This window comes from Ktedonobacter sp. SOSP1-52, from assembly GCF_016587395.1.
On the sequence record NZ_BNJH01000002.1, the window covers coordinates 461,371 to 922,743 of the forward strand.

The following is a 461,373-nucleotide window of genomic DNA, read 5'->3' on the forward strand; positions in this document are numbered from 1 at the left end:
ATCCCCATAGTGGACAGGGACAAAGATCAGTGACTCACTGCGGCGCTTACTCCCAAACAGAATAACCTTAGTGCGATCGGTATGTTGTAGCACAAAATCTTCATGCTCCTGAGCGGTTAAGAAGCAATAGGTCAGGTGCTCTGTAAGCATATAGCCTATCCAGGGTGAAATGGGGGACTGGGGCTCGGGAGAGGGATAGGATATATCCTCATCGATGATGTAATCGGCATACATTTTATCTCTAGCGAAATCGCAGCGCGTGACAAAAAAACCATCCACTGGCATTACACGGCATAATTGCGCATAGAGCACCTGGTAGACCGTACTGAGATCGCGCAGGGCCTCAGGAACTGAGAGCGCACGCCCAATCTCGATCAAGGCCGCCCGTTCCTGGCTACTACGCTGGGCCTCTTCATAGAGATGCGCCCATTCAATTACGCCCGTGGCCTGGCTGGCGAAGACCTCTAGCACGTCTACTGTCTCGGGCGAGGGACGCAGCCCATCGAGGGGAGAATCAGGCGTCAGAAAACCGATGATGCTGCCATCCCCTTTGCGCAGGGGAACCAGCAAGAGATCATTGGGTCGCCATTGCGACATATCCTCTCCTACACCCCGTTCTTCATAGCTCAGCGTCGTCATCACAGGCTCCCCCTCCTGCACGATGACAAAATGCGCGGCCACACTTTCATCTTGCCAGACATCGGCCTCGCCAGGAATAAAATAGGAGTTGCGGCACCGAAGAGCGGGCTGAGTGAGAAGGGAGGCGACGTACGCGGGCATGGGATGCTGGCGTAGATAGGCAGTATGTTCAGCAGGAACACTCGACGAGGTGGCACATACATAAAAATTGTGATGCTCGTCCTCTAAATAGAGCGCGCTATAGCGAAAGCCCAGAGCCTGGCAGGTTGCATCCGCGATTTGCTGAAGCAGCCCATCTACATCTGGATTCTGCTGAAGCGAGGTCCAGATCTCAGAGATGGAACGCAGAACAGCGCGATAGACGTTAGCAAGATCTCCCTGTACGTGCATATGCATAATGCCTGGACTCATCCTCCATAGGCGCCCAATTTATGACTCTGCAGGAAAACGCGAAAACCCACTGCCTGCGGTAGGGACCGGCCTGGAAGCCACCTTGCGTGATAGCTTCCAAGCGCATTTTTTGTATTGAGCTAAAATAGCTTCCCCAATGGATTATAACATACAGAAATCGGCCTATGGCTCGACAGACGGCTCTACCAGTACTAGATTGGTATAGAAGGTACTACCACCATTAAAATCGGCGAGGCGATCAGAGGTCGTCCAGTTCACGTTGCGCTGGTCGGGACTAAACATAGGCCACCAGACGGTCGTCGTAGCCAGGACGCCCTCGCGCACTTCCTCAGAGACATCCGCGATCAGCCGGCACCAGCCACGCTCATTGCTGACACGCACAAGCTGACCGCTACGAATGCCCCGCTTCTGCGCGTCCACGGGGTGAATCCAGAGGCGTGGGAAGCGCTCTTTCTCCTTGAGTACCCCGACATTGCCGAACGACGAGCTAAGGAAGTGGTGCGCTGCCGGGCAGAGCAGGGGCAGGCGCTCATCCACTGGCACAATCTCGTGCTCCTGGACATGCGACTCCATCTCGGGGACCCAGCCCGGCAGAGGATCATAACCTTTGGCAAGGGCCTGCTCCGAGTAGAACTCAACCTTCCCGGACGGGGTGCGGAAAACACCATCGGCAAATGGCACCTGCTCCTCCTCGGAGAGCGTCAAGGGGATCGCGCCCTCCGCCTTCAGGCGCTCCAGGGTAATGCCTTGTAAGCTGGTGTTCTGGGGACGCGAAGCCTCCAGCAGCTCTTCAATAATCTCGTCTACGTCGGCCTGGAGCCAGGGTTCGTCATATCCCATGCCTTTCGCCAGGGCGCGCATGACATCCCAATTGCTACGTGCCTCGCCCAGCGGCTCAATCGCCGGCTCATTATACTGAAGCGTCAGGTGACCATAAGGCTTATGCAGGTCGCGCTGCTCAAGCTGGCTGGTCGCGGGCAGGATAATATCGGCATAGCGCGCGGTATCGGTCTCGAAGAGCTCATGTACGACCGTAAAGAGGTCATCGCGCATCAGGCCCTCAACAATTTTGCCTACGTTAGGCGTCGACGCCACGGGATTGGCATTATAGACGAAGAGCGAGTACACGGGGGGATCGGCTTCACCCGTGAGGATCGCGCCCAGGCGATTCATATTCAGCACACGCGGCTCGGGGGGACAACTGGTCTCATGCGCGTGTCCCCTCGCCTGCTTGTCCCACTTGAGCCAATCGCTGGTGCTATACATCAGACCGCCAGCGCGCTCGCCATAGTGTCCAGCCACAGCAGGGAGACAGGTCAGGGTACGCACGGTCTGCCCACCATTGGTGTGGCGGTTAATGCCATCGGTCAGGCGCAGCATGGCGGGCTTCGTCGTGGCGTAGCGGCGCGCCAGGTCCACGATTAGCTCTTCCGCCAGGCCGGTCACGCGGGCGGCCCGCGCTGGAGTCCACTCATTGATGCGCTCAAGGAACTGCTCCCAGCCCACGGTATGCGCATCGAGCCACTGCTGATCGTGCAGGCCCTCGTGAACCATGACATACATCATCGCCAGAGCCAGGGCGGCATCGGTCCCCGGATAGGGCTGAATATGCTGGTCCGCCGAGCGTGCCGTGAGAGTGCGAATGGGATCGATCACAATCACCTGGGCGCCATTCTTCTGCGCCTGGCGCAGGAAAGGCATGATGTGAGGCGCGGTACTGGCGGGATTACTGCCCCAGATAAGGATCAGCTTGCTCTCGACCAGGACCTCGGGCGAGGGGGCCAGGCGCCCACCAACCACCAATTGCACGCCCTCTTCAGCGGCATGCCCACAGATGGCGCGCTCCAGGCCAGAGGCACCCAGGCGGTTCCAGAGGCGCTCATCGGTGACTCCGCCCTGGACAGTTCCCAGGGTACCCGCATAGCTATATGGCAAAATAGACTGGCCACCATGCTCGGCAATAATCTGCTTCCAGCGGCTGGTAATCTCAGAAATAGCCTCGTCCCAGGAGATACGTTCAAACTTGCCGCTGCCCTTGGGCCCGACGCGGCGCAGGGGATAGAGCAAACGCTCGGGATGATAGACGCGCTCCAGGTAGCGATTGACCTTGGCGCAAAGCCAGCCACGCGTAATCGGATGATCGGCGCGCCCACGCACGCTTACGGCCCGCCCATTCTCATCGACCTGCGTCTCCAGGGCACAGCAGTCAGGGCAATCATGCGGGCACGAACCATATACAACACGCAGCTTGCGCGGCGCCTCAACCGGGGCAGTAGTATCTAAAGCCATAACGTTGATATATCCTTTCCTGATGCTCACCAATAGACGCGGCATGGCCTGCAAGTTTGACCGACGCGTGCTTTAGCAGCGTCCTCCCCCATGACGTCGTTCCCTCGTTCACAGCAACGTTTTTTCTAACCAGCTTATTCCCACGAGCCAGTGTCGGTCAGCCAATCGAGCACGCTTTCGGCGGCGCGAGAGGCTCCGCCACGTCGTTGGGAGCAGCGCGGCAGGCTCTGCAAGACCATCGCGCCATACTCTTTTGAGACGACCCGCTTATCAAACATGATCACAGCATTGCGTTTATCATTATGCCAGGCGATTTTATTCAGGGCACGCCTGACGCGCAGGGCCGCCATGGGCACAGTCAGGTTATGCAATTGATCGGAGATCAGTTCGGCGCGCGCGGCGATTGGAGGGTCATGCAGAACCGGCATCGGCAAGCGCGAGACGATCAGGCAGGTGGGCGAAATGGTCACATCGTCGCCCGCGTCCCAGAAGCTGCCCGTTCCCAGCAGGACCACATGCTCTTGCTCGCGATAGATCTGCCAGAGGTTACGCGGCGAGCCATCGATGCCCTGCCCTAGGACCAGGATGCCACGAGCCTCTAGCATGGGCTTAATGGCAGTATACGAGCTACGCAAGGCGGCATGCGAGGTAAAGAGCACGACCGTTTGGCCCTCCAGGGCGCTCGCCATCTGCACGATGGTCTCATCCAGGTGGCGCTGGTACTGCGGCACATTGGGTTCAGGCACGTCATCCATGAGGTAGAGCAGCGTCTGCTCATGATGAGGCCGCTCAATCGAGAGGGTTAGGCTCTGCTCACTCTCCAGGCCCAGGTGCCCCTGTGTAAAAGCGAAGGAACCATCGACCGAGAGTGCGGTTCCCGCGAAAATCGTGCCACGCTGCTCGCGCAACAACAAGCGCCGCAACAACGCTGAGGTCTGTACTAGTTGAGTATGCAAGATGGGAGGCAAGGGTTCGCCCAGGGTCTGAGGCCCCTGACCTGGGCGCTGATGCCCAGCATGCGAGACCGGCGTCGGCGGCATACGCAGCCAGTAGACAGACTCGCTCTCGCCCAGGGAGAGAGCCTGCTCAGCCAGGCGTTTCTGCTCCAGCAACTGGTGCGCGGCTGCGGCCAACTCAGAGGCCAGCGAGCTATCCTCGCCGCTCCCTTTTTCCTTATGCGCGTTCTTCTGGGGCGCGAGAATGATTTTCTCGGCCTGGCGCGCGAGATCAATCACGGACTGCAAGCGATGCGCGGCCTGCTTCCAGGTCTGCTCAACCTCGTTCCAGGCTCCAATCTGGCACGACTGAGAGGTCAAACGCAGAGGCTGATCCAGGCGTTCATGACTCCGAGAGCCTGCTGAGCGTCCCGTGCCCTCGCCCTTCCCTTTCCCATTGCCCTGGTGCGCGGCATCCTCAATCAAAGCCTGGAAGCTCTTAAAGAGCTGCTCGACGGCGGCACGTGCCTGGCGCAGCGTCTGGAACCAGCTCAGCATCCGCTGGTCAAGCTCGGCTTTGGCGACCGTGGGCGTGGAAGAGATACCACCAGGACCATTTTCGCGCAACGAGGGCGCGGCCAGAGCCAGCAACCCCTGATAGCGACCAGTAGGAAGCTCGGCGCCAATCGTATTGAGCAGGTTCAGCAGGTGCTCCTGGCGAAATTCGGCGCCGCTCCAGCGCGCATTCTCCTCATCCAGAAGATCGCTATCCAGGACAACACGTTGCTCAATCCCGGAGAGGAGCGAGTGCGAAGAGGAGAGGTCGTCAAAAAGACCGGCATGTGTGGTCACCACGATGCGGGCATTTTTGACGCGCTCCTCAGCAAGGCTCACAAAGCAGAGGCCCTTACGGCGATAGGTACAGCGCTGGTAAATCGAGCCAGCGCGCGGGTCCGCCGAGGGGAGCCGCTCCACACCGGACGAAATACGCTCCCAGGCGGCAGACTCCTGGGGCAGCAGCGTCAGCTCGCCGCGCTCGCCCGTGAGCGTCTGTTGCGCCCAGAGGCCGAGCTTTGCCAGCCCACGCGCCTGCTCAGCGGTCAGCTCGCCGCTGGTGCGCCGGAGGGCCGCGCCAAACCAGCGATGGGCACACAGATAGCCACCTCGCTCAGCCAGGTAGGCCACGGAGAGCTGGCTCTCTAAGCGATTTTGCAGCGTGGGCAGAGTCTTGGACACCAGGCGCCGCGCCCCCTGCTGGTTCGCGCAGGCAATTACCAGCCGGCGCGGCATGGTCGTCTCTCCCTCGGGCTCATTGAGCCAGCGCAGAGCGGAGAGCAGGACAGGCGTATAATCGTTATCACCAATCGTCACCTCAACCACAAGCGGCTTCCGCTGCTCAAAGGCCTCATATACCGCCTCGTGAGCTACCGGCGTTCCAAAGGGTGCCTCAGCCGATATCTCGGCCTCTTGAATGTGAGCGGTCGTGGCAACGGGAAGAGCGGTTGGCGCGGGAGGAGGCGCATCGTCTTTGCGCGCGATGGCGAAGGAGAGGACGCGAGGATCCATACCAAGTTGCGCGGCGAAGCGATCACCCAGGATGCCCCGGCTCAAATTAGACGCGCCATCATGCTCCTGGCGCAGACGTAGCTCATGACGGAAGAAGTGGAGCAGCGGCCAGGAGCGCGGGCCATCCAGATGAGCCAGGTCCTGCAAGAGCGCCAGATCCACGGTTTGCAGGCGCTCATAGAGCGAGAGGAAGACCTGCATCGCCAGAACGGTATCGACCATAGCACGATGGCGGTCACTGGGAACCTGGATACCCAGTGAGTGCGCGACCTGGCCCAGGTTATAGCTCGAGAGGGAGGGCAGCAGCACGGTCGCCAGTTCAAAGGTATCGACCATGGGATTGGAGCGCGCCAGGCCCCAGCGCCGCAGGAAGCCCACATCAAAGGGAATGCTATGGCCGACAATTGGATAGTCGCCAAGGAAGGTATGCAGTTGGCGAGAGATGGCGTCAAACGGAGGGGCACCCACAAGCAGCTCTGGCTTAATACCAGTCAGGCGCTGCACGCGATAGGGGATCGAACGCCCTGGTGAAATAAAGGTCTCAAAAGTATCCAGGACTTCACTCCCCTGGAACTTGATCGCGGCCACTTCAAGAATGGCATCTTGCTCAGCATGCAGGCCCGTTGTCTCCAGGTCTAACGCGATACGGATGGCAGACTTCTTCGCCATAATTTAGCAGTTCCTCATATATCTCTCGTCTATTCGAACCAATTACCTCCGCCGGGCCACGCTGGTGGCGAATTGCAGTACGCATGCGAGGGTCTTTATTTAAATCACGTCTATCACATCCCATCACGCCTGGGGCCAGGTTGCAAGAAGGTGGCGCGCCTGGCGGGCGGCCACTCCACGATGGCTAAGCGCGTTTTTCTGCTCAGCCGAAAGCTCGGCATTTGTTTTGTGCAGATCTGGAACCAGGAAAATGGGATCGTAGCCAAAGCCATGCTCGCCACGAGGGACATCCGCGATCAAACCCTCCATTGTCCCCTCGGCCAGGCGCAAGAGGCCAGATGGCTCAGCCAGGGCAATAACACAGCGGAAGCGCGCCGTACGCTGCGCAGTCGGCACATCGCGCAGGCGCTCCAGGATAATGCGGAAGCGTTCCGCATACGAGGTCTGCTCGCCCGCGAAGCGCGCCGAATACACGCCTGGTTCGCCATTGAGCGCATCAATCTCCAGGCCAGAGTCATCGGCGAGGACCAGCATATTGGAGGCTTGAGCGTAGGCCAGGGCTTTGAGTGTCGCGTTCTCGGCGAAAGTCGTTCCCGTCTCCTCTACATCCAGATCCAATTGGATATCCTTGAGGGACAGGAGTTGAAAGGGTAGATCTGAGAAGATCGCACGGTATTCGTCTAGCTTATGACGATTGGTGGTAGCCACCAGTAGGGCACGCATAGCAGAACTCCCAGCTAGATCAAAAATGAATATCGCGTCCCATCTTATCATAAGAGCCAATGCTTGTCGAGCACAAAACACCAGACGCCAGGGCAATTAAGTTGTAAAGGCGCAGTCAACCGTAGAGGCCTATGAACGTCAGCGAGGTCAGATTAGATGGCGGGTGGCGGCATTTGTGAAGCGTTCACCTGATAACCAGGGAGGTAGCCGGGACTGCCAGGGATATTTCCGTTCAAGCCTGAAGCCTGCCACTGAGGCGAAGGCTGATTGTGAGCGATTGGCGTTTCAGGCTCCTGATGGCCAGGGTGACTGACAGACTCGCCGGAAGTCGAAGCAGTTGTATCAGATGCAGCGTGAGCGGTCGCGATTTCAGCGGTCGGCTCCGCATCCAGCTTCTCCTCTTGCGCGGCTGGCTCTATGGTAGCGGGTACCGCTTCTACTTTCGCCTCTTCATCGGCGGGAATGTGAGCGATATCGAATTTGGGGAGGAAGGGATGGTGTGCAAGAAGAGAGGGCACAAGCGGCTTAATAAAGGAGTGAATGGCATAGTGGCCACGCGCCGGTGCCGTCAAGAGATTAGCCTTCACCATCTTGCTCAAGAGCTGGCGCGCACAGTCATAGTCGAGCTGGAGAAGAGCGGCGACCTGCCGTGGCGTCAGGATCGAGCCATACTCATCGAAGAGGCGCAGGAGGCCCAAGCGCTCGCGTGTCAGCGTCTTATGAGCGCTCAACGTATCCAGCGCCCGCTCTTCCTCCAGGCTTGCTAGGCGAAAGGAGAGCCGATCAGCCGGGCAATACAAAAGGTACGAGGTAGGCAAGAGCCGATTACCATGGACCTCAAGCGTGTAGAACGTCGAGACAGGAAGGCGCTTAAGATGCAGCTGATGATTGACCTGCGCGGCCAGAGGCGAAGAGCGCTTGCAGGAGTGCAGCAAGAGAATACTGATCTGGTACTCCTCCGCCAGGCGCCGCAACAAGGCCAGCAGTTCCCGATCATTGCCAGGGAAGAGCGAGCGCAACGAGGCGAGATCATCGATCACCAGTAGACACGAATCGGCATAGCAGTGAATCCAGTCACAAAGCTCTTGCAGTCCCTCGCCAGGTGTCAGCGGCTTAAAAGCATTGGTCACAAACAAGTTGCTCAGCGCGGGTATATCTGGGCGCGAGGCATAGATGCGAGAGCGAATCTCATGCAAATGGGGCGTCGAACTGGTCAGAGAGAGGTAGAAAATGCTCCCCCGCCTGGGCCGCAGATGCTGCGAGGCATCATCGAGCGCGGCGTCTTGCGTCCCAAAGGGCGTCGTACCGGTCGCGATGTCAAGCATCAACTGCTGCGCCAGCGAGGTCTTCCCACAGCGAGGATCACCACTAAGCAGCGTCAGACCCACAGGCAACAGATTCTGAATCACCCACGGCTGCGGCAGAAAAGAGGGAGCAGCCAGATCGGAGAAGGAAGTAAAGGGCATCACGGGGCGAGCAAAGAGCTGATTCGACGGAGAGGTAGCAGACATAGAGCATCTCCTTTATGAATCTTGAGCAAGACAACAGGAGAAGGATTACGCAGACAACGGAACGCCCAGGGCGTCAAAGCGAGGAGCACCACCACCACATTTTTCCGCACATGGAAGAAATCAAAACACATATAATTCACAACATGTACATAAAGCTTAAACCAACACAGGCCGTGCTTGTCAAGGGGAGAGACAATGCATCGAAGAAGTCGATTAGAGCAGTGACAGCAGCCACCTTCCGCCCGGCCTCCGCGTGGGCAGATAAAAGCCGAGGCGCAGGAATTTTTGACCATCGCCAAATTCCAGCAAAAAAGTGCTTGACAAGGGAGGCGTGAGGCAGTTATAATCATAACCGTCAAAGAGATGAGGCAACGCAAGAAACCTCATCCAAGCCGATGTAGCTCAGGGGTAGAGCAATCGCTTCGTAAGCGATCGGTCGTCGGTTCAAATCCGACCATCGGCTCTTTTTTATGCCCATAAACTTCATTCCGCCTCTTTCCCCCCGTGTTTTTCCTCCCAGTGCAGTTTGGCATGGCAGTTCACACAGAGCACATCACATTTCGCAATCTCCTCAGCAAGCTTTTTCTGGCTGGTTGGATTTATAGCCCTCCTCGCAATATTAAAGTTCTTGCTTGATCGGTCTCGATGATGAAATTGCAGTACGGCAGGATGGCTGATGCCACAACGCATACACTGAAAGGTACTCTTACATTCTCGAAACCATTTAGTTATTTCTTGTTGCTTTTTCTTCCTCCTGGCTATAACTTCATCTTTATGTTTTGGGTACCATTGTTTGCCGTACTCTTTTGAATATTGCGCACGCTTCTCCGGGTCTTTATGTGGCATCGGTCGTCCCCTTTCCACCCTCTTTGCCCCTCGCGTAAAATTCTCGCCAATCATCAAAATCGTGGCTTTCATTCCAGTGAAGAATAGCATGGCAGTTCCCACAAAGCACATCGCATTTCGCGATTTCTTTTTCCAGGCGTTCCGCTGATATATAAGATCTGCGAATAATATCTTGTATCGCAAATTCTTTTTCGGCTGGATTGCGATGGTGAAAATGGAGGCAAGCCGGATGACTTTCACCACAGCGAATACAACAAAGAGTCGATTTGTATTGTCTATACCATTCATTTAGCTTAATTCTACTACGTTTACGATCCTCAGCTATTTTCTTCTTGTGTTTCTGATACCAGATTTTGTTATATGCACGATAGTAAGCCTTGCGTTCCTCATCGCTCCCAAAAGCCATATTCCACCCCCATTAACACTACAAATTACATCCATTTTTGCTATACAGGTTAAATATGAATATCACAATATTCAGATGTTACAAAGGATTATATTACAGAAAATGTTCTAAAACAATAGAAAAACGGTTACAAATTATTCACAAAATAGAACAATTTACCTATTTTTCCCTTTAAGAAACGCCCTTTTATAAGATGCATAAAAGGGCGTTTCTTCATCTTTGGGTCAGGCAAGTCTCAGCATGGTAGGCATACCAGTTATTTATGAAATTGCCGAGTGCCACCCACCGCTGCATACCATCTCTTATCTGCTCAAAGGAAAGCTTCATCGTCTGCCAGTGGTCAAGCTTCATAATCTTGCCCTCTCATATCCATGCATATCTTGACCGCTTTTGCCATCTAGTATACCAGCCTCGAATGGATACTGAAGCCATTCGAGGCATTGTCCTATTCTGAAGCCAGGTAAACAATTGTAGCAACAAGAGCCCTTAAAGAGCTTTATTGCTTGGCATATGCTCCCGCGGTTGCCTTAAGCCGATCAGCTAATTTATAGATCTCATTAAGATTGTTGATTGATACCTTTTCCTCATTTTTACCGGCATCAATGATACCAATAAACTTCTGCTTGCCATTGAAGTGCAAACGGCAAATAGGTTTCCGATTGTTATCGTCACATAATACACCGAAATAGCTCTGCGTATCACGGTAAACAATGCGCTCAGCATCAAGTACAGCACAGGTAATTGCTTTGACGATATAATACGCCTGGAGTTCTTCTTCAGTAGTGATTATTCTGCTTTCTTTGTCAGGAATGATTGCAATACTTTGATTGGTATCAAGGCTATCAGTATCGCTTTTCACTTCTGTAAGTGGACCAGGCGGCTCCATAGCAGAACGCAAGCGTTCAGTAATACGTTCGTTGATAAATTGAGCAAAAGCCCTTTTCGTGATACTCGTAAACTGTTCTCTCACCGTAGCAGTTAACTTACCAGAATAAACCTGGCTTGCTAAGAAACGGATGAAATCTTCTGAGGGAGTATTTAGCTGATCATTGAGAATGTGTTTGATTTCTCGCGTATATTTAAGTTCACTCGCAACCGTAAGAATAGCATCGAGATTGAAGGCCTGTTTTGTTAAGCGCTTCAGCTCGACCACCAGAGATTCCTGAATATCCAGCATGTTGAATTCCATAAATGGCTTGGGGTCCATCTTGTTTGGTTGCTCAATATCGGTATAGAACCTGTAGGTAATGCCATCAGTCAACACAGCTATGCGTGCTTCAGTGACAGAAAAATACCGATACAGCTGTGAGGCATGGCATTCATCGAGGTTGCTATTGCAACATTTGCACTCAAAAAGCATGATTATTTTTTCATCTTGTTTGATAGCATAATCGACTTTTTCACCTTTTTTAATACCAACATCAGCAATGAATTCCGGTACTACCTCCTCTGGATCGAAGACATCATAGCCCAAGGCTGATATAAACGGTTTGAGGGTGAAACAGTAACCGTGAAATATCATCCGAATAATCCACAGGATGCCCGCCTTGATCCTGGGATAGCTTGGCTATTCTTTATCTCTTTTGGCTCGCTGTTTGTTCTGAGTGATCTGTTTTCATGCCTTCGCGGCTTAATAAGCAGAATAAGAGGTAAAGTATCCTGAGCGATGCTCATCAGTCAGTCACATTTGCGGAAGGCAGCTTATTTATGCAGTTAATCATCACAAATCTCCTCTTTTACTTTTCTCTTTTTCTTGTCCTTGTAGGCATTGGGGCTTTTCTAGAAATCAAATCCTATCAACGTCAAGGAAAACGCTGGATTTGGTACAAACGCCCGTCAGCCATTGCGATCCTTATAGTACTCATAGTTGCTATTGGAAGTTTCCTTTTCTTTATCCCTATTGCCACGGTAAGTGTTACAGACATAGAACATCTGTCTCCCTCTTCCAAAGGCTTGAGAGTACTCATCGCTATGATCGGTGTCTCAATCGCATTGATAGGCGGTGGATCATTAGCGCTATACTGCAAAAGCCTTATCGAGAAGGAAAAAAAAGAAGAACAATCTCCAGATTCAAAGAGATAAGCCTGGTATTCAAAGTCACATCAAACCCATCATATGAGGTAATTTCTATGGCAAAGTCTTCCAAATGGTATCTCTTTTTGACCTTCCTATTCCTCATCTTTGGACTTATCAATGTGATTAACATCTTCACCGCAAACATATATAAGTTCTAATCCTATACGTGGCAGCATCCTCGATTTCATTATCAGCGCAGTATTTTTCTGCAACTATCTTGATCGAAAGCGTCGAAAATAACACCTGTACAAAGTGTTGAATGTTTGAGGCTTTTACTTGTGTGAATTATCCTTATTAGGGTCAAGTGAAGACCCTGGTGCAAAGAAAACAAGGAGGTTTCGATGGAAACCCAAAGACATAGACAAATGCAATCTGCTCCGGAGCAGCGCCTTGTGGCGCGCATTATCGGGCTGGCATTCCTACTGGGATTTATTTTTAGCCCGGTGTTACTGCTTACAGGCATACGAATATACAATTCTATGCGGTCAGGCTTTGATCCCCTAGCCCCTCCCTACAGTTTCGGCTCACCACTGGATGAAATCCTGATGATACTGACAGGCACTTTTACGGTTCTCCTTCCCACATTCAATAACTTGTATTCAAAATTTCTCAAGGGTCCACAGTGGAGTAACGGACGTCATGCCATCCTTCGCTTTGGTGAACATGGCTCGCGGTTTATGGGCTTTTTCCTGATGGGTCTAGGGGTAGATATTTTGTTTGATAAGCCTCTAACCCATACACTTATTGGGCTTAAAGCATCATCACTTGAGATACTTATAAGTGAGATCACTCTCACCTTGATTTGTGCACTAGTGGGTCAGCTTGCAATTGAATACCCTCGAATCATTGCAGCGCTCGATCCGGCCAGACGGCGTGTCCGCGCGCGTTCGCGCCGTCGCCTGCGCTTGCCATTCCAGACAAAGGGCGTCGGGTTCACGTTCCAACCGGCCACGGTTTGCTCCAACCAGTCGATGACTTGTTGGGGGTTCTTGGGATGTTGCCCAGCCAAAGCACGCGGCACAATGATGCGTTGCACCGACTCTGCCATATTGAGCCACGAGCCACCAACGGGGGTGTAGAGCGGCATCACCCCATGATGAAACAACCATACCACGAGGTCGGGAGTCAGGTGCCCAGCCAGATTGTCCCACACGAGCACGATACGTAAGGGAGGAAGCCCCTCATCGTTCTCGTGTGGCCACAACCACGTTTTCCACTGCGCATAGTGCGCCCGCTCTGCTTCCGGCGGCAAGGTCTCTGCTGGCTGTTTTTTCTCCAATTCGTCCAACACCTCCGAGAGTTGCTCTTTCAGCCAGGGATGCAAGACGGCATTGGTTGCCGAGACGACACCTTTGGCGCGCAAGAGACCCGTGGTCGGACGAAAGAGGGTGAGCAGTTTGGCGGTGCCCCCGCGCTCGTACTCGTGGGGGTGCAACAGGGGATGGCCCTCTGGTTGCCACGAGGAACCCGGCTGTGGGATGGCCTGATACGGTCCAGCTTCATCTTCATTGAGTTGCACGATCCCGGCAGCTTCCGCGTGCTCGCACGCCAACTCGATCAGTCTTTTTTTTCCGTCAGGGCAGAGATACCGACTGAGTAGCCTCGGTCCAGCGTGATTCGAGCGAGGCCAGCACGGAAGAACGCTTGTGACGGAAACGAAACCGCGTGAGCTGCTCCTGCTGGGCACGGGTCGTCTGCTGGCGCAGTTCTCTCCACCGGCCCCGGTCAAGCTGAGCAATCTGGCGCTGCAAGTGGTGGCGGTGGGTCTCATCTTGCTCCCACCAGGGCGCATAGGCCACGCAGCGCCCATAGCGCAACAGATACGCATTCCAATTCTTGCGCCCGCTCACCCGGCGATACTGCGTTTTGAGCGCGCGAATGCTGCGCTCCATGTCATTGTTGGTGCGCGGAAAGTCCTCCCGCTCATAACACTGCACCAGGTACGGGCGCAGATTCGAAAGCACCTGCAGCAGCTCCCGTAGGCTCTCCTGTTCCAACTCCGAGAGGGGGGACGTTTCCAGAAGTTGGACCATCTGCTCGCGCCACGCGTCCAGGCGTCGTCCCACGCTCTCATTGCTCACGGGTTCTGCGAGCGTGCGTGCCGCTTCTTTCACCAGGATCGCTTCGACCTCACAGAGCCAGCCATACATCCGCTTGACCTGTCTCAGGTGCTCTGCCCAGGTTGCCCGTTCTGTCACAATTGCCTGCAGACGGGTGAGCTTCTGTTCACACCGCCGACTCACGGCGCCCCCTTTTTGAGCAAGTGCTGGAGACTGGCTTCGATCTCCTCCAGCATCTGGCTTGCCTCGACCGTCGCAAAAGTCAGCGGCTGCACGCCGTCGATATTGAGCGCGGTCAAGATCCCAGTGGCGTACGCATCCAGCACGCGGAGCTGCTCGGCCTCCTGAGGCGAGGCGGTCACGAGGGCCTTCTTGATCTGTTTGCGCACCGCACGAACCTTCGGCTGTAAGCGTTTGCGGATCGCCGTTTTCGCCGCTTTGTCTGCTTCAAAGGCGGTCTTGGAGGCATCGCGCAGCGCATGGAACTGACACACCTGATGAGGGACCTCCGGCCAGAGCTCCTGGAGTGCCAGCAGCTCACTTTCCTGGGCATCGCTGATCGTGCCCAGCACCTTCACCCCCAGCTCAACCACCGGAGTCAAGAGTGCTTTCATGACGGCAGTCTCCGAGGAGAGCACATTCTCGGCCACCAGGACCCGCCCAGTCAGCGCATCGCGGACCAGGTACACTGTCTCGTTCCCTTTGTCAGGCTGAATGCCGTCGATGGCAACAATGATGCCCCGTTCTTCTCGACTTGGGCCAACCACTCCTGGTCCTCGTTGGCCGCACTCGCTGCCCGCAGCAACGTGCAGTACGCATCAAACAGGTAGAGCACTTCTCGGCGCGCGATCTTGACTCCCAACGGGGCCAACCGGGCCAGTAACTCGCGATGGATCTCGTCGACGGTTTGGTGCTCGACCAATCGCAGCCGCCCCACCAACAGCACCACATCCACCCCATACGTGAAGTGGGGCAGGGCCAGCGCATCCGCTCGCGCACTGCGATACGTCCGCTGATGGCCCACACACTGCGCATCGGAACAGCGGTAGCCCGCATGCACCAGTTTGATCACCTCCTGCAACGTGACCACCGTGCGTTCCGACAAGGTGACGGCCCGCCGGAGTCGCTTCTGGCAGTCGGCACAGTGTGTCACTTCGGGACGGTAAAAACGTCGGCTGACCTGGGAAAATGTCCGCGCAGGTTTCATGCGTTTCTCTCCTGGCTGTTTCTGAGATCCTTTCCTGGTGGAGAGTGTACCACATGGGCTCAGTCGGCATCTCTGCCCCTACGGTTTTTTTCCAGTGTTTGCTCGTCATAGGTCGTCACCGTGCCGCCTTTGCGTTTGCGCAGCGCGTAGCCGGTGCGGCACCAAGTGCGTGTTCGCTGATAGCTGTAGCCTGACCCATGCAGCACCTGACGAATGGTTTCGTTGGCGATGTGAGGCAGATCCGAGGCTTGTAGTGCCTTGCGTAGTAAGGAGAGTGACCAGGTAGCAGTCTGATCGATCTGGCGATCTGGGGTCCTCTGTACTTCTTGCAGAATACGCGCCTGCTGCGCGCTCGTGTAGGTCGGCTTGCGCCCACGGCCAGCAGCAATCGAAAGCGCTGCCAGACCGTGCTCATTGAAGCGCTCGACCAACTCGCGCACACTGCGTGCCTCTCTAAAGCCTGCCACCAATGCTGCCTGCGGAAAAGACTGCGAGGCCGCTACTGCCAGCAGCGCTTTGGCTCGCCGTGCCACGTCTATCCGTTCACTGCTGGCCTTGACGATGCGCTGCAACTCTTGCTCTTCTTGTTTGCTGAAAGCACGCAGGGGATGTTTTTGGAAGTGAGCCATTGACGTGTTCCTTCCTTCTCCTCCTATTCTATCACCTCCGCTTCCCTCCTGGTGCTCAATTGCGAGTTGACCCACTAGTAGTCCCTATCATTCTCTGTTGGTATCTCTTTGTTCGAGATAAACGCCTTGAAGTGCAAAGAGCAAAGGAATCATAAGCGCCATCAATGGTTTTATTTGTTATTTGCTGGCGTTCTGCGTTGTAGTAAGTATGCAGAAGATAATGAATGTGAGCGATCGCAAATAGGCTCTGGAGGGTATATGAAGTATATTGAAGCTGCGGTTATTTTGTTGGGACTCCTCGTTGGCGCCATTGTTGGCAGCATGATCCCAATTGGCAACGGGAATGCAGCGCTTATCTGTGCCTTGCTTGTACCCGCTCTTGGCTTGCTAATCCTCTTCTTGATCAAATTGAGACGTAGAAAAATGCCACTGGAGGAACGCGACCAGCAAAACCAGTTCGTGCATCAACATGATCTGAATAGCGCCAACACCACGGCGGAGCTGGCGCAATATACTGCGACAAAGCTTTCTCACTAATAGACTCTATTCAAGCAAATAGTCATTGCTATCGACCAATCACACCCTGCTCGCAGGCTGGAGAAAATGCAAAAATGAAGCCACTACCGGGGATAATAATCGTGCTTTTTATGGTCTATGTACTTGTGCTTGCCATAGCGGCACGCGGCAAGGGCTTTCAGCGTTCCTGGCAACTGGTGAAGACGGATAACGGAGCACGCGCTATTGCTCTTCTCGCGCTGGCACTCCTGCTTTTTCAAGGAAGCCTGGTGCTGTTCGCGTGGCTTCCCTGGAGTGGCTTGCTACAATGGTTCTGCGGGCTGGGTCTCATTGTACTTCTTTGCCTCTGGATTGGCAGGGCCTACCGTGGCGCGCCGCAGGAATGAGGGGAGATGCGCTACTGACGTACGCGCCTACGCTGGTTGCCTATATATTGCCCCAGACGCGTAGGCGCATACGTCAGTAGCGCGGTTTTTATCGAACAAGATATGTGAGCGATTTCGCGTCCGTCCCGTTATCCAGCTAATTCATTAATTAGAGGTCGAAAGGTGGGCAGGTGGTATTGAACTCGTTGAGGAGTTTCTCGACCTGGATGAGGGGCTGGTGCATGGCGGTGGGAACGCTGATATTGAGTGTGAGGATGCGCTTGTTGAGTTTGCGCAGGGCCTCCTCGTAGTCAGCGGCTACCTTTGCCCGGCTTTCGTTGAAGATACGTTTTTCCTGGCGGCTGGGCGGGAGACGGCGTGCCCGTAGTTCGCGATAGCGGTTGGTGATAGGTTCAAGCTTTTTCGCCAGTTGCTCACGCTGCTTCTCAATCTCCTGGACGAGAGCAACTTCGGGCGGCAGCTCGTTGTTATTTTTGAGCAGGCGATAGGCCAGATTTTTGTCTCCAGCATAGGGGTTGTCATCGAGATTGAGAGGCTTCCCCACACCTGGAAGGTTATCAAATTCGCCGCGCTGCTGCGCTTCGTGGATCATCTCTTCGATGTAGTCGCGATACATGCGGCCCCCGAGACGACCGCTGTTGCCTCGAAGCTGCTCGGCCTGCTTCTTTTCTCTATCGGGCACTTTGCGCCAATCAACAAAATCCATAGAAGTACCTCACCTCTTCTTACTTTAGTTCTTGTTGAGGTTCCATTTCGCAATGGAGTCTTTTCCATTCATGCTTTTTTCTTATTACCTATTATAAGCGTTTGTACCTCACTGCGTGCAACCTCATAGACGTCGGCGAGCGGGATGTTGCGCTCGCGAGCGACGCGGGCGCATTCCTCGTATTCGGGAGAGGCACTGATGAGCTGCTCGCCAAGGTATTTGACCTTTATAAGCATGGGGCCAAAGCTGGTCTGGATGGTGCGCGGCTCGCGCCGGGCCTTGAGACGCTGCATATGCTGGAAGCGCACTCCGAGGGTGGTGGTCTCACGCAGGAGGCTCATGGCAAGCTGTTCGCCGAGTTCGGGCGGGGCGATGACGCGAATGAGCGTAGCGGGTCGATTCTTCTTCATCTGCATGGGAGTGTAACTCACATCGAGTGCACCCAGCTCTAGCAGGTGATCGAGCAGGCCGCCCAGCAGCTCACCGCTCATATTATCGATGTTAGTTTCGAGCACGGTCACCCAATCGGTCTCGACCTCGGCCTGCTCTAGAGTGGTTTGAACAGGAGAAGGCAGAGAGATCCTCTCGGGTGCAAAAAATAGATTGCCAAGGCAGAGACGCAATGAGCGGGCGACATTGCCGCTCCTTTCTGAAGAACACCCATAGCCGGCTTGTGTTACATGGATATTAACTGGCTCAAAGCTGCTCATTTCGGACATGAAAGCAGCCGCTTCCAGGGATACATGTTCGTCACCAACAGTGTTATACCAGATGGCCTCGGCATGAATTAGCATCTCCAGGACTTCAGGAAACAGCGCAGGTTCCTGGCCGCGTGATCCCTGGCGAGAACCAGCGGACATGGGAAGCGGAGAGGCATAGATTTCATCCAGGTTGAGCATATCAAGCCCCAGCACCAAGGCGATAAGCCAGAGCAGAGGAGTAATATCGGGTAAGGTGACATCCTCAATAGGAAGGTTTCGTAGCTTGCTGGTAGCCTGAGCAAGGTGCTGGACCATAGCCAGTACCGGTTGGCGCACAGGCTCTTTGAGCGTCCCAGGTGGGAGCAGTACAGGAGTTTCAGCCAGTTTCCAGGGAGAGAGCGTCTCTGACGTAGTGAGGGTAAGCGTGGCACTGCTGCCTCTTACTGGGGTGTACTGCTTCTGTGAGGTAATGGTGTGATCCGGCAACGGGAGCGCGGTCATGGCTTTTTTGAGAGCCTCAATGTCAAGCCCGATATCAAAGAGCGCCCCAAGCAACAAAGGGGCGGTAATGCCATCATAGCAATCAAGATACACAACCCGGTTTTGCATAGAAGAGACCTCAAAGTGCTAGGTTACGATAGGCGTTCAAGCCAGGCAGCTTTGCGTTCTGATGAGAGATGCGCGCTAGCAGCAACGGCCTGGGCAAATGTGAGCGATTCCTGATTCTCGCCATAGGGGCCACGCGGCTCGGCGACCTTCAGGCCTGGGCGAGAGAAGGTGTTGGACGGCTCACGGCTGGCAAAGAAGGCATCAATGGCCGCGGGTGAATATCCAAGCACGCCTGCCAGGCACTGAGATAGAGTAGCAGGAATGCTCTCTGGAAGCAAGGCACGTCGCTCCAGTAACTGAACAATATCTTCGCTCAATTCAAGTACGTCGGCAAGTTGGCGCGGTGTGACAGGCTGCTGCTGATGGCTCTCGAAGAGGCTGCGCACGGCGACATCCTGGGTAGGTAACTGAGCCTGGGAAGTGTAGGCGCGCTCAAGGGCTTCACGCGAGACCTCTGAGAGCGAGGCCAATGAGGTATTCATGGGTAAAGGAGCCTCAAAGGCCTGGTAGTAGCTGATAAAATCGAGCAGTTCCTCACGATACTGGGGGTAGCGCGCGAGATAGGCAGAGAGTGAGGGCGACCTGCCCTCCTGGGCTTCCTCGGCATAGCGCGCGGTAATGTGCATAATTTCTTCGCGTTCATGCTCCATCTTTTAGAACCTCCTCCTCCTGTTGTAACAAAAGACGTAGTTGTTCCAGCGCCTGGCGCTTGCGGTTACGCACGGTACGATCGGTAATGCCAAGGGTGCATGCGACCTCTCGCTCGGTCTGCTCCTGCCAGAAGAGGAGCAGCAGGATCATGCGCAAGTGGCGAGGCAACATCTGTACCAGGCTGAGCAGAGCACTGGTCTCGACCGAGCGCAACATATGTTCGGCGCGAGCATCTTCGACTTCGATCTGCGCCTCCTCGCCGTTATCGAGGAGGACCGGGCGCTCCAGGCTTTGCAGGACCGCGCGTGGAATACGCGAGCCACGCTCGACGTCACGGTCGCGCCAGCGTCCCTCGCGCATCATAAAGGCACGAAAGATGTGCTGGCGTTCATAGCGCAGGCAGTGGTGAAAGTGCTCCTCCCAGAAGCGGCGCTCGGGGTCAAGCAGCGCGCGCACAATGGCTTCATACAGATCGGCGCAGAGATCGGCGTTCAGCATGCGTCGCTCGTCCTCGTGGAGCGCGAGATGGGAGAGGACGCCACGCGCCCAGGTCTCGTTCTCATACTGGGTACGCCTGATAATGACCTCAATCAGGCGGCGCTGTTTGCTCGTTTGCGAGGGTGAGGCACAGGCACGCACACAGCGCACCAGAACTTCAAGGGGGGTTTCCACCGCCTCCACTCGTTGCCAGAAGAGATATTCCTGCTGATTGCCTGCCTGCTCATCAAGGGGCAGGGTCTCATAGTGCTGTTTGAGTTGAGTACGCCTGTGTGCCCACCGCGCCTCCTGCTCCCGCTCCTCAAGTGCCACACTCGTCCATTCCACGGACCATTCCTCCAACCGACACCACAGCGCATAGGGGTGGGGAATAGCTCATCCCGTACCTATGCTATACTCATTTCTTCTGCCCTCAAGTATATACATACGCGTATCACATGTCAATCAAGGGAGGACCTGGAGTAGTATGTAGAAACATGGAGATATTAGACGAATCGGGTGTTGTAGGGTCCAAGCTGGCATGGACTCCGAGTGAAGCGGCCTCCCCAGCGTCAGGGTATCGGCCTGCGGGCCTCGGAGTCCATGCTAGCTTGGACCCTACAAGCGAGATAGTTAGTTGATGGGACCGTTGTAGCTGGCACTGACATTGATATCGTCGACATAGAGGCGATTGGTCGAAGAATTCAGAATCATCAAGCGTGAGAAAGGATTTGTCGTCGAGAGGTCGTTATTGATTGACCCAGCAGAGGTGCCATTCAACCAGAGTTCTGCGTGGCCGCTCGTAGCCTGATTCAGGCCAATCTCAACGCTATACCAGGTATCGGCTTGAATACCATTGGCGGGCGAGGAGAGGGTATAGACCTGCCCTCCATTGCCCCAGATGAAGGTATCAAGCGCCTTGGTATTGGCGTTATAGACAATCTCCCAGGCATTGTTGCCATTGTTATTGCGTCCAAGCGCGATATCGGTTCCGATAGAGAGGTCACTGATGCGGAAGTAGAGACGGGTATAGCTTTGGGTCACCGGGCCTGAGGGCATGGTTGTATAAATGTAGCTATACTGATTGGCGCTATTGATAAAGGCCGCCGCGTGCGTACCTCCATGCACCACCGTCGTCTGTACACTTGCCTGTCCTGTGCTATCGGCATTAGTAAATGTCCACTTGGTGAAATTGCCGGTCTCAAAGTCATCCTGGAAGTAGGATACCTGCGTCACGCCCGTACCGTTGAGAGGAATGGAATAGGAGGTCACGCTGGCACTGGTGACAATGGCAAGAGAGGCACTACGATCACCGGCTACAGCTGGCGTAAAGCTGACCGTGATATTACAGGAAGTGCCGCTGGCAAGCGAACTGCCGCAGGTGTTTGTTTGGGAAAAGTCACTAGCATTCGTACCAGTGACGCCGATACTATTAATGCCGAGCGCGGAGGCACCAGTATTTGAGAAGGTTACGGTACGTGAGGCGGTGCTATTGACGCCCTGTTCGTTGAAGTCAACACTGCTAGGGGCAAAGTTGACATCGGGTCCCGCGTTGGTCGGACCATTATAGGTATCTGCAACCACAACATCGTCAATATAGGTGGTGGTCGCGATTTTGTCGAAGAACATCAGGCGCGCATAGGGATTGGCGTTCGAGAGATCAGCATCAACCGAACCAATAGAGGAGCCATTGACCCAGACCTCTCCGTGTCCACTAGTTACTGAGTTGACATAAACCTCGACACAATACCAGGTATTGACCTTAAAGATGTTGGAAGGACTTATAAAGCTATGCAGGTTGCCTTGACCATCCCAGAAGTAGACATCCAGGCCATGAATATCGCGGTCGAAGTCGACGCCCCAGACGCTCCGGTCATTGTTATTGCGTCCAATCGCCAGTTCGGTGCCGCTGGAGAGTCCGTCAAACGTGGAATAGCGGACATAGAAGCGGGTATAGGCACTCGTGCGAGCGCTGGAGAGGGCGGTATAGACATAGCTGATCTGTCCGGGGTTAAAGGTATTGGTCAAGGCCAGGGCATATGATCCAGTATGGGTCACCTGGGACTGTACCGTGGACTGACCATTTTGATCGCTGTTATTGAACGTCCATTTGCTCGTATTCCCGCTCTCAAAACCATCGCTGAAATAAGTTTGCGCCGCGTGCGCCGGGCGTGGAAGGAAGGCAAACGTAACCATCAGGAACGCTGAAAGTACGAGGAGCCGTAACCCACGCTTTGTCATCCTTGGCAAAACATACTGCATATTCTACTTTCTCCTAATCTGGTAATGTGAACGATCTCACCTGGAACACACAAGGTCTCCTCCTGGTGATTCTCCCGCCAGGGAATAGCGATTGCTTGGATCTCCATCAGAGCATAGCAGACAGTGGTTGTGAGAGTGTATTTATCAAGGTGAGAAGGCTGTGCTTATCCAGAGAGAGAAGTAGATATTGTGTAAATGTCCTTAGCAGAGGAAGAGAGAGACAGTATCTTAAAATGATGACAAATATGCCTATCGGTCATCCGTTCGGACGGCCTGCCGTCCAGGGGAAACTGCGGTCCCCGCTACTCCTCACCCCAATTGCAAAGGGTCGGAGCTACTTGGAGAACGTTTCTCAATCTCGCTCAAGTGCTTATCCCACAAGGGGACGCTTGCGAATGGTTTGAGAGACGACGTTGCTTTTTCCCCACGCAACGCTTTTTGCGTGGAACCTCGCTCACGACAAGCGTAGTATAGTCCTGGTAGTGAGAAAGTCAACGGGAGAAAAAGCAGCAAATGCCAACAAAAGATGATATTTGACAGTGTTTCTTAGAAACGTTTGCTACACCTACTCGGAGCAAAAGCCCTGAGCAGGTGTCTGACAATGAGCCTGGTTGTATCCTGGAGAAACTTATTCGCCGCTGTCGTGGAAGGCGAGGGCGTTGCGGTAGATGTCAACGTAGCGACGGGCGGAGGCGCCCCAGGAGTGGTCCGCCTGCATACCGCGAATTTGCAGCGTACGCCAGACATCTTTGAAGCGATAGACGGTCAGGGCGCGCATGATGGCGGCGAAGAGCTGCCAGGGGTCGTAGTCGTTAAAGAGGAAGCCGTTGCCGGTATCGCTAGCGGGATCGTAGTTCTGGACGGTATCGGCGAGGCCACCAACGTTACGGACGATAGGGACGCTACCATAGCGCATGGCGATCATCTGGTTCAGACCGCAGGGTTCGAAGCGTGAGGGCATCAGGAACATATCGCTACCGGCATAGATGCGCTGCGCCGTCTCAGTATTGAAGGTCAGGAAGACCGCAACCTGGTTGGGATAGCGCGCGGCAAGGGTCTGGAAGAGCTCATGATAGTGCTGATCACCTATCCCCATGACCACAAGCTGAATACCCTGGTCCAGCAGTGGATGCACAATCTGGGAGATCAAATCGAGACCTTTCTGGTCGGCGAGGCGCGAGATCATGGCCAGCAGCGGGATATCAGCGTTCACCGGGAGATGGGCCTGTTCTTGCAGGGCAATCTTATTCTCGATACGCTTATCGAGTGAGTTGATATCAAATGGTGTGTGGATATGGGCATCGTGGCCAGGATCATTCTCCTGGTAATCGATGCCATTGAGAATACCGAAGACACGCTCCTTACGGGAGCGGAGCAGGTGGTCAAGGCGCTCGCCAAAGGTCGGGGTCAGAATTTCCTGGGCATAGCGCTCGCTCACCGTCGTAATCGAGTCGGCAAAGAGGATACCGCGCCCCATGACATCCACAACGTTGGCGAGCTCGGATATCTGGGGATAGAGGAAGCCCTTGGAGGCCACACCCGCGACTTCGAGCAGGCGATAGCCAAAGATGCCCTGATAGGCCAGGTTATGGATAGTGTAGACGGTCGCGGTATGCTCAAAGAAGGGATCGCCATAGTAGAGTGTATGCATCCAGTTAGGCACAATCCCGGTATGCCAATCGTTGCAGTGAACGATATTGGGCGACCAGTTGAGGGCGCGGGCCGCCTCCAGGGCAGCGCGGCAGAAAAGAATAAAGCGTTCGCCGTCATCGGTATAGCCATAGAGGTTTTCGCGCTCGAAGTAGCGGGGAGCATCGACCATGTAGACGGGAACATTGTTGCCGATGGTCCCTTGAAGGATATTCACCTCGACCTGATAGGAACCCATGGGGACGGGCATAGAGGAGATGATAGTCTGCAAGTGAAAGTGCTCGGGATCAACCTGGCGATAGCGTGGCATGACCAGGCGTACATCGTGTCCTAGCTCCTGTAGGGCTTTGGGTAGGGCGCCTACGACATCTGCCAGACCTCCAACTTTGACGAAGGGTACAATTTCGGCCGCTAGAATTAATACCTTAAGAGGATCATCATTGTGCATCAGTTTCATCGGCGGGAAAATTCTTGTCTCCAGCGAGCGAGGAGGAAATGCCGCCTCTCCTTTCACGAACGGGTACCTACATTCCTACTATATATCAGTGCAGTGCATCCATATACCAGCCTACCTCTACCATACCTACCTCGATACGCTTATGATGCACTGTCAACCTTATTTGTAATGCTGAACGTATGTTATTGTACCACAAGTCCTCTAGCCATCCCTGGACCCATCAATGGTAAAGTATGTTTGGTTGGGGGCTGGCGGAGCCAGCCCCCAACCAAACATACTTTACTCGATTGTGAGATCGCGTGTTGAGATGGATGCCAGGCACGCTGATGTTTTATCATCTCTGAGCAAGCAGGAGAGATTCAGACCTCCACAGAAGGGTAGTGGTGGGAGAGGAGAGAGGCCAGGAGATGGGCAACGCCATCTTCGTCGTTCGAGAGCGTAATAGCATCGGCAGCCTGAACGCAGAAGGGATAGAAAGCCTCTTCACAGGTGACGGACAGCCCGCTCTCGGCAGCGAAAGAGAGATCAGGCAAACCCGTGCGCAGGCATGAAACCAGGTCTTGTACCTGCTGAGGCGAGAGAGCGAGCTCTCCCAAAGAGCGATCTTGATCCAGGTCATACAGAATCGCACCATTGCAACAAAGCGCAAGGCCACCAATCTTATAGGTCCTGGCGATCTGGCGCAGTGTACGCGGCGGGCGCGCACTAATCAGTACAAGAGCCACGCCGGTAGTCTGCAAACGGCGCAGCACCATACCTGTTTGAGCTGAGATCGTCTTATCGGAACGAAGCAACGTCCCATCCAGGTCAGTAGCGACCAGCTTTAAGGAGGAGAGCGCGGTGTCGATGTGGAATGTTTCCATAGTAACCAGCCTTTTGCTCTATAGAATACCACATCTATATGTATGCCTGGAATGCCTTCGCCTGCGGCACGCATGTATCAGAAAAAGAGCAAAAGCAAAGAGCCCGAGCTCATAGCTCGGGCTCTTTGCTTTTGCTCTTTTTCTGATATAAATCAGACCTTGTAGCGGTTGCGCGTCAGGAAGTAGAGCTGGACTGCGGCGAGAACACCCATGAGGATAATCATTACCACCGCGTCCGTCTGCGGCATGACTGGCGCAGCAGGATTGGTCGTGGGAGGCGCGATCACAGTCCCAGGAACAAAGGGAATGTTTGGCGCGGTCTCAGGCTCCCAGCTTGCAGGCGCGATTGAGAAGAAGGCAAACGCACCCAGGTAGATGAACAAGCAGGTGCCCATCACGAGCCACTGACCCAGGCAGCCCAGGTTGTTCTCGCCAACCACCGCGAACTCGCGGCGACCGACCGAGGTCCAGATAACGGCCATGATCAGCATACCGGCGCAGAAGATCATACTGACGAGAATCTGATCTGGAGCGGTATGAACGAGCAGGGTCAGCCCGGCGATGGTCGCCACGGTAACCACGCTACCAACAACCACCAGGTTGCGGTTGCTCTTCCAGGCCCAGACAGCACCCATCAGGATGACAAAGGCGTTCGTCGTCACGATGGCGTCGACCAGGTACCCACCCTGCTGCGCGAAGGTGCAGGTAGCTGGGATAGCGGACTGACGCGCGCAGAGCGTGAAGTAGGGGCCCAGGATCGGCACAAAGTGCAGTCCACCGATCAGGGGATAGAGCGCAACCGCCAGGACCAGGCAGATACCGCCGGTCTGACCCAGGCCAAGCGCGCCAACCGCGTAGAGCGCGGGCATAGTGCGCTGGCGAACCGGGCGCATCAGATAGTGCAGGCGCAAGGCGAAGGCAGCCATGGTCAGGTAGATAGCCGTACCCAGGATGATGCCAGCGCCAAGATTGACCCACTTGATGCCAGTCGCAATCTCTTTCATATTGCCGCCAACGATCTGGAGGGCGAGGCCCTGATCGCTCACCTGAGAGTAAGCGAGCAAGGAGAGCACGACCAGCGTCGAACCTGCAATGATCAGGCTGCGAATGGCGGGCGTGGTTCCCAGATCGCGGCGATCCTCGGTGCGGCTCTCGCGAACGGCGAGAGCGGCGTAGAAAATCATCGCCAGACCGACGGTAAAGACCGCCAGGCCAACCATGAGCAGATCAATCGCGTTTGCCTGGAACCAGAGAAACTGACCACCCAGCATTGGGGAGATATACATCTCTGGCTTGGCAAAGTTTGGGAAGTACTGGCCATTGAAATATGACCAGAGCGAGAGAGCCAAACCAGCCACGCTCAGGATCGCGCCAAGGCCAGTGAAGACCGCAGGCGGAATACTCGGCTTGGGATCGAAGAGCGAGACCACAGTAAAGACGATAATAAAGCCTGCCAGGCAGGTTACAGCCAGGGAGAAGAGACCCTGCTGCAAGCCCTCAAGAGAGGCTGCAGTCATCTTCAGGTAGATATACCCTGGAAGCTGCCCGACAAGGATAGCCGCGAGAAAGAAGAAGCCTGCTGCGAAGATGATCGAGCGTGCCCACGAAATCCTCTCCGGCAACTCCTTTTTTTGTACTTGTTGCATGGATAGCAATCCCTTTCAACATGCCGTACATATCTATGACAACAACATATCCAGTGACCTGGCATGGCTGCGCGTCCACACAGAGTATGTCATTGCGCAAGACAGGTCGGCATAAGCTGATGTTGAGGACTTATGCCGCGGGAACAATCGTCAACTGCGCCTGCATATCAGGATGCACGGAGCAGTAGTAAACGAGCTGGTGCGAGTCTTTATTGAGATTGTAGGCATCCTCAGTCACCGTCCACTCAAAAGACTTGCCAGTTTCCAGGGTCTTTGAGTCGAAGATGTTGGGCAGCGCTTTGGGGCTGGACAGGTTGCTGCTGTCGATAGCCGTGACCGTGTGCGCAACCTGGTCATCATTGGTCCAGGTGATCTTGGTGCCGACTTTCACTTTCAGGTTGGCATACTCGAAGCACGCGGTCTTGCTGGTGCAGACTTTCACCTGACCGGCAGGAAGGATGCGTACTTTCACCGTATCTTCTTTGCTCATATCAACGGCCTCGCCAAACTGGCCGTTCTTACCAAGCGTTACCGCCTGGTCATAGAGGTTCTTGGCATTGGCCTGGAGATATTCGACCAGACCGTTGAAGCCATTCTTCGCGGCATCGCCGGTGTAGCCCTGCTTTTTAGCATAGGTTGGATCGGCGGAGCGAATGAGCGCGAAGAGATAGTCAACGTCAATCGCCTTCAGCTGGCCACCGAACTCGTCCCGGCGGGGAATCGTGTTCAGGTTACTCGGCAGTGGCGCATTGGGATTATAGTTGCCCGAAGTGATCATTGCCTTGAGCTGATTGTCAGTCAATTTATTCAGATCTGAGACATTGTAGCCCAGGTATTTTTCAAAGAGCAACTTATCTTCTTGACCGATAGCGTAACACTGATCGGTACAGACTTTGACGTAGACTTGGAGTCCCTGATTGATAGCATAGGATTGCAACTGCTGCTGTGACGTGGCCTGGTTCTGATTCTCTATAATCCAGAACACGGGGATCATCATCGAAACCAGCGAGAGCATGATGAGTGATCCATAGCCGGTCTTTTGGACCGCGTTCGTTCGTGAAAAGAGAATAACCAGCAAGCCGACGACGACGATCAGCAGGACAACGATGCCTATAGCAATTTGACCTATATTCATCACAGATTTCCTACTATAAAACTTCGATCTCTTGGATGCCCCACTCCAGACCGGAAATGGAAGCGAGATCAACCCTACTTCTTATAGAATGAAGAGGCAACAACACCAGTAGGCGGTACGCGCTACTTGCGTACGCGCCTACTACTTATGCGACGTCTTTATATCTATAAGATTCCCTGCAGCAAGAGGCAGAGGGACAGGAGATTAGCCGCCCGCGCTACACTCTTTCGTTGGCTTGGGAAGCAACTGTGTCGTCGCATCGGGATGCTGCACATTGCTATTGATGGTACCCGTGTTAATGACAACCTCGCCATCCTTGAAGTTCATATCGAAGCGGTCAAGGCTACGAGGGGCGGGACCATCCAGGAACTCGCCGTTGACATTATAGTGCGAACCATGACAGGGGCATTTAAAGCTCACACAGTCATTACGGAAAGGAACGGTACAACCCAGGTGTACACAGCGCTGATAGAGCGCAACCCAGGTAGACCCATCGCCATCATGGACCACATTCTCCAACTGGAACTGGTCTTGCAGATTCTGGCCTGACAGCAGATATTGCGCATCATTGGCGAGATGGACCAGGTACGAGCGAGCGGCCGGAATATAGAACACGCCCTTCTCGTTGAGGACCATCTCCTCAGGCTTGGCAGCCGGGAAATCGGTCTTTTTGCCCACGTTCTGCGCGGAACCGAAGTCGCCGCCCGACGTAGGATACATAAAGTATAGAGCCCCGGCAACCGCAGCAGTGGTAGATATGCCCCACACCGCTAACATGGACCTGCGCAGGAAGCGGCGGCGGGAGAGACGCTGGCGAGCGATCTCCGCGGCCTCGGCGCCACCACCATGCAGAATCTCATATTGTTGCGGTGTAATCGGCTGCATATCATCATGACTACCGTTACTACTCATTGATTACCCTCTTGGATTCTTTGTTTACTTTTCCTGCTTGGTATTGAGCTTGGCCAGGTAAGAAATCTCTTCTGATCCGAAAGCCTGAGCGCGGAGCGCTAGTGACATTGGATTTCGGAATAAGATCCTACAGGTCAAAGTAAAAGCCGCTCATCCAGGGCCAGGCCCACACCCAACCCGGACCGCGGAAGAAGCTACCAGCCAGGGTGATGACCGCCCAGAACATCAGGAACATGGTAAAGGTCACAATAGCGACCTTGCGGTCAGCGTAAGCACGGCTGGGATTGCGGTCAACATAGGGCAGGACCGCAAGAGCCGCCAGTGTCAGGCCAGGAACCAGCACACCAGCCGTGGAAGGCGGGAAGTAGTGCAAGAGTTCCTGCAAGCCCAGGAAGTACCATGGGGCCTTGGCAGGGTTCGGCGTCGTATTGGGATCGGCCGGCTCCTTAAGCGGAGCATCGATCACCAGTGACAGCAACGTAATCATGACGGTGAGCATGGTCGCGGCGAAGAACTCGCGAACCAGCAGGTGAGGCCACACGAAGACCGAGTCTTCGAGCGGCTTCTCCACACGGGTGATCGCTTCCTGCTTCACTACAGCCAGAGTACGGTAACGTCGCTGTGTCGCCGATGCTTGTGTCTGTACCTTATCTTTAGGTTCAATTGCCATAGAGGTTTCCTCTCCAAAGCACCGTAGAAGTACGGAACAAATGCACTTGACTAGCGAGTGGCACTAAGCGCTTCACGCTCCGCAGCTCGGGTTTCGAGTTCACGACGCGAAGGAGGAGGAGGACCAGCCTCACCACCATCCTTACGGATGCGCCAGAAGTGAACGGCCATAAGCAGGGCGCCCGCCAGCGGGAGCAGAATGACGTGACCGACATAGAAACGGATCAACGTTGCCTGAGCGACGGCACCGCCACCAACGAGGACCTTGTAGACAGGATCACCCAGCAGAGGGGTGTAAGGCGCCAGGTTGGTACCTACCGTGATAGCCCAGATCGCGATCTGGTCCCAGGGTAGCAGGTAACCGGTAAAACTCAAGAACAGAGTAACGAAGAAGAGTAGTACGCCCACAACCCAGTTGAACTCTCTGGGTGGCTTATAGGCACCATGATAGAAGACGCGAATCATGTGTAGCGTCACGGACACGACCATCAAGTGTGCGGACCAGCGATGCATGTTACGCACAAGGTGGCCGAAGGAAACGGCGCTACTTAGCTGGTTAATATTCTGATAAGCTTGCGTGGTGTCTGGGACATAATAAAACATCAGAAAGACACCGGTAATCGTCAGCAGCAGGAAGAGGAAAAACGAGATACCACCCATACACCAGGTATATGTGATTTTCATCGCCTGACGGCTGACCTTTACAGGATGGAGGTGCAGAAATACGTTCCCCATCATGACCAGTGACTGGTTCAAGGGCGTATCAGGATAGCCGTGGCGGAAGATAGAACGCCACACCTGACTCTGAACGATTTTCTGCGTCGCCATGTCAAGCAAGCTTTTCTTATTTGAAGTAGAGCTCACTGTGCCTCCTCAAAGGATCAAGACTTTCAATAAAGTTATGTTTGCAAATAATTCTGAACGACCGTGAGGCTGATTATAACACAACCAACCCTGAAGGAGTACTATTTGCTCCCTCGGCCCCCCCTCTTGTCCCACCACCCATAGGAGAAGTGGGATAAGCCACTCAACAAGGCTTTTACTAAGATCTTGTTCCGAAACCTCCCCATTCGGGGACACGGCAACCCCCATTCGGGGGCGCGCGCCACTCATGTGTCTAGCGCTTTGCGCTCAGGGTGTGCGGATAAGAAGTCCTCTTGTTCCGAAACCCAACGCCACTCTCGTGGCTAGCGCTTTGCGCTCAGGGGTTCGGATAGGAAGTCCTCTTGTTCCGAAACCCAACGCCACTCTCGTGGCTAGCGCTTTGCGCTCAGGGGTTCGGATAGGAAGTATCTGCAAATCAGATTATAATAAAAATTTCCGCCAAAAGGGAGAGTAGAAACTCATAGCTAGCCTTTCCCTCCCCCCATTCACCAGGAAGCCCCTGGGTAAAAAAGGTATCGCGAGTCAGCGTACCTGTTCATCTGAGATGGCCCATTTGGGTGAAAGGAGCCTGTGAAGTCCTCGATTCAAGTTGCCTGAAAGGGCATACGGGCACCTGGGGTTGCTGTTGAGTTGCCTGGGATTGCCAGTTAGTGGATGCACTCCATTCTGACCTAGCTTACCCCCGCACACCAGGAGATACATCAGGTACTTACCTGATTTTTTCCAGGGATTCACCTGATTCTCAGGAATGAGGAGGGAGCATTTCTGGCTTGAGAGGCCGTTTGACAGTTCCGACAAAGAACCGATACAATTACAGAGAGGAAGGGTACAAACACACGCGGTACCGAAGAAGAAGATTACAGACAGTCGGAGAGGATTGTTGCCCCATGGCGCACGCTGATACCAGGCCGATCTATCGGGGAATCCTGAAGAGGAATACCTTACTGAGGCAACTCTTTCGCATTCCCGCCTTATATAAAGTGCTCATCGCCAATAGCTTTATTATCTTCGTAGGAGCAACGGCAGGCACATGGTTGGCGACCCATATCAATACGTATGGACCCAGTGGCCTCCTGATTTTTGTCGTCATTGGCTGGTCTATGAGCGTTATTTTGAACTTTGTGCTGCTCCAGATCGCCTTCAGACCCTTGATTGAACTGGGCCGGATTATGGGACGGGTCCGCGAGGGTGACCGCACCCAGCGCGCCGATGTGACCGGCTTTGATCCCCTGGCGGACCAGCTAGCTGGCACATTTAACATGATGCTGGAAGCAATTGATGACGCCAATCGCCAGCGCGCCTCACAGATCACCAATGCCATGGAGGAAGAGCGCAAACGTATCGCACGTGAGCTGCACGATGAGACCTCACAGGTGCTCACCTCGCTCTTGATCAGCCTGGCCGTCCTTGAGGAGTCGGTTAAGACGCAGGACGCGCGAGACCGCATCGCGGATACGCGCATGCTGGCCCACCAGACGCTGCGCGCCATCCGCAATCTGAGCATCGACCTGCGCCCAAGCGCACTCGACGACCTGGGCCTGGTGCCCGCGCTACGCTGGTATGTGAAAGAATACCAACAGAAGTTTCCCGTCTCAATCAGCTTTCAGGCGGTGGGCTTTAAAGAGCGACTCAATAACGACCTGGAGACCGTCCTCTATCGCATTGTGCAGGAGGCCCTGACCAATATCGCCAAACATGCCCAGGCCCAAAATGCGACGGTCATGCTCAAAGAGGACCAGGATGGCATTTATGCTACCATTACCGACGACGGGCGTGGCTTTAATGCGGACCAGTTAAGAGGAAGTCCCGGGGCCGGGCAGGAGCGAGGTTGGGGTCTGGTCGGCATGCGCGAACGCGCGGACCTTTTTGATGGCACGCTTAACATTGAATCACAGCCAGGGAAGGGCACAACGGTCCAGGTTTATATTCCCCTCCCCAAAGAGAAGCTAAAAAAGTATAATTATGAAAAAGTGTAAAACGCATTTGTGTATCGGGTTATTCAGCAATTTTCGCACCAGATAGGGCTTATATGAAAATACGTATCTTACTGGCAGATGACCATACAATCTTGCGCGCAGGCTTGAAAATGATGCTCAACGCCCAGCCAGACATGGAGGTCGTGGGCGAGGCACAGGATGGGAAACAGGCAATCCAGGAGACACAGCGCCTACAACCTGATATTGTCCTGATGGATATTACCATGCCCGATCTCAACGGCATCGAAGCCACCAAACAGATTAAAAAGATCGCACCCGACGTCAAAATACTTGTGCTGACCATGCATGAACACGATGAGTATGTTTTTCAAGCGCTACGGGCCGGAGCCTCGGGCTATATGCTCAAAGAAGCGGCGGATACTGAGTTAATCACGGCCTTGCATGTCATCTTGAGTGGGCAGTTCTACCTCTCACCCGCCGCGCAATCGGTCATGGTAGGAGATTATCTCCAGCGGTCAAAAACTGGTGAAGAGAAGGATAGTTATAGCAGCCTGACGGAGCGCGAGCGCGAGATCCTCAAGCTAGTAGCAGAGGGCTTTACCAATAATCAGATCGCCGAGCGCCTGGTCATCAGTCCCAAAACAGTAGATACGCACCGCACCCATATCATGGATAAACTGAATCTGCATAGCCGCGCGGAGCTGGTCAAATATGCTATGCGCAGAGGGCTGCTGGAGGACTAAGCGCCTGCGAGCGCAACCACTCCAATCGCCATAGGTGCCCGATTTATCGCAGAAATACCGAATTACAGGCAATTTGCCATAAAGGCACATCTTGCTCCCATATGGAAGACCTCATGGCGCCATCCGGGAGGCAAGGGCGAAGCCAGGCGATATGCTTGGTTGCGCCCCTGTATCACTGCGATAAATCGCCTTGCGCGCGATAAATCGAGCGCCTATGGCCGTAAGATGCTCTATTTCCCAGCAGAATCAATCAATATGCCATGAGCTATCGTAATTCGTTTTCGTCGAAATCAGTGGCTTCGTTATTCTCTTCGGCGAAATACTCATCGCTAAAGAAGCCAACGTCACGACCGACGTAGACGCTTACCAGGAAGTCATCACGCGGCATATCAGCCGAGAGCACAAGATCCTCGTCAATTTGTTCAATGAGTTTGGTGAGTTCGGTCTCCTCTAGCTCTCGCTCCAGGATGAGCGTGCCATGAACAGCCGTTGTTGTAAAGTGGATGTCAACGGTTCCCAGGCGATTATTATTTTGCAGGCTATTGCCCTGCATAATGTAGTAGCCCTCGGAATAAGGCGTGCGAAAATGTCGCTCAAAACGAATGTCTTCTAACATTCCTCCCACGCAGCCAGTTGCCTCGCTGCTCTCCTTTCGTCGTGCTTGCGCAATGCTGCTTGGAGCTATTCCCCAGCCCATCGGGCATACGTGGTAAATACTGGACGCTTAGCTACATGCGCACCAAAATCGCTCTCGCGGTATATCGAAAGCAATTATACCATACCAATCTCATCGTGGAAGAGGTCAGGCAGGGGGAGAATTTAGTAAATATGAAGAGCAAGGGTGTGCCGAACAGCACACCCTTGCTCTTCATATTTTAGGCTAACGACTGCAATGGGGTCAGCGCTTTGACTATAAGAATTTGAAGGTGGAGCGGGCATGAGAGAAGAACGATTGCTCATACTGTGCATAGTCCTTCTGCGGCGCCTCCAGGGTGAGCAGGTAGAGATGGTTATTGTGCATGGTGGCGAGTAAAATGCCGGTATAGTTTGCGTTGCGTATCACAAGCGAGCCATGCAGTTGCTTCCACTGCTCCCCGCCGAAGGTCAGCGTCTCACTGGGCGTCATGTTATCCATACTCAGCTTTGTCGCTTGCTGATTCAGATACTTGGCGAGATCACCGGGGTCCTGGTCAGAGACCGCGATAGTGATAAAGCCCGTCTGAGCGTCAGCGTGCGCACTATCGGCATTGGCAATCGTGACGCTATGCTGGGCGGAATCGGCCTTCCAGGACCAATCGTCTGGAACCTCCATCGAGACATTGACACTGGTATCACTAAAGGTTTGCCAGGTATGCAGTGGCTGGCTAAAGGGATGCCCAAGCGTGAGCCAGACAGCCGAGAGTGCAATGCCCAGAACAAGCACCACAGCAATCCCAGCAATGATGAGCTTCCCACGCGAGCTTTTTCTCGCCGCAGGTGCCACGGGTTGTACAGGCTGTGACACGGGATTTGGTGTCGCTGGCATAGAGGAGGCAGGTACTCCCTGCCAGTTCTGGGCTGGGTGGGGCGTCTCTGGCGTGATTTCACCAGGAAAACGCCCGTTGGGGTCTAACCCGAGGAAGGGTGTCGCACCAACATCTGGCCGCTGCTGAGGGCGTGGAGTGGAGGGCAACACCTCGAAGGGCGGATGCGCATCGAGGCCCAGGAAAGGGGTCGCGCCAACAGGTGGCTGAGGCGCCGGAGCGGTGTTCGCACGCTCAGGCCTGGGGAGGGCCTCAGCCTGAGGAGGGCGAAGGCTATTCCCACGCTCCGCTAGCGGGAACGCATCGCCGCTGCCCGAGATAGATTGTGTACGCTCAGCGGCTGGGCCAGGCCCTTGCGCAGCGGAGGGAGCCTGGGCCTGAAGCGGTGTGGTATGCAATTGCTCAAAATCTTCGCGACGCTGGCGCTCTTGCTCCTCTTGCTCTTTACGCACATCACTGACCTGAAGCGCTTGTGTGGGGATAGCGTCTATGTCCTCGTTCTGGTGCGGCTGTTCATCCTGCCAGGCGTGTGGAGCAATTGTGGCCTCCTGCGACCAATCCCTGCCTGTTTCAGGCTGCTTGCTAACATTTGGAGATGCGAATGGCTCGACTTTGGACTGAGGGACAGCGGCAAAACGCGACAGGTCATCATCCGAAAACACTGCCGGTGAGGGCTGGCGCGGCTGCTGAGAGCCTTCTTTCGCGGAAGGCTCTTTAACTATGGTATGTGTCACGGGATCTGGCCAAGAAAACTCGCCGACAGGCTGTGGGCGAGGACGAGCGGGAGTGGGAGGTGGAGTTTGCTCCACACGCGCAGCCAGCTTGACAGGCTCAGGAGAGGGTTTGTCTTGAGAGCGCGCGCCTGGACCTTTCTCTAAGCGTTCCATCCAGGCAGGAGACACATCCCCCTGCTCAGGCAAGGGCTTCTCCTCACGCTCGCCAGCGGGAGCGTTTTTTTCCGCACCAGCAGGGGCGCCGGTCTTCCCTTTTGAATGAGGACTAAAAGGATGCGAAGGGACAAGAGTGCCACAATTATTACAGAACCGGGCGTCCTCTCCTGGTAACGCCTGGCCACAATTAGCACATTTCAATTCCACAGAAATGTCTCCTACCTCTAGCTTCGGATGAAACGTTTGATAGTATATAAAATAATGTCTTGTGTTTTAACAGTCAAGCATAGAGCTAATGAGCTGGACGCAAGATAGAAACACAGCAATGTATAAAATAGATATCCAGGTACAACTTCTCGCCACTCCGTGGGATATGGGATGGGATGTGAAGGGCCTGCGGCCTTTCCCCACATCCTCTACACTTGTAACGTAGTATGGACACGCAATGGCGCATTTAGTACTTGTAGGGTCCAAGCGAGCCTGGACCCTACAATACCACAGAAATACGGGCCATTCCTCCCCGGTCTTTGCAAGCCGGGGAGGAATGGCCGTTCCTTACGGGCTAGTTGGGGCAGCGTGCCGTGTCCCAACCTGGTAGGCGTAGCCAGTGCTGCGCCCGATCAGCCGACAAAAGCGATGAGGCACATCGGTGACCTTGCCGTGCGCCGTCGTGATGGTAAAGTATCCGCTGGCTTTCACCGCCACGCGCCCCACGTGGGTGCCCCGGCAGGCAAAGCGCTCGGGAACTACGGCTCGCACCAGGTCCCCCGTTTGATACCCGAAGTACCGTTTGTGGCGTCTGCGATGGCTGACCGGGAACCCCTGTTTATTGACGTTGCACAGCCGCCGATGCCCACGCCCCGTCGCGTGTATGAGCAAGGGCACGATGTCCGCCGTGCGCAGGCCCTCAGGCGTGGAGGCTCCTACGGCTGCCGCGTCGAGCCAATGCGTCTTGGGGAGGGCCCGTTTGCTCCTATTATATTTGGTCAGGCCCCCAGAGCCGGTTTCCAGCGGGAGTCCGGTAGCTTTGAGCCGCTCAAACAAGCGCCATCGCGTCGCATTGACAGCCGTCGTATCTTTGAGCGGCGCCTTGACCTGCTTCAAGATGCGCTCCAGGCGCCCAGGATCATGAGCGAGGAAGTCTCGAATATCCTGGGTGCCTTTTGCCAGGTTGCAGGCTTCACACGCCAGGGTAAGGTTGGAGACCCGCTGGCTTCCGCCCCTGGCGCGCGCAACGATGTGTTCCAGTTGGAGCGGGATGCCCGTCGCTCCGCAGTACGCACATGCCCTTCCCCATTTCTCCAGGCAATACTCCCGCACTTCATAGCCGAACAGGGTGCCCTGCTGATACTCGATGCCGGAGATGTCCGGGTGCTCCATCTTCTGCAGATCGAAGCGCACCAGTTCCTGGGAGAGCGCGCTCACGTGCGCGATCCTGCTGATTCGCGTGACCCAGGCGAGAATGTTTTCCACCCGCGAGAGGAGCGAGGGTGGCAGCCAGCCGGCTCTGCGCCTGCGGTTGGCAAAGCGCGGGGTGCGATAGCGGGTCTTGCGGGATCGGCGCCCTCGGCGTACCATCCGGCGGGTGTCCAGGGCTTTTTTTGATCGCGGCTCCCCGATGGGTGAGTTCGGCGGCCCAGACAACCTCCCCGCCCGCGTCATCCACCAGCGCCAACCCCGTGGTGCGGGCTCCCGGATCGATCTTGAGCCGCAGTGGGGCGGGGGCAGGATGCTCGACTTCTCGTTTGAGGATGATGGTAAAGGGAGCGGTCCGATAGACGGCGGCCTTTCCCGTGGTGAGCAATCGACGTGCTCGCCCCGGATGGACCGGGGTCAGCGGTTGCTTGAGTGGATCGACGACAAAGACGTTGGACATGGTTCCTTCCTTTGTGCCCTTGCGGGCCTCCGCTTGCGCGGGTAATGCTCACCTCGACAACGTGTGCAAGAGGTTTGTTGGAAAGCGCACCGGCTTCTCCCTCTACACCTTTTAACGCTTCCCCGCAGAGGTTCAGGCTGGTGAAGCACCTGAACGTGCCTATGGACATCGGCGGTGCCGTATTCGCTTGCAACGGAGCCCGATGGGAGGAGCCTGCTCCTCCCCTGGCTGAGTCTGCTCATGTCTCGGGCCTGCGGACGGCGCGAGCGCCCCTCGCAAGCCCCCGCATTCGATGCGGGGGTACATGACGTATGTAGTACTAAGGGCAATAAAGTATTTTACTTAAGGGTGAGTACGGCTTCGCGCTCCTCGGGCGTGGCAAGTACTTGCTGGTTCTTTACCAGTTCAACCAGTTTCTTGCGGCCCTTGGGGCTACCGATCATCAGCACACCTACGAGTTTGTTGTCGCGCAAGAAGAGCTTGCGATAGTTCTCGTTCCCCTTCTCGCCGGGTTCGCGACGTGTGACCGTTTCCAGTTCTGGGTTATTGGATTCAGCGGTACCAACGACGGCAATATTGACGTCGAAGAGAGGGCTGGTATAGGTTGGCACATCGAGATAGGCCTGGTGTCCGCCACCCATATTGGTGCCAGCGATACGCCCATGGGCCATGGCGTTGTCCCAGGTGCCCATGGTGTGATGGTAGCCAATCGTGGGATCATAGAACTCGGCGACGTCGCCAGCGGCATAGACGCCCTCAACATTAGTCTCCAGAAACTCGTCGACGACGATACCACCACGAACTTTAATGTGTGTGTGTTCCACAAGTTGCGTATTGAGGGTAATGCCCAGTCCGATACCGATCATGTCGGCCTGGATCTCGCGCCCCTTTTTGGTCTTGACATAACTGGGCACACCATTTTTGGGCACGACGCTCTCGATTTCGTCGCCGTGGATGACCTCAACACCAAACTTACGCGCGATATTATCCACGACCTCGCCACCCTCAGCGTCAAGCGCGCTACGCAGCCAGTAGGGGCCACGCATGAGCCAGGTCGTATCCAGTTTGCGGACCGCGAAGCCATCACACAATTCGTAAGAAATAAAGCTACCACCATACGCCAGGGCCGTCTTTGACTCAAGCATACGCTCAATAATCGTCTTGGTGTCATCAAGCGTTACGAAGTTATAGATATGTTTCGCATCTGAGGCCCCAGGAACGTTGAGCGAGTTAGCCCAGCCGCCGGTTGCAATCAACAAGGCGTCATATGGAAGCTGCTGCCCCTTGTCGGTCACCACAACGCGCTCTTCGGTATTGATCGACACGGCCAGGGTTTCACGCATCAGCGTAATGTTTCGCTGCTCATGCCAGGCGACGTCACGAATCATGACTTTCTGTTCGACAATAACACCTTGTAAAAAACGCGGAAGCGAGACGCGATTATAGAGAGGATACGCCTCATTGGTCAGCAAATGAATGCTGCAATTGGGATCATTCTTGCGAAGCGTCTCCGCAGCGGTTGTGCCAGCAATCCCGTTCCCGATAATGACATATCTTTTTTCGTGCGTTGCCAAGTAAGTCACTCCTTATTAGCGAAATGTCCACCCTGAAGCTTGTAGCTTCTGTTTTGTGTGCATCTTAACATAGTCATTGTGAGAAAACTATCCCTTCTTTACATTCATCGTTGATCATGCATTTTTCCCATGCATTTTTCTACTGGGCGGCAGTGGACACAAGCACTCCGGGAACGGCACTGTTCAGGGCTGGCTACAGCACAATGAATAAGATGCACATGTGGATAGTTTTCTTTATATAATGTCGCATACAACTAAGGAAACGCAACAGTATGGGGCAGAAATAGGAAGGTAAGGTAAGGTAAGATACAGGTTAGCAAGCGACCAATAAGAGAGGAGAAAGCAAACAGGTATAGGCCCGAGAGGCTGAAGAGCAGCAAGCGGCGGGCGGGGAAAAGCTGCCTTATGCGTCCCCGACAGGAAGCAAGGTAACCACGATATGTTCGGCGAGGTCAACACTGATAAGATGCTCCTCTTGTGCGCCCGGCTTCCCTACAAGCACGCGCAGGGGGCCATTAAAGGGGGCTCGCTCTATGATCTGGATCGAAGCTTCTGGGTAAAGGCCCAGTTTACCAAGGTAGCAGAGCTTCTCAGAATCCTGGTCGCTGACGCGAATGATCCGCGCCGGGGTAGCAACGGGAAATTGTGAGAGTTGCTGGCCCTGGCGGCGCATAATAACGCCATCCTTGCTGGGAATAGGGTCGCCGTGAGGATCAACGGTAGGATAACCCAGCAAAGCATCAAGCTTCTCTTCAAACTCCTCGGAGATGACATGCTCTAAGCGGTCAGCCTCTTCGTGGACCTTATCCCAGGTATAGCCAAGCTCACGCGCCAGGTAGAGTTCGAGCAGGCGATGGTGGCGAATAATCTCAATGGCTTTACGTTCGCCCAGTTCGGTCAGACGCACACCATGATAGGGAACATGCTCTACCCAGCCCGCGGTCGCGAAGTCCTTGAACATCATCGTGACGGTGGCATCACTGACACCTAATTTCTCGCTCACGATAGAAGTTGAGACTTTCTGGCCGCGTTCTTGCAACGAGTAAATTAATTTGAGGCAATCACTGATACGCGGTGCCAGTTCCTGGATAGATTTGTGCACCATACCCTCCGCTTTGTCCGAACGTAATTTTGCATCCTCTATGGATGCATGATATCAAAAAGGCAAGATGAATGCAAGGGAAAATAGTGTGAGGCGTATAAGCAGCAATTGCTGCTTATACGCCTCACACTATTTTCCCTGGTTTAGATTCTTTCAATAAGAGGAGAGTCAGGTTACCTGGAATCAGGTTCAAGAGCATGGTATGCTTTCAGTATGGATGAGAAAACGTTTTATGAGACCTTGCCAAAGAAGCGCATGGGGACGGCGGCCCTCTTTTTTGATGAGGGCGAGAGAATTCTGATAGTGAAGCCAAATTACCGGCCAGACTGGCTCTTTCCAGGAGGAATTGTGGACCCCGATGAGTCACCCCTGAGCGCGTGCAAACGCGAGGTGCTGGAGGAATTGAGCTTGCGTATCCCCATTACGCGTTTATTGTGCGTGGATTACAAGGGGCAAGACGGCCTCAAAACGGAGAGTTTACAGTTTATTTTCTATGGAGGCGTGCTCAGCGAGGAGGAGGTCACCAGCATTCGCCTTCAGGAAGCCGAGTTAATTGAATATCGTTTCGCCACCTACGACGAGGCATGCGAGTTGCTCAGCACACGCCTGGCGGCCGCGCTGCCCCTGGCCCTGAAGGCCCTCACCCAGCAAGGAGCCATCTATCACGAGTTCTAAGATGTTGTAGGGTCCATGCTGGCATGGACTAGTTCGCACAGATCAAGCACATCCTCTGGCGAAAAGAGTCCATGCCAGCATGGATGGACCCTACAACGTTTTTTAGTGGGCGGGACGCAGGGCCGCGACCACCATAGCCACCACACTGATAATACAGCAGACGAGGAAGGCAGAGTGCAGGCCGCTCATAAAGATGGCCAGAGCCTGCGGATACTTGCTCATGCCACCACCATAGATGAAGACAGCCATCATCGCGTCCTGGGGTACCTTGCTCAGAGCAATGGGGAAGACAATCGCGATACTCAACATCTGCCCCGTGTTATTGAGCATATTGAGGATGCCAGCCGCCGCGCCACGCATCTGAGGGATAACCGAGCTCATAATGGCGTTGGTATTGGGCGAGGTAAAGAAGCCGGAACCACCACCCATCAGTGCCATAAAGACACACAAGAGCCAGAACGGCGTCATCGGCTCGACAAAAACCAGGCCCAGCAAGCCCAGCGCCGAGACGCCCAGGCCAATAGGAGCCAGGAGACGCGAGCCAATGCGGTCCGATAAGCGGCCACTCAAGGGGCCAATAATCATAAACGCCAGGCCAAAGGGCGTCAGCATAAGACCCGCAGCCAACGGATCCTGACCATAGGGACCTTGCAAGAAGAAGATCAAGAGGAAGAGTACCGCGCCACGCGCAATACCGTTGAGCAGGCCACTCAGGCTGGCCATCGTAAAGAGGCGATGACCGAAGAGGCGTAACTGTACAATTGGCTCTTTCACTCGTGGCTCAATAACACCAAAGAGGGCCAGGCAGATCACGCCTCCCACAAAAATGGCGGTAATCACAGGCATAGGAAGCATCGGGAAGGCTAACATGGTCAATGCGAGGAAAACGCCAGTCAGGCCAAGAGCGAGCAGGGTAGCTCCCGCCCAGTCGATATGCTGGTGGGCCTTCAGCCTGACAGGCTCGCGCAGACGCCAGATGCCCCACAACATTCCGAAGATACCGATAGGCACGTTGAAGAGGAAGACCCAGCGCCAGGAGAACTGTGCAAGCAGGCCACCGATAATCGGGCCCAGCAAGAAGCCTGCGGCACCCGCGATCTGGTTCACGCCAAGTCCCAGGCCCACCTGGCCCTTTTTGAAGGCATCGGTCACAATGGCGGTCGAATTCGTAATCATCAATGCACCACCCACGCCCTGGACCACACGACCCGCGATCAGGTCGGCACCGTGGAACTGGGGCTGGGCCAGGCCCGCGATCAGCGAGCCAAGGGTGAACATAAAGAAACCGCTATTATAGAGACGTTTGCGGCCCCAGATGTCCGCCAGGCGCCCCACGATAGGCGTAAGCACGGTCATAATTAACAGGTACGAGAGCAGTACCCACATGATAATGAAGAAAGAAACTTTTAGATCTTCAAGGATATTGGGGAGAACAATAAGAAGTGCAGAACCTTGAATAGAAGCGAGCAATGCACCAACCGTGGTCACAGAGAGAGCCGTCCATTGATAGCCATCATGCTGGCTGGTCGACTCATCTACAGCACCCTCTGGCTGAACATTCTCAGGTGATGAAGATTGGGAAGTTTGCATTCGAATCCTTTCTGAAAAGTAGCGCTGTTCGCAGCAAAAAGCTTCGACAATCTAAATATATGACATACAAACTAATTGTGGCAAGTCGAGACACAAACAAAAAAAAAGAATGGCACGTGCCATTCTTTGGAAAAATTGAAGCTTCTCGTATTACATTTCCAGGTCTATCAAGTGCTGGAGGGCGGGAAGAGCGGCCATAATTCGGGCACGCTCAGTAGCACTTAGTTGCTGGAGACGTGTTTGCAGCGACGCCAGGTAAATCTGATCGTAGACAGCCACGACCTGCTCCCCACGGGTCGTGGGTTGGACCCAGACGGTACGCCAATCTTCTGAGCCGCGAAAGCGTTCAACATAGCCTTGTGCCAGCAGGCGCTTGACCATCGCCGTTGCGGTTGAGGGAGCAACCACCGCCTGCTCGGCTAACTCCTGCATGGTACAGCGCTTGCGCCCCACGAGGATACGCAGGAGCGAGAGTTGGCCAGGAGTGGCCTGAACCTCTGAGAAGTCTTGCCAGCGCGCGTCCTGCTGCGAGTCGCGCGCCGCCAGGACATCGGCATAGATGCGTCGTTGCATACGCGGCATAATCTCTAATAGCTCTATGGCGAGCGCCGCGTCATCATGTTGAGAATCATTCGTCATAATCTATCCATTTTTTCAGTAATCTCAATAGTACCATATCACAAATTATGCACCAGGCATACCTTTCGCGCCTGCGGCGCTCAGGAAGTAAAGTGTGGTGGTATTGAACACGGGCGGAGTCCGTGTTCAATACCACCACACTTTACTCATTGAGGGAGTGTTGCATGGCTGGCGGATGCTAGCCATGCAACACTTTATGAGCGCCGCAGGCGCGAGAAGGTGGAACTATTAGCCAGAGAGAGGAGTATAGACGACATAACTCGCGAAGTGATAGAGCTTAAAGGGCTTCTTCCGGAAGCGAAGTTGCTGGTGGAAGGTCTCGGCCTGGGAAGAGTTCTCCGGAAAAACATAGGCGGCCCTGGTGTCGGAGGAGACAATGATATAGTAGAGGGGATAGCGATTCTGGCCCACTAAGAGGCGATCGCGCATCACGCCACAGATAATATGCTCCAGAGATTTAAATATCAAGCGATTGCAGGTCCAGTAATCCGAGTAGATGTGCGTGACATGGATACGCTCAAGGTCCTTCATCAACTCGGCCTCTTGGCGATTGAAGGTCTGCACCTGAGGCACGCCTTTATACTGGTAAACATCCTGGATCGCGTAGGCGTCAGCGCGCTGCTCGACAGATGGCGCAGGCGGGTATCCCTGCACAACGCTCCTGGTCCCCAAGCAAAGCACGGCCGCGAGCAAGAGAAGCAGGCTCAAACGGGCTAATGCGCTCACACTCAGAGAGAACCGGAGAAAGGACAGCCTCGTTTGCACGCGAGCGGTGGGTACCGAGGGCGAGGAAAGCGCCGGGGGAGGGAGGGAGAAGAGCCAGCCCGCTCGCTCCAGACCACACCAGAGCGGCCAGAGCAACGCCGGAGTTGTCATCCAGAGAGCGGAGAGATAGCGCATATCCGCGACGGCGAAGAGCGCGGAATTAGGACTCAATAAAAAAGGGAGCACCGTCAAAAGGGCATTAAGCAAGAGCGCGAAATGGCCCGCATGGCGAATCAACTCCTCACGCTGCCACGTGCCACCTGCCAGGCGTCCACGCACAAGGCGATAGATAGCCCAGATGCCCATCCCCAGGCTAACCAGCCACAGGAGGCAGAGCGAGGCCGACCATCCACTTTGCATCAGGGTGCAGCGGAGACCATGCAGATTCTCTGTACGTAAGAGATGGGTATCGGCAAGAGAGCAGAGCGGGAAAGAACCCGTGGCCCCTGGCAAGCTCGTCAAGAATGTGCCCTTGATTTGCAGAGGGAAGAGCACACCTTTAGGCGGGAGATCAACGCCATTGGCGCTCTGAACATAAAACAGATAGGAGAGCGTATCCTGACCGGGATTGGCGTGGTAGTTATAGAAAATATAAGGAAGTAGGCCAAAGCCAAGGCCCACAACCAGCGCCACCGCACCTCCCCAGATGAGCTCGCGCAGGCAGAAAATAAGCAGCAGCAGCCCCGCGGTCCCCAACAGAGGCAGGATGAGGGCATGACTCCAAAAGCCAACGCCCGCCAGGACGCCCCAGAGAGCATAGATCAGGAGACGCCAGCCATGCAGCATGCGTGAGCGGTCATACGTTCGGGCCAACCAGAGCGAGACCCAGAGCAGACCAGTCGCGCAGACCAGCATCTCGGGTATCCCGCCTACAGCCACCAGTTGCCGCGTTAGCACCGAGGCAGAACCCAGGCTCAAGAGAAGGAGCACAAAAATAGCCAAATTTCTGGTGTAAATTGTGCTGACGAGCAGGTACATACCCAGCAGAAAGAGAGCAAACAAAAAGATCAGGCCCAGACGGAGCGCAAAAAGCGTGGGGCCAAAGAGGGAGAAGAAGGCCGCGCCCAGGTAGGCTTCTAGAGCCCCCATATAACTCTGGCCATAGAAAAAGACCGGAAAATCCTGTCCACGCCAGATGTGGAGCGCCATGATGCCCATCGTGCCTTCATCGCTGTCCATCAGCGGCCAGCCCTGTGCTACCAGGTAGACACGTAAATAGACGGCCCAGCCAATGATCAGCAGGGCTAGCAGGGCGTGCTTCCTCTGCCACGCATATTTCATAGACGTAGCGAATAAACGCTTGCTCCAATGCTGCATACGTACGTTGTAACCCTATCATAAGAAAATTTGGTGCTGCATGCATAATACATACTTTCCCACCAATCAGGCAAGCAGCAGTAGTGCAACGTCGGTCAACTCATCCGATCTAGTAATACTAGCGAATAACTGGAAGGAATAGCTACAGAATAGCCATTTCAGCGTGGGTAGAAAATTTCTTTAAGAGGTGTTCTCAGCGTCTGCGACACTTCGCATGGAGTATGGGGAATGTGGTATGAAATGCCTCTGACATTCCCCATACTACAATTTATCAGGCGCTGGGGAGGCGCTCGATGTGGCCCTCGGTCACCTCGCCGCGTGGATCGATGCGAAACACGCGTGCATACGGAGGCTCGGGCTGGTATTGCAGCGAAAAAATAATGTAGAGATAGCCGCTACGTTTGGCCCACTCGCGATCGCGAGCAGAGGGATAGGCCTCGCTGATAGGATGCGAGTGATAGTAGATCATCTCGCCATCATAGGCGTCAATATCGTTAAAAATGCGAACAATATCGCGCTCGCTGATGATCGAGAAGTCGTCGGGGTGCTCAGCGACATTCTGGGCTGGATAGTTCTTGACGACCGTCCCGTCGACGCTGCCAAGGGCGCCACAGGCCTCGTTGGGGTAGCCAGCGAGGACATGGGCCGTCATTTCCTGGTAAATGGTCTCCGGCACACGTATGACAAAGCCGGTTGAGGAAGAATGTGTCTCTGCTACCATAGAACCTTCGACTCCAATTCCTCTTCGATGGAATCCAGGCTGCGCGTCCACAGGTCTTCGCTGAGGTATTTCCAGCCGCCATCCGCGAGCAGCGTCACGACCTTGCCCTGCTCCATCTGTTCGGCGACGCGGATGGCCGCGTGGAGAGAAGCGCCACACGAGGGGCCGGCAAAGATCCCCTCCTGATCTTTCAACTGACGCGTCCGCCGGATCGAATCGATGCTGGAGACGAGGATCTTGCCATCGAGTACGCTCTGATCAAGCACGGGAGGCACAAAGCCATCCGCCAGGCTGCGCAGGCCCTGCACACCTTCGCCCTGCATGGGTTCGGCGGCAATAACTTTGATGGCAGGATTATACTCCTTCAAGCGACGCGCAGTCCCAGTGAGGGTACCACCTGTTCCCAGGCCCGCCACAAAGGCTGCGATATCGGGCAGATCCTGAATGATCTCGACCGCTGTACCATAGTAGTGCGCGCGGGGATTGCCCTCATTGCCATACTGGTAGAGCATGACATAGCGCTCATCCTGGCTGGCAAGCTCTTTGGCGAGTTTGACCGCTCCGTTACTACCCAGTTTTCCATCGGAGAAGATAATCTTTGCGCCATAGAGTTCGAGCAATTGAGCACGCTCCCTGGTAACGTTATCGGGCAGCACGGCGACAAACTGGTAGCCTTTGAGGCGCGCAATCATCGCCAGGGCAATACCGGTATTGCCACTTGTCGGCTCCAGCAGGATAGCCCCTGGCTGGAGGCGGCCAGCGGTCTCAGCCTCCTCGATCATCCGTTTGGCGACGCGATCTTTGACACTCCCCGAAGGATTGGCTCCCTCAAGCTTGGCATAGATCTCCACACCCGGACGCGGGCTAAAGCTTTTCAATTCCACCAGGGGAGTATTGCCAATTGTCTCTAGTAGACTGCTATAGCGCATATCGTTCACCTGGCTCCTTATTTAGTTACCAACCCCCGGCCCCCGGCCATGGCGGGCAAGAGGATCACGGTATCGCTCGCGCCGACGACGGTCTCAAGACCCTGGAGATAACGAACGTCCTGGTCGTTGACATAGATATTGATAAAACGGCTCAGCTCACCACTAGGCTGGATCTGATCTTTAAGCGCGGGATAGTGCTGATAGAGGTCATTGAGTACCTCGCTCAGGGTGCTCCCCTGTGCACTTACCTGTTTGGAGCCACCAGCGCTAGGGCGAAGAACTGGTGCAAGTCGAACGGTTGCCATATTTTGATTACTCCTTGTGAGTTATATAGTTGGTATGGTTATGTGATGGGGCAAGGTCTGCGACCTTGCCCCATCACATAACCATTTTTATTTAAAGGGCGCAGACGTCGGCATAAGTGGGCAAGTTCTCGGGATTCCCGTTTTCGCCACAGGCCGCGCAGTGTGGATCGCGGAAGAGCTTCAGCTCGTTAAACTCGCCAGCCAGGGCATCGTAGGTCATGAGGCGCCCAACCAGGGGATCGCCAATGCCCAGCAGGAGCTTGATAGCCTCGGTCGCCTGCAAGAGACCAACGATACCGGGGAGCACACCCAGCACGCCAGCCTCAGCGCAGCTAGGCGCCAGGGCAGGAGGTGGAGGCTCGGGATAGAGACAGCGATAGCATGGGCCATCATAGGGTTTAAAGACAGTCAACTGCCCCTCAAAACGGAAGACGCTGCCATGGATGACCGGCTTATTCGCCAGCAGAGCCGCGTCATTGAGGAGATAACGCGTGGGGAAGTTATCGGTGCCATCGATGATTACATCATAGTCAGCGATAATGCGCCGCACGTTTTCTTCATCGAGGCGCTCGATATAGGTCACCACGTTGACATCGGGATTGAGCTTCTGGAGCGTCTCTTTCGCCGACTCAGCCTTGTACTGACCAACACGATCCGTGTTATGCAGAATCTGGCGTTGCAGGTTGCTCTCATCAACGACATCGGCATCAATAATGCCCAGCGTGCCGACGCCGGCCGCGGCGAGATAGTACGCCGAGGGGGAGCCGAGGCCACCCGCGCCGATGAGCAGTACCTTGGAATCAAGGAGTTTGAACTGACCCTGCTCACCTACCTCGGGCACCAGTAGGTGGCGGCTATAGCGGCGGGCCTGGGCATCGCTCATCAAACGAGGCATCTCAAATTCGAAGCCGCTGCCCTTCCATTGGCCGAAGCCACCGGCCATCGAGATGACATTACGATACCCCATCTGCTGGAGCGTCTTGCCAGCCATTAATGAGCGTACACCACCAGCACAGTAGAGCACGACGGTCTGGTCTTTATCGGGAATTGCTTCTTCAATTTGAAGCTCTAGAAAGCCACGTGGTACGTGGATGGCCCCTGGGATATGGCCTTCGTTCCATTCATGTTTCTCGCGCACATCTACCAGGGCCACGTCCGGGGCTTGCTCCCCGTTTTCACGCTGCTCCGCAAGGCTCTGGCGTACCTGAGAGGCCGACCACTCCGGCACTTCCTGCCTTGCCTGGCGCATGATTTCACGAGATGCCTCGCCCATGTTCACACTCCTTAATTGTTGATTAAGTTAATCAAGTTAGTTTTATGATTTCTTACAACAGCTTACAATTGCTCGCACGACTTGTCAAGGATAATTACAGGTTAGAAACGTAGGTTGCAATGGCGATTTCTTGAGGTACATTCGCTTTAATCATCAGAACAGCAAAAGAGGGGGATTTATTCCGGGTATAGGCCCTTACTGGGGTACGCGCCTACTCGTTTGGGTGTAGGCGCGTACCTCAGTAGCGCACCCTGTTTTACGCGGAGAGCAGGTGGTCGGCGCGTAGTTGCACAAGTGCCTTGCTGGCCAGGGAAGAAACGGCAAGCGTATTCGCAACGCCGCTGAATGCCTCGACCACGGGTTTGAGGTAGGGAGTGAGCTTGCTATCGCGCCGGTAGAGCTGGTGGAGAATATAGCAGGAGGTCTCGGCTTGCAGTTGGTTGGGGACACTGCTCTCCAACTGGCGCAAGACTGGCTCGAGGCTGGCTTTGCCATAGAGTACCAGGCTCTTCGCGGCCATCCAGCAGACACCGGTATCAAGATCACGCAGGCCCGCGATCAGGTAAGGGATGGCGCGGAAGTCCTGCATTTCGCCAAAGGCGCGCATACAATGCCAGCGGATCCAGGGAGAGGCGCTGTGCATCTCATGCGCCACGGCAGGGATGGCGGGAGGACCGATCTGAGCCAGGGAGGCAAATACCTGGTTTACCATCTGTTCATCGGCACCTTTAAGCGTTTCTAGTAACGTTGGCACCACGGAGGGATCACGCAACTTGCCCAACGCGCGAGCGGCCTGCATACGCACCTGGCGCGAAGGATCGTGAAGCGCCTGGAGCAAGAGCGGCTCCGCCACGCGGTCTCCCATCTTACCCAGGATGGTAATCGCGGTGCCGCGAACTTCCTGGTGGCGATCACGAAAGCCCGCGAAGAGGACACGTTCGGCGCGTTCTCGCGTCATTGGGCCTCCGGCCTGAAACAGGTTGCTTAAACGAATGCGTGCATAGGGCGAGCGCAGCTTGGGCGGAACCACAAATGGTTTCCCGGCCCAGGTTCCCAGGGCAATAAACTCAAGTAAGTGATGGGCCAGGCGATCATCTTCAAGGGAGGCCACTGCCTCCATCGCGCGGGGATCGTCGTCAATAATCCAGAGCATCAAGCGCCAGGCAGCCCCACGCCTTCCTTCTGCGGCATTAATCGCCAATTGCGCTGGAGGAATATCACCCAGAGGAGGGATTGCTTCGGCGTGCGTCGTAGTGGTCGTCTGAGTTACATTGGGCTTCTTTGTCGTAAAGGGATCATCAAATTGAGGCATCGTCTTCTTGTCTCCTTGCGCCTGCGGCGCTCGCCTGGGCGGGTAGTGGTGTGGAGTGTGCTGGCAACCCACGGCTGCCAGTACACTCCACACCACCACCTACCTGAAAGAAGTTGCATATGGCATTACCTACTTTCAAGGTACACCTCCACAAAAAAGCAGGCCCTTCCATGTGGAAGAGCCTGCGAAGCGCAGAGATTACTGGATTGGATGCGCCGGTTATGCCTGGTTTGCCTCGTGCAGGGCGTTAAAGATGCGTTCGGGGGTCGCGGGAATCGTCGTCACACGAACGCCAAGCGCATCATGCAGGGCATTGGCGACAGCGGCGGCCACCGGCACCACTGGCGGCTCCCCAACGCCCTTCGCGCCGAAGGGACCAAGGGCAGAGGGAATTTCTACCAGAATCGGGGTAATTTGTGGCACATCAAAGCTATGCGGCAGAGCATAGTCCATCAGCGTAGGAGTCAGGAGTTGGCCGTTCTCGTCGTACTCATAGCCTTCGAATAAGGCCCAGCCCAGGCCCTGAGTAACGCCACCACTGATCTGCCCCTCGACCTCAGCCGGGTTGATCGCGCGACCGACATCCTGTACAGCCACGTAGTCCAGCACCTTGACATCGCCGGTATCGGGATCGACAGCCAGCTTCACCAGGTGGGCGGCAAACATGGGAGAGGAGGTCGTAATGCCCGCGCGACCACGGCCATAGACCGGCTCAAAGCGCCGTGTGGACATCTTCGCCACCTCTTTGAGATCGACGCTCTTGTTGGGCACGCCACGCACAGCCACCTTGCCCTCAACAATCTCCAGGTCCGCCTCGGCGGCCTCCAGCATGTTGCTGGCAATGTTGAGAATCTGCTGACGTGCATCGCGAACGGCTGAGAGCACAGCAGGCCCCATCGAATAGGTCGTCTTACTCCCGCCTGTGCCACCACTATAGGGCATGGTATCGGTGCTATCATGCACCACATTCACCTGATCCAGTGAAACGCCCAGACCCTCAGCGGCAATTAAGGCCATCGAGGTATCGGAACCGGTCAGATCGACGGTGCCAAGCACCACCGAGAGTGTCCCGTCCGACTCCAGGCGACAAGCAGCAGCAGATGGCTCGGTACCGCCCGGCCAGCCACCGACTGAGATACCAATACCGACCTTCCAACCCTTCAGCTCGGTGGGAAGCTTCTGCTTCTCCTCGGCGCGATTGACCCACAGAGGGTGCTTCTCCAGCTCATCAATACACTCCAACAGACCAATGCGCGGCCAGCTGCGGCGATCAATGGTGGGATCACCCTCCTTGAAGGCGTTGTGCTTGCGGAATGCCAGCAGATCCATCTCCAGCGCCTCACAGAGCTTGTTGACCGTTGTCTCCATGGCGAAAGTAGCTTGGGGCGCGTTGGGAGCGCGATAGGCGCCCACGCTAACCTTATTGGTCAGGACCTCGTAGCAGTGGAGATCGACATTGGGGCAACGATAGGTGCTTGCCAGCAGATAGCCACCCAGGCCTGCCGCGGCGCCGGGATAGGCACCAGAATCGAAGATAGCCTTGCCCTGGAGGGCCACCAGCGTACCATCTTTCTTCGCTCCAAGCTTGAGGGTAATAACGGCCTGGGGGCGGGATTGCCTGCCAGCAGATCTTCCTGGCGAGTAAAGGATAAGCGCACGGGTTTGCGTACCTTATAGGCCACCGCGGCCGCCAGGGGCTCGATCAAACCAAATTTGCCACCGAAGGCACCCCCAATAGGCACCGACTCAACGCGAATCTGGCGCTCCGGCAAATTCAGCGCCTCGGAGATGTCCGAGCGCACACCGAGCATACCCTGAGCGCTGGGCCAGACAACGAGTTGATGACCCGAGGGGCTGGGCGAGACAAGGATGGACTGCGACTCCATATAAGACTGGTGGACCGGGCGCGTGCTCACCGTATGCTCGATCACGACCTCGGCCTCGCGCCAGCCGGCCTCGATATCGCCCAGCTTCATATGCGTCTTGCCGCTCACATTGGCGGAGAGCTCTTCCTGCTCCTCTTCTTCGGTATCGCCCGAGCCAACGGCTGCGTGCGCACCGCCACCAGCGATCTCACCGCCTTCTTTAGAAGCATGCAAGCGTGTCAGAGGTGAGTCGGGACGCATGGCCTCGACCGGGTCCAGCACGACGGGCAGGGGATCATAATCAACATCCACGAGGGCCACACCATCTTCAGCCGCGGCCTCGGTCTCGGCCACGACAATCGCCACAGGGTGGCCTGCCCAGCAGGCTTCACCACGGGCCAGGGGGGCCTGTGAGCGCGAAGTGGCATCGGGATTGGCCATCTCAAGCGTCTCGCTGGTATAGACAGCAACCACACCAGGCACGTTAAGGGCCTCGCTGATATCAATGTTGTTGATAGTGGCATGGGCATAGGGGCTGAGCACGAGGCGCGCATGCAGCAAGCCTGGAGCAGATATATCACCGGCGAAGCGAGTCCGGCCCGTCAACTTTTCCGGGGCGTCCTGCCTGCGTGTACGCTTGCCAACAAAATTCGTTTCTTGTGCAGTCTGATCTACAGTTTGTGTCATGCAGAGCTTATCTCCCACGATCTCTAGTGAAAAGGAACAACAAGAGGAATGTCGCCTGCACAGTGCTGGCAGGTTGACTGAAAAAAGATAGCCGTGCCTTGGGCACGGATAATATGAGGTAGCCGATTATCTCTATCTATATAAGTTTATCACAATTCTTTGCGTCTCTGTATACAAGTAGCCGCGTACGCCAATAGCGGCTCCGCTACTGGCATACGCGGCTACTACATTGCCATCGCTAATCTTAAAGAGTGCCGCGCAGGGCCTGGTCGAGGTCCCAGAGGATATCTTCTACGTTCTCGATGCCGATGGAGAGGCGGATCAGGTCTGGGGTCACGCCGCCCGCGAGCTGGTTCTCCTCGGAGAGCTGCTGATGAGTCGTGCTGGCGGGATGAATGACCAGGCTGCGTGCGTCGCCAACATTCGCCAGGTGCGAGAGAAGCTTCACGCTATTGATCAGCTTTTTGCCCGCCTCGTAGCCGCCTTTGACGCCAAAGGTGAAGATAGCGCCCGCGCCACGCGGCAGATACTTCTGCGCCAGTTCATACGAGGGATCATCTTTCAGACCTGGATAGCGCACCCAGTCCACGGCGGGATGCTCATGCAGGAACTCGGCTACGCGCTGGGCATTGGCACAATGACGCTCCATGCGCAGCGAGAGCGTTTCGAGGCCCTGGAGCAGCAGGAAGGAGTTGAAGGGGCTGAGCGCGGCTCCCGTATCACGCACCGTCTCCACGCGAAGCTTCATACAAAAGCAAAAATCGCCAAAAGTTTCGTAGAAGCGCACGCCGTGGTAACCGGGCGAGGGATCGACGATATGCGCAAACTTCCCGTTGTCCCAGGGGAACTTCCCCGACTCGACCACTACGCCCGCGATAGAGGTGCCATGGCCGCCAATAAACTTGGTGGCCGAATGCACGACGATATCCGCGCCATGCTCGAAGGGACGGCAGAGGTAGGGCGTCCCAAAGGTATTGTCTACGACCAGGGGAACACCAACCTCGTGCGCGATAGCCGCCACGGCCTCTATATCGAGCACATCTCCACGAGGATTGCCAATGGTTTCCCCATAAAAGGCGCGTGTCCTGGGCGTAACAGCCCGGCGGAAGTTCTCGGGATCATTACTATCAACAAAGATGGTGTTGACACCCCAGGCGCGTAGTGTGATATCAAACTGCGTATGCGTGCCGCCATAAAGGTAGCTGGAGGCCACAATTTCATCGCCGGGACGCAAGAGCGTCATCATTGTCGCCATCTGGGCCGCCATACCCGAGGCGGTCGCCACGGCGCCTGTCCCGCCTTCCAGGGATGCGATACGCTCCTCAAACACAGCGGTCGTCGGATTCATGATACGGGTGTAGATATTGCCGAAACGTTGCAGAGCAAAGAGGTGCGCGGCATGGTCGGTATCGTCAAAGACATAGGACGTCGTCTGGTAAATGGGAACCGCGCGTGCACCAGTCGTCGGATCGGGTCGCTGGCCCGCGTGCACGGAGAGGGTATCGAAACCAAAGACGTGATCGCCATCAATCTCAGGCATGAGAGAAACCTCCAATAAGATAGAGAAGCCAATACAATCGTTGTCTTATAGCTGTTCTTCACATCCTACAACTATGCCAGCAACATGAGCAAATCTTTTTCTGGCACAAATGGCCATATTTTATACATGCGCTCTATTCTCGTCTAAAACGCTATAGCAGCAAAAACACGATTTCATGTTAAGGAGAAAAATAATGTCACTGGGTATATCCCTTTTCGCGGGTATTGTCGCGCTTATCTATGTTGTCTTTGGACTATTGCTCCTCGTCCTGGTTATTCTGGCGATTCTGGCTTTGCTTAAATATCTGCGCAGTTAATGGGGGTAGCTTGTGATCACTCGCTATGCGGGCTACAATAAGGAGGCGAGATCATACAAACTAGCAAACAGAGAGAGGAGAGGCAGCAGCATGAGCATGGCGCAATCCAGGGAGAACTCCGTTCCCATACCCGATATGTATGAGCGTCTACGCATTTTGCAGCAGTATAAGCATATTGCCATCGTGGGTGTTTCTGCAGATCCCTACCGCCCAAGCCATTTTGTGGCAATCTATATGCAGGCGGAGGGGTACGATATTATCCCCATCAATCCACGCTATGCGGGGAAGACCCTGCTTGGCAAGCGCGTGTATGCCTCGTTGAAGGAGGCCAGGGAAGCCGGGGAGACGATTGAGATTGTAGATGTCTTCCGTAAGCCTGCCGACATCCCGCCCATTGCGCGCGAGGCGATTGAGATTGGAGCCAAAGTGCTATGGCTCCAGCTTGGAGTGCGCAATGATGAGGCGGGCGAGATCGCGCGAGCCGCGGGATTGACCTTTGTCCAGGATCGCTGTGTGAAGATCGAGCACGCACGCTTCTTTGGCGGACTGCATACAGTAGGATTAAACACGGGAGTCATTCTCTCACGTAAACTGGAGGAGCCAAAACAGGGCTAGAGATCTCAGCCAGAGAGAGTCAGCAGGGATGCATGTTATGTCACGACCTTGAACCACAGAAGGGAGACCTACATGCAACCAGGATATAACAGCATCAGCTCAGTGGATGAGAAGATGATGGCAAGGACGCTGGCATATGCGAACGCCGCCCTGGATAAAGGGAGCGTAGGGATCGCGGCCCTGCTCAGTTGCAGAGACGAGATCCTGGACCTGGAGCATAATCAGTTTCAAGAGACCAGGGATGCGACCGACCATGCGGAAATGGTTATCCTGCGCCGCATGGCGCGCTACCTCTCACAACTCGGCGAGGAGGAGAAACGCGAATTGACGCTCTATAGCTCGCTAGAGCCATGCCTGATGTGCATGGCGGCTATCTCATTCGCGGGCCTCAAGCGCGTCGTCTTCTCGGCCTATAACGCCGATGGCACCGACGAGGTGACGGTAGCGCGTGGCTTGACTTCCGAGCAGGTCAACCAGGCGCTCACGCGAGGGCCGCTAACCTTGCTTGGCGGCGTCCAGCGCGAGGAAGGCAGAGAGATCCTGGCGCGGATGGGAAAACTGCGTGCCAGCGTCCCAGCCGACTAGCCAGTAGCAACGATCGGAGCAAAGGATATGGGCGCGGAACGCTTCTCTGCCGCAGATATGGCGCGTGAACGGCTGGCGCGCCAGGACCAGTTCGAGATCATGCTGCGTCGCCAGGGATGGCACCTCATTCGACACAAGCCAGTGTACACCGATCCACGCGTCATTCGCCTCTACCTCAACCAGGAGCTCGAACCCGACGAGCGAGCCAGGCGCTTCTACGAGTCGTTTGGCGATAACACCTTTCGCAAACTATTGCGCCATATCTTCTTCCACAAAAGTAGCTCCTATGCTGACCTCAAACGCATGTGCTCAGGAGAACAGAAGCTCGAACAAAACCTGGCACGCTTGCTGGAGGATCACCTGGTCACACATGATGGGATGCTCTATCACAAAAGTCCAGCCTACAAGCACATTGATAATCTGGGGCCAACACTCGAATGGTATATCGCTGAATGGTTTCGCGATTGGCTCCAAGTACCGGCGCGGCATGGCGTCGCACTTAAAGGGGTAGCGGACGGAGGCGACCTGGATGTTGTGGCCTTTGTGGATAGCATCCGTGTAATGGTGGAGTCTAAATCGGGTAGCCCCAACCAGATTACAGAGAACGAACTACGCCTGTTTCTACAGCGCGCAGCCGACTTTAATCCAGAGATCGCGGTACTTTTGATCGACACTGAGAGCAGTATCGACCGCCAGGTAGAGATACTCAACAAACTACGGGCAGGCGGTGACCCACTGACACCCCAGGACAACCACCACAGCCTCTTCTGGGGTGTGCGTCACATCTATGTTATCAATGCCCATCCTGGCCTTGGGGACGCGCTCTCGGCGGTGCTACGACTCTATTATTCGCGCATCCGCCACATGTCCTTTTTTCAATGAAGCATGAGAAAAGCCAGGGGTACCTGCCCTGACTTCTCCCGTTATTTGCAGGATGAAGGAGTACTACAATGATGCATCCGGGTCAGACGAAGAGTCAGCCGTCCCCTGAGCCTGCTGTTCCTGTATCTGTTGAAGCGTCTCGCGATACGCACTAAGCAAATCCAGTAACCCCAAGGCCTCCTGCGCGCTGATATCAAAGGCGATGCCAGAAATGTGCCTGAGAGTAACTCCCTGTTCCTGGACCTGAGCGCGATACCGTCCAATAATCGCTTCCATAAATCCTCCCATACTTCGCATAGAGCGAGCGGAGCACCTGCACCAGAAAGGGCCGCTCTTAAATCCAACTACAACAAACTCCCCACTCTATAAGACGAATAAAGTGGCGGAATTTAGCCATTTGATTTGATTAAAGTGTATTTTAATATTTCTGACTTATAAACTTGCTTTAGATGCACAAGAAAAAGCTTGCGCTTTACTTCGCAAGCTTAGTTCAGGGGCATGCTAGCAAAAACGATTGGCTATAGGATGGGCCAATCGTGACCGGCTGACTCATAGATGGCCTCTATGGTAGCCATATTCTCCAGAGTCTCGCTCAGGCTGCGTACTGGCTCCTGACCGTTGCGGATGCAATCGGCGAAGTGCTCGACCTCGATCTGGTATTGATCCACCATGGGGAATTTGCGCTCGTTCATCTGCCCATTCTTCATGGCGAAAACGATACCCTCCATATTGCGTGGCGTAAAGGGCACGGGAATGGTGATCGAGCCCTCGTCACCAATGATCTCCACCGACTGGCGCATGGGCAGCTCAAAGCTGGAGTCAATCAGGCCGTAGCGTCCCTCACCAAAGTCGAGAATAGCGTTCATCGCCATATCCACACCACCAAATTTTTCGACATGCACGCGCGCCGCAACGGAGACGGGAGGTTGACCATAGACAGCACGACAGAGATTGACGGTATAGCAGCCTACATCCATGAGCGAGCCGCCAGCCAGTTCGGGCTGAATACGAATGTTCTCCACACGCCCGCGAATATCAAAGGCAAAGGAGGCTCGCACCAGGCGCACCTGGCCAATCTCACCGGCCTGCACGCGCTCCAGCGTCCACTCAATCTGTGGATGGAAGCGATACATAAAGGCCTCCATGAGCAGACGATCATTGGCCTGAGCTGCCTCAACCATCTCGCGTGCCTCTTCCTCCGTCACGGCCAGAGGCTTCTCACACAGCACATGCTTCCCCGCCTCCAGCGCCTTAATGGTCCATTCAGCGTGCAGGCTATTGGGCAGAGGGATATAGACCGCCTCGATCTCTTCATCATCGAGAATATCCTGGTAGCTGCCATAGATGCGGGTCGTGGGCGAGAAGGCGTAGAGGTCCGCCGCGCGCCGAGGATCACGGCTCCCCACGGCGACCAGGATGCCATTGCGCGAGGCCTGAATGGCGGGCGAAACAGCTTTCGCGCCGATGTTGGCGGCACTGATCACCCCCCAGCGAACGGGACGGGTGTTAGCAGGCGACTGAGCTTGCTGCATAGTAACGATCTATTCCTTTCAGGTAAACCTATACCTCGGCGCCTACAACAAAGATGCGGTCGAGGGCATGGACGACTTCAACGGGAGCCTTATAGAGCTTGCTCAGGTTCTCGCTGGTAATCACCTCGCCAGGCGTCCCAATCAAGCTCTGCCCATTCGCGATATAGACAATGCGGTCCAGCACTGGCAGGAGCGGATTGACATCGTGAGCGACGAGCAGGACCGTAACGCCACGCGAGCGGCAGACGTTGCCCACGAGGGTAACAATATCTTGCTGACGCGCGATATCGAGGCTGGCCAGGGGTTCGTCTAAAAGCAGGATACGAGGATTAGTTAACAGAGCCTGGGCGATCAAGAGGCGCTGCTGCTCGCCACCAGAGAGCTGGCCAACAGGGGCATTGGCATAGCGCCGGGCATCGACCTCTTCAAGCGCCTGGTCAATGATAGTGTCGCGCTTACGGCTGGGCAGGCCAAAGCCCCAGCGGTTTCCATCCAGGCCGAAACCTACCAGGTCGCGGGCGCGCAGGGCCAGGTCGCCCTCAACCGTACGATGCTGAGGAGCATAACCGATCTCTTTATTGCCGCTACGAGGCGCACGACCCAGCACGCGAATCTCGCCAGCAGTGGGTTGAATAAGCCCCAGCAGCATCTTGAACAGGGTACTCTTACCTGCCCCGTTCGGACCTAGCACGACAACAAACTCCCCCTGCTGGATAGCCATATTGGCATCTCGTAAAATAACACGCTTGCCAAAGGATAAAGCAACGTGCTGCAAAGTAATAACTGGCTCCGCTATCGTCACGTCTCATACTCCCACACATAGTTCTAACTGATACATTGTCTCTCTAGCCATAGTAACACATGGGCAGAGGAAGGTCAACAAACGGGGTTGTAGCCTTCGCGCAGCGAGCCAAGGCAAGACCTCAAAGGAATTTTGAAAGGCCCCGGCGGCGAGAAAGAGCTAAAGAAACTTGCGGTCATGCTAGATGTGTGTCTACAATAGATAAGTACCTAAACTACAATTAGAGGAGCTTAAGTAAACATGGCACAGACAAAATATGGCCATCAGATTCGCATCGGCGTACAGATGCACCCGCAGCATACCAGCTACGAGGACTATGCAAATGGTGTACGCCGTTTCGACGAGATGGGTGTTGATAGTATCTTTAACTGGGACCATTTCTTCCCACTCTATGGCGACCCACAGGGCAACCACTTTGAGGGCTGGACGCTGCTCACCGCCATGGCGACCCTGACCAGCCGCGCGAAGATTGGCTGCCTTGTGACCTGCAATACCTATCGCAATCCTGCTCTGCTGGCGAACATGGCCAAAACTGTGGACCATATCAGCAATGGGCGTGTTATTCTGGGACTGGGCGCGGGCTGGTTCGAGCGCGACTACAAAGAGTTTGGCTATGACTTTGGCACGGCTGGCAGCCGCCTCCAGGCGCTTGAAGAGGCCGTTCCCACCATTCTGCATCGCTGGGAAGTCGATGTGCCTAAGCCGATCCAGCAACCCATTCCCCTGCTCATCGGTGGTGGTGGTGAGAAGAAGACGCTGCGTATCACCGCCAAATACGCCGATATCTGGCATGGCTTCGGCGACGCCGCGACCTTGCAGCATAAAATGGAGGTCCTGGACAACTGGTGTAAAGAAGTGGACCGCAACCCCAACGAGATTGAGCGCTCAAGTGCGGTCAGCACTGACTTCAAAGAAGAGGACCTGGACGCTCTCGTAGAGACGGGTGTCACGCATCTCATCATGGGTATGCAGACTCCCTGGAACTATGAGGCAGTCGAGCGCCTCATTCGCTGGCGCGACAGCCGCCAGGGCCGCTAAAAAGCAGAAATCGATGAATGAAGGGGTGGAAATGCCTGCGGCATTTCCACCCCTTCATTCATCCTTGAAGACGCCATAAGCGAGGCATTCTTCGGCATACGGAGGTAGATGCGCAAGAATAAGGCATTATGAGTTACTTTCCTCTGCTTGGGAACGTGTAGATAACGTGCTCAAAGAGTAGATCTTTGCTCTTTGCACTCATGTTGTTTTTTACAGGGCCTACGACAGTTCTCGAAAGAGAGGAGTTTATTATGGTCTGGACAACAAATCGTATTGTCGCACTTGCATTGGGCGTCGTCTTTACGCTTATCGGTATTGTTGGCTTCTTTATTCCAGCCGAGAATAGTACAGGTGTACAAGCCTTGTTTGGCATCTTCGACGTTGACACTGTTCACAACATTATTCACCTTGTGACCGGTGTGCTTGGCATTGCCGCGGCATTTACGGGACAGTCGCGGATCTTCAACCAGGTTTTTGGTATTGTCTATGCACTGCTTGGTCTGGTGGGCCTCATTCCGGCATTGTACCTGCCTGCAGGCTCATATGGACACGACAATGGCCTCTTCTTGGGTCTGACCCACATCAACGCCGCTGACCATATTCTGCACATTGTTGTTGGTGTCGTGGCCGCCGCAGTTGGCTTCTTTGTGAGAGATACAACCACCTACACCACTCCAACCGATACAGTAGCCTCCTAAGCTTATGGAAAGCGAAAGAGCACGATAGCGAGAAGTGGTCCAGGTTTCCGAGGAAACCTGGACCACTTCTCGCTAGAACAACCTATTTGACCGTTGGGACTGGAGACGGCTCAACCCCAGAGAGACGGGCGGCAAAATGCCCAAAGATGGGAATCTTGTAGTATTTTCCGCTTGCCGCCATCGCGATACAGAGCAGCCAGCCAACAAAGGCCACGACATTGATGAGCAGAAAGGCCAGGAAGATTCCCAGGGCAAAGAAGCCATGAGCATAAGGGACATGGCTCCAGATGCGCAAGCCAAAGCCGCCAAACACAAACATAAAGAAGTCGGCAATGTTGAGAAAGCCGAAGAAGAGCAGGGATTGCAGGGCATGGAAGCGCACATATTTGTTCTCGAAGCCGAAGAAGAGCAGCAACAGGCCCGAGAACCAGCCCCCTAGATAGCTGAGCACAGCCGCGAAACGCGAGCCACTGGACTCACCCACCTTTATAAAGACCGGCTGCCAGCCGTAGAGAACATAGCCCTGTTGCCCCGCTGGCGGGGCAGTGGTTGCATCACCTGGGGGCCATCAAACGCTGGACGTGGTGACTCATGCGAGGGAGGAAGGTCACGCATTGTCTGATTCATGGGTGGCACATGGCTCTGATCGATTGGCTCTGGCTGGAGATGCTCCGCTTCGCTCGCATAACCGCTTTCATACATATGCTGGGCTGACGCGCTTTCGCGATATGAGTTTTGTTCCCAAGACATACAATTTGCTCCTGATATTTATATGAATCTGATGTACAAGATTTTGGCTTGACCACTCGCGCCTGCGGCGCTCGCTCTGGTTGGTGGTGCGGGTTGGCAGCCTGCGGCTGCCAACCCGCACCACCAACCAGGTCATTAATGTCTGTCTGGTGCATTGGTGAAAGTATAGTCTGGGGATGTCTCAGGTCTATCGCGAAGATGTCGCAAAATTGTCGCAATAAACGACAAAAAGCGGTAATTAAAAACCCGGGATAGTGCTTTGACTATCCCGGGTTTCTTGGGGGTGACCGATGGGGCTTGAACCCACAACCGCTGGAGCCACAATCCAGAGCTCTGCCGATTGAGCTACGGCCACCATATTGTGTGCGTGTTTCTCAACACGTCGTCAGTATACCGGAGCACTTGCGAATTGTCAATAGGTTTGCCGCACTTTTTTTACGATATCGAGAGAGAGAGAAAATCTGCGTCCCCTTGACAAGACCTGACTCCTGCCATACACTCAATTTCAAAGGAAGATCTATCAGAGTTGATAGCACAACCACACATAGCAGTGCCAGATATCGGCAAGCCAGTAGGCATTACAGAACAGGGCAAGAAAGATCTATCCCAAAAAGATTTATCCAGACAGAAAAGGATCAAAATGCTATGTCCCAGGGACCCAGAAGCTTATCGGAGGATACTAAGATAGGTCAGCAGCAGCCATACGAAACTGATTTGTCCCAGTTGCCACAATTGCCCCCAGGCATTGTTATTGCCGCTCCCTCTCAGACACCGCGGAGGCGCACCGCCTGGCCTGATGATATTGATGTGATCTTCGAGAAGGATCCAGCCTGCCGTAACATTATCGAGGCATTGACCTATCCTGGTCTGTGGGCTATTTTTTATCATCGTATCGCCCATGCCCTCCACAAGGTACACATCCCCATCTTGCCACGCCTCATCTCGCAGTTTGCGCGCATAATTACGGGTGGTATCGAGATCCATCCTGGAGCACAGATTGGCAAACGCTTTTTTATCGATCACGGCGCGGGTGTTGTCATCGGCGAGACGGCTGTCATCGGCAATAATGTGATGCTCTATCACCAGGTGACGCTGGGCGCGACCGGTTGGTGGAGACCCAGCCCCGGGCGTAAGCAGAAGCGCCACCCCTCCATTGAGGATGATGTCACGATTGGCGTAGGCGCGGCGGTCCTGGGTCCCATCACGATTGGACGTGGCAGCAAGATTGGCGCCATGGCGCTGGTACTCGAATCGGTCTCGCCGAATTCTGTAGTAGCCGCCAAACCAGCCGAGTTGCTGATGAAAGGGGGCGCTCCCCTTGAGAAGCACGAGGAGCTCACGCAAGGCTGGAACGGCGAAATGGATTATCAAATTTAATGTGTGAAGGGGACACCCCTTTGACCCCGCCCTCCGGGGGACTTTTCGCGCCTGCGGCGCTCACTTAAGAAGAGGTCAGATGAGGTTGCCTGGCGCTTTCAGCGCCAGGCAACCTCATCTGACCTCTTCTTATCAATTAAAGGGTAAAAGCGGTGTCGATGGCGATATTCCATCACTTCTTCTTATTGATTCACTCATAGGTAAGGATAGTGTTGATGGTGAGGTCCCAGAAGTGGGAGACGTTGAGGCTGTAGCCGACGCGGGCGTTGGGTGGGAGTTGGATCTTACCGTAGACATCGCAGATGGTGCGGCCAGCGCTCCACTCCCCTCCAGTCTCAATCTCAACGCGGATATCGTGGCCTTCGATGATGGCTGGATCGATGACGGCGGCAACAGCACAGGGATCATGGACGGGGGGCGCAGAGAAGCCGAAGACCTGCTCATAGGTATCCGCAAAGAAGGCCAGGAGATCGGCGGCGAAGTTGGCAACACGGCGTCCGGAAGAGCGTAGGCGGCGCATGATCTCCTTCGTTGCCAGCGCCTGGTGCGTGACCTCCAGGGGAACCATGGTAATGGGGCGACCACACTGAAATACCTTCTGTGCCGCTTCGGGATCAAACCAGATATTAAACTCGGCGGCTGGGGTCACGTTGCCCAGGCCGATGGCTCCCCCCATAATAGAGATGGCTTTGATGTTGCGGGCAATGTGCGGCGAGCGCTCCAGGGCTGTAGCAATATTAGTTAAGGGGCCGGTTGCCACCAGGGTAATTGGCTCCTCTGCTCTGAGCAGCAGGTCGATAAGCAGGTCGACCGCGTGCATACGCACCAGCGACATAACAGGTTCGGGCATATCAGGACCATCCAGGCCCGTTTCGCCATGAATATCTGCGGCAAAGCCGGGGGCGCGTACCAGGGGCTTCTCCATCCCTCTGGCGATTGGAATATGATGCAGGCCCGCCAGCGAACAGACTTTTAAGGCGTTACGCGAGGTCTTCTCGACCGTCTGGTTGCCCGCGACAGTCGTCACAGCCAAGAGTTCTAGCTGGGGATGATGAGCGGCCAGTAACAGCGCGATTGCATCATCATGGCCAGGATCACAGTCAAGAATTATTTTCTCTTTCACGCGTATTTCCCCTTCTTGCTTAATGGGATCAATGTCTTTCTTTAAGAACGCACCGCAGGTTCCCTCTTTGAATACTAGCACACAAGCAGGCAATAGCCCCATACAAAGCCTTTCACTCCTCCTCTAGCACCTGCCTCGGCACTCCAAGTCCTGGAGCCTCTTGCGACTTCACAGGGAGAGGGCCACAGGTGCGTAGGCGCTCTCAAGAAAGGAAATCTTCACGCTCCCTGCCACGAAAGAGGCCATAGACTTAGACCTATGCCCTCGACGCTCGCCCCCTGAACTTGTTATAATGGCCTTGCGAGAGGTGCTTAAGCAAGGCATTTCCTGAGTTTAAATGTAAGGTAATCTATTGGGGGTAAGCATTGGTTTCTGGCAATCTGCTTATTGGTCAATCGGGCGGCGCAACCGCCGTTATTAATGCGAGCCTCGTAGGCGCAGTCGAGGCGGCATTAGCAGACACGCGTATCGCTGGCATCTATGGGATGCATTATGGGATCGCGGGTCTATTGCAAGAAGACTTTATTGATCTGCGTCAACAAGATGCGGGCCTCTGGCCTCAGCTCCTACATACACCATCTGCCGCGCTTGGCTCGTGTCGCTACAAGCTACAAGAACAAGATATTGAGCGAGCTTTAGATATTTTTCGCCGTTACGATATTCGCTATCTCCTCTATATTGGTGGAAATGATTCCGCCGATACAGCCCATCGCCTGGCGCAGGCGGCCCATCATACCGGGTATGAATTTTACGCCATCAGCATTCCAAAGACCATCGATAATGACCTCCCTTTTACCGATCACTGTCCCGGCTATGGGAGTGCCGCGCGCTTCATCGCAGCGGCGACGCAAGACTCAACCATGAATACCCTCTCCATGCCAGGGCATTATCCCGTCAAGATCATCGAGACCATGGGACGCAATGCGGGTTGGCTGGCAGCGGCCTCAACGCTAGGCAAGCACGACGAGGCTGATGCGCCCCATATCGTGCTCATTCCCGAACAGGCCTTTCACGAGGAGCGCTTCTTGACCCAGGTTGAGGAGGAATATAGACGTTATGGCTATGTCGTCATCGTGGCCTCAGAGGCGTTGCGCAATGAGAAAGGGGAGGCACTGGGCGCAGCCGCGCAGGCGGGTGTCGACGCCTTTCAACATCCCTTGCTTAGCGGAACCGCACAGACTCTGGTAGAATTAATAAAGCAACAATTACATCTACGAGCGCGCTTTGATAAACCGGGCGATTTCCAGCGCATGTCTTCGCAGTACGTCTCGCCAACGGATCGGCAGGAGGCGTATCTTGTGGGACAGAAGGCACTAGAGGCGGTATTGCGCGGGGAGAGCGATAAAATGGTGACGTTGGTGCGGCATGATACGCCGGCCTATCACTGTACTACAGGTCTGGTTGAGCTTGGAGAGATCGCGAACGTGCAGCGCCTCATTCCTGATGCCTATTTTGATGCGAGTACAGCAATGGTTACGCGTGCATTTCACACCTACGCGCAGCCGCTCATCGGCGAGTCGCTACCGCGCTATGCACGCCTGGATACGACAAAGGTGATTTCATTATGAGCATACTCAAACGAGCTGTCGTCATCGTCTTAGATGGTGTAGGAGCAGGAGCCAATTCAGATAGTGCAACCTATGGAGACGAGGGAGCCAGTTCACTGGAGCACTGCGCGCAGGCCATCGGTGGCCTGGAGCTACCCAACCTGGGGCGCATTGGACTGGGCAACATCACGCCTATCCAGGGCACACCACCCCAGGAACAGGCCCTGGGCGCCTTTGGACGCCTGAACGAGACCGCCGCGGGCAAAGACAGCGTCGCGGGACACTGGGAGCTTATGGGGGCCGTTCTCCAGCGACCGCTGCCCACCTATCCCCAAGGTTTTCCGGCTGAGCTTGTCGCTGCCTTTGAAGAGGCCAGTGGACACAAAGTCATTGGCAACAAGGTCGCCTCGGGAACCGAGATCATTAAAGAACTGGGCGAAGAGCATGTGCGTACTGGGCGGCCCATCCTCTACACCTCGGCAGATAGCGTCTTCCAGATCGCGGCCCACCAGGAAATCATTCCTCTGGAGGAGCTTTATCGCATCTGCCAGGTTGGACGTGATATGCTGACAGGCGAGAACGCCGTGGGCCGGGTCATCGCGCGCCCTTTTATTGGCACATCCGGAAATTTCAAGCGCACCGAGCACAGGCGCGACTTCGCCCTGGAGCCAGTCGGCACCACCTTGCTTGACTTGCTTAAAGAAAGCGGGCGCGATGTGATTGGCATTGGCAAGATTGAAGACCTCTTCGCAGGCCGGGGCCTGACCGCGCGCGATCACACGGAGACGAATCAAGAAGGGATGGCCGCGACCCTGCGCTGGCTTGAGCGAGACTTTTATGGTCTGCTCTTCGTGAATCTGGTAGAATTTGATATGTTATGGGGACACCGTCGCGATAGCCAGGGATACGCGCAAGCGCTACGCGATGTAGACGCATGGTTCGGCAAGGTGCAGCAGGTACTGCGTCCCGAAGACGCGATCTTCTTCGCCGCCGACCATGGTGTCGATCCCACCTATCGTGGTACCGACCATACCCGAGAATGTGTGCCCCTGCTCGCCTACGGCAAGCCAATTCGCGCCGGAGTAGACCTGGGAACCCGGTCCTCCATGGCCGACCTTGGGCAGACATTGGCCGAGAACTTTGGGGTTGGCCCACTGGCGGCAGGAACCAGCTTTGCGCGTGAAATCGGGCTAGCATAACGTGCCAGCAGGGAGTCCAGGCAAGCTTGGACCCTACAAACTGGCGGTCATACCACTTAGGGACGAGGACAAGGAACTTCGGAGAAACCATGACAGAACTACAACGCGACAATCGAGTAAGCAGCACACCTATTCTGCATGGAGAACGCATTACACTACGCCCACCAATGATGCAGGATGCACGCAACGTCTTTCATTGGGAGCGCGACGACGAGGTATGGCGCTTTGACCCACACCGACCCTACTCGCGCACCATGGCTGAATTTCTCCCTGTTTTTGAACGCAATTATGTGCGAGGAAATGGGCGGCAATTCTGGTTTATTATTGAAGATGAACAAAAGACGCCTATTGGCACCATTACATACTTCAATCTCGATTATCGAAGTGGCCAGGTAGAGGTCGGCCTGGGAATTGGCAATAAACAGAGTTGGGGCAAGGGATATGGGCGCGAGGCGATTTACACACTCGTCAATCATCTCTTTACCCTACCCTTCCTGGCACGCATCTATGCGGAGACGGCTCTTGCCAATCTTCCAGCACGAAAGGCCTTCACCCGTAGCCACTTTACCGAGGTCGGACAGATCTATGATCCGCGCAGTTCTGGCGATCCCTGGGTTCTTGTGGAAATCCTACGCCATGACTGGGAGCGCCTATATACTAAGCAAACCCCCAAATAGACCCAACACGATGGAGAGGTCTGACATCCAGGCCAATATGCTCCGACGTGATAGATAGAGAAAGGAGACGTGCAGGACAAATCCATACTACCTCCCTGCACGGCACAATTATGAGTACAAAGACTAATGTCAACCCCGCCATCTTCGGGGCCTATGACATCCGAGGCATCTACGGCGAGGCCCTCACTGATGAGGCCGTCTATGCAATCGGACGCGCGGCGGGCCAGTATCTAAATGTTCCTGAAATCGCGGTCGGGCGCGACATGCGTCTCTCCTCACCACAACTGGCGGAGAACCTGATCCGTGGACTGACCGACCAGGGTGTCAATGTTATCGACCTGGGCATGGTGACGACGGACGCGCTCTATTTCGCCGTGGGTAAGTTTAATTATCCCGCAGGCGTCATGATCACTGCCTCGCACAATCCCGGCAAGTACAACGGCATGAAGTTCTGCCGCGCGATGGCTTATCCTATTAGCCGTGACACTGGACTAAGCGATATCCGCGACCTGGCCGTGAGCGGTGAGTTTGCCGAGCCTGCACACAAAGGCGAGGTCAGCCAGCGCGACATCATCGACGACTATGTCCAGCACGCCCTCTCCTTCATCGACGTGAAGAAGATTCGCCCACTCAAGATCGTCGCCGACGCGGGCAATGGCATGGCGGGCCTGGTGCTACCACGCGTCTTCAAACACCTCCCCTGCGAGCTGGTTCCCCTCTACTTTGAGCTGGATGGCTCCTTCCCCCATCATCCCGCCAGCCCAATCGAGCCAGAGAACATGGTGGATGTGCAGCAAAAAGTACGCGAGACGCATGCCGACATGGGCGTGGCCTTCGATGGCGACGCCGACCGCATGTTCCCCGTCGATGAGCATGGCGGCCTGGTCGATGGCTCCATGGTCACCCTGGCCGTGACTAACAGCCTGCTGCACAAATTCCCCGGCTCGACCATCCTCTACAACCTCATCGTCTCCAAGGCGGTGCCAGAACTGGTCGAGAAGCTGGGTGGCAAATCGGGCCGTACCCGCGTGGGACACTCCTTCATCAAGGCCCAGATGCGCGAAGAGAACGCCATCTTCGGTGGCGAGCACTCCGGCCACTTCTACTTCCGTGACAACTGGTACGCCGACTCTGGCCTGATCGCCTTCCTAATCATGCTGGAACTGGTCTCCGTCGAGAACAAGCCGCTCTCCGAGAGCATCAAACCCCTCGACGTCTATTACCGCAGCGGTGAGATCAACAGCACCGTCAGCGACGTCAAGGCCAAGATCGAGCAGGTCAAGGAATACTTTAGCAAGCAAGCCCAGTCGTTTGACACCCTCGACGGTATCAGCGCTGACTACGGCGACTGGTGGTTCAACGTGCGTGGCTCCAACACCGAGCCCCTGCTGCGCCTGAACCTTGAGGCAAAGACCCAGGCCCTCATGGAACAAAAACGCGACGAAGTCCTGGCCGTTATCCGGGGGTAATTACCTATTCTCAGCATAAAAAAAGCGCCGGGTAAACACCCGGTGCTTTTTTTATGCTGAGTGTAGACATATGATGGGTATCACTACGGGGAAGAGAGTCGAGAGGGCATACAAGCGCTTGCAGGCGCAACCCATCCTTGACACCTTTTCTGTGAAGTGCTAGCATAAACTTCAGTTGCATCAACCTACTCCTTGTCTCTCTTCTCCAGGGGGGCAGTCAATATGTGGAAGCAAGCGTATTAAGGAGCAATTATTTTGAAGATCCACGAATATCAGGCCAAAGAAGTCCTGGCTCGTTACGGCATTCCGGTTCAGCCCGGCAAAGTCGCACACACGCCAGAAGAGGCCGAAACTATTGCCCGCGAACTTGACGGGCCCGTTGTCATCAAAGCCCAGGTCTACGTCGGTGGACGTGGTAAGGCGGGTGGCATCCAGTTTGGCGACACTCCAGAAGAGGCTCGCGCCTCCGCGGCACGCGTACTGGGCATGAACATTAAGGGATTGACCGTAGATAAGGTTCTTGTAACCTCCAAGATCGATATTAAAGAAGAGTACTACCTGGGTATCGTGCATGATCGCAAGTCACAGACTCCTGTGGTCATGGTCTCGAAAGAGGGCGGTATCGATATCGAAGAGGTCGCTGCAACTCATCCCGAAAAAATTATTAAATATCCTATAGATATGCACTGGGGGCTGCGCCCCTTTGAGGCCCTCAATATCGTCACCGAGGCTGGACTCCCTACCAAGGCCCTCCGTCCCGCAGCCGCTATCCTCGCCAACCTCGCCAAGACCTATATTGGTTCCGACGCGCAACTGGCCGAGATCAACCCCCTGGCCCTGACCGCAGACGGCAAGGTCCTGGCCGCAGACGCGAAAATATTGATCGACGATAACGCGCTCTACCGTCAGAAAGAGATTGCCTCCTGGTCCGAGCCAGAAGACGCCAACCCCATTGAGTTCGAGGCCAAACAGGCAGGCCTGACCTATGTCAAGCTGGATGGTGACGTCGGTATCATTGGTAACGGTGCGGGCCTCGTTATGACCACGCTCGACATGGTCGCTCGCTCCGGCGGCAAGCCCGCGAACTTCCTGGATATCGGTGGTGGCGCCAAGGCCGAGGTCATGTATAAGGCCCTGACCTTCGTTGCACGCGACCCCCAGGTCAAGGGTATCCTGGTCAACATCTTCGGCGGCATTACGCGTGGTGAAGAGGTAGCTCGTGGCGTGATTATGGCGCAGGGAGAGCTGCCCAAGGGTATGCCGATTGTCGTTCGCCTCTCCGGCACAGGCGCCGAAGAGGGCCGAGCCCTGCTGAAAGACGCGGGACTCGACTGGGGTCAGGATATGCGTGACTCCGCGCAGAAGATTGTCGCCGCCATTAACGGGCTTGACAAGTAGAGAAGGGTAGCAGCAATGAGCATTCTACTGGATAAAAGCACGCGCGTCATCGTGCAAGGCATTACCGGGCGTGAGGGTCAGTATCACACCCATAATATGATCGCGGCCGGCACGACCGTTGTTGGCGGCGTCACCCCTGGTAAAGGTGGCCAGGAGGTCGAGGGCGTTCCCGTTTTTGATACCGTGGCCCAGGCCAAGGCCCGGACAGACGCCAATGCCACCTGTATCTTCGTGCCACCCGCGGGCGCGGCTGACGCCATCGAAGAGGCAGCCTATGCAGGCATCGAACTGATCGTCTGCATCACCGAGGGCATTCCAGTTGTGGATATGACCCGCGCGATCCTGGCGGTACGCGAGAAGGGCGCGACCCTGATTGGCCCCAATTGCCCAGGACTCTGCACGCCAGGCCATGGTAAGATCGGCATAATCCCCTACGGCATGTTTACACCCGGACCCGTCGGCTTCATCTCGCGCTCTGGCACCCTGACCTATGAAGTGGTCTCGCTGCTCACCAACGAGGGCCTGGGTCAGTCGACCTGCATCGGCATCGGTGGTGACCCCATCATCGGCTCAACCTTCGCGGACTACCTCAAGCGCTTCGACGAGGATCCCCAGACTGAGGTTGTCGTCATGTGTGGCGAGATCGGTGGTAGCGACGAAGAGGATGCCGCCGAGTACATCAGAACCCAGATGAAGAAGCCCGTGGTGGCCTTCATCTCCGGGCGCACGGCCCCTCCAGGAAAACGCATGGGCCACGCGGGCGCGATTGTCTCGGGCAATACCGGGACCGCCCAGGGCAAGGTTGAGGCGCTTCAGGCCGCGGGTGTTCCCGTTGCGGACACCATCTTTGATGTGCCAGCCCTTGTCAAAAAGGTTTTGAGCAAGTAATATTCCTGAAGGATACTCCTCGCAAAGGAGTATGCTATATATAGGTTACTCCGCGTGTAACTGCTGAGCGTGACTTCTCGCGCCTGCGGCGCTCACCATTGTAGAGGAGTGTCGTGGGTCCTGCCAGCCTTTGGCTGGCAGGACCCACGACACTCCTCTACATCAGTAGATCGCACGCTGGGCCAGATAATCTCATGTGCAACACATTGCTGGTTGATGATGTGCTGTGAGTTAGCAATACACAATCTACCAGAAGGAATGGACTTTATCCTATGACCACGGCCTTTATTTATGATCCAATCTTTTTAGAACACATTACGCCCGAGCAGCACCCAGAGCGCCCACAGCGCCTCGACGAGTCGATGCAGTTGTTGCAGGCCCTCAAGTGGTTTGAGCGTGATGACCTGGTGCAACTCCAACCGCGTGCCGCAACAGTGGACGAGTTGGCGGCAGTGCATGAGCGGGAGTATATCCAGGAGGTGGAGGCGGCTAGCAAGAAAGCGGCGGAAATAGAGGCCTCCGGTGGTCGCAATACGCAATTCTTCGCAACCGATACCTATGTCTCCGCTAAAACCTATGAGGCCGCGCTGAAAGCGGCTGGTGCCCCTCTGACCGCCATCGACGCCCTGCTCAAGGGCGAGATTAAAAACGCCTACTGCCTCGTACGCCCTCCGGGCCATCACGCGGTCGCAGAATCGGCGATGGGCTTTTGTATCTTCAATAATGTCGCGGTCGCCGCGCGCTACGCCCTGGAGAAGCATGGGCTGGAGCGCGTCATGATTATTGACTATGATGTGCATCATGGCAACGGCACCCAGGAGATGTTCTACAACGATCCCCGTGTGCTGTACTTCTCCGTCCACCAGGCTCCCTTCTATCCAGGGACCGGCGCCTCAACCGAGTTGGGCGAGGGCGAAGGCCTGGGCACAACGATCAATGTCCCCCTGCCAGCACGCACAGGCTTCCATGTCTATGACTCCATCTTCCGCCAGGTCATGGTCCCCGCCATGGATCGCTTTGATCCACAACTGATCCTTGTCTCGGCGGGCTTTGATGCGCACTGGGACGACCCAATTGGCGACATGTACCTCTCAACCGCGGCCTTCTACCAGTTGAACCGCGTCATTCTGGAATATGCCGAGAGGATCTGTGATGGACGCATCATCATGGTCCAGGAGGGTGGCTATAGCATTAGCGCGCTTGAGAACTGTGTCGCGACCTCCATCAATCAGCTCATGGGTGGCGAGGCCGCCATTGACGACCTGGGACCCGCCCCCGATATGACCTACCAGATCAATATCGATGTCTTGATCTCAGAACTCAGGCGCATCCATAACCTGACCGGCTATCGTGTACACCGTAAGCCAAAGCCAGATATTGAGCGCCTGCGCCGCGAGGTTAAGGGGCCGTCCGCCGACGAAGAGAAAGCTTGAGGACGCATGTCAACCGACTCCAGGCATATTCGGCTCTTAACACCAGCCGATGTCCCGCAGGTTGAGCGCCTGATTCGCTCCTCCGAATACATCTATCAGCGCTTCACCCCGGAGGAGCTACCACTCCTGATCGAGCGCTACCCGGCTGTGGGAGACCTGCACAACTCATCACTGCATGGCTTTCTCATCTCGCAGATCACCAATCCGCCTATTGCCTGGATAGGCGGATTTGGCGTCAGCTGGAGCGAGAGCAAATACTATATCTCCATCCTCGATAACCTTATTGAAGACCTCAACACACATCTGCGGGCGCGGGGGGCGCAGGCGCTGTATTATTCCGGCAATGACATGGAGCAGGACTGGCTCCGCCCCCTCCTGCTGGCGCGCGGGTTTCAGCCCTACTGCCAGCTCTATGCCTACGACAAGTATGACTATACGACGCCAACCTCCGGGAATACACGCGTCACCGTGCGCACGGCGCAGCTAGGAACTGGGCTTGAGGATGATACAGCCGCCCTGCTCGCTATCGAGGAGCGCTGCTTTGATGAGCTCTGGCGCTATGACGCGACGGCCTTCCGCGACATCGCCAATTCCCATCCCTACTTTGTCGTCGCCGAGCAGAATGGGCAGGTCGTCGGCTACCAGTTTAATACCGTCGAGGCCGACTATGGCTACCTGGTACGCATCGCGGTCCACCCCGCCTTTGAACGCCAGGGGATCGGGGCACGCCTGATGGCCGAGGCGGTACGCTTTTTCGCCAGTGAGCACGTCACACGCATCATGCTCAACACTGAGGAGCAGAACACCCACGCGCACCGCCTCTATGAGTGGTTTGGTTTTATTCGCCTGGCCCAGCGTGGCTTTGTGCTGCGCCAGGTGCTTTAGTTCGCCAGGTGCTCCCCTGGAGCGTGACTTCTCGCACCTGCGGTGCTCGCCAGAATAATGAGAGATGCGTTGCCCGCTGCCAGCCTTCGGCTGGCAGCGGGCAACGCATCTCTCATTATTCTGTATCTTTTTATAGGGGGCCGAGGAGGTAGCGCACGGTCAGGGGGGCAGCTTTGTTTTTGACGGAGAGCTGGAAGGGCTGGCCGGTCCTCACGTAGGGATAGACCTGCTGGTACGTGGTATCGTTCAGCAAGATATCATTGTCGGAGACGTTATTCTGCAAGCGCGAAGCCACGTTGACGACGTCGCCGATCGCGGTATAGTTCTGCATACGCTCCTGGGAGCCGATATTGCCCACCGTGGCCAGGCCTGTGTTGACACCAATGCCAAAGGAGATAAAGCGCTCCTGGGGATGGGTCTGCTGGTAGCCCTGCACGGCCATGCGCATCTTCCAGGCAGCGCGTACCGCGCGCAGGGCATGCTGCTCCTGTGGTAGGGGCGCGTTGAAGATGGCCATGACGGCATCGCCGAGAAAGGCGGTAATCGTTCCCTCCTCCTCCCAGATGGCCTCGCACATGATCCGCATATAGCGGTTAATCATATCCATCACGGCCTCGGGCGGCATGCTCTCGCTCAGGCGAGTAAAGCCGCGGATATCCGCGAAGAGGACCGAGATCTCTTTGGTCTCGCCACCCAGGTTCAGGGCATTCTTATCCCGAATAAGTTGCTTGACGACGTTGGGATGGACATAGCGCTCAAAAATACCGCGAATCTTCTTGGTCTCGGCCTCCGAGCGCTTGATCTCGGTACGATCATCAATCACCAGGGCCGCCCCGATATGCGCTCCTTGCGTATCGCGTAGTGACGAGACGTAGAGGTTCAGGCTAAAGGGGCCATTGAGGCGGTTGGGGATGATACAATTATCCACCGAGCTGGGAACGAAGGTTCCGTGGGCATGGAGTTCCGCGTGCTCCAGAGCGTTGCGTAAGAGGTCGACAACACCAATATGGGCGTGTGAGGCAAAGGCCTCGGTATAGTGCCGACCAATGGCCTGTGAATTATTTATTTGCAGAATCAGACCTGCGGAGGCATTAAACGTGGTCACATAGCCTCGGGAATCAATGGTCACAACGCCATTGGCGATAGAAGCAAAGATGTTATCCATGTACTGCTTGTCATCTTGTACCTGTTGAATGGCGCGGTTGAGGTCTGCGAAGAGGCGGGCATTATCGATAGCGATAGCGGCCTGGTTACAGAAGGCGACAAGCAGGTCCAGGTGTTGCTGTCTAAAGAGATTCGCGTTAATGCGACTATCAACATAGACCGCGCCAATGCAGTGGTCGCGCACCACCAGCGGCGCGCACATCATGGAGCGAATGCCAAAGGTCATGATGCTCTCATGTCCATTAAGCGAGGCGTCGAGCTTGGCGTCGTCGGAGACCAGCGGCTCCAAGGTAGTAATTGTGCGCTTGACCACTCCACGGCTGATCCCCGCAGTCATAAACTCGCTCTCGGGAATGGTACGAGCCTGCTTATCGCGCGCAATCTTGAACTCCAGGTCTTGCGTCTGCTGATCAACAAGCATGAGGAAGCCACGTTCGGCGCTGACGAACTCGATGACGCGGTCCATGACCAGGCGTAGGACCTCGTCGAACTCCAGGGTGGAATTCAGGGTGCGCGCGATATCGGCCAGGATCCCCTGTTCATCACGTTGTTTTTTGAGGAAGGTGATATTGGACTGTAATTCAGCACGTTCGCGCTCAAAAACGGCACGCGTGGCGGCAGTATTCCCTTTACTGCTGCTTGTAGAGAGTTGCTGGGTAGTCAAACGTTTGAGGGCCTGGCTGTTGCGCCCCAGTTCCAGGTCAGCCTTACGCGCAACGATCAGAGCATCCATTAACAAGCTCACACGTGGATCACCAGTCTGACCGGCATAGGTTCCCTCGACCGCGACTTCAAGCTTATGTGTATGCTCATGCAGCAGACGTGAAATGCGCATGAGCGATTCGCTAATTTCGTGTATATTGCTCATATCAAGCGCTTGTGTCACTCAGGTTCCTCCGTCTCTGCACAACCATGATCAGGTGAAATATGTACGCTTTCTGTAGAGAAGCTAATGGGAAAGGAATGCTACAACCTTGCTCGATGCAAAGGGCAGCCTAGACACAATTTACAGCTTGATTTACCAATAGCGAGGATCTTTTCCATTTCTTAGCAGTGCACAAAAATGATGGGTATGTGTACCACAAGAGGTAGCATATGCCCATCATTATAACACATCAGCGGGCGTGAACACGCGCTATTTTACAATACAGCCGCTTAAATTCCGTGCGTCTCCAGGTAGGTGCGAAAGGAGACGGGGGTAAAGCCAAAGTCGCGCTCGACGCTATTGATAGCCGTGGTATTGTCGAAAGAGAAAAGCGTCATGGCCGCGCGCGTCAGGGGTGGTTTGGGCAAGACGGCCTCCATCACCGCCGCGCCAATACCGACCAGGGGCATGGGGGCATAAATCTTGGGACGTGACTTTCCCATGGTCTTGAGTAGGAGATCAAACACCTCGCTAAACGAGTAGTACTCAGGGCCACCGATGGTATAGGTCTTGCCCTTTGTCTGCTCTGGCTCTTTGAGGACATACTCGATAACGCGCACAACGTCATCGACCAGGATGGGCTGAAACATAGTCTTGCCACCGCCAATGAGCGGCACCACGGGGGCGCTGGCAATCAGATCTGAGAGCCCTTTGATGAAAGGCGCTCCCTTGCCGAAGAGGACCGATGGCTGAATAATCGTCCAATCTAGTGTGCTCTCTTTCACCGCCTGCTCAGCCAGGTAACGCCCCTGCATATAGCTGCCAGGCTTATCTGGCTTCGTCCCCAGGCCACCAATCTCGATGATGCGCTTGACGTCCGCCTCCTGCGCAGCCCTCACTAAGTTACGCGTCCCCGTAACATTTGTCTCGTTGTAGTGGTTCTCCGCTGACTCTTTGCGATCAGCGGTCATAAAGGCCGCGTGCACAACGGTATCAATGCCCTGCAACGCCGCCTTGAGGGTCTCGGGGTGTATGGTCGAGCCTTCAACCAGCTCCACATTCGCGCCAGGCAGGCTCTTCTCCGCTTTTTTGCGATCACGCACCAGGCAACGAACCTGCTCTCCTTGCGCTGCCAGGCTCGTGACAAGGTGACTGCCAATGAATCCCGTGGCTCCAGTAACTAGTATCATATGTCCTCTCCTCGTGCCATGTTAACGCTCTCATCAATCGTAGAGTCCATGCAAGCATGGACCCTACAACTTACCACAAGACGCGCATAGAGGCGTTTTCAGGTGCGTCCTGGGCGCGAATCCTGGCGTGAAGGCCAGTTTGCCTGTCACATGGCTCCTCGTATTTAGTATAGCGAGAAAAGGGAGAACGAGGGAAGAGAGTCAGGCACTGGAATTATTCCTGAGTCTGGCAAGCAGAGGAAACATGAGCGTACTCAGCTACATGATAGAGAGTCTACCAGGCGCAAATGTGCTGGCGGGGAGGACGAGACGTACCGCGACGCCGTGAGATGGCTCGCTCTGTACGGTCAGGCTCCCTCCTACAATCGCCAGTAAGGCGCTGTGCGTCAGGAGACCGCCCCCGGTTCCCGTCGTTGTGTTGCTGGCGGAGAGGATGCCCACTCCATCGTCGGCCACAATCACTTCCAGATCAGGATCGCAAGAGGCGCTGAGGGTCAACTTAAGCTTGCGGTGGACGTCGGCACCACGCGCATGGCGAGCGGCATTACGCAAGGCTTCCTGGACGGCGGCGAAAATAAGCTCAGCAATCGCGGGAGGAACCATGTCATCAATGATACGCGCCGTCTCTTCGGGGACCTGCCACTCCACCTCGTCAAAGGACTGGCGAAAATCCTGCGTAATCAGCGTATGAATGGCCTGCATCATGCCATCACGCTCCAGACGGTGAGGAGCGCTAGTGACGGTGGCACGCATCATCGCTGCTAGCTGACGATGGGCATCGCTAATGATCGTTACGGCATCGTTGAAGGACTGCTCGGCCTGTTGAGAGCTGATCACCTCCTGGCGTCCCATGATGAAAGGACGCATGGTCTCCAGTTTGAGCAGGGCCAGGTGCATCTGGGGCAGAATCTCATCATGCAACACGCGCCGCTGCTGTGCGCCCAGAAGTTTCACATCGACCGTACGCCGCCGCAGGAGGCCCGCCACAGCCAGCATGGCCTCGTGGTCACGCAGGGTATCGAGAATACGCTGTCCACAGGCATGGGCAAGGTCCATATCTTCATCGGTAAAGCCCGCACCGTCTTCGCGCGGCCCCAGGTAGAGCTTCGCCACCAGACCCAGGTCATCATAGATTGGCACGACCCAGCAGAGGGCCTCGCGCCCCTGCAAGCGCAGTTGAATGCGATAGGCTTGCACTCGATAGGGTTTGCGCAGGCGGGTGGTACGCCTCTCATTCGGCACACTCACTGCTCTTTGTGGCGTGGTCTGTTGGCGTTCAAGCAAGGGGGTTTCCTGCGTCTCGGTCTCCTCTTCCTCGTGCCAGCGATAGCTAAAGCGACGCTTGATAGGTCCCGCCAGTACATCCAGGCGCGCGCACTCTACAGCCAGAACATCTTTACAGAGATGAAAGAAGAGATCCTCCATATTCTGCTCGGTTTTGCGCAGGTCCGTTTTAAGCCAGTGACTAAGTGTTGTGCTACGCAGGAAGGGACGGAGCATGCTGATATAGCGGTCATGGGCGGTATAGTTGCTCCAGGTGAAGAGGGCATAAGTACCGGTCGCAAGCGAAGTCAGAATCAAGAGACCGCTCACATTGCTGCGCGTAATAGCCACAAAGCACGCGATACCCACAGCCACCACACAGGAAACGATCACGATACCACGCCACTGCTCAAAAAAGCCACGGCGCGCCAGGGGGCGTTCGATCAAGATCCCATGCCGTACGACAGAATAGCCAATCAGGAGTAGAATACAGGCCACACAGCCAACGGCCAGAATATCGATGATCATCAGATTGAGGGGCAACATCTCGGCCTGGTGCCCGCTGACTGGTAAAGAGACGGGCTGTATTTTTCCATGTCGGAGCCAGTTGACCATGGACCAGACACCCAGCACCCCCAGGCTCGTCGTTAAGGCCACCATCAGCAGCGCGGCCAGGAGCAAACCAGGACGGGCCTGGTGCCACGAGAGCACAGGCTCCTCCAGTTGTTCCGCCTCCATCTTATCCTCCCAGAACGCATCGACAATATTGTTGCCTAGCGAAGCACTGCGCAGGCGCGTGCGCTTTCCAATGAGGAAGAAGAGAAGCACTTTGAGCAGGCGCGCCACCCTGCCTGGCGTAAACCAGGGTCCAATGGCACAGAACGTCACATAGACCAGAAACATGATGGGCAGCAGGACCAGGGGCGAGAAATAGCCCGTACTGGTGTCCTGGGGAATATCGTCATAGGCAAAGAGGCGGATCGACCTGGCGAAGGTAAAGGTCGCCTGGTTGAGTACAAGCAAGAGCAGGACACTGCCACCCAGCAGCGCGCTACAGAGTAGCAACAGGGGGCGGCGCCGCTCCCATTTGACATTGATTAGCGAGGCATAGTGCAGCCCGATCATAAACCAGATGTAGGGAACGCCCAGCGCAGGCAGCCAGATCAGGCGCCAGAGGGTATCCGCCGTGACCAGCGAGGCCGATTGGGCGTAGGGGCCAGAGATCAGTAGGGCATGGATAAAGAAGAAGAGCGCCGAAAGGATCAGCCCGACCACACCCACGCGCGCAATCATACTCCGCCGGTCGCCATTGAGCCAGACCGTGCAGGCCAGCCATAAGAAAGCCATCAGGTTAAAGATGGAGAGCGCCAGAGAAAATACATGTGTCAGTTGCATAATGTCAAAAAAACCGTTCGTGGTCATGGCTATACAGTTACTTGAAAAGTGGAACCCACTCGCCACGTCGATCCTGCACGAGAGGAGTGCCCTGCTCATCCCACATGATAAGTCTGTTCTGTAGGTAGATTAGGGTCGCCCGAGCGCGAGCTACCTTATCATCGACGGCATTCTCGCTCAGCCCCCAGGCGGCATAGATACGCCCATTGGTCCGGCTGACCGCGCGCTTATCATGCAGATTGAGGCGAGCGGCAATCTGCTCGTTGGTCATGCCCTGGGCCATCAGTTCAGCAACGCGGAGTTCGTTCGGCTCCAACAGGGCGAGTGGCGACTGCTCATCCAGGTCACGCACCTCCTGCACGCGGTCCTCGATCTCCGGGTCCACCAGGCTCCGTCCATTGACGGCATCCTTCAAAAGTGGCACCAGCATGCTGGGAAGCAGGTAGTTACTCTTGCGGACATAGGCATAATGCGTCAAGATGCCCGCGGCACGAAACTCACGATAGTATTCATCGTCATCCTGAATGGAGTAGAAGACCACTGGCATACGAGGTCGTTCACGGCGTATGGCCACGGCGGCGGCAACACCACTCATAGCGTTTCGCCCCACCTGGGGGTCCTGCAATTGCACATCCATCAAGATCACATCCATGTCGAGCTCAAGTGCCTTCGCGACCGCCTCACGACCAGTCGCGGCCTCCTCAACCACCTGGACACTGCCAGTTGCCTCTAATCCCTCACGTAGCGCCTTGCGCAGCGGTCCATGATCATCAACCAGTAACACCTTTATGCTTGACATTGCTTCCTGCCTTACTCATCGCGCATCACACAAATCAATGCGTCACCAGTATAACAAGTTTTGTGTCCCTCGCCCAGGGTTCGCGCGCAGCAAAATACGCACACAAGACACAGGGAGAGCGCGAACGCCGCTGAGATGGGACCTCTCTTTTGCGGTGAGATGGCATTCGCGCTCTTGACTAAGATAAGGCCTACAGGGTGTTCAAGCGGGGCTAATAGCCCAGAGTATCCTCAAAAGTTTGCGCGATGACCTGGTAGCCCGCGTCTTTTGAATGGATATCCTTGAATACACTACACATCCAGGTATAGGTACAAATGTTGGGATTGGGTGTGGTAGTGCTCCCAAAGCGCGAAAAGACATCCGCTAGTAGCCCATAGCCCGCCACATCCTGCGCCAGGTGCTGGTTGACGAGCTGGGTATAGGGCACGGAGTTCGGGCAGATGTTCTGGTAAGGATCGTAGTAGTTCATCAGCACAATATCCCCGGTCACGACCCCATTGACCGTCAGGGCAGCGCGGATCTTGGGCAGGATCACCTGTGTCAGGTTGACATCCAGTTGGGCGAGTTCGGCATTAAAACTGGCAACATCTGTGGCACAGGTCGAGGTATTGAGGCTGCCTTTGATATCGTTGGCGCCAATATCCAGCGTCACCGGACTGACCTTGCCAGGATTGAGGTACAGGTAGAGCAGGGCCGCGTCAAGTTGATCGCCAACATAGGGATACTTGCGCAGGTAGGAATAGGGGCATCCCCCCTTGATCATCGTCGTACTCGTCTCCCCGGGACAGGCAAAGTTCGCCAGTGATGTTGTCCCATGCCCCTTCAAGTTAGAGTAGAGATAGTCCGCATAGCCATGACTAAAATCCAGGTCGGGCTGGAAACCAAAGGCAAGTGAATCACCCACAGCAAGATAATGCTGTTTGGGTCCAACCAGGGTCACCTGCGCATGGGCAGAGGCAGCACCAACGGAGAATGTGAGAAACAATAACATGGCCAACAGCAAGGAGGTCGCCAGGCGGCGAAGAAGAAACTGTTTACGCAAAAAAGTCTTTTCAAGCACGTCCTTGTACTCCTGTCATATGGACAAGTAGAGAGCTTGCCGTCCGTTCCTTCGTACGCTAAACAGGAGAGAGGTGTCCATCCTGAGGTAGAGTATACCTGGGAAGGGCGCGGATTTCAAGCAAGAAATCCGTCACAATGCGTGCCACGCTGCTTATGGAGCACACGTAGAAGGTTGCTAAACTTCAATATGGAGAACGTGCAGTTCTGGGGCATGTTATAGTTGAAATAAGGATATTGTTCTACGACCAACAAGGTGAAAGCAAATGCCAACAGGGAGTAACAATCACATCTATTTCGGCCTTCTCCTGCATAATCACCAACCCGTCGGAAACTTCCCCTGGGTGTTTGAAAAGGTGTACCAGGAGGCCTATCTACCCATGCTCAAAGCCCTGGAACTTCATCCGGGGGTACGCGTCTCGCTACACTACACTGGCTCACTACTCGATTGGCTCATGGAGGCACACCCTGAGTTCCTGCAACGCCTCTCGGAGCTAGTAAAGCGCGGGCAGGTGGAGATTGTCGGTGGCGGCTACTATGAACCAATCCTGCCCTCTATTCCCGACGCGGATAAGGTTGGGCAGATTCGGCATCTCAGCGAGAAGTTGCAGCAGGTCTTTGGCATAACGCCCAGCGGCATGTGGCTGGCAGAACGCGTCTGGGAGCCGGCACTGCCACGTTATCTGCACGAGGCCGGGATACAATGGACGGTCGTAGATGATGTCCACTTCAAGTATGTGGGGCAGGAAGATAGCGACCTCTACGGCTACTATGCCACCGAGGATCAGGGTCACATGCTCAAAGTCTACGCGACCAATAAGATGTTGCGCTACACCATCCCCTGGCGCCCCGTCGCGGAGACCATCGACACGCTGCGCTCGCTTGCAACCCCTGATGGCACCCGTATCCTGGTCATGGGCGATGATGGCGAGAAGTTTGGTAGCTGGCCAGAGACTGATCGCTATTGCTGGGGTACCCAAACCGAGCCAGGCTGGGTCGAGACCTTCTTTAGTGCGCTAGAAGAGCACAGTTCCTGGCTCCATACCATTCCCCTGGGGGAGTATGCTCAGAAGCAACCAGCCCTGGGGCGCATCTATCTCCCCACAGCTTCATATGTTGAGATGAGCGAGTGGGCGCTGCCGCCGCGCAAGGCCTATAGCTTTGGCAAGCTCCTGCATAAATACGAAGAGACGCACCAGGACGAGGCCTTGCAATTCATGCGCGGCGGCTTCTGGCGCAACTTCCTGGTGCGCTACCCCGAAATCAATAACCAGCATAAAAAGATGCAGCACATCCACCATAAGGTCTATAAAGCGGGCGCAACCGACGAGCATGGACTCCATCATCTCTGGAAGGCTCAGGCCAACGATACCTACTGGCATGGCCTCTTTGGCGGCATCTACATGACCCATGTGCGCTCAGCCATCTATCACCACCTGATCAAGGCAGAGAATGCGGCTGATCGTGTGCTGCACGGTACCGCGCCCTGGCAGCAATATACGTTCACCGATTTTGACTTTGACACACGCGATGAACTGCTCATCGAAAGCGATCAGCAGAACCTCTACTTCGATCCCCAGCGCGGCGGCACACTCTTTGAATGGGATATGCGCCGCAGCGCGCATAATGTCCTCAGCGTCATATCACGCCGTGAGGAGAGCTATCACCGCACCCTGCGCGAGCATGAACAGGAGCGCCGCAAACAGTCGGCTCTGAGCGCGCAGGCCGAGAAGAAAAGCAGTGATGAGAAGAGCGATGTGCAGGAGCCAGCTTCACCCCATACCGCGGTCCGCACTAAAGAGCATGACCTGGACCGCCATCTAACTGTTGATCGCTATCGACGCGCCAGCCTGGTTGACCATTTCTTGCCACCAGGACTGCCCATGAACTCCTTCGCGCACAACCGCTATGAAGAATATGGCGACTTCGTAGAGCGCCCATACCAGGCCGCAGTCAAGCAGGATGCCACCGGCACCGAGATCACTCTCTCACGCACCGGAAGCATACGACGCGCCGGGGCCCTGAATCCCTTACTACTTCATCTCAGTAAAAAGATTGTGCTGCCACCGGGAGAAGAAGGCCTCAGTATTCGCTATGAACTGACCAATCAGGGCCAGGCCACCTTGCAGACGCGCTTCGCCTGTGAGTGGAACCTCAACTTCCTGGGTGGTGGTGCAAACGAGCAGGCTTATTATTACCTCAAGCAACGGGAGCCAGCCAGGGTGCCCTTTGATGGCACAGAAGAGCTGCACGAGGTCCAGGAGCTGCATATGGGCAATGCCTGGCTGCAACAGGACCTGCGGCTGGAAGCCAGCAAACCTGCAACCCTCTGGCGTTTCTCACTGGACACGATTACCGGTTCAGAGGCCGGATTTGAGCGCACTCACCAGGGGAGCTGTATGGTGCTCACCTGGCCGCTCGAACTGGCACCTGGGGAGACCTGGAGCGTCGAGATGGCCTGGATGGGCCGGCCCGAACTCATGGCAGCCACTGAGTCCTTCTTCTCCAGCGTGGCACGCTAGTGGAACAACGCTGCTCAAGCACGCGTCTCATATCATGTGTATATGTAGACGCGTGCTTGAGCAGCGTTGGACGGGACTCCACCCCATTAGTACTAATGCCTACGGGCATACCTGTAAAAAGACGTGATAGAATCATAGAGGTTCTTTATTAGCATAGGGAACGCCATGGGCAAGTTCTTTCTAGTTGATGGTGTAGTGCATCCTGGCAACCACCGGTGATTGCCAGGATGCACTACACCATCAGCCGAGGCGAGTAGCGCAGGCGCGAGGAGTCAGGCCCGGCAGCGACCTATAACATAGAATAAATTCAATATAAAAACAATGTGGCGCAAGGCCACCTGAAGGACTATATACGAATGAAGCCAGTTCTGTTTTTACAGCATGACAGTGAAGACCCACCTGGTTTCCTGGGAGAATTGCTCCAGGAGCACGCTATAGCGTTTGAGATATGCGACGTGACCCGCTCAAAGCAGTTGCCCACTCTGGGTAACTATAGCGCGGTTGTCGCCCTGGGAGGCGCACAGCAAGCCTATGATGAGGTGAGCTACCCCTACTTTGTAGAGGAAAAGGCCTGGCTACGAGAGCTTGTAGCACGCGAGATCCCTTACCTGGGGCTTTGCCTGGGTGGGCAACTCCTGGCCTCGGCGCTGGGGGCAGAAGTTCGCCAGCATACTCAGGCCGAGATCGGGTTCTTTACTATTCCTCTGACTGAGGCAGGTAGGCAAGATCCACTTTTTGAGGGCCTTCCTGATTTTGGACGCGTCTTCCACTGGCATATGGACGTCTTCGATCTCCCCAGCAAAGGAAAGCTCCTGGCAAGCAATGCCTGCGCGCCACACCAGGCCTTTCGCTACGGCCAGCATGCCTATGGCCTTCAGTACCATATTGAGGTCACGCCCGCTATCCTGGCAAGCTGGATGCGCTCGCTGGAGCCTGAAACCCCAACTGAGATCCGCGACCATCTCGCGGCGATCCAACGCGATCCAGGCGCCTACTTTCCAGCCTATCATGCACATTCACGCCAATTGTTTCGCAACTTCCTGCGCTTAAGTGACTTAGCATGAGGTTTAACGATATACGCAGAAACTCTTTTCTTTTCTGCCCTCTTTCTGCTATACTTGCACTCATGACCTATTCTTAAGAGCATCTTAGAGGTTTTCTATATGTAAGGCAACAGTCGTAAATTGTACAATGCGCTGTCATTCCTGCTCACATAGCAACGCTGTAGAGAGGCTAGCATGCCTCTGTTCAGTACAGCATGCATGATCGCTTCTTGCGTAACGTAATAATTGATAGTCCTATTGATAGTCCTGTGAGATATACTAGAAAGTATCCCTAGCATCGGACAAGACTATGCATATATTGCTCGAAAGGCCGCATTCGACGAAGATGCCGCAGAATAAAATTCATACTAATCCTTCAATAAAAAATTTTTCTGGGTCTGCACTCCCACCCTTTACCTTTTCTCTTCGTACTATTGCCTGCGAACGACATCCAACGCGGAATGAAGATAGCGTACTCGTGGATGAGCGCACTGGCCTGGTCGCAGTGTTCGATGGCGTTGGAGGAAGTGCCGCGGGTGAGATTGCCTCCCAAACAGCCCACTATGCCGCCCTCCAGCAATGGCGACGCCGCCTGCGCCAGTTCCAACCTGGGCGCAAGGTTCTGACCTTTCCAGAAGCCTCAGCGCAGGCTAATTTCTGCGGGCTATTAGAAGAACTCATCTATGATGCCGATGACCAGGTACGCACCGAAGGGGCGCGCCGCGCTGGCACCGACGATCTCGCCACGACAGTCGCGCTGGCAGTAATCTCTCGCCAGGCCAGGGCAGGCCACTACACGCTCTACTATGCTCATGTAGGAGATAGCCGTATCTACCTGGCACGGGAGAAAGAACCGATGCAACGCCTCACCAAGGACGATGGTCTGCTGGGCAAGCTCGTCGAAAACCGCATCATTGATGAAGAGAACGCGCTGCGTATAGATCAGGCCCAGACGGCTGGACAGCTCTCAGATACCGAACTCAGCTACTTCCGCCTGCGGGGAGGCATCACCCAGGCCCTGGGCGGCCCCTTGCCACCAACCATTCATATCGATGAAATCAGCATTCAACCAGGGGATCGCGTTCTGCTCTGCACTGACGGCGTTCATGATAATCTCACCGATGAAGAAATTGAGCATATTCTACGCAGCACGCCCCGCGACACCACGGCACGCGAGCTTGTACGCCACTCCCTCAATCGCTCACATGAGAGTCGCAGCGCCACCATTCGCGCCAAGCCCGACGATATGAGCGCAGTCGTCATCACCTGCCGCTTTTAACGCGCAATGCTCTATACTGACCAGGGATAGCTTTTCACGCCTTCCAGCAGACAAAAAGTACTATACCAGCGGCAAATGTATGCATTGATACCCGTAAATGCGTTACCCTATAAGAGGCCACGTCCATGGACCGGGCGCGCCTCTTATTTGCGCTTTCGCTGTATGTCTTATTATTGCTGATCCTGGTCATCTATATCGCGAACAAGCAAACAAAAATATTTCATAAAGTCAGAGATTCTCTGGCAAGATTATCTTCGTATTGCGTGTCTTCTTAGGAGGGATAGGTAAGTATCTTGAGTAAGAATACGTCCTGGTTCGTGTTATGTGCTACGGCGTGCTGCCTCTTGTGGAGCAGCATTCTCCTGACCGCCTGTGGATCGCAGGCGCCAGAGGTCAGAGGGAAGAATACACCTCATACCATAGCGCGTGACAATATTGAAGAAAAACACGCCACCCCAACACCTGATACCCCCCTACAAGCTCAAGCCACGACACCCACGCCTACACCTACCCAGAAGCCAGCAGGGGCCGCAGGCGGACCCACCAATATTCCGGCTACCGGCTCGGGTGCCGCTCCATATGGCTCTCCTCCAGGGCTAACCACGCTCGAACAGCAGCTAACACAACAGCTTTTTAATCAGATCAACAGCGACCGGGCAGCGCGTGGACTCTACGCCTATCAGTGGAATACGACGCTGGCAGGGGGAGCACGCCTACATAGCTGGAATATGTTCCATTGTGGCTTCAGCCATACCTGCCCCGATGGCCTGGACCAGTGTCAACGCATCGCTAACGAAGGTTTCGCAGGTTATAGCGACTGTGGCGAGAACATTGGCGAGGCGGGACCATCAAGCCCACCCTGGACAAATGTCTACGCCGTGCACATGAGCATGGTCAACGAGCCGCCTACGGGTTGGCACCGCATTCACCTTTTCAGTACAACGCTTCATCGCATAGGCATTGGCATCTACGTTGATCCCAGTGGCTGGGTCTGGTTTACCGAAGACATGGTAAGTTAAAGACGAGAAAAAGCAGCAGAACCGGGGAGCAGCGCTTCCCGGTTCTGCTGCTTTTTCTCACTAACATTAAGCATGTGGTTTTGCCCCTATCAGGGCTTCAAACTGTGCATGATCCAGGACTTCTTCCTCCATCAGGGTAGCAGCCAGGTGTTGCAATTGCGCATGATGCTCAGTCAGGATGTGGGAGGCGACCGCGCGCCCCTCCGCGAGAATATTCAGTACTTCTGCATCCACAAGAGCATTCAAGCTCAGTCCAACACTCGCTGTGGCAGGTGAGGGCTCGACGTTGGCCATGGGCAATGCAGGCGGAAGGGCGCCTCCTTGTAGCACAGGCTCTCCGTGAGCGTTCAGGGCCAGGTCGCGAGAGTGCAGGTCCGCACGGCGACGCATATTCAGCCCATATGCCCCTTCCCCGGCTTGATAGTCGGCAAAGACCAATCCCAGTTGCTTGCTCATGCCCCAGCGCGTCACCATCTTTCGGGCCAGGTCCGTCACTACCTGAAAATCGTTCTCGGCCCCCGTGGTCACATGCTGCTCACCAAAGGTCAACTCCTCGGCGACTCGTCCACCCAGGCCAATGGCGATCTTCGCGATCAAGTACTCGCGACTATAGTTATAGCGGTCCTCTTCGCTCATGAAGTGCGTCACACCCAGGCTCTGGCCTCGCGGCAGAATGGTCACACGGTTCACCACGTCGCCCTCAGGTAGGTAGTGCGCGACCAGGGCATGTCCGCCCTCGTGAATGGCAATGATGCGGCGCTCGCGCTCATTCATCACCAGAGGACGGAGTGCTCCAAGCTGTACACGCACCAGGGCCTCCTCAAAGCAGGGATGAGGAACGCTGGGAAGATTACGCCGAGCAGCACTTAGGGCCGCCTCATTGACCAAGTTTGCCAGGTCTGCGCCAGTCATGCCCGTGGTGATGCGTGCGATCCGCTCAAGGCTCACGTCCGCGTCCAGAGGGGTATTGCGCGTATGCACACGCAGAATCGCCTCGCGGCCCACACGGTCGGGCGGCGAGACCATAATGCGCCGATCAAAGCGGCCTGGGCGTAGCAAGGCACTATCAAGAATATCGGCCCGATTCGTTGCGGCCAGGACTACGACGGCATGGCGCGCATCAAAGCCATCCAGTTCTACAAGCAACTGGTTCAGGGTTTGATCGCGCTCATCGTTGCCGCTCATGCGCATGGAGCGCTTGCGCCCCACCGCGTCTATCTCGTCGATAAAGATGACGCTGGGAGAAGCCTGCCGTGCCTGATTAAACAGGTCGCGTACCCGGCTGGCGCCCACACCTACAAACATCTCCACAAACTCCGAGGCACTCATGGAGAAGAAAGGAACCTGGGCCTCCCCAGCCACCGCCCGGGCCAAGAGGGTTTTGCCGGTTCCTGGAGGGCCAACGAGCAAGGCGCCGCGTGGAATACGCGCCCCCAGGCGATTATAGCGCTCGGGGCGGCGTAAGAACTCGACGATCTCCTCCAGTTCACTGCGCACCTCGTCAATACCTGCAACATCTGCGAAGGTGACACGGTTCTCTTCAGCAATGCGCGCCACACGCGCCTTCGCAACTGCCTCCCCACCAGTGACATTGACCGGGCCACGGCTCTGCTCTTTGCGCGCCTCGCGTGGCTCGTGCCCTGAGCGAGGGACCTCTTTCGCACGCTCAAAGCGGCGCACACGGTTCTTGCCCATCTGCGTAATACGCTCATCAATCGTTTTCTCTAGACTGGACCGATTACGCATCAGCGTGTAACCGAGTATGACCAGCGCGCCAATGAGAAAGGGGAGAAATCGCCATAGATACACTAACCAATCAGCCGTTTGTGCCACAGGAATCGTCCTCACCTGCACTTGCTTGCTCAAAAGCAAGGCCATCAACTGCTCATCGCCATTTACTGGCATTTGTGTATGTACCGCACGCTCTGTATCAAGTATCTTCCCCCCGGGCGAATTGCCAGTGCTGATATAGCGATTCCAGGCCTGTATATCCTGGCTCTTCTGTTCTACGGTCACCTTCGCCGTAGTCGGGGTGGCTGGCGATGTGCTCGCCAAAAGTGGTTGATTCAGGAGCGCACTTATCTCATTGCCGCGAATATTCACCGCCCAGACATGTCCCACCTCCACTTGCTTCACAAAATCACTATAAGAAAGCGCTGTCTCGTTGGCAGGCGTGGTATTCGTGAGTGTCGGCGGTCGGAGCTGACTCGCCACGATATACAAAAGCCCCAGGAGCAACACGATCAATACACCTGTACATAGCACACTGCGTTCTTCAAGAAGCAGCCTTCGGAGCCTGCGCCCAAAGTGCTCAGTTCTTCTCTGCCACTGCCTGGTATTCTCAGACAGTTTGTTACGGCGACCCGCCTTGTCGTCCATTCATACACCTCGTCGGAAAGACCACACAGCCGGATCTATATGGTTGATCCTTCGTGTCCATACAGCACACATCAGCCCAGTTAGAGGGCCATAAACACCTATTAACCGTTGAAACACACATCCATCCTGCCATAGGGCAGGAAATAGACCGTAAAAAAAGCATCTGGAAGTAAAAAGGTGTGCATTTATGGACAATTACCAACAGTGTACTGCTTTCAGCGAGAAAAGCGGCAGGATCGGTACTTTCTTCTCAAAAGCATGAAAATTAATTAATACACCTCTATGTGTATCATTATAAATCAACGCCGAGAACTCAGCAGAGTTGCGGACCTCTCTTTAGGGCGCAGCAAGCCATACATTTGAGTTATGAAGATTTTGGCTCTCGCATGCATGGTATAGTTTATACACGTTAGGGGAGACATCTCTTGATACATCTTGAGAGCCTAATATTTACTAGGAATGGGGCGTCGTAAAAAGGCCGGTGGCCTTTTTACGACGCCCCATTCCTAGTAAATATCTTAACCTCCCAGGCCGAAGTCGAGGGAAATATGCAGGATATTGAGCAGGGCAACCAGTAAGGGGGCGATCAGCAAAGCTGGAAGCATGTTCGCGACTTTGATCCGCTCTGCCCACAAACTCTGCGACTGAATGCCGAGGATATTGAGCGCCAGGGCGATGAGAATTGTCCCACCTGCGGCGGAAAGCTCGATGACGCGTGGCTGCATTCCCAGCGCCAGGGCGGGATTCGAGATGAGTAGAGGCTTGATCAGGCCCGCCAGCAGTGAGATACCTCCCTGCACGATAAGCACCGTTGCCCCGGCAAAAAGCACACCTCGTCCAAAGCTGCTGGCAAAAATAATCGCGGAAAAGCCATCCAGGATAGCTTTGATAGCCAGCAAGCGAAAGTCGCCCGTCAGGCCATCCTGTATCGAGCCGAGAATCGTCAAGGGTCCCACACAGAATTGCAGGCTCGCCACCACAAAAGCCGCGGTAAAGTGTTGCTCGCGACCCGTCTTATCGACCCGCCGCTTCAGCAAATCACCCAACCAGTTAATGCCGCCATCAATATTGAGAAGTTCCCCCACTACCACACCAATCACCAGGGCCAGAAGCGGAATCAAGGCGTTCTCCGTCTTCAAGGCACTACTCATCCCGATCACAATCGTCATAATACCAATCACAATAATGACGCCCTGCTTAATCCGCTCGGGGAGGCGATCTCCAATCAACAGGCCAATGATGCCTCCCAGCATGACCGTAGCAAAGTTTAAGAGTGTTCCTCGCAGCGGCAAGGCTGCCATATCAGAGAGAAGTGTGTTTGCTAGTAGCATTCCTCATAAGTTCCTTATTCTCAAAAGACATACGCAATGTCAGATGTAAACTTCTGTTAGATCCCCTTAGCATAGCATGCGCTCAAGCATAGACAGTAATCAGTAGCCCAACGCTGCTAAATGGCAAATTCACATAGTTCGTCGATGTAGGGTCCATGCTGGCATGGACTCACCCGGCCCGCAGGCCGCCGCGTCCCCGAATGGGGAATACCTGAGCGCAAGCAGATCGCTTCGCTCGCAGTCCATGCCAGCATGGACCCTACAGGCTCTTGCGGCCACGAATTTGGCGACTGCACCATTTAGCAGCGTTGGGCAGCAACCTGCACTGCGCGTATCGATGAGCACATGTATACCCTCCCTGGATACTGGCAATAGGAGATTTTCTCCTCCCATTCATCGACCCACGAGGAGCCTGCCACAAACCTGGCCCTCTTCAAAGGCTCCTCCCACTTCTTCATCGCCACCCTCCCCTCTAAGGAACTCAGCCACCATTTTGCTGTGTCTGTATACTGCTAACGAACAAGCAAACAACCTGCCGGCAACACCGGGGAAATGTCATCTCTGTGTCGAAAGGTTAAAGAATTTGACCATCTTCTGCTTGCTATTCCATCTCTATATCGGAACGCATGTGAGAAGGTGAGGAGGGAAACAAACACTTGTGAGCCGCACAACTCACAAGCCTGGCAGGCTGACACCCTGTACGTTGGTCAATCGAAGAGCACTCTTGCCGGCAACATAGCCAACCTCTGTGTATGCATATGGGAACAGAGACGACCTCTAGTCTCCTCTGGCATACCACTTCGAGGAGCTATGTGTACACCAACACAAGGAGTTTGCCTATCATGAGAGACCAGACTATGCAATCGCACCAGGCAACTGGCAGCTTGCTTTACCGGGCCACAATCCCCCTGGCGATGCTTGCGCTTGCCTGTGTCTGCGTACTGGGCGTCCGCTCGGCCTCGGCCGCTTCACGCGACAATGACGCTCATGTGCGCATCGTGCATGCCTCGCCCAAGGCGGGTCCCGTCGATATATTCGTAGATGGAAAGAAGCTCTTAAGCGACTTCTCGTTTGGCACGGTGACGGACTATAAAACGCTTACTCCTGGCAAGCATGAAATTAAGATTGCTCCCGCGGGGAAAGGCGAGAACGCGGCGGTCATCACGGCCAATGCCAATGTCAAGCAGCATGGCTACTATACCATCGCGGCGACTGGTAGCAAGCAAGGCGACTTCTCAGTGAAGGGGTTTAAAGATGATAATACCGGTAGTACCAAAGATGCCAAGGTACGCGTCTATCATCTCTCGCCAGACCTGGGCACACTCAACGTCACGACCTCTGACAATAAAAAGATTGTCAGCGATTTACACTATGAGCAGGCCAGCGATTACATAACCGTTCCAGCTGGAAGTTATACGCTGAATGCGACGGCAAGCAAAACTGATAAGAAACTCCCTATTAAAGCTGATGTAAAAGATGGCAAGGTCTATAGCTTCTTCGTACTCGGAGAGCAGCATGGCCAGCCCCCACTGACCTATAAGGTACAGTCCGTCGCTGCGCAGAGCACGGCGGCACAGCCAGGTCAGACACCCACGGGGACCGCAACCAAACCCGTAACGCCTGCGACGACCAAGTCGCCAACACGTTAACGATACGCGAACGCGGCTAGTCGTTCGCCACAAATTTGAACATGGAAAGGCTCGCCCTCCTGACGTATGCACCGGCGAGCCTCTCCATGTTCTCTCCTTCGAGAACACCTGTTACCCACAAACAGACGTCCGGCCCGGCGCGTGCTTATGCAGCGCCGGGTCACACACAGATCAAGCAACCGGGCTTATTTGCCAGCTACGCCTTTTACGTGGGAGTCGAGGAAATCTGCGATGGCGGGATAGGCCTTGAGGCGATTATCGCGCTTGATCAGGCCATGTCCTTCATCCGCGAAGACGAGGTACTCAACAGGCACATTGCGCTGGCGCAGGGCATTCACCACCTGCTCAGCTTCGCCAAGGGGGACGCGTGGATCGTTGGCGCCATGCACGACGAAGAGCGGAGCCGTAATCTTATCTACCGCGTGAATGGGCGAGATCTGCTCCAGAAACGCCCGGTCCTGCTCCAGGCTGCCATATTCGGCCTCGCGCCATTTGCGACGCCAGGGGCCAGTATTCTCCAGGAAGGTCACGAAGTTCGCGATACCCACGATATCGACGGCCGCTGCCCAGAGATCAGGATAGGTCGTCACAGCCGCAAGCACCATGAAGCCTCCATAGCTACCCCCATAGACAGCGATCCGCTCAGGATCGGCGATGCCGCTTTCGCGCAGCCATTCAACGGCAGCCTTGAGATCGGCCACTGAGTCCATCCGCTTGCGCACATCGTCGAGACTCTGGTAAGTATAGCCATAGCCCGTACTGCCACGGACATTGGGGGCGAGAACCGCGTAGCCACGCGCCACGAGATACTGGTAGATAGGGTTAAACCAGGGGCGCTCCTGGGACTCTGGTCCCCCATGCACACTGATCACCACGGGCAGGTTTTTCTGCGCGCCCGCAGGCTGATAGAGAAACGCGGGAATATCGCGCCCATCAAAGGAGGGGTAGCGCACCACTGCCGGCGCGACAAAGCTAGCGCGAGGGATGCCTCCAGTTGAACTCAAGGTAGCACGCTGGATATGCCCGCCAGCCATGTCCCAGATCCAGATGTCGGTTGGTTCATCCGCTCCACTCAGAGTAATCGCCAGTTTCGCCCCATCCTGCGACCACGCCAGGTCAAGCACGACGCTCTTAGGCAACGTTGGAGCCAGCAGGACATGGCGCTGCTCCCAGCCTTGCGCAACATCAAAGAGTTCGAGACGCGAGATCCCATCCTCATTGATCACTATAGCCAGGAAGGCGCCATCCCTGGTGACGGCCAGCGCCTCCACATCCCAGGGAATATCACTGAGGTAACGAAGCTCGGTTGTGGCCAGGTCCAGGTAGGCCAGGGAGAGAAAATCGCGCTCCCGATTACAGAGCAAGTAGAGGCCCTTGCGATCCGCTGACCAGAAGGGAGTGGCATACAAGGCGGCCCCCTCGCCCAGGTCCGGCGTCAGGTCTCGTGCCTCGCCAGAATCAATATCTATCAATATAAGTGCATTGCGTGATAGCGACTCCACCCGTCTCACCAGGACCTGTTTGCCATCGGGAGAGTAGCGCACTGGCATGTTTGAGCCGTCCTGCTCCAGCAGCAAACGGCTTTCTCCGGTGCTTACCTGCATCTCATAAACATCAAAGAAGCGAGCGTCACGCTCATTGCTGCTATAGACGATACGCTCTCCATCAGGCGACCAGCCGCCGAAGGAATGCATGACCTCGGGCTTCTCGGTCAACGCACGAAACTCGCTGCCATCGGCGCTCAAAAGGAAGAGCTGTGCCCGTTCATTGCCGCCGATATCCCCGCTTACCAACAGCGTATCGGCATGTGGCGCAAAGGTGGCGCTAGAGACGCGCTCCCCCGAAACGTCAACTGCTGCGGCCAGGCTGGCTCCTGCAAATTGGGCTGGTCGATAGAGACGCTCCAGACTTCCGCCACTCCAGTAATATTGGTCAAGAAGCTAATATGCTGACCATCAGGCGAAAAACTGGCTCCTGTAGCCGAGCGAACATTGAGATATCGTTCAAAACTATATATTTCTTTTGTCACGTTATAACCTCTCAAGGGCATCGCTATCAAGTTTCATCGTAGAGATGCCTCTATTATAGGACAACGAGGCCCGGCAAGGCCAACAGCAACGGGGCTTTCACACCTGCATCGCTCAAAGGGCGAAGGGGTGTGTGCATGGAAAAGCGAACAATGCTCGCTTTTCCATGCACACACCCCTTCCTCTGAAAGTTCGTTGCGCGAGAAGGCGCTATTGTTTAGCGTTGCGCATGCTAAGCTGGACGCGATTGCGCTTGAGGTCAATACTGAGTACGCGCACAGAGACGACCTGGCCCACTGCTACCACAGTCAGCGGATCCTTGACGAAGCGCTCAGCTAGCTCGGAGATATGCACCAGGCCATCCTGTTTAATGCCAATGTCGACAAAGGCGCCAAAGTCGACGACATTGCGCACCGTTCCCTGAAGGATCATGCCTGGCTGCAGATCCTCCATCTTTAACACATCATGGCGCAGGATCGGCGCGGGTAGAGCATCACGAGGGTCGAGACCTGGCTTCTCCAGGTTTTCCAGGATGTCATGCAGCGTAGGCATACCCACCCCAATCTGTTTGGCGATGTTCTTCCAGGCCTCGGTTTCGTCACTTGCCTCGCCACGTCCACGGCTGCTACGCCCAAAGGAGTGCTGCAACTTGATCAATTGCTTGAACTGGGCGATGCGCTCGCTTGGTTTCTGCTTCTGATCGCCTGGAAGCATATTCAGTAGCGCACGCGCCGCTTCGTAACTCTCGGGATGGATAAAGGTATTATCCAGGTTATCGACAGCATTCCCAATCTTGAGGAAGCCTGCCGCCTGGACGAAGGTCGCGGGTCCCAGGCCTGAGACCTTCTTCAATTCGTCACGCGACTTGAAGGGTCCATGAGCCTCGCGATGCTTAACGATGGCGTTGGCGACACGAGTATTGATGCCCGAGACGTGCTTGAGCAGAGCGGAGGAGGCGGAATTAACCTCGACACCCGCGAAGTTTACGCATGAGACGACCACGCGATCCAGCATCTCGGCCAGCTCTTTCTGATCGACGTCGTGCTGGTAGAGGCCGACACCCACGGCCTTGGGATCGATCTTGACCAGTTCGGCCAGGGGGTCCTGCAGGCGACGCGCAATAGAGATAGTGCCGCGCTGGGTCGCGTCGAGAGTGGGGAACTCCTCGCGAGCTGCTTCAGAGGCTGAGTAGACCGAGGCACCGGCCTCGTTAACGAGTACATACCCAATCTCGCCGTGCTGCCCTCGCTCCTCTTCAATCGTGCCAATCACGCTCGCGACCAGTTGCTCGGTCTCGCGCGAGGCGGTACCATTCCCAATGGCCACGACTTTCACCTGGTGCTTGACAAGCATATCATGCAGGACGCGTTTGGCTTTCTCTTCCTGGTGCAGGTAGACCGTATCTGAGAGGAGGTATTTGCCCGTTTCATCGACAAGCGTCACCTTACAGCCGGTGCGATAGCCAGGATCGAGGCCTAGTACCATCTTGCCGCGCAGGGGTGGCTGGAGCAGGAGATTGCGCAGATTCGCGGCGAAGATATGAATGGCGTGCTCCTCCGCCTTCTTGGTCAATTCTACGCGCACCTCACGCTCCATAGCGGGCGCGAGCAAGCGTTTGTAGCCATCCTCCATCGCCTCTTCCAGGGTTCGCTGAAAGGGCGAGGTTGCTCTGGAAGGGTAGTGGCGGGTAATCTCGCCTTTCGCCTGCTCATATGCCAGGTTCACGCCCACGCGCAAGATTCCCTCACGCTCGGCACGATTCAAGGCCAGCACGCGGTGAGGCACCAGTTTGGTAACATCCTCATTAAAATCGTAGTAGAGTTGGTAGACGCCCTGGGGGTCCTTGGCCTTCAGCTCTTCCTCGTCGAGCGCTTTGGCTTTGAGCGAGGACTGCTTGAAATACGCGGCGCGCACATCACCACGGACGGAGGCATCTTCAGCGATCATCTCGGCAACGATATCGGCTGCGCCCGCGAAGGCTTCAAGGCTGGTATCCACACCTTTTTCGGCATCCAGGAAAGGCGCGGCATGCTCTTCGAGGATTGCCTCCACATCACCTGAGATCTCAGGCTGCTGCAAAATAATCTCCGCCAGCGGCGCCAGGCCCTTCTCGCGTGCCACGCTCGCACGCGTTTTGCGCTTTTGCCGGTAGGGGAGATAGAGGTCCTCAACCGCTTGCAGCGTGGTTGCCTCTTCGATGGCCGTAGCCAGTTCGGGCGTAAGCTTGCCCTGACCATCAATCAAGCGCCGCACATCCTGCTTGCGCTCATGCAGTGCCCGCAGCGAGGCGGCCCTATCGGCAATAGCCTGAATCTGCACCTCGTCGAGGCTACTGGTCACTTCTTTACGATAACGGGCAATGAAGGGAATGGTATTGCCCTCGTCTAACAGGCCAAGCGTGCGCTCAACCTGGCCACGCTGTAGATTCAATTCGGAGCTCAGTTGTGCGGCTATCTCCTGAGGAGACAACGTCGTCTCTTCCGGCTTCGCGGAATCTATCGTCACAGTCTCATGTTTATCTTCTGTCGTCAACGATTACTCCACCTTCTCTAACAGGTTTCTATCTCTCCTGATAGTACCATAAACATGCGTCTCTTGAGCGAAAAATCCCCCTTTCGTCTCGCCTCGCTGCGCTCGTCTTATAAAAAGGGATATATTGTTGATGTGGCGTGGTCGGCCATGGCCGACCACGCCACATCAACAATATATCCCTTTCCACTCAGGGTTGCTGGGGGTGCAACCTGGCCCAGCGGGCCTTGAACTGCGAACGACCAAGCATACCACCGATCCAGCCCAGGACAAAGGAGATGATCAGGCCACCGACGACGAAGAGTAAAAGGGGACTGGCCCCCTGCTGACCGCTGGTCGAGGCCTGCGTCTGACGCTTGAGAAACTCAGGAAAGATTTCCTGCCAGACATGCGCGGGCGCCCCAGGCGCCATTGAGCCTCTAAGATGCTGCGCCCACTGTACGACCAGGCCTACAAGCAAGACGCACCAGAAGGTAATGGTACTGGTCACGCCCGCCCAGAGGCCCGACCAGGCTCCGCGTAACGAGCGTCCACCGCGATGGGTAGTGATAAAGCCGGAAAAGACATAGAACATAAAGCCCATCAGAATGGCCAGGTAGAAGTACTCCTCGCGTGGATAAAAGAGAATCAAGAGCGCCGAGAGTACGCCCTGAATAATGCCCCAGAGACATCCCTGGCCAAAGGCACTGGGAGCGACTTGCGGTGCATAGGCGGCCTGGGGTGGCTGTATCTTTTGCCCCTGGGGAATGGCCTGTGGGACACGCCCCTGTGGCTGAGGGGTACGTGGCCATTGTGGCGGCTGCCCCTGGCGTGGGGGTTGTTGCACCTGGTGCTGGGAACCGCGCTGACCAGCCTGGGCAGTCTGTGGTTTAGCCCCCTGTACCTGTGGGGGAGCGGGGAGCTTCAAGGGCTGCTGAGGTGATTGTGAACCCGCCGGCCAGGCAGGTGCGGCCAGTGTCTTATCGGAATGCGCGGTCGCGAATTGGGGATCACGAATAGCGCTCGCGAAATCGGCCATATTGGCGAAACGATCTTCAGCGCGCACTGCCAGCGCTTTGAGGAGCACATTCTCTAGTGATTGAGAGAGCGCTGGATTCAACTGGCGAGGAGGGATCAGGTGATCCTGAAAGCTGCGATTGATCGCGGGCGGCGGCAAGCGATTGGTCAGGAGCAGGTACATCGTGGCTGCCATGGAGTAGATATCGGATTGGGGTCCCGTTTTACCAGTATATTGTTCAAGTGGGCTAAAGCCGGCAGACACCGCCTTCACCAGCGTCTGCGTCTCCTCGTCTGGATGATAGAGCTTGGTCAGGCCGAAATCGACCAGGACCGTGGTCTGAGCTGGCGTCAGAATAATATTGCCAGGCTTAATATCACGATGAATAATAGCGGGCCTACGGCTATGCAGTTCGTGCAGCACATCCATGATGGGGAGGAGCCAGTTTACAACCTCTTGCTCGCTACAGGGACCATTGCTGGCCTGGTGTGGCTCCTGCTCCCCCACGCGACCGCCAGGGACGCGACTTCGCAGCAATTCCAGCAGGTTTTTTCCCTCGATAAGCTGCATCACCAGGTAGAAACGGCCATTGGACTCGAAGGCGTCATATACCTCGGGCAGGTGCTTGCTACGCACAGTAAAGAGCACACTGGCCTCCATTAGCCCCTGTCTCCGCGCCATCGGGGTGATATCATATGTTTCTTTAATAGCACAGGGCCGGTTGTTTTCGCTGGTATCGCTTCCACGATAAATGGCCCCAAAACCACCGCTATTGATCAGCGGCCCCACGACATAATGGCCCCCAACAACCGTTCCTTGCGCCAGTGCGAGTGGCAAGCTCATACCAGAGCTTTCTCCCTTTTCTATTACTATTGAACCAGGCGTATGCTCCGCCCTGTTCAGAAAGCAGGCTTTCTCAAAAAGAGAACGTTCCCTGTGGCAAGATCATCGTACAACATTTCCTCTCTATACCTAGAGACGTGCAAAATCTTCTACGATAGAAACAACCTCTCAGTTACATCTTAGCGCCAGGAAACTCTACCAAAAAATGTGCCCTTGTCGCTTGCAATAAGCCATACGTATGATACAATAAGCCATACTGATCTGATCTTACGTACATGTTGCAGGAAGAAGAGAGCAAACATTTGGAACGAAACGTGATGTTTGATGCTGATCATGACCGTGAAAAAACGGCAGACATGGAACGCGAAACCGTCCAGGAAACAGAGCTGAGCAGCCTGGCACAAAGTGACAGTCTCCGCCTCTACCTGCGCGAAATCTCGCGTATTCCTCTGCTCTCGGCCGTAAGCGAGTCCCGCCTTGCTGAACGCGCGGAGAATGGCGAAAAGGAAGCCAGGAACCACCTGATCGAGGCGAATCTGCGACTGGTAGTAAGTATCGCCAAAAAGTACGTTGGGCAGGGACTCTCCCTTGAAGACCTTATTGGCGAAGGGAATATTGGTCTCATTCGCGCAGTCACCAAATTTGACTATCGTAAGGGGTTTCGCTTCTCAACGTACGCAACCTGGTGGATTAAGCAGGCTATCACACGCGCCATCCTGGAGGGCACACGCGTTGTTCGTCTTCCTGTCTACATCATGGAAGAAGTCATGCGTGTCAAACGCACCACGCGCCAACTCTACCAGGAATTGGGACGCGAACCAACGCCTGAGATTATTGGTGAGCGCCTGGGCATGACCGCTGAGCGTGTCAGTGAACTCCTGATCTGGGCCGAGAAAGTCTTCTCCCTGGACGCCCCACTTTCAGAAGAGGAAGAAAATACCCTGGGAGACATCATCGAAGATGTACGCGAACGCGGTCCCATGGAGATCACTGATCAACAGCTCTTGCGTGAAGAGATTCGCAAGGTACTTGGGCAGTTGACGGTACGTGAGCGCCAGGTGATTGAGCTTCGCTTTGGTTTGATCGATGATCATGACCATACCCTGGAAGAAGTCGGCAAAAAGCTTAAGGTCACACGCGAACGCGTCCGCCAGATTGAAGAACGCGCCATTCGCAAACTCCGTCACCCACAGGCGAGCCGTATCCTGAAGGATTACCTCGACTAGAAATTACTTCGACTGTGTCTATATGCTTTTGTAGCGTCGTACGTCAGAGCAATATACCGCAACAAGGGGTAGAGCGCTTCTCAGGTGTAAGAAGCGCCCTACCCCTTGTTGCGTGCAAAAAGGCTGACTTTTTTTGCTGGTACGCTCCTGCCAGAGAGATAAGGACCTTTTTCTCTATCCACCACATTTTCAACTTGCATACGTTTAATCTAATAGAGAACATATTATGCATTATCTATCCTTCGACGAAGAAACGGGTTGTAGCGCATGAATGAACTAGCTGGTCAGAGCCTGGGTGGGTTTCTGCTGGAAGAAGAGATTGGGCGAGGCTCCATGGGGGTCGTCTACCGGGGGCGACAGGTCGCTCTCGGACGGGAAGTAGCTATCAAAGTATTACCCAAAGCGCTGGCACGTGACCCCTCATACATGGCACGCTTTATTCGCGAGGCTCAAATTATTGCCGGACTCAATCACCCCAATATTATTCACATCTACGACGCTGGCGAAGCCCATAAGCTCCTCTACTTCGCCATGGAGTATGTCCAGGGGCCAACGCTGGCCAATCTGCTGCATATGGATGGAGTGCTACCGCAACACCTGGCGGCTGAGTATGCCGCGCAGATCGCGGATGCGCTTGATGCCGCCTACAAAGAGCGTAATGTCATCCATCGTGATATCAAACCAGAGAACCTTATGCTTGATCGCTGGGGCAAAATCAAAGTCACCGATTTTGGCCTGGCACGCGCGCCTGGTCATCAGCAAATTACTGTCACCAAGACACTGGTTGGTAGCATCTACTACGCCTCGCCAGAACAGGTCTGGGGGCACCAGTTAGATAACCGCAGCGACATCTATGCCCTTGGCGTGGTCCTCTACGAAATGGTCACCGGACACCGTCCCTTCATCGGACGCAACATGCCAGAACTGACGCAGACCATCGTAAAGGGTTCGCCGCCAGCGCCAGGGACCTATAACTCGGCTCTCTCCTCCGAGCTGGAACATATTATCCTCACAGCCCTCGCTCTTGACCGCGAACAGCGCTATCCTAGCGCGGGATTGCTGGCGGAGGCGCTGCGTAGACTACGGCTCTCGGCCCCCCTGCCCCCTGTACCACGCACCCATATTCCCATTCAACCACCCAAGCGCCCAAGCGCGCAACAGCCAGGCTATACACCCAGTCCACTGCCTCAATTGAAGCCAATGGACACGCCAACCCTACCAAACATGAGCATTCCTTTCACGCCCTTGCCACAACCAACCACCGACAAGGTGGCTCAGGCGCGCAAGGACCAGGACACATCGCAAAAGGGGAAAGAAGACCCATACCAGACACAACCAGAACTCCAATCGGAGCACACCGAACAACGCCCCTGGTGGAACAAACTCTTCCGACCACCACATCGCTCCTAGCGGCACAATAACATGGCGCGCATCTGCTCCTGACGCCCTGCTAAAGATGCTACGTGCAAGTCTATAGCTTGTGAGAATAGCTATAACTAAAACAGAGTATCACTCTCTTCGCACGAGGATGTCAGATAGCACCGATATGATTATAAAAAGCACACCAGACGATCAGATGCCTTCGGATGCACAGCGTCATGCGTTCCCTTATGACCAGGACAGCGTACCGGGGCCTGCAAGTTCGTCACATATTCTTGAAGAAGCGCTCAGGCTCTTGCTAGCGCCCAATACAGATTATCATGTGCGTGTGCAAGCGACACGGCGCCTGGCTCGCTGTGGTCCGTCTACCCTGCCCCTCGTGCTGGCAACCCTGAGCAGCACACCGGAAATCCTGGTGCCCGCATGGCCCTGGTGGCCCCCTCAGTATGAGCATTGCAGTCGCCTGCTCGCTAACCTCTGCCTAAAGGCAGAGCTTAGATTGGATGAACTCTTGAAGCATCCCACACTGAGTGAGCCAGCGGGACCAGTGCTCTGGATCAGTGCCATCGAGGCCACCACCCACCTGCCCGGAACCAACTATGAAGACCTGCTGTGTGCCGCGCTGGCCTCTCCCTGGAAGACAGTGCGCTATGCCTCGGCCATAACGCTGGCGACCCGCGCAGGCCGAACCACGCTCGCACCAGCCACTATCAGCGCGCTCTATGCGTGCCTGGACGAAGAAGAAGATTTTCCGGTCCGCCTGACTGCGGCCTATACGTTGCTACACTGTCGAGAGTACATTGGGCTGGATATTTTATTGCAGTTGCTCAATCCCAAAGCCCCTTTTGAGGTGCGTAAGGCCGTCACCTTCTTGCTTGCCACGGAACTGCCGGTCCATCTCTCGGTCGCTCAACGCGAGCAGTTAACGACCTGCCTGCTCTATGTCCTGGAAGATCCGCTTACCGAGCCTGAGCTAGCCACCCAGGCCTCACATGCTCTGAGCAAGGTCGCGCTCCCCTCCTTGCTTCCAACGCTTATTGATCTGCTCCAGGCGGAGCGCCCAGCATTGCAGATTCTGGCCCTCACGACACTTGAAGAGATAGCCAACTCATCCATGATGCGCAGAATGATGCGCCGCCATACACTGCATACTTATATCATGCCTCTCTTACGCTCTCCAGAGAGCGAGGTACGCCGGCAAGCTTGCTATACCCTTGCCTCCTGCGGCGGAGAATACGTTGCCGCTGTTTTTGGCACGATTGCCCTCAATAGGGAGCACCCGGCTCATATGGAAGCGCTCGAAGGTCTGCGCATGCTGCGAGGAGTCTTACGCGCCTCTATTCGCGAAAACACGGTCCGCTGGCTGCTCCACGCGCTCAAAGATGCCGATGAAGCGGTGCAAGTCACGGCGCTAGACTCGCTGTCCTATATCCTGGTCCAGGCTCGAACACAGGGGAAACGTCAGGCGCTCCAGGAGATCAGTGGGTTCATCGCGAATGATCCCTTGATCCTGCTCCTACTCAATGTACCAGGCGCCTGGGTCAGACAACGCACCATCGAACTTCTGGGCTTGCTCTGGAGTCCACACACCACCTTTATGCCTCCTCAGAATGAGATGCTGCGCCTCCTCACCGATAGCGATAGCGGCGTACGGGCCTGCGCGGCCTTCGTCTGTGGGCACATCGGCGCACGCTGGGCCGTGCCTGGCCTGATTCAAAGTCTGCTTGATGAGGACCCGCACGTATCCCAGACCGCCTTTAACGCCCTCTGTCAATTGACGACGACTGCCGATCCAATTTTCTGCGCGGTCCTGCAAGAGCTGGCACGCCTGGCGCAGGCCTCCCAGCCGTACCCACTCGCGCAGCAGGCGCTACAGATTCTCCATAAAAGCCAGCGACAGAAGCCCTGATCTGCACTCGCAATTTGCGCGTGGACACACAACCCTCTATACTATGTATAACTTTGGATAACTTGTATCATCTTTTTATACTCTGGAAGAGAGTTGCGATAGCGTCATGAGTCCTTCTAATTTAAGCATCGGCATCGCGTTTATGGCGGGGCTAGTCTCGTTTCTTTCGCCGTGTGTCCTGCCGCTTGTCCCCATCTATCTAGGGCAACTGGTAGGGCAGAGCATCTATCAAGTGGCGGATGAGCAGGCAGGTATGCAACAGCGATTGAAGACCATGCTCCATGCCAGCGCCTTTATCATTGGCTTTACCATTGCCTTTGTCGCACTAGGGGCTACCGCCAGCACGCTAGGAAGATTTCTTGTCAGCCAGTTGACACTCTTGCGGCACATCGGGGGGGTTATACTCTTTGTGATTGGCCTGCACCTGGCCGGGATCCTGAAGATCCCCTTTCTCTACTATCAGAAGCGTATTGATTACTTTCCATCACGCCCAAGCTACTGGGTCTCTATCGTCATGGGCATCGTTTTCGCCATCGCCTGGTCGCCTTGTGTAGGACCGATCCTGGCCTCGATTCTCTATATGGCTGCATTCGCCTCTACGCTTCAGCAAGGCGTGCTGCTCTTACTGGCCTATTCGCTGGGACTGGGCATTCCCTTCCTGCTGCTGGGGCTGGGATTGAATCAACTTAGCGCTCTGCTCAAGCGCCTCAAACCGCATCTGGGGAAAATTGAGATCGCGACAGGCATCTTTATGATGGCCACTGGAGTGGTTGTGTTTTTCAACTTCTTAACGCTGTTCAATTCGTACTTTCGCCTGAGCTAAAGTTAATATTCTGTAGGGATGTGGTGCGCGCACCACATCCCTACAGAACTTACACTAAGCGGGGAAATAGCATGCAATCGCGAAGGGGGGGCAAGGCGGTAGGACTAAACAGGAGGCGCGGCATACTCTGGCGCATGCTGCTCTTCAGCACACCTTATCTCTGCCTGTTCGTGCTCTGCTGGCTGATCCCTGGGCAGACGCTGCTGGAGCGCTTGCGCTGGCTAGATAGTGGAATATGCGCACACCTGCCCACCCACCTGCTCTACGCAGAAACCGAGGCCCTGCCACTGTGTGCGCGCGATACTGGCATCTATCTAGGACTCTGCGTCTCCTTTGCCGAACTCGTGCTGAGTGGCAGAGGGAGGGCGCAACAATACCCTTCGCGTTGGCTACGCCTTTTCCTGGGTGGAGGTGTGCTCGCCCTGGTCATCGATGGCTGCAACTCGCTCGCGCTTGACCTGCATTTTCCCCATCTCTACACACCTAACAACCTGTTACGGCTGGGAACGGGCTTATTGACAGGATTGGCAATCGCCGTGTTCTTGCTACCAACGCTCAATCAGATGGTCTGGAAATACTACCATGACTCACGCAGCCTGGCCTCCTGGCACGCACTGCTTGGCATCTTTCTCCCCATCCTGCTCCTGTGCTTTGGCAGTATCGCCACGCACATACCACTTACTGGAGATATCATAGCCATTTTAAGCACACTGGGTCTGCTACTCGCGGTAGGCAGCCTGAACATGATGGGCATCCTCCTGGCGAGAAGACGCTGTGAAACCTTTACAGCATACCGCCAGTTGCTCCCCTTGCTGGGACCAGTCCTGCTCCTGACGGTGAGTGAACTCCTCCTGCTTGCGCAGGCCAAACTCTGGCTCTTGCAAGCCCTGGGGCTTCACGAAGGCTTCACATACTGAGTCATGGCAAACATCTCTCGATGTTGCTCGCGATTTAACAGCCTCCCCAATCAGCTTTGATCTTCTTCGCTAGCTCGGGATCAATATCGACCTGCTCACCATGAGCAATGCGCATCACCTTCTCGCGCAGATGCTGTGGCGCACGCTCAATAGCACAACAATCATGAACCAGGCGCTTGACCCTCATGTCAAAATGAAAGCGACATTCGCAATGTGGGCAAGACGTCAGATGCTGTTGCACAATTTCGATTTCCTGCGTATTGAGTTCCCGATCAATATAGAGATGAAGACGAGCTGTAATTTCATAACAGCTTAAGCAATCCAAATTTTCTCCCATAGAACTATTCTCCTGCTCCTAGCTCGCCATTGCATTGTACCTGTTCATTCTAACATAAAGAGAGGCCAGTTTCATTCCCTGTATGACTTCCTTAGGGAATTCCCTGCTCTTTAGCTCATTGGAGTAATGCGACTTTCGCGCCTGCGGCGCTCAAGGGTAAGAGGATGTCTGTGGGAAACGCGGCATTATCGCGTTTCCCACAGACATCCTCTTGCCTCGAAGACTCACACAACGAGCCGAGACAAGGACCTGGAAAAATGAGAAAACTTTGAGATAATTCGCCAGGGTCTTTTCATTCTAAACGTCCTTGAGATATACTGAGAGTACTTGCAAGAAGGTGCCTTAGTTATAGGGGGACCTTGCGCACTAGAGGAGAGCTTAATGTCAGAACTTGATCCGAAAGCGTTAGATGAACAGCAGACGGAACTGGAAATAGAAAACGACGATGAAGATATGGGGACACCAGTAGCGTCGGCAGAACATGCGGTTACAGAGGATTTTGAGGCGGGCGTGGTAGCCCAACTTGATAGCCTGTATCGTACGGCATTGCGCCTGACGAATAATCCCCAGGAAGCCGAGGACCTGGTGCAGGAGACGATGCTGAAGGCGTTCCGCTTCGTGCATACCTATCACCCAGGTACCAATCTGCGCGCCTGGCTTTTCCGTATTCTGAATACGTCGGCCATCAATCGCTATCGTCGCCAGGCCACACACCCAACCCCGGCCTCACTGCCTGAGGGAGAAGAGTTTTATCTCTATAATCAAATTCGCGATATCAATGGGCAGGAGCTATCTCAGGGAGTTGAAGACGAGGTCTTAAATCAATACCTGGATGAGGATGTCTATAAAGCGCTCAATGATCTGCCATACAACTTTCGTATGCCCGTCATCCTGGCGGATATCGAGGGCTTGTCCTATAAAGAAATTGCCGAGTCACTGCAGATTCCCATTGGCACGGTCATGAGTCGCATCTCACGCGCCCGGCGCCAACTGCAAAAGTCGCTCTGGCAGTACGCGAAGGATCGAGGCTACGTCAGAACGCCGTAACGGTAGCCTTGATCGCTCTCCCGCTCCACCCCTGGATGACCATCGTAGCCACCAGGGGGTAGGCACGCTATATGTCTTCTTCTGTCACTTTTCGCGCAATAAAAAGTGCGTCGGCCCGCTTCCGCTCCCCCTAACCACATAGCCCAACCCAACCATGCCAGGATTACTTTGCTGAAGTAATGAACTCTTTAACTCTGCAATAGTGGCGGGCGCATCATACGGCCATTTGAGCCATAAAGATTGACGGATACCTCGAATCCCGGTAGAATCAAACCATATCTTCTGGAAAGGGTTGTTTATGGCGGACATCGAGACCTGGCATAACAGAGATAATCGCTACACACTTCCAGCACAGGATCAGCTAGGAGTATTGACCAGCACACGCGCGGTCGTTCTCCAGAGTACGCATGTCAGAATCAACCCGGAACACATCGAGCACTTCTGCGCGCAATGGCAACAAGGCACCGCGCTTCCTGGAGGGGGTCAAACGCTTGACGAGGTACCATGGGACGTTGAGCATCACTTCTTTGAAGGAGGATTGCGTACTGTCAACTGGATGCTGCTCCTTGACGCGCTCAATTTTTGTTTCTGGGCCGAAAAGCAGCAGCCACGCTGGACCATTGAGTACAAAGGCCAGATGCTCAACGGCTACTGGGCGGAGGCTGCGGCCCTTACGCGCGCGGTCGAAGAGGGCCTGCCGCTCTGGGATGCCGCCTATCTGTGCGCCCTTGATGCCAAAACGCTTGCGCATATCTTTCGTGGTTCACAGCAAATTCCGCTCTTTGAGCAACGCCTACACAACGCGCACGAGGTTGGCCAGGTCCTGCAACAACGCTTCCAGGGCAACTTTTCTCAGGCTATCGAGCAAGCACAAGGGAGCGCACCCAGGCTGGCGCAACTTCTGGCAAGTTATTTTCCTTCTTTCAACGATATCACGACGTATCGGGGACGAGAGGTACGCTTCTTGAAGCGTGCCCAGATCTGTGTCTCCGACCTCTATAGCGCCTTTCATGGCCAGTCATGGGGAGCATTCTCGGACCTTGAGCAGCTCACCGCCTTTGCGGACTACAAAGTCCCCCAGGTTCTGCGCCATTTCCATATCCTTGAATATAGCGCCCCACTAGCACAGCGCGTCGATGCCCAGGAACTCCTTCCCGCTGGTAGCGAAGAAGAGGTGGAGATTCGAGCCGCGACCATCTGGGCATGTGAGTTGATCCAACGCAGGATGCGTACCCTGGGGTACAACGTGACCCCAGCAGAGGTGGATCAGCGCCTCTGGCTTATAGGGCAAGACGCTGAGCAGATGCAACCCTATCATCGTACACGGACAATATTCTATTAACCTGACTGTTACAATAAAAACAACTCTACTATAGATTTGGCAAGGCTTATGCAACTGAAAAATTTACTTGCTGCCCTTGAGCAGCCTCCTACCCATATTTACGGCGCAAACACGCTCCCTGAGCAAGATACTATTCTGGGATTGGCCTACGACTCACGGAAGGCCGCGCCCGGCTATCTTTTTATCGCCGTCCCCGGTGTACACACCGACGGACGCCGGTATGTGGCGGATGCCGCGCAACACGGGGCCGTTGTCGCGCTGGGTGCGTCACTTCCTTCAGCAACCGACCTACCTATTCCATACATTGAGGTCGAGGATGTCCGCACAGCGTTGGCCGACCTGGCCTGCGCCTTCTATGGCTTTCCCGCACGCGAGCTCTGCACCATAGGCGTCACCGGCACCGACGGAAAGACAACCACATCGAATATTATTAGTACACTCTTTGACGCAGCCGGGCGACGCACGGGAATGATGACCACGGCGAACTTCAAGCTCAATGGGCAGGAATGGGCCAACGCAACGCGTCAGAGTACGCTAGAGGCCCTGGAGATCCAGGAATTTCTACGCAAAATGGTTGAGATGCAGGCCACCCATGCCGTCATTGAATCCACCTCACATGGCCTGGAACTCCAGCGCGTGCGCGGCTGTGCCTTTGACGTCGGCGTGGTCACCAATATCACACATGAGCACCTGGATTTCCATAAGACGCTCGATGCCTATCGCAGAGCCAAGGCACGCCTCTTCGAAATGCTCAATCCAGAGCAAGACAAAGGTCAGGGATACCGCAAGGTAGCCATCCTCAACAAAGACGATTCCAGCTACGAAGTGCTCAAACCCTATTGCCGCGTCCCCATTCTCGACTATGGTATCGAGACAGACGCAGCAGTACGCGCCGTCGACTTGCACCTACAGGCATCTCGTACAGCCTTCCGGCTCATTCTTCCCGACGCAGAGTGTCAGATCGAGACCCCCCTGATCGGACGCTTCAACGTCAGCAACTGCCTGGCGGCTATCGCGACCGCGTACAGCCAGGACATCCCCCTCGATGTGATCACGCAGACACTGGCCACCATCAAAGGCGTTCCAGGACGTATGGAACATATTGATGAGAGACAAAACTTTAGCGTCATCGTCGACTATGCACACACCGCCGATAGTCTCCAAAAAGTACTAGCCATTTTGCGCCCCGTCACCACAGGAAAGCTCATGGTGGTCTTTGGTTCAGCGGGCGAACGTGATCGGCAGAAACGCCCCGTCATGGGAAGTGTTGCCGCACAAATGAGTGACTTCTTCGTTATTACAGATGAAGATCCACGCGACGAAGATCGCGAAAGCATTTTACGCGAGATTGCCGTGGGAGCCGAGCAGGCCGGAAAACAAGAGGGATGTGACTTTCTCTGCATTGCAGATAGGCGCGAAGCCATCGCAACCGCCTTCTCGCGCGCACAGCCTGGAGATACAGTACTGCTCGCAGGCAAGGGACACGAGCAAAGTATTATCATAGGGAGAGACAAGCTCCCCTGGGATGATAGACAGGTTGCAAGAGAAGAGTTACGCAGCCATGTCCAGTAAATTGACCTGTTGTACGATTGGTATTTGCATAAATTCAAAGAAGCAACGCGTGTCATTGCGGCGCGTTAAGACACTGGAGCGTCTCAGCCATCGTTTTGTTTTGGAGTACGTATGAATTTTATTCTCTGGCTATTAATAATATTCGCTGCGTGCGCGGTTGCGAGCCTGGCCCTCTGCGGTTTGGCAATGGTGCTCTTCCCCAAATTTCGCAGTGGAGAGCACAAACCAGGAACGCATCGTCCAGATATGCCCGCCGGGGGGCGCGAAATCAAAACCATTGAGTTGCCCCTGGTTGGTGGCCCCGCGTTTACCCTGGCTATCGTTGGCATTGGCGTCTGGGCGGGATATGTTTTTCAACTAAATAAAGATCAATGGACAATGCTCCTGATCGGCCTGGGCGCTACATTTGGCTTTGCCCTGATCGGCTTTCTTGATGATTGGAATAAGGTCTATAGCAAAGAGGGGCTCTCGGAGCGCGTGAAATTTGGCGGCCTCTTCCTGGTCTCCGCCACAGCCGCCGTACTCTACTTTTTCCTGGTCTCAACCGGACAAGAATCGTATAGCTTTTACAAAGATTTACCTATCCTCAATACCCTTCTCTCTAATCCAGGTTGCGCGGCTGATACGACCTGTCGCGTGCATCCTGGACAGTTCGCATTCTATGGCTGGCTCATTTTCCTTGTGTTGATGACTGGTTTTGTCGGTAGCTTTACCTCGGTAGCCGTCGACTTTAGCGATGGCCTGGATGGCCTGGCTGGTGGCCTTGTCTTTAGCGCCTCGCTCGCCCTGGGCATTGTCGTGACTGGACTGATTGACCCCAGGCATCCATTGGGCATCGTCTTTGAAATCCTCGCGCTCCTCTGCGCGGGCAGCACTCTGGGCTACCTTCCCTGGAACTGGCCCTCGTCCTGGGCAGCCAGGCACCGCACCGCTAAACGCAGCGCGAAGATCTACATGGGTGACTGCGGTGCCCTGGCCCTGGGCGGCATGATGGCCATTATCGCCATCTTTTCACGCAACGAGCTTCTGCTCTTACTCCTGGGTGGAGCATTTGTCCTGGAAGGCCTCTCGGCCCTCATTCAATCACGTGTGCTTACACGCTTCTTCCGTCGCTCATTGACGACGCTCCGCTTCGCCAATACGGATGAGTTTGTGCCACATACTGAGTTTCCACTACCCTTCCTGGCCACACCTCTGCATCATCACTTCGATCTGCTGGGATGGGATCGACGCCGCCTTGTCTATGGCGCATGGGCGCTGGGAGCCTGTTTCGCGGCCCTGGGTGTCATGTCGGGTCTATCGACCTTTACCTGGGAGCGCTACCTGGCACGTATCCTGGTACTCATCCTGGCCCTGGCCATCTGGACGAGCGGCTCCTGGACCAAGTGCTACTTTGTGGGCAAGCATCCCGCCGAACGCTCACGCAGACGGCGCCTAGCCCTTTACTATGGCTATCCCTACCGCATCATGGGCGTTCGCCTTTATCATCTCGTCGAGGTTATCGAGGCCAGCGAGAATGTCATCGAAACCCCGGCTGAGGAGCTGGCTCTCTGGCAGCGTATGACCATCTACGATGCGCGCTCCATGCTGGGCCTCTACTGCTACCGTGCTGGCTACTATCCAGCCGCGCTCGCGCAGTGGACGCGCATCCCCGAGCGTAACCGCATCCTGCGTCCAGAGGTAACACGTCTACTCTTCGAGGTCGACGAGCGCCTGGCCCTGGAGAAGCAGGAGACGCAGCCCATGCGCCGCGATCAGCTTATCCCGCAGGAGCCGATCCTCTCGGGGAATCTCCCGCCAGCCGATCTGCCCAACCCGCATGAGCCAATTCGCAGCGACGAGACGGCGGGGATACTGGCAGGCCCATGGGAGTCACTCAAGTCGACGCATTCGTATCCCATTAACAATGAGGAAATAGAGAACCTGGACGAGGACGACGAAGAGGCTCGGATCATGACCGCACCGCTCGGCTCCTCGACCTATAGGGAAGGCGAGTCCAACGGGCATAACGGTCAAAATGACCAAAAAAGCCAGAAACTGAGTGATGCGAGCGATCCCTCTCTCTCAGGCAATGGCACGCAACAGGCACCTACCCCCTCCAGGTGGTTCACTCGTCTCTTCCGCTCATCATCAAAGTAGAAACCGGATAAGAGTAAGGGCGTGCGGTGGCGGTGTGGCTGTGCCACACCGCCACCGCACGCCCTTACTCACCACATACAATCAGGCAAGCGCATACTGGCTTTTGAGCTGACTATATTCATCGTCGAGGTGCTGCTCCCGCACCAGTGTATGAATACATTGCGCCAGCTCCTGGCGTACTGGATGCTCCTGGCGCTGATCGAGGGCCAGGGCTTGTACCAGGTAGCGCAAGGCCTCCTGATACTTCCCCTCGGCCTGGCATAAAAGTCCCTGGCGACGCAGAACTGCGCACTGTATGGCGGGTAAAGCCAGGCGATCCGCAAGCTGCCCAGACCGGGTATAATAGTGCTCGGCCTCGGAGAAACGTCGCCAGGCGCGCGCAATATCGCCCAGCCCCCACAACGTTTGCGCTTCAATCAACAAGACATTCTGCTCCTGTACACGTGTCAGAGCCTGCTCATAGTAGGACTGCGCCTCCTGGTATTCACCACGCGTATAGGCAACAGCTCCCAGGGCATTCAAAACACGTGCCTCGTCCACACGGTCGCTCAGTGAGGCAAAGATACGTAGCGCCTCGTTATAGTACAACTGCGCATGCTCTACATCGCCACGCGCCCGCGCTACATTTCCCAGGAGGCGTAAGCTCCAGCCCTCCCCACGCAACATGGATTGTGCCTGAAAGAGGCGCAGCGACTCTCGCCCCTGTTGTTGGGCCGCATCGAACTTGCCCTGGTGCAAATAAATCTCTCCACGATCAGCAAGCACCCAGGCCTGAGCGCCGACCATATTGAGATTATCAAACGTACGCAGTGCCTCCTCATTATCGGTCAGAGCACGCGTATAGTAGCCCAAAGCGCCCTTTGTGGCTCCCAGGTCGCGTAATGCCCAGGCATACCCCTCCTGGTCTTTGAGCTGGCGCAGACCTTTGACGGCCTGCTCAAAGAGTTCTAGCGCTGGCCGGTAGTTGCCATACCCGCGCTGTAGCTCACCATGTACAAGCGTGAGCCAGAGGCTCCCACGTTCATCCTGAGCCTGGGCGAAGTTGACCTTCGCCTCTTCAAGATAAGCCTCGGCCTGGGCGAAGTTGGCCTCCTCACGCGAGAGGACCGCGAGTTCATAGAGCGCCCAGGCCGAGTCTTGCGCCTCCCCTTTCTGCTGGTGAAACGCCAGGCTACTACGCAGGCAGGCTTCGGCCTCCATATACCGCCCCAGGTGGCGCATAAGCGCCCCCATACAGCACTGTATCCTGCCCTCACCTGTCGTGTCGTGCAACCGCACGGCATGTACACCCGCTCGCTGCAACATCGCGCGAAGCTCGGCTGTGTAGCCGCGCCCATATAAGGCCCAGGAGGCCCGCACCGCCAGGCTCACCGCGTTCTGCAAATCTTGCGACTCGCCCGCGCTCTCCAGGTGCTCAAAGGCGGCGAACCACTCCTCGGGGCTAGGCTGGGGCAGGTGCATATAGTAGGATGCGACGATGCGATGGACGCGCCTGCGCTCCTCCCCTGGCAGTTGTGAAACCGCGAAATGGCGTATCTGGGGATGGATGGTATAGACACGCCCATCAAACTGCACAAACGAGGATTGCACAAGCTCATCACGCGAGGCACGCCAGTTGCGCACAAGCATCTGTAAAGGAGAATCTACCGTGGCGTCCTCCAGGGATGCAGATGCAAGCGTGGCAATCCCATCTGTGGTTCCAGCAACCATATCCTGAAAAAGCAGGGCAATCTGCTCGCGGCTAAAGGGAAGCTTAAAGGCCGAGAGATAGGCAAGAAGCAGGCGGGCCGAAGCGCTCAGGCGCCTGGAAGAGACCTCTAAGACTGTGAGGATGCCAGCCAGGGGAGAGCTGCGCAATTCATCGCGAACCTCCTCAAGGGAGCGGGTGGCGGCCTCTGGTGTGTACACCTGGCCCTCAATCGTGCGCGCTGTGCCAAAGATCAGCTCGGCCCCAAGGGGATAGCCATCCAGCAGAGAGCAGATCTCACGTAAGATCTCCTGCTGATAGGGATCATCAAGGTGGATACGCTGGTCCAGCCCACTCGCCTGCGCCAACTCCATAAAGAGCTGCAACTGGTCGGCATCGGTCATCTTCCCCACGCGATACTCATACCAGCGACAATGCGCATTCTCCAGAGCCAGCATATTTTCTGGATTCGACTGAGAGGTCACCAAGACCGTCACTTCAGCAGGGAGCGCACAGATGAATTGAAGCCAGGTCTCCAGTTCATTGCGATCACACACCTCTTCAAAGGCATCCAGCAAAAGCAGGCAAGGAAGTTCGCGACTGGCAAGCGAGCGCAGTGTGCCCATCACTAGGCGCGCACGATGCTCGCTATCTACGGCAGACTGCAAGCGCGTCGGGATGTGCAAATAATGAATAATCTCGATCAGAGCCTCATGAAAAGTCTTGCCGCCCTCAAGCGAGACACCGACCACGCCACCAGGGAATTTATCCTGGTGACGGCGCACCACCTCCAGGGCCAGGGCACTCTTGCCAATGCCAGCCGAACCGGTAACCGCGATATGGTGCGGGTTATGGCGTTGACGTTGCGCGGTCCTGGCATTCGCTCCATTTGCCGAAACCGCCAGTAACAGGGCATCAAGCTCACGCAACTCGCGCTCGCGTCCCACAAAAGTTGTGAACGATCCCAGGTGCGCCAGGGGGCATCATGCTCCTCTGGCTGCTCCCGACTGACAAGCAGAGGCACAGGAGCGACATCGCTCTCGGTGACCCGGCGATAGAGTACGGGGATAAACCAGCTTTGCTGCAAGGGGAGCATGGCCTGGCGCGCCCGCGCCAGCGCCTCCTCCAGTGTTCGACCATCGGCGAGTGCCTCGTAAAAATGCGACATAAAGGTCGGACTCAGGTCATCCTGGAGCGAGAAAGGCATCGCGACCACCGCTGGTACCTGGGCTGAGACCAGGGCTGTTGCCAGCGATGCATCTACGGGATTGGCTCCGGGGCGCTTCTGACAGTGCGGTCCCTCCGCCGCCACCATAGCGGTCTCACAGGCCGAGAAAACCGCCAGGCGCACATCACTGCTGACAAAGAGATCACGCAGAGACTGAGCATCGATAAACTGGTTGTAGCCTTCCTCATTACAGAAACAGAGGTAGGTCTGGGGATTCACCCGGCTCAATGATTGCCCACAGTTCGTGCAGCGGCGCACCTCAGCATCATTGACGGCCTTACATTCCTCATTGGGACAGAGGCGCCCATAGGCACCATGCCCATCAAAGTGGACAATATAGCAAGGGATTGAGGTATCACTATCATCAAAGACGCCCGCGCCACCATAGGAGCTTAAATAGCGCACAAGCTGATCAAAGGTCGGCGGCTCCAGGCGATCAAGGAAGACCTGCCCCGAGGCAATGAGGGGTGAGAAACCGCGTTCCAGGGCCTCAAAGCTAATTTCGGTCTCCAACGGAGCACAATCCAGGGGTGAGGACCCGATATAGAGCACACGCATAGGTGGATGCACAGGCAGTTCGCAACCGCCCACATCATCGGCATCAATCAATGCACGCGTCAGCGTAAAGATACCCGAGCCCAACAGGAAGAGGTCACCATTATGCAGTAGCTCCCAGGGATAGCGCACAAACTCATCACAGCCCACCCCAAAGGAGAAGGTAAGCGCCACTGTTCCACGGCGACGCAGCGTGCGCTGGATGACACCACGCAAAAGCGCCTGAACCGATTGCTCGGCCTCGTGAGGCCTGGCGTTCAACGGCAATGGTGAAGTAACGTCCATACCACATAACGAGAGAAAGAGACGATAGCCAATCTCGCGCAAATTCTGCGTGTTATTGTTCTGTAGCGTGTTCAGTTTCTTCAGCAGGAGATTTAACTGCTTGGTGGTATAGGGCGGAATAAAATTTCCGCGTACGGTCCGTCCCGACCAGCTTTCCTTGACCTGTAGCTCAAAATGACCCTTGTCACGACTCTGAAATAGGAAATTAATGGTTTCACTCATAATGTGTAACCGGCGCCCTGGTCTTTCTTCCAAAATAGTAGAGCTTTACGCGGCACCTCTGCCAGGATGGCTAAAAAGACGCTCTCTCGCAGTTAGTATAGCACAATTCAGGAATAAGTGATTACATTCTACTTGGCGGTTAGCTTGCTCAACAGCCCCAGCCGCATACAGCGAGGAGCTTGCACTGTCTTTGACTAGAAAAATGGGGCCTTTTTACCAAAGGCCCCACCTATGCTTACTCGCCCCAGAAAAGTTCAACTTTGCCGAAGCGAACGACATCGCCCACCTGGACACCTGCGATCTCGAGGGCCTTCGTTACCCCCATTTTCTCCAGAGTACGCTCCAGGCGATCCATACCCTCTTCGCTCTCGGTATCAGTCATACTGACCGCGCGCTCGACACGCTTACCGCGTACGACGTACACGCCCTGATCTTTGATGACCGAGAAGGCATCATCCGGCTGTGGGCGCAACACGGGGGCGTTCTCAAGCGAAAGCACCTGGGCCGCGGCAAGCTCCTCTTCCTCGCGCTTGATTTCGCGCAAGCGGTCGCCTGCAAACTGCATGAGTTCCTGTGTCCCCTGGTGAGTGGCCGCAGAGATGGCGAAAACGGGATAGCCAGCAGCCTCGGCCTGAGCCTTGAGCGCGGGCCAGCACTCCTGGGCCTCAGGCAGATCGATCTTATTCAGCACCACAATCTGTGGCCGCGCAGCCAGCTGTTCGTCGTAGTCACGCAGCTCCTGGTTGATCTTCGCGAAATCTTCCCAGGGATCGCGCTCTTCGACCAGGGACCCATCCAGCATATGAATGAGCAAGCGCGTACGCTTGACATGGCGCAGAAACTCGTGTCCCAGGCCAACGCCCTGGGCCGCGCCCTCGATCAAGCCAGGAATATCGGCCAGGACAAAGTCAAAGCCGTCACCCTGCCTGGCATGTCCAACCTCAACGACTCCCAGATTGGGAACCAGGGTCGTAAAGGGGTAGTCAGCAATCTTCGGACGCGCAGCGGTTACGACGGAGAGCAACGTAGATTTACCTGCATTGGGGTAGCCCACCAGGCCAACATCGGCGATCAGGCGCAGCTCAAGCGTAATCCAATGCTCCTCACCAGGCTCGCCTTTCTGCGCTTCACGTGGAGCCTGGTGCGTCGAGGTCGCGAAATGCACATTTCCCAGGCCACCACGGCCACCACGAGCTACCATTACCTGCTGCCCTGGCTCCACGAGGTCCGCGACCAATTCATTCGTCTCGGCATTCCGAATAATTGTGCCACAGGGCACCTTCAGGATAACATCGTTTCCTTTCGCACCATGCATCTTTTGACGCATGCCACTCTCGCCGGACTCCGCGCTAAAATTCTGTTTATAACGATAATCAATCAGCGTATTTAGCTGGTTGGTTGCTTCAAAGTAGACACTGCCACCCCGGCCACCATCGCCACCATCAGGTCCTCCATTGGGAGCAAACTTCTCACGGCGAAAATGCATTGAACCGTTGCCACCATCACCCGCCTTTACGAAAATCTTGGTATGGTCAAAAAACATGGCGTCTTCCCCACTCTATCCTTCTTATGCGTTCTTAAAAAACAATCTTTGTACAGCAGCGCAATAAAATATACCATAGAACGGCAGAGAACGCTATGGCATTAGTAGCTTTGTGAAAAGGAAGGGTATGGAAAGGGAGCTGGCTCTGCCAGCTCCCTTTCCATACCCTTAACACCGCAGGTGCCGAGAGAGCTACCTCTCTAGCCCTCTTCTTTGAAGCTAGCAAATGGAGTATCCACCAGGTGCTGGGAGATAAACCAGGTCTGCATCTCTTGCAAGGGCAGGACTTCCGAGGTGAGGATGTCGTTGGTCGTGTAGTCCTTGTTTTTATCACTTAACTCAATGCCCTCACGCACACCTTGAATGACGGTTGCATGTGCACTCACGAGACGCGAGAGCATCGCAGGCACATCCTCAACCCCCTTTGGTGGCCGCTCGATCTTGGTCAGTTCCGCCACATCATGTGGCATGGCAATGGTGACCCCACCCAGCTGCTGCACGCGCTCCGCCAGCAGATCGATGGTCTTCTCAATCTGTTCGGCGTGCTCGTCTAACAGCAAGTGTAACTGGTAGAACGTTGGGCCAGTCATCTGCCAGTGATGCTTTTTATAGAGACTGTAGAGTGTGATCGAATCGGCAACCAGATGATTCAGGCACTCAACATTCTGCTTGATTGCACTTTCAGGCAGGCTAAGAGGCATAGCATGCAACTGTCCATACTGTTGGATCTCGTATGAACGCTGCTTAAAGCGGGGCTGGGCCTCGATTGTCTGTGCCCCCTGCTTCGACATAGTGTGAGTCTTGGTAGTCATCTATCGTTCACTCCTTTTACGTAGCAGATAGCGACGTCGTATTTTGTGTATCCAAAACTCAACACGCTCTTTGCAGAAGAGAGGTTACAACTTTAGCGAGGTGAGGCGTGCCAATCGCCGTAGCCGCCGCTCTGGTTATCACAGGCATTATTGCGATAACTACAATAGGTTCCCGAGAGAGATTTATCGCCATTGACCTGGCCTTGAAAGTAGAGTGGCAACAGGCCCGCATAGCTTGCAACCAGGAAATGAAACTTGCGATCAGGCGTAATGGTCCCATTAAAATTGTTATTACCAACCAGTCCCGGGCCAAAGGAGGCATAGCCAGTAAAGCTCTGGCCATTTTGCGCGATATTAGAGAGTGCAATCGTAGAATTGGTTGGCGGATCGGTGTATTTATCCGAAATCGTGCCACCATAGCCCTGAGCCAGTCGCGGTGGCGAGGCTGGCGGTTGTACCACTGGAGGGGCTGGTGGGGCAGTTGGCGTAGCAGTTGGCGTAGCAGTTGGCGTTGTCCCCCTGGTCGGCGCCTGCGTCGCCCTGGCCGTTGGCTGGTGCACAGTCGACGACGTGGGTGTGACTTTGGCCTGCGTTGATACGCCAGCAAGCAAGCCACTATTAGCAGTCCAGATCAGCCCTCCCACCAGGAGAAACGCCAGGAGCAGCGCGGCTACCAGTAGGAACAGCCCTTTGCGCGAGCGGCGTTGACGCCGGGGTAGCTCCTGCACCACAACGCTTGGCGGTGGAAGTGGAGCAGGAGTCACCGGGGGCGGTTGCGGCGTCTCGACCTGGGGGCCTGGTGCCTCATTCGCCTCTGGAGGCATCTCGTAGACAACAGGCTCGGTCTTCACCTCAGGCGCATAGACTTTCAATGCATTCCAAAACTCTTCTACGCTGCCATAGCGGTCCCCGGGGTCAAGCGCCATCGCCTTTTGCAGGATATCGCTCACCTCCTGCGGCAGCTCCTCGACCAGGCTATGTGCGGAGACCAAGGGATCAGAACTTCCACTGCCCACACGTGTCAGGCGCGTAAGCGCATCGATGGGAACCTCACCCGTCAATAAGGTATAGAAGGTCGCGCCCAGCCCATAGATATCGCTGCGCAGGTTTGTACCGCGCATATAGTGCTCGGGCGAGCCATATCCAGGAGAGCAGTGCCGCACGGCTGAGGTCGTAGAGTCCAGGTCGTAGGTCTTGGCAATGCCAAAATCGACCAGGACGGCCCCCTCGCCTGAGGTAGGGATAATCATATTTGATGGCTTGATATCACGATGAATAATGGGCGACTGCTGGTGATGCAGGTAACTTACTGCCTCAATGATAGGCTTCATCATCGCCATAACGCGAGCAAGGGTAAAGCGTCCCTCGGGCTGGCGCCGTCGCAAACGCTCCAGGTTCGGCCCATTGATGAAGTCCATGAGCATATACACGCTCTGTGCCTTCTCGTCCTCGAACACGCGGTACACACGCGGCAGAGCGTAATGATCCAGGTGTTCGAGGATACGGCTCTCGAAGGCGAAACGTTCGCGCTGCTGAGGATTAGGGTCTATCTGCTCTTTGAGGGCATAGACATTCCCACCACGGCGATCACGCACACGATATACCGCGCCAAAGCCGCCTGTCCCTAGTAGCTCTTGAATTTCATAGCGATCACGCACAACCTTCCCTTTCGGGAATTTTGTCTGCAAATCCCTCATTCACGCACCTCACGCATAAATTACAATTTCCTTATTATATGTATAAAGCGTAAGGCTAGCAAGATCAGCTACAACAATTCTTCGACCAGTTCCTTCTGTTGCGAATGAGACGGGCGGGGATAGGTAATCAGACGCGCGCCGCGCTGGAAGGTCAGGTATGCCCATGCCCATTGAAAGACGACTAATACGCGATTGCGGAACCCTATCAAGAAGAAAATGTGAACAGCTAGCCAGAGAAGCCAACCCAGAAAGCCCCAGATACACACACGGCCAAAATCGGCTATGCCAAAGGAACGACCCACGGTCGCCAGGTTTCCTTTATTCGTATAATGAAAAGCAGGTTCAGAAGCTTGCGACTCTTTCACCTTTTTCACGATCAATGAGCCTATATAGTTTCCCTGCTGCATCGCAACGGGTGCCACACCAGGCAGAGGCTTGCCATTCTGCATGAGCGAGGATGTGTCACCAATCACAAACACATTTGGCTGCCCCGGAACGGAGAGATCAGGCTGCACTTTGACACGACCCGCGCGGTCAACCTCGGCCTGCAACCACGTGCCCGCGGGCGAGGCCGCCACACCAGCCGTCCAGATGACGTTTCTCGCCGGAATTCGCTGCCCCGCGACGACCACGCCCTCACTATCAATATTTTCGACAGGTGAGTTCGTGCGCACCTCGACACCCAGGTGGTTCAGGGCTTTGCGCGCCTTCTGTGCCAGTTTCTCAGGGAAAGCGGGCAGGATGCGTGGCATGGCCTCAACCAGGATCACGCGTGCCGAGCGGGGATCAATATGGCGAAAATCACGCGCGAGCGCCTTATGAGCCAGCTCAGCAATCGCTCCGGACATTTCTACACCCGTGGGGCCAGCTCCCACCAGCACAAAGGTCATCAACTCCTGCTGGCGATCAGGGTCCGACTCCATCTCGGCTGCCTCAAAAGCAAGCAATATCTGGCGCCGAATATGCGTGGCATCGGTGACAGTCTTCAAGCCCGGCGCGCAGTCGCTCCATTCGTCATGGCCAAAATAACTATGGGCCGCCCCAGTCGCGATCACCAGGTAGTCATAAGGGATCTCACGCTCGGCGGTAAGCACAAACTGGCGCTCGGTATCCACACCCGTTACCTCTGCCAGCAACACCGTAGTATTCTGCTGGCTTTTTAAAATGGAGCGGATGGGAGCCGAGATATCGGCGGGCGAAAGTCCTGCCGTCGCCACCTGGTAGAGTAAAGGCTGGAAGAGATGATGGTTATTCTTATCAATCACAGTTACCTGGACCGGGGCATCGCGTAGAGATCTAGCCACGCGCAGACCACCAAAGCCAGCGCCAACAATCACGACACGAGGAAGCCCCGTCGTCACAGAGAAGCCATCCGACTGTTGTTTCTGCATCATACTGCTTATGTGTCTCCTTGTTTAGGAATTCTGTCTCAACATAGAGACACGCTGCTACTATACACAGTGTACCAGCACACTTTATTGTGGCTCATTTACACGATCAATGGCAAGCCCCTACCTTAGACCGACGCTGCCAATGCACACGTCGATCAATCACACTTCCCATAGAAATCTTCCAGCAGCGTCAGAACAATGGCCTCTTCGCGACTGAGTCCCTGAAAGCGTTTCTGTGCATGGTGCTGCTCAAAGCTGCCTACCGCCTGCCACAACGAGCCATCACTATAACTGGTGAACAATGCTGGATGCACATAGCATTTACGGCATATGGCCTTGGTGTTGCCCAGGTAGACCGCGGCATGATCCACAGCCTCCCCGATGTTCTTTTTCTCCTGCGTTTTTGTTTCAGCAGGACCCAATTCTATGAGAGCACGGGTCGCGACAACGGTGCCCGTCCAGGTACGGAACTCTTTGGCGGTAAAAGCTTGTCCACACACAGCCTGGAGGTAGGCATTGACATCATCAGAGGAGAGGGTATGCCGCTCGCCAGCGCTGTCTACATATTGGAATAACTCCTGTCCCGGAAGCTCCCGGCATTTCTTCACGATACGTGCTAGCTGGCGATCCTCTACATCAATTGTCAGCTTCTTGCCGCTTTTGCCAATAAAGCAGAAATGGATGGTTGAGCCCTCAATATCAACATGGTCCTCGCGCATCGTGGTCAGGCCAAAGGAGCCATTAGAGCGCATATACTCCTCGTTGCCAATGCGAATTGAGGCCACGTCCAGCAGGCGCACCAGCGTGGCCAGGATCTTCTCTCGTGTCAGACCCTGCCGCTGCAAATCTTGCTCAAGATGCTGGCGCAGCGCGGGAAGGCTATGTGCAAAAGCCACTAGGCTATCATATTTAGTCGCGTCACGCACCTCGCGCCATTGTGAGTGATAGCGGTATTGCTTACGCCCTTTGGCATCACGGCCAGTGGCCTGTAAGTGCCCATTGGGACGCGTGCAGATCCAGACATCCTTCCAGGCAGGAGGAAGCACCAGCGAGCGAATACGAGCAAGCGTCTTCTCATCGCGCACAGGCTCTCCATGCGCATCCAGGTAACGAAAATGCCTCCCTGCTCGCTTGCGCGTTATCCCTGGCATGCTATCAGTCACATACCGTAATCCAGCCTCATGTGCCGACTCCACCGCCGTAGGCTGCTCAAAGCAAGTATCCTGCCGCTGACGAGATTGCTGTTCTATGCTCATAGCTTAGCTCCATCCTCACCATTCATCCAGAGAGAAAGCCAACATTCTTCTACGCGTACCTCATCGAGGCTATGGAGAAATATCCCTATGTATGTCACGCTAAGCTAAACTGCGGAGTAGACAACTATGATTATCGTCAGGAATGAAGCACTCAAAATGCGTTGCATGTGCCAATCATCAGCACAAAAAAACTAGGATCGTAAACTTGCCTTAGAAAGTTGTTTTTCCAGAGCAGCCAAGTAGGCGAGAGGATCTTTGCGAAAGCGAAGCTGTTTGCAGCGAGCTTCTTGACGAGAGGAAACTTCGGAGCGCAGTTGTCGCCAGCGGGCCAGATCAGAGGGAACAAGCTCCTCCTCGCTGAAAAGATGCAAGCGGGTGGCAAGTGCTGCTGTCAAGCGAACGGCTCCCCGCACTACCAGAGCCGGAATGGCTCCTTTGCGTCCAGTCGCTCGGCGCTCCCCTCGACGAACGGCCCCAAAGGCTTGTTCCAGGTCATTGTTGGTTTTGGGAACATCGGCCACCTGGTAGCAGCAAAAGAGATGAGGCCCATAGCTCTGAGTGACCTTCAAGAAGTGCGAGAGGGCCTCTCGACTTGCCTGATGCTGCTCCGCGTCCTCTCGCATGCGCATCAGTTCCCTCTCAAAGCGCTCTTGGACCTCTTGTGCTGCTTGCTGCTCGTGATTGCTGAGCACCTGGGCCACGGCCCAGACATGGGCAAAGAGCGGATGAACAACGGCAAACAGCGCCTCCGTGGCCTGTAATCCCTTGTCGAGCAGGTGCTTCAATCGTCCAAGCTCTCGTGGAAGCCCCCTTTTTGAGCCACGCGATCCAACGACTCGCTGATGGCTTGCAATCGTTGCTGCAAACGCAAGCCCGATGCCGAGAGCGGAGGCATTCCATCATCAGTCAGGCTGGCACGAACCCCCAGGCAGTAATCATGAATCACCTGAGCCTCCTCATCGGTTCTCCCCTCGACGGCTCGCTCGATGGGCCGCACCCCACGAACCTGCTTTTTTAGCTCCTTCTTGGCATGGCGATCTGCCTCGTAAATGGGCTTGGCGGCTTCACGCAGATAGTGAAAATGGCAGAGTTGATGAGGTATCTCGGGAAAGGCCGAAGCGACGGCACGACGAATGGAAAGCTGCCCATCAGAAACCACAGCCAGGAGAGGAACAGCCAGCAGGTCTTTGACCTCGGTGAGCAAACCCGCCAGATCCTCTTGACTTGAGCTGAGAAGCGCTCGGGCCAGCACGATCTCTCCGGAGAGGACCTCGCGGATGACCCAGAGCACCTCATGACCCACATCCGGCTGTAACCCATCGATGGCGAGAATCACACGTCCTTGGGAAGCGAAGCGGGCTTGCAGCCGGTGTCGGCTAGAGAGATGCAGGCTCACCAATTCCTCATACCGGTGCATCAGATGCTCGACGGTCCGCTCACAGACTGGCACTCCTTGCTCCTGCAACAGGCGTTGGATATGGGGAGCTGAACGATGATCGCGGTAGCGCAGATGCCCCACATACGCAATCAGATCCAGACCGCATTCCCCATGAGGAAGTGCCCACCGACCTTCTTCTTCGGCTCGATACGGCTGTTTGTACGCCTGACAGGTTGCATTGGGGCAGCGGCGAACGACGATGCGTAGCTGAACGAACCCCTGCATCGTGAGCACCTTGCGTGTTCCATGATAGGCGACCGGCATCCAGTGGCCGCATGAGCGACAGTGCTGCTCCTGTGGCTCCAAACGAATGTGCTGCTCTGCTTGGGGACGAGGCACTCTTCTTCCTCTCATCTGCGCTTTCTCCTCATTCACCTCTTTCTCTCTAGTTTACTCCTTCCTCCAAGCTCAATTTACGATCCTAGAAAAAAAGAGCGGGCGATAGACAAATGCTATCGCTCCGCTCCGCTCGGTCAAATCCCTTTGAGGACGCCTGGTAAAAACTGAAAAAAGTCTGTTTTTGGCGACTATACCAGGGCGCTCTTGGCGTCATCGACGCGCGCGACCAGGGTTTGCAAGAGCTGCTGAAGCTGTTCGCGCAGACCGGCATCCACCAGGCGGCCCTCTGCATCAATCTTAGCATGCCCCTCGCCTACGTAGAGCGAAGGCTCGTCCAGCAGGTCGCTCTTCTGTGTAGCCAACAACTGGCGCAACTGGACGTGTGCGGGACCTCTCTGACGACCAATCCCCATGAGTGCAACTGGCTTCTCGGCCAGGGCGGCATTCCCGCTGGCAGCAATCCATTTCAGGGCATTCTTAAGTGCATTGGAAAGCAGACCTTTATATTCAGGGGTCGCGATCAAGAGCGCATCAGCCTGAGCAATACGCTCGCTGAATAGGCGAACACTTTCGGGAGGGTTATACGTCTCTGTAAAAGCGGGTAGATCAGAGAGTGAGAGAATTTCAAGCTCGGCCTGGGCGGGCAAAAGTTCCTGTGCTGCTCGCAAAGCCGCTTTATTATAGGACTCTTCGCGCAGGCTACCGGTAAAACCAACAATGCGAATGATAGACAAGGTAGAACTCCTTAGAAAAAGATGGCAAAAATCAACATTAACTTCTTAATACGAAAATTTTGTGAACAATACAGGCCCATTTACAGTCTGCTACGTTCTCCCACCCTCAGCACATGTAGCGCTATTTTTCAGGGGTACGAATTATTAAACGCATATTTATCACTTGTAGCAACGAAAGTGCCGAGCTTATAGGCAAAAAGTCATCCCTTCACCATTCGTACGCAGCGCAATATACTAGCCAACTTGAGCAGTATGAGCTTTTAAAAACGGTTGGAAAGCGCAGCCAGCAAGGCTGCATTGATGACGACACAGATAACGCCATCACAACGCACACGCTACCTATTATCGACAGCCAGCAGCAAATGCTAAGGTTTTGCCGCCAGAGTGATTGCCTCTCTCATCTCAAGGAAACATGCAGCACCTTCATTATATTCCCGCAGATCAAAGAACACATCATAAAGGAGGGAATAAGCACAAAGCAAGGCCGCATGATGCGACAAGAATAGTGCATCATGCTGTAGATATGTCTCATTTTGTGAGCTACTTCACAGTGTATAAGGCGGAGAGAGCGTAAGATAAAGGCCATGAGAAACACATCACCCCGCTGGAAGGCGAGCTGATTCCATCTCAGGACGAGAGAAACCTTTTGGAAATGTGAAAACACATTCTGAACTGCAAACCGACTTGAGAGCAGGCTTTACGGGCACAAAGCCTGCTTTTTTTGCGCCTATATTATGCACATGCAGATATGCCGCCCCAACTCTAGCGTTCTGATGACCTTACACCTGGATGCGCAATGGCGACACCACCATGAATGAGCAGCGTATCACCAGGCGCGACATGCGGCAGCAGCGAAACATCGACACGCTCAATATGTTCTTGTGCCTCCACCAGGGCGAAACCCGTCTCCTCCTCATCCAGGCTGATAACCCTGGCGACCTGAGGTTCATCACTACACGTGAGACAATGGCTTTCTGGCGACGTCCCCGCTGGCATCGGAGGCGTCTGCTCGCTCCATACACCATGCGAACGCACCACCGCGCTCTCTTCTCTCACAGGCAAGCTTGAGAGATGCTTAGTATTCTCAAAAAGGACATCCTGCGTATTGATATTCTCCTCAGAGTTCATGGGAAAGCCCTCCTCTTCCATCAGGAGCAGATAAACCCGACTGCAAATACTACAATTTCAATAAGAAGTAGCTACAAAACTATATTACTGCCATAAGCATAATGTAGCCCCCACGTCAGATTGACAGTACCATACAGGCATGTTAGATTGATGCCAATCGAAGAGTTAATGAAACAGATCTGAGCAGCAGATACAAGGATAGCAAGCACCTATGACCGATCTACGCCACCATTTGAAGAGTATTGTCGCCTGTCTCAAGAAGCAGGCAGGAACAGGGGTTGAGGGGAGAAGCCAATGTAAAGAAGAGCTGGCAAAGCTTCTCCCAGCCAGCTACGGCGTAGGTGAAGGTTACCTGGTGAATGAGCAGGGCGAGCGCTCCCAGTGGCTGGATATTATCATTGTTGACAAAACGCTCCCATTGGAAGTAAGCCAACAAACAGAAACAGAATGCGACGAGCGAACAGCATTGCTGGTGGCACGCCTGGCAGATGAGGTGGATAAAGCGGGTTTAGTGGAGTCAGTAGAAGCTATCGCAAGCGCCAAAGCCCTGCGCGACATTGGCAAACGCCAGGCGCAACAGGGAAAGGTCAAGCTCAAACATTTGCTTCCGCTGGGGGCTGTCTTCGTGCAACGGCTACAACTCGACCAAGGATACGAAGAAGGCTCGCATGAAGCATACAGCCAGGCTATGTATCGTGTGCTCCAGCGTCAACGCGAGGTAGAGAGGCCAGACTACCTGAGCCTGCTAGTGCCAGGGCTAAGCTATGTGAACCCATGCCTGGAGGGCGAGAACATTAGCGCGATCACAATTGGGATCACACGCGAACCAGAGCTGTTACGCACACGCCTCTGCTACAGGTGCAAGCAACGTTTTACCCGACGACACTTCTTCTACGACCTGCTCTGCCTCCAGTGTGGCGATCTCAATTACCAGAAGCGGCAGAGCCAGGCAGATCTGCGTGGAAGGTTGGCGCTTGTGACGGGTGCGCGCATTCATATCGGCTACGCGACGGTGCTACGCCTCCTACGGGCTGGGGCAACAGTCATCGCAACAACGCGCTTTCCCCATGACGCGGCCCAGCGCTACAGTGCGGAGCCTGATTTTGAACAGTGGCGTGAGCGCCTACATATCTATAGTCTCGACCTGCGCCACCTGTCCTTGATAGAATACTTTATTGCGCACATAAAAGAGCACTATGGCGCGCTCGATATTCTGATCAACAACGCTGCCCAGACCGTCAAGCGCGCATATGCCTACTATGCGCCGCTCCTCGCCTATGAGCAGAGGGCACCAGAAACGCTGCCAGCGGCTCAGCAGGAACTCGTCGCGCGTTCCCATGCCTTCATGCCTCCGGTATCCTTTATAGCTGAGGTCTCTAACGCACTGGCACTTCCTATCCCCACACAAGCTGAAACTGGAGCTGAAGAGCAGCAACGTGTAAGCCAGGTGAGCAACGCGGCAGAGGGAACGCAGCTTGATTTGCGGAGAGAGAATAGCTGGAGCCAGCGCATCGAAGAGATTGACCTGACCGAGTTTCTGGAGGTCCAGGTCATCAACGTTACCGCGCCATTTCTGCTGGTGAAGGGTCTAACCGACCTCCTGCGACATAGCCCATTTCCCCAGCGCTTTATTATCAATGTCTCCGCTGTGGAGGGTCGCTTCGCCCAGAACAAGCTGGGCACACACGTACACACCAATATGGCCAAGGCCGCACTGAATATGCTTACGCATACAGCCGCCGCCGACCTGGCACAGGACAATATCTACATGAACAGCGTTGATCCAGGCTGGGTGACGCGCCAGGCCCCCGCGACCCAGGAGGCAATCTGGCAGCGAGCGCAGGAGAGCATGCCGCTGGATATGCAGGACGCCGCAGCACGCATATGCGACCCCATCTGGAGCGCCATCAACGATGGGCAGCTAGAACATGGCCGCTTCTACAAGGATTATACGCCTTCTGACTGGTAAGCAGGCTGATTGCCACTTCTCACATTTTTGCCAGGCAGCCTCATAGTCGCCACGTCACTTCCCCGAATAGAGATTACGGCACATCAATTTATCCTTTGGGAGATACTCAAGCTCTCCATCACGCCAAATGGCATCCTGAGCAATACGCCTTTTCCTATTTTTGGTATTTTGCAGGGAAATTGTATCTCATGGATTGCCTTCCCGACCCAAAGGATGAATCGGTCCCACGTTTACGTCAGACCTACAGGGTCACTTCGCAAAAATCTATGGTGCATCTCAGGCCATTTGCTCTCTTGACGACAAAAATCTTCTATACTATAGTAGGTGCGCTGAGTAATCGGTCGATGTCAGGTACCCCATGCCTGAAAGGGCAGGGGCTTGCTGACGCAAGCCTGGACCTGTTCAGATTCAGCCATGAATCCTTTGTGTTGGCAGAGGATTATCGGGCTACGATAGTCGGGAAGCGTTCAAGTTCCTACCTACGGGTGCGTGCCAGCCTGTAGCTCTAGAATCTCTGGGTTAAACATCTGTACGGGGTGAAAGGAAGTGCTCAGAGAATAGTACCGCCCACTATCATTATCGAGGCAACCATTACCCTCGCAAGAGGAGGCTCAATGATGAGCAATGTGTTTGTGATTGATACAGATTATCAACCCTTGGATCCGATGCATCCTGGATATGCGCGGCGTTTACTCAAGCAGGGGAAAGCCGCTGTATACCGAAGATATCCCTTTACCATTGTGCTCAAACGAGTGGTAGAGGAACTACAGGTGCAGCCATTACGTTTGAAGCTTGATCCAGGGAGTACTACCACGGGAATGGCTCTGGTGGATGATACTAACGGCAAGGTCGTCTTTGCGGCAGAACTTACTCATCGTGGTCATGCCATTAAGGAAAGCCTTGATGATCGTCGCGTGGTCCGTCGCAAACGACGCAACCGCAAAACGCGGTATAGGAAGCCCCGTTGGCAGAATCGAAGGCGCAAGAAGGGATGGGTGCCACCCTCACTAGAGAGTCGGCTTGCCAATATCCTCACGTGGGTCGCGCGTTTATGTCGCTTGGCTCCCATTACAGCTCTGAGCATGGAACTAGTCAAATTTGATCTGCAACACATGCAAAATCCCGACATAAGCGGGCTGACATATCAGCAAGGCACGCTTCAAGGCTATGAGGTGAGGGAATACTTGCTGGAAAAGTGGGAACGCACCTGTGCCTATTGTGGCAAACAAAACGTTCCCTTGCAAGTGGAACATATTCATCCTCGTGCCAAGGGGGGAACCAACCGAATTAGTAACTTGACCCTGGCATGTGAGCCTTGTAATAAAGCCAAAAACAATCGAGAGATTACGATCTTTCTTGCCAAAAAACCGGAGGTGCTCAAGCGCATTCTTGCTCAGCTCAAGAGCCCACTCAAGGATGCAAGTGCGGTCAATACTACGCGATGGGCTCTCTTGAAACGACTCAAAGCCTTTGGATTGCCGGTCGAGTGTGGGAGTGGTGGGTTGACCAAATACAATCGGAGCACAAGAGGGTTGCCCAAAACGCACTGGCTGGATGCGGCGTGTGTAGGCAAAAGTACGCCCGTGGCACTCTCTCATAGGGGAATAGTCCCCTTGCAGATCAAAGCTATGGGACATGGATCACGGCAAATGTGTGTCGTTGATAAATATGGCTTTCCCAAGCAACACAAACAACGGAAAAAGAAGTTCTTGGGCTATCAAACAGGCGATATGGTCAAAGCGATTTCCCCCAAAGGGGTATTTGAAGGGCGCATTGCGATTCGTCATCGACCTGAATTTCGACTTGGGAAGAGGGATATCCACCCCAAATATCTGCGATGTGTCCATCGTGCTGACGGGTATGAGTATATTCAGAAAGGAGTACCTCATGCTCCTCTCCATGACTGAAATGAGGGGCACCCACATGACGCGATTCTATACTAGTTTCAATAGGGTCATGTAATGATTGCCTCCTATGTTAAAGAACATGTCTTGCTGGCCTACAATGCTCATATTCGCGTCGCAGGCGAGATCACAAATTCCCAGGAGCTACTCAACCCCCATCTCAACCTTCTCCAGGCCAAATCGTCGCTCAACACCAGTCTCCAAGAGCATAAATTTCTTATGCTCACATGCATGCTTTTGCCAGATCTAGTCGCACACCGGCTGCAACGAGGAACATTCAACGGAAACGCTGACCGTCTGGTAACGCTTATTTCCATTTGCCTATGAAAAGTTACCAGTCCAATTGCTGTATCTTTTTGCCCGTTCGCCTCTGCCCCTGGAGCATTACCAGAATGCGCAGCATCCCAATGCCACAAAGGCCTTGCTCAAGGAACTGAGCCAGGACGCCAATCGCTATGTGCGCGCAGTCGCTCGTCAACAATTGGCACTACGCGAAGAGAAAAAGGCAGAGGAAGGCTGATCAGGATGCACGCTGACCGCTCCATTGACATAGAAACTCTTCTATACTATAGTAGGCGTACCGATTACTTGGTCAATATGGGGATGTAGTGCAGCGGTCAGCACTTCCCGCTCTGCACAAGCGGGAAATAAACGCCAGGTTCGACTCCTGGCCGCTCCATATTGTTTTTGGGAGGTGTGATTAGCGTCAGCATGCGCCGCCCTTGCACGGCGGATAGCAAACACCAGGTTCAACTCCTGGTCACCTCCCTCTCTTCACCATCTATACCCTTTGCGCCTTCCTTGAACACACTTTGCCCTGTCCAAGAGATGAAAGAGTACACCCACGATGAGGTACCGCAAAAAGAAACACCCCTCTGCTGGAGAGGCCGCCAACCCCGAGACGGATCCTGCACGCCTGGCAGAACTGGCACAAGAGCACGAGCTTCACCCCATCCTCGCCGCCAATCCCAGTACGCCGCCAAATATACTCGAAAGCTTTATCGGCCATCCACAGGAAGCAGTACGGCGTGCCACTGCTCAGAATCCTAATACCCCTCTAAAACAACTGCTCCTGTTAACGGAGGAGTTTCCGCACGAGTTTCTGCGCAACCCTATTCTGCCCCTCCTCAATCTGGCCGAGCCCAACTTCATCAAAAAAGCCTCACCCAAGGCTTGGCTCCAGCTCTTACGCTGTGAAGAGATCCCTCAGCACTGGCTGCAATGGTTGCAGCAAGGTCATGTGATGATCGCCTCCTATGTCAGAGAACACGTCTTGCTATCCTATAACGCTCATATTTGCGTCGCAGGTGAGGTAGCAAATATACAGAAAATACAAAAGTCACAGCACGCTCTTCTTCAACCTACATCACCTCTCTACAGTAACGGTTCCATACATCAGTTGCTCATATTCACCTGTGGGGTTTTACCAGACTTTATCAATCACAGCCTACACTGGCAGATAGAAAATATCAATGTAGAGGATCTGGTCATCTCTTTGCGCTATAGTCCACAGATCGATGAAGACATATTGAGAAAGCTAGCCAGACATCAAGTGCTAAAGGTACGTCTGGCCGTCGCACATCATCCATGCACGCCAGAAGATGTGCTTCTACAGATGCTTCAAGACAAAGAGTTAGATGTACGTTACAGCATAGCAAAGCGCGCAAAAATGTCGAAATCGCTGCTGATGCATTTAGCATCCAGCAGTGATCCCCTCTTAAGAAGAGGGGCAGCCCATCAACCCCAGCTTGAAGAACATATGCTGGAAACCCTCTCACATGATCCAGATGCGATTGTGCGGCGGGCAGTTGCGAGCAGACATGGGCTTCCAAAGCGGCTCTACCACCTACTTGCCCAGGATACTGATATGACTGTGCGCAAGGCAATCGCGGCAAGGCATGGTCTTTCGGAAGAACACTACTACCAGCTCGCCCAGGATACCTACACTCCTGTACGTATGGTGCTAGCACGGAATGTTAAAACGCCTTCGCCACTACTGCTCTCCCTCGCCAGGGATATAGAGCCAGTTGTGCGCTATGCAGTAGCCCAGAACCCCAGATTACCTGAAGAGGCCTTCTATCTCCTCGCCAACGATTCAGATAACGATATTCTGGCACAACTGGCAGGAAACGCTCGGCTCCCCAGGGATTTGTTTATGCGCTTTGCCGAGCACTCAGACGTAAATATATTTCGAAACCTAATAACCAATCCACGCATTCCCCTGGAATTACTTAATCAGCTAAGGATGCAAAATTCCAATCAAAAATCCGCGTCTTTTCAAGCAAACTTCGCCTATCCCTCAGTCGTTTCCCAAAAGGAACGTACTCAGATGCGGCTCGATTCATACGCGAAGGCGCTCCAATCTATGACGAGCGATTCCCTACGTCTAGAACTGCTGGCCTACGAAAAGCTCCCCATCCAATTTTTGTACAGCTTCGCACGTTCGCCTATTCCCCTGGAGCGCTATCAAAGCGCACAACACCCTAATGCCTCATTAGCCTTGCTCAAGGAACTGGCACAGGACGCCAATCGCTATGTACGCGCGGTCGCCCGTCAGCAATTGGCCCTGCGCGATGAGAACAAGGCAGAGACTGACTGACTGACTGACTGACTGATAAACATGCTGGTCGCTGCATTGACAGTGAAACTCTTCTATATTATAGTAACCGCACCGAGCGTTCGGTCGATATGGGGATGTAGTGCAGCGGTCAGCATATACTCGCTCTGCAAAAGCGACAAAAGACGCCAGGTTCGACTCCTGGCCGCTCCATATTGTTTTCGGAGGTGTGGTGCAGCGTCAGCATGCGGCGCCCTGACAAGGCGTTAGGCAGACACCGGGTTCAACTCCCGGTCACCTCCGACTCTCATCGTCTATTTCACTTCGCACCTTCTCTGATTACGCATCCCTTTTCCCAGATATAGAATCCGCCAATAACTTGTGAAAGAGCATATTCACTATGAGGCACCACCGAAAGAAACATCCCTATGCTGGAGAAGCAGCCAACCCCGAGACTGCACCTGCACGCCTAGCTGAGCTGGCGCAAGAACGTGAACTAAAACACATCATCGCTGCCAATCCAAATGCCCCCTCAAACCTACTCGAAGCCTTCGCCCTGGACCAAAATGATGTGGTGCGACGCGCCACAACCCAGAATCCCAACACCCCTCTTACACAACTGCTCAAGCTGATAGAGGAGTTCCCGCATGAATTTCTGTGCAATCCACTTCTTCCACTACTCAACCTGACTCAACCAGATTTTATCAAAGAAGCTTCACCGAAAGCCTGGCTCCAGCTCTTACGCTGCGCAGAGATCCCTCAACACTGGCTACAATGGTTTCAACAGGGTCATGTTATGATCGCATCATATGTAAAAGAGCATGTCATGATTTCCTATAATGCTCATATCAGCGTGGCGGGTGAAATAACAAGTTCAGAGGAGCTACAAAAGTCTCATTTCAATATTTTCCAACCAAGACAGCCGCTAGATAGAGGACTTCCCGAGCATGAAAGTCTTATACTCACAACCATGGTTTTACCAGATTTAGCCAAACACTGGTTCCGACAGGGAGAATTTAACACACAAGTCGAGCGGCTGGTAACGCTGATATACCATAACCCAGATATTGATGAAGATGTATTGAGAGGCCTGGCTCAGCATAAAGAGGTTCGAGTACGCCAGGCTGTCGCGCGACATCCACGCACCTCTGATGAGGTGCTTCTACGGCTACTTCAAGACAAGAAGTTGGAGGTACGTTACAGCCTGATAAAGCGTACTCACATGTCGTCGACGCTTCTTGCTCACCTGGTAGCGAGCAGCGATCCCTACTTGAGGCAGGCAGCGGTCCGTCATCCCCAACTCGAAGAGCATATCCTAGAGAAACTCGCACGAGATACTGATGTGATTGTACGCACAGCAGTCGCGGCCAGGCATGGACTTTCGGAACAGATCTATAGCCAGCTTGCGCAGGATAAATACGACCAGGTACGTATAGCTCTGGCACGTAACGTTAAAACCCCTCAACACGTCCTGCTCTCCCTGGCCAGAGATAAAGAAGAAGTCGTACGCCAGGCCGCAGCCCAGAACCCAACCTTGCCGGAAAAGGCCTTCTTCCAGCTCGCCGAAGACCCAGATGATGATATTCTGGCAAAACTAGCAGGGAACTCTCAACTACCCAGGGAGTTGTTTGTACGCTTCGTGGAGCACCCGGAAATACGTGTGCGCAAAAAGCTGGCGGCCAACCCTCGTATTCCCCTGGAACTCCTCGACCAGCTCTGGCATGATCTCGACCTGTGGGAAGGCATTGCCAGAAATTCAAACGCCACGCCAGAGATGCTCACAACCATCGCCGCCAGTGGAAATTTGCGCCTGAAAGCCATCTGTGCGCGGCATAAGCGCACGCCAGTCCTTGTTTTGCAAAAGTTAGCAGAGGAGGGACACACAGTGGGCAGTCTAGTACGCAATCCACATACGCCTCTGGAGACTTTGGAAGGTATTCTAGGGAGAGTGAGTATACAAAGCTTTAACCAGAAACCCGCATTCTTTCTGGAGAGTATCTTAGACCACCCGGCGGTCTCCAAAAAGAGACGAACCCAAATGTTACAAAACTACTATATGAAGGAACTCAGGTCGAGCACCAGCGATTGGATACGCCCGAAACTGCTAGCCTACGAAAAGCTCCCCATGCAATTTTTGAGCATCTTTGCGCGTTCGCCCATTCCCATGGAGCGCTACCAGAGCGCGCAACACCCCAATGCCTCAACGGCATTGCTCAAGGAACTGGCACAGGACGCCAATCGCTATGTACGCGCAGCTGCCCGTCAACAACTAGCCCTGCGTGAAAAGAAAAAGTAAGGAATGATCATGACACCAGAAGCCCTCTCGCACTTTCTCCATACTCTGATTGAGCGACGCCTGATGCTCAGCACGATGCTCTGGGGACCACCAGGCATTGGCAAATCGAGCATCGTGGCCCAGACAGCACAGGCCCATGGCATTGACCTCATTGACGTGCGCCTCTCGCAGCTTGCACCCACCGACCTGCGTGGCCTGCCCGTCGCCGAAAACGGCATTTCGCGCTGGTATCCGCCGGAGTTCCTGCCACGCGAGGGCGCGGGCATCCTCTTCCTGGATGAACTCAATATGGCCCCTCCGGCAATGCAGGGGATGGCGCAGCAGCTTATTCTCGATCGCAAGGTTGGCTCATATACTGTGCCTGAGGGCTGGTTCATCTGGGCGGCGGGTAACCGCAAGGAGGATCGCGCCTCCGTCTTTGAGATGCCCACGCCCCTGGCGAACCGTTTTGTCCACCTGGTGGTTGAACCACATTTCGAGAGCTTTAAGACCTACGCCATGGCTCATGAACTGCATGAGCGCCTACTTGCGTTTCTCTCCTTCCGGCCTGGACTTCTGCACCGAATTGATCCCCAACAGCCAGCCTGGCCCTCCCCCCGCTCATGGATGATGGCCTCGCAGCTCTATCACGCGGAACTACCAATTGATCCAGTAATTGGACAGGCAGCGGCGGCTGAATTCCAGGCCTTCTGCGCTATTTATAACCAGTTTCCAGATGTGGCCTCGATTCTCAAGGGGAATGGACAAAAAATAGCCTTTCCCAAAGAGCCATCGTTACGCTATGCGCTCACCACGGCGCTTACGCTGCGCGCGGCGAATATGCAGGAGAGCTATAGCGCCTTTCAGTGGATCGGCGAGAAGGCGAGCGCCGAGTGGATACAATTCTTTGCGACCGACCTCTTCAAGCTGGTCCAGGCACGCAACGAACTGGGAAAATTCGCCAGCCTGGTGCAGCAAGATAAGCGTCTCCAGCAGATGTTCAGCGATTATATGTCCTTGTTGGGGTAACAGACCATGGAGCAGAACGCAGAGTTGCAGCGACAGATCAGCGCGACCATCTTACAACTGCGCCTGCGCGCGCCGTTCTTCGCCACGTTGACGCTCTTCGCCCAGATCGAGATCACAGCGCGCATCCCCACAGCGGCCACCGACGGCAAAAATATTTTTATTAATACTGACTTCTGGCAGACACTGACGCCTAAGCAGCGACTGGGATTGATGGCGCATGAAGTACTGCACGCGGCTCTGCTACATGTTCCCAGATGTGGCACACGCGAGCCACTCATGTGGAATATCGCGGCGGATATCGTGGTCAATGGTATGGTGCTCGCTCAAGAGGGCTTCGAACTACCACCAGGGCATATACGCGACACAAAACTGGAGCACCTGAGCGTCGAAGAGATCTATCATATTCTTCAAACGCAAGCCAGGAAATATACGCTGCATGTAGGCGATCTGCTCCCCATGGATGGCCCAGGTCAGCCGACCTATGCTGAGCTTGAGCAGCACTGGCGCCAGGCATTACAGCACGCAAAGGCGCTCGCGGAGATGCTGGGACAGGGAAACCTTCCACTTGGAATGGAGCGTGAGCTGTCGCACCTCAACCCGGCTCAACTGGACTGGCGCAGCTACCTGTGGCGCTTCCTGGTCCAGACACCCAACGACTTTCAGGGCTTTGATCGGCGCTTTGTAGGACGCGGCCTCTACCTGGAAACGCTTCAGGGGGAGTCAGTACGCGTCTATATCGCCGTTGACACCAGCGGCTCCATCGACAACAGGCTACTCGCTCTCTTTCTCAGCGAGGTTCGAGGCATCCTCCAGGCCTATCCACACCTGGAGGCCCACTTATATTATGCCGACGCGAGATGTTATGGTCCCTATGAGCTGACGAGTCAGGACCCATCGCACCTGCCCAGGCCAGTCGGTGGAGGTGGCACCAGCTTTCGTCCCTTCTTTGAAACCATTGAGAAAGAGCATGATTCCAACCAGGCAGGCGTGTGTGTCTACCTGACCGACGGATATGGGACATTTCCAGAGCAAGAGGGATCGCTGCCAGTCCTGTGGGTCCTGACGCCAGGAGGAATCGCGCTACAAGCTGTTCCCTTTGGCGAAGCGGTAAGACTAATGTGAAGATAAAACTGGGGTGTTTTTAGACATAAATAATCGGGGGCATCGCTCATGTGATGCGCCCCGATAAGGGCCAACTGGTACAACTGACAATCTGAAGCAAGGAGAGACTAACGATTTTTTTCGCCACGCTCGCGCTTGTTGGTCTCCTCTTGTACCTGCTTAGCATAACCGGACTTCTCAGCAGCCTCGCGGATCTCCTCAATAGCCTGCTCTTTCGACTCTACAGGAATATCCTCATCATTGACCACCTGAGACTGATCCGTATCTTTCTCTTTGCGATTGGTCTTCTGCTGCTTCTCATTCTCATGCTCAGACTTGCGACTCATTGAGATACTCCTTTTCGGTAGCGCGCATGTCAGTGATTGTGCGCAGAAATCTTACATGCTGACACAGTGAGAGGACAACAACGTGGGTGTTGCGACCTCGTTTTCATTGTACTGAGAAGAACATAGCCCAGGTATCGCACGCGAATTGGCAAGCCAATAACCTTACAGGAGTGCTATTTAGGCCAGCGACTCCACATAGGCGCGCTGGGGATTGGCCACGCCACGGAAGAAAATTTTCCCTACGTATTGCACCAGTTCCTCAGGAGTTACCGTCTCATCCAAAAGCAAGCGTTTAAAGGGATAGGAGGCAAGGAGGCTGGAGAAGGTATGCAACATAATCGTGGTGGGGATGGCGGGATCGAATTCGCCAGAGACTTTCCCCTCATTGAGCAAAACTTCAAGGCTGCTTAAAAGCTGATCGAGCAGGGCATGGTGGCGGGATCGCAAGAGAGGTCGAAGTTCAACGGCACCGAAAAGCGCATAAAAGAGACGCCCACGCTCACCCTTTAAACGCATATAGCTCGTCGCAAGTAGCGTTTCCAGGCGCGAACGCACCGAGCCAGGCGCGGATACCGCCTCCTGCACATTCAGCAAGATAGCTTGCATCTGCAACTCGAGTAGGGCCAGGACCAGGTCTTCTTTGCGGGAAAAATGCAGGTAGAGGGTTCCTTTGGCAATACCCACACGTGCAGCCACCTCGTCCATACACATCTCATGATAGCCCTTCTCCAGCAGAATTTCCTCCGAGGCATGGAGAATAAGCTGCTCACGTTGCTGACGTTGACGTTCTTTGAGCGAAAGGGTGGATTCGCGCATATGGCTCCCTCCAAATGTTCTTCAGATATCGGCGACGTCGATATGCATGCCTACTTCAGCATATTTCATCGATTGCCAGAGGAGTCGTCTGTGTACGCTCTAGAAGAAGAAACTACCAGAAAGCACGAGAATTGTCAAGCAGAAAACAAGGCTTCTCATTGTCGTCACTATCGAGGAATGCCCCAGTGTCCCGTACCTGGTAAAACTTTATTGGGTACTTGACAACGCATAAGTCCATCTATTCTGAGAAAGAAGAGAGGGCTTATGCCTTTAAAACATCTGCGCCAAGCTGCCCTTCTCGTCTCACGCTCTCTCATGCGCCCTACTCTGGCGGCTCACACCTTTCACACGTCCAGTTGTGACCAGGCTCTCAACTCCTCTTCTTGGTGTCAACGGGAGGGAGTGGGTCTCACACCCTTCGTCTCGCCACGCATAACTATGACTACTCTACGCCATCCTTCGCCCTTCCTCGTATGGAGCCGCCTTACATCCTCGTGGGTCACTCTTTTGGGGACTTCAATGTGCGCCTGTAGGCCTGTCAGCATCCTGAGCAGGTGGCTGGCATGGTCCTGGTGGATGCTTCCCCAGAAGACCAAAGGACCCGGATGCCAAAACCACCCCTCAAAGAGAATTTGGGCCAACAGATACAATGGCAACTTTTCCGCTCGCGTCCATTCCTCGCACGCCTGGATCTCTTACGTCTGCAAAGCAAGCCCAACAGCGTGGTCGACGCATTACCACCTGCTCTTCAACCAGGAGCAAGAGCCATGGGACTACGCTCACATGCCTATGACTGGATCTTTGGTGAAGCACAAGCTCTCCAACAAAGTGATGCACAAATTCGAGCAGCAACATCATTCCCACCCATTCCACTCATTATTCTGGCTGCAGCAGGAGGAGACTGGCCCAACGCCCACATGAAACACTGCTGGCTCGAACTCCAGGCGGAGCTAGCGCACCTTTCTCCGCTCGCACCCCCCATTTTTAGCATAGAACTCCTACATACTGAGGATATAATGGTTTATCCGCATATGATTGTGTTATTATATTTGCAGTATAAAGGGCCAATATAAGCTCCTTAAGGAATCACTCGATTTTTTCTATTCAGCCGGATATTGGCACAAAACACAACCATACGGAGCGGCGGTCAGCAAAAACAAACTCAACAATACAGAAAAGGAATACATACACTTTTTTCCATCCCCCCGCTCACAGGAGAGAACAAGGTGAACAACTTTTATTCATCCAATAACACACCACAGGCAGAAGAACTGGGGACTGTGCAAGAGGTGATAACGATCCCTACCAAAAAATCACTCGGCGCAAGGTTTATGCATTGGTGGCATGGGTTTGCCAGTCCGCCACCGCTGCCAGAGAATGCGACCGTGCCACAACGTGAGGAATATCGCCGAGCACGCACAGTGAGTGTGGTAACTATCGTTTTCTTCCCCATGTTAGTCGGTGGGGATATAACCAGCCTTGCCATGCCAAATCCCTATTTATTCCAGGTGGTTTTTGGTGTCGTGATCGCGTTTATGATTGCACCGTTTTTCAATCGTGCTGGGCATATCTTGATTGCTGGATTGCTCGTGACCATTCCCCTTCAATTCGTGATAATATATTACATCTTGACGACAATGCCGCTCAACGAGACAGCTTTACAGGTCTATGATATGTTAGCGCTGGTTATACTCCTTGCGCTTGCTGTTCTGCCTCTTCGTGCTATCTGGATTCTCACCATCCTTGACTGTGTCTTTGTCGTCCTGGATCTTATCTATCAGCCGCGCACTACCAGTTTTACCGACCTGCTCAATCACGAAGGCTTTATGGGAATTCTCGTACGGCCTCTTATACTCCTTCTGCTCCTCACCGGAGTGTCCGCGTTCTTGCTCATGAGTGTTGCCAGAGCGGCCCGTCAGAGCTATGAAGCGGAGTTTATCGCGAACATTGAGCGGGCAACGGCCCAGCAGAACGAACTCGAAGCGGAGGCCAAACGTGAACTAGAGGAGAGTATCCAGCAAATGGTACAGGCTCATACCGACACCATGAATGGTCGGACGGGAGAACGTATCTCCTATCCTACATCAAAAGTGCTCTGGCCGCTGGTAGGCATTCTGAATTCTCTCTGGACCCGCCTACAGCGCTCTCAGCAGAGAGAGCAGGAGCTAGCCCAACTACAAGAACATATTATGGTTTATAATGAGTTGTTACGTCGCACCCTACATTCACCCGAACAACCTATCACTCCTTTCGCAACTAAAACCGCTCTTGCCCCGCTTGCGCTTACTGTTGCTAACTTACAAAAGGAATTACTGAATCGCCTAAGGGGTCAGACAAGGAGAACGGAAGGAGGCATGTTCTGAGTAAATGCATATCTGCGACGATGAACCAGTTTATTTTTCATGCGGTGAGCGTTGCTATATCGAACATTGCCAATGTAAGCGCTGCAGAACCGGGTCATCATGGATAGAATGTTTTTCTACTAATTTTGAGAGAGGAATAGATAGATCCACTTCAGGGGGACCACGTGGATAAGGGAATTGATGCTAGTCTGGGCCTGGAAGTTGCCTTGATGACGTTACAGCGTTTACGCAAACATGGCATACTCAGCGCTGAAGTTTCACACATACCTGGTGTCCGAGGCCGCTGTCGCTGTACTATTGAAATTGCTGATGGCAAAATTACATCGTGTATTGTTGAAGATACCACTGGGAAACGTTATTCGCTAGGCATTGATGTGGTTATAGCAACCAACAACAAAAAAGGTCCTTTTGCCTGGTCTTTTCATCCCCAGGCACCGCCACAGGCATCACGACCTCGCCCAGGCATCCAGCAGGCATCTCCTGCCATCAGAGATCCCTATTACCAGACACAACCACGTCAGCTTCAGCAATATAGTAATGGCATCGCGGTCAACATGGTGCCAATTCCCCTTAAGAGGGCTTCTGATCTCTCTTGGCCCGGCAACTTGTCAGCGAATGAACAGGTAATACTAAGTTGGATTTTCTCACTAGTTGATGGGCAACGGACAGTGGCTGACATTACAGCCATGCTACCTCGCCTCCGCTTTGAGGATGTGAAGAGTGGACTTCTCTTCTTACAGCAGATAGGGGCAATTTCACTCGTAGGTTAATCAGACAGACGTCGACGCACTTCAGCTTCAACCCGCTGAAAAAAGGGATGTACAAGGAGTGAAAGTGACATGACCCAAAGCAAACTTTTTGGAAAGGGGGTTCACAGGAAAGAAAAGAGGCAAGATAGACAAAAGATGATCCCATAGGATACACTGAGGAAAAGCAACAGAAACCGCTCAATCATCAGTGTACCAAAAGGTCGTCTTATTCTCCTAACCCACACAGCATTGATCATAAGTGAACTAAGGGCGGCTATCTGCGGGGTCTCTCATGCCGAGACATGAATTAAACGAGTGCAGTGGACACTCTACCATCGGGCACCATGGGGTACTGAGGTGATGAATATGCAGTGGTGGAGACGCGAAAAAGTGGTTGCCCGACAACAACGCCATCATCAGGTATGACTCTTGAGGCAAGTGAAGTAGCGGTGGGGGCGGCGCGTTCGATTTACTCCTTCCACAAGGGGAGAAATGAGTCCGCAGCCACGTCGACACCTGCTTCGTTGTCGCGAGCCCGCAACAGGCTTTTCTTGCCAGCAATCCGTCCTTTTCCCAAAGGTGGGAAGAGTCAAGAGTGATAGGGGTGATCTTTGAACATGTGCTGAAACAGAGTAAGTTTCGAGAAATTTTCTATGCCTGTATAGTGCGCATCTGCAATTCACCTGGAAACTCCCATTCAGAGAAGCCGTCCTTCAAGGCAAACGAAAGGCGAAGCGCTTCGCCTTGCGCTTCGCCTCCCTGGCTCTTGCTCTTTAGAGTTCGCCAATGGTAGCGAATCTATTAGATAGCTACCGTGTTAGTAGCGCACAGGAAGTTTTTCCAGAGCGAACGTGATGATACTTGGCCGCCAGGTAAGTTCTTCTACTGGAACCGCGAGGCGAATCCCTGGCAAGCGTTGCAAGATAGTGCGCAAGCCAATGAACCCCTCCAGGCGAGCCAGCGGTGCGCCGAGGCAGTAGTGCATACCCAGACCAAAGCCCACATGTCTCTGAAGATCTGGGCGCTGAGCATTGAAGGATCCTCCGTTCTGAAAACGCTCCTCATCACGATTGGCGGAAGTAACACACAGATAGATGGCCTCACCTTTTTTGATCTGCTGCCCTTTATACTCAAAATCTTCCACCGCCCAACGATCATTCAAATTGAGGAGTGGGCCCCGATAGCGAATAAACTCCTCAATTGCCGGCTTCAGCAAGGCCGGATTCCGCTTCAGGAGCTCCATTTGATCAGGATTTTGGAAGAGGGTAAGCATAGCGCTACCGATGAGTGAGGCCGTAGTCTCGTTTCCGGCCATGACAAGAAGGAGCGTCATACCGATGAGTTCCTGACGAGATAGGTGATCCCCATCTACCTCGGTGTGAACCATTTTGCTCAAGAGATCATCTGAGGGGTTGGTCCGCTTGGTTTCAACCAATTGAAACAAATATTGTTGAAAATCAGCCATATCGCTCATAATGGCCTGAGCGGCTGCGGGGTTCCCCAGTGAGTCCACATAACTATTTGACCAGTCGCGGAACTTATCTCTATCTTCGGACGGGATACCCAGCAATTCTGACATAACGATCATTGGCAAAGGGAATGCCACTTCGCGAATGAAATCAATTTCACCATGCTCTGGAAGCTGGTCAATGACTTCATCGATGATGTTCTGAATACGATCCTGCCAGGTCTCGATATAGCGAGGAGTGAAGGAGCCACTCACCAGATTACGGAGACGCGAATGCATCTTCGGATCATTGGTGAACACCATACTATGTAGGAGCGCTTCCGAAACCTCCCCAAAGGGGAAGACCGCCTTGATGACTTCAGGTGGGTAGACGTCTCGTATGTCGATGGACAGTCGTGGATCCCGGATGAGTGCTTCAACATCCTCGTAGCGAGTAACCAACCAACCTGCTCGGTCTCCGGGGAGAGAGATTTTGGCGACAGGGTTCTGTTGTCGCATGTTGGCAAGGATTTTATAGGGGTTCTTTTTAAATGCTGGAGAAGTAAAATCAACCTGGGGTTCCATTGTGGACATGAGAGACTCCATTCTCTTAATCATATTTAGCAGGCATTGCATTGCCCAAGTCTATTATACCCTAAATACCCCTTGCTTGTACCGTAATCGCGAACAATACGGGACTATTTAATCCTTAATGAGGGCTTCAGCCCGCTGTGCAAACAGTACACAAAGCAGACTTCGGACTCGCTGGAAGCTAGACGCTAAGCAAAAGCGAGTACATTGAGATCCTCTGCGCTGGCAGAGAGTTCGCCCATGCCAGTGTCTCCTCCTCCTCTTCTTCACTCTCTACTTCCCCAATCCCCAAGAGAGCCAACTCATTGCCAGGGCACCCAAAACGCGCCCACTCAAGGAGTGGCTATCCGATCCGCAAAAACCACAGACAGAAGCAACGTGCTGGACTGTCGCGGTTGCCTGTGTTACATTCTGGAGAACAAACCTTCCGGGTGTGACCAAATGAAGTGTGCGAGCACACTTCTGCTTGTAAAATAAGGAGGATCAGTAAGATGATGCAGCAGGTCACCGCTCACCATCTGAGCCGCCTGGCATGTCTGTACGTGCGGCAAAGTACGCTCCAGCAAGTCCTTGAGAATACCGAAAGTACTTCCCGACAGTATGCGCTCCGTGAACGTACGCTAGCACTCGGTTGGAGCGAGGAGCGCATCGTGGTGATCGACCAGGATCTGGGCTATTCGGGAGCCTCGACAGCCGACCGTCTGCGATTCCAGCGCCTGGTGACTGAAGTCGGCCTCGGACAGGTCGGGCTGGTCTTAGGCCTGGAGGTTTCTCGGCTCGCGCGCAACTCCAGCGATTGGCATCATCTATGGGCATTCTCTGTAAATTTACCGCCACTCGTCGCTCTCCTGAGGTCGTTTGAGCGACCTTCGCTTGACATCAGTGTTGACACCAAATACTGCGATAATTGACGAATTTCCGAGAACTATCTGGACAATACGGGCAGGGACACGCAAGCTCAAAAAGGCGTTCGCGCGTCCCTGGAATCCCTATTGACTATTCAATTGAAATATGTTATCCCTAATACATAGTTTATCTTGATAGAGCTGATACTATACGTGCCAGCGCTCTGATAAAGGTATCACTGATGATACATCTTGTTGTATATTCTCCCTCGTAGTGACGTCCGACATTCAAGGAAGAATGCGGGTGACCTATGCCAACCACTGCTATCCGCGATGCACGCCGCAAGGATATTATCACTGCCGCGCGTGACCTCTTCAGCCGCAAGGGCTACCATGGGACGACTATGCCAGATATCGCCCGGGCCGCCGGGATCAGTACTGGCCTTATCTACTATATTTTTCCCAGCAAAGAAGAGATCCTGCTGGCCTGCTGTGAGGACGCCGTCACAATTTACCGCGATGTCCTTGAGCGGGCTAATACAATCGCTAATCCCCTGGAGCGCTTTGATGCGCTTGTACGCGAACTCTACACGCTACTCGACAGCACATCCAAACGGCTCCTGATCATGTATCGTGACCTCTCAACGCTCAAACGCGAGACACGGCAACGCATTCTAGGGCCTATTCATCGCCTCGATGATTATTTCGTCGCCCTCTTCCAAGAGGGACAGCAAGCCGGCGTCTTCAGGCCAGATATGCCACAACCGCGTATTCTGGCCGCCAATGTCCTGGGGCTGGGACATCTCTGGGCCTTGCAGAAGACCTGGCACTTCGCGTCTAACAACATTGACCTGGAAACCTATATTTCCACTCAACTCGCCTACTTCCATGCACAGCTCTTACATCCACCTGTAGAGCAGGCATAACCATTTTCGCTTACGCAGGTGTGCCGAGCGCTGACGCGCCTTCATGCTTCCTGCGGCTACGTCATTACACAATTAGGAGGAACGACCACCATGGATTTCCGCTTAACCGATGAACAGAAAATGGTCAGAGACACGGTTCGCGCCTTCGTGCAAAAAGAGTTGCTCCCACTGGAGGGCGATGTTCTACGCAATGAGCGTGAGGGGCGTGTAGGCATCGAACGCGGACAGCTACGCCAGCTTCAGCAGAAGGCCAAAGAGCTGGGCTTCTGGGGCATTAATACGCCTGAGGAGTATGGCGGGGCCAACCTGGGACCAGTGATGACGGCAATTATCATTATGGAGCTCTCACATACCTTTGTCCCCTTCGCCTTTGGCGGCTCCGCCGATAATATCCTCTATCACTGCAATGAGGAGCAGAAACAGCGCTACCTCATCCCCACCATCAATGGCGAGCGACGCTCCTGCTTTGCCCTGACCGAACCGGGCGCGGGCTCGGATGCCGCCAATATCAAGATGTCGGCGGTCAAGGATGGGAATCACTGGGTGCTCAATGGAGAGAAGGTCTTTATCACCAATGGTAATGAGGCCGACTTTACGATGGTCTTCGCCGTTACCGATAAGGAGCGTGGCGCGCGTGGTGTGACCTGCTTCCTCGTCGATCGCGAGATGGGCTGGCGCTCAAACTATATCCATACCATGGGCGAGTGGGGACCGGCCTCGCTCTATTTCGAGAATGTGCGTGTGCCTGAAGAGAATATTCTGGGCGAGCTCAACCAGGGCTTCACTTTGGGCATGCAATGGATCGGTGCGGGACGCTGGAACATCGCCGCCCGGGCCGTGGGAGCTGCCGAACGCCTGCTCCAGATGGGCATTGACTACGCCAAGACGCGCTCCACCTTTGGCAAGCCCATCGCGGAACGTCAGGCCATCCAGTGGATGATCGCTGACTCACGTGTGGAGATTGAGGCGACGCGCTGGCTAGCGCTGCATGCCGCCTGGATGGCTGAAGAGGGTCTGGATACGCGGCACGCAGCCTCGATCGCCAAGCTCTATGGCTCCAATATGGCCAACCAGGTCGCCGACCGTGTCATGCAGATTCACGGCGGCATGGGCTACACCAAGGAGCTCCCCATCGAGCGCTGGTACCGCGAGATGCGCGTCTGGCGTATCTTTGAGGGTACCGACGAGATCCAGCGCTTTATCATTTCGCGCGATCTTTTGCGTGGCTATGTCAGGCTTGGTGAGGAGCTTGTATGAGCTCGTCACCCAAAGCCGCTATCGTTGGCGTGGCCGAATCAGATCTCGGGAGCACACCTGATAAGACCGTGCTACAACTCCAGGCCCAGGCGGCCAGGGCCGCCCTGGAGGACGCGGGACTGGGCTTGCAAGATGTGGAGGCCCTCTTCTGCGCTGGCAACTGGGCCTGGTCCCCCAACCTGATGCTGGCCGAGTACCTGGGTATCCAGCCCAGGTACACCGACACAACCAATATCGGGGGCTCCTCCTTTGAGGCCCATATCGGCCACGCGCTCGCGGGTATCGAGGCCGGACTCTTCGAGGTCGCCCTCATTACCTATGGGAGCACGCAACGCTCGGACCGGGCTCGCGGGCGTGGGCAACCCTACTATCGCCTCACAGAGCAATATGAAGGACCCTTCGGTCTGCCAGCACCCGTGGGAGCCTATGCCCTGGCGGCGAGTCGGCATATGTTTGAGTATGGCACGACCAGCGAGCAACTGGCCGAGGTCGCAGTCGCGACGCGTAAATGGGCCACGCTGAATGAAAAAGCGATGAAGCGCGAGCCCATCACCATTGAAGATGTGCTTAACTCACGCTGGATCGCCGAGCCGCTGCACCTGCTCGATTGCTGTCTGGTGACCGATGGTGGAGGGGCGGTGGTCGTCGCCTCCGCGTCACGCGCCCGGCAGATGCGTAAAGCGCCGGTCTGGGTTCTGGGGCATGGGGAGGCTCATACCCACAACACGATCACCAATATGCCCGACCTGGCGAGCCACCAGGCGGCTGCAGCCTCTGGGCGAGACGCCTTCGCCCGAGCAGGATTGACCCCTGCCGAGATCGATGTCGCGGAGATCTATGATTCGTTTACGATCACGGTCCTGCTCACCCTGGAAGCCCTGGGGTTCTGCGGGAAGGGCGAGGGCGGGGCCTTTGTCAGCGGACAGCGAACCGCGCCAGGCGGCACCTTCCCCATGAACACGAATGGCGGTGGACTCTCGTACTGTCATCCAGGGATGTATGGCATCTTTCTGCTCATTGAGGCCACGCGCCAGTTGCGAGGAGAGTGTGGTCCGCGCCAGGTCGAGGGCGCGCACATTGCCCTGGCTCACGGCACGGGCGGCGTCCTCTCGTCGGCGGCCACGGTTCTGCTTGGAAAGGATTGACGCGTATGACAGCCCAGCCTCCTCAACCCTTGATCGACAGCGACTCGCAGCCCTACTGGGAGGGTCTCGTACATGGTGAGTTGCGCATCCAGCGCTGCCAGGCGTGTGCGCGAGCAGTGTTCTATCCACGCGCGCTCTGTCCACATTGCTTTTCGGACCAGCTAACCTGGATCACCGCCTCGGGCAGGGGAACGCTCTATGCCTTTACGGTTGTCCACCAGGCCTTTGGTCCCTATGCGGCGGAGGCTCCTTTCATCGTCGGTATCATAGAGCTAGAAGAAGGCGTTCGTATGATGTCGCGTATCACTGATGCTACGCGTGAGCAGGTCACCATCGGTGCCGCGGTCGAGGTAACGTTTCTCGCCGCCGAAGATGGTGTGACGCTCCCCTATTTTCGCCTGGCAGCATAGCTGTAGAGTCCATGCTGGTGGACTCCTCTCGCTGGAGGACGCGCTCAGTTTGCAAGCATAAGTCCATGCCAGCATAGACCCTACAGCTATCAGGTAACCTATGAGAGGTATACGAGCATGCCTGAGAGATATCATATATCACCGGAACGGCTCCACACCTTTTTTCGCCCCCAGAGCATTGCCCTGATTGGGGCGACCGATAACTCGCGCTGGTCACTCTGCACATTTGAGAATCTCAAGCGCTTCGAATTTCCCGGCCCAGTCTACCTGATCAATCCCTTTCGCGAGACCGCGCACGGGGAGCGCACCTACAAATCCTTACGGGATCTGCCCGAGCCGGTAGACCTGGCCTTTATTATGGTCCCCACCCACAGCGTCTTCCCTATTGTGCAGGAAGCCGCCGCGGCGGGAACGCGGCATTTCGTCGTGCTTACCTCCGGCTATAGCGAGGTAGGGGCGGAAGGGGCGCGCCTGGAGCGTGAACTCCTCGTCTTCGCTAGGGAGCATGACCTGGTGTTGCTTGGTCCCAACGGTAATGGCTTTATCAATGTGACGAGCCGGGTCACACCCTATGGCCTACCAATCTCACCGCCGCTTGCCGCCGGACCAGTAGGAGTTGTGCTTCAGAGCGGAGCACTTGCCAGCGCGGTCCTCGCCTTCGCCCAGGCACACGCCATTGGTTTGAGTCTGCTCGTCTCCATGGGCAATGAGAGCATGATCTCGGTCACGGATGTAGTTGACTACCTGCTGGAAGATGAGTCAACACACTCAATCGCGCTCTTCCTTGAGAGCATTCGCCACCCAGATGAGCTACGTCGCATCGCCGACAAGGCACGCGCACGTGGCAAACCGATCGTGGCCCTCAAAATTGGACGCAGCGAGACCAGCGCCCGCACGGCGCTCTCCCACACTGGGGCCATAGTAGGCGACGATAAGGTGAACGATGCCATCTTTCGCCAGCTCGGGATCATGCGCGTACACTCGCTGGAGGATCTGCTCATCACAGCAGGACTTGCAGGCAATATTCAACCCCTGTCAGGGCGACGCATGGGCATCGTGACCCCTTCGGGTGGCGCATGCGATATTCTCTCTGACCTGGCCCAGGATGAAGAGATTACGCTCCCGGACTTCGCGCCCGAGACGCTCGCACAGCTCCAAAGCATTCTACCACCCTTCTCCACGCCACATAATCCCCTGGATGTCACAGGCTATATCGTCGTGGATGGGACCCTGCAATCACGGGCGCTTGAGGTCGTGGTTCGGGACCCCAACATCGACTTCATTTTTAACCTGGTAAGCATTGAGGGGAATCGTCCGCTCGATCCTGTTGCTCTAGAGAACCATGTCGCACTCTACCAACATCTCGCGGAGATTGTGCGTGGCTCGCCCCACCCGGTTGTTCTCGTCTCTAACACCTGCCTGGATCTGACCAATACGGCTCGCACGCTCGTCGAGCGCACAGGGCTACACTTTGTCGCGGGCCTCGAACATGGCATGCGCGCCATCGGTCGGCTCCTCTGGTGGGCTGAAGCACAGCAAGCATCACCAGGCGAATCCTTTACGCAGGAGCCAATCGCCTTACCATCTCTCTCCGTTCCCCGCCGGGGAACCTGGTCAGAGGCACAAGCGCGCGTGCTCTTGCAGCAGGCAGGCATTCCCGTTGTTCCAGGAAGGCTAGTGACCACGCTCGATGAGGCGCTGCAAGCCGCGCAGGAGCTTGGCTTTCCCCTGGCCCTCAAGGTCCAATCAGCCGAGATTGCGCACAAGAGTGATGTGGGCGGTGTGGCACTCAACATCAACAGCGAGGAGGCGCTTCGCCAGAGCTATGACACGATGCACAAGCGCGTCCGCTCGGCGCTCCCCCGAGCAGAGCTAGAAGGCTTCCTGATTAGCCCGATGCGTTCGGCTGGCCTGGAACTCCTGGTCGGCGTCATCCGCGACCCCCTCTGGGGGCTGGTGCTCTCGCTGGGACTGGGTGGCATCTGGACCGAGGCGCTTCAGGATACCAGTGTGCGCGTGCTCCCCGTGAACCAGGAAGAGATTCATAGCATGCTCAATGAACTGCGTGGAGCCGTCCTGTTACGTGGTAGTCGTGGTCACCACGCTGTTAATCTGGATGCGTTAAGCCAGGTCATCTACCACATCTCGCTTCTGGCACAGGGCCTAGGACCAGAGCTCGCCGCCCTGGAGATCAATCCACTGCTGGTTGATGCAACCACTATCGAGGCACTCGATGTTTTACTGACCTGGCAAGAGCCATAGGTGGCTTGTTGGAAAGCAAGCACCACACGATGCGATCTTACTGTTCAATGACTATATGAATGGAGAAAGAGACACATGGGTAAACTTGATGGACGTGTAGCCTTTGTCACCGGAGCTGGGCGCGGCATTGGGGCCGCAACGGCACTGCGCCTGGCCGAAGATGGCGCGAGCGTCATTCTCGCGGATATCGATACCGAGGGCTGCCAGCAGGTGCTGGCCGATATCGAGCGCATTGATGCGAAGGGACTGATTGTGCAGTGCAACGTCGCAGATAAAGCCATGGTCGAGTCTGCCTTCCAGCAAGGTGTGGAACACTTTGGACGCCTCGATATCCTGGTGAATAACGCTGGCGTTTTACGCGATAATCTGCTCTTCAAGATGAGCGATGATGACTGGGAGACAGTCATGAATGTCCATCTGCGGGGCGCCTTCCTCTGTAGCCGAGCCGCCCAGGCCTATATGGTCAAACAGCGTTATGGACGTATCGTCTCGCTCTCCTCGACCTCGGCCCTGGGCAATCGCGGCCAGGCCAACTACTCAACGGCGAAGGCGGGCCTACAAGGCCTCACACGCACGCTTGCTATAGAGTTAGGCCCCTTTGGCATCACCACCAATGCCGTCGCACCCGGCTTTATCGATACCGAGATGACACGCGCCACGGCCCGCAGGATGGGCTTCGATCCCCAGGAACGCATTGAAGCCGCCTCCAAGGTCATTCCCGTCAGGCGTGTTGGACAGCCACGCGACGTGGCTAACGTTATTTGCTTCCTGGCTTCAGAAGAGTCAAGCTACGTCAATGGACAGATCATCTATGTCTCCGGCGGCCCACACTAAGCAAGGAGAAAACTATGTTCGATACGAGCAAGATCGGTCATCGCTTTGCTCCCTTCAAGACCGAGGTACACCGGCAAAAGATCCACGAGTTAACCACCGCCATTGGGGACGACAACCCGGTCTATCATAGTCGGGAAGCGGCACAGGCGCAGGGCTTTCCCGATGTGCCCATCTCGCCTACCACGCCAACCATGTTTAGCTTCTGGGGCGCCCGCCAGCGCGGAAACGACCTGGGTAGCCTGGGCATTAACGTCAAAGGTATTCTGCATGGTGAGGAGGAGTATGAGTACCTGGCGCCCATCTATCCCGGCGAAACCCTGACAGGGGTGACGACAGTTGTTGATGGTAAGACACGCCAGGGACGCGATGGCCTCTCCATGGATATCATCACGACGGAGACAGAGTACACCAATCAGCAGCAGCAACCTGTGCTCAAAACGCGCAGCACCATCGTCATTCGCGAGCAATCCTCTCCAGCAAGCAAGGAGGCCAACGCATGACCACATCAAACCACACATGGCTCTATGCCGAGGATGCTCACGAAGGCGATTCCCTTCCTCCCTTGACAACGCAGCCCGTGACGCACCTACAACTGGTGCGCTACGCGGGCGCCTCGGGCGATTTCAATCCCTTACATACTGATCCCGCCGTGGGGCAGGCTATAGGAACGGGTGGCATCATCGCGCATGGCATGCTCATCATGGGCTTCGTAGGCCAGATGCTCAGCGATGCCTTTGGCCCGCTCGCGCTACGCAAGTTTGGTGTCCGCTTCAAGGGGATGACGCGCATTGGTGACGTGATCACCTGCACCGGCAAGATCACCGAGATCAATGATGTGGAGGGCGAGACGCGCGCGACAGGCTCGGTGCAGGCGGTAGACCAGAACGGGGATATCAAGGTCAGCGGCACCTTTAGCGCCGCCCTACCGAGACGTCAACCCTAAACCAGTCCTTTAGCTGATGACAACGCAAGACCCTTCTCTCGCCGCCTGGAGCGTTTTCTCGCTTCAGGTGGTGAGGATGATCATTCTTTGATCGCTCGTAGTACCGTTCATTCGTACGCGTTTCACGATCATGCTCGTACATTGTTGTACAAGCAAGTGGGTATCAGGAGGTTTGAGATGAGCACTTTTCGCATCGCAACCGGGCAGCGCAGCCTTGAACACTATCCCACCAACGCGCAACGTATCTGGTATCTAGCGCTTGCCGTCATCGCAACCATCATCCTGTATTATGAATCGTATGTCCTCCCCTCGGTCGCACCGTTGGTCCTGCATACGTTTGGCCTCTCGGTCGCCGACTACTCGCGTTTCTTGCTAGTAAGCAATCTCCTTGGAGCACTCTCGGCCATCTTTGGCAGTCTCTCCGACCGCATCGGACGCAGCACCCTGATCATTTATGGTCTGCTGGTCACCGCCATTGGAACCCTGATAATCGCGTTAGCCAGTTCCCTCTGGCTCTTCCTGCTCCTCATCTGGGTCGTTGGCTTCATCGAGGGCATTATCCTGGTTGTTACCCCAGCGCTGGTGCGCGACTTCTCGCCTCGCTTTGGCCGCGCCCTGGCTATGGGCTTTTGGACAGTGGGGCCCGTGGGCGGCAGCGTCCTGGCAACCGGCGTTGCCAGTCAGACGCTCTCCTCGTATGGCTCCTGGCAATCGCAGTACGTCATCGCCGGGATCGTTGGCTTTATCGTCTTCCTGATTTGCTTCTTCTTCCTACGCGAGCTCTCGCCCCGGTTGCGCGACCAGGTCATGAACTCTATGCAAGAGAAAGAACTTGTCGAGGCCCGTGCGCGCAACATCGATCCCGAAGAGGCAACCAGGCATCCCTGGCGGCAAATGCTTAATCCTCGCCTGGTCGTTAGCGCGCTGGGCATCAGCCTCTACTTGCTTATGTACTTTGCCGCTGTCGGCTTCTTCCCCCTCTACCTGAGCAGCATTTTCAAGTTCACGGTCGCCCAGGCCAACGGGCTGGTTAGTATATTCTGGCTCGTCAATGTAGCCGCCGCGATCATTATTGGTTTCATCTCTGATCGTACTCTGGTACGCAAGCCCTATATGCTCTTTGGCGCCATCGCCACTATTATCGTGACCCTACTCTTTATTAGCCGCATTGGTGTTCCCACGGATGCAACGCTGATGGCCGTCTTCCTCAGCCTCTTCGGTATTACGCTGGCCATCGGCTATGTCACCTGGATGGCGGCCTATACGGAGACCATTGAGGACATTAATCCTGCCCTGGTCGCCACTGGCATGGCGGTCGAGGGCTTTATTCTACGCATGGTCGTGGTCCTCTCGACCCTGGCCTTCTCCTTCGTAGTCAGAAATCAGCTTGATGGACAGCAATGGGCGACCTGGTGGTGGGTCTGTATCGCAGGCCTGATCGTTTTTGTCCCCACCATCTTTGTCGTCTCTGGCTACTGGCGACCAGCCAGCGTTCGAACCGCCATACGCCAGCGCGAACCAGAAAGCCCGCTGAGTCCTGAAACTGCATAAGTCGCGCCACCGTTACACATAAAAGCAGCAGGATGAATCTGCATAAGATTCATCCTGCTGCTTGCTTCTGCTCATTGAGAGAAGAGCCAGATCAGAAACCAGTGTGGACGCGGACATCTGTATGCTGAACGGCTCTCAAGGCCAGGGCAATGGCTCCATACAGCGATGCGTCGTCTAGAAACTTTGCCGGGACGAGTTCCGGTGGGAAGGGCACCGCAAACGCCAGGCGGGATACCAGAGCACGCAAGATAAGCGCTCCCGAGTTCATCAAGCCTCCACCAACAGCTACACGTGCCGGATCAAGGAGAATCGAGACATTGGCGATGTGAAACGCCAATTCAGCTAGCGTTTCTTGCACTAGATCCTGGGCGCGAGCATCTGGATGAGCGAACGCCTCGGCCGCGCTAAGTGGCTCGCCTAGCAGATCGCTCGCGCGCTCACCTATAAAACGCCCACCCACAAACTCTTCCAGCGGTGCTCGTCCTTGTGCTGCTCCGAAATGATCAGACACACTACGCAAATTGTAGCCAATCTCCCCAGCGGCTCCATGCGCCCCAGAAAGTACGCGTCCATCAACCACAATCGCGGCGGCGACCCCGGTCCCCAGGCTAAGGAAAAGCGCAGGATTCGCCCCCTGGAGCGCGCCCCAATGCACTTCCGCCAGAGCAGCGGCTTTGACATCGTTCTCCACCGCCACCACCGGGATCTTCAGACCCATACGCATGGTTTCGCAGAGCGCAACCTGCTCCCATCCCGGAATATTTGGCGACAACAATATTTCCTTTTCACGAACAACCCCAGGTGTTGCGACACCAACAGAAACACATTGTCCCCCTCTTACCATCATGGTTTGGACGATGAGCGCCTGAGCGTTCATCAGTGTTCGCTCAAGGATTTGCTGCGCGCCTAGCACGGCCCTGGTCTCAAGCCGCGCCTGCTCCAGGATCTGCCCCTCAGAGTCAGCGGTTGCAATCGCAATTTTTGTGCCGCCAAAATCGATGGCAAGCACAAAATCTTGCGTGGTTACGTTCTGCGAAGTATGGTTCATCCAGGTCTTTCCTCTATCTATCAGAAGTCGCTTGCTATTGCGCCGCCTCTGTTATGCCAGACTGCGCGGCCTGCTCCTCGACATATACCTCACGGATCTCCTTGGGGCCAAACGGCCAGGTATGCTCGACGCGCGCCCAGATAAGGTAGGCGACGACGCCAATAACTAGCCAGCCCAGTGAGAGGCCAACAGAGGTCCAACCAGAGGCATAGTACACATACGCCCAGCCAGCCACAGCGATCAAGCCCGGCAAAGGATAGAGCCACATCCGATAAGGGCGCTTGAGCTCAGGCTGTCTCATGCGCAGGACGATCAGCGCAACCACCTGCCCAACACCTTGAATGAGAACAATTACCGCGATCAGCATGCTAATGACAGTTCCCAGATCAAAGAAGGAACCAATAGCGGTCAGCAGGCCCATCACAAGCAGAGCAATATGAGGAAAGTGGTAGCGAGGATGCAATTTCGCAAATGGGCGGAGAAAGACCCCGTCACGCGCCGCGTTATAAGGCACACGTGAACCGCCGAGCAAGCCGGTAAACACCGAGGCGAATGCGGTGATGATAATGAGAACTGTTACAACGCTAGAGACACCTTTGCCCCAGATACGCTCCAGCACCAGTGAGGCAATCGATGAAGACTTCGCGACCTCTTGCCAGGGAACCACACCCATCACACCAATGTTCAGAGCCAGGTAGAGGAGCATGATACCCAGGATAGAGATAATAATGGACCAGGGGATAACACGGCCAGGCGAGCGCATTTCATCGCCCATGTATGAGGTTGTATTATAGCCCAGGTAGTCATAGACCCCGACCAGCAAGCCAGCTCCTAAGCCGGCAAAGAACTGGCCATTGAGGGTGAAAGCGTTCGCAGGAAAGGTAAACGCGAGTTGTGGATTAAAGCGCGTAAAAGATGCGACGATGACAAGGCCAATGGACACCAACATGACCACAAAGAGGATATTGGTCAGGAAGCCGACCGATTCAATGCGCCGGTAGAGTGCAAAAACGACCACGGCAACAACCAGCAGGGAAACAAGATGAATCTCCCACCAATTCATGCCTGGCCAGAGATAGCCCAGGTACTGTACCAGGCCAATGACGCCAGTCGACATAATCAGGGGAATAGCCAGAATCGCGGTCCAGATGAAGAGAAACGGCATCAATCTCCCTGTACGGTACTGGAAGGCCTCGCGTAGATAAATATACGTGCCTCCGGCTCCAGGCATGGCCGCACCCAGTTCAGCCCAAATCAATCCATCCGCCAGGGCCAGAATCGCCCCTGCAATCCAACCAATGATCGCCTGCGGCCCACCAAAGGTCGCAACCATGATCGGGATGGTGATGAATGGCCCAATACCACACATCTGAGTCATATTGATCGCCGTCGCGGTCAACAATCCAACGCTGCGTACAAATCCGTTTGTCGTTCGCTCAGCAACGGTGCCTTGCGTTGTGCCTGTGGGAATCACCTCTGACTCCCGGTTGATGTCTGAAGAACTCACGGGGGACCTCCTCGTGTTACACCTGCCTCTGCAACAGGCCTAAACTATGCTTCGCACGTTCTCGTAGTGCCTATAGTTAGTATAGTTTCCTAACCAACGTCTGTCAATACACGCACAAGAATACTCCCCCCTTTCTAAGTTGGTAAAGATCATTTACAATGAGGAAGCCATCTATCTCTTGTGGCAAAGGAGTGGACAATGTCAGTGGGCAATTCACATCAACCAGAATATCAAGCGGGTACACCATCTCTCTTACGAGCGATCAATGAACGCTCCCTGCTAGAATATTTACGCAGCCATGGTCCCACATCACGTGCGCAGCTTGCACGCGTAGTGGGTCTATCTAAGCCTACGGTGTCACAGGCGCTCGCCAGCCTTGAGCAGGCTCAACTTGTACGGGCCGTTGGACAATCTGTCTCCAATAAAGGAGGGCGAATCGCGACGTTGTACGAGCCTAATCCAGAGGCCGGCTACGTCATTGGTGTCGATGTTGGCCGAGGCTGGGTACGGGCCGCCGTTTCCAACCTGGCGGGACACATTGTAGCGCGGCGGGATGTGCCAAACACGACGCAGAGTGCCGCGTCCCTGGTTGCATTGATCAATCACCTGGCGCGTGAGCTTACTGCTGAAGCTCGGCTATCCTGGGAACAGGTGGTTCACACCGTTATTGGCACGCCAGGAGTCTTCGATGAAGAGAGTAAACGCGTCCGTTTCGCGTCCAACCTCCCTGAATGGGGCCGCCATGGTTTGCTGACAGAGTTACAGGAAGCATTAGGGCTGAGTATCTCACTCGAAAACGACGCCAACCTGGCGGCCCTGGGCGAGCGCAGATTTGGTTGGGGGAACGAGACTCAGACATTTGTATATATCCTAATCGGAACTGGCGTCGGCATGGGTATCGTCCTCAATGGGTCACTTTACCGAGGGGCAAATGGCTCAGCGGGAGAGATTGGTTTTCTGCCCTTCGGGGCAACACAGCCCCTGGACCTGGAACATACAGTAGAGCCAAATGAGGGCTATCTGGGAATGTTTGAAGAGGCCACCTCGGCGCAGGGCATCGTACATATGGCGCAGGCACAGGGCCTGTCTGAGCCTTTATCGGCCAAACAAATTTTTGCCGCTGCACTCCAGGGAGAGGCAAAGGCGCTTGCCGTCGTCGAACAAGAGGGGCAACGCCTGGCTCTTGCGATCTCGGCCATCGTTGCGATACTGGACCCTGAACTTATTGTTCTAGGTGGGGGCATAGGACAACGCACCGACTTACTCCTTCAGCCCTTAGAACAAACACTGCGTCGGCTTCTGCCAACGCGACCACGTATTATCGCCACCAGGCTGGGCAATGAGAGCGTGCTTCTCGGCGCGGTAGCTACTGCGCTAGAGCTTGCGCACCATCTTGTCTTTCAGCGTTATTTTAATGGCTAAAGGAAACAAGTTACATTGACTATCGAGGACATTAATCCTGTCCTGGTCGCGACCGGTATGGCGATCGAAGGCTTGATTCTACACATGGTCGTGGTTCTCTCTACCCTGGCCTTCTCCTTCTTGGTCAGAAATTAGCTTGATGGGCAACAATGGGCAACCTGGTGGTGGATCTGTATCGCAGGCCTGGTCGTCTTTGTTCCCACCATCTTTGTCGTCTCTGGCTACTGGCAGCCAGTTAGCGTCCGAACTGCCATACGCCAGCGCGAATCAGAAAGCCCGCTGAGTCCTGCAACTACGTAAGCCTTTTCCTCTCACCACCCATAACCCAGCAGGATGAACTTTATACATATCCACACATCCATCCTGCTGTGTTTTTCTGGAGAGCTAGCCTATGAATTCCTCTGCGAAGCGCCGAATCGCATCCTGTTGCCCGGTTCCGGGAAACCTGAGCAACAGCTCTTGTACGCCTGCGTCCTCGTACGCCGCGATACGTTCGCGGATGGTCGCCGGGCTACCAATCAGCGCAGCGTTGCCAAAGACAGTCTGTACGCTTTCAGGAGCCTTCGCCAGTGCCTGCTCATCAGTCTCCTCCAGGATACAATATGACCCTGATGTACGATGAATGCTCTGGTAGTCACGACCTACAGTCTCACAATGCTCTTTGAGTACAGCGAACTTGTTCTTCAGCGTGGCTGGATTGCCGTGAATGTTACAAGCATTACCATACTGCGCCACCAGTTTGAGTGTAACTTGCTCACCATTTCCGGCGATCAGCAAAGGGATATGAGGCCGCTGAACCCCTTTCGGCTGGTTTATTGCTCCCTGTACTGAATAAAACTTTCCTTCAAATGTGGCCTCCTCCTGCGTCCACATCGCGAGAATGATCTGAATCGCTTCGCGCAATTGACGTGAGCGAACAGGAACATCAGCGTAATCGTAGCCATAAGCGCGAGCCTGAGAAGCAATGGCAGGAGAACCTGAACCAATTCCCAGGGTAAGCCGTCCATGACTCATGACATCAATGGTACTCGCCATTTTCGCTAGCAGCGCAGGGTGGCGAAACACATTGCTCGTGACAATTTGACCAATACGCGCATGACTGGTGTCGCGCGCCAGGGCCGCCATGGTGGACCAGCATTCAAAGAGGAACTCTTGTGATGCATCCCTCCCAGAAAAATCACCAGGCCAGAGGACATCGGAGACCCAGAGAGCGTCAAAACCAGCTCCTTCAGCAATCTGGGCAGTGCGCGTCATGGTCTCATAGGCTTCCACGGGATCTTTGATCCCCGCCAGTTCATTCGTCGCGCCATTGGGTAAGATCACACTAAATTTCATTGACATGAAGAAATACCCCTTTTTCTCTCTCAAGCCATCTTCAAACGATATGATAATCTATCGTATCATTACAGGGCAGGGAGGTCAAGGATATCAGAATATGGTAGAATAGAATCTCTCGTATCGCTGATTTAAAAGAAGCAGAAAAGATCCAGTGCCTTGATGGAGGATGGAGGAGTTGCATGCGCACATGGTCTGAAGATCATCCCAAAGCGCGTTTGCTTGAGCGCAAGCAGGAAGCCATTAAAGTGGCGGCGAAAGAGCTGTTCCTGCGGCATGGATATGCCAGTACGACCATGGAGATGGTTGCTGCTCAGGCAGGGGTTTCCATTATGACCCTCTATCGTCATTTTCGTGGGAAAGATGTTCTCTTTCAGGCGGTAATCCAGCATCTATGTAGCCAGAAAACAAACGAAGACAGGGAAATGCTCTGGCAGGGCTTCCCTGCCGAGGTGCTGCATCGAATGGGCCAGTTACGGCTCACTTACGCTCTCAATCCAGAGGAGATCGCTCTGTACCAGGTTATTCTCGGCGCCATAGAACACTTTCCAGAAGTGGGACACATGTATTATCATTTGAGTGTTGAAAAGGCCCTTGATAAATTGGGCATATACCTTCAGGAACTCGACCACCAGGGAATCCTACGTATTCCCAATCCTCACCTCTCAGCACAGGCTTTCTTAAGCTTACTCCAGGGGCAGCTCATCGAACAAGCACGGTTGGGGGTAAGTCCTGCACCTACAAAAGAAGAGCTTGAGCAACATATTGATGCCTGCGTTACAATTTTCCTCGCAGCTCATCAAGTCCATCATCCTGATTGAGCGCTCTTACATCTCTCTGTAGAAAGATGATGAATTTTAACACCCAAAGCCGGGAAGTCGGACGCATGGCCCCTACAACATCCCTCTGATCTTGGGTGTTAAAATTCATTCATGTTCATAGAGAGAGAAAACCATGCGATATAAGCAGAAAGCCCTGACCGAGTTCCTCGGCTTGTTGAGTTTCGTCTAGATATGGATTGAAAGGAAATAAGTATACATGGGTATTGATACAGCCTTTACACATTTCCCCACGCTTACCACAGAGCGTTTGCAGCTCCGAGAGATTCAGCCCAGCGATATCGAGGCGCTCTTCGCCACCTTCTCAGATGAAGAGGTTATGCGCTATTATGGCAAACTTCCACATCAATCGCTTGCCGAGACGCAGACCTGGTTTCAGCAACTCCAGGAGCGCTACACCCGGCGCGAAGCCATCCGCTGGGGCATAGCGCTTAAAGGCGAGGAGAGCATCATAGGCACATGCAGCTTTCACCACTTCGGTCCGGACTACCATTACACAGAAACGGGCTATGATCTCAATCGCACCTACTGGGGCCGGGGCATCATGACCGAAGCCATGTCGGCTGTCCTGTCCTACGGCTTTCACGAACTTGCCTTTCACCGCATAGAAGCTATTATTGATATCGCTAATGAAGGATCAAAGAACCTGCTACTCAAGCTTGGCTTCGCCTATGAAGGGATGCTGCGCCAGCGCTTCTACTTCAATGGTCAGTTCGAGGATGAGCACTATTTCAGCCTGCTCAAGGATGAGTGGCGGGGCTCTTTTTAGCCTCGCTATTCGCGACTAGCGCTCCAGGACCTTAAAGGCCAGGTGCCGACTCTTGCCCTGGCCAAAGACCAGCGCGAACCAGAGTCCAGCGGCAGCATCAACCAGGCCGACCTTATCAGGACCACCAAGGTAAACACCACGTAAACCGACATCCCCAATTAACCCCTCGACGGTAGAACGTGCTTCACCCTCTGGACCACAGTAAAAGAGGTCGGCCTGGATACCATCAAAGTAGGGATCAGCGAAATTTTCCCAGCCAAGCGTATTAAAAGCCCGGAAGACCTGGGCCTGGGGGGCATGCTTCTCAAACACTTCCAGGCTATGCATGGTTGTCTCACCCACACGATTGGTCGCGTCGATGATAATGCGCTTATCCAGTTGTGCAGCATAAGTTGCTAACACCTCATCCACCGCCTTGCCAGGGATGGCCAGAACAACCACGTCAGGATTCTTCGCCAGCACGTCAGCAATTGAACTAATCACAACAGTATCGCCAAGGTCACTGCGCACCGCCTGAACCTTTGGGCTCTCTGGATTATTGATACCAAAGGCCACCTGGTGCCCGGCGGCATGCCACTTCTTCCCCAGGGTTCCACCGATGTTGCCAGCACCAAGAATAGCTATAGTAAGGGTATGTGTCGACATAGGATCTCCTTTTCTACATACGCAGGCTAGCTGTAAGGCATATGCATAAATTATGCCCTACAGCTAGCTAGAACAATCTATGACGATAAAAATTCCCGCTTACATATATTAATGCTAGCGTGGGCTGAGGCGCTCCGCCAGGTATTTCAAGCTGAGTGGATAGCGATATTCGATGGCTGAGTGAGTACCATCGAAGAGTTCGAAGAAGATGTCGGTAACACCGATCTTTTCCAACTCTCTTCTAAAGGCTTCCGCGCCCAGGTCGAGGTAGAACTGATCGCGCCTCCCCGCATCAATATAGATAGCTTTAAGCGAGCGCAGTGCCTCAGCATAGTGCGCCACCATTCGCACGGGGTCCCAGCGCAGCCAGCGCTCCCAGATAGCAGGTCTCAACTCGCCCGTCCGCAGATCATACGGCAGGTGAACCGTTCCATCCTCGTCTGCAGAGTAGCAGGCCGCCATGCACCAGTCATTGAGCAAGGGCATATCGCTCTCCCTGGTCAGGGCCGGGCGGCTGCGAAAGGATTCCCAGAACCTGTCAAATGAACCATCATATTGGTCGCGCAATGCACGCACCGAGGCTGGAAATTCTAGCAGATAGCACGTCTCAAATAGCGCGTCGCCCGCATGCGTGGCCAGGCCACCCCAGAGGTCCGGGCGTAGCATGGGGGTAATCATAGCACCATAGCCACCACTCGATTTACCTGCAATACCACGATGCTCACGCCGTGAAAGGGTCCGGTAATGCGCATCGATCCAGGGAACGACTTCATCACAGAGATAGGTGTGGTACGCTCCTGTCCCTGGGGAGTCGAGAAACTGGCTGCCACCATACGAGGTCCAGCAATCTACCCACACCACGATACAGGGTGGCGCCTCCTTCTGCGCGAAGAGTTCATCCACCAGCTCAGGAAAATTCTTGCGAAAAGCCATGCGATTGCGCCACATATCCAACTGACCCGTCATACCCTGGATCTGGTATACCGTTGGATAGCGTCGCTCCGACTCAGCGTCATAACCTGGCGGGAGATATACCCACAACGGGCGAGCGGAGGGATCACCCAGCGGATTGCCCTTGAGCACCTCGCTCTGAAATACATGCTCTTCAAAGCGTCCACTTAACTGTACAGACCAGGGTCGCATACGATAAACCTCCGAATAAACTTTCCAAAACAACACTTCTCGTTATTATACGCGATCCTGAGCAACAGTCTTTCCACACCTGCCACCATGAGCAAACAGGAAAGAGCCCGAGGGGCGCTTTCCCCTCGGGCCCTGACAAAAAGGCTCTCATCCCACTTCTTATGTTGGCCTGCTATTAATCGCTATCGTCGCTGTCTGAGCCATTAAACTGGCTAGGAAGGCTGTTGTAGACGGCTCGCCAATCAGTAGCGATTTTGATCTGTGCATCACGTAGCGACATCTTGCCCTTGCACACCTGGTCATGCAGCCAGTTCTCAATGCGGTCCTTCTCGTGAAAGCCCGGCGTCGGCTCAGCCAGCTCGGGCCAGAGATTGGCGATATCATTCGACCCGCCCAGTTGCAAGCTAACCAGGTGATCCACCTCATACTGCCCCGGACGGCGCTTCTTGATGCCATAGGCAGCATAGACCTTGCTTTTCAGGCTCACCGATACATTGCGCACCGAGCTGGCATAGCCAGGCACACAAATTTTTGTTTTGGTGGCATCGGAGAATATCGCCCCCGGCGTACAGGCCTTATCTTGCAAACCATTACTGGCCTGGCAACCACTGGTTTTGGTTCGCACACCCCATTGAGGCTCAGCCGAGGCAGGGGCTGCCGTCACTGTTGGTATTGTTGGGCTTGTGCCTGGTGGAGTCGTTACGACGGTGCCACACCCACTCACCACAAACAGCAGGGCCAGCAAGAGCCAGGCCCTACGACCACGATAGGTTATCACAGTTATTTTCCCCTTCTTCCTGCGAGTTTTTCTTCGTGAAGAGGATTTTAGTATAGTTTAGTCCGCCTGCAAGATCAACCAGGTATTCTCAAAATGCTGCGCGCGTAAATCCTCATCGATGATCGTGTAATAGAGCATGCCCGCGCTCGACCAGCGCATGCCCAGGCGCTCATCAGTATCGACCTGAAAAAGGAGTTGCCACGCTTTCACCCCCTCCTCCAACTGCTTCTGGCGCGGATCATTATCTTCGGTGACTCCGTGCGAGATAAGCTGGCTCTGCTCGCGCAGATCGTCCTGAATAAGATCAGGATTCCCAAGCAGGCGATGACGAAAGGCTCGTTTCTCCTGGGGCAACAAATTGGCAAGGAGATCATCGTACTTCTGCTGTTCGTCATCACTCCAATCGTATTTGGCTATCTCCAGGTTAGGCACCTGGGATAGCGTCAGTTCACGTGTGAATTGAACGGAACCTGCCTTAAAAAGGCTTGACTTAGGGAGTTTCGCAGGCACAGTCGCGCGCTTCAGCCCCTGGGCATCCTTCCGATAGATAACGCTCCAGCCTCCCCGGTTCGCGGGATCATCGCCATATGTCTCCTGCTGCGCATCATAAAAAAAACCAGAGCATTCCCTGGGCAGGTAGCACACCAGCGGCATCATAAGAATGGACATCTTGCAAGCGAAACTGCGCGATAAATGATTGCGGCAGACCCTGCCAGGTAGGCCAGGAGACATCAGCAGGTAAATCAGGCAGACCACCAAATTTGGAAACTCCCGGCTGAAACGTGGCTTCGTCAGCAGGTGTGACCACCAGGCGAATCGAGGGCCTGACCAGGGCATCAAGGTCCTTCGTAAGACGCTTCAGCCCGGCCGAGACAAACAGCTTCTGTACCTCACGTGTATCCATTAACGACCTCTTTTCCATAGTCCTGTATAGGAGCATATTCTCATTATGCACAAGGCCAACATCTGCCCCACATAGATATACTACACAGACGCTATCATGGCTTGAAGCTCATCAATATCAAAGGGCTTGCTGATGAAGCCTTTAATACCAAAGAGGTCGATCTGCTGCTTCGTTAAGACATCACCACTCATCACAATGGTAGAGAACGTATTGCTTACTCCTCGCCGGTGCAGTTCATACAGCAGGCTATAACCACTCATGCTTGGAGTCATCAGGTCGAGCAGCAAGATATCGGGCTGAAGCCCCTGCTCCAGTAATTCAAGAGCCACCAGCCCATTCTCCGCGCTCGTTACCTCATAGTCTGAGTTTTCTAATAGCGTTCGCACAGCCGTCTGGATATCGGCTTCATCTTCAACAACCAATACACGTTTTGACATATCTTCCACGCTCCCTCTCCTTGTATCTCGGTTACGCTGTATCGTGTTCCCCAACAGGAGACAAGACACAGGTCCAGGGGCCTACCCTGGGAACAGATAAATGGGTTATATATGACACGTATGTCGCACCCAAAGCGTTTGCGTGGTTGATGTGAAGTACCCCACGCCTCTGCGGCGGGGGCTTCGACAGTGGCCAGCACCCTCCTCAGAGGACACCAGTCACTGTGGGACGCTTCCCGCCCCGACCCACCTTCCTGGTAGGTTTACCTTTCTTGCGATCAGGAATGGGTCCTTGCAGTTCATAGCGGCGCAGAATGTTGCGGGCGGCATTTTCATCGCGATCCAGCTCTGCGCCACATGTGGGGCAGGAGTGCCACCGCACCGAAAGGTCTTTGGGTACCAGGACACCACACCCACTACATCTCTGGCTGGTCTGCTGGGGCGCCACTTTCACCACCATGCCGCCAGCTTCTTCCGCTTTGCAGGCACACAGCGTGATGAAATGGCCCCAGGCCGCGTCCAGGATGCTCTTGTTCAGGCCGCTCTTGGCCGTTGCCCCATTGGGAAGGTAGTGCTCATTCTGCACAACCGCCGCTGCCGTGCCACCTGTGGTGGGACGCTCATTGATGCTCCCACAGGTGGTGGCCTCATCTTTCTTGGGTTTGGGTCGTGCTGTCATGTTGCCAATCTGCAACGCCTCAAAGACCAGTATCCCATACTGGTTCACCAGGCGGCGCGAGGTCTGATGCAGGAAGTCCTGCCGACGATGACGCACCTTGCGATAGAGTCGCGTCAATTCCCGCTTGGCCCTGCCACGTCGATGACTGCCCCGCTTGCGCCGAGCCAGCCTGCGATGCGCCGCCTTGATCTGCTGCTCGGTCGAGCGATAGAGGCGAGGATTGGCCATCTGCTCACCCGTGGAGAGGGTGGCATAGGAGGTAATCCCCACATCAATGCCCACAGCCTCGCCAGAGGGGTGGATGGCCTTGGTGGGATCACCTGTCTGCTCCACGCTGAAGTAGGCGTACCACTGGTCGCCATCGTGCTTGATGGTACAGGTTTTGATGGTGCCGTGGATGGGGCGATGCATCACCATCTTGAGATGCCCGATCTTGGAGAGCGCGAGCCGACAGGTTTTCTTGCCCTTGGTCTCGTGGGAAGTGAGGGCACCCAGAATCTCAAAGCCACTTTGGACATAGGTAAAGGAGTGATAGCGGCTGCCTGATTTGTAGCGCGGATATCCTGGCGTGTGCCCCTCAGCCACCCGACGAAAGAAGGCTTGCATCGCCTTCTCGAGGCGGCGCAGGACATCTTGCTGGACCTGGGAATGCACCTCCCGATATTCAGGACGTTCTTGTTTGATCTGGGGCAATTGGTCGGCTTGCGTGCGATAGGAGATCGAGACGCAGGCCATCTTGTAGGCCAGGGTGCGTTCTTCGAGGCCTGCATTGTAGAGCTCTTTACAGCGACGAAGCGTCCACAGGAGGGTCCCTTCTTGCTTGCGCGTGAGATACAAACGGTAGGCATAGGCTTTGACGCGCACAGGCAACGATGTCTCGTCGGTCTGCGGTCCATGCTCTTCTTTCGTGGGTCCCATGCCCGTTCCTCCTCCTCCTCTTCTGGCGTTCCTGCACCTTTCCACGCGAAAGCCTGCTCACAAACGTAGAACATACTTTCGAGCATCAGTATACAGAAACATGCCTCTTCTGTCAAGTTTCCATCGCTCCATCTCTCCATTTCCCCCTCCCTTCCTACAAGGAACGCCTCTTTTATCCCCATGCATGAATGCAAGGGGCCTTCAGAGGCGGCCAAGGATAAACAGAAAGAGGAGACGTTAGCGTGGCCATGTCAGGGGCAGAGATGCGCCTTGTAGTTTTAAAGGCATCGTCTGAATCACTGTCCTGGCTCGCCGCTTGGCCTCTTCGGCTCTTGGCCCCGCGAATGCGCCATCAATCGTTTGAGAGAATAGCTCAAACCAGCGCGCAAAGTGCTGGGAACGTAGTGGCTCCTTCTGATGCAGCAGGATATGCTTATACATCATGCCGCCCCGATAGTTGCCCGTCTGAAAGAGCAGATTCTCCCAGAAGTTATACATCACTGGCAGGTGCGCCTCCAGGTCAATGGCGGCCACGTCCGTAAAGAAAAAGCCAATGAGAGGGTCTTGCGTGGCCTTGCGGTAAAATGTACTGACCATGTAGACAATATCGTCTCTATTTTCAATATCGCGCTTTTGTTCCATTTACTTTTCTCTTCTCATGTTTATTGGTATGCGGCGACTATTTGAGCTTATGAGTCTTTGTACTATATATGACAACCCTCTCCAGCATGCTGCTATTCCCAGATATTTCAAAGATCGTCTCAACTCTTAAGAACACCGGTCAAGTAATTGAGAGAAGGATTGACAGAGCTGTGCTCGGAAAACCAATGAGGGGCAAGCGCGAGATGGTACCTTTATTGAGGGAGTTGAAGCGGGAATCCGAAGGAAGTGACGAGTTCCGGCCCAAGGAATGCCGTCACCTCAGCGACCTGTCGCAGATCGCGCCGCGAAGCATCGAGGGTGATGACTTGTATCGCGAACGCTCGATAGGATCGTGTTGCTTCATCAGCTCGATACACCACAAATGCAGGCTGACCATTGGCGCGCGTCGGAGATAAACGCCACCGATTCTGCACGCCAGATGGGAATAAGACAGCCAGGAGAATCGTGCGAATCGCTTCTCGTCCCTGATACCACGAAGGGACCGGTGGCATGGAGAGCGTCGCGTCTTCTGTCAGAAGCGCCACGAGCCCATCCACATCGTCTGTTTCCCATGCCTGGAGATAGCGGACAAGCAACGTGTTCGTGGCTGCATCAGCACGGTAAAACTGCGCCATCTCTCGCTGCGAGCTCGGATAGTTTTTCTCCAACGTCACCCGAGCACGGTGCAAGGCGCTGTTCACCGCTCCTACCGAGATCTCAAGTAACTGTGCGATCTCGACGGCACGCCAGTCCAGCACATCCGAGAGGAGCAAGATGGCCCGCTGGCGAGATGGAAGTAACTGGAGGGCAGTGAGGAAGGCCAAGGAAACGCTCTCGTGCCTGGTATAGCGCGCTTCTGGGTTCTCCGTCGCCTCCGCCAACCAACTGTCAGGGAAAGGCTCAAGCCAGAGTGCCTCAGCCCCCCTGGGCGCAACCGGCCTTTGCGGGTTCCACGCAGGAGAGGCTGCGGTTGGCAGCGTGCGCGGCGAGCGTTTCTTGAGTGCGTCGAGGCTGGTGTTGGTCGCAATCGTGTACAGCCAGGTGCGCAGCGATCCCGGACCCTTCTGGGTGAACGTGTCAAAATGCCGCCAGGCACGCAGCATGGCTTCCTGCACCGCGTCCTCGGCATCGTGCAACGACCCCAGCAGGCGGTAACAGTGCAGAAGCAACTCCCTGCGATAGGGTTCGATCAAGGAACTGATATCAGATGAGCCAGGAGTCAGCCGTGTCGTGACCCGTACCTCCTCAACACGATCTTTCTTGCTCGATAGGTTGTCTGTCTTCCTTTGTTCAGATGGCATCAAGCGCGCCTTTCTTCTCGCCGCCTTGTCCTGGCTCATCACACGTTGCGACCGCGCCGCAAGTCGCGATCCTTTTGTTCCAAACACTCTCATTCTACTGTACGGTGCAGGCTTTTTGCCACTGATCCGGGCGTTGGGAACCATTCGTACCACCTCTCACAGTGCTGAGAAAATCACCCTCATCAGACCGCACAGTTTTGCTCTTCCCGACAGTTTAATGAGTGTCTCTCCAACTGAATACCCTTCGACAGAGAGGCATGTCCAGGAGAAGCATACTCGGGGTATCCAGGTAAAAAGATGGCACCCAAGAAACGTACTATGAGTATTCAGTTCAAAAGCGTATTCAATTCACTATCAGGAGGCTGCTATGCACTTCGCTATTTCCATACCTCAACGCGTTCCTGACGGCACATTCGACCCGGCCAAGCTGCGCGACTACCTGACCAGAGCTGAGTCTCTCGGCTTTCATAGTGCCTGGACGCAAGAAGTGGTACTTGGCTCCGCACCGGCCCTGGCTCCACTCGAACTCACGAGTGGAACGAAAAAAATAGAATTTGGCTCCGTCCCGACCCTGTCTCCGCTCGAACTCATGACCTTCGCCGCAGCTTGCACTACGCGACTACGTCTGGGATGCGCCGTCTTCGTCAGCCCCTTGCACAATCCTATCCATCTCGCCAAAAGTATCAGCACGCTGGATCAGCTCAGCCGTGGGCGCATCGAGGTCGGGGTTGGCAGTGGCGGAGGAGGGAGAATGTTCTCCGCATTCGAGGTTGATCCTGCCAGCCTGATTGCTCGCTTCACTGAGGGACTGCGGCTGATGAAGGCCTGCTGGACCGAGCCGCGCATTAACTTTAGCGGCCGCTTCTGGCAGCTCGATGGCGCGTCTATGGAGCCCAAACCCTTCCAGAAGCCTTACCCGCCGCTCTGGATCGGTGCCAATCACCCGGCAGCGGTGCATCGTGCGCTCCGCTACGGCAACGGCTTCTTTGGTGCCGGCAGCTCTACCACAGCGCATTTCGCTCAGCAGGTCCACGTGCTTCGCGAGGCGCTGGCAGAATCAAAACAGGATCCTTCATTTCAGATCGCCAAACGCGTCTATATCGCCGTTGATGACAATGTCACCCGAGCACGCGAGCGGGTTGACGCCGGGCTCAAGCAGATCTACGGATCTTCTGGCATGACCGCAGTTGCCGTCTACGGGCCGCTCTCAGCCTGCATCAAAGGCCTGCGCGAGGTCGCGGACGCGGGAGCCGAACTCATCCAGCTCCACCCGCTCTTCGACGAGTCCGAGCAGATGGAACGCTTGGCCGCCGAAGTTATCAGCGAAGTGCAGAATAATTGAGCCTGCCCTTCTGTAGTGTTGCCCATCCAGAAAGGAAACATCGGAATCTCCAGCGTGATCCCCGCATCGCGCTCTGCAAAAATGCAGAGCGCGGGCGAGAAGACGTCTTCTCGCCCGCCCTTTGACATCAGGAGGATCACCAGGACGCTGCTTGATTTCTTGACCGGCGCTCTTGCTCTCGCCTTGCCTTCAAATTATCAATGACAGATATTGACATCTGTCATCTGATGGATTATACTTTCATCAACGCACACATATGCGAACACTATATCCACAGAGGATTTCCATAGGAGCAAACAGAATGAAGACAAGAACATTGGGTACCACTGGCCCCCAGGTCTCTCTACTCGGCTTGGGCTGCATGGGTATGTCAGACCTGTATGGGCCTGCCGACGAAAATGAGAGCATCGCTACCATTCATGCCGCACTGGAGGCTGGCATTACCCTGCTGGACACTGGCGATTTCTACGGCATGGGACATAATGAACTCTTGCTCCGGCAGGCGCTCCAGGGTCGTAAACGCGAGCAAGCCATTATCAGCGTCAAGTTTGGGGCGCTGCGTGATCCCGCTGGCGGCTGGTCTGGCAATGATGGACGTCCCGCCGCCGTCAAAAACTTCCTCGCCTATACGCTGCGCCGCCTTGGCACAGATTACATCGATATCTATCGCCCGGCGCGCGTCGATCCCACTGTGCCTATTGAAGAGACCATTGGCGCCATCGCAGACATGGTGAAGGCGGGATATGTACGGCACATCGGCCTCTCGGAGGCAAGCGCTCAGACCATCCGTCGCGCCGCCATGATTCATCCCATCTCTGACTTGCAAATCGAGTACTCTCTGCTCTCACGCTCGCTTGAAGAGAATATTCTTCCGACCTGCCGTGAGCTAGGCATAGGCATCACCGCCTATGGCGTGCTCTCACGCGGCCTCCTCAGCGGCCACTGGTCTAAAGAACGTGACATGGCGGCTGGCGACTTCCGCGGCTTCAGTCCTCGCTTTATGGGCGAGAATCTCGATCATAACCTCGCGCTCGTGGAGGCCCTGCGCTCCATTGCCGAGGCCAGAGGCGTCACTGTAGCCCAGATCGCCATTGCCTGGGTGCTCTCGCGCGGAAGCGACATCGTCCCCCTGATCGGGGCGCGTCGTCGTGAACGGCTCACTGAGGCCCTGGGTGCGCTCGATCTCCAGTTAACGACTGCGGATCTTTCTCAAATCGAACGGGCTGTGCCAGCAGGCGCCGCCGCTGGCTCGCGTTACGACGAGTCACAGATGCACCACCTCGATAGCGAGCGAGGATAAAGCTACTCTTCCAGGGGAGCCTCTGTTGTTTCAACAAGAAATGGCGGCGCGGCTCTGCGCCGCCATTTTGCCTCTTTCTCTCTATAGTTGGTATAGTTTCTAAAAAGTGAGGCTACTTTATGACTTTTCCTTCTTTCTCTCAACCACTTTCGTCCCACGAAGCAACCTTTGCCATTCAAGCCTCTCCAAGTTCACTAGCAACAGTTATGCCCTCAACGGTATGTACACAATTAGCCAACGTCACAATAGATCAAGGTGAAAGTCAACCTCGCAAGACGCAGATCACATTGCACCTTGCCTCAGACATCAGTATCGGTCTCACTCCAGCTAACGCGCACATCCTTGACCAGAGTTTACAATCGGCGATAGGACAGCTAGAAGTGTTCACAAGCGCCTATAGCGAATTTCTTGAGTTTCGCTTTAACCGCCTCTCAAGCACTGGCGAAGAGTATCCAACGCGGCTGCTTCTACATGGGGTGGTGTTCTAGAGAACAGGGTAACAAGTATTGACCACTGCTAACCAGGCGCATATACTTGTTCATAACTCGAATATAACTCGCTCATTTGCATGTCAGAGGAGGACTAAAAAAATGCTTGAAAGCTTCCCATGCCTGAGCACTCAAGGCAGAGTAATAGACAGTTCGGAGGGGCAGCACCCAGGCCAGGCGATAGAGCCTGGCTTGAGCCATCACTATCTCCAGGCTGGTGTGCGATGAGCGATGAGATTTTAACCCGTGAACGGATTCTCAATGTGGCTGAAGAGGTGTTGCGCCGCTATGGTCCAGCGAAGACAACCGTCATTGATGTTGCCCGCGCGCTCAATGTCAGCCATGGCAGCGTCTACCGCCACTTTCCCAGTAAGGCAGCACTACGTGACGCGGTCACCGAGCGCTGGCTCGTCGAGGTCTCAGCACCTTTGCAAGCTGTCGTAACGGAGGATACGCCTGCCCCTGAACGCCTACGGCGCTGGCTCAAGCTCCTGATTAGTACAAAACACCGCCGGGTGTTTGACGATCCAGAGCTCTTCGCCACATATATGGAGTTGGTAAAGGAAGCCAGAACCGTCGTCAAGGCCCATGTTGAACTCCTCGCCGAACAGGCCGCATATATCATCAGTGATGGGGTCAGGCGCGGCGAGTTCGAAACCGATGATCCCATCAGCGCGGGGCAGGCCGTAATTGACGCGACCACGCGCTATCATAACCCCACCCATGCCTCCGAATGGTCCGACCCGGACATTGATGCCGCTTTTGAGCGCGTCTGGCACCTCATCCTCTGCGGCCTTGGTAAGCGCAACAATCAAGCCTGATACCCAGACCACGTATTTCGCGTGCGCTAAAGTATCAGGCCTGATACTCCAACCCCAATTTGGCTTGAGGAGAGAAACTAACCCAGGACACCTCCCACCAGGGCACACCAGGTTCCCTTCTCGACTGTGCCATCAGCGGTCAGCCCACGACTGCTCTGGTAGCTCTTAACGGCGCTGGCCGTTGCGCTACCATAATAGCCAGTCACGCTCACGCTATAGCCCCGCGCGCTTAAGAGATTCTGCACCGCGCTTACAGCAGCGCTTGAGCTGCCAGGAGTCACCGTGGTAATGAGCGCCTCCCAGGTCTGCTGGGCCACAATTCCATCAACACTCAGGCCCTTAGCCGACTGAAAACTCTGCACACTGCTCACCGTGCTTGTACCAAAGGTGCCATCAACCGCAACGCTATAGCCGCGCACTTGCAGCAAACGCTGAATCGTCCTGACGTTATTTCCACTGGTGCGGCTCTTGAGCGTTGGCCAGGTGTAGGCAGGCAAAGGCTTATTAAGGCGCGAGGCAACCGCGCGTCGCAGCGCAGGCAGGCGCCCATAAAACTGTGTGCCTGGACATTCTGTATCATAGAAGTCCCGATGTCCGAAGATATTGTTGGCATTCAGACCATACTGCTGGCAGATATAAGTACATAGATCTACAAGCGAGTTCCAGAGAGCATCTGGTGGCAGGACAGAGGTGTACGTCCCCTCATCCTCAATACCGATTGCCGAATCGTTCATCACTGGACAATGCGTCCCCTGGACAAAGGAGGTCCCTCCCTGTAGCGTTGCCAGGCTGCGATGCCGTCCTTCCAGCACATATCCTCCACGCGTCACCGTGAAATGTTGACCAGTATCGATCCAGCCGTTATTCAAGTGCGACGTCTGAATCGAACGCGCGAGTTGATAGGCCTGATTTAAAGAATAGTCAGTCGTATTGGGACTGGCAGTGTGATGAATGAGAATCGCGGTTGGCTTGCGATTAAATACTGTAATCGTATCAGTGGCTGCCCTGGCTCCCCAGGTTGCGTCTCCGATAATAGAGGGAGCGGCATGAGCAGTAGAAGACGTCAGGACAACTTCAAATCCGCCCAACCCGGCAAGAGCCATAGCTCCCGCTCCCAACTTCAAGACTGTCCGGCGGTTATGAGACTCCTTAGACGGCAAAGGCTTCTTCTGAGGGGGGTTCTGGTGATCACACATGGCATACTCCATCATTCACATACATCAATGCAACGAACAAACTCGCATTTTTGCGCGGGATCATGAGTGGAGTCCCTTCCGTCCTACTTATGGCAGAGCATACCTAATCCCAAGTAGAGAAGCAAGGCTCCAAGCATAAGCAAGGACAAGAAATAGGAATATTGGTATAACAACAGGAACAAGAACAGGTAGAGGTATGCTTCATGTATCGGAGTGTATTTTTCTATTTCATAGTTGACTCGCAAGTTCGCCTTGAGATAACGAGGAGTGGCGTGGTGTGCGGGTTCCGGCCCGCACACCACGCCACTCCTCGTTACTTCTGAGCGCCGGAGGCGCGAAAGCTGCTGTTAGTTATTCAGGGTCACATCATCAACGTAGAAGCTGGTTGGGTTCTTTGACCCATTGGTCGCGACAAAGGCGACCTGAATGGTCTGCCCCTTGTAGGCGCTGACGTTGTAGGATGCGCTTACCCATTGCTGAGTAGTGCTGCCATCGCTTATGGTTTGCAGTGTTGTCAGCACACTTCCACTACTGCTACGAATCTGCACCTTAAGGAAATCGTAGGAATGCGTCGTCTCAGTAGACGTCACATACCAATAATAGCTCAAGGTTGCTGTGGCACTTGTCGAGGGAATAGTCACGCTCTGGTAGATACTATCCTGGCAGTTATTGTACCCACAGAGGTAGGCTTCAGAGCTTCCCGTGTGGGGATTAGACGAGTCCACGATTTCATACCCACCACTGGAACTCTCCACCCAGGGCGAGCTTCCTTGCTCAAAGCCGCCATTCACGATCATATTACCCATCGCTGGCGTAGAAGTCGGTGTTGGCGTATTTGTGGGCGTAGAGGTTGGAGTTGACGTGCGCGTGGGAGTGGGCGTTGGACTCCCCGTTGACCCACCAGCCAACCATTCCGTTCCGTTCGGAAACAGGATTGCGTCCTGGGCGGCGCTATCATCCCACCCATCGTAACAGGTATTTCCAGAAGCGCAGGTACCATCATCAATGGCCGAGCTATCGCCCTGAGCGAGCACACGTCCGGAGCCATAGATACTACCAGCCACGAAGACACCCGTTGTGCCCGTATTAGAGACGCTATTCCGATAGATAATTCCATGCGCATTTGGGTTATCGGTACGTGAGACGGTCTCAGTGGTACCATTACGAATAATGCTGCCATGAGCCGTCCCGAATGGTCCACTGAGGACAGGGTCCCCATTGGGAGTGTCATTGCTGGGATTCTCATTGGCTATATTTACCGCATCGAACTGAATGCCAAAGACATCGTTGCCAACGCCATTGTTATTCATCAGGTCATTAAAGATTTGTAGAGAGTCATGACCATCATTGTTGCGGTCGCTACCAGTGTGATCGGCGATCATAAACAAGCCACCACCATTATGGACAAAGTTCAAGATGGCTGCCTTCTCGCTACTGGTGAAGAGTGTGTTAGGCTCAGGCAGCACCAGGACCTGAAAGTGACTAAGATCCAGGACATTGCCACTGTTACCATAGGTCAAGGCACTGGTATTCGTCTTCAAGCTATAGCGCCCCGTTTTCTGCAAGGTCACACCCCAGGCGCTAATGCCGCCCGTCCAATCGCTCTCCACCTGGGGATTTGCATTCTGTGCCAGGGGATCAGGCTGGCTGGTGCTGATGACCCAGTCGGCATTCCCTGCCGTCTCAGCGTGGGCATTATCAAAGAGGACATTATACGTGGTCTGGGCGCGTGCTGACTGCGAGTGGAGATAGAAAACAGCGACCAGGCCACTCACCACAAATAGCAGCACCCAGGCAAAACGAAAAACAAAACGCATCCTTGCCATGGCTCATTCCTTTACTAGCACCCTTACCGGTGCATCTGACAAATGATGGAGATTTGTAGGGGCCATGCTGGCATGGCCTCCTTATAACAGACACCTCTTAAAGAATATAACATGCAATATTCGATAATTCTGTTAAGAAAACTTAAAGCGCAGATAAAAATTTGCTGAAAGAGGCTCTGCCCCCCCTTCTGAGCGAAACCGTTCCTGGGAGTCCGTACGTATTCTAATCAGGAATTGTGAATTCGAATATACTCGCGAATACACTCGAGAGAAATGATAGTAGGAGGAAATACATCATGGTAGTCGCAACAGTTCTCGCAGCTTCACTTAATCCCGGCGGCATTATTGCCTGGCTCGTCGTTGGCCTGATCGCGGGCTTCCTGGCTGGTCGTGTCATGCGTGGCGGTGGCTATGGCATCGTTGGCGATATCGTTGTGGGTATCATTGGTGCCTTCCTCGGTGGCCTGATCTCCAACTTGCTGATTCCTGATGCCAACTTCGGTTTCTGGGGCAGCATCGTTGTTTCCTTCATCGGTGCCTGTATCCTGATCGCCATCCTGCGCGCAGTCTCAGGTGGACGCCGCGCTCTCTAAGAAGCGAGCATACATAAGCAAACCTACAACAGGCAGATATCTTGAAGGGTATCTGCCTGTTGTTATTTCGTTTTCCACAAACGCTATTGTTAAATCACATACCAATACTGCACACCAGCTTCCTTAAAAAAAGGATCGAGCCGACGCGCTAATTCAGCCAGATTATGGCTTGGCACCTGCGGATAGAGATGGTGCTCCAGGTGATACGTCAGCTCTAAAAAAAGTAACGGAATGATCCTGCCTCTTAAGGTGTGTGTTTGCGTCAGCGGCGTCTCCCCATAATCCTTGTGGGGCAGATAGACCGTTAAGAGCGGATAGACCCAACTTCCAACCAGGGCAAAGAAAGCATAGAGTAGAACGGCGGGTAGAGTATTCCATAAAAGGAGACCAACAATGACAACGACAAAGGGGACAAGAGCTTCCAGTATCAGCCACATCCGCTGCCCAAATCGCTGCTGATTGCGCAGAAAAGCCCACCACCAGAGCCTGTAGAGAAATACAGGACCATAAAAGAGCGCACCTAAGAGGCTTAAATGCGCGGGATAACCTTCAGGATCTTGATCTTCTTCAGATGGAAAATACTTATGATGCTGGACATGCGTCGTCCGATAGGCATGCCCGCTTTCCATGAGCACCATTCCCATGAAAAAAAGCGTATATTCTGTCTGATGCTGACTAAGACCAAGTGATCGATGAACGACATCATGTGTCACGGTCACAACTGCAACGAAAATAAGGAAAACAAGAAAAGGATAGAGCCACCATAAGTTAAAATAGGCAGCAACAGCGTAGCAAAATAACCCGATAAATGGTCGTGCCAGGGTAAGTAAACGTTGCCTGCGTGTGGTGACGAGAAGATCTGCGCCTAGTTCCTCAAGCCGAGGAATAGCTATCTGAGGCGTTTCAAGATCGTGCATATTCAGCACCTCCTTGCAGAAATGAAGCCAAAAACCAGCGGGGCCTTTGCAAGTAGCGAGCGCTCTCCGCTACCTGCTCAGCCACAATTTTGCTTCCAAGCACACATGCGACAGTTCCCAGGCCAGGCCAGGTCGTATCACCAGCCAGCCAGAAACCAGGCACACCTGAAGAATAAGGAATAGCGCGCTGATTCGCGTTATAAAGCGTCAGACGGAACCCTCCAACGGCACCGCGAGGACGAAAAGTAAAAAACTGGTAGGAGCGTGGAGTTGCCACCTCATACACGCTTGCTTGCTCAGCCAGGTGAGGATATACGCGCCGCGCAAGGGAGATAAGGTGGTCGCCAGAAGTCCGCTTTTGGGCCTGGTATGCTGAAGCAGATAGCGCTTCCCAGGGTTCCAATGAACAATGTGTAGAGAGCATGACGCTGCGATAACCCGTAGGCGCGCTTTCAGTATCCCCTGGAGCAGAGACAGAGATAAACATATTGTTGCCATCACCCAGCGGGCTATTATATGTCTGAAGCAATTGGTGGTGCCTAAAATCTTGCTCACAAACCTCTTGTTCTGGCACACCGAGAAAGACACACAGCGCGCCCCCTAAAGCATTCGCATTTCGGCTTAAGTATGGGCTTAGCGTCCGCGCGACCTGAGTTGGTGCGATACAGGAGGTCAATGATGCTGGAAGAGTACTTACAACTTGAGCAGCCTGAAATTCCCCTCGCCGCGTCCGTATATAAAATTTTCCTCGCTCACCTGTAATCTGTTCTACTCGACAACCAACACGCAGTTCTCCACCCAAAGTTCGATAGTGAGTTGTTAGCGCTTGCCAGAAACCACGCATCCCTCCTCTCGCACGTGTAAGACCAGCACCACGAATAGAAATTCCCAATGCGGCGTTGATAAGGGGCGCCTCCCTCACACTGCTATGTACCGTATCTTCAATGAGCATAGCGAGTAAGCTGGTTAATGCGCGGTCCTGATGCAGGCCAAAGGCCCGCAAGGCATCCTCCACTGTCCAGTTCAGGTAGCGAATAAGAGGGAGATGCATTGCTCCCAGCGCGCGCACATCACGAACCGCATCTCTTATACTTTGAATTGGTAATTTAACGCCCCTACGGCTAGCCTGCCAGAAGGCCGCTGCAAGCCTATCAATAAACATCCAGAACGCGTGATGTGCTGGTGTACAACCCAAAGTGTTAAGTCGTTCTTCATTCCATAAAGCCGGATCACGGTGCAGCGTTACCGTTCGGTCTGGAAGCCAGGCCAGATACCCAGGAAGTTGCTCCCATTCTATCGGAGGCATAGCAATACTAGAGAGCCATTCGCCACCTACTCCACCGGGGCCAAAATCAACCAGTGTCGTTGCTCCTACGTCAAACGAAAACCCACGACGCCGGTAAAAACCAGCACATCCCCCTGGCTGCCCATGCGCCTCAAAAAGTTGCGTCGAATAGCCCAATTTTTGCAAGCGCGTCGCAATTGCTATACCTGCAATTCCGGCACCAATAATAGCTACATCCTTCATATGTTGCGACCTACCTGTCCAAAAACATTTCTTTTTGAAAGGATAGGGCGAATTGGGGAATATCGTTAGTGTGAGAGCCCATGAATATACATGTGACCCGATACCCTGAAGGAAAACATGGTAGGCAATGCTCTATATTGATGAGTTAACGTGCCTTCTAAATAGAAGTCGGCCTCAGTAGGATTCGCACTTACGACTATAAGATATGTTTTCACTGGTCTTCTATTTCTTCCACAGGACGAATCCGCAATAAATCTTCGATTTCCGCCTGCTTATAATAGACCTCACGCCCAACTCTGCGCCGGTATTTTTTCAAAAGACCATCTCTAACATAGCGCTCAAGTGTACGAGAGGAAACATTTAAACGCTTACGGGCTTCTTCAGATGTCAAAAAATCTTCATCTTCTCGCATGTTCATTAATTGAACCTCTTAACAGTATTAGCTTTATGACTACTATAGAGACTGTGACGCAAAATGTCAAGCATGATAGCATTTTATCGCTTTATGGCGTGTATTGACATTCAAAAAGATGCATGTTATACTACATTTTGTCGCCAACAATCGCTCAATGCTACCAAATGACGCTCTATGTCGCAAGCTACGATTTATTAAACGCTCTGCTAGTTATGCAATGATACTTAAAACACTATACACAGCAGATTCTTTTTGATAGTCGGCATTGAAGGAGAAACACATGGGTTTGCAGGGAAGGGATAGGCGTACCACAAATAGCATAGGCAACATTAGTGAAGCTGCGATTATTACTCGGTTCTTACAACTCGGCTACGTCGTGCTCATCCCTAATGGGAGAAAACAGCGATATGATCTGATCATTGAGGATGGTGAGGGACAATTCTGGCGGGTGCAATGTAAAACGGCGCGGATACAAGATAATGGAACAGTAATTGCATTCGATACAGCAAATCATAATATGGCTTTGAAAGTTAAGCGTATGCGACATTATCGAGAACAATGTGACTTTTTTGCTGTTTATTGCGAGGAGCTTAACAAAATCTACCTCTTAGCAGTAGATCAGGTTGGCACAACTAGAGCGAATCTTCGATTGGTTCCTGCAAAGAACAATCAGGAAAAATATGTGCGGTGGGCAAAAGATTACGAGATATAAAAGGAGATGCATATGGGGCTACTTGGCAGGGGCAAAAATGATACAAATACTATAGGCGATATCAGCGAGGCAGCAATTATCACCCGCTTTCTACAACTCGGCTACTTCGTACTCACTCCCTATGGTGGCAATCATCGGTACGATCTGGTTATTGAGGATGTAGAGAGAAGATTCTGGCGTATACAATGCAAGACAGCCAGAATAGTTAATAATGCAATAATCAAATTCGACACAGCGAATCATAACGTAACAGGAAACAACAGGGAATGTCGTCACTATCGTGGGGAATGTGATTACTTTGCTGTCTATAGCCCAGGATTCAACAAGGTCTATTTAGTTCCTGTTGATGAAGTGGGTGTAGCAACAGCAATCCTTCGTTTGACGCCACTAAAAAACAACCAGGAAAAGAATGTGCGATGGGCGAAAGATTATGAATTATAAATGGGCCCAGCTGGGATCGAACCAGCGACCTACCAGTTATGAGCCGGCAGCTCTAACCGCTGAGCTATGGGCCCGGTTGCAAAACGTAGTATAGCATATCTCACGCCTCTTGAAAAGGGGTAAATAAGCCAATCAGACGGTTTTTCCGCCCTTTTCAAAAGTTATGCTGGCATACAAACAAACTCAGCACTTTTCTCTAAACCTCAACTTCGGACTGAAATTCGCCTCAGGGCGCCTGTAGGGGAGGAGGGTAGGCATAAATGATGAGGCAATCCACGATGGCCCACATCTACACTCTCACCGCGAAAGGCCAGCCTGAGAAGCCAATTCATAAACATGAATACCCCCAATGAGAACTCAATTAAACTCATCTTTTCGAGATGGCATCGGCTCTAAAGTGTGCTATAATAGCATCAGTCGTAAGTGTGTTTTGTACAATCACTCTACGACTGGCGTATGTTTGTGAATTGTCGAGAATGCACAAGAACAGACAGGAAACACATATTGAAAGTTTGCGGGCTGCTTCGCTTCACTGCTGCTTGAGGGTTGATGGAAGCAACAGTACCCTTTTTGCTCAGTATGTATGTCTATATAATATAAGTAGCGAAAACGCCTCTTGTGGCCACTCTCCCCCATCAGGCGACAGCCTCCACTTTCCCGTATTTACTGTGTCTCTTCTGATCCGAAAACCCTGAGTGCGAAGCACTAGTCGCGTCAGCGACGTTGGGTTTCGGCATAAGAGTCTAAGCACTATGACAATACACCCAATTATTGCCGCGCTACCTACATTCCGGGTGCGGTTCCACGTTTTGCTGAGGAGAAATCAGTGAAGAACGAAGTTACCATCCGAATAGGCGGCGAGTCGGGCGAGGGTACCATTTCAGGCGGTGATATTCTTGCGCTGGCAGCTGCCCGCTGGGGATATCACGTCTATACATTTCGGACCTTCCCTGCCGAGATTCTCGGCGGCCCGTGTATGTTCCAGGTTCGCATTAGCGACCAGCCCGTAAAATCTATGGGGGACTACGCGGACGTACTCATCTGCCTAAATAAGGAGGCGTTCGATCGCAACGTCAGCGATCTACGACATGGCGGCGTCCTGATTTATGATCCGTCCGACTTTACTCCTGAAACCGGCGACTTTATCACGTACGCGATTCCCTTTAACGAGATCGCGCGTAAAGAGGTACAGCTCTTCCAGACCAAAAATATGGTCATGCTTGGCGCCATCACTGGACTCTTCGGGCCGCCCATAGAGGCCATTACCCAGGTTGTGCAATCCAAGCTCTCCAAGTCACGCAAGGCTAACGCCACGCTGATGGAGAAGAATATGCTGGCCCTTGAGGTCGCCCGCAATTATGTCGTTGAAAAATTATCCAAATATGATCCCTATGTTCTCGGTCCCGTGGAGAAGGCAGATCGCGTTGTGCTCAATGGCAACCAGGCAGTCGTAGCAGGTGCCCTGGCCGCGCAATGCCGCTTCTTCGCTGGCTATCCCATTACGCCTGCGAGCGACATCATGGAAGGTCTGGCCAAGGAACTCCCCAACGTCGGTGGCACGTTCCTCCAGGCTGAAGATGAGATGGCGGCCCTGGCCGCGGTCCTGGGCGCTTCATTCGGTGGCAAGCGAGCGATGACGGCGACTTCTGGCCCTGGCTTCTCGCTGATGACGGAGCTGATTGGCCTTTCATCTATGGCTGAATTGCCCGCGGTCATTGTCGATGCCCAGCGTGCTGGCCCCAGCACGGGTATGCCTACCAAAATGGAGCAGTCCGATCTGAGCTTCGCGCTCTACGCCGGGCATGGCGATACGCCGCGTATGATCGTGGCGCCAGCCAATGTGGCCGATTGTTACGAGCTGATACAACTCGCTTTCAATATGGCCGAGCGCTATCAGATGCCAGTCCTCTTCCTGACCGATCAATCACTCACTGCGCGTGTGGAGAGCGTTGATCGCCACGTCTTTAAGCAGGGCGAGGTCCAGGCACGCCTGCAACCTGAGCCAGTAGCTAGCGATGAGAAAGAGGCAGTTGGCGCCGGCGCGACAGCGTCACACGACTATGCACGCTTTGCGTATACCGCTAGCGGCATCTCGCCCATGACCAGCCCGGGAGCCGGTGCAACTCCCTATGTGGCAACAGGTCTTGAGCATAATGAGTACGGGCATCCCGACTACGAGCCAGAAGACCATATCGCGATGATGGAAAAGCGCTTCCGCAAGCTGTATACGGCTGCCGAGGAGCTTCCACAGCCCCAGCGCTATGGCGATGCCGAGGCCACCATCGGGCTTATTGGCTGGGGATCGACCGAGGGAACCATTCAAGAGGCGATTGACCGCGCCCGCGAAAAGGGATACAAGGTAGCCGCACTTCACTTGAAGATTCTCTCACCATTGCCTGATCGCAAGATTCAAGAGTTTATCCATTCGGTGCAAAAGGTTATCGTCCCTGAGTGCAACTACTCGGGTCAGTTAGCTAACCTGCTGGGCGCGAAATATGGGTTGCAAGCGATCCGTGTGAATAAGTATGGCGGCATTCCGTTCACAGCGGGCGAGATTCTCCGGGCTATTGAGGAGGTCAGTTAATCCGATGACGCAGACAATCATCAATCCAACCCCTAAAGACTATAAAAGCGAAGTAAAGCCTACCTGGTGCCCTGGTTGCGGTGACTTTGGTGTACTCAACGCAACCTTGCGCGGTCTCTCTGGGATGAAGCTCGCGCCCGATCAGACGGTCGTGGTCTCGGGTATTGGCTGTTCAAGCCGCTTCCCGCACTTCATGAAGACCTTTGGCTTCCATAGTGTGCATGGTCGCGCCCTTCCTGTCGCCCAGGGACTCAAGATGTCACGCCCGGATCTCACCGTTGTGGCCGTGGGCGGCGATGGTGACTTCTTCAGCATTGGGGCAGGGCACCTAGTCCATGCCGCTCTGCGCAATATCGATATCACGGTCGTCGTGATGGATAACGAGATCTATGGCCTTACCAAGGGCCAGACCTCGCCCACCTCGCCTCATGGACATGTGACCAAGTCCACGCCCTACGGCTTGATGGCCTCCCAATTCAATCCAATTGCGACCGCGCTCTCGCTCAACGTCAGCTTCGTTGCCCGTGGCTATTCGGCTAAACCGAAGGATCTGGCGGCACTCATCGAGCAGGGAATTCAGCATAAAGGCTTCTCCTTTATTCACGCGCTAAGCCCCTGCCCAACCTTCTATCACACATTTGACGCCTGGGATGCCTCAGTCACGCCCATCTCGCCTGAGCACGATATTGCTGACCGTGGCCAGGCCATGACCCTGGCGCTCGATACGGAGAAGCAATTTACCGGTGTCTTCTTCCGCCAAGAGCGTGAGACGATGGATCAGGCCGCGCAAAAGCTGGCCGAACGCGCCAAGTCCTTTGATATCGAACAGTATATTCAGCGCTACGCGTAAACATCCATTTGACTAACGAGAAAGAGGCTATGCCCAGAATTGGGCATAGCCTCTTTCTCGTTAGTCTCTCTTGTCTGCGTTCCAGTCTGAAGCCGGTTGTCCCCTGGACGATTATACGAGTATGCTGGGTAGCAGGCCCGCTCGGATAGGTACAGATCGGTAACACGAAGCGCGAACGTTTGCATAGTAAAAATTGAGAGTGGAAGGGGAGTTAAAACAGTTCGTAACCAGAAACATTTGTCATTGCGGCAACATTAATCGAATTCACCACGGCCTGGGAAAACTTTTCGCCACAAGCGCGGCAGAAGAGGCCACCTTCGTTGTGATAGGTTCCTCCAATTGCGGTCAACTGGCGCTCTGCGGGCTTTCCACACCACTCACAGGCGCTGCCACGGGGGGCAAAGTCAACAGAAACTGGTCGGCGAAACTCATTGCTCGTCATGAGGGTATCCTCCTATCCTGTGCTGATCAGGTAATTTACATCGTTTTAGAGGGTTCCAGCACACTGGGGGAATCTGTATCTAGTGGTTAGTAGCTCTATGAGCAGCCACGACGATACTGCATCCACGAGTTCGCGCATCATCGCTTTAGAGCCACGCTGCTCCGGCTTCAGGTCAAATGGTAGATAACGCAGGGGTATACGGTGTTACCTAGTAAACCAACTATACCATACTTTTCTCCAAAGTACTAGCCTTTGGGCACAGTTTCGTCATATTCATTCTTGGGGAGGGGGAGCATCGGCCTGCGAAGGTGCCGTCTCTTCCTCAAGTGCCGGGAAACGGCTCGACATACGGTCTCCGATGATCCATCCAATTGTGCCTAGCACCACAATAAAAATGAGCCAGCTCCAGAGGATAACACTTAAATTTATGTTGAAGACAGCGGCCATGACACCCGCCAGAATAATGCCTACGGTTAAGCCTGTGGTAACGCCAATCAAGCAGCCAGGGTGCTTCAGGTTACGCCCACGAAGTTTGTTCATCATAATTGTGCAATACACCTTTAGAGAAAATATTGTTGGCTTTGATTGTTTGCTTTGTATACCGATGATAGCGTTTACAGCTCTCATCGTCAAGAGATTGCATCTTTTCTGCCTATTCCATACAATGAAGAGGAAGATCCCAGAAGAACCTGTATGTATATTGTAGAGTAATCTGTAGAGTAATCTCGAACAAAACATCAAGGGAGATGCACCATATGAAAGCATCGGTTTTTCACGAGCATGGTGACACACGGGTATTGCGCGTTGAGGACCTACCCCAGCCCACGCCAGGCCCTACCGAGGTTGTCCTCAAAGTTCATGCCTGTGGTATCAATCGCCTGGATATTTATTCACGTACCGGTCGCACAAAAATAGCGCCTATGCCGCATATCTCTGGCTCTGAGGTCGCGGGCGAGATCGTCGCGGTAGGTGATACGGTACGTGGTCTGACTGTCGGACAGGCGGTCGCGGTAGCCCCCTATCTTTTCTGCGGTCAGTGCGAATTTTGCCGTTCAGGTGAGGAGGCCATCTGCCTCAAAGGAGATATTGTTGGCCTGGGCAGCCAGGGTGGCTACGCCGAGTATATGCGCGCGCCAGCCTCCAGCATTGTACCCCTTCCCGAAGGCGTCGACGCTGTGTCCGCCGCGGCTGTTGGCCTGGCGGCAATTACGGCCTGGCATATGTTGACAAAGAAAGCGCCCCTCCAACCGGGCCAGGATATCCTGATTCAAGCTGGTGGCAGTGGGGTCGGTAGCGCGGCCATCCAGATCGCCAAGCTGGCTGGGGCACGTGTAATTACGACGGTCGGAAACGAGGAGAAACGCGCGAAGGCGCTTGAGCTTGGCGCCGACGATGTCATTAATTACCGCGAACACGACTTCTTTCAAGAGGTTCGTCGCCTGACCAATAAGCGAGGCGTAGATGTCGTCTTTGAGCATATTGGACCAGAAACCTGGGAGAAGAGCGTCGCGTGCCTCGCGCGTGGGGGTCGCCTGGTCACCTGTGGCGCCACAACTGGTAACGAGAGCAAAGTCAATATCTGGAACCTCTTCGCCAAAGAACAAACGCTGCTTGGTTCGTATGGAGGCACGCGCCAGGACCTGGCAGATGTCCTCAAACTGGTCGCGCGGCTCAAATTCCTGCCGGTGGTGGATAGCACCTATCCGCTTGAGCGTGTTGGCGAGGCGCAGCAGCGCCTGGAACGCCGCGAGAGCTTTGGCAAATTGATTGTGACCCCATCTGTATAATGAAACTGTCGAGGTATCGTTCAGGTACCGGGCGGTATTTCGTTTATGACTATCGCAGATCTTATTCCGAAAACCAACGCCACTACCGTGGCTAGTGCTTTACCCATTCGGGCACAAGCGCACTCAGGTTTTCGGAGAAGAAGACACCAGTAAACGAAAGGATGACAGTTTTCATGGCAACAGTTGTGAAAGAGTCGCGCCCATCTTCCAACCATCACAAGGTTGAGGTTATTGATGTTCCCGAGCAGTCATCAAGTCGCAGAGGATGGACGATCAGCCTGATCGTTACAGGTATCCTCGCTGTAATCGGTACAACGACCTTTTTTGTGTGGCGCCGCCTCTCCGCTGACGAGGAATAACCTCAAAGGGGATAACGCGCTAACCTATTTTTGAGAGGCCTTGCTCAGGTGCCTTTCAAAGCAAGAGAATGGCTGGTTCAGACATACACTGAATCAGCCATTCTCTCTTGCTTATCAGCCTCTCTTCTTTTCAGCCCCATTTCAGCAAGATCAGGTAATCATATAATGATAGAGAATATTCAACCTGATAGAAGCGAGCAGCGAAGTAATGCAACCGCCAACATTCACAAATGCGCACATCCTGATCGTTGATGATGAGACGCGTGTGACCAGCGCCCTACGGCGCAGCCTGGCCTATGAAGGCTACCAGGTATCGAGCGCCAGCAATGGGGAGACCGCCCTTGAGCTAGCACGCACCAGACGACCAGACGTGGTTATTCTCGATATCATGCTGCCAGACATAAATGGGCTAGAGGTCTGCCGTTGTCTCCATCAAACTCAGGCAACGCCCGCGATTCTCATGCTGACTGCCCGTGACACAGTCGCAGATCGCGTCACGGGACTGGAGATGGGGGCCGACGATTACCTGGTCAAACCCTTTGCCCTGGAAGAACTGCTTGCCCGCGTTAAGGCCCTCCTACGCCGCAAACAGCCTACAGAGGTCCATGGAGAGCTTCTCTGCTTCGCAGATCTAGAGCTTGATACCGCGACACGCCAGGCACATCGTGGTCAACGCATGATTGACCTGAGCACAACAGAATACGAATTACTGACGCTCTTTTTGCGCAATCCACGCGTAGTCCTCACACGCGGCCTGCTCATGGAGCGTATCTGGGGCAACGACTTTGAGGGCAGCCCCAATGTGCTGGAGGTCTACATCGGACACTTGCGCAACAAACTGGAGCGCGAGGGCGAACAACGCCTGCTCCAAACCATACGCGGCACTGGCTATGTCCTGCGCTTACCTGACTAATACATTCAGCACATGTGGAGAAAGATCAGTATGTCCACACTCTCTCAGCGAACTATTGCTCCCAGGGACCATAGTAGAACCCGGCGAGGGCTATATATCCCTCTGCATCTACGGCTCGCCTGCTTTTATACACTTCTCCTTATTGGGATCTTTGCCTTCTTTGGCATCTATGTATATCAACAAGCTCGCCAGCAAGCCTATCAAGAATTAGACAATGCCCTCAGTACGCGTGCGGCCAGTATCCAGCTTGGCAAGGACCTCTCGCCCTCATATATGAGTAGCGAGGGCACGAAATATCCCCTGCTCTTGCCCGGCGACAATGGCATAGGTATCGGCGGTATCTCCATTGAGATCCTCAGCACAAAGCTCCAATTGTTAGCCACCACGACGGGCGTACTGGAAGGCGGCACAAGCATCAGTCACCAGTCAGCACCGCCCGCTCCCTGGGATGAGAAGGCCGCACAGGCCGCGCTTCGTGGACACGGGTGCCATGAGAACACCGCCGCCGGCGCGTGTCTCTTTAGCACCATCACTTACAATGGGCAAACCGTTCGCGTCTATACCCTGCGCAATGATGACCCCTACCCCACGCCTCATATCATCCAGACCGCCCGGAGCACAGATGATGTAGAGCAATCCCTGGCCCACCTACGTCAACTCATTCTCGAGGTCTCGCTTCTGGCCTTACTGCTCGCGCTTCTAGGAGGCTGGCTGATCGCGCGCGGGGTTTTAAGCGCCGTTCGTCGCCTGACCCTGGCAGCGCAAACGATTAGCGCCTCAAGCGACTTTAGCAAACGTGTCTACCTTCCCAACAGCTTCTGGCGCGCACGTGATGAACTGAGCATACTCAGCGAGACATTTAACCAGATGCTTACAAACCTTGAAGAGGCGTACCTGCGCCAGCAACGCTTTGTGGCCGACGCCTCACATGAGTTACGCGCACCCATTACCTCAATCCGCTGCAATCTCGATCTGCTAAACAAGGCACCCGATCTTCCAGGCGAAGAGATAAGCGCAGCTCTCACCGACACCCAGGCCGAGGCCGAACGGCTCGGACGCCTGGTTAATGACCTGTTGACCCTGGCACGCGCCGATAGCACGCAGCAACTGCTACGTGAAGCTCCCCTCACGCTTTATCATACACGTATCGATCTGGATAGTCTCCTGCTGGATACCCTCCGCCTCTTTCGCCATCGAAGCGGGCAGACATCCATATATCCACGCCTGCTTCTTCAGCATACGGAACCAGTGCAAATCTATGGGGATGCCGACCAGCTCAAGCAGGTCCTGGTAGCCCTGGTGGATAATGCCTTCAAATACACCCCCCCGGAAGGCACCATCACGCTCTCACTGCGCAGCCATGAACACAGGCAAGCCTGCATCGTTATTAGCGATACTGGCATAGGCATTCCAGCTGAGGATCTTCCGCACATCTTTGAGCGCTTCTACCGGGCAGATCCAGCCCGCTCACGTGATCGTGGCGGTAGCGGCCTGGGACTCGCAATCGTGAAACGCATCATTGAGAACCATCAAGGTAACATCCAGGTAGAGAGCACGCCAGGCGCCGGCAGCAGCTTTACGCTCTGCTTTCCCTCAGTACCAATTGCTCCAGGCGAACAAGCATAAGCCCAAGCCAGCTTGGACCCTACAACTTACTGGATGTACCTCCATCCTGCGCCTGAATTTGCGTAGATCTCCGAAAGCATGCTATCATCACACTGAAAGCAGTCCGTTTCCTGATGGCAAAATGCCAGTGTCATAACATACACAGGGAGGTGAGAGTATCGGTACATTTACACTACCTTCAGACAACAATGTAAAGATTCAACTGCATGTTCCACGAGCAGATAAGAAGCAGCTTGAGAAGCTTCCCTGGCACGCTCAGCTCGAAGAATGGAAGCAACTGGGCGTCCCTCTTCTGGTCATTCGTCGTGGTGCATCGCGCCATCCGGTGGTCTTCGTTGAGAGCGAGGGCGCGCGCTACGCGATCAAGGAGACGACGCCACACATGGCCGAGCGCGAGATTCGCAACTTGCGTGAGATCGAGCGGCGCGGTATTCCTTCCCTCAGTCCCATCGGCACTGCGCACGTGTCGGCTCCTCCCATTCCGATAGAGGTACCCGGCGTCCCTGGCATGCGGCAATATATCAATAACGACCGTGGCTATACCATCACGCGCCTCGCTCCACGCGTTATTCCTCATGTCCTGCTCTATCGCCTCCCATTGAAGAAACGCTCCAAGCACAGCCTGCTCTCGGCTGTAGCGGTCTTAATGGTTGAGCTACACGAGCATGGTATCTACTGGGGTGATCCCTCTCTCGCCAATGCATTAATTCGCATCGATGGGAAGCGTGTGCTGGGTATCATGGCCGATGCGGAGACAGTTGAGATCTTTCCGCAAGCCGTCAGTGAGGGGCTGCGCCAGCAGGACCTGGCCCACTTTGGCGAGTCGCTGGCCTGGCAGGCCGAAGATTTACGCCAGGCGCGGGGACTGCCTGAAGAAGAACAGGTCCTTGATGATAGCGATTTTCGCTATTTTGAGCGTCGCTATCGCTGGCTCAGGCGCGAACACGCGCGCCTGGCGGATGGGCAGCACTTCGATACGCTCTTCCAGGCGCAAAAATTCCTGCACTCGCTCAACCGCTGGGGCTTCTCGCTGCTGGATATGACCGGGCGTGCAGTACAGCAGTTTACGACGGTGCTACCGGGCTGGTATCAGCGCCGCATCTATGAACTCATCCATATCTCCATCCCCCGGCCCTACGCACGTCGCTTCTATAACCTGATCCTGGGACACCAGGCCATTCTCAGCGAACAGGTCCATCGCCCCGTCAAACTAGAGGTCGCGGCCCGCGACTGGTACCGCCGCTACCACCTACCCACGATTCTCTTGCTGCGCCAAACCCTCACGCAAGAACAGGACCCTATGCAGGCCTACTTTGCCATCATGGATCACAAGTGGAATCTCAGCCTGAAGGCGGGACACGAAATTCCGCTTGAGGATGCAATCACTGACTGGCATATGGAGGAGGCCAATACCGGCGAGTTGGGCGCGGTCGACCCGGCAAAGATGGCGATCTGGTGGCGTGAGCGCACGCCAGTCCCAGAGGCCCTGGCTCCGCCTTCTATTGAAAGCGAAGAGCTTGAGCCACTGCTGGCGACCGCCGAGCGCCCCCTCGTTCGCCTACAACAGCCAGAGCTTGAGCAGAAACTGCCTAATATCCTGGAGGATAGCCAGAGGCCCAGGAAGATTACCACCTCTGACCTGGAACAAAACTGAGAGGTATGGTGCGCCCCTGGTAGCCTGCGGCTACCAGGGGCGCACCATACCTCTTACCAATGAATCTGGCGTTACACGAGGAGAGGAGCTACTCCTCGCCCTCGGTCGCAGCGATCTCTTCCTCGGTCTCCTCTTCTTCGACCCCTTCGATCTCGCCACCACGGAAGGTGTTCATGTTGTTGCGGATCTGGTCATCGATAGCCTGAGCCACGTCGGTGTTCTGACGCAGGAACTCTTTGGCGTTCTCACGACCCTGGCCCAGGCGAATATCGCCAACCGTGAACCAGGCACCGCTCTTCTTCACCAGGCCCATCTCCAGACCAATATCCAGCAGGCCACCCTCGCGAGAAATACCCTCGCTGTACATGATATCGAACTCAGCGGACTTGAAGGGAGGCGCGACCTTGTTTTTGACGACGCGTACGCGAGTGCGGTTACCAACCACGTCCTGGCCCAACTTGATGGAGTCAGTACGGCGGATATCCAGGCGCACCGAGGCATAAAACTTCAGCGCCTTACCACCGGCCGTGGTCTCTGGATTGCCGAACATGACACCAATTTTTTCACGCAACTGATTGGTAAAGATAACCGAGCAGTTCGAGCTGCTGATCGCGCCCGTTAGTTTACGCAGGGCCTGGCTCATCAGACGCGCCTGCAAGCCTACGTGCGAATCGCCCATCTCGCCCTCGATCTCGGCACGTGGCACCAGGGCCGCCACCGAGTCAACCACGACCACGTCGACGGCATTGCTGCGCACCAGGGAGTCGACGATCTCCAGCGCCTGCTCACCGGTATCCGGCTGAGAGATCAGCAGGCTATTGGTGTCAATACCGCAGCGTGAGGCATAGACACGGTCAAAGGCATGCTCAGCATCGATGAAGGCCGCGTATCCGCCCATCTTCTGCACATTGGCGATAACGTGCTGACAGAGCGTCGTTTTACCAGACGATTCAGGGCCATAGATCTCTGTAATACGCCCACGGGGCAAGCCACCAATACCCAGCGCCAGATCCAGGGCAACAGAGCCGGTGGATATGGCCTCAACCTGGACCTTCGCCGTATCGCCAAGCTTCATGATCGCGCCCTTGCCAAAGCGGCGCTCGATCTGCTGTAAGGCTTGCTCAATGGCTCGTTCTCTCTCGGTTGTAGCGCCGGAGCTGCTGGTGCTATTGCGGTCTACTGTGGATTTTTCTTTCTTCGTACTCATCAGCGATTTCTTCACACACAGGGTGCTAGGAGTAGAGACAGATAGGTCCATCATCTCCTTGCCCCGCGTGTTCCTCCTTTTTCAATCCTCTCAAAAGCCTGTCAAAGTCGTTGAACCGCCCCGCAACGCTCCTGGGACATCAGCGCGCAGAGGTTGGTAATCACCACATGCTTCCTCGCATTCGCCTGCCTCTCCCGACACAGAACGGCGATGATTTGGGTGACACTTATTCTATTCTCTGGTGGGGGTCAAAAACCGGAAATAGATTTCTCCCTATACGCACTATGATCTTATTCCGAAACCCATCCTCATTCGGGGACCACCTAAAGGTGGCACGGCAAGCCTTCACTTGCGTGTCTAGCGCTTCCCCCATTCGGGGACAAGCGCGCTCAGGGTGTTCGGATCAGAAGTATGTATGTATGCGCTCCCAATAGTGGTCGCCAGAAATTAGAACAAGAGTACCATAATCCCAACTACCTGTCAAGCGATATCGCCTCTCCGCACAACAAACACGCGTTACACACATGAATAGCCTGAGACAAGAAAAATGTCAGAATACAGCGATGCTGTATTCTGACGATTATTACAATTCGCGCCGTCCCTCAATGGCTCGTCCAAGCGTATCTTGATCGGCATACTCCAGGTCGCCGCCTATGGGAAGGCCGCGTGCCAGGGAGGTCATATGCAAATCGGGCAGGTTCAGCTCATTTTTGATATAGAGCTTAATAGAGCCGGCAGTATAATCTCCCTCAAAGCCTGGATTGGTAGCAAAAATGACTTCACGAATATGCTCATGATCCAGGCGTTTGAGCAATTCATCGATCCGCAGCTCTTTACGACCGATACCATTCATTGGCGAGAGTGCTCCATGCAGAACATGGTAGAGTCCCTTATACGCACCGGTCTTTTCGAGTGCCAGCACATCCAGCGGCTCCTCGACGACGCAGATCACATCCTGCTCCCGACTTGGATTACTGCAAATCGGACATGGGTCGGTCTCCGTAATATTGAAACAGCGCGAGCAGTAGACAATGCTCTCTTTGACCCGTATGATGGCCTCGGCCAGACGCCGGGCATGGTCATTAGGGCTACGTAGAATAAAGAACGTGAGACGCTGCGCCGTTTTGACGCCTATCCCTGGCAGCTTCGCGAATTCTTCGACCAGTGCTGCAACTGGCGGGGCAATATCGCTCATAGTTCCCTTTTATTTGCAATGGCACTAGAACAGCCCGGGGATGCGCATACCTCCCGTGGCATTGTTGACGAGTTTCTGCTGAGCATCGGTCACCTTATCAAAGGCATCCTTCGCCGCGGCCTTCACCATCACCTCGAGTTCCTCGATGTCCTCAGCATTAAAAGCCTCGGGATCGATCTTGACACCCGTTACTTCATACTTGCCGCTCATCTGAATCGTGACCGCACCACCACCAGCAGTTCCAGTAAACTGGTTCTTCTCCAGGTCTTCCTGCATTTTCACGAGACGCTGCTGCATCTTCTGAAGTTCACGCATATTCATGACTATTGTTGCTCCTTATTTTAAATGTATGTCTTTTACTTCGGCTTTAAACATCCGCATGACCTCCCGCACCACTGGATCGCTCGAAGCCTTGTCCTTGACCACGTCCAGGCGCGAAGCACTTGAGCTTGCCAGCACATCAGCAGAAGGTTTCTCTGGTATATTCTCTCGCACCGCTTGCATTCTGGCAAGGGGAATCGCAGAGACCTGAGACACAGGTGGTCTCGTCACGGTTGTAGAGGCCACTGGCGCGGCTGGTGAGATATCGGCGATGGGAGCCACCTGGCGCACAGGCTCTGGCCGTGGTGGAACCGCTGGCACTTGCTGAACAGGGGGCATGGCTTGCAGAGGTGGTCGCGTCGTCAGCGGAGAGCGCTCTACATGAGCCGAGGCCGATTGCAAACCAGCCATCAGCGTATTGAGAGTGCTACTCATGTCTCCCCCGCCATTACGACCATTTCCAGCCTGGCCACCCAGGGGAGGCAGGCCCACACCTCCAGCCTGGCCGGGGATACTGGCCCCAGGCGCGAGCGTCCGCAGGCGGCATTCCACACCCAGCTCTACCTTAAGCGCCCATTCAATCGCGCTCTGTGGCTCCTGTGACTGCAACGCTTTATAATGTACATCATAATTGGCCTGAATGACGACAATGGGGACACCATGCGCCTGCTGCACATCAACCAGGGCATAGCCATTGAGGAAGGCCGCGATACGCGCGCCATTCTTCCGCGTCTTCACACGCTTCTTAATATACTCCCATTTCTCACGCACGTCATTGATGGAGAGCGATGGCACTTCAGAGAGAGCGCCACCTGTAATCTCCTGCGGCGTAATGGGCATCGCGGTAGTAATTTCCTGCGATCCCGCGGGCGTTTCGTCGGCACGATCCTGCTGCGAGAACGGAGCAGAGACCTCTGGCTGGGACAGCCCCTCAGTGATCTCTGGCGGCTCTGGCTGAGTAGTCACAAACTCGGGGCGCTGCATCCCAGGCTCCCGCGCGACAACAGGCGGTGTGGGCGTGAATTTATATTCAGGCTGCGGCTGGGGGGTCGCGGGTCGCGGCTGTGGCAGGCTGATTGATCCACCCATAGGCGACTGAATAGAGGTCGTGGGAGGCGCGACAGGACGCGGCTGAGGTGTAGCAGCGCGTGATTGGGGCGCGGGAACCGCTACGGGCAGCTCTGTAGAGAGCACTGACTCGCCTCCCTGCGCCCGGCGATGCAACTCAACACAGCTTAAGAACGCCAGCTCCAGGCCCAGTTGGGGTGTGCCCTGGCTCTTCTGCACCAGCTCATTCTGCGCAAAAATACGCGCGCACTCAATCAGCTCTTCGAGGCGGAAGAGCCTGGCCGCTTCCCTGATTTCGTTGATCTCTTCATCGGTGCTATCCGTGATCTCCGCGATATTAGCACCCGCACGAGCCAGCATCATCGCCCGCCAGAACTCGGCCACCTGCGAGTTCAACTGGCGCAGGTCCGCGCCCGACTCCATCAGTTCCGCGATCAGGTGCAGGCCCGCCGGGCTGTCGAGGTTGGCAATAGCGGAGATAATCTTCTGAATGGCACGAGGATCGGCCACACCTAGCATCGTCTGCACCTGGGTAAGCGAGATTGTATTCCCCGCGTAGGCAATTGCCTGGTCAAGCAGGCTCAAGGCATCGCGCATACCACCAGCGGCCGCGCGCGCGATCAATTCCGCGGCTCCACCCTCGAGCTGCACCTGCTCCTGCTGGGCCACGCGACTCAAATGCTCAATGAGTTGGCGCATGGTGAAGCGTTTAAAATCATAGCGCTGGCAACGCGAGAGCACGGTTGGCAACATCTTATGCACATCAGTGGTTGCCATGACAAAAATAGCATGTGGTGGCGGCTCCTCCAACGTCTTCAAGAGTGCGTTGAAGGCTTCCACTGTGAGCATATGGGCCTCGTCGAGGATATACACCTTATACTTCCCACCCGTTGGGGGGACCATTACCTTCTCGCGCAGTTCGCGGATACTGTCGATACCACGGTTGGAGGCGGCATCAATCTCGATCACATTGAATGAGTTACCAGCCGTGATTTCACGACACTGCTGACACTCATTACAGGGTTCGCCATTGTGTGGATTCAGACAGTTGATAGTCTTCGCGAGGAGGCGCGCGGTAGTGGTTTTGCCGGTGCCACGAGGACCAGTAAAGAGATACGCATGAGCGAGAGTCCCGCTCTTGAGCGCATTACGAAGGGTTTGTATAACGGCTTCTTGACCAACAACTTCAGAGAAGGTCTGCGAACGCCATTTACGGTAGAGAGACTGTGAGGCCATCTAAAAACTCCCGTCTGGACTGCTTCATGACGGGCCACGAACCGACCCCCTGTTTCCAGATTGACCGTATCTCCACGAAGCCGCGAGATACGCTATACGATAGCCTTCCGTCGTATCGAGGCGGCCAGCCAGCCATTCGAGAGCAGAAAATGTTGCAATAGACAGAGAAAACCGACTTTCGCCCGGTCCTGCCGGTCAGCGCAATCGGGTAACCCTGCGTCACCCAGAGAGGTCCACTTATCGCTGCTTCCTCACGGACCTGACGAGATTCATAGACATCTGCCGCGCAGGCCCCAATTACGCCGACCGACAGGACCCGAAGAAAATCGGCCTGTCCCATCGATCATGTTCTTTCCGTTCACGGGACGTTGCCTATTGTACTCCCCTCCCCCCTATTTGTCAAGCACTTCCAGGGCCAAAAACCAGGTCTTTTCATTCTCCTTTAATAGCCTGCCTCGGCTCGCTGCGCGAGCCTTTAAACAAGATGTGTGGGAGGAACAACGGCTTTCGCTGTTGTTCCTCCCACACATCTTACTGGTTTGTTTGCTACATCTAGGAGAGATACTTCTCGATAAGCAGGCTATACTTCTCTTTGACTTCGGCGGGGATACGTGAGGGATCAGTCATGATCGCGCTTGACAAAGCGGTCCCACACTGACAGGCTGCATCTTCGCGCCCGAACGCAACCTTTTGCGCTACGGCACGCAGGATACGCTGGGCGTTGGCGACGTTGGCGCTTAGATTGGCGACGACCATCTCGACTGTGACCGCGTCATGGGTATCATGCCAGCAATCATAGTCGGTCACGCAGGCGATCATGCCATAGCATAGCTCGGCTTCGCGGGCCAATTTGGCCTCGGGCAAGGCGGTCATGCCGATCAGGTCGAAGCCAAGCTTACGATTGGTATTAGATTCGGCCTTCGTTGAGAAGAGTGGGCCTTCCATGCAGACATAGGTGCCACCCTCATGCACGGTCACATCGCCCAATTCTTGCGCGCTCTGGAGCAGAATGGTGCTCAGGTCGGGACAGAAAGGGTCGGCAAAGGGACAGTGAACGACAATCCCGCCTTCAAAGAAGCTATTCACGCGACTCTTCGTGCGATCAAAGAGTTGATCGGGAATCACCAGGTCACGTGGGGCGTAGTCCTCGCGCAGGCTACCTACGGCGCTCACCGAGACTACGTACTGAACGCCCAGGCTCTTCAAGGCCCAGATATTCGCACGCACGGGCACCTCGCTCGGGCTCAGGCGATGCCCGCGCCCATGGCGAGGCAAGAAGGCCATGCGCACACCCTCAATCTTGCCGACTGTAATCACATCGCTGGGCGCGCCAAAAGGTGTCTCGACCTGGATCTCCTCAACCTCGCTCATCCCCTCCATCTGGTAGAGTCCACTGCCGCCAATTACGCCAATTACCGCCTCTGGCATATCTCACTATTCTCCTCATCACATAGAGCACGCAAGTGTGCGCCGTATGTTGACTAGCATCAATGCAATTCACGAAAAAAGAAGGAAGGGCACGCGAGCACTCTTCCTTCTTACGTTTACTTAGGCCGTCAGGCGCAGGTACTGACGCTTACCCACTTTGAGGATCGCCCCAGGCGCCACCGGGACGACAAACTCGCCATCGGTGATGCGCGTGGCATCGTCGCTCTCGCCCTGCAAGAAGATCGAGACGCCTCCCTGCTTGATCAGCTCGCGCGCCTTGTTGTTACTGGCAGCCAGCCCTGCGGCAACCATCAGCGCCACGATATTGGTAGGCTCGCTCACGGTATATGAGGGAATATCCGTTGGCAACTTGCGCTCGGAGAACTGGCGAATAAAGGCCTCTTCCGCCTCCTGGGCTTCGGGCAGCGTGTGGAACTCGGTCACAATCTCGCGGGCCATGCGTCGCTTCACGTCGCGAGGATTCAGTGTGCCTTCCTGAATCTTGCGCTCAAACTCATTCAGCTCCTCGGTCGAGACATCGGTCAGAGCCTCGAAGTAGGTGCGCATAGCGTGGTCGGGAAGCGACATGAGTTTTCCATACATATCATTGGCGGGCGCGGTGATGGCAATATAATTATCCAGCGACTTGCCCATCTTCTTGACGCCGTCCAGGCCAACAATTAAGTTGACCGTCAGGATCTGCTGCGACTTCTGACCAAAGGTTGGCTGCAATTCGCGACCCACCAGGAGGTTAAAGGTCTGATCGGTACCACCCAGCTCGACATCGGCCCGCAGCGCCACGGAGTCATAGCCCTGGAGCAGCGGATACATAAATTCGGCCAGGTAGATCTCAATCCCGCTCTTATAGCGCTTGGAGAAGTCATCGCGCTCAAGCATCTGGGCTACCGTCTTATACCCGAGCAGCTTGATCGCATCTCCCAGGGAGAAGGAATCGAACCACTCGCTCTGGCGCCGCACCTCGGTCTTCTCGCGATCCACGATGCGGAAGAACTGGTCGAGGTAGGTGGCGGCATTGGCGTTTACCTGCTCTTCGGTCAGGGGTTTACGCGCCTCTACACGCCCGCTGGGATCACCCAGGCGCGCCGTCCAGTCGCCGATAACCACGACCGGCTTATGCCCCAGTTGCTGGAACTGGCGCAGCTTGCGGAACACGACGGCATGGCCAATCGTGAGGTCGTAGTGTGTGGGATCAACACCCAGTTTGATGCGTAGCGGCTCTCCGTTATTGCCTTCCAGCAGCAGACGACGCAGGTCTGCCTCTTTTTCCACCTGCGCGACACCACGTGTCAGCACATAGTCAATTAGTTGCGTCATTGGTTTCTCTTGTACAGACACCTCAACAAACCTCTCAGCGTACAAATTTGCGCATGCTATAGCTCTTTTTCACGCATTCTGCGAAAAATTAATTAAGCGCATTGTAGCAAAATAGCTCACTCTCGTCGAGTAGGACAACTTGATAGTCTCACTATCAAGTTTTCTAACAATTCTCTTATATACCTTTTACGTTCCTCTAACACTCCCCGAAGTATACTATCGACAGAGAACAAGAGATACACAAACAGGCGGGCGAGAGCCATATACACTCCGTCCGCACCTATATAAAATACTTTCTTAGTAAGAAGGAGAACTATACAATGGCTAACATTACTCGCTACAACCCTTTCAATGAGTTCGTTTCTCTGCGCGAAGCGATGGATCGCCTCTTTGAGGACAGCGTGATTACACCACGCACCACTGGCACCTTCTTCAATCGCGCGCTGCCAGCCAACCTGTATGAGACGGCAGAGGACTTTACGCTCCAGGTACCGATGCCCGGTGTCAAGCCTGAGAATGTCGAGATCAACGTCCAGCAGGATGTGGTGAACCTGAAGTGGCAGACAGGTATAGAGATTCCTGAGAATGCGACCGTGCATTATCATGGATTCCAGAAGGGCGAGTACCAGCAGAGCTTTACTGTTCCTTCGCCCATCAACTCCGAGCGCGCCGAGGCAAGCTACAAGGATGGTATCCTGACCCTGCGCCTCCCCAAAGCGGAGCATGCTCGCGCTCGCACCATCAAGGTCAACGCTGCCAACAGCTAAGCGAGACAATCTCAACAAAGGGGCTTTCGACAACGAAGGTTGCCTGATACGATAAGGATAAGGAAGAACCGGGAGGCTCATATCCCCCAGCTCTTCCTTATCCTTTAGCCCATAATGCGCTCTTGCAAACCAGCTTCTCCCGTAGTATACTAGTACCATTCGCTGCTGGACGATAGCGGATCAGTATGTCATGTGCTTGAAACCATGAGCAGATATCTTACCGCTCAGGTTAACGAGCAAACGTGATGCATAACGGAACGTCATTCAATATTCACTCATCACCGAAGAGGAGGTTCGGCCTATTAACAGGGACTTTCGTGGCAACGACAACAGACCACGTGAGACACGTACTAACGAACGCGTCCGTGCTCGTGAGGTACGCGTTATCGATGAAAATGGCGAGATGTTGGGAGTGATGCCCCCAATGCGTGCTCTTGATATCGCACGCGAACGTGACCTTGACCTGGTCGAGGTATCTCCAAATGTAGTTCCACCTGTATGTAAACTGATGGACTACGGTCGCTTCAAATACGATCAGAACAAAAAAGAGAACGAGGCCCGCAAAAAGCAGAAGATTGTTACCGTCAAAGAGATTCGCCTGCGCCCTCGTACCGATGACCATGATATCGAGGTCAAGACACGCAAAATTCAACAGTTCCTTGCTGAAGGCGACAGAGTCAAGGTTAGTGTCCAGTTTCGTGGGGCAGAGATGCGCCACCCTGAAATTGGCCGCCGTTTGCTCGACGACATCGCCGAAGTCTTGAAAGGGACCGTAACCATTGAGCGTACTCCTTCAATGGAAGGACGTATGATGTCAATGATCCTTTCTCGTGCCCCCGGCTGGGAACCGCCCAAGAAACAAACTCCCCCTCCCTCTGACAAGCAAAAGGCTAGCGATACTCCCGCTGAAGAAACGCCTCAAAGCAGCGATGCAAAGGACGCGACACCATAAGCGCTACTCTGCGCCCGGTCGCTCTTTTCTGTCTGTCTGTCCTCTTTACGATCGTTCCGTAGAAAAGGAAAACAGCATGGCAGAAGAAGTCACTATCAGGCCACAAAAAAGAGAGCATAGGTTATAAACCATGCTCTCTTTTTTTATGGTCTCCAGACGATTTTCCTTTTTAGGAACTTTTTCGCTATGCTCACCTTGGAGTTAGGCAGCAAGCAGAAAAGAATTGAAAATCCTACATTTCCTCTTTCAAGAATTGACTTTTGCGCATAACACAACTAAGATAGAATCACATTTTACAACAGATACATAAGTAACAATATACTCCTTTGGAGAGTTCTACCGTTTCCCGTACACACAACATAACGCCACATGGAGGCTTCTCGGTGAGTAGATATGATGACCCCCGCTGGTATGAAGAGCAGCATGGCAATTCCATGCCCCTCAACCTCCAGCATATGATGATCTGAACCAGCTACCTCCTCCCCCTGCACAACCTGGAGGAATGCCTGGCTACCCTTACGCTCCCGCCCCCTATAATCCCTACCAGCCCTACCAGCAACAGCCTGGAGGGCCGCAAGCCGGGCATCAGCGCCCCAAACGGCGCAATCTTGGCCGCATCTTCGCCCAGGCTCTGACCCTGGTCGCACTCGTCGTGCTTGCCTTCTTTGGCGGCTGGTTCGCGCACCAGCTTTTCGGCAATTCATTTTCCACTCCCAGCAGCACTGATTCGCGAGCTTATTCGAACCTCATTCAGCAAGCCTGGACCGTTATCGACCAGCATTATGTTGATCGCAAGGCCGTCGATTACAAGAACATGTCCTACTCCGCGATTCGCAGCATGGTTGATTCCTTGAAGGATCGAGGACATACGCGTTTTATGACGCCTGAAGAGGTCCAGTCCGAGAATCAACAGTTGAGCGGCAAATTCATCGGAATCGGTATCTACCTGCACCAGGATCCCAAAACCAAGGATCTCTCCATTGCGAGCACCATCCCTGGCGCTCCTGCTGAGGGTGCGGGGCTGAAGCGCGGCGATATCCTGCTCTCGGTCAATGGGCAGGATGTGCGTGGCAAGGATACAACAGCGGTCAGCCAGCTGATCAAGGGAGAAGCCGGGACAAGCGTCACCATTAAGGTTCAGCGCCCTGGACAGAATCAGCCGCTCACCTTTAAGATCGAACGCAAGGAGATCAACGTTCCCAATGTGATTCTGCACTATATCCCTGAAGAGCATGTCGCGCACATTCAGATCGTGCAGTTTACCAATGGCGTCTCCGACCAGTTGCGTGACGCCCTCCAACAGGCCAAAGATAAGGGCGCGAAGAAATATATCCTCGACCTGCGCGATAATCCAGGCGGCTACCTCAACGAGGCCACTCAGATCGCCAGCATGTTCGTCAAGAGCGGCAACGTACTGATTGAGAAAGATAGCAGCGGACGGGAAACGCCGGTACCCGTTACTGGCAGTACGATTGATACCCAGAGCACGCTCGTTGTCCTGATCAATACCAACTCTGCCAGCGCAGCAGAGATCGTTACCGCGGCCCTCAAAGACAATAACCGTGCCTTCGTCATCGGTGATCCACATACCTTTGGCACCGGAACGGTTCTACAGCAATACTCCCTCTCGGATGGCTCGGCAATCCTGCTTGGCGTTCAAGAATGGCTTACCCCAAAAGGAAAGTTCATCCGCGACAATGGAGTTGAACCTAACCAGGTCGTCAAATTGCCAGATAGTAGCGCGCCACTTACCCCCGCTGATGAGAATAGCGGCAACTACTCACTCCAAAAGATACTGAGCAGCGGCGACACCCAGTTGATCGCGGCCCTCAAGTATCTGCAAAATCACTAAGCTAACATTCTCGCCCTGGTAGACATGTAATACGCCCTGACAGCCTTCAGCTGTCAGGGCGTATTACATGTCTACCAGGGCGAGCCACCGCAGGTGCAAGGGCATCTCGCATACATCAAGAAGATAGCGTTAATTACAGGCAGACATGGCAGCCTGGTAATACTTGCTTGTGGGGGTATGACCAAGGAAAGGGGCGATGGTACGTGTTGCCGCGACGAGCTTCTCCAGGTTTACACCTGTCTCAATCCCCATGCCATTGAGCATATACACCAGGTCCTCGGTCGCCAGGTTTCCAGCCGCTCCAGGCGCATAGGGACACCCACCCAGGCCACCCGCTGAGGAATCCACAGTCGTAATCCCCATCTGTAAGGCCGCCAGGACATTGGCCAGCGCTGTGCCACGCGTGTCATGGAAATGAACCGCTAGCTGGCTCGCTGGGATGCTGTGGTGGGAGAGCAGAAGATCCAGTACTTCGATCACCTGCTTTGGCGTCGCAACTCCAATCGTGTCCCCCAGGGAGAGTTCGCTTACCCCCAGTTCGAGTAAGGCCAGCGCCACATCCGCCACTTTTTCGGGGGCGACCTGGCCCTCATAGGGACAGCCAAATACTGTTGAGATATAGCCGCGCACCGGGACGCCTTCCTGGCGCGCTAGCTCTATAACCGGGCGAAAGTTCTCCAGGCTCTGTGCGATGGTCGCGTTGATATTATGGCGGGTAAACTCCTCGCTGGCCGCGGTAAATACGGCGATAGTACGCACGCCTGCCGCCAGGGCGCGCTCCATACCCTTGCTGTTGGGGACCAGGACAGGGTACTCAACGCTCTCCAGGCGCTTGATGCTTTGCATCACCTCGCTGGCATCGCTCAACTGTGGAATGGCTCGTGGGCTGACAAAAGAGGTGGCCTCGACAACTGGCAGCCCCGCCGCACTCAGAAGGTTGATGAAGCGAATCTTCTCCCCAGTTGGAACCTGTGCCTTCTCGTTCTGCAAGCCATCGCGTGGCCCAACCTCGACCACGCGCACACGCTCAGGCCAGGAGACGCTCATGCGACACCTCCAGATTGCTCATGGTAGCTAAAGGCCGCCTCTGGCGTGGGAGTATAGATCTGTTCGGTCTCACCTTTTTTCTCACGCTCCTGCTGTGAGGGAAGGACCAGTACCTCTCCCTGTTCCTGCTCGGGCTGTGACTTCTCCTCCGGCTTGCGCTCGACGCGAATGGTCAGAATACGGCGACCCTTGGTACCCAGCACAGTAAAGGTCAACCCCTGATAGCGCACGGTGTCGCCAACCGAGGGGATCTTATCCAGTTGCGCATACACAAAGCCACCCAGCGTGCCATAGTCTTCGTCCTCAAGCTTCATATCCATGATCTCGTTAAACTCATAGATACCAACCATGGCGTCAAAGACATATTCGTCATCGCTCACCTTCTCATACAGGTTCTCTTCGCGGTCATACTCGTCTTTGATGTCGCCCACAATCTCTTCCATTAAGTCTTCGATAGTGGCCAGGCCCGTCACAGAGCCATATTCATCGACAACAATGACCATGTGGACGCGTTTCTGGCGGATCTCGCGCAGGAGGCCATCAAGCTTCTTAGTTTCAGGGACAAAGTAGGCGGGGCGCACCAGGTCACGAATCAGCAAGTGATCATGCCCCTCGCGCAACTCTTTGAGCATATCTTTGGTATAGAGGACGCCAATAATATCATCAATCCCTTTCTCAGCATCATAGACCGGGATACGCGAGAAGCCACCCTGCATGGCGACATCCACCGCCTCGGTGACGGTCGCGTCACTGGCAAGGGTGATCATATCGATGCGCGGTACCATTACCTCGCGGGCCGTGGTATCGCCGAACTCGAAGATGCTGTGGATCATCTCGGTCTCTGCTTCTTCGAGGATTCCCTCTTCTTCGCCCACGGTTACCAGCATACGCAGCTCCTCCTCCGTGACGAAGGGGCCTTTGCGCTTCACATGCCCGCCCAGCAGGCGAACCAGGGCCGTAGTCACGACGCTCAGGAGGGCGACCAGCGGACGCAGAACCCAGGCCGCCGCCAGGACGGGACCAACCAGGGTACGCGCCCAGCGCATAGGATTCTGCACTGCCGCGGTCTTGGGGGTAATTTCACAAAAGATAAGCACCACAGCGGAGGTAATCACCGAAGAAAGCAGCTCACCCCATGATGAGGAGAAACGCAGCGCCAGAACTGTCGCCAGGCTGGAGGCCACAATGACGGCCACACTGTTGACGATGAGGATAGTCGAGAGAAAGGTATTTGGCTCTGCGAGGAGACGCTCAATCTCGATGGCGGGCTTATCGCCCTCGTCAATGAGATTTTTGAGCTTGATACGACTGACAGAAGTTAACGCTGTCTCAGCAGCGGAGGCCACACCACAGAGGATGAGCATGAGCAGCAGAATAGTAATCTGCAACCACGCCTGCCCATCCAGACTTGGTATGTGAAAATCGATTGCGGCTGCTAAACTACCTAGTTCAGGGCCGTCCATAGTTTTGTAACTGCCTTTCAAAATGTGTTCGTGCCTGATACACTTTATACGAAGTTTATAAAGTTCGGTTACACGAAGACACTTTATTGTTTTTCACCTGCGGGTGCGCTTACATCCTCTTCCTGCTTCAAAGAACGCAGAAAACGGGCAGGAACGCCAGCCACAAGTGTATCGTCGGGAACATCTCTGGTTACGACCGCGCCGGCACCCGTATACGCACGATTTCCAATCGTGACAGGAGCCACCAGCGTGGTATCACATCCAATAAAAGCACCCTCTCCTATAATTGTACGATGTTTTTCTTTGCCATCAAAATTTGATGTAATGGAACCGGCAGCAATATTGGTGCCGCTACCAATGGTCGCATCGCCCATGTAGCTAAAGTGATGCATCTGGGTCTGGGGACCAAGATAGGAGTTTTTCACCTCGGCATAGTTCCCCAGGTATACACCACGCGCCAGGTGGGCGCCAGGGCGGCAGTGACTAAAGGGTCCCACACGTACCTCGGACTCAAGCGTCGCTTCCTCCAACACAGACTGGCGAATGATACAGCGCTCCCCAATCGTGGAATGTTCAATCGTCGTGCCCGGACCAATGGTACAGTCGGCACCAATGACCGTTCTGCCCATAAGCATAGTATTTGGCAGCAGCACGGTATCAGGCCCGATTTCAACCTCGTCATCAATATACGTCGTCGCCGGGTCGAGAATCGTTACCCCGGCATACATGTGGCGCTCAAGAATACGCCTCCGTAACAACTGCTCAGCCTGGGCAAGCTGCACCCGGTTATTGATGCCCACGGTGTCATCCAGCGTCCCCTGTACCGTCGCGATCTCACGCCCTTGCTGACTGGCGATCTCAATTAAATCTGTCAAGTAGTACTCGCCAGCCGGATTGCGTGGCAGAGCCTCTAATGTAGGCCAGAGCCAGGAGCGCTCAAAGCAATACACACCCGAGTTGATCTCGTCAATATGCAGCTGCTCCGGCGTGGCGCGCTTGACCTCGACGATGCCCTGTACACGCCCAGAGGCGTCGCGCACAATGCGCCCAAAGTCAGAGGGACCTTTGCTGCGTGCGGTCAGGAAGGTAATAGTTGCCTGCTTTGTAATATGCTCGGTAACGATCTGCGCCAATATCTCGGCCCGCACCAGGGGAGTGTCGCCATAGCAGACCAGCACCAGGTCAGGCAGGGGAGAGAGGGCGTCAACGGCCTCTTTCGCCGCCAGCACGGCATGCCCTGTGCCAAGCTGTTCTTCCTGCAAGGCATAATGGCAGCGCTCGCCAAAAGCGGCCTCAACCTCCTCGGCATCATGTCCAAGCACGACGACGGGACGGTGAGTGGAGACAGTATCATGAAATGGAGCGAAGACTGACGTAGAAGGAATGGTTTCAACGGCCTTGAGCACATGATCAAGAAGAGGTGACCCGGCAAGCCGGTGTAATACCTTGTGTAGACGTGAACGCATCCGTGTTCCCTTGCCAGCGGCAAGTACCACGGTCGCATAAGTATGCATATATGTTTTGCGGCGTGAGACCCCTGTCAGGCGTAGTAGGCAACGCCGCGTCTCCTTTCAGGCTCTCGCGATGGCGAAAAGTGGCAAGTGTGCAGCTTCCCCGTTACTAACGCTGGCCGAAGCCGCAATTATTTTACAACATTGCAAATCAGACATTAGCATGCTAATGTCTGAGAGGAATGATGTTATCCATTGTTGTAAAAGTGGCTCGGGTGCCAGGATTCGAACCTGGGAATAACGGATCCAAAGACCGTCGCCTTACCGCTTGGCCACACCCGAACGCAGATATACTGCCCGGTGAGGATCTCGTCAAATCACCTCACACGCCATGTATAATACACAATCTCAAGCTATTTGTCAACATTTTTTCTCAAGTTAGACAGGGCAATCGCATCTAAATGGGCGGTGATAAAAGAAGCTCTAAAACTGCGGAGAAGTTGGAGTTTACAGAGCAACGAGAGGAATAAACTATGCAGATTATGGGGTTCTATTACATGAAAGGCGATCACGCCTTTCAGCCAAAGTAATATCGAGAGGTTATTTGCATGGCCGATTTGAATAGCCCCAAAGTTCAGAAGATACTCAACTCGAAAGCGTTCGCACATCTTGCAACAATTGGCGCTAAGGGAGAGCCAAATTCATCAGTGATGTGGTTTTTGTGGGATGAGGAATACATCAAGTTTACCCATACCACTCAACGTCAGAAATACCAGAATCTCAAGCGTGATCCGCGTGTGGCTATCACGATTACTGACCCCGATGACCCCTACACGTATGCCGAGTTTCGTGGGGTGGTTGATAAGATCGAGGAAGATCCCACTGGAGCCTTTTTCAATACCCTGGCAGAAAAGTATGGCTCCTCCTCGCGCTATCGTGGCGATCCGCGTGTGGTTTTGTGCGTAAAGGTCGACCGCATCCTGGGGTACGTGTAGGCGGCACTGCTCCCTCGTGTCTGCAACTTCTGCAACTGGCTGGTTGCAGAAGTTGCAGACACGAGTTTTTTTAGATGCAATTGCCCTGTCAAGTTAGAGGCATTGTAATTTCTCAAAAAATTACAATGCCTCATCTCTCCTGATTTTTCGCGCTTCTACAAACTTCTCAAAATCATCAACACGGACACGAAGAATATTCCCAAAGCGGTAAGCACTCAATGATCCCTCACGAATATAAGTGCGTATAGTTTCCTCTTTTAAGCCAAGACGCTTCGCGATCTCTTCAACTGACTTCTATCTAGAACACCATCCCCCTTGACAAACCCTTTCATCCTGGTTACACTTTATATATACACAATACAACTAATATATTAATAATGCTTCTTTTTATATACTTGAAAATTCTTCGTAACGTGAAACTCCTACCCTGTCTTCACCATCACAGCTAAGGAGCTTCTATGACCACTACACCTGGCTTCACCCAACACTCCCTTCTCCTCAAAAACACAATCGCTCACATTCTACTAGCCATCTCCACACCCATTTCCCTAATCGCTCACATTTCACCACTCATCCTCAAAACAATAATCGCTCACAACTTTCCCACTTTACTCAAAACAATAATCGCTCACATCCCACTACTCACACTACTCAAAAACGCAATCGCTCACAACTTCTCCACTTTACCCCAAAATGCAATGGCTCACATTATCACCATCACTTTCCCAGGTATGCACAAATACCCCATCACTAGCTGACCCATGATGTTAGCTTGACGCTACTTTTGTGCGGTGCTATCCTGCATTTGGGAGCGTGTTCTCGAAATCGCGCTTCTCGCGCCTCTGTTTTGAAAGAAGGTAGCAATGAGGCTAGCTTCAGGTTCCCACATCACTGCTGAGAGGAACAACATTACTATGGCCATTCTTGACTCACGTATAGATACGACCGGCTCCGAGTATCAGGAGAATACACAGGCCTTCCAGCAATTGCTTGAGCAGTTGCAACAATCAGTTCAGACCGTACAGCAGGGCGGCGGCGAGGACGCGGTAGCCAAGCACCGCAAGCGCAACAAACTTCTCCCTCGCGAGCGCATCGAACTCCTCTGTGATCCCGATACCCCTTTTCTTGAGTTCAGCCCCCTGGCGGCCTGGGATATGTATGAGAACGAGGCCCCATCTGCGGGTATCGTTACAGGCATTGGCGTGGTTGAAGGACAGGAATGCGTCATCGTCGCCAATGACGCCACGGTCAAGGGCGGGACCTATTTTCCCATGACGGTGAAGAAGCACCTGCGCGCCCAGGAGATCGCCGAACAGAATCACCTGCCCTGTATCTACCTGGTTGACTCGGGTGGAGCGTATCTCCCCTTGCAGGCCGAGGTCTTTCCCGACCGCGACCACTTCGGGCGCATCTTCTATAACCAGGCACGCATGTCGAGCCAGCGCATTCCACAGATCGCGGTGGTCATGGGTTCGTGTACCGCTGGCGGGGCCTACGTCCCGGCCATGAGCGATGAAACCATCATTGTGCGTGGCAATGGTACGATCTTTCTGGGAGGTCCTCCCCTGGTCAAGGCGGCGACCGGCGAAGAGGTCAGCGCGGAAGACCTGGGCGGTGCGGATGTCCATTGTCGCACCTCGGGCGTGACCGATCACTACGCCATGAATGATGAACACGCCCTGGCCATCTGCCGCAGCATCGTCTCGCACCTCAATCAGCGCAAGTATCTCCCCTGGGAGGTTCGCCCACCTCGTCCTCCGCGCTATGACGCCAATGAGCTCCTGGGGCTGATACCGCGTGATCCACGCAAGAGCTATGATGTACGCGAGGTCATTGCCCGCCTGGTCGATGACAGCGATTTTCACGAGTTTAAAGAGCTCTACGGCACGACGCTGGTATGTGGCTTCGCGCGCCTGATGGGCTATCCAGTGGGCATCATCGCCAATAACGGCATCCTCTTCTCCGAGAGCGCACTCAAGGCCACGCACTTTATTGAGCTATGCGCGCAGCGCCAGACACCGCTAATCTTCCTGCAAAACATTACTGGCTTTATGGTTGGACGCCAGTATGAGAACGGCGGCATCGCTAAAGATGGCGCCAAGATGGTTATGGCGGTCGCCAACGCACCCGTCCCACGCTTTACGGTGATCATCGGCGGCTCGTTTGGTGCCGGCAACTATGGGATGAGTGGGCGTGCCTATTCCCCTCGCCAGCTCTGGATGTGGCCTAATGCACGCATTTCGGTTATGGGTGGTTTGCAGGCCGCAACTGTGCTGGCAACAGTACGCAAAGAGGGTCTCGCGGCACGCGGCAAGAGTATGACGCCCGAGGAAGAGGCGGCCTTTATGCAGCCCATTCTCGATAAATACGAGGAAGAGGGTAATCCCTACTACAGTACGGCGCGCCTCTGGGACGATGGCATCATCGATCCTCGCGACACGCGCAAGGTGCTGGCGCTTGGAATCGCAGCCTCCCTCAATGCGCCACTACCCCAGACGCCCTTCGGCGTCTTCCGCATGTAGCAACGTGACAACGCGTAGCGAGCTAGCGCCCCTGATCTGGCGGGTTGTGCCTGTCTCTGAGAGATGACATATAGAACAAAAGGATGGCTCCCTCGACGTCCTGGCGTTCTTATGCGTATCATTTCTGTAGCGATTTCACGCCTCTCGAGACAGGCCAACACCCAAACAGGAAAGGATTATCCATGATCCGAGGCACATATTGCGATAAAAAACAGCAGACCTTCCATTCCATTACCGACCTCAATGAGCTGAGTCAATTCAAAGACAACGATGACATCTTCCTCTGGGTTGACTTGCAGGACCCCACAAAGGAGGAATTGGCTAAACTGGGCGTGGAGTTCCAACTCCACCCGCTCGCGCTTGAGGATGCCACCCATGAGCACCAGCGGCCAAAAATTGAGGAATACGATAACTTCTACTTCGTCGTCTTTTACGCGGCCCATCTTAAGGCAGAGACAGGCGAGCTTGACTTGCGCGAGATCGATATCTTTCTGAACAAGCATTACCTGCTTACCGTCCACGAAAAACCTATTGAGGATCTCAAAGAGATTCAATTGCGCTGGACACGCAACGTGCAACAATTACACTGGGGAACGGGTATTCTCCTCTACTCTTTTCTCGATACCCTGGTCGATGACTATTTCCCGGTTGTCGATGCCCTGGTTGATCAGACAGAGGAGATTGAAGATCAGCTCTATCTCCAGCGAGGCCAGTTACGCGAACGCGATACAGCCCTCAAGCTCTTGACGCTACGCAAGAAATTCCTGGCGCTGCGACGCGTGGTCACACCTCAGCGAGATATTCTTAATGTGTTGACGAATCACGATAGCTCGATCTTCGATGAACGCATCAACATCTATTTTCGCGATATCTACGATCATATCACGCGCCTGGCCGATACAGTTGATCTGTATCGTGATCAGTTAAGCAGCACGATGGATGCCAATCTGACCGTGGCCTCGAATGAACTAAATAAAGTCATGCGCACCATGACGGCAGCCTCGATCATTTTGATGGTTGATGCCCTGATCCCTGGTATCTACGGCATGAACTTTGAGAACATGCCTGAGTTAAAATGGGAGTATGGCTACTTTGTCGTCCTTTTTCTTATGCTTGGACTCACTATTGGACTGATCGTTGTCTTTCGCCGGCTCAGGTGGTTCTAACGCAGGAGAGACTATGCTAGACTATCAACATCTGACGATTACCTATACTCATCAGGACCGCGTAGCTCAGGTGGCACTCAATCGGCCAGAGGTTCGTAATGCCTTCAATACGCAGACGATGCAAGAGCTGGTGCGGGCCTTCCAGACCCTGGGGATGGATGATCGCCTGCACGCTATCGTGCTTACAGGCTCGGGCAGCGTCTTCTGCGCTGGCGCGGATGTCAGCATGATGCAGCAGAGCGTTCATTATACCGAGGAGCAAAATCTGGAGGAGGCGCTCTTTCTCTCAGACCTCTTACATACTATCAATACATGTCCCTGCACCGTCATCGGGCGCGTCAATGGCGCCGCGATGGGGGGTGGAGTGGGCCTCATCGCGGTCTGTGACATCGTCATCGCCACGCAGAGCGCCCGCTTTGGCCTAAGCGAGGTCAAGTTGGGCATCGCGCCTGCAGCCATCTCACCCTATGTCATACGCAAAATCGGCGAGAGCCAGGCCCGCGCCCTCTTCATGACCGGTGAGCGCCTTGATGCCGAGCGTGCGCAACGTATCGGCCTGGTACATGCCATAGCTCCCGCCGAGGAGTTAGACGAAGCACTAGAGAAAACGCTCGCTGAGCTCTTAACCAGCGCCCCTCAGGCGGCGCGCGTCTGTAAAATGCTGGCGCTGAGCGTGGGTACAATGCCACATGATGAGGCGCGCCGCTTGACGGCGGCAACTATCGCAAAACTACGCGTCAGCCCCGAGGGGCAGGAGGGTCTGCGCTCCTTCCTGGAGAAACGTCAACCCAACTGGATTACCTCCGCCAACTAAAACCTTGTCATACATGCACTACAACGACGTGGGAAAAGCATATGTTTAAGAAGATTCTCATCGCCAACCGTGGCGAGATCGCTGTTCGCATCCAGGCTACCTGTCGCGAGATGGGTATCCAGACCGTTGCTATCTACTCTGATGTCGACCGCCAGGCTCGCCATGTCCGTGAGGCTAATGAGGCCTATCGCCTGGGTCCCGCCCCCGCAAGCGAGAGCTATCTGCGCGGAGATATCATCCTGGAGATCGCGCGCCAATGTGGCGCCGAGGCCATCCATCCTGGGTACGGCTTCCTTTCAGAGAATGCCGATTTCGCCGAAGCATGCGAGCAAGCCGGGATTGTCTTTATTGGTCCGCCAGCCTCCGCTATGCGCCTGATGGGTTCAAAAATCGCAGCCAAACAGATCGCTGAGCGTGTTGGAGCGCCTATAGTTCCAGGCTATAACGGGGAGCGCCAGGATGCAGACACCCTCCTGGCAGAGGCCAAGCGCATCGGCTTTCCGCTGCTCATCAAGGCATCGGCAGGCGGTGGTGGCAAAGGCATGCGCGTGGTAAACTCCCTCCAGGAGCTGCCAGAACAACTGGCGGGCGCCCAACGCGAGGCCGGGGCAGCCTTCGGCGATGACACCGTCTTCCTGGAACGTCTGATACTGCGCCCACGCCACGTTGAGATCCAGGTCATGGGCGATAAATATGGCACCCTGGTCTATCTGGGTGAGCGCGAATGCTCTATTCAGCGCCGCCACCAGAAGATTGTCGAGGAGAGCCCGTCAGTAGCACTTACCCCCGGGCTACGTGCCGAAATGGGTGAGGCCGCCGTGCGCATCGCCTCGGGCGCAGGCTATGTCAACGCGGGCACGCTGGAGTTTATGCTCGACGACGATGGCAACTTCTACTTCCTGGAGATGAATACGCGCCTGCAAGTTGAGCACCCGGTTACTGAACTGGTAACGGGGCTGGACCTGGTGCGCCACCAGCTCCTAATCGCCTCTGGCGAGCCACTCGCCTTTACGCAAGAGCAGATTACGACTCGTGGACATGCCATCGAGGTCCGCCTCTACGCGGAAGACCCACAGCAACAATTCCTGCCTTCAACCGGCACCGTGGAGCTCTTTGCGCCCACGCAGGGGCCAGGTATCCGCGTTGATAGCGGAGTGGAGTCTGGCGATGAGGTTACCCAGTACTACGATCCTATGCTGGCCAAGCTCATCGTCTATGGTGAGCATCGCCTCGCCGCCCTGGAGCGCCTGAGCAGCGCCCTTGAGCAGACAGCCCTCCTGGGCGTGACCACCAATCTATCGCTGTTGCAAAAAATCAGTACCAATACCGCCTTTCGCGAGGGGCAGACGCATACCAGCTTCCTCGATGAGCAAGACATGCTTGCCCCTACGGCCCCGGAGCCACTCCCAGCCGAAGTCCTGATCATAGCCGCGCTTACCGACCTTGCACCCACGCTCTCCTCAACGCCCACTCTTACAGGCACATCCCCTGGCAGAGCCTGGGTCCCTGGCGCATGCCAGGTGGCAGCTATACACGGACCTACCTCTATGCTCAGCAGCGTCATACCATCATACTAACTCCGCTTTGGGATACAATAGAGGGCAGGCATACTTTCGCCCAGTCGCAGAACTGGCGGATAAGTATCGATGACGGCCCACAGGAGCACATCAGTTGCCTGACACTCTCGGCTCATAGCTATCTGCTCACACGCGCGGGACAACAAAGTAAACTCGCGGCCCTGCGCAAAGGAGAGGAGACGCTGATCGCGTATCGCGGAGAGAGCTACATGCTTGAAGGGCGGCGCGCTCCCGATATTGCCACCACGGCCCAAGGCAGTGGACAGGGGAATGCGCAAAAGACGCTGAAAGCTCCCATGGCAGGAACCCTGGTCAAAATCCAGGTGCATTCAGGCGAGCAAGTAGAGGCCCACCAGGTGCTGGCGGTCTTAAGCGCGATGAAGATGGAACACTCGATCATCGCCCCCTACGCCGGTCGCGTACAACGCATCAATTACCAGGAGGGCGCGGTTGTGCCAGGAGGAGCCGTCATTATTGAGATTGAATAAAGCGCAGGAAGGAATAGACGCTATGCAAGTCGGCTTCATTGGTATCGGTGTTATGGGGCGCCCCATGGTCCTCAATCTTCTCAAAAACGGACACGAGGTGACCATTTTCGCGCGCCATCCTGAGAAAGCAGATGTCCAGGAGGTTTTGCAGGCCGGAGCCAAACAGGCCCCCTCGCCGCGAGCCGTGGCCATGGCCTCCGAGATCGTCATTACGATGGTCACCAACTCCCCCGATGTCGAGGAGGTTGTCGCCGGCCCTCAGGGCGTGTTCGAAGGGGCGCGCAAGGGATTGATCGTGATTGATATGAGCACCATCTCACCCAGCATGACACGCAAATTGCATGCCCAGGCTGGCGAGCGAGGAGTTCACTTCCTCGATGCACCAGTCAGCGGTGGATCCCAGGGCGCGGTCAATGGTACGCTCTCGATCATGGTGGGTGGCGAAGAGGAGATCTTTGAGAAGGCGCGCCCGGTCCTGGAGGCCATGGGGAAGAAGGAGAATATTTTCTACGTCGGCCCCAGTGGCGCGGGCGAGATCGTGAAGATCGTCAACAATATCCTCTGTGGTACCATTGCCGCCTCTATTGCCGAGGCCTTTGTCCTGGGTGTCAAAGCTGGCGCGGATGTCGACGCGATGGCAAAGGTCGTTGGCGTCAGCACTGGCGCGAGCTGGCAGCTCGCAAACCAGTTCCCTCTGCGCGCCTTCAACGGCAGCTTCCAGCCCGGCTTTATGACCGACCTGCTGCATAAAGACCTGGGCCTGGCGCTCGACCTTGCCTCTGAGAATCAGACGCCCATGGCCATGACGGCGATGGCGCGCCAGCTCTACGAAATGACCCGCGCCTCCGGGCATGGGCGCGATGACTATACCGCGCTCATGCAGGTCCTGGAAGAGATGGCCGGCGTCGAGGTTCGCAGTAAACAATAGTTAACGTAGTGGGAGATAGTGTGGCCCCCTGGCAGCCGCAGGCTGCCAGGGGGCCACACTATCTCCCACTACGTTAATTCACAACAAGCATACCCTGAGCAATTGACATGCCCAGGAAGAGCACCGCCGCCAGGCCAAAGTAGAGCACAGAGATGAGGATGCGCGTCGATATCGGGACCGTATAGAACGCCTTCATCTGTGGGCTATTTGAGCGGAAGCGCGCAGAAAAGAGCTGAGACCCTGCTATTATCAGGATCAAGACTAGCCAGAGCGAGAAGTTCCCGTGCATCCACTCCCAGACCTCGAAGCCCAGCAAGAGAATAAAGCCCGCAATCCAGATGCGGCGGTCGACCGCACCCAAGATACGCCCTCCATCAAAGGGCACCACCGGGATCAAGTTGAGCAGGTTGATAAAGAAACCAAAGTAGGCCAGGGCCATCCAGATGTTACGCGGATCGGGCTGTATCTCAGCAATAGCCAGGCAGACGCCCGCCGAGATCGCGCCCGCAATGGGACCACCAATGCTGATCTCAGCATCGTCCTTGGCATTCGTCGGCAGGCGTTGCAAAAGCGTCATCGCGCCAAAGAAGGGCACAAAGACGATTCCACCCACTGGCATGCCTTTGAGCTTGAGAATCAAGGCATGTCCAAGCTCATGAATAAACAAAAGCGCCACGATGCCCACCGCGAACTGCCAGCCAAAAACGATAGAGTACAGGCCAATGGTGATGAGGGCCGAGAAGCCTGCCCAACCAAACTTGAGCAATATCGCCAAACCCTTGAACTTGAGTAACCAGGAAAACAGCGCCACAATACCTGTGCCGATACCAGCCAGGCCACCCCTTCGCTTTTTTCCACCCTCGGCACTTCCACGCCTGGCCGCCTCTTGCTGCTCTACGCCCACATCGGTGGTGTATCCCTCCAGGCTCTGTGGCCCCCGGTACGCACCTGTGACTTCAGGCTGTACAGAAACAGGTTGCTGTTCCCTCGCGGCATAGGGATTATAAACCTGGTAAGGGCTATAAGACGATGTGGAGGCGCTAGCAGCCTGCTCGGGATAGATCTTGTCGGCCTCTTCCCTGGGAGGTGGCGCATAAAAACCAGGCTGCATATACTGTTTCGGCCCCTGCTCCTCCTCGTTCTCCTGCCCGCCAAACTCCCTGTAAGTATACTCAAAGGGATTATTTCTGTCTTCGTTCACGCAATGGCCTCGATTCTGCGCTGCATCGCGCATACACACATCTCATACTATAGATAACAACGTCCAATTTCTCTCTGCTATTCCAGAAAGTGGCCTCTACACCGGACTTAACCGGAAAAAGCTGGAAGGATATAATTTGTGGTCAGCCAGAGTATGACTAAAAGCGAGATCAGAATAACGGTCGCCCAGGAGATGATATTAAACACCACCCCATTGACACGTCGCCCCATCAATCGTCGCTTGTTGACTAACAGGATAATAAACACCAGGAGGATCGGCAGCATGGCCGCGTTCAATCCCTGCAAGAAGACCAGTACCTGGATGATGGGAAGGCCCGGGATCAGCGTTACCAGTACTCCAAGAATGATCAGGCCCGTAAAGATGCTTTGGAAAACGGGTGCCTCGTTAAAGCTCCGCGAGACGCCTCGTTCAAAGCCAAAGGCTTCACAGATGCCATAGGCGGTCGAGAGCGGTAGGACCGCAGCGGCAAGCAGGGAGGCGCCAAAGAGGCCAATGCCAAAGAGAAGCGTCGCGTAGGGGCCGGCAAAAGCCTTCAGGGCCAGGGCCGCATCCAGCGCTGTCTCAACTGATTGATGGTGCGGATAGAGGGTCGCGCCGGTCACGACAACCACAAAGATCGCGATGAGGACCGCGAAAATAGTCCCACTATAGACATCCAATTGCTCATAGAAGTACTCGCCCGCATGTATCCCTTTATCTGCGACCGAGGCCTGGACAAAAAACTGCATATAAGGGCTGATCGTCGTACCCACCAGGGCCACTGCGGCCAGGAGGTATTTCTGATTACCAGTAATTGAAGGGAAAACAATCTGCCTTCCAACCTCGCTCCAGTCTGGATGGGCAGCGAACGCAGCCGGGATGTAGGCCAGAAATCCGAGGGACATAAACAAAAAGATAATTTCAACGCGGCGATAGGACCCCTTGATCACCAGCCACCAGAGCACCAGGGCGGTTAACGGCACAACGATATACACCAGGGGGGTATGCACATCACCCGTGAATACCTGGACGCTCATCGCGATACCCATAAATTCGGAGATGGTGACGCCCGTATTCGCCACCAGCAGAGCCAGCATGGCCAGGGCCGCCCACCTGACTCCAAACTGCTCACGTATCAGGTCCGCCAAACCCTTGCCCGTGACGGCCCCCATACGCGCACACATTTCCTGCACAATCGCCAGGCAAAAGCCCGCGATGACGAGTGCCCAGAGTAGTCCATAGCCAAAGTCGGCGCCCGCAGTCGAAAAGGTCGCGATACCACCGGCATCGTTTCCTGCGTTCGCGGCAATGAGTCCTGGCCCCAGGACGGTAAAAAGCTTTAGGAGCGGCGATGTGCGGCTGATACGAAACCGTGAACGTCGCTTCGGCTCACCGCGCTCCCGCACGGCTATTTTTGTCTTTTGGCGCTTTGTATCCATAGGCCCATACCCAGAGGGAGCAAGATGGACACTTGCTCCCCTGACCTTTCCCGATCCTTATTCTTTCATGGCTCTGATCATAGCATGCAGGATATGCTCTTACAAGAGACGTATGCTGCATGCCAGTAGCCCAATGGTAATAATCTATTTTGGCTCTACACGTCCCTCTAGATAGAGCCTGAGTAGATTTAATGCTGTATTGACGGCATGGCGTTTGTTGTCACTGCGACTGGATCTCCATCCCGGTCCCATCCCTGTGACCACCCCATTGGGGCCTGCTACCGCGATATGCATTGTTCCCGCGGGCTTCCCATCAAGTTCATCTGGACCCGCCACCCCCGTCACACTAATACCAAAATCAGTCCCTATCTCCATACGCACCGCCTTCGCCATCGCGATAGCTGTCTCCTCGCTTACCACGCCATAGCGCTCAATCGTCTCACGTGGCACGCCAAACTGCGCTTTAAGATCAGTGCTATAGGAAACGATACCGCCGATGAAGTGGCTGGAACTGGTCTTGAAATCCGTAATGGTGCTGGCAAGCAGGCCGCCTGTTAGCGACTCCATGACGGAAAGCGTCTGATGACGCGCCTGGAGCAGGCTTCCGGTAACGCTGGCGAGCGTATCCCTATCGGTGCCAAAGATCAGCGCCCCCAGGATCTCACGTGCCTGCACTTCTGCCTCCGAGACCAGTTTCTCAGCCTCTTCGCTCGTGGCAGACTTGGCGCTGATACGCACATCGACGGCATCTGGTTTGGCGTAGGTCGCCACAGTTGGATTGCTGTTATGAATCAATTCACCCAGGCGCTCCTCGACGGTCGATTCACCCATGCCATACACCCGCAGGATACGCGTAAAGATCGTTCCGCCCAGGTAGGGAGCCAGGCGCGGGACCGCCTCCTCTTCCCACATGCGGTACATCTCACGAGGGACACCTGGCATAGCCACGATGATCTTCTGATCTTTCTGCACAAACCAGCCGGGCGCGGATCCACGCGGATTGGGCAGAGACTGCGCCGAGGGAATCAAGGTCGCCTGTTTGAGATTGCGCTCGGGCATGTCTCGTCCTGAAAAACGCGCGCGTAACTCCTGCTCCAGGACTGGATCAACACGCATCTCCTCGCCCATGAGTATACTAATTGACTCACGTGTCAGGTCGTCCTCAGTCGGCCCAATACCCCCCGTCATGATGACGAGATCTGAGCGTTCCAGGGCACGGCGCAGCGTCTCCACGACGCGCTCCTGATTATCACCCACCTGCGAGACATGATATAAATCAACGCCCAGGCTCGCCAGGCTCTGCGCCAGGAACGTGGCGTTGGTATCTGAGATGTGTCCTAACAACAGCTCGGTTCCACACGAAATAATTTCTGCCCTCATAAATCCTCCCTGCATATGGCCTCAGGTGGCCTTACACTTGCCTTTCTGCGCGTACCTACCAGGTGCTTTTACGCGTTTCCTCATCATATCACAAAAGCCACTAGCACAACATATTGTGTTAAAATTTATTAATCAACACAATATGTTGTGCTAGTGGGGTTGTTTTTGGTCGTCATTGCGAGTATACTGGATAGCGTAGAATATATTTTCGATAGCGAAACATGAGGATACACCCAAAGGGCTCTCAGCCGCATGTGTCTCACGTATCCATACAGCACCCACACAATTGACATGGTCCATGTCTCCATCGTTTTCAGCGCTGTCTTCTCACATCCATATTCTTTTGTATTGCACATAAAGCGACCTGGATGGCCGCAAAACAGTATCTAGCTCATACTTGATTTGACACCCAGAGTACAAGGAAAAGGAGCAAGCCTTTATGGTAGAACAACAGAAGCCACCACGACAGTCTGACTCCACGATACAGTCTGCACCTACCTCCGACATAGCCTCGCCCACCCAGTTAGAAGGCATTCGCCAGAAGGTGTTCATGGATAGATACTCTCTCAAGGATGCCACCGGGCAACCTCTGGAGTTCTACCCTGAAGATATGTGGAAACGCGTCGCCCGTGGCATCGCCTCTGTCGAGCAAGGCGAGGAGAAGCAGGCATTCTGGGAGGAACGCTTCTACGACGCTCTCTCCAACTTCCAGTTTGTCCCCGGTGGACGCATCCTTGCGGGTGCCGGAACTGGACACCAGGTTACATTTTATAACTGCTTCGTCATCCCCAGTCCGGAGGATAGCCGCCAAGGTATCCTGGAAAACCTGAAGGTCATGACCGAGATCATGGCTCGCGGTGGTGGCGTCGGCATCAACCTCTCCACGCTCCGCCCACGTGGCTCCTATATCAAGACGGTCAATGGCACGGCCTCTGGTCCCTGCTCCTGGGCGCAACTCTATTCGGTCGCAACCGGCGATGTCATCCAGCAAGGAGGATCGAGGAGGGGGGCTTTAATGATTATGCTCGACGACAACCATCCAGACATCGAAGAGTTTATCACGGTCAAGAAAAAGGCGGGCATGATCGAGCACGCCAACCTCTCGGTCTGCGTCTCCGATGCCTTTATGCAGGCAGTCAAGGACGATGCCGACTGGAACCTGGTCTGGCAGGACGAGGTCAAAAAGACTATCAAGGCGCGCCACCTCTGGGACCTGATCTGCACCTCGGCCTGGGAATCCGCCGAACCAGGTGTCGTCTTCATGGATCGCTGCAACAAAGAATCAAACACATGGTATTACGAAACGATACGTTGCGTAAATCCATGTGGAGAGCAACCGCTTCCAGAGTGGGGAGTGTGCAACCTGGGCGCTCTCAACCTTGCGGCCTTTGTCTCGGATGGAGCCATGGATTGGCAGCGATTGGCAGAGATAAGCAAGGTCTCCATGCGTTTCCTGGATAACGTCATTGATGCGACCGACTACTTCTTTGAGGAGAATCGCGAGGCCCAGCTCGGCACGCGCCGCACAGGCCTGGGGACAATGGGCCTGGCCGATGCCCTGATCAAGATGAAGGTCGCCTATGGTAGCGAGGCCTCAATCCCGGTGATTGAGCGCATCTACTCGACGATCCGCGACTCGGCCTACGAGGCCTCGACGGAGATCGCCGCCGAGAAGGGACCCTTCCCACGCTTCGAACGCGACAAATACCTCCAGGGCAAGTTCATCAAGCGCCTGCCCAAATCGCTGCAAGAGAAGATCAAGAAGCACGGCACACGTAACGCAGTCCTGCTTACCCAGGCACCCACCGGCACGACCAGCCTGCTTTCAGGCGTCAGCTCGGGGATTGAGCCAGTTTTTGACTTCGCCATGATCCGACGGGACCGCACGGGCGAGCATATTCTCTATCATCCTCTGCTCCAGGCCTGGCGCGATGCGCATCCCAACGCATCAACACCTCACTACTTTGTCTCCTCAAAGGATCTCTCGCCCGAGGAGCATATACGTGTACAGGCAACCGTCCAGCGCTACACTGATGCCAGCATCAGCAAGACGGTGAACGCGCCCAACAACCATACCGTTGACCAGGTCGAGACGCTCTATCGCCTGGCCTATGAGATGGGCTGTAAGGGCGTGACCTACTACCGCGATGGCTCGCGTGACGCGGTCCTGACTCGTATCGAGGATGAGAAGAAGCAGAAACAGGCCACAGGCGATGCGAACGAGACCCAGGGCCTGATGATGGAGCCTGTGACCTCGATCCGCCAGGGCATCAAAGAGCGGCCCGCTGTTGTCCACGGCTATACACGCCAGGTGCGCGCCCCCGAGGGCAAGATCAACATTACGATCAATAGCGACGAGCAGGGTCCCCTGGAGGTCTTTGTAACCCTGGGTAAGGCTGGTAGCGATATCGCGGCCCTCTCCGAGGCCCTGGGGCGCCTGATCTCGTTGAACCTGCAACTGCTCAGTCCGCTCTCGCAGATGGATCGCGCCAAGGTCATCACCGAACAGCTACGCGGCATCGGCGGCAGCCGCTCGGTTGGTTTCGGCGTGCAGCAGGTGCGCTCACTGCCCGATGGCGTAGCCCGCGCGCTGGAACTGCATATCGAGTCGCAGCTTGCGAGCGAGAAAGCAAAGGAGGACGCCGCCTCTGAACAGGACGATCCCCCTGTTGAGCAGAAGCACAATGGAACGAATGGCACCTATCATGAGCATGGCGACCTTAGCACACTCAACCTGACGGGCAACCTCTGCCCCCAGTGCGACTGCAACACCATGGTCTACGAGGAAGGCTGCCGCAAATGCTATAACTGCGGCTATAGTGAATGCTAGCCTCGGTAGGTAGTATGGTGAACCCTGCCAGCCGCAGGCTGGCAGGGTTCACCATACTACCTACCAGAAAGAAGTTACACACAATATACTAACGCTCGCTCTTATTTTCGCATTCCCCATCAGAATGGCAACGTCACCAGATCCTGAGCATATCTTTAGATCCGCCCTCCACATTTTGAGCCAAACTTTATTCCTTTCCCTCTATACTAATAACACAGACACCTGCTATTTGCTCAGTAACACCAGCTACTCATCAATAAGAATGGAAACGCTTATGCAGTATTTACTCCTGCCTTTTACGCACAGTATCGATAGAGAAGCAATCGATCAGGCTCTGGTCATGGCAGAGAACCTCTCTGCCTGCCTGGTATGTGTGGCCTTCATTCCTTGCTCACCCGACAAACACAAAGGAATTCGTCTGGAACGTATTCAACAGGCCAAAGACTTTCTGGAATATATGTACTACCGGACCAGGCAGGCAGGCGTAACGCTACAGCGTATGGAACTTTATGTTCCCAACCTTGAGGAGAGTATTTTACGCCTCTCGCAGGAGATGAATAATGCACCCATCCTGCTCTTCACACGCCATGAACGCGGCATCCTGCTCGAACTCTCGACTATTCGCAGTGTGATAGAGGATGAGCGCAGCCGCTACTATCTGCTCCTGCTGGCTCAGCCTCATGGCAGCATTGCGCTCCCCCAGTTCCTCCGCCCGCTCCTGCAAAAATATCAGGGGACAGCGAAGGCACCAGTCCTGCGCTTTCTTAGTCCGCACCGCGCGGATCCCGAATCCATGCTGCTCGGCTCACATCGTCTCTTGGAGAGCAGAAATGGGAACCAGTCATTTCTCAGAAGCAATTTCTAGGCACCTTCAGCCACTCTCCATTTGACATTCATCTTTGCGAGGGAATATTCTATAATCGCACACTTCAGAAAGTAAAGTGTGACTATTGATACAGTTGGGGAGTGATTTTCATGAGCTTGGAAGCTACGCAACCCAAGAAAGTAAACATGCACGTTGATCCACTCTGCCCACTGGCGTGGCGCACCGCCCTCTGGATGCGCAATGTACGCCAGGAGCGCCCAGTGGACATTACCTGGAAACTCTTTAGCCTCGAAGTGGTTAACCGCCAGGAGGGTGTACAGCCCGACTATGTGAACGGTCGCGGCTGGACCGCGCTTCGCACCCTGGCCCTCACTCGTCGCCAGAAAGGGAATGAGGCCCTGGAGAAACTCTACGTCGCGCTGGGAAATGCCGCCCACGGACGCAAAGAGAATATCAGCGAGCGCTCAGTCGTCGAGGCAGCTGCACAGGAAGCGGGACTCGGCAGCGACTTTGTCGCCCAGGCCCTCGCCGATGAATCGACGGTCCAGGAGGTACTCAACGACCATAAAGAGGCCGTTGATCGCTACGCAGCCTTTGGCGTACCCACCATCGCCTTTGAAGGTTCGACCGTAGGCTTCTATGGCCCGGTCATCCATAGTGTACCCGAGGGCGAAGAGGCTGCGACCCTCTGGGATCATACCTCCTACTTCCTGACCCAGCCCAATGTCTTTGAGTTGAAACGCGACCGCGCCCAGGCTCCATCCTGGGAACCTGTTTCCGCCAAATAATACAATTGGTCAATGATGTAGTGCACCGCGACAGCCGGCTGTCGCGGTGCACTACATCATTGACCAAAGCGAGCGCCACAGGCGCGAGAAGCCAAGCAGTGTAGGCGCTACCTGGCGTGCTTCTGCAAGAAGCGCTCGATGCGCACCAGGGCCTCTTCCAATTTCTCATAGGAGGTGCAGTAGGCGCAGCGCACATAATTGCGTCCCGCCTCACCAAACGAGCTACCAGGAACGACTGCGACCTTCTCTTCAAAGAGCAATTTCTCCGCGAACTCTTCGTCGTTCATCCCCGTATTGCCTATAAAGGGGAAGGCATAAAATGCGCCTCGTGGCTCACAACAGGCCAGGCCCAGCTTATTAAGGCCCGCCACAAACATCTGGCCCCGGCGCTCATACTCATCATGCATCCGCTTAACATCGTCATCGCCGTCGCGCAGTGCCTGTAAAGCGGCCTCCTGGGGCGCAGTCCCGGCACACATAATAGTATACTGGTGGATCTTGAGCATGGCCTCAAGGATCTCGGTGGAGGCCGCGACGTAGCCCACGCGCCAGCCGGTCATGGCATATGATTTGGAGAAGCCATCCATCAAAATGGTGCGCTCCTTCATCCCGGGTAGCGAGGCGATGCTAAAGTGATCAACACCATAGGTCAGACGGCTATATACCTCGTCGGAGAGCACAATCAAATCATGCTCGACAGCCAGGGCAGCGATCTTCTCAAGCTCCACACGGGGAATCACCGCACCTGTGGGATTATTGGGATTGCCCAGCAGAATCATCTTGGTGCGCGGGGTGATAGCCGCGGCGATCTCCTCCGCGCGTACAGCGAAGTCATACTGCGCGTATGTTGGCACCGGAACCGCTACCCCCCCGGCGAAAATGATGTCCGCCTCATAGGCCACATATCCCGGATCGGGCGCGATCACCTCGTCACCGGGATCAATGATGGTACGCATAGCCAGGTCGACACCTTCGCTTACCCCGACCGTGACCAGGATCTGCTTAGCGGGATCATACTCTAAGCCATAGAGCGCCTGCAATTTCTTGGCGATCTCCTGGCGTAGCTCAATCATGCCATAGTTAGAGGTGTACTGCGTATGTCCTTCTTCAATTGAGCGAATACCAGCGCGCCGAATATGTTCTGGCGTGACGAAGTCGGGCTCTCCCACTCCCAATGAAATAACCTCTGGCATGGTATTAATAATATCAAAGAACTTACGAATGCCAGAGGGCCTCACCTGCCGCACCCGCTGCGACAACGTTTCACGTTTTAACGTATCCATCCCCTAAAACCTTTCCTTTCATCCAAGCCTTGAGGCTTCGTTGAGCACGCTCTACAACAACCTGGCACAAATTACTTGACGCAATCGTTTTCTATTGTTAAACTCTTATTAGTAATATGGGTTGAAGGCGCAAATCATTTCCTCGATCTGTCTGACGATACTGCAATACTGTAACATAAAAACAGTCATCCTTACAACAAGCCAATTGCCCATATTATGGCTGAGCAAAAGCCAATTCCAGCCTGGCCTTTGTGTGCTGGCAGTGCTCCCACACAAAACAAAAGAAGAGAGGCCATGCTAACGCATATGCCTCTCTTCTACCTATACTTTTCGGCTATAGGCCCAGGGTCCGCACCTTCTCTACCACTCCAGGCAAGAGCGCGATGACTCGCTCAACCTCTTCCTCGGTATTCTCCTTACCGAGCGTCAGGCGCAAGCTCCCATGCGACCACTCCGGCGGATAGCCCATGGCCTCTAATACATGTGAGGGATCAATCGAGCCTGAGGTACAGGCCGAACCAGTCGAGGCCGCGATCCCCAGCATATCCAGATGAATTAGAATCGATTCTCCCTCCACCCCCTCAAAACAGAAGCTCGCATTATTGGCCAGGCGTTGCACTAGATGGCCTGTCAGGCGGCTCCTGGGAATGGTCAGGATGCCCTCGATCAGGCGATCGCGCAGTTTGCGAATACGTGGCGTCACGGTCTCTAGCTCTTCCTGGGCCAGCCGGAAGGCCTCGGCCGTCCCGACGATTCCCGCGACATTCTCGGTACCGGCCCGCCTACCACGCTCCTGCGATCCCCCCTGCAACTGTGGCAGGATGCGCTTCCCTTGCTTGACATAAAGAATACCCATCCCCTTTGGCCCATAAAATTTATGCGCCGAGAGCGAGAGCAAGTCCACATTTAACGCGGCCACATCGATGGGGAGTGCGCCACCCGCCTGCACCGCATCCACGTGGAAGGGGACCTTGCGCGCACGACAGATCTTGCCAATCTCGGCTATAGGTTCGATGGTTCCGACCTCATTATTAGCAAACATGATCGAGACCAGCACGGTTTTATCAGTAATGGCCCGCCCAACCGAGTCTGGATCGATCAACGCGTTCTCGTCAACTGAGAGATAGGTCGTCTCAAAGCCAAAACGCTCCAGGTAGTTACAGGTGTGCAGGACCGCGTGGTGCTCAATCGAACTGGTAATCAGGTGGTTACCCTTCTTTTGCGAGGCAAAGGCCATGCCCTTGATCGCCAGGTTATCGCTTTCAGAACCACAACCTACAAAGGCGATCTCAGCGGGCTGGCAATTGAGCAACGCTGCCACCTCTTCACGCGCATGCGAAATGGTCTGCATCGCCTGCCGGCCCAGCGCATAGATACTGCTGGCATTGCCGTACTGCTCGGTCAGGTGCGGCATCATACTCTCAAGAACACGTGGGTCAAGCGCAGTCGTGGCCGCGTGGTCCATATAGATAAGGCGCTGCGCACGCTCGGGCGCCTCTGACTGTAAAACATGCTCTGGCATAATTACTATTTCCTGCTTATGGCAAAACCCTATCACTTCTTACTTGGTGTGCAAAGAACACTTAGCTAAACAGATTATACCATAGCCGGGATAGCTACAGAAAATAGTGACGCATCAGCACCTACGGTGCTTCGTATGGGTAGGGGTGTGTTGGCGGCACGCTGGCTTTGCCAGCGTGCCGCCAACACACCCCTACCCGGCGAGCCATGCAATGGCGAGTAGTCACTGCCAACGCAAACAACTAATTCGCTAGCCGCTTAAGCGATCATGCAAGACAATATCATTAATAAACGAAGCGCAGAGAAAACAGAGTTGTTCTTGCTCAAGATCTGTCATCACAAAATGGCCACTCCGCTCCAACCAGTGCAGCGATTTGGGGGCATACACGGCCTTGCGATACAACTCGGAGGCGCTCTCAGGCGGGTTAAGCGCATCCTGCTTTCCCTGAATAATCAGTAAGGGTGTCACCAGTTCCTGCAAACGCACGCGCAGTTCCCGCACCAGTGCGGTCATCTGGCGCCAAAGCGCGCCGGGGTAACGCGCTTCCTTAAGTGCAATCTCCAGTATCTCGTCTTCACTCAGTTCCTCAACTCCTTTGGGGTCAAGGAGACGTATACTCGTGAGAATATCATGGCGCACACAGGGATCCTCCAGCGCATATCCAGCCAGGGGCTGCCGGTGCTTCGCAAAGTAGTCGCCAAAGGGAAAGCTCAACTCCTGAAACAGGCGCATAGGCGTTGACATAGCAATGACGCCCGCAATCTGTTGACCAAAGTCCAGGGCCGATAATATCGCCAGGACCGACCCCACGGAGAAACCACCCAAAAAAACATATGGGTAGTCTTCTAGCTCCATTACCTCCTCAGCGATGGTCTTCAACCACGCCTCTCGCTCAACCTGGGCCAGGTGCTCTAAGTCGCCATCGTGGCCTGCTAGCGAGATGCCGCGCACTCGGATGCCCTGTTGCGCCAGATACTCGCCCAGGTCCCTCATCTCTAATGGGCTCCCGCCAACATTATGCACCAGTACACAGGCCCTATCCGTATTCTGTGGCCCCAGGGAAAAAGAGACCGCGTTTCGTTGTAGTTTCATCAGATCCTCCGCCTCTGGATACCCCTGCCTGTAGGCATAGGAAGGAAAGAGGCTCCATGCCTCTTAAGAGTTCCTTACACAGGATGTTAGTGCTATACAAAACACACTTCTCTCCCCCTTATGCTCACGCTCCTCCGCTTAAAAATCTATACGTTTCTATCCTATCTAACGTTCGTTTGTCTAAAAATATATCACTCCCGCAGGCAAGAAATAGATACACAAAATAGATACACACATACATATCTACGTTGGCACAACGCAGAATTTCACCCTTTTTCTCGACAAAAAACCTACATGCTTGCTTTCGCTGCCACAAAACACATCTATACGTTCTACAAAACTGGCCTCGTGACAGTATCCAGGCACATACCCAGTTACCACCACGAGGCCCGTTCTCTACATTCGCAATGCACGCATGCGACCTACTCAGCGGCTGTAGCATTCTTCTTCTTGAAGAAAGACTCATTCATGCTGCCCGTGCGGTACCCTAACAAATCGACTGTTACATAGGAATAGCCAATCTTACGCAGAGCATCGGTCACCTTGCGGCTCATCTCTTCTTCTACCAGACGAGGGATCTCTGAGCGCTCCACCTCAATACGGGCGATTTTATCATGGTGGCGCACACGCAACTGGCGAAACCCCTGCTCGCGCAAAAACTTCTCCGCTTTATAGACCATCTGCAAAGAGGCCACATCCACTCGGCTCCCATAGGGAATACGCGAAGAGAAACAGGCCATCGCGGGCTTATCCCAGACCGGCATACCCAGCATTTTCGCAATGGCACGGATCTCTTTCTTACCCATCTCCGCCTCTTTGAGCGGCCCCCGCACACCAAACTCACGCGCCGCCTTCTGCCCGGGACGAAAATCTCCATCATCGTCCTTGTTGACGCCGTAGGCGATATGACGTAAATTGTGCTCCTTCGCCACCGGCTCCAGACTTGTGAAGAGCTCGGTCTTGCAGAAGTAGCAGCGCTGGACGGTATTGGATGCATACCGTTCATCCTCCAGTTCATGAGTCTCCAACGTCACAAGAGGCAGGCTCATCTGCGTGGCAACCTCGATTGCTTCTTGCGTCTCTTCAGGAGCATAGGCCGCTGATGAGGCAATCGCGCCTAGCGCCCGATCACCCAGGACGTCGTGTGCGACCTTAAGCAGAAGCGCGCTGTCGACCCCACCTGAATAGGCAACCAGCACCGACTCCATCTCGCGCAAAATCTCTTGCAAACGCTCATATTTCGCCTGCGTCTGGGCATCCAACGGCTCTACGTGTTCTTGTATTGTGTGGGGGGAATTTAGCATTCTTCTTTACTCCTGGTAGGCTACGAGCTTCTCGACTTGCATTCCTTCTTCATATTCTCTAATCTATTCGAACTGAACGTCATTATAGCACCACTGGCAACCCGCTTTATACACAGGCACGGAAGAGCCGCACTTCTTTCAGGCAACTATACTCCATCATCCTCCAGGTGATATAACAAAGAGGAACCTGCCTCTCTATTCCACCAGGTCTCTTCCGCAAATACATTTTATTGCTATAGGAAAGGTCTAGCACGTATGAGTGAGCGCACCACTGCCGCGATTATTCTTGCCGCGGGGACCTCCAGTCGCATCGGTGAAGACCGTCACAAGCTCTTGCTGCCACTGGGAGATCGTCCCGTTATCGCGCATGTCCTCGATGCGGTCCTGGCCTCACAAGCACAACCAGTCCTGCTCGTGCTCGGGCATCGCTCCGCGCAGTTGCGTGCCGTGCTCGCCCCCTATCTCGCGCATCCAGAGGTCCATCCTGTCGACAACCCACACTACCAACAAGGGATGAGTACCTCCATTCACGCGGGCATCACGGAACTGGCACACCTGGTACCAGACTGCGACTCCGCGCTGATCATTCTGGGTGACCAGCCCTTGCTCTCCGCCGCCATTCTCGATACACTTATTGAGGCCCGGCATACAACGCATAGCCGTATCATCGCGCCTCTCTATCAGGGACAACGCGGGAACCCGGTGCTCTTCGAGCGCAGTCTCTTCCCTGAGCTGCGAGAGGTACAGGGAGATGAGGGTGGACGCACCGTGCTTACGCGCCATCGAACCGAGGTTACAAGCATAGAGTTGGGGTCTACACACGCTAACAATGACGTCGATACCTGGGATGCCTATGAAGCCGTTGTCAGAGAGTGGCACAAGCAGCATCCTTCAGATAAATAGAGGAGAGTCGCTCACAACCATGTCTACACAAGAACAACAAGCCACCTTCTGGCTTCAATATAGTCAACAACTCTCGAACTCCATCCGCTATACCGAGGCCCTGGCCGCAGCGGAGAAAGCAGTCGCGCTCAACCCCGCCAACCCAGAAACCTGGTACACCCGTGGAACCTGTTTCGCCATGCTCGCCCGCTACCAGGAGGCCCTGGCAGACTTCGAGCAATCCCTGACCCTCCAGGACCAGGACGCCGCAGCCTGGGATGCCAAGGCCTGGGTCCTGGGTATCCTGGGTCACAAACAGGAGGCCCTGGCCGCCGTCAATCGCGCCCTGGAGATCGACCCGAACTACCTCGAAGCCCAACGCCGCAAAGAGCGCCTGGAAGTGCTCTAAGGCACCCTTTATTTCACCCGCATCCTCAGCGTTGAGACCCAAAACAAAGGAGGAGAAAAGTTTTGAAGATTGTTATTCCTGATGATTACCAGGATGCCATACGGCAGCTCGACTGCTTCGCGCAACTCAAAGGACACGACGTCACCATCTATAATGATAGCGTCACCGATATCGAGGCCCTTGCCAGCCGCTTTCGCGAGGCCGATGCCCTGGTACTTATCCGCGAGCGCACAAAGATCAGCGAGGCCCTCCTGGAACGCCTGCCCAACCTCAAGTTGATTAGCCAGACCGGCAGGGGCTACCCCCATATCGGTGTAGAGGCCTGCACGCACCGTGGAATCGTCATCGCGGCGGGCGGCGGGACCTCCTACTCCACCGCTGAACTGACCTGGGGCCTGATCCTGGCCGCGACACGACATATTCCCCAGGAGATCGCGTCGATGAAGGCTGGCCACTGGCAGACAACGCTCGGTACCGGTCTGCGCAATCGTACTCTGGGCATCTTTGGCTATGGTAGGATCGGTAGCCTAGTCGCGGGCTACGGTCGCGCCTTTGGTATGAAGGTACTCGTGTGGGGACGCGAAGGTTCACTAGCTCGTGCCCAGGCCGATGGCTTTGAGACCGCCAGCAGCCAGCAGATGCTCTTCGAGCGCGCCGATATCCTTACCCTTCACGTCAAAATGGCAGAGGCTACACGTGGGATCGTGACCGCCGCTGACCTGGCGGCGATGCAGCCATCCGCGCTCCTGGTCAATACCAGCCGCGCGGGATTGATTGCTCCTGGCGTGCTGGAGGAGGCGCTGCGCGCTGGACGCCCAGGCTCAGCTGCCGTGGATGTCTATGAGAGCGAGCCAGTCACCGACCACCCTCTGCTGCACATGGAGAATGTCATTTGCACACCCCATATCGGGTATGTGGAGAAAGATAGCTACGAATCCTTCTTTGGTGCGGCCTTCGAGCAGGTAGTTGCATTCCAGGCCGGCCACCCCATCAATGTCGTCAATCCCGAAGTCCTTGGTAAACAGCCAGATGCGTAATCGTGTCTCACTCAGACACTGCTAGAAACGAGAATGCTTCTTTGAATACAGATATAATCCTGGATCTCTTGCTCAATGAGCTCCGCGACACTCCTGGCCTATCTGGCATTGTGCTTGGTGGGTCGCGTGGCCGAGGAGCAGCCACGTCAACTTCAGACATTGATCTGGGACTCTACTATGATTCCGAAAACCCTATTGACTTGCGCCACTTACGCGCCGTCGCGGCCAGGGTCGATGACGAACACCGCCAGGATGTCCTCACCGATTTCGGCGGCTGGGGACCACGCATCAATGGCGGTGGCTGGCTGGTGGTGCAGGGGATGCATGTCGACTTCCTCTACCGCGACCTGCGCGCGGTCGCACATTCCATTACCGAGAGCCGTGCCGGGCGCATCGAGATTGCCTATCAGCCAGGCCATCCGCATGGCTTTACGAGCGCCATGTATATGTCGGAAATCGCGCTCTGCCGCGTGCTCTGGGACCCGGCGGGCGAGGTCCAGCGCCTAAAAGCCCTGACCACACCCTACCCTCGTCAATTGCAGGAGGGGATCGTCCGAAGCTTCTTCTGGGAGATCGATTTCGCCATCCAGAATGCGGCCAAAGGGGCCGGGCGCGGTGATGTTTCCTATGTCGCGGGCTGCTCCTTTCGCGCGGTTTCCTGCCTGCTCCAGGTCCTCTTCGCGCTCAACACCTGCTATTGTATGAACGAGAAGGGCGCCGTGGCGCTCGCCAACGCCTTCCCGCTCGTCCCTACCCACTTCGCCAAGCGCATTGGCGAGGTCTATACGCTCCTCACGCCCGAGAGCGCAAACCTCAAGGCTGCGCTCGAGCGACTTGAGGCACTCCGCAAAGAGACGCAAGCCCTACTGACAGCCCAGGGCTTGCCGGCATAAGCAAACGGGGTGCTGATAACCTCAGCACCCCATTCATCCTGGCTCCTATCTTATGTACGCGCCGCCAGGAGCCGCTCAACGTAGCCCTGGATTTCGCTCTGAATGACTTCAGGAGTACGCGAGGCATCAAGCACTTTGATACGCTGGGGATACCTGCGGGCTAGCGTGAGAAAGGCCTCACGCAGAGTCTGGTGAAAGGCCTCTGTTTCACGATCAAAATGGCTCTGCTCAGTACGCGTACCACTCTGATCCACGGCCAGGTTGGTGCGTTGCTGTACCTTCTCAGGTGGCAAATCCAGCATGATAGTTAGATTGGGCTGATGTCCCTGTGTCGCCAACAGTGAGAGATCCTCCACCAGTTGCTCACCAACACCACGCGCTGCTCCTTGATAGGCAATGCTGGAATCAAAGCAGCGATCCGAGACGATTACTTTCCCCTCGTCAAGCGCGGGCAGGATCACCTCGGCAAAATGCTGGGCGCGGTCAGCCTGGAAGAGCAGGGCTTCGGCCAGGGGAGAGATATGCAGGTCGGGGCGGTTCAGCAGGAGGCGCCGGATCTCCACCCCTAGGGGAGAGCCACCCGGCTCACGTGTGCGCAGATATGACACCCCCTGGCTCTGTAGCCACTCCTCTAGCAGGTTCATCTGTGTGGTCTTACCCGCCCCATCGAGACCCTCAAACGAAATCAGTACGCCACGTTCCACGCCCTACTTGCCTCCCTTATCGGTGCGATAGACATCGTAGTCCCAGTCAAAGTAGGGCTTGGGGAGCATATCCTCTGGACGCCAGGACTCCGCGCGCTTGCCGTACTTGCCATGGTACTCTTTGAGCGTCTCGCCAATAAATTCAAAGGTCAACTGGCAGATGCGGAAGCCCACGGGGACGTAGATGGTCGTCTGCGTATGATTGCTGATCTCCATGGTCCAGCGGCTAATATAGCCCACATCACCCACACCGGCACAGCGGCAGACTGAGAGGCCCGAGCGCGCGACCGTGCTACGCGAATACATCTTTGCCAGGTAGCCGTTATGACCACCAATGATCTCCTGTGTATGCGCCAGAATCGTCGTGCCGGGGCGAATCGCGATCTTTCCCTCGCTTGCCTGGCGGGGCATTCCCCAGTAGCGACGAATCTCCTCCGGGTTGTCCAGGTGCATAGCCTCTATATTGGCATCCCCCTGAAAATACCACTCGCCCAGGCGGCAGTCATATGAGTTGGTTCCCAGGTGACGCATATCAAAGGGTTCAATAACGATATTGCCCTGCTCTAGTTCTTCAAGGATACGTTTATCGGATAATAACATGCTGTTTCGGTCTCCAATGAAAAGAAAAAATACTATACACGCGCACTTCTATCCAGATCTTATTCCGAAACCCAACGTCACTGGCGTGACTAGCGCTTCGCGCTCAGGGTTTTCGGAGAAGAAGCTACTCTTCCAGCGGCAAGAGTGGTTCGGCACCGATATGTTGCCAGATCTGTGCGAACAACGCCTCCTGCTCCTCCTCGCTTGCCAGGGCAGATGAAAATGGGAAGAAGGCCCGGTCTTCACTATGATGATGAATCCAACGGCTGATAATATTAATTTGATCGACCTCGGCCTGACCCACAATATCAGGCGGGCGCCCTAAGTCACGCGCCTGAACCAGCAAAGTACGCAGGGCCAGCTTTGTCTCCGGCTCATTATGGGCCACGCGCTGCTGGGCGATCAAGCGGCCATGTCTGACCAGAAAGAGTTCATTGTGGTCAAGCTCGGACGAGGGATAGACAATAAACAAATTATTGGCCTCAACGGCGCCCGTGATCAACTGCTGGCCGATCAGGACCTCGTCGGCGCTGCGCAGTGCGTCACGCAGCCAGGCGGCTCGCTCAAAGTTGAGCTGTTGCGCCGCCTCAAACATCTGTCGGCGCAGGCGATCAAAGAGATCCTCTCGCTCACCACCCAGGAAGGCGCAAACCTGTTCGATAATTTTACGATACTCATCCTCATCTACGCCACCCCGACAGGGAGCGGGACAGCGCCCCAGATGGTGACGCAAACAGGGATCAGAAGCCTTCGCTGCTGGTGGCAGGCCGCGTGTACAGGTGCGCACCGGAAAGATCTTCTGCATCAATTCAATGGTCGCATCCACAACCCTGCGGCTGCGGAAGGGACCAAAGTAGCGCGCGCCATCCGCCGCGATCTCGCGCGTGGCGTAGACCCGGGGAAAGGCATGCTGTACATCGATCTTGATAAAGGGATAGAGTTCATAGTTGCGCAATTGCACATTATACATCGGCTGCAACTCTTTGATCAGCCGCGACTCCACCAGCAACGCCTCCAGCTCCGAACCCAGCACCCTCGTCTCGATCTCGCGTACGTTCTGCAAGAGGCCATCCATCTTGCGCGTGTATCCCAGCGGCTGGCTATAATAGGAACCCAGCCTGTCCTTCAGGCATTTCGCCTTGCCAACATAGATCACCTGCCCATGCTCGTCCCGCATGAGATAGATACCAGGCTTCTCGGGGAAGTTGCGCCGCCAGGCAGGATTAAGCAGGAGGCTCCCGTTCGGTCGCGTCGCCACACCCGAAAGCTTCTCGTCGGCCCGACCACGCGCCGCCATCTTCGCATCCACCTGGGTGATATCCCCACTCCAGGACACGGGCAACTGCTGGCGCAGGCGCAGTTGCCCCAACGTATGTATCCCCTGTACTTTTGCGCGTTCAATCAAGCGAGCAAAGACATCGGCCGTCACCTGGGCATCACCCAGGGCGCGGTGCCGATCATGCGTCCTGATCTGTAAATATTGCGCTACCATGTCCAGCTTGAAGCGCTTCAGACCCGGCAACAAGCGCCGCGAGAGCAAAATTGTATCCAGGCCCTCAACAGGAAAGGGCAGGCCCAACAACTGGGCTTCGTGCGTGAGAAAATTGACATCAAAGCTCAGATTATGTCCAACCAGGGTCGCGCCCTCGATAAAACGCAGGAAATCTGGCATGATATCGCGAGCCTTGGGCGCATCGGCTAGCATCTCTGGAGAAATACCTGTAAAGCGCACAATAAAGGGAGGAATGCGCCGCTCTGGATGTACCAGGCTCTGAAAAGTATCCAGGATCTCGCCATTGCGCATACGCACACCCGCCACCTCGATCACACGGTCCGGCCCGGGGCGTAGCCCGGTCGTCTCGGTATCCACCACTACAAACTCTACCTCTTCAAGCGCAAGCTGCGTACGCTTCCATGCAGTCAAGCCCCATAGCCGCTCCTGGGAACCCATCTCGTCTTCATCACCAACTGAGAGAGCTTCAAAGAGGGGAGAGCCGCGCAACGTCTGCCGCAATAATATTGTCCAGAAGCCATTGGAGTTGCCACCGCCCGTCACCCCAAAGAGACATTCGATTAACTGCTCCTCCGCGACCGGTTGCCTAACCTGCTCAAGCAGTTCATGTGCCCTGCGCAGTAATGTCCCTCGCTGCGGCACACTATTCTCATCCACCTGCGCCATGCCATAGCTCCACTTCGCCAAATAAATCGCCGTCAATTAGATCATATGTGCGAGAATAGCACGCCTCGCCCCTTTTGACAAGTACATAGTCCTGAGCACCGCAGGTGTGAAGGCAAGAGTAGTCAAGAGGGCTATAAAAAGAGCAAATATATTACCGCCAATCTCACTTCCTGCTACAATAGGAACAACTAACGTCTCCAAAGATGCTATTTGAAACGTTTACCAGTAAAATGCTGAAAAATCCAGTGGTATCGAACACTACAACATGTCCCTGTCGAAAGGAAAGAGGATGCCCACAAGCAAATTAGAGACAACCATTACTGCCTTCCATACCTATATTGCAGATCAGGGATGGCGTATTCTTAGCGAGAAGGCGGTACAGAGTGGGCACCAGTTCATGGTCAGCGATGGCAAGATCAACGTGCCAGTCACGCTCTATACCACCGGGCGCATTAATGTACAGGGGCAGGCCAGTGCGCTCCAGAGCGCGCTTAAAGCCTGGAATAGCGCCTCAATAGCATCACAGGTAGCAACAACGGCTCCCGCACTCAAGAGTCAATCAGGAGGAGAGCGACCACGCGCCACAGGCCTGGCGCGCATTGGGTGCGACGAATCAGGCAAAGGAGATTACTATGGTCCCCTGGTCATGGCCGCGCTCTACGTGGATAATCACACAGAGGAGCAACTTCTCGCCCTGGGGGTGCGCGACAGCAAACGCCTCACCGATGCCGTTATGTTGGAGATGGCCAGCGAGATAGAGCATATCTGTCGCGGGCAGGGCCTGCTGCGGATTTATGATCCCGAGCGCTATAATCGGCTCTACCAGGCAACACCAAACCTTAACCTGCTGCTCGCGCAGGCGCACGCCCATACTATTACGCGCCTCCAACCCACCGTGGCAGCGTCGCTGGCTATTGTCGACCAGTTTGGTGCAGAGCGACTCTTACTTGATGCCTTGAGGCAAACGGGGTGCTCGATTACATTGGAGCAGAGGCCCCGGGCAGAAGACGATACAGCGGTGGCCGCAGCCTCCATTATGGCACGCGCCGCCTTTGTTCGTGAGCTGGCAGAGCTTTCACGAAGCGTAGGGATTGAGCTTCCCAAGGGGGCCTCTAACCCACGGATTGTTACCATTGGACGAGAACTGGTTGCACAACATGGGGCAGACATACTACGCAAAGTAGCCAAGCTCCACTTCAAAACGACCGACATGATTGTTGTATCATAGAACGACGCACCTGATTGTATTCATACCCTAAATGTTATTGCTTCATTTGGCATCATAGAAAAAATAGAGAGCCTCTGCTCGGAGAAAGGATTTGAGAAGCCAATATGGTGTTTTGTGGTCAATGTGGCTTGCTTATACCACCCGGCTCGACGAAGTGCCCCCGCTGTGGCACCCCGGTCGATGAGAGCCCGGTAGGCCAGCAAGCGCCTACTACCAATGACATAAATAACGAGACGCAGGTTTCGATGCAGGCGATGCCGCAACACCAGCCAGGTGATGCCTATTCAGCACGCACGCAACAGGATCAGAGAGGCTATGAAACCTATAGCAACAACGCGCCCACGAGTGCCGTGCCGTCCTCTACACGGCCAACACCCGCTTATCCAGCGCCTCCTCCTCATACCTCTAATCCCTACAATCCAGTATCTCCATCCCCATATCCCTATAGGCAGCAACAAGAGGGCTACACTCCCCCTCAGCCCGCTCCATACTATCAGCCCCAGCCCTCCAGGCGCGGCAATGGGCTACTCACAACACTCGTCATACTCGCCGTTCTGATTGTCCTTGTGACTGGGGGCATCTTACTCGCTGGCTCGGGCAGACTCTTCCCGAACACGGCCAATGACGCCACAGCGACGACTGCCCCTCAGGCTACTCCGACAACCGCCCCTCAGGCAACAGACACGGCAACGGCCCAACCAACTGACACACCGGAGGCCACGGCAACTCCAACCCAGACCACGCCGACGCCAACAGTGACCTCAGCCCAGGCCGAGAGCGTAGTTCACAATTACTACAACTACATCAATGCCAAACAATATCAACAAGCCTATGATCTCTGGGCCCATATCAATCAAACCTATGATGACTTTAAAAATGGCTTTGCTACGACTGACAAAGACACCATCCAAACTATCCGTAGCAGCGATGATCCCCAGGGGCAAAAGGTTTCCCTCACCCTGCAAGCCCTCTCCACGGATGGACAGACCACCATGTATAGCGGCTACTATATCGTCAGCCAGCAAGCAGATGGATCACTCAAATTCGTAGATGGACAGATGAACCAGGCCTGATGGCGCCAGCATCTCACTTGGAAGGAGTGCATAGTCTGCACAAGGCAAGAAGGACACAACAAGGGAATATCAAACACGATACACACTTTCATAGCAGGAAGGTCACAATGGCACAGGACTCACTCTCGATACACTATAAGCTCTCACCAAGCCAAGAGACGATCTATATTCGACCTGTTCAGGCCAGTGATGCAGAAGCATGCCTGGCCCTCATGCGGCAACTTGATCAAGAGACAACATTTATGCTGCTTGAGCCAGAGGAGCGCAAAAATAATCCTGATGAGCTGCTTAAACGCTTTGCGCACCAGCAAGAAGACATGACCTCAGACATCCTCTTTATGGCCGAACATGGTGAGCGTCTGATTGGTTGCCTGGGAGCAGAGCGAGGCCGGGTACGACGCACCGCTCATAGTGCGCATATCTTCATTGGCATCCTGCAAGCCTATACCGGCAAGGGCATCGGCACACAGCTCTTTCTGGCCGTCGAAAACTGGGCGCGCTCCCTGCATCTGCGCCGCCTCGCGCTCGACGTGCATACGCATAATAAGGCCGGGATCGCGCTCTATACCAGGCGTGGCTTTGTCATCGAGGGGACGCTGAAAGATGCCTATTATGTGCGGGGACAGTTTGTTGACGCCTATGCGATGGCCAAAATTCTCGCTGATATATAGACAGGCACAGATCGCTCACAAGCAGGTATTTTTGTGAGAGAAGTTGGAACAAATGGGCAACCTCAAACGTTGTTACATACAATATGTGCGTGCAATATCGATAAAGACGTTGCCCGGAAGTCCTCCTTCGTGGCATTTGAGGGTACGTCACCGTTGAAATAGAAGATTGTGCCCGTTCCCAATGGGCCGACCATGGGGTATACTATCACACGAACAGCCTCGCATCTCGGCGATGTTTGAGCGGGGTCTGAAAGGAGTTTTCATGGTTTTCTGTGGTCAATGCGGTCAGCAAATGGCCCCCGGTACCATCCGTTGCCCACGGTGTGGTGCAGCTGTTGAAAACGGCCAATCCGGCCAGAATTATGATGTCACAGGATCGAACGACCAGACAGTTGAGTCCCAGTCGTTCTTTGCGCCTCAACCACAACAGGCGGCTCGTCCCTATTCTGGTGGCTCGGCGGCTAACTTTGGCGGTCACCCCTCGCAGGGTGGACCCCAACCGATCATGCTGCGCGGAGCAGACCAGAACTATGGCACACAAAATGCCTATGACGCAACCAGCATGATGGACGCGCATACGAATATGGGAGGCAATCCAGCTACCATGCAGCCTCAGGGCAACGCCTATGCTCAAGGAGGAGGCTATCCCATCTCTCAGCCAGGTCTCTCCGGCATGCAGCAGCCTATGGGCAGAGGCTACCCGGCTTCACAGTCTTCGTTCGCGAACGCGCCTCAAAGCGGTGGTCAGTACTCATATCCAGGCTTTGCGCAACCTCAGGGAAGCTTTAACCCCCAGGGGAACATGGCCTACCAGCAAGGGCAATCCGCCGAGAATTCTGCCACGACGAGTGCGACCTCGCGTGGCCGCACGACAGCTCTGGTCACCATTCTGGTGGGCATGCTCTTTATTCTTGTCGCGATGGTCCTCTTTATTATGCAATTTAATCATATGCTTGGTTAGAGGCCCGGTATCATATTTAGGCTTATCATTCTTGCTTTTGTGAAGCGTACATCTCCACGATAAGCACTTCACAGGAGTCAGGAGGGGTATCATGCTCATTGCATAATGAGTATGATACCCCTCCTGATTTTATATGAGTTGCTAGAGAGCCGCATCTACTCGTTTCCCTGGCTATAATGATCTATTTCGCTTGTCACCCTCTTTAGACTAGAAAGTGAAGGTATTAACGGAAAGCGAAGGGGAAGAGCCAGGTTGCACAACGCACAGACACTCCCTACCAAGGGAACACGCCTCCCACACACAACCTACCATCCACATCCGCTTACCATAGTCATTGCGTTTATCGCCCTCTGCATCCTGGTCAGCTACCTGTTTCTCCGCTCCGTTCAGTCCTTCGCTTCCCCACCATTAACCTGCACAAACCTTCTGCGCCAGGCAGACTACCAACAGATCCTTGCAGCGACTACTGAACAACGACTACCACCAGTGACGCAAATTACTAGTGACCTCATACCTGGCCAGCTAAGCACCTTTGTCCAGGTGAGTCATCCCGATGATCCACGCCACCTGCTCGACGTCTATGTCTACACCTGCTCTCAACAAGGCTGGGACTCGCAGCCAACCCTTATACCAGTCTTTCAACTTCACGACTTGATTCAGGGTACAGCCAGCATTACTCAGGCCCATTCACTCAGCATCGGCCAGCTTGATACCACACTTCCCGTTGATAACGACCTCTTGATGCAACCAGATCAGCAAACGATGTACCGCGAATATCGCTGGCAGAATGGCGCATTCATACAGGTGCCATTCCCCGCGCTCTTCCCAGTCTTAAGCCGTGCCGAGGCGCAACAGTTGCAAACACAAGCCAATGCTGGAACAATCCTGCCCTGGTCCGACCCTCTCAAAACGGCGGCCTCTCTAGCACAAAATCTGCTGCACTGGTCCGCAGATAGCACGCATATACACCTGATCCGCCAATCAGCAGGCGAGGCCGAGTTGATGCTCACTGAGGAGAGCCCATCCTGCGAGCTTGATGTGACCCTGCAACGCCTGATACAAACAGACGAGCATGGACTCTGGTTTGTCACCTCCGCCTCCTCGCCAGGCCTGACACTGCAACACAACAATCTGGATATGGCAACGAGTTCACCCCTCACCCTCAGTGGCACCCTTGATCAAGCAGGCGCACCCGCAGCACACCAGTCCACTCCCACGGCCCTCCTCTTTGACCACACCCTGACCCACCTGGCGGTGCTCAACACCGAAGCCATCGTCATTCAACCCAATGGAGGCTTTACCGGCACCTTGCATTTTACAAATGATCTGCCTGGTCAACCCTCACTCCTGCTCCTCGCCTTCACCACGTCTCGCTCAAGCCAACAAACCATCTCGCTCCTGCTCACCAACGTCCTGCTCAGTTAAGATGTGACAAAGGTGCCTCTACACCAGCGCCTCATGATATGCTACAATACTGACCATGAGTGAAATGACCCAACAAATTGAACGCTTACAAAGACGCGTCGAGAAAACTATGGTGCGTCTTTGACCTGGCTACCAAAGCAGTCCAGGTAACACAACTTGAAGAAGAGAGCATGCAGCCAGACTTCTGGTCTGATAACCGCAAAGCACAGGCCCATATGCAACAACTCAATGCCCTGCGCGAAGAGGTTACGACCTGGGAGCAGCTCGCCACGCAACTTAAAGACCTGCAAGAACTTGCCTTGATGCTGGAAGAGGAGCCAGATGATGATATGCAGGCCGAAGTGGCGCAGTCCATTCCCCCAATTGAGGAACAGATCGAGAAGTTAGAGTTTGCCTTAATGCTCAGTGGCGAACACGACGAGAAAAACGCCATCCTCAGTATCCACGCAGGTAGCGGCGGCGTCGATGCCCAGGATTGGGCAGAGATGCTTCTGCGTATGTACCTGCGCTGGGCGGACCAACATCGCTTCCGCACCCAGATCTATGACTATAGTGAAGGTGAAGAGGCTGGCATCAAGAGTGCGACCGTTGAGATCGAGGGGCGCTTTGCCTATGGGTATCTGCGGTCGGAAGCAGGTACACATCGCCTCATTCGTCTCTCGCCCTTTGACGCAGCACACCGTCGCCAGACCTCGTTTGCGAAAGTTGAGCTCATGCCCGATATCGAAAACACTATCGAGATTTCGATTCGGCCCGAAGATATCGAGGTAGATACCTACCGCTCAACGGGCGCGGGTGGGCAGCACGTCAACAAAACTGACTCCGCCGTGCGGATGCGCCACATTCCGAGCGGTATCGTCGTAACCTGTCAGAACGAGCGCTCACAGATTCAGAACCGGGAAGTCGCGCTCAAGCTCCTCAAGGCCCGCCTGTTTGAGCTGGAGCAGAAGAAGCACGACGAGGAGGCGGCCCGCTTAAAAGGCGAGCATGTCCAGGCCGACTTCGGAACGCAGATTCGCTCGGTGATTGTACATCCCTATAACATTGCCAAGGATCATCGCACCAACCACGAGACCAGTGACACCACCGCGTACCTGGCTGGCAATATTGATCCCTTCATTCACGCCTACTTACAGGAGCAGGCATCTGGCGTTGCAAGTCCCGCCGCGGTCGCGGAAGACTAACGCGCTCAAGATGTGGAAGCAGTAGCACACAGTTTTTTTAACCAGACACAAAGAGGCCCGGACGTTTCTCCCGTCCGGGTCATCTCTTATCCTCCTTGCTAGACACGCGCCAGGTCGCGTAGACCCTCATAGCGCTCCGGATAGCGCAGTTTGCGCAGGGCCTTCACCTCAATCTGGCGAATACGCTCACGTGTCAGATGGAAGAGCACGCTGACCTCGTCGAGCGAGAGGGAGTGCCCATCTTTTAGTCCGTAGCGCATCTCAATGATCGTGCGCTCGCGAGGATTAAGGACGGTCATGGCTTGCTCGATATGCTCACGCTGCAACTGCTGCGAGACCACATCAATCGTGGGCGCCATGCTGGTATCTTCGAGCATATCTGAGAGATGGTACTCCTCATCATCGGCCATCGGCGCATCCAGCGAGATGGGCTGCTCCGAGACATTGAGGAGTTCGACGACGCGCTCACGCGGCAGGCCCAGTTCAGCCGCTACCTGCTCCGGTAATGGCTCAACGCCTTGCTCCTGATACAAGCGACGTGTGATACGCTTGATCTTGTAAATAAGTTCTACGACGTGGACAGGAATATGAATGCTGCGAGAATGCTCGGCGATGGCCCTGCTGATAGCCTGGCGAATCCACCAGGTGGCATAGGTGCTAAAGCGGAAGCCACGCTTGTAATCAAACTTCTGTGTCGCGCGCATCAGACCAATATTGCCCTCCTGAATCAGGTCGAGCAACGGTAACCCCTGGTTGGAATAGCGCTTCGCGATACTGACGACCAGGCGCAAGTTAGCCTCGATCAAGCGCTGCCGGGCATACTGATCGCCCCGCGCTACGCGTTCTGCCAGTTGAAGCTCCTGCTCGGCGGTGAGCAGTGGATACATACCAATCTCTTTCAGGTACTGTTTTACAGAATCGTCGACCGCCCCACGCTGGTCCTCTTCCCCATCTACCTCCTCCTCGCAGGCATAGATGAAATCCTTTTCACTTTCTATCTCCACGCCATCGTCCATCAGGTCTTTGGTGTGCTTTCTCTTGCTCAACGTGACTGTCACTTCGGTATCCACACTCTGGGATGCTCTTTTTCCTCTTGCTCCCACGACATCTACTCCTTTTTCCATACTACCTTCACAGACAGACGCAAACGAGAAACTCAAAACGGACCTCTAGGTAATGCGATGCAGTCGGGTGCGCTTACCAGTTCTCTGGCATTGTTATATGACTCTGTCTAGAAACGCCATCTCTCCCGGCTGTGTTTTTTCTAACGTGTCGTCCGCGATATGCTCTCCCACTTTTCTATTAGTGCAAGAAACGTGCCAAACTCTAGTCCCCATTGACATAGTTTACTCCTTTCACTCCTCGCAAGCTGGTAGAAAGCTGTAACAGTAATACTATCGGCAAGCAAACACACTTTTATAGGGAAAATTGACCCCAAATTTCAGTCTACATAAAATTTGGCATATCATGCGTGCTCAAGCACGCCTTCCTGGCTGCTCACTGCTATAGAGCAAAGTAGACCTCTTCCATGAAGAGTTTTCCATGTTTGAGGATTTTTGCCCAGCCCTTGCGTGCAGTAACATGAATAGATAGCAATGCTTGACTAGAGTTGTTTCACCTGTTATGCTGGAAGTAAGAAGCAAAAGAACGCGGGTGTTCCGAGCGTTGTCCTCGCAATTTCACGCTCAGTAGGGAAGGCGTAGCCAGGGATGTCTGTTCTCTTGTTTCACCTCTCTTCTATGTGCCTGGTTGGTGAAGCGCTCTTGCACCTCTCCCAGGAACATGAATATTTCTTCACATACTTGCTGACATTGGGATGGAGTTGTGGTATGATAGGAGAGGCATGGATTAGACCTGCTGTGGGGATGCGGATGCAGCGGCGGAGGCTCCCCCCTCGGCTTACTTTTTTGTTAAGCCTCGCTTGAACCTGGTTACTACCTATACGGAAACCTGAGCACGAAGCGCTAGTCACCCCCATTCGGGGCACAGCGGCCTGACGTTGGTTTCCGCATAAGAGCTTAGGCAAGCGAATATACCCTCCAGAGAGAAGGAAGGAGGCGATTTCGTGGAAAACGCATTTCCTCGGTGTCGCAAATGTAGTGAAGGTGATCTGGTTCCGCTTTCGGATTTCGGTAGCCAGGGAGCTTCCATCGAGTACAAGGCATGGGTCTGCACCAACCCCTCCTGCTTGTACAATATAAAAATCCGTAACGGCGACATCATCATTAACGAACCTATCAGTGACGGCTCACTCCACTCATATCGTAGCGGTCGCCAATAGGGCTGAGATGTTGTTTCGCTTTGCACGTCTTTGGGTGGTTTCAACCACTCACTGACGTGTATTGCATTTTAGTAGGGTTTCTCCTGCTAAAATGCTGTTCTGCACGATGAGCATTTTTGGCCCTCTTGTCCTGTTCCGCGCCACAATGTTATACTCTGTGGGGACTGAGGTTCCCGCCGTAAGGCATCATGGCGTGGAGGTCGACTCCTAGAAGCTCTCGGGCACAACCGAGGGAGATGTCGCTCTCTTTCGCTTCCCTGCTAAAGAGAGGGTCACTCACTTTTATCCAGGTGAGTATAGTGATCTATTTTTCCTTCGCCTGGTAAAGGGACTGCTTTTATACATAACGCACTTATACGTTCAGCATAGAGATACATAAGGAGTCAACACAACGTGTTCAATCGCTTCTTTGGGCAGAAACCACAAGAAGAACCCGACGACAAGAATCAGGGTCCTGCTCAGGAACGAGCAGGAGATGCTCCTTCCCGTCCAGAACAACAATCACCACAACGCTTCGGCTTTCTCAATCGCACACGTCAGCTCTTTAGTCGCATGAGTGAAGTCGTAGAAGAGACCGATCTGATCACGGATGAGATGTGGGACGATCTCGAAGAGTCGCTGCTGGCCGCAGATGTCGGTCCCAGCACCACCATCTGGCTGATTGAACGCCTGCGCCAGCGTGCCGAAGACGAGCATATGCGCACCGGCGCCCAGGTGCAACACGCCTTACGAGAAGAACTGGTCATGCTGCTTGGCGATCCCTCCCCACTTCGCCTCTCACAACGCTCTCCCCTGACAGTCATTCTTGTCATCGGGGTCAATGGCTCTGGGAAGACGACCTCCATTGCGAAAATGGCCCACCGTCTCTCGCGCGAAGGGCGCCAGGTCATGCTGGCCGCGGCCGACACCTTCCGCGCCGCCGCGATTGATCAGCTCAAAGAATGGGGGCAGCGCATCTCCGTTCCCGTTATCAGTCAACAACCAAGCGCTGACCCGGGCGCAGTCGTCTATGACGCCATCCAGGCCGCTCAGTCGCGTGGCAGCGATGTCTTGATCGTTGATACCGCTGGTCGCTTGCATACCAAGTATAATCTTATGGAGGAGCTTAAAAAGATCAACAAGGTCATCCAGAAGTTTATCCCTGATGGCCCACATGAGCTGCTCATTGTTATCGATGCGACGACCGGACAGAATGCGCTCTTGCAGGCGCGTAAGTTCGCGGAAGACATTGGCCTGACAGGCGTCATTATTAGCAAATTGGATAGCACCGCCAAGGGTGGGTTCGCGTTTGCCGTCGCTGACGACCTGGGTGTGCCCATTAAATTCATTGCGACAGGTGAGAAGGTCGAAAACTTGATTCCCTTTGATCCACAGAGCTTCGTTGCGGCTCTCTTCACACAAGAATAACCAGGAGGACCTAGTATGGTGAAAGAAGCGGCTGCTCCATCGAACAGTGCCACCTTCTCGGCAGCACGCGCGCAGTCTTCGCTCACTGCGATGGGCAATATTGTTGTCAAATGCCCAAAATGCAAAGAGATTTTATATGGACGCGACTGGGAGAAGAATCAAAAAGTCTGCTCACGCTGTAACCATCATTTTCGCTTGACGGCACGCGAACGTATTACGCTGCTCGTCGATTCCAATAGCTTTGAAGAGACGGATGCCACCATGATTCCAGGGGATCCGCTCAAATTTACTGCCCGTCCTGCCAATATGGCCAATCAGCCTGACTACGCCAATAAGCTCATCGAGGAACGGCAGAAAGCCGGCCAGAATGAGGCAGTCGTCAGCGGCATTGCCACCGTCGATGGCCAGCCCCTGGCCCTGGCCGTCATGGACTTCCACTTCATGGGTGGCAGCATGGGATCCGTCGTGGGAGAGAAGATTACGCGCACAATTGAGTTAGCCATTGAGCGCCAACTGCCAGTGCTGGTCGTCTCTACCTCGGGCGGTGCACGCATGCAGGAAGGCATCTTCTCCCTCATGCAAATGGCTAAGACCTCGGCCGCGCTCGCCAAACTTGGTGAGGCTGGACTCCCTTATTTTAGCCTGCTCACTGATCCCACCACAGGCGGCGTCTCAGCCAGTTTCGCCTTCCTGGGCGATGTGATCCTGGCCGAACCCGGTGCGCTTGTCTGCTTCACCGGCCCTCGTGTGATTGAAGGCTTTATGCACATTAAGCTGCCCGAAGGAACCATCAATTCCAACTTTGCCCTGGAACACGGCATGATCGACACAGTCGTTCACCGCCACGAACTACGCCAGACGCTCTCGCGCCTACTCACCATGTATGCGCCCTCAACCAAATAAGGAAGGGGAGTCTGCTTGCGTCCATCTTGTGTTCTGGTATCTCATTTAGATAGAGGATTAGCCAAGTAGAGGAAGATACATACAATGCCTTATGATCTAGACTTTGAAAAGCCGCTCGCGGAGTTGGAAAAGAAAATCAATGGACTTCAGCGCAAGGGCGAGCGCTTAAAACCAGATGAAACCAAACAGCTACAAAGCCTGGAAAATGATCTGCGTAAGCGTACCGAGGAGATCTACAGCAACCTGACCGCCTGGCAAACAGTGCAGGTCGCGCGCCATAAAAACCGCCCCTACACCCTCGACTACATCAAGCATATTTGTGATGACTTCTTTGAACTGCATGGGGACCGCTCCTTTGCCGACGATCACGCCATTGTCGCTGGCACCGCCCGCCTGGGAGAGCAGACCGTTATGCTCATCGGGCATCAAAAGGGACGCGATATGAAAGAGCAACAGTATCGCAACCTGGGCATGCCCCATCCTGAAGGCTATCGCAAAGCCTATCGCATGATGCAGCAGGCCGAAAAATTTGGCTTCCCCATCATCAACCTCATCGATACCTCGGGCGCCTCCCCTGCCCTGGTGGACGAAGAGCGCGGCCAGTCCGAAGCCATCGCCTCCTGCCTCTATCTCATGCCCCGCCTGCGCGTGCCCATCCTCGCCATCGTCATTGGTGAGGGCAACAGCGGTGGCGCGCTCGCCATCAGCATCGCTGACCGCATCCTCATGTTTGAACACAGCTACTACACCGTCGCGGCCCCCGAGGCAGCGGCCAATATCATCTGGCGTGACGCAGGCCAGGCCCCCCTGGCGGCCGAGGGGCAGCGCATTCGCGCCAAGGACCTGCTCTCCTTCAAGATCGTCGACGAGGTCATTCCCGAGCCGCTGGGGGGCGCACACCGTAACCACCACCTGGCAGCCGAAGCGCTGAAAGTCTCTCTCCTGCGCAACCTTGAAGAGCTCAAGCAGCTCCCCACCGACGAGCTACTTGCCAAACGCTACGAGAAGTTCCGAGCCATCGGTCAATTCGACCACGAGGTGCTCGAAACAAACTCAGAAATTGGGGTCTGATCCCCTTGACTTCTGTTCGTGAATGCGCTATTATAGGCATCGCAAGTGATGAATATGCCTTGCATCACGAACACCTGCCGGTGTGGCGGAACGGTATACGCGTCTGTCTCAAAAACAGATCCCGCAAGGGTTGAGGGTTCGAATCTCTCCACCGGCACCTCCCTCTTATGAGGACGACGCTCTCAGGCCCATTCTAGACGTTCCTGAGGGCGTTTCCCTTTTTGGCGAAACGCATCGTTGACAGCAAAAATGACAGCAAAGCAGTCTCTAGCTCCCCAGGGCATCGTTGAGCTTCCTCATCGCCTCCTGCTGCATCGTCGGCAGCACGTGAGAGTACACGTCCAGCGTCATATTGATCCGGCTGTGCCCCAGGATCTCCTGAACGATCTTGGGATGCACCCCCATACTCAGCATGAGCGTCGCGGCGCTGTGCCGCAGGTCGTGAAAGCGAATATTCGGCAGCCCTGCTTTCTTGAGCAGTTTCTTGAACGGCTCCTGGATATCCCTATCCGGGTTTACATGCGTCCCCACCGACGTGCAGAACACATAATCGTGCTCCTCCCACCGCGGCCCGGCCTTCAACTTCGCCTCCAGTTGGCGCACGCCGTGCTGTTTGAGACCCTCCAGCACAAAAGAGGGTAACACGATATTCCTCCTACTCTTCTCGCTCTTGGGCTCGTCCTCGATATATCCCTTCCCCGAGACTCTGCTTGGGATGCGCGTCAGCACCCGGCGAATCTGAAGCTTCCCGGTAGCCAGGTCAATGTCGCGCCACTTCAGGCCCATGATCTCGCCCCGACGCATCCCGGTCCCGATGGCGAGCAGGAAGAGCGCCTCCTGGGGGCATCCCCGAACGGTGGTGAGAAACTGCTGAGCCTGCTCCAGGTTCAGCGTCTCCAGTTCTATGTGTTTTCGCCGCGGCGGCGAGACTAGATCGCAGACGTTATACGCCATGAGCCTCCAGCGCATAGCGTGGTCCAGGGCCTTATGCAGCACATTGTGAAAGCTAATCACAGTGGTGGCCGAGAGCCCCTCCCGCAGTTTGCTGTTGTAAAACGTCTGGAGATGTTGCGGGGCCAGCTTTTGTAGCATGTGGTGCCCCAGCGCCGGCAAGAGATGAAGGCGAACGATTTCCTCATACCGCTCATAGGTACGAATACGAATGCTCTGCCGGTGCACCTCCTCCAGCCAGTACTCAAGGTAGTGCTTAATGGTCTGCTGCGGCGCCGTGATCATCCTCCCTTCCTGCTGCTCGTGAAGCGCTTTCTTAAGTTTTTCCTGCACCTCCTTGCGCGTCTTTCCGTACAGCGTTTTCCGTTTGCCATTGTCCAGGGAGATGGCGGCGGCCCATCTGCCATCATTCCTGTGATAGATAGATCCTTCACCGTGGCCTCGTCTTGCCATGGGGTAAAGCTCCTTTTCAATCTATTCTCAGTGCAAAGCTGCACCGGCCTCTAGAGTACCATGATGAGGATTTGTTGTGAACATACGTCCTACAAAAATCCTATGTGATTCGGATCTGCGCATAAAGAGTGATTAGTAAAGTTGGTCTCTCATACGCATTTCGCTCATGTTCCACCAGAATCCTTTGCCTGCCTCTCCTTTAGCCAGAGCACCAGGTCCTCCTGCGAGACCCGTATGGCACGCCCAAATCTTTGGACCGGTAAGTTCTCCTTTTCAATTAATTCGTAGACCTTGGTTCGACCCAGGTTCAGCACCCTGGCAACCTGAGAAATCGTCAAAAGTAACTGAAGAGATGGCATACCATCACGCTGTTCCATAACCGCTCCTTTTCATAATCATCAATCTTGGCTACAAGAAATCCTCAATGAGATCACTCACCCCACACCAGCTTTTATGTTTGAGCTTTGGCCATTTTGTAGAGGCTCTAAAAGATTGAGATAAGTACATGATTTCTCGTACTTTTGCATATACGACATGCATATGCTGTCCAGAAAAGCGCTACTTCCGCCCTTAGAGGGAGACGCCTTCTCTTACCTGTTCAGGCACAACAACAGCTGAGTGAGCATACCATTCCAGCCATGCAAGAATCTGCTGCTGGTTGGCCAAATGCCAGACCCGTTCTGGATTGCCCCTCTCAATAATTTCAATGACACGTCGACGACTTCGAGGTGCTAGGCGCACACCAATGCTATAGCGACCAATATCAATACGCTTGCCCAGAGCACTCACCCATTGCACCAGAGGGCGTGGTAAATTGGTCAGCAGGGCCTGTTCTTCTTCCACAGGAAGCCGCTGAGACTCTGCCCAGGCGAGATACGTCTGGATCTCATACCTCACCTGGGAATCACTGGGATCATAGGGGGTGGAAAGAACTTCATTGACTGCAGCCTGACGATGCCTCTCGTAGTCATCAGGGGTAAAGAATTCTCCATCAAGATCCACAAAGAGATATCCGTAGCGCTCTAGGCCTCGTGCGCCACCCTCTACCCAGAACTCCTGCAACATTCCTGTTTCGATGATCACCTCGTGAGGAAGCGGACGTTTTCCCTCACCTGGTGTGATTCCCCCACTGCGCGCTGCTACTTCAAGCACCCACTCCAGATGGTTATAGGACAAGCCCCCATCAAGGATCCATTGCGCCCAGGCCACCAATTCGGCTGGAGGCTCTTCCTGCCCCTCGACATAGGCACGGTATCTCTTGATCACCCATCCTCCCCCGAGTCTGGCAGCACGACATCCTGGATCAGGGAACCAGGTCCGCACCAGAGCATCGACTGCCGCGACATGCAGCCACTCCGGGTGCTCATGCATGCGTTTGAGATAGACCCCAACGTTCTCATTGGTCTGACTAAACCGCTGCGAGTAGTCTTGCGCCAGCGCCTCAAGCATCTCATGCGTGGCCGTCTCATAGGCCACCTTCATCGCGGTCACCTGATCCCTAAGTGAGAACACAGGACCATCAGCCTCATCTTCATCATGTGTGGCAACAAGAGAGAGCTCATCTTGCGCTGGAGAGGGGAGTGTATGGGAAGGATCTTCAACCGTTTCTCTGCGAGAGCATGCAGCAGATGGTCGACTTGGTTCCTCTGCGATACGCGCTCTGGATGAAATATCGACTTTTTTGTTTGTCGGACCCTGCTCTCTCATTTCATCTTCATGTATCTCAATTATTTCTTTTTTTAGTGAAAAAGAAGAATTGAGATGATTGAATTCAGCGCACGCGTGCGCGCGTGTATGTGTATGGGTCTCATAGGTTTGCGTTTGTGCATCACAAAGGTCGACATTTTCTTGTGCCAAAGGTCGATGTTCCTCCACAAAAGTCGACGGTTTGGGTTGAAGTCGACCTTCTCCTCCAACCACCGACGCGTTCGCACCAGGCCGACGTTCCTCCACAAGAGTCGACGAGTCGGGCAAAGGTCGACGTTCTTCCACTCTCGTGGACGTTTTCTCGACACGAGTCGATGAATCAGATGGAGATGTCCTTTTCCCTTCTGGAGCCAACGCGTCACGTTGAGGTCGACGACCTGCTTCCACCACCTGAGAAGAAGGTCGACGTTTCTGTGACCTCATTGTTCGATCATTCTGCATCACATCATTCAATACACTCATCTGGGTTCGCGATGGCGAGGAAATCGACGCTTTCTCATCAGACGGTTGTGGTGAGACCGGCTCCGCCGGGCGGATGAACTCCTCCCAGAGAATCGTAGACATCGATGCTCTCACCGCAGGGGTGATACGCATCCCATAGGATTGCATCATCACCACCAGGCGCTCAACCATATGCACCACCTGATCATCTTTGCTGGATGGGTCGCCATGCCTTTGCATTGAACGATCATGTCCTTGCTCGTTTGGTTCCTGTGTAGGAGGTGGGACAAGGCTCAGATGAACTGAACGGGATTTCACGTCCATTGCTTCCTTTCCATGATGAGTGTCTATAGGGCAAGAGGTCTCCGTCTCTATCGCGACCCGTTGTAACGCGCGTGAACGCCTGACACTTTTGCGTCGACCCGATAACTGTTGTACCTGCTCCGCGCATACTGGCAAACAGGGCGTCGGTGTCAGTGGGAAATAATAGTTGGTCCCCATGCCTTTGGGCTGTTTCACTTTGAGCAAGAAACCTGCGGCTTGTAACACCGAGACGTATTTTGCGGTGGTGTCATAGCACCAGGGCCAGGCAAGCGAAGGCGAGGTACAGAAAGCGCGAAGGTTCTGGATCGTGAGTACAGCGACTAGTTGGGGACCTTCATGAGGGACAATAAGGATCTGTTCGACGCGCGCCACACGAAGCCAGTGAGCAAGAAATGCGTGCCCATTGAGACAGCGCCGGTCCTGTGGGAACCCAAACACCTGTTGCACCTGCTCAAGCAACGCAAGGGGAACCATTTGCAGAGTATTCTGCGCAACCACCTGCTCCTCATGCACTTCCATACCTGCTAGAGGAGAGGAAGGAACATATTCAGGAACATCCGCTGGTTGCAGGATACTCGCTTTATTGATCATGTTGTTCTGTCTACCTTTCATCATAATGAGGCCATGCAGTCCTCATGTGCTTGTTGGTCGTGGAGAATAGTGGGGGGTGGGGAGGCATCACATGAGAACCACACGACCTGCTTCTAGTGTACTGAAAAACCCTCCCAAAAGGGAAGAAGAAAACCACCCAATAGTGGGCGAAGTACTTCGCGATTTTGGGCGAAGTTGAACGCATGCAGAGAGAAATCGCGTGTTTTCCCCTTTGCATCTGTCAGATCTTTCTGTCCTCAAGCCTCTCTACAAGCCAATCGATTAACATGAGAACGCACGCCCTTGATGAGGAGACAGACAACATACGCTTCAACTTGGATTTTCACTCCTTTCTCCCCGGAAATGCGCTATTGACCCAAGATGCTGTTTTTGGGTACAACAAGAGTGGAAGTGCTGTTCATCCCCTTTGGATGAATGGAGCCTGGCTATGTCCGGGATTGCCTTGCCACCATCATTGCGCAGGGGCAAGGTCCATGGCACATGCTTACGCCAGAAATATGAAGAATCCTCTGCTCTCTCACCATTGCAGATCGTCTTCAGTCTGGCAGTGCCAGCAAAGAGGAAAAGGGTTGTCGAGTCACTCCTTCTCTTCTCCTCTTTGCCCAAGCCTCACACGAGTGTTTGTGTTGAGTCACTCCACAGATGACCCGTGTACGCAGCTGATCATTTTGCAATCAGCAGCGTATGGATCGCCTCGTTGCCCACGTTGAGGCAAAAGGAGGTCAGAGGCAATCAACTGTATCGATGTTGTATGTCGTAGAGAGCGGGAGCTATACGAGATGGATTCACTATCTCAATGTGGCGATGCTCTCTGGCGCGACAGGGCCTACAGTTCATCCTGTGGCTTCCTGTTTGCGCGTTCAGGCAAGAGGGATGGTGTCTCTCCCTCCATGATGGAGGAATAAACAGAAAAGAGAGAACACCAAGACCGATCGCGGAGCGTCACCTCACTTTTGCCATCCCACATCTTGTGGTATAGCTTCGGAAAATTCTCAACACGACAAATGGCTTGTAGAGCGACACGAGAACTCTTTCGAAAGCGAGTATCAAAGAGATGGGTAAACGACCAGGGCTTATTTACGAAGCCATACAACGACTCAACCAATTGATGGCTCCGGGCGAGAAACGCTCAGAAGCCAAGGCTCAAGCACGCGCTCGAGGCGAGACCTTCTGGTCTTTTTCCGATGGGAAGATGCACTCTTACCAGACACGAGAGACCTACCAGGCACTGATTATGCGTTTTCTCCATTGGTGCCGGGATGTGCATGGGCTCAAACGGCTCGCTGAAGTGGATGCACGGGCAGATGAACTTGTCACCAGCTACCTCTCGGAGCGGAAGGCGCAGGGCTATAGCCCCTGGACCCTTACCACGGAGCGTTCAGCTTTTCGCCTCTTTTTCGGGTCGGGCACCCTGGCGAAACAACTAGAACTTCCTCCTCGCCATCGAGAAGCCATTCATCGATCGCGACATTCAAACAATCCCAATCGTCATGTACAACCACACCATTGGGAGTCGCTCCTGGCCTTTCTGGATGCAACCGGCTTGCGACGGAGCGAGGTGCGGGATGTACTTGTTCGCGATGTCCTTGACGATGAGGAGCAGGTATACATCCGTGTGCGACGCGGGAAAGGGGGGAAAGAGCGCTGGGTACCAGTATTACCGGGGCGAGAAAAGCACGTTCTTCAGATCATAAAGGGACGTACTCCAGGTGAGCACATCTTTGCTAAATTGCCCAAACACCTCAATATTCACGCCCACCGCCGCCGATATGCACAGGCCTACTATCAACATCTCTCAGGCCGTCCCTTACCTCCCGCTTCAGGGCGCCTACCTCAGGGAGTTGTCGATCATGATGCAGTACTGGCAGTGTCACGTGCATTAGGTCACAACCGAGAGGACGTTGTCCTTACCTACTATCTCCGTTAGCATATTGCACCTGATGATAGCTTACACGCCGCTACATTAAAATAACACAATACGAAAGATCCAGGCCCGCCTGGCTGACAGAAGCGCATTTTACACTTATAGGAGAAATACCAAAATTTGGTAATTTAAGGCGGTAAAGATTTTTTAGTTGTTTGGAGAGTCAAAGCAAATTTGGGACAAAGGAATGATCATTAGAGCATTTACGGAATCCATCCTGGGGCGGGCCAAGAGGATTTCTTCGGAGAGGCAGTCGCGGACGATCCAGAGGACGCGCGTGGCCCCACATCGGGCTGCAACCCGTCGAGCGCCAGGATCACGTGGCCTTGCTTCTGCAGCCGCACTTTGATCCGGTCGTGATCAGCGATGCGCAAGGCCACCAGTTCTTCATAGCGATGCATCAAATGGGTCACACTGCGCTGCGCAATGCTGATCCCGCGTGCCTGGAGCGCCTGGTGCATTTCCGGCACACTGCGGTGCTCACGAAAACGCCACTGGCCAATCAAGGCGATGATCTCCAGGCCAAATTCGCCATGCGGCAGGGCCCAGCGCCCTTCCTCTTCGGGGCGCCGACGTTGATGATAGTTGGGGCAGTCTGGCTGGGCGCATTGGTGGATCACCAGGGTCAAATGCCATTGACCGGACAGGGTGGTCACGTCGCGGTGGCCGTGATAGGCCACCCCCAACGGCTGACCACACGCTTCACATTGCTTCTTCAACGGCGTCAAGGCGATCTTCTGCGTCGCTTCGGGACGCCGGGTTCGTCGGGCCATGATGCTTCTCTTATTGGACTTTTCTTCCGTCCTCTCCTTCCAGGCTACACCTGCCTTCAAGTCTTCTTTGCCATTCAGCAATATAATCCTCACATAGCATTAAGAACAGGTTTCGAGCCAGCACATAGTTCCTGGGATATCTAACACATCATTGATATATGCTTTCTCTAATAAGGTACGCGGGGTCAGATAATCATGCTTACCACGCCATAACTCGGCATCTTTTAGTTCCTTGACTTTGCCTTCAACCAGTTCAGGAACACGGGAACTCAACTTGTGTAATTCGGCACATAGCGCAGTAGCCGTCCCGCCATAGACAACCTCGATGTAGTATGTCTGATCCCGATTGTACCAACCCAGATGCGCTAAAATGTGCAGAAGCGTTCGATGAATACGTGATCCCGTCCAGGGAAACAGCACAAAACGTCCCTCGTCGAGAGGAACCACACTACTCTTGAGCCATTCGGCACGCCTGGCGAGTTCACGCGCTAACGCTAACCGCTGTCGCGCAAGGGGAGAAAGATATGGATATATCGTCTCTTCCTGCAATACCTGGCGAACGCGCTGCATCATGCGCCCATGGTAGCTCAAACGCCCCATACTCAACCATTCTGGCGTGACAGAGCCCTTCGATCGCTCAACATGCACCACTCGACCTCGTTCATCGACAGAGATCACTCGCCACGCATAGCCTGCTAGGCCAATGATACTACCGACCTCTGGCAACTGCTGAATGATGCCAACCTCCTGCGTTCCTGCCAGAACGCGGCACTCCTGCTCACTGGCAAAGATCGCATAAAAGTGGTAGTAACCAGAAAGCCGCTCACCTTTCATCCCCACAATCAGGGTCCTCTCATCCATCAACTGGAGGTGATCAAGGGCCACAAGGTGCTGGAGAAACAGGCGATAGTCCTCTAGGGTAATCGCATTGAACGGCGATAGCTTGAGAACCGCCTGCGCTAATTGGGCCGGTGTCAGTTCTGTACGTGCGCGTAATATGCTCATCGTTTGCTGATAGAGCAAACTGAGCGGCATCGTGGGAATATCGGGTGGCTCAATCCACTGTTCTTCAAGATAGAGCTGAATGATTGCTATCGTCTGCAGGAAATTCCACGGCACTTGCTCTAATTCAGCTGGTAACTGCTTCTTGTTTTCCAGTTGCTCGAAGGTGTAAAAGCACATGCGCGAGGGAGTGCCACGACGACCAGAACGCCCGAGACGCTGGACAAAACTGGACACCGTATGTGGAGCATCGACCTGTACCGTGAGATCGAGGTGCCCTATATCAATACCCAGTTCCAGAGAAGCCGTCGCAATGGTACAGGCGCGCAGCGAGGTGTCGCGCATCTTCGTCTCCGCCACCTCACGTAAGTCTGCCGCGATACTCCCATGATGCACATAGAACCAGTCCATACCGGGCTGCTCTTTTGCCAGCAGACTGCGTAACTCAGCAGCGAGACGCTCTACTTTATCTCGTCGATTCGTGAATATGAGAGTTTTCTGACATCGTTTGATCAAGGCGTAGAGATCCTGGTAATAACTCACCATCTCTTGCTGCAACTCACTGCGCGGATCGAGGAGAGGGCTGGCAGTCTCCAGTTCTCCATGCTCTGGTATCTCTTGCACTGATGATACTACTTTCGTCGAAGTAGGCTTACGGCGACGTATCCCAATCTCAGCTGGAGCCATATCAGCCTGGAACTCCCCTTCTCAGGGGCTATGACAAAATGATTCACCCGCAATTCCACCCGTCGGCCCTGCGTTGACTCCTCTACCAGACGAGCTGGTAGAGGAAAATGAGCACTGCTCTCCAGCCACTGTAAGGCAATAGCCGTATCACCAATGGTCGCAGAGAGACCAATGCGCCTCACTGGTCGACGCAGAGCACCCTCCAGGCGCTGCAATTGACAAAGTACCTGCTGGCCACGTTCAGTCCCGAGAAATGCATGGATCTCATCAATAATGATAAAGCGCAAATCGCCGAAGATTGTTTTCAATTCTCCTGCGCGGTTCATCAGCAATGCTTCCAGCGACTCAGGCGTGATCTGCAAAATGCCACGCGGCTGCTGCAAAAAGCGTTTTTTCTGGCTCTGAGCAATGTCTCCATGCCAGCCTTGAAGGGGAATATCAGGCTTCTCCTGTAATAACCCCTGTATCCGCTCAAACTGGTCATTGATGAGTGCCTTCAGCGGCCCAATGTAGAGAGCACCAACCGACTCGGCTGGTGCTTCATCGAGCAGCGTGAGTACTGGCAGCATAGCCGCCTCAGTTTTCCCGCTCGCGGTGCCACTCATGATCAAGATATGCTCATTTGTATCCAGAATAGCCGGGATCGCGGCCTTCTGGATCTCTCGCAGGTCAGTCCAGCCATGGCGGTAAATATAGCTCTGAATGAACGGCGCTAAGCGTTCAAAGGGGTCTCTCTGGCTCATAGGGTGAAGCTAGCGAATGCTGAATCGTCATCAATAATTTCAGTCTGAGCGGTCAATTCCTCGGGATTCGTCTGCTGGCGCGAGGCGACAAATTCCTGCTTGTGAACAATACCCGTGAAGGTAAGCGTTTCGTCGCGCCGCATCATCTCCATCACGGCGATAAAGTCGCGCGTGACCTCGCGTGGCGTCAGATACTGCGCCGAGCCGATTTGCGCCGTCACCACTTCCATAAACTGCTGGATATCGTTGTCCGTGATAGTGGTCTCGTATTTATAATGCAGAGCGTGAATATGCCGCAACTTCTGCAACAGGACAAAGAGCTCTTCATTAGTCAACGTATCCAGGCGAATGATGGGACCTGCAAAGGAACGCCGCCCATTCTGGGAGAAACGGCTCTCCTGCAAACGCGAACGTAGCGCCTCGTAGCTATACAGGCCGCGTTTCGTATCTTCCACCAGTTGAGGCGTGCCGCTGAAGATCAAGCCAATGTGCTGAGCGACACCCTGATTGACGTCATTGAAAAGCGTTAAGAGTTGCTCATAGTTGTTGTTACGTGAGACAGCGTTACTGATCTTATAGAGATTGACTGCTTCATCAAAGAAGACAATCAGTCCCTTGTACCCGATCAGTTGAAAGAAGGCAGCGAAGAGCTTGAGGTAGTTATACCAGTCCTTATCAGTCACCATCGATCTGACTTGCAGATCGGCAAAGACCTCACTCTTCACCTGGTATTCACCACGCAGCCAGCGTATGGCGTGTTCCATCTTCACCTCATCCCCTGCCTGATAGGCCCGCCAGTAGTGGAGCAGAACACGCGCGAAATCAAAACTATTGGATAAGGCACTGATCGAACTCAGCGTCTCCTGCACCTTCTCATTAAGCAAAAGCGTAAATCTGGGGTCATCAGGGAGCAGATTGGCGGAGCGCATTGTTTCTTCCTGGATCGAGTTCATCCAATGTTCCAGCAGAGGGGCAAAAGCGCCGCCCTCAGGACGCGTCCGAATGGCCATATTCTTCAAGAGTTCGCGATAGAGGCCAAGCCCCTGACCCTTTGTCCCGGTCAAACGACGTTCAGCGCTCAGATCGGCATCCGCCACGACGAAATTACGCTGGAGCGCGTAGTTACGAATGACCTGGAGCATAAAGCTTTTGCCCGAGCCATAGGGTCCCACCAGCAGGCGAAAGCTCGCTCCACCGCTTTGAACCCGGTAGTCCAGATCATCGAGCATGGCCTCAGTCTCGGCTTTGCGTCCCACCACGACATGTTCAAGACCAATACGGGGTGTCACCCCATTGCTAAATGCCTGTAAAACAGCGCTGCTCTGGCGCGGTGAAATTTTCCGGTCCGTCATAAAATAGTGATCTTCCTTCTCTACTACAGCTTATTTTTCTTTTGAGGCACGATACCAGCCAAGCAAGACCTCAAGAGTCGCTTGCAAATGGTCGGCAATCATTCTCGTATCAGGGTCAATTAATAAGTCACCGAGAACTTCTTCAACAGGAGAATTTACCTCATCAATAATCCGCGAAACCGGGCGATGCACCCGGCGCTCTACTGATGTCAGGTCTGTTTGCTTTCCCTGATGAAGCAGCCGAATCACTTCCCAATGTTCAGGTCTCCACTGTTGCGCAATACCCTTCCACCCTTCACCCACTTCCAACTTAGAGACAGAGATATTACTTCTGACAGGAGTGGCAAGCTCCTCCTCAGAACGTTCAACAACCAACTTGATAGATTTATGTGTCGTCCTTAGGAGAGTCTCAACGATTGCTTGCAAGTGACTGGCAATCGTTTTCGTATCAGGGTCAATCAATAAATCACCGAGGACTTCTTCGACAGGGGAATTGATCTCATCAATAAGCCGCGAAACCGGGCGATGAGTCTGACGTTCCACCAGCACCAGCTCTTTATGCTGGGCGTGATGAAGCAGTCGAATCACTTCCCAGTGTTCAGGTTGCCACTGCTGTACAATACCCTTCCACTCTTCATCTACCTCTAACTCAGAGACAGAGATGTTCCTGATCACAGGAGTGACGACAGGTACCACCTCTGGTATAGATATAATTTGCGGAGATTGTTCTTCCCGGTCTTCCTCCTTCTCAATAGTTAATCGCCCTTGCAGTTGGTCAGATTCTGCCCGTAACCTTGAAATAGCCTCTGTATTCAGCGATACAGCTCCTTCCCCCACCCCAACAGTCAATCGCTCTTGCAATTGATCAGATTCTTCTTGCAACTTTTCCAGAGCTTCCGCATCCAGTGGAACAGCAGATGGGAGTATCTGGGGCGAAGCGGAAATCACAATCTTAGATACTGTCTGCCTTTCAGGTTCTTTCGCCTGGACAGCTGGTTTGTTCGTTAATACTACCTCAATTGCTTCTTGCCAATTCACGTCAATTGTGGGGGCAAAAGGCGAGACAGCGCTTTGATACAACTTTCGCTGAACATGATCTGCATATTTCAGGATACCCGACAATGCCTGGGAAAAGCCTGCATCAGTAAACGCTGCATTAATATGTGCCACGGTGATAGGTGCATATGGTTTCTCTACCAACGCCCATTTAAACGGTTCCCTCTCAACAGCTTGACTTTTTCCTTTCCCATACCGTGCAATCAATGCGGGACGATCAAATTTCGAGCTGAGATAGTTATCAACCGCTGCAATCGCCCGTTTATACCCATCGTCGAGCGCATGCTTTTGCCGCATCTTCTGGTAAAACTTTGTCTGGGTGTTAAAACCGGTCAGTTTATAGAGCACAGCTGGCGGTATTTGTGTCCAATCACCGCCCTGGCGCAACCATGCTTCTGCAACTAATTGTGCATCAATATCACAATCAGGAACAGCTAATACCTGGGTATACCACTGCATTGGAGTTAGTGGCACGGTATACACTACGCAAAAATCAGCGATCCAGGGAATCAGATATTTGTCGAGATCCGCAAAACTCTCGCGATAGTGTTTCCACAACGAGAAGAGCCGATCGCAGGCCTGGGCTGGATTCGTAAAGCCAATACATCCCAGTGCTTCGTACGCATGAATAAAGATATAGCCCACATCGGTGGCTGGATAGCGACCAGAACGGACCTCACTACGCCAGTAGAAATACCAGTTGAGCTGGCTGGTATTCATAAGCGTATAATCAGGATGGTAGTGCTTAAATTTCTCCAGCGTTACAAGCCCATGCGACCGATCTTTCCACTGCCGAGCCTGATCCCAGAAGGAAAGCGTTTCTGTACGCATAAGGGGTAAGGCTGGCTCTTTCTTCTGCCCCTGTTTGATATCTGGCCTGACAGTAACCTTCTCATGTGGTACGACCTTTTTAGGCACTGGCTTCGCCTCTACCCTGGATACATCTCTAACCTCTCCAAATGGATCCCCATTCTGTTGAGTTACAGATAACAATGGGCGCGGATCTTCTTCATCCTCAACGGTTAGACGTTCCCTCAATTGCTCAGATTCCTGCTGCAATCGCACAACGGTATGCTGATTGAGCTCAATAGAACGGCTTTTGGATAATGAAACGGGCTTAGGCTCTCCACTATGAGGAACAGAACTGGCAGTTGTTTCTGTTGCATGTGAAGCATCAGTGGCTGGTGCAACGGATGAGGATGAGACTTGCTTCGCCTGGCTTTGCTTTACAAATGGTAGCTTCTCAGTCTGTTGTTCGTCCTCGCCCTGATCGGCTTGCTGGCTTGCTTTTACCTGTGATGATTGAGAAAACACGGTCGATGACGGACGCTGCGTTTGATCCGCTGTATGCTCGGCTCGAGACAATGGCCGTCCTCTTAATGCGATTTCGATCACCTCTTGCCAGCTCATATCAATGGTGGGAACAAAGCGTTCCGCATTGTTTTGATATAACTTTCGCTGAATATAATCTGCGTACCTGAGAATACCCGAGATAGCACGACAAAATTCAATATCATTGAACGCTGCATTAATGGTTGCAATGATGATACGAGGATATGATCCTTCCCATAATGATCCCTGAAACGGCTGTCGTTCAATAGTTTGCGTTCTATTGCGTCCATAACGTTTCATCAACGCCTGCTGGCCGCTTTGATGAGTGATATATCTATCAACTTCTGCAATCGCAAGTCGATACGCCTCATCCAAGACCTTCTTCTGTTGCGTATTCAGAGAGAGTTTTTGAGGAACATCAAAACCTACAAGCTTATAGAGTACCGTTGGCGGAATCTCTGCCCATTTACCTCCTTGACGCCACCACGCCTCTGCCATCAATGGCACATCCACAGCACAATCAGGCACGCTTAACAGCTGGGCATACCACTGCATTGGAGTGAGTGGCAATGTATGAACCACACAAAAATCCGCAATCCAGGGGATGAGATATTGGCCCAGGAGCGGAAAACTATTGCGGTACTGCCTCCATAAAGCAACAAGCCGCTCATACGCCTGCATTGGGTCTGCAAAACCTACACAGGCCAACGTTTCATACACATGTACCAGAATATAGCTTAGTTCAGTCGTTGGATAGCGCCCATTACGAACCTCATTACGCCAATAGAAATACCAGTCTAACTGCCTATCATCCATATCGATGTAACTGGGCACATGACACTTAAAGCTCACCATTGGCATCGCGTCATGTGTCCTCCCCACCCATTGGGTTGCCTGCGCAAGAAAAACACTCTCTATGGAGGGCGCTTTTGATGTGGTAGCAGCTACGATCTGTGGCCCTCTTTGAGTTTGTGCAGGAGGCGTCTGCGCGTGAGTAGCACTATCTCGTCTTGTTGCTCCTACAGCCTCTCGTTGAATTTCAGCACTCTCCTGGGTAGCGCTCAGCACAGATACACGCTTATCTATCACATTTAGTAACACCTGGTGAGCACTATTCAGGTTAGAGATATGTTTGCCAATCACTGTCAAAAAGGCTTTGCGCGCAATGGTTAGATCGGGATCACGTTCATCATGTATGCGAACAGATGCTGGAAGAGCTGCACTACCATTTGAGACCGCTTGCTCTATGTTTGGAAGAAAAGGCCGCATGCCAGGTGCAGTAGATGATAAAGGGCGCCGCACACGGTTTTGCTTCAGCATCTCGAGATATTGTGCGATTTTCTCTCTCTGCGCTTCATCGCTACTTCCCAACGTCCCAGGTATTGCAGTGCTACCTGAAGCGGCTGGCTTCTCCATTTCAGGCTGCGCAGCAGGGCCTTTCAGGGGATCAAAAAGATAATGAGCACCAAACTGTGCGCAATATGTTTCGGGCACATGTAATACTCGCAAAATTGCTGGGGTTAATGCACTCTTTGAGGCGATGGAAAAGATCGCCCATGCCCATGAAATTTTGGAGCAGATTTCAGATGCATGCTCTGCCTCCAACAGGGAATCTAGTTCCTGGAAAATCACCAGTGTCCATGCGTGCGATACGAGCTCTGGCTCTTCACACAAGGTCTCTGGTGATGCCACAGTTACATGACGACTCCGAATAGCGCTTGCCACAACCTCTCTCTTTTTCGCAGGAACTATCCAGAGAATACGCGCCTGCGGATTGTCACGAACCAGGTCCTTCCAGGCAGCCTCAAGCGTCATTGTCAGTCCCGCCTGATGATGGGCAACAATCCCACCGGGTATGCCATGTTGCCGCAGCTGCATAAAGAGAGATCGCGCTCGCTCAACATAGGTTGCGCCAACAGGCTTAATTGTGCGAGCAGGTGCCTGGTCGGGGAGAAGAGCGAGGCGCTGGGTGTCAAAACCCATGACTTCTTCTAGTCGTAATACTGCTGCTCGCTGCTGCAATAGAGTGTCAACAAAATCGCGTGCGTTCTCCGGCCACTCAAACCAGATCCCATGTTGTCGCACAAAACGTTGAGAACGCTGATACGCTATGAGCAAGGCATCTATATTCAGTACGTGCTCCTGGTACTTATAAGTCGTGGTAATGCTATACGTACCAATCCCGTTTTCAAATGTATGAGCAAGCGAGACGATTGGCTTTAAGGTAGGAATAGATACAATAGGGTGAGCCTGGCTTATTTTAGCCGCCAGATCATCGCTTATCTGGTGATGACGCTGCATGGCCGGCAGTTGTTCGCGAATAAAGAGGGGAATACTTTCTCCTTCGAGAGTAATCGCCGAACTGCTTTGCAGCAAATAGGTCATGACAGGTGTTAAGGCCTGGCATGACAACTGAATCACAGTTCGGTCGGCTAACAACGCATCAACATCCTCTTCAGGCACTCTGATCGTAGAGAGCAATTGAGGGTAATTGCATTGCAAGCCAAGGGTAACCGCGCTACTACTCACATTGTGAACAATGACCTGTGGGATAAAGTCAGTGATAACCTGGAAACGAGCACGTGTGGGTAGATACTGTTGCAGGTAAGAAATATTTGACTCTAACAGGACAGTGGCATGCTGCAGAGAGTACACCGGATTTTTTAAATGCGCATCCAAGCTAGCTGAAGGGGAAAGTTTTAAGGGCCAGATGGTTGCCCCTTTTTGAAACCAGCCCATTCCCAGGTAATGGTCCGCGCCTTCATAACGCCCCTCAATGCGCTCCAGAGAGCGATTAAGCTCCCAGACCAGCGCGAAATCTTGTGGTTGAGGTCCTTCCACTAATTGAGTGAGTGCAGATGAATCAACAAGAAGCTTTTTCGATACATGGGGAAAGAGGCTCTTCCAGAACTGTTTTATCAATGGATAAGGTTGAGGTCCTATGTGAATACGCTGATTCTCTATCCACTGAAGAAGTGGCTCTGGCAATACATGGCGCAGTTGTGATGGCTGCCAATCTTTGAGCAACTGGTTGTTCTGAGATAACTTGACCTCGATGCCACCATCAACAATTGCAAATGAAATAATCAGCGGTGAATGTCCAGGAAATAAAAATGATAGCGGAGACAAATGACTTCTTTTCATAAATATTGCCACCATGAGAGAAACCTTTTTTGGCACTTCCTAAAAGGTTTTCCCTCTCTGTTCTATCTACCTGATGCCATCTGCGAGATATTCTTTTTTGAAGAGCTTTATTATTATTGTTAGCAGTGTATCGATTTCTATGTTTACTGTCAAGAAGAAATAAACATTCTTAGCAAAAAACGCGGTATTTTCCTTGCTCATCTGCTTTTTACGCAGACTATTATATAAACAATACCTTCAAGAATGTGTTAGATGAGAGAAAAATGATAGTTGCTCTCTCCTAGCCTGTTACCACCTTTTTTTTCATCTAAGAATATTTACGCATTTAATACTTGACAATTATATACCATTTCATTAATATAATAAATAGTTTGGATGAGTTATAAATTTGTAAATATTCTGGGTAAAACCCATTATAAAAATCCAGCTCGTTCAAATGCGCTGATTCCTCGAAAATTCCAAAATCGTCAGAACGCTTTTTTTATCAAACTATAAAAGATTATAGCTTGATCTTTCACGCTCTTTTTTAACACAATACAACTGTAATGATCATAATGAAGGTCGTGGGATGAGAGAGCGTTGTAACATTTTCGAGAACATCAGAGCAAATGTTTTTAATCAGTCAGTCTTTTAATTTTTATGCTTCTATCTCTTTTTCGTACAAATATTTCCTCCTCACAAGGAATGTAACGGAGACCAACTATGGGCATACGCGAATCTAGACTTGCTCAGAATACAAACTATAGCCATATCGCAACCGATCTCGCCGATTTGATGGACGAGGGGCAAAAGCTAGGAGTCTCAGAAGGAATACAACGCGTTGAATTAATCTGTGAACAATACAAATCACTTACCCCTCACACCGCCTACTTATGGCTCGATCCTCCAGGATTCCAACACGAGATTGAAGATGCTCAAACCAATACACGCTGGATGCATTTTGTACGAGGTCTGCGCAATATTTTTAGCCTGGCACCACTGATCACCACCTGGGTAGGCCTCTATGAAGGTGTGAATGCTTACCAGGAATATATCGCCACCCCGGGCAGCAACAAACAGGGATCGTTTCTGGCCCTCTGGCAGGCGGGTTTTGATGGTCGCGTCCTCCCCTTCACCATGACAGCTCTCCTCGATGTCATCTTCCTGGTCGGCTACCTGCTCCTCATTTTGTATGAACAGTACCTGGAGAGCCAGGTGACGAGCAAAGCCGCAAAATATACCAGGAAGCTTCAAAGCAAAATTGATGAACTGGTCACCTGCGTCGCGGAGGAAGGTTACCCCCTGATCACCGATCAGTCAGACCTGGATCGAGCAGTCAATGGCATCAAAAGTGTCGTTGATAGCACAACAGAAGCACTGAAACAAATTGTCAATCATACCGTAACCTCGCTCAACACCATGATGGAACAGAACTTCAAAGACTTTAAGCAGTGCATGAGCGATAATACCGCGCTGGTACAAACGAGCATTGACAGTGCCACCCAGACACAAGAGAGTGCGCTCGAGAAAGTAGAACAATCCCTCGACTTACTCCTGTACAACACCCATACCACTGTCAAGCAATATATTGATGACGCTACAGAGAGTCAGAACCAGCGCCTAGAACGCTTTGAGCAAGCGCTACAAACAGTCCTGAACGAGACCAGCACTACTACCAAAGAGATGGTGAACGCAGCGACAGACTCGGTTACCACCATCCACGAGTTGGTGACAGAGACCGTCGTCCCCATGATGCAGGATTTCCACCAGGATATGACGTCGTTGCATGTTGAGCTGGCAAATTATCAGGGACGCCTGAACGATCTCTCACAGGTCGGCCATGAACTTGCCACAGCAAGCCAGGGGCTGGCAGGGGCTTCGCAAAGCCTGGTGAATAACGCGGATCGATACGTCAATATTGGGCAGGAGATTAGTGTACAAATAGCCGAGCTCAATGCCACTCAGAAGGATGTCCTGCGCGAAATTGAGAGTGTGGTTGGAGGAGTGACCACCGCGGCAGAGCATATGAACAGCGCCAGTACCAATATGATCAGTGCCACACAAAAAATTGAAGATCTCGCAACACATCTAGGAACTGACTTCGATCAGACCATTGAAAAAATGTCACGCAATCTTGAGTATGCGCAAACGCAGACAGACCATGCCGTCAAACATCTTGAGAGTGAAGCCAACAAGACCCTTGAGTTAACATCGAAAGATCTTCATAAGACCAGCAGCGTGCTAGCTCAAGTTGGCCCTGAACTCGTCCAATCCGTCAAGGATCTCAAACAGGCAAGTGAGGATTTGTCTGACGTCGAGGTATCCTGGCCCTTTAGAAAGCGTCGCACTAGAAGTACCGTTACTGCGGGAGGACATGTATGAGGAAACGGTCCTTCCGCAGTTCGCCCGTCTCTGTTGGCTGGCTCTTTGCCGATCTCTTGTTGGCGCTCGCGATGATTTTTCTCATCGCGAACACCAACATTACGCCACTTAAAGCGAGCATTCGTCCCAAACCGACGCCTTCGCCGACAGCCACGCCATCGCCAACCCCTATTCCCATTCCAAGGCTTGAGTTGCAGCCCCATCGCTTTACCATCAATATTGATGCCAATGGCTATCTCAGCAATAACGCGGATGCCATCAATAACGCCAAAAAGCAAATTCGCAGCCAGGGCTTTCTCAAGGGTCGGAGCGTCGGCCTTGTGATCGCCTATGGAGGGGCGCCGACGACCGATAATATTCCCATGGCCCTTGATATTGCCGCAAAAACATACGACGTATGCAAGAGCATAGGTAAAGATCACTTTGCCTTCGAAAACGCATCCTATTACACTGAAAAACTGTATCGCCTTGGCGATTCACCCAACACCGTAACAATTGACGTGTTCCTTTTCAAGGTATAGCAAGTGGGTGCCAGGACTTTCCACTTCGCGTAGGTTAGGGAGGTTCCTCTGTCTTGGGAGACCGTTCGCACCTGCGATCCTCAGAGGTAAGGGATATGCGTGGCAAATAATAAGCCATTTGCCACGCATATCCCTTACCTCATGTTTTTGCATTGTATCATGCTTCTCATTCGCCAGTTATTTAGAAATTAATGTGTATATATCTGGATTTTCCACGCATGACATTGTATAATAGCTCTTGCTCAATACCTGAGAAATCGCCAATTTCTCTCGTCTCCTTTATAGTATGATAAAATCTTGTTTTTTCTTCTTCCTTTGTTTGTTTTAATAGAATAAATTTTCATAAGCTATTTGATGCAGTGTGTTGGTGCGCCTCAAAAAACACATTGATGTGCTCTATATACGTTCTCTGCGTCCTCCTATCAGGAGCCTCCTCCTATGGCGAGAGCGCATATTAACGACATATCACCCTTGCACTATACACGTTCGTTGCCTGGAATGTGGCTAGAAAGAGATGAACGCTCGTGAGCTCCACGCCTACACTTCCTGAACTCGGCCAACTGGTGACCAAACGCCTTCGCTATTACACAGTCGTTGGTGCCACACAGTCTTCTTCCATCCAATATGCATTCCACTCACACACTAAAATCTCGTCAACGTCTGAAATCATCCTTATTGAGGATGACTTACCAGATACATCTCGATAATCTCACCATTTTTACCGAATTGTAGTTTGTCTTTAACAAACCAGTTGAACTGTTGAGCGGAGATTTGGATGTGAGGCAAATTATGATGTAGATAATTCTTACTCCATCCAACATTAATATCCTGCCATTGCTAGGATAAGGCTTGATCTGACATCTCTCTTACTGCAATTACAAGAGCGTGTCGACCTCGAGATCGAGTGACTAAACATTTTCTTAGCAAAGACGTGAGCTTTGGCTACTCGAGATCATGATGTAGATATGGTTTAGCGAGATAGGTACGTACTAAATTTAGTACATTTGCTTAGCAATATTCACTACTAAGGATGTAGATCTATGTTTTTCGATAATGGGATATTCAATTTAGACTTTGTTCAAGACCAGCTAACAAAAAGGGTATTACAGCAAGGAATGCAACGAGCTACTACCGTAGTTCGTCCAAGCGATATACTTATCGCTGCAATTGAGAGCCAAGACCCACGTATCACCGCCATCCTCTCCCAAGCACTAGAACAAGGATGCACTGTTTCTGATATTAAACCAATAATTGAAGTGTATAATCGTTCCGTAGCGATATCACCATCACGCCCAAGAAATAGAGAGGGTTTCTCCTCAGATACGCTAAAAGCGCTCGACCAGTTTGCAACTGAGATTCTCGAAAATCCACATCTTGCACAGGATTTCTCCATTGAAGTATTGTTTGCCTGTCTACTTGCACATTTAGAGAGTGAGGATAGGGAATATTTAACTCTGCTTAATGCAGAACGGGGCACAGACTTTTGTCGTCGGCAAATTCAACTGGGATCTAGTAATCAGCTTCCACTATTTGATCCCATCACCAAACAGTTATCTGAGCAAGTCTTCAGTACACAGGCATGGAACGTCATAAAAAGCGCTATCACCTTTGCTTCGCATCTAGGAAGCAATCGTCTTCAGCCTGCTCATTGTTTTCTCGGGCTATTAGATGAGCGAGAAGGAATCACACAACGATTAGTCCGTTTGCAGTTACGACCAGAAATGACACTGGCAAGCATATCACAACGCATTGTAGATACCCTACGAATCTCTGGTCACAGGAGTAGTCGCATTGATTTAACTTGGGAAAGTATGGATGAGAGTACAGTAAGCCTGTTCGAGACTGCCCGTGTAGTGTCCCAACAGCAGGGGGAGGAGCAGATAGACTCATCTCATCTACTCCTGGCACTACTCGATCATAAGCCATCTCATCTTATATCGATCCTAGAGCAGAGCCCGCTTTATCTAGATGTAGAGAAAATGCGCCGTCACTTCAACTACTCTCCCCCTGGGACCACATCAAGTGCATTGAGACCATCGCAGTACCTTGCCTCACTACAATTACCCGTACAAGATCTTACCTATCTCGCATCCACACGGGACTATCCCAAGGCTGTTCCAGTACATACCAGCAAAACACATAAAGGTTCTTTTGATATCTACCAAACAATCACACGAGCGCTCTATCGCAGAGCGAAAAATCACATACTTATTATAGGGCAAAAAGGCGTAGGAAAAACGATTCTGGTAAAGGAGTTGGCTAGACGGGCAGCGCTCGGAGAATTCCCATTTTTGAAACAAAAACAGTTTGCTTTGATGGACTGCCAAAATGTGACTCCTTTTGAGAGCAGAGAAACATTTTTGCACCTCCTCTCCCTCATGAAAGATCAAAAAGAGTGTATTCTCTGTCTGGACGGCCTGGGGTCACTATTACGTACCGAAGAGAAAACTAACAATATACTACTTCTCCGCCGTGCTCTTAAAGAGGAACAAATTCAGCTGATCGGAATATTGTCTCAACGAGACTTTGAGGAGTTATTCTCTGCTAATCAAGAATTACTTGAGTTCTTTACCTGTGTATCTATAGATGAACCAGAAGAAGAGCTGGCGTTAACTATCGCAAGACACGTCTGCGTTGAGCTTGAGCGCGAATATGCGGTAAACATCGAAGAAAGAGCAATTGAGAGAGCAGTATCGCTTGCTACCGATTATATCTTAAACGAATACCACCCAGCCAAGGCCATCAAGATACTACAACAAGCATGTGAACACGTGGATTACGCGCGCACTCAAAACGGAGAACACAGAACAGAAGTAACAACGCAGGATATCGTGCACGTTGTCGCACAACTGAGCGGTTTACCGGCAGAAACATTTACTGGCATAGCAAGAAAACTCGACTATGAGAGCATTTTTACCTCGTTTGTTGTGGGGCAAGAACATGCGATTAAGACCGTGGCAACGGAACTAAAACGTATAAAAGCAGGATGGACAGATTCAAACAAACCTGCAACGGTACTTCTCTTTGCTGGACTAACAGGAGTGGGCAAAACAGAGTTGGCTAAAGCTCTCGCCCAATTCTACTCCTCCTCAAAGCGACTTCAAACCTATACTATGGGGAATTTTACAGAACCACATAGTATCTCTGGCATTATTGGAACGCCACCTGGGTATGTGGGACATGAACAAGGAGGTCGCCTTATCAATGATCTCAATGCTGATCCTTATTGTGTCTTTCTTCTCGATGAAGCAGAGAAAGCACACCCAGAAGTCTGGAAACCGTTTCTCAATCTCTTTGATGAAGCTTGGATCACAGATACCTGTGGGGTCAAAGCGTTTGCAGATAAAGCCATCTTTATCCTGACCACCAATGCTGGCTCGGAAATTGTTTCTCAGATGTGGCTAGAAGGTGAACGAGATACTGGTAAAATTACCGAGAGAGTGAAAAATGCGCTTACAAACATCCGACACGAACGCTCACACCAACCGGTATTCTCCCCAGAGCTTCTTGCACGTATAAAAAGAATCATCATTTTTAATCCTCTAGATCAAGAGGCAATGGAGGCCATTTGCCGGAAACATATTGCAAAAATACAACAAAGGTGGCGGGAGCGATGGGAAAAAGAACTGATTGTTCCAGATGCACTCCTAAAGTATATAGCAAAGCGTAGTCACCAGATAAACCAGCGCTCGGGAAACAAAGAAGGCGGACGCATAGTGATGAAACTGATAGCCGAGCTAATTGAGGATAATATCCTGCAAGCACAGAGTCAAAGAGAAGACGAGTACATAGCAGCCAATACTATTGAAGTTGTGTTAGAAGATATGACAACTGATGTCTACTCTAACAGGAATTTGCAACCAACTATTCATATTCAGTTCCACAGACAATCTGAACGCTAGAAAAGAGGTTCTCATCGTGATCCCCAAGCCCACATTTCTGGATCGCTTCTCAAAAATGGGACGCCTAAAGCAACAATTGACGCACGCACAAACAGTGCAAGATGTACAAATGAGCATCGTTGAACTTCGCCATATCCAGCAGCAATTGCAAGAAGACCCTAAAAATCTCGCCAATTTATGGCTGCCCTTCTTAGAGATATTTCTGGATAAAAGCAGGGTTCGGGCATTAACCGAGAACGACCTACAGAATATTGAAGCAATGGGAATGCAATTGCTAAATGATCCAGTGGAGAACCTGGATACGGGTAATATGTGGAGCCTTATCGTACAGGCTTACAACGTAAGAGAAGAAAAACGTCTGGCTCGCGATCTTTTGACTCGCATGTATCATACCTCATCGCTGAAAGAGGAATGGAGGGTGTGGGCTGTCCGCACCCTTGCCCAATACGGAGCCAAGGGCGATGATCATGTAAAGATATACATTGATTATCTCGCCCGCATATCAGAACCGACTCAGGAAAGATCCATGTGCTCTCTATTAGAGCAGAGCTGTGCTGTTGACTTTGAATCGGATGACATACATATTAAGCGCGCAGGAGAAATAGCTGAATATGTGCTGCGAGTCGCTCTTCCAATAAAAGGAGCACACAACGCTTTTGCACTTTATGCACTCCTGATTGAACACAATCAGACAAAAGCTATTGAGCACTTTACAATAGTACTCAATAGCGATACACGTAACTTTACTGCACTCCGCGGTCTATTAGCAGCATGGATACAGGCAGATGAATATCAAAAAGTAGTAGCATATATTCATGACAAGCAAACACTGAAGTATGAAAATGACTCAATTGTACATGCCTTGTTCAAACTGAGCAGTATCATGCGCTGGCTCACTTCTATTGACGATCCGTCTCCTTTAGAAGACGATCTACCAGACCATTCTCTCCTAAAGCATATACGCAGATATATTGGAGACAAAATAGACGCTATACTCGGGCGGCTTTACCTTGTTCAAGGGAAAGCACAGCAGGCCGCAGAACTCCTGCATACATATGCATCAAAACACACCATTACACGATTAGAATATCGCTATTATGTGGCATGGGCGTATCTTCTACTTAACGAGAAAAATATGCTTGCAACATATTTTCATCACTACGAAAAATGGCCAAGCCAATGGACAATAGCCTGCCTCGTACTTGACGCAACCCCTTCGAACAGAGAAAGAAATGATCTTCGCAAGTATTTAGAAGAGAGGTCAACATCGTATCACCTCTATGGTTCAATTATAAAGGCTCGCCTCGCCTTAATTGATACCATAACCCCACTAGATATAGAGTGGGAACCTGGTGTTGGATCACCTGAGGAAGATATCGAAGCTTTTCGTACTGTTTTAGGCTACGCTCTTGTTGCAAAGGATTTTAAGAAAGCCAAACAACTCATCATAAAACCACTATTCCGACGTTTGCCACTTCCAGATCAACTTATGTGGACTGGTCTGCTCTTATTACTCACAGGCGAAGACTTCAAGAATGGATGCAGACATCTAGAAGCGGCAGCACACCAATATGGATATAAACGTGCAGCATTGGTTCTCTCCGCGTATTTTCTCGAACAGCATAAAGTTGCTGAAGCCAAGCGACTCCTCCCGAGCCAAATGGAAGGCTCATACAACAAAACGGCAATTCTTCAGGCTTACATTCGTGGGAGCGAAGGACACATAGACGCTACGATTTCCCAGATCAAAAATTTTGTAAATCAAGATGAACCCAGTATTCACTTCCTTCTAGGCAATCTCTATTTCCAACAAAGAAAATATGCGCTTGCCACACAAAACTTCACAAAAGCATTAAATAATCCGCAACACTTTCATCCACATGATTGTAGAGCACTCGCACGATGTGCAGAGTTTCTCGCATCCCCATCTTCATCCGTTGATGTATGGCAAGAAGTTAAGGATCTCAGCAATCTTGAACGCCAACCAATGTTAGTCTGGTCCAGTTTTTTGGCTCTTGTATGGCATCATCGCCCTGCGGAGCTCGCAATTCTTCTCAAACAGAGTTCCTATCTGCAAAAACACTTTGAGCAACTATCAGAAAAAGCAGCAATAGCGGTCACCCTGGCATTACTACCTATTTGCCGAGGAGTCGAAGATATAGTACAGGCAAATGACTTGATCAATTTCTTGAAAAAGATTTCACAATGGATCAGCTACCCTGCAGTTCAGCATTTATGCCAGATAGGCATCACTACAGCTCTGTATACTGTATGTACACAAGCTCAAGCTCAAGAAAAATACTGGGAACGAATCCAACAGTACATGGCATCCCAATCTATTATGAATCCAGCGAATGGCTCACTTGCGTTGCTCATCACATATACCTACATGACAAAGAAATACTTTGAAAATGCCATCGTAACTTTACGAAAAGTTCAGCCATTAGATGAGCACGAGCAATATATGTGTTCGGCTTTAGCTAGGCTGCTAGAAAATGAAGGACAAGCATTACATAAAATAGCTTCACTTATCTCTAATCCAGGGAGATCGTGCATCTTCGTATACGATCTTATCATGACAATTGCAGCGTTTATTACTGGCAATTTTGTACAGGGGTATCAGACATTTCTCAAACTGCTAGGCTCTTATCCCATCGAAACAGAGGCAGTTGTAAAAATAGAGCGTATATTCCCTTATCTCTGCGTTTATGTACCAAAAGAAAAAATCAGGCAACTCCAGTTAATACAAATGGCACAAAGATTATTTTCACAATGTGAAGATAAAGAGCTACTAGAAAGAGCAGCTCGTGCTATGACGTTAGTTGTAGAAGGAGACCAAGCTTGCCAGCTATTACAAAAAGCAATACAAGATCGGGGAACACGCCAAACTGCATTGCAACAAACATTAGTAGATCTCCTCTGTTTTACCGCAATAAAGGCATATAACCAGGAAAAGATCTCTACTGCCATACACAAACTCCAAGAAGCCTCTCGATGGGAAAACAAAACAGAGTCAAAAGAGATATTGAGTCAACTTGTCCACCAACTAGAGTCGCGTGTTCTCGCAGATCGCTTCCTTACAGCACAATTTCCTCAAAATAAGGTTAGACACATAACACCTGGGCGATATCACTGCTTAGAAGAGATTATTGAGCGAAAAGCGGCTCTTAGGAAAGCATTGAGGTCCAAGGATGAGTTCAATATAAAATCTGCATGGGGACACGTTGTTCAGCAATATCAAAGAGACTCTCGTTTTCTTCATATTCGCGCTCTCATCTATAAAGAGATGGTCTTACAGGATATACAGGCTATGCATGCGATTAGTGTGAATACGCCGCTTATCAGCACAATTTTATGGATACTTCTACTTTGTACAGAGGAGTTTTGGGCCTATTTTGCCAAAAATCGTATAGCTAGCAAAGAGAGAGAACGGGTAACGCTCGATGAAGTGCTACAAGAGCAGTTGTTTCTTGATGCTCTGGATACAATCCTCTCTCATCATAGCACCGAGGCACATAGTGCATTCAAGCAGCATAACTATTCAAGTGCAAAAATGCATTTAGATTGCCTGGATCTATGTTGCCAGGGGGATGAGAAACTTATTCAAACCCTCAGAGGGCGAAAAATCCCGTTTGATTCACCACGAGATCAACGACGACTAAAGCAAGCAATCACTCAAGCAGAAATGCTTCTAAATGAATGGTGTACGGCCCTCATTCAGGAGGCAAAGAATATACTAAAGAACCCAGAAGTAATTAAAACCCTCCCATCAGGAATCCCACTGAACTATGAAGGTGGAATTCAGGTTTTAGAGCCATTCATTCGCTTAGACATTCCAGTGACACGCATCCTGACCTTATGCCTTGAGTGGTACAACGAGTGGTGCATCAAATTATCCTGGAGAAATGAATTCAAGCGGATTCAAGGACTCACATTGCAGGCGCAAGACATTGCCAATCGCCTCGCTCAACTGGCGAAAAAAGGTCAGGATTATAAACCTGAAAATCAGGTTCTTGCATGGCACTTCTTTTGGCAAGGCGAGATAGCAATTCACATAGAAGAAAAGAAGAACAAATACAAAGAGGCGTTACTATGGAATTCAACTTTTAGAAATGCACAAGACAGACTCAAGCAATTACTAGAAGATGATGATGACGCTATTGTCTCAGATGATGAAGAGGAAGATTTTGACTTCTCTGCATATGAAAATGAAGGCGACTACTAGTAGGAGGGAGCGAAACATGAGAATAAAGACACAAACACAAAATTTAATATACGATGTATTAACTGCGGAAGAAGCACAATTCTTGCTCGTAGCGCAAACCAAAAACGAAAGAGGAACCAAATTCACATAAATGCATAGCACTTTTTGACAGGCAAAACTATTAATAGCTGTATCGAACATATGAAAGGATATTCATTCCTCAATGGAAGCAAAAGAAAATTCCAACCCCTTTCACATACTTCGTTTACCAACGACTGCGACTAATAGGGAAATTGTTGAACGAAGTCAGGAATTCTACGATCTTGCTGAAACTGATGAACAAAGAGAGTATTACCGCTGGGCGAAAGAGCAGTTGCTCACTAATCCTGTATTACGGCTGAAATATGAATTATTTGAAATGCCTGATACTCAGTATGAAGATGAAGAATGGGGGGACTTTGTCAGAAAATACAAGCGACATCCAGTACGTCGAGATGCTCTTCTCAAAGAACTACCTCCACTCAACGCGCAGGATTTTGATATCGCAGCATTATTACATATGCTTCTCCAAGACTTACTTGCAGTACCTGAAGCAGATATTTCTGTAGCAATTGAGGAAGCTCCCAAATCAGAGATGAGTTCACCATTGGAGGCAGTTCATGTCATATTTGGATAAATTAATCGACTGGGGCACATTCAGGAAAAGAGATGCTCCCATTAAAGTAGACATACAGTCGCCTCAAGCAGAGATCACCACACTCATAAGAAAACAACAATTATCTCTTTCTCAAGAGATCCAGAGAACGGACCGGATGCGGAATGATCTGGTCAACATACTAGCACAGCAGATGGTCTTCGTTGCCCAACTAGAAAAAGTGCTTGAACGCAACCAACCAAAAGAAGACTCGATCCGGACATTCTATAAATTTTATAGATCTGTAAATATTATCAAGAAACAAATGCTTGAAGCACTGCAAAAAGCCGGTTTTGATAACGTTGACCTACAAGAAAAAACATTTGATGAGGTTGCAGATATGGTAGAGGTGGATGGCTGGCGCCACAGCAGTCAGTTTACAGGAGAGGTTGTCGCGGAAGTGACAGCACCGGCAGTATGCTACCAGGGACATCTTATACGGCAAGGCATTGTCATCATGGGTGCTCCTCTCGAGCAAGAGGCATCTATACAAGAAGAAGTATAAAGCTTGTCTAAAAGGAGACAAAAAGAAAGATGGTCAAACAAATTATCAGCAAAGCGGTAGGTATTGATCTAGGCACCACCAATAGCGTTGTTGCTTTGATGAATGAGCATGACACAGAGATTATCATACATAGCGATGCAAAGAGAGAAACCACGCCAAGCTGTGTCTGGAAGGATCGGAAAACTGGGGAGATCGTTGTGGGGCGCAGAGCAGTAATGCGTATCGGCAGTTCTCCAGAACCTATCAAGTCAATTAAGCGCAAAATGGGGACGCAGGAAAAGGTTCGACTTACCAACGAAGACAGAACGCCGGAAGAGATTTCTTCTTTCATTCTGGCAGAAATGAAACGACAAATTGAAGAGGACGTTGCAAAGCTAGCGACCAACTCCACAGAATGGATAGTAGATAGAGCAATTATCACAGTGCCTGCTTATTTTGATCAGCCTCAGATCGATGCCACACGTAAAGCAGGAGAGATGGCAGGACTTCAAGTCCTCGAACTTCTTCATGAGCCAACTGCCGCTGCATGCCACTATTGTTGGGAGACCAACACACAAAATGGTATTTTCCTTGTGTATGACCTTGGAGGAGGGACATTTGATGTCTCCATATTGCGTTGTACGGAAGGGGAGTTCGAAGTATTAGCTATCAATGGCAATACACAGCTTGGCGGAGATGATTTCGATACAGTACTAGCAGAAGAGATACTTGAACGTTTAATTCGCGAAGGTTACGATCTGAATCTTGACCGCCAAGATCCCGCGGACCAAGAACGCATTGCCAAGCTCAAGCGCCTCGCTGAAGGTGTAAAGATCGCGCTTTCTACAGCTACAGAAACAACACTGCGCAGCACAACAGATTTACAGGATAAATCTGGCGAGTGGGTCGACATCGATATGGAATTTGAACGCCAGGATGTGGAAAAGATCGTCAAACCGATGATTGAGAGATCGTTTGGTTATCTCCACGAAGCGCTAGAACAGGCTCAACAAAAAGCTGGTGTGACGCTGGCAGATATTGACGCAATCATCCTTGCAGGTGGATCAACACATATTCCTCTTGTACGTGAAATGATAAAGCAGAATTTCTGCGCTGACCCTACAGTAAGAGAGAAGCGTGCCAAATGTAGCGAACCAGTTTACAAGAAAGTAGATACCATCGTTGCACTGGGTGCAGCCATTCGTGCAGCAGCCACAGGCGGATTAGCCGTATATAACCCGGAGAAGACAGTACGCGTCTCGTTTCGGGGAATGAGCGCAACAGGAGCCAGGCAAACTCATATTGCTGGGACCATAGAAGCGCTTACACCTGAACTTAATCTAGAAAAAGGGCTAATACGTCTTAGTGTACCGGATCTTCACTATGAAGATGAGCAAGAACTAAAGAAGAATGGGAACTTCGGCTTTACACGCGTCCGGTTGCAACCAGCTGATAGAAACCTCTTAAACTTTACCATCTACGACTCCTATGGCACCTCAATTGCCACGATAGAGCGATTCATCTATCAGAGCGAGGAAGCGCTACGCCCAACAGGAGGTTCTGCCGGTACAGCAATAGCGCCCAAAGAAATTCGCTTAGATGTCAACCATAATGGAAAGGTAGAGTCAAAAATCCTTATCGAGGCACTAGGAACCTTACCAGTAAGCAAAACACATACAGATCTCTTTATTCCTGAAAACGCAGATACTATTCGCCTGCCAATTTATCAGAAGAACAAAAAGATCCAGGAAATACATTTGCCAAATTCATACACAGCGTCAAAAAGTAATACAGCTGAAATTACTGTAACTATGGATAAACTGTCACATATTACAGTCAAAGGAAGAATTGGAAGTGAGGTATTCGAGCTAGAGGTGACATTACTTCCACCCGACCAGCTACCTACTGATGAAGAAGTACAAGCACTGGATACACAATTTCTCAGCGGGATTACGTCACTCCCAGCTAACCAGCGCCACCTTATAAGCGCAAAATATCGACATGCCAAAAAAGGTTACGAGGATGCTCTAAAACGAGAAGATGAAGGGCAGTGTATCCATGAATACGAAGAGATGAAAGAGATAGTAACCAGTATGGCAAGGCATCAGGTTAGTCTGAAGCCTGACAAATCCGAATTTGATTCCCTTGGTGCATCTTGTATTCAACTCAATATGCAATTACGCGCATTTAGTGGGCAGCTGCCTAAATCGTACAATTACAGTGAACTCGCCACGACAATTAATGAGCATCGTTCGCAAGGTGAAAAGGCCTTTAACGCAAATGATCAAATAGCATATTCTGAATCATTTAATATGCTAGAATCCATTAAAGGATACCTCAGCAATCTTTTATGGGAAGTGAATAGCGCAACAGATACAAGAACGGAGTCCGAAAAAGCCAAAGACTATAGCACGTATGCAGCGAAGCAGGCGGCAGACCTTGAGCAACTTGCCCAGTCACAGGGTCATACACAACTACAAAAGCAACTTCAACAGATACAGCAACAGTTAGAGGGAATAACAAAATCTGTTCAATACGATCCCCAAGGGGTATCGCAAAAAGCCATCCAAAGTTTGAATCAACTAGAGCAGATCCAGAATATACTCAAGAGTTCAACCGAGCCAACAGATACGCAAGGTCTTTTGGAATATCGCGGCTAATACGATAGAAGTAACAAAAAATATACAGGCACGGATGGCATATATACCATTCGTGCCTGTACAGGAAGGGGCATATAAATGCAGATCATTTGTCCTGCAGAGAACTGCCGAACAGCCAATGACCCAGATGCGGAGAAATGTATACATTGCGGTACACGAATTAAAGAATATATACATATAATCACGCACCAAGCACAATTGTTTAATGAAGGTGTTACCTACGCCCACAAAGGAGATTTAAGCCGAGCCCGTGACTTATTTGCAGCAGTAGTTTACTGGTATCCCCAAGATATAGAAGCTCGTGCCGCCCTGGCAATGGCTTGCATATCTGTAGGAGATCTAAAAGAAGCGTATCGCCATTGGGAACTCATTTTGGAACAGGCTCCAGAAAACACACTTGCCCAGCAAAATATAGTGGTACTCAGGCGATGTTTAAAACGAAAAAGACCTATAAAAAACCGAAAAGTTTCCATAAAACAATTCGCTAAATAAGCTGAAGATTATACAAGAAGGGATGGGGCTGAGTAGAGACCATATATGGGAACCCATCCCCAATGCAATTTTTGCCTACCATTGAAAAGACTTCTCGATAATAACTATCCGCACTAGCTCAAATCTGGAAAGTCACTCCAAATCTTCAGTCAATTCAGAAATTGATGAGTACGTATATAGATTTTCCATGCGAGGCGTTGTATAATAGCTCTTGCTCAATACTTGAGAAATGTGCCAATTTCTCTCTTCTTCTTTATAGGGTGATAAGTCTTTTATAGCTTGATAAATCCTTTATTTTCTTTCTTCCTTTCTTTGCTTGTTATGATAGACAGTTTCTCTTAAAATATTTGTTGTGGCGTGCTGGTGCGCCTCTTAAGGCACGTTGATGTGCTCGCTATACAGTACCTGTGACCTTGCATAGGAACCTCCTCCTATGTGAGTGCGCACTTCAATAGCACATCACGCCCGCACCCATACGCACTCTTTGCCTGGATGTGGCTAGAAAGAGATGAACGCTCGTGGGTTCTACCTTTGCTCTTCCTGAACCCGGTCAACTGGTGGCGGTCCGTCATCGCCGTTACGTGGTTGTTGATATCGCGCAAAATCCCCTCCCACCCGATATCCATTCTACACGCTCGCTGACATCCAGGCAGCACCTGGTGACGCTCTCCTCAGTGGAAGACGACGCGTTGGGCGAGGAGCTTCAGGTGATCTGGGAGATTGAGCCGGGAGCCCAGCCCTTCGATGGGGCGGCCCTGCCTGAGCCAACCGGCTTCGATACGCCCGAGCGCCTCGATACCTTCCTGAACGCGGTGCGCTGGGGCGCGGCCTCTAGCGCGGATGTGCAGGCTATCCAGGCTCCCTTCCGCAGCGGCATCCAGCTTGAGGACTACCAGCTCGATCCCGTGGCCCGCGCGATTGAGATGCCACGCGTTAATCTCTTGATCGCGGACGATGTTGGCCTGGGTAAGACGATTGAGGCGGGCCTGGTCATTCAGGAGCTGATTATTCGCCACCGCGCTCGCCGCGTGCTGATCGTCTGTCCCGCTTCGCTCCAGGTACAGTGGCGCGACCAGATGCGCGATAAGTTTGGCCTGGAGTTCCGCATCGTCGATAGCAAGCTGGTAAGCGAGCTGCGCCGTGAGCGTGGTCCCCATGTTAATCCCTGGAGCCACTTCCCACGCTTGATTACGTCGGTAGACTATTTGAAGCGCGAGCGCCCGCTGCGCCTCTTTAGCGAGACCCTGCCCCGCGAAGGCGAGTCGCTTTATCCGCGCAAGTATGACCTGCTGATCGTGGATGAGGCCCATAACGTGGCGCCCTCGGGTCGCGGCAAGTACGCCACCGATTCGCAGAAGACGCAGGCCCTGCGCCGTATCGCGCCTCACTTTGAGCATAAACTCTTCCTCTCGGCGACGCCGCACAATGGCTACCGCGAGAGTTTCTCCGCGCTGCTTGAGTTGCTGGATAACCAGCGCTTCGCGCGTGGCGTCAATCCCAATCAGAGGCAGCTTGAGACCATTATGGTGCGCCGCCTGAAGTCGGAGATGAAGGATTGGGATGGAGGCGCACGCTTCCCTAAACGCGAGATCGCCGATATTCCCGTCTCCTATACGCAGCAGGAGCGTGAGATCCATCGCGCCCTGCGTGAGTATAGCCGCCATCGCGAGAGACAGGCCCGCGAGAAGGGCGATAACACCTCGCTCTACGCCGTGGACTTTGTGACGACGCTGCTCAAGAAGCGTCTCTTCTCCTCGCCCATGGCCTTCCTCTCGACGCTGGAGAAGCATATCGAATCCTTGACGACGCCCAGGCGCCACGCCAGCGTGACGCGTCGTCCCAGCGTGGGCATCCTGCGCGGCAAGCTGGAGCAGATTGAGCAGGAGCATGACGATGAGGAAGAGCTCTACGATGCGACGGCTGAGGCGCTGGAGGCGACCGCTCCCCTCTTCGAGGCCCCCAATGCGCAGGACCTGGCCCAGCTTGAGCAGATGCGCGCCTGGGCCGAGCAGGCCAGCCAGCGCAGCGATAGCAAGGCTCAGGAGCTGGTCAAGTGGCTCCAGGCACATATCAAGCCAGGTGGGAAGTGGTCGCGTGAGCGCGTGATTATCTTTACCGAGTATCGCGATACACAGAAATGGCTCTTTGAGCTACTGACGCGCGAGGGCTTTACCGAGAAGGGACCCGATGGCGAGTCACGCACCCTCCTGCTCTATGGCGGGATGGATATGAAGGATCGTGAAGAGGTCAAGGCAGCCTTCCAGGCTGATCCAGATGATGCCTCGGTCCGCATCCTGCTGGCGACCGATGCCGCCTCTGAAGGTATCGATCTCCAGAACTATTGCTCGCGCCTGATCCACTATGAGATTCCCTGGAATCCCAATCGCCTGGAGCAGCGCAACGGTCGCGTGGATCGCCATGGTCAGCGCGCTCCCCAGGTCGATATCTATCACTTTGTAAGCAGCACCTATCAACAAACGCAGTACTGGCAAGAGAAGGATCAGCTGGATGCCGATCTCTCCTTCCTCTGGACCGCTGTCAAGAAGATCAACCAGATCCGCGAGGACCTGGGCAGCGTCGGTCCTGTGATCGCCGACCAGGTCGAGAAGGCCATGCTCAGAGGCTCCATAGGAAGGACATTGGACACTAGAGAGGCCGAGGCCAATACGCCCTCCAAACGTCTGCAAGCCTTCAAACAGCGCGAGCGCGATAAGATGCAGCAGCGCATCCACCAGCTACATCAGCAGCTTCTGGATGGTAAGCGTGAGCTGCACATGGAGCCGCGCAACATCCAGTCAGTGGTGGAGATCGCCCTGCAATTGGCCAAACTGCCACCACTGCAAAAGCGTCAACTGGTAGATCCGCATGGCAAGCGGCCGACTATTGAGGTCTACGATGTGCCTGAGCTGGGTGGAAGCTGGGCGCGCTGTAAGGAGGGCCTGGAGCATCCTCACACCCATCAGGAGCGCCCCATCGTCTTCGATCACGCTCTAGCCTATGGGCGTGATGATGTCGTGCTGGCCCACCTCAACCATCGCCTCGTCACCATGTCCCTGCGCCTCTTGCGCGCCGAGATCTGGTCCGGCGGCGGACAGGGCGGCCTGCATCGCGTGACGGCCCGCACGCTGACCCCCAATGTCAGTAATACGCCCATCGTGGTGGCCTACGCCCGCCTGCTTATCCTGGGCAGCGATAACCAGCGCCTGCACGAGGAGCTGATCGTTACTGGTGGGCGTATTCACGAGGGCCATTTTGAGGTGTTGGGCGAAGAGGAGCTTAGCCGCGTCCTGGCCTCTGTCCAGCCCAACCCGGCTCCAGAGCGCCAGCAGAGCAGAATTACACATAGCTGGCCCGGGCTGCGCGCCCCTGTCACGCAGGCCCTGGAAAAACAGATGCGTGCACGCACAAAATTGCTCAACAAAAAATTAAACGACCGAGCGTTAAAAGAGCAGCGCGACATTACGACCATCCTCAAGGAACTTCAGAAGAGCATCCTGAACGAGCTGCGCCAGCCCGAAGAGGGACCGCAACAGCTCACGCTCTTCAACAGCGAGGAGCGCCAGCAGTACGATCACGACCTGCGCGCTCTCGAAGCACGCGCCCAGCAGATCGACGAGGAGATCGAAGAAGAGGTCAAGCGCATCCAGCAGCGCTACGCGTACCCACAGCCCCGCCTCTTCCCCGTCGCCCTCATGTTCCTCTTCCCGCCCTCGGGCTGGTAGAAAGGCCCACCTATGTCCAACGATAAAAGCACCGCCCGCCAGCACGCCAACTGGCTGGCCTTGATCGATATTTCCGGTCCCTTTGTCAGCATGCCCGTTTTGCTGAAATATTTCCCGCAGGGCCTGGACCTCCAGGGCGACGAGGCCGAGCTGCGCCGCCGCGTGCGTCTGGCCTATGAAGAGTGGGCCGATAACCAGGGCGGCACGCGCCCAGATCCCGCCATCCATACCCAGTGGCTGCGCTTCGTGCTGGAAGAGGTTCTCTCGATGGACGAGCAGGCCATCCTCGAAGGGCAGGCCATCTCCGCCGATCTCAGCTATACCTCGAAAGAATATGGCGAGACCATCCGCCCGGATATGGTCATTCGCTCCCCTTTTGAGCCAAAGCCGCGCGTGCTGGTCCAGCTCTATCCCCCCTCCCAGGACCTGGAGAAGGCCGTTACGTTCACCAACTGGAAGGTCTCGCCCGCCACGCGTATGATGGAGATGCTACGAGAGAAGGGTGTGCGCCTGGGCCTGGTGACCAATGGCCGCTTCTGGATGCTCGTCGATGCCCCCGAGCAGGAGACGACGGGCTACTATACCTGGGACGCCACCCTCTGGACCGAGGAGCCCTTGACCCTGCGTGCCTTCCATAGCCTGCTGGGCACGGAACGCTTCTTCAACGTGCCCGAGGATCAGACCATCGAGACCCTGCTGACCGAGAGCGCGCAGAAGCAGCAGGAGGTCACCGACCAGCTCGGCGAGCAGGTGCGCCGCGCCGTCGAGATGCTGGTGCATACCCTCGACCGCATCGACAAGGACCAGGGGCGTCAGCTCCTCACGGGCGTTACGGAGAAAGAGCTCTACGAGGCCGCCCTGACGGTCATGATGCGCCTGGTCTTCCTCCTCTCAGCCGAGGAGCGCAACCTGCTCTGCCTGGGCGAGGCCCTCTATGACCAGAACTATGCTGTCTCGACGATGATCAAGCAGTTGCGCGAGCAGGCCGATCAGCAGACCGAGGAGGTGCTGGGCCTGCGCCACGATGCCTGGTGCCGCCTGCTGGCCCTCTTCCGCATCGTATATGGCGGCGTGGAGCATCCCGACCTGAGCCTCCCCGCCTATGGTGGGCGCCTCTTCGATCCCGACCGCTTCCCCTTCCTGGAGGGTCGCGCCAGACAGACCAACTGGCGCGAGACTCCCGCCAATCCCCTGCGCATCGATAACCGCACCGTGCTCTACCTGCTCAACGCCCTGCAATACCTGCAAGTGCGCATTCCCGGTGGCGGGACCGAGCCACGCCGCCTCTCCTTCCGTGGCCTGGATATCGAGCAGATCGGCCACGTCTACGAGGGCCTGCTCGACCATACCGCCCGCCGCGCTCCACACCCCATCCTCGGCCTGCAAGGCGCCTCCGACCTTGAGCCCGAGGTCAGCCTGGACGAGCTTGAGGCCCAGGCTCGCAAGGGAGAGGCCGCGCTTCTTGAATGGCTACAGGAAAACACAAAGCGCTCAAAGGTGGCGCTCCAGAAGAGCCTCGCCGTGACACTGGAGAAGCAGGAGGCACGCAGCCGCCTGATGGAGGCCTGCGATAACAAGCAGGAGCTCTTTGAGCGCGTGCTTCCCTTTGTGGGCCTGCTGCGCAAGGATAGCTTTGACAGCTATGTCATCGTTACGCCCGGCTCCGTGTATGTAACAAAGGGCAGTGACCGCCGCTCCACCGGCACGCACTATACGCCGCGCAGCCTGACCGAGCCTATCGTCAAGCATACTCTCGATCCCCTGGTCTATGTCGGACCCGCCGAGGGCCTGCCCGAGGAGCAGTGGAGGCTGCGCGGCGCCGCCGAGATCCTCGACCTCAAGATTTGCGACTTCGCCATGGGTTCGGGAGCTTTCCTCGTACAGGCCTGCCGCTACCTGGCCGATAAGCTCGTCCTGGCCTGGGAGCACACCGAGCAGCAGCAACAAGCCACGGACGCCAGCGTACAGCCCATCCTTACCGGACCCGAGGGCCGGGCCTCGCGAGGCATCCCCAGTGAAGAACTGCTCCCCCTCGATCCCGAGGAGCGCCTGGCCTACGCCCGCCGCCTCATCGCCGAACGCTGCATCTACGGCGTCGACAAGAACCCCATGGCCGTGGAGATGGCCAAACTCTCGCTCTGGCTCATTACCCTTGCTCGCCACAAGCCCTTCACCTTCCTCGACCACAACCTGCGCTCCGGCGACACTCTGCTAGGTGCTACTGAAAGACAGATCTTCAACTGGTCACTTGCTGCTCAGTCTGGAGACACCTCACAGGGCATGTTTGTTCGCGCGGGTATCGATGTTGCCATTGAGAACGCCCGCCGCCTACGCCAGCAAATCCGCTCACTGCAAAGCAACGCAATTGACCAGATCGAAGAGAAGGCGCGAAAACTCAAAGAGGCTGATGAGGCGCTCGACGTGGTCAAACTTGGCGCGGATATGCTCGTTGGTATCACTTTGCAGGATACCAAACGTCGCCAGAGTATTGAACAGGGCGATCTAGGTCTACACTACTTCGCCCTCGTACAGGGTTTTGCCGAGGCTCAACAGCAGCGCTTTACCGCTCAGGGGTGGCAACCTATTCTCGCAGAATACAAACGACTCAGAGCCGAAGCAAATGCTCTGCTCAATAAACGTACTCCCTTCCACTGGGACCTCCAATTCCCCGAAGTCTTTGCAGGATCAGAGCAAGATCGCGGCTTCTCGGCTATTGTGAGTAATCCGCCATTCCAGGGAGGGAAAAAGATTACTGGAGCATTAGGTATAGAATATCGCAACTACCTAGTCGAATATTTAGGAAATAAAAAAACAGGGGTCGCAGATCTGTGCGCTTATTTCTTTTTACGTGCAACTAACCTGCTTAAGCAAGAAGGTATGGCTTCACTCATTGCCACCAATACTATTGCTCAGGGAGATACAAGGGAAGTAGGTTTAGATCAGATAGTAGCAGAAGGTTGGAGCATTCCTCGTGCAATTTCTAGCCGCAAATGGCCGGGGGAAGCCAATTTAGAAATTGCTCAAGTCTGGCTTAGAAAAGGAAAATGGCACAATACTTACATGTTAAATGATGTACCAGTCATAGGCATCACTCCTTTTCTCGCAATACCTGGTAGAGCTCTCGGAAATCCCTATAGACTCATATCTAACGCAAAAAAATCCTTTCAGGGTTCTGTTGTCTTAGGCACAGGTTTTATCTTAGCACCAGAAGAGGCTCAAGCACTTATCAACGAAGACCCACGTGCTCAAGAAGTACTCTTTCCTTTCCTTAACGGTGAAGATCTTAATTCACGCCCAGATCAATCTCCAAGTCGCTGGGTGATAAACTTTTATGACTGGCCCCTTGAAAAAGCAGAAACCTACCAAAATTGCTTGCGAATCATACGTGAACGAGTAAAGCCTGAAAGAGACAAACTTGGACATAAAGCAGATGCCTCAGCTAGAGGGTATGCCAAGTTTTGGTGGCAATATGCACGAAAAGGTATAGACCTCTACTCCACCATCGCAAACATGAAGCGAGTGTTGGTAGTTCCTAGAGTATCGAAATATTGTCTTTGCAACTGGGAACCACTAGGTATAGTATATTCTGATGCAACTGCTGTCATTGCAGCAGAGTCCGATGCTTACTTTACTCTCATTCAATGTACGTTCCACAGTGATTGGACACGAGTCAACGGCTCAAGCATGAGGAACGATCAGCGCTACACTCCCTCTGACTGCTTTGAGACCTTCCCATTCCCTCCAAGCATGGAAAGCCTCAAGGACATCGGCGAACTCTACTACAACCATCGTCAGGCCATCATGCAGGAGCGGCAGGAGGGCTAACCAAGACCTATAACCGCTTCCACAATCCCGACGAGCATGATCCCGCCATTGTGAAGCTACGCGAGCTGCATAAGGAGATGGACGAGGCAGTGGCTCGGGCCTATGGCTGGGAGGATCTTAAGCTGGAGCACGGCTTCCACGAGACGAAGCAAGGCCTGCGCTACACCATCAGTGAGGCGGCGCGGCGCGAGGTGCTGGACCGCCTGCTCCTGCTGAACCACCAGCGCCACGAGGAGGAGGTGCAGGCGGGATTATTCGAGAAGGGTTCCAAGGCCAACGGCAAGGGCCGAGCGAAGAAAAAGGCTGGGGGCGAGCTTCCTGCTGCGCCTGAGCCTGGCGAAGCCATCGCGCCAGAGGGCACGCGCCAGCCAAAGCTCTTTGGCGAAGATGCCGACCAGCTCAAGCTTTTCTGATGACGTGGGCACCCCGCCCATGCAGGAGGGGAAAGGTAGTGCTTGTAAACGGCGCACCTACCTTTCCCCTCCTGCATGGGCGGGGCATTCCAGGGAAGTGAGGGTAGGTGCGCCGTTTACAAGCACTACCCGATCTGGAACGCGATGCAACCACTACCCGATCTGGAATCAACCATAGAGAAAAGGACTCTCTTATCATGGCTACACAACGCCAGTTTCTGCTGAAGCCCGCGCTTCTCAATGATATTTTGGCCCTGCCGCATAAGGAGATGCACCAGGTGATGGAGAAGATCTCCGCCCTGGTGGCAAACCCGGAGCCGGAGGGCAAGGTTAAGATGCGCTTCAAGAAGTATTGGAAGCTGGGCATCAAGCTTTATCGCCTGCGCTCGGGGCGCTTCCGCATCTTCTATACCTATAATGAGCATAGCGTGAGCATCTGTACCATACGCATGCGCGACGCCAATACTTATGAGGATGAGGTCGAGCTGGACGATGAGGAGTTGACGCCCGAGGAGCTGGCGGATCTGGGTGTTGATCCCCAGGCCCTGGCCAACGCGCAGCGCGAGCGCTACCAATGGCAGGAGGCCCACGATCCCGAGGACCCACCCTTCCCCGAGCCAGTCACAGTCGAGCTCCTCCAGCGCCTGCGTATCCCGCCCGCCTTCCACGCGCGTCTGCTGCGCCTCAAGAGCAGGCAGCAGCTCTGGGAGTGTCCCGGCCTCGATGAAGATACCATTCTTCGGCTTGACCAATTCATGTTCGAGGCTCCCCTGCTGGATGTCATCAGCCAGCCCGATCTCGTGGGCCATAAGGTCGACGACCTGCTGCGCTATAAAGAGGGCGAGCTGCTGGACTTCCTGCTCAAGCTCTCGCCTGAGCAGGAACCCTACGCCCGCTGGTCGCTCAACGCCGCGGGTCCGGCCCTGGTCAAGGGTGGTCCCGGCACGGGCAAGAGCACCATAGCGCTCTACCGCGTCCAGTCGCTCCTCCAGCAGCTTTTGCGCCAGAAGGGGCAGGCCGCGCCGCGCATCCTCTTCACCACCTATACCAACGCCCTGATCAACTCCTCCTCCGAGCTGCTGCGCCAGCTCCTGGGCGAGGATGCGCGCTTTGTGACCGTCCAGACCGCCGATAAGCTGATCAGCCAGGTCCTGCACGAGTGCCAGCAGCAGCGCCCGGTCCTCAGCAACGATGAGCTAAACAAGCTTACGCGCCGCGCCGTCGAAGAGGCCACCTTCGAGGGGAACCTGCTCCAGCAGCAGGCGCAGAAGCAGACCCTCACGCGCATGGGCCTGAGCTACCTGCTGGAAGAGCTGACCACTATCATCGTCGCACGCCAGCTCACGACCCTGGAGGCCTACCTGGCCGCGCCCCGCACCGGGCGTAAACTCCGCCTCAACGCCACCCAGCGCAAAGCCGTCTGGCGGGTCTACCAGCGCTGGTGCGCCCTGATCGAGAAGAGCGGCAAGGAGACCTGGCAGCAGCGCCACGCCCGCGCCGAACAGCTCGTCGAGCAAAGCCGTCTCCACGAGCGCTTTGACGCCGTAGTCATCGACGAGGCTCAGGACCTTGATCCCTGCGCCCTGCGCCTGCTCGTCAAGCTCAGCAAGGCCGCGAATCGTATATTTATTACCGCCGATGCCAATCAGTCGATCTATGGCAGCGGCTTCACTTGGAGTGATGTTCACCAGGATCTCAGGTTCCAGGGCCGTACCAGCATCCTGCACGCTAACTATCGCTCGACGCAGGAGATCGGCGAGGCCGCCAACGCCTACCTGACCTTCGGCGCGCTGGAGCCGGTCGAAGCCGAGCGCCGCTACGTCAACAACGGCCCCATGCCCGATGTGCGCGCCGTGCTCAACGGTCATCACGAGGTGCAGCTCCTCGCCAGTTTCTTCAGGAAGGCCAGCCTCAACCTGCGCCTGACCCTAGGAGCGTGCGCCGTGCTCGTCCCCAGCGAGAAGGCCGGGCGGGCTATAGCCGATGGCCTCAACGCCCAGAACCTGGAGGCCTGCTATATGAGCGGGCAGGAGCTCAACCTGGCCCGCCCCGGCATCAAGGTCCTGACGCTCAAGTCCGCCAAGGGCCTGGAGTTTCCCATCGTGGCCCTGTCCGGTTTCCTGGGCAGCGTCTATCCGGCTATCCCAGAGAACGCCTCCACCGATGAACGCGCGGAGATCCTGGGCAAGGAGCGCCGCACCATATACGTGGGCATGACCCGCGCCATGCGCGCCCTCCTCGTCATCACACCCGTCGAACGCGACAACGAACTGCTCATCGGCTTCGAGCCCACCTACTGGAACCTGAGCAGCTAACCCTGACCGGAGCCGAGTCCTTTGACAAGAGAACACATGAAGTAATAGCATGTGCATTAGCAGTATAGAATGATTAGGGGCTTGGAATGCCCTGATTCGGTATATACCAGCTTTAGCGCGTCCGAACGCCATTTACGGCAGTTCGGCGCAAGCCAAAAATCTTTAACAAACGACCATGCTTCCAATGTAGTGCGGTTGAAACGTTTCGGGCTGCGCCCACAGGCGATTAATCGCCTTCGGACGCGGTAAACCGGGTCCCTACCGGTCTTTAAGACCGTCGGACGCGGTAAGCTGAGCCCTGAGATAGCGCCACCAGACATAAAGGACGAATGCAGTGGAAATCATCCAGCTCTCTGAAGAACTCTCGGAACACGAACTGAGCCGACTCAATGAGCGCCTGAGCGCAGGAGAGATACGCCTCGATTGGGGCAACGTCGCGTCCGGCGTTCGTGCTGAGACGCTCATACCCCTGCTCCAGGGACTGAGCCTCGATGAGCACTCTGAGTTTCTCGGCATCGATACTGTTCCCGAGTCCCTGGTACCCATTATCCTTGACGCCTTCACGCTGCTTCCCGACCTCGATGGTGCGGAACCTGCGCCCACGCTCACGCGCCAGCCCGCCCTTCCCGCGCCCGAGGTCTGGCGACCTGAGCAATCCGAGAGCAGCGAGGAGAACACATACGAAGAAGAGGCACCCATCCGGCCAGTTGTCCAGCCCGACGCTGACAGCACTGTGATCATTGATAAGTCCGTGCTCTCCTCCGCCTTGCCTACACAATACGAGGTACGGGACGAGATGGTGGATATGGTCTTGCGAGACCTGTTGGGACCAGCCGGTGGTTCTGAGGAAGAGATCAAGGAGTCGCGCGTTCGCGACCGCTACCTTGTCGGTGCCCTGGCCCCCGATAAGCTACAGACCTTTCCCGAGGAGTTGGATGAGCTGGGTGGAGTCGAAGATCCGGGTGAAGAAGGAGACGAGGCCAATGAAGTCATCCAGGCAAAATCCCTCCTGCCTTCCTCCATTGGTATGAGCTTTAGCGTCGATCTTAGCGCGCGCGCCATTCTGGTCACAGCTCGCTGGGGCCAATATATGCGTGGAGAGAGCGCCTTAAGTCAGGAAAGCGAAAAACCGGTCTGGGTCTGGAAGCGCCAGCCGCGTGGCGGAGATGCTCGCCTCTTGCCGCTACGCGATGGTCCTATTGAGGCCTGGCGACCCGATGCAGAGCAGGATAAGGTCTTTGTCAAAGGTGTGATGCACCGGGGAAGCAAGAACTGGACAGTGACCCTCTTTCTCATCAATGGTCAAGAGGAGCCGACCACGCGCCGCGACACGGCCTGGATCTTCCAGCCGGAACTCATCGTTGAAGCTCCCGAAGGGCGCCCGATCTTTCAGCAACGTGACACTGACCACCGCTATGCCACTGAAGAAAGCGAGGCCATGGCGATGTTGTACCGTCACCATGTCAGCTTCGCCGTTGGCCATGGCGTGAGCGTCCATGCCGAGACGCTAGACGGCGACCCAACATGCGCCATCCGCCTGGCAACCACCTTTATCCCCAGCTATGATATTCCCCAGACCGAGCCGCCCAGCACCAACGAAATACCCACACTCTCGGGACTCGAGCTAGATATGTTCCAGCTCGCGGAAACGCCCCTTGAGGAACTACCGCAGAAGCTGGCTCCCCTGGTCACGGCCTACGCCCAGTGGATTGATGAGCAGGAACAACGCATCACCGATCCCCTCCAGAGGTTGGAAGGCTATGAAGGCCCGGCCTCGAAAGCCCTGAACAATTGCCGCCAGACTCTGACACGTATTCAAGCGGGCATCGATATGATTGCCACACGCACAGACGCCGCGCAGGCATTTTCTTTCATGAACCGCGCCATGTGGCTACAACGTATCCGCTCGATCTTCTCAGCGGTGAAACGCAGTAGCGGCAACGAGAAGCTCACACCAAACGACTTTAATGCACCGCAGAACCGCTCCTGGCGCGTCTTCCAGCTGGCCTTTATCCTGCTGAACCTACCCGCGCTCACGGATCTCCAGCATCCTGACCGCAGCAGTGAAGCCAGCGCGATCGCCGATCTGCTCTGGTTTCCCACCGGTGGCGGTAAAACCGAGGCCTACCTCGGCCTGACCGCCTATACCCTCGCCATCCGTCGTCTGCAAGGCACTGTTGAAGGCCACTCCGGTATGGATGGAATCGCTGTCATCATGCGCTATACCCTGCGCCTGCTCACATTACAGCAGTTCCAACGTGCCGCTGCCCTTATCTGCGCCTGTGAGACACAGCGCCGGATCAATCCTGAGATCTGGGGCACGACGCCGTTCCGCCTCGGGCTCTGGGTCGGCTATAACTCCACCCCCAACACTACCGAGCAGAGTGCACAGGCCTGCGCGGAAGATCGCGGACAATATAACGGCGCGGGTGGAAGTGGTAGCCCTCGTCAGCTCACGCACTGCCCCTGGTGCGGCTCTCCCATCGAGGCGGGCAAGAACATCTTCGTCGAGAAATATAACGAGGGCCGCGGTCGCACCCTCATCTACTGTGGAAGCGCCTTTGGCCAATGCCCTTTTAGCTATAAACAGTCACCCAAAGAAGGCTTGCCTGTCCTGGTCGTCGACGAAGAGATCTATCGTTTGCTCCCCTCCCTACTTATCGCGACCGTCGACAAGTTCGCGCAGCTCCCCTGGAAGGGCGAGACCCAGATGCTCTTTGGCCGGGTGAATAAATATTGTCCGCGCCACGGCTTCCGCTCCCCCAGCCTGGAGGATAGCGATAGCCATCCCAAAAATACAAAAAAGAGCCTGGAGGCTGTCAGATCTATCGATCACGCGCCACTACGTCCCCCCGACCTGATTATTCAGGACGAACTCCACCTCATCTCTGGTCCACTCGGGACGCTGGTTGGACTCTATGAGAATGCCATTGACTATCTCTCTACCTGGGAGGTAGATGGGAAATCCGTGCGCCCCAAGGTCATCGCCGCCACCGCGACCATCAGGCGTGCCAGCGAACAAGTTCGGTCGCTCTATATGCGCGAGGTCAACATCTTCCCACCTCAGGGACTGGATATCGAGGACAACTTCTTCTCGCGCCAGCGCCAGCCTTCGCCAGAGAAGCCAGGGCGTCGCTACCTGGGCATTTGCGCCAATGGCCGCCGTATTAAGGCCGCGCACATCCGCGTTTACCTGGCGCTTCTCTCGGCAGCTCAGACCCTCTTCGAGAAATATGGTGGCCTCGTCGATCCCTGGATGACCCTGGTCGGCTACTTTAACGCCATTAAAGACCTGGGAGGCATGCGTCGCCTGGTCGAGGATGATATTACCTCTCTGCTACGAGAAACCGAGAAACGTGGCCTGAAGAGACGTAAGAGTCCCAGTGTCGAAGAGCTGACCTCGCGCAAGAACTCCAGTGAAATTCCCGAGGTCTTGAACCGCCTGGAGAAACGATTTGGTAGTGATGGCTCAGGCAAGCCCATTGATATCCTGCTCGCCACCAATATGATCTCAGTCGGCGTCGACGTCAGCCGCCTGGGCTTGATGGCCGTGAGTGGCCAACCCAAGACAACCGCCGAATATATTCAGGCAACCAGCCGCGTCGGCCGTAATACCCCTGGTCTGGTATGCGTCGTCTACTACTGGAACCGGCCCCGCGATCTCTCACACTATGAGCAATTCGAACACTATCACGCCACCTTCTATCAGCAAGTCGAAGCCATATCCGTCACGCCCTTCGCGCCCCGCGCCCTTGACCGCGGGCTTGCCGCCTTGCTCACCAGCCTGGTGCGCCTGCAAGGACCCGATTTTAACGCGAACATTTCCGCAGGTAAGGTAGAGGAACAAGAGGAGATCCTGAACCAGGCTATCGACTACATCTACTCACGGGCCAGAGAAATCTCTGAAGACGCTGAAATTGTTGATCATCTCCTCGAAAGTCTGGAGAAGCTGAAAAGTTATTGGATCAAGCGCAGTCAGGCCCCCAGCCTGGGCTATGAGACAGAGAGAAATGGTATTACGCAGGGCTTACTTAAGCATCCCAAACGCGGCTACTGGGAGCCTTTCACCTGCCTCAACTCACTCCGTGATGTCGAGCCAACGGTGAACCTGGTCCTCGATGAGAACAGTCTGGGCGAACTGCTCCCAGCGACTCCCCAGCCAGAAGCAGCAAACTAGAAGAGGCATAGCAAGCATGAATACATCACACAAAAGATATAATGTAGGAGCCATTCGACCCAGCCAGGCGCTCTTTACCTATGGCGTCGGAGCCGTTATCGATCTGCCACGCCTCTCAACCCTCGTCATGGGCCTTGACGAATGGAACATGAAAAACGCCCAGGTCATCACGGAGGATCGCCTGCTCCAGATTGTGCAAAGCGTCCTGGGAGGACAGGTACAACAACTCCTTTCGCCACCAGCCACTGAGGAAACAGGGCCGACCCAATCATACGCCGCAGCCCTCACGGGCATTCCCGTCGTACCCTTCCCGCGTTGGATGCGTTGTCCCTGGTGCAGCTTACTGGCCTCCATTGACGACGGCTACTTCACGCTCAAATCGCCCCCCAACAGACCGGATAAGGTGCGCTATGTGCACGAGAACTGCCCCAAGGCTAATCGACCAGACGTGATCCCTGTACGCTACATGATCGCCTGTGACGCGGGTCATCTCGATGACTTTCCCTGGAACCACTTTGTGCATGGCGGGAGAATCTGCAATAAGGCTGTTTTACGGATGATGCATTGGGGGGCTTCCGGCGAATTTTCTGACACAGTCGTCAAATGTGATACCTGTAATACCAAACCCAGGCCCATATCAGAGGCCTTCAATAGTGACGAAAACCAGTCATATCACCCGGAGTGTCGTGGGCGCCGCCCCCATCTACGCGACTTTGAGACCAAGCGTTGCCAGCTTCAAGCGAGAACCGTGCTGCTCTCCGCCTCAAATATCTGGTTTCCACTGGTCTTTAATACGCTCTCGCTCCCTACCGCTGATAATCCTATCAATCAACTCATTGATGAGCATTGGAATATCTGGCAAGCGGTCTCAAACCTCCAGGAGGTCGCTTTATTCCGCAAAGTAGTCCAGCATGACCTTCGTTACCAGGAATATAGCAACGAAGCGATCTGGGAGCGCATTCAACAAAAGACAGCCGTGCCAGAAGAGCAGGACACCATTGAAGTCAAAGACCTGAAACGCCCCGAGTGGAACATGCTCATCAATCCCGAGGGCGTCAAACCAGACCTGGATTTCCAGGTCAGCAGTGCCAATGTGCCTGAAGAGTTTTGCGACTCTATTAGCCAGATCGTCCTGGTTGAGCGCCTGCGTGAGGTCCGTGCCCTCACTGGCTTTACCCGCCTGGAGTCGCTCAGTGACTACATTGAAGATGAGAAGCTTCCGCGTGACCATATCATGCCACTCAGCCGCAATAAACCAAGCTGGGTCCCCGCCTCTGAGGTACGAGGAGAGGGTATCTTCATTCAGTTCCGAGAAGAGGCTATTCAACGCTGGTTAGAAGAGGCACGTGTTCAGGAACATAACCAGACCTTCTTTACCGCGCATAAGCGCTGGCGCCAGGCACGCAACATCGCTGACGCTGAAGCCAACTATCCCGATATCCGCTATGTGCTGCTCCATACCTTCTCGCATGCCCTGATGCGTCAGCTCACGCTCGAAAGCGGCTATACCGCAGCCAGTATCCGCGAGCGCATTTATGCCCAGGGAAGCGATAAAGATGGCAGTCCCATGGCCGGTATCCTCCTCTATACCTCTGCCAGCGATAGTGAAGGGACACTTGGAGGACTGGTAAACCTCGGCAAAAACCTGGCCTTTCACCTGGAGGGAGCCCTGGATGAAATAAAACATTGCGCCTCAGATCCCCTATGTGCCGAGCACGCACGCCTGGATGATGCCACACTGCACGGGGCAGCCTGCCATGCCTGTATGTTCGCGCCCGAGACCTCCTGTGAGCGAGGCAACCGCTACCTGGATCGTTCCGTTCTTGTCCCAACCGTCGAAAATGCAAGCCTGGCCTTCTTTCACCCAGACAACGCATAGCTGGTACATCTTTTTAGTAGGTCAACCAGTTATGCACAAAGTGATCCTATAAATACATAGATTGGAAGACACCACCTGTATGGCAAACACGCTAAACGAACTGGTCACGTCTTACCTGGCAGATACAGCCGATCATGAGGAAGCCCAAAAGCTCATAGAAGAGCGCAAACCAACCTTCCCCGTCCTTCAGGCCATTATTTACGCTTTCATCGAGGGTCATACATCATTCTCTGATTTCCGTGAACGGCTGGGAAAAGCCCTGCGACCAGCAGAAATCTGGTTCGCCCAGGGCCGCTTCATGATGGAGCTCAACAAGTTTGGCAAGAACCATAACGACGCCAGTGAAGGTCCAGCCAACGAATTCCGCCAGATCCTTCAAGGGCTCAATGCCCGCACCGTTGGCCACAAAATCGAACAATTTTATCAGTTTCTCTTGAAAGAGCGCACACGCCTGCGACACGAAGGCAAGCCAGGTGGCGGTATCGTCGCACCTGGAAATAGCGCGTATATGATCTCACTCTTCGCGCTGTGGCTTGATCCCGAGGGAGGCGTGATTAGCTGTAGCGAGGGCATCCGCAAAGGGCTCAATCGCTTCATTAAAGCAGGCTTTATTCCCGAGGTTCCAGGTCTAAAGCTCAACGCGACCACCATCGACATCACCACAGCCCTGGATTACGAGGCATTTCTGGAGGCCCATCACGTCTTGCTCAAACGCGCTCCCGGTCTCGACTTTATTCCCTACTGGAGCGAGTTCTTCTTCTACTGGGTTCTGCAACAGGAACAGGATAACAAGGCAGGCGCGAACACCCTGATTAAAGAAGATGATCCCTCGGATCTTCTTACAGATACGTCCACTCAATCTGGTCACGTTCAGGAACGCGTTGGCGGCTGGTCAGGCAATCAGACAAGAGATAGCTACACGCCGGGTCCATTATTTGACACCAAACTCATCATCCCGAACGAGCCACTCAAAACAACGCCCGAGCCACTGCTCAGCAGGCTCATCCACGAGGTACAGCGTCACATCCTGGTGGATGAAGCGGTGATCAGGCGTATCTATCATGCCTTACTCGCCGGGCATGTCATCCTCTCAGGCCCTCCCGGAACTGGCAAAACCGAGCTGGCCCGCCTTATCCCTGAACTCCTCTGGCGCAGCGAGAAGTCCACTTCTCAGAACGGGAACGGTACAGCCGCTAGCTTCGATCTGACCGAATTGAGCACAGAGACCGCCTATTCCACGCGCCTGGTCACGGCGACCGATGACTGGACGCCACGCACGCTCATCAGTAACATCGCGCCGGTCAGCAAAAACGGGACGGTCAGCTATAAAGTTCAGTTTGGCCATTTAACCGCGACGATCCAGAAGAACTGGTCCTTCCAGGGCGCAACACCAGAGGAATGGAGCCATGTCAGCCTGCGCCGTGCTCGCGTCTCCGCCTCCAGCAGCCTGGAGCGCAGCACCATCCAGACTTTCAAGGGGCAATGGCTTGTCATCGATGAATTCAATCGTGCACCCATCGACCTGGCGTTGGGCGAGGCCATGACCTCGCTGAGCACCAACGATCACCTGCGCGTCAATATTGAGGGTGGCAGCGCGGAACTGCCCATTCCACAGGACTTCCGTATCATCGGGACGCTCAATAGCTTCGACCGCAACTACCTGAACCAGATCAGCGAGGCCCTCAAACGCCGCTTCTCATTTATCGAAATCCTGCCCCCGACGCGGGCCATGCGCGAAGCAGAACAGGGCATTGTGCTCTATAAAGCCCTCCAGAAGGTCCGTCATTTAACGGAGGTAGAAAACTCGCTCCACACCATCACCATCGATGACGACCAATGGCTCACCTGGAACGATTTCCTCTCCATTGGCCCGGACGACGTCGAGGGATATGCCGCGCTCTGGGATGAGAAACATCATTTCCCCTTCCAGGAAGTCTTTGCCGTCGCCTGGAACATTTTTGAGGTCATTCGCATCTATCGCCAGCTTGGCACGGCCCAGGCCATTACACTGGTACGCCATATGCTGATCGCGGGCCTGCTCCAGGGCTATACTACGCCAGAGCAGTGGCTACAAGCGCTGGATGCCGCGCTCTGCGACACCATCGCCGACCAACTCCAGGTGCTTCTCCCCGATGAGCTCACAGTCTTGCTGCTCTACCTGACCAGCGAGCGTGAGGCCTTTCAGGCCGCCTTACAACGCCATCACGATGACCTGGGGCAAACCACGCATAATCGCCTCTACCGCCAGCTTCTCGCCTTTGGCAGCGTGAGCGACGAACAGGGTCAGCCCTACCTTACCGATACCGAAATAGAGAGCATTGCTGCTAAGGCTCCGCACGCCATGCCCACCGAACGCCTGAAAGGCCTCTTCCATCTCGATCACGAACTACCAGCTCTACCACAATTCACCCGCCGTCTGCGCACCTTTAAAGCCGAACGCGGCTTGTAAACGAGAAAGCACATAAGCCCATGCTTCCAGAAGAAACATCTCTGGCAACACCACACAACGGCGAATCCCACGCTGCCGCCTGGACCCAGCATCTCCAGCGGCGCGTGGTGCGCTTGCTTTTACAGCACGATGAGACATTATTTCGCAACCAGTTTCGCCTTTTCTATACAGGCAGTACATTGCCCCAGGAGCCACTCTGGCAACAATATGATCGTTATTTAAAGCTCTACACACTCAGCAATGACTTGCTCAACAACATCATGCCGAGCATTCGCCGCTCGCTGAGTCTTAAGGCAGAGCACCAGCGCCTCGTGGAACAGCCTCCTCTGCGTGGGAATATCGACTGGGGCCGTACCCTGGAGCGAAGCTGGAACGAAGCTCCCGGTCAACCGCCCCTGGAGTTCTCCACGCGCCTACGCCAGCGCAGCCTGGAGACACGCGAGAATCTTCTGACGGTCGCCATCCTCCAGCGGTACTTGAAAGAGTTACGCCTTACCAGGGAAGAGCCCTTCCTGGATGAAGAGCTCAGTATTCAGGAGCAGCGCATCCTCGTAAGTGCCGAGGAGCAAACTGAACGCGAGCTGGCGGCTCCCTATGCTCGACTCCTGGCGGAACAGGCAAAACATGTCAATCTCGACGAGCTTTCGCAAGAAGTCGCGACTCACCTCCCCCCCGGTAATAGCGCCTACCGCGACCTGCTGGCCTGGTGGCAACGCTTTCAAAACTTCCGCCTGGGGCGCTCCATCGACCTCTCCGCCTTTACCCTCAATAGCGAGCGCGACAACGAGAAACGCGACGCCTGGCTATACGAGCTCTGGATCGTGTTAGAGATCCTACATTTGCTCTCAGATAATAATCTGCTCGCCAGCCAGGATGTTCAGATCGCAACAGACCAACTACAATCGACCTTCCTCTGGCAGGGGCGGCGCTTCCGCCTGCATTATAACCGCCAGCTCAATACCGCCAGTGGCTATGAGAGCGATTGGCAGAATAGTCCCGCTACGCGTCCAGATTATGCCATTGAGCGTGCCGAGCCGCTAGAGATTCGCCACAAAGGCGAGCTTATCTGGCGCGAACCACCCGTTCTGCTCGACGCCAAGTACTACCTGGGAAACCTTGATGGCGACAATACCCATCTTCCCATCAAAAAACTCCTGGGCGATATGACCTTGCTCAATGCCCACATAGGCATGCTGCTCTTCCCGCAACTACCAGAGCAGGCTGGCAATGAAGAGGCTCCCCGCGTTATCCAACAGGCAAACAAGCAGTACAATAGTACAGGGGCCAGCGCTCAGTCTGTTCACCTCTACCAACTGCAACCCACGCAATCTCTAGATGATCTACAGGAGCGTCTACGCGAGATCCTTGACCTGGCGGTTCAGCACTTGCCTGAGCGACCAGCACCCATCTGCCAAGGCGTCATGCTAGACCGGGATACCATTAATGCCAGCAACACGCTTCAGAGCTCACAACTGGTGCTCTGCCCAAAACGTCATATTGGCCCGCACACCTTTGACGTCGTCAATGCCGATACTGATTGCCTGCAAAACGCTCGCCTCTGCCACGTTATCGATCAGCCCATCCTGCCACCCTTCGTTGTACGTGCCATTGACGAAAAACAGCTCGCGCAACAAACAGCACAGCTTCGTCAGCGTGGCGAGACCTTATTGCAATTGGCAGAACAGAACGGAGATGAGGAGCGCGCTGAGCTTCTTCGCACTCGCGTCATCAATGGTATCGCTCATGTTACCGAGCAATATGTGAAGCAATTCGCCAAAACAGAAGATGTCGAAGAGGAGTTTGAACGCTGGGTTTTCACCAGGCACTGGAAGCATGACCCCTCCTGCCTGACCCAGACGAACCGTGACTCGCTAATCAGCGGCGAGTACATCTGGAAAGCCTTCCAGAGAGCGGAGCTACCAGATTGGGCCGCGCCTGCCGTCCAGTTCTGCCGCACGCTTGAGAGTGAATTGAAACGCCGCTTCTATGATCCACGTCGGAGAGACTTTCGGCTACAGCAAAAGTTCACGCTTGGCACTATTCCCTACATCTACCAAAACTTGCGGACAGAGCAATACAACTGGAATCTCTTACTCCAACGCGTCAAGGACTCTGGCGGAAATGATAACGAACTTGAAGTCATAGCCCAACGCATGTGTCAGGAAGATATCTCCAGGAAACGGAACAAGCTCGCCCATGGAGAGAACATCACGCGTCTGCTCGCCGCAGAGCTGCGTACCAGCATTATCGGCGATGGCGGCAATCCCGGTATTCTCCTCTGGGTCGTAAAAAATGTGAGCACGCGGTAGCAACTTCACAACTAAAATCCGAGAAAACAGCATATAAACGTACATTAGGAGGGAAAATCATGGCAAGAAGAAGTGGATTTATAAGTAGTCTCGCCCGCATGCAGCGCGAGGCAGAACGACAGCGACTTGCGCAACTGCGTCAGCAGCAACGCGCACAAACACAGGCAGTAAGAAATGCTCAGCAAGCACGCAAAGCGTATGAACAAGCCGCAAAATTGGAGGCCAAAGAGAGAGCTAAACTCTATGAACAATCGCGATTAGCTGATGTCACTTTAAAAAATGAGCAGCTTGAACAGACTATTGCGTCGTTGCAAACTATTTTACAAGATGCCCTTACTATTGAACACGCTATCGATCTACAAAGCCTCAAGCAGCCAGTTAATTTACCCGTATTCCAGTCCACACACCTGCTCAATGCGGAGCCACCACCGCCACCACCCATCATCCCTCCTGAACCCAGCGGACTGCAAAAACTCGTACCAGGGGCAAAAGAACGACATGCCCAGGAAGTAGCGAGGTTACAAGCTCAATACCAAAGCTTCCTTGCAGAGCATGCCGCACGAGAGCAGAGACGGCAATCTGCACTGGCCGCAGCACAGATGCTTCACAATAGAGAGGTAGAAGCTGAAAAGCAGAAAATCCTGGAGCAACATGCGGAAATAGATACGTTTCAACGCGATCTTGACGCTAAATTACCTTCTGCCATTAGCAACTATTTCACGCTCATACTTTCTTCTAGCGAGTATCCAGAGGACTTTCCACAACAGGCAAAACTTGCCTACGTGCCTGAGTCCAAACAGTTGATTGTAGAATATGATCTGCCAACAATTGATGTGGTGCCAGCAGTCAGCGCTTATAAATACGTCAAAGCGAAAGACGCCATCACTGAAACTGCTCGTCCATTAGCTCAAAGAAAGGCACTTTACGCTTCCATCCTGGCCCAGGTTGTGCTACGGAGCCTGTACCAGCTCTTTACCGCTGATCGCCAGGGCGTTCTTGAAACGGTCGTCTTTAATGGCTATGTAGAGAGCCTTGACAGGGGAACTGGACATACCATGCGCACCTGTCTCGTGACCGTTCGCACGAATCATGACACCTTCAACAGACTGAACCTGAAACAGGTTGAACCTGAAGCCTGCCTCAAGGGGCTCAATGCCTCCGTCTCGAAAAGTCCTTCCGAGCTGGCGCCTGTACGCCCTGTCATGGAACTCAACATGGTCGATCCGCGTTTCATTGAGAGCACTGATGTCCTCTCTGGCCTGGATCAGCGCGTCAATCTGATGGACCTCACCCCTATGGAGTTTGAAGGGCTCATCACCAATCTTTTCCAGAAGATGGGTCTGGAAACACGGCAAACCCAGGCCTCACGCGATGGAGGAGTTGACTGTGTCGCATTTGATCCACGGCCCATCTTTGGCGGTAAGGTTGTCATCCAGGCTAAACGCTATAAGAACACAGTAGGCGTCAGCGCGGTACGTGATCTTTTCGGGACTATGCAAAACGAGGGTGCCTCCAAAGGCATCCTCGTCACGACCAGTGGCTACGGCAAAGCGTCCTACGATTTTGCTGAAGGAAAACCTATTGAACTATTGAGTGGAAGCAACCTGCTGTATCTCCTGGCCGAACATGCCGGGATAGAAGCAAAAATCGAAGCTCCCTCCGACTGGAAAGATGCACAACCAGATGAATAATAAACCGTAGATTTCATAAGTGTCCAGGCTCTTTTTTTACATGAGGTAAAGTCTGGACACTTCACTGTCTATAACGAGAATGATCGAGATGAGTAGGTGGGTAGATTTGTTCCTAGCCCCCACAGCAATGAGATGAGCATGAACAGCCGATCTATCTCTTCAGTCGTTGGGAAAGTACCTCACCTTCAACTGATTTCTCCGAAGTCCGCCATCAGGGAGACGAGACTTCCAGGCTCTCAGCCACCGTCAAGCGGAACTTCATCTGGAAAGCCACATGCTTGCGTGATCTAGGGAAGAGCTGATGAGAAAGGGCCGAGTTATCAGTACCTTGTCAGCCGCCTGTTCCACAACGCTCCCCCTTATAGTGTCGAAGAACCATCAGATCAGGACAGGGTCAAGCCTTGCGTGCAATGATATGGTAAACGTGCCAGTGCTTCGGCTTCCCAACCGCCGTTGGGCCATCCTGATCCTCTTCCTCAAACTCGAGAAGCTCTAACCCGTCAAGATACACCAGGGCCTGTTGGCGGGTGAAGAATGTCATATGGGTTTCAGGAGTATTCCAGGAGTCGTTTCTCCCAAAGAATTGGCCGACAAAGATCGCACCAGGTTTGAGCGCATCCTTAAGGCGGGCAAAAACAAGGGGAAATTGTTCACGACCTATAAAAGGGAGCGCGAAATGAGCATTGATCAGGTCATAGTATCCAAATTGGAAATCCTCAAACGGGGACTGTACACGATGAAGACGATCTGGTGGCAGATCGGCAAGAAGTTCCAAGGATACGGATTCTTGATCAACAGCTGTTACGCGGAAGCCGCTTGCGAGTAGATACCGTGTATCGCGGCCAGCACCACATCCCAGGTCTAACGCCTCACCGCCACACTTCAGCAGTTCCACTGCCCGAACCAGACGCGGCCAGGGCGGGCGATTCTTCGTACTGGTGTAAAAATCATTCCAGGCAAACGGCTGCATCGATTACTCCTTCTCTTGTGTAGGTACATATCCTGCCAGGCAGCTGTATAGACAATAATTACTGGTTAAACGCCCTTCTGCCGGTCTTTTTGGCGTATAAAAAGGTAGTTTGGGTTTCCCCAACACCTGGGCACAGAAGCGACCATTGATAGCACACGCCAGGAACCCATGATCTGCCAACGAACACCCCGCTGATTACCTCTCTCCCAGAAAAGATGAGGACACCCCTCCAGCAGGAGAAATGCAGGCGTTCCTCACACAACACAACATTTCTCTGAGTATGTTTCTCTTAAGAGCGCTGTAGCTGGAGGAATTAACAAACGTTACACAGATTTGTTGAACGCAAATCTGCAAATAATAGAATACAAAAATTTGATCCTGCTGTTAAACAGGATTAGACAGGAGACATGAGGCGAAGAAAAGCAGATTGGCGGGTGTGCTCTGGTTCGTCGCCATTCAACCAGGCCGCAACCCGAACAAGATCGATAGCAGCCGCAATGCCCAGATGAAACAGGTGTGTTTTCTGTAAGCCGATGTAGCGTGAGCGGCGCAAGCCAAAGGCTCGTACCCCCTGAGAAATCGTCCCTTCAATCCCTGCTCGTGCGTTGTATCGCTTCAAAAAGGCAGGTGTGCTTTGTCGCCGACGTGCCGCCTGCAAGGCAAGATAGTGTTTCTGCGTGCGAATTTGGAGAGTGCGCGCGATCGCTTTCGACGTGATGCATTCCTCTCGCGCGGGGCATGGGCGACAATCGGATCGGGAAAAGCCAATCGTGATCACCGGATGCCCACAGCAGTCGAGGCCTTGAGACCAAGACCGACTCGTTTTTCCTTGAGGACAGGTCGCCTGTTGCTGTTCCCAGTTAATCGCGAAAGCGCTGGCTGGATAGCCCTTGGAAATCCCTGCTTCCCAGGTGGCTCCTGCTCGTGTTGGTCCGACGATCTCGACGCCAAACTGCTCTTGCGCCTCTACTAGCGTCTCGGCCGTGATGTAGCCTGCATCCATGAGATGTTCGGCTGGCAGCAGATCGTGCTGGCGCAGTTGCTCTTCAATGAGCAAGGGCATGCTTTCTTCAGGAGCAGGGGCAGGCAAGCTCGCGACATGGGTGATTACATGAGGGGTGTCCTCATCACAGGTCTCCGTCACGTGAATCTTGTATCCGACCCATGCCATGCCCCCTTTTCTGGCAAGCCGAGCGTCTTGATCGTAGGGGGAACTGAGAAAGAGGGTCGGTGGGGGAATGCCTTCGGTCGTTCGCCAGTGCAGTTCTCCATCCACGACCACATAATTCTGTATCCAGATGCGTCGAAGCGTGTCGATCTCTGGAAGGTCACGGAGGAAGGCGGGGGCGGTTGGGGCAAAGATCTCGCTTAGCAGTTCTTCACCATCATGTCCAATAGCCTCCGCAAGAACCTGGCGCTCGGCTTGCGTCTTGGGAAGATGCGCATCTTCAAACCGTGCCCCATATCGATACATCCAGTGCTCAGGACACCAGGAGACGAGCCAGCGGGGGGCAACCTCTGCCAGACCGCTCAGCGCAAAACGCATGGCTTCTCCGACACACACCACTCGATTGATGGCGCGGATTTTTGCTAGGACATGCGTGGAATCGGTTCGCTGGCGCCCGCCTGCTTTGAGCAACTTGTGCTCTTTCAACCGTTCGAGGAGGATCTCTAACAAAAGGTGTTCGGCGTTGCCTTGCACGAGTCGCTTGCGAAAGGTGGACAAGACGGAAGCATCAAAGCCTGGGTCAGCCAGTTCGAGTCCAAGCATGTATTTCCAGTCGATGCGGCCCCGAACGGCGTCAGCCGCTTGCCGGTCGGAGAGTTCTTCAGCATATTGCATGACGGTGATCATGGCCAAACGCCATGGAGCTTCGACCGCCCGGCCATTGTGGGGAAACAGATGAGCAAAGGTTTGATCGTGATAGATGGGTCCTAAGACCTCACGCATCTGCAGATAGATATTGCCGTGAGGATAGGCCGCATGGGCGACACGAACAGTTTCTTCAGGGATAGCAAAGGATGTATTGGCATGCAGAGTCATCTTCGTTCTCCTTGTCGGATGGTGGCACATGGTTCTCTGCTAACCATCTTCGTTGATGAGCGCAATCCTCTCCCCATTTAGGTTTAACAGCAGGATCAAAATTTGGTAATTTTGCCCAAAAATTGGGGAGCAGAGTATTGCCTTCGTGAACGAAGGTGTCCACTCGCTCAAAGTCAATTGCACAGTTGCGAATATCCTCCTTGGTTGACGCATATATACGAGGAAGTCGCACGAATTCTACGATCTGCTCTATCTGCTGAATATTGGATACTTATCTCATATGCCTTTGTCTGATGAAGCAGATGTTCTCGCATGAAGTGACCAGTTAGCGGCTGTGTCTGGAGAGACATCAAACAACTCCTATAGAGTAGTCGCATGAAAAGCGCATCTTGCTATTCTGCTGCTTGATTTAGTCTTTCAAGAATCTGTTCCCAGGGGACAACCTTTGGAGCGGGATAGTTGTCGGGATCATAGAGAATGTGAACGCCGCATTCTCGAAGCAGGGTCAGGCTACGACCAAAGGCTGAGTGCCGTGAGTACGGATCTGTAATACAAGGAGCAGCTACGATAGGAAGCCCCAAGCCAAGCCCCTTACAGAGCTGGCTCAAGAGGAGATTGTCAGCATTCCCTTGCGCCCATTTCGTCGTAGTGTTGAGCGTCATTGGTGCAATGACCATTGCGGTCACCTTTGGCCAGATGTCAGCCGTCCCTATCGTTTTGTATTCACTTCTGACAGGATGACCTGAAAGCTGCTCGAGCACAGGAATATTCATGAATTTTGTTGCCCGAGGCGTTGCCAGGATGCATACATCCCACCCGCCTTCTTTCGCCAGTCGAACAAAGTCCTGAGCCTGCTGTGCTGGTGGAGAAGCACAGACAGCGTAATAGAGCACACCTTTTTCATTGGAATGGATCGTACTCATCTTTCCCACGCCGTTAGCCTTCGCCTTCCTCCCCGATACTCACTCGCACGTGATAACGAAATTCTTCTTTCCACAACGCGCTGATGATTGCAAGCGCTTCCTGTGAAAGTGGCTCCTGATGAAGGACAGCCAGATTACATCTTGCCTGCTCGACGGCTCTGATTCCGGGAATAACGGCTGTGATGGCTGGATGGCTGAGACAGAAACGCAACGCAATCTGTGCAAGCGGCAAAGAGGTATCGAGTCGATCTTGTAGATGGGCAACCCGTTGCAGGGTCTGCCTCCATAACTCGCCTCGAAAGACACGTCGCCTCCAGTCTTGCCGATGGAATTTCATGCCTTCGTGCCATGTTCCAGTGAGAGCGCCCGAGGCCAACGGAGAACGCGCAATGACACTGATGTTGTGCTGTTGCGCAAGAGGGAAGAGCTGCTCTGCCGCACGTTGATCGAGAATACTGTAGGAAACCTCGATAATATCCACGAGTCCCGCCTCAATCACGTCATTGGCATCATCGGGGCGATGATCACTCACAGAAATACCAAAAGCTCGTATTTTTCCCTGTGCTTGGAGCAGGCACATGGTATCATACCACTCCCGTTCCTTTCCCCAGGATGGGCACCACGTTTGAAAGAGCAAACAATCCAAACAATCGGTCTCGAGCCGCCGCAAGCTCGCTTCCGCTTGAGCAATAATGTGTTCAGGTGGATAGATATCGCGCATGGGCGTTCCAGCAGAGGGTGACCAATGGTAGTGTAGTGGGTAAATTTTTGTGAGTGTGGTGACACGCTTCTGGCTTTCTCGAAACGCTTGAGCAACGATTTTCTCCGCACGCCCATTCCCATAGAGGGCTGCCGTATCGATGAGCAAACATCCCTGCTCTAATGCCTCGTGCAGAGCTTGTAAGGATTGAGCTTCCGGTTGTGGCCCCCACCCTCCTCCAATCGCCCAGGTGCCTACGCCAACCCTGCTTAGAGAAAGCTGCGTATGCCTCAGGTAGAGAGGAGTTTGTCGTTGCTGTTGTAACATTGCAGCCTCTTTCTTTATTGAAGTAAAGCTTCTGCCAATTGTTTTACAACTCTTTCTTTATGCCACTTCGAGGTCACTAACTTCTCATAAATTTCGCGCGCCCAGTTGATGTTACTGGCACTCTCTATTGTGCAAGCTATTTGAAGTCCTTCCAAAGCATACCGAACGCACTGGTCAGGATGCCCGCTGGCAAGAAAGGCTTCTGCGTGCTGCATCACTAAACGGCAGTGATTGCGGCTGTTTTTCTCATCTAACTGTTGCTGTGCAGATTGCAAGTAGTGGAGTCCCTGCTGTATTTCACCAAGGAGAATAAAGCACTCACCACGAGCATCTTCTAAGGATTGAAGTGACGGCTGCACATAGGCAAAATCTTCTTCAGGCACATAATATCCACGCCTCAAGTCATGCTCTGCCTCATCCAATGTCTGGTAACAGAGATCTCGCTCTCCTTTACGAGCATAGGTTTCCGCTAAACCAGAAAGGACATAGGCATGGATGTAAGGGGCCGCATGATGTGCGATCACCGCAGCTTCCCGATAACGTGGAAGGGCTTTGTCTATGTGTCCCTGACGCAAATAGACCAGGCCCTGTCGAGCAATAGCTGTTGCTGCCATATCAGGGAAATCTTCCTTATCAATTGCGTGAAGCGCTTTCTGAAAGTAGTCATTGGCAGTGCGGTATTGAAAGCGATCGCGAGCAAGGCTTCCTGCTAATTGGTAGTTTTGCGCAAGCATCCGCTGAATGATCGCTCTCTCTCGTGGATGTTGAGCCAGAACCTCTAATTTGAGAATTTGGTTGAGAAGCCCATCGCTGGTAAGTGTGTTCCTACCCGTGTAATACAGTTGCCAGCGTAATCGCGTTCCATCCTCCAAACTATTAACTAACCATTCATGTAAAAGATTCACATTATGAGCTGAAAGCTGTTCTAGTGCCGAAAGCGAAAGTGTGCCTCCTTGATCATGAGCACCACTTATGTTTACTGGTTCCTGCTGCCTATTTGTTGCATTGAATTTCTGAGACGATGAAAGTTCAGAGATAGTTTCCGGAAAAGGGAATAGATCGTCAATACTTCTCTTCAGAAGCTTCGAAAACAGGATACGGCGATCATCGGGTACTGCACGGCGACCAGTAATATAGTGAGAGAGTGTTCCAGGACTAACGCCTAACTCCTTGGCAAGCTGTGCCTTTTGCAACCCCAGATGGCGAATGAAGTGATCCAGATGATTTGGGAACGTCCCCGCTGGCTGAAGCACATTCGATTTCTTGTTTCCACTCAGCTCTTCCATAAAAACCCTCTTCTCTCCCTTCTGAGGCTGAACCACAACAAGGAGAACATATGTTTCTTTTGGAAGAGTATACCACAACTGATGCAAATATAGTGTGAAAAGGCGTTTGCACATGGATTGGCTTCTGGAGGCACTTTATCACTTCAAACAGGATTATGAACCTCTATTCAATTCAAAAAGACGTAAAAAAATGGCTAAAAACAGTAAAAGACTGAAGATTTGTAATGGTGCAGAGCACTTCCTACACAAAATTATGAACCAACATCTGGAATTGAGGCCTCAATTCCACAAAAAAAGCGCGAAAAAAAGGTTAAATGGTATCAAAATAGGCACAAAAAAAGTTTTCTTCTGCACGAAATTTCTTTTACACTCCTCACTGGAACGAAAAATATGTTCAGAGGAGACGTGTATGAGCCCCATGATCCTGGTCATCGACGATTCGCCGACCGTGCGCAAAATTGTGGAAATTGCTCTCCAGCGGAAAGGATACGTTGTCCAAAGTTTCCCCGATGGAGTAGAAGCAATACGCACCCTTCAACAGCCAGGTGCGCAATTGCCAGCTCTCTTGATTCTCGACATTGACCTCCCCAAAATGAACGGCTACGAGATTGCGCGCTATCTGCGCTCAAAGCCCGCCTGGAAACGGGTTCCAATCGTGATGCTTTCGCGCTACAACGGAGTCGTTGATCGGCTCAAAGCCCGCCTGGCTGGAGCCCAACTCTATCTTGCCAAGCCAGTGACGACGCAACAATTGCTTCAGACCGTTGAGGAAGCCCTCTCCCAGACGAGCAGTGCAACGGAAAGTGAGCAGCCACAAACAGCTCTTGGGGAAAGAGGGTAAGCGAGATGAAGCGCAAGAGACAGGCAGAGAGAGCGGTAAAAGGAAGAATATACCGATTGTTTCCACGTCGAGACCTCCTCTTCCGTACCGTTTCTGGTCAGCAAACCTCCATCTCTTCGGCTGAGATCCTGCTCGGAGCAGAGCTAGTGGATATTCTCCCTGCGTCAGGAACGACGCCTGCGCTTTATGAAGTGGCTGCGACCCTTGATGGAGAACGAAGAGTCCTGTTGATACCACGGCATCTCGTAGATCTTCAAGAAGACAGCCCTCATTCCGTAAGGGAATGAAAACCGCGCTGAAACACAGAGGTTGCATTGACAAACATAATTTTTTAAGCAAAGAGAGAAGAGGCAGCGCTATGCATATGCATACTCCATATTCCTGGCAGGAGCAACCGCAAAACATTCCTGGAAGAAATGCCCATCGTCCATCGACCTTCACCGCCAGCGGAAATACTGAAGAAATAGTTCGTGTTCCCCTCCATACTGTCCCTGTTGAGAAAGCACCTCTTGCCTCGCTGCCGGTCCGTATGCGCCACGTCTTTTTGCTCAGCAATGGGCAGCGGACCTCCCGGGACATTGCGCATCTGCTTGGGTTGACACTTGATGACGTCGAGCGCTTCATCCGGATCCTTCACAAGCAGAACCTGATGATCTGGCAGCAAAGAGCATCATGAGACGACCCCTGGTCTTCATATCGTATACATAGACGTTTTCTGCTTGCGTATCTCAAAATCGGGAGTACAGCTTTACCGAAGAAAGAAAGGGAAAAACAGCCCATGAACACAGGATACGCCATAGAGACCCCGCAGATCCACCCTCCTCGCCTCCTTCTCCTCTGCAAGCAGGAAGAAGCGCGCATGCTGCGGCCAAAGTTGCGAAGAGACCATTTCAAGGTCACACATCTGGCTCATCTGGAGAGTAGTGCCTCCACCATGACGGTCCGGCTGATGCAACCCGATGTCTGGCTTGCCTGCTGTACTCACGCACGGGATATCCAGCAAATTCGCCAGATCACGCCTCGCGCGCCATTGGTGATCTATTCCGACTTGGAGGAGGAAGCGCACATCGTCAGAATGCTTGATGCTGGTGCCGACGATTATGTCTTCTTTTCCTGCAGCAAGCTGGAACTCTACGCACGCTTACACGGCCATGCCAGGCGCTATCGAGCGTCTATGGCATCCTCCTGTGAAGCCTCGAGATACATCGGTCCTTGCTCAGTGCTGGCAAGTGAGGACAGCCAGATTCGCTTGCTGTGCGCAGAGCGATGTGTCGTCGTTCGTGGGCAGATGCTTCACCTCACTCCTATTGAGTGTACGTTGCTCTTCACGCTCATGCGCAATGGGGGGCAAGGTGCTCTCTCATCAGTCGTTGTTACGCGCTGTATGGGGGCAAGGGTATCACGAAGAAGTGGATTATATTCGTGTCTACCTGCATACCCTGCGTCTCAAGCTGGAAGTCGATCCCAGGCACCCTCTCTATCTCGAAACCATCACTGGCGTTGGATATCGGTTCCGTCAGCCATGTACTTCTGTTACTTCAGGGTAATCCATTTTGACGGAGTCCGCAACAGGGTTCACCTCAGATTTCATACCCAGCAATACAGAGATACAAGCTTTAAACGGCTGGTGAGAGGTAGGACTGCTTTTCAGCTGACTTTGATCATCTCTTAGAAGCAAAGTACACTCATTGTTCTCTGAATGTGCCTTGCACCAGGACATTGGATTTACCCAAATACCGCGCCTGAAAGCCCCTGTGCTTGAGCCATGGGGATGAAAGGCGCGTTCCTTTTTGGGGAAGGGGAATAGGGGAAGTTCGTTCCGCGAACACATGTTCTTGACAGGAGATAGCTTTCTGCTGTATACTCCATGATATGGGCAAGACAGACAAAAGCAATTGGAACGTGTTCTACCGTTGCCACTCTCACGTGGTCTGGTGTCCCAAATATCACGGAAATTGCTGACATGGTGGACCAATTCGTACTTCGTCGGGACGCTTGGCAGTGCTCCATTGAGCATCATCAAACACTCTATTGAGCAACAAAAGCATGGCTACGACTTCACTGAACATGCAGAAAAAAGCAGCCGAAAAGAAACCAAGAAAAACGTATCTCTTTCGCATCTATCCCAGCCGCAAGCAAATACAGAAGCTAGAAGCGTGGCTCGGCTTGTGCTGTGAGGTCTACAATGCGGCGCTCGATGAACGCAAAAGTGCCTATCGCATGGCCGGCGTCTCCCTCTCCTATGAGCATCAATGTGCAGAGTTGCCCGCTTGCAAGGAAGTGTGCCCGGCATTGAATGAGGTGCCATCGCAGGTGCTTCAGGATGTCGTCAAGCGGGTGGATCGGGCCTTTGACGACTTTTTTCGGCGGGTTGAGCAAGGGCAAAAACCAGGCCATCCCCGGTTTAAGTCACGCTTTCGCTATGACTCACTGACCTTTAAACAATATGGCAATAGCTTCAACATTCTGCCAGCAAGCAAGAAGAACAAGGCAACCCTCGTTCTGGCGAAATTAGGGCATGTGAAGATGGTGAGGCACCGGGCCATCAAAGGGACGCCAAAGACGGCCGTTGTCAAACGGACCCCGACCGGGAAATGGTTTGTCTCGATCAGTGTGGAGATGCAGGAAGAAGAAATCATCAGCAAGCTCCTGCCTGCCTCTGAAGAAGCGGTCGGCATTGATGTCGGGCTGAAAACCTTTGCCTATTTGTCCTGCGGGGAAGAGATTGCCAATCCGCGCTTTTTGCGCGCAGAAGAGGCGGCGCTCGCTCGCGCAGGGCGCAAGCTCTCCAAAGCGCCCAAAGGGAGCAAGCAACGAGCGAAGAAGCGCAAGGTAGTGGCACGTGTCCATGAGCGGATAGGAAACCGTCGCAAGAACTTCATTGAACAAGAGGTCTGCCACCTCATTAAGCGGTTCGGGTTGCTTGTGGTGGAAGCCCTGGTCGTGCGCAATATGGTGAAAAATCCGAAACTGGCGAAGTCGATTGCCGATGCGTCGTGGTCGATGTTCTTCACGCGCTTGCAAGCCAAAGCGGAGGAGGCTGGGCGGCAAGTGGTGCGAGTGAACCCCGCCTATACGAGTCAGACCTGTTCAGCCTGTGGTCATCGCCAGCAGATGCCGCTGTCTGTGCGGGTCTACGAATGCCCTCAGTGCGGTCTAGTCATCCACCGCGACCACAATGGCAGCCTTAATATCTTATCTGATGGTTTTCAAGCTGTGGGACGACACAGCCGAGTCATTCCAGAAGCCCCCGGCTTGTAGCCGTGGGGAGTCGTCACTGAGCACGAAAGATGCGGAAGAACTACCACACTGGGAGAAGCTTCAGATGAGCGCCTCAACATCCAATGTTGTTTCTGATCGTAATACAGAAACTCTAGGAGTTTGAAACGATAGACATGGTGTTCACACGACATTCTCCTGTAACAGAGAATCATCTTCCTGTACATCTAAATTGAGATCGCGGGTCTCACGTTCGGTAATGTTGCAAAAAAATTTGAGCTGAGAAAATGGAGCGGGTAATGACGGCATAAGAATCATTGCAGCAGAGAAAAGGCGCATGTTTTGCATCTTTTCCTGGTGAAAGGTGCTCGAGTGTACTTCAATTTGCTGAGCTTTAAATTTTTTGCAACACTACCGGGAGGGTTTGTTCGTCAAGCTCGGCAAGAAGAACAATATCTTGAGCCATCTGCTGCATGCCGTGAAGCGAACTGGCAATCGAGCCGCCAAGGTAGCAGGGGGCTTGCACCCTCTCACACGCTTAGAGCACAGAACGCGCGACGGAGGCGAGATCAATTAGCTGCAGGTGCCAATGCTCTTGCCTCTCTAATGCGGCTTGTACGTGCTGAGCAAGCGCCTCCCCGTACGAGAACGAGACAAAGCGTACCGCAGCCTCCTGCTCAGTGTTCCCTGCACAACGTTCTTGCCAGGAGCGAATATTCGCCCACAGCGTGCTCTGGGTCAGCGATTGTACGAGCCTGAACCGCCTCTCCACAGGGGCCTTGCGGATCAGATCGATGAAGACCCGCTCAGCATCAGGATGGGTATCAACAGATAGGGTACGAGCATTGCATTGGCAAGTCAAGAGACAGATCGGGTGGCGGATCGATGGCGGATCGGTGGCGGATCCAACAGAGCTTATGGCGGATCGGTGGCGGATAAACTATCTCCCGATAGTTTCCTCTGTTGGCTCACGAGTACGGTCGTACTCGCTGGCAACTGCCTGGATGCCTCATCGGGAACTCGGGGGAGAGCACCCCTCACGTCGCCAATTTTGGCGGCAAAGCCGCCGGACGCCAGCGGACATCGTAATCCGCTAGCGGGCGATGAATCCCCTCGGACCGCATGGGGAGCTACCCGGCGGACAGCGGCGAATAAGGGCGGGAAGGCGCCCACGGATCTCTCGCTTGAAACCACAAAAATACAATGTACCTAGCAAACACTTGTTAAGCTTCTATTATATGAAGTACAATTAGCAAATATTCTTACATTTTAACGCGTCAATAATCAAGAAGAAAGTCTTAAGAAATGGGTATACCTACTTATTGGTTAAAACTTTATACCGAGGTAACCTGGCAGGAATTTCTTAATGTAGGAGGAGAAATCTCTGGCTTTCGTGAAAGTCGGTGGAGCATCGTTCAACAGATCGAACCAGGAGACTATCTCATTTGTTATTTAACACGCGTTTCTCGCCTGATCGGTATTTTAGAAGTTGTCTCAGAAGCTTTTATAGATACTACTCCTATCTGGAAAAATGATGTCTTTCCCTGTCGCCTCAAGGTTAAGCCTGTCATTCGCCTTACACCCGAGACAGGCATACCGATTAAGCACTTACGCGACCAGCTTACCATTTTTGAAAACCGCAATAACCCTTCTGCTTGGATTGGACACGTACGCAGCGCTCCCGCCAAGTGGGAAACTACAGACGGAGAAGTTATTGTCGCTGCACTCAAAGAAGCTCAACAAAATCCAGTTATTCGCCCTTTAACAAAAAGGAGAGAGAGATGAGCAAGAGCCAATCATCAACACAAAAGAATATAATAAGCTTATCCGCGATTTCATTCCTAACATTATCCATCAAGACAAAAAATACGCAGTGAGCGTTCTAGGTGAGAAAGAATTTGAGCAAGCACTTCGAGACAAGCTCATTGAAGAGGCGAAAGAAGCCGCTACTGCTCCAATTAATGATCTTGTTACCGAGATAGCAGATGGAGTTGCTCCACTTTGATGGAGTCGACAAATGGAGAAGGAGTCGACGAATGGGATTCTTGTTCTCTCATCTATTTTTGGCAAGGGTCTATCTTCTTCAGAAAAGTCTATCTTTGGTATTGCAAATAGTAGACGTTTCAAGATGTTAATAGATCATTCAGCAGTGGGTAGACCTTTCATGCACGCAGGAATGGTAGACTCTTCGACAAAAGGTAAGCCTTTCAAGATGAGTTGAAAGCTGCTTTTCGAGGTTCGTTTGCTTGATTGTTCATACTTTCCAGTCTCATCATCAAAATGACGGGAGAGGCCAATTACCAGCTCTGCCTACCTTTGCGAAACCGTATTAATACCGCTCTAAATACCGTCTCAAACATGGATTTCTCGCGCAATTTTGACAGCATCGTTGACAGCATAACCGACGAATTATCGCGAATTCAGGCGGGTAATTTGGACGTACCTGAACGGCTTTGCTAGCTCAATACTATCGTGTAAGCAGGTATGCTACAATACAAATATGTTTGTACTATCCTATCTGTGACAATAATCCCTATGATGCCTACCTTTTAGCCTATTGATTTCATATGAAGGCGATGCATAAGAGTAGTTCCATTTTTGATTCAAGGAGGGGCGGTAATAAATGCAAGAAAATATAAGACGGCCCGATAATAACATCGGGCTTTATTATCCAAATCTTCACTTTCCTGACGACGGATGGATGAAACTAGCAGCGCTTTACTGGGATAAGTTGGGGCGTATCGCTACACCACATTTTATCAATAATGACTCTAGAACAGTAAAAAAGCTATCAGATGATTTAGATTTTATCGAAGATTTTTATCCAAACGAGAAAGATTTCGATGTATTAGGTGACATTTTCTTAGAATTGATACAAAAATATATAAATGAGCTGCAGCACCCATATAATTTGCATATGCATCCACTTAAAGAGACAGAACTTGCAGATGTTTATCTTTCAAAAATGTCGTACCGTGTTTCTAATGCGCTTACAAGCTTAGGATTTGCAATTCCAACTTATTCTGGTAGCATAAAGATGCATCCCAAGCTTGCATTTATTTATATGGAAGCACTTGGACGACGAATGGCACGAAGGCGTCAGCTTTATCCAATTACAAATGACATGGATGCTCACATAGCAATCAACGAATATACTATGGAGCAGATAGCGCATGCGTTATTAGGAAACAACATTATAAAGCCCCAAAACTCAACACCTAGATTTTCTCAATATGCAATAGAAGAAGCATTAGCAACAATTGCATTTGAAGCAGTCATACCAAATAACATTAAAGATATACCAGTCGAAAAAATCATCCAGCTTCGTAAAAAATACGGCCAAGAATTTAACGCTTTCCAACAATATATCCGAAACTTCACTGCATCGCTAAATGATATTCAATACATAGAAGATCGTGTTGCGCTTGAAGCACATTTGGACACTGCTTACAAAAAAGAATTGCAACAGCAATTAGAAGAACTTCGCAAATGCATGCATTCCCTTTCCATTTCTACAGCAACAAGTATCATCGATATGCAGGTTATAGCACCTCCATTCTTAGCAAGTGCCATATCAGCATTTCACATCTCAACAATTAATCCGATAGTTACAGGGTCAGGAGCTGTAGCATTTAGCGCTCTCAAGGTTCTCCAAAAGAGACGCGCCGAAGCAAGGAAGACAGTACGGAAAAATCCAGTTGCTTATCTTCTTTATCTAGAAGAAGGTATTACTCCAAGCAACTACATCACACGACTATTAAAAAAAACAAGGCAAATAACTTATGGGGTATAGAAAGGCAAAATAAAACAACTCATTGGATTTTATACGACATAGCGGCTATTGAGCTCAAACACATCATTGTTCAACGATCAAGAGCAAACTGATACATTCTTCTTTACTCAAATTCAGATGCTATAGTATATGTTATATGCCAATTTTGCCCATGGACAACAACAGGTATGTAAGCGGTAGTGGCCTCGTAGCCCCATGTACCGAAACCATGGAAGGGCGTTTGTGATGGTGAACTATACAGGGCAACAATCAGGAAGGGCAGGAAAACCAGGACTCAGATGAATTACAACAGCAATCACCTTTAGAAGGTGAGGTAGTAGATAAAAAAGAATAAATTCTTGTGGCTTTACGCCTGTCTCAAACCACCATCAAGAAGAGCACGCTCAAGAAGGTCTCACACCCCAAATGTATCAGCCCACTGGCGTAGATACGCAATATCAAGCGCTGCTCCCTGACGCCTCATTATGCCGAGAATATCGTCCCATTGTCGTCGAGAGGTTTGTCCACCTATGTGGAACCGCTCGAGTTTTGTGAGGATCGCATACTCCGCAGACGCGATCCTTACAGGAGGAACTCCATTCTCTAATACCTGATGCCGAGCGCGATGGGCTTCCTCTCGAGTAAAGGCGCGTCGCTTTAACGGGATCAAGTCCACTTTGAGCATGCCCACTATGTCGTTCCACTCTGTATCATCTCTCATCCCATCATCTCGCACGAGCGAAACCAGGTGAAAGCGCCAAAGCTTAAAGAGAATCATTTCACTGGCCGGAACAACGGGGAAGGGGGATATCGCTCATCAAGCTCGTAACGGGTCACCAACCAAGACAGAGAGGTATCAAATGCAGCGCATCGGGGGACAATGACATCGACCTTCGCCAGTGAATCGAGATGGAAGAGGGAGAAGGGCATGCGCCGCCGTACCGCCTCCCAGATGGAGCTTTTATCAAAGGAAGAGAAAATCATGTTCAAGGAGTGCCAGGAAGGCGGGGAGGGTTTGCTCGTCGAGCCCGGCAAGAAGATCAATATCTTGAGCCACCTGCTGCATGCCGTGAAGCGAACTGGCAATCGAGCCACCAAAGTAACTGGGCACCTCTATCCTCTCACACGCCTGGAGCACCGAACGCACGACTGAAGCGAGATCAATCGGCTGCAGATGCCAGCGCTCTTGCCTCTCCAATACGACTTGCACATGCTGAGCCAGCACTCCCCATACGAGAACGAGACAAAGCGTACCGCAGCCTCTCCACAGTTGCTTGCGGATCAGGTCAATGAAGACCCACTCGGCATCAGGAAGGGTATCAACAGATTGCGTACTCATCTCTTCCTCCTCATACAAACAGAGTACGAGCAGTGCGCCGACAAATCAAAGAGACAGATCGGGTGGCGGATTGATGGCGGATATGGCGGATTAATGGCGGATATGGCGGATAAACTATCTCTCGGTGGATTCCTCTATCGGTTCACGAGTATGATCGTACTCGCTGGTAACCGCCTGAACGCCTCATCGGGAACTCGGGGAGAGCCCTTCACTTCACCAATTTTGACGCCAAACTGACGGCAAAGCCGCCGGACGCTAGCGGATTACGATGCGCTCTGACGAGGGGTTATTCCCCTCGCGCCGTATGGGAAGCTCCCTAGCAGACAGCGGCGAACAAGGGCGGGGAGGCGCCCACGAATCTCTCCACCAGCACCTCTTTTATGATGATGATTCTCTCAGGCCGCTTTTAGACGCTCATGAGAGCGTTTTCCTTTTTTGGCGCAACGCATCGTTGACAGCAAAACTGACAGCGAAACGCAGAGGTGTAGATTCGTTCTTGTGCTGGCCCAGTGTCGCGGCCCTGACCCTGCTCGACAAGCTCATCACGGCCTCGCCCGATTACCAGCTTCACTATAGCGGCGACTTCGATCTAAAAGGGCTCCAAATCGCGGCACACTTCTTTGCCCGCTATCCTGGCCACTTCATCCCCTGGCATATCGATCCAGCGGCCTATATGACCGCCCTCCAGGCCAGCGGCGTGGCCGCCCCATCTGTCGAGTTAGCCCAACTCGACACACTTCCCGCCATCTTCGCCCCACTTGTGGCAACGTTGCAAGTGCACAAGCAGTGGACCTACCAGGAAGGCATCGCTCACCTCCTCACATCATTCACCTGAACGCGGCATCGCATACATGGTCAATAAAAAATGTGTCTCACTATTACAAATTTTTACTTGAATTCACATACGAAGTGCTGCTTGCCAAAGGTGTAAACCTCATTCCACGATTTCAATCGCCACTTTTGCATAGTATCTGTTACGACTATTATCCTCTTGTTCGAGGCTTTTGAAGAAAGCGAGTGGCATTACCTTCTTCACAGAACCTTCCCGTTCTTGAACTGATCAATATCTACCTCTCGCGAAAGAAGGAACTGAAAAAATGATTTGTTTCGAAAGCGGCACGTCTGCCTAATTCCAAGCAAACGGAGATACTGGTGGGTAGTAGCCTCGCGGAAATTCATTGATATCTGTTGTTGCTTGACAATATGTCTTAACGCTCGCTCCGCAGTGTTATTATGCCAAGGGATTCCATCGTACTCCAGGAAGGTAAAGAGGCTATCTCGATAACGGACAAAGCGTTTTTGGTAGGTGACGACCAGTTCGGATGTGTACTGCTTTCCGGTAATTGTCTGGGTGTAAAATGCGCTGACCTGCTGCCTGAATTTAGAGAGGTGTCGTTTTTTCAGGCCATATTTCTGGACTGCTTCCATAATCGGGATGATCAGGTTTCTGACTGCGGACACAAAGGTTTCGTATTCGCTATCAAACGGGCATTTCCAGAGGTCGTCGTTCAGGTCACGGATGAGGTGTACCCAACATTTTTGCTGTCTGCAGGCAATGGCGTCGTAACCGGAGTAGAAATCGGTGATGAGGATACCATCATAGTTCTTTAAAAACTCATGAGCGGTGGTTGCTTCTCTGGTTTTGCTTAATTGAAAGATGACGTATTTGTCAGTCGTGAAGGTCCACACGTATTGTGTCGTACCTTTGATCGTGATAGGGGTCTCGTCGGCGTGAAGAAAGGGAGATTCAAGCAAGTGTCGGATGATACCTTTTTCAGTCTCCGCATACGCGAAACTCAGATTCTCTATAGCATGGACAACATAAGCTGGGGGCATTTTTTCATGAAACTGCTCTGCCACCATTTCCGCAATACTTTCATAGGTCATGCGCAGAGCAACTCGTTGGTAAACGAGCCAGGCTTGAAATTGATATCCATATATTTGATTTGAACTGTATTTCCTGATCCCGGGCGGTGAATAGTATCTGTGACATTTGGTGCAGTATCCCTGGATTCCCACATATTCCGTGATTGTTTTTCGCATCCCGTTTTTTGCGACAACGAGATCGATAATGACTCTTTTAGACAGCCGTTCTGTTGGCCGAAGGGGCACGTCATGATGCGGGCAGACTTCACCAGCTGGCACATGGATGACCTTTGTGGCTTTGAGCCGGACTTTTCTCTGTCCTTGATAGCCTTTTTTCGAGTCTCTTTTCCGCTTCGCCTGAGCGGGCTTTTGATCTTCTTCGTTCGGGCGGAATCGTATCTTCTTCTTGTCGTAGTTAGTATGAGCAAATTCGAGCAGTGTTTCAAATTGACTGTGAACTTCTTCGCCCGATGATGTCGTCTGTCGTTTCGGTTGATCGGTGAAATCAACATGGGAGAGCGTTTGGGCCGATTCTTTGATGTGAGTGAGCTCACCTACGAGCACCTTGAGTGCCAGACAATCCTCCTGATTATAGGTGACCAACAAATCTTGATACTGCATACCACGGGTTTGGTCCCAATAGTACCGCCACACGAGGCTCTGCAATCCAGAAGCATTCGTTGCGGTCCATCTCGCTCCAAGGAATGTGCCGATCTCCTTCAAATTGTTTGACTTGACAGGAAAGTATACTTTTCCGTAGAGAGAGGTGTTGATGTTGAAGAGGCGTTTTTCAAGGCCCGCAATCCCAGTTCCATACCGCTTCGATAATGTCACCATTGCCTTCAGGTCATAACTTCCATAATGGTAGAGGGGGGCGTTAGGATACTGGCTGACCGTTTCAAGAAAGGCGCTCCACATGCGCCCTTCGTCTTGGGCTGTGTCTGCCCAAAAAGCGCGATACGAGATGGTATTGTCGCTGCATATCAATAAACCAATCAGGTAATAGAGTTGCCGATCAGGTATTCCCTCTACATCGAAGAACAATTCGACATTCTGTCGCGAGAATGTGGGGATCTGTTGCAGGTAGATTTTGCCGGTCCTTATGGCTAACGCCTGTAATTCCGGCTTATGTGCCGCTCGAAGGTTCTTTGCTTGCTTGCTTGGCCTTCTCGGCTTGTACACATATGAGAGTTGTTTGACCGTAAAAATTCCCTTTTTCCCATAGTACTGCACATCTTTCGGCTTGATTGCTGCAAGCAAACTCAGATTGTCCTCGTTCTCAGCTTTGGCTTGGCAGAGATCACGAAATTGACAAGAGGGGCAATGTTTGTTCAACACAAGAGGGGGTGGTTGGGGAGACAAAGCTGTGGCCCATTTTTGCAAGGGCTGGAGCAATGGAAGAAGGATGTCTGCGCTCTCCTGTAACTTCACTTTGTGGGAGAGGCCGTCCGCGCTGATAATCTTCCCATGCTGGGGAAATTCCCCCTGAATTTTCCCCAACACGTATCCAGCAAAAAGCAGCCCCAGCTTTTGTTCTTTGTTGATGCTATGTGTCCCCACAACAATCAGGGGTTCGTAACTATAGTCACCCAGCGAAGAGGGCCGTACGACTTTGGTTAACATACTGCACGCCGCTTCAAGTCCTTCGGCCAGGAGGATTGCCTCGATAAGGACATCACATGCGCTTGTGAGAGCAGCAGGAGTGTAGGAGCGAATATCGAGGTTCGTTTGCATGAGGGTCGTGAGTAGGTAATTTTGCGCCGTACACTGCTGTTGTTGCAGTATCTGCTCATACTCGTGAAAGGTTCCTTTCTCCTCGGTGCACAGCAGGAGAAACGCCTTTTGCGGGCATAGTGCATAGGCGGCAAACACTTCAGATGTGATGGGTTTGCTCATGCCGGTGTGAAGGCCCCCTCCTAAAAGTTGGTGTATTGTCTGGCCTACCATTTTTGACAAAATATGCACGAGACACATTACAGAAGAGTTTTTGCAGTAGAAAACTCTTTGCCAAAACTCTCGAAAACTCAGTTTCGCGTTACTTTATTCCTTGCTCATTCTAAAGGGGCGTATTGATAGGACGATCAGCGCCATATTTCTCCACTCGCCCATGGGCTTGAGTGCAGACGCCTCTGCATAAGCTAAGGCGGAATTATTCGCTTATTGCTCCAGCTGCGTGAAGCTGACAGCCAAATCCGGCCTCACCTGCACTGATCCGCCTTCATCAAACGCTTGCAAGACCGCAAGTTTCATTGCCAGAAGTGCAAATATTGGCCCATGCCAATAGCAGAAGAAAACTGCGAAAAGTTTTTCCGCGCAAACACCATGACCCTTTCACCTGTAAAAACGGAAAAACTTTTTTCTAATTTTTTGCGGATTTGTCTAAAGTTGGAGAGCCGTTTTTTTGCTCTCCAGGCTCATTCTAAAGTTATTGCGGACGGCACAGAGTGAGAATTTGTAATTTAACCCATGAGTTTTGCCGATTCTCTCTCTAAGAGAATCAGGGATGCCGGCAAGAACGTTGCTTTCGTTCTTGCTAGTGTTTGTTTTTATCGTTTTTTGCTTCTTCTTAAGAGTGGACAATAGCATGAAATTGTGGCAAAATGGAACAAAGGTTCAGCTTTTGTTGAGTAGCGAGGCCTTAAAACTGATGATTCCTTATGGCGAAGAGGAGGCATGTATGAGTACGCCGATTCCCATCTTCGTTGCAACAAGGCAAACCCAAGGACAACGCGACAACGATTTCTGCTTCGTGCCCGAGGGGGAGATTGTCACCTTCCCTGTCTTCACTTGCACGGGCGAAGAGGCTGATGGAGCGTGTGGGTGTCGTCGCTCCTTGTGCGGAGTACACTCCTCAACAGGCACGACGACGATGAAAGTCGCTCTGCTCGAAGGTGGACGTCCTGCATTAGAGCAAGCGATCCGTTCTTCCCTCAGAAGAGGAGGATGGCCACAAGTCAGGGTTGAAAAAACGATTGCAAAGGTCGTTACTGCGGCCTCACAGTTTCCCGTCGGGACAGTTGTGGAATGGCGCGATGACATATTTACCGCTCGTGAGAGCTAAGAAACGCTTATCCTTGTACTGGCTGCCTGGCACGCATGTTCGCAAAATCGCATCTTCGCCTTCTTCTCCTCTTTATTTGCTTGGTGCGTGAATCTAGAGAGAGGGAAAAGCAAGGATGTTCTTCTCACATTCCCGAGAAAAAGCCTCACGCATACAAGAAAGACAGACGCTTGCTTAGAGAATATGCTGAGGCACATTCGAAAAATAAATTGATCGCGACATGATAATCCCGAACAAGCACGGCACCGCACTTAACGTGGGCAAAGATCCGCTCGCTATATGCGAAGCGAGCCACTTCTGCGTATCGGCAGAAGGAACGCACCGCTTCCTGCTCAGGTCCAGTTCGGCTTTGATGCCCCTTTTGGCCTTCATGGCTCAAGCAGTCCCTCCGAATATTTCCACTTCAGGTCCTCCAGAGCTTGTGCCTGTTCCTCGGCAAGATAGGCTGCATGCTCCTCTGGTGTCATCTGCTCTATCGTGTACACAAGCTCGCTTCCATCCCAGTTCGAGTCGAGGATAAAGCCATTTCGTTGCGCTTCCTGCTGAAGCTCATCCAATTCGACGTCAACGCTCGAAAAGAACTCGTAATCGCCGCGAGCGACTCTGCGCTTGACATCAGGGAGTTGATCAAACTCAGCATGCCGCCTCTCCCACAGTTCGATATAGCGACTAAGCGCCTGCTCTTTGTTAAATTCCGTCATCAGACCTCTTGTCTCCCTCCGGTTGCATGGTATGCCCAACACACTGTTTGATTTTTTTCGGCGCGCTCTTTAGAGCGATGCCTAGAGATGCGACTCGCCATACTTGTGATTACAGCAACAAAGTCGTCTACCAAATCATGGCTGTGCCTGCTGCCAACATAAACTCCAGATGGTGTCCTTGCAGTCTACTACACCTGAAGTTTTTCTGCAAAACTATGCTTCTCCAAAAAGATCCTGGTTCGGACGAAGGTGGAAAAAGGCAGCCAGCCTGCTTTGCCATTGAGCTTAGCAAACTGTGTCTTCCGGCAAAACTATGCTTCCCTTTCTCTGCAAAACCATGGGTTAAGTTACATCGATGAATCCACAACGGCTTGCGGTGGGTTCTTTTCTGTCAATGAACATAGCTTTATCACGAATGCTGCCTATAGAGCCTTAACGGGCATTTCAGTCAGGACGGCTCACAGAGATCTGGAAACATTAGTAGAGCGCGGAAGGCCAAAAAAATTGGGCAAAAAGGAGCGCGAAGATACACGCGCCCCTGATCCAGCCTCCTCGTTTATTAAAGGCATCGATCGCCACTATCTCTCTAGACCAGGGAGTACTAAACTCACTTTACAGCATTTATGGCACTAATCATTACGATCACACGCAGGCTAATTTCAACATCAGCAGCAGGTCTCTCCTAGAGGATGTCCGAAGAAATGCCCAGAAGGGCGCAGACATTGCAAGGTTTCCTGACATAAATGACCTGGGAAAATCATTTTCACGACATGCGGAGGGAGAGGTAGTTCTGGCACAACTCAGCATCCATCACGGACCATATTAATTTGCATAGACAAATATAATGATTACAAAAGGAGAACTTTGGATATGAGGAGCATAGCGGCGTTTCACCTGTAAGAAAAAGGGGAAAGGGCTATTCAAATGGAGATTACACCTCTCATCCCTGACGGCTACAATGGACATATCAAGCAACTCACCTGTCGGATTTGTAAACATATCTTCTACCTTATAATGGCTGATTATAGTCGCTTGCCACGCATTTCCTATTGCCATGAGTGTAGTCTTATTCTGGCAGAGGAACTCGAGAAAAATCACGGAACGCGAAGCAGCACGCCCCTCCAGCAAGTTATGATACCCACATCTCTCCTTCAAGAACAAGTAACCGTTTCGCCTCCGCCATCTCTTCGTGTTCCACAGCCTCGAACCATCGATCGGGAGAAGATGACGATCGAGCAGTTACTCGATGAAGCCAGGATGCTGAAGAAAACCTGGCGATATCAAGAGGCGTTATCTTCTTATACGCAAGTGCTCCAGCGCGATCCTGTGAGTTTGGTTGCCCTATACGGCAAAGGGGCAATGTTGAGCAAACTTGGTCGCCCCAAAGAGGCTCTCGCTGTGTATGAAGAAATCGCACAGATTGATCCTCACTCAACCAAAGCATTTGAAAAACAAGGCTGGGAACTCATCTCATTGGGAAAATATCAAGAAGCTCTAAAAGCATTTGATCATGCCTTGCAACTCTATCCCTCTAGCAGTGAGCCACAGCACGGCAAGGATTTTATTTTCACGTACATTTTTCGCCAGCATGCTCCCGAGAAATATACCGATCCCGCCCAGAAACGTGCAATCAACGAAGAAATCGTGACGAGGCCTTGTCGCTCAGCACAGGAGTATTACGAATTAGGGACGGCACTCATTGCCCTCAAACGAGATAGCGAAGCGTTTCGTGCGTTCACACGCAGTTTAGAACTTGATCCGCTGGATCTCGATGTCTATGAGTACGTCGGTAGACTACACCTCATCAGGGGCAATCATGAGAAGTCATTAGCTCTTTACGATCAGGCACTTTTCCTCTTTCCAGAATGCGCCCAACTCCATGAAAAGAGAGCGGGTGCTCTTCTTCAACTAGAGCGCTATCAGCAAGCTCTAGAGGCATGCAACCACGCCATTCAGCTCGATGATACGCGCGCAAGTGCTCATAGTATCAAAGGGGAGGTTCTTCATCATCTGCGACGATTTCAAGAGGCACTTTATGCCTTCGATCTCGCAATCAATCTGGAACCCGACAGCGAATCAGCCTATCAACAGAAGGCTGAGGTGCTTGCAGGCATCGGGAAATATGATGAGGCGCTAGAGGCCTATGATCAGGCGATATGCCTGGACCCCTACGACCTGTTTTTGTGCCAGGACAAAGCCAAACTGCTTGCACAAATAGGCTGTGAAGAAGATGCACTGGTAGTCTACGACCAGTTTATCGAGCGCACCCCCTTAAGCTTTGAGGGATATCAGTGGAAGCTCTTCTTCCTTTCAGAACACAAACGATATACAGGCGGATTGACAACGTGCGAGCAGTGTATTGCGCTTCATCCCCAATGGGCCGAGGGCTATGAGTGGCGAGGCCATATGTTGAAATATTTGGGCCGCTACGATGAAGCACTGGTCTCCTATGAGCAAGCACTGCAATTAGATCCTCGAAATGAGGACCTCTATCTTGCCCAAGCACGTGTCCTTGTCTCCCTCAAACGCTTTGATGAGGCATTGGCGACCTGCCGACAGGCTCAAGAACTCGCCCCAACGAAACCTTCCATCCACAAAGAGATAGGAGACATTCAGACCTCTCAGAAACGGTACGAAGATGCGCTCTCTGCCTACCAGAAAGCTGCTCAGCTTGATCCCAAAGACGCCTTTGTTTATGAACGGGTCGGCGATACACTCTGCCAGCTGGAGCGGTTTGCAGAGGCCGTCAAGGCGTACGATCACGCTCTTCGTCTCAGTCCAGATTTTATCAGGGTGTATAGTTCTCAGGCCCGCGCCCTCAAGAAATTGGGGCGGTATGAACAGGCACTCTCTGCCTACAATAAGGCGCTTGAACGGAACCCAAAACAGTTCTCGCTGCTGGTCGGAAGAGCCAGTGTGTTGAAGAAACTGCTCAGATATGAGGAGGCCAATGCTGATTATTTACGTGCCGAGTGCCTTGAACCTACATCCTTTTACAATATCATTTGCATTTTGGGAAGGGTCGATCTCGAGCAGGTAGCCGAGGCAAAAGCACGATTGCAGGCAGCAGGCAAAAAGCTCAGCGATGAGGCGATAGAAGCCGAGATCAAACTGATGCACCAAGAAAAAAAGGCAGCAGAGTTGAAAGCCTCGTTGCGCGCTTCACCTCTCTTTGAGCCTGTATGTTTGCTCATGCAAGAGCATCAAGAGTGGAATGGAACAGCCAAGCAGTTCAAGGAACTCCTCTGTTGCCAGTTTCCTGATACATTTGCAAAGTGGTATCGTGCACCGTATAAGTTTGTTGATGAGCTAAAAAGAATTACTCCGGAGCTTCAGCAAGAAGGAATAGGGGTCGGTATTCCTCCTGAGACGACACTGGTAACCCTTACGAGAGAGGCGACAACACCCTGAAAGAGAAATGGCAAGGTACTGTATACCACATACCCATCCTATTCTCGTCGCAGAACTGCCTCAGCAATGGCAAACCAAACGCGCCAGGCACTTGTGAAAATCTCTTCAGCACACTCTGAAGAGGAAAGGCAAGCAGGCATCCTCTCTGTCAGGGAAAGCATGCTCCCCAACCCATGAAGAAAGGAAAAAGCCTGATGTGGATGAAGTACGAAGAAGCAAGCAATGGTGTTATAACGTGCTCCTTCTGTAAGAAGCGCGAGGGGCAGGTTCATCATCTCGTCGCGGGACCAGAAGGTGTACGTATTTGTAATGAATGCGTTGATCTTTACCACGAGCACCTTGAAAAGAACGCGCGCCAAGGACTTCATATGGAGACGATCAGCCAGACCTGTCCCACTTGCGAAACTCGTGCTCCTGTCAGCCACCGCTACTGCTACAACTGCGGGACACCCTATGCTCAAGAAAGCGTAATGATTGAATAACACAGATAACGATGGGCCTCGTTCACCTGAACCGAGGATGGTATTTCACAATAAACTGATCTGAAAAATTGCCTTCGTAGAAAGAGAATAAAATGCCTGACGGACTAGAGGATATGCCGGAGATTGAGTTTCTTGATAAGAAGGGAATGTAGTTTTCTACCCGCAATTAGGTAAAGCTACCTTCTGAAAGAAGCCCCAAAGCAATTGATAGATACTACGCCTGTCCCAAACCACTATCAAGAAGAGCACGCTCAAGAAGGTCTCGCACTCCCAACGTATCAGCCCACTGGCGTAGATACGCAATATCAAGCGCTGCACCCTGACGCCTCATGATACCGAGAATATCATCCCATTGTCGTCGGGAGGTTTGTCCGCCCATGTGGAACCATTCAAGCTTTGTAAGGATTGCATCCTCCGCAGACGCAATCCTCACAGGAGGAGTCCCATCCTCTAATATTTCAGGTCGAGCGCGATGGGCTTCCTCTCGGGTAAAAGCACGTCGCTTTAACGGAATCAAGTCCACTTTGAGCATGGTACTCAAATGGATCACATTGTAGGGGAAGCCGCGCCGGACAGCATCTTTTAACGCTTGCGCATCAAGATAGTAGTCCGCCTGAAGTCTCTGTACGAGCATTCTAACCTGATTGGGCTGAATATCCGCAATAACATCCACATCTTGTGTCCTGCGAGGCATACCATGAACAGAACTGGAAACAGAACCGCCAATATAATAGAAGATACCGAGTTGGTCAAAAGCTTGGATAAGTGGGGAGAGGGCTTCGATAACATCACCATACATCGCCATCTGAAAGAGTCCTCCCTGCTCTCTGCTACAAACATTCTTGGGTCAAATGTCAGTATTTATGCCCTGCTGCAAATATCCTGCTGTTTTGAGGAGCATGTCACACACTCGAAGTCTCGTGGCGTCCTGCATCTTTGAGGGCTTGTCGCCACGTTTCCGCTACATCCAGTGTCCGAGCCCATTCTGCCAGAAGCTCCACATCGAGGTTCGATCCTTGTACCTTGATCATGCTCACGATGTCGTTCCACTCCGCATCGTCTCTCATACCATCAGTTCGCACGAGCGAAACCAGGCGAAAGCGCCGAAGCTTAAAGAGAATCATCTCACTGGCCGAAGCAACGGGGAAGGGAGGATACCGCTCATCAAGCACATAACGGGTTACCAACTGAGACAGAGAGGCATCAAATGCAGTGCATCGGGGGACTATGATATCGACCTTCGCCAGTGAGTCGAGATGCAAGAGGGAAAAGGGCACGCGCCGCCGTACCGCCTCCCGGATGGTACTCTTCTCAAAGAGAAAATCACGTTCAAGGGGAGCCAGGAAGGCGAAGAGGTTTTGTTCGTCAAGCTCAGCAAGAAGATCAATATCTTGCGCCATCTGTTGCATACCGTGAAGCGAACTGGCAATCGAGCCGCCGAGGTAACAGGGTGCCTCTATCCTCTCGCACGCCCGGAGCACAGAATGCGCGACGGTGGCGAGATCAATTGGCTGCACATGCCAATGCTTTTGCCTCTCCAATGCGGCTTGTACGTGCTGAGCAAGCGCCTCCCCGTACAAGAACGAGACAAAGCGCACTGCAGCCTCCCGCTCAGTGTTCCCCGCATAGCGCTCTTGCCAGGAGCGAATATTCGCCCACAGCGTGCTCTGGGTCAGCGATTGTACGAGCCTGAACCGCCTCTCCACAGGCGCCTTGCGGATCAGGTCGATTAAGACCCGCTCAGCATCAGGATGGGTATCAACAGATTGCGTGCTCATCTCTTCCTCCTCATACAAACAGTGTACGAGCATTGCATTGGCAAGTCAAGAGACAGATGATTGGATGGCGGATGGATGGCGGATGGATGGCGGATGGATGGCGGATAAACGGCCACCCGATAGTTTCCTCTATTGGCTCATGAGCACAGTCATACTCGCTGGCAACCACCTGGGTGCCACATCGGAAACTCGGGGAGAGCTCCCCTCACCTCACCAATTTTGACGGCAAATTGACGGCAAAGCCGCCGGACGCCAGCGGATTACGACACGCGCCGATGAATGATACTCCCCCTCGCGCCGTACGGGAAGCGCGTTGGCGGACAGCGGCGAAAAGAGGCGGGGAGGCGCCCGCAAATCTCTCCACTTGCAGCTCTTTTATGATGATGATGCTCTCAGGTCGCTTCTAGACACTCATGAGAGCGTTTTCCTTTTTGGGCGCAACGCATCGTTGACAGCAAAACCGACGGCAAAACGCACAGGTGTCGATTCGCTCTTGTGCTGGCGCAACGCGCCGTGGAAAGCAGTGAGAATGAGATCTGTGCCGTAATTGCCCTGCTGCATCCAGCCCTGGCCACAAACCGCATTCTCAGTGCTGATACGATGTACACCAAAAAAGAACAAATGTGCATGTTGAAGGGCCGATCCCAAATGTTGCCGCGTGTGATATTCTCACATTGACACACAGTTGGCATTGATCCAGTGCGGAACAGAGAAAAAGGAAAAAAATTGAGGAGAAGCTCTCTGCTATGACAACCCTTCCCAATGGAAACCCCATCGATATGGAGATGCTTGAGGTAGCGATGGAAGACTCCAACCTGACTAACATGTATTTCCTCAATACCCAGACTGGAGAAGTGCTCTTCCTGTCAGAAGATGATGATATGGACGAGCAAGAACGACTGACGGAAGAAATCGAGGGGAGCAACGACTATGTACGTATTGAGCGTATCTCATCCTCTGAAGCCTATCAATGGATGAGCAATTTTGTGGAGGAGGTAGTTGCTCCCCAAGACCAACGCGCCTCCCAGAAATTATCCACTGCCTTACATGGGAAAGGTGCTTTCAGGCGTTTTAAAGATACGTTATACACACTGGGAGAGCAATGGACGCAAACCTGGTATGACTGGCGAGATCAGCGACTCAAAGAAGCAATGGAGGCATGGTTACGGGAGGTACTCTAGTTTATGAAGACGTTTGAGACTTATGACCTGCGTCAACTCGATCCCAATGGAGGCGTCCTAGCCACGATCACGCATTGGCGACCAGGCATGAAAGATCCAGACCCCGACCATCCAGGAGAGAAAGCCACCGCCCTCAGTTATCTACCGACGAAGGCCGAGGCAAGTTGCCCTTGCGGGAGTGGCCGCGCGTTTGCTGACTGTTGCCAACCCCTGCCTTACTGGCGCCCCGTCTGCCCCAATCCCAACATGGAAGGGTATAAGTCTCTTACGCCCACAGGGTGCTCGCTTTACGCCTGTCGATACGCAGGCAATACGTGCCTTTTTGCAGGTTGATGAGCGGCTTTATTGTGTGGAGGAGACACCCCAACGAGCCTTCTGGGTCTATTGGGGAGATCCGGCCTACGATACGCCGCCATTTGGGACCATCTGCTTTGGCGATCTCGAACTCCAGGAGCCCGACACCCTGCTGGTCAGCGCGCTCAGCGATAGACGGATGCAGGTATTGGGAAACGTTCACTCAAGGAATAGACAGCTATAGACAAATACGGCCATGTATGCTATAATCATGATATGAAATTGATCAATTATGCGAAACAACAAGGCATTAGCTACCGAACCGCCTGGAGGTGGTATAAGGCAGGCAAGATCGCCGGGCACCAAATGGATACGGGCACTATTCTGGTGACAGAACCAATGCCCGTGAAAGAACGGCCTGCCCTTCCCAATGTGGTGGTGTACACACGGGTGTCCTCAGCCGAAAACAAGTCAAACCTGGACAGCCAGGCGGAACGGTTGGTAGCCTACTGTACGGCGCGAGGCTATCAGGTGAGCAAGGTGGTCAAAGAAATCGGTTCTGGGGTTAATGACAATCGGCCCAAGTTTCTGGCGTTGCTGGCTGATCCAAGCATTGGGCGCATCGTGATTGAATACAAAGATCGTGGCACGCGCTTTGGCTTTCGCTACATCGAAACGTTGCTCAAAACCTCTGGGCGCGAGATTGAAGTGGTCAATCAAGCAGAGAGTGGCACCGAAGATTTGCTGGCTGACCTCACCAGCATCATTTATTCGTTCTGTGCTCGATTGTATGGGCAACGCCGGGCAAAGCGCAAAACGGAAAAAATTGTGCAAGAATTGGAGCAGGGAAGCTATGAAGAAGCGCAAGAAGCCCCCCAAGAAGGGTGAGCCGCGTACCATCACGCGTGCAATCACCCATATTGGATTGGAACGGGCAAATCCAGGCAAACTCGCTGCCCTGAACGAACTGGCCGAGGTCTATCTTGCGTTGATGCAGCAGTATGTGACTCTGTTTTGCGATGAGGAACTCCCCAACGGCTTTCGCGCTCCTTGCTTTCCGACCGCTCTCTCCGAGCGATGGCAGCGCGTCGCGATCCAACAGGCGGCGGGCATCGCCAAGTCCTGGCGGACCAATCGCGCCAACGCCTATCAAGTGTATCTGGACGCGTTGGCTGAGTATCAGAAACAACGGGAAGAAGGCACGCTCAAAGCAGAAGCAAAGGAACCGCAATGGCGGGAGTGGAACATTCCGACGTTGCGCCAACCCTGCATTCAAGCCAATGTCAATGTGGTCCAATTGGAAGCAGCCACCGATTCAACCGTGGATTACTGGCTCAAGGTTTCGACCCTGACGTTCAGAAAGCAACTTCTCATTCCGGTTGTGCTTGCTAACTACCACAAAATACAGCTCACTGATCCTCACACGGGCAAGCGTCGGAAGATCAATAGTAGTGTGGCCCTCAATAAACGAGCAGGGGCGTGGTGGTTGACCCTGACCTATGACGAAGAAATCCTGCCAGAGACCAGGAACGACGCGCCGGTCATTGGCATTGACGTCGGTATCGCCAATTTCATCACCACCTCCGATGGCAAACAGTACGGCTCGTTCAATGGGCGGATGAAAGAACGGAATCGGCAGGATCGCGAAAAACGACGGCGCAAGGCGAAACTGCGAGCCTGCTTGAAAAAGAAAGGCGTCCCTAAGGAGAAACTCCCCTCCACCACCAGTCGCACAGGACAGAGACTCATCCGGCATATCAAGCAATCGATCAATCGAACCGTCAACCTCTGTTTTGAAGAACACGAAGGCTGTCAGTTTGCCTACGAACAATTATCAGTGCCCTCGATGCGCTTCAAAGCCCGCGCCATGAACGCGTACCTGCGTGCCTCCAACCTCGCGCATATTCCAGTGCAACTTGAGTGGAATGCCACCAAACGCGGTGTCACCGCCACAAAGGTTAAGAGCGCCTATTCGTCGCAAGAGTGCCATGTGTGCCACTACATAGACCGCAAAAATCGCCCCAATCAGCAGACGTTCTGTTGCCGGATTTGCGGTCACACGACCCACGCAGACACTAACGCCGCGCAGAATATTGCATCGCGGCTCGGCGACCGGGAGTTGCGTGCCTGCCAGGACCGGCACCAAATCAAAGCACTGCTCCTCTTGCGGCATGAGCAGTGGAAGCAAGAATTCCGGTTCCTCGTAGTGGAACCGCCCGTCCAGTTGGATCTTTGGGCGTGCTCAGAGATGTCAACGGACGTAGGTTAAGGCGAGTTGTGTAGGCAGGGAATACCTGTCCATACAATGAGCAACTATTATTGGACCTGTTGCACCCACTTCAATTGGGTGCTCCACAGATGGAGTTTGATACCCCTCCTACGCCTTCCAAGGGATCGCAAAGAAAGCCAAGAAAAAGCGCTCGCCGCGCCTGATTATTCTTCCTGCTCTCACTGAGCACGACTCCAGGTTAGCCAGTATAGGCACACATCCCAACACGAGGCGAATTCACTACTGGCAGGAGCATATCTTCGCCACACTCGTGGCTCTTCTTATGCTCCTTGCAGAGCCAGCCTTTATTCTCAAAGATACACACAGAACAAACATCGCTGGCTTCCTGGCCACAAACATCGCACACCCGTCGGGGCGGAGTATTCCTGGCCAGGATACGGATGGCCTGCCCTTTTGTTGCGGTCTCTCGTGTTCCAATCACATTTATCTTCAGTTCGGTGGTGGTGCCATAATCGTATTCATAGAGGCCACTTTGGCCTGGACTCAGCACATGCTCCAGGCGCACGCGCATACTCTTCTCTTCCATCCCCCAATCATCGCCCATGCCCGCACCAGTTGCGTACCGAACGCCACCAATTTCAAATGCGCTCAGGTGCCCACAACATTCCAACCAGGTGTCGCGCAAAAAACGATCCAGCGCTGCCAGCGTCGTTGTGTCCACCACCTCCAGATGCATCCAATATTCAAGAAGGTCTCGCCCCTCAACGAGCAGATGCAATTTCCTGGCAGGACTGGCACTCGCGCGTTTCCCAGATAGTGTCTCAGCCGCCATGCGTTTCTCACACGCCTCCAGGTGCTTCGTCATACCCGCTTTCTTCAATTCAGCATGACAAAAAGCACACACCCCTTTGGATACCTGTTTCGCCATAGGACGACTTCCTCTCGCTGACTCCATCATGTACACTTCACTACAAAAAGAGCATACACCAGGAAGGGCAAAAAGCAAAACTCTGCTTCCAGGCTGCCACCACCCAGGAGGAACCATTGAGAGAGAAGCAAGAAGGGAAGCAGACGCTTGCAACACCCAGACACACCGATGAGAAAAGAGGATTCAACAGTATTGAAAATACGTAGCTTATATGGTATAATGTGTTCATGGAGCATACATATTCGCCTCGTGAGTTCGGCAAGCTGATTGGAAAATCCGTCAACACGTTACAGAAGTGGGATCGTAAGGGCATCTTGCATGCCTATCGAAGTCCAACCAATCGGCGCTATTATACGCACGAACAATACTTACAGTACCGAGGATTGGTTTCCTCCGATCAAGGAGTCACCATCGCCTATACTCGTGTCTCTTCCCCTGCCCAAAAAGCAGACCTCATCCATCAAAAGAATGCCCTGCGAGCCTACTGCCAAGAGCACCAAATCAACGTCGATGTATGGCGCGAAGATATCGGCTCCGCTCTCAACTACAAGCGCAAAGCTTTTAATGAGGTCATCGAGCTCATTGAATTAGGACGGGTGAAGCGGCTTGTCATTGGCTATGAGGATCGTTTTGTGCGTTTCGGCTACGATTGGTTTGAGTCCTTCTGCCAGCGTCATGGGACCCAGATCATTGTGGTCAATGGAGAAGAGCTTTCCCCAGAGCAAGAATTGGTTCGAGACCTGCTTGCCATCGTGACGGTTTTTTCAGCACGTTTGCACGGTCTGCGCTCCCACAAGAACGCGATCCGCGCTGCTGCTCTCCAAAAGGATGGGGCCAATGATCAAAGCTCATAAAATACGGCTCCATCCTACTGAAGAGCAAAACATCTATTTTGCCAAAGCCGCCGGAACTGCTCGATTTGTTTGGAATTGGGCGCTAGCTGAGTGGAACCGCCAACATGAGGCGGGAGAGAAGCCTACCGCGCTCAAGCTCAAAAAGCAATTCAACGAGATCAGACGCAAAGCGTTCCCTTGGACCTGGGAAGTGACCAAGAACGCTTGTGACCAGCCTTTCTTGGACCTGGGAAAAGCCTGGGCCATCTATTTTGACGGGCAGAAGAACGGTAAACGAAGAGGCCGCCCCAAATTCAAAACCAAGAAACGCTCAAAACCTTCATTTTATCTCGCCAATGATCAATTCGAACTTGGTGATCATCGTCTTTGGATACCCAAGCTTGGATGGGTCAATCTGGCCGAGAATCTTCGTTTCAAAGGCAAGATCACAGGTGCACGGGTGACAAAAACGGCGGATTGGTGGTTTGTGAGCATCACGGTTGAGCTTTCCGATCAAGCGAGTGAGCAAAAGCCGAAACGTGTGGGAGTAGATGTGGGTTTGAACCGACTGGCGACCTTGAGTACCGGCGAGGGATTTGAAAACCAAAAATTCCTCAAAACCGCACTGAAGAAGCTGAGGCAGGCTCAACAACACCTCTCTCGTTGCAAAAAGGGATCAAAGAACCGCGAGAAGGCGAGGCGCAAAGTTGCACGACTCCATTACAAGATTACCTGTTTGCGCAATGATGTCTTGCACAAGCTGACCACGCAGATTGCCAAGAGCTACGGCATTGTGGGGATTGAATCACTGCATCTTCGGGGCTTGATGAAAAACCGGTGTCTTGCTCGCTCGTTCGCGGATGCGGCATTAGGCTCTCTTTTGACCTTACTCACAAGCAAAGTCACACACAACGGTGGCCTCGTGGTGAAAGTGGATCGCCTGTTCCCCTCAAGCCAACTCTGTCATCAATGTGGCTGGCGCTGGCATGACATCACACTTGCCGACCGCCTCTTTGTCTGTCAAAACCCCAACTGTCTCTGGCAAGGGGATAGAGACTGCAACGCTGCGACCAATATCTTGAAGGAAGCCCTTCGCTTGGTAGGGCTCAATGACCAAGCCGCGCTCGGTACTGGCTCGGACGGCGCGTAAAAGTCGCTTGTGGACCTGGAGTCAGACCAAAAAGGCAATCGCCTTCAGGCATCTGGGAGTGAAGCAGGAACAACGAAAGGTGTGGCAAATCTATGCTTGCATACGTTTGACTACATTAATCGGAGCAGGAGAGAATGATGGAGCATATCAAGAAAGACGAATTCGCCCGACGCCTTGCCGAGCGCATGCATACGGATCAAGCGACAGCGCTAGCATGGATTGATGGAATGACAGAGACGCTTTATGAGAGCTTTAAGACCGGAGAAAGCGTCACCCTGCCTGGTTTTGGTGGATTCTATGTGCGCCCAGAGCCTCGAAGCTGGGTTTTCAAGTTTAATCCGGGACAAAAACTCAAAGCCCTTTTTGGCTGGTCTTCAAGCTATACAGGCGAACTTTAAAAGGCGGCACTATGCTGAAAATGCAACAAGCACGTACACAAGCCCCGGGCGTATTTCGTGCTGGGAAGCTAGACAGGTATGATAGAATAGTTCGAATGGGGCAATAGAGCCAAAGGTAGATAGAAGAGTTTGGAGCCAATGAACACGAGCGAAGGTCTTGCAACTTCTCCTGTTTTTACTATTACGGATCGCTTGCCGATCTTTAGTTACCTTGTCAGTTCCAATCGCACGCGCTGGTATCGCACAATTATGCGTACCTTCCTCCAACGCCATCGCGAGTTGTATAGCTATCAGCTAACGACGCAGGAGATTCGCGACGCCGTGCGTGCCGCCTTCGATCCCGAATACACGCTTGAGCAATGTCAGAGTGACCTGGCGTCGCTCAAAGAGTGGGGCAACGTCACAACCATTTATGATTCCAGCCGCGCCTCCTCTATTGCCAGTTTCCTCTCACCAGCCCTGCTCTATCAAGCCACACCCGAGGCGATCGCTATTGAGACGTTTCTTGACGAGCAACACCGCGCCAGCGCCGCCAGGGGCTCGCTGCGCCAGGGCGATCTTCCACGTCTGTGGACCTCCCTCCAGCATATTGATGAAGCTCTGCACATGCCTGGCCTGGACCCGGATGCCACGCATGGACGAGAGATCGCGGAGGAGTGGCAGCGCGCCTTTGAGGTCTGGAACACAATGGCCCGTGAGGCCGCGCAATATCTCGCTACGATGATCAATGCCGCGCAACAGGCACGTCCTGACCTGGAGACATTCCAGCAGTATAAGTCGGCGGTCGTGGCCTACGTTCATGGCTTTGCCCAGGCCCTGACACAATATAGCAGGCGCATCCGCGAGCAACTGGCAACGTGGAGATCAACGGGGAAGCAGTCACTCCTGGTTGATATCATCGCCCGTTACCTTGAGCCTCCCGCGCCAACCGCTGAGGGCAGGCGCGCACCCGAAGAGTTGCGGCAGGAGGCCAGCAACCAGTTCGAGGCCATGCTGAACTGGTTCAGCGAGGGGAAGAACGCTGATTCGTTTCGCCGCAACGCCCTCGCCGAGGTCGATAAGGTCGTTCGGCGCGCTTCAGCGCTGGCGGCAAGTGCGCGCCCCAACGCAAACTACGCGACGCACCTCAACACCCTGGCAAAGCATTTGCTCGCAACCCGTGATGGCGAGAGCGCCCAGCAATTGTTCTCCGTCGCCTTCGCCAATCACCTCCCGGTCCATCTGCCCGAGAGTTTCGCTGGCACCCCTAGCACGGCATATGATCCCCAGCAACCAGGCGTCTGGCAAGAGCCCGCCGCCGTCACGCTCTATTTGCGGCCAGTCAATCGCGGCTTTCGCGGCGATCCGCCTATGGAGGACCCCATCATCGATCACCGAACCATTATTCGCGATCTCGTGATACAACATGAGGCGAAGCTACAAGAGCAGAGGTCGCGTATCGCCCATCTCTTCGCCAGCGGCAATATGCTGGACCTTGGCGCACTGGCCCATGTGAGTATAGAGGATCGCTCGCTGCTCACCGAAATTATCGATGCCTGCCAGGGACATGCGTCTCATCAGTATCGTGCCCTCGATAGCTCAATCATCACACTCTTGAATCCAGGTGAGCGCATCTATACACTTCTCAACGCCGATGATGGCATCCTGTTCCTCCCACGCTATCGCCTATCACGGCAGCAAGAGGCCGTCCATGAGCCAGAGAGCGCATTGCTATAAAGCAGACGCCCAGACAGGATAGAGAGCATGCAAGAGACTGACATTCAGCAAAACATCATGACAACAGCATATAGCGAACCAGCGCAGATCGAGCAACGCCCCACACCACCAACAAGTCAGCGCATCCGCCGCGCAACAATGACAGCGGATCTGCTCAAGGCGCACGTGACGTTGATAGAGAAAGAGGTGATCCTCGCCAGCCAGGCCGACCTGTTCCGCCTGGTACAACATCATTACTATACCTTGCAAGCATGGCATGACCAGCATACGGGCTGGCGCATTCAGCGCAACAGCCATGTGATCCGCCTGGAGCGCCATCTCAACGCCCTCACTCCTGGCTATCTCTACGAACGGCTGAAAGAGCCAAAGGATTTCGCCTGCTTAACCTGGCTGCTCTGGTATTCCGAGAACCGACAACTGACAGGCCGCGGCAATGAGCAACAATTTCTGCTCTCCCAACTGGCCGAGCAGATTCAGGAGCAGTCAGCCCTTGATCAGGACGGGGAAGAGCCATTCGATTTTCGCAGGCCAGCCGACCGCTACAGTATGCAGCGCGCACTCCACTACCTGGAGGACCTGGGAGGGCTCCAACTCGTCGATGGGCAGACACGCGAATGGGTAGAGCAGGCTGGGAATGCCGATGTCCTGTACGAGTTTACGCCTGTCGCTCGCTCACTGGTAGCCGCGCTCAATCCACAGGCCGTTGAGAGCGCGGCAGCCCACCTGGCCAATCCCGCCACGGCGCTACAGCCAACCTTACTCGCGGATATGGCGAGGTCGCCCTCCCTCGTGCGCGCCTGGCGGGGACTTCTGCTCGGCCCCACGCTCTTCCGCTTCGACGATCCCTCCGCCTTCGCCGAACTGCTGACGCACGCCGAGAGCGTTGCCAATGAACTCCTTGATACCTTTGGCTGGCTATTGGATATCCAGCGTGATTATGCCTGTATCGTACGCGCAAGCGGCATGGCGCTGGGGCCTATCGCGCCCCTCACGCCCTATGGCACCAACGACCAGATCGCGCTCCTGCTCTGTCAGGCCATACGCACACAGGTCGAGACCAACGCCTGGCCCCCACCGGATGCCTTTGGTTGCCTGCATGTCTCGGTCGAAGATATGAGCGAACTCTTCTATAGCGTGCGCGAACAGTATGGCGAGCACTGGGGCAACGAGGCCCGTGGCAAGAGTTCACGCACGCTGCTACAGGACGTGTACAAAAAGATGCGCCAGGTCGGCCTTTTGCGTGGACCCGACGAGGCAGGGCAACTGCTGATCCTGCCAACCGCCGCCCGCTATGCCGCCACGTATGAGAAACCTGGGCCAGAGGCCATGCCAACCACGCGTGGGCGCACCAAAGCAAACGCGAAACGCGCCAAGAAAACACCCGCTACACCCCTGCCTGGATTGGAATAAGAGAAGAAGGATTTATGCAAGAAACGTTCGATCAGCTCACCGAATGGACAGCAACGCTCGATGAAACCTCAGAAGACGCGCTTACCCGCCAGGTCACACGCTTTGTCGAGACCCTCCAGGCACAGACAGGTGGCCCCGAGGGCTATCGCCTGCGCCGCATTATCCTGACTAATTTCTGGCTCTATGGACGCCAGGAATTTGAAGTTCCGCATGGTCGCCTCTTCCTGGCTGGTGAAAATGCAAGCGGCAAATCAACCGTGCTGACGGCCGCCCTCCCGCTCGCGCTTGAAGGCGACCTGCGCCCCAACCGCCTCGATACCTTCGGTGGCCGCGAGCGCCGTATCGAATACTATGTCCTTGGCGATAGCAACTCTGCCACTCCCTACCAGCACGAGCGCCGCACCGCCTATATCGCCCTCGAATTTGAATGGTGCGATCCCAACAGGCCACCCATCGCTGATGAACTACGTCAACGCTGGGAGAATGGGGACCGGGAACGCACGCGCTTTCTCACCATTGGCCTGAGCATCGCAGGCAACGCCAACACCACCGAGCGCATTCGCGCCCTGCGCTTCCTGATTACCGATGGCTCACGCCTCGGTTATGATCTCGATACTATCTATGAAAGCAAAAACAACGGCGAGAAGCGCGCCTACGACCACCTGCGCTTCAAGCAACTGCTCGAAGGGCATGGCATCATCTGCGAGACACAGGCTGAATACGAGCGGCAGGTCGCGCGCCATCTCTTCGGCTTTCACGATAGCAAGGACTTCGAGAAGCTGATCAATCTGCTGCTCATCCTGCGCCGCCCGAATCTGAGCACCGAACTGAACTTCTCGCGCGTCCACGACTATCTGAAAATGTCGCTGCGCAAGATTTCGAGCGAAACCACCTCGCGTGTCATCGGTACCATCGAGCGCATCGACTCCATCCAGAGCGAGATTGAGCGCGTCCAGGAGGCCTACGCCGCCGCCGAACGCATTCACCAGTCGCTGCAACACCTCGCCAGCATCCGCGCCCAGCTGGCGGCCTGCGAATACCAGGGAGCGCAGTTCGTCGAGGATGTGGCGCAAAACCGGGCAACGAGCCTCCGCCGCTCTCTGGCACACGCCGAGAAAGAACGCACTGAGGCTGGACAGCGTTCGCAGTCTCTCCAGGAGGAACAGCAGCACATTCATGGGCAGATCAGGGCCCTGGAAGCAAGCGAAGGGCTCCAGGTAGCAACGCAGCTTGCCGCTGTGCGCGAGCGCCTCCAGTCCGCCACCTCGCAGATGAAACTGCAACAACAAAGCCTCGATGCCGCGCGTCATGCCAGCAACGCGAGCGAACAGAGCATCCAGCGCCAGCAGACGCGCTTCGGCCGGATGAAGGACGAGTGCCTGGCCCAGTTGCGCACGCTGCATACCCTCGCCGCCGAGAAGGCGCTCTGGGAGACCGCCGCCATCCAGCTAGAGGGCGCCATCGCGCAGGTGAACACCTTCGCAACGCATACCTCCTCCATGCCCGAGGTCCCCTCTGGCATCACCACGCTCCTGGGCGCGCCAGCCGAGGAGCGCATCGCCTGGCTCCATCGTCTCGAAGCCCTGCACCAGCAACGTGCGCAACTGGATAATAAAGTGCAGAACGCGCGCCAGATCGAGATGACGCGCTTTCAGGAGCTTGATGAAGTGCGCAGCCATCTCCAGGCACTCCAGGACCGCTCCTGGCAAGCGCAGCAGCAGATCGAGCAGGACCTCGATACATTTAGCCTTGAAGAACGTGATGCACCAGACTCAGCCTTTGCTCCAGAAGAGCTAGATGCCACGCTGGAGAACGACAACACCCAGGAAGGCACGCTGGTAGAGCGCTGCTCAGCCCTGCTCAAGCACTACCGCCAGACCATCGAGTCTCTTGAGCATGAGCTCAGCGAGGCCTGCGCTGAAGTGCAGGATGAAATGCACGAGTTGCACCTCCTCATCGGTGGCAAGACCCACGAGCTGCAAGAACTGAAAGCGCTCATAGAGCGCAAAAAGGCCGAACCGGAATATCAGCCCGTGAGCGCTGAAAGGCATATGCGCGCGCGCGCCCGGCTAGCGGAACAGAGCATCGACGCCCTCCCACTCTACATGCTGCTCGACTTCGCGCCTGGCAGTGATGAACTGGAGGCAGGGTGTATTGAAACCGCCCTCGAGGATGCGGGCCTGCTCAATGCGCTTGTCGTCCAGCCCTCCCAGCAAGCCGCCGCGGCCGTGCTCCTGGCCAGCGAAGAACTCAGCGATTGCTGGCTCGATCTCAGGCGCTTGCAGCCGCACCCACGTGCACCGCAAGCAAGAGACATTCTGTGCTTTGATACCGCTCTCCAGGCGCCTGCTGGGCGGTGGGAAACCCTCACCATAGACATCATCGCCGCGCTCCTGGCCAGTGATATATATAGCATGGAGAGCAGCGGCCAGTGGATACATGGGTTGCTGAGTGGCCACGCTGGTCCAGGCCAGGCTCGCTATATCGGCCGCAAGACTCGCTTGCGTACCCGGCAACGCGAACTGGAGGCGCTGGAGAGCCAGCAAGCCCAACTCGAAGAGGAGTACCAGTGGTTTACCAGCCTTCTCTTCGCCTATGAGCAACAACTTGAGCAATTGCAAGAGAAGCAGGCGCAATTGCGCAAGGTGCTCCCTCAGAGCGGCCTGGAAGAGATCTACCTCGAACTCGTACAGACGCAGAAGACACTCAACACAGCCAGAGACAGGTACCAGAAGGCCCGCCAGCACACGCAAGAGGCGCGGCAAAGTTATAATGCTATCATTGCGCAGCTTGAACGCGAGAGCCAGGGCGTTGCGCTGCTCGTCAGCGATCAGCACCGCGTCCAGGCCACACTCATCAGCGTTATCGAGCTTAAAAATCAGGCCAGCTCGCTCCAGACACACTTTCAGAGCCTGGTTCATAGCTGGGAAGAATACCAGCAGGCCAGCGTGGCCCGGGAGCAAGCGCAGGCGAACGAGGCCAATAGCCAGCGCTTATATGAGCATGTACGCCAGCAGGTACTGCGGGCGCGCGCTGAGATGGAAGAGTTTGAGCGCGTGGCCTCGCTCGCAAATGCCGAGGAGCTCAGCGAGCGGCTCCGCATGTTGCGAGAGCGCGATGACATCCTCGCCAGTGAGCTTGACGAGGCCCGGCAAAAGCACGCGCGCACCGACGAGCGCTACCAGAATGTCGCGGCCAATCTCGTAGAGATCGAAGCCCATTTGCAGGAGGCGCAGGAAGAGCGCGCGCAGCGCCAAGCCCGCTTCCTCGACCTGCTGACGGCCTATCCGGTGGAAGCGCTCCTGGCCGCAAAGCAGGACGACGCGTTGACAGCCGCGCGCATTCTACTCAATGGCGCGCTCTCTGAGAGCGAGATTCCGCAACGCAAAGAACGGCTCGAGAATGAGTACCGGGACGCCTACAATGCCCTCGCGCGTAGTTTCAATCAGGAGCAATCGCTGCTCCTCGAATATGGGCCAGACCTCGACGACCAGGGGCGTGTCCATTTCCTCAATGAGAACAGGAGCCGCCCTATCGAACTGCTGGCTATCCTGAGCGAACGCATTGAGATGCAGAGAACCTTGCTCGGTGAAGAGGAGCGCCAGTTATTCGAGGATTTCTTGCTGCAAGAGATCGCCGAGGCCATCCGTATGCACATTCTGGAAGCCGAGGAATGGGTACAGCAAATCAATAGGGTGCTGAGCAATCTCCCCATGATTGGCGAGCACTACTCGCTGCAATGGAAACCACCTGCCGAGTACGATCTCACCCGCCTGGGGAGCCAGCTGGCGCAGCAACATCGTCTCCTGCGCAAACCAGCCCAGGCCCTCACCGCGGAAGAGAGCGACGCCCTGATGAGCGCCTTTCGGCGCGAGATCGAAGCGGTCCGTCTGCGCCAGCAAGAGGCACCCGATCTGAACTTCATGGAGGCACTGGAGCAAATCTTCGATTACCGCGAGTGGTTCCACTTCGATGTCTGGGTGACCCCCATCGGTGGCCAGCGTCAGCGCCTGACCGACCGCCTGGCGGGCACACGTAGTGGAGCTGAACAGCTCTTCGCGCTCTACGTGCCGCTCTTCGCCGCGCTGGGCGCGCTCTACAACAGTGCCAGCCCTGGGGCCCCGCGCCTCCTCGCACTCGATGAGGCCTTTGATAAAGTGAGCGCCAGCAACACCCAGCGCATCATGGAGTTCCTGGTTTCACAGGGCTTCCAGTGGATTATGACCGGCCCAGAGGTCAGTGGTGTAGGCGCAAAAATCCCCGCCAGCGCGCGCTACCTGATGATTCACGACAAAGGCTCATCAGTAGCGACAGCCTCGGCCTCGTTCTGGAGCGAAAAAACAGGCATGCAGGCAGAATAGGAAGTGGGAAGCATGCAGGAGCACAAGCGCGAGCAGGCCAACGTGGCCAATGTACAAAGGGCTGTTGCCTTCTTTATCCAGGCTGACCTCTCGCGCCTGCTCGCCAGGCTATGCGACAAATACCTGGAACTGGGGCAGGTCGGAGGGCAGATCGTGCTGGAGAACAGTACCCCGCAGGAGCGCCGCGAAATCGCCAGTTTTCTCGGCAAGCCCCCCTCTACGAATCAGGCGCTCAAGGTGAGATTGAGCGACATGGATAACGCGCTCAGGCATAGCGGTTTCGCCTGCACCCTTCCCGAGCTCCTGGCGGCCTTCTTCCCCGCCTCAGCCATGATAACACGTCCACAGCGCCGCGCGGCCCAGGCGGCTCACCAGCAGGAATTTCTAGATGCGCTAGACGTGATTCGCGCAGCCTTACCGGAGGCCTCTCGGGGGTATGCCTGGCTCACCAAGGGTACGCACGGGCGAGAGTGGCTCGTCTCACGCTACAAAAACGCGGGTAGTGAAGTGCAGGAGCAGCAATTAAAGCTGATTAGCTATGTTGCGCGCATCCTCGACCAGTTGCCAGGCTCGGACAGTCCGCAACGCCTGGCCCTTTTTGCCCAGCAAACCAGTGGCGATCCGCATATGCTCGACCCAAACCGGGCAGCGGGACGGCTGCTCCTGCTCGCACTTGGAGACCTCTCGCACACACCTCTCAAACCGGGCCTGAACCGCGAAGATATTCTGCGCCTCTACCTGGAGGTCGGTTTGCAGGTCGATACCATCTCATCCACTGTCGTTGTCTTCAACCTCGACAGCGCGTCCTTTCATGGTGGGACTCCCGATCCGATGATCGCGGCCGCGGGTCAGCGTATTTTGCCCCTGACACTACGCCAGCTATGGGAGTGGAGCAGCGTCCAGGCCGCCGCCATGGACATTTATATCATTGAGAATCCCCAGGTCTTCGAGGAAGTCATCGACAACCTGCCCAACAATATACAGCCCCCCACGATCATATGTACCGCTGGTTGGCCCAGTGTCGCAGCCCTGACCCTGCTCGACAAGCTCATCGCGACTTCGCCCGATTATCAGCTTCATTATAGCGGGGACTTCGATCTAAAAGGGCTCCAAATCGCGGCTTACTTCCTTGCCCGTTATCCTGGTCACTTCATCCCTTGGCATATCGATCCAGCGGCCTATATGACCGCCCTCCAGGCCAGCGGCGTGGCGGCCCCATCTGGCGAGTTAGCCCAACTCGACACACTTCCCGCCATCTTCGCCCCACTTGTGGCAACGTTGCAAGCGCACAAGCAGTGGGCCTACCAGGAAGGCATCGCTCACCTCCTCACATCATTCACCTGAACGCGGTATCGCTTATCAAACCGGCCCGTAAAACCCCTGCCTTGAGGCCTGATTCTTACCCACATCTACAAATGGAGGTGAAGAGCGAGATGCGCGCCCTCAAGAAGCGTTTGCAAGGAGAGCCAGCCTTTCCAGATGGTTCGCCATCCAGGAGGACCATCACGACGACGCGCCAGATAACCACCGAGCCGTGCCACTTCCGTCCAGAAGGTGCCCAGTGTCATGGTGGCAGGCGAGTGACCAGAGCGCTGGGCCAACACCGCAAGCATTAGAGGCTCAATCACCTCAGAAGCTGGGCGTTGTGGCGCTTCACGAGCGTAGGCACGCACCTGCAACAAGCGCACGGCAAGTGGAGACAACACCCCCAACAAGCGCATCAGAGCGTCAACCGTTTGCAATTGTCGTTCCTCGATGCGACACCCGCTTTTGAGGCATTGGTGATACTCCTCGACCAGCCAGCGTTGCCGATACCAGTCCACACGCTCCCGTGCTTGTTCGAGCGTCGTGGTGGGAACCGAGGTCAACAAGATCCATTCCAACGGTTTTTCACCTTCCGGAGCCAGTTCTTCCCAGACGCGGATGACCCAGACGGTCAAGGGTTCGTTGCTCGCTTGCGGCTCATGGCGTGGGGGCAAGAGGGTCATGTGTCCGAAGGCAAGCTGAACCTGGGTCGAACGCGCTTTGTGTCCATGCCGAGCTGGCACCTCCAGCGGACGGCTCTGCTGACTTGGAAAGGCGCGGGCGCGATCCAGAGAATACGTGATCTCTTCCTCGTCCGCTTCCGTGCGCCGATTCTGAGCCGCTCGCACCAGAAAGTGCGTCTGGTTCGCTTGGCATGCGAGGAAAAAACGGGAACATATCCGCGCCTCGATCCCCAACATGGACCCAAGTGCTTCCTGGCTTAGGCTTCCCAATGGCACCTACCTGGCGCATCCAGACATCGGTTTCACGCTCTTTGCGTTTGAGCCGTTGATGGCGTTGTTCCCCTTTGGGTGCTGCAATGCGCACAAAGGGTTCTTGAGCCATACAGCCAAGCACTTCCTTGGTAGGGGGACGCACAGCAAGCACTGTTTGCACGCGCGAAACCACGCCCACGTTCATTGCCAATTTGCCCCGTCCCACTGATCTTGTGGCGATGCGACAGATCGATATCGGTGGTATCTTGTACCAGCAACATCACTGCAGAGGATGCAGCTTGTTCCCTCGTCTGTTGAACATGCGGCTGCATCAAGGCAGCAAAGGTCACGTCTGGCTCGTTGAGCAAACGATACAAGGCTTTTGCCCCTTTCCAGTCGCATTTGAGCAGGCAGCGAACCCAGAGGGTTCTCCGCCAGGTTGCTGGCTGCCTGGATGGTGCGTCTCGTTCGGCGGCTATCGTGCAATTGGACGTTCCCAAAGGTGTGCTCGGCCCAACTCTTGGCGTCTCATACTTCTTGCGTCTTCATCCTTGATTCTATCACTTCCTAAATGTGGGTAAGAATCAGCGCTTTAGCGGGGGGAGCTTTCAGGTTCACGCATACGCTGAGTGAGCTTGATTAAACCAATGGACAACTCGAACAAGCCAGACATAGCCACCCCCAGGAAGATTGGACTGTAGAAATCGGCCCCTGGCGTCAGAAATGTGGCAGCAATCCACATCCCCACATGCGAGGCGGCCCGTTTCCGGCTCAAGGTCTCCGCCGTGATAACCCCAATAAGTGAGAGAAAAGTTAGGACCAGAGGAATCTCAAAGACAAGGCCAAAGGCCAGCAGGAATAAGGCGACGAATTTAAAGTAGCTACTGACCGAAATCAGTTCGGTAAAACTATCTGAGGCAAAGTTCACGAGCCAATTGACTGGGTAGGAGAGGACAATATACCCCAGCACCAGGCCAGCTAGAAAGAGCAGGAGGCCTGCGACTATAAACGAGACAGCGTACTTCTTTTCGTGCTGATAGAGGCCAGGCACAATAAAGGCCCAGACCTGGTACAAAATCACCGGTAGCGCCAGGACAAAACCGCCGACGAGCGCAAGCAAGAGATGGGTCGTAAAGCCCTCTCCGATCCCCGTAACAACCAGCTTAACTTTACCCCCTCCAAGTGCATTCGCCGCAGCAGGCAGAGGCCTGGTAAGAAAATCCATGATCTGTACGCGAAAGAAGAAGGTCACGACAGTACAAATGACAATAGCAATCAACGATTTCACAATGTGCCAGCGGAGTTCTTCGAGATGATCGAGCAATGACATATTGGAGGGATCGCTGGTTTCAGCCTCCTCGCTTTCAGAGACAAGGTTGTCTGATATCTCCAGGGAATCATCCTCTATTCTTCTAGTTGCCATAAAACCTCTCCATGCAGAGAAGACAAACAGGCTTAATTAGCCTGTTTGTCAGCATTGATCTCTTTGCTAGTATCATGAATGCTCGTCAGGCTATTCAATTCCTTGTGAGGGTCCGGCAGGGCCTCTTGGGTTTCCGGCTCAGGCGTTTCCTCAGCTTTGGGATTTGAGATCTCATCCATGCCTTTACGGAGCGCTTTAATGCTCTTCCCGATGGCTGAACCCATTTCGGGCAGCTTTTTGGGGCCAAAGATTAGCAGCGCGACAACGAGGAGGATGATCAATTCTGGCATATGAAACCCCATAGCGATGATCCTTTCTGGTAACCAGGTTCTATACCATAGAATCCAGGCGCGAGTTGCAGCACTCCCGCTCCAGGCGCTATATTCACTGGGAGAGTCTAGCTTTGCAGCCTGCTTCTCCCTCCAACGAGCTTTATAAGATCTAAGCGCGCTCGTGGTGATGGGGCCTCTTCTTTGACATGGCCAGCAAGCGCCAGGACATCGGAAGCCCCTTCCGCCAGAGCAGACGCAATTTTCCCCTGGGCATCCACTAGCATTGCCGTCGGCGTCCCATTTGAGCCAAACAACATTTTCACAGCGCCCTCTTTATCGAGCAATACAGGTGAACGCAAACCCATAAGGCGATTTTCCTCTGCCGTCCCGTCTGAGATGACGAGCAGCCTGGGCGCACCCTGCGGAGGATTGGCTTCCCATGCTTTCAAGTCTGAAAGCATGCTCTTACAGAAACCGCAGTCTGGATTCCAGAAGAGCAGCAGGGTGAGAGTGTTACGAAAAGAGCTCAAGGAGACTGGCTCGCCTTTAAGGTCAGGGAGACGAAAAGCGGGGGCCTGTGTTCCAATCTCAGGGACTGAAGGTTCTGGCTGGGCTCTGCCACCGTTGCCCAGAAGCACTACAGGTAGCTGACGCAAGCTTGCCGCTCTAGAGACCAGGGTTTGAATATCCTCTGAACCTACAACAATAGAGCTTTCTATGAAGCCATCAGGGCCAATGAGTACCGCACTTGGTGTTCGTTGCACACCGAAGAGAATATCTATCTCATTCAAGCGCTGGAGCACGATACGCGAAATTCCATGCTCGGCTGCTTTGGCAGAGTTCTCTTGAGTTGAGCCGTGGCTAAGCAAGGCAATGGTCAGCTTATCCGCGTAATCTCGTTGCCAGCGTCCAATCTCCGGCAAGAGTTCGGAGCAGGGAGCACAGGTAGGGCTGGTGAATATGAGTACAACTGGTTTTCCAGACGCGCACAAACCATCGAGCGAGATCTTTTTCTCATCGAGGCTGGTCCCAGAAAAAGCTGGAGCCTTGGCACCGACTGGCAGCCCCGTTACCGACCTTTCTCTTTCTGGCATCGCGAACATGAACCCCTCTTGTGCAAGTCGGCTCTCTGTACGCTCAAGGCGCAGGAGCAGCCGCCCTTGCTGACCCAGGGCATGCAAGAGAAGCCAGCCCTCGCCAGCCATTAGAGCGGCCGCGAGAGCAGCGGCAACGAGTGCGACCTGTTGCGCCAGAGGCATTGTTGTAAACCAGCTTGTAGCGCTTAATCCTGTGCTACCACGTCCAAACCAGACGACAAAAGCGGCACCTAGCGCTAAAAGAATGTTACGTACAAGCGTTGAGGGTCCCACCGGAGCCGAGTGCAACTGACCAAAACAATGGCAATCTGGCCTGCGCCCAAGCGCCAGGTTGTAACCGATACCCACGCAAAAAATGAGCAGAAGCGCGAACGCTCCTATCGCTCCATACCAGGACCAGGTCCGGGGAATAAGGGCTACGGCAACGCCAATCTCAACGATTGGCAGTACTATCCCCATCAACCCGGCGAGAGCTTCAGGTACACCAAAGTTGTGGAGTGCCTTCTGCGAACCAGGTAGATCGGCCAGCTTAGCGAGACCTGCTATCAGGAAGACAAGCGAGAGCAGGAGTCGTAGAAGCAGGAGCGTAACAGCCATGAATTCTTCCCCCTTTGGACCTGGATATGCTTTATACGAGATGGGCGCTCCGTGAAGCACCCACCTCCCTTACTCGTTTGATCGAGTGTGAAAGGATCAATGGCAGAGCGGTAGTCGTACTGCCTGAGCAGCCACGATAATGAACGAGATTGGCCATAATTTCCAACCCTACAGCACTACGCACATTTCCCGCCAGTACAAGTTTTGGAACAGCACTCAGCTGGAGCGCTACAACTGAAACCCTTCGCTCGACAGCTACACGTGCCCGAACTTTTGTCACAGGTGTATGTGCAGCAGTCATTGTTAGCTTTACAGGGAGCCCCGTGACCTCCACAAGCCGCTGCCAGTGCGGTACCAATGCTCCCCAGGCCAAGCGCACCGCCTATGGTTGCCACAAAGAGCGCTTTGATTGTCTGACGACGGGATGTGCTGTTGGCTAGTACTTTAGTCAACTCGTCAAAGTTGTTTGATGCCATGTAACTTTCCCTTCTTTACTTTTAGAATCTGAATGCTTCAGCAGTGTAACGGGCAACGTTACACTGCTGGAAACACTACCCGAATACAGGTAGGATTGGTGATAATGCGTCCTAGTATCTACTTGCTGCACTTACCCTCGACGCAGTAACTTTCTGGTCAAGTCGTCAAAATGGCTGGATGCCATATGTTTTCTCCTCTTGTCGAGAGTAAGTAATGGTTCCTACCACAACCCGCGCTTAACCGCAGAAAAAATCGCCCCCTGTACTTGTAAATCTGCAGACCTTTGAGCAACAGTCGTTATCATGCTTACAACGACCACTTTTTAGGCAACCGGCTGCTCCTGCGATACGAACGCCACTAAAACCGAGCGCCCCTCCCAGAGTACCAACAACAATGGCTTTTATCGCTTGTCGGCGTGACGTGCTACGGGCTATAACCCTAGTCAACTCGTCAAAATGGCTGGATGCCATGCGCTTTCTCCTCTCCTCGAAAGCCAACAACGGAGAATGCTCACAGTGCTTTCCATGCAGCCCACGCTCAAGCGCAGATTAATCCACCCGCCAAACCACTATAGAAGCAGCGCTTTGAGCAGCAGTCACTGCTATGCACACAGGTGGAAGCACTGCTCTTGCACCCTGCCGCTCTTGCGGTATGAATCTCACCAAAACCGAGGGCTCCTCCCAGGACTCCAACGGCAAGCATTTTTAGAGCCTGTCGACGGGATGGACTGCTGACTACAACTTTAGTTAACTCCTCGAAATGATTTGCGCTCATCCGTTCTTTCCTCTCTACTGCATGAAAACACCAAAAGCTGTAGCTAAACCCTGCGGTCCTTGCGATACACTTATCTATTTACACCCCCCTTACAAACTCAAAGATACTCCCGACGATGAGAGAGCAGACCTTCACCAAAAATAGCAGAATCTATCCTGCTATTTTTGAAATACCCGGCAAACTCTATCTCTAATTAGGCGTCAGAGGACCCCTTGCTTCTAGCTCTGCCTCCTATACACATTTAACAATGGTACATGGGAGCCAGCATCAGATGCGGGACGGGAAGCTTGAGCTTTCACATCTCTGTTTGTCAGCTCTTCTTTCCAAGACAGCTTTTTCAGCCACGTTGCAAAATCACTTTGTTAAATGTGTATAGGAGGCAGGCTTCTAGCTATGGGGATGAATGACGCCATTCCTTTCTTTTGACTTTTTATCCTTTCTTTTGACTTTCTACATGCTATATGCTAAAATGTAGAATATGAAACAGAAACGCGCCTACAAGTACAGGTTTTATCCCTCTGACGAGCAGAAACAGATTTTTGCTCGTACTTTTGTTTGTGTTCGTTTCGTCTATAATTGGGCGTTGCGTAAGAAGACGGATGCCTTCTACAATGACAACCAACGCCTCTACTACAAAGATCTTTCTGCTCTGCTCCCTGACTTGAAAAAGCAGAAAGAGTATTCATGGCTTTCTGAAGTTGCATCCGTTCCTTTGCAGCAATCCTTGCGTAACCTCGATAGAGCCTTCATCAATTTCTTTGAAGGTCGCGCAGAGTATCCTACCTTCAAGAAGAAAAGCAACCGTCAATCTGCTACCTATGCTGGCACGGCCTTCACATGGCGCAATGGGGCTCTTACACTCGCTAAGATGAGTGAGCCACTTGATATTCGCTGGTCGCGTCCTCTTCCTGATGATGTAACTCCTTCGAGTGTGACCATCACCAAAGACTGTGCTGATCGCTACTTTATCAGCATTCTAGCTGAAGATGAGATTGAACATTTACCCTCTAATGAGAATGCTCTTGGCGCTGATCTTGGCTTGAAGTCCTTTGTGGTTCTCTCGACTGGTGAGATCGTGGGCAATCCCAAATTCTTTCACAAAGATGAGAAGAAGCTTGCCAAAGCACAACGTCATCATGCCAGGAAGAAAAAGGGCTCAAAGAATCGAGACAAGGCACGTCTCAAGGTAGCGCGTCTTCATGCCCGTATCGCTGATCGGCGCCGTGACTTCCTGCACAAGCTCTCGACACGACTGATCCGTGAAAACCAAACGATCTGTGTTGAGTCGCTGGCAGTCAAAAACATGGTCAAGAACGAGAAGCTCGCCAAAGCGATAAGCGATGTCGGATGGTCTGAGTTTGTGTCCCAATTAGAATACAAAGCCGACTGGTATGGTCGAACCCTGGTCAAGATTGATCGGTGGTACCCTTCCAGTAAGCGCTGTTTCGAGTGCGGTCATCTTCTCGACGCTCTCACGCTTGATGTGCGTGAATGGACCTGCCCTGAATGTGGTGCCCATCACGACCGTGACATCAATGCAGCAAACAATATCCTTGCCGTGGGACTCACGGTCCATGCCTGTGGAGAGAGCATAAGACCTGGAGCGGTGAAAACCAAACCAGGCAGTTCTCGACGAAGCAGGAAAGCCTCGAAGTGATTCGAGGAATCCCCCGGCTTGAGCCGTGGGGAGGATGTCAATAAGAGAAAGCTAACCTCATGTATGGTGGTTCCATTTGCCTGACTCTCCCGCAATTTACGTGATAAGTTCTGCAATAACATATGAGGTTTCATAGCTTAATGGGCCTGGCGACGAATCTCGTCAATCGGGTGATATGCCAAGACGCGTTACCGCAAGGCCCGCTGGCGCAACCGTGCTCGACCCTCAGGCTGGCTCGCGCCTTCGCTTGCCAGTCGTGTCGAGCAGGTCCCCTGGGTCAAGCACCTCATGCGTTACTGTCCCATCACCGCCATCAGCCAGGAGCTGGTGCGCTTCGATCCCCAGTTGCTGGAGCAGCCTTCCATCGAGGGCATCCAGTACCAGCAAGGAGCCCTGGCAGACTATGAAACGCAAGAGTACCTGCTGGAGAAGTGGGGGCAACAATGTGCCTACTGCGGGATCGAGGATGTGCCTCTACAGGTCGAACACATGCACCCTCGTGCCAGAGGAGGAACCAGCAGGATCAGCAACCTGACGCTGGCATGCCAGGCCTGTAACCAGGCCAAAGGCACAACTCCTCTCGAGGTGTTTCTGGCGAAGAAACCGCAGGTAAGGAACGCCTCTTTCCTCCCCAGGCCTCAAGGCTGTCACTTATACACAAGTCATGAAGGATGGAGACGCGTAGCGAGATGAACGCCTTCCAGAACATCCATCACCCGCATCCATCCTTTCCATAAGGTCTGCCATCCAGGGGGACCATCGCTTTTGCGGTCGAGGTAGCCTCCCAGGCGTGCAATGGCGTGCCACACTTCTTGGGCAGTAGTGATGCTGCGGTGACGTGGATCCAAGAAGACGATGACCTGGATGGCTTTTTGCGAAACCACGTTGGTGGCTGGGATATCCCCCGCCTGCTGCGCTGTGTGCCGAATGACCAATAAACGCAAGGCAATGGGAGTCAACACCGCGAGTAATTTCCACTGAGCCTGCATGCGTTGCACGTTGTGCTGTTCCATCCGACAACCTGTTTTGAGGGCTTTGTGGAAATCCTCCAACAGCCAGCGCCAGCCATACCATTGCACCACCTCCCATGCCTCACTTGGGCACGTGATCGGCAGCGTGGTCAACAAGATCCATTCCAACGGCTCTTGTCCTTCGGGTGGCTGGGATTCCCAAACCCGTACCACCCAGGCGACGATCTCCGTTTTGCGTAAACAGGCTCCGTTCACAGGCGGCTGGACGCGTACCTTTTGAAAATTGATCTGTAAGCGTGCTTCTCGCCTGGGCTGAGAATGTTGGGCAGGAATGCTCACCAGATGAGCATCCACGCCAGGAAGGGCACGAGCCAGGGTCTTGAGATGCCCTTCGTCAAGCTCGGCTTGCTCATCCTCTTGAGAAATCTCCACGTTACGATCCTGGGCCACTCGCAACACGAAGTCGTACCCAAGCTCCTCACACGCCTGCCAAAATGTGTAGACATCGCTGTTGCTATCGCTCACATAGATCCATTGGTGGTGCTCTGGCACCCGCCCGATCTGTCGGATACTTTCTTCCCAGACATGCGATTCTCGCGCCCGCTTTTTGCGCTCTGCCTTGGTTTCCCCAATGGGGGCAAGCTGGCGAATGAAAGGTGAAAGCATCATGCATCCCAAGATCGCTTGCGTTTGGGGGTCCATTGCGAGCACGGTGTGCAAACTGAAACCGATATCTTCTCGGCTGTTGCCCACCGGCCCCCGTCCTTTGAGTGCGTTATGCCTCGTGAAGTCAAACTCGGTCATGTCAGCCAACAGGAGCGTACGAGAGCATTGGGTCGCCGCGTGGTAGGTTTGGCCCCAGTGGGGGAGCAAGAGATCTTCATACCCGTATGCAGGATTGCTCAAGAAACGATATCCCCCCTGCGTTTCCCCCCAGGTCTCAAAGGCGTGAGGCAACGAGGCCGATGGGTTCTCTGCCAGGGCGTTGGCGATCTTGAGCAAACGATCAGTACGACGCGGATCTCCCAGTTCTGCTGCTCCGAAGGTCTGGGCGGCCTATTTGTCGGCATGCTGCAAAGGTTCTTGTTCCATGAGCCTTTCTCCTCCGCTTGTTCTTGCTTTTCTTTTCAGCACGCCAACACTTGTGTGTAAGTGACAGGCCTCAAGGCCGGGATCTCCAGAGGCCGAGGTGTAGACGATTTTTGCGCTTGAATGGCGATCGAAGCAATGCTATTGATCTTGCTAGAAGGAGGCACAATCGAATTCGGCCTCTGCGACTGATTGTATAACCCCAAAAGTTTATTTCTTCGTGTTAAAGTCTATAAAAAACTTGCCTCTTCTCCAGTGTAGGGGATTAGTACTCGCTTGCTCTGCTTCGTTTCTCTCGATACTTTTCAAAGCGAGAGCGTAGCAAGTAACCAACAAGCCCCACACCATCAGCCGAAGCTTCTCAGCGTTTTGTCGTATTCCTATGCTGATAGAGAGTTCAAGAATAAGAACGTTCCTAACTTGCTGACATATCGAAGACCTATACGTTTTGGAGGAGGGTGCGATGAGAAGAAGACGATCGCTTTGCGTCTTTTGTGCTCGCGAACAGCGACGAGCAGGAACGCATCTACGAGCATACGAGCGGTGTGATGGAACTTCACATTTAACAGACATGTACACACTCAGAGACATCGTGTCTCGCTTTAGATATATGCTGTTCAGCCTAGGATTGGTACTACTTGTCATCGCTCTCATCATTGGTATCGCACTTAGAAACACGACACCCTCTTCCAATCCCGAGGAAATGTTGTTCATGGCTAAGAGTGGTGCTGCCATGACCAGGATGATGGTGGCCATGAAGATCAAGCCATCCAATAACGTCGATAAAGACTTCGTCGCCATGATGTTACCACACCACCAGGGGGCCATCGACATGGCAAAAGCTGAGTTGAGTTATGGTCACAACGAGCCGCTTCGCAGGCTTGCTCAGGAAATCACCATTTCCCAGCAGGAGGATATTGTTACGATGAAACTAGCTCTTAAGGGTATAGCATCTTCTTCCAATCCCGAGGAAATGTTGTTCATGGCTAAGAGTGGTGCTGCCATGACCAGGATGATGGCGGCCATGAAGATCAGGCCATCCAATAACGTCGATAAAGACTTCGTCGCCATGATGCTGCCACACCACCAGGGGGCCATCGACATGGCAAAAGCTGAGTTGAGTTATGGTCACAACGAGCCGCTTCGCGGCCTCGCCCAGGAAATCATTGCTACTCAGCAGCAAGAAATCGTAGCGATGCAACTCAATGAGAGGCGGTTGCCCCCTCCGTCTGAGCCTTCGCCCCATTAGCTATTTTTGACCCGCATGCAATGGATATTTTTAGCATCGGATGCCTGCACAAGTTGCCAATGCAAGAGACAGGAGTTTCCATATGAAACACAACGTCTTCGCTGTCATGCTGATCACCATGACTCTGGTCATGGCATTGTTCATTCCCATAGCCTTTGTTACCTCCCTGACCGCTTGGGCGGGACAGGCTTCGTTTGGGGACGCTCCCCCTCCAGATATACCCATCAGCCATCGAGATCGCGTCTATACTGCGGATCAATGGTCTAACACCGTCTCCGTCACTGATCCAGTTGACAACAAGCTCCTAGGTAGCATCAGCCTCGGAGAAACGACACCAGCCAATCTAAGCCCCCTGTATCATGGACAAGTGCTGGTGCATGGTATGGGCTTCTCACCTGATCACCATACTCTTCTGGTCGTCTCAATTGCCTCAAATTCAGTGGCATTCATCGATACTGCAACCAATGCCGTGAAGCACATTACCTATGTCGGACGCTCGCCGCATGAAGCGTTCTACACGCCAGATGGTAAGGAGGTCTGGGTGGCCGTCCGTGGCGAGAACTACGTTTCTGTTCTTGATGGGGCTACCTATCAGGAGAAGACCCGCATCGTTGTACCGAATGGACCGGGCATGACGATTTTTTCTCCTGATGGGAAATATGGTTATGTCTGCTCCTCCTTCACACCCGAGACCGATGTGGTCACTGTCGCCAATCACAAGATTGTTGGACGAGTCGCCCAGGCGAGCCCGTTTTGCCCGAATATTGCGGCGACGCCGGACGGCAAGCAGGTCTGGTTCACATTGAAGGACACTGGCAAGGTGGAGGTATTTAATGCTCAGCCGCCTTTCTCAATCTTAAAAACGCTCGATACGGGGCCGATTACCAACCACCTCAACATCGTCCACAACGCCAAAGGCACGTTTGCCTATATCACAATCGGCGGTCTCAACGAGATCAAGGTGTTCCGCACTGACAACTTCGCCCAAGTCGCGACCATTCCGGTCGGTGCGTTGCCACATGGAATCTGGCCATCCGGCGATGGAACACGGGTCTATGTCGGGCTTGAGAACGGAGATAGCCTTGTCGCCATCAATACGCTGACCAATCAGGTAATGGCGACGAGCCCAATTGGCCAAGGGTGTCAGGCGATCACGTACGTGCCCAATGCTGTGCCAAGCGGTACTGGCATGCAGGGGCTCACTCCGCTCGGCATTGCTGAGCAAGTCACGCATCTCTCACTTGTGCCGATGGAGCATGGCAAGCCAGCAAGGCTGGCAGCCGGGCAGCAGGCTCCCACCAGTGTCTCGTTGTTTGATCAAGGGCAGGTGCAAGTACTGCAGGCAGCAGTGACCGGGCTCAAGCCCAAGCATCCCTATGTGCTTGCTCTCTCTGCAAATCTGAGTGGCAACGGCACTCTGGAGCCGCTGGAGGAATTCATAACGAACCAGGCAGGTGCTGCCATTGTCAACACCGTTGGCCCGATCCGACAAGTGGTACAGAGACAGAACAATGTAACACGCCGCTACCTTGTGATCTTTCCTGGGACCGCTCAGCAGCCCAGTACTCCTGTTCAGACCCAGGCACAATGAGGAATAAACAGTTATATCATGTTGATATGTTGCCCTCGCACTCAAGGCTCCCTGTGCAAAAGCAGCGGGGGTTCGGAGCGTTCCGTCCACGCTTCCAGCCTTCCTGCCTGGGCAAGAAAGGCTGGCTCTTGTATGGGTTCACTCAGATTTTTGGGCACACGCGCTCCGGCACGAGGAATGCCCATGCGTTGAGGCAAGATCTGCCCCTCTTTCGCGCGTTGACGCGTGCGCTCGTGTGCTGCCCGCAGCGCAAGTCCCAAGGACTGCGGCTTGCCGCGTCCGGGAGCGCGCCTCCGCACCCACCCAATACCCCTGGGATCGGGCACACGGCGGAATTGACCAGTTATGTGCGCCAGCGCTCGGGCCATGATTACCAGGAGCATTGCCAGGTAGGCGCTTCGCATGCCGAGTTCGTCACCGACGAGGTCGTTGATCGCTTTTGCGTGATTGGTACAATGGCGCAGTGCCGTCAGCGCATCCGTGAACTAGCTGCCATTGGTGTCAACGAATTCAATCTTTACCTGATGGCCAAAGAGCAAGAGCACCTGCTGGAAATCTATGGCCGAGAAATTATTCCAGCGTTTATTGACACTCCCCTGGATAAATCCTGGGGATTCTTCCTTCATCCAGGCAACGTGCTCACTCCCATTGCTGAAAGTGCGTAGAGATCTTCCTGTCCAGAAGCGTTTTATGCACTCAAAGGTGCATCAGTTCCCATATGCCCTATGGTACTGAGAGCCTTTTGCAGAATGTTTAACGCCGCGTTATGATCCCTGTCAAGCACCACTCCACAATCAGTACAGATGTGTGTACGCACGCTCAAACTTTTCTTAACGAGTGTGCCACATGCGGAACAGTTCTGACTGGTGTAGTGTGGGGATACGGTAATGACAGGGATCTTATGCAGCGTTGCATAGTAGTTCACCCAGATCAGGAACCGTCCCCAGCCAGCATCGTGAATGCTCTTGGCAAGGTGGCGATTTCTGACCATGTTGCGAATATGCAAGTCTTCAAAGGCAATCAGATCGTGAGAGGTGACTAACGCGTTTGCCTGTTTCCTGGCAAAATCTTCGCGTTGCCTTTGAACTTTTAAATGCGCATACGCCACGGCTTGACGGGCTTTCTTGCGGTTCTTACTCTTCTTTTGTTTCTTGGAGAGGCAGCGTTGCAAGCGCTTCAGGCGTTTTTCCGCTTTACGATAGTGGCGGGGATTCTCAATAGTTACCCCTTCAGAATCCGCATAGAACGCTTTCAATCCAACATCGATACCAACCAGCTTGCCAGTAGGAATGTGTTCAATGTTGCGTTCTGCTTGCACAGCAAACTGGACATAATATCCATTAGCGTGTCTCACCAGACGAACACGCTTGATCTGTTTCACAGGGAAAGTTTTAATGTCTCGTGTGCCTACCAGACGAAGACGACCAATTCCACACCCATCGGTGAAGGTGATATGTTTTCCATCTGATTCCAGTTTCCAGCCTGTAGTCTTGTACTCCACAGAGCGGTTATTTTTCTGGAAACGGGGATAGCCCTTCTTTCCTGGCTTCTTGGCTTTGCAGTTGTCATAGAAACGAGCAATAGCAGACCACGCCCGATCAGCACTGGCTTGACGTGCCTGGGAATTGAGAGAAGAAGCAAAGGGGAATGCTTTGGCAAGAACGGCGCAATAGCATTGCAGATCATTCTTGGTTGCGTGGTCATCCATCCACAAGCGTAAGCACTTGTTGCGAATGAATTGCACAACGCGAATAGCTTCATCAATGGCGGCGTATTGTGCCTTCGTGCCATCAAGCTTGTATTCGTAGATCAGCATTGCGCCTCTTGCTCCTTTTCTCATCCTCTGCTATAATTATACATCATAACTCTGATGTATGCAAGAGGTGAGAGAGTGAGACGTACAAACATTTATCTGAATGAAAAACAACACGAAAAATTACATGAGCAAGCTGAGAAAGAGGGTGTTCCAGTTGCAGAATTAGTACGGCGTGCCGTGGATGCGTTTCTTATGTGGTACGATCCGTCCTATCAGCCAACTCCACCCAATCCACCCCAAACAAGGAAGAGCCATTCATCCCCCGGATAAATCACGGGGGCTTTCTGGCTCGTTTTCTGTAATCTATGCCGAGATCAGTAAGAAATAATAACGCCTGCTTAATCTGAATTTTAACAATACTTAACACAAACACCTTGAATCCTCACTGCGTTAGGGTAAAAATAATCGTGGAAATGTTTACGCAATCTTTGAGCGTAGGCTTCGACTGGAGAAATCTGTCGCCGATATTTCAATATGCCTTGCGCCTGATAGATATATACCTTTCTACATTATAAATGCGACTTAAGAAGTATTCTCAGCGTCTACAACGCTTCGCGATGTGGGGCAGTGGTGTGCAGATGCTGCTGGCATCTGCACACCACTGCCCCATATCCGGCGAGCCACGAAGTGGCGAGAAGTCTTGAGATGATAGAAGAGAGAAATGGAGCGAGTGATGGGATCCATACAACTGGTTGTCTTTGATATGGCAGGAACGACCATTGATGATAGCGGAAATAAAGTACTCACGGCCCTGGTGGAGGCGGCACGCATTCATAACTTGCCGGGAATGCCCGATGAGCTCAATGAATTGATGGACATGAATAAGCGGGAGGTATTTACCCTGCTGACCGAACAACTCCTTGATCGTGACTCTGAGCAGGTATCTCAGCTAGCTGAGGCGGCGCTGGCAACCTTTGTCGAGCGTATGCGCGCAGCTTACTCCCAGGGCGGCCATTCCCGGGACAGAGGAGACGTTTGTCTTCCTGCGTGAGCGCGGCGTGAAGATCGTCCTGGACACCGGCTTTGACTCCGTGATCGGTGGCCTGATCCTCGAACAACTGGGCTGGCTGAACGGTGTGATCGATTGCGCTATCTTCTCCAGTGATGTCTCCCGGGGCGTCCCGCGCCCTACATGATCTTCCGTGCCATGGAGCAACTGGACGTGCAGGATGTGCGCCAGGTCATGAAGATTGATGATTCGCCCGCCAACCTGGACGAGGGCATAAATGCTGGTTGCGGCGAGGTCATTGGTGTGCTCAGTGGAGCGCATACCGCTGAGCATCTGGGCTGCTATCGCCACACTCGCCTGCAGCCCAGCGTTATCGATCTCCCTGCTCTCTTTAACTAGCAAAGCCTGAACCGCCTCTCACAGGGGCCTTGCGAATCAAGTCGATGAAGACCCGTTCAGCATCAGGATGGCTATCAACAGGTTGCATGCTCATCTCTTCCTTCCTCTCATACAAACAGGGTACGAGCATTGCATCGGCAAGTCAAGAGACAGATCGGGTGGCGGATTCGATGGCGGATAAACTGTTTACTGATAGTTTCCTCTGTTGGCTCACGAGCACGGTCATACTCGCTGGCAACCGCCTGGACCCGAGATGACGATCTTTCGTAGCCCAGCGCTCGTGACTGCTTTCGGATTCCCGCTTCAACTTCCTCAAGAAAGTTGATCTCCCGCGCTCGCAGCCCTTCCCCCAACCTCCAGCTCTCCCATGTTGACACATGAAGATTATTAGTATTCGTGCATATAGCATATATTGCATTATTATTTATCAATCCCTGTAAAATTAAATAAAGAGCATATTATTTTATTACAAGGAAAATGAGCATATGTTGATACACAAGCATGTGGCTGCGCAGCTTTTTCTATGTGCGGCGCTTCTAATGCTGCTTGCCGGACAATCGGCTTTGACATACGCCAAAGTGGCACATCCATGGCGTTCTGACACGCCTCCCAACTGGCCCCTGGTGCTAAATGAAAAGCAAACGCTTGACCAGGCTCTGGCCAGGGGGTTACAGATCTCGACGGAGACCCTGAGTACGGCTGACGGATCTCAGCATGCCAGTCTGTTGAACGTCGATCTCTCCGATCCTTATCTACGCCTGGGGGTCATGCAGGCCCACGATCAACTGTTGAGTCGGGGCGAGACGGTTGGCTCGATGGCGAACCGCTCGCAGGCGATAGCTGGCATCAATGGCGACTTCTTCGAGATCAACACGACGGGCGCACCAATCAATATGGTGATGATCGATGGCGAACTCTGGCAGAGTCCAACCCCGCCATCACGCAATGCCAACGATTTCGCCGTCTTTGGCATCAATAGCGATGGGAATATGGTCATCGATCACGAACAGTTCAGTGGGACCGTCAGCGCTGGCAGCGTCGACCACCCCCTGAACGCAGTCAACCGCTACGCAGTCCCCAGAGATGGCGGCATGCTGCTGGTAACCTCCCGCCTCGGCGCTATGAGTGTGAGCGGATACACGGTAGCGCTCCTCAAGCCGGTTGATGGCTCTCGATACATTGTTACCTCGCTCCAAACGAATATGACAACGCTAAACAGGCTTACGGGCAATCAGCAGGCCCTGGTAGGCGGCGGTGAGTCGGGGCGGTGGCTCCAGGCCAATATCCACCAGGGAGAGACACTGAACATCACTCAGCAGCTTATGCCCGATAGCGGTCTGCGATACGCCCTAGGTGGGGGTCCACAATTGGTCAAAGATGGGCAGATCCCCAATGCCAGCGAGCTTGGAGATAGCGCCGCCGTCAATCCGTTGACCGCAGTGGGCATCTCGCGAGATGGCAGGCACGCCTTCTTCGTCGTCTTCGATGGGCGCGAGGCGGGAGCAGACCACAGCCACGGCCTGACGCGTTCACAGATGGCCGGTTACCTGCTAGAGCATGGAGCCTACCAGGCCCTCCTCTTTGATGGTGGTGGTTCTGCCGAGATGGTCGCGCGCCTGCCGGGACAGGACAGGGTATCAGTCATCAATACGCCTTCGGACGGTCATGAGCGCCTGGTCGCCAATAGTCTGCTGATCTATAAAACAGAGCAGCAGGCCAGCCAGCCATCAACACTTCACTACCATTGACTCTTCCCCAGATAAATCCCTATCACTTCTACACATGTAACAATGGCAAATGGGAGGCAGCATCAGATGCGGAACGGGAAGCTTGAGCTTTTCTATCTCTATCTGTTCGCTCTTCTTTCCAAGACAGCTTCTTTAGCCACGTTGCCAAATCACGTTGTTACCGGTGTAGAAGTGGCAGGCCTTAGGCGTGGGAAGTTGTCGCAGATGTATTTTACCAAAAAACAAACAAAACGAAAAAGGGAGCGCAGACCTCGTTACCCGTGCGCCTGAGAAGGACTCGGCACCATATCCCTGATGCCGGGTTTCTCCACGCGCATGAATGCGGGGTCTGCTGCCTCAGTTTGATGATCATGCGGAATGGTGTGCTGAAAGCGGGTGACGTTTCAAACTTAGGGATGACTCATAGATACAAAAATGTCACACCCGAGCCGCGCTCGCCTGGCGCATAATTTCACGCAATTGATCAAGGTGGTCTGCATCGTGGTACAGACCCAGGATAAAGCGGCCAACGGCGTTGAGTTCGCCAGCTTGCGGGAAAGGTGAATAGGTGATATCCAGGTGAGGCTCGTCAGGCCACGCATCGAGCATGGCTTGACGCATCCGACGGCTCTCCTCAAGACGCTGGCGCACCTGGGCGATACTTGTCACGCTCTCCCATGGCGTCTCGTAACGCGAACGACCCTCAACCGGCAGGCCACGAGCCAGTACGAGAGCCAGCGCAGCTGCCTCTTCGGACGAAGCGGTGGCATGAACCACCACGTGGCCCAGAGTCCACGCCAGGGTGGACTCTTCGGGTTTACCAAAGGTATCGTTCGCGTTGGGGTCTACCGGCACGAATGCCACGTCCGCGTCAACTGCGTCAATGACGATCCTCTGCATTACATCGATCATTTCATTGGTAAGTTGATAAAGATCGGCCTTTGTCAGACCAGCAGCCACGTCTGCAAAGCTCTGAGAGCCGCTTTTTACTGCACTGAAATCGAGCATAGGGGTTTTCTCCTTAAATAACATTTGTTGGAAAATAAAAGAATCTTAGGTCTTATCCTGGCCTGTTTTTTTGAGCAAGCTGAGATTGTTCATCTCTCTACAAAACACTTTGTCAAAGCAGCCTATTCCATCCAGGATGGGGCTACGTCTCAAGGAGATGGTGAGCACATATGAGGGTAGATACTGACCGCTTTTAGTGATAGCATGTCGAGAAAAGAAGCAGAAAGGAACATATGTTATGGCTAAACAACCGATGGAGACGGTGTTGCGTCCCGCTCTGTGGTGTCAGTTCGACGCGGCCATCGATATGCTTGAAAATGCCCTGGTAGCCTGCCCTGCCTCGCTGTGGAAAGAGCGCCTCTGGAGCGCGCCCTCGGACCACTCTCTCCCGCCGTGGCTCCCACTGGAGTTCGCTCATTTCTGGCATATCGTGTATCATACGCTCTTCTGGCTCGACTTGTATCTCTCGGGCTCCCAGGAGGAGGACTTCGCTCCCCCCGCTCCCTTTATCTGGACTGAGGGCAACCCCGCCGTGTCGCCCGAACGGCCCTATACGAAGGAGGAGCTACTCGCCTACCTGGTGCAGATACGCCAGAAGTGCCAGACAACGATTGCTGATTTGTCAGACGAGAAAGCGCATCAGCAGGTCGATTACCCTTGGACCGAGGGAAAGTTGGTGAGCTATTTCGAACTCCTGTTGTACACTATGCGCCATGTCCAGGAACATGCGGCCCAACTAAGCCTCTTTCTCGGGCAACACGGCATCCCGGACGAGGCACTCGACTCGGTCGCGCGAGCAAAGGACGCACCTAGCAGCTAAGGCGCGCGAGGCGAGAGTTGGCGTGGTCGTCGGGACGACACGCGCAATCCCAAACACACGTCTTCCAACGGAGAAGACAGGAATGGTTTGATGATTTCAACAGAAGGAGTCGGGAGCAGAAAGCAAATAGAGAGAAGCATAGGGATACATATCAATTTTTTTGCAAGCACAGCCATTCATTTCTACAGGAGGCGCGCCTCCTGTAGAAATGACCATGTGCAAAGACATGACGCGCACCCGAAGTTTGGTGGAGATAGTGACCAGTGCTTTCTCGCCACGATCTCTGTAACAGAAGCAGAACTATACCTGTTTGCGCCAGGAATATTTGGGATTGTAGCCTAGTAGTTTGCGGGCTTTGTCGATCGAGAGCAGTGTCTCATGCTCGCCGACTCCCTCACGTAGTGGCACGCTGGGATAGACTTCGGCCATTAACTCGCTGTTGGTCTGATTCTGTGTGGTATCCGCAGCGGCAATAATAAAGGTTTCAGCGCCAGTGATATCGGCTTCGAGACCCAGGCGGCAACTCTGTGCGACATCACGGGCGTCGACGTATCCCCACAAATTCCATTTGCGCGTCAGTACGTCCTCTGAAAACGATGGGAAGCGAGCGTAGTCGTGTGGCTCCATGATATTAGAGAAGCGCAAACCTACAAAAGGGATGCCACTCCAGCGGTTGAATTGCCGGGCCATCTCTTCACTGATGACTTTGGAGAGCGCATAGCTGGACTCTGGATAGAGAGGATGCTGTTCATCGATAGGAGCATAACTGGGTTTCTCACGGTCGAAAGGCAGGCCCAGTGTGGTCTCACTTGATGCCCATACAACGCGCTTCAGGCCTAATGAAACAGCTGCGCTAAAAATATTGTATGTACTGAGCGTATTATTGCGAAAGGTTGTGCCCTCTGTCTGCCTGCCGGGTGCCGGGATTGCGCCGAGATGCACGACGCCACAGGCTCCTTGAAGTACCTCGATGGTCTGCCCCAAATCTGTCAGGTCAACTTTCAGAAATGGTGAAATCTCTTCACGAGGTGGCACCAGATCGACATTGAGTACTTCATAATTATGATCTATGAGCTCGCGAATCACGGCTCTCCCGGCCTTGCCACTACCGCCGGTAACAACAATCTTTTTCATCAGACCTCCCGCTTCTGGATACCCCTGCCTAGAGGCATGGGAAGGAAAGAAGCGTTCCTTCCTCGGGGAGAGGAGTAACGTTGCCGGTTGCTCCGTATGCCCTCAACGCAACAAATGTCGTCCGCCCTTGGGAAGAGCCGACCCGCCTCCTTGCCTCAGCGGATCGGCGTATCGGGCAAGACCGCTGATAATCACCAGAGTGGGTCGTGCCATCTCCCAAACAGGTCACGTGATCATGCACTAGGAACCGACAAAGGGTTTCGCTCGACGAACTGGCGCTGATGCCAGTATGGATAGATGCCCACGGATCTCTCCTCAGGTACCTCCCTCTTATGAGGATGAGACTCTTAGGAACATTATGGTGGTACTGGTACATTGGGCCAAACTTGAGTCTGGCACACATTTGGTGATTCGACGTTCCCAACGCTCTCCTCTTTCAGGCCAGCGGATGCAAGATCACCACAGGAATCTTGCGGGTGGTGCGTCTGGCATACGCTTCCCAGGGGGGATTCTGGGCAATCAGCCGCGGCCACAACTGGGCGTACTCCTCCGGTCCGGCCACGGTGGCCAGCGCGGCCTGCCGGCGGCGTCCAATTTGGATGCGCACGTGAGGATTGCTGAGTACGTTATGATACCAGCCTGGATGACGATCTTGACCATTATTACTGGCCACGATCACATAATTGGCTCCATCAGGCATATACTGCAAGGTGTGACTGCGCTTCTCGCCGCTTTTGCGCCCGGTTGTATGGAGTACTAACATTCCCATTTTCCCCAAGCGACTTCCCAGCCGCCCATCGCTCTTTTCATAGACCCAGGTCATCGTGCGATCAACCAGGGTCACCACAAAGTGAGAGAAAGCCATCAGAATAAAAACCTTCCTTCCCAGTCGAAACTCAGGCTTACTATAGCACATGGCTGCTCATTTCAGCATGGCATGGGACCCTGGCCAGGGACTGCGGAGATCATTTTCAGAACCCTGAATCGAATCACCAAATGTGAAACGTCATGCGTTGCAAACGCACCACTCCGCATGAGGTCTACACGACCTCAGAAGATACTTCCATGAAAAAGTGTGCGCTGATGTGACGTGCTGAAAGAAACGAAACGAGGGAAAAAAGGGTAAAAGAAAGAGGCCGGTGATGCGTCGGCGCCATCGGATGAGATCTAGAGAGAGGGCGATGGGATGCCAAGCGTGATCAAATTCTTCCATACGTGCTTCGCCGAGGTCGGCGAGCGACAGACAGTGGTGCTTGTGCGGCATCCTCAATCATACTGTTGGTCCGGCTCGTAGCGCGAGTATCAATCCGATCTCTGACATGGCCCTCTCTCGGGTACAGTGTAACACTTTTTCATGCGCAGTGGTGCGCTTCTGGCGCATGAATTACTGCTGGCGAACCTTAAAGAGGTTTCAACAGTATTGAAAAAGCGAGGAAAATAGGGTAAGATGTAGTTATGGAACATATGTTTTAAGCAACAACCTTCTTCGAGCAGCGGTTCTGTGAAAGGATGTGAGGGATGATCAAGGCGCATAAGATCAGACTCCATCCTACAGCGGAGCAGGTGGTGTACTTTGCCAAAGCCGCCGGGACCGCACGCTTTGTCTGGAACTGGGCATTGGCTGAGTGGAACCGCCAATATGAAGCCGGGGAGAAACCCACCGCCTTGAAGCTCAAGAAGCAATTCAACGAGATCAGGCGGGAGCACTTTCCTTGGACCTGGGAAGTGACCAAGAACGCCTCTGATCAGCCATTTCTGGACCTGGGTAAGGCGTTCACAGCCTTCTTTGCAGGTCGTGCACACCGCCCACGCTTCAAGAGCAAAAAACGAAGTAAACCGAGCTTCTACCTTGCCAATGATCAATTGGAACTGGGCGATCATCGTCTGTGGATTCCCAAGCTCGGATGGGTGAATATGGCGGAGAAGCTGCGTTTTACCGGCAAGGTGACCGGAGCGCGGATCACGAAGTCGGCGGATTGGTGGTTTGTGTCCATCCAGGTCGAAATGCCTGATGCTGTCGCGGTGAAGAGACCAGGGGCTGTCGGCATGGATGTAGGACTGAACCGACTGGCAACCTTGAGTACGGGAGAGGGAGTCGAGAACCAAGCCTTCCTCAAAACGGCTCTGGGGAAACTTCGCCGGGCGAACAAACGGCTGCATCGCAGGAAGCTTGGATCGAACAATCGGGAAAAAGCACGCCGAGAGGTGGCCCGCCTGCACTACCGAATCACCTGCATGAGAGATGATGTGCTCCACAAGTTGACCACCAGGCTTGCGAACTGCTACGGGATGATTGGGATTGAAGACCTCAACATCAAGGGGCTGCTCAAGAATCGGCGTGTGTCGCGTGCGTTCTCAGATGCCGCACTGGGCAAACTGTTCTCCCTGCTCGACTCAAAGGTGACGCAGCGTGGTGGACAGGTGGTCAAGGTGGGGCGTTTCTTTCCTGGAAGTCAAGACCAGCCACTGTTGTGGCTGGAAGTGGGAAGCAATGACGCTCGGAGACCGCGTCTTTCGCTGCCAGAATGCGGTATGCGCCTATTCTCAGTTCCCGCAAGATCGTGATCAGAATGCTGGCCAGAATATCCTGCGGGAAGCTCTCCACTTGATCGGGCTGATTGATCAAGTCGTCACCGGTATTGGCTCAGACGAGGACGGAAACTTGCCTGCGGACGCGGGGTAAGACCAAAAAGGCGTCGGTCTTGGCGGCTCCTACGGATGAAACAGGAACAACAAAAGGTGTAGTAGAGCTATGCGTGCATACGTTTTACTACATTAATTGGAGCAGAGTGATGAGACAGCCAAGCAACAGAGACACTGTGACCAGATCAGATCAACGAAGACGTATGAACCAGGCAAATGGGCAGCAAAAGATGCATATGTTGATCTCTGATACATGATGCTGAAGATCCAAGGGACTTCAGTGTGATTGAAATCCAGGCGCACTTTTTACGACGCCTTCCTGATGCGATAGGGAGGGATTCGCCAGCAGTGAGTCGTACCAGAACCAAGTTTTACCCAATTTACCAGTACCACAAGAGGGAACGTCCTATGCGTGAGCAACACGGCGAATCGCCTCGAACTCGTCCTGGCTCAGTCTAATCTTGGCAGCCTCGACGTTCTCTTCAAGGTGCTTGACCGAAGCGGTGCCGGGGATGGGCAGGATCGTTGGTGAGCGTTTCAGCAACCATGCCAGGGCAATCTGGCTGGATTGTGCGTTGTAGCGCCTGGAAATTTGATCCAGGACACTCCCTGGACGTGCCAAGTCACCGACCGACCGAGGATGCCAGGGAATAAAGCCGATGTTCTCTCGTGCGCACAGATCGATCAATGCTGCGGTTTGCTGGATATCTATTCCCACAGCCTGTGGTTGCTCCAGATTGTAGTGGTTTTGCACCGTTACAATGGGTACAATCTTCTGCGCCGCCGTAAGCTGATCAATGGTCACATTGGAGAGACCGACATGGCGGATCTTGCCCTCAGCTTTCATCTTGGCGATCTCACCTACAGAGTCTTCAAACGGGACCCTCGGATCAGGATAATGCAATTGATACACATCGATCTGATCAACACGCAGACGTCGCAAGCTGCCTTCCAGATCCTGGCGCAGGCGCTGTGGACGTCCATCCGGTCGGAACTGGTTAGGGCCAGTACGTAGCAAACCACCCTTCGTGGCAATAACCAGGCCCTTTGGATAGGGGTAGAGAGCTTCGGCAATCAAGGACTCACTGATCTCGGGTCCATACGCTTCGGCGGTATCAATGAGGGTGATCCCCAGGTCCCATGCGCGCTTCAAGACAGCGATTGCCACATCCTTATCCTTTGGTGGTCCCCAGATGCCCTCACCAGTGAGGCGCATTGCCCCAAAGCCGAGACGAGAGACCGGTAAATCACCACCAATCGCAAAGACACCGCTTGCTGCCGCGATTTGCTCGTTTCTGTTCTCCATCATATTCTTTTCCCTTTCTGGAAATAGAATTACATCATAAAACGTGCATAATAGTCGAAAAAGGCAAATCCTATGCGCATCTGTCACACAACAGATGACGCATCTGACTGGCTGCGTCCTTCTACACATGTTCATAGATCGAAGCCTACACCTTTGAGTGCACTCTTAGTCAAGGGGTCCAGCACTCTTGCTTGCCTTCGTTAAGAGAGAAAAAACTCCACTTTCCTCTTGACTGAGAGTGCACTCAAAGATGTATGTTTAATGCAGACAGTATTGCGTCTTCCTCTCTGAAGAGGTCAAAAGTGACAGCAGGAAAGGGAAAACAATGGAACAGCAGGTTGCAGAGAAAGCCTTAACCATCCAGCAAATGGCACAGGCAACCGGGCTAAGCGCCCATACCTTGCGGTATTACGAACGCGCTGGATTAATGATCCAGCACGTTGGGCGAGATGAGAGGAATGGCTATCGCTTCTATAGCCAAGAGGATGTGGCCTGGATTGAGTTCCTCAAGCGCCTACGAGCGACGGGGATGCCTATTCGCGATATCCAACGGTATACCGAGCTCCTCCACCAAGGAGAGCAAACCATGCCCGAACGTCTGCAACTGCTCAAACAGCACCAAAGCCGGGTAGAAGAACATTTGAAGGAAGTAAAGCATCATCTTGAAGTGATCACCTTTAAGATTGTCTGCTATGAACAACTGCATACCCAAGAATAGCACAAGAATTCTATGGAAGACAAAAACATTCTCAAATGGAAACCTTCTCAAGGACAATAGCAGTTTGCTCTTCACACTTGCCGATAACCATGGCGATCCGACCCCAGTTAGGGTCCGCGCAAAAAATGGCTGTCTTGACCAACGGGGAATTGACGACAACTTTCGCGACACGTTTCGCCTGCGCAAATCATTCGGTGTCCGCAACCGTTACTTTGGCAGTGCATCGTCGAAGCCACTCGCACAAAAGATCTCTTAAAATATGCTCTAAGAGCCGACAAGCTACCTTACTATACAAGTGGATCAACCTCAAAAACCGTTCTCCGAAACTTAGCCATATATAGACATGCCATACACAGTGTTCGGTTCCTGCTTCAATGCAGACAGCAAGCCTTTCGCTCGTCTTACACCTGCTCTACAGGCGTCAATTCCCGCAGAACTTGCGGTACTCCGTTTTCATCAGGCCAATGCCGCTAAATTTCTAGCGGCGTTGTAGTCTCGATCCTGTACACTTCCACAATCCACGCAGGCAAAGACACGATCCGAAAGCCTCAGCGTCTCATTGACCCAGCCACAACACGAACAGGTTTTTGAGGAGGGTTCCCAGCGGGAGGCCAGCAGCACCTTCACCCCTGCCTGTTCTGCTTTGTAAAGGATTTGCCGCTTGAACTCGTACATGCCCACATCGGCGATCGCTCGAGCCAACCTGCGGTTCTTGAGCATGCCTGTGATGTTCAAATCCTCTACCACAATCACACGCGGTCGCTCTTGATCGGGCTTGGTTCTCGCCACGATCTGAGCGGTCGCTTTGTGCAAGACATCTTTGCGCACATTGGCGATCCGGGCATGCATCCGCGAGAGGCGCTGCTTCGCTTTCTGGCGATTGCGTGATCCTTTGGCCTTGCGGCAATGGCGCCGCGAGAGGCGTTTTAACGCCGTGATCTTCTTGCGCAGCGCCTTGGGGTTCTCGAAGGTGCGTCCATCCGAAAGGGTCGCTAGCCGCTTGATCCCCAGGTCAACACCAATGACGTCGCCTGTGGCTGCTTGGGGTTCTTTCGCTTCCTCGTGCACACAGATGGAGACATACCACCTGCTTGCTCACGGATGGTGGCACTGGTGATCTTAACGTTCAGAGGGAAATAGCCGTGCTCTTTGAGTCGGAGCACACCTAAACGAGGCAACTGGATGGCATCAGGAGACACCCGAATACTCCCAGTGAAGCGTGCGCCACCGATGGCTTTCTTCCGGCTTTTGAAGCGGGGATAGCCACACTTGCCTTTCCATTTGCCCTCTTTTTTGAGCTGGCATTTGCGAAAGAAGTGCTTGAAGGCGGCATCCAGGTCACGTAATCCCTCTTGGAAGGCGCACTTGCTGACCTCATACATCCAGGGCTCAGAGGTCTTGAGGGCATTGATTTCGCGATGCAGATCGATGGCGGTGGGCGTTTTCGCTCCTGCCTTGTAGGCTTCCTGTTTGCGGCGAAGACCATAATTGTAGGCCCAGCGAGAGGCTCCAGCATGTTTGCGGCACAGCGTCTTTTGCACGTTATTGAGGTCGAGTTCCACCCGATAGCCACGTATCATCTCTTGCTCTTCTTCCTTTATGATGAATGTAGAACAAATATACCAGAAAACCACTGCTTTGGCAAGGGGGGATACATGTCCCTATTTGTCTACACCTGTCTAGATAATGTAAAACTAACTATAGCCCTCTACGAAAAGCTCGGTTTTATCGAGAAAGAGCAGAAGTTGGTATACATGGTCTTCTCGTGGAACTACAGTCAGAGATATTCGCATAATGGCTATCTCATTCCAACTTATAATGGCTCTTTTTCACAAGCCACTTTCATGATAAAGTCTCCCTTAAACGATACGATAGAGGCAGCGAAGGACAGTTAGAAATGAAGATATTACTTGTGGGTGCTGCAGGAGTTATTGGGCGCAGGCTCATCCCTTTACTGGTCGAGTCAGGCTATGAAGTGATCGGAACGACACGCGCAATCGAGAAGAGAGAGATGCTTCAGAAACTAGGCGCGTTTCCCGTAGTTGTTGACGTGTTTGATCGCGAGGAACTCTTCAAAACTATGCGCGAGGTACGGCCGGATGTAGTCATCCACCAACTTACAGATCTTAGTATGCGAGATCTCGCAGCAAATGCCCGTATACGCCGGGAGGGGACGCGGAACCTGGTTGACGCTGCCCATGAGGTGGGAGTGCGCCATCTCATCGCACAAAGTATCGCCTGGGCTTACGCGCCCGGCAAGGGGCCAGCTGATGAGGATGTTCCCCTAGACATCGAAGCACCGGAGCCGCGCTGCACAACTGTTGAAGGGGTCCAGGCGCTTGAACAGGCGGTTGGCGAGATGGAGCGAGGTATCGTGCTGCGCTACGGACTACTCTACGGGCCTGGAACATGGTATGCTCCTGACGGCTCTATTGCAGAGCAGGTAAGACAGGGCCAGGTGACCGCCGATGAGGGTATAACCTCCTTCCTCCACGTCGATGACGCCGCACGCGCCACCCTGCTCGCTTTGGGCTGGCCTAGGGGTGTCTTCAATATCGTGGATGATGTGCCAGCCCCCGGCACTGCCTGGCTCCCAATCTACGCAGCGACCCTTCATGCCCCACCTCCGCCCATAAGCGCAACCCAACCCCGTGCCGCTCGCGGAGCGACAAACGCCAAAGCCCGCCGCCTCTGTAACTGGCAACCCTCCTATCCGGACTGGCACGAAGGCTTTACTCGCGCCGCGCAGGAGTAATGCGGCAACAGACAGAGCCAACCTGAATGAAAAGATACAACACACAAACTATTTTTCGCGAAGCAATGTTGCCTGTTCTTGCGTCCAGGTCAGTGCCGCCTGGACAAACAACCTTGCCCTATCTGATATACCCACTTGCCCCACCTTTGGAAAATCCCAGTCTCAGTCTGTTTGCGTTATTACCTAAACATGGTTCCTGTGCTATACTTTTCCCCAAAGTGATGGTTTTAGGTAATACATTCACCACTCTTTCTCACGAAGGACTGTTCATGCCCAAACGAGTGATATATCTGGTCCATTGGTCTCAGGAGGCACAAACCTATGAACTTTCTGATGGCAATAGCACTCTTCTCTATGACCTCACTGCTGAGCGTCCTACCTGGTTGGCGTGGTTAGAGGACATCTCTTCCTTTGCCTTTCGTAGTCGATCGGGGGTCCATTATACAGTGCGAAAAGAGCGTGTCCAGAGGAATGGGCCCTATTGGTATGGCTATCGTTCTTGCCAGGGAAAAACCATCAAGCGCTACCTGGGTCGAATGACAGATCTCTCTCCTGCGCATTTAGAGGACGTGGCGCAACGTTTCACACAGGCTATCTCTTCTCGCGTTGTCGATTCCACGCAACCTTCGTCCACCCCGTTGTCTTCTCCCCTGCTCATGTCCAGATTCCACCCTCCTCGCCTTCCGCTTGCGCTTGTAGAGCGCTCGCACCTGTTTGCAAAACTTGATGCCTGGCGCTCGCATCAACTCACACTCGTCTGGGCACCCGCCGGTTTTGGAAAAACGACCCTGGTCAATTCCTGGCTGGCTGAGCGTCAGGCACACCGCGCCATTGCTCGTACGGCCTGGGTCTCCCTGGAGAAAAACGATAATGGCCCCATTCATTTCTGGTGTTCTCTCATTCGTGCCTGCCAGACGTGGCACAAGGAGATCGGGGAAACGGCGCTCGCGCACCTGCGCTCCACGCTCCAACCGCCTTTTGCCTCGGTCCCCCTACGCACCATACTGACCACATTTCTCAATGATCTCGCCACCCAGGAAGGCCCCGGCATCCTGGTTCTGGATGAGTATCACGTCATTACCGACTCCCGCCTTCACGAGGCTATGGCCTTTTTTCTTGAGCACCTTCCGCCCCAGTTACATGTGGTGATCCTGACGCGGAGCGAGCCGCCTTTCCCTCTCGCTCGCTGGCGCGCGCAGGGGAGTATGCAGGAGTTTGCTCCGGCTGACCTGCGTTTCTCAACGCTGGAAACGGCGACCTTTCTGCAACACATCACCGGCTCCGCCCCCTCTGAGCAAACAATCGCCCACCTTGAGACGCTTTTGCAAGGGTGGCCGGCCGGGCTCCGCTTGCTCAGCCTGACTGGTCACATGATGCCGGAGCGCGTGGAACGGTACCTCACCACGCTGCATGGATGGCAGTACCTCGACTCCTACCGTCGCCAATTGCTCGACTACTTTGTCGGTGAAATCCTAACGACCCAACCTGAGCCACTTCAACGTTTTTTGCTCCAGACAAGCGAGCTTCCCCTTCTGACCGGCCCACTGTGTGATGCCGTCACAGGCAGGCAGCAGAGCGCCTCGCTGCTAGAAACACTCGAACGAGCTGGTCTCTTCCTGGAAGCGCTGGATGAAGCAGAAGCGTGGTATCGCTATCACTCCCTGTGGGCTTCAGCTATGCGCCTTGAAGCCAGGCGGCGTCTGGGAGAGGAGGCGTTGCACACCGTGGCACAGCAAGCAAGTCACTGGTATGAGCAACATGCTCGGCCTGGAGAGGCTATCGAAGCCGCTTTGTGCTCCCAGGATACTGAACGTGCGACACAGCTGATCGAACGTTTTGGTGCCAGCGGCCAACGATATGAATTACACACACTAAGAGGTTGGTTAGAACAGATCCCGGACGCAGTCGTGAAGGCACATCCAACACTCTGTCTCTACGCTGCTCTCACCCTCCAGTTCCAGGACGGGCAAATCCCTCCTTCCCACAAGGAGAAGGAACACATCGAGGCTTTGCTCCAAAGAGCAGAAGATGCCTGGCGCCAACTTGGGAAGCTGTCCTGGGTTGGTATGATTTTCGCCTTTCGGGCGCTCAACGCGTCACTTCATCCTTCTTCCCAGCAGGAGGCAGTGGAGCATGCCACGACGGCCCTGAGGTTCTTCGCAGATGGTGATTCAGATAATGATGATGGGCGAGTAGGCACGTGGGAGTGGCGCACCATCTGCCTGGGAATTGTTGGATCAGACGCCTTACATCAAGGACGCTTTGAAGAGGCCCAGCGGCTCCTGAAAGAAGCGCTTACCAGCAGTCAGGAGCGCTCCAGCAGCCAGTTCCTAAGCGAGATCTACCTGAGGATGGGAGCCGTCAGTACGGCCTTAGGTGAACTCCATCAAGCGCATGCGTATTACCGAGAGGCCCTCTCCTCAGGACACTTACAGGAGAATAGCGAAGACTGCGTACGGGCGTTACTTGGTCTGGCGCAGCTCTCTCTTGAATGGAATGACCTGAAAGCCGCAGAACAGCGAATCAGCGAAGCATTGGAGCGTACACAAAAGTTGGGGCAGGAAGGCAACGAGAGAGTTACGTATTTCCTTGCGCTCCTTTCTGCCGCACGCGGTCAGGAGGACGCAGCATCTCTTCGGCTCGCCACGCTCCTTGCGCGACTGCACATCGCCTCGACCCAGGAGACAGAGGACCTGCTCCCTGAAGCTCTGGCCTTGCAGGCCCGTCTCCAACTGGCCACAGGTGATCATCTCGTGGCCCAACGCACGGTAACGGCGCTGGCAAACATAGCAGGGACATCATATTCCTTTCCTCAACGCATGATGGTGAACATCCTCCAGGCACGCCTTCAGCTTGCGCAGGGCGAGACCAACACCGCTGTGTGTCTGCTTGAGCAGCTCCTGCTGATGGCCCAGGAAAAACGGTATGTACACGGACAACTAGAGATCCAGGTGCTTCTGGCTCTGGCGCAGATGGCCTGTAAGCAGCGAGACGGGGCTCGGAAGTGGCTCCGGCAAGCCCTCTCCCAGGCACACAACGAAGGATTTCTCCGCGTCTTCCTCGCCGAAGGGGCGCCCCTGGCTCGCTTGCTCCGTTCACTGCTGCCTAGCATTCGTGAAAAAGCACCGCGTTCCTTTGGACAGATGCTCTTGCGCGCTTTGACAATCCCTGGAGGGGAACGCACCCTCTCGCCCTCTCCCTTCGAGCAGCAGCCATTCGAGCCGCTTTCTCCGCAGGAACAGCGTGTCTTGCAGTTCCTGGTCGCCGGGCACACCAACCAGGAGATCGCCAAAGAACTGGTCATCTCGGTCAATACCGTGAAGGACCACGTCAAACATCTCTATCGCAAGCTGGGCGTCAGCAATCGCCTGCAAGCCTATGAGGCGGCACACCACCTGAAACAGCTCTAACGAGACGCCCTCCCGCACTTAGAAGCCCCCCATAAAACCACCCGGCTGGAGGATGTCAATCTACCTGCCTATCCTCTATACTTCCAGCAGTCGCTTGAGAAAAGCGCAAGCGAGTAGCGAACAAGAACGGAAGGAAGAGCGTATATGAATCAGGATAACCGATTTAACGAGCGAGCAACTGGAAGAGATGAGCGCATCAAGCAACATTCCCCATTTGGTATTGTGCGAGGTCCGCTCTATGGTCATATGGGAGTCAGGGCAGATGTGTTCATGCCACAGGTTCACCAATTGGGAGCACACCTGGTCAGGCTCTTTCTTTTCTGGAACCAGATAGAACCTGAGCGAGGGCGCTTCGTCTGGGATGCCGTTGATGCGTTGCTGGAACAACTAGGGCCGTCCGATGATGCGTGGATCACGCTCCAATCTAGTTCGTCGTGGGCCACGCGGCATGCCACTAATTTTCAGCCACCCTCCCCGGCGCGTCATCCAGAGGAGTATGACCATTTTGTGCGTACGCTGGTCTCACACTGCAAAGGGCGGGTCCGTTACTGGCAATGCGAAAATGAGCCGACGAACCCTCTGCTCTGGGAAGGAACAGCGCAAGACTATGTGAACCACCTCAAGGTCTTCTCGCGTGCCGTCAAAGAGGTTGATCCAGAGGCCATAGTGATACTTGCCGGCGCCGTTGACGCATTTTACCCATCCGCCGACGCTCAGCATCCTGATCTGCAAGCGGAGCAAGACTTCTTTGATTACCTACTACGGGAAAGTGCTAGCGACTTCGACGTTTTCGATCTCCATCTCTATGGCGACCTTGATGCCATCACAGCAAACATCAATGCGGTTAGACAAAAAATGGCCGCCCTGGGATATCAGAAGCCGATCTTCTGCGGTGAATACAATGGCCCGAGTTTCTTCAATTTTGTGGAGAATCTGCCCATTCTGCAAAACATTTTCATAAAGATGATGGAAACCCCACAGGGCGAGTCCCTGGCACAGGCCACGCAACGAGATGCTATTGCTGAGCTGTATGAGCAGAGGAAAATGCTGCCACCACAAGCACAGATGTTTATGCAGGGTTGTTCCCCCGAACTGGAACAGAAACGCCATCGTATCAACTGCCGTGAAATCGTCACACGTTGCATGCTTGCACTTTCAGCGGGCGTCCAGAAAATGCTCTGCTGGAATCTGGCCAATGAGAACGTTGATCGCGCGAATCTGATGCATTTGCTCTTTGACAAGTATAAGCTGCTACACTATGAAGATGGGGTGTTCAAGCAGCCCTATCCAGCGGCAGAGACATATCGCAGAATGACGGATGCGCTTCACAACATTGAGCACGTTCAACGAATCACTGTTCCCGAGCATCCAACCATCTCTCTGTTTGAAGTCCAGCGACGGGAGCGAAGTCCCCTGTTTGTCATCTGGGAACAACGTGACACCTTCTCAGGCGAAGATGAACCCTCCACGCCCTTTACATGGACATGGTCTGCGCCACAGGCTCAAGCTATTGATGTGTTTGGCCAGAAAATTCCAACAGAGGTGCGTGATGGTCAGGTGCATCTCTCAGTCTCACTCACACCAGTGTTTCTCACACACTAAGGGAATCTCGCCAAATACCAGTGTGGCAAAGAGAAGACTTGCCATCAACCATTTCACCTTTTCCCTTGTTCAAGCATCTTCTGCGTGATAACGTGCTGCTTTTCGGGCTGAGAGAACGTAATCGAGGTTGAAGGCTGACCATAGATGGCAAGTTGGTCAAGGATGCTATCCAGGTGATCGATCGAGGTTGCGGCTACTTTGACTAATACCTGATCATTGCCAGCCATGCGATAACACTCAAGCACCTCTGGGAGTTCACTGACAGCGGAGGCGATGTTCCGACAGTGAAGTCCCGCCGCTGGCACTAAACGAATCATCGCTACAAGTGGTAAACCGAGCTGAGCGAGGTCTACCTCAGTATGATAGCCCCTAATAATTCCCTGTTCCTCCATCTTACGCATTCGCTCAGCTACGGCGGGCGCAGTGAGTCCCACCCGTTGCCCTAACTCGCTGTAGGAGAGGCGTGCGTTCTGTTGCAATGCTTCAAGCAGTTGCCAGTTTGTCTCATCAAGAGGCTTTTTGGTTTCCAAAGCCATTGTTCGCTTTTCCTTTGGTATCTGAAGTTTTCTGGGAATATTACTTTCATTTTTTTCTCCACTTTACCACAAAATGATGCTACACTGGAAACGCAGAGCAAGCAGATCAGGAAAGCCATTGCGAGCATTATTTTGCGCATGAGTGCCTTCCTTTTGCTCTCCCACTTCTACCTTTTGTTCCTCTCAGAGATGGAAGACGGGTACGTGCGCCTGCTGGATGGGCTTTCGGATGCACCACAATCGTCACGAGACCTTGTGCATTCCCGATGACAAAAATAAGGTCAACAGCATGTTATCGTTGCATGAAATGAGCCATCGTAAGACAAGAGAAGGAGAAACCAATGAGAGAGCAGCATATTCGTTTCTACATAGTTGATGTCTTTGCACAGGAGCCACTGAACGGTAACCCACTCGCGCTGGTGGTGAATGCACAGGACCTGAGTCAGGAAACCATGCAGCGGATCGCACGCGAATTTAACCAGTCAGAGACCACCTTTCTGCTCCCTCCAACCAGGCAGGAAGCCAATTGGCGTCTACGTTCATTCACCCCAGTAGGAATAGAGGTCGGAGGTGCTGGTCATAATGCGCTTGGGGCCTGGTGGTGGTTGGCCGAAGCAGGACAACTGGAACTGTCTGGGCCTCAGACCACCTTTCAACAGGAGATAGGGGAACAGGTCCTAGCAGTGGAAGTATTGGCGGAAAAGAGAAGAGAGGGTGCACTGTGGGAACCGACCACCATCGGGATGAGACAGACAGCACCATCATTTGGAGACACCCATAAAAATCAAGTGGAGTTGGCAGCAGCGCTTGGTCTGGAGGTAGCCGATCTGGCTGTAGAGGGTTTACCGGCGCAAGTTGTTTCCACGGGGGCAGCACATCTACTTGTTCCAGTACAGAACCGCGAAGCAATAAGGCGCGCTCAACCAGATGCGAAACGTCTGTATCAACATCTTCACTCAGTTGGTGGTCAAGGCTGCTATCTGTTTAGCCTGGACCCAGTCGATCCGGATGCCGCTGCTCATACACGCTTCTTCAATCCCACGGAGGGGATTGTCGAAGATCCAGCCACGGGAACTGCGGCTGGCCCACTCGCATGTTACCTGGCAAAGTATGGTCGGATCAGCTCTTCGGGAACAGTGACGATTGAGCAGGGATATGAGTTGATGCGGCCAAGCCGTATTGAGATACGCTTGCATGGCGATGAGGTACGCATCTTTGGCGCTGGCGTGACGGTGGCTGAAGGTGTGCTACGGCTCTAAGCTCTCATGCCACTTGGTACGGTCCAACACCAGTATGATGCACCTATCTGGACCAGCGCTAATAGCTTACGCAAAGCGCTTTCTTAGGAGGGCTTGAGCAATGAAATGGCCAGTGGTAAGCGACCGTGAGATAAATAAACCTCAAAATCTGCTCAGTCTTGGCGTTTATTACCATCGCCAATGGATCTATGTGGGAAATAGCGGCAGCGATGTGTACACCTTTTGGCAGACATGTGAAGATCGCGGATATAATCGTACAAAAAAGCACAGCCTTAGGGTCGCGCTGCGGTGCCATCTGGTGTGCGCGCCAGGGTCCACTGTGGTGGCCCATCTGAACAGGGATAACGCGCGGCCAGTTGTTCATCGATAGCAATACCCAGTCCTGGCCGCTCGTTGGGATACATGTAGCCGTTTCGCACTTCCGGACACCCTGGAAATACCTCGCGCACAGTTTCACTGAAGCCGCTCCACTCCTGTACGCCGAAGTTATGGCAACTTAGATCCAGGTGCAGGTTCGCCGCATGCCCAACCGGCGAAGTATCGCCTGGTCCATGCCACGCGGTACGCACGGCAAAGGCTTCACACAAGGTTGCTAATTTCCTGGCCGGTGTCAGTCCACCAATCTGGCTTACATGCACGCGGATGAAATCGATCAGGCGCTGGGTAATCAATGGCATCCACTCGTGCTGGTTGTTAAACAATTCGCCCATCGCGATGGGCGTGGCGCACTGTTGCCGCAGCATCTCAAGCCAGCCGCCCTGCTCCGGTGGCAGGGGATCTTCAAGAAAGAACAATTCGTATGGCTCTAGCTTCTTCGCCAGGTGTAGGGCCTCAATGGGCACCAGGCGTTCGTGAACATCGTGCAACAATTCTGCCTGGAAGCCAATGTGTGCGCGTATATACTCAAAGAGCTGCGGTATGCTGCGCGCATAAGCGGCCGGGTCATAGTATGTCCCTGGCTGTGCCTCCTCCGGAAACCGGTTGAGCGACGTCTTACCCCCATAGCCTCCCATCTGACAGCGTATGTAGTGATATCCCTGCTCCATCAATGCCTGAACGCGCTCTAGCACTTGCGCCTCGTTTTTCCCATCTGCATGCCGGTAGACCGCTGCGGCTTCGCGGCACTTTCCTCCTAGTAGTTGGTAGATGGGCATATCAGCAAGCTTCCCTTTGATGTCCCACAGGGCAATATCCACGCCTGAGATGGCATTGTTGAGCACTGGTCCATTGCGCCAGTAGGAATTAACCCACATCGTTTGCCACAGGTCTTCAATCCTGTGGACATCCTTTCCCAGCAAGAATGGCCTTAGATACTCCTCCACGGCACTTCGCACAGCCAGGGGACGTTGCGTAAAGGTCGCGCAGCCCAGGCCATAGAGTTCCGGCTCAGTGGTCTCGACCTTGACGATCACAAGCCGATTTGCGCCGTCTGGCATCGTTAAAATAGTTCGAACATCCCTGATGGCCAACATCATCAATACCCTCCTCGGTCATAATTATTCAGAACGCCTCGACGCCAGATTTCGCGCGGGGAGCACTCAGAAACATTATGCGCTCTCGGTACCGATCAAGCGGGCAATACCCAGTGCAATTAAGATAATAAGCCCATTGGCCGCATCTATCCAGAACGTCTGGATTTGCGAAAGAATGAGGATGTTCGTGACCAGCGCCAATAAGATGACACCCGTGAGGGCACCCACGATACGTCCTCGACCGCCATCCAAGGAGATACCACCAATCACGGCGGCCGCAAAGACCGAGAAAATGAGATTGTTACCCTGGTTGGCGGTTACCGCCACCACCTGCCCCGCTGTCATCAGTCCGGCCAGCGCAGCCAGGAGGCTCCCGACAATAAACACTCCTATGCGGATACGGTCTACCTGGATCCCAGCAGCTAGTGCCGCTTCCGTGTTCCCTCCGATAGCATAGATAGCGCGTCCAATCCGATGGTACCTCAGAAAGAGTGCCGCGATCAGGAAGATCGCGCCAGTAATCCACACCGAGACCGGAATCCCTAGAACGTATTCCGACCCCAAATAGATATATGCAGCGGGCAAGCGATAGATGGTGCGTCCACCCACAATACCAACCTGGATACCTGCCAGGAGGATCAGCATGGCCAGGGTAAAGATAAAGGCATTGAATCCCAGCTTGATCACCAGGATACCATTAAGAGTTCCGATCACCAGACCTATGAGCAGAACAATGGCGATCCCAAGCAAGGGAGGCCAGTTGGTACCCAGGCCCTGGCTATCCTTTGAGACAATCAGCCATGCTCCTACCATTGGTGCCAGGCCATACGTCGATTGCAGAGACAGATCAAACTTGCCGGTGAGCAAGATGAGGGTCTCGGCCACCACAACGGCACCTAAAGCCGCCGATTGCTGCGCAACGTTGATGAAGTTATCTGCAGTCAGGAACGCGGGATTGACAAAGGCGCCCACGATCACGATCAAAATAATGATCGGAAGCAGGGCCAGTTCTCGGATCCAGCTGGTCGCCATGGAGCGCCCACGACGCAGAAGCGTCCCATCTGTAGGCTGTTGCAATGGTTTGACCTCGTGTTCGACCATCATAAAATTGCGCAATGCGGGGACCCCTGGCTTTAGACATGGGGAGGAGCATTGCGCACTCCTTTCTGTGTGTACTCATAGCCATCTGCTTGATGGATACAACGCATATATTTGGGATGGATATCGACCTTCCCAAGGCGAAACGACGGACGATGGCGAATGGCTATTCTTCCTTCAAATGTTCCTTTGGGGGTAATGGCTTTCACCATATCACCTGTGCGATATCCAAGAAACGTTTTTCTTCGTTGTTTATGTTTTTCTGGGAATCCGTACTTATCAGGAACGCACATTTGTCTTCTTCCATGACCATTGGCAGTAATAAGCAAAGGAACCACCCCTTTGTGGGAAATGGCAGAAGGGGTGCTCTTGCCCACGCAGGTGGCATCGAGCCAATGCGTCTTGGCTAGCCCTCTTGTGGTTCGGTTGTACTTGGTCAACCCACCACTGCCGCACTCGACAGGCAAGCCACATGCTTTGAGCCGTTCAAGCAAGGCAAAGCGTGTCGCATTCACGGCACTGGCATCCTTGAGAGGCTTTTTGACCTGAGCCAGAATGCGCTTAAGCACATCAGGCTTCTTCGCAAGAAACACCGCAATATCCTGCGTCCCTTTGGCACTATTGCATGGCTCGCAGGCCAGGGTAAGATTGCTTATCCTATGGGTGCCACCGTTGGCGCGAGGATGAATGTGCTCAATTTGCAAGGGCACATCTTGCTTGCCACAATAGGCGCATGTTCGCTCCCATTTTTCCAGCAAGTATTCCCTTACCTCGTAGCCTTGCAGCGTGCCTTGCTGGTATTCCACTCCTGTAATATCGGGATTCTCCATCAGTTGCATATCAAACTTGACCAATTCCTGGCTCAGAGCAGTAATGGGAGCAGAGCGACACAAGCGAGCTACCCACGTCAGAATAGTGGCAAGGCGACTTTCCAGCGATGGTGGCAACCACCCTTTCTTGCGCCTTCTATTCTGAAATCGCGGTTTGCGATACCTTGTTTTGCGGTTGCGTCGTCTGCGTCGAACACCACGGCGACTATCCAGGCTATCTTTTATGGCGTGCCCACGATGCTCAAGTTCAGCCGCGAAAACAACGTTCCCGTTGGTATCGTTCACCAGGGCAATACCCGTGGTTTTGCTGCCAGGATCAAGCTTGAGGCGCAAGGGGTGCACCTCTGGCTGATCTACCACCCGTTTGAGCACAATGGTAAATGGGTATCTCCTGTACACGGCGGCTTTGCCCTGTGTGAGCAAGCGCCTTGCACGTGCTGGATGCACTGGGTTTAACGGTTTATAGTCACTATCAATCACAAAAACATTGCTCAAGTTGAGCCTCTACTTTCGTAGGTAATGTGCGCCTCGTCAATGTTAGCGAACGGTTTTACGTACAACACACGTCCTTAACCCTCTAGGGATGTTTAATGCTGTACCGTAGCGGTTGGAGCTGGCAAAGCACCCCAACGTACCTATTTCGTTCCTAACGTAGCCCGATAGCCTTGATGATTCTATCCATCAAGTCCGCTCTGGCTGAGACTGGTCAGGTCCAGGCTTACTTACGCAAGCCCCTGCCTTTAGGCATGGGGTTCCTGACTGACTTTCTCATGACAATTCCTCCCCGTTCGTTTCGGCATACCCTTGTGCGGATGCCGGCTCAAGCCCCTCAATTGCAGTAATGAGCACATGGCGGTCCCAGGGCGGCTGGTACTCCTTGACCAATCTCCCTTTGACCATGACTAGCAAGCGTGTGCAGATGCGCAGGTCATCCAGATCGTCAGAGACGAGTAAGACAGCCGTCCCATCCACGCGGGCAGCATCGATTACATTGAGAAGCGCCTCCTTAGCGGCGACATCCACCCCGACCGTAGGCGTCACGACCACCAGGACCTCGGGTTGCCGGGCCAGTGCTCGCCCAACCACTACCTTCTGCTGATTTCCTCCACTCAACTGCCCAACTGGCTGATCGAGGCCGCTAGCGACGATCCCCAGTTGTTTGACCAGGCGTCTAGCAACCGTTTGACTGCTGGAACGCGAAACGATGCCCCCCTTTGCGACACGATCCAGAATGCATAATGTCAGGTTCTCTTCAACACCAAGATACGGCACGAACCCGCGTGCATGCCGATCCTCAGGCACATAGGCAATCCCCTGTCGCAAGGTAGCGTCTACTCTGCCCGCCTGAATCGGCTTGCCATTGAGCTTAATTTCTCCCGAGGCCGGTTTTCTCAGACCAACGACAGCGTCCGCGACAGTCGTCGTACCAGAACCCTGTAAACCGACCAGGCCAATGCACTCCCCCTCCCCCACCGTAAAACTTACATCCTGCACAGGGCCCAGGGTGGCGGGGATATGCAGGTGCGAGATTTCGAGCCGTGGGCGTGGGGAAGCGACGACCTGGCTCGCGACTGCGCTGTTTGTTTCCTGTTGCGGCGCAGCTCCAACCATCGCCTCGACAAGTTGCTCCTGCCCGATCTCCTCAACCTGCCTGTTCACCACACGCACGCCGTCGCGCAGGACGGTGACCTGATCGCACACCTCATAGATCTCCTCCAGGTGGTGCGAGATAAAGAGGATAGCGACGCCGCTCTCCTTAAGGCGACGGATCCTTTCAAAGAGCCGTTCAATCGCGACCTTCTCCAGCGATGCCGTGGGTTCATCAAGAATGAGAAAACGCGCTCCCGCCGAAAGGGCACGCGCAATCTCGACGATCTGCCGCTGCTCAACGGTCAGGTCATGCGCGCGACGGTTGATATCCAGGTCGAAGCCCCAGTCGAGCATAACCTGCCGTGCCCGCGAACGCATGGTACGCCAGTTGACGATCCCTCGGTACTTGCCGGTCACGCGATTAAGAAAAATATTTTCGGCGACGGTCAGGTTGGGAACGACCATCGATTTCTGGTATACACAGGCCACCAGGTGCTGCCAGGCGGCGCGATCCACCAAAGGTGGCGCGACTTCACCTCCGATTCGAACGACGCCGCGGTCGGGGTACGTCATACCGGTAAGGATGGCAACCAGGGTAGATTTCCCGGCCCCGTTACGCCCAACCAATCCGTGGCACTCACCGGCCCTGACCTCAAGTGAGATATCACGAAGGGCCTGGGTTTCACCAAAGGCTTTCCAGATGCCCTGTGCTACCCCCACAGAGGGCTGGGCGGGGCCCAGTCCTCCATTCACAGCTTCTCCTCTCACGATTCCTCCTATATGTCAGGATCTCTCCGCTTTCAGGCTCTTCCCTTAGGAGGTCGACTTCGCATTTCCCCACAGATTGGGATCGCCCACGTTGGTTTTGTCGACGATAGGCGCCGGAAGTGCGTCCTCAAGGTTGCCTTGCAGGCTAACGATGGTGCTCTTATGATCGGTGCTCTGTCCGGCGGAGTAGGTCTTGCCCTCCAGTGCAGCCCGGGCATAGAAGACGGCATATTGCGCGTAGGCATTAGCGGGTTGCGAGATGGTTGCATCAAGCTTGTTGCTGCGAATGAGGGCATGTTCATGCGGCACGCCATCATTGCCAACCAGCACGATATGTGACGATCCCCCCACAGAGGTGAACTTGCCAGCAGCCTGTTCAGCCGCTAGAATACCATCCTCGGGTGCGCCCCACTCCACATAGATGCCTTGCAAATCCGGGTAGGTACTCAGCGCCGTCTTGGCGTCGTTAACAGCGGTCGGCGTATCCCATTTCGTGGCGTACTCAACCGTCTTGAATTGCGGATAGTTCGACTTGATCACCTGGGTGCAGCCATCGGTCCGATCCTTGCCGTTGAGCGAGGCCAGGTCGCCCTCCAGGATCGCGATGTGCCCACCGCTGCCAGATGCATGGGAGGCAATATATTTGCAGGAGTTTTGTCCATACAGTACATTATCCGCGCGTACAATCATAAAGACCTTGCCCGTGCTTGGCGCGACATCGACGCTAATCACGGGGATGTGCTTGCTGGCAGCGTAATCGAGCGCGGGAGCAATCGCGGCGCTATCAACCGGGTTGACGATCAGCGCCTGGGCGCCTTCCTGGATAAGGGTGCGAATATCGGTAATCTGTTTGGCAGCGTCATTATTAGCGACCAGGGGTCCAATTAAGGTTGCCTTATACTGAGAGGCGAACTTGGTCTCATAGGAGATATAGTTAGTCCAGAAGTCGGTGTTGTTGAAGGTGAGTGACACACCAAGTTTGAAGCTATCGCCTGGCGCGAGTGTCCCACCTGAGGATGAACCAGCTGTCGTGCTACCTCCGCATCCTGCGAGGGCAAGTGTGGCGAGGATAACGAGTATCCCCAGTGCTCGTAGACGGCTTGCGAACTTCGATGTCATGGTTTTCTCCTCCCGAAATATCAGCTACTATGCTGACATACAAACGCTATACTTCTTCGGAGCCATGTCTAGTATTGGGAAGTCCTGAAGTCAAGGGTTGTATAAGCGCCTCCTTTCCTCTGCATGGATGCACTTATTTAGATAAAAGCGGCACCTCATTACTCTCTTCTGTTTTATGTATTACATGCTAGCAGAAACGGCGTTCAAATTCAACCATATTCCCTACCCACGCCCCCCTGAGGGACCCACGAACTGCGCAACGAGATGATCATGGGTAGCGAGAAAGCAGAAAATGTGTCTCTTTTACCCGTAATGAGTCATGATTCGCCTGGCTTCGCGTCCTTGAGATAGCGATAGAAGCTGGCACGAGAGATCCCGAGCGTCGAACAGATCTCCTCAATGGACTTGGTCTTATCAGCATACAGACGCCGAACCTGGTCGACCTGGGCAACGGTCTTCAATTTCTTCGAACGCCCGCCTTTTCTTCCTCTCGCACGGACGGATCTGTGGGCACGCGATCGATCATCCTCCACCTTCGCCTGATCACCCACTTGAAGCTGTTCTTGTGCGCTTGCCACAGAACGATCCAGATACTGCGTCAAGGTATGGGAAGCCATCTGGAGTGAGCTGGATGGAAGCAGGTCACGAGGCTCTAGGGTGCGATGACCCGTTTCAGCTATCAACTCTGCCAGCTCCTCATCAGAAGGTTTGAACGCATCTGGCAAGAAGGGAACCGCGAGGAAAAAACCGGTAAAAATAGAACTGAAAAGGGCTCCTAGTATGTGCAGAGAGAGATCAGCGCGCACCAATCCCTGTTGGCGCAGCGCTTCCAGATAGGCCGTGAAGCCTGCCAGCACCTCTGTCGAGAGAATGCCGCCCTGCTCGCGCTGGATAACCTCCCCGAAGACCTGTGTATCATGCAGCAGAGCTGCTTTGAGCAATGGGCGCTGCATCAGCGCAAGTGCTGCGTGTTTGAGAAGCCCATGCAACGAGGCTCCCACAGGATCGCCTGCAATCCGCTGCTTGATGTCTTCTGCCATCGCGACCTTTTCCCGGAGAATGAGCGCAGCGAAGAGCGCTTCTCGCGAGTCCCAGTGCAGATAGAGCGTCCCCTTCCCGACGCCGGCTTCCTTGGCGATCTCCTCGATGGTGATCTTGTCATAGCCATCGTGCAAGATCAAGGTCGAGGCCGCATCCAGAATGCGCTGTGCTCGGGCCTCACGTCTCTCTCTGGTCTGCATCTGTCGGCTTTCTCGCCTGTTCTGCTGTGCCAAATATCGTCCTCCTGTTGCACAGCTCAAGCTCTCTGGACCTTCTTGCTCATGAGGCGGATCGCCAGCAGAGCAATCCAACTCCAGCCGATAATGATGCAGATTCGTTGCATGAGCCCTGCTGGCCCGTTGAGCAACGCAACGACATCGGTCACGACGAAAAAGACAGCGACCAGGATACCTGTGGCAACGGAATACCAGGCCCAGCCGCGCCCGGCAGGATCAGCGGCCTCATGCCGTGCCAGCACGAAGCAAGCCGCAATCAGCGAGGCAAAGACGAAAAGGCTCAAGAGGTTATGGAGGGTCCCGTGAACGGTTGGCGTGCTCGATGCTCCAGGTGGATAACCCAGAAGTGGGTCGGTCACAAAGAACCCAGCACCAATGAGGCAGAGGCCAAAGATACCTAGCAGGATGGGCCCCCAGGTGGAGCCACGGCCTGTACGCAAGGCACGCCTCAGCCCGATGGCAAAACCGAGCACGAGCGCTCCGCAGACGATGAAGTTCGCCATTTGTATCCACCCACCCTCACCCTGACTGAGTGAGCTGACAACGTTCTGCCAGGCGCTGTAGTGAGGACGTATTGCCCCTTCGATGAGAAACACAACAATGAAGAGCAGCGGACCGATGGCTCCACAAGCTAGCAGCAGTCTGATCGCTACTGACTGTTCTCCAGTGCTTTGTGTTGAGGTTTCCATGTACTTTTTCCTTTGTAGGAAGACACGTGACCATTTTATGAGTAATAGTCATAGATATATCTAGTAAAACTATACCGAAGAGGAGGGAAAAAGTCAAGGAGTGAACCATCATGATCGATGTTATAGAGCCCATTCAAGTGAGAATTCATGAGCTGCGAGTGCTTTCCTTCCTGATCTTACTGAGCGCCAGTCTCATAATCAACGTCTCAAAACATACTGATACCATAGGAACGTAAGACACACGGAGGAGGGGAATTGAATGTGCATCTCTTCTCCCTCTGCGCTGATCAGGACTTCGGCGATGCAGGAAGCTCTGTTTCGCTTTCCACTAGGCGCCATGAGATACAAGCTCAAGGATGGCTTGAGGTGGTCCCCACGCATCTTGGTTGCTGATGCTGCCAATGATGCATGGTACATCTATGAGGCGGCAGTCTACTTTTTCGCATACATCAGCAATTGAGAGACAGTCACAAACTGATAGCCTCGTGCCTCTAGCTCGTCGATGATCCTGGGAATAGCCTCGCGGTCCGCTGCACAAACCTTGTCACAGAATGGATGCAACAAAATAATCGAGCCCGGCTTTGTATGTTCTAGCGTATACTTCACCAGGAAATTCGCATCCCCGTTGCTCGCACCTGTATCCTCAAATGTGTCGGGTTCGACATCCCACATGATCGTACGAATATGCTGCTGGCTGAGATACCAGGGCAAACCAACGAGCTTCTTCCCATTTGGGGGTCGAAATATAATCTCCCCGCTATAGCCCGTACCCCTGATCAGCCGATTCGTTTTGTCCACCTCGTCCTGATAAAAGGAAAACGGCTTCAAGACCATGCGTTGGTGGGAATAGGAATGATTGCCCACTTGCATGCCCGCCTGTGTGATAGCCCGCGCCAACTGCGGATACTTCTCGATTGCTGAGCCAATCTCGAAAAAAGTGGCCCGGACGTTTTTTTGTGCCAACGTCTGCAACACAGAAGTAACCTGTAGGGTTGGAGCATCATCGAACGTAAGTGCGACCACCTTTTGATTAGTCTCGATGCGATCAACCAGGCCACCAAAAAACTGGAACGTGCGCATATCCATCAGTTGTAATGTCCCATAGCCCACTGCAGCAAAAACCAGAATGACTACCAGCGGAAGAAGCACATATTTCTTTTTTATTCTCATAATATCAGCCTGAAAAGCTCCATCTAAAAATTGCGCCATGCGGGGACCCCTGGCTTTAGCCATGGGGAGGAGCATGGCGCACTCCTTTCTGTGTATACTCATAGCCATCGCATCGTTGCACACAACGCATATATTTGGGGTGAATATCGACCTTCTCCAGTCGGAATGATGGCCGATGACGAATGGCTATCCGTCCTTCAAATGTTGCTTTGGGGGTGATGGCTTTGACCAGATCACCCGTTTGATACCCAAGAAATGTCTTTTTGCGCTCTTTGTGCTGCTTGGGGAATCCATACCTGTCAGGCACACACATTTGCCTCCTCCCATGCCCTGTCGCTTTGATGCGCAATGGGATAACTCCCTTCTGCAAAAGCACAGCAGGCGTGCTCTTGCCTACGCAAGCTGCATCCAGCCAGTGGGTTTTGGGGAGTCCTCGTGTGGTACGATTCCACTTCGTCAATCCACCGCTCCCACACTCGACAGGCAAACCGAGAGCTTTCAGCCGTTCGAGCAAAGCAAAGCGTGTGCTATTGACAGCGCTGGCATCCTTGAGTGGCTTTTTGACCTGAGCGAGAAGGCGCTTGAGCACGTCAGGTTTCTTTTGCAAGAAGACTTCGATCTCCTGAGTGCCTTTGGCCGTATTGCATGCTTGGCAAGCCAAGGTAAGATTGCTTATCCTATTCGTCCCACGACGGGCACGTGGATGGATATGCTCTACCTGAAGCGGGACATCTTGTTTGCCACAATAAGCACACGTACGTTCCCATTTGAAGAGCAAGTATTCCCGGACCTCATAGCCTTGCAAGGTTCCTTGCTGGTATTGCACGCCTGCAATGTCGGGATTGTCCATCAGTTGCAGATCAAACTTTACCAATTCCTGACTGATGGCGGTAATGGGAGCATAGCGACACAGACGCGCTACCCACGTCAGGATATTGGCAAGCCGACTCTCTAACGATGGTGACAACCATCCTTTCTTACGCCGCCTATTCTGAAATCTTGGTTGACGGTACCGCGTTTTACGCTGCCTCCGCCCCCGGCGACTTGCACGACGGCTATCAAGGCTGTCTTTTACTTTGTGCCCACGGTGCTCAAGTTCAGCCGCAAAGACGACTTCCCCGTTAGCATCATTCACCAGGGCAATCCCCGTGGTTTTGCTGCCAGGATCGAGTTTCAAGCGCAATGGCTGTACCTCTGGCTGCTCGACAACCCGTTTGAGCACAAGCGTGAAGGGATATCTCCGAAACACGGCTGCTTTCCCCTGCCTGAGCAAGCGCCTCGCGTGTCCTGGATGCACCGGATTTAAAGGGGTATAGTCACTATCAATCACAAAAACATTGCTCACGTTGAGCCTCCTGTTTCCAGGGTAATGGTTGCCTCGACAATGATAGAGGGCGGTACTTTTCTCTGAGCACTGCATAACACCCCGCTTTGCTGTTTAACCCAGAGATTCTAGGGCTACAGGCTGGCACGCACCCGTAGGTAGGAACTTCAACACTTCACCTCTATCGTAGCCTGATAACTCCGAAGAGTCCTTGCTAAGTCTGGACAGGTCCAGGCTTGCTTTCACAAGCCCCTACCTTTAGGCATGGGGTACCTGACCATCTCACAGTTCCCTCGCCTCGCCGTATTTCTTAAGCATAACCTCAAGAACACCTCTTGTCCAGTAGAACCACTTCACTAGAAGGCATCAAATTTCCACCTCTTTACACAAGGGCTTTCTTGAACCAGCACTAGTAAAGCAGATACCGGGCATTCTATGAATACACGATCAAATGCACGTCTTCCTCAGCTCTTGATCCACATTTCCTCGACACCCTTCGTTATCTGCTCTGAACGCACGATTATACGTTCGACGCGCCATCAGACCATCTTTTTTTCAGGCAGAAGAATTGTCTGAGGGGGAATGCTCTGGCTATGATAAAATACCGTGGCAACTTCTTTTATATTGCTGATAGAACAAGGAAGGATACGTCATGCATTGGTACAACGAGCCTCCCACGTGGACGATCCAGGACAACAAGGTAATCGTCCACACAGGGCCTAAAACGGACTTCTGGCGTCTGACTGCTGGGGGCTATATCCAGGATAGCGGGCATTTGTACTTTGAGCGACGAAAAGGAGACTTCCGGGCCGAGGCCAAATTCAGCGGGGAGTACCAGACCCTCTACGACCAGGCGGGACTGATGGTACGCTTAAATGAGACTACCTGGATGAAGTGTGGCATTGAGTTCATTGAAGAGAAACAGCATGTCAGTGCCGTGGTGACGCGAGATACTTCAGATTGGTCGATGGTCGCCCTTTCCTCCAATCCTTCAGCGCTCTGGCTTCGTGTAACTAGGGCCGGGAACACAATTGAAGTTCATTATGCTCTGGATGGAAGCCACTATCAAATGCTTCGGCAGTTCTCTCTCCCGCAGGAGGAGATGTTGGATGTGGGGCTGATGTGCGCCTCCCCTGAGGGAACTGGCTTTGTAGTGACCTTTGAGGATTTCTCCATTCAACCAGAGCAGCATCCATAACTCTTGAGTGTGAGGAAAGAAAAAAGCGACGAAGACAAGGGCCGTCTCTCCTTGTACTGAGGACAGCGCTCGCTCGCAAATGGCAGAAGCGCTACTCCGGCACCTGAGTCATGGAACGATCGAGGCGTTCAGCGCAGGTCCATCCACTGGCAGTCCAGGTTCTGCAATGCAGGAGTGCTCTTCTCGTTGGCCCATTAATCGGAGAGGCTGGAGAGGCGTGATGCCAGATCCGCGAAGCTGAGAGCCTCTGGCCCGGTGACATCAACTGGTCCAATGGTTGTCAGTTTGCTTATGAGTGCACCGGTAGCTGCACGTGCACAATCCTCGCGGGAGATCCAGTTGTATTTGGCATTACCTTGTTCTGTGCAGGCATATGGAATAGAGTAGGTGGAAGAAGAAAAGAAACAGACAGAAACGAGAAAGAAGAGAGCATGGATCAGAGAGACCGTCAAGAACTCTTTCTAGGAGAGGACCCAACCTTTGAGCAACAGTGGCAGGCATTGAGTTTGAATAACCAGGGCTGGTTTGCCCGCTGTGCGCAAGCCAGTGCGAAAGAAGTAGTTTCTGAAAAAGGCATCATGTGGACGAGCGGACACCTGGCTATTTCTTCTGTCAATCCTCTCCAGATTGGCGACCAGTTAGATCGTGCGCTGGAGTGGTATCGCGCTCAACGTCCCATGGAGGGGGCGATCTGCTGGTATCTCACCGCGATTCCTCCAGGCGACCTTGCCGCGCGCTTGCTCGCTCGTGGATTTGAACCAAACTGGCAACCACACTGGATGTGGTGCAACCTTCGTGATCTCTCGGACCAGCATGTCCATTCTTCCACCTTTGACATTCAGGCTGTCGAGGACGAGCCAGCCTGTCAGGTAGATGATCTTTCTTTCTACCCTGCAGAGAAGAGAGAAGCTCGCGCTGCCCTACATCAGATGTTTCCACACCATGTGCACAGCCTGGTCGCTTTCCAGAAGGATCAGGTAGCGGGGCGGTGTATGCTCAATATCACGACCGGCGAATGGGGGATAGGGGGGCTGTTTGCGATGGAGGTAGGGTTTTCGGCTCGCAACCAGGGGATCGGGACCGCGCTGGCGTGGGAGGCGTGCGACCTTGCACGGCAGATGGGATGCCATCATGTTGTGCTCAATGCAACGCCCATGGGAGAGCCGGTGTACCGGCGCGTCGGCTTTCAGTCTATGGGATACGGTCCAAGCTGGCATCTGCGTACGCAGACGCTAGCAGTTCCCCCACCAACAAACGATCAGGTACTCTTTCTGGAAGCGATCGGACGAGGTGAGGTCATGGCCCTCGACGAGAGGAGCAAACGTGTTGAAGACAGGTTCTTCCACGATTCCCTGCCCAATGGGCTGACGCCCCTGGATATAGCAGTTCACTGCCAGCAACCCGCCTCAGTGGGCTGGCTCGTCAGCCACGGAGTGCCTCTTGATCTTCTCTCCGCATGGGATATGGGATGGAAACAGCAGGTTCACCGGTTGCTGATCGAGTATCCAGAACTGGTCAACGTTCAGCGTGGAGAAAGGCAAATCACCCCCCTTCATATCGCGGTCCAACGGGGCGATCTTGAACTCGCGAAAGTTCTGCTCACCGTTCCCAATGATCTTGACCTCAAGGATAGCGAATTTGAGGCAACAGCATTAGGATGGGCAGAGCATTTTCAGCGTGCGGAAATAATCATACTCATTGAACAGCACCGCATGAGCCAAAGGGAACTGGATCACTAAAGAGATTTTCTGGAATATTCAGTTCGGAAGTATCACGCTCACGAGCATCTCGCCACCTGGCGAGATGCTCGTGAGCTACGATAGACAGGATATAGCAGTCATGACACCTTGAAGATTCCTCTTGGTGTGCTCATCGGTCCAGGCGCCTGTTTGCTGATTCATTGAGCTCCGCCACATTGTAAGTGGCTCTATAGCTCCAAATGGTAGTCATTGTAGTTCCGGGGATTGACCTGGACGGTCACGTACTCACCCTCACGCACGACCGGACGCGAGTTCTTATCCTGCTTGAAGCGATAGCGCGAGCCCGTTCGCGGATCGAGCCACTCGGCATGTACGGTATAAACGGTGTAGCTATTGCCGGGCGAGCTTGCATTGTTTACGTAGCGGTGCTTGATTGCGCTGACAAGCGCGGAGATACGCATGCCTCCCTTCGAGAGACGGTCGCGCTTAAAGGCATAGCTCACGCTCTGGATGAAGACGATCAGCCCGATGAGTATTCCGCAGCCTACACCAATGAGTGTGCCAGCGCTAGCAAGTCCGGGCGTTTGCAGGACCGTTGACAGATCCGATGGATCGATTGAAGAGAGTGAAGTCCCGTGCGCAAAGAGCACTTCATACAAGACCGTTCCAATAATACCGCATACGAGAACGCCCACGACAGTCGCGAAAGCGCCCGCAATTACGGCTCCAATTAACCGGATAAGAAGCATGCTAGCCTCCCCGCTCTCAAGGCATCTATTGAACTTGTATATAGCCTGGTATCATTATCTGAACGCAGAGTGCCATGAGTTTCAGTGGTTGGCTTATACCCGAACTATAGGCGCGACCGGAGAGGTAAAACGCAGTCTGCCAATACAACAATGCCCCTCTGTCAACCACACCCTTTCGCAGTCAAGAAACCTGGCAGGATCTTAGGGAGATGCGCATAGAAATATACGTAAGGTCTTCGTCCTAGTAATTTTACCGGGTAGGTCCCATTTTTCTCCTCATCGTGAAACAAAACCTGGCTCCAAATACCGGTTATATTACAGATGCGTAAAGGTTGTTTCCCCCTGTATACTCTCCCCATACGCAAGAGCTACGGCTTCTACAACCTACGATTGGTAGTGTATAAAGAACCCGTTGAGAAGGTACAGCATACAATTACAAGTTTGATTGCGAAAAGAAGAGGCTTTGTTGCTGGTAAGAACAACATTATGAAAGGACAGCTGTATGTATCAAGCAGCCAGGCGTATCTGTTCTGCATGTGGAACAGCCCTCGCCACGCATGAAGCATTTTGTCACAATTGTGGAAAACCCTATAGTGAGCATTATAACGCGGAATATGCTCCGCCACCTCTCCCTATGGGAAGCCAGCAGCCATATGACAACCACCGAAATGTTCAGGCGCCACAACGTCGGTCTCCATGGTTTATTGGAAGCATCAGCGCGTTTGTCTTGCTGGCTCTTCTTGGAGGAAGTTTTTTTTCCTGATCTTGCCCCGTCTCCAGTCGCACGCTGGCAACGGTGTCCAGAACTCTTCCACTCTGACCCCGACTATTGTACCCCTCCATATCAATCCCTATAGCTACACAGGACATTCATCAGTGGTCTGGCAGGTTGCCTGGTCCCCTGATGGGAAAAGAATCGTCTCCGCAGGCGGACTTGGCGACGACTCGGCGCAGGTTTGGGATGCCGTGACTGGCAAAAAACAGATGACCTATGCCAGTTATACCGTCATGAATGCGATTGCCTGGTCACCCGATGGGAAATATATCGCCGCTGGCGGAAATAGCAATGATGTGGATGTCATTCAAGTCGTCGGCAAGCAGAGAATCGCTACCTATAAAGGGCATCAGGATGTCATCCTCTCCCTTGCCTGGTCGCCTGACGGAAAATATATTGCTTCTGCCAGTTATGACAAAACTGTGCAGATCTGGGACGCCATGACTGGCGCTCATGTGCTTACCTATCAGGGACATAGTGATACAGTGAGTAGCATCGCCTGGTCGCCTGATGGAAAGAAACTGGCTTCCGGGAGCTTTGATGGCACCATCCAGATCTGGAATGCCACAAGTGGTAAAACGATCCTCACCTATAAGGGGCATACCGACAAGATTTACGCGGTTGCCTGGTCGCCTGATGGCAAACGCATTGTTTCGGGCAGCGTTGATGAGACCGCTCAGGTTTGGGATACCAGCACTGGCCAGATGGTATTCACCTACCGGGGACACCATGCAAGCGTGAGCAGCGTTGCCTGGTCGCCTGATGGTAAGCACATTGCCTCTGCTAGCTACGACAAGACGGTGCAAGTCTGGGACGCGACCACTGGGGGTAATGTGTTCACGTATAGCGGCCATCATGATTATGTTTACTCCATTACCTGGTCCCCTGATGGTCAGTATATCGCTTCCGCCAGCGCCGATCACACCGTGCAGGTCTGGCTGGTTCGCTAATGGAAGGGCCGTAGCAGAGGCTGTAAAACGTTTTCTGTACTGTGTAGGGACGTCGCACCGCATAATCTCTGATTTTTAATACATTGCTTTTGAGCGTTTCACGTATGCGATGCAGATCTAACCCTAGGAGAAAATCATAATGAAAAAGCATCTTCTATGGCGAGCGCGCCACCTGAGTTTGAGTTTGCTTGCCATGATCGCCGCCTGTTGTCTGTTCTTTGCTTCCTCGTTACCAGCGCAGGCCGATACCGTCCGCGTCAGCGATCCAGTAGAAGTACTCAATGTCCAGCAAGTGATATATGAGGGATCAAAGCTCGCCTACCCGCTCGATGTCTATACTACCAGCACGTTCAGCGGAACGGCGTCTGACTTTGTGCAACGCACGGTCAGCGCTCATTTGACCAGTAAACAGTTGATCGTGATTGCCATTGATGTCGCGCATCACTACTTCACGGTAGTTGGTGGTTCCCAAGTTCCGTTGTCAAAGTCGCAATATACCGCGGCTGGACAGGCTTTCAAAAACGCGGCTGTCGGCAATCATTTCACTTCAGCGACGCTTGCGGCCATTCAATCTCTGGAAACCTCTCTGCAAAGCCGCTCTAGTGCAAGTTCTGGTAATGGGGGAATGCTCCTGATACTCTTGGGTGGGATCGCAGTTCTCGTCGTTCTTGGGTGCATCGTTGGTTTCATCAGGCGACTCCTCGGATTGGGTGGACGCCTTGCAGTCGCTCAACCTCCATCGGGAGGTCAGAAGATACACTACGGAGATGGGCGCGATAATCTTGGCGGTGGCGTGGCAGGGGATTTTTAACCACTCTTGACATCCTCCCCATGGCTAAAGCCAGGGGATTCCTAGAGTCACCTCCAGGCTTTCCTGCTTCGTCGAGCCTTGCCTGGTTTGGTTTTCACCGCGCCAGGTCTTATAGACTCTTCACAGGCATTGACCGTGAGCCCCACGGCAAGGATATTGTTTGCTGCGTTGATATCGCGATCATGATGGGCACCACATTCAGGGCAGTCCCATTGACGGACATCAAGTGTTAAGGAGTCGAGGATATGCCCACACTCGAAACAGCGCTTACTCGATGGGTACCACTTGTCAATCTTGACCAGGGTTCGACCATACCAGTCGGCTTTGTATTCCAATTGGGACACCAACTCAGACCATCCGACATCGCTGATGGCTTTGCTCAGGGTTGGATTCTTGACCATATTCTTGACTGCCAACGACTCGACACACACCACTTGGTTCTCGCGTATGAGTCGGGTCGAAAGTTTCTGCAGGAAGTCACGGCGGCGATCAGCGATACGGGCATGAATGCGTGCAACTTTGAGACGAGCCTTGTCCCGATTCTTGGACCCCTTTTTCTTCTTGGCATGGCGACGTTGGGCTTTTGCCAGGTTCTTTTCATCTTTGTGGAAGAACCTGGGATTGCCCACCACTTCGCCTGTCGAGAGGACCACAAAGGACTTCAAGCCAAGATCAGCACCAATCGCCTGCTCATTGGCAGGCAACTGTTCAATCTCATCTTCCACAAGGATGCTGATGAAGTAGCGATTCGCGCAATCCTTAGTGATAGTAACACTCGAAGGGGTTGCATCTTTTGGCAGAGGGCGCGACCAGCGTATGTCGAGAGGTTCACCCATCTTGGCAAGCGTGATAGCCCCATCGCGCCAGATGAACGCATTGGCGGCATAGGTAGCCGATTGCCTGTTTCGTTTCTTGTGAAAGGTTGGGTACTTGGCACGTCCCTCAAAGAAGTTGAGGAATGCCTTATCCAGATGACGCAAGGCTTGTTGCAAGGGAACAGAAGAGACTTCCGAGAGCCAGCTATAGTCTTCTTGCTTTTTGAGTTCGGTCAACCGTTCACTCAAGTCTTTGTAGTAGAGGCGCCTGTGCTCGTTGTAGTAGGCAGCAGTCTCTTGACGCAATGCCCAATTATAGACGAAGCGACAACATCCAAAGGTGCAAGCAACAATATGTTGTTGTTCTGGCGTTGGATAGACGCGGTATTTATACGCTCTCTTATGTTTCATATCTTACATGATAGCAGAAAAGATGTAAAAAGTCAACAGTATCCACCCAACCCAAACCGCCTACAAAGGAACGCGCCTTATATCCCTAGGCTAAAGCCCAGGGTTTTACGGCGCGTTTTGATAATCCAACGCCAGACACTACCCGATTTCTCGTGGTACAATGCTGAAGACACAAGGTATTGTTTCCCCAAAGAAGCCCGTTCTCCTCCTCGTCAGGCTTGGGGGTCGAAAATGAAGGAAGAAGGAAGGCAATGACTGAGATATCTGTGCCGGAAAGAAACTGGGCTGGCACCTACACATATCAGGCACAGAAGCTACACCGACCGCGGACGATTGAACAGGTGCAGCAGATCGTCGCCAAGGCGGCCAACGTGCATGTGTTGGGCTCGCGGCACTCGTTCAACGGTATCGCCGACGCCTCGGAGCTGATCTCGCTCGAGAATCTGCCTGCGTATGTGCTCGTCGAGCATGAAGCACATACGGTCTCCTTAGGCGGGGGGATGACATACGGCAATCTGATCAAGACATTGAACGACGAGGGGGTGGCCTTGCACACCCTTGCCTCGCTTCCCCACATCTCCGTCGCTGGTGCCGTAGCGACGGCGGCGCATGGCTCAGGCGTCACCTGTGGCAATCTCGCGACTGCGGTCGCCGGGCTGGAGATGGTGACCTCCAGCGGTGAGATCATCAAGGCATCCAGAGGCGATCCCGACTTCGACGGCCTGGTGGTCGGACTTGGCGCGCTCGGCGTAGTCACCCGAATCACCCTGGACGTGCAGCCGGCCTACGAGATGAAACAGCAGGTGTTCGAGGGGCTCAGTTGGAAGGCACTCTATGACCACTTCGATGAGATCACCTCGTGCGGCTACAGCGTCAGCATCTTTACCCGCTGGGGCCAAACGAACGATCAGGTCTGGGTCAAGAGCCGGATGGATGAACCTGACCGGGTGGAGGGTGACCTCTTCGGCGCGATTGCCGCAACGGTTGATCGGCACCCGATCGTTGGACTCGATCCGACCCCTTGTACACCGCAGTTGGGGCGGCCCGGTCTCTGGTCCAACCGCTTACCGCATTTCCGCATGGGCTACACGCCCAGCAGCGGCCAGGAAATCCAGTCGGAGTATCTCATCCCCCGACGGCACGCTTTCGCGGCTATAGAAACTCTACGCGCCCTCGCAGACAGGATCCAACCACTCCTACAGGTGAGCGAGATTCGCCGGGTGGCTGCGGATCGGCTGTGGATGAGTATGAACTACGAGGAAGACTGCGTTGGCATCCACTTCACTTGGAAGCGCGAGCCAGACGCGGTCCAGGAGATGGTCATCCAGATCGAGGACGCTCTGACCCCGTTCGAGGCGCGCCCGCATTGGGGCAAGTTCTTCTATGCGAATGCAGCGGCAATTGCTCCGCTCTATCAACGCCATTCCGACTTTGTCCGTTTGGTGGAGCGGCTCGACCCGCGCGGCGCGTTTCGCAACGCATGGTTCAAGGCCCACGTGCTTGGCGGCAACTGAGAGCTCCTCGCGCTAAAGCGCTGTCACTTACACACAAATCATGAAGGATGGAGAAGAGCGGCGAGATGAACGCCCTCCAAGACGTCCATGACCCGCATCCATCCTTTCCATAAGGCCTGCCATCCAGGGGCCATCACTCTTGCGGTCGAGATAGCCTCCCAGGCGTGCAATGGCTTGCCACACTTCTTGGGCGGTAGTGATGCTGCGGTGGCGCCGATCCAAGTAGATGATGACCTGGATGGCTTTTTGCGAAACCGCGTCGGTCGCCAGCATGTTTCCCACTTGCTGTGCCGTGTGCCGAATGACCAACAAACGCAAGGCAATGGGACTCAGCACAGAGAGTAATTTCCACTGGGCCTCCATGCTTTGCACGTTGTGATGCTCCATCCGACAGCCCGTTTTGAGGGCCTTGTGGAAATCCTCCAGGAGCCAGCGCCAGCCATACCATTGCACCACCTCCCATGCCTCACTTGGGCAAATGATCGGCAGCGTGCTCAACAAGATCCATTCCAACGGCTCCTATCCTTCGGGCGGCTGGGATTCCCAAACCCGTACCACCCAGGCGACAATCTCCGTTTTGCTGTTGGATACTCTCTTCCCAGACCTGCGATTCCCACGCTCGCTTTTTGCGCTCCGCCTTCGTCTCCCCAACAGGAGCAAGTTGGCGAATGAAAGGGGAAAGCATCATACATCCTAAGATCGCCTGGGTGTGTGGGTCCATTGCGAGCACGGTGTGCAAACTGAATCCGATATTCTCTCGACTGTTGCCCACCGGCCCCGTCCTTTAAGAGCATTATGGGTCGTGAAGTCAAACTCGGTGCCTAGTGGTGCTTTCCCGGAAAGATGGGAGCATTTTTCCTGGCATCAGTTGAGTACTGCGGTGAAGATTGGGTAAGCAACCGCTGTTTTCTCTTTGCACAAATGGCCAGGAGGGGCCTTTGGAAAAGCTGTCCTCTCGATCAGTGGGCAAAAGTGCCTCAGCCACTATACTCTCAAGAGAAAAGACCTGGTACACATATGTAATTTCAGTGATCTGATGGAAGAGATCGTTCATTGATCAGTATCGACAAGGAGAAAAGAAGATGTCACCAGAGCAGATGAGTGTACGGCTTGAACTATTTGTGCAAGATATGGATCAGGCGATAGCGTTTTATTCACGTATCCTTGGGGTTGAGATGCTCCGATGAGAAGAAGATTACGCGAGTCTGAGGAATGGCACCCCCCCTCGTCCCCATATTACTCCTGAAAACATGCTATTATTACCTATATTCCTAATGATGACGCAACAATATCTAGCCGAACAATGGAGATCTCAACAATGCCAGCATTGCGCATGGACGCCCACCGTTTCCGCGTCGAGGATGTCGGAGAACACTTTACAGCATCCCTGACCACCACCGCTCTCGCGGATGGTGTGCACCTCATTCATTTACACCTTCTATCAAACTCCCAGACCGCGAACTACCTGCCACAAGTCAAACTGCGCTGGGAACTCCCCATCCACGATATTTATACCCACTGGCACCCTGCAAGCGACCGCAATAAAACACTGTTGCCCGATTGGATACGCGGCTATAAAGCAAAGGTGACTTCACAGATGCCGGTCAGTTCTCTCCTGAACGCTCAAAATGAGAATCGCCTGACCTTTGCATTCTCTGATGCGCTGGAAACGGTTGAAGTACGCGTTGGTGTGAACGAGGAAACGGGCATGCTCCACTGTGCCCTCCATCTCTTCCAAGAATCTTCTCCTTTCCTCGCCAGCTATGAGGCAACGCTACGCTTCGATACTCGGGCAATCCCTTACTATGAGGCGCTCGCAGATGTCCAGCACTGGTGGGCAACACAACCCGACTATACCCCCCAACCCGTCCCCGAACAGGCTCGCTTACCGATGTACTCTACATGGTATAGTATTCATCAGGCCCTGACTCCGGAAAATGTTGAAGAGCAGTGCCGCATCTCCAAAACGCTTGGCTGCGAGTCAGTGATTGTGGATGATGGCTGGCAAACGACGGATAATGCTCGTGGCTATGCCTATTGTGGCGACTGGCAGGTGGCGCTCGAAAAAATACCAGATATGCGTGCCCATGTTGACCGCGTACACAAGCTAGGTATGAAATATATTCTCTGGTACTCGGTCCCTTTTATTGGGATGTATAGCCAGGCCTGGGAACGCTTTAAAGATCGCTTACTCTACACAATGCCCGGTCTGATGAGTACGGGTGTTGTCGATCCACGCTACCCCGAAGTGCGCGAATATTTGATCCAACTTTACGAACAGGCGGTTCGCGAATGGGACCTCGATGGCTTTAAATTGGACTTTGTGGATAGCTTCCGCCCCTCCAACAATGAACCTGCTTCCTTACAACCAGGTCAGGATGAACTCTCGGTAAACAAAGCTGTCGATCGCTTGCTTACCGATATCATGACACGCCTGCACGTCCTCAAGCCAGATATCTTGATCGAGTTCCGCCAATCCTATGTTGGCCCTCTGATGCGTAAATATGGCAATATGTTTCGCGCCAGTGACTGCCCTTATGAGTTTGTGACGAACCGTGTACGCACTCTGGATATTCGCTTACTCTGCGGCTCGACGGCTGCTCACTCCGATATGCTGATGTGGCATAAAGATGAAATTCCTGAGGTGGTCGCCTTACAGTTCATCAATATTCTTTTCTCGGTACCTCAAATCTCGATCTTGCTCGATCAGTTGCCTGAGTCACACCGCAACATTGTGCGCTTCTGGCTCTCGTTCTGGCGTGAACATCGCGATGTGCTTCTGGATGGCAGGTTGATGCCCCTCAATCCCGAATCTTCTTACCCTGTCGTACTCGCCTCTACTCCTACGAAACAGGTAATTGCGGCCTACCTGGATACTGTCCTTAAACCTATCGGCGAGGTTCCTACACACCTGCTTATTGTCAATGGCACCCTTGAACAACGCCTCATTCTTGAACTATCCACTGATACAGGTGAGCGCGCAGTGAAAACCTTTGACTGCCAGGGTCATCTGGTACGTTCCGAAACGTTACATCTCACAGCCGGGATCCATCGTCTCGCTATCCCACCCGCTGGTGTTATGTCCTTACAGAGAACGTGGCGAGAAAGCCCCAGTCATTGATGCCTGTCTTTTACCCACATTTTACTAAGTGAGCTCGAGCACAGACCATTTTCATTGAAAAGAAAAGCCCATCAACAGCAGCTCCAAGCTCACACCTGATATCTATTGTAAAATGTGGGTAAAAGACAGGTTTTTAAACAAGGGGATGAATGGTGCGTTCTTTTTCCGGTTTTGTTGTGCCGAAGAAGAAGAGAAGAGGAGGTTATGAAACAGTTCTGATATAAGCACTAAATTGTGTTAAAGTGTGTTTATGAAGAACACATACGATATCCAGGCATTCGGAAAACTTATTGGCAAGTCCACCAAAACGCTCCAAAAATGGGACCGTGAAGGCAAATTAGTTGCTCACCGTTCTCCACAATCAAACAGGCGTTACTATACGCACGATCAATACCTTGAGTATCGCGGGTTGAAAGCGCCAGAACAGGGCCTCACCATCGCTTACTCACGTGTCTCTGGGATTGCTCACAAGCCTGATTTGCTTCATCAAACACAAGCGTTAGAAGCCTATTGTCACCAGCATTCGCTCAAGGTCGATGAATGGATGTCAGATATTGGTAGTGGACTCAACTATAAACGCAAACAATTCAATCGTCTCATGGAGATGGTGGAGCTTGGTCAGGTACGGCGCATTGTTCTTGCCCATCGGGATCGGCTAGTTCGCTTTGGTTATGAATACTTTGAAGTGTTTTGCGAGCGACACCATACCGAACTCGTGGTCATCAATGGCGAAAACCTTTCTCCTGAACAAGAGCTTGTGCGAGATTTGATTGCTATCGTGACCGTCTTTTCGGCCCGGCTTCACGGATTGCGCTCCTACAAGAAAGCAATACAAGATGCTGCTTTGCAAAAAGATCAAGATTGACGTGAGCGAGCAGGATGCCGCTACGCTTGAGTTCATGCAAAGCAAGTGTAGAGGGCTGTACAACTGGTGGGTGATGCGGCTCAGAGAGGGCGAGAAGTGGGATCTCTACGAAGCTAAACGAAGCTTGCAAGAGAGCAAACAGCATGATCCTGAGCTCGTTCAGGTCTATGGGAAACTGCTGCAAGAGGTCTACTACCGCCTTCATGGTGCGATGAAAGCCTTCTATCGCAGAGTCAAAGCAGGAGAGACGCCAGGATTCCCGCGAGTACGCCCACGTCACTGCTTTTTCACGCTCTGCTATCCTGCAATGTATCTCAAGATTGAAGGCGATACGCTCATTCTGCCTACTGGTGGTGGAGGCAAACATGGTGCAAAGGTGTATCCCAACATTGTTGCACGCCTCACAGAAGCGCCCCCAGAGGGTTTTCGAGAAGTGGCGATCAGTCGCGATGGCAGAGGCAACTACTCTGCCTCATTTGTCAGAGAGCGCAACGAGAAACGACACGAAACAGAAGGAACGGTTGCTTTTGATCTCGGCATCAAGACCCTGGCAACAGGCGTCAATGAGCAAGGCAGAGTCTATACCATTGGCGGCTTCAAGGGGGCACGTTGGCACAACAAACAACTGGATAAGATTCGTTCCAAGCGTGACAAGTGCAAAAAGAAATCACGTCGATATCTTCACTTAAGCAAGATCTACAAGCGCGTTTCCCAGAAAAAACGCAATAAACAACAGGATAGTCTTCATAAAGCGTCACACTTGATAGCCCACAAACTGGTTGAGAGAACCGTTGTGGTTGGGGACCTTTCCCAAAGACAAATGGTCACGAAAGAGCATCGAGAGCGCAACAAACACCTCAATCGTGCAGTATTCAATGAGTGGGGCTTGTACACTTTCATTCAAATGCTCACCTACAAAAGCCAATTGTACGGGAAGGACCTTCACTTTTTAGATGAGCGCAATACCTCCAAGCAGTGTAGTGGCTGTGGGAATCTGCAAGCCATGCCACTGTGGAAGAGAACGTATTGTTGCGTCGAATGTGGACTCGTTATGGATCGCGATGAGAATAGTGCGCACAATATCCTGACGAGGTTTTTTGCTCGGCAAGAGCCACACACTCAGGCTCGTCCTGAGTGCGGTGTGCTGCATGCGACCCAAAGCGGCGTAGAAGTCAAAGGGGCTTCCTGTAAGGGGCAAGTGCAGCAATTGAATCTATTTGAGGGTGTGTAAGCACTTTTGAGTAGATTTAGAAAGGCAGTACATTGACAACGGAAAGTATCGCTCATGCAAGGATCTGGCAGAAGTATTCTGCCAGATCCTTTTTGTGCTACCAAAAGAACGGGTCTCTGAGAGTCGTCTCTAGCCGCAACATGCATCGCACCACTCAATCGCACAACCTTGCTTCACTACGACACCTGCCCCCATATGAATTGCTCCCAGGCCTGCACCTGGGTCACATTTGCATCCAGGGGCGTATTCGTTTGGTCGGTTCGGGCGCTCACATAGTTGTTATTGGCCACGGCTTGCAACGCGACCGTCCCATTGCTCTGTGGAAGCCACCTGAATTGTTCCCAGGCCTGTACCTGCGTAGCAATTGCCTCCAGCGGCGAATTGGTTTGATCTTTGCGGGCACTCACATAGTTGTTATTCGCGTGTGCCCTCAAAGCAATGAGTCCATTGCCAGCATCAATCACATCAAACTCTTCCCAGGCCTGCACCTGGGTCACATTTGCATCCAGGGGCGTATTCGTTTGGTCGGTTCGGGCGCTCACATAGTTGTTATTGTTCGTTGTTTTGAGCCAGATGGTATGGCCCACCGGAGTTCCAGAACCACCACCCGTTTGTGTTCCACTCCATTTAAAGGTTACAGCCGCACCTGCCGGCAGCGTATAGGCAAACGATTCCCCGCCCCATTGCACATTGAAGGTCTGGCTGCTGGATGCGGAGTTATAGGCAACCAGTACTTTGGTTCCATCGGGATTCTTGAAGGCGACATCCTGAATGCCATTGCTGCCAGCGCTGGAATCAATATGGTAGGCACCAGGGGTGACGAACTTGCTGGCCTGCCCCAGACCATAGTAATCTCCGTTATACGTGACGTTGCCATTGCTCTGATCCACGCTGACAACACCGCGACAGGTGGAGCAGGCCGCACCTGTGCCGAGGTTAGGCTGGCCATTGGGATCGAGCACCATGCCCCAGCGGACAACCGACTTGCCCCAATTGCGCACAACGCCGATCAGCAGTGACATCGTGTTGGGGAAGCCATTGCTATTTTCCCATGATCCACCAGAACATTCGGTTTCCCAGGTATCTTTGTTGGGGAACGAGTTATGCACCGCCGTCTGCGCATCGACGGTACCACCATAACAGTGCCAGGCGGTACCAGCGGTATAGGGATTGGCGGTTGAGTCATTCAGAATGGTGGTAGGATAGCCTGGTTGATCCCAGTTGTGATCGTAGCCCAGGATTTTCGTTGTAATGCCGTTACTGGCAAAGGCTGGCCCCAGGGTGTTTTTGATAAAGTTGGTCTCATCGCTCGCCGGAAAAGACATCCCAGGATAGCCATTGGGCACATAGAGAGGCTCGTTTTGCGGTGTAATGGCATAGATAGGCAGTCCCTGTGCCTGATATGCCTGAATGTACTTGACGAAGTAGTTGGCATAGGCACTATAGGCACTCGTGTTGAGTGTGCCACCCTCCATCGAGCCAGTCGACTTCATCCAACCAGGAGGACTCCAGGGCGTACCCATAATCTTGAGAGCGGGGTTGATCTGCAACGCCTGTTGGAGCACTGGAATGATGTAGGCGGAATCGTGGGCGACGGAGAAGTGCGCCAGCGTCGGATCGGTCTGTCCACTGGGCATGTCATCATACGAATATTCACCCACGGTAGGAGCTGGCCGCGTTAGATCTGAAGCGCCTATAGGCTGGCGGAGAAAGTTCAGACCAATGCCGCTACTGCTACTAAAGAGATTATTCATCAACGTAGAACGCTGGCTACTGCTCATCTTGTTGTAGACAAGCCACGCCGAGGAGTCTGTAAAAGAGGCTCCAAAGCCATCCATTTGTTGATAGGTCTGGTTCTCGTTGACGGTGATCACATTTCCAGAACCACTGCCAGTGGCAAACGTGAGATTAGATTGTTGCGCAAGATGTGTGCTCAGATCGCCGGTGGTGAGCCACACACTGACCGCTTCGCCAGCAGCATGCGCCTGATACGTACTCAAGAAGAGAGCGAAGACATTACATACGATAACAATACAGATCACAGTAATATGAAGTACTTGTACAGGTACTTTGCGCAAAAAGGTCGACCAGAACATATAATCCTCCTTGATACTTTTGTCGGTCGGACACAAACAAATGCAACAGGCTCCTTCCCCTTAATGCGGGTTGACTAAACATCATTAATCCGTCGATAGCATGAGACACTCCTTCTCCCCCAATGGAGTTGCATCAAGACACATTCAATCCTCCTAATGTATTTGTCTTTTCCAGGTGTGTATAGCGCCTTATCAGCATTCCTACACAATACTAGCGCTCTACAAAATATACCTATCCTCCTTCTCAAATGTCAATATGTCTAGACCTCTATACCAAGGTCTAACTACACTTCCCTTATAGTAGGATGGCGCCCTCAGGGGCATTCTAAACTGTATTCTGTCTTCAAACCTTTTATCTAACTGTAGAGAGAGGCAAAGTTTGCGTCTCCCGGAGTGTCACTCCAGAACTTTTCATCCTACCAGGAAACACATTTGCTTCCTGGTGAGGGAGATTATATGCTTTTTAGGTAAACGTTTACCTAATTTGCTTTTCCAGATGGAGACGCAAAGTGATCTAAAATGCCAATTAACCTGGCCTGATATTCGGTTTTAGTCAGACCTGACTGCTCAATCTTAGAAAGCAGAAAGAGAAACACCCTCGCTTTCTTGACAATGATGTTTTTCTATGTTACTTTTCTCTATAAGGAAGAGTAAACGTTACCCCTTTTTCTCTATGAATGACCGTTCTGCTTAATGGGAGCGTTTGCAATTCGTATGTCTTCTCCATTTGAGCAATAGCTCTTTCTCTGGCTCCTTTTATTCTTTTGTCGATGTTTGACGAAGAAACGCTCTGCGAGGAGGTGTCTTTTGAAGCTATGAGGCTGATACCTTTGTGGTGTGCCAGAAGCCAGGGAACACTTTAAGCCACAGCATTTTATGCGAACTCACCACCCATATCACGGCTCGTTTTTCTCCCTGTCCTTCTAGACGTATGGCTTACATGATCTATTTTTCGAGCACGTTCTGTTGAAAGATGCTATCTGACATGCTTACGATATGACATAAGGACTACATTATTATTTGTCGCAATTCTAGGAATTGATTCAACCAACATACATGCTCTTTTTTACAAAAGCGGCTTTGCAATGCCCACATTTTTGGATGGAAGGAGGATCAATACCCAGCAGGATATACTTCCAGGACCTTAATGGAATAAGCGGAAAGGAATATATTTTATGCGAGACATTGTGCGCACGAGGCGCAAAAAGAGGTTGGCGGGGCTTGTTGCCTTGCTTATGCTGGTAAGCGCCGTCAGTCTGTTGGTACCTTTTCCCCACGCGGCTGTCAGAGCCGCGACTTCCCCGCGTGTGACCGTCGCCGCGATCGATCCGTCGCTCGTCGCAGGACGCGGCGCCCAGCTCGGTATCGTCCAGCAGGAGGCCGAGAACGCCACAACGAACGGGACGATACTCCCGTTCGACACGTCGGCTTACACGCTATCGAGCGAGGCGTCAGGCCGGCAAGCCGTGCGGCTCACGCCTGGCCAGTCCGTCGCGTTCACGCTCACGCAGCGGGCGAACGCGGTGACTATCCGCTACGCGATCCCCGACGCTCCGACCGGCGGCGGAATCAACGGCCCGTTGACCGTGAGCGTGGACCACAACGGCCATGAGAACACGCATCCGCATACGATCGCGCTGACCTCGAAGTACTCATGGCTCTACAACCAATATCCGTTCACAAACGACCCGAATGCGGACTTGCTACACCCGGACTGGTGGATCACCGAGTGCTCGTGCGTTCCGGCTTCTACGACACCGCCACCGACCATAACGAAACCGTTCAGGCCGATGCACTTCTACGACGAGCAGCGCCTGCTGCTCCATAACACCTACCAGGCGGGAGACGTCGTCCACCTGACCATGCCTGCCGATTCGAACGCAGCGTGGACGGTCATCGACCTCGCCGACTTTCAGGAGATCGCCGATCCCGCACCGCAGCCGCAGGGCTCCGTTTCCGTGACCACCTTCGGCGCCGATCCGAGCGGCATGCGCGACTCCGCGGATGCGTTCGATCGCGCGATTCAGGCGGCGAAAGCCTCAGGGAAGACGGTCTATATCCCGGCCGGCACGTTCCAGGTGAACAGGCACATCATCGTCGATAATGTCACTGTCGAAGGCGCTGGCAGCTGGTGGTCGATCGTCAAAGGCCATCAGGTCACGCTCACCTCACCGGCCCCCGACGGCTCCGTGCACACGGGCGTCGGCTTCTACGGCAAGTATGCAGCCGATGGCGGGAGCCACAACGTACACCTGTCGAACTTCGCAATCGAGGGCGACGTCCGAGAGCGAATCGACACCGATCAGGTGAACGGTATCGGCGGGGCGCTAAACGACTCGACGATCGATGGCCTCTACATCCATCACACGAAAGTTGGCATCTGGCTCGACGGGCCGATGAACAACGTGGAGGTCAAGAACACGGTCATCGCGGACCAGATCGCGGACGGCATCAACTTCCACCAGGGAGTGACAAACTCGAGAGTCGTCAATTCGCTCATTCGCAATACGGGTGATGACGGACTCGCAATGTGGTCGCAAGCGGTTGACGGGCAGCCTGGAATCGAGGACGCCAACAACATGTTCGACCACAACACGGTGCAAAACCCGGTGCTCGCGAACGGAATCGCCATCTACGGAGGCCACAACAACACCGTGTCGAACAACATCGTCGCTGACCCCGTGCGTGAGGGCAGCGGCCTCCATGCGGGATCGCGCTTCGGCTCGACTCCATTCGCCGGCTACCTCCGGTTCACTAATAACACGACCGTGCGGGCCGGCTCGTTCGAGCTCAATTGGCAGATTGGCCTTGGAGCGATCTGGCTCTACGCGCTCGAAGGCTCTCTCACAGCGGACATCGAGGTTACTGGTGACAACTTCCTGCAGAACACGTATAACGCGATCCTAATGGTTTCCGACTTCCCAGTGAAGGATCTCTACTCCATCTCGAACGTCCATTTCCAGGACATCCACGTTGATGGAGCAGGCACATCAGTGCTGAGTGCGCGTTCCGCCGGAAACGCGACGTTCCAAAACGTCATCGCGCGCAACGTCGGGGCCGTCGGCATCAACAACTGCGGCTCCTTCCACTTCACGTCGGCGGGTTCAGAGTTCCAAGTGACCGACCTCGGCGGCAACACTGGAGGTGGGACCACTGGTCCCTGGCTCGCGCCATGGGAGCTGCCGAACACAATCACCTGCAACGATCGGCCCCCGGTCGTTCCCCCTCCGCCCCCCTCCGCCTGGTAAGCGGTTAGATCGCGAGCAATAAGTCATCCCTGATTTTTCTGGCTACCTATGTGGAGCAAAGAGCAAGACAAAAGGAGTGAAACAAAACGGATAGGCTCGTTTCGACGTTGATTGGTTTGATTATTCAACATTGAGACGAGCCTATTCGTTGTTATCGTTGCATCCTCCAGAGAGATGCCTCAGCGAGGATCGCAGTGGGTGAGCAATACCCTCGCGAGGCGTAGGACCCCTCCAAAGAAAGCCCACACGTTCTATCCCTGCCAGGTTACCATCGCGGTAGCGTTGCCGACCGAGGAAGTAATTGTAAATGTCAGTTGGCCACGCTGGCCCGGCGTGCTATGGATATAGAGCGTCAACTGGCACGGTTGCCCTGGCTGACCTGTTCCCTGAAGCGGGGTAAACTGCACTGGGAGCGTCGCGGGTCCGGTTTTCCAGATCCAGGATGACGCCCCCTGTCCGTTGGTATAGAACCAGAGTTTCACATCGCATCTGTAGCCAAGTGTTTCCAGACTACACTCCTGAGGAGTTAAATTCCTGGGATCGGCCTCGGCTTCGAGAGAGGAAGATGAGGGTATCACGGAGACAGAAGATATCGCAGGCGTAGGAGATGGGACAGGGGATGGTGTAGGTGTCAAGAGTGGTATTGTACGGTTACTTGATCTATCAGGCACCCTTCCCTTGGTGCTTACGTTTTCCTGGGTGGGCAAGGAAGCATGAACGCCTGAGGATGAGGGTAAAACGAGAGGATACATCTCTTTGAAGGAAAAGCCCCCTAGAAAAAAGGCTGAGATAACAAGCAGGGCCAACGCAATACCTAGCGTCTTATGATCCGGACGTATATGAACGATATACGTACAGGAAGGCACAACGGGCGGAACGGCCTCCTCCTCGCAAATTTCTTCTCTCGACTGCTCCCCATGTGCGTGTGGTGAGGACAGGATAGCAGGTGGTTGGAGAGGTAGATCACCACATCCTTCCTCGCATAATCGACGCGAACTCTCCAGTAGCCCCAACTCCTCAGCATTCTGGTCGAAAAGTGTGCAGAGTTTCTCGCGAAAATACGGAGTGGGCGAAAAGAGTCCACGTTCCCAGCGACTCACCGTTGTTGCGTCTGTACCGATTTGTTCAGCAACCTTTGCCTGCGACCAACCTCGTAGTTCACGCACCTGTTTCAGACGATGATTAGATGCCATAGGTCCCTCCAATAGCCTCTTGCCGTAAACGTTCGATTGAGTAGCATCTTGCTCACAAAATCTTCTGCAATGAATTATCCCAATTAATTGTTTTCACCCATTTATTCCATTTCCCCTTTACAACTCTTTATCATGAAGCATCAGAGAAATCAACAAGAAAGGGGAAAGTGAATAGAAAGTGAATAGAAAGACGGCTCATTCATTCCCCCCTATGAATAATGGGGGAATGAATGAGCCGTTTACTGGAATTTGCCAGCACGAAAAGGGGGGAGCCAATTTACGGGAAAGCCGGGTAGGCGTTGGAGACGAGCGTATCGAATCCCGCCTGGAACCAGGCTCCCGAGACCGGGGCGTTGGCCATGGCACCAGTAGGCATGTTGTTGTTGAGCGCATCTCCGCCAAACGTCGGGTCGCACATACGATCAAAGCCCTTACCAGTCGGGTTGTTCGGACCAGTCGGAATCAGTGAGCTAGAACCATCGGACTCACCGGGTGGTTTGATCCAGACATAGGCGTCAAAGCCTGCTGCTGGATTGGCGACTGGGCGAGCGCCGATGCCGCCGGGCTGGTTGCACCAGTTGCCCTTGGCGATACGCTGGTCGATCCTGGTAGCATTGACAAACGTGTTCAAGTCGGTCGAGGTACTCGGGCCAGTCGGGCGCTTAGAACCACCCCAACCGTTACGCGACGTGTCGATCAGCATGCCAATGGTGCTGGGGAAGCCAGCAGCGATAAAGGCATTGCGCATGTCAACGTCGTAACTCTGTTCGTCAATGTACGTGTTCCACTGGAAGAAGCTCGCCGAGCGCACTGGCTGACCACCAACCTGCTGGTTGGCAGTCATGTATGGCTCAACGGTTGGCGTGTAGTTGGCCGTGTTGCTAATAAAGCCATCGAGACTGCTCACTCCCGCGGTCGTGCCTTTTGCCACATTAGTGGCCAGATTGACGAATGGCTGGAAGTTACTATTCCAGCCGAGCCAGCCAGAGTGAGCGATGTCGAGGAAATTGTACACGTTCGGGATCGCGTGTAGCTTGTTGAGCGCGTACTGAATCCCCTGCACATAGACGCCACTGGAGTTCGCGTCAGCACAATTCTGAATATTCAGGTTGGTGACCAGGTTCGGCAGGGAATCTGGCTCAATGATCGCCGAGACACGCAGATTGGAGAACTGCGACTGGCTCAAATCAGACGCGATCACATCAATGTAATTGTGCTCGTAGGTCTGCAGGCCATTGTTGGCGATCTGTAGTTCACCGTTGGAGGCGAGGGCAGCGCAGTCGCGATCGGGCAGATCATAAACGACAATGGTCACTATGATCGGCTGGCTGCTGCTGGCCGCCTGTGCCTCCGCGGCTTTTAAGTAATCAAGCAGGCTAGAGGTGTAACCTGTTCCACCGGTGACTGCCGCCATGCTATCGAGCCAGATGGCCGTTGGATAATTGGCAACCGCTGCCTCCTTCGCACCAAGCGTGCCACCCACAGAGGCCCCAGCGGCCTTCACTTCCGCAACATAGTTGGGGTTGAGGAAACCCTGCGCCCCAGCATACGGGTTTTGCACGTGACCACCACCCGTCACGGGAGTACCGGTCGGGGTTGGGGACGGCGTGCTGGTCGGTGTCGAGGTCGGCGTGCCAGTTGGTGTACTGGTCGGTGTCGAGGTCGGCGTGTTGGTGGGCGTATTAGTGGGCGTTGGTGTGGGAGTGCCACCGCCAGAACCAGTACAAACATTTCCATTAATAGAGAAACTGGTCGGCACGGGATTGCTCGTCGTCCATGAGCCATTGAAGCCAGGCTCTGAGCTGACTGTGCTACCGGCCGGGACAGAACCATTATACGACAGATTCGTAATCGAGACGTTCTGACCGGACTGCGTATAGTTGCCATTCCAGACCTGTGTGACTTGCTGGCCACTAGCAGGGAAGGCAAAGGTCAACGTCCAGTTGCTCCAGGTGGAGCCGCTGGTATTCTGGATAGTGAAACTCGCCCCAAAGCCACCAGTCCACTGGTTGGTCACCGTGTAAGTCACCTGGCAATACGAGGCTGCGTGCGTGGGCGTCACCCACAGAAAAAGACTGCTCATGGCGATGAGCAGCATACAGGTAAGCAAACCCAGACTGCGAAGTGGCCTTTTAAACAGGGATCTTCGCAATCCGCTCTCAGAGAAATCGCGCTTAAATTCGCGCATTCTCCCCCTCCTTTGGGTGAAACTAAGGCAAACGCTCCTGGTTACCTCCTTTCTCACATATAGCGTTTGCTTCATTGATACCTTCTCATCCTTGATTGGTATATGCCGCGATTCATCTCTACCAGATGCCAGCTCCGGCGTTGCTGGCATCATTCATGTGAGCGAGTACGGCTATAGACAAATGATAGAAGCCGGTGGGGAAACAAACCAGAACAGATAGAAGACACTTGATCAGCAGTGAGACAGCATGTCCTTTAGGAACCTGCCCCTTACCTGTCGATTGGATGCTTCGTATGTGCCGTGGCTTTCCCGGAGAGAAACCGTATACTTTTCTTCTGTACCACTGTGAGCGGAACGGGATGAGTGGACACTATTAAGAGCAAGAGGAGCATCTTTCGCTTATGATTTTGTTCTGGAAACGGGCTACCCGGTACACAACGCTGGCTTTGAGCATCTGGTTCCTGCTAACGGCGCTGGCGGCCTGCGGCGATACTACCACAAGTGATCCGCAGCCAAAGTCAGCTCCGGTAGTGACGCTGCGAACGTACCAAGGAGCGGGCTTCACACTCAATTACCCATCAAACTGGGGTGTGCACGCTTCGGGCAACCAGGTGACGTTTGCCGATCCTCAGGGGAGAAATGTGCTGGCCATCTTTGCCGATCCCGATCGAGCAGGTGAGCCAGATGCCAGTGTGGTGGCCGATCAAGCCATGTCCCACTTCAAGGGCACGCTGCTGGCAAACGCACAGGACATATCCGCTCCCCAAACCTTCACCACGGGCAAAGTGACCTGGATTCAGCGGAGCGCAACGGGAAGCCTGGCGATTACCGATCCTGGCGTGCAAGGGAATCTTTTCCTTCTCGTGACAAACTTCCCTCCTCAGGCGAAAAATACCGTGACGTATGAGGTAGAGTACTATGGGCCAACTGCAACATTTGGCCAGGCAAATGTGAGCTTTATGCAAATGTTGCAGTCATTTACCTTTACAACGCGATGAGCGCGCACCCATAGTGTTCGTCAAGGATCGCGTGATACATGCCGTAGATCCATATATGCGGGTAACAACATGTTACGTAGTCACACGATACCTGGTACAAACTCTCTCCTCACGAATAAGGCCACCTCTTGTGGATAAAGGGCATGCCAGCGGCTGGCATGCCCTTTATCCACAAGAGCACTTAGATTACTGCCTGACTGCCTTGTAGGGGTAATGCAAGGTCTTGTCGCTCTCCCAGTTCTCGCGGAGACCGGGTTTGGCGAGATCCCAGTCGGGGCGCGTCTTCTGCATAATGGCGCGTAAGTCTTGACGCAGATCGTCAGGCGACGGACGCCCCCAGAACCAGTAGCCATTGTAGATCTTGTAGATCACCAGCCCTGGCTCCAATACGATGGTATGTGGGATCATAGGATTATGGTGGGGATCGGTGTATTCCTGGATATCCAGGTCTTGCTGAACCTTGCGACCTGAGTCAGAGAGGAAGGTCCATTGCGCCCCCACCGCGCTACGAAACTCGTTTGACTCCAGAATATTGTCCGTCGAGATAGTCACGATCTGGGTATAAGCGACGGCTATTTTGGGATAGAACGCGGCCAGTTCTAGATGCTGCTGGTGGTCTTTGGGACAGTAGTGTCCACGTGAGAGAATCAGGATCATCGGATCGATGCCCTGTAGCTCACTAAGCTTACGCCGTGTTCTGGTGTGATCGGTCAGTTCATAGTCGGGAAATTGCGCACCGGGAATAATATCTGCTCGCACGCTAGATCTCCTTTGTGCTATAGGTGGAATGCTGAAAGATCATATCTCTACTATAAGCTTGACTGCTTACTTCTCTATAACACGCGGAGTGAGAGGCTTCTTCCCCTGAATGCAATTGGCATTGAATGCTCTTTGCCATCGCATACTCTTGATCAAAGTGTCACGAATGGAAACTGATTTCGGCTGTGTTGCAAGAGAGTCAGCCGATGTGTTAAAGAGCGTCGCTGAGTACCAGACACCTCACTCCAGCAGCACATAATCAAACCAGTCGAAATCCGCTGGCGCGCTTGGATCCTGGTTATTGCTGGTAGCGTACATACCAAGGTAGACTCCGGTAAAGCTGCCGGCTACTTCGCTTCCAAGGTAGCGCGCCAGACCTCTGGCCAGGATACGCGTATCCTGGCCAGGCAGGGCATATGCGAAGGTATACATATCTGCGTCGGCCTGAATGATCAATTCCAGTTCTTCTGTGTCGACCCGCTCGCAGGCAACGAGCGCGCTGAGATCGCCGATACGCCGGCGCACAATTACCTGCACCTGGCCCTCCAGGCGGGTGAGCGCAACCTCATAGTGGTGCTGATCATTCATCAATATAGTCAGACCGGCCTCTTCACCGTCGCGGGCGGGAATAAAGCACAGATGGGATCTGACTAAACAGGCAAAGTGCTCCTGGCGCCGGCCCACGAAGGCAGGCGAGGCCAGATCATTGAGGGTGAGCGCTGAGCCATACAGGCGCAGCCAACCAGGACGCGCGCTGAGAGACCAGCTCGCGGCATCGGGGTTGCGCAAGAAGTTCCAGCAGAAACGCAGACCGGGTTCGTCAAAATCATCGCGCGCATCTTCTTTCGGCCAGATATAGGATGGCAGTGTCTCGGCCTGCATGGTGAGAGCGAGCATTTTATCCGAGGAAACCTGGAACCAGCCGTCTGGAGTCCAGCTAGCTGGTGCGAGAAAAGTTTCACGGCCAAGGTGATACTGGCCATTGCGCGGGCGTACTCCGAGCAACACGAGCCACCAGCTGTCATCGTGAGCCTGGACCAAATCCGCGTGGCCAGTACATTGAATGGGATTGGTATCCACATCCCGGTGGGTCAAGATTGGATTATGTGGACAGGCTTCAAACGGCCCCCACGGACTCTTGCTGCGCGCCAGCGTCTCCATATGCCCATATGAAGTTCCCCCTCGGCAATCATCAGATAATAATACTCACCTAGATGATAAAGATGTGGTCCCTCCGGCCAGCGCCCGCCCGTGCCAGCCCAGATCGTGCGCGTCTCAGTCAACTGCTCTCCGGTAGCAAGATCGATCTCGCATTGTAAGATCCCATGGGGCTCCCACGCAGCGGCACTGGTTAGATATACATGCCCTTCATCAAAACAGAGCGAAGGATCGATGCCCCCTTGCTTGAGGTAGATTGGCTCGGACCACTCACCAGCCGGGTCATCTGCATACACAAAGAAGTTGCCACCGGATGAAACATTCGTCGTCACCATATAAAAACGCCCCGCGTGATAACGCAGGGTCGGCGCAAAGATACCTCGCGAAGCGCCAATATTCGCCAGCGGCACCTGGCTGGCACGTGTCAGACAATGCCCAATCTGGCGCCAGTGGACCAGATCACGACTATGAAAGATAGGGACGCCGGGAAAATATTCAAAGCTGCTCGTCACCAGGTAATACTCCTGGCCAACACGACACACACTCGGATCAGGGTGGAAGCCTGGTAGCACTGGATTTGTATAGGCCAACTTCTCAGTCATGAGCATATACCTTACCATTATACGCAGAAGTATCTTTGCAAACGCTTGCAAATCCTACAGAAGATATACTCTATTTCTTCTCTGCTGTCAACCTCTGTGAAAAAAGTGCAGAACTATGTACATAAGAACTAGCGACAATTCTAGGAGCAAGTGCCATTTTTCTTCCAGACACTTTAAAATACGGGTAAGATGATGAAGGAGAGGCTTCTGGGAGGGCCTTTCACGCGCTGGTAAGAGATGAGAGATACCCTGCAATGCCCTCTCTTTTCAGTATTTCTATGATTTCTTTGTGCCGCATGGAAAAAGAGCCGCAAAAAGTCTTGACAGTAAACAAGAGTCTATGGTATTACTGGAGCAGAGATTGTAAACGTTTACAAATTGATCCCCTGCGGAGGGATCGAGCAAACGGCCTGGCTGCTGTTTTTGATGGATTATCCAGGCAAAGGCAATCCATCCTCCAATGTTGAAGGAGCACAAATTTTGCGGCAGAGAGAGACGGACAAAGGGGGCCAGATGGCGCGCGAAATCACAATTGTTGATGTTGCCGATGAAGCCGGTGTGTCATATGCGACGGTTTCGCGTGTGATCAATAATAAAGCTCATGTGAGTCCTGAAAAACGTGAGCGTGTTTTGCGGGCCATGGCTCAGCTCGGTTACGTAGTCAATATGCAGGCACGCAGCCTGGCCGGAGGTGAGTCGCGGGTCGTTGGTTTGCTGGTCGATTACCTCAGCAGCAGCTACATTGATGAAATTATTCGCGGCATCGATGAAGCGCTGGACGCCGAAAACTACGATCTGATGCTCTATACAACGCACCGGCGCAAGACGAAGGAATCGGCCTACGTAACCAAGCTTACGCGCGGGCTAGCTGATGGCCTGCTGCTGATTCTGCCGCGCAACGCGGCGGCATATTTAGATACACTGCGCCAGCGCCAGTTTCCGCATGTGATCGTAGACTATCTCAGCAATAAACAGAACGTCCCATCTGTTTCAGCAACCAATTTTCGCGGAGCCTATGACGCGATGTCCTTTTTACTCTCGTTGGGACACCAGCGCATCGGGTTTATTACCGGCACGATGGAATTAGGCAGCGCGCGCGATCGCCTGGATGGCTATCACGCGGCTCTGAAGGACCATGGCATTCCCGCCGATTCACACCTGATCTGCGAGGGCGATTTTACGCAGCCACAGGGCTATCAATACGCCCAGGAGTTGCTCAGCTTGCCTGAGCGGCCTACCGCAATCTTTGCGTCCAACGATATGATGGCCTTCGGAGTCATGGAAGCCGCCAGAGAGCGCGGACTGCGCCTACCTGAGGATCTATCAATCGTGGGCTTCGATGATATCCCCCAGGCCTCTTATGTCCATCCAGCGCTGACAACGATTCGCCAGCCACTCGAAGAGATGGGGCGAAGTGCTACTCATCTCCTCTTGAAATATATTGCACACCCCAACGCGGAAATCGAGCGCATCGAACTACCAACTCGCCTGATTATCCGCGAGTCGTGCCAGGCCCTCTCGTCGTAAATTCTTATTTGACCGGGCACGATACGCGCTTTTTTACAAAAGAAAAGGAGGTCTTACTTTTCCTGAGGTTCTTGGTTATTCGTCCTGTCGTATGGTCGTGCCATCATGTGTTATGTACTTTCCTGGTAGGGAACAACGACAACGAGAACGACAGTGGCGAACCCGGTTGTTGTCTGTCCAGAGTCGGACTACTCTCCATGTGTATTTTTGAAGGGAGCATACAACCTTATGAAACGACGCGATTTTCTTGCATCATCTATAGGCGCGGCAGGCGCGGCCCTGTCGATACCTTCGCTGCTGGCAGCCTGTGGGTCTTCTTCCCCCTCCTCCTCCGGCGGGCCAGTGACTATTAACTGGTGGCATATCATCACCGGTGATCCGGGCAAATCATTCTTGCAGGGCCTTGCCAATCAGTACACGAAGGCTCACCCGAACGTGAAGTTCAAGATTACCGTCCTCGAAAACGATGCGTTTAAACAGAAGCTTACAACGGTCATGCAATCAGGCTCCCCCCCGGACCTCTTTACGACCTGGGGCGGCGGCGTGCTTTTGCAATACGCGAAGGCCGGACTGGTGCAAGACCTATCGTCTTATCTCCAGGGGAGCTGGGGGAGCACGTTCGATACATCGGCTTTGAATATCTATGGCGATAATGGCAAATATTACGCCGTTCCTACCGATAATGGTGCGGTCGGATTCTGGTATAACAAGGCACTGTTCTCCAAAGCAGGAATCACGACACCACCAGCAACCTGGACCGATTTCTTACAGACGATCAAAAAGCTGCAGTCCGCAGGCATTACTCCTATCGGGCTGGGCGCGAAAGACAAATGGCCGGCCATGTACTACTGGACCTACTTGGGGGTACGCCTGGGCGGCAAAGCCGCCTTTGATAAAGCATATAACCGCACGGGAGGAGGGTCGTTCGCCGATCCACCATTTGTGCAAGCAGGCGTGCGTCTACAGGAACTGGTTGCCTTGAATCCCTTTCAAAAAGGCTATCTGGGAGCATCCTATACCGATCAGCAGACCGTGATGGGCAATGGGAAGGCTGCTATGGAATTGATGGGACAATGGGCTCCCGGCAATGACAAGGGGGTAGCCACTGATAAAAAAGGCCCGGATTTCGGTCTCTTCCCGTTTCCAATGGTCGAAGGTGGAGCTGGCAACCCAACCGACGTGATGGGAGGTGGTGGCGGCTACGCGGTCGGCAAGAACGCGCCACTAGCGGAGGCAGCCGATTTCCTGAAATTCATGACCAACGCGACAAATGCAGCCACGATGGTCGCACAAAACATTTCTGTACCACCGATCAAAACAGCAGAGGCTGCCGTTACCGATCCACTGAGGAAGGAAGTCGATGCGATGGCCGCTGCTGCGCCCTACTTCCAGCTCTACTATGACCAGTTCCTTCCCCCAGCGGTCGGCCAGGTACTCCTGGATCAGGTACAGGGCCTGTTTGCCGGGTCTGTCACTCCGCAGGCTGCGGCCAAGGCAATTGATGACTCGGTAGCTGCATCATTGAATCAATAGATTTACCTGTATCGCACAACCAAAGAGTTGCAGGGCATAAAAATGCCCGACGGTGCAGGGGCTTGCTCCTACACCGACTCTTGTGGAAAGGAGGCGGGTGCTGATCTGTCGCGGACAGAGATGACAGCGCAAGGGCGCGGTTCGCTCTACGCGCGATGGATCGGCACCGCTATCCAGGCTCGCTGAAGAGCGTTGGAAAGGATTTTCGGATGCAACTACTCACTAGCTCCCGCAGCACGACGGACACGCCGGTACTGCCGCAACCTGCTAAGTTCCGGCGTAGAAGAACCAAGTATATTAGCACGATTGTGCTCTTCTTGTTGCCCTGTGCCATACTCTACTCCATAATTGTGCTGTTTCCAATCGTCCAGGCCGCCTATTATAGTCTCTGGAGTTGGAGTGGCCTGGGACCCCTAACGAATTTCGTCGGATTGCGTAATTTCGTCACTGCCCTTAAAAGTGCGACATTTCTTCTAGCACTCGAGCATAATCTGATCATCCTGGTGCTCTCGCTAGCCCTGCAATTGCCGCTCGCTCTCGTCCTGGCGTTGATCATTGGCAAAACGCTCCCCGGTCGCACCATTTTCCGCATGATTTTCTTTATGCCCTACATTCTTTCCGATGTAGTAGCGGGCGTCATCTGGCTCTTTATCTACCAGCCGAACGGGCTTCTGGCCATAGTCTGGCAGCACCTGTTCCCCGGTTCTCAGAGTCCGCTCTGGATAGCCGATACCCATGTGGTGCTCTACGCCATCTTCATGACGATGACCTGGAAATACCTGGGGCTCTCCCTGGTGCTCTACGCCGCCGCGATTCAGAACATTCCCGACGAGCTTGTCGAGGCCGCGCGGATCGATGGAGCCAGCATGCTGCAGACTGTGCGCCATATTACCATTCCGCTGCTGGGCAGCACCATTCGTCTGACCATCCTGCTGTCAGCGCTGGGTTCCCTGCAATATTTTGATCTGATCTGGATCATGACCAACGGCGGCCCGGTGCATGCCACCGAAACCATGGCGACCTATCTGATGAAAAGCGGTTTCCAGAGCTTTGCAATGGGCTACGGTAGCGCGGTAGGCGTGCTAATGTTTCTGATCTGCCTTGTGTTCGCATTGACGTACCAGCGTTTCGTGATGAGCAAAGACCTGGCTGGCAGCGTCACCGGGCCAACCGCATAAAGGAGAAAATTGATGTTGTACGTTAGGCAGCAACAAAACGCTGGTAGTAGGCAACAACGAAACACGGGCATACAACAACGCGTAAAGCTACAACATATAGCTGGATTGTCTATACGTTATTTGATATGTGTCGTGGTTGCCATCTTTATGCTGGTTCCGATTCTGACGGCTTTCCTGGGAGCCTTCAAGACTACAGCTGAGTTGAGCACTACGCCATTCTCGCTGCCGACGGTCTGGCACTGGGAGAACTTAGCCTCTGTTCTGAGCCAGGGCGTCTTCTGGCAATCGCTAGCGAATAGCCTGATTATAACCATCTCGACGGTGGTCTTGCTGCTCGTTGTCGCCTGCCCAGCAGCCTTTGTTTTCTCGCGCATGCCTTTCCGGGGGCGCGAAGTGATATTCAATATCCTGTTGATTGGCCTGCTGCTCCCATTCGCGATGGCTATTTTGCCGCTCTACATCACTCTGCGCAATCTCCAACTGCTGAATACACTGTGGGCTGTGATCCTGCCGCAAGCGGCCTTTGCCCTGCCAACAACAATCCTGATCCTGCGCAACTTCTTCCAGGCCATTCCAGGTGAGTTGGAAGATGCCACATACATTGATGGGGGAACGCATATCGATTTCTTCTGGCGCATCTTGTTGCCTCTGGCTCGTCCTTCGCTGGCCGTGATTATTATGTTGAACGTCGTGGCAAGCTGGAATAACTTTTTACTTCCACTCATTGTGCTCAATGACTCCAGTCAGTGGACTGTGCCACTGGGAATCATGCAGTTTCAGGGCGAGCATAGCACCGATTGGGCTGCGGTCATGGCCTATATCTCGCTCATGATGATTCCCGCTCTGATCTTCTATCTCTTCGCGGAACGCCATCTGATTGCTGGTTTAACAGCCGGCGCTGTGAAAGGGTAGCGCATTTTGCGCGCGGACTTTCCAGGAAAAAAGGCACAATCGGTGACCAGGCATCTTGCTTGTTGCTGCCTGGCTTCACTGAAGGGCCCTCTTGTGCAAAATGACTCTCTCTGTTTCTCTATAAAGGAGCATCTCTAGTTCTATGTCCACGCCATCCTATCGCGATCCCCATGCCTCGCTTGAGGAGCGGGTTGAGCATTTACTCTCTCTGATGACGCTTGATGAGAAGCTGGCGCAGCTCGGCTGTCTCTGGAGCACCTCTTTTGTCCGCGCGGGCACGTTTGACCCGGAAGAGGTTGCCAGGCAAATGCCGCATGGGATCGGGCAGGTGACGCGGATTGGTGCCGCCACCGGCCTGCACCCACGCGAGAGTGCTGCCTTTATGAATGCGATCCAGAAAGTCGCCCTGGAACGGACGCGCCTGGGCATCCCTGTCATTGTGCATGAAGAGGCAACGGGCGGCTTCTCCCATCGCGACGCGACAATGTTTCCTCAGGCTCTTGGGCTGGCCGCAACCTGGAATCCCGCGCTGGTGACGGAGGTGGCCGGGGTTATCCGTGCCCAGATGCTCGCTGTGGGTGCGCGTCACGCCCTGGCGCCAGTCCTCGATGTGGCCCGCGATCCCCGCTGGGGACGCGTTGAGGAAACGTATGGCGAAGACCCCGTGTTAATCGGCGCGCTCGGTAGCGCCTATGTGCAAGGGTTGCAGAGCGACGATTTGCGTCAGGGTGTAGCAGCGACAGGCAAGCACTTCCTGGGCTATGCCATGTCAGATGGTGGGCGCAACTGGGGACCAGTGCAACTCGGCCCACGCGAACTGCGCGAGGTCTACGCTGAACCCTTCGCTGCCGTCATCCGCAATGTCGGGCTTGCCACGGTGATGAATTCTTATGCCTCGGTTGATGGCCTACCCTGCGCTGGCAGCCCGGCTATTCTGACCGGCCTGCTGCGCGAGGAACTAGGCTTTGCTGGCGCGGTTGTAGCGGACTACGATTCGGTGAACCAGCTCAGAGACTACCATCGTGTGGCCGCAACCCGCGGAGCAGCAGGACGCCTGGCTCTGCTGGCCGGCCTCGATATAGAACTGCCAGCCCTGGACTGCTACGGAGAGCCGCTCAAGGACGAGATCGAGGCCGGACGGCTTGACATAGCAGTGGTCGATATGGCAGTGCGCCGCGTGCTGCGCCTGAAATTCCAGCTTGGACTCTTTGAGCAGCCGTATGTTGATGATACCGTAGCCCACACGATCTTCGAAACTCCTGAGCAGCGCACACTGGCGCGCCGAGCGGTTGCCGAATCAACTATTCTCCTCACCAACGATGGCGTACTCCCGCTAGCTCCGACGATCAAACGCATCGCGGTGATTGGTCCCGGTGCGGATGACGAGCGGCTCTTGCAAGGCGATTATCACTATCCAGCGCACCAGGAAACACTCTACAAGGCGGCACAGGACGTTGAGATCACGGGTCTTGCTATCCCACAGACGGCGGGGAACTATGCGCCCGGCCCCTACTTCACGCCTCATGTTACGCCACTGGCCGGGCTGCGTGCCACACTACCCGATGTCGAAATTTCCTACGCCAGAGGCTGCGAGGTGCTGGGCAACGACACTTCAGGCTTCGAGGATGCGTTACGGATCGTGCGCGAGGCCGATATAATCGTAGCGGTGGTGGCCGGCAAGAGCGGCCTTTTGCGTCCCGTCACTGTGGGCGAAGGCAACGACTCCACCAGCCTGGACCTCACAGGTATGCAACCCGAACTCATCAATCTCCTCGCCAGCACAGGCACACCACTGGTAGTGGTCGTACTCAGTGGGCGCGTGCATACGCTAGCCAGCGTCGCGTCCCAGGCCAATGCACTGCTCCAGCTATTCCCGGCTGGCGAAGAGGGCGGCCATGGTCTGGCCGATGTACTCACCGGCAAAGTCAATCCCGCAGGCCGCCTGCCCGTCACTCTCCCGCGCTCGGTCGGCCAGGTGCCAATCTTCGCGGGCCAGCGCGCCGGCGCGGATCGTATCCCACTCTTCGGCGATTATATCGACTCGCCACCCACGCCGCTCTTTCCCTTTGGACATGGACTGAGCTATACCACCTTCACGTACGGCGATTTGAGCATACATGCGACGGATATCACCAGACCAATCGTGATCTCCGTTGAGGTTGAGAATACTGGCACATTCGCTGGCGATGAGGTAGTGCAGCTTTATGGACGCGATGATGTCGCCTCAGTGGCCCGACCTGATCGCCTGCTGCTCGGCTTCGCGCGCATCTCGCTCGCACCTGGTGAGTGCCGCCAGGTCACCTTCACCGTCCATCCTTCTCGCCTGGCCTTCTACGATCCACACATGCGCTTCGTCACCGAACCTGGCGCGTTTACCTTTAGCGTTGGCGCCTCTTCTGCCGATATCCGAGCAGAAAGTACGCTTATCCTCGACGGCCCGCTTGTCGAATATAAGCAACGCGAAGTTGTGGAGACGACAGTACATATTCGTTAGACTTTATCTCTATCAGGCTTTGACATTCCCCCGGATACATCACGGGGGATTCTTCCTTTATCCAGGTAGACATATTTACTGCCATTCTAAACCTCCTCAAATGTGTTTATACACACTCAAACAGGTTCAATTGCTGCACGTGCCCCTCACGGGAAGTCCCCATGACTCCTACGCCGCTTTGGGTCGCCTGCAGCACACCGCACTCAGGACGAGCCTGAGTGTGTGGCCCTCGCCGGGCAAGGAACCTCATCAAGATGTTGACGGCGCTATTGTCGTCTCGATCCATAACGAGTCCGCATTCCGCGCACCGATACGTCCTCTTGCGCAATGGCATATCTTGCAGATTGCCACAGCCACTACACTGCTTGGACGTGTTGCGCTCATCTAGAACGTGAAGCTCTTTCCCATACACCTGGCATTTGTAGGTGAGCATCTGGACAAAGGCGTACAGGCCCCAGTCGTTGTACACCGCCCGATTGAGCGCCTTCTTGCGCTCCTGATGCTCTTTCATGACCATTTGCCGCTGGGAAAGATCCCCCACGACGACAGTTCTCTCAACCAATCGTCGTGCAATGAGATGCGATGCCTTATGCAGGCTATCGCGCTGCTTGTTGCGCTTCTTCTGCGACACGCGTTTATAGACCTTGCTCAGATGAAGATAGCGGCGGGACTTCTTCTTGCACGTGCTGCGTTTGGAGCGCAGTGTATCAAGCTGTTTGTTGTACCAATGCGAGCCTTTGAACCCACCGATGTGATAGAAGCGACCCTCTTCCGTGACCCCAGTTGCCAGCGTCTTGATGCCCAGATCGAAGGCCACAGTGTCACCGTCGCGTTTGGCTTGCTCGGGCTGTCGGTAGCTGAAGGAGGCGTAGTAGTTGCCCCTGCCATCGCGACTGATGGCCACCTCTCCAAAGCCTTCGGGAGGCTCTTCGGTGAGTGCGGCACGGATAGCGGGATACTGTTTATGCTTGCCCTTGCCCCCTGTGGGCAGAATGAGGGTGTTTCCCTCGAGCGTGAGATACATCGCAGGATAACACAGGGTAAAGAAGCCATGGCGAGGTCGCACGCGAGGAAAGCCTGGGGTTTCTCCATTGGCGAGGCGACGAAAGAAGGCTTTCATGGCTGCATCCAGGCGATAGTAGACTTCGGCAAGCAGTTTCCCATACACCTGATTGAGTTCAGGATCGTGGACACGACTCTCAGCCAGGGTTTTCTTGCAGGCGTTGAAGCGCCACTTCTCACCGTCTCGCAGTTTCATCACCCACCAATTGTAGAGGCCTCTGCATTTGCCTTGCATGAACTCAAGGGTCGCCGCATCTTGCTCGCTGAGGTCCAGTTTGATCTTTTTGCACAGGATCATGAAGACCTTCTTTCCTTTCACCCCATCTCTCCTGATGAGGAGAGATCCCCTTTCGCGAGAGACGTGAACTGTTTTATGCTAGAACATTTTTTCTTGATTTGTGCGTGTAGCATACCATGATAGCGTTTGCATGTCAATGCGGAGAAAAGTGCGCAACAAGCACACATTTGATCATGATTGCACATCTATTTGATTACTGTTCTTTTACTCCCATCGCTGAAAGCAATACATTTGAGCAAGAGAAAAGAACTATGACACGAGAACGCCTGGAGGTGTGCCGACACACCTCCAGGCGTTCTCGTGTCATCACCTGGACACGCCAGCAGACCTCCTCCTTCGCCAAATGACTCTTTCCCTTACCCTTATTTATCCTTCGCCGCCTCTGAAAACCCCTACATTTACATCTGTCTTTTGCAACACAACCTAAAGAAACGAAGGATATCTCCGATGTATTACCTTGACTCTAGAGAAATGGAGGGGTTTCTCTGGCACTCCAAAAAGTGTAGTCTGCTTATTTCTCGACGCTCTCACATCATTGGAGTATTCATCTTAAGATCAGAGCAGGAATGCGTCTTCATTCTCAGGGATCGAGATATGTGAAAGGGGTATGAGCGCGATATGTCTCATACAAAGCAGAAAAAACGTGTCACGCCTGCATCGAGTGAGACACTCCTCACTCTTCTTGAGACGCTTCCCGGTGCCTTGTTTCTTCTCGATGACAACGCGACGATTGTGTATGCCAATGCAAACGCACAGACCATGACACGAAAAGATGTCTGTGGCAAGCCATTGTGGCGTGGCGCGCCCCAACTGGTGAGTACATCGCTCTATCAAGCTGTCCAGAAGGCCAAACAGACCCGAGAACCAACCGAAGTGGAGTATATTTCTCCCGTCACTAACAGCCGGCTGCACGTCTCGCTCTCACCTACAAACGAAGGCCTCGCGATCTTTTTCCAGGAATATCTGGAACCACAGTCCCCCCAAAATGCCTTTAGTCAGAACGAACACATGTATCGAGATCTCCTGGAAAGCTTCTCTGATGGGGTCACCATCTTGACCCCGCAGGGGCTGGTTCTCGACGTCAATCAGCGTCCCCTGGCCGATGCACACCTCCAGCGAGAGGAGATGATTGGCAAACCGTTCGCCGACTCCCCAGCATGGTCCCATGACCCTGCTGCCCAACAGCAATTGCGCGCAGCCATTGCGCGAGCCAGCAGGGGAGAAACCGTGCGCTTTGAAGCCAGAATCCATCCACGAAGTGACCTGTCTCTGGACATTTTGATGACGATTACCTCCCATCGTGGTGCCAACCAGCAGGTCGAGTATCTCATCTGTGCAGGCCGAGATATCACCGAGCGAAAGTACATCGAAGACGAATTGCGCACTCTGGTCGATGCCATCCCCCACTTTGTGTGGATTGCAAGACCAGATGGGCATGTCATCTACAACAACCAACGCTTGATAGATTATCAGGCGATGTCCCGCGAACAGGTCGAAGGTGATGGCTGGATAGCGGCTGTGCATCCTGATGACCGGCAACGTGTATGGGATGTGTGGCAGGCCGCCATTCAGAGAGGCGTGTCCTATGAAGTGGAACATCGCATGCAAGACGGTATAAACGGAGCGTATCGCTGGTTTCTTGTACGAGGAGTGCCGCAGCGAAATGCAGAGGGCACGATCCTGCACTGGATTGGCACCTGTACTGATATCGATAAACAGAAACAGGCTGAACAGAGAATCAAAGCCAACGAGCAGAACTTTCGTGTGCTGGCCGAAACGGTGCCGCAACTCGTGTGGACTACGCGCCCTGACGGCTTGTCAGACTATTTTAATCAACGGTTCCGTGACTACACCCACGCCACGTGGGAGCAACTGTATGGCTATGGATGGAGCCAGTTCTTACACCCGGATGATTCTGAGCGCACCCTGGTGGCGCGAGCGCATGCGTTCCGCACAGGCACGCCCTATGAGGTTGCCTACCGTTTCAAGGAAGGCCAAACGGGCGTGTATCGCTGGTTTTTAGCCCGCGCCATGCCGGTGCGCGATGCCACCGGTCAGATCATCAAGTGGTTTGGGACTATCACTGACATCGACGATCAGAAACGGACCGAGCAGCGGCTCAAAGCCAGCGAGGAAAACCTGCGCGTGCTGGCCGAAACGATGCCGCAGTTTGTGTGGACCACTCGGCCAGATGGCCATCTTGACTACTGTAATCAGCGCTATTGTGAGTATACGCATGCCACTTTTGAGCAACTCCAAGGCTATGGATGGCGTCAGTTCTTGCATCCTGAGGATATTGAACGCTCGCTGGCTCTTCGGCATCACACGCTCGAAACAGGTGAGCCCTTTGAGCGCGAACATCGTCTCAGAAATGGTCAGACGGGGGAGTATCGCTGGTTCTTAGCCCGCGCCATGCCGGTACGTAATGAAGCAGGCCAGATCGTCAAGTGGTTTGGGACCTGCACCGATATCGAGGAGCAGAAACGGACTGAGCAAGCCTTACGCCAGAGCCAGGAACGCATCCGCGCCCTCATCGACTCCAATATTATCGGGATTACTTCAAACGAGGGGGATGAGGAAGTGCTGGTGGATGCCAATGACGCGTTTCTTCACATGACTGGCTATACCCGAGAAGATCTCAACAGCAGAACGTTGACCAGGATGAAGTTCACTCCCCCCGAACATGCACCTCTCTTCCAGCGCGTGCTCCAGGAGGTAGCTACACACGGGCAGCACACGCCTATTGAAGCCGAGCTGGTGTGTAAAGATGGCAGTCGCCTTCCTGTCTTAGCAGGTGCCGTCACCTTCCAGGGCCATCCGCGCCAGATGATTGGCTTTGTGCTGGATAATTCGGCCCGCAAGGAGTTGGAGCAGCGCAAGGATGACTTTATCAGCATGGCCAGCCACGAACTGAGGAACCCGCTCACAGCCTTGAAAATGCAGACCTCCTTGCTACGCAGGCAACTGGCAAAGCAAGGCCTCCAGGCTTCTGCTCCGGCTCTTTCCAGCATGGAGACCCAGATCAACAAAGTCACCCGGCTCGTGGAAGAGTTGCTGGATGTCTCCAAGATTCAGGCGGGCAGACTGGAGTATCGGCAGGAGACGGTGGATCTCGACGCATTGCTGCGGGAGACCATCGACACTATGCAGCAAACGCATCCCAGCCATCGCATCCTGGTGCGTGGCGCCGTTCAGGCCAGCCTGATGGCGGATCGAGACCGGCTCGGGCAAGTCTTCACCAACTTGATCAGCAATGCCATCAAGTATTCTCCCGGTGCGGAGACTGTCGAGATAGACCTCGAGGCCACCCTAGAGACCGTCACGATCCGTGTGCACGATCATGGCCTGGGTATCCCACGAGAGCAGCGCGACAAAATCTTTGAGCGCTTCTATCGGGCCACTGGTCCCAAACAGAAAGCGATCCCGGGACTGGGAATGGGATTGTACATTGTGGCGGAGATCGTCAAGCGTCATGGGGGAACCATCACAGTGGAGAGCGCAGTCGGAAAAGGATCGATATTTACGGTGACTCTTCCCAAGAAGAGGGATACTCTTGATTGAACAGTTTCCTGGTTTTCCATGGGTGACGTTGACCCACTTGTATGCAAGCTCATCTCGTGTGAACGGGAGGTGAGAGAATATCGTCCGATCTGAGCGAGTTGAACAGGGAGCGGGATCACCATCTTTTGTTCGAAGTCTCAACCCCACGGGTCACCCCAGATTCACCTCTCCCTGCTCTCTTCTCACGCCATCTCGTAGTATATCCACTCCTCTCGTTCCGTAGTAAACATACAAGCGGGTCAAGGTCATTTTCCCAAGCCAAAGAAATGATACATTTTATTCTCGTGAAAAAGTTACCTTAACCATCCTTTGCTCACTGAAAAAACCCGCTCTTTCTATGGCTTTCTTTGAAGCATGATTGTTAACAGTACAGGAACAGATAGGCTTCCAGCCCACTTCATAACAGTATTCTTTTAAGTGAAGAAGGACGGATCTTCCAAGACCTCTTCCACGATATGGTTGAGCTACAACCATGCCTAAATCAGCATAGGGAGGTTGTCTTTGACTAGGAATACATTCCCCTGTTGCTATCAGCGTGTGCTGAGAGAAACCGACAAATAATTCCTCTCGGTCGAGCCGTTCATGAAGAAATGGCTCAATCCATTCTCCTGGCCCTTCTGCGTTCTCCTGGTAAAAGCTCACAAGAGCATTAAATTCACTTTTTTCTGCTTTCCTAAAAGGCTGAGCAAATAGATCGTCTGTTGCCTTTATGTATTTATGATCTCGAAAAAGGTAACTCTGAGGCGTGATACTTTTTTGAAAATCTAAGCATAAAGCAAAATACAGCGGCTCTATAGTGCTTGTGATAGCATACTGAAGCTCATAGGTTGAAACAATTTTCTGAAAGATTTCCTGGGCCTGAGCCTGATACTCCTTTATCAGATAAAAACGCAGCAAATTATTGCTGGAATCGAGGCAAAAGTGTCCTGCGTGACGTTCCTGGTCTTGTATTTCCCAAAACGTCGCCTCAGCAATGATAACACTCTCCCACATCCCATCCATAGGTGCGAGAAGCGTGTGCAAATAGTCAGATCTTAACTGTTGTATGATCTCAAAATGATCAAGTCGAGTAAATCTCATCATGGAAAAGCCTTTTTGTTAAAATTATACTCTATCTGAAGTTTTCCACAGAACGGTGCTTCCTCATCAATATCTAGCCACACAATCCACAATTGCCGATAGTGATCTCTTTCCCCAAGTTCAAATGGCTTCACTCTCTGCAAAACTATCGTCTAAGGAGCGTCACCAAACCCTATACATGAATGCAGGGGTCTCCACAAAGCCGATTTGTTTGATAATGATCCATCTCCTTCTGTTATAATCAGGTTGAATTGCAGCGTTTTGAGATGTGCGCAACAAAAGAGGAGTCACTGCATGACCATTTACAGCATTGGGCCAGAACGAGCCACTCTCCACGGAAGCTTTTCCCGCGAGTTTCCCCCCATACTTACAGAGAATGTGGCGAGAAAGCCCTGGTCATTGATGCCAGGGATGAATCGCCACATCCGCTCTCGCGCGCGAATAAAACAGCGTATTTTTCTCAAATAGAACTTGTGTTCTTCTGCTCGTTCTGGTAGAATAGGCATATCAGCACGATTCATCGGTGGGAATGGAGAGAAGGAGCCGACATGCCTGGACAACGCCAGAGACAGCAGAAGCCAAAACATCCCAAGGAGAAGCGACCGGCAACGCCTACCTTTCTGCTCGAGCTACCCCTCGTCGTTGACCCAGGACAAGCCACTCGCCTGCGCGCTCACCTGGAAGCCGCTCGCCAACTCTACAACGCCATCCTCTCCCAAGGACAGAAATGCCTGCGCCGCATGCGATCTGACGCTGCCTGGCAAGCGGCTCGCGATCTTCCTCGCACGCAGAAGACCCAACGAGCAGTCGCCTTCTCCGCTTTGCGCAAGCAGTACGGGTTCACCGAGGCGGCATTGCATGAAGCCGTCAAAAGCTTGCGCGTGGGATGGATTGCCGAGCACATCGATGCCGTGCTCGCCCAAACCCTGGCGACCCGTGCCTACCGCGCCCTCAACCGCGTCTGCCTGGGCCAGGCCAAACGCGTGCGCTTCAAGAGCCGAGGGCGTGGTTTCTCCAGCATCGAGAACAAGCGCAATGATACCGGCCTGCGCTTTGTCCTGCGGCCACCCGAGAAGGGAAACGCAGGGTTCCTGCTCTGGAACGGAGATCAGCTTCCTGCCTTCATCGATTGGAAGGACGAGGTGGTGACCCATGGGCTCAGGCACCGCATCAAGTACGCCCGCCTCGTCCAACGTCCCGCCAGCAGCCCCAAAGCGGCCGGAGCCGATGCAGAGGGCTATCGCTACGTGGTGCAGCTCGCCCTGGAGGGCACGCCTCACCGTAAGCCCAAGCACACGGTTGGGCAAGGGGTCATTGGCGCTGACCTGGGTCCCTCGACCCTGGCACTCGTTCCTCAGGAGGGGGAGGCCAGCCTGGTGGTGTTCTGTGCACAACTGGCTCCTGACGCCAGAGCCATTCGTCGTCTGCAGCGGCGGATGGATCGGCAGCGGCGAGCAGGCAATCCGGAGAACTACGATGAGAAGGGGCGCATCAAGAAGCAAGGTCACAGGAAGCTGCGGTGGAAGCAGAGCAAACGCTACCAGGCGACAAGGCGACGCAAAGCTGCCAAAGAACGGAAGCTGGCGGCACACCGCAAGAGCCTGCATGGCCGCAAGATGCACGAGGTGCTTGCGCTGGGCAGCACCATCATCATCGAAAAGGTCTCCTACAAGGCATGGCAGAGGCGATTCGGCAAGAGTGTGGGACTGAGAGCACCAGGAATGTTTGTGGAACTGTTGAGACGCACCGTTGCAAGCACGGGCGGCACCCTGGTTGAAGTCCCCACGCGTACAACAGCGTTGAGCCAATGGTGCCATGGTTGCGGCAAGAAGGTCAAAAAGTCCCTCTCCCAGCGCTGGCATCAGTGCGAATGCGGTATCGGCCCCGTGCAGCGCGATCTCTATTCCGCCTTTCTGGCCGCTTATCTCGATCCAGCACATCCCCTTCCCTCGTGTGCCCGATACCAGCCGTATTGGGAAGGTGCGGAAGCGCGCCTGCGGGCAGCACACGAGCGTACCACACAACGTGCGAGAGAGGGGCAGGCGCTGCCCCGAAGCTTGGGTGTGACTCGAGCCAGAGCGCGTCTGCCCGAAAGTCCAGGGGAACCACCACTAGAGCCTGCTCTTCTCCTTTGGCGTGAAGAACGGGAAGCGTGGGCCGAACTTCTGGAACCCCCGTTGCTTTAGCACGGGGAGCTCTCAGTATTGCATCGGGTGATGCCGTCCATTTTCGTACCCTTGATGCTGGTTGGCATCTTGGTCCCTCTACAGAAGAGTTGCAGAATCGCTTTGAACCACGTGACCTTGTGCACGATAGTGGTCATGCGCTGTGCGGCCCCGTAGCCATTCATGGTGCTCAGCCTGGGATGACGCTCGAAATACAGATACACGAGGTACGGCCGGGAAACTGGGGGTGGACGAGCGCTGGAGGTCGGGAAAGTGCTATGAACAGGTATCTGGGACTCGTTGAGAGTCATGAGCTGCTTTACTGGACACTCGATGCTGATGCCATGACTGGGACAGATCAGTACGGCCATACCATTGCACTACGCCCATTTATGGGTGTGATGGGCATGCCTCCCGATGAATCCGGCGTCCATTCCACTATTCCTCCGCGCTTCTGTGGCGGCAATATTGATTGTAAGGAATTGGTCGCTGGCAGCACACTCTATCTGCCAATCAGCCTTCCTGGAGCACTCTTCTCTGTTGGTGATGGACATGGCGTCCAGGGGGATGGTGAGGTGAGCGGCGTGGCTATCGAATGCCCTATGGAACACGTTGATTTAACATTCCATGTGCGTGACGATATGCCTTTGAAGACTCCACGTGTGAGAACGGCCAATGCATGGCTAACCCTGGGTTTTCATGAGAACCTGCATGAAGCATCTTTCATTGCACTCGAGGCCATGCTCGATCTGATGCGTGAGCAGTACAACATACCCCGCCCACAAGCGCTCGCGCTGGCGAGTCTCGTCGTGGATTTGCGGATCACGCAAATTGCCAACGGAGTGCATGGCGTGCATGCGGTACTCCTTGATGGCTCCATAAAATAGTACCACCTGGATGGCGGCAAGAGTGCCCTCGGCTTCAGGTATGTCTTTTCTAGACATGGGATTTTGCAACGTAACTGAGCGTGAGAAGCCGATTCACGCCGTAGCCTTTCTTTCTACAATCTTGTCACACCTCCTTAAAAACCATTAATTCATACTGAATATTACTTTGCTTCCAATAGAATAAAATATAATATAGATCCTCATCATTTATCTTTATAAGTAAAATAAAGACAGAAGCATGATATATGCTATCTTGCAATCAGGTTGCACCATTTGCTCTCAAAAAAGAGTTCAAAAAGTACAACATTTTTCAATAGGACATTTTCTGATGGAGAAAGGAACGAACCTATGAAATCTCATACATCCTCTCTTATAGAGCAATTAGGGATCCACGACCTCTCCGAACAGGATTTGGAACAGGTCGTAGGGGCTCAAGGCTACAGACACGATCATGACTATGGTCGCAATGATCATAACCATGATTGGTATTATGGTCATAAGCATGGTTGGGATCATGATCATCATCATCGCTGGGATTCTAAACGCGGCTGGTGTTATACCAGTGGCTGGTACCGCTAGCCTCGTCGCCACTGTTATAAAGAAACAAAAGAAAGCGGGTATCCTTCTCGGATACCCACTCTTCATACCTCAAGTTCGCTTCCCGACTTCTTAGCGTGTACTCGCTTCCTCCACTCTATGGTAGTGACTCTTGAAAGAAGTGGTAAAATAGAGGTCAGGAGGACTGACCATGACAGCAACCCCATCTCTGCCAGCATGCCCCAATCCTGCGTGTGCGCAGCCACACGTCACTCGCAATGGCAGTAGCAAAGGACGACAGCGCTATCAGTGTCGTGGATGCGGCCGCTTCTTTGGCGAAACGGAAGGCACACCGATGTATGGCCTGCATACGCCAGTAGCCGAGGTGGCTCAAGCGCTCCTGGTCGTGATGCGCCGAGGAAGTCTGCGGGCGGCGGAAGAGATTACTGGACACAAGTACGAGACGATTGGCCAATGGCTGCGGCGAGCAGGCGAGCATGCGGAGGCCTTGACGGCCATTCTCACGCAGGATCTGCACCTCACAACGGTAGAAATCGACGAGTTTTGGTCCTTCGTGCGCAAAAAAACGGAGTCCCCGACGAAGCTGATGCCGGTGAACGCTGGGGATGCCTCGTGCAAGATCGCCCTAGCCGCTTCATCGCCGCCTGTGCCACAGGACGCATCGGCGACGATCTCGTCGAGCGAGCGGTCACCCTCACCGTAGCATGCACGCAGGGCCATCCGTTGAACTGGTGCAGCGATGGCTGGCGGGGGTATGCCGCGATCCTCACTCGAGCCTATCGTCAGCCTCTACGTTCGGGCCAGCGCGGTCGGCCCCCACTGGTCGTCCCTCCACATGTGTGCTTGACGCAGACCATCAAGCATCGCGATGAGCATGGGAAACTGCTCTCCGTTGAGATCCGTGCCGCCTTGGGCGAGGTGATCTCCCAACCCGGAACCGTCCATATTGAGCGGGTCAACGGCATGCTCCGCGATCGGCTCAATGCCCTCACCCGCAAGACCCATGCCTTTGCCAAACGGGACGCTACCTGGGATGCCCTGGTCCACCTGCAGCTTTTTGAACACAACTGGATACGCCCTCATCGCGCATTACGTCTCCCAATGCCTGCGGAGTCGCGACGCTATCAGCCACGCACTCCTGCCATGGCCTTGGGACTCACCGACCATCCCTGGTCCTGGATCGCGTTCTTGACCACTTCTCTCTACACCACTTCTCAATAGAGTCACTACCCACTCTATACTTCCTCGTCGCAATCTGAAATGTTTCCTCATCAATATTACCACCAGATATCACAGCGACTATTCTTTGACCCGGGTGGTTCTCCAGGTAGCGTAGAGCAGCTGCGACAGCGGAAGCACCCGCCCCCTCCGCGCGTATATGATTGTGCTTCCAGAGGAGATATAGCATGTGCTGTATCTCTTCCTCAGAAATAAGCTCAACGTCGAAACGCGGATAGGCCCTGGCTCTCTCCAATGGAAGGACACCAGCCTGCCGTACTAACATTCCTTCGGCCATACTCCTCGCCGGAGGCAGCAGCACACGCTCATTGCTCTCAAGGGCGATCTTCATCGAGGGAACACATTCCAACTCAACACCAATGATATGCATACCTGACCCCTGGTAACACTCCAGGCATCCAGCCAGTAGGCCACCCCCACCAACCGGCAGCAAAAGCACGTCGAGATCCTCTTCAGCCTGCTCTCGAATCTCGCGGAAGAGACTCGAATGCCCGTGTATCACCGAGGGGTCATCGAGGCTGGAGATATATGGAGCACCTGTTTCCCTGGAGAAGCGCAATGCTTCCTGCACACACTCATCATAGCCACCAGCCACCTTCTCAACGTTCGCCCCCAACTGCACTAGCTTCTCTGCTTTTACTGTCGAAATGTGTGCTGGCACAAAGACCTGGACGCGCAGTTTCAGAAGCTGGGCAGCTAATGAGACTCCCATGCCATGATTGCCTGTCGATGCAGTAACGACGGTTGTTTCAGGCGCTTCCTCAAGCAAACGATGATAGGTGCCACGAAACTTGAAGGATGTACCAACCTGCTTTGTTTCATCTTTCAGCCATAGCTCACTTCGTGGAGCAAGGGGTCCCTGATAGCGCACCAGGGGGGTACGAATCACATGTTGATAATATTGATGCGGAAACAAAATATATCCTCTTTCATCGAGCCAACTGCTGATATATGACTTATACAATAGGAATCACTGATTCATGACAAATGGCATTTTTTTAGCTTATTGTGATAATTCATTTACTCTGCGCGCTTTGCCGTATAAATTCGTTTCGCAATATGCTATAGACCCGGACGTTGTGATACGTTCCGAAGCGCAGAATGGCCTCACGTAGGGTACCCTCTAATTGGAAACCCGCTTTCTCGTCCGCGCGCCAGCCGCCAATGTTCTCCTCCATATCCTGCGTCTGGATACGATGAAGATTCAATTCCATAAATCCATACTGGATCATAAGTTTGGTTGCCTCGGTGCCATACCCTCTTCCCTGGACGGAGGGATCAATCTTGATATAAAACTCAGCGGTTTGATTGAGCGTATTGATGTCTTTAAGACCCACCACACCAATAAGCGTGTTGTCTTGCTTCAAGGCAACGCCTAAGAGGATATGTCGAAAGTCACGATACATTTGATCCAGTCGCTCTTTCGAGCGTGTATCGCTGGTCGGATACACATTAAAATAGCTGCGCATTTCCTCGCCGTTGTGCCATAACGCCACATGGTGATAATCCTGGGCTGGCTCTAATGGGCGCAGGTAAAGGTGAGGGCCAACACTAAAAGGATTCTGCATTGCTGATTCGTTATTACGCATATATATTCACCCTTTCCTACATAAGAATGTGATTAACGATAAGAGCGCAACTGCTGGCGTGTCTCATGCTGCCGCAAAGCCAATTCGATAAGCTGGTCAAGTAATTGGGAATAGGCAAGACCACTGGCGGCCCATAGTTTAGGATAGAGGCTCATTTCGGTAAAACCAGGCAACGTGTTCACCTCGTTAATGTAGAATTGACCTGTAACTTTGTCCAGGAAGAAATCAACACGAGACAGCCCTTGGAGATCAAGAGCCTGGTAAGCTCGCAAAGCCATATCACGTAACATCTGCGCTGTTTCTGTAGGGATAGTTGCGGGAATAACAAACTGGATGGTGTGATTGACGTACTTATCTTCGTAGTCGCTAAACTCGTCGCCGGGAAGGATTTCGCCGACAACTGAGGCGCTCGGCTCGTCATTGCCCAGGACAGCACACGAGAACTCGCGACAATCGATGCCCTGCTCGACTTCAATCTTGCGATCATAGGTAAACGCCTCGTTCATTGCCTTGATAAGCTGATCCCGGTCATTTGCTCGACTGACGCCAATACTCGATCCAAGATTGGCAGGCTTCACAAAGCAAGGGTATGCCAACTGATGCTCGATCATAGCGATCAGGTGTTCCGGCTCACGCTCCCACTCGAAACGCCTATAGGTAAGGGTCTTGACCACAGGCAACCCGGCAGCTTGGAAGAGTTCCTTCATGATCTCCTTATCCATACCAGCCGCCGAGCCAAGCACACCACAGCCAACATAGGGAATATTGGCCATCTCGAAGAGCCCCTGAATAGTGCCATCCTCTCCATATGGGCCGTGGAGCACGGGAAAGAGTACGTCGAGTTCGCCATTAGCCGGAAGAGGCTGAGCTTTATTGATGCTGATAAAGCGTCTACTTTGTGAATCAATAACCAGAGTCACGACAGGAGAGGATGCAATCTCTGTCGCCAACATAGAATCATTGACGGCTCGAAGCAGTTGTTGTGGCTCAACGCCCCAGAGCCACGCCCCATCTTTTGTTATAGCAATAGGAACAATGTCGTACTTTTCCGCGTCGAGATTCTGCACGACCGATGCCGCCGAAGCCAGAGAAACTTCATGTTCACAGGATCGGCCACCAAAAATGATGCCAATACGTTTCTTCTGTTTCATCGTTTTGCCTTTCTCCTTCTATCTAAAACATTGAAAGCATGGTTTCCATGCGCATTCCGCGCGATCCTTTGACAAGGACGAGATCTTCAGGGTGCACCCTCTCTTTGAGCAATTGCACAACGGCACGTTTGCCATCTTCCACTTCAGAGACATTGGCAGGATCGACGGAAAATACGTAGATATGCTCGGCAGGCATCCCCGCCTGCATTGCTCCTTCCGCGAAGTAACGCGCGAAGTCCCCAAGCACTACCAGGTAGTCAATCTTACCCGCCAACGCCAGGCCAGACACAATGTGTTCATCCATGGTATGCTCACCTTGCTCAAGCAATTCGCCTAACACTGCCCAGCGCTTTCCCAGAGGGACCAGCGGAGTCGCCTGCATTGCCTGAGTCATAGCAATGATAGATTGCCGTATAGAGTTATAGGTATCGTCGACTAACGTGCTCCCATTCGGGCCAGCGCTAGCCTTGATCTCGCCGCGTCCCTGGACGGATGAAAGGTTTTCTAGTGACTCGCGAATGTTCTCAAGCGGAATGTTAGCGGCATAGCCGACAGCCGCCGCCGCAAGAGCAGTGGTTATACCATGCGAGCCGGGTAGGCGTAACTGTACTGGCGCCTCCTCATCCTCGATGCACAGCGTAAAGCGGGAGCCGAGGAGTCCCCGTTCTTCGACGTGCAGACCGCGCACCATTGCCCCATCACCCTGCCCATAATAGATCACACGCGCCTGCGTCTTCTCCTTCATCGCTCGAACCACTGGATCATCATAATTGAGCAGCGCGATCCCTTCTGGAGAGAGCACCTGAACCAGTTCGCTCTTGGCGATTGCAACATTCTCCAGTGAGCCAAAGTGCTTGAGATGAGCAGCCCCTACAGTAGTAATCACTGACCAGTCTGGACACGCGATTGTCTCGCAGAGGCCCCGCAGTTCGCCGACCCATTCAGCACCCATCTCCAGCACCGCGTACCTATGCTCGGCTTCCAGGCGTAGTAGCGTCAGTGGGTAGCCAAGCTCATTATTATAGGAGGCATAGGTTTTTAGCGTCGGTGCGACACTGCCGAGTACAGCGGCAATAGCTTCCTTGGTTGTCGTTTTGCCACTACTGCCTGTAATGCCAATCTTGATAGTCCCTGGTTGACGCTGTACACGCGCGCGGGCAGTGGCTTGCAATGCCTTGACAACATCTGGTACCACCAGTTGGAGAAAACTGTCGGGAACGTCCTCAGAAGGCGTGGTGCAGAGTGCTCCAGTCACTCCAGCACGCGCAATTGCAGGGATGAAACTATGTCCATCTACACGCGCTCCAGTGATAGCCACAAAAAGATCATTTTGTCTACACTGTCTGTTGTCATGTTGTGCGTTATAGAACACATGTTTCTTAGAGCCGGCCAGAGAACCATGAATGGACAGGTTCTCCTGGTTCCCAGACATAACATCCTGTAGTTCAAACATCTAGACATACTCCTGACATATAGGAAAAATCACTATCTGACTTCACTATCGTATTCTGTGCGAAGGTACCTAACAGCGCCGTTGCTGCCAGGAGACATAGCCCCACAATATCCCTAAGACGACCAGAGCAGTACCCACTAAGGCTAACAAGCTTTCTAAACCCTCGAATGGAGATACCACCATCAACCCGCTATCAGCGATAATAGTAACACCGAAGAAGCCATTCGCTATAACCATACCAACTGGTGTGAGAATTGTACGACTAATAGTGGGCACACCATAACCCGGGCGTAAGAGATTCCCCCAGAACCAATAGCAGATGAACAGGAAACGATATAAATTCGTGCCAAAGAAAGCTGGCCCTGCCAGCGAAAAAGCACTGACAAACAGCATACCGGGTAGCATAATGACTGCAAAGCAAAGTACGCCATAGAAAACAGCCAGAATATCACGCACGAGCCAGCACAAATAGGCAACACCAATTCCATAACAAAGTAAAACAGGCAAAAGGGTTGCACCTAAATTTCCCAGATACTTTCCCAGGATGCGTACGCCTACCGGCACGGATAAGGCCTGGACCAATTCTTCCATCATTGCGTTGCGATCCCGTAGTAGGCGATCCGCCATAAGTATCCCTACCCCCAGTGGCAGGAAAAGGTTGGCATTGCTAGCCAGGAGAGCACTGATGTGCAAGAGAGCGCTATCAAACGCAACGCGTTCATCAAATGAGCTTTTATATAGAAAGCGGCCCATAGAATCTGGAAGCCACATCCTGTTCAGGCCGAATTGGAACGCGATAAGCAGCACAGGTACAATCCAGACGGCAATACGCCGGATCTGCATACGAAATTCATAGCGCATTATGCCCACGAAACTCGAAAAACATCTCACTGTCCGTCAGAATCTCCTCACTCTAGAACTCTAGAATAAATTACATATGTCGTTTCCTTGCCTACGACCACCTCGACCACCTGACCACTCTCGGTTGGCGTGGAATAGCGACCAGAGCCACAACCAGGCAAAGCGCGGTAAGCAAACATATTGACAAATTCGTTTGCCACCAGGAAGAAAGAACAAAATCAACACCCAGAAAAGTATTTAGAGGTGTTGTCTTCATCTGGATAGACTGGCTTGCTTCCAACAATAACGTCACACTGGCCGCACCCCAGGCTCCAATCAGCGACGAGAGCGCCAGGGCCATAGAGGCAAGCAAACACATGGGACCTAACCAGGTGTGCAAGATATCCAGAAAGTTTTCGTGATGGGTTAGAGCCAATAACACGGACATCCCCAGAGCCAACAAGACATTGTAACCCACTACTAACAGAAAGCGGCAGAACACTATCAGCCGCATAGAAGTAGGAGTCGAGCTTATTAATTCGAAGCCCGCGTCGTGCTTCATCCCATAGAGAAAGGGCACATCACAGGCTGCAGCTGCCGTCGTGAACACAGCGAGAACGGAGACAGCCATCTGAAGCTGAGTTTCAGAGTGTACTTTAAAGAAAAGGAAGATGCCTACACTAAATACCACCAGGAGCGGAGCAATCCAGACACCACTATGGATCAGGCGTATCTGCATCAACAAAAGTTGCCAGACCTTTAAGAACGCGCCACGCCATGATCGACGAGTTGGATGTGACATTAACTGAGCAACCGTATCCAGCGCCTGTGCAGCGGCTGTTCGGACCATGCTATCCTGGTCGTGGGCAACGACAGACAATGCTTCAAGTGGAAGAGCAATGCCCTGCTCACTTAACATACCGAATGTCAAAGCAGCAGCCTCGCGCACAATCCAGGAACGATCCTGTAAAGTGAGAGATAATTTGTCTGCTGGAACGTCTTCTCCCAGAGAACCAAGAGCATGCACTGCCGCTGCACGTACCGCTTCATCTTCATCATGAAGGGCGGCGCATAATGGTTCAACACAAACTGGATCCTGAAGGTGCCCCAGCATCCGCACAACTGCTTCGCGAACACGCCAATCGTCGTCGCGTGTACGTATTTCAACCAGCCGCTCTAGCGAAACCCTGCTTCTCGCCATGCTTAACACACGAAGCGTTGCCACACGTATGGATGGGTGAGGGTCCTCTAACATAACTAGTAAGCGTTCATAATACGCCTGAACAGCCGATGGAGGTATATCGCTCAGGGCCTGGAGACGGACATGCCAATCAGAACTCTTTAGTAACTGATCAATGTTCACGTAAGGATGCTCAAACAGCGAAGCGCTTTGACCTAATCCCAATTGTCGCAGAACATCACTTGCCAGCGTAGTAGGAACCACATGCTTTTCAGCCCCTTGTCCAGACACAAAGGGTGTAGACTCATTCATCTCGACCGCACCTCGCCTTCCTGAGTGGTTAAAGCACGACGCAACAATTGCGTGCCACGATAAATACCAGATTTCACAGTGCCTAATGGGATAGCAAGCAAATCTGCAATCTCCTGATGACTCAGCTCTTCAAAATAATAGAGATTGACGAGTGTACGAAATTGAAGTGGGAGACAGGCTATATACTCCTCAAGAGTATGTATCCATTCCCGCTGTTCGCTCATGATATCTGGCTGGTCATACCAGGCACTTTGCCAGGTTTGATCGAAGTCCTCAAGCAGGTCAAGAGAAATTTCCTGCACCCTTGTCTGACGCAGATGCCCATAAAACGTATTCAACGCCACTTTATAGAGCCAGGCTTGAATCTTCAACGTACGCCTCCGTTCGGCCGGGTAATTGCGCAACGTTGAGTACGCGCGTAAAAAAGCTTCTTGGAGAATGTCTTCCGCGAGTTGGGCATGGCCTGTCTGGCGCAAGATAAATACATATAATCCCTGCTGATAACTCGCGACTAGCTGCGCGAAGTGCGCGTCAAGATCCAGCGCGAGTAACTCAGGTAACTCGATTTCCGGACTCTTCATGCGCCTGATTCATTCCCTTTCGTCAATCTTTTGCTCTGTCTATATAGTAGAGTACAGAAAGTTATGTTTTGGTTCCCGTTTCAGGAGGCATCAGAAGCCTTTTTGATAAAGGTGAGCCGCAATGTGCCCTTGTAGCTCTATTCAGCAGGCATTGAGATATACCCAGGCGGCACCGCGCTATCACCGTATATACTCTAACTTCGGGGTATCATTTATCGAGAGGGGATATAGTAGAGGCTAGAGTTTGACGGGCATTACGCATAAACCAGACATAGCTGTCTTCCAGGTTGGGATCGATGGCTACAACGTTGGAATAAGATGAGTATTCACCTACAACACGATACTGTGTGTTCAGACCCATATTGAGCGTTGAGACAACCGTAAAGTTGCCCGCTGGCTTTTGACCAGCGGTTGTGATCAGCCAAACCTTGCCACGTGCCTCCTTCAACATATCCGAAACCGTTCCCTGAAAGAGCATATGGCCATTTGCTATTAACGCAAGTTGTTGACAGGTTTGAGCAATGTCTTCGACGATATGCGTGGAGAGAAGCACAGTTCGTTTACCCGCCAGGTCCGAAAGCAAGTTACGGAAGAGGATACGCTCTTCAGGATCAAGACCCGCTGTAGGCTCATCGACGATGAGAAGTTGAGGGTCGTTGAGGAGAGCTTGTGCAATGCCGACGCGACGCTTCATGCCACCGGAAAACGTTTTGAGCTTGCGATGAGCGAGATGGCTAAGCGCGACTGTCTCTAGCAACTCATCAACACGTCGCCGTCTCTGTTTACCATCATTGAGGCCTTTGAGAATACCCATATAGTCCAGAAACTCATACGCTGAAAGGTCAGTATACACTCCTAATTCTTGAGGCAGATAGCCCAGGATACGCTTGATCTGGGTCCGACCTCGCTCTGTAGCCCCATCATAGCTGCCGACACGAATTGAGCCTTCAGAAGGGGAAAGAACTCCCGCCAGAATGCGCATGAGGGTGGTTTTGCCCGCGCCGTTGGGGCCAAGCAGACCAAACATGCCACCGGGGATGGTCAGGTTCAGGTCCTCAAGAGCATGGATACCTCCCCCATAGACTTTGGTAAGATGCCGAACTTCTATTCGCATGCTGAGTATTCTCCTATCAGAGTAAACGATTGTCACCTATAGCGTTACTAGCGAGCATACGGCCATTGTACCAAACCACGTAAGATGAGTAAAACCAGGATGGCATCAATGAACATTCTCAGGAAACAATCAATCAAGAAACAGGAGCAAGCAGAAATGCGAATGTGAACGTATCTCATTTGACTTATGACAATATTCCCATCTAAGACTTAGAGTAACTACTCAGGCTTCTCTTTTTAGGAATGCCTCAGCGTCGCAATGGCAAGAAGGCTCGAGTAGATGGAGTTCCTTTTTTGCTCGTTAATGCTTGACTTTCCCTGGCTTTTTCTGTACACTACTTAGTGTATATATGACACTAATTAATGGGTATGCAGGTTTATGCTCGCTCGCATGGAAAGGGAAATCAGCATGGCACTCTTCTCATACTTTAAATCAGAGCCAACAGAGTATATTCTTGCGTATGTGAATGGACATGTGGTGAGACGGGGCACGGGACTCTCTTTCTGGTATTGGGCACCCCATACGTCGATCTCTCTGGTGCCAATCTCGACAGTGGATGCGCCTTTCATCTTTAACGAGACGACCAACAATTTCCAGGCCGTAACCGTCCAGGGCCAGGTGACGTTTCGTATTGTTGCGCCTGAGACGATGGCACAGCTCCTCAATTTTACGGTTCAACCACGCACACGTCGCTACCAGAGTGAGGACCCGGTCAAGTTGCAGCAGCGCATTGTCAACATTGTGCAGATGCATACGCGGAATCAGCTCCAACAGCTCTCGCTTGAGGATGCTCTGCGCAGCTCGGAGTCACTGGCCCGGAATGTCCTGGCCCGTCTACGTGAGGGAAATGAACTGGCAGCCCTGGGTATTGAATGCATGAGCCTCTTCTATACAGCACTGAAAGCAACGCCGGAGATGACGAAGGCGCTGGAGGCAGAGCAGCGTGAGGCACTACAGCGTCGCGCGGACCAGGCCATCTATTCGCGCCGAGCAGAGGCAGTCGAGCAGGAACGTAAGATCAAGCAGAATGAGCTGGCAACCTCTGTGGTTTTGGAAGAGCGTCGTAAGGAACTCGTCAACCTGCAAGGAGAGAATACCCGTCAGGAGGCCGAGTACGAAGCTATGGCTATGCGTATTCGCCTCGCCCCTTATAGGGAGCTCGAGGTTAAACAACTGCTTGCCCTATCCTTCCACGATTTTGCGGATAACGCCCATAAGATTGGCAATTTGACGATCACCTCTGAGATTCTCGAACAATTATTGCATGGGCAGTAAGCCTTGAACACATACCACACCAGGAACAGACATACGCATGTAACGCATCTGTTCCTGGCTACTGCTACACCATGGGAGGATTTATGGCTGCTATTGAACGCATTGTTGTTGTAACCAGAAAAACGGCTCTGGAGGAGTTGGTGCAGCGTATGAATAGCTGGGCGCAGGCACGTTTCTATCTGGAACAGAATCAGGTCGCATTTAGCGAGTATGAGCAGGCAGATGCCCAGTACCACCGTGCCGTTGACTTTGTGCGCCAACATCTCCCATCTACAGTAAAGCAACATTTCATTGACCGGGACTTCCTGCCAACCTACCAGTTCCGTGAGCGCGACCTGGTCGTGACAATCGGACCTGACGGGCTGGTCATCAATACTGCCAAGTACCTCACAACACAGCCCATCCTGGCTCTCAACCCTGATCCTCAACGCGTCGATGGAGTCCTGATTCCTTTTCACTACGAACAGGTGAGGAGCGTTGTCGAGCAGGCCGCGCGGGGACGCAGCGAGATACGGCACGTCTCGATGGTGAAGGCGACGTTGAACGATGGTCAGATATTGTATGCCATCAATGACCTGTTTATCGGTCAGCGCAGCCACACCTCAGCCCGCTATCTGCTCCAACTTGGGGAACAGCACGAAGTACAGATATCGAGTGGCATTATTGTCTCTACCGGGGCGGGCAGTACTGGTTGGTTACGCTCGATTGTACAGGGGGCATGGGCAATTGCGCACCCTCAGGGGCATGAACAGGTGTTGCCGGTAGCACCATGGGATGCTGATACGCTCTGGTACACGGTTCGTGAACCATTTGTCTCGAAGGTTTCCCAGGTAAATATCGTCTTTGGGCAACTCAAACCAGGTCAGGAGCTTGTGATTACCTCGCAGATGCCCGATAACGGCGTTATTTTTAGCGATGGTATCGAGAGTGACTATCTTGCCTTCCATTCAGGTCTGATCGCGCGTGTGGGATTGGCAGAACGAAAGGCACACTTTGTCGCGGCCCAATGAGCTATGCATATAATGATCTCTTCTACTTTTTGGTTCCCCAAAAAAGTATATCTCTTGCCCGTCGGAGATGCCAGGCAAAAAAGTGGTGGAGCACATATCCATCAAGCTCTATTTCTGCTATATTACTGGATAACAGTTGAAATCTCGCATGAAGGATTAAACGAAAGCGTATATGGAAAAACAGGATGTTTTACCGATCACAGAAGTGGCCGCTCTAGGCCGCTATAAGATCGTACAGAGCCTCGGCAAAGCACTCCCCGCCAGCGACCGCTATAGCCTGGCAGTCGTAGCCTACAAACTCCTCACAGATCATGTCCCTTTCGATGGCGATAGTCCTTTCGCCGTCGCGCTCAAACACATTCAGGACGTGCCGCCCCCACCACGCCAGTTCAATCCTGGGCTTTCTCAGGACATTGAGCAAGTCCTCTTACACGGCCTGGCAAAAGATCCCGATCAGCGCCCAACCTCGTGTGTGGCCTTTGTTGATGAATTAGAGCGCTTGCATCACCACCCGCCGCATCTCGTTCCACGCGTTGAAAACGATCCAGCTTCGACCTTGATCAAACCCATGGACGAGCTACACTCTGCACGTCGCTCTTCTCCTCCTCAGGAGACATCACAGGCAGGCGAAGTTCCCCCTGTGATCGGTTACGCTCCCAGAACCCAAACAGCATTGGAGATCAGGTGGCACAAGAACAGTTAGCCACAACCGCTGGCGCGCATCGGCCTCTCTCACGTCGCTCGCTTCTGCTTGGCGGAGCTGCCGCTACCATACTCCTGGCTGGCGGAAGCTACGCCCTCGCCAACGCCTATCAACCAGAAGCAACACCGCGCCTGGGCCACAACGCCTGATTCCAGGTATTCCTCGCCTTAAGTTTACCGGCCATGCCGATGGTGTGAATAATGTGTGCTGGAACCCACAGGGGCGTTTTCTCGCGTCTGGCAGTCTCGATACCCGGATCATGGGGACCCAACCTCTCTCTTAGAAACACCGACAAAAACACCACAATCAGTTACACAGCCTGCTGCTCAATGGAAACTATTCGCGGAAAACTATCGCCATGACCTGGGCTGGTCCCCTGATGGCCGTTTCCTGGCCTCCGCTGATCACTCAGTGATCATCTGGCAAGTCGATGCGGAATAGGTTTGTCATAAACACTTCTCCGGCCTTTATTCTTCTATTCCGCCTTTACCACACGTATGGCACCAACCGATAGTGTACCTTCTGTGTGTACTCGCTATACCCGTCTAACTCTTGCTTGAGCATCTTTTCTTCGTCGAGGATGCGGAAGGCGAGCCCAATCACGCCAGGGATGAGGATGACAAGCCCCCACCAGGAGTCGAGCGCAAGGGGGATACCTACCATCATGATCAGCGTTCCCACATACATTGGGTGCCGCACGAGCCCGTAGAGACCGGTAGAGATGACTTTCTGGCCCGCCTCTACCGTGATGTTGGCGGCTGCATAACTATTCTGTATGACCACAAGCATGGCGATACCAAGTCCAATCGCGACCAGAGCATCCCCAATCACTGAGACAGCCGTTGGCACTGGCGACCAGCCAAAACGATGGTCGAAGGCGCTGAATATCATCACCGCTGGCAGCGACAGGAGTGCAACAGAGATGATGATTTTCTGCACTGTTCTGGTTTCCGCCATTGGCCCGGCATGCATACGCCGCTCAAGGGCTGCTGGGTTCTTCAGACTTAAGTAGATGCTAGGGACACTCGTCGAGAGGGTAAAGACGGCAATAAAAACCCATGCTTGCCAGTAATTGAACGTCCACGCTGGCAAAAACAACACCAACCCAAACACTACAAGTCCAATAAGTCCAGTACCTACTGCTTGAAGGCCAGTTTTCATGATTGCTTCTCTCTTTTCTCGTCGCGCGTTCTCTTGGCTCATTCGCTTGCCAATTGGACGTGGAGGACGTGTTGTAACCCCGTTAGGGAGCGTGCCCTGGATCTTCCTGCTGATTGTTCTCTCGTATCGCTTCAACCCAGAGTTGCACCCCTTCGGCATTGGTTCGGTAGAAGGTGTGCGGTGGCACGCCTAATACTCGCTCGATAGCATCCATGTAGACAGCATGGGTAGTAACGATCTCTTCGATGAGGTGTTGATCATTGTCGCGTGTCTGGTCTAAGGCGAACAGTAATTCAGCATGCCTGTCTCCCATCCCTTGTAGCAGGGTCACAATGACTTCCCCTGCATTGTCAGGATAAGCGGCGACAAAGCTACCTTCCTGAATGCCTTGCCGGACGATCTCGTTGAGCAGTTGCGCTCGCTGTCTGGCAATCGCCTCAGTCACTCTGAGTCGCACAACGGCATTGCTATCGGAATACCAGACACGCCCAATCCTGACCACTTCCGCCTTGCGCTCCATTCTCAAGCGGTCCAGCGTATCAAAGAAGCCCTGGAATTTTTCGCGGGCGCTCAGCTTAGGGTCATCAATGAGCTGTCGAAGCGGCGTCCCCGACTCTTCCTTGACCTGCTTGATGAAGGCTTCTAACAAGGCTTCGCGCGAGGCGAAATAATGATGGAAGGCCCCTCTTGAGATTCGCACTTCCTCCAAGATATCCTGGATCGACATGCACTCATACCCCTTGCTCAACATCAGTCGCTGGGCCGTATTGAGGATCTGTGCACGTTTGGCTGCGTATTGTTCTGGTCTAACGATTCGTGCCATTGCCTCTGCCATTCTAAATCTACTCAAAAGTGCTTACACACTCTCGAATAGATTCAATTGCTGCACGTGTCCCTCACAGGAAGCCTCCATGACTTCTACGCCGCTTTGGGTCGCATACAGCACACCGCACCTTTCGGTGTGTGGCGCTCGCCGCGCAAAGAACCTCGTCAGGATATTGTGTGCGCTGTTTTCATCACGGTCCATGACGAGTCCACATTCCACGCAACAGTATGTTCTCTTCCACAATGGCATGGCTTGCAGATTGCCACAACCACTACACTGCTTGGAGGTGTTGCGCTCATCTAAGAAATGAAGCTCTTTCCCATACAACTGGCATTTATAGGTGAGCATCTGGACAAAGGCATACAAGCCCCAGTCATTGAATACCGCTCGGTTGAGCTGTTTGTTACGCTCCTTGTGCTCTTTCATGACCATTTGTCTCTGGGAAAGATCGCCCACGACGACAGTTCTCTCAACCAATCGCCGGGCAATGAGATGGGATGCCTTATGCAAGCTATCCCGTTGTTTATTACGCTTCTTCTGGGAAACGCGCTTATAGACCTTGCTTAAGTGAAGGTACCGACGTGATTTTTTCTTGCACTTGTCGCGCTTGGAGCGGATGTTGTCCAATTGCTTGTTGTACCAACGTGCCCCTTTGAAGCCGCCAATGGTATAGACGCTGCCTTGCTCGTTGACGCCCGTTGCAAGGGTTTTGATGCCGAGGTCAAAGGCAACCGTTCCATCTGTCTCATGCGGTTTCTCGTGACACTCTCTGGTAAAAGAGGCAAAGTAGTTCCCTCTGCCATCGCGACTAATTGCCACCTCTTTAAAGTACTCTGGTGGGACTTCCGTTAAGCGCGCAACGATGGTAGGGTACACCTTGGCGCCGTGCTTCCCGCCGCCGGTAGGCAGAATGAGCTTGTCACCTTCAATTTTGAGATACATTGCCGGATAGCAGAGGGTGAAGAAGCAATGGCGAGGTCGGACACGGGGAAAGCCTGGCGTTTCTCCATGAGCAACTCGACGAAAGAAAGCTCCCATGGCAGCATCCAGGCGATAGTAGACTTCAGCAAGAAGTTTGCCATAGACCTGATTGAGTTCGGGATCATGAACACGACTCTCAGCCAGCGTCTTCTTGCATTCGTTGAAGCGCCACTTCTCTCCATGACGCAGGCGCATCACCCACCAATTGTAGAGACCACGACACTTTCCTTGCATGAACTCAAGGGTAGCAGCGTCTTGCTCGGAAACCTCAATTTTGATCTTTTTGCAAAGCAGCATCCTTGATCGCTTTCTTGTAGGAGCGTAGCCCATGCAAACGCGCACTAAAGACGGTCACAATGGCAATCAGGTCACGTACCAGTTCTTGTTCAGGGGAATGATTTTCTCCATTGATGACAATGAGTTCGGTATGGTGTCGCTCACAAAAGGCTTCAAAGTAGTCGTAGCCAAAGCGAACCAAGCGATCCCGATGGGCAAGGACAATCCGTCTAACCTGACCAAGCTCAACCATCTCCATGAGATGATTGAACTGTTTGCGTTTGTAGTTGAGCCCACTGCCAATATCCGACATCCATTCATCGACTGTAAGTGAATGCTGAGAACAATAGGCTTCTAACGCTTGTGTTTGGTTGGCTAAATCAGGCTTTTGAGCAACCCCTGAGACACGTGAATAAGCAATGGTCAATCCCTGCTCTGGCGCTTTCAACCCACGATACTCAAGGTACTGGTCGTGGGTGTAATAGCGCCTATTGGATTGTGGAGAACGATGGGCAATGAGCTTGCCTTCACGATCCCACTTTTGCAACGTTTTGGTAGACTTGCCAATAAGTTTCCCAAACGCTTGAATATCATATGTGTTCTTCATAAGCACAATTTAACACAATTGGGTGCTTATGTCAATACTATTTGCATTCCTCCTCAATTAATAAAAAGACACTCTGACTATTAATTATAGTCAACAAATTTCTCTTGTCAAGGATCCAATCATCTCCATCTTCGTATTTAGGACTCTACAAAAAAGCGGAGCAACAACAAGAATGGAGTTAAAAAAACGACTGGGAAAGCATAAGCTATCATATGCTTTCCCAGTCGTGTCTCTTCCATGTGCGTCTTACACGTGCTTATCTCTGACCACGATCCATCTCGCCAATCGCCTTGCTGACATCCGTCGGCTTATTGAATGTCTCATTGGGTAAGCGGTTCAGCGTTTGTTGGACTTGCTCATCGGCTCCATGTTGCTTGGCATAGTTGATCACTTCTTGTTTGTCGGCCGGATAGTCCATTCCCTTGAGGCACTTCTCGACTTGAACGGGATTCGCTGGTTGCTGTGACATATCAATGTTCTCCTATTTCCCTGTTTTTTCCAATACATACTCATATGTACGACGTGGAACACACATTTGTGTTATGTCCACGCAATTATTTTGAAACAGAGGAGGTTCTGATTGCTTGCCGATTCTCGTTTCCTTCGCCGGTGCGGAAGAAAGGAGAACAGGGAGAAAGCTTTCTGCTCACTCTGTCGTCCTTCATTAGTATGATGAGGATGAAAAAATAGCATATGTTGGGATATCAACCTAACAGAATGAAAAAAATCATGTGCCCATAAAAATGTCCCGATACCAGCGAGTTGAGCACATTGCTCATCATTTGTAGTATCTCCAATCGACACAGCCTGTGCCAGATTGATCGTATGCGTTCGCGCCAGATCGAAAACCATTCCAGGTTGTGGCTTACGGCAAGGGCAACCAGCGAGCGGATGGTGCATACAGATGCGATAGTCAGTAATCACCTGTCCAACCGCAACATTGATCTGGTCAATAAAGCCGCGTGCTGTCGCTTCAGAGAGTTGCCCCAAAGCCACAGCTGCTTGATTAGTAATAACAAACACAGGTGTTCCGCGTAGAGGCAAAAGATGATCTTTCACACCTGGCAATAGCGTGACCTTCCCCGTCTCAGAGCAGGCGATCTCATCCTGCTCAAGGGCAAGTAATGTGCCGCCCAGGTCGAAGAAGTAGGCACTGTAGTGTTTCTCCATGGTCATTGCTCCTGCTTTCGGGAAAGCGCTGCTGCGTGCCGCACGCTCTCCAATAAGATCCTGAGATCATCCGGAGTTGTAGCATCGTGAAGGATACAAGCACGTAACGCAAACTGGCCGTGGAGGACAGTACTGGTGAGAAAGGCTTCTCCTGTCAATTGGAGCAAGGGAACCAGAGCACGGTTCATCTGCTCAATACCCTCCTCATCTCCTTGCAGTTCCAGAGGCAGGTAGCGGAAACAGACGATAGACAGTGTCACTGGAGCAACACGTTCAAAGTCAGAAGCTGCATCAATCAGCGATGCCAGCTGCTGCGCAAGGACATTGTGATGCTGGATACGCTGTACCAGACCCTGACGTCCCGTGGTTTGTAAGACCATCCATACCTTCAGTGCGCGAAAACCGCGGGTTTGCTGGAAACCGTACTCGGAGAACCAGGGGAGATTCGCAAAACCTTTGCCTTCTTCAAGCTGCAGATAGGGAGGGACAAGGCTAAAGGTTTCACGAAGCAGGTGTTTATCTGAAACCAGGGCACAGCCACATTCGACGGGGACAGAGAGCCATTTGTGTGGATCGATGGCGACCGACTGTGCACGCTCAATTCCCTCAAACAGAGGCGCAACATGCGGGTCCACTTTGCCTACCGCACCATAGGCCCCATCCACATGCAACCAGAGTGACTCTTCTGTACACATATCTGCCAGGAGAGACAAAGGATCGATTGCCCCGGTATTGACCGTTCCTGCACTTGCCGCCACACAAAAAGGCTGCCGTCCCGCAGCTCGGTCCGCTTGAATAGCTGCCCGGAGTGCGGCCACATCCATCCGAAAGGTTGAATCGGTTGGAATCAGGTGCAAGGCGTTGCTACCGAGGCCAAGCATCTCGGCTGCTTTGCGAATACATCCGTGCCCTTCTTCCGAGAGATAGAGGACCAAATCTGGATTCTGTGCTGGCAGCCCTCGTTCTCGCACGTTCCATCCCGCTTCTTTCGCCGCCCAGAAGCGCGCTGCTGCCAGGCAGGTCAACGTTGCCATCGAGGCCCCCGCTCACGAAAAGCCCCATACTTTTCTCTTGAGGAAAGCCGATCAATTCCATCAACCAGCGGATGACGCTATATTCCAGATAAGTGGCGGCATGATCTCCCCCTGCGCAACTGGGATTGAGAACCGCCGCCAAGAATTCGGCGATAATGCCAGGCAGGGCAGGAGGCGAATTGACCCAGCCGAAAAAGCGAGGATGCCCATTGCCCATGGGATGGGTAAAAAGACGATCGCGAATAATGGTCAACAGTTCTTCTGGCGGTATTCCCTCTTCGGACAAGGCCAGGGTGAGCAACTCCTGTCGCTCATCAGGAGTCATAGGGACAAATACCGGGCGGTCTCGGAGAGTTTCCAGGTAATCAGCGGCCATATCGACTGCCAGATGGCCGAGTCGGCGAAACGTGACCAGATCCTCTACAAGAGGAGATGCGAAGGAATCAGACATACATCGGACTCGCTATCTATGATGAACATGTGGAACGGGAGAGGGTGGAATCTCCATCACAAGGTAATAGGTGCAGGGCTTTTCTCCTGGATTGGCAAAAGCGTGCTGGCAGTCGCCAGCATAATAGATACTATCTCCCGCCTGGAGCAGATAGACAGTGCCGTTCAAGGTCAGTTGCAAGGTTCCTTCTTCGACAGCGATATATTCGCGTGAACCAGTGCCATGAGGAAGAAAGACCCCCGCATCGACTCCAGGCAAGATGGTGGTACGCATAAACTCAAACTCGATTCCAGGCAAAACGGGAGAGAGAATGCGCCGCTCCCAACCTGACGGATCTTGTACAACCTCTTGCTCCCTATGACGCAGAACAATCACCTTTGCGTGTTGTTCTTCTTCAAGAAGCCGAGCGAGACTGGTTCCCAAGGCTGTTGCAATAGAATCAAGCACGAGGACTGATGGCACTTTTTTGCCGCGCTCAATGTCGGAGAGCATACTACTGCTGACTCCAGATTGTGAAGAAAGGGCCTCAAGAGAGAGATGCCGACGGAGTCGTTCCGAACGAATACGCGCTCCTAAGTCAGTCAGATCAAGTCCACTCGCCAAACGTGGCATTGGTACTTCCATAACAAAATCACCTCCATAGAGAAATTATATCCTCTATAGAGGATTTCAACAAGAGCGAAGGCATACCCACTATCCCCTTTTTCTCAAATAACCCATGGATGTAGCTCTATATGTCCTCTATGCCATAGGGCGGAGTGATAAGCCGCTATATCTACAGAGCGTAGAATAGCTTTACAACTATCTCTTCTTCGAGTATGCTAAAGTTAGTAACACACGTCAAGAAGCAAAAGCAGTTGCTGGTTGCTGGGTAATTTTTGGGTAATATGATATTACCCAGTTAGTTGATTGCTTGACGGAGGTGAGTTTGTATGCCGCGTCGCTTGATGGCACGTGTTATCGATAACCAGCTAACTTTACCTTCATCATTCGCAAATATGTATGCAACAATTGAGGTTGACTCTTCTGCCTGGTTTACCTGGCTACAAACTGAAGAGACGCATGCTTTTGCGTATCAGACCGCTCACGGGTCCTTTACAGCCAGGCGAGAGTTCCGACAGGGCAATGGTTACTGGTATGCCTACCGCTCCCGCAACACAAAATTGCATAAAGCGTATCTGGGTAAGTCGGAGGAACTTACCCAACAGCGCTTAAGTGACGTCCTTAAAAAACTTTTAGAGCGCTCTGTTGGCATAAAAGATATCCTTCATAAAAATGATACACGGCTAGAGCAATTACATGCTTCTCTTCTTCTGGCAAAAGTAGACATACCTGCGGTTCCCGGTAACGTGGTTGCACGTCCGCGTGTCATGCATATATTGCAGTGCGCGCTGGTATATCCAGTGACTGTGGTGTGTGCGCCAGCTGGCTTCGGTAAGACAACACTGTTGAGTGAATGGGGTAACCGTAACAGGAGTTCAGTGGCATGGCTCTCTCTCGATAAAGAGGATAATGATCCACTCCGCTTCCTCGTGTATGTTGTCAAGGCGCTACAACAGCTCTGTCCTGGAGTTGGCCAACAAGTACTGGCAGCTCTATCCATTTCATCCACATGTTCATTGACACATAGCTTGTATACGGTAATAAACGATCTGGCAGCCAGAACTTCCTCTGCCACCCTTATCTTTGATGACTACCAGGCTATTGATTATGAAGTTATTCACACCACTATTCAGACAGTCGCTGAACATCTCCCTCCACATATCCACTTTATACTTGCCTGTCGTAGCGTGCCCGCCCTACCGCTGGCACGATTGCGAGCAAATAATAAATTGGCAGATATAGATGTTACGACACTTCGTTTTACTCATGAAGAGGTAGACACGCTTTTTAACGCTGGGATGAAGCTACGACTTACTGCGGAGGAACGAGAAATACTATTTCAGCGTACCGAGGGATGGGTTGCAGGTCTGCGCTTGTTTGGCTTGGCAATGCTAAATAGATCAGGCTCCTCTTTTGCTGTTTCTTTGGCGACGGGCAATCGCTACGTTATAGCATACTTGCTTGAGGAGATATTCGATCACCTTCCCGTACAGATACGGACTTTTCTCTTACACACCTCTATTCTTGAGCGTTTAAATGGATCGCTGTGCAGGGCGGTCACAGAACAGGAGAATGCAGCGGCGTTATTAGAGTGGCTGATACAGGCAAATTTCTTTATTTCCCCCTGTGCGGAGGCAGGAAACGTCTATCTCTATCACACCCTTTTTGCGGAAGCCCTGCGTCATAGGCTAGAGCTTGCTCATCCAGAACTCATACCTGTCCTCCATGTCCGCGCCAGTCGCTGGTTTGAGACTCATCACGCTCTCGATAAAGCCATCAACCATGCCCTAGAGGCGCAAGATCACGAGCGCTCTCTGGTGCTCATCGAGCAGGTGGCACAGGAGTTTCTGGCAAAAGGTGAGATTGCCTGCCTACAGCGCTGGCTTGATGCATTACCAATTAAAGCGCTTTACACGCGACCCCGCCTTTGTATGGCGGCAGCCTGGATACAACTATTGACAACTCAGACAGGTTGCCATTCCTGGCTCGATGCGGCAGAGCAGGCCATTAACCAGCAAACAGAGACGCTCCTTCCGACTGTCGCGCAGGCAATGACAAATGAAGTACAAACATTACGAGCTATTATGGTCATTGCCTGCAATGAATTTACGCGTGCTATTGAGATGTGCCGCCACATCCTCTCGCATCTGCCCGGAGAAAGGTTGTTTGAGCGAGGCCTGGCATTGTTCGTATTAGGGACGGCACATTTGCGAGGGGCCGATGTGCATATCGCGGTGCAAGCTCTTTCAGAGGCGAGTAGCCACATTCAGGCCTTAGGACATGATCTGTTGACGCAGTATATCATGGTCATCCAGGTAGAACTATATCGCATGCAAGGTTATCTCCTTCAAGCAACCAGACTTTGCCAGCAAATTATTAAGCATTCCCCACAGCAAGATGGGCAGCCTTTTCCAATGGTAGGTATTGCCCAGATATGGCTAGGTGACATTTTCCTGGAATGGAACGACCTGGAGCAGGCGAAGCATCATTTACTGCTGGGGTGGCAGATAGGTGAGCAAATCCATAGCAGACATATTACCGTGCACAGTGCTTTGAAGCTGGTTCACGTGGCGCAGGCACAGGGGGATATAGAGGAGGCAGAGCACTGGTTGCGCCAGGCAGAGGCGCTTGCCCAAAGAGCGAATATTATTGAAGAGATCGAAGAGGTAGCTGCTGTACGCGCCTGGCTTGCGCTACGTCATAATCGCTTACGCGAAGCGCTGTTATGGGTACAGGAACGTAACTTCTTCTGCGATGAAATATTTCATCGACAAGAGCAAGAGTATCTTATGCTTATCCGAGTAATGCTGGCAGCCGAGCAAAATACTATGAACGGACAATACATACAGCAGGCTCATGCGGCGCTCATGTATCTCTATCGTTCGGCAGAGCAGGCAGGGCGGGTTCGCTCTCTTATAGATACCCTGATTTTACAATCTATAGCATTTTATATACAACAACAGATAGAAGATGCTCTGGCAACACTCACGCAAGCAATGCATCTCGCTGAACAGGGAAGACATATCTATCCTTTTGTGAGTGAGGGTGAGGTGGTCGAAAAGCTGTTGCGCCAACTCCTGGAACGACAACGTACACATAAATCCGGCGAGCAGCAGGTGAATCTGGCATATCTGCGCACACTTATAGCCGCTTTTGAACAGCCTACCCTGAGGATCCAATTTGTGCCTTCTGTAGATGAACAACCTCTGTTCATCCCGCTGAGCTGGCGCGAACGCGAGGTGTTGTACTTAATGGCTGCCGGGCGCAAGAACCAGGAGATTGCTAGAGAGCTGTTCGTCGTCACCGGGACAGTAAAGGCTCATATCAACAATATTTATCGTAAGTTGAATGTGAACAGCCGGGTGCAGGCTATAGCACGTGCCAAAAAGCTACATCTACTGTAAAAATATACCTTGCACTTTTACCCTTTGGTAGATGTCTCTTACCAGACCGCTTGAGTATACTTCCTCTCATACACATTGGTGCGGCGTCTACTGGATTCGTAAAAGTTGATATGAAAGGCTCCTTTGCCACTGGCCTGGATGACTATATCGAAAGTTTCTTCTTGCCTATCGAGCCAGGGTTCAAGCCGCTCGTCTTCACGCGAGTAGCAGATAAAAGCTTACGAGAAAAAAGTGTTTTAGAGAAAGAGGAAGCGATATAATGACGAATACATCTGCATCTGTTACCGACACAGCATTGCAAGGATTACCCGAAGTTATTGAAGCGATCAGAGATGAGTGGAACGTTCCGGGTCTGGCAACAGCCGTGGTCAAGGATGGTCAAGTGATCCTTTCCCAGGGCTTTGGCAAGCGTTCTATCGTGGGTAATCTCGACACTACGGATCAGACCCTCTTCGCTATCGGTTCCAGTTCCAAGGCCTTTACAGCGATGGCGATTGCGATGCTCGTTGACGAGGGCCTAGTCAATTGGGATACTCCCATCAAGCATTACTTGCCAACATTCAAACTCTATGACCCTATAGCGACCGAGCAAACCACAGTGATTGACCTGCTCGCCCATCGTACCGGCCTGCCACGCTATGACCTGGGGTGGTACAACTCTTCCCTTTCACGCAAAGACCTGTTCGAGCGCCTCCAATACCTGGAACCCAACAAGAAGTTCCGCGAGGTGTGGCAATACCAGAACCTGATGTACATGACAGCGGGCTACCTGATTGAAGCCCTGACAGGGCAGACCTGGGAGGAGTTTGTTCAGCAACGTATTTTCACGCCTCTGGGGATGACTACTAGCAACTTTACACCTAAAGACTCCCAGCAGACCTCCGACTTCGCTCTCCCCTACCGGGAAGCCAAAGAGGAAGTGCAGCAGATGGAGTTCTACGACCGCTTTCAGGCGGTAGGACCTGCTGGTTCGATCAACTCCAGTGTGCAGGAGATGTGTAAGTGGCTACAATGTCTCCTCAACAAGGGCAAATATGGCGAGACCACCCTTGTTTCAGAGGCACAGTTCGCGCAACTCGTAGCGCCTCATATGGTCATTCCCCCCGATCAACCGGCATTTAAGAAACAACCGGAAACCTTTTATTACAATTATGGCCTGGGCTGGGGTCTGACGTCCTATAGAGGGCACACACTTGTTGAACATGGTGGCAATATCGATGGCTTTAGTACCCTGGTAAGCTTCCTGCCCGACGACAATATCGGCCTTGTTACATTGACAAACCTTGATAGCAACCTCGCGACACAATCTGTGAACTATACCCTATGTGACCATTTACTTGGATTGGAAGAGCGCCCCTGGAGCACGCGCACCAAACAATTCTTTCAAGGCCTAAAAGAGCAGGCAGAGAAGGCCAAGGAGAATAGCCTGGATACCCGTGTACCAGATGCACCACTTTCGCACCCCCTCAAGGACTACACGGGAAGTTTTGAGCACCCCGGTCTTGGAGTATTTACCATCACCCAGGATGACGAGACGCTGAAGGGCACGTATAACGAGACCGATTTCACATTCCAGCACTTGCACTACGATATCTTTCTTGTCACGGCAGAGCGTTTCGAGGTCCATATCAAAGGGTCTTTCATTACGAATCTTGATGGCGATATCGAAAGCTTCTCTTTGCCTATCGAGCCAGACGCTAAACCTATTGCCTTTATGCGGGTAGCGGGAAAGCACCTGCAAGAGAAAAGCGTCCTGGAGCAATTCTGTGGCGCATATGAGGTCATGGACCAGACCGCTACGGTCGCCTTCAAGGGTGAACATATCCTCTCTCTAACGCTGCCAGGCCAACCCACATACGAACTAGAGCCGTATAAGGAAGATTCCTTCCGTGTAAAGGGACTGAGTGGCTACAGCGTTGCATTCCAGCGCGATGAGGCAGGAGTTGTAACGCAGGCCCTATTCAAGCAGCCATTCGGGACCCTGATAGCCACGAAAAAAGCAGAGTAGCAGTAACAAATTGTCTATGTATTGCTATATGAGATGTACGTAGGTTAAGGAACGACTCAGGTCCCATCTTCTCAAGAAGTTCTCAGCATCATTATCAGGCCGCTTCATAGCAGATGGGAACCTGAGTCGTTATTGAAGCGAGTTTTACAGGAGGGCAGAGACGTAATGGCATACACATCACCTGCTTCTGTTACTAGCACAGATCTGCAAGGATACCCTGAGTTTGTTGAGGTAACTATGCAAGAGTGGAAGGTACCGGGAGTGGCAGTAGCGATTGTGAAGGATGACGAAATAGTTTTTGCGCAGGGGTTTGGTAAGCGAGACCTTGCCGAGAACCTGGAGGTCACGCCTCAAACTGTCTTCGCGATTGCCTCATGCTCCAAAGCTTTCACCACTATGGCGCTGGCTATCCTGGTGGATGAAGGGAAACTTAGCTGGGATGAGCCAGTCAGAAACTATTTCCCAGCCTTGAGACTCTCTGATCCCACGATCTCCAGGCTTGTCACATTGCGTGACCTGCTCTGTCACCGTACGGGCATACCTGGATACGATCTTGTGACTCTTCACTCTTTGATGCCACGCAAAGAGTTGGTGGAGCGCCTTCAATACTTTGAGCCGAATAAGGGCTTTCGAACGACCTGGCAATATAACAACGCAATGTATTCCCTGGCAGGCTATCTTATCGAGGTGGTAACTGGACAAACCTGGGAAGCATTTGTGCAACAGCGTATTTTGGCCCCTCTTGGCATGACGAACACCTACTTCTCTGTGCGGGATGTACAGCAGGTGGCGGATTTTGCGCTTCCCTACAAACTCATCCAGGATGAGCCGCAAAGAACTGACTTTTATACCAGGGAGGATGCTATCGGCCCTGCGGGTTCGATGAGTTCTACTGTGCTGGACATGAGCAAGTGGCTACGTTGCCTCCTTAATAAGGGGAAATATAGTGAAGGTACGCTCGTGCCCGAGGAGCAATTCCGAGAGCTGACTTCCCCACAGATGGTCATGTCCGCATTCCCGCATAATCTCCCTAAATATCCCGAGGAGTTTTATTACAGCTACGCGCTTGGATGGTGGACGACATGTTACCGTGGTCATAGGCTTGTGCAGCACAGCGGCGGCATCAATGGCTTTAGTTGTTTAACGACGTTCCTGCCCGATGATAACATTGGTATCGTCGTACTTACAAACAGACAAGCTCACCTGGTGCCAGTACATGGTATCTTTACCTATAATGCTGTCGATCGCCTGCTACAACTGGAAACCGTTCCCTGGAATGAGCGTACCAGGCAAAGCTATGACAAGCTGAAGGAACAGGAAGCTAAAAGCCAACAAGAAAGCCTCGCTACTCGTGTTCCAGATGCGCCGCTTTCTCATCCCCTCAGCACCTATGCCGGGCAGTTCGAGCATCCTGGAGGTGGTACATTTACCATTGTTCAAGATGGCGACACCCTCAAAGGATGGCATAACGGCCTGGAATACACCTTCCAGCACCTGCATTATGATGTCTTTCTTGTATTCCTGGAACATTATAACTTCTATCTCAAGGGTTCTTTTGCTACCAATCTTAATGGTGACATTGAAAACTTTGTGCTTCCTCTGGAGCCTGCTGCCAAACCGTTGGTATTTACGCGCGTAGTGGTTGAAGCTCCTGCTGCAAGCCTTTAAGGGTGCACAAGGCCAAACCACTATCATTCTAGACAAACTGGTCTACAACATCTTTATCTTTTCTTTTTTGTGCATAAGTGCAGTTCGAGAACATAAGGGGGCGTGATTATGCCGTATCGCAAATTTTTCCGGTCAGCGCTTCTTCCTGGTATTTTAGGGATACTTGCCATACTTGTTCTTGCCTGTAGCGGCGGTACAGGTCCAAGCAGCAATACAAACACTACGCCAGCACCTGACAGTAAGCAAATTTTCCGTTATCCAATCGGGCCATCGGACTTTGGTTCTCTGGACCCCGCTCTTGCTGTACAGAATACCGATATTTCTGCAATACAGATGATGTTCACCGGCCTGGTAGCGCTATCATCAGATGGGAAGGTTACAGACCAGCTCGCAAGCAACCATACCATTTCTTCGGATGGGCTTACCTATACATTCACCCTCAGGCCTAACCTGACCTTTAGTGATGGTACCCCGCTTACCGCTAACGACGTTGCTTACAGTATCAATCGCGCGTTGTTGCCCAGTACAAAATCACCTGCGGCCTCCTTTCTCAGTCCAATTAAGGACTTTACCAAAATTATTAGCGGGCAGCTTCCTACATTGATCGATGATAGCTTGATTGTGAAGGATGATCACACCATTTCTATCATCCTGGCTCAGCCAACAGCTTACTTTTTACAGTCATTAGCAGCTCTCCCAACTGCCTACACAGTCAATAAGAAGGTAGTGGAGAAATATGGTGCTAAGTGGACCGAACACCTGAGTGAAGGTGGAGGAGCAGGTCCCTTTAAGGCTTCTAGCTACAGTCATAATAAAGGGCTTACCCTGACCCCCAATACGAACTATTATGGACCCAAACCACGCTTGCAGCGAGTAGAGTTGCAGCAGTCGGGTAGTACAGATACAACCTACAAATCCTATCAGGCAGGTCAGTTAGATTACGCAACTATTCCACTTGCCGACCTGGCAAATGCCAGGAAACGCCCAGATTATAAGCACACACCAACGTTAGGGTTAAATTATGTGCTCATGAATTACCTGGCAAAGCCATTCAACAACATCAAGATCCGCCAGGCCTTTGCACTTGCCATCAATAAAGATATTCTAGCTCAGAATGTGATGTACGGCTCAGTTCTTCCTACGAATCATCTCATACCTCAGGGTGTTCCAGGCTATAATCAAGCCCTGGCGGGACCCGCTAGTGTAACAAGCACGAAAGGTGATTTGCAGAAGGCGAAACAACTCTTTCAGGAGGGGTTACAGGAAGAAAACTATCAAAACGCCGCTGCGTTGCCGTCTATCACGCTTTCATATCTTGCAGGTAGCAACGATACGAAGAATCTTGTAACCGTCCTTGCGCAGCAGTGGCAAACAGCCTTTGGCGTCAATATGCAGGTATCTAGCATGGAGGCCAGTGCTCTGGTTCAAGCTCAATTAGGAACGACGGGCAAATCTGGTCCATTACAGATATGGACGATCTCGTATGGCAATTATGCTGATCCTCAAGCCTGGCTGAGTACATGGTTTGCGAAAGGCGCTCCATTCAACAATGCCAACTATGGACAAAATACCTCTAGCAACGCCACCCAGCAACAGGCCATTCAGAGTGAGCTTGCCCAGGCTGACGTAAACCAGAATCAGCAAGAGCGTCTACAGCAGTATAGTTCAGCTGAACAGCATCTGGTTGACGATGTCGCTGCAATTCCTCTCTACCAGGTGGAGGCACATGTACTCATTAATCCTAAACTGCAAAATTATTCCCTGAACCCGCTTGTTACTATTGCACCGAATGACTGGGGCAACATCTACATGAGCCTATAAACACAATCTCTTATTGCTCTCTTGCCTTTCCTGGCCCAGTATAAGGAGTTGGCAAGGGAGCAACATATCCACATTTCAGGTAACTCTTCAGGGCACCTCTGCGTCACATGCGCTTCGTTTCGCCACCTGCGGTGGCGAGGGGTCCTAAATAGTTACATCGCATACGGAAAAGAAGGGAACCCTAGCAGATATGGCCCGCACAACGATCACAGCAGTAAAAGTCGAACCTCTTAACATTCCATTGCGCGAAACATTTACCATTACCACTGGAAGCGTCTCGGAAGCACGTAATGTCCTGATCACTATTGAACTTGCTGATGGAAGCATCGGCTATGGTGAATGCTCTCCATTCGCTCCTAGCACAGGTGAGACACAGGAGACAGCCCTGGCAGCGGCGCGAACCTGCGTTCCATGGTTAGAGGGGCAGGATGCCTCACGCTGGCGCCCACTCTCTAAGCTCATCAAACATAACTACTACCATCAAAATACTGTCCGCACAGGTATTGAAATGGCTCTGCTTGATGCCCTCACACATTCGTATGGGATGCCTCTCTATGTTTTTCTGGGCAATGCCGGAACAACTGTAGAAACTGACATGAGCATTCCCCTGGCCTCGTCTGAGCATAGCTACGAACTGGCGCAGCAAATCGCGGCGCGTGGTATCAAATATATCAAAATCAAAGTGGGCGTCGACATGCAGGAAGATATAGCGCGTATCGAAGCCATTCATCGTGCAGCTCCTACACTAGCTCTTACGCTAGATGCCAACCAGGGCTATACTCCTGATGAGGCATTGTCGTGTCTGCGCCAACTTGAAGAGCGCCAGATTTATCCAATCTTGCTGGAGCAACCTGTACACAAAGACGACTTTGAGGGACTGCGCTTCGTTACACAGCATACGTCTGTTCCTGTTGCGGCAGATGAAAGTGCCGCTAGCCTGGCTGATGTGGAGCGCCTGATTGCCATGAAGGCTGTGAATGTGGTGAATATTAAGTTGATGAAATGTGGCATTGTCGAAGCGTTGGATATTGCAGCTCTTTGTCGCGCAACCTCAACACAACTGATGATCGGTTCTATGATCGAATCGCGCCTGGGGACGAGCGCATCGGCACATTTTGTTGCTGGGCTGGGTGGCTTCCGCTTTATTGACCTGGATGTACCTCTACTGCTAGCGGAAGATCCCTTTATGGGAGGCTATGTAGAGCAACAGGGGGGCATCTATGATGTCTCTGACATCAAATCAGGACTGGGCATAGCCAGGAAAGTCTGAAAAAAACTAGGATCGTAAATTGAGCTTGGAGGAAGGAGTAAACTAGAGAGAAAGAGGTGAATGAGGAGAAAGCGCAGATGAGAGGAAGAAGAGTGCCTCGTCCCCAAGCAGAGCAGCACATTCGTTTGGAGCCACAG

Annotated in this window: 368 protein-coding genes, 8 tRNA genes, 1 other RNA gene and 9 pseudogenes (1 of these 386 only partly in view); 194 read left to right on the top strand and 192 right to left on the bottom strand. The window is 53.5% G+C overall.

Features of this window, described 5'->3' with window-relative positions:
- The 5 genes from JMJ16_RS17695 to JMJ16_RS17715 form a co-directional block, all read right to left on the bottom strand.
- Positions 1 to 1,035 carry the 5' portion of an ATP-binding protein gene (locus JMJ16_RS17695; protein ID WP_201383596.1) on the bottom strand. It extends 927 nt beyond the left edge of the window, so 1,035 of the gene's 1,962 nt are visible here — the first part of the coding sequence; it begins with the start codon at positions 1,033 to 1,035; the stop codon falls past the left edge of the window.
- Between the two features lie 177 nt (positions 1,036 to 1,212).
- Positions 1,213 to 3,339, bottom strand: coding sequence for a molybdopterin-dependent oxidoreductase (locus tag JMJ16_RS17700; RefSeq protein WP_201383598.1), 2,127 nt, complete (start codon positions 3,337 to 3,339; stop codon positions 1,213 to 1,215).
- Positions 3,340 to 3,473: 134 nt separating this feature from the next.
- A complete protein-coding gene (locus JMJ16_RS17705) occupies positions 3,474 to 6,509 on the bottom strand; it encodes an exonuclease domain-containing protein (RefSeq protein WP_201383600.1) in 3,036 nt (1,011 codons plus the stop codon).
- Between the two features lie 123 nt (positions 6,510 to 6,632).
- Positions 6,633 to 7,232, bottom strand: coding sequence for an XTP/dITP diphosphatase (locus JMJ16_RS17710; RefSeq protein WP_201383601.1), 600 nt, complete (start codon positions 7,230 to 7,232; stop codon positions 6,633 to 6,635).
- A 152-nt stretch (positions 7,233 to 7,384) separates the two neighbouring features.
- Entirely contained in the window at positions 7,385 to 8,743 is a 1,359-nt protein-coding gene (locus JMJ16_RS17715; protein WP_201383602.1) for an AAA family ATPase, read from the bottom strand.
- A 14-nt stretch (positions 8,744 to 8,757) separates the two neighbouring features.
- Here JMJ16_RS17715 and JMJ16_RS17720 point away from each other — a divergent pair, with 14 nt between their 5' ends.
- A complete protein-coding gene (locus JMJ16_RS17720) occupies positions 8,758 to 9,078 on the top strand; it encodes a hypothetical protein (protein ID WP_201383603.1) in 321 nt (106 codons plus the stop codon).
- A 56-nt stretch (positions 9,079 to 9,134) separates the two neighbouring features.
- A tRNA-Thr gene (locus JMJ16_RS17725) sits at positions 9,135 to 9,206 on the top strand.
- A gap of 20 nt (positions 9,207 to 9,226) precedes the next feature.
- On the opposite strand, the gene JMJ16_RS17730 is transcribed toward JMJ16_RS17725, so the two are convergent.
- The 3 genes from JMJ16_RS17730 to JMJ16_RS17740 all read right to left on the bottom strand — a co-directional run bounded on the left by JMJ16_RS17730 (position 9,227) and on the right by JMJ16_RS17740 (position 11,517).
- Entirely contained in the window at positions 9,227 to 9,589 is a 363-nt protein-coding gene (locus JMJ16_RS17730) for a hypothetical protein (protein WP_201383604.1), read from the bottom strand.
- The gene (locus tag JMJ16_RS17735) at positions 9,579 to 9,995 is read right to left on the bottom strand and encodes a hypothetical protein (protein ID WP_201383605.1); all 417 of its coding nucleotides are present in this window, start codon (positions 9,993 to 9,995) and stop codon (positions 9,579 to 9,581) included. The genes JMJ16_RS17730 and JMJ16_RS17735 overlap by 11 nt, the downstream gene beginning before the upstream one ends.
- Before the next feature lie 496 nt (positions 9,996 to 10,491).
- On the bottom strand, positions 10,492 to 11,517 hold the full coding sequence (locus tag JMJ16_RS17740; RefSeq protein WP_201383606.1) for a type I restriction endonuclease: 1,026 nt from the start codon (positions 11,515 to 11,517) through the stop codon (positions 10,492 to 10,494).
- Between the two features lie 185 nt (positions 11,518 to 11,702).
- Here JMJ16_RS17740 and JMJ16_RS17745 point away from each other — a divergent pair, with 185 nt between their 5' ends.
- Complete coding sequence (locus JMJ16_RS17745; RefSeq protein WP_201383607.1) at positions 11,703 to 12,077, top strand: hypothetical protein; 375 nt, start codon at positions 11,703 to 11,705, stop codon at positions 12,075 to 12,077.
- A gap of 811 nt (positions 12,078 to 12,888) precedes the next feature.
- Here the strand turns inward: JMJ16_RS17745 and JMJ16_RS17750 are convergent.
- The 5 genes from JMJ16_RS17750 to JMJ16_RS17770 are packed head-to-tail and all read right to left on the bottom strand — an operon-like array spanning position 12,889 to position 15,967.
- Positions 12,889 to 13,623, bottom strand: coding sequence for a transposase (locus JMJ16_RS17750; protein WP_236601078.1), 735 nt, complete (start codon positions 13,621 to 13,623; stop codon positions 12,889 to 12,891).
- Between the two features lie 22 nt (positions 13,624 to 13,645).
- Positions 13,646 to 14,314, bottom strand: coding sequence for a transposase (locus tag JMJ16_RS17755; RefSeq protein WP_201377911.1), 669 nt, complete (start codon positions 14,312 to 14,314; stop codon positions 13,646 to 13,648).
- Complete coding sequence (locus tag JMJ16_RS17760; protein ID WP_201383608.1) at positions 14,311 to 14,898, bottom strand: hypothetical protein; 588 nt, start codon at positions 14,896 to 14,898, stop codon at positions 14,311 to 14,313. The genes JMJ16_RS17755 and JMJ16_RS17760 overlap by 4 nt, the downstream gene beginning before the upstream one ends.
- Positions 14,796 to 15,338, bottom strand: coding sequence for a hypothetical protein (locus JMJ16_RS17765; protein WP_201383609.1), 543 nt, complete (start codon positions 15,336 to 15,338; stop codon positions 14,796 to 14,798). Before JMJ16_RS17765 ends, JMJ16_RS17760 begins: the two co-directional genes overlap by 103 nt.
- Before the next feature lie 59 nt (positions 15,339 to 15,397).
- The gene (locus JMJ16_RS17770; RefSeq protein ID WP_201383611.1) at positions 15,398 to 15,967 is read right to left on the bottom strand and encodes a helix-turn-helix domain-containing protein; all 570 of its coding nucleotides are present in this window, start codon (positions 15,965 to 15,967) and stop codon (positions 15,398 to 15,400) included.
- Between the two features lie 258 nt (positions 15,968 to 16,225).
- Between JMJ16_RS17770 and JMJ16_RS17775 the strand changes: the two genes are divergently transcribed.
- On the top strand, positions 16,226 to 16,504 hold the full coding sequence (locus tag JMJ16_RS17775; RefSeq protein WP_201383613.1) for a hypothetical protein: 279 nt from the start codon (positions 16,226 to 16,228) through the stop codon (positions 16,502 to 16,504).
- 74 nt (positions 16,505 to 16,578) lie between these two features.
- Positions 16,579 to 16,869 (top strand): hypothetical protein, encoded by a 291-nt coding sequence (locus JMJ16_RS17780; RefSeq protein ID WP_201383616.1) that lies wholly within the window; start codon positions 16,579 to 16,581, stop codon positions 16,867 to 16,869.
- Between the two features lie 148 nt (positions 16,870 to 17,017).
- Here JMJ16_RS17780 and JMJ16_RS17785 read toward each other — a convergent pair whose 3' ends face one another.
- The 12 genes from JMJ16_RS17785 to extP form a co-directional block, all read right to left on the bottom strand.
- The gene (locus JMJ16_RS17785) at positions 17,018 to 17,575 is read right to left on the bottom strand and encodes a DUF1992 domain-containing protein (RefSeq protein ID WP_201383618.1); all 558 of its coding nucleotides are present in this window, start codon (positions 17,573 to 17,575) and stop codon (positions 17,018 to 17,020) included.
- 68 nt (positions 17,576 to 17,643) lie between these two features.
- Positions 17,644 to 18,885 (bottom strand): LarC family nickel insertion protein, encoded by a 1,242-nt coding sequence (locus tag JMJ16_RS17790; RefSeq protein ID WP_201383620.1) that lies wholly within the window; start codon positions 18,883 to 18,885, stop codon positions 17,644 to 17,646.
- 23 nt (positions 18,886 to 18,908) lie between these two features.
- Complete coding sequence (locus tag JMJ16_RS17795) at positions 18,909 to 19,535, bottom strand: hypothetical protein (RefSeq protein WP_201383622.1); 627 nt, start codon at positions 19,533 to 19,535, stop codon at positions 18,909 to 18,911.
- Positions 19,525 to 20,361 (bottom strand): RNA polymerase sigma factor, encoded by an 837-nt coding sequence (locus JMJ16_RS17800; RefSeq protein WP_201383624.1) that lies wholly within the window; start codon positions 20,359 to 20,361, stop codon positions 19,525 to 19,527. Before JMJ16_RS17800 ends, JMJ16_RS17795 begins: the two co-directional genes overlap by 11 nt.
- Before the next feature lie 285 nt (positions 20,362 to 20,646).
- On the bottom strand, positions 20,647 to 22,275 hold the full coding sequence (locus tag JMJ16_RS17805; protein WP_201383626.1) for a choice-of-anchor D domain-containing protein: 1,629 nt from the start codon (positions 22,273 to 22,275) through the stop codon (positions 20,647 to 20,649).
- A 628-nt stretch (positions 22,276 to 22,903) separates the two neighbouring features.
- A complete protein-coding gene (glgA, locus tag JMJ16_RS17810; protein ID WP_201383628.1) occupies positions 22,904 to 24,382 on the bottom strand; it encodes a glycogen synthase GlgA in 1,479 nt (492 codons plus the stop codon).
- Positions 24,383 to 24,741: 359 nt separating this feature from the next.
- On the bottom strand, positions 24,742 to 25,245 hold the full coding sequence (locus JMJ16_RS17815; RefSeq protein WP_201383630.1) for an HAD family hydrolase: 504 nt from the start codon (positions 25,243 to 25,245) through the stop codon (positions 24,742 to 24,744).
- Between the two features lie 152 nt (positions 25,246 to 25,397).
- A complete protein-coding gene (locus tag JMJ16_RS17820; RefSeq protein ID WP_201383632.1) occupies positions 25,398 to 26,891 on the bottom strand; it encodes a hypothetical protein in 1,494 nt (497 codons plus the stop codon).
- A gap of 130 nt (positions 26,892 to 27,021) precedes the next feature.
- A complete protein-coding gene (locus JMJ16_RS17825; RefSeq protein ID WP_201383634.1) occupies positions 27,022 to 28,026 on the bottom strand; it encodes a plastocyanin/azurin family copper-binding protein in 1,005 nt (334 codons plus the stop codon).
- Between the two features lie 204 nt (positions 28,027 to 28,230).
- Positions 28,231 to 28,938 carry a ubiquinol-cytochrome c reductase iron-sulfur subunit gene (locus tag JMJ16_RS17830; protein WP_201383636.1) on the bottom strand — a complete coding sequence of 236 codons (708 nt, stop codon included), beginning with the start codon at positions 28,936 to 28,938 and terminating at the stop codon, positions 28,231 to 28,233.
- 127 nt (positions 28,939 to 29,065) lie between these two features.
- Positions 29,066 to 29,608 carry a hypothetical protein gene (locus tag JMJ16_RS17835; RefSeq protein WP_201383638.1) on the bottom strand — a complete coding sequence of 181 codons (543 nt, stop codon included), beginning with the start codon at positions 29,606 to 29,608 and terminating at the stop codon, positions 29,066 to 29,068.
- Between the two features lie 50 nt (positions 29,609 to 29,658).
- Positions 29,659 to 30,435, bottom strand: coding sequence for a selenite/tellurite reduction operon b-type cytochrome ExtP (gene extP / locus JMJ16_RS17840; protein ID WP_236601612.1), 777 nt, complete (start codon positions 30,433 to 30,435; stop codon positions 29,659 to 29,661).
- 944 nt (positions 30,436 to 31,379) lie between these two features.
- Here extP and JMJ16_RS17845 point away from each other — a divergent pair.
- Positions 31,380 to 32,468 carry a sensor histidine kinase gene (locus tag JMJ16_RS17845; RefSeq protein WP_201383642.1) on the top strand — a complete coding sequence of 363 codons (1,089 nt, stop codon included), beginning with the start codon at positions 31,380 to 31,382 and terminating at the stop codon, positions 32,466 to 32,468.
- Positions 32,469 to 32,521: 53 nt separating this feature from the next.
- Complete coding sequence (locus tag JMJ16_RS17850; protein ID WP_007908943.1) at positions 32,522 to 33,172, top strand: response regulator transcription factor; 651 nt, start codon at positions 32,522 to 32,524, stop codon at positions 33,170 to 33,172.
- A 265-nt stretch (positions 33,173 to 33,437) separates the two neighbouring features.
- Here the strand turns inward: JMJ16_RS17850 and JMJ16_RS17855 are convergent, their stop codons facing one another.
- The 5 genes and pseudogenes from JMJ16_RS17855 to JMJ16_RS17875 form a co-directional block, all read right to left on the bottom strand.
- A complete protein-coding gene (locus JMJ16_RS17855; RefSeq protein WP_201383643.1) occupies positions 33,438 to 33,788 on the bottom strand; it encodes a hypothetical protein in 351 nt (116 codons plus the stop codon).
- A 294-nt stretch (positions 33,789 to 34,082) separates the two neighbouring features.
- Positions 34,083 to 35,792, bottom strand: coding sequence for a zinc ribbon domain-containing protein (locus JMJ16_RS17860; RefSeq protein ID WP_201383645.1), 1,710 nt, complete (start codon positions 35,790 to 35,792; stop codon positions 34,083 to 34,085).
- Positions 35,793 to 36,140: 348 nt separating this feature from the next.
- A pseudogene (gene iscB / locus JMJ16_RS17865) lies at positions 36,141 to 37,461 on the bottom strand (RNA-guided endonuclease IscB).
- Positions 37,462 to 37,799: 338 nt separating this feature from the next.
- Positions 37,800 to 39,035, bottom strand: a complete 1,236-nt coding sequence (locus JMJ16_RS17870) for an NAD(P)/FAD-dependent oxidoreductase (RefSeq protein WP_201383647.1) — start codon at positions 39,033 to 39,035, stop codon at positions 37,800 to 37,802.
- Between the two features lie 403 nt (positions 39,036 to 39,438).
- Entirely contained in the window at positions 39,439 to 40,140 is a 702-nt protein-coding gene (locus JMJ16_RS17875; RefSeq protein WP_236600563.1) for a metal-dependent transcriptional regulator, read from the bottom strand.
- A gap of 210 nt (positions 40,141 to 40,350) precedes the next feature.
- Here JMJ16_RS17875 and JMJ16_RS17880 point away from each other — a divergent pair, with 210 nt between their 5' ends.
- Positions 40,351 to 40,812, top strand: a complete 462-nt coding sequence (locus tag JMJ16_RS17880; protein WP_201383649.1) for an NUDIX hydrolase — start codon at positions 40,351 to 40,353, stop codon at positions 40,810 to 40,812.
- Positions 40,813 to 40,914: 102 nt separating this feature from the next.
- Here the strand turns inward: JMJ16_RS17880 and JMJ16_RS17885 are convergent, their stop codons facing one another.
- From JMJ16_RS17885 to JMJ16_RS17930, 11 genes and pseudogenes are all read right to left on the bottom strand, one after another.
- Entirely contained in the window at positions 40,915 to 42,402 is a 1,488-nt protein-coding gene (locus tag JMJ16_RS17885; RefSeq protein WP_201383651.1) for an MFS transporter, read from the bottom strand.
- Positions 42,403 to 42,552: 150 nt separating this feature from the next.
- On the bottom strand, positions 42,553 to 43,041 hold the full coding sequence (locus tag JMJ16_RS17890) for a MarR family winged helix-turn-helix transcriptional regulator (protein WP_201383653.1): 489 nt from the start codon (positions 43,039 to 43,041) through the stop codon (positions 42,553 to 42,555).
- Between the two features lie 228 nt (positions 43,042 to 43,269).
- Positions 43,270 to 45,123: a hypothetical protein gene (locus tag JMJ16_RS17895; protein WP_201383654.1), complete on the bottom strand. Its 1,854-nt coding sequence runs from the start codon at positions 45,121 to 45,123 to the stop codon at positions 43,270 to 43,272.
- 271 nt (positions 45,124 to 45,394) lie between these two features.
- Positions 45,395 to 45,844, bottom strand: coding sequence for a Mov34/MPN/PAD-1 family protein (locus tag JMJ16_RS17900; RefSeq protein WP_201383656.1), 450 nt, complete (start codon positions 45,842 to 45,844; stop codon positions 45,395 to 45,397).
- Complete coding sequence (locus JMJ16_RS17905; protein WP_201383658.1) at positions 45,838 to 46,773, bottom strand: PLP-dependent cysteine synthase family protein; 936 nt, start codon at positions 46,771 to 46,773, stop codon at positions 45,838 to 45,840. The genes JMJ16_RS17900 and JMJ16_RS17905 overlap by 7 nt, the downstream gene beginning before the upstream one ends.
- Before the next feature lie 17 nt (positions 46,774 to 46,790).
- On the bottom strand, positions 46,791 to 47,078 hold the full coding sequence (locus tag JMJ16_RS17910) for a MoaD/ThiS family protein (protein WP_201368527.1): 288 nt from the start codon (positions 47,076 to 47,078) through the stop codon (positions 46,791 to 46,793).
- Between the two features lie 91 nt (positions 47,079 to 47,169).
- A complete protein-coding gene (moeB, locus tag JMJ16_RS17915; RefSeq protein WP_201368528.1) occupies positions 47,170 to 48,351 on the bottom strand; it encodes a molybdopterin-synthase adenylyltransferase MoeB in 1,182 nt (393 codons plus the stop codon).
- Between the two features lie 256 nt (positions 48,352 to 48,607).
- On the bottom strand, positions 48,608 to 49,663 hold the full coding sequence (locus tag JMJ16_RS17920; RefSeq protein ID WP_201383660.1) for a HEAT repeat domain-containing protein: 1,056 nt from the start codon (positions 49,661 to 49,663) through the stop codon (positions 48,608 to 48,610).
- Positions 49,664 to 49,882: 219 nt separating this feature from the next.
- The gene (locus JMJ16_RS56490) at positions 49,883 to 51,031 is read right to left on the bottom strand and encodes a xanthine dehydrogenase family protein molybdopterin-binding subunit (protein WP_374229074.1); all 1,149 of its coding nucleotides are present in this window, start codon (positions 51,029 to 51,031) and stop codon (positions 49,883 to 49,885) included.
- A pseudogene (locus JMJ16_RS56495) lies at positions 51,020 to 52,215 on the bottom strand (xanthine dehydrogenase family protein molybdopterin-binding subunit); the annotation flags it as partial. The gene JMJ16_RS56490 and the pseudogene JMJ16_RS56495, both read right to left, overlap by 12 nt.
- 244 nt (positions 52,216 to 52,459) lie before the next feature.
- Positions 52,460 to 53,755, bottom strand: coding sequence for an O-acetylhomoserine aminocarboxypropyltransferase/cysteine synthase family protein (locus JMJ16_RS17930; protein ID WP_201383664.1), 1,296 nt, complete (start codon positions 53,753 to 53,755; stop codon positions 52,460 to 52,462).
- Between the two features lie 193 nt (positions 53,756 to 53,948).
- Here JMJ16_RS17930 and JMJ16_RS56050 point away from each other — a divergent pair, with 193 nt between their 5' ends.
- From JMJ16_RS56050 to JMJ16_RS17945, 4 genes are all read left to right on the top strand, one after another.
- Positions 53,949 to 54,071, top strand: coding sequence for a hypothetical protein (locus JMJ16_RS56050; RefSeq protein WP_255552942.1), 123 nt, complete (start codon positions 53,949 to 53,951; stop codon positions 54,069 to 54,071).
- Positions 54,072 to 54,161: 90 nt separating this feature from the next.
- Entirely contained in the window at positions 54,162 to 54,686 is a 525-nt protein-coding gene (locus JMJ16_RS17935; protein ID WP_201383666.1) for a CoA-binding protein, read from the top strand.
- A gap of 72 nt (positions 54,687 to 54,758) precedes the next feature.
- On the top strand, positions 54,759 to 55,271 hold the full coding sequence (locus JMJ16_RS17940; protein ID WP_201383668.1) for a nucleoside deaminase: 513 nt from the start codon (positions 54,759 to 54,761) through the stop codon (positions 55,269 to 55,271).
- Between the two features lie 27 nt (positions 55,272 to 55,298).
- On the top strand, positions 55,299 to 56,153 hold the full coding sequence (locus JMJ16_RS17945; RefSeq protein WP_201383670.1) for a hypothetical protein: 855 nt from the start codon (positions 55,299 to 55,301) through the stop codon (positions 56,151 to 56,153).
- 63 nt (positions 56,154 to 56,216) lie between these two features.
- On the opposite strand, the gene JMJ16_RS17950 is transcribed toward JMJ16_RS17945, so the two are convergent.
- The 3 genes from JMJ16_RS17950 to JMJ16_RS17960 all read right to left on the bottom strand — a co-directional run bounded on the left by JMJ16_RS17950 (position 56,217) and on the right by JMJ16_RS17960 (position 58,487).
- The gene (locus tag JMJ16_RS17950) at positions 56,217 to 56,429 is read right to left on the bottom strand and encodes a hypothetical protein (protein WP_201383672.1); all 213 of its coding nucleotides are present in this window, start codon (positions 56,427 to 56,429) and stop codon (positions 56,217 to 56,219) included.
- Between the two features lie 242 nt (positions 56,430 to 56,671).
- A complete protein-coding gene (locus JMJ16_RS17955; RefSeq protein WP_201383674.1) occupies positions 56,672 to 57,685 on the bottom strand; it encodes a Gfo/Idh/MocA family protein in 1,014 nt (337 codons plus the stop codon).
- A 28-nt stretch (positions 57,686 to 57,713) separates the two neighbouring features.
- Complete coding sequence (locus JMJ16_RS17960) at positions 57,714 to 58,487, bottom strand: metal ABC transporter ATP-binding protein (RefSeq protein ID WP_201383676.1); 774 nt, start codon at positions 58,485 to 58,487, stop codon at positions 57,714 to 57,716.
- 240 nt (positions 58,488 to 58,727) lie between these two features.
- Between JMJ16_RS17960 and JMJ16_RS17965 the strand changes: the two genes are divergently transcribed.
- Positions 58,728 to 59,525 (top strand): LLM class F420-dependent oxidoreductase, encoded by a 798-nt coding sequence (locus JMJ16_RS17965; RefSeq protein WP_201383678.1) that lies wholly within the window; start codon positions 58,728 to 58,730, stop codon positions 59,523 to 59,525.
- 251 nt (positions 59,526 to 59,776) lie between these two features.
- Entirely contained in the window at positions 59,777 to 60,223 is a 447-nt protein-coding gene (locus tag JMJ16_RS17970) for a DUF4383 domain-containing protein (RefSeq protein WP_201383680.1), read from the top strand.
- An 82-nt stretch (positions 60,224 to 60,305) separates the two neighbouring features.
- Here the strand turns inward: JMJ16_RS17970 and JMJ16_RS17975 are convergent, their stop codons facing one another.
- The 3 genes from JMJ16_RS17975 to JMJ16_RS17985 form a co-directional block, all read right to left on the bottom strand.
- On the bottom strand, positions 60,306 to 60,707 hold the full coding sequence (locus tag JMJ16_RS17975; protein WP_201383682.1) for a DUF4870 domain-containing protein: 402 nt from the start codon (positions 60,705 to 60,707) through the stop codon (positions 60,306 to 60,308).
- Positions 60,708 to 60,709: 2 nt separating this feature from the next.
- Entirely contained in the window at positions 60,710 to 60,973 is a 264-nt protein-coding gene (locus JMJ16_RS17980; protein WP_201383684.1) for a hypothetical protein, read from the bottom strand.
- A 278-nt stretch (positions 60,974 to 61,251) separates the two neighbouring features.
- Positions 61,252 to 61,329 (bottom strand) — tRNA-His (locus JMJ16_RS17985).
- A 289-nt stretch (positions 61,330 to 61,618) separates the two neighbouring features.
- On the opposite strand from JMJ16_RS17985, the gene epsC reads away from it, so the two are divergent.
- The gene (epsC, locus tag JMJ16_RS17990) at positions 61,619 to 62,350 is read left to right on the top strand and encodes a serine O-acetyltransferase EpsC (protein WP_201383686.1); all 732 of its coding nucleotides are present in this window, start codon (positions 61,619 to 61,621) and stop codon (positions 62,348 to 62,350) included.
- Positions 62,351 to 62,540: 190 nt separating this feature from the next.
- Here the strand turns inward: epsC and JMJ16_RS17995 are convergent, their stop codons facing one another.
- On the bottom strand, positions 62,541 to 63,473 hold the full coding sequence (locus JMJ16_RS17995; protein WP_201383688.1) for a nucleoside hydrolase: 933 nt from the start codon (positions 63,471 to 63,473) through the stop codon (positions 62,541 to 62,543).
- A gap of 365 nt (positions 63,474 to 63,838) precedes the next feature.
- Here JMJ16_RS17995 and JMJ16_RS18000 point away from each other — a divergent pair, with 365 nt between their 5' ends.
- The 8 genes from JMJ16_RS18000 to JMJ16_RS18035 all read left to right on the top strand — a co-directional run bounded on the left by JMJ16_RS18000 (position 63,839) and on the right by JMJ16_RS18035 (position 72,969).
- Positions 63,839 to 65,041 (top strand): 6-phosphofructokinase, encoded by a 1,203-nt coding sequence (locus JMJ16_RS18000; RefSeq protein WP_201383690.1) that lies wholly within the window; start codon positions 63,839 to 63,841, stop codon positions 65,039 to 65,041.
- A gap of 2 nt (positions 65,042 to 65,043) precedes the next feature.
- The gene (locus JMJ16_RS18005; RefSeq protein ID WP_374229075.1) at positions 65,044 to 66,219 is read left to right on the top strand and encodes a phosphopentomutase; all 1,176 of its coding nucleotides are present in this window, start codon (positions 65,044 to 65,046) and stop codon (positions 66,217 to 66,219) included.
- Positions 66,220 to 66,308: 89 nt separating this feature from the next.
- Complete coding sequence (locus tag JMJ16_RS18010) at positions 66,309 to 66,896, top strand: GNAT family N-acetyltransferase (protein WP_201383694.1); 588 nt, start codon at positions 66,309 to 66,311, stop codon at positions 66,894 to 66,896.
- Between the two features lie 110 nt (positions 66,897 to 67,006).
- Positions 67,007 to 68,365: a phosphomannomutase/phosphoglucomutase gene (gene manB, locus JMJ16_RS18015; RefSeq protein WP_201383696.1), complete on the top strand. Its 1,359-nt coding sequence runs from the start codon at positions 67,007 to 67,009 to the stop codon at positions 68,363 to 68,365.
- A gap of 255 nt (positions 68,366 to 68,620) precedes the next feature.
- On the top strand, positions 68,621 to 69,763 hold the full coding sequence (gene sucC, locus JMJ16_RS18020) for an ADP-forming succinate--CoA ligase subunit beta (RefSeq protein WP_201383698.1): 1,143 nt from the start codon (positions 68,621 to 68,623) through the stop codon (positions 69,761 to 69,763).
- Between the two features lie 15 nt (positions 69,764 to 69,778).
- Positions 69,779 to 70,651 (top strand): succinate--CoA ligase subunit alpha, encoded by an 873-nt coding sequence (gene sucD, locus JMJ16_RS18025; protein WP_201368547.1) that lies wholly within the window; start codon positions 69,779 to 69,781, stop codon positions 70,649 to 70,651.
- A 272-nt stretch (positions 70,652 to 70,923) separates the two neighbouring features.
- The gene (locus JMJ16_RS18030) at positions 70,924 to 72,084 is read left to right on the top strand and encodes a histone deacetylase (RefSeq protein ID WP_201383700.1); all 1,161 of its coding nucleotides are present in this window, start codon (positions 70,924 to 70,926) and stop codon (positions 72,082 to 72,084) included.
- A gap of 6 nt (positions 72,085 to 72,090) precedes the next feature.
- Entirely contained in the window at positions 72,091 to 72,969 is an 879-nt protein-coding gene (locus JMJ16_RS18035) for a GNAT family N-acetyltransferase (RefSeq protein WP_201383703.1), read from the top strand.
- Positions 72,970 to 73,099: 130 nt separating this feature from the next.
- Here JMJ16_RS18035 and JMJ16_RS18040 read toward each other — a convergent pair whose 3' ends face one another.
- The 5 genes from JMJ16_RS18040 to JMJ16_RS18060 form a co-directional block, all read right to left on the bottom strand.
- Positions 73,100 to 75,001, bottom strand: a complete 1,902-nt coding sequence (locus JMJ16_RS18040) for an adenylate/guanylate cyclase domain-containing protein (RefSeq protein ID WP_201383705.1) — start codon at positions 74,999 to 75,001, stop codon at positions 73,100 to 73,102.
- 287 nt (positions 75,002 to 75,288) lie between these two features.
- Positions 75,289 to 76,188: a complex I NDUFA9 subunit family protein gene (locus JMJ16_RS18045; protein ID WP_201383707.1), complete on the bottom strand. Its 900-nt coding sequence runs from the start codon at positions 76,186 to 76,188 to the stop codon at positions 75,289 to 75,291.
- 258 nt (positions 76,189 to 76,446) lie between these two features.
- Positions 76,447 to 78,873, bottom strand: coding sequence for a sensor histidine kinase (locus tag JMJ16_RS18050; RefSeq protein WP_201383709.1), 2,427 nt, complete (start codon positions 78,871 to 78,873; stop codon positions 76,447 to 76,449).
- A 10-nt stretch (positions 78,874 to 78,883) separates the two neighbouring features.
- The gene (locus tag JMJ16_RS18055) at positions 78,884 to 79,645 is read right to left on the bottom strand and encodes a response regulator transcription factor (protein WP_007909040.1); all 762 of its coding nucleotides are present in this window, start codon (positions 79,643 to 79,645) and stop codon (positions 78,884 to 78,886) included.
- Positions 79,646 to 79,856: 211 nt separating this feature from the next.
- Positions 79,857 to 80,705, bottom strand: a complete 849-nt coding sequence (locus JMJ16_RS18060) for an SGNH/GDSL hydrolase family protein (RefSeq protein ID WP_201383711.1) — start codon at positions 80,703 to 80,705, stop codon at positions 79,857 to 79,859.
- A 265-nt stretch (positions 80,706 to 80,970) separates the two neighbouring features.
- Here JMJ16_RS18060 and JMJ16_RS18065 point away from each other — a divergent pair, with 265 nt between their 5' ends.
- The 4 genes from JMJ16_RS18065 (at position 80,971) to JMJ16_RS18080 (ending at position 86,567) form a co-directional block, all read left to right on the top strand.
- Positions 80,971 to 83,226: an alpha-amylase/4-alpha-glucanotransferase domain-containing protein gene (locus tag JMJ16_RS18065; RefSeq protein WP_201383713.1), complete on the top strand. Its 2,256-nt coding sequence runs from the start codon at positions 80,971 to 80,973 to the stop codon at positions 83,224 to 83,226.
- Positions 83,227 to 83,582: 356 nt separating this feature from the next.
- Complete coding sequence (locus JMJ16_RS18070) at positions 83,583 to 84,290, top strand: type 1 glutamine amidotransferase (protein ID WP_201383715.1); 708 nt, start codon at positions 83,583 to 83,585, stop codon at positions 84,288 to 84,290.
- 325 nt (positions 84,291 to 84,615) lie between these two features.
- Positions 84,616 to 85,548, top strand: a complete 933-nt coding sequence (locus JMJ16_RS18075) for a PP2C family serine/threonine-protein phosphatase (protein WP_255553223.1) — start codon at positions 84,616 to 84,618, stop codon at positions 85,546 to 85,548.
- 293 nt (positions 85,549 to 85,841) lie between these two features.
- Positions 85,842 to 86,567, top strand: coding sequence for a CAP domain-containing protein (locus tag JMJ16_RS18080; RefSeq protein ID WP_201383719.1), 726 nt, complete (start codon positions 85,842 to 85,844; stop codon positions 86,565 to 86,567).
- A gap of 66 nt (positions 86,568 to 86,633) precedes the next feature.
- Here the strand turns inward: JMJ16_RS18080 and ftsH are convergent, their stop codons facing one another.
- The 3 genes from ftsH to JMJ16_RS18095 all read right to left on the bottom strand — a co-directional run bounded on the left by ftsH (position 86,634) and on the right by JMJ16_RS18095 (position 90,531).
- Positions 86,634 to 88,946, bottom strand: coding sequence for an ATP-dependent zinc metalloprotease FtsH (ftsH, locus tag JMJ16_RS54445; RefSeq protein WP_305068103.1), 2,313 nt, complete (start codon positions 88,944 to 88,946; stop codon positions 86,634 to 86,636).
- 518 nt (positions 88,947 to 89,464) lie between these two features.
- Complete coding sequence (locus tag JMJ16_RS18090; protein WP_201383721.1) at positions 89,465 to 90,277, bottom strand: DUF554 domain-containing protein; 813 nt, start codon at positions 90,275 to 90,277, stop codon at positions 89,465 to 89,467.
- Positions 90,278 to 90,393: 116 nt separating this feature from the next.
- Positions 90,394 to 90,531, bottom strand: a complete 138-nt coding sequence (locus JMJ16_RS18095; protein WP_201383723.1) for a hypothetical protein — start codon at positions 90,529 to 90,531, stop codon at positions 90,394 to 90,396.
- Positions 90,532 to 91,119: 588 nt separating this feature from the next.
- Here JMJ16_RS18095 and JMJ16_RS18100 point away from each other — a divergent pair.
- The gene (locus tag JMJ16_RS18100; RefSeq protein WP_201383725.1) at positions 91,120 to 91,926 is read left to right on the top strand and encodes a DUF4397 domain-containing protein; all 807 of its coding nucleotides are present in this window, start codon (positions 91,120 to 91,122) and stop codon (positions 91,924 to 91,926) included.
- A 185-nt stretch (positions 91,927 to 92,111) separates the two neighbouring features.
- Here the strand turns inward: JMJ16_RS18100 and JMJ16_RS18105 are convergent, their stop codons facing one another.
- The 4 genes from JMJ16_RS18105 to JMJ16_RS18120 form a co-directional block, all read right to left on the bottom strand.
- A complete protein-coding gene (locus tag JMJ16_RS18105; RefSeq protein WP_201383727.1) occupies positions 92,112 to 93,719 on the bottom strand; it encodes a S9 family peptidase in 1,608 nt (535 codons plus the stop codon).
- Positions 93,713 to 93,955, bottom strand: a complete 243-nt coding sequence (locus JMJ16_RS18110) for a hypothetical protein (protein ID WP_201383729.1) — start codon at positions 93,953 to 93,955, stop codon at positions 93,713 to 93,715. The genes JMJ16_RS18105 and JMJ16_RS18110 overlap by 7 nt, the downstream gene beginning before the upstream one ends.
- A gap of 208 nt (positions 93,956 to 94,163) precedes the next feature.
- Positions 94,164 to 96,485: a Tex family protein gene (locus tag JMJ16_RS18115; RefSeq protein ID WP_201383731.1), complete on the bottom strand. Its 2,322-nt coding sequence runs from the start codon at positions 96,483 to 96,485 to the stop codon at positions 94,164 to 94,166.
- A gap of 187 nt (positions 96,486 to 96,672) precedes the next feature.
- On the bottom strand, positions 96,673 to 98,322 hold the full coding sequence (locus tag JMJ16_RS18120) for a protein kinase (RefSeq protein ID WP_201383732.1): 1,650 nt from the start codon (positions 98,320 to 98,322) through the stop codon (positions 96,673 to 96,675).
- 302 nt (positions 98,323 to 98,624) lie between these two features.
- Between JMJ16_RS18120 and JMJ16_RS18125 the strand changes: the two genes are divergently transcribed.
- The 5 genes from JMJ16_RS18125 (at position 98,625) to JMJ16_RS18145 (ending at position 104,577) form a co-directional block, all read left to right on the top strand.
- Positions 98,625 to 99,548 carry an RNA polymerase sigma factor RpoD/SigA gene (locus JMJ16_RS18125; RefSeq protein WP_236601613.1) on the top strand — a complete coding sequence of 308 codons (924 nt, stop codon included), beginning with the start codon at positions 98,625 to 98,627 and terminating at the stop codon, positions 99,546 to 99,548.
- 267 nt (positions 99,549 to 99,815) lie between these two features.
- Positions 99,816 to 100,958, top strand: a complete 1,143-nt coding sequence (locus JMJ16_RS18130) for a serine/threonine-protein kinase (protein ID WP_201383736.1) — start codon at positions 99,816 to 99,818, stop codon at positions 100,956 to 100,958.
- Between the two features lie 136 nt (positions 100,959 to 101,094).
- Positions 101,095 to 102,837, top strand: a complete 1,743-nt coding sequence (locus JMJ16_RS18135) for a HEAT repeat domain-containing protein (RefSeq protein WP_236601614.1) — start codon at positions 101,095 to 101,097, stop codon at positions 102,835 to 102,837.
- A gap of 106 nt (positions 102,838 to 102,943) precedes the next feature.
- On the top strand, positions 102,944 to 103,660 hold the full coding sequence (locus JMJ16_RS18140; RefSeq protein WP_201383738.1) for a cytochrome c biogenesis CcdA family protein: 717 nt from the start codon (positions 102,944 to 102,946) through the stop codon (positions 103,658 to 103,660).
- Between the two features lie 71 nt (positions 103,661 to 103,731).
- A complete protein-coding gene (locus JMJ16_RS18145; protein WP_201383739.1) occupies positions 103,732 to 104,577 on the top strand; it encodes a DUF2085 domain-containing protein in 846 nt (281 codons plus the stop codon).
- 34 nt (positions 104,578 to 104,611) lie between these two features.
- On the opposite strand, the gene rsrA is transcribed toward JMJ16_RS18145, so the two are convergent.
- Complete coding sequence (gene rsrA, locus JMJ16_RS18150) at positions 104,612 to 104,914, bottom strand: mycothiol system anti-sigma-R factor (protein ID WP_201383740.1); 303 nt, start codon at positions 104,912 to 104,914, stop codon at positions 104,612 to 104,614.
- Positions 104,915 to 105,295: 381 nt separating this feature from the next.
- Here rsrA and JMJ16_RS18155 point away from each other — a divergent pair, with 381 nt between their 5' ends.
- The 4 genes from JMJ16_RS18155 (at position 105,296) to JMJ16_RS18170 (ending at position 111,014) form a co-directional block, all read left to right on the top strand.
- Positions 105,296 to 105,961, top strand: coding sequence for a sigma-70 family RNA polymerase sigma factor (locus tag JMJ16_RS18155; protein WP_201383741.1), 666 nt, complete (start codon positions 105,296 to 105,298; stop codon positions 105,959 to 105,961).
- Positions 105,962 to 106,259: 298 nt separating this feature from the next.
- The gene (locus tag JMJ16_RS18160; protein WP_201383742.1) at positions 106,260 to 107,303 is read left to right on the top strand and encodes a queuosine salvage family protein; all 1,044 of its coding nucleotides are present in this window, start codon (positions 106,260 to 106,262) and stop codon (positions 107,301 to 107,303) included.
- Positions 107,304 to 107,351: 48 nt separating this feature from the next.
- A complete protein-coding gene (locus JMJ16_RS18165; protein WP_201383743.1) occupies positions 107,352 to 108,875 on the top strand; it encodes a UDP-N-acetylmuramoyl-L-alanyl-D-glutamate--2,6-diaminopimelate ligase in 1,524 nt (507 codons plus the stop codon).
- 111 nt (positions 108,876 to 108,986) lie between these two features.
- Positions 108,987 to 111,014, top strand: a complete 2,028-nt coding sequence (locus tag JMJ16_RS18170; RefSeq protein WP_201383745.1) for a hypothetical protein — start codon at positions 108,987 to 108,989, stop codon at positions 111,012 to 111,014.
- A gap of 81 nt (positions 111,015 to 111,095) precedes the next feature.
- On the opposite strand, the gene JMJ16_RS56500 is transcribed toward JMJ16_RS18170, so the two are convergent.
- The 10 genes from JMJ16_RS56500 to JMJ16_RS18215 all read right to left on the bottom strand — a co-directional run bounded on the left by JMJ16_RS56500 (position 111,096) and on the right by JMJ16_RS18215 (position 125,329).
- Complete coding sequence (locus JMJ16_RS56500; RefSeq protein WP_307813171.1) at positions 111,096 to 113,327, bottom strand: tetratricopeptide repeat protein; 2,232 nt, start codon at positions 113,325 to 113,327, stop codon at positions 111,096 to 111,098.
- 77 nt (positions 113,328 to 113,404) lie between these two features.
- Positions 113,405 to 114,991, bottom strand: a complete 1,587-nt coding sequence (locus tag JMJ16_RS54455) for a CHAT domain-containing protein (RefSeq protein ID WP_236601615.1) — start codon at positions 114,989 to 114,991, stop codon at positions 113,405 to 113,407.
- Between the two features lie 235 nt (positions 114,992 to 115,226).
- On the bottom strand, positions 115,227 to 116,534 hold the full coding sequence (gene obgE, locus JMJ16_RS18180) for a GTPase ObgE (protein ID WP_201383749.1): 1,308 nt from the start codon (positions 116,532 to 116,534) through the stop codon (positions 115,227 to 115,229).
- A 200-nt stretch (positions 116,535 to 116,734) separates the two neighbouring features.
- Positions 116,735 to 117,346, bottom strand: a complete 612-nt coding sequence (locus JMJ16_RS18185) for a Dps family protein (protein ID WP_201383751.1) — start codon at positions 117,344 to 117,346, stop codon at positions 116,735 to 116,737.
- 92 nt (positions 117,347 to 117,438) lie between these two features.
- On the bottom strand, positions 117,439 to 119,034 hold the full coding sequence (locus JMJ16_RS18190; RefSeq protein WP_201383753.1) for a serine/threonine-protein kinase: 1,596 nt from the start codon (positions 119,032 to 119,034) through the stop codon (positions 117,439 to 117,441).
- A gap of 77 nt (positions 119,035 to 119,111) precedes the next feature.
- Positions 119,112 to 120,437: an NAD(P)/FAD-dependent oxidoreductase gene (locus JMJ16_RS18195; RefSeq protein ID WP_201383755.1), complete on the bottom strand. Its 1,326-nt coding sequence runs from the start codon at positions 120,435 to 120,437 to the stop codon at positions 119,112 to 119,114.
- Between the two features lie 152 nt (positions 120,438 to 120,589).
- On the bottom strand, positions 120,590 to 121,690 hold the full coding sequence (locus JMJ16_RS18200; RefSeq protein ID WP_201383757.1) for a DNA topoisomerase IB: 1,101 nt from the start codon (positions 121,688 to 121,690) through the stop codon (positions 120,590 to 120,592).
- A 191-nt stretch (positions 121,691 to 121,881) separates the two neighbouring features.
- Positions 121,882 to 123,392 (bottom strand): ISNCY family transposase gene (locus tag JMJ16_RS18205; RefSeq protein WP_201386145.1). Its coding sequence is split into 2 segments (ribosomal slippage): positions 121,882 to 122,492 and positions 122,492 to 123,392, totalling 1,512 coding nucleotides; the frame shifts between segments, so codons are not numbered across the junction.
- Between the two features lie 263 nt (positions 123,393 to 123,655).
- The gene (locus JMJ16_RS18210) at positions 123,656 to 124,201 is read right to left on the bottom strand and encodes an NADPH-dependent FMN reductase (protein ID WP_201383759.1); all 546 of its coding nucleotides are present in this window, start codon (positions 124,199 to 124,201) and stop codon (positions 123,656 to 123,658) included.
- Between the two features lie 762 nt (positions 124,202 to 124,963).
- Positions 124,964 to 125,329, bottom strand: coding sequence for a HypC/HybG/HupF family hydrogenase formation chaperone (locus tag JMJ16_RS18215; protein WP_201383760.1), 366 nt, complete (start codon positions 125,327 to 125,329; stop codon positions 124,964 to 124,966).
- A 211-nt stretch (positions 125,330 to 125,540) separates the two neighbouring features.
- On the opposite strand from JMJ16_RS18215, the gene JMJ16_RS18220 reads away from it, so the two are divergent.
- The 10 genes from JMJ16_RS18220 (at position 125,541) to JMJ16_RS18265 (ending at position 136,185) form a co-directional block, all read left to right on the top strand.
- The gene (locus tag JMJ16_RS18220; protein ID WP_201383762.1) at positions 125,541 to 127,298 is read left to right on the top strand and encodes an SDR family NAD(P)-dependent oxidoreductase; all 1,758 of its coding nucleotides are present in this window, start codon (positions 125,541 to 125,543) and stop codon (positions 127,296 to 127,298) included.
- 617 nt (positions 127,299 to 127,915) lie between these two features.
- Positions 127,916 to 129,205 (top strand): RNA-guided endonuclease IscB, encoded by a 1,290-nt coding sequence (iscB, locus tag JMJ16_RS18225; RefSeq protein WP_201386147.1) that lies wholly within the window; start codon positions 127,916 to 127,918, stop codon positions 129,203 to 129,205.
- Positions 129,206 to 129,545: 340 nt separating this feature from the next.
- Positions 129,546 to 129,722, top strand: a complete 177-nt coding sequence (locus JMJ16_RS18230) for a hypothetical protein (RefSeq protein WP_201383764.1) — start codon at positions 129,546 to 129,548, stop codon at positions 129,720 to 129,722.
- A gap of 81 nt (positions 129,723 to 129,803) precedes the next feature.
- A tRNA-Cys gene (locus JMJ16_RS18235) sits at positions 129,804 to 129,881 on the top strand.
- A gap of 168 nt (positions 129,882 to 130,049) precedes the next feature.
- Positions 130,050 to 131,801 (top strand): hypothetical protein, encoded by a 1,752-nt coding sequence (locus JMJ16_RS18240; protein WP_201383766.1) that lies wholly within the window; start codon positions 130,050 to 130,052, stop codon positions 131,799 to 131,801.
- A gap of 93 nt (positions 131,802 to 131,894) precedes the next feature.
- Positions 131,895 to 131,972: transfer RNA gene (locus JMJ16_RS18245), tRNA-Cys, on the top strand.
- 10 nt (positions 131,973 to 131,982) lie between these two features.
- Positions 131,983 to 132,062: transfer RNA gene (locus tag JMJ16_RS18250), tRNA-Val, on the top strand.
- A gap of 97 nt (positions 132,063 to 132,159) precedes the next feature.
- A complete protein-coding gene (locus JMJ16_RS18255; RefSeq protein WP_201383768.1) occupies positions 132,160 to 134,055 on the top strand; it encodes a hypothetical protein in 1,896 nt (631 codons plus the stop codon).
- A 9-nt stretch (positions 134,056 to 134,064) separates the two neighbouring features.
- Complete coding sequence (locus tag JMJ16_RS18260; RefSeq protein ID WP_201383770.1) at positions 134,065 to 135,063, top strand: ATP-binding protein; 999 nt, start codon at positions 134,065 to 134,067, stop codon at positions 135,061 to 135,063.
- A gap of 6 nt (positions 135,064 to 135,069) precedes the next feature.
- Positions 135,070 to 136,185 (top strand): VWA-like domain-containing protein, encoded by a 1,116-nt coding sequence (locus JMJ16_RS18265; RefSeq protein WP_201383772.1) that lies wholly within the window; start codon positions 135,070 to 135,072, stop codon positions 136,183 to 136,185.
- Positions 136,186 to 136,292: 107 nt separating this feature from the next.
- On the opposite strand, the gene JMJ16_RS18270 is transcribed toward JMJ16_RS18265, so the two are convergent.
- Together JMJ16_RS18270 and JMJ16_RS18275 are read right to left on the bottom strand one after the other, a co-directional pair.
- Positions 136,293 to 136,511: a hypothetical protein gene (locus JMJ16_RS18270; RefSeq protein ID WP_201368597.1), complete on the bottom strand. Its 219-nt coding sequence runs from the start codon at positions 136,509 to 136,511 to the stop codon at positions 136,293 to 136,295.
- Between the two features lie 177 nt (positions 136,512 to 136,688).
- On the bottom strand, positions 136,689 to 137,327 hold the full coding sequence (locus JMJ16_RS18275) for a TetR/AcrR family transcriptional regulator (RefSeq protein ID WP_201383774.1): 639 nt from the start codon (positions 137,325 to 137,327) through the stop codon (positions 136,689 to 136,691).
- Positions 137,328 to 137,932: 605 nt separating this feature from the next.
- Between JMJ16_RS18275 and JMJ16_RS18280 the strand changes: the two genes are divergently transcribed.
- The 3 genes from JMJ16_RS18280 to JMJ16_RS18290 all read left to right on the top strand — a co-directional run bounded on the left by JMJ16_RS18280 (position 137,933) and on the right by JMJ16_RS18290 (position 140,460).
- A complete protein-coding gene (locus JMJ16_RS18280) occupies positions 137,933 to 138,400 on the top strand; it encodes a hypothetical protein (RefSeq protein WP_201383776.1) in 468 nt (155 codons plus the stop codon).
- 153 nt (positions 138,401 to 138,553) lie between these two features.
- The gene (locus JMJ16_RS18285) at positions 138,554 to 139,690 is read left to right on the top strand and encodes a hypothetical protein (RefSeq protein WP_201383778.1); all 1,137 of its coding nucleotides are present in this window, start codon (positions 138,554 to 138,556) and stop codon (positions 139,688 to 139,690) included.
- A 164-nt stretch (positions 139,691 to 139,854) separates the two neighbouring features.
- Positions 139,855 to 140,460, top strand: a complete 606-nt coding sequence (locus JMJ16_RS18290; RefSeq protein WP_201383780.1) for a hypothetical protein — start codon at positions 139,855 to 139,857, stop codon at positions 140,458 to 140,460.
- Between the two features lie 796 nt (positions 140,461 to 141,256).
- On the opposite strand, the gene JMJ16_RS18295 is transcribed toward JMJ16_RS18290, so the two are convergent.
- The gene (locus JMJ16_RS18295; protein ID WP_201383782.1) at positions 141,257 to 142,480 is read right to left on the bottom strand and encodes a cytochrome P450; all 1,224 of its coding nucleotides are present in this window, start codon (positions 142,478 to 142,480) and stop codon (positions 141,257 to 141,259) included.
- A 488-nt stretch (positions 142,481 to 142,968) separates the two neighbouring features.
- Here JMJ16_RS18295 and JMJ16_RS18300 point away from each other — a divergent pair.
- The 10 genes and pseudogenes from JMJ16_RS18300 to JMJ16_RS18345 form a co-directional block, all read left to right on the top strand.
- Positions 142,969 to 143,286: pseudogene (locus JMJ16_RS18300) on the top strand (recombinase family protein); the annotation flags it as partial.
- A gap of 347 nt (positions 143,287 to 143,633) precedes the next feature.
- Positions 143,634 to 144,248: a TetR/AcrR family transcriptional regulator gene (locus JMJ16_RS18305; RefSeq protein ID WP_201368599.1), complete on the top strand. Its 615-nt coding sequence runs from the start codon at positions 143,634 to 143,636 to the stop codon at positions 144,246 to 144,248.
- A gap of 90 nt (positions 144,249 to 144,338) precedes the next feature.
- A complete protein-coding gene (locus JMJ16_RS18310; protein WP_201383785.1) occupies positions 144,339 to 145,505 on the top strand; it encodes an acyl-CoA dehydrogenase family protein in 1,167 nt (388 codons plus the stop codon).
- Positions 145,502 to 146,650 (top strand): acetyl-CoA acetyltransferase, encoded by a 1,149-nt coding sequence (locus JMJ16_RS18315; protein ID WP_201383787.1) that lies wholly within the window; start codon positions 145,502 to 145,504, stop codon positions 146,648 to 146,650. The genes JMJ16_RS18310 and JMJ16_RS18315 overlap by 4 nt, the downstream gene beginning before the upstream one ends.
- A gap of 5 nt (positions 146,651 to 146,655) precedes the next feature.
- The gene (locus tag JMJ16_RS18320) at positions 146,656 to 147,060 is read left to right on the top strand and encodes a Zn-ribbon domain-containing OB-fold protein (protein ID WP_201383789.1); all 405 of its coding nucleotides are present in this window, start codon (positions 146,656 to 146,658) and stop codon (positions 147,058 to 147,060) included.
- Between the two features lie 117 nt (positions 147,061 to 147,177).
- Positions 147,178 to 149,322, top strand: a complete 2,145-nt coding sequence (locus JMJ16_RS18325; RefSeq protein WP_201383791.1) for an acetate--CoA ligase family protein — start codon at positions 147,178 to 147,180, stop codon at positions 149,320 to 149,322.
- Positions 149,323 to 149,397: 75 nt separating this feature from the next.
- Complete coding sequence (locus JMJ16_RS18330) at positions 149,398 to 150,156, top strand: SDR family NAD(P)-dependent oxidoreductase (RefSeq protein WP_201368604.1); 759 nt, start codon at positions 149,398 to 149,400, stop codon at positions 150,154 to 150,156.
- Between the two features lie 14 nt (positions 150,157 to 150,170).
- Positions 150,171 to 150,656, top strand: coding sequence for a MaoC family dehydratase N-terminal domain-containing protein (locus tag JMJ16_RS18335; protein ID WP_201383793.1), 486 nt, complete (start codon positions 150,171 to 150,173; stop codon positions 150,654 to 150,656).
- On the top strand, positions 150,653 to 151,099 hold the full coding sequence (locus JMJ16_RS18340) for a MaoC/PaaZ C-terminal domain-containing protein (RefSeq protein ID WP_201368606.1): 447 nt from the start codon (positions 150,653 to 150,655) through the stop codon (positions 151,097 to 151,099). The genes JMJ16_RS18335 and JMJ16_RS18340 overlap by 4 nt, the downstream gene beginning before the upstream one ends.
- Positions 151,100 to 151,276: 177 nt before the next feature.
- Complete coding sequence (locus tag JMJ16_RS18345) at positions 151,277 to 152,650, top strand: nitrate/nitrite transporter (protein ID WP_201383795.1); 1,374 nt, start codon at positions 151,277 to 151,279, stop codon at positions 152,648 to 152,650.
- Positions 152,651 to 152,741: 91 nt separating this feature from the next.
- Here the strand turns inward: JMJ16_RS18345 and JMJ16_RS18350 are convergent, their stop codons facing one another.
- The gene (locus JMJ16_RS18350; RefSeq protein ID WP_201383797.1) at positions 152,742 to 153,698 is read right to left on the bottom strand and encodes an ROK family protein; all 957 of its coding nucleotides are present in this window, start codon (positions 153,696 to 153,698) and stop codon (positions 152,742 to 152,744) included.
- Positions 153,699 to 153,732: 34 nt separating this feature from the next.
- Complete coding sequence (locus JMJ16_RS18355) at positions 153,733 to 155,205, bottom strand: APC family permease (protein WP_201383799.1); 1,473 nt, start codon at positions 155,203 to 155,205, stop codon at positions 153,733 to 153,735.
- Between the two features lie 198 nt (positions 155,206 to 155,403).
- Between JMJ16_RS18355 and JMJ16_RS18360 the strand changes: the two genes are divergently transcribed.
- On the top strand, positions 155,404 to 156,627 hold the full coding sequence (locus JMJ16_RS18360) for an ROK family transcriptional regulator (protein ID WP_201383801.1): 1,224 nt from the start codon (positions 155,404 to 155,406) through the stop codon (positions 156,625 to 156,627).
- 384 nt (positions 156,628 to 157,011) lie between these two features.
- Here JMJ16_RS18360 and JMJ16_RS18365 read toward each other — a convergent pair whose 3' ends face one another.
- Positions 157,012 to 157,968, bottom strand: a complete 957-nt coding sequence (locus tag JMJ16_RS18365; protein ID WP_201383803.1) for a TIGR03560 family F420-dependent LLM class oxidoreductase — start codon at positions 157,966 to 157,968, stop codon at positions 157,012 to 157,014.
- A 176-nt stretch (positions 157,969 to 158,144) separates the two neighbouring features.
- Here JMJ16_RS18365 and JMJ16_RS18370 point away from each other — a divergent pair, with 176 nt between their 5' ends.
- Both JMJ16_RS18370 and JMJ16_RS18375 read left to right on the top strand, forming a co-directional pair.
- Positions 158,145 to 158,783, top strand: coding sequence for a TetR/AcrR family transcriptional regulator (locus JMJ16_RS18370; RefSeq protein ID WP_201383805.1), 639 nt, complete (start codon positions 158,145 to 158,147; stop codon positions 158,781 to 158,783).
- 217 nt (positions 158,784 to 159,000) lie between these two features.
- Positions 159,001 to 159,570 (top strand): GNAT family N-acetyltransferase, encoded by a 570-nt coding sequence (locus JMJ16_RS18375; RefSeq protein WP_201383807.1) that lies wholly within the window; start codon positions 159,001 to 159,003, stop codon positions 159,568 to 159,570.
- Between the two features lie 15 nt (positions 159,571 to 159,585).
- Here the strand turns inward: JMJ16_RS18375 and JMJ16_RS18380 are convergent, their stop codons facing one another.
- The 9 genes from JMJ16_RS18380 to JMJ16_RS18420 all read right to left on the bottom strand — a co-directional run bounded on the left by JMJ16_RS18380 (position 159,586) and on the right by JMJ16_RS18420 (position 167,017).
- A complete protein-coding gene (locus JMJ16_RS18380) occupies positions 159,586 to 160,215 on the bottom strand; it encodes an NADPH-dependent F420 reductase (RefSeq protein ID WP_201383809.1) in 630 nt (209 codons plus the stop codon).
- 114 nt (positions 160,216 to 160,329) lie between these two features.
- A complete protein-coding gene (locus tag JMJ16_RS18385; RefSeq protein WP_201383811.1) occupies positions 160,330 to 161,358 on the bottom strand; it encodes an esterase family protein in 1,029 nt (342 codons plus the stop codon).
- Between the two features lie 175 nt (positions 161,359 to 161,533).
- Positions 161,534 to 162,136, bottom strand: a complete 603-nt coding sequence (locus JMJ16_RS18390; RefSeq protein WP_201383813.1) for an HNH endonuclease — start codon at positions 162,134 to 162,136, stop codon at positions 161,534 to 161,536.
- Positions 162,137 to 162,193: 57 nt separating this feature from the next.
- The gene (locus JMJ16_RS18395) at positions 162,194 to 162,793 is read right to left on the bottom strand and encodes a DUF1963 domain-containing protein (RefSeq protein ID WP_201383815.1); all 600 of its coding nucleotides are present in this window, start codon (positions 162,791 to 162,793) and stop codon (positions 162,194 to 162,196) included.
- Positions 162,741 to 163,040 (bottom strand): DUF1963 domain-containing protein, encoded by a 300-nt coding sequence (locus JMJ16_RS18400; RefSeq protein WP_201383817.1) that lies wholly within the window; start codon positions 163,038 to 163,040, stop codon positions 162,741 to 162,743. Before JMJ16_RS18400 ends, JMJ16_RS18395 begins: the two co-directional genes overlap by 53 nt.
- A gap of 80 nt (positions 163,041 to 163,120) precedes the next feature.
- Positions 163,121 to 163,477, bottom strand: coding sequence for a response regulator (locus JMJ16_RS18405; protein ID WP_201383819.1), 357 nt, complete (start codon positions 163,475 to 163,477; stop codon positions 163,121 to 163,123).
- 205 nt (positions 163,478 to 163,682) lie between these two features.
- Entirely contained in the window at positions 163,683 to 165,074 is a 1,392-nt protein-coding gene (locus JMJ16_RS18410; protein WP_236601616.1) for a transposase, read from the bottom strand.
- A 237-nt stretch (positions 165,075 to 165,311) separates the two neighbouring features.
- Positions 165,312 to 165,716 (bottom strand): group III truncated hemoglobin, encoded by a 405-nt coding sequence (locus tag JMJ16_RS18415; RefSeq protein ID WP_201368617.1) that lies wholly within the window; start codon positions 165,714 to 165,716, stop codon positions 165,312 to 165,314.
- A gap of 212 nt (positions 165,717 to 165,928) precedes the next feature.
- Positions 165,929 to 167,017 carry a sigma-70 family RNA polymerase sigma factor gene (locus JMJ16_RS18420; RefSeq protein ID WP_236601617.1) on the bottom strand — a complete coding sequence of 363 codons (1,089 nt, stop codon included), beginning with the start codon at positions 167,015 to 167,017 and terminating at the stop codon, positions 165,929 to 165,931.
- 367 nt (positions 167,018 to 167,384) lie between these two features.
- Here JMJ16_RS18420 and JMJ16_RS18425 point away from each other — a divergent pair, with 367 nt between their 5' ends.
- The 4 genes from JMJ16_RS18425 to JMJ16_RS18440 all read left to right on the top strand — a co-directional run bounded on the left by JMJ16_RS18425 (position 167,385) and on the right by JMJ16_RS18440 (position 170,968).
- Positions 167,385 to 168,359 (top strand): LLM class flavin-dependent oxidoreductase, encoded by a 975-nt coding sequence (locus tag JMJ16_RS18425; protein ID WP_201383823.1) that lies wholly within the window; start codon positions 167,385 to 167,387, stop codon positions 168,357 to 168,359.
- Positions 168,360 to 168,660: 301 nt separating this feature from the next.
- Entirely contained in the window at positions 168,661 to 169,659 is a 999-nt protein-coding gene (locus JMJ16_RS18430) for an aldo/keto reductase (protein ID WP_201383825.1), read from the top strand.
- Between the two features lie 119 nt (positions 169,660 to 169,778).
- On the top strand, positions 169,779 to 170,147 hold the full coding sequence (locus JMJ16_RS18435; RefSeq protein WP_201383827.1) for a hypothetical protein: 369 nt from the start codon (positions 169,779 to 169,781) through the stop codon (positions 170,145 to 170,147).
- 224 nt (positions 170,148 to 170,371) lie between these two features.
- Complete coding sequence (locus JMJ16_RS18440) at positions 170,372 to 170,968, top strand: TetR family transcriptional regulator (protein WP_201383829.1); 597 nt, start codon at positions 170,372 to 170,374, stop codon at positions 170,966 to 170,968.
- A gap of 77 nt (positions 170,969 to 171,045) precedes the next feature.
- On the opposite strand, the gene JMJ16_RS18445 is transcribed toward JMJ16_RS18440, so the two are convergent.
- Together JMJ16_RS18445 and JMJ16_RS18450 are read right to left on the bottom strand one after the other, a co-directional pair.
- Positions 171,046 to 172,164 carry an N-acetylmuramoyl-L-alanine amidase gene (locus JMJ16_RS18445; protein ID WP_201383830.1) on the bottom strand — a complete coding sequence of 373 codons (1,119 nt, stop codon included), beginning with the start codon at positions 172,162 to 172,164 and terminating at the stop codon, positions 171,046 to 171,048.
- Positions 172,165 to 172,511: 347 nt separating this feature from the next.
- The gene (locus JMJ16_RS18450) at positions 172,512 to 173,990 is read right to left on the bottom strand and encodes a choice-of-anchor J domain-containing protein (protein WP_201383832.1); all 1,479 of its coding nucleotides are present in this window, start codon (positions 173,988 to 173,990) and stop codon (positions 172,512 to 172,514) included.
- A 296-nt stretch (positions 173,991 to 174,286) separates the two neighbouring features.
- Here JMJ16_RS18450 and JMJ16_RS18455 point away from each other — a divergent pair, with 296 nt between their 5' ends.
- Positions 174,287 to 174,583, top strand: coding sequence for a GlsB/YeaQ/YmgE family stress response membrane protein (locus JMJ16_RS18455; protein WP_201383834.1), 297 nt, complete (start codon positions 174,287 to 174,289; stop codon positions 174,581 to 174,583).
- Positions 174,584 to 174,672: 89 nt separating this feature from the next.
- Here JMJ16_RS18455 and JMJ16_RS18460 read toward each other — a convergent pair whose 3' ends face one another.
- The 3 genes from JMJ16_RS18460 to JMJ16_RS18470 all read right to left on the bottom strand — a co-directional run bounded on the left by JMJ16_RS18460 (position 174,673) and on the right by JMJ16_RS18470 (position 177,440).
- Positions 174,673 to 175,500 carry a fatty acid desaturase gene (locus JMJ16_RS18460; protein WP_201383836.1) on the bottom strand — a complete coding sequence of 276 codons (828 nt, stop codon included), beginning with the start codon at positions 175,498 to 175,500 and terminating at the stop codon, positions 174,673 to 174,675.
- A complete protein-coding gene (locus tag JMJ16_RS18465; protein WP_201383838.1) occupies positions 175,487 to 177,028 on the bottom strand; it encodes an NAD(P)/FAD-dependent oxidoreductase in 1,542 nt (513 codons plus the stop codon). The genes JMJ16_RS18460 and JMJ16_RS18465 overlap by 14 nt, the downstream gene beginning before the upstream one ends.
- Positions 177,029 to 177,239: 211 nt before the next feature.
- Positions 177,240 to 177,440, bottom strand: coding sequence for a helix-turn-helix domain-containing protein (locus JMJ16_RS18470; RefSeq protein WP_201383841.1), 201 nt, complete (start codon positions 177,438 to 177,440; stop codon positions 177,240 to 177,242).
- Between the two features lie 283 nt (positions 177,441 to 177,723).
- Here JMJ16_RS18470 and JMJ16_RS18475 point away from each other — a divergent pair, with 283 nt between their 5' ends.
- Both JMJ16_RS18475 and JMJ16_RS18480 read left to right on the top strand, forming a co-directional pair.
- The gene (locus JMJ16_RS18475; protein ID WP_201383843.1) at positions 177,724 to 178,155 is read left to right on the top strand and encodes a group I intron-associated PD-(D/E)XK endonuclease; all 432 of its coding nucleotides are present in this window, start codon (positions 177,724 to 177,726) and stop codon (positions 178,153 to 178,155) included.
- Positions 178,156 to 178,167: 12 nt separating this feature from the next.
- Complete coding sequence (locus JMJ16_RS18480; RefSeq protein ID WP_201383845.1) at positions 178,168 to 178,596, top strand: group I intron-associated PD-(D/E)XK endonuclease; 429 nt, start codon at positions 178,168 to 178,170, stop codon at positions 178,594 to 178,596.
- Position 178,597: 1 nt separating this feature from the next.
- Here the strand turns inward: JMJ16_RS18480 and JMJ16_RS18485 are convergent.
- Positions 178,598 to 178,670: transfer RNA gene (locus tag JMJ16_RS18485), tRNA-Ile, on the bottom strand.
- Between the two features lie 752 nt (positions 178,671 to 179,422).
- Between JMJ16_RS18485 and JMJ16_RS18490 the strand changes: the two genes are divergently transcribed.
- Both JMJ16_RS18490 and JMJ16_RS18495 read left to right on the top strand, forming a co-directional pair.
- Positions 179,423 to 181,180, top strand: coding sequence for a 2-oxoacid:acceptor oxidoreductase subunit alpha (locus tag JMJ16_RS18490; protein WP_201383847.1), 1,758 nt, complete (start codon positions 179,423 to 179,425; stop codon positions 181,178 to 181,180).
- 4 nt (positions 181,181 to 181,184) lie between these two features.
- Positions 181,185 to 182,030: a 2-oxoacid:ferredoxin oxidoreductase subunit beta gene (locus JMJ16_RS18495; RefSeq protein WP_201383849.1), complete on the top strand. Its 846-nt coding sequence runs from the start codon at positions 181,185 to 181,187 to the stop codon at positions 182,028 to 182,030.
- Between the two features lie 211 nt (positions 182,031 to 182,241).
- Here JMJ16_RS18495 and JMJ16_RS18500 read toward each other — a convergent pair whose 3' ends face one another.
- Together JMJ16_RS18500 and JMJ16_RS18505 are read right to left on the bottom strand one after the other, a co-directional pair.
- Positions 182,242 to 182,472 (bottom strand): hypothetical protein, encoded by a 231-nt coding sequence (locus tag JMJ16_RS18500; protein WP_201383851.1) that lies wholly within the window; start codon positions 182,470 to 182,472, stop codon positions 182,242 to 182,244.
- Positions 182,473 to 182,745: 273 nt separating this feature from the next.
- A complete protein-coding gene (locus tag JMJ16_RS18505; protein WP_201368628.1) occupies positions 182,746 to 183,015 on the bottom strand; it encodes a hypothetical protein in 270 nt (89 codons plus the stop codon).
- Between the two features lie 212 nt (positions 183,016 to 183,227).
- On the opposite strand from JMJ16_RS18505, the gene JMJ16_RS18510 reads away from it, so the two are divergent.
- From JMJ16_RS18510 to JMJ16_RS18530, 5 genes are all read left to right on the top strand, one after another.
- Complete coding sequence (locus JMJ16_RS18510) at positions 183,228 to 184,259, top strand: zinc-binding dehydrogenase (RefSeq protein WP_201383853.1); 1,032 nt, start codon at positions 183,228 to 183,230, stop codon at positions 184,257 to 184,259.
- A 173-nt stretch (positions 184,260 to 184,432) separates the two neighbouring features.
- Positions 184,433 to 184,618 carry a hypothetical protein gene (locus JMJ16_RS18515; RefSeq protein WP_201383855.1) on the top strand — a complete coding sequence of 62 codons (186 nt, stop codon included), beginning with the start codon at positions 184,433 to 184,435 and terminating at the stop codon, positions 184,616 to 184,618.
- A 208-nt stretch (positions 184,619 to 184,826) separates the two neighbouring features.
- Positions 184,827 to 185,531 (top strand): response regulator transcription factor, encoded by a 705-nt coding sequence (locus JMJ16_RS18520; protein WP_201383857.1) that lies wholly within the window; start codon positions 184,827 to 184,829, stop codon positions 185,529 to 185,531.
- Between the two features lie 30 nt (positions 185,532 to 185,561).
- Positions 185,562 to 187,157, top strand: a complete 1,596-nt coding sequence (locus tag JMJ16_RS18525; protein WP_201383859.1) for a cell wall metabolism sensor histidine kinase WalK — start codon at positions 185,562 to 185,564, stop codon at positions 187,155 to 187,157.
- Between the two features lie 325 nt (positions 187,158 to 187,482).
- Positions 187,483 to 188,811, top strand: coding sequence for a DUF4032 domain-containing protein (locus JMJ16_RS18530; protein ID WP_201383861.1), 1,329 nt, complete (start codon positions 187,483 to 187,485; stop codon positions 188,809 to 188,811).
- A gap of 88 nt (positions 188,812 to 188,899) precedes the next feature.
- Here JMJ16_RS18530 and recA read toward each other — a convergent pair whose 3' ends face one another.
- From recA to tyrS, 7 genes are all read right to left on the bottom strand, one after another.
- Positions 188,900 to 190,018, bottom strand: a complete 1,119-nt coding sequence (recA, locus tag JMJ16_RS18535; protein WP_268887318.1) for a recombinase RecA — start codon at positions 190,016 to 190,018, stop codon at positions 188,900 to 188,902.
- 583 nt (positions 190,019 to 190,601) lie between these two features.
- A complete protein-coding gene (gene recR, locus JMJ16_RS18540) occupies positions 190,602 to 191,213 on the bottom strand; it encodes a recombination mediator RecR (protein WP_201383863.1) in 612 nt (203 codons plus the stop codon).
- Positions 191,214 to 191,237: 24 nt separating this feature from the next.
- Positions 191,238 to 191,534, bottom strand: a complete 297-nt coding sequence (locus JMJ16_RS18545; RefSeq protein ID WP_201368635.1) for a YbaB/EbfC family nucleoid-associated protein — start codon at positions 191,532 to 191,534, stop codon at positions 191,238 to 191,240.
- Between the two features lie 15 nt (positions 191,535 to 191,549).
- On the bottom strand, positions 191,550 to 193,838 hold the full coding sequence (gene dnaX, locus JMJ16_RS18550) for a DNA polymerase III subunit gamma/tau (RefSeq protein WP_201383865.1): 2,289 nt from the start codon (positions 193,836 to 193,838) through the stop codon (positions 191,550 to 191,552).
- A gap of 199 nt (positions 193,839 to 194,037) precedes the next feature.
- Positions 194,038 to 194,137: signal recognition particle sRNA small type (ffs, locus tag JMJ16_RS18555), an RNA gene on the bottom strand.
- 253 nt (positions 194,138 to 194,390) lie between these two features.
- Positions 194,391 to 195,266, bottom strand: a complete 876-nt coding sequence (mtnP, locus tag JMJ16_RS18560; protein ID WP_201383867.1) for an S-methyl-5'-thioadenosine phosphorylase — start codon at positions 195,264 to 195,266, stop codon at positions 194,391 to 194,393.
- Between the two features lie 120 nt (positions 195,267 to 195,386).
- The gene (gene tyrS / locus JMJ16_RS18565; RefSeq protein WP_201383869.1) at positions 195,387 to 196,601 is read right to left on the bottom strand and encodes a tyrosine--tRNA ligase; all 1,215 of its coding nucleotides are present in this window, start codon (positions 196,599 to 196,601) and stop codon (positions 195,387 to 195,389) included.
- A 320-nt stretch (positions 196,602 to 196,921) separates the two neighbouring features.
- Between tyrS and JMJ16_RS18570 the strand changes: the two genes are divergently transcribed.
- The 3 genes from JMJ16_RS18570 (at position 196,922) to JMJ16_RS18580 (ending at position 200,172) form a co-directional block, all read left to right on the top strand.
- Positions 196,922 to 197,368, top strand: coding sequence for an Hsp20/alpha crystallin family protein (locus JMJ16_RS18570; protein ID WP_201383871.1), 447 nt, complete (start codon positions 196,922 to 196,924; stop codon positions 197,366 to 197,368).
- A 301-nt stretch (positions 197,369 to 197,669) separates the two neighbouring features.
- On the top strand, positions 197,670 to 198,320 hold the full coding sequence (gene infC, locus JMJ16_RS18575) for a translation initiation factor IF-3 (protein WP_201386150.1): 651 nt from the start codon (positions 197,670 to 197,672) through the stop codon (positions 198,318 to 198,320).
- A gap of 502 nt (positions 198,321 to 198,822) precedes the next feature.
- Entirely contained in the window at positions 198,823 to 200,172 is a 1,350-nt protein-coding gene (locus JMJ16_RS18580) for a S41 family peptidase (RefSeq protein ID WP_201383873.1), read from the top strand.
- A gap of 129 nt (positions 200,173 to 200,301) precedes the next feature.
- Here JMJ16_RS18580 and JMJ16_RS18585 read toward each other — a convergent pair whose 3' ends face one another.
- From JMJ16_RS18585 to JMJ16_RS18605, 4 genes are all read right to left on the bottom strand, one after another.
- On the bottom strand, positions 200,302 to 201,219 hold the full coding sequence (locus tag JMJ16_RS18585; protein ID WP_201383875.1) for a hydroxymethylglutaryl-CoA lyase: 918 nt from the start codon (positions 201,217 to 201,219) through the stop codon (positions 200,302 to 200,304).
- The gene (locus tag JMJ16_RS18590) at positions 201,216 to 202,682 is read right to left on the bottom strand and encodes a hemolysin family protein (protein ID WP_201383877.1); all 1,467 of its coding nucleotides are present in this window, start codon (positions 202,680 to 202,682) and stop codon (positions 201,216 to 201,218) included. Before JMJ16_RS18590 ends, JMJ16_RS18585 begins: the two co-directional genes overlap by 4 nt.
- A gap of 83 nt (positions 202,683 to 202,765) precedes the next feature.
- Positions 202,766 to 204,196, bottom strand: coding sequence for a bifunctional UDP-N-acetylglucosamine diphosphorylase/glucosamine-1-phosphate N-acetyltransferase GlmU (gene glmU, locus JMJ16_RS18595; RefSeq protein ID WP_201383879.1), 1,431 nt, complete (start codon positions 204,194 to 204,196; stop codon positions 202,766 to 202,768).
- Between the two features lie 204 nt (positions 204,197 to 204,400).
- Positions 204,401 to 204,475 (bottom strand) — tRNA-Gln (locus JMJ16_RS18605).
- A 266-nt stretch (positions 204,476 to 204,741) separates the two neighbouring features.
- On the opposite strand from JMJ16_RS18605, the gene JMJ16_RS18610 reads away from it, so the two are divergent.
- Positions 204,742 to 205,128, top strand: coding sequence for a PPOX class F420-dependent oxidoreductase (locus JMJ16_RS18610; protein ID WP_201383883.1), 387 nt, complete (start codon positions 204,742 to 204,744; stop codon positions 205,126 to 205,128).
- A gap of 120 nt (positions 205,129 to 205,248) precedes the next feature.
- Here the strand turns inward: JMJ16_RS18610 and JMJ16_RS57165 are convergent, their stop codons facing one another.
- Entirely contained in the window at positions 205,249 to 205,407 is a 159-nt protein-coding gene (locus JMJ16_RS57165) for a helix-turn-helix domain-containing protein (protein WP_201386151.1), read from the bottom strand.
- Positions 205,408 to 206,042: 635 nt separating this feature from the next.
- Between JMJ16_RS57165 and JMJ16_RS18620 the strand changes: the two genes are divergently transcribed.
- The 6 genes from JMJ16_RS18620 (at position 206,043) to JMJ16_RS18645 (ending at position 212,623) form a co-directional block, all read left to right on the top strand.
- Positions 206,043 to 207,650 carry a carboxyl transferase domain-containing protein gene (locus tag JMJ16_RS18620; protein ID WP_201383885.1) on the top strand — a complete coding sequence of 536 codons (1,608 nt, stop codon included), beginning with the start codon at positions 206,043 to 206,045 and terminating at the stop codon, positions 207,648 to 207,650.
- A 182-nt stretch (positions 207,651 to 207,832) separates the two neighbouring features.
- On the top strand, positions 207,833 to 208,816 hold the full coding sequence (corA, locus tag JMJ16_RS18625; RefSeq protein WP_201383887.1) for a magnesium/cobalt transporter CorA: 984 nt from the start codon (positions 207,833 to 207,835) through the stop codon (positions 208,814 to 208,816).
- A gap of 13 nt (positions 208,817 to 208,829) precedes the next feature.
- A complete protein-coding gene (locus JMJ16_RS18630) occupies positions 208,830 to 209,630 on the top strand; it encodes an enoyl-CoA hydratase-related protein (protein WP_201383889.1) in 801 nt (266 codons plus the stop codon).
- A gap of 41 nt (positions 209,631 to 209,671) precedes the next feature.
- Positions 209,672 to 211,207 (top strand): acetyl/propionyl/methylcrotonyl-CoA carboxylase subunit alpha, encoded by a 1,536-nt coding sequence (locus JMJ16_RS18635; protein ID WP_201383891.1) that lies wholly within the window; start codon positions 209,672 to 209,674, stop codon positions 211,205 to 211,207.
- A complete protein-coding gene (locus tag JMJ16_RS18640) occupies positions 211,144 to 211,695 on the top strand; it encodes an acetyl-CoA carboxylase biotin carboxyl carrier protein subunit (protein WP_201383893.1) in 552 nt (183 codons plus the stop codon). Before JMJ16_RS18635 ends, JMJ16_RS18640 begins: the two co-directional genes overlap by 64 nt.
- Positions 211,696 to 211,717: 22 nt before the next feature.
- The gene (locus tag JMJ16_RS18645; protein ID WP_201383894.1) at positions 211,718 to 212,623 is read left to right on the top strand and encodes an NAD(P)-dependent oxidoreductase; all 906 of its coding nucleotides are present in this window, start codon (positions 211,718 to 211,720) and stop codon (positions 212,621 to 212,623) included.
- A gap of 73 nt (positions 212,624 to 212,696) precedes the next feature.
- Here JMJ16_RS18645 and JMJ16_RS18650 read toward each other — a convergent pair whose 3' ends face one another.
- The 3 genes from JMJ16_RS18650 to JMJ16_RS18660 all read right to left on the bottom strand — a co-directional run bounded on the left by JMJ16_RS18650 (position 212,697) and on the right by JMJ16_RS18660 (position 216,643).
- Positions 212,697 to 213,824 carry a site-2 protease family protein gene (locus tag JMJ16_RS18650; RefSeq protein ID WP_201383896.1) on the bottom strand — a complete coding sequence of 376 codons (1,128 nt, stop codon included), beginning with the start codon at positions 213,822 to 213,824 and terminating at the stop codon, positions 212,697 to 212,699.
- A 107-nt stretch (positions 213,825 to 213,931) separates the two neighbouring features.
- Positions 213,932 to 215,263 carry an Nramp family divalent metal transporter gene (locus JMJ16_RS18655; protein ID WP_201368652.1) on the bottom strand — a complete coding sequence of 444 codons (1,332 nt, stop codon included), beginning with the start codon at positions 215,261 to 215,263 and terminating at the stop codon, positions 213,932 to 213,934.
- Between the two features lie 144 nt (positions 215,264 to 215,407).
- On the bottom strand, positions 215,408 to 216,643 hold the full coding sequence (locus JMJ16_RS18660) for a competence/damage-inducible protein A (RefSeq protein ID WP_201368653.1): 1,236 nt from the start codon (positions 216,641 to 216,643) through the stop codon (positions 215,408 to 215,410).
- Between the two features lie 439 nt (positions 216,644 to 217,082).
- Between JMJ16_RS18660 and JMJ16_RS18665 the strand changes: the two genes are divergently transcribed.
- The 3 genes from JMJ16_RS18665 (at position 217,083) to JMJ16_RS18675 (ending at position 221,087) form a co-directional block, all read left to right on the top strand.
- On the top strand, positions 217,083 to 219,473 hold the full coding sequence (locus tag JMJ16_RS18665) for an adenosylcobalamin-dependent ribonucleoside-diphosphate reductase (protein ID WP_201383898.1): 2,391 nt from the start codon (positions 217,083 to 217,085) through the stop codon (positions 219,471 to 219,473).
- 274 nt (positions 219,474 to 219,747) lie between these two features.
- Positions 219,748 to 220,338 (top strand): hypothetical protein, encoded by a 591-nt coding sequence (locus JMJ16_RS18670; protein WP_201383900.1) that lies wholly within the window; start codon positions 219,748 to 219,750, stop codon positions 220,336 to 220,338.
- Positions 220,339 to 220,448: 110 nt separating this feature from the next.
- On the top strand, positions 220,449 to 221,087 hold the full coding sequence (locus JMJ16_RS18675) for a DsbA family protein (RefSeq protein WP_201383903.1): 639 nt from the start codon (positions 220,449 to 220,451) through the stop codon (positions 221,085 to 221,087).
- A 107-nt stretch (positions 221,088 to 221,194) separates the two neighbouring features.
- Here the strand turns inward: JMJ16_RS18675 and JMJ16_RS18680 are convergent, their stop codons facing one another.
- The 4 genes from JMJ16_RS18680 to larE form a co-directional block, all read right to left on the bottom strand.
- Positions 221,195 to 222,370 (bottom strand): aminotransferase class I/II-fold pyridoxal phosphate-dependent enzyme, encoded by a 1,176-nt coding sequence (locus tag JMJ16_RS18680; RefSeq protein WP_201383905.1) that lies wholly within the window; start codon positions 222,368 to 222,370, stop codon positions 221,195 to 221,197.
- A gap of 334 nt (positions 222,371 to 222,704) precedes the next feature.
- On the bottom strand, positions 222,705 to 223,892 hold the full coding sequence (gene nifS, locus JMJ16_RS18685; RefSeq protein WP_201383907.1) for a cysteine desulfurase NifS: 1,188 nt from the start codon (positions 223,890 to 223,892) through the stop codon (positions 222,705 to 222,707).
- Positions 223,893 to 224,141: 249 nt separating this feature from the next.
- Complete coding sequence (locus JMJ16_RS18690; RefSeq protein WP_201383909.1) at positions 224,142 to 224,984, bottom strand: carboxylesterase; 843 nt, start codon at positions 224,982 to 224,984, stop codon at positions 224,142 to 224,144.
- Positions 224,985 to 225,406: 422 nt separating this feature from the next.
- Positions 225,407 to 226,288, bottom strand: a complete 882-nt coding sequence (gene larE, locus JMJ16_RS18695; protein WP_201383911.1) for an ATP-dependent sacrificial sulfur transferase LarE — start codon at positions 226,286 to 226,288, stop codon at positions 225,407 to 225,409.
- 255 nt (positions 226,289 to 226,543) lie between these two features.
- Between larE and JMJ16_RS18700 the strand changes: the two genes are divergently transcribed.
- The 4 genes from JMJ16_RS18700 to JMJ16_RS18715 all read left to right on the top strand — a co-directional run bounded on the left by JMJ16_RS18700 (position 226,544) and on the right by JMJ16_RS18715 (position 229,509).
- Positions 226,544 to 227,191, top strand: coding sequence for an NTP transferase domain-containing protein (locus tag JMJ16_RS18700; RefSeq protein ID WP_201383913.1), 648 nt, complete (start codon positions 226,544 to 226,546; stop codon positions 227,189 to 227,191).
- Positions 227,192 to 227,210: 19 nt separating this feature from the next.
- Complete coding sequence (locus JMJ16_RS18705) at positions 227,211 to 227,579, top strand: tetratricopeptide repeat protein (protein WP_201383915.1); 369 nt, start codon at positions 227,211 to 227,213, stop codon at positions 227,577 to 227,579.
- 62 nt (positions 227,580 to 227,641) lie between these two features.
- Positions 227,642 to 228,616, top strand: coding sequence for a D-2-hydroxyacid dehydrogenase family protein (locus JMJ16_RS18710; protein WP_201383917.1), 975 nt, complete (start codon positions 227,642 to 227,644; stop codon positions 228,614 to 228,616).
- 41 nt (positions 228,617 to 228,657) lie between these two features.
- Positions 228,658 to 229,509: a nucleotidyltransferase domain-containing protein gene (locus JMJ16_RS18715; protein WP_201383919.1), complete on the top strand. Its 852-nt coding sequence runs from the start codon at positions 228,658 to 228,660 to the stop codon at positions 229,507 to 229,509.
- Positions 229,510 to 229,559: 50 nt separating this feature from the next.
- Here the strand turns inward: JMJ16_RS18715 and tmk are convergent, their stop codons facing one another.
- The 3 genes from tmk to JMJ16_RS18730 all read right to left on the bottom strand — a co-directional run bounded on the left by tmk (position 229,560) and on the right by JMJ16_RS18730 (position 232,992).
- Positions 229,560 to 230,213, bottom strand: coding sequence for a dTMP kinase (gene tmk / locus JMJ16_RS18720; protein ID WP_201383922.1), 654 nt, complete (start codon positions 230,211 to 230,213; stop codon positions 229,560 to 229,562).
- A 3-nt stretch (positions 230,214 to 230,216) separates the two neighbouring features.
- The gene (locus JMJ16_RS18725; protein WP_201368666.1) at positions 230,217 to 230,813 is read right to left on the bottom strand and encodes a hypothetical protein; all 597 of its coding nucleotides are present in this window, start codon (positions 230,811 to 230,813) and stop codon (positions 230,217 to 230,219) included.
- 124 nt (positions 230,814 to 230,937) lie between these two features.
- The gene (locus JMJ16_RS18730; RefSeq protein WP_201383924.1) at positions 230,938 to 232,992 is read right to left on the bottom strand and encodes an exonuclease domain-containing protein; all 2,055 of its coding nucleotides are present in this window, start codon (positions 232,990 to 232,992) and stop codon (positions 230,938 to 230,940) included.
- 289 nt (positions 232,993 to 233,281) lie between these two features.
- Here JMJ16_RS18730 and rnhC point away from each other — a divergent pair, with 289 nt between their 5' ends.
- The 6 genes from rnhC (at position 233,282) to prfB (ending at position 239,534) form a co-directional block, all read left to right on the top strand.
- A complete protein-coding gene (gene rnhC, locus JMJ16_RS18735) occupies positions 233,282 to 234,220 on the top strand; it encodes a ribonuclease HIII (protein WP_201383926.1) in 939 nt (312 codons plus the stop codon).
- 104 nt (positions 234,221 to 234,324) lie between these two features.
- Positions 234,325 to 235,293, top strand: a complete 969-nt coding sequence (locus JMJ16_RS18740) for a zinc ribbon domain-containing protein (RefSeq protein WP_201383928.1) — start codon at positions 234,325 to 234,327, stop codon at positions 235,291 to 235,293.
- Between the two features lie 107 nt (positions 235,294 to 235,400).
- Entirely contained in the window at positions 235,401 to 235,964 is a 564-nt protein-coding gene (locus JMJ16_RS18745; protein ID WP_201383930.1) for a GNAT family N-acetyltransferase, read from the top strand.
- 262 nt (positions 235,965 to 236,226) lie between these two features.
- Positions 236,227 to 236,925 (top strand): hypothetical protein, encoded by a 699-nt coding sequence (locus JMJ16_RS18750; RefSeq protein WP_201383932.1) that lies wholly within the window; start codon positions 236,227 to 236,229, stop codon positions 236,923 to 236,925.
- Positions 236,926 to 237,177: 252 nt separating this feature from the next.
- Positions 237,178 to 238,350, top strand: a complete 1,173-nt coding sequence (locus tag JMJ16_RS18755) for a hypothetical protein (RefSeq protein ID WP_201383934.1) — start codon at positions 237,178 to 237,180, stop codon at positions 238,348 to 238,350.
- Positions 238,351 to 238,405: 55 nt separating this feature from the next.
- A protein-coding gene (gene prfB, locus JMJ16_RS18760; protein WP_201383936.1) for a peptide chain release factor 2 occupies positions 238,406 to 239,534 on the top strand; the annotation gives its coding sequence in 2 pieces (ribosomal slippage) (positions 238,406 to 238,471 and positions 238,473 to 239,534; 1,128 coding nt in all).
- A gap of 98 nt (positions 239,535 to 239,632) precedes the next feature.
- On the opposite strand, the gene JMJ16_RS18765 is transcribed toward prfB, so the two are convergent.
- Positions 239,633 to 240,604 carry an RNA polymerase sigma factor RpoD/SigA gene (locus JMJ16_RS18765; RefSeq protein WP_052568352.1) on the bottom strand — a complete coding sequence of 324 codons (972 nt, stop codon included), beginning with the start codon at positions 240,602 to 240,604 and terminating at the stop codon, positions 239,633 to 239,635.
- Between the two features lie 1,604 nt (positions 240,605 to 242,208).
- Between JMJ16_RS18765 and ftsY the strand changes: the two genes are divergently transcribed.
- The 4 genes from ftsY (at position 242,209) to JMJ16_RS18785 (ending at position 245,353) form a co-directional block, all read left to right on the top strand.
- Positions 242,209 to 243,222: a signal recognition particle-docking protein FtsY gene (gene ftsY, locus JMJ16_RS18770; RefSeq protein WP_201383938.1), complete on the top strand. Its 1,014-nt coding sequence runs from the start codon at positions 242,209 to 242,211 to the stop codon at positions 243,220 to 243,222.
- Positions 243,223 to 243,237: 15 nt separating this feature from the next.
- Positions 243,238 to 244,125, top strand: coding sequence for an acetyl-CoA carboxylase, carboxyltransferase subunit beta (gene accD, locus JMJ16_RS18775; RefSeq protein WP_201383940.1), 888 nt, complete (start codon positions 243,238 to 243,240; stop codon positions 244,123 to 244,125).
- An 84-nt stretch (positions 244,126 to 244,209) separates the two neighbouring features.
- Positions 244,210 to 245,196, top strand: coding sequence for an acetyl-CoA carboxylase carboxyltransferase subunit alpha (locus JMJ16_RS18780; RefSeq protein WP_201383942.1), 987 nt, complete (start codon positions 244,210 to 244,212; stop codon positions 245,194 to 245,196).
- Positions 245,197 to 245,272: 76 nt separating this feature from the next.
- Positions 245,273 to 245,353: transfer RNA gene (locus tag JMJ16_RS18785), tRNA-Leu, on the top strand.
- A 110-nt stretch (positions 245,354 to 245,463) separates the two neighbouring features.
- Here the strand turns inward: JMJ16_RS18785 and JMJ16_RS18790 are convergent.
- The 3 genes from JMJ16_RS18790 to JMJ16_RS18800 form a co-directional block, all read right to left on the bottom strand.
- On the bottom strand, positions 245,464 to 246,600 hold the full coding sequence (locus JMJ16_RS18790; RefSeq protein ID WP_201383944.1) for a site-specific integrase: 1,137 nt from the start codon (positions 246,598 to 246,600) through the stop codon (positions 245,464 to 245,466).
- A 164-nt stretch (positions 246,601 to 246,764) separates the two neighbouring features.
- Complete coding sequence (locus JMJ16_RS18795; RefSeq protein ID WP_201383946.1) at positions 246,765 to 246,977, bottom strand: helix-turn-helix domain-containing protein; 213 nt, start codon at positions 246,975 to 246,977, stop codon at positions 246,765 to 246,767.
- A 193-nt stretch (positions 246,978 to 247,170) separates the two neighbouring features.
- A complete protein-coding gene (locus tag JMJ16_RS18800; RefSeq protein ID WP_236601619.1) occupies positions 247,171 to 249,663 on the bottom strand; it encodes a hypothetical protein in 2,493 nt (830 codons plus the stop codon).
- Positions 249,664 to 250,738: 1,075 nt separating this feature from the next.
- On the opposite strand from JMJ16_RS18800, the gene JMJ16_RS18805 reads away from it, so the two are divergent.
- Positions 250,739 to 251,611, top strand: coding sequence for a site-specific integrase (locus JMJ16_RS18805; RefSeq protein ID WP_201383948.1), 873 nt, complete (start codon positions 250,739 to 250,741; stop codon positions 251,609 to 251,611).
- 200 nt (positions 251,612 to 251,811) lie between these two features.
- Here the strand turns inward: JMJ16_RS18805 and JMJ16_RS18810 are convergent, their stop codons facing one another.
- The 5 genes from JMJ16_RS18810 to JMJ16_RS18830 are packed head-to-tail and all read right to left on the bottom strand — an operon-like array spanning position 251,812 to position 261,712.
- Positions 251,812 to 252,441 carry a hypothetical protein gene (locus tag JMJ16_RS18810; RefSeq protein ID WP_201383950.1) on the bottom strand — a complete coding sequence of 210 codons (630 nt, stop codon included), beginning with the start codon at positions 252,439 to 252,441 and terminating at the stop codon, positions 251,812 to 251,814.
- 39 nt (positions 252,442 to 252,480) lie between these two features.
- Positions 252,481 to 254,070, bottom strand: coding sequence for a helicase-related protein (locus tag JMJ16_RS18815; RefSeq protein WP_236601620.1), 1,590 nt, complete (start codon positions 254,068 to 254,070; stop codon positions 252,481 to 252,483).
- Complete coding sequence (locus JMJ16_RS18820) at positions 254,016 to 254,813, bottom strand: DEAD/DEAH box helicase (protein WP_201383954.1); 798 nt, start codon at positions 254,811 to 254,813, stop codon at positions 254,016 to 254,018. Before JMJ16_RS18820 ends, JMJ16_RS18815 begins: the two co-directional genes overlap by 55 nt.
- Entirely contained in the window at positions 254,810 to 256,165 is a 1,356-nt protein-coding gene (locus tag JMJ16_RS18825) for an ATP-binding protein (RefSeq protein ID WP_201383956.1), read from the bottom strand. The genes JMJ16_RS18820 and JMJ16_RS18825 overlap by 4 nt, the downstream gene beginning before the upstream one ends.
- Positions 256,166 to 256,195: 30 nt before the next feature.
- Complete coding sequence (locus JMJ16_RS18830; protein ID WP_201383958.1) at positions 256,196 to 261,712, bottom strand: TerB N-terminal domain-containing protein; 5,517 nt, start codon at positions 261,710 to 261,712, stop codon at positions 256,196 to 256,198.
- A gap of 687 nt (positions 261,713 to 262,399) precedes the next feature.
- Here JMJ16_RS18830 and JMJ16_RS18835 point away from each other — a divergent pair.
- The 17 genes from JMJ16_RS18835 to JMJ16_RS18915 all read left to right on the top strand — a co-directional run bounded on the left by JMJ16_RS18835 (position 262,400) and on the right by JMJ16_RS18915 (position 299,795).
- Entirely contained in the window at positions 262,400 to 264,058 is a 1,659-nt protein-coding gene (locus JMJ16_RS18835; protein WP_201383960.1) for a hypothetical protein, read from the top strand.
- Positions 264,055 to 264,579 (top strand): hypothetical protein, encoded by a 525-nt coding sequence (locus JMJ16_RS18840; protein WP_201383962.1) that lies wholly within the window; start codon positions 264,055 to 264,057, stop codon positions 264,577 to 264,579. The genes JMJ16_RS18835 and JMJ16_RS18840 overlap by 4 nt, the downstream gene beginning before the upstream one ends.
- A gap of 1,040 nt (positions 264,580 to 265,619) precedes the next feature.
- Positions 265,620 to 268,481, top strand: coding sequence for an AAA family ATPase (locus JMJ16_RS18845; protein WP_201383964.1), 2,862 nt, complete (start codon positions 265,620 to 265,622; stop codon positions 268,479 to 268,481).
- A gap of 16 nt (positions 268,482 to 268,497) precedes the next feature.
- On the top strand, positions 268,498 to 272,706 hold the full coding sequence (locus JMJ16_RS18850; RefSeq protein ID WP_201383966.1) for a hypothetical protein: 4,209 nt from the start codon (positions 268,498 to 268,500) through the stop codon (positions 272,704 to 272,706).
- Between the two features lie 202 nt (positions 272,707 to 272,908).
- The gene (locus tag JMJ16_RS18855; RefSeq protein ID WP_201383968.1) at positions 272,909 to 273,361 is read left to right on the top strand and encodes a hypothetical protein; all 453 of its coding nucleotides are present in this window, start codon (positions 272,909 to 272,911) and stop codon (positions 273,359 to 273,361) included.
- Complete coding sequence (locus JMJ16_RS18860; RefSeq protein WP_201383970.1) at positions 273,345 to 273,884, top strand: hypothetical protein; 540 nt, start codon at positions 273,345 to 273,347, stop codon at positions 273,882 to 273,884. Before JMJ16_RS18855 ends, JMJ16_RS18860 begins: the two co-directional genes overlap by 17 nt.
- A gap of 29 nt (positions 273,885 to 273,913) precedes the next feature.
- Positions 273,914 to 276,523, top strand: a complete 2,610-nt coding sequence (locus JMJ16_RS18865) for an Hsp70 family protein (RefSeq protein ID WP_201383972.1) — start codon at positions 273,914 to 273,916, stop codon at positions 276,521 to 276,523.
- Between the two features lie 78 nt (positions 276,524 to 276,601).
- On the top strand, positions 276,602 to 277,015 hold the full coding sequence (locus JMJ16_RS18870) for a tetratricopeptide repeat protein (protein ID WP_201383974.1): 414 nt from the start codon (positions 276,602 to 276,604) through the stop codon (positions 277,013 to 277,015).
- A 518-nt stretch (positions 277,016 to 277,533) separates the two neighbouring features.
- The gene (gene drmD, locus JMJ16_RS18875) at positions 277,534 to 280,737 is read left to right on the top strand and encodes a DISARM system SNF2-like helicase DrmD (protein WP_201383975.1); all 3,204 of its coding nucleotides are present in this window, start codon (positions 277,534 to 277,536) and stop codon (positions 280,735 to 280,737) included.
- Between the two features lie 12 nt (positions 280,738 to 280,749).
- Positions 280,750 to 284,562, top strand: a complete 3,813-nt coding sequence (locus JMJ16_RS18880) for an Eco57I restriction-modification methylase domain-containing protein (protein ID WP_201383977.1) — start codon at positions 280,750 to 280,752, stop codon at positions 284,560 to 284,562.
- A 77-nt stretch (positions 284,563 to 284,639) separates the two neighbouring features.
- A complete protein-coding gene (locus tag JMJ16_RS18885) occupies positions 284,640 to 284,975 on the top strand; it encodes a hypothetical protein (RefSeq protein ID WP_201383979.1) in 336 nt (111 codons plus the stop codon).
- A 197-nt stretch (positions 284,976 to 285,172) separates the two neighbouring features.
- Positions 285,173 to 287,290, top strand: coding sequence for a UvrD-helicase domain-containing protein (locus tag JMJ16_RS18890; RefSeq protein WP_201383981.1), 2,118 nt, complete (start codon positions 285,173 to 285,175; stop codon positions 287,288 to 287,290).
- Positions 287,291 to 287,624: 334 nt separating this feature from the next.
- Positions 287,625 to 291,467: a DISARM system helicase DrmA gene (drmA, locus tag JMJ16_RS18895; RefSeq protein WP_201383983.1), complete on the top strand. Its 3,843-nt coding sequence runs from the start codon at positions 287,625 to 287,627 to the stop codon at positions 291,465 to 291,467.
- 16 nt (positions 291,468 to 291,483) lie between these two features.
- The gene (gene drmB, locus JMJ16_RS18900; RefSeq protein ID WP_201383985.1) at positions 291,484 to 293,346 is read left to right on the top strand and encodes a DUF1998 domain-containing protein; all 1,863 of its coding nucleotides are present in this window, start codon (positions 291,484 to 291,486) and stop codon (positions 293,344 to 293,346) included.
- Between the two features lie 79 nt (positions 293,347 to 293,425).
- Positions 293,426 to 295,795: a MoxR family ATPase gene (locus tag JMJ16_RS18905; RefSeq protein WP_201383987.1), complete on the top strand. Its 2,370-nt coding sequence runs from the start codon at positions 293,426 to 293,428 to the stop codon at positions 295,793 to 295,795.
- Between the two features lie 20 nt (positions 295,796 to 295,815).
- The gene (locus JMJ16_RS18910) at positions 295,816 to 298,104 is read left to right on the top strand and encodes a hypothetical protein (RefSeq protein ID WP_201383989.1); all 2,289 of its coding nucleotides are present in this window, start codon (positions 295,816 to 295,818) and stop codon (positions 298,102 to 298,104) included.
- A 59-nt stretch (positions 298,105 to 298,163) separates the two neighbouring features.
- Complete coding sequence (locus JMJ16_RS18915; RefSeq protein ID WP_201383990.1) at positions 298,164 to 299,795, top strand: restriction endonuclease; 1,632 nt, start codon at positions 298,164 to 298,166, stop codon at positions 299,793 to 299,795.
- A 394-nt stretch (positions 299,796 to 300,189) separates the two neighbouring features.
- Here the strand turns inward: JMJ16_RS18915 and JMJ16_RS18920 are convergent, their stop codons facing one another.
- From JMJ16_RS18920 to JMJ16_RS18940, 5 genes are all read right to left on the bottom strand, one after another.
- Complete coding sequence (locus JMJ16_RS18920) at positions 300,190 to 300,765, bottom strand: bifunctional 2-polyprenyl-6-hydroxyphenol methylase/3-demethylubiquinol 3-O-methyltransferase UbiG (RefSeq protein WP_201383991.1); 576 nt, start codon at positions 300,763 to 300,765, stop codon at positions 300,190 to 300,192.
- Positions 300,766 to 301,159: 394 nt separating this feature from the next.
- Positions 301,160 to 302,809, bottom strand: a complete 1,650-nt coding sequence (locus JMJ16_RS18925) for an IS1182 family transposase (RefSeq protein WP_201377692.1) — start codon at positions 302,807 to 302,809, stop codon at positions 301,160 to 301,162.
- A 392-nt stretch (positions 302,810 to 303,201) separates the two neighbouring features.
- Positions 303,202 to 303,732 carry a flavoprotein gene (locus JMJ16_RS18930; RefSeq protein ID WP_236601621.1) on the bottom strand — a complete coding sequence of 177 codons (531 nt, stop codon included), beginning with the start codon at positions 303,730 to 303,732 and terminating at the stop codon, positions 303,202 to 303,204.
- Positions 303,733 to 303,745: 13 nt separating this feature from the next.
- On the bottom strand, positions 303,746 to 304,759 hold the full coding sequence (locus JMJ16_RS18935) for an aldo/keto reductase (protein WP_201383992.1): 1,014 nt from the start codon (positions 304,757 to 304,759) through the stop codon (positions 303,746 to 303,748).
- A gap of 14 nt (positions 304,760 to 304,773) precedes the next feature.
- A complete protein-coding gene (locus tag JMJ16_RS18940; protein ID WP_201383993.1) occupies positions 304,774 to 306,045 on the bottom strand; it encodes a helix-turn-helix transcriptional regulator in 1,272 nt (423 codons plus the stop codon).
- Positions 306,046 to 306,454: 409 nt separating this feature from the next.
- Between JMJ16_RS18940 and JMJ16_RS18945 the strand changes: the two genes are divergently transcribed.
- From JMJ16_RS18945 to JMJ16_RS18965, 5 genes are all read left to right on the top strand, one after another.
- Positions 306,455 to 306,886: a response regulator gene (locus JMJ16_RS18945; RefSeq protein ID WP_201383994.1), complete on the top strand. Its 432-nt coding sequence runs from the start codon at positions 306,455 to 306,457 to the stop codon at positions 306,884 to 306,886.
- Between the two features lie 56 nt (positions 306,887 to 306,942).
- A complete protein-coding gene (locus JMJ16_RS18950) occupies positions 306,943 to 307,173 on the top strand; it encodes a hypothetical protein (RefSeq protein ID WP_201383995.1) in 231 nt (76 codons plus the stop codon).
- Positions 307,174 to 307,244: 71 nt separating this feature from the next.
- Complete coding sequence (locus JMJ16_RS18955; protein WP_201383997.1) at positions 307,245 to 307,562, top strand: hypothetical protein; 318 nt, start codon at positions 307,245 to 307,247, stop codon at positions 307,560 to 307,562.
- Between the two features lie 676 nt (positions 307,563 to 308,238).
- Positions 308,239 to 308,433 (top strand): helix-turn-helix domain-containing protein, encoded by a 195-nt coding sequence (locus tag JMJ16_RS54460; RefSeq protein ID WP_236601622.1) that lies wholly within the window; start codon positions 308,239 to 308,241, stop codon positions 308,431 to 308,433.
- A 499-nt stretch (positions 308,434 to 308,932) separates the two neighbouring features.
- Positions 308,933 to 310,147 carry a transposase gene (locus JMJ16_RS18965; RefSeq protein ID WP_236601623.1) on the top strand — a complete coding sequence of 405 codons (1,215 nt, stop codon included), beginning with the start codon at positions 308,933 to 308,935 and terminating at the stop codon, positions 310,145 to 310,147.
- A gap of 496 nt (positions 310,148 to 310,643) precedes the next feature.
- On the opposite strand, the gene JMJ16_RS18970 is transcribed toward JMJ16_RS18965, so the two are convergent.
- A complete protein-coding gene (locus JMJ16_RS18970; protein ID WP_201383999.1) occupies positions 310,644 to 310,967 on the bottom strand; it encodes a hypothetical protein in 324 nt (107 codons plus the stop codon).
- 12 nt (positions 310,968 to 310,979) lie between these two features.
- Here JMJ16_RS18970 and JMJ16_RS18975 point away from each other — a divergent pair, with 12 nt between their 5' ends.
- The 3 genes from JMJ16_RS18975 to JMJ16_RS18985 all read left to right on the top strand — a co-directional run bounded on the left by JMJ16_RS18975 (position 310,980) and on the right by JMJ16_RS18985 (position 313,898).
- Complete coding sequence (locus tag JMJ16_RS18975) at positions 310,980 to 311,318, top strand: hypothetical protein (RefSeq protein ID WP_201384001.1); 339 nt, start codon at positions 310,980 to 310,982, stop codon at positions 311,316 to 311,318.
- 92 nt (positions 311,319 to 311,410) lie between these two features.
- The gene (locus JMJ16_RS18980) at positions 311,411 to 311,890 is read left to right on the top strand and encodes an EVE domain-containing protein (protein ID WP_201384003.1); all 480 of its coding nucleotides are present in this window, start codon (positions 311,411 to 311,413) and stop codon (positions 311,888 to 311,890) included.
- A gap of 838 nt (positions 311,891 to 312,728) precedes the next feature.
- A complete protein-coding gene (locus JMJ16_RS18985; RefSeq protein WP_201384005.1) occupies positions 312,729 to 313,898 on the top strand; it encodes a DUF6236 family protein in 1,170 nt (389 codons plus the stop codon).
- A gap of 394 nt (positions 313,899 to 314,292) precedes the next feature.
- Here the strand turns inward: JMJ16_RS18985 and JMJ16_RS18990 are convergent, their stop codons facing one another.
- Both JMJ16_RS18990 and JMJ16_RS18995 read right to left on the bottom strand, forming a co-directional pair.
- Complete coding sequence (locus tag JMJ16_RS18990) at positions 314,293 to 314,598, bottom strand: hypothetical protein (RefSeq protein ID WP_201384007.1); 306 nt, start codon at positions 314,596 to 314,598, stop codon at positions 314,293 to 314,295.
- 243 nt (positions 314,599 to 314,841) lie between these two features.
- Positions 314,842 to 315,216, bottom strand: coding sequence for a hypothetical protein (locus JMJ16_RS18995; RefSeq protein WP_201384009.1), 375 nt, complete (start codon positions 315,214 to 315,216; stop codon positions 314,842 to 314,844).
- Between the two features lie 496 nt (positions 315,217 to 315,712).
- On the opposite strand from JMJ16_RS18995, the gene JMJ16_RS19000 reads away from it, so the two are divergent.
- The gene (locus JMJ16_RS19000; protein ID WP_201384011.1) at positions 315,713 to 316,051 is read left to right on the top strand and encodes a DUF2399 domain-containing protein; all 339 of its coding nucleotides are present in this window, start codon (positions 315,713 to 315,715) and stop codon (positions 316,049 to 316,051) included.
- A gap of 197 nt (positions 316,052 to 316,248) precedes the next feature.
- Here JMJ16_RS19000 and JMJ16_RS19005 read toward each other — a convergent pair whose 3' ends face one another.
- A complete protein-coding gene (locus tag JMJ16_RS19005; protein ID WP_201384013.1) occupies positions 316,249 to 318,978 on the bottom strand; it encodes an IS66 family transposase in 2,730 nt (909 codons plus the stop codon).
- A gap of 781 nt (positions 318,979 to 319,759) precedes the next feature.
- Here JMJ16_RS19005 and JMJ16_RS19010 point away from each other — a divergent pair.
- Entirely contained in the window at positions 319,760 to 320,143 is a 384-nt protein-coding gene (locus tag JMJ16_RS19010; RefSeq protein WP_201384015.1) for a hypothetical protein, read from the top strand.
- Between the two features lie 368 nt (positions 320,144 to 320,511).
- On the opposite strand, the gene JMJ16_RS19015 is transcribed toward JMJ16_RS19010, so the two are convergent.
- The gene (locus tag JMJ16_RS19015) at positions 320,512 to 320,844 is read right to left on the bottom strand and encodes a hypothetical protein (protein ID WP_201384016.1); all 333 of its coding nucleotides are present in this window, start codon (positions 320,842 to 320,844) and stop codon (positions 320,512 to 320,514) included.
- Positions 320,845 to 321,768: 924 nt separating this feature from the next.
- Here JMJ16_RS19015 and JMJ16_RS19020 point away from each other — a divergent pair.
- Complete coding sequence (locus tag JMJ16_RS19020; RefSeq protein WP_201384018.1) at positions 321,769 to 324,255, top strand: tetratricopeptide repeat protein; 2,487 nt, start codon at positions 321,769 to 321,771, stop codon at positions 324,253 to 324,255.
- A gap of 200 nt (positions 324,256 to 324,455) precedes the next feature.
- Positions 324,456 to 324,737, top strand: coding sequence for a ClpX C4-type zinc finger protein (locus JMJ16_RS19025; RefSeq protein ID WP_201384020.1), 282 nt, complete (start codon positions 324,456 to 324,458; stop codon positions 324,735 to 324,737).
- Positions 324,738 to 324,951: 214 nt separating this feature from the next.
- On the opposite strand, the gene JMJ16_RS19030 is transcribed toward JMJ16_RS19025, so the two are convergent.
- Both JMJ16_RS19030 and JMJ16_RS19035 read right to left on the bottom strand, forming a co-directional pair.
- Complete coding sequence (locus JMJ16_RS19030; protein WP_201384022.1) at positions 324,952 to 325,542, bottom strand: hypothetical protein; 591 nt, start codon at positions 325,540 to 325,542, stop codon at positions 324,952 to 324,954.
- 97 nt (positions 325,543 to 325,639) lie between these two features.
- Positions 325,640 to 326,515, bottom strand: coding sequence for a hypothetical protein (locus JMJ16_RS19035; protein ID WP_201384024.1), 876 nt, complete (start codon positions 326,513 to 326,515; stop codon positions 325,640 to 325,642).
- A 746-nt stretch (positions 326,516 to 327,261) separates the two neighbouring features.
- Here JMJ16_RS19035 and JMJ16_RS19040 point away from each other — a divergent pair.
- From JMJ16_RS19040 to JMJ16_RS19060, 5 genes are read left to right on the top strand one after another with little or no spacing between them, the layout of a single operon-like run.
- On the top strand, positions 327,262 to 327,696 hold the full coding sequence (locus tag JMJ16_RS19040; protein WP_201384026.1) for a UPF0158 family protein: 435 nt from the start codon (positions 327,262 to 327,264) through the stop codon (positions 327,694 to 327,696).
- A gap of 3 nt (positions 327,697 to 327,699) precedes the next feature.
- On the top strand, positions 327,700 to 328,029 hold the full coding sequence (locus tag JMJ16_RS19045) for an SEC-C metal-binding domain-containing protein (RefSeq protein WP_201384028.1): 330 nt from the start codon (positions 327,700 to 327,702) through the stop codon (positions 328,027 to 328,029).
- Positions 328,030 to 328,045: 16 nt separating this feature from the next.
- A complete protein-coding gene (locus tag JMJ16_RS19050; protein WP_201384030.1) occupies positions 328,046 to 328,234 on the top strand; it encodes a hypothetical protein in 189 nt (62 codons plus the stop codon).
- 32 nt (positions 328,235 to 328,266) lie between these two features.
- Positions 328,267 to 328,878: an IS607 family transposase gene (locus tag JMJ16_RS19055; protein ID WP_201384032.1), complete on the top strand. Its 612-nt coding sequence runs from the start codon at positions 328,267 to 328,269 to the stop codon at positions 328,876 to 328,878.
- Positions 328,844 to 330,259 carry a zinc ribbon domain-containing protein gene (locus JMJ16_RS19060; protein WP_201384034.1) on the top strand — a complete coding sequence of 472 codons (1,416 nt, stop codon included), beginning with the start codon at positions 328,844 to 328,846 and terminating at the stop codon, positions 330,257 to 330,259. The genes JMJ16_RS19055 and JMJ16_RS19060 overlap by 35 nt, the downstream gene beginning before the upstream one ends.
- 199 nt (positions 330,260 to 330,458) lie before the next feature.
- Here the strand turns inward: JMJ16_RS19060 and JMJ16_RS19065 are convergent, their stop codons facing one another.
- Entirely contained in the window at positions 330,459 to 331,148 is a 690-nt protein-coding gene (locus tag JMJ16_RS19065) for a hypothetical protein (RefSeq protein ID WP_201384036.1), read from the bottom strand.
- 227 nt (positions 331,149 to 331,375) lie between these two features.
- Between JMJ16_RS19065 and JMJ16_RS19070 the strand changes: the two genes are divergently transcribed.
- The 7 genes from JMJ16_RS19070 to JMJ16_RS19100 all read left to right on the top strand — a co-directional run bounded on the left by JMJ16_RS19070 (position 331,376) and on the right by JMJ16_RS19100 (position 342,360).
- Positions 331,376 to 332,002: an IS607 family transposase gene (locus tag JMJ16_RS19070; RefSeq protein ID WP_201384038.1), complete on the top strand. Its 627-nt coding sequence runs from the start codon at positions 331,376 to 331,378 to the stop codon at positions 332,000 to 332,002.
- Positions 331,986 to 333,131 (top strand): RNA-guided endonuclease TnpB family protein, encoded by a 1,146-nt coding sequence (locus JMJ16_RS19075; protein WP_201384040.1) that lies wholly within the window; start codon positions 331,986 to 331,988, stop codon positions 333,129 to 333,131. Before JMJ16_RS19070 ends, JMJ16_RS19075 begins: the two co-directional genes overlap by 17 nt.
- A 134-nt stretch (positions 333,132 to 333,265) precedes the next feature.
- Positions 333,266 to 333,529 carry an HU family DNA-binding protein gene (locus JMJ16_RS19080; RefSeq protein ID WP_201384042.1) on the top strand — a complete coding sequence of 88 codons (264 nt, stop codon included), beginning with the start codon at positions 333,266 to 333,268 and terminating at the stop codon, positions 333,527 to 333,529.
- A 138-nt stretch (positions 333,530 to 333,667) separates the two neighbouring features.
- Positions 333,668 to 335,245 carry a DUF2397 domain-containing protein gene (locus JMJ16_RS19085; RefSeq protein ID WP_201384044.1) on the top strand — a complete coding sequence of 526 codons (1,578 nt, stop codon included), beginning with the start codon at positions 333,668 to 333,670 and terminating at the stop codon, positions 335,243 to 335,245.
- 27 nt (positions 335,246 to 335,272) lie between these two features.
- Entirely contained in the window at positions 335,273 to 336,655 is a 1,383-nt protein-coding gene (locus JMJ16_RS19090) for a TIGR02678 family protein (protein ID WP_201384046.1), read from the top strand.
- A gap of 14 nt (positions 336,656 to 336,669) precedes the next feature.
- Positions 336,670 to 341,016, top strand: coding sequence for an SbcC/MukB-like Walker B domain-containing protein (locus tag JMJ16_RS19095; protein WP_201384048.1), 4,347 nt, complete (start codon positions 336,670 to 336,672; stop codon positions 341,014 to 341,016).
- 12 nt (positions 341,017 to 341,028) lie between these two features.
- Positions 341,029 to 342,360: a TIGR02679 family protein gene (locus JMJ16_RS19100; protein WP_201384050.1), complete on the top strand. Its 1,332-nt coding sequence runs from the start codon at positions 341,029 to 341,031 to the stop codon at positions 342,358 to 342,360.
- Between the two features lie 65 nt (positions 342,361 to 342,425).
- On the opposite strand, the gene JMJ16_RS54465 is transcribed toward JMJ16_RS19100, so the two are convergent.
- From JMJ16_RS54465 to JMJ16_RS19120, 5 genes and pseudogenes are all read right to left on the bottom strand, one after another.
- Complete coding sequence (locus JMJ16_RS54465) at positions 342,426 to 343,241, bottom strand: IS4 family transposase (RefSeq protein WP_236601624.1); 816 nt, start codon at positions 343,239 to 343,241, stop codon at positions 342,426 to 342,428.
- A 216-nt stretch (positions 343,242 to 343,457) separates the two neighbouring features.
- Positions 343,458 to 343,763, bottom strand: a pseudogene (locus tag JMJ16_RS56055) (transposase DNA-binding-containing protein); the annotation flags it as partial.
- Positions 343,764 to 343,848: 85 nt separating this feature from the next.
- Positions 343,849 to 344,679, bottom strand: a complete 831-nt coding sequence (gene tatC / locus JMJ16_RS19110) for a twin-arginine translocase subunit TatC (protein WP_201384052.1) — start codon at positions 344,677 to 344,679, stop codon at positions 343,849 to 343,851.
- A 32-nt stretch (positions 344,680 to 344,711) separates the two neighbouring features.
- On the bottom strand, positions 344,712 to 344,981 hold the full coding sequence (locus JMJ16_RS19115; protein ID WP_201384054.1) for a twin-arginine translocase TatA/TatE family subunit: 270 nt from the start codon (positions 344,979 to 344,981) through the stop codon (positions 344,712 to 344,714).
- 95 nt (positions 344,982 to 345,076) lie between these two features.
- On the bottom strand, positions 345,077 to 346,645 hold the full coding sequence (locus JMJ16_RS19120) for a MauE/DoxX family redox-associated membrane protein (RefSeq protein ID WP_201384056.1): 1,569 nt from the start codon (positions 346,643 to 346,645) through the stop codon (positions 345,077 to 345,079).
- A gap of 1,729 nt (positions 346,646 to 348,374) precedes the next feature.
- Here JMJ16_RS19120 and tnpB (JMJ16_RS19125) point away from each other — a divergent pair.
- Positions 348,375 to 349,553 (top strand): IS200/IS605 family element RNA-guided endonuclease TnpB, encoded by a 1,179-nt coding sequence (tnpB, locus tag JMJ16_RS19125; protein ID WP_201384058.1) that lies wholly within the window; start codon positions 348,375 to 348,377, stop codon positions 349,551 to 349,553.
- A 180-nt stretch (positions 349,554 to 349,733) separates the two neighbouring features.
- Positions 349,734 to 350,165: pseudogene (iscB, locus tag JMJ16_RS19130) on the top strand (RNA-guided endonuclease IscB); the annotation flags it as partial.
- Positions 350,166 to 350,215: 50 nt separating this feature from the next.
- On the opposite strand, the gene JMJ16_RS19135 reads toward iscB (JMJ16_RS19130), so the two are convergent.
- Positions 350,216 to 351,526 carry an IS4 family transposase gene (locus tag JMJ16_RS19135; protein WP_201384060.1) on the bottom strand — a complete coding sequence of 437 codons (1,311 nt, stop codon included), beginning with the start codon at positions 351,524 to 351,526 and terminating at the stop codon, positions 350,216 to 350,218.
- Between the two features lie 799 nt (positions 351,527 to 352,325).
- Here JMJ16_RS19135 and JMJ16_RS19140 point away from each other — a divergent pair.
- Positions 352,326 to 352,862 carry a DUF305 domain-containing protein gene (locus JMJ16_RS19140; RefSeq protein WP_201384062.1) on the top strand — a complete coding sequence of 179 codons (537 nt, stop codon included), beginning with the start codon at positions 352,326 to 352,328 and terminating at the stop codon, positions 352,860 to 352,862.
- Between the two features lie 82 nt (positions 352,863 to 352,944).
- Complete coding sequence (locus JMJ16_RS19145; RefSeq protein WP_201384064.1) at positions 352,945 to 354,453, top strand: YncE family protein; 1,509 nt, start codon at positions 352,945 to 352,947, stop codon at positions 354,451 to 354,453.
- A 41-nt stretch (positions 354,454 to 354,494) separates the two neighbouring features.
- On the opposite strand, the pseudogene JMJ16_RS19150 reads toward JMJ16_RS19145, so the two are convergent.
- Positions 354,495 to 354,789: pseudogene (locus tag JMJ16_RS19150) on the bottom strand (hypothetical protein); the annotation flags it as partial.
- Between JMJ16_RS19150 and JMJ16_RS57170 the strand changes: the two are divergent.
- Positions 354,789 to 355,118: an LLM class flavin-dependent oxidoreductase gene (locus JMJ16_RS57170; RefSeq protein WP_374229032.1), complete on the top strand. Its 330-nt coding sequence runs from the start codon at positions 354,789 to 354,791 to the stop codon at positions 355,116 to 355,118. The pseudogene JMJ16_RS19150 and the gene JMJ16_RS57170 overlap by 1 nt on opposite strands.
- Before the next feature lie 23 nt (positions 355,119 to 355,141).
- Here JMJ16_RS57170 and JMJ16_RS19160 read toward each other — a convergent pair whose 3' ends face one another.
- The gene (locus JMJ16_RS19160) at positions 355,142 to 356,269 is read right to left on the bottom strand and encodes an RNA-guided endonuclease TnpB family protein (RefSeq protein ID WP_201384066.1); all 1,128 of its coding nucleotides are present in this window, start codon (positions 356,267 to 356,269) and stop codon (positions 355,142 to 355,144) included.
- A gap of 54 nt (positions 356,270 to 356,323) precedes the next feature.
- On the opposite strand from JMJ16_RS19160, the gene JMJ16_RS19165 reads away from it, so the two are divergent.
- From JMJ16_RS19165 to JMJ16_RS19180, 4 genes are all read left to right on the top strand, one after another.
- The gene (locus tag JMJ16_RS19165) at positions 356,324 to 356,539 is read left to right on the top strand and encodes a ribbon-helix-helix domain-containing protein (protein ID WP_236601625.1); all 216 of its coding nucleotides are present in this window, start codon (positions 356,324 to 356,326) and stop codon (positions 356,537 to 356,539) included.
- A 403-nt stretch (positions 356,540 to 356,942) separates the two neighbouring features.
- Positions 356,943 to 357,260: a hypothetical protein gene (locus JMJ16_RS19170; protein WP_201384068.1), complete on the top strand. Its 318-nt coding sequence runs from the start codon at positions 356,943 to 356,945 to the stop codon at positions 357,258 to 357,260.
- 156 nt (positions 357,261 to 357,416) lie between these two features.
- Entirely contained in the window at positions 357,417 to 357,617 is a 201-nt protein-coding gene (locus JMJ16_RS19175; protein ID WP_201384070.1) for a hypothetical protein, read from the top strand.
- A 485-nt stretch (positions 357,618 to 358,102) separates the two neighbouring features.
- A complete protein-coding gene (locus tag JMJ16_RS19180) occupies positions 358,103 to 359,365 on the top strand; it encodes a phosphodiester glycosidase family protein (protein WP_201384072.1) in 1,263 nt (420 codons plus the stop codon).
- A gap of 417 nt (positions 359,366 to 359,782) precedes the next feature.
- Here JMJ16_RS19180 and JMJ16_RS19185 read toward each other — a convergent pair whose 3' ends face one another.
- Positions 359,783 to 360,352, bottom strand: a complete 570-nt coding sequence (locus JMJ16_RS19185; protein ID WP_201384074.1) for a DinB family protein — start codon at positions 360,350 to 360,352, stop codon at positions 359,783 to 359,785.
- Between the two features lie 238 nt (positions 360,353 to 360,590).
- On the opposite strand from JMJ16_RS19185, the gene JMJ16_RS19190 reads away from it, so the two are divergent.
- Positions 360,591 to 361,172 carry a DinB family protein gene (locus tag JMJ16_RS19190; protein WP_201384076.1) on the top strand — a complete coding sequence of 194 codons (582 nt, stop codon included), beginning with the start codon at positions 360,591 to 360,593 and terminating at the stop codon, positions 361,170 to 361,172.
- A gap of 300 nt (positions 361,173 to 361,472) precedes the next feature.
- Here the strand turns inward: JMJ16_RS19190 and JMJ16_RS19195 are convergent, their stop codons facing one another.
- Together JMJ16_RS19195 and JMJ16_RS19200 are read right to left on the bottom strand one after the other, a co-directional pair.
- Positions 361,473 to 362,306 carry an NAD(P)-dependent oxidoreductase gene (locus JMJ16_RS19195; protein ID WP_201384078.1) on the bottom strand — a complete coding sequence of 278 codons (834 nt, stop codon included), beginning with the start codon at positions 362,304 to 362,306 and terminating at the stop codon, positions 361,473 to 361,475.
- Positions 362,307 to 362,742: 436 nt separating this feature from the next.
- Positions 362,743 to 363,171, bottom strand: coding sequence for a nitroreductase family deazaflavin-dependent oxidoreductase (locus JMJ16_RS19200; protein WP_201384080.1), 429 nt, complete (start codon positions 363,169 to 363,171; stop codon positions 362,743 to 362,745).
- Positions 363,172 to 363,824: 653 nt separating this feature from the next.
- Between JMJ16_RS19200 and JMJ16_RS19205 the strand changes: the two are divergent.
- Positions 363,825 to 364,989: pseudogene (locus JMJ16_RS19205) on the top strand (RNA-guided endonuclease InsQ/TnpB family protein).
- A 366-nt stretch (positions 364,990 to 365,355) separates the two neighbouring features.
- Here the strand turns inward: JMJ16_RS19205 and JMJ16_RS19210 are convergent.
- Positions 365,356 to 366,258 carry an aldo/keto reductase gene (locus tag JMJ16_RS19210; protein WP_236601626.1) on the bottom strand — a complete coding sequence of 301 codons (903 nt, stop codon included), beginning with the start codon at positions 366,256 to 366,258 and terminating at the stop codon, positions 365,356 to 365,358.
- Positions 366,259 to 366,580: 322 nt separating this feature from the next.
- On the opposite strand from JMJ16_RS19210, the gene JMJ16_RS19215 reads away from it, so the two are divergent.
- Complete coding sequence (locus JMJ16_RS19215) at positions 366,581 to 366,973, top strand: MerR family transcriptional regulator (protein ID WP_201384082.1); 393 nt, start codon at positions 366,581 to 366,583, stop codon at positions 366,971 to 366,973.
- A 34-nt stretch (positions 366,974 to 367,007) separates the two neighbouring features.
- On the opposite strand, the pseudogene JMJ16_RS57175 reads toward JMJ16_RS19215, so the two are convergent.
- The 3 genes and pseudogenes from JMJ16_RS57175 to JMJ16_RS19230 form a co-directional block, all read right to left on the bottom strand.
- Positions 367,008 to 367,160, bottom strand: a pseudogene (locus JMJ16_RS57175) (bifunctional ornithine acetyltransferase/N-acetylglutamate synthase); the annotation flags it as partial.
- Positions 367,161 to 367,429: 269 nt separating this feature from the next.
- Complete coding sequence (locus JMJ16_RS19225) at positions 367,430 to 368,041, bottom strand: RNA-guided endonuclease TnpB family protein (protein WP_201384086.1); 612 nt, start codon at positions 368,039 to 368,041, stop codon at positions 367,430 to 367,432.
- On the bottom strand, positions 367,966 to 368,553 hold the full coding sequence (locus JMJ16_RS19230; RefSeq protein ID WP_201384087.1) for a helix-turn-helix domain-containing protein: 588 nt from the start codon (positions 368,551 to 368,553) through the stop codon (positions 367,966 to 367,968). The genes JMJ16_RS19225 and JMJ16_RS19230 overlap by 76 nt, the downstream gene beginning before the upstream one ends.
- Before the next feature lie 317 nt (positions 368,554 to 368,870).
- Here JMJ16_RS19230 and JMJ16_RS19235 point away from each other — a divergent pair, with 317 nt between their 5' ends.
- From JMJ16_RS19235 to JMJ16_RS19245, 3 genes are all read left to right on the top strand, one after another.
- A complete protein-coding gene (locus tag JMJ16_RS19235) occupies positions 368,871 to 369,728 on the top strand; it encodes an NAD(P)-dependent oxidoreductase (RefSeq protein ID WP_201384088.1) in 858 nt (285 codons plus the stop codon).
- Positions 369,729 to 369,997: 269 nt separating this feature from the next.
- Positions 369,998 to 373,138 carry a LuxR C-terminal-related transcriptional regulator gene (locus JMJ16_RS19240; RefSeq protein ID WP_201384089.1) on the top strand — a complete coding sequence of 1,047 codons (3,141 nt, stop codon included), beginning with the start codon at positions 369,998 to 370,000 and terminating at the stop codon, positions 373,136 to 373,138.
- A gap of 144 nt (positions 373,139 to 373,282) precedes the next feature.
- Positions 373,283 to 374,740 carry a hypothetical protein gene (locus JMJ16_RS19245; protein WP_201384090.1) on the top strand — a complete coding sequence of 486 codons (1,458 nt, stop codon included), beginning with the start codon at positions 373,283 to 373,285 and terminating at the stop codon, positions 374,738 to 374,740.
- Positions 374,741 to 374,793: 53 nt separating this feature from the next.
- Here the strand turns inward: JMJ16_RS19245 and JMJ16_RS19250 are convergent, their stop codons facing one another.
- A complete protein-coding gene (locus JMJ16_RS19250; protein ID WP_201384091.1) occupies positions 374,794 to 375,276 on the bottom strand; it encodes an Lrp/AsnC family transcriptional regulator in 483 nt (160 codons plus the stop codon).
- Between the two features lie 341 nt (positions 375,277 to 375,617).
- Here JMJ16_RS19250 and JMJ16_RS19255 point away from each other — a divergent pair, with 341 nt between their 5' ends.
- The gene (locus JMJ16_RS19255) at positions 375,618 to 376,535 is read left to right on the top strand and encodes a PhzF family phenazine biosynthesis protein (protein WP_201384092.1); all 918 of its coding nucleotides are present in this window, start codon (positions 375,618 to 375,620) and stop codon (positions 376,533 to 376,535) included.
- 272 nt (positions 376,536 to 376,807) lie between these two features.
- Here the strand turns inward: JMJ16_RS19255 and JMJ16_RS19260 are convergent, their stop codons facing one another.
- From JMJ16_RS19260 to iscB (JMJ16_RS19300), 9 genes are all read right to left on the bottom strand, one after another.
- The gene (locus JMJ16_RS19260) at positions 376,808 to 378,013 is read right to left on the bottom strand and encodes an enolase C-terminal domain-like protein (RefSeq protein ID WP_374229034.1); all 1,206 of its coding nucleotides are present in this window, start codon (positions 378,011 to 378,013) and stop codon (positions 376,808 to 376,810) included.
- A 69-nt stretch (positions 378,014 to 378,082) separates the two neighbouring features.
- Positions 378,083 to 379,123: an ABC transporter permease gene (locus tag JMJ16_RS19265; RefSeq protein WP_201384093.1), complete on the bottom strand. Its 1,041-nt coding sequence runs from the start codon at positions 379,121 to 379,123 to the stop codon at positions 378,083 to 378,085.
- Between the two features lie 17 nt (positions 379,124 to 379,140).
- Positions 379,141 to 380,430 carry an RNA-guided endonuclease IscB gene (gene iscB, locus JMJ16_RS19270; protein ID WP_201384095.1) on the bottom strand — a complete coding sequence of 430 codons (1,290 nt, stop codon included), beginning with the start codon at positions 380,428 to 380,430 and terminating at the stop codon, positions 379,141 to 379,143.
- A gap of 273 nt (positions 380,431 to 380,703) precedes the next feature.
- Positions 380,704 to 382,278, bottom strand: coding sequence for a sugar ABC transporter ATP-binding protein (locus tag JMJ16_RS19275; protein WP_201384097.1), 1,575 nt, complete (start codon positions 382,276 to 382,278; stop codon positions 380,704 to 380,706).
- Between the two features lie 60 nt (positions 382,279 to 382,338).
- On the bottom strand, positions 382,339 to 383,412 hold the full coding sequence (locus tag JMJ16_RS19280; protein ID WP_201384099.1) for a sugar ABC transporter substrate-binding protein: 1,074 nt from the start codon (positions 383,410 to 383,412) through the stop codon (positions 382,339 to 382,341).
- A gap of 317 nt (positions 383,413 to 383,729) precedes the next feature.
- On the bottom strand, positions 383,730 to 384,686 hold the full coding sequence (locus JMJ16_RS19285) for a TetR family transcriptional regulator (protein WP_201384101.1): 957 nt from the start codon (positions 384,684 to 384,686) through the stop codon (positions 383,730 to 383,732).
- Positions 384,687 to 384,709: 23 nt separating this feature from the next.
- Complete coding sequence (locus JMJ16_RS19290) at positions 384,710 to 385,378, bottom strand: DUF998 domain-containing protein (RefSeq protein ID WP_201384103.1); 669 nt, start codon at positions 385,376 to 385,378, stop codon at positions 384,710 to 384,712.
- 432 nt (positions 385,379 to 385,810) lie between these two features.
- Entirely contained in the window at positions 385,811 to 386,548 is a 738-nt protein-coding gene (locus JMJ16_RS19295; protein ID WP_374229077.1) for a polysaccharide deacetylase family protein, read from the bottom strand.
- A 55-nt stretch (positions 386,549 to 386,603) separates the two neighbouring features.
- Complete coding sequence (gene iscB, locus JMJ16_RS19300) at positions 386,604 to 387,893, bottom strand: RNA-guided endonuclease IscB (RefSeq protein WP_201384107.1); 1,290 nt, start codon at positions 387,891 to 387,893, stop codon at positions 386,604 to 386,606.
- A gap of 631 nt (positions 387,894 to 388,524) precedes the next feature.
- Here iscB (JMJ16_RS19300) and JMJ16_RS19305 point away from each other — a divergent pair.
- A complete protein-coding gene (locus JMJ16_RS19305; RefSeq protein WP_201384109.1) occupies positions 388,525 to 389,070 on the top strand; it encodes a DUF1349 domain-containing protein in 546 nt (181 codons plus the stop codon).
- 194 nt (positions 389,071 to 389,264) lie between these two features.
- On the opposite strand, the gene JMJ16_RS19310 is transcribed toward JMJ16_RS19305, so the two are convergent.
- Complete coding sequence (locus JMJ16_RS19310; protein ID WP_201384111.1) at positions 389,265 to 389,522, bottom strand: hypothetical protein; 258 nt, start codon at positions 389,520 to 389,522, stop codon at positions 389,265 to 389,267.
- Here JMJ16_RS19310 and JMJ16_RS19315 point away from each other — a divergent pair.
- A complete protein-coding gene (locus tag JMJ16_RS19315; protein ID WP_201384113.1) occupies positions 389,502 to 390,809 on the top strand; it encodes a GNAT family N-acetyltransferase in 1,308 nt (435 codons plus the stop codon). The two genes, JMJ16_RS19310 and JMJ16_RS19315, sit on opposite strands and share 21 nt — an antisense overlap.
- Before the next feature lie 188 nt (positions 390,810 to 390,997).
- On the opposite strand, the gene JMJ16_RS19320 is transcribed toward JMJ16_RS19315, so the two are convergent.
- Positions 390,998 to 391,519 (bottom strand): hypothetical protein, encoded by a 522-nt coding sequence (locus JMJ16_RS19320; protein ID WP_201384115.1) that lies wholly within the window; start codon positions 391,517 to 391,519, stop codon positions 390,998 to 391,000.
- Positions 391,520 to 392,284: 765 nt separating this feature from the next.
- Here JMJ16_RS19320 and JMJ16_RS19325 point away from each other — a divergent pair.
- On the top strand, positions 392,285 to 393,244 hold the full coding sequence (locus JMJ16_RS19325) for a WD40 repeat domain-containing protein (RefSeq protein WP_201384117.1): 960 nt from the start codon (positions 392,285 to 392,287) through the stop codon (positions 393,242 to 393,244).
- Between the two features lie 139 nt (positions 393,245 to 393,383).
- A complete protein-coding gene (locus JMJ16_RS19330; protein WP_201384119.1) occupies positions 393,384 to 394,055 on the top strand; it encodes a hypothetical protein in 672 nt (223 codons plus the stop codon).
- A gap of 47 nt (positions 394,056 to 394,102) precedes the next feature.
- On the opposite strand, the gene tnpB (JMJ16_RS19335) is transcribed toward JMJ16_RS19330, so the two are convergent.
- Positions 394,103 to 395,281, bottom strand: coding sequence for an IS200/IS605 family element RNA-guided endonuclease TnpB (gene tnpB / locus JMJ16_RS19335; RefSeq protein WP_201384121.1), 1,179 nt, complete (start codon positions 395,279 to 395,281; stop codon positions 394,103 to 394,105).
- 251 nt (positions 395,282 to 395,532) lie between these two features.
- On the opposite strand from tnpB (JMJ16_RS19335), the gene JMJ16_RS19340 reads away from it, so the two are divergent.
- Positions 395,533 to 396,795, top strand: a complete 1,263-nt coding sequence (locus JMJ16_RS19340; protein ID WP_201384123.1) for a D-arabinono-1,4-lactone oxidase — start codon at positions 395,533 to 395,535, stop codon at positions 396,793 to 396,795.
- Between the two features lie 27 nt (positions 396,796 to 396,822).
- Here JMJ16_RS19340 and JMJ16_RS19345 read toward each other — a convergent pair whose 3' ends face one another.
- Together JMJ16_RS19345 and JMJ16_RS19350 are read right to left on the bottom strand one after the other, a co-directional pair.
- A complete protein-coding gene (locus JMJ16_RS19345; RefSeq protein WP_201384125.1) occupies positions 396,823 to 397,308 on the bottom strand; it encodes a hypothetical protein in 486 nt (161 codons plus the stop codon).
- Positions 397,262 to 397,567, bottom strand: coding sequence for a hypothetical protein (locus JMJ16_RS19350; protein WP_201384127.1), 306 nt, complete (start codon positions 397,565 to 397,567; stop codon positions 397,262 to 397,264). Before JMJ16_RS19350 ends, JMJ16_RS19345 begins: the two co-directional genes overlap by 47 nt.
- Before the next feature lie 310 nt (positions 397,568 to 397,877).
- On the opposite strand from JMJ16_RS19350, the gene JMJ16_RS19355 reads away from it, so the two are divergent.
- From JMJ16_RS19355 to JMJ16_RS19370, 4 genes are all read left to right on the top strand, one after another.
- A complete protein-coding gene (locus tag JMJ16_RS19355) occupies positions 397,878 to 397,982 on the top strand; it encodes a VOC family protein (RefSeq protein ID WP_201384129.1) in 105 nt (34 codons plus the stop codon).
- A 131-nt stretch (positions 397,983 to 398,113) separates the two neighbouring features.
- Positions 398,114 to 399,916 (top strand): glycoside hydrolase family 36 protein, encoded by a 1,803-nt coding sequence (locus tag JMJ16_RS19360; protein WP_201384131.1) that lies wholly within the window; start codon positions 398,114 to 398,116, stop codon positions 399,914 to 399,916.
- A gap of 250 nt (positions 399,917 to 400,166) precedes the next feature.
- Positions 400,167 to 400,781, top strand: coding sequence for an IS607 family transposase (locus JMJ16_RS19365; protein WP_201378186.1), 615 nt, complete (start codon positions 400,167 to 400,169; stop codon positions 400,779 to 400,781).
- Positions 400,753 to 402,012, top strand: a complete 1,260-nt coding sequence (locus JMJ16_RS19370) for an RNA-guided endonuclease TnpB family protein (RefSeq protein ID WP_201384132.1) — start codon at positions 400,753 to 400,755, stop codon at positions 402,010 to 402,012. Before JMJ16_RS19365 ends, JMJ16_RS19370 begins: the two co-directional genes overlap by 29 nt.
- Positions 402,013 to 402,188: 176 nt before the next feature.
- On the opposite strand, the gene JMJ16_RS19375 is transcribed toward JMJ16_RS19370, so the two are convergent.
- On the bottom strand, positions 402,189 to 404,108 hold the full coding sequence (locus JMJ16_RS19375; RefSeq protein ID WP_201384134.1) for a glycoside hydrolase family 30 beta sandwich domain-containing protein: 1,920 nt from the start codon (positions 404,106 to 404,108) through the stop codon (positions 402,189 to 402,191).
- A gap of 1,175 nt (positions 404,109 to 405,283) precedes the next feature.
- On the opposite strand from JMJ16_RS19375, the gene JMJ16_RS19380 reads away from it, so the two are divergent.
- Positions 405,284 to 407,356, top strand: coding sequence for a glycosyl hydrolase family 28-related protein (locus JMJ16_RS19380; protein WP_201384136.1), 2,073 nt, complete (start codon positions 405,284 to 405,286; stop codon positions 407,354 to 407,356).
- A gap of 251 nt (positions 407,357 to 407,607) precedes the next feature.
- Here the strand turns inward: JMJ16_RS19380 and JMJ16_RS19385 are convergent, their stop codons facing one another.
- Together JMJ16_RS19385 and JMJ16_RS19390 are read right to left on the bottom strand one after the other, a co-directional pair.
- Complete coding sequence (locus JMJ16_RS19385) at positions 407,608 to 408,549, bottom strand: helix-turn-helix transcriptional regulator (RefSeq protein WP_201384139.1); 942 nt, start codon at positions 408,547 to 408,549, stop codon at positions 407,608 to 407,610.
- 277 nt (positions 408,550 to 408,826) lie between these two features.
- A complete protein-coding gene (locus tag JMJ16_RS19390; protein WP_201384140.1) occupies positions 408,827 to 410,737 on the bottom strand; it encodes a glycoside hydrolase family 6 protein in 1,911 nt (636 codons plus the stop codon).
- A gap of 401 nt (positions 410,738 to 411,138) precedes the next feature.
- On the opposite strand from JMJ16_RS19390, the gene JMJ16_RS19395 reads away from it, so the two are divergent.
- Positions 411,139 to 411,735: a hypothetical protein gene (locus JMJ16_RS19395; RefSeq protein ID WP_201384142.1), complete on the top strand. Its 597-nt coding sequence runs from the start codon at positions 411,139 to 411,141 to the stop codon at positions 411,733 to 411,735.
- Positions 411,736 to 411,921: 186 nt separating this feature from the next.
- On the opposite strand, the gene JMJ16_RS19400 is transcribed toward JMJ16_RS19395, so the two are convergent.
- The 3 genes and pseudogenes from JMJ16_RS19400 to JMJ16_RS19410 all read right to left on the bottom strand — a co-directional run.
- The gene (locus JMJ16_RS19400) at positions 411,922 to 412,494 is read right to left on the bottom strand and encodes a peroxiredoxin (RefSeq protein WP_201384144.1); all 573 of its coding nucleotides are present in this window, start codon (positions 412,492 to 412,494) and stop codon (positions 411,922 to 411,924) included.
- Between the two features lie 240 nt (positions 412,495 to 412,734).
- A complete protein-coding gene (locus JMJ16_RS19405; protein ID WP_374229079.1) occupies positions 412,735 to 413,391 on the bottom strand; it encodes a hypothetical protein in 657 nt (218 codons plus the stop codon).
- A gap of 78 nt (positions 413,392 to 413,469) precedes the next feature.
- A pseudogene (locus JMJ16_RS19410) lies at positions 413,470 to 414,272 on the bottom strand (glycoside hydrolase family 43 protein); the annotation flags it as partial.
- Between the two features lie 462 nt (positions 414,273 to 414,734).
- Here JMJ16_RS19410 and JMJ16_RS19415 point away from each other — a divergent pair.
- The 5 genes from JMJ16_RS19415 (at position 414,735) to JMJ16_RS19435 (ending at position 421,898) form a co-directional block, all read left to right on the top strand.
- A complete protein-coding gene (locus JMJ16_RS19415; protein WP_201384150.1) occupies positions 414,735 to 415,781 on the top strand; it encodes a LacI family DNA-binding transcriptional regulator in 1,047 nt (348 codons plus the stop codon).
- Positions 415,782 to 416,009: 228 nt separating this feature from the next.
- A complete protein-coding gene (locus JMJ16_RS19420; protein ID WP_201384152.1) occupies positions 416,010 to 417,314 on the top strand; it encodes an extracellular solute-binding protein in 1,305 nt (434 codons plus the stop codon).
- 209 nt (positions 417,315 to 417,523) lie between these two features.
- A complete protein-coding gene (locus JMJ16_RS19425; protein WP_201384154.1) occupies positions 417,524 to 418,492 on the top strand; it encodes a carbohydrate ABC transporter permease in 969 nt (322 codons plus the stop codon).
- Between the two features lie 12 nt (positions 418,493 to 418,504).
- Complete coding sequence (locus JMJ16_RS19430) at positions 418,505 to 419,404, top strand: carbohydrate ABC transporter permease (protein WP_201384156.1); 900 nt, start codon at positions 418,505 to 418,507, stop codon at positions 419,402 to 419,404.
- Between the two features lie 142 nt (positions 419,405 to 419,546).
- Positions 419,547 to 421,898 carry a glycoside hydrolase family 3 N-terminal domain-containing protein gene (locus tag JMJ16_RS19435; protein ID WP_201384158.1) on the top strand — a complete coding sequence of 784 codons (2,352 nt, stop codon included), beginning with the start codon at positions 419,547 to 419,549 and terminating at the stop codon, positions 421,896 to 421,898.
- Positions 421,899 to 422,004: 106 nt separating this feature from the next.
- Here JMJ16_RS19435 and JMJ16_RS19440 read toward each other — a convergent pair whose 3' ends face one another.
- Positions 422,005 to 423,258, bottom strand: coding sequence for an RNA-guided endonuclease TnpB family protein (locus JMJ16_RS19440; protein ID WP_201384160.1), 1,254 nt, complete (start codon positions 423,256 to 423,258; stop codon positions 422,005 to 422,007).
- 618 nt (positions 423,259 to 423,876) lie between these two features.
- Between JMJ16_RS19440 and JMJ16_RS19445 the strand changes: the two genes are divergently transcribed.
- On the top strand, positions 423,877 to 426,819 hold the full coding sequence (locus JMJ16_RS19445; RefSeq protein ID WP_201384162.1) for a PAS domain-containing sensor histidine kinase: 2,943 nt from the start codon (positions 423,877 to 423,879) through the stop codon (positions 426,817 to 426,819).
- 276 nt (positions 426,820 to 427,095) lie between these two features.
- Here JMJ16_RS19445 and JMJ16_RS19450 read toward each other — a convergent pair whose 3' ends face one another.
- On the bottom strand, positions 427,096 to 427,902 hold the full coding sequence (locus tag JMJ16_RS19450; RefSeq protein ID WP_201384164.1) for a GNAT family N-acetyltransferase: 807 nt from the start codon (positions 427,900 to 427,902) through the stop codon (positions 427,096 to 427,098).
- A 545-nt stretch (positions 427,903 to 428,447) separates the two neighbouring features.
- Here JMJ16_RS19450 and JMJ16_RS19455 point away from each other — a divergent pair.
- The 5 genes from JMJ16_RS19455 to JMJ16_RS19475 all read left to right on the top strand — a co-directional run bounded on the left by JMJ16_RS19455 (position 428,448) and on the right by JMJ16_RS19475 (position 432,730).
- The gene (locus JMJ16_RS19455) at positions 428,448 to 430,085 is read left to right on the top strand and encodes a zinc ribbon domain-containing protein (protein ID WP_201384166.1); all 1,638 of its coding nucleotides are present in this window, start codon (positions 428,448 to 428,450) and stop codon (positions 430,083 to 430,085) included.
- Positions 430,052 to 430,951 carry an acetamidase/formamidase family protein gene (locus tag JMJ16_RS19460; RefSeq protein WP_236601628.1) on the top strand — a complete coding sequence of 300 codons (900 nt, stop codon included), beginning with the start codon at positions 430,052 to 430,054 and terminating at the stop codon, positions 430,949 to 430,951. The genes JMJ16_RS19455 and JMJ16_RS19460 overlap by 34 nt, the downstream gene beginning before the upstream one ends.
- A 348-nt stretch (positions 430,952 to 431,299) precedes the next feature.
- Positions 431,300 to 431,530 (top strand): hypothetical protein, encoded by a 231-nt coding sequence (locus tag JMJ16_RS19465; RefSeq protein ID WP_201384168.1) that lies wholly within the window; start codon positions 431,300 to 431,302, stop codon positions 431,528 to 431,530.
- 169 nt (positions 431,531 to 431,699) lie between these two features.
- The gene (locus tag JMJ16_RS19470; protein ID WP_201381191.1) at positions 431,700 to 432,212 is read left to right on the top strand and encodes an IS1 family transposase; all 513 of its coding nucleotides are present in this window, start codon (positions 431,700 to 431,702) and stop codon (positions 432,210 to 432,212) included.
- Positions 432,122 to 432,730, top strand: a complete 609-nt coding sequence (locus JMJ16_RS19475; protein WP_236601400.1) for a hypothetical protein — start codon at positions 432,122 to 432,124, stop codon at positions 432,728 to 432,730. The genes JMJ16_RS19470 and JMJ16_RS19475 overlap by 91 nt, the downstream gene beginning before the upstream one ends.
- Here the strand turns inward: JMJ16_RS19475 and JMJ16_RS19480 are convergent.
- The 8 genes from JMJ16_RS19480 to JMJ16_RS19515 all read right to left on the bottom strand — a co-directional run bounded on the left by JMJ16_RS19480 (position 432,666) and on the right by JMJ16_RS19515 (position 440,968).
- Positions 432,666 to 433,664, bottom strand: coding sequence for a threonine/serine dehydratase (locus tag JMJ16_RS19480; protein WP_201384170.1), 999 nt, complete (start codon positions 433,662 to 433,664; stop codon positions 432,666 to 432,668). The two genes, JMJ16_RS19475 and JMJ16_RS19480, sit on opposite strands and share 65 nt — an antisense overlap.
- Positions 433,665 to 433,764: 100 nt before the next feature.
- A complete protein-coding gene (locus JMJ16_RS19485; RefSeq protein ID WP_201384172.1) occupies positions 433,765 to 434,337 on the bottom strand; it encodes a GNAT family N-acetyltransferase in 573 nt (190 codons plus the stop codon).
- Positions 434,338 to 434,369: 32 nt separating this feature from the next.
- Entirely contained in the window at positions 434,370 to 435,488 is a 1,119-nt protein-coding gene (locus tag JMJ16_RS19490; protein ID WP_201384174.1) for a D-alanine--D-alanine ligase family protein, read from the bottom strand.
- Positions 435,489 to 435,510: 22 nt separating this feature from the next.
- Positions 435,511 to 436,941: a UDP-N-acetylmuramoyl-tripeptide--D-alanyl-D-alanine ligase gene (gene murF / locus JMJ16_RS19495; RefSeq protein ID WP_201384176.1), complete on the bottom strand. Its 1,431-nt coding sequence runs from the start codon at positions 436,939 to 436,941 to the stop codon at positions 435,511 to 435,513.
- A 69-nt stretch (positions 436,942 to 437,010) separates the two neighbouring features.
- Complete coding sequence (locus tag JMJ16_RS19500) at positions 437,011 to 437,832, bottom strand: hypothetical protein (RefSeq protein WP_201384178.1); 822 nt, start codon at positions 437,830 to 437,832, stop codon at positions 437,011 to 437,013.
- Between the two features lie 61 nt (positions 437,833 to 437,893).
- Positions 437,894 to 439,273, bottom strand: coding sequence for a HEAT repeat domain-containing protein (locus JMJ16_RS19505; protein WP_201384180.1), 1,380 nt, complete (start codon positions 439,271 to 439,273; stop codon positions 437,894 to 437,896).
- Positions 439,270 to 439,854 carry an RNA polymerase sigma factor gene (locus tag JMJ16_RS19510; RefSeq protein WP_201384182.1) on the bottom strand — a complete coding sequence of 195 codons (585 nt, stop codon included), beginning with the start codon at positions 439,852 to 439,854 and terminating at the stop codon, positions 439,270 to 439,272. Before JMJ16_RS19510 ends, JMJ16_RS19505 begins: the two co-directional genes overlap by 4 nt.
- Before the next feature lie 208 nt (positions 439,855 to 440,062).
- On the bottom strand, positions 440,063 to 440,968 hold the full coding sequence (locus tag JMJ16_RS19515; protein ID WP_201384184.1) for an ABC transporter ATP-binding protein: 906 nt from the start codon (positions 440,966 to 440,968) through the stop codon (positions 440,063 to 440,065).
- Positions 440,969 to 441,376: 408 nt separating this feature from the next.
- On the opposite strand from JMJ16_RS19515, the gene JMJ16_RS19520 reads away from it, so the two are divergent.
- The 5 genes from JMJ16_RS19520 (at position 441,377) to JMJ16_RS57180 (ending at position 444,239) form a co-directional block, all read left to right on the top strand.
- Positions 441,377 to 442,243 carry an SPFH domain-containing protein gene (locus tag JMJ16_RS19520; RefSeq protein ID WP_201384186.1) on the top strand — a complete coding sequence of 289 codons (867 nt, stop codon included), beginning with the start codon at positions 441,377 to 441,379 and terminating at the stop codon, positions 442,241 to 442,243.
- An 83-nt stretch (positions 442,244 to 442,326) separates the two neighbouring features.
- Positions 442,327 to 443,253, top strand: a complete 927-nt coding sequence (locus JMJ16_RS19525; RefSeq protein ID WP_201384188.1) for an NAD(+)/NADH kinase — start codon at positions 442,327 to 442,329, stop codon at positions 443,251 to 443,253.
- A 172-nt stretch (positions 443,254 to 443,425) separates the two neighbouring features.
- The gene (locus tag JMJ16_RS19530; protein WP_201384190.1) at positions 443,426 to 443,956 is read left to right on the top strand and encodes a hypothetical protein; all 531 of its coding nucleotides are present in this window, start codon (positions 443,426 to 443,428) and stop codon (positions 443,954 to 443,956) included.
- The gene (locus JMJ16_RS19535; protein WP_201384192.1) at positions 443,938 to 444,105 is read left to right on the top strand and encodes a hypothetical protein; all 168 of its coding nucleotides are present in this window, start codon (positions 443,938 to 443,940) and stop codon (positions 444,103 to 444,105) included. Before JMJ16_RS19530 ends, JMJ16_RS19535 begins: the two co-directional genes overlap by 19 nt.
- Before the next feature lie 53 nt (positions 444,106 to 444,158).
- Entirely contained in the window at positions 444,159 to 444,239 is an 81-nt protein-coding gene (locus JMJ16_RS57180; RefSeq protein WP_374229080.1) for a WD40 repeat domain-containing protein, read from the top strand.
- Between the two features lie 203 nt (positions 444,240 to 444,442).
- Here JMJ16_RS57180 and JMJ16_RS19545 read toward each other — a convergent pair whose 3' ends face one another.
- From JMJ16_RS19545 to JMJ16_RS19580, 8 genes are all read right to left on the bottom strand, one after another.
- On the bottom strand, positions 444,443 to 445,117 hold the full coding sequence (locus JMJ16_RS19545) for an isoprenylcysteine carboxylmethyltransferase family protein (RefSeq protein WP_201384196.1): 675 nt from the start codon (positions 445,115 to 445,117) through the stop codon (positions 444,443 to 444,445).
- 82 nt (positions 445,118 to 445,199) lie between these two features.
- Entirely contained in the window at positions 445,200 to 445,940 is a 741-nt protein-coding gene (locus tag JMJ16_RS19550) for a TetR/AcrR family transcriptional regulator (protein WP_201384198.1), read from the bottom strand.
- Positions 445,941 to 445,973: 33 nt separating this feature from the next.
- Positions 445,974 to 447,221, bottom strand: coding sequence for an RNA-guided endonuclease TnpB family protein (locus JMJ16_RS19555; protein WP_201384200.1), 1,248 nt, complete (start codon positions 447,219 to 447,221; stop codon positions 445,974 to 445,976).
- On the bottom strand, positions 447,193 to 447,807 hold the full coding sequence (locus JMJ16_RS19560) for an IS607 family transposase (RefSeq protein WP_201384202.1): 615 nt from the start codon (positions 447,805 to 447,807) through the stop codon (positions 447,193 to 447,195). Before JMJ16_RS19560 ends, JMJ16_RS19555 begins: the two co-directional genes overlap by 29 nt.
- A gap of 256 nt (positions 447,808 to 448,063) precedes the next feature.
- Complete coding sequence (locus JMJ16_RS19565; RefSeq protein WP_201368774.1) at positions 448,064 to 448,276, bottom strand: DUF2795 domain-containing protein; 213 nt, start codon at positions 448,274 to 448,276, stop codon at positions 448,064 to 448,066.
- Between the two features lie 71 nt (positions 448,277 to 448,347).
- The gene (locus tag JMJ16_RS19570) at positions 448,348 to 448,977 is read right to left on the bottom strand and encodes an HAD-IIIA family hydrolase (protein WP_201384203.1); all 630 of its coding nucleotides are present in this window, start codon (positions 448,975 to 448,977) and stop codon (positions 448,348 to 448,350) included.
- Between the two features lie 2 nt (positions 448,978 to 448,979).
- Positions 448,980 to 450,011 carry a pyridoxal-dependent decarboxylase gene (locus JMJ16_RS19575; RefSeq protein ID WP_201384205.1) on the bottom strand — a complete coding sequence of 344 codons (1,032 nt, stop codon included), beginning with the start codon at positions 450,009 to 450,011 and terminating at the stop codon, positions 448,980 to 448,982.
- Positions 450,012 to 450,474: 463 nt separating this feature from the next.
- On the bottom strand, positions 450,475 to 451,086 hold the full coding sequence (locus JMJ16_RS19580; RefSeq protein ID WP_201384207.1) for a helix-turn-helix domain-containing protein: 612 nt from the start codon (positions 451,084 to 451,086) through the stop codon (positions 450,475 to 450,477).
- A gap of 308 nt (positions 451,087 to 451,394) precedes the next feature.
- Between JMJ16_RS19580 and JMJ16_RS19585 the strand changes: the two genes are divergently transcribed.
- The 5 genes from JMJ16_RS19585 (at position 451,395) to JMJ16_RS19605 (ending at position 461,236) form a co-directional block, all read left to right on the top strand.
- Positions 451,395 to 454,469 (top strand): LuxR C-terminal-related transcriptional regulator, encoded by a 3,075-nt coding sequence (locus tag JMJ16_RS19585; RefSeq protein ID WP_201384209.1) that lies wholly within the window; start codon positions 451,395 to 451,397, stop codon positions 454,467 to 454,469.
- 259 nt (positions 454,470 to 454,728) lie between these two features.
- Positions 454,729 to 456,477 carry a serine hydrolase gene (locus JMJ16_RS19590; protein WP_201384211.1) on the top strand — a complete coding sequence of 583 codons (1,749 nt, stop codon included), beginning with the start codon at positions 454,729 to 454,731 and terminating at the stop codon, positions 456,475 to 456,477.
- A 165-nt stretch (positions 456,478 to 456,642) separates the two neighbouring features.
- The gene (locus JMJ16_RS19595; RefSeq protein WP_201384213.1) at positions 456,643 to 458,145 is read left to right on the top strand and encodes a serine hydrolase; all 1,503 of its coding nucleotides are present in this window, start codon (positions 456,643 to 456,645) and stop codon (positions 458,143 to 458,145) included.
- Positions 458,146 to 458,253: 108 nt separating this feature from the next.
- Complete coding sequence (locus JMJ16_RS19600; RefSeq protein WP_201384215.1) at positions 458,254 to 459,966, top strand: ABC transporter substrate-binding protein; 1,713 nt, start codon at positions 458,254 to 458,256, stop codon at positions 459,964 to 459,966.
- Positions 459,967 to 460,156: 190 nt separating this feature from the next.
- Positions 460,157 to 461,236: a dipeptide epimerase gene (locus tag JMJ16_RS19605; protein WP_201384217.1), complete on the top strand. Its 1,080-nt coding sequence runs from the start codon at positions 460,157 to 460,159 to the stop codon at positions 461,234 to 461,236.
- Positions 461,237 to 461,373 lie beyond the last annotated feature (137 nt).

Bases quoted from the DNA above. Each gene is read 5' to 3' on its own strand.
- JMJ16_RS19290 (WP_201384103.1), bottom strand. From the start codon at position 385,378: ATGGAAACCTCAACACAAAGCACTGGAGAACAGTCAGTAGCGATCAGA.
- rsrA (WP_201383740.1), bottom strand. From the start codon at position 104,914: ATGGGAGAAAATTTGGATTGCTTAAGCTGTTATGAAATTACAGCTCGT.
- JMJ16_RS19470 (WP_201381191.1), top strand. From the start codon at position 431,700: ATGACAGCAACCCCATCTCTGCCAGCATGCCCCAATCCTGCGTGTGCG.
- JMJ16_RS17845 (WP_201383642.1), top strand. From the start codon at position 31,380: ATGGCGCACGCTGATACCAGGCCGATCTATCGGGGAATCCTGAAGAGG.
- mtnP (WP_201383867.1), bottom strand. From the start codon at position 195,266: ATGCCAGAGGCGGTAATTGGCGTAATTGGCGGCAGTGGACTCTACCAG.
- JMJ16_RS19560 (WP_201384202.1), bottom strand. From the start codon at position 447,807: ATGAAGAACACATATGATATTCAAGCGTTTGGGAAACTTATTGGCAAG.
- murF (WP_201384176.1), bottom strand. From the start codon at position 436,941: ATGTTTGAACTACAGGATGTTATGTCTGGGAACCAGGAGAACCTGTCC.
- JMJ16_RS18395 (WP_201383815.1), bottom strand. From the start codon at position 162,793: ATGATGCCGCTGGTGTGCTACCTGCCCAGGGAATGCTCTGGTTTTTTT.
- JMJ16_RS19065 (WP_201384036.1), bottom strand. From the start codon at position 331,148: ATGGCGAAACAGGTATCCAAAGGGGTGTGTGCTTTTTGTCATGCTGAA.
- accD (WP_201383940.1), top strand. From the start codon at position 243,238: ATGGTGAAAGAAGCGGCTGCTCCATCGAACAGTGCCACCTTCTCGGCA.
- JMJ16_RS18045 (WP_201383707.1), bottom strand. From the start codon at position 76,188: ATGATACTAGTTACTGGAGCCACGGGATTCATTGGCAGTCACCTTGTC.
- JMJ16_RS17855 (WP_201383643.1), bottom strand. From the start codon at position 33,788: ATGTTAGAAGACATTCGTTTTGAGCGACATTTTCGCACGCCTTATTCC.
- JMJ16_RS19100 (WP_201384050.1), top strand. From the start codon at position 341,029: ATGCAGGAGCACAAGCGCGAGCAGGCCAACGTGGCCAATGTACAAAGG.
- JMJ16_RS18010 (WP_201383694.1), top strand. From the start codon at position 66,309: ATGACAGAACTACAACGCGACAATCGAGTAAGCAGCACACCTATTCTG.
- JMJ16_RS17780 (WP_201383616.1), top strand. From the start codon at position 16,579: ATGAAGCCACTACCGGGGATAATAATCGTGCTTTTTATGGTCTATGTA.
- JMJ16_RS19170 (WP_201384068.1), top strand. From the start codon at position 356,943: ATGGGATCCATACAACTGGTTGTCTTTGATATGGCAGGAACGACCATT.
- JMJ16_RS54465 (WP_236601624.1), bottom strand. From the start codon at position 343,241: ATGTTGGGGATCGAGGCGCGGATATGTTCCCGTTTTTTCCTCGCATGC.
- JMJ16_RS18055 (WP_007909040.1), bottom strand. From the start codon at position 79,645: ATGTCAAGCATAAAGGTGTTACTGGTTGATGATCATGGACCGCTGCGC.
- JMJ16_RS19095 (WP_201384048.1), top strand. From the start codon at position 336,670: ATGCAAGAAACGTTCGATCAGCTCACCGAATGGACAGCAACGCTCGAT.
- JMJ16_RS18435 (WP_201383827.1), top strand. From the start codon at position 169,779: ATGACTTTTCCTTCTTTCTCTCAACCACTTTCGTCCCACGAAGCAACC.
- JMJ16_RS18675 (WP_201383903.1), top strand. From the start codon at position 220,449: ATGAGCTTGGAAGCTACGCAACCCAAGAAAGTAAACATGCACGTTGAT.
- JMJ16_RS18410 (WP_236601616.1), bottom strand. From the start codon at position 165,074: ATGGGACCCACGAAAGAAGAGCATGGACCGCAGACCGACGAGACATCG.
- JMJ16_RS17825 (WP_201383634.1), bottom strand. From the start codon at position 28,026: ATGAATATAGGTCAAATTGCTATAGGCATCGTTGTCCTGCTGATCGTC.
- JMJ16_RS18265 (WP_201383772.1), top strand. From the start codon at position 135,070: ATGGAGCAGAACGCAGAGTTGCAGCGACAGATCAGCGCGACCATCTTA.
- JMJ16_RS18920 (WP_201383991.1), bottom strand. From the start codon at position 300,765: ATGCAGCCGTTTGCCTGGAATGATTTTTACACCAGTACGAAGAATCGC.
- JMJ16_RS18840 (WP_201383962.1), top strand. From the start codon at position 264,055: ATGAGGAAACGGTCCTTCCGCAGTTCGCCCGTCTCTGTTGGCTGGCTC.
- JMJ16_RS18440 (WP_201383829.1), top strand. From the start codon at position 170,372: ATGAGCGATGAGATTTTAACCCGTGAACGGATTCTCAATGTGGCTGAA.
- JMJ16_RS19565 (WP_201368774.1), bottom strand. From the start codon at position 448,276: ATGTCACAGCAACCAGCGAATCCCGTTCAAGTCGAGAAGTGCCTCAAG.
- JMJ16_RS17720 (WP_201383603.1), top strand. From the start codon at position 8,758: ATGAATCTTGAGCAAGACAACAGGAGAAGGATTACGCAGACAACGGAA.
- nifS (WP_201383907.1), bottom strand. From the start codon at position 223,892: ATGCCAGAGCATGTTTTACAGTCAGAGGCGCCCGAGCGTGCGCAGCGC.
- JMJ16_RS19360 (WP_201384131.1), top strand. From the start codon at position 398,114: ATGCCAGCATTGCGCATGGACGCCCACCGTTTCCGCGTCGAGGATGTC.
- JMJ16_RS17890 (WP_201383653.1), bottom strand. From the start codon at position 43,041: ATGACGAATGATTCTCAACATGATGACGCGGCGCTCGCCATAGAGCTA.
- JMJ16_RS17710 (WP_201383601.1), bottom strand. From the start codon at position 7,232: ATGCGTGCCCTACTGGTGGCTACCACCAATCGTCATAAGCTAGACGAA.
- JMJ16_RS19440 (WP_201384160.1), bottom strand. From the start codon at position 423,258: ATGATCCTGTGCAAAAAGATCAAACTGGACCTCAGCGAGCAAGATGCG.
- JMJ16_RS17705 (WP_201383600.1), bottom strand. From the start codon at position 6,509: ATGGCGAAGAAGTCTGCCATCCGTATCGCGTTAGACCTGGAGACAACG.
- JMJ16_RS18350 (WP_201383797.1), bottom strand. From the start codon at position 153,698: ATGAACCATACTTCGCAGAACGTAACCACGCAAGATTTTGTGCTTGCC.
- JMJ16_RS17905 (WP_201383658.1), bottom strand. From the start codon at position 46,773: ATGCGCTATAGCAGTCTACTAGAGACAATTGGCAATACTCCCCTGGTG.
- JMJ16_RS18705 (WP_201383915.1), top strand. From the start codon at position 227,211: ATGTCTACACAAGAACAACAAGCCACCTTCTGGCTTCAATATAGTCAA.
- JMJ16_RS19185 (WP_201384074.1), bottom strand. From the start codon at position 360,352: ATGCTCGATTTCAGTGCAGTAAAAAGCGGCTCTCAGAGCTTTGCAGAC.
- glmU (WP_201383879.1), bottom strand. From the start codon at position 204,196: ATGCATACTTATGCGACCGTGGTACTTGCCGCTGGCAAGGGAACACGG.
- JMJ16_RS17965 (WP_201383678.1), top strand. From the start codon at position 58,728: ATGGCACAGACAAAATATGGCCATCAGATTCGCATCGGCGTACAGATG.
- JMJ16_RS18860 (WP_201383970.1), top strand. From the start codon at position 273,345: ATGTCATATTTGGATAAATTAATCGACTGGGGCACATTCAGGAAAAGA.
- JMJ16_RS19180 (WP_201384072.1), top strand. From the start codon at position 358,103: ATGTTGATACACAAGCATGTGGCTGCGCAGCTTTTTCTATGTGCGGCG.
- JMJ16_RS18215 (WP_201383760.1), bottom strand. From the start codon at position 125,329: ATGAACTCTGAGGAGAATATCAATACGCAGGATGTCCTTTTTGAGAAT.
- JMJ16_RS19255 (WP_201384092.1), top strand. From the start codon at position 375,618: ATGAGAGAGCAGCATATTCGTTTCTACATAGTTGATGTCTTTGCACAG.
- JMJ16_RS17795 (WP_201383622.1), bottom strand. From the start codon at position 19,535: ATGGAGCATGAACGCGAAGAAATTATGCACATTACCGCGCGCTATGCC.
- JMJ16_RS18480 (WP_201383845.1), top strand. From the start codon at position 178,168: ATGGGGCTACTTGGCAGGGGCAAAAATGATACAAATACTATAGGCGAT.
- JMJ16_RS18700 (WP_201383913.1), top strand. From the start codon at position 226,544: ATGAGTGAGCGCACCACTGCCGCGATTATTCTTGCCGCGGGGACCTCC.
- JMJ16_RS17945 (WP_201383670.1), top strand. From the start codon at position 55,299: ATGGGCGCGGAACGCTTCTCTGCCGCAGATATGGCGCGTGAACGGCTG.
- JMJ16_RS17930 (WP_201383664.1), bottom strand. From the start codon at position 53,755: ATGCCTGAGATTGATGGCGATCACGTCTTTGGTTTCGATACCCTCTCC.
- JMJ16_RS18780 (WP_201383942.1), top strand. From the start codon at position 244,210: ATGCCTTATGATCTAGACTTTGAAAAGCCGCTCGCGGAGTTGGAAAAG.
- ftsH (WP_305068103.1), bottom strand. From the start codon at position 88,946: ATGGACGACAAGGCGGGTCGCCGTAACAAACTGTCTGAGAATACCAGG.
- JMJ16_RS17735 (WP_201383605.1), bottom strand. From the start codon at position 9,995: ATGGCTTTTGGGAGCGATGAGGAACGCAAGGCTTACTATCGTGCATAT.
- JMJ16_RS18985 (WP_201384005.1), top strand. From the start codon at position 312,729: ATGCAAGAAAATATAAGACGGCCCGATAATAACATCGGGCTTTATTAT.
- JMJ16_RS19515 (WP_201384184.1), bottom strand. From the start codon at position 440,968: ATGCGAATAGAAGTTCGGCATCTTACCAAAGTCTATGGGGGAGGTATC.
- JMJ16_RS19590 (WP_201384211.1), top strand. From the start codon at position 454,729: ATGACGAATACATCTGCATCTGTTACCGACACAGCATTGCAAGGATTA.
- JMJ16_RS18340 (WP_201368606.1), top strand. From the start codon at position 150,653: ATGACCACATCAAACCACACATGGCTCTATGCCGAGGATGCTCACGAA.
- JMJ16_RS18940 (WP_201383993.1), bottom strand. From the start codon at position 306,045: ATGGAAGAGCTGAGTGGAAACAAGAAATCGAATGTGCTTCAGCCAGCG.
- JMJ16_RS18655 (WP_201368652.1), bottom strand. From the start codon at position 215,263: ATGGATACAAAGCGCCAAAAGACAAAAATAGCCGTGCGGGAGCGCGGT.
- JMJ16_RS19035 (WP_201384024.1), bottom strand. From the start codon at position 326,515: ATGAGCACGCAATCTGTTGATACCCATCCTGATGCTGAGCGGGTCTTA.
- JMJ16_RS18930 (WP_236601621.1), bottom strand. From the start codon at position 303,732: ATGAGTACGATCCATTCCAATGAAAAAGGTGTGCTCTATTACGCTGTC.
- JMJ16_RS18200 (WP_201383757.1), bottom strand. From the start codon at position 121,690: ATGAGCATAGAACAGCAATCTCGTCAGCGGCAGGATACTTGCTTTGAG.
- JMJ16_RS18270 (WP_201368597.1), bottom strand. From the start codon at position 136,511: ATGAGTCGCAAGTCTGAGCATGAGAATGAGAAGCAGCAGAAGACCAAT.
- obgE (WP_201383749.1), bottom strand. From the start codon at position 116,534: ATGTTTTTTGACCATACCAAGATTTTCGTAAAGGCGGGTGATGGTGGC.
- JMJ16_RS19295 (WP_374229077.1), bottom strand. From the start codon at position 386,548: ATGAGAATAAAAAAGAAATATGTGCTTCTTCCGCTGGTAGTCATTCTG.
- JMJ16_RS18515 (WP_201383855.1), top strand. From the start codon at position 184,433: ATGGCAACAGTTGTGAAAGAGTCGCGCCCATCTTCCAACCATCACAAG.
- JMJ16_RS19240 (WP_201384089.1), top strand. From the start codon at position 369,998: ATGCCCAAACGAGTGATATATCTGGTCCATTGGTCTCAGGAGGCACAA.
- JMJ16_RS18690 (WP_201383909.1), bottom strand. From the start codon at position 224,984: ATGAAACTACAACGAAACGCGGTCTCTTTTTCCCTGGGGCCACAGAAT.
- JMJ16_RS18400 (WP_201383817.1), bottom strand. From the start codon at position 163,040: ATGGATACACGTGAGGTACAGAAGCTGTTTGTCTCGGCCGGGCTGAAG.
- JMJ16_RS19490 (WP_201384174.1), bottom strand. From the start codon at position 435,488: ATGAAACAGAAGAAACGTATTGGCATCATTTTTGGTGGCCGATCCTGT.
- JMJ16_RS19200 (WP_201384080.1), bottom strand. From the start codon at position 363,171: ATGGCTTTCTCTCACTTTGTGGTGACCCTGGTTGATCGCACGATGACC.
- JMJ16_RS18470 (WP_201383841.1), bottom strand. From the start codon at position 177,440: ATGCGAGAAGATGAAGATTTTTTGACATCTGAAGAAGCCCGTAAGCGT.
- JMJ16_RS19020 (WP_201384018.1), top strand. From the start codon at position 321,769: ATGGAGATTACACCTCTCATCCCTGACGGCTACAATGGACATATCAAG.
- JMJ16_RS19320 (WP_201384115.1), bottom strand. From the start codon at position 391,519: ATGCTTCTTATCCGGTTAATTGGAGCCGTAATTGCGGGCGCTTTCGCG.
- epsC (WP_201383686.1), top strand. From the start codon at position 61,619: ATGTCCCAGGGACCCAGAAGCTTATCGGAGGATACTAAGATAGGTCAG.
- iscB (WP_201386147.1), top strand. From the start codon at position 127,916: ATGAGCAATGTGTTTGTGATTGATACAGATTATCAACCCTTGGATCCG.
- JMJ16_RS19090 (WP_201384046.1), top strand. From the start codon at position 335,273: ATGCAAGAGACTGACATTCAGCAAAACATCATGACAACAGCATATAGC.
- JMJ16_RS18990 (WP_201384007.1), bottom strand. From the start codon at position 314,598: ATGAGAGATGATACAGAGTGGAACGACATAGTGGGCATGCTCAAAGTG.
- JMJ16_RS19530 (WP_201384190.1), top strand. From the start codon at position 443,426: ATGGAAAAACAGGATGTTTTACCGATCACAGAAGTGGCCGCTCTAGGC.
- JMJ16_RS19510 (WP_201384182.1), bottom strand. From the start codon at position 439,854: ATGAAGAGTCCGGAAATCGAGTTACCTGAGTTACTCGCGCTGGATCTT.
- JMJ16_RS19075 (WP_201384040.1), top strand. From the start codon at position 331,986: ATGATCAAAGCTCATAAAATACGGCTCCATCCTACTGAAGAGCAAAAC.
- JMJ16_RS18665 (WP_201383898.1), top strand. From the start codon at position 217,083: ATGGTAGAACAACAGAAGCCACCACGACAGTCTGACTCCACGATACAG.
- JMJ16_RS18800 (WP_236601619.1), bottom strand. From the start codon at position 249,663: ATGATCAATAAAGCGAGTATCCTGCAACCAGCGGATGTTCCTGAATAT.
- JMJ16_RS17700 (WP_201383598.1), bottom strand. From the start codon at position 3,339: ATGGCTTTAGATACTACTGCCCCGGTTGAGGCGCCGCGCAAGCTGCGT.
- JMJ16_RS18170 (WP_201383745.1), top strand. From the start codon at position 108,987: ATGAATTTTATTCTCTGGCTATTAATAATATTCGCTGCGTGCGCGGTT.
- JMJ16_RS18240 (WP_201383766.1), top strand. From the start codon at position 130,050: ATGAGGTACCGCAAAAAGAAACACCCCTCTGCTGGAGAGGCCGCCAAC.
- JMJ16_RS19055 (WP_201384032.1), top strand. From the start codon at position 328,267: ATGAAATTGATCAATTATGCGAAACAACAAGGCATTAGCTACCGAACC.
- JMJ16_RS18195 (WP_201383755.1), bottom strand. From the start codon at position 120,437: ATGATGCAGAAACAACAGTCGGATGGCTTCTCTGTGACGACGGGGCTT.
- JMJ16_RS19195 (WP_201384078.1), bottom strand. From the start codon at position 362,306: ATGAAAAAGATTGTTGTTACCGGCGGTAGTGGCAAGGCCGGGAGAGCC.
- JMJ16_RS18740 (WP_201383928.1), top strand. From the start codon at position 234,325: ATGGTGTTTTGTGGTCAATGTGGCTTGCTTATACCACCCGGCTCGACG.
- JMJ16_RS18370 (WP_201383805.1), top strand. From the start codon at position 158,145: ATGCGCACATGGTCTGAAGATCATCCCAAAGCGCGTTTGCTTGAGCGC.
- JMJ16_RS18090 (WP_201383721.1), bottom strand. From the start codon at position 90,277: ATGCTACTAGCAAACACACTTCTCTCTGATATGGCAGCCTTGCCGCTG.
- glgA (WP_201383628.1), bottom strand. From the start codon at position 24,382: ATGAAACTGATGCACAATGATGATCCTCTTAAGGTATTAATTCTAGCG.
- JMJ16_RS19140 (WP_201384062.1), top strand. From the start codon at position 352,326: ATGGCTAAGAGTGGTGCTGCCATGACCAGGATGATGGTGGCCATGAAG.
- JMJ16_RS18185 (WP_201383751.1), bottom strand. From the start codon at position 117,346: ATGACTACCAAGACTCACACTATGTCGAAGCAGGGGGCACAGACAATC.
- JMJ16_RS17745 (WP_201383607.1), top strand. From the start codon at position 11,703: ATGCAGTTAATCATCACAAATCTCCTCTTTTACTTTTCTCTTTTTCTT.
- JMJ16_RS19160 (WP_201384066.1), bottom strand. From the start codon at position 356,269: ATGCTGATCTACGAATACAAGCTTGATGGCACGAAGGCACAATACGCC.
- JMJ16_RS19045 (WP_201384028.1), top strand. From the start codon at position 327,700: ATGAAGACGTTTGAGACTTATGACCTGCGTCAACTCGATCCCAATGGA.
- JMJ16_RS18280 (WP_201383776.1), top strand. From the start codon at position 137,933: ATGCCAAAACCACCCCTCAAAGAGAATTTGGGCCAACAGATACAATGG.
- JMJ16_RS18865 (WP_201383972.1), top strand. From the start codon at position 273,914: ATGGTCAAACAAATTATCAGCAAAGCGGTAGGTATTGATCTAGGCACC.
- JMJ16_RS18820 (WP_201383954.1), bottom strand. From the start codon at position 254,813: ATGAGCCAGAGAGACCCCTTTGAACGCTTAGCGCCGTTCATTCAGAGC.
- JMJ16_RS19555 (WP_201384200.1), bottom strand. From the start codon at position 447,221: ATGCTGCTTTGCAAAAAGATCAAAATTGAGGTTTCCGAGCAAGACGCT.
- JMJ16_RS18310 (WP_201383785.1), top strand. From the start codon at position 144,339: ATGGATTTCCGCTTAACCGATGAACAGAAAATGGTCAGAGACACGGTT.
- JMJ16_RS54455 (WP_236601615.1), bottom strand. From the start codon at position 114,991: ATGAGTGAAACCATTAATTTCCTATTTCAGAGTCGTGACAAGGGTCAT.
- JMJ16_RS17940 (WP_201383668.1), top strand. From the start codon at position 54,759: ATGCAACCAGGATATAACAGCATCAGCTCAGTGGATGAGAAGATGATG.
- JMJ16_RS19420 (WP_201384152.1), top strand. From the start codon at position 416,010: ATGAAACGACGCGATTTTCTTGCATCATCTATAGGCGCGGCAGGCGCG.
- JMJ16_RS19465 (WP_201384168.1), top strand. From the start codon at position 431,300: ATGAAATCTCATACATCCTCTCTTATAGAGCAATTAGGGATCCACGAC.
- JMJ16_RS18070 (WP_201383715.1), top strand. From the start codon at position 83,583: ATGAAGCCAGTTCTGTTTTTACAGCATGACAGTGAAGACCCACCTGGT.
- JMJ16_RS17835 (WP_201383638.1), bottom strand. From the start codon at position 29,608: ATGGCAATTGAACCTAAAGATAAGGTACAGACACAAGCATCGGCGACA.
- JMJ16_RS19365 (WP_201378186.1), top strand. From the start codon at position 400,167: ATGAAGAACACATACGATATCCAGGCATTCGGAAAACTTATTGGCAAG.
- JMJ16_RS19080 (WP_201384042.1), top strand. From the start codon at position 333,266: ATGATGGAGCATATCAAGAAAGACGAATTCGCCCGACGCCTTGCCGAG.
- JMJ16_RS18255 (WP_201383768.1), top strand. From the start codon at position 132,160: ATGAGGCACCACCGAAAGAAACATCCCTATGCTGGAGAAGCAGCCAAC.
- JMJ16_RS19375 (WP_201384134.1), bottom strand. From the start codon at position 404,108: ATGTTCTGGTCGACCTTTTTGCGCAAAGTACCTGTACAAGTACTTCAT.
- JMJ16_RS18345 (WP_201383795.1), top strand. From the start codon at position 151,277: ATGAGCACTTTTCGCATCGCAACCGGGCAGCGCAGCCTTGAACACTAT.
- JMJ16_RS19550 (WP_201384198.1), bottom strand. From the start codon at position 445,940: ATGGCACGAATCGTTAGACCAGAACAATACGCAGCCAAACGTGCACAG.
- JMJ16_RS18585 (WP_201383875.1), bottom strand. From the start codon at position 201,219: ATGAGCGTCTCCTGGCCTGAGCGTGTGCGCGTGGTCGAGGTTGGGCCA.
- JMJ16_RS18095 (WP_201383723.1), bottom strand. From the start codon at position 90,531: ATGCTGGCATGGACTGCGAGCGAAGCGATCTGCTTGCGCTCAGGTATT.
- tatC (WP_201384052.1), bottom strand. From the start codon at position 344,679: ATGGCAACTAGAAGAATAGAGGATGATTCCCTGGAGATATCAGACAAC.
- JMJ16_RS17730 (WP_201383604.1), bottom strand. From the start codon at position 9,589: ATGCCACATAAAGACCCGGAGAAGCGTGCGCAATATTCAAAAGAGTAC.
- sucD (WP_201368547.1), top strand. From the start codon at position 69,779: ATGAGCATTCTACTGGATAAAAGCACGCGCGTCATCGTGCAAGGCATT.
- JMJ16_RS19235 (WP_201384088.1), top strand. From the start codon at position 368,871: ATGAAGATATTACTTGTGGGTGCTGCAGGAGTTATTGGGCGCAGGCTC.
- JMJ16_RS18050 (WP_201383709.1), bottom strand. From the start codon at position 78,873: ATGACCACGAACGGTTTTTTTGACATTATGCAACTGACACATGTATTT.
- JMJ16_RS18670 (WP_201383900.1), top strand. From the start codon at position 219,748: ATGCAGTATTTACTCCTGCCTTTTACGCACAGTATCGATAGAGAAGCA.
- JMJ16_RS18460 (WP_201383836.1), bottom strand. From the start codon at position 175,500: ATGCACGATCTTGAAACGCCTCAGATAGCTATTCCTCGGCTTGAGGAA.
- JMJ16_RS18365 (WP_201383803.1), bottom strand. From the start codon at position 157,968: ATGTCAATGAAATTTAGTGTGATCTTACCCAATGGCGCGACGAATGAA.
- larE (WP_201383911.1), bottom strand. From the start codon at position 226,288: ATGCTAAATTCCCCCCACACAATACAAGAACACGTAGAGCCGTTGGAT.
- JMJ16_RS18505 (WP_201368628.1), bottom strand. From the start codon at position 183,015: ATGATGAACAAACTTCGTGGGCGTAACCTGAAGCACCCTGGCTGCTTG.
- JMJ16_RS19210 (WP_236601626.1), bottom strand. From the start codon at position 366,258: ATGATGGAGAACAGAAACGAGCAAATCGCGGCAGCAAGCGGTGTCTTT.
- JMJ16_RS18065 (WP_201383713.1), top strand. From the start codon at position 80,971: ATGCCAACAGGGAGTAACAATCACATCTATTTCGGCCTTCTCCTGCAT.
- JMJ16_RS19060 (WP_201384034.1), top strand. From the start codon at position 328,844: ATGAAGAAGCGCAAGAAGCCCCCCAAGAAGGGTGAGCCGCGTACCATC.
- JMJ16_RS18500 (WP_201383851.1), bottom strand. From the start codon at position 182,472: ATGACGAGCAATGAGTTTCGCCGACCAGTTTCTGTTGACTTTGCCCCC.
- JMJ16_RS18425 (WP_201383823.1), top strand. From the start codon at position 167,385: ATGCACTTCGCTATTTCCATACCTCAACGCGTTCCTGACGGCACATTC.
- JMJ16_RS19085 (WP_201384044.1), top strand. From the start codon at position 333,668: ATGAACACGAGCGAAGGTCTTGCAACTTCTCCTGTTTTTACTATTACG.
- JMJ16_RS19595 (WP_201384213.1), top strand. From the start codon at position 456,643: ATGGCATACACATCACCTGCTTCTGTTACTAGCACAGATCTGCAAGGA.
- JMJ16_RS19505 (WP_201384180.1), bottom strand. From the start codon at position 439,273: ATGAATGAGTCTACACCCTTTGTGTCTGGACAAGGGGCTGAAAAGCAT.
- JMJ16_RS18745 (WP_201383930.1), top strand. From the start codon at position 235,401: ATGGCACAGGACTCACTCTCGATACACTATAAGCTCTCACCAAGCCAA.
- JMJ16_RS18630 (WP_201383889.1), top strand. From the start codon at position 208,830: ATGCTAGACTATCAACATCTGACGATTACCTATACTCATCAGGACCGC.
- JMJ16_RS18380 (WP_201383809.1), bottom strand. From the start codon at position 160,215: ATGTCGACACATACCCTTACTATAGCTATTCTTGGTGCTGGCAACATC.
- tnpB (WP_201384058.1), top strand. From the start codon at position 348,375: ATGAAACAGAAACGCGCCTACAAGTACAGGTTTTATCCCTCTGACGAG.
- JMJ16_RS19025 (WP_201384020.1), top strand. From the start codon at position 324,456: ATGAAGTACGAAGAAGCAAGCAATGGTGTTATAACGTGCTCCTTCTGT.
- JMJ16_RS18275 (WP_201383774.1), bottom strand. From the start codon at position 137,327: ATGCGCGAATCCACCCTTTCGCTCAAAGAACGTCAACGTCAGCAACGT.
- JMJ16_RS18035 (WP_201383703.1), top strand. From the start codon at position 72,091: ATGTCAACCGACTCCAGGCATATTCGGCTCTTAACACCAGCCGATGTC.
- JMJ16_RS18955 (WP_201383997.1), top strand. From the start codon at position 307,245: ATGCATATGCATACTCCATATTCCTGGCAGGAGCAACCGCAAAACATT.
- JMJ16_RS19215 (WP_201384082.1), top strand. From the start codon at position 366,581: ATGGAACAGCAGGTTGCAGAGAAAGCCTTAACCATCCAGCAAATGGCA.
- JMJ16_RS18620 (WP_201383885.1), top strand. From the start codon at position 206,043: ATGGCCATTCTTGACTCACGTATAGATACGACCGGCTCCGAGTATCAG.
- JMJ16_RS18830 (WP_201383958.1), bottom strand. From the start codon at position 261,712: ATGGTGGCAATATTTATGAAAAGAAGTCATTTGTCTCCGCTATCATTT.
- JMJ16_RS18910 (WP_201383989.1), top strand. From the start codon at position 295,816: ATGCTTCCAGAAGAAACATCTCTGGCAACACCACACAACGGCGAATCC.
- JMJ16_RS19165 (WP_236601625.1), top strand. From the start codon at position 356,324: ATGTATGCAAGAGGTGAGAGAGTGAGACGTACAAACATTTATCTGAAT.
- JMJ16_RS19015 (WP_201384016.1), bottom strand. From the start codon at position 320,844: ATGACGGAATTTAACAAAGAGCAGGCGCTTAGTCGCTATATCGAACTG.
- JMJ16_RS19245 (WP_201384090.1), top strand. From the start codon at position 373,283: ATGAATCAGGATAACCGATTTAACGAGCGAGCAACTGGAAGAGATGAG.
- JMJ16_RS18495 (WP_201383849.1), top strand. From the start codon at position 181,185: ATGACGCAGACAATCATCAATCCAACCCCTAAAGACTATAAAAGCGAA.
- JMJ16_RS18220 (WP_201383762.1), top strand. From the start codon at position 125,541: ATGACCGATCTACGCCACCATTTGAAGAGTATTGTCGCCTGTCTCAAG.
- JMJ16_RS18510 (WP_201383853.1), top strand. From the start codon at position 183,228: ATGAAAGCATCGGTTTTTCACGAGCATGGTGACACACGGGTATTGCGC.
- manB (WP_201383696.1), top strand. From the start codon at position 67,007: ATGAGTACAAAGACTAATGTCAACCCCGCCATCTTCGGGGCCTATGAC.
- JMJ16_RS18405 (WP_201383819.1), bottom strand. From the start codon at position 163,477: ATGTCAAAACGTGTATTGGTTGTTGAAGATGAAGCCGATATCCAGACG.
- JMJ16_RS18825 (WP_201383956.1), bottom strand. From the start codon at position 256,165: ATGACGGACCGGAAAATTTCACCGCGCCAGAGCAGCGCTGTTTTACAG.
- JMJ16_RS18815 (WP_236601620.1), bottom strand. From the start codon at position 254,070: ATGGCTCCAGCTGAGATTGGGATACGTCGCCGTAAGCCTACTTCGACG.
- JMJ16_RS56500 (WP_307813171.1), bottom strand. From the start codon at position 113,327: ATGGGCACACTGCGCTCGCTTGCCAGTCGCGAACTTCCTTGCCTGCTT.
- JMJ16_RS19030 (WP_201384022.1), bottom strand. From the start codon at position 325,542: ATGGCGATGTATGGTGATGTTATCGAAGCCCTCTCCCCACTTATCCAA.
- JMJ16_RS18520 (WP_201383857.1), top strand. From the start codon at position 184,827: ATGCAACCGCCAACATTCACAAATGCGCACATCCTGATCGTTGATGAT.
- JMJ16_RS17790 (WP_201383620.1), bottom strand. From the start codon at position 18,885: ATGCAAAACCGGGTTGTGTATCTTGATTGCTATGATGGCATTACCGCC.
- JMJ16_RS18135 (WP_236601614.1), top strand. From the start codon at position 101,095: ATGATTATAAAAAGCACACCAGACGATCAGATGCCTTCGGATGCACAG.
- JMJ16_RS17955 (WP_201383674.1), bottom strand. From the start codon at position 57,685: ATGCAGCAAGCTCAGTCGCCTGCTAACACCCGTCCCGTTCGCTGGGGG.
- JMJ16_RS19405 (WP_374229079.1), bottom strand. From the start codon at position 413,391: ATGCTCGCTCTCACCATGCAGGCCGAGACACTGCCATCCTATATCTGG.
- JMJ16_RS18525 (WP_201383859.1), top strand. From the start codon at position 185,562: ATGTCCACACTCTCTCAGCGAACTATTGCTCCCAGGGACCATAGTAGA.
- JMJ16_RS19485 (WP_201384172.1), bottom strand. From the start codon at position 434,337: ATGCGTAATAACGAATCAGCAATGCAGAATCCTTTTAGTGTTGGCCCT.
- JMJ16_RS19600 (WP_201384215.1), top strand. From the start codon at position 458,254: ATGCCGTATCGCAAATTTTTCCGGTCAGCGCTTCTTCCTGGTATTTTA.
- JMJ16_RS18880 (WP_201383977.1), top strand. From the start codon at position 280,750: ATGTCCAACGATAAAAGCACCGCCCGCCAGCACGCCAACTGGCTGGCC.
- JMJ16_RS18870 (WP_201383974.1), top strand. From the start codon at position 276,602: ATGCAGATCATTTGTCCTGCAGAGAACTGCCGAACAGCCAATGACCCA.
- JMJ16_RS19175 (WP_201384070.1), top strand. From the start codon at position 357,417: ATGGAGCAACTGGACGTGCAGGATGTGCGCCAGGTCATGAAGATTGAT.
- JMJ16_RS17850 (WP_007908943.1), top strand. From the start codon at position 32,522: ATGAAAATACGTATCTTACTGGCAGATGACCATACAATCTTGCGCGCA.
- JMJ16_RS19355 (WP_201384129.1), top strand. From the start codon at position 397,878: ATGTCACCAGAGCAGATGAGTGTACGGCTTGAACTATTTGTGCAAGAT.
- JMJ16_RS18680 (WP_201383905.1), bottom strand. From the start codon at position 222,370: ATGGATACGTTAAAACGTGAAACGTTGTCGCAGCGGGTGCGGCAGGTG.
- JMJ16_RS18415 (WP_201368617.1), bottom strand. From the start codon at position 165,716: ATGGAACAAAAGCGCGATATTGAAAATAGAGACGATATTGTCTACATG.
- JMJ16_RS18155 (WP_201383741.1), top strand. From the start codon at position 105,296: ATGTCAGAACTTGATCCGAAAGCGTTAGATGAACAGCAGACGGAACTG.
- JMJ16_RS18660 (WP_201368653.1), bottom strand. From the start codon at position 216,643: ATGAGGGCAGAAATTATTTCGTGTGGAACCGAGCTGTTGTTAGGACAC.
- JMJ16_RS17775 (WP_201383613.1), top strand. From the start codon at position 16,226: ATGAAGTATATTGAAGCTGCGGTTATTTTGTTGGGACTCCTCGTTGGC.
- JMJ16_RS19580 (WP_201384207.1), bottom strand. From the start codon at position 451,086: ATGGAAGTACCAATGCCACGTTTGGCGAGTGGACTTGATCTGACTGAC.
- JMJ16_RS19425 (WP_201384154.1), top strand. From the start codon at position 417,524: ATGCAACTACTCACTAGCTCCCGCAGCACGACGGACACGCCGGTACTG.
- drmB (WP_201383985.1), top strand. From the start codon at position 291,484: ATGAATACATCACACAAAAGATATAATGTAGGAGCCATTCGACCCAGC.
- JMJ16_RS17770 (WP_201383611.1), bottom strand. From the start codon at position 15,967: ATGGCTCACTTCCAAAAACATCCCCTGCGTGCTTTCAGCAAACAAGAA.
- corA (WP_201383887.1), top strand. From the start codon at position 207,833: ATGATCCGAGGCACATATTGCGATAAAAAACAGCAGACCTTCCATTCC.
- JMJ16_RS56490 (WP_374229074.1), bottom strand. From the start codon at position 51,031: ATGGAGACAACGGTCAACAAGCTCTGTGAGGCGCTGGAGATGGATCTG.
- JMJ16_RS17715 (WP_201383602.1), bottom strand. From the start codon at position 8,743: ATGTCTGCTACCTCTCCGTCGAATCAGCTCTTTGCTCGCCCCGTGATG.
- JMJ16_RS17950 (WP_201383672.1), bottom strand. From the start codon at position 56,429: ATGGAAGCGATTATTGGACGGTATCGCGCTCAGGTCCAGGAACAGGGA.
- JMJ16_RS18995 (WP_201384009.1), bottom strand. From the start codon at position 315,216: ATGAGTACGCAATCTGTTGATACCCTTCCTGATGCCGAGTGGGTCTTC.
- JMJ16_RS18590 (WP_201383877.1), bottom strand. From the start codon at position 202,682: ATGGACGGCCCTGAACTAGGTAGTTTAGCAGCCGCAATCGATTTTCAC.
- JMJ16_RS17920 (WP_201383660.1), bottom strand. From the start codon at position 49,663: ATGCCTCAATTTGATGATCCCTTTACGACAAAGAAGCCCAATGTAACT.
- JMJ16_RS18315 (WP_201383787.1), top strand. From the start codon at position 145,502: ATGAGCTCGTCACCCAAAGCCGCTATCGTTGGCGTGGCCGAATCAGAT.
- JMJ16_RS18885 (WP_201383979.1), top strand. From the start codon at position 284,640: ATGGACGAGGCAGTGGCTCGGGCCTATGGCTGGGAGGATCTTAAGCTG.
- JMJ16_RS19305 (WP_201384109.1), top strand. From the start codon at position 388,525: ATGCATTGGTACAACGAGCCTCCCACGTGGACGATCCAGGACAACAAG.
- JMJ16_RS19330 (WP_201384119.1), top strand. From the start codon at position 393,384: ATGAAAAAGCATCTTCTATGGCGAGCGCGCCACCTGAGTTTGAGTTTG.
- JMJ16_RS19005 (WP_201384013.1), bottom strand. From the start codon at position 318,978: ATGAGCAAACCCATCACATCTGAAGTGTTTGCCGCCTATGCACTATGC.
- JMJ16_RS18730 (WP_201383924.1), bottom strand. From the start codon at position 232,992: ATGGCGCAGGTGGATGAGAATAGTGTGCCGCAGCGAGGGACATTACTG.
- JMJ16_RS18580 (WP_201383873.1), top strand. From the start codon at position 198,823: ATGCCTGGCTACCCTTACGCTCCCGCCCCCTATAATCCCTACCAGCCC.
- JMJ16_RS19250 (WP_201384091.1), bottom strand. From the start codon at position 375,276: ATGGCTTTGGAAACCAAAAAGCCTCTTGATGAGACAAACTGGCAACTG.
- JMJ16_RS18075 (WP_255553223.1), top strand. From the start codon at position 84,616: ATGCCGCAGAATAAAATTCATACTAATCCTTCAATAAAAAATTTTTCT.
- JMJ16_RS19315 (WP_201384113.1), top strand. From the start codon at position 389,502: ATGGATCAGAGAGACCGTCAAGAACTCTTTCTAGGAGAGGACCCAACC.
- JMJ16_RS18945 (WP_201383994.1), top strand. From the start codon at position 306,455: ATGAGCCCCATGATCCTGGTCATCGACGATTCGCCGACCGTGCGCAAA.
- JMJ16_RS18130 (WP_201383736.1), top strand. From the start codon at position 99,816: ATGAATGAACTAGCTGGTCAGAGCCTGGGTGGGTTTCTGCTGGAAGAA.
- JMJ16_RS18980 (WP_201384003.1), top strand. From the start codon at position 311,411: ATGGGTATACCTACTTATTGGTTAAAACTTTATACCGAGGTAACCTGG.
- JMJ16_RS18450 (WP_201383832.1), bottom strand. From the start codon at position 173,990: ATGGCAAGGATGCGTTTTGTTTTTCGTTTTGCCTGGGTGCTGCTATTT.
- JMJ16_RS19370 (WP_201384132.1), top strand. From the start codon at position 400,753: ATGCTGCTTTGCAAAAAGATCAAGATTGACGTGAGCGAGCAGGATGCC.
- JMJ16_RS18645 (WP_201383894.1), top strand. From the start codon at position 211,718: ATGCAAGTCGGCTTCATTGGTATCGGTGTTATGGGGCGCCCCATGGTC.
- JMJ16_RS18795 (WP_201383946.1), bottom strand. From the start codon at position 246,977: ATGGAACAGCGTGATGGTATGCCATCTCTTCAGTTACTTTTGACGATT.
- rnhC (WP_201383926.1), top strand. From the start codon at position 233,282: ATGCCCACAAGCAAATTAGAGACAACCATTACTGCCTTCCATACCTAT.
- JMJ16_RS18320 (WP_201383789.1), top strand. From the start codon at position 146,656: ATGACAGCCCAGCCTCCTCAACCCTTGATCGACAGCGACTCGCAGCCC.
- tnpB (WP_201384121.1), bottom strand. From the start codon at position 395,281: ATGAAACATAAGAGAGCGTATAAATACCGCGTCTATCCAACGCCAGAA.
- JMJ16_RS19040 (WP_201384026.1), top strand. From the start codon at position 327,262: ATGACAACCCTTCCCAATGGAAACCCCATCGATATGGAGATGCTTGAG.
- JMJ16_RS18570 (WP_201383871.1), top strand. From the start codon at position 196,922: ATGGCTAACATTACTCGCTACAACCCTTTCAATGAGTTCGTTTCTCTG.
- JMJ16_RS18445 (WP_201383830.1), bottom strand. From the start codon at position 172,164: ATGTGTGATCACCAGAACCCCCCTCAGAAGAAGCCTTTGCCGTCTAAG.
- JMJ16_RS18165 (WP_201383743.1), top strand. From the start codon at position 107,352: ATGCAACTGAAAAATTTACTTGCTGCCCTTGAGCAGCCTCCTACCCAT.
- JMJ16_RS19230 (WP_201384087.1), bottom strand. From the start codon at position 368,553: ATGATACGTGGCTATCGGGTGGAACTCGACCTCAATAACGTGCAAAAG.
- JMJ16_RS18845 (WP_201383964.1), top strand. From the start codon at position 265,620: ATGTTTTTCGATAATGGGATATTCAATTTAGACTTTGTTCAAGACCAG.
- JMJ16_RS18965 (WP_236601623.1), top strand. From the start codon at position 308,933: ATGGCTACGACTTCACTGAACATGCAGAAAAAAGCAGCCGAAAAGAAA.
- JMJ16_RS18430 (WP_201383825.1), top strand. From the start codon at position 168,661: ATGAAGACAAGAACATTGGGTACCACTGGCCCCCAGGTCTCTCTACTC.
- JMJ16_RS18145 (WP_201383739.1), top strand. From the start codon at position 103,732: ATGCAATCGCGAAGGGGGGGCAAGGCGGTAGGACTAAACAGGAGGCGC.
- JMJ16_RS18640 (WP_201383893.1), top strand. From the start codon at position 211,144: ATGCCAGGTGGCAGCTATACACGGACCTACCTCTATGCTCAGCAGCGT.
- JMJ16_RS18295 (WP_201383782.1), bottom strand. From the start codon at position 142,480: ATGTCCACAATGGAACCCCAGGTTGATTTTACTTCTCCAGCATTTAAA.
- JMJ16_RS19070 (WP_201384038.1), top strand. From the start codon at position 331,376: ATGGAGCATACATATTCGCCTCGTGAGTTCGGCAAGCTGATTGGAAAA.
- JMJ16_RS18160 (WP_201383742.1), top strand. From the start codon at position 106,260: ATGGCGGACATCGAGACCTGGCATAACAGAGATAATCGCTACACACTT.
- JMJ16_RS18725 (WP_201368666.1), bottom strand. From the start codon at position 230,813: ATGTTATTATCCGATAAACGTATCCTTGAAGAACTAGAGCAGGGCAAT.
- JMJ16_RS18030 (WP_201383700.1), top strand. From the start codon at position 70,924: ATGACCACGGCCTTTATTTATGATCCAATCTTTTTAGAACACATTACG.
- JMJ16_RS19390 (WP_201384140.1), bottom strand. From the start codon at position 410,737: ATGCGCGAATTTAAGCGCGATTTCTCTGAGAGCGGATTGCGAAGATCC.
- JMJ16_RS19455 (WP_201384166.1), top strand. From the start codon at position 428,448: ATGCCTGGACAACGCCAGAGACAGCAGAAGCCAAAACATCCCAAGGAG.
- JMJ16_RS18890 (WP_201383981.1), top strand. From the start codon at position 285,173: ATGGCTACACAACGCCAGTTTCTGCTGAAGCCCGCGCTTCTCAATGAT.
- JMJ16_RS18835 (WP_201383960.1), top strand. From the start codon at position 262,400: ATGGGCATACGCGAATCTAGACTTGCTCAGAATACAAACTATAGCCAT.
- JMJ16_RS19385 (WP_201384139.1), bottom strand. From the start codon at position 408,549: ATGGCATCTAATCATCGTCTGAAACAGGTGCGTGAACTACGAGGTTGG.
- JMJ16_RS18375 (WP_201383807.1), top strand. From the start codon at position 159,001: ATGGGTATTGATACAGCCTTTACACATTTCCCCACGCTTACCACAGAG.
- JMJ16_RS18455 (WP_201383834.1), top strand. From the start codon at position 174,287: ATGGTAGTCGCAACAGTTCTCGCAGCTTCACTTAATCCCGGCGGCATT.
- moeB (WP_201368528.1), bottom strand. From the start codon at position 48,351: ATGGGCGAGGCATCTCGTGAAATCATGCGCCAGGCAAGGCAGGAAGTG.
- JMJ16_RS18790 (WP_201383944.1), bottom strand. From the start codon at position 246,600: ATGGCAAGACGAGGCCACGGTGAAGGATCTATCTATCACAGGAATGAT.
- JMJ16_RS19570 (WP_201384203.1), bottom strand. From the start codon at position 448,977: ATGGAGAAACACTACAGTGCCTACTTCTTCGACCTGGGCGGCACATTA.
- JMJ16_RS19145 (WP_201384064.1), top strand. From the start codon at position 352,945: ATGAAACACAACGTCTTCGCTGTCATGCTGATCACCATGACTCTGGTC.
- JMJ16_RS17820 (WP_201383632.1), bottom strand. From the start codon at position 26,891: ATGCAACAAGTACAAAAAAAGGAGTTGCCGGAGAGGATTTCGTGGGCA.
- JMJ16_RS18635 (WP_201383891.1), top strand. From the start codon at position 209,672: ATGTTTAAGAAGATTCTCATCGCCAACCGTGGCGAGATCGCTGTTCGC.
- JMJ16_RS17875 (WP_236600563.1), bottom strand. From the start codon at position 40,140: ATGGTGCACAAATCTATCCAGGAACTGGCACCGCGTATCAGTGATTGC.
- JMJ16_RS17805 (WP_201383626.1), bottom strand. From the start codon at position 22,275: ATGCAGTATGTTTTGCCAAGGATGACAAAGCGTGGGTTACGGCTCCTC.
- JMJ16_RS17740 (WP_201383606.1), bottom strand. From the start codon at position 11,517: ATGATATTTCACGGTTACTGTTTCACCCTCAAACCGTTTATATCAGCC.
- JMJ16_RS17765 (WP_201383609.1), bottom strand. From the start codon at position 15,338: ATGAAACCTGCGCGGACATTTTCCCAGGTCAGCCGACGTTTTTACCGT.
- JMJ16_RS56050 (WP_255552942.1), top strand. From the start codon at position 53,949: ATGTCACTGGGTATATCCCTTTTCGCGGGTATTGTCGCGCTTATCTAT.
- JMJ16_RS19445 (WP_201384162.1), top strand. From the start codon at position 423,877: ATGTCTCATACAAAGCAGAAAAAACGTGTCACGCCTGCATCGAGTGAG.
- JMJ16_RS19545 (WP_201384196.1), bottom strand. From the start codon at position 445,117: ATGAAAACTGGCCTTCAAGCAGTAGGTACTGGACTTATTGGACTTGTA.
- JMJ16_RS19605 (WP_201384217.1), top strand. From the start codon at position 460,157: ATGGCCCGCACAACGATCACAGCAGTAAAAGTCGAACCTCTTAACATT.
- recR (WP_201383863.1), bottom strand. From the start codon at position 191,213: ATGAGCGATATTGCCCCGCCAGTTGCAGCACTGGTCGAAGAATTCGCG.
- tyrS (WP_201383869.1), bottom strand. From the start codon at position 196,601: ATGACGCAACTAATTGACTATGTGCTGACACGTGGTGTCGCGCAGGTG.
- JMJ16_RS17970 (WP_201383680.1), top strand. From the start codon at position 59,777: ATGGTCTGGACAACAAATCGTATTGTCGCACTTGCATTGGGCGTCGTC.
- JMJ16_RS17900 (WP_201383656.1), bottom strand. From the start codon at position 45,844: ATGGTAGCAGAGACACATTCTTCCTCAACCGGCTTTGTCATACGTGTG.
- JMJ16_RS18905 (WP_201383987.1), top strand. From the start codon at position 293,426: ATGGCAAACACGCTAAACGAACTGGTCACGTCTTACCTGGCAGATACA.
- JMJ16_RS18140 (WP_201383738.1), top strand. From the start codon at position 102,944: ATGAGTCCTTCTAATTTAAGCATCGGCATCGCGTTTATGGCGGGGCTA.
- JMJ16_RS19120 (WP_201384056.1), bottom strand. From the start codon at position 346,645: ATGGCTGTTACGCTCCTGCTTCTACGACTCCTGCTCTCGCTTGTCTTC.
- JMJ16_RS18610 (WP_201383883.1), top strand. From the start codon at position 204,742: ATGGCCGATTTGAATAGCCCCAAAGTTCAGAAGATACTCAACTCGAAA.
- JMJ16_RS18120 (WP_201383732.1), bottom strand. From the start codon at position 98,322: ATGAGCTTGCCACTCGCACTGGCGCAAGGAACGGTTGTTGGGGGCCAT.
- JMJ16_RS18420 (WP_236601617.1), bottom strand. From the start codon at position 167,017: ATGCCATCTGAACAAAGGAAGACAGACAACCTATCGAGCAAGAAAGAT.
- JMJ16_RS19115 (WP_201384054.1), bottom strand. From the start codon at position 344,981: ATGGGGTTTCATATGCCAGAATTGATCATCCTCCTCGTTGTCGCGCTG.
- JMJ16_RS19430 (WP_201384156.1), top strand. From the start codon at position 418,505: ATGTTGTACGTTAGGCAGCAACAAAACGCTGGTAGTAGGCAACAACGA.
- JMJ16_RS19585 (WP_201384209.1), top strand. From the start codon at position 451,395: ATGCCGCGTCGCTTGATGGCACGTGTTATCGATAACCAGCTAACTTTA.
- JMJ16_RS18040 (WP_201383705.1), bottom strand. From the start codon at position 75,001: ATGAGCAATATACACGAAATTAGCGAATCGCTCATGCGCATTTCACGT.
- JMJ16_RS19450 (WP_201384164.1), bottom strand. From the start codon at position 427,902: ATGATGAGATTTACTCGACTTGATCATTTTGAGATCATACAACAGTTA.
- JMJ16_RS17815 (WP_201383630.1), bottom strand. From the start codon at position 25,245: ATGGAAACATTCCACATCGACACCGCGCTCTCCTCCTTAAAGCTGGTC.
- JMJ16_RS19010 (WP_201384015.1), top strand. From the start codon at position 319,760: ATGAGTACGCCGATTCCCATCTTCGTTGCAACAAGGCAAACCCAAGGA.
- JMJ16_RS18475 (WP_201383843.1), top strand. From the start codon at position 177,724: ATGGGTTTGCAGGGAAGGGATAGGCGTACCACAAATAGCATAGGCAAC.
- JMJ16_RS19575 (WP_201384205.1), bottom strand. From the start codon at position 450,011: ATGGCAACGTTGACCTGCCTGGCAGCAGCGCGCTTCTGGGCGGCGAAA.
- JMJ16_RS17785 (WP_201383618.1), bottom strand. From the start codon at position 17,575: ATGGATTTTGTTGATTGGCGCAAAGTGCCCGATAGAGAAAAGAAGCAG.
- JMJ16_RS18750 (WP_201383932.1), top strand. From the start codon at position 236,227: ATGGTTTTCTGTGGTCAATGCGGTCAGCAAATGGCCCCCGGTACCATC.
- JMJ16_RS18330 (WP_201368604.1), top strand. From the start codon at position 149,398: ATGGGTAAACTTGATGGACGTGTAGCCTTTGTCACCGGAGCTGGGCGC.
- JMJ16_RS17935 (WP_201383666.1), top strand. From the start codon at position 54,162: ATGAGCATGGCGCAATCCAGGGAGAACTCCGTTCCCATACCCGATATG.
- JMJ16_RS18805 (WP_201383948.1), top strand. From the start codon at position 250,739: ATGGGTAAACGACCAGGGCTTATTTACGAAGCCATACAACGACTCAAC.
- JMJ16_RS18385 (WP_201383811.1), bottom strand. From the start codon at position 161,358: ATGCGACCCTGGTCTGTACAGTTAAGTGGACGCTTTGAAGAGCATGTA.
- extP (WP_236601612.1), bottom strand. From the start codon at position 30,435: ATGGCGACGCAGAAAATCGTTCAGAGTCAGGTGTGGCGTTCTATCTTC.
- JMJ16_RS19380 (WP_201384136.1), top strand. From the start codon at position 405,284: ATGCGAGACATTGTGCGCACGAGGCGCAAAAAGAGGTTGGCGGGGCTT.
- JMJ16_RS19435 (WP_201384158.1), top strand. From the start codon at position 419,547: ATGTCCACGCCATCCTATCGCGATCCCCATGCCTCGCTTGAGGAGCGG.
- JMJ16_RS19520 (WP_201384186.1), top strand. From the start codon at position 441,377: ATGGCACTCTTCTCATACTTTAAATCAGAGCCAACAGAGTATATTCTT.
- JMJ16_RS17895 (WP_201383654.1), bottom strand. From the start codon at position 45,123: ATGCAGCATTGGAGCAAGCGTTTATTCGCTACGTCTATGAAATATGCG.
- JMJ16_RS18915 (WP_201383990.1), top strand. From the start codon at position 298,164: ATGGCAAGAAGAAGTGGATTTATAAGTAGTCTCGCCCGCATGCAGCGC.
- JMJ16_RS18925 (WP_201377692.1), bottom strand. From the start codon at position 302,809: ATGACTCTGCATGCCAATACATCCTTTGCTATCCCTGAAGAAACTGTT.
- JMJ16_RS18100 (WP_201383725.1), top strand. From the start codon at position 91,120: ATGAGAGACCAGACTATGCAATCGCACCAGGCAACTGGCAGCTTGCTT.
- JMJ16_RS19280 (WP_201384099.1), bottom strand. From the start codon at position 383,412: ATGACATCGAAGTTCGCAAGCCGTCTACGAGCACTGGGGATACTCGTT.
- JMJ16_RS17885 (WP_201383651.1), bottom strand. From the start codon at position 42,402: ATGCAAACTTCCCAATCTTCATCACCTGAGAATGTTCAGCCAGAGGGT.
- JMJ16_RS17830 (WP_201383636.1), bottom strand. From the start codon at position 28,938: ATGAGTAGTAACGGTAGTCATGATGATATGCAGCCGATTACACCGCAA.
- recA (WP_268887318.1), bottom strand. From the start codon at position 190,018: ATGAGTACGAAGAAAGAAAAATCCACAGTAGACCGCAATAGCACCAGC.
- JMJ16_RS17910 (WP_201368527.1), bottom strand. From the start codon at position 47,078: ATGGCAACCGTTCGACTTGCACCAGTTCTTCGCCCTAGCGCTGGTGGC.
- JMJ16_RS18935 (WP_201383992.1), bottom strand. From the start codon at position 304,759: ATGTTACAACAGCAACGACAAACTCCTCTCTACCTGAGGCATACGCAG.
- JMJ16_RS18260 (WP_201383770.1), top strand. From the start codon at position 134,065: ATGACACCAGAAGCCCTCTCGCACTTTCTCCATACTCTGATTGAGCGA.
- JMJ16_RS18325 (WP_201383791.1), top strand. From the start codon at position 147,178: ATGCCTGAGAGATATCATATATCACCGGAACGGCTCCACACCTTTTTT.
- JMJ16_RS19340 (WP_201384123.1), top strand. From the start codon at position 395,533: ATGACTGAGATATCTGTGCCGGAAAGAAACTGGGCTGGCACCTACACA.
- JMJ16_RS19395 (WP_201384142.1), top strand. From the start codon at position 411,139: ATGATTTTGTTCTGGAAACGGGCTACCCGGTACACAACGCTGGCTTTG.
- JMJ16_RS19190 (WP_201384076.1), top strand. From the start codon at position 360,591: ATGGCTAAACAACCGATGGAGACGGTGTTGCGTCCCGCTCTGTGGTGT.
- JMJ16_RS18305 (WP_201368599.1), top strand. From the start codon at position 143,634: ATGCCAACCACTGCTATCCGCGATGCACGCCGCAAGGATATTATCACT.
- JMJ16_RS18855 (WP_201383968.1), top strand. From the start codon at position 272,909: ATGGAAGCAAAAGAAAATTCCAACCCCTTTCACATACTTCGTTTACCA.
- dnaX (WP_201383865.1), bottom strand. From the start codon at position 193,838: ATGGCCTCACAGTCTCTCTACCGTAAATGGCGTTCGCAGACCTTCTCT.
- JMJ16_RS18465 (WP_201383838.1), bottom strand. From the start codon at position 177,028: ATGAAGGATGTAGCTATTATTGGTGCCGGAATTGCAGGTATAGCAATT.
- JMJ16_RS18545 (WP_201368635.1), bottom strand. From the start codon at position 191,534: ATGAATATGCGTGAACTTCAGAAGATGCAGCAGCGTCTCGTGAAAATG.
- JMJ16_RS17980 (WP_201383684.1), bottom strand. From the start codon at position 60,973: ATGTCTTGGGAACAAAACTCATATCGCGAAAGCGCGTCAGCCCAGCAT.
- JMJ16_RS18335 (WP_201383793.1), top strand. From the start codon at position 150,171: ATGTTCGATACGAGCAAGATCGGTCATCGCTTTGCTCCCTTCAAGACC.
- JMJ16_RS17880 (WP_201383649.1), top strand. From the start codon at position 40,351: ATGGATGAGAAAACGTTTTATGAGACCTTGCCAAAGAAGCGCATGGGG.
- JMJ16_RS19525 (WP_201384188.1), top strand. From the start codon at position 442,327: ATGGCTGCTATTGAACGCATTGTTGTTGTAACCAGAAAAACGGCTCTG.
- JMJ16_RS18360 (WP_201383801.1), top strand. From the start codon at position 155,404: ATGTCAGTGGGCAATTCACATCAACCAGAATATCAAGCGGGTACACCA.